General features: G+C 35.7%; 379 protein-coding genes, 7 tRNA genes, 2 pseudogenes and 2 CRISPR repeat arrays (1 of these 390 running past the window's edge). Of the genes and pseudogenes, 211 read left to right on the forward strand and 177 right to left on the reverse strand.

Annotated features, from left to right (window positions below; all coding sequences use genetic code 11):
- Positions 1–893, reverse strand: partial view of a hypothetical protein gene (locus tag KORDIASMS9_RS10865; protein WP_114902868.1) — the 5' portion only. Its footprint begins 517 nt before the window's first position; only the first 893 of its 1,410 coding nucleotides appear in the window; the start codon lies at positions 891–893; the stop codon falls past the left edge of the window.
- Positions 894–1,000: 107 nt separating this feature from the next.
- Here KORDIASMS9_RS10865 and KORDIASMS9_RS10870 point away from each other — a divergent pair, with 107 nt between their 5' ends.
- On the forward strand, positions 1,001–1,546 hold the full coding sequence (locus tag KORDIASMS9_RS10870; protein ID WP_114902869.1) for an RNA polymerase sigma factor: 546 nt from the start codon (positions 1,001–1,003) through the stop codon (positions 1,544–1,546).
- On the forward strand, positions 1,546–2,277 hold the full coding sequence (locus tag KORDIASMS9_RS10875; RefSeq protein ID WP_114902870.1) for a hypothetical protein: 732 nt from the start codon (positions 1,546–1,548) through the stop codon (positions 2,275–2,277). The genes KORDIASMS9_RS10870 and KORDIASMS9_RS10875 overlap by 1 nt, the downstream gene beginning before the upstream one ends.
- Before the next feature lie 55 nt (positions 2,278–2,332).
- Here KORDIASMS9_RS10875 and KORDIASMS9_RS10880 read toward each other — a convergent pair whose 3' ends face one another.
- Positions 2,333–4,153: a hypothetical protein gene (locus tag KORDIASMS9_RS10880; protein WP_114902871.1), complete on the reverse strand. Its 1,821-nt coding sequence runs from the start codon at positions 4,151–4,153 to the stop codon at positions 2,333–2,335.
- A gap of 1,222 nt (positions 4,154–5,375) precedes the next feature.
- On the opposite strand from KORDIASMS9_RS10880, the gene KORDIASMS9_RS10885 reads away from it, so the two are divergent.
- The 6 genes from KORDIASMS9_RS10885 (at position 5,376) to KORDIASMS9_RS10905 (ending at position 10,996) form a co-directional block, all read left to right on the forward strand.
- Positions 5,376–7,343, forward strand: coding sequence for a hypothetical protein (locus KORDIASMS9_RS10885; RefSeq protein WP_114902872.1), 1,968 nt, complete (start codon positions 5,376–5,378; stop codon positions 7,341–7,343).
- Entirely contained in the window at positions 7,300–8,118 is an 819-nt protein-coding gene (locus KORDIASMS9_RS10890; RefSeq protein WP_162819883.1) for a PoNe immunity protein domain-containing protein, read from the forward strand. Before KORDIASMS9_RS10885 ends, KORDIASMS9_RS10890 begins: the two co-directional genes overlap by 44 nt.
- Before the next feature lie 49 nt (positions 8,119–8,167).
- Positions 8,168–9,697 carry a hypothetical protein gene (locus KORDIASMS9_RS10895; protein ID WP_114902874.1) on the forward strand — a complete coding sequence of 510 codons (1,530 nt, stop codon included), beginning with the start codon at positions 8,168–8,170 and terminating at the stop codon, positions 9,695–9,697.
- Between the two features lie 247 nt (positions 9,698–9,944).
- Positions 9,945–10,115: a hypothetical protein gene (locus KORDIASMS9_RS23235; protein WP_162819884.1), complete on the forward strand. Its 171-nt coding sequence runs from the start codon at positions 9,945–9,947 to the stop codon at positions 10,113–10,115.
- Positions 10,075–10,788 carry a hypothetical protein gene (locus KORDIASMS9_RS10900; RefSeq protein WP_162819885.1) on the forward strand — a complete coding sequence of 238 codons (714 nt, stop codon included), beginning with the start codon at positions 10,075–10,077 and terminating at the stop codon, positions 10,786–10,788. The genes KORDIASMS9_RS23235 and KORDIASMS9_RS10900 overlap by 41 nt, the downstream gene beginning before the upstream one ends.
- A complete protein-coding gene (locus tag KORDIASMS9_RS10905; RefSeq protein ID WP_114902876.1) occupies positions 10,775–10,996 on the forward strand; it encodes a hypothetical protein in 222 nt (73 codons plus the stop codon). Before KORDIASMS9_RS10900 ends, KORDIASMS9_RS10905 begins: the two co-directional genes overlap by 14 nt.
- An 82-nt stretch (positions 10,997–11,078) precedes the next feature.
- Here KORDIASMS9_RS10905 and KORDIASMS9_RS10910 read toward each other — a convergent pair whose 3' ends face one another.
- Positions 11,079–11,417: a hypothetical protein gene (locus KORDIASMS9_RS10910; protein WP_114902877.1), complete on the reverse strand. Its 339-nt coding sequence runs from the start codon at positions 11,415–11,417 to the stop codon at positions 11,079–11,081.
- A 195-nt stretch (positions 11,418–11,612) separates the two neighbouring features.
- Here KORDIASMS9_RS10910 and KORDIASMS9_RS23240 point away from each other — a divergent pair, with 195 nt between their 5' ends.
- The 4 genes from KORDIASMS9_RS23240 (at position 11,613) to cas2 (ending at position 17,950) form a co-directional block, all read left to right on the forward strand.
- Positions 11,613–11,783 (forward strand): hypothetical protein, encoded by a 171-nt coding sequence (locus KORDIASMS9_RS23240; protein WP_162819886.1) that lies wholly within the window; start codon positions 11,613–11,615, stop codon positions 11,781–11,783.
- Positions 11,784–12,474: 691 nt separating this feature from the next.
- On the forward strand, positions 12,475–16,692 hold the full coding sequence (gene cas9, locus KORDIASMS9_RS10920) for a type II CRISPR RNA-guided endonuclease Cas9 (protein ID WP_114902879.1): 4,218 nt from the start codon (positions 12,475–12,477) through the stop codon (positions 16,690–16,692).
- Between the two features lie 13 nt (positions 16,693–16,705).
- The gene (cas1, locus tag KORDIASMS9_RS10925) at positions 16,706–17,596 is read left to right on the forward strand and encodes a type II CRISPR-associated endonuclease Cas1 (protein ID WP_114902880.1); all 891 of its coding nucleotides are present in this window, start codon (positions 16,706–16,708) and stop codon (positions 17,594–17,596) included.
- A gap of 9 nt (positions 17,597–17,605) precedes the next feature.
- Positions 17,606–17,950, forward strand: a complete 345-nt coding sequence (gene cas2, locus KORDIASMS9_RS10930) for a CRISPR-associated endonuclease Cas2 (RefSeq protein WP_371412765.1) — start codon at positions 17,606–17,608, stop codon at positions 17,948–17,950.
- 413 nt (positions 17,951–18,363) lie between these two features.
- Positions 18,364–20,081: direct repeats of the CRISPR family, unit length 46 nt; unit sequence CTTGTGATCGCTCACGTAAAATTACAAAATGAAAGCAGTTCACAAC.
- 146 nt (positions 20,082–20,227) lie between these two features.
- A CRISPR array of direct repeats spans positions 20,228–21,261; the repeat unit is 46 nt; unit sequence CTTGTGATCGCTCACGTAAAATTACAAAATGAAAGCAGTTCACAAC.
- Positions 21,262–21,452: 191 nt separating this feature from the next.
- On the opposite strand, the gene KORDIASMS9_RS10935 is transcribed toward cas2, so the two are convergent.
- Both KORDIASMS9_RS10935 and KORDIASMS9_RS10940 read right to left on the reverse strand, forming a co-directional pair.
- Entirely contained in the window at positions 21,453–21,728 is a 276-nt protein-coding gene (locus tag KORDIASMS9_RS10935; RefSeq protein ID WP_114902881.1) for a hypothetical protein, read from the reverse strand.
- Positions 21,729–21,742: 14 nt separating this feature from the next.
- The gene (locus KORDIASMS9_RS10940; protein WP_114902882.1) at positions 21,743–22,468 is read right to left on the reverse strand and encodes a hypothetical protein; all 726 of its coding nucleotides are present in this window, start codon (positions 22,466–22,468) and stop codon (positions 21,743–21,745) included.
- A gap of 368 nt (positions 22,469–22,836) precedes the next feature.
- On the opposite strand from KORDIASMS9_RS10940, the gene KORDIASMS9_RS23650 reads away from it, so the two are divergent.
- The 5 genes from KORDIASMS9_RS23650 to KORDIASMS9_RS10970 all read left to right on the forward strand — a co-directional run bounded on the left by KORDIASMS9_RS23650 (position 22,837) and on the right by KORDIASMS9_RS10970 (position 27,527).
- Complete coding sequence (locus KORDIASMS9_RS23650; protein ID WP_205318054.1) at positions 22,837–23,007, forward strand: hypothetical protein; 171 nt, start codon at positions 22,837–22,839, stop codon at positions 23,005–23,007.
- Positions 23,008–23,032: 25 nt separating this feature from the next.
- Positions 23,033–24,712: a tetratricopeptide repeat-containing sensor histidine kinase gene (locus KORDIASMS9_RS10945; RefSeq protein ID WP_114902883.1), complete on the forward strand. Its 1,680-nt coding sequence runs from the start codon at positions 23,033–23,035 to the stop codon at positions 24,710–24,712.
- Positions 24,713–24,714: 2 nt separating this feature from the next.
- Positions 24,715–25,383, forward strand: coding sequence for a response regulator (locus tag KORDIASMS9_RS10950; protein ID WP_114902884.1), 669 nt, complete (start codon positions 24,715–24,717; stop codon positions 25,381–25,383).
- Between the two features lie 317 nt (positions 25,384–25,700).
- The gene (locus KORDIASMS9_RS10960) at positions 25,701–26,075 is read left to right on the forward strand and encodes a PH domain-containing protein (RefSeq protein ID WP_114902886.1); all 375 of its coding nucleotides are present in this window, start codon (positions 25,701–25,703) and stop codon (positions 26,073–26,075) included.
- A gap of 405 nt (positions 26,076–26,480) precedes the next feature.
- Positions 26,481–27,527, forward strand: a complete 1,047-nt coding sequence (locus tag KORDIASMS9_RS10970) for a type I restriction endonuclease (RefSeq protein WP_114902887.1) — start codon at positions 26,481–26,483, stop codon at positions 27,525–27,527.
- A gap of 4 nt (positions 27,528–27,531) precedes the next feature.
- Here the strand turns inward: KORDIASMS9_RS10970 and KORDIASMS9_RS10975 are convergent, their stop codons facing one another.
- From KORDIASMS9_RS10975 to KORDIASMS9_RS23245, 3 genes are all read right to left on the reverse strand, one after another.
- Positions 27,532–27,744, reverse strand: a complete 213-nt coding sequence (locus KORDIASMS9_RS10975) for a hypothetical protein (RefSeq protein WP_114902888.1) — start codon at positions 27,742–27,744, stop codon at positions 27,532–27,534.
- Positions 27,745–27,890: 146 nt separating this feature from the next.
- Positions 27,891–29,546, reverse strand: coding sequence for a hypothetical protein (locus KORDIASMS9_RS10980; protein WP_162819887.1), 1,656 nt, complete (start codon positions 29,544–29,546; stop codon positions 27,891–27,893).
- 127 nt (positions 29,547–29,673) lie between these two features.
- Positions 29,674–29,865 (reverse strand): hypothetical protein, encoded by a 192-nt coding sequence (locus KORDIASMS9_RS23245; RefSeq protein WP_162819888.1) that lies wholly within the window; start codon positions 29,863–29,865, stop codon positions 29,674–29,676.
- Between the two features lie 185 nt (positions 29,866–30,050).
- Between KORDIASMS9_RS23245 and KORDIASMS9_RS10985 the strand changes: the two genes are divergently transcribed.
- A complete protein-coding gene (locus KORDIASMS9_RS10985; RefSeq protein WP_114902890.1) occupies positions 30,051–30,467 on the forward strand; it encodes a hypothetical protein in 417 nt (138 codons plus the stop codon).
- A 112-nt stretch (positions 30,468–30,579) separates the two neighbouring features.
- Here the strand turns inward: KORDIASMS9_RS10985 and KORDIASMS9_RS10990 are convergent, their stop codons facing one another.
- The 3 genes from KORDIASMS9_RS10990 to gap all read right to left on the reverse strand — a co-directional run bounded on the left by KORDIASMS9_RS10990 (position 30,580) and on the right by gap (position 35,401).
- Positions 30,580–31,917, reverse strand: a complete 1,338-nt coding sequence (locus KORDIASMS9_RS10990) for a tyrosine-type recombinase/integrase (protein WP_114902891.1) — start codon at positions 31,915–31,917, stop codon at positions 30,580–30,582.
- A gap of 260 nt (positions 31,918–32,177) precedes the next feature.
- Positions 32,178–34,379 carry a response regulator gene (locus KORDIASMS9_RS10995; RefSeq protein WP_240321175.1) on the reverse strand — a complete coding sequence of 734 codons (2,202 nt, stop codon included), beginning with the start codon at positions 34,377–34,379 and terminating at the stop codon, positions 32,178–32,180.
- 26 nt (positions 34,380–34,405) lie between these two features.
- Positions 34,406–35,401, reverse strand: coding sequence for a type I glyceraldehyde-3-phosphate dehydrogenase (gene gap, locus KORDIASMS9_RS11000; RefSeq protein WP_114902892.1), 996 nt, complete (start codon positions 35,399–35,401; stop codon positions 34,406–34,408).
- 583 nt (positions 35,402–35,984) lie between these two features.
- On the opposite strand from gap, the gene KORDIASMS9_RS11005 reads away from it, so the two are divergent.
- From KORDIASMS9_RS11005 to KORDIASMS9_RS11020, 4 genes are all read left to right on the forward strand, one after another.
- On the forward strand, positions 35,985–36,710 hold the full coding sequence (locus tag KORDIASMS9_RS11005; protein WP_114902893.1) for a hypothetical protein: 726 nt from the start codon (positions 35,985–35,987) through the stop codon (positions 36,708–36,710).
- On the forward strand, positions 36,710–37,369 hold the full coding sequence (locus KORDIASMS9_RS11010) for a hypothetical protein (protein WP_114902894.1): 660 nt from the start codon (positions 36,710–36,712) through the stop codon (positions 37,367–37,369). Before KORDIASMS9_RS11005 ends, KORDIASMS9_RS11010 begins: the two co-directional genes overlap by 1 nt.
- On the forward strand, positions 37,339–38,094 hold the full coding sequence (locus KORDIASMS9_RS11015) for a sensor histidine kinase (RefSeq protein WP_114902895.1): 756 nt from the start codon (positions 37,339–37,341) through the stop codon (positions 38,092–38,094). Before KORDIASMS9_RS11010 ends, KORDIASMS9_RS11015 begins: the two co-directional genes overlap by 31 nt.
- Before the next feature lie 282 nt (positions 38,095–38,376).
- Positions 38,377–39,054 carry a response regulator transcription factor gene (locus KORDIASMS9_RS11020; protein WP_114902896.1) on the forward strand — a complete coding sequence of 226 codons (678 nt, stop codon included), beginning with the start codon at positions 38,377–38,379 and terminating at the stop codon, positions 39,052–39,054.
- Positions 39,055–39,371: 317 nt separating this feature from the next.
- On the opposite strand, the gene KORDIASMS9_RS11025 is transcribed toward KORDIASMS9_RS11020, so the two are convergent.
- Entirely contained in the window at positions 39,372–39,641 is a 270-nt protein-coding gene (locus tag KORDIASMS9_RS11025) for a helix-turn-helix domain-containing protein (RefSeq protein WP_114902897.1), read from the reverse strand.
- A gap of 151 nt (positions 39,642–39,792) precedes the next feature.
- Between KORDIASMS9_RS11025 and KORDIASMS9_RS11030 the strand changes: the two genes are divergently transcribed.
- Both KORDIASMS9_RS11030 and KORDIASMS9_RS11035 read left to right on the forward strand, forming a co-directional pair.
- The gene (locus tag KORDIASMS9_RS11030; protein WP_114902898.1) at positions 39,793–40,032 is read left to right on the forward strand and encodes a hypothetical protein; all 240 of its coding nucleotides are present in this window, start codon (positions 39,793–39,795) and stop codon (positions 40,030–40,032) included.
- Between the two features lie 62 nt (positions 40,033–40,094).
- A complete protein-coding gene (locus KORDIASMS9_RS11035) occupies positions 40,095–43,013 on the forward strand; it encodes a leucine-rich repeat domain-containing protein (protein WP_114902899.1) in 2,919 nt (972 codons plus the stop codon).
- Positions 43,014–43,884: 871 nt separating this feature from the next.
- On the opposite strand, the gene lipA is transcribed toward KORDIASMS9_RS11035, so the two are convergent.
- From lipA to KORDIASMS9_RS11065, 6 genes are all read right to left on the reverse strand, one after another.
- Positions 43,885–44,760, reverse strand: coding sequence for a lipoyl synthase (lipA, locus tag KORDIASMS9_RS11040; protein ID WP_114902900.1), 876 nt, complete (start codon positions 44,758–44,760; stop codon positions 43,885–43,887).
- Positions 44,761–44,899: 139 nt separating this feature from the next.
- Complete coding sequence (locus KORDIASMS9_RS11045) at positions 44,900–45,445, reverse strand: hypothetical protein (RefSeq protein ID WP_162819889.1); 546 nt, start codon at positions 45,443–45,445, stop codon at positions 44,900–44,902.
- A 133-nt stretch (positions 45,446–45,578) separates the two neighbouring features.
- Complete coding sequence (locus KORDIASMS9_RS11050; RefSeq protein ID WP_114902902.1) at positions 45,579–46,796, reverse strand: Nramp family divalent metal transporter; 1,218 nt, start codon at positions 46,794–46,796, stop codon at positions 45,579–45,581.
- Positions 46,793–47,350, reverse strand: a complete 558-nt coding sequence (locus KORDIASMS9_RS11055) for an RNA polymerase sigma factor (RefSeq protein ID WP_114902903.1) — start codon at positions 47,348–47,350, stop codon at positions 46,793–46,795. The genes KORDIASMS9_RS11050 and KORDIASMS9_RS11055 overlap by 4 nt, the downstream gene beginning before the upstream one ends.
- Positions 47,341–48,441 carry a glycosyltransferase gene (locus KORDIASMS9_RS11060; RefSeq protein WP_114902904.1) on the reverse strand — a complete coding sequence of 367 codons (1,101 nt, stop codon included), beginning with the start codon at positions 48,439–48,441 and terminating at the stop codon, positions 47,341–47,343. Before KORDIASMS9_RS11060 ends, KORDIASMS9_RS11055 begins: the two co-directional genes overlap by 10 nt.
- 18 nt (positions 48,442–48,459) lie before the next feature.
- The gene (locus KORDIASMS9_RS11065) at positions 48,460–48,666 is read right to left on the reverse strand and encodes a membrane or secreted protein (RefSeq protein WP_114902905.1); all 207 of its coding nucleotides are present in this window, start codon (positions 48,664–48,666) and stop codon (positions 48,460–48,462) included.
- Positions 48,667–48,856: 190 nt separating this feature from the next.
- Between KORDIASMS9_RS11065 and KORDIASMS9_RS11070 the strand changes: the two genes are divergently transcribed.
- Positions 48,857–49,378: a DUF4136 domain-containing protein gene (locus tag KORDIASMS9_RS11070; RefSeq protein ID WP_114902906.1), complete on the forward strand. Its 522-nt coding sequence runs from the start codon at positions 48,857–48,859 to the stop codon at positions 49,376–49,378.
- 395 nt (positions 49,379–49,773) lie between these two features.
- Here the strand turns inward: KORDIASMS9_RS11070 and KORDIASMS9_RS11075 are convergent, their stop codons facing one another.
- The 3 genes from KORDIASMS9_RS11075 to KORDIASMS9_RS11090 form a co-directional block, all read right to left on the reverse strand.
- On the reverse strand, positions 49,774–50,451 hold the full coding sequence (locus KORDIASMS9_RS11075; protein ID WP_114902907.1) for a response regulator transcription factor: 678 nt from the start codon (positions 50,449–50,451) through the stop codon (positions 49,774–49,776).
- Positions 50,452–50,461: 10 nt separating this feature from the next.
- Positions 50,462–51,277: a sensor histidine kinase gene (locus tag KORDIASMS9_RS11080; RefSeq protein ID WP_114902908.1), complete on the reverse strand. Its 816-nt coding sequence runs from the start codon at positions 51,275–51,277 to the stop codon at positions 50,462–50,464.
- 651 nt (positions 51,278–51,928) lie between these two features.
- The gene (locus KORDIASMS9_RS11090; RefSeq protein WP_162819890.1) at positions 51,929–52,486 is read right to left on the reverse strand and encodes a hypothetical protein; all 558 of its coding nucleotides are present in this window, start codon (positions 52,484–52,486) and stop codon (positions 51,929–51,931) included.
- A 325-nt stretch (positions 52,487–52,811) separates the two neighbouring features.
- Here KORDIASMS9_RS11090 and KORDIASMS9_RS11095 point away from each other — a divergent pair, with 325 nt between their 5' ends.
- From KORDIASMS9_RS11095 to KORDIASMS9_RS11105, 3 genes are all read left to right on the forward strand, one after another.
- Positions 52,812–54,398, forward strand: a complete 1,587-nt coding sequence (locus KORDIASMS9_RS11095) for a DUF1254 domain-containing protein (protein ID WP_114902911.1) — start codon at positions 52,812–52,814, stop codon at positions 54,396–54,398.
- A 108-nt stretch (positions 54,399–54,506) separates the two neighbouring features.
- On the forward strand, positions 54,507–56,246 hold the full coding sequence (locus tag KORDIASMS9_RS11100) for a sulfatase-like hydrolase/transferase (protein WP_114902912.1): 1,740 nt from the start codon (positions 54,507–54,509) through the stop codon (positions 56,244–56,246).
- Positions 56,247–56,452: 206 nt separating this feature from the next.
- Complete coding sequence (locus KORDIASMS9_RS11105; RefSeq protein WP_162819891.1) at positions 56,453–57,229, forward strand: tyrosinase family protein; 777 nt, start codon at positions 56,453–56,455, stop codon at positions 57,227–57,229.
- A 168-nt stretch (positions 57,230–57,397) separates the two neighbouring features.
- On the opposite strand, the gene murB is transcribed toward KORDIASMS9_RS11105, so the two are convergent.
- Positions 57,398–58,414 carry a UDP-N-acetylmuramate dehydrogenase gene (gene murB / locus KORDIASMS9_RS11110; RefSeq protein ID WP_114905215.1) on the reverse strand — a complete coding sequence of 339 codons (1,017 nt, stop codon included), beginning with the start codon at positions 58,412–58,414 and terminating at the stop codon, positions 57,398–57,400.
- 21 nt (positions 58,415–58,435) lie between these two features.
- Positions 58,436–59,626: a pyridoxal phosphate-dependent aminotransferase gene (locus tag KORDIASMS9_RS11115; RefSeq protein WP_114902914.1), complete on the reverse strand. Its 1,191-nt coding sequence runs from the start codon at positions 59,624–59,626 to the stop codon at positions 58,436–58,438.
- A gap of 150 nt (positions 59,627–59,776) precedes the next feature.
- On the opposite strand from KORDIASMS9_RS11115, the gene KORDIASMS9_RS11120 reads away from it, so the two are divergent.
- The gene (locus KORDIASMS9_RS11120; RefSeq protein ID WP_114902915.1) at positions 59,777–61,120 is read left to right on the forward strand and encodes a PDZ domain-containing protein; all 1,344 of its coding nucleotides are present in this window, start codon (positions 59,777–59,779) and stop codon (positions 61,118–61,120) included.
- A 154-nt stretch (positions 61,121–61,274) separates the two neighbouring features.
- Here the strand turns inward: KORDIASMS9_RS11120 and KORDIASMS9_RS11125 are convergent, their stop codons facing one another.
- Complete coding sequence (locus KORDIASMS9_RS11125) at positions 61,275–61,700, reverse strand: DUF1573 domain-containing protein (RefSeq protein ID WP_114902916.1); 426 nt, start codon at positions 61,698–61,700, stop codon at positions 61,275–61,277.
- Positions 61,701–61,893: 193 nt separating this feature from the next.
- Between KORDIASMS9_RS11125 and KORDIASMS9_RS11130 the strand changes: the two genes are divergently transcribed.
- Positions 61,894–64,617 (forward strand): valine--tRNA ligase, encoded by a 2,724-nt coding sequence (locus KORDIASMS9_RS11130; RefSeq protein WP_114902917.1) that lies wholly within the window; start codon positions 61,894–61,896, stop codon positions 64,615–64,617.
- Positions 64,618–65,673: 1,056 nt separating this feature from the next.
- On the opposite strand, the gene KORDIASMS9_RS11140 is transcribed toward KORDIASMS9_RS11130, so the two are convergent.
- The 6 genes from KORDIASMS9_RS11140 to rsfS all read right to left on the reverse strand — a co-directional run bounded on the left by KORDIASMS9_RS11140 (position 65,674) and on the right by rsfS (position 70,448).
- Positions 65,674–65,937: an acyl-CoA-binding protein gene (locus tag KORDIASMS9_RS11140; protein WP_114902919.1), complete on the reverse strand. Its 264-nt coding sequence runs from the start codon at positions 65,935–65,937 to the stop codon at positions 65,674–65,676.
- Positions 65,934–66,584: a phosphatidylserine decarboxylase family protein gene (locus tag KORDIASMS9_RS11145; RefSeq protein ID WP_114902920.1), complete on the reverse strand. Its 651-nt coding sequence runs from the start codon at positions 66,582–66,584 to the stop codon at positions 65,934–65,936. The genes KORDIASMS9_RS11140 and KORDIASMS9_RS11145 overlap by 4 nt, the downstream gene beginning before the upstream one ends.
- Positions 66,574–67,395: a phosphatidate cytidylyltransferase gene (locus KORDIASMS9_RS11150; RefSeq protein ID WP_114902921.1), complete on the reverse strand. Its 822-nt coding sequence runs from the start codon at positions 67,393–67,395 to the stop codon at positions 66,574–66,576. The genes KORDIASMS9_RS11145 and KORDIASMS9_RS11150 overlap by 11 nt, the downstream gene beginning before the upstream one ends.
- Position 67,396: 1 nt before the next feature.
- Positions 67,397–68,005: an LUD domain-containing protein gene (locus tag KORDIASMS9_RS11155; protein ID WP_114902922.1), complete on the reverse strand. Its 609-nt coding sequence runs from the start codon at positions 68,003–68,005 to the stop codon at positions 67,397–67,399.
- Between the two features lie 113 nt (positions 68,006–68,118).
- Positions 68,119–70,056, reverse strand: coding sequence for an ATP-dependent zinc metalloprotease FtsH (gene ftsH, locus KORDIASMS9_RS11160; protein ID WP_114902923.1), 1,938 nt, complete (start codon positions 70,054–70,056; stop codon positions 68,119–68,121).
- Between the two features lie 20 nt (positions 70,057–70,076).
- A complete protein-coding gene (rsfS, locus tag KORDIASMS9_RS11165; RefSeq protein WP_114902924.1) occupies positions 70,077–70,448 on the reverse strand; it encodes a ribosome silencing factor in 372 nt (123 codons plus the stop codon).
- Between the two features lie 91 nt (positions 70,449–70,539).
- On the opposite strand from rsfS, the gene KORDIASMS9_RS11170 reads away from it, so the two are divergent.
- Positions 70,540–71,271 carry a biotin--[acetyl-CoA-carboxylase] ligase gene (locus tag KORDIASMS9_RS11170; protein ID WP_114902925.1) on the forward strand — a complete coding sequence of 244 codons (732 nt, stop codon included), beginning with the start codon at positions 70,540–70,542 and terminating at the stop codon, positions 71,269–71,271.
- A gap of 217 nt (positions 71,272–71,488) precedes the next feature.
- On the opposite strand, the gene KORDIASMS9_RS11175 is transcribed toward KORDIASMS9_RS11170, so the two are convergent.
- The gene (locus tag KORDIASMS9_RS11175) at positions 71,489–71,881 is read right to left on the reverse strand and encodes an SRPBCC family protein (protein WP_114902926.1); all 393 of its coding nucleotides are present in this window, start codon (positions 71,879–71,881) and stop codon (positions 71,489–71,491) included.
- Between the two features lie 28 nt (positions 71,882–71,909).
- Positions 71,910–72,554: an orotate phosphoribosyltransferase gene (pyrE, locus tag KORDIASMS9_RS11180; protein ID WP_114902927.1), complete on the reverse strand. Its 645-nt coding sequence runs from the start codon at positions 72,552–72,554 to the stop codon at positions 71,910–71,912.
- A gap of 7 nt (positions 72,555–72,561) precedes the next feature.
- Here pyrE and KORDIASMS9_RS11185 point away from each other — a divergent pair, with 7 nt between their 5' ends.
- Complete coding sequence (locus KORDIASMS9_RS11185) at positions 72,562–73,143, forward strand: NUDIX hydrolase (protein WP_205318055.1); 582 nt, start codon at positions 72,562–72,564, stop codon at positions 73,141–73,143.
- 64 nt (positions 73,144–73,207) lie between these two features.
- On the opposite strand, the gene KORDIASMS9_RS11190 is transcribed toward KORDIASMS9_RS11185, so the two are convergent.
- Entirely contained in the window at positions 73,208–74,959 is a 1,752-nt protein-coding gene (locus tag KORDIASMS9_RS11190; RefSeq protein WP_114902929.1) for a M14 family metallopeptidase, read from the reverse strand.
- A gap of 157 nt (positions 74,960–75,116) precedes the next feature.
- Here KORDIASMS9_RS11190 and KORDIASMS9_RS11195 point away from each other — a divergent pair, with 157 nt between their 5' ends.
- The 3 genes from KORDIASMS9_RS11195 to KORDIASMS9_RS11205 all read left to right on the forward strand — a co-directional run bounded on the left by KORDIASMS9_RS11195 (position 75,117) and on the right by KORDIASMS9_RS11205 (position 81,194).
- Complete coding sequence (locus tag KORDIASMS9_RS11195; RefSeq protein ID WP_114902930.1) at positions 75,117–76,727, forward strand: SulP family inorganic anion transporter; 1,611 nt, start codon at positions 75,117–75,119, stop codon at positions 76,725–76,727.
- 80 nt (positions 76,728–76,807) lie between these two features.
- Entirely contained in the window at positions 76,808–79,024 is a 2,217-nt protein-coding gene (locus KORDIASMS9_RS11200) for a response regulator (protein WP_114902931.1), read from the forward strand.
- Positions 79,014–81,194, forward strand: a complete 2,181-nt coding sequence (locus KORDIASMS9_RS11205; protein ID WP_114902932.1) for an ATP-binding protein — start codon at positions 79,014–79,016, stop codon at positions 81,192–81,194. Before KORDIASMS9_RS11200 ends, KORDIASMS9_RS11205 begins: the two co-directional genes overlap by 11 nt.
- 164 nt (positions 81,195–81,358) lie before the next feature.
- Here the strand turns inward: KORDIASMS9_RS11205 and coaD are convergent, their stop codons facing one another.
- Entirely contained in the window at positions 81,359–81,811 is a 453-nt protein-coding gene (gene coaD, locus KORDIASMS9_RS11210) for a pantetheine-phosphate adenylyltransferase (protein ID WP_114902933.1), read from the reverse strand.
- 35 nt (positions 81,812–81,846) lie between these two features.
- Positions 81,847–82,827, reverse strand: coding sequence for a D-alanine--D-alanine ligase (locus tag KORDIASMS9_RS11215; RefSeq protein ID WP_114902934.1), 981 nt, complete (start codon positions 82,825–82,827; stop codon positions 81,847–81,849).
- Positions 82,828–83,110: 283 nt separating this feature from the next.
- On the opposite strand from KORDIASMS9_RS11215, the gene KORDIASMS9_RS11220 reads away from it, so the two are divergent.
- Positions 83,111–83,740 carry a PASTA domain-containing protein gene (locus KORDIASMS9_RS11220; RefSeq protein WP_114905217.1) on the forward strand — a complete coding sequence of 210 codons (630 nt, stop codon included), beginning with the start codon at positions 83,111–83,113 and terminating at the stop codon, positions 83,738–83,740.
- Entirely contained in the window at positions 83,712–84,767 is a 1,056-nt protein-coding gene (locus KORDIASMS9_RS11225) for an RluA family pseudouridine synthase (protein ID WP_240321176.1), read from the forward strand. Before KORDIASMS9_RS11220 ends, KORDIASMS9_RS11225 begins: the two co-directional genes overlap by 29 nt.
- 76 nt (positions 84,768–84,843) lie before the next feature.
- Here the strand turns inward: KORDIASMS9_RS11225 and KORDIASMS9_RS11230 are convergent, their stop codons facing one another.
- The gene (locus KORDIASMS9_RS11230; protein ID WP_162819892.1) at positions 84,844–85,287 is read right to left on the reverse strand and encodes a hypothetical protein; all 444 of its coding nucleotides are present in this window, start codon (positions 85,285–85,287) and stop codon (positions 84,844–84,846) included.
- A 136-nt stretch (positions 85,288–85,423) separates the two neighbouring features.
- Positions 85,424–85,975: a hypothetical protein gene (locus tag KORDIASMS9_RS11235; RefSeq protein WP_114902936.1), complete on the reverse strand. Its 552-nt coding sequence runs from the start codon at positions 85,973–85,975 to the stop codon at positions 85,424–85,426.
- 218 nt (positions 85,976–86,193) lie between these two features.
- Between KORDIASMS9_RS11235 and KORDIASMS9_RS11240 the strand changes: the two genes are divergently transcribed.
- The 4 genes from KORDIASMS9_RS11240 to KORDIASMS9_RS11255 all read left to right on the forward strand — a co-directional run bounded on the left by KORDIASMS9_RS11240 (position 86,194) and on the right by KORDIASMS9_RS11255 (position 89,108).
- Positions 86,194–86,850, forward strand: a complete 657-nt coding sequence (locus tag KORDIASMS9_RS11240; RefSeq protein ID WP_114902937.1) for a VOC family protein — start codon at positions 86,194–86,196, stop codon at positions 86,848–86,850.
- A gap of 31 nt (positions 86,851–86,881) precedes the next feature.
- The gene (yaaA, locus tag KORDIASMS9_RS11245) at positions 86,882–87,640 is read left to right on the forward strand and encodes a peroxide stress protein YaaA (RefSeq protein ID WP_114902938.1); all 759 of its coding nucleotides are present in this window, start codon (positions 86,882–86,884) and stop codon (positions 87,638–87,640) included.
- 99 nt (positions 87,641–87,739) lie between these two features.
- The gene (locus KORDIASMS9_RS11250) at positions 87,740–88,381 is read left to right on the forward strand and encodes a hypothetical protein (protein ID WP_205318056.1); all 642 of its coding nucleotides are present in this window, start codon (positions 87,740–87,742) and stop codon (positions 88,379–88,381) included.
- 4 nt (positions 88,382–88,385) lie between these two features.
- Positions 88,386–89,108, forward strand: a complete 723-nt coding sequence (locus KORDIASMS9_RS11255; protein ID WP_114902940.1) for a uracil-DNA glycosylase family protein — start codon at positions 88,386–88,388, stop codon at positions 89,106–89,108.
- Here KORDIASMS9_RS11255 and KORDIASMS9_RS11260 read toward each other — a convergent pair.
- The 16 genes from KORDIASMS9_RS11260 to KORDIASMS9_RS11340 form a co-directional block, all read right to left on the reverse strand.
- On the reverse strand, positions 89,105–89,611 hold the full coding sequence (locus tag KORDIASMS9_RS11260) for a hypothetical protein (RefSeq protein ID WP_162819894.1): 507 nt from the start codon (positions 89,609–89,611) through the stop codon (positions 89,105–89,107). The two genes, KORDIASMS9_RS11255 and KORDIASMS9_RS11260, sit on opposite strands and share 4 nt — an antisense overlap.
- A 94-nt stretch (positions 89,612–89,705) precedes the next feature.
- On the reverse strand, positions 89,706–90,125 hold the full coding sequence (locus tag KORDIASMS9_RS11265; RefSeq protein ID WP_240321177.1) for a phosphoesterase: 420 nt from the start codon (positions 90,123–90,125) through the stop codon (positions 89,706–89,708).
- Positions 90,126–90,473: 348 nt separating this feature from the next.
- Complete coding sequence (locus KORDIASMS9_RS11270) at positions 90,474–90,890, reverse strand: DUF805 domain-containing protein (protein ID WP_114902942.1); 417 nt, start codon at positions 90,888–90,890, stop codon at positions 90,474–90,476.
- A 204-nt stretch (positions 90,891–91,094) separates the two neighbouring features.
- The gene (locus KORDIASMS9_RS11280; protein ID WP_162819895.1) at positions 91,095–91,766 is read right to left on the reverse strand and encodes a hypothetical protein; all 672 of its coding nucleotides are present in this window, start codon (positions 91,764–91,766) and stop codon (positions 91,095–91,097) included.
- A 16-nt stretch (positions 91,767–91,782) separates the two neighbouring features.
- On the reverse strand, positions 91,783–92,706 hold the full coding sequence (gene rlmF / locus KORDIASMS9_RS11285) for a 23S rRNA (adenine(1618)-N(6))-methyltransferase RlmF (RefSeq protein ID WP_114902944.1): 924 nt from the start codon (positions 92,704–92,706) through the stop codon (positions 91,783–91,785).
- Complete coding sequence (locus KORDIASMS9_RS11290) at positions 92,676–94,466, reverse strand: DUF885 family protein (RefSeq protein WP_114902945.1); 1,791 nt, start codon at positions 94,464–94,466, stop codon at positions 92,676–92,678. The genes rlmF and KORDIASMS9_RS11290 overlap by 31 nt, the downstream gene beginning before the upstream one ends.
- Positions 94,467–94,811: 345 nt before the next feature.
- Positions 94,812–95,579 (reverse strand): tryptophan synthase subunit alpha, encoded by a 768-nt coding sequence (gene trpA / locus KORDIASMS9_RS11295; protein ID WP_114902946.1) that lies wholly within the window; start codon positions 95,577–95,579, stop codon positions 94,812–94,814.
- A 121-nt stretch (positions 95,580–95,700) separates the two neighbouring features.
- Positions 95,701–96,024, reverse strand: coding sequence for a GIY-YIG nuclease family protein (locus tag KORDIASMS9_RS11300; protein ID WP_371412770.1), 324 nt, complete (start codon positions 96,022–96,024; stop codon positions 95,701–95,703).
- 6 nt (positions 96,025–96,030) lie between these two features.
- A complete protein-coding gene (gene trpB / locus KORDIASMS9_RS11305) occupies positions 96,031–97,218 on the reverse strand; it encodes a tryptophan synthase subunit beta (protein WP_114902947.1) in 1,188 nt (395 codons plus the stop codon).
- An 81-nt stretch (positions 97,219–97,299) separates the two neighbouring features.
- The gene (locus tag KORDIASMS9_RS11310) at positions 97,300–97,923 is read right to left on the reverse strand and encodes a phosphoribosylanthranilate isomerase (protein WP_240321178.1); all 624 of its coding nucleotides are present in this window, start codon (positions 97,921–97,923) and stop codon (positions 97,300–97,302) included.
- Positions 97,924–98,001: 78 nt separating this feature from the next.
- Positions 98,002–98,787 (reverse strand): indole-3-glycerol phosphate synthase TrpC, encoded by a 786-nt coding sequence (trpC, locus tag KORDIASMS9_RS11315; RefSeq protein WP_114902949.1) that lies wholly within the window; start codon positions 98,785–98,787, stop codon positions 98,002–98,004.
- A 116-nt stretch (positions 98,788–98,903) separates the two neighbouring features.
- Positions 98,904–99,896, reverse strand: a complete 993-nt coding sequence (trpD, locus tag KORDIASMS9_RS11320) for an anthranilate phosphoribosyltransferase (RefSeq protein WP_114902950.1) — start codon at positions 99,894–99,896, stop codon at positions 98,904–98,906.
- A 308-nt stretch (positions 99,897–100,204) separates the two neighbouring features.
- A complete protein-coding gene (locus tag KORDIASMS9_RS11325; RefSeq protein ID WP_114902951.1) occupies positions 100,205–100,771 on the reverse strand; it encodes an aminodeoxychorismate/anthranilate synthase component II in 567 nt (188 codons plus the stop codon).
- 81 nt (positions 100,772–100,852) lie between these two features.
- Positions 100,853–102,247 (reverse strand): anthranilate synthase component I family protein, encoded by a 1,395-nt coding sequence (locus tag KORDIASMS9_RS11330; RefSeq protein ID WP_114902952.1) that lies wholly within the window; start codon positions 102,245–102,247, stop codon positions 100,853–100,855.
- Between the two features lie 193 nt (positions 102,248–102,440).
- Positions 102,441–103,007: a YceI family protein gene (locus KORDIASMS9_RS11335; RefSeq protein ID WP_114902953.1), complete on the reverse strand. Its 567-nt coding sequence runs from the start codon at positions 103,005–103,007 to the stop codon at positions 102,441–102,443.
- 40 nt (positions 103,008–103,047) lie between these two features.
- Positions 103,048–103,512: a MarR family winged helix-turn-helix transcriptional regulator gene (locus KORDIASMS9_RS11340; protein WP_114902954.1), complete on the reverse strand. Its 465-nt coding sequence runs from the start codon at positions 103,510–103,512 to the stop codon at positions 103,048–103,050.
- Positions 103,513–103,696: 184 nt separating this feature from the next.
- Here KORDIASMS9_RS11340 and KORDIASMS9_RS11345 point away from each other — a divergent pair, with 184 nt between their 5' ends.
- Complete coding sequence (locus KORDIASMS9_RS11345; protein ID WP_114902955.1) at positions 103,697–105,070, forward strand: DUF1800 family protein; 1,374 nt, start codon at positions 103,697–103,699, stop codon at positions 105,068–105,070.
- A gap of 88 nt (positions 105,071–105,158) precedes the next feature.
- Entirely contained in the window at positions 105,159–106,349 is a 1,191-nt protein-coding gene (locus tag KORDIASMS9_RS11350; protein WP_114902956.1) for a DUF1501 domain-containing protein, read from the forward strand.
- Here the strand turns inward: KORDIASMS9_RS11350 and KORDIASMS9_RS11355 are convergent.
- A complete protein-coding gene (locus KORDIASMS9_RS11355) occupies positions 106,346–106,786 on the reverse strand; it encodes a hypothetical protein (RefSeq protein WP_162819896.1) in 441 nt (146 codons plus the stop codon). The two genes, KORDIASMS9_RS11350 and KORDIASMS9_RS11355, sit on opposite strands and share 4 nt — an antisense overlap.
- Before the next feature lie 216 nt (positions 106,787–107,002).
- Between KORDIASMS9_RS11355 and KORDIASMS9_RS11360 the strand changes: the two genes are divergently transcribed.
- The 4 genes from KORDIASMS9_RS11360 to KORDIASMS9_RS11375 all read left to right on the forward strand — a co-directional run bounded on the left by KORDIASMS9_RS11360 (position 107,003) and on the right by KORDIASMS9_RS11375 (position 109,303).
- A complete protein-coding gene (locus KORDIASMS9_RS11360) occupies positions 107,003–107,557 on the forward strand; it encodes a TlpA disulfide reductase family protein (RefSeq protein WP_114902958.1) in 555 nt (184 codons plus the stop codon).
- Between the two features lie 22 nt (positions 107,558–107,579).
- Positions 107,580–108,257, forward strand: coding sequence for a thioredoxin family protein (locus KORDIASMS9_RS11365; protein ID WP_114902959.1), 678 nt, complete (start codon positions 107,580–107,582; stop codon positions 108,255–108,257).
- Between the two features lie 324 nt (positions 108,258–108,581).
- The gene (locus KORDIASMS9_RS11370) at positions 108,582–108,893 is read left to right on the forward strand and encodes a rhodanese-like domain-containing protein (protein WP_114902960.1); all 312 of its coding nucleotides are present in this window, start codon (positions 108,582–108,584) and stop codon (positions 108,891–108,893) included.
- An 11-nt stretch (positions 108,894–108,904) separates the two neighbouring features.
- Positions 108,905–109,303, forward strand: a complete 399-nt coding sequence (locus KORDIASMS9_RS11375) for a rhodanese-like domain-containing protein (RefSeq protein WP_114902961.1) — start codon at positions 108,905–108,907, stop codon at positions 109,301–109,303.
- 26 nt (positions 109,304–109,329) lie between these two features.
- Here KORDIASMS9_RS11375 and KORDIASMS9_RS11380 read toward each other — a convergent pair whose 3' ends face one another.
- Positions 109,330–110,196, reverse strand: a complete 867-nt coding sequence (locus KORDIASMS9_RS11380) for a peroxiredoxin (RefSeq protein WP_114902962.1) — start codon at positions 110,194–110,196, stop codon at positions 109,330–109,332.
- 160 nt (positions 110,197–110,356) lie between these two features.
- Here KORDIASMS9_RS11380 and KORDIASMS9_RS11385 point away from each other — a divergent pair, with 160 nt between their 5' ends.
- From KORDIASMS9_RS11385 to KORDIASMS9_RS11520, 28 genes are all read left to right on the forward strand, one after another.
- Complete coding sequence (locus tag KORDIASMS9_RS11385) at positions 110,357–111,634, forward strand: DUF2851 family protein (protein ID WP_114905219.1); 1,278 nt, start codon at positions 110,357–110,359, stop codon at positions 111,632–111,634.
- 142 nt (positions 111,635–111,776) lie between these two features.
- Positions 111,777–112,604: a M57 family metalloprotease gene (locus KORDIASMS9_RS11390; protein WP_114902963.1), complete on the forward strand. Its 828-nt coding sequence runs from the start codon at positions 111,777–111,779 to the stop codon at positions 112,602–112,604.
- A 99-nt stretch (positions 112,605–112,703) separates the two neighbouring features.
- Entirely contained in the window at positions 112,704–112,931 is a 228-nt protein-coding gene (locus tag KORDIASMS9_RS11395) for a PspC domain-containing protein (protein ID WP_114902964.1), read from the forward strand.
- Between the two features lies 1 nt (position 112,932).
- A complete protein-coding gene (locus tag KORDIASMS9_RS11400; RefSeq protein WP_114902965.1) occupies positions 112,933–113,940 on the forward strand; it encodes a TrkA family potassium uptake protein in 1,008 nt (335 codons plus the stop codon).
- A gap of 190 nt (positions 113,941–114,130) precedes the next feature.
- Positions 114,131–115,210, forward strand: a complete 1,080-nt coding sequence (locus KORDIASMS9_RS11405) for a helix-hairpin-helix domain-containing protein (RefSeq protein WP_114902966.1) — start codon at positions 114,131–114,133, stop codon at positions 115,208–115,210.
- A gap of 21 nt (positions 115,211–115,231) precedes the next feature.
- The gene (locus KORDIASMS9_RS11410) at positions 115,232–116,398 is read left to right on the forward strand and encodes an acyl-CoA dehydrogenase family protein (RefSeq protein WP_114902967.1); all 1,167 of its coding nucleotides are present in this window, start codon (positions 115,232–115,234) and stop codon (positions 116,396–116,398) included.
- A gap of 443 nt (positions 116,399–116,841) precedes the next feature.
- Positions 116,842–118,224, forward strand: a complete 1,383-nt coding sequence (locus tag KORDIASMS9_RS11415) for an alpha-amylase (protein ID WP_114902968.1) — start codon at positions 116,842–116,844, stop codon at positions 118,222–118,224.
- A 277-nt stretch (positions 118,225–118,501) separates the two neighbouring features.
- Positions 118,502–118,696 carry a 30S ribosomal protein S21 gene (gene rpsU / locus KORDIASMS9_RS11420; RefSeq protein WP_114902969.1) on the forward strand — a complete coding sequence of 65 codons (195 nt, stop codon included), beginning with the start codon at positions 118,502–118,504 and terminating at the stop codon, positions 118,694–118,696.
- 162 nt (positions 118,697–118,858) lie between these two features.
- Entirely contained in the window at positions 118,859–119,746 is an 888-nt protein-coding gene (locus tag KORDIASMS9_RS11425) for a tyrosine-type recombinase/integrase (RefSeq protein WP_114902970.1), read from the forward strand.
- A gap of 51 nt (positions 119,747–119,797) precedes the next feature.
- A complete protein-coding gene (hpf, locus tag KORDIASMS9_RS11430; protein WP_114902971.1) occupies positions 119,798–120,097 on the forward strand; it encodes a ribosome hibernation-promoting factor, HPF/YfiA family in 300 nt (99 codons plus the stop codon).
- Positions 120,098–120,191: 94 nt separating this feature from the next.
- Positions 120,192–120,265, forward strand: a tRNA-Thr gene (locus tag KORDIASMS9_RS11435).
- Between the two features lie 74 nt (positions 120,266–120,339).
- Positions 120,340–120,421: transfer RNA gene (locus KORDIASMS9_RS11440), tRNA-Tyr, on the forward strand.
- A 10-nt stretch (positions 120,422–120,431) separates the two neighbouring features.
- Positions 120,432–120,504: transfer RNA gene (locus KORDIASMS9_RS11445), tRNA-Gly, on the forward strand.
- Between the two features lie 13 nt (positions 120,505–120,517).
- Positions 120,518–120,589: transfer RNA gene (locus KORDIASMS9_RS11450), tRNA-Thr, on the forward strand.
- 57 nt (positions 120,590–120,646) lie between these two features.
- Complete coding sequence (gene tuf / locus KORDIASMS9_RS11455) at positions 120,647–121,834, forward strand: elongation factor Tu (protein ID WP_114902972.1); 1,188 nt, start codon at positions 120,647–120,649, stop codon at positions 121,832–121,834.
- 60 nt (positions 121,835–121,894) lie between these two features.
- Positions 121,895–121,967, forward strand: a tRNA-Trp gene (locus KORDIASMS9_RS11460).
- A gap of 16 nt (positions 121,968–121,983) precedes the next feature.
- Positions 121,984–122,184: a preprotein translocase subunit SecE gene (gene secE / locus KORDIASMS9_RS11465; protein WP_114902973.1), complete on the forward strand. Its 201-nt coding sequence runs from the start codon at positions 121,984–121,986 to the stop codon at positions 122,182–122,184.
- Between the two features lie 24 nt (positions 122,185–122,208).
- Positions 122,209–122,760, forward strand: a complete 552-nt coding sequence (gene nusG, locus KORDIASMS9_RS11470) for a transcription termination/antitermination protein NusG (RefSeq protein ID WP_114902974.1) — start codon at positions 122,209–122,211, stop codon at positions 122,758–122,760.
- 72 nt (positions 122,761–122,832) lie between these two features.
- Positions 122,833–123,270 carry a 50S ribosomal protein L11 gene (rplK, locus tag KORDIASMS9_RS11475; protein ID WP_114902975.1) on the forward strand — a complete coding sequence of 146 codons (438 nt, stop codon included), beginning with the start codon at positions 122,833–122,835 and terminating at the stop codon, positions 123,268–123,270.
- A 12-nt stretch (positions 123,271–123,282) separates the two neighbouring features.
- Positions 123,283–123,975: a 50S ribosomal protein L1 gene (gene rplA, locus KORDIASMS9_RS11480; protein ID WP_114902976.1), complete on the forward strand. Its 693-nt coding sequence runs from the start codon at positions 123,283–123,285 to the stop codon at positions 123,973–123,975.
- A gap of 20 nt (positions 123,976–123,995) precedes the next feature.
- Positions 123,996–124,517: a 50S ribosomal protein L10 gene (gene rplJ / locus KORDIASMS9_RS11485; protein ID WP_114902977.1), complete on the forward strand. Its 522-nt coding sequence runs from the start codon at positions 123,996–123,998 to the stop codon at positions 124,515–124,517.
- 66 nt (positions 124,518–124,583) lie between these two features.
- Positions 124,584–124,958, forward strand: a complete 375-nt coding sequence (rplL, locus tag KORDIASMS9_RS11490) for a 50S ribosomal protein L7/L12 (RefSeq protein WP_114902978.1) — start codon at positions 124,584–124,586, stop codon at positions 124,956–124,958.
- Between the two features lie 125 nt (positions 124,959–125,083).
- Entirely contained in the window at positions 125,084–128,893 is a 3,810-nt protein-coding gene (gene rpoB / locus KORDIASMS9_RS11495; protein WP_114902979.1) for a DNA-directed RNA polymerase subunit beta, read from the forward strand.
- Positions 128,894–128,961: 68 nt separating this feature from the next.
- Positions 128,962–133,260 (forward strand): DNA-directed RNA polymerase subunit beta', encoded by a 4,299-nt coding sequence (gene rpoC / locus KORDIASMS9_RS11500; RefSeq protein ID WP_114902980.1) that lies wholly within the window; start codon positions 128,962–128,964, stop codon positions 133,258–133,260.
- A gap of 2 nt (positions 133,261–133,262) precedes the next feature.
- Entirely contained in the window at positions 133,263–133,571 is a 309-nt protein-coding gene (locus tag KORDIASMS9_RS11505; protein WP_114902981.1) for a DUF3467 domain-containing protein, read from the forward strand.
- A 163-nt stretch (positions 133,572–133,734) separates the two neighbouring features.
- Positions 133,735–135,078 (forward strand): transposase, encoded by a 1,344-nt coding sequence (locus tag KORDIASMS9_RS23840; protein WP_162819897.1) that lies wholly within the window; start codon positions 133,735–133,737, stop codon positions 135,076–135,078.
- A 90-nt stretch (positions 135,079–135,168) separates the two neighbouring features.
- On the forward strand, positions 135,169–136,521 hold the full coding sequence (locus KORDIASMS9_RS23845; RefSeq protein ID WP_162819707.1) for a transposase: 1,353 nt from the start codon (positions 135,169–135,171) through the stop codon (positions 136,519–136,521).
- 503 nt (positions 136,522–137,024) lie between these two features.
- Positions 137,025–138,422, forward strand: coding sequence for a transposase (locus tag KORDIASMS9_RS11520; protein ID WP_205318057.1), 1,398 nt, complete (start codon positions 137,025–137,027; stop codon positions 138,420–138,422).
- Positions 138,423–139,022: 600 nt separating this feature from the next.
- On the opposite strand, the gene KORDIASMS9_RS11525 is transcribed toward KORDIASMS9_RS11520, so the two are convergent.
- Positions 139,023–140,609, reverse strand: coding sequence for a peptide chain release factor 3 (locus KORDIASMS9_RS11525; protein ID WP_114902983.1), 1,587 nt, complete (start codon positions 140,607–140,609; stop codon positions 139,023–139,025).
- Between the two features lie 682 nt (positions 140,610–141,291).
- Between KORDIASMS9_RS11525 and KORDIASMS9_RS23850 the strand changes: the two genes are divergently transcribed.
- The 7 genes and pseudogenes from KORDIASMS9_RS23850 (at position 141,292) to KORDIASMS9_RS11565 (ending at position 163,479) form a co-directional block, all read left to right on the forward strand.
- Positions 141,292–150,135 carry a Calx-beta domain-containing protein gene (locus KORDIASMS9_RS23850; RefSeq protein ID WP_162819898.1) on the forward strand — a complete coding sequence of 2,948 codons (8,844 nt, stop codon included), beginning with the start codon at positions 141,292–141,294 and terminating at the stop codon, positions 150,133–150,135.
- Positions 150,032–151,519: a Calx-beta domain-containing protein gene (locus KORDIASMS9_RS11540; protein WP_240321183.1), complete on the forward strand. Its 1,488-nt coding sequence runs from the start codon at positions 150,032–150,034 to the stop codon at positions 151,517–151,519. Before KORDIASMS9_RS23850 ends, KORDIASMS9_RS11540 begins: the two co-directional genes overlap by 104 nt.
- Positions 151,464–152,540 (forward strand): annotated as a pseudogene (locus KORDIASMS9_RS11545) (Calx-beta domain-containing protein); the annotation flags it as partial. The gene KORDIASMS9_RS11540 and the pseudogene KORDIASMS9_RS11545, both read left to right, overlap by 56 nt.
- A gap of 58 nt (positions 152,541–152,598) precedes the next feature.
- Positions 152,599–159,411: a Calx-beta domain-containing protein gene (locus tag KORDIASMS9_RS11550; protein ID WP_114902988.1), complete on the forward strand. Its 6,813-nt coding sequence runs from the start codon at positions 152,599–152,601 to the stop codon at positions 159,409–159,411.
- A 223-nt stretch (positions 159,412–159,634) separates the two neighbouring features.
- Positions 159,635–160,513: a gliding motility-associated C-terminal domain-containing protein gene (locus KORDIASMS9_RS11555; RefSeq protein WP_114902989.1), complete on the forward strand. Its 879-nt coding sequence runs from the start codon at positions 159,635–159,637 to the stop codon at positions 160,511–160,513.
- Positions 160,514–160,585: 72 nt separating this feature from the next.
- Positions 160,586–161,521 (forward strand): type IX secretion system membrane protein PorP/SprF, encoded by a 936-nt coding sequence (locus KORDIASMS9_RS11560; RefSeq protein WP_114902990.1) that lies wholly within the window; start codon positions 160,586–160,588, stop codon positions 161,519–161,521.
- Positions 161,522–161,529: 8 nt separating this feature from the next.
- Positions 161,530–163,479, forward strand: coding sequence for an OmpA family protein (locus KORDIASMS9_RS11565; protein ID WP_371412766.1), 1,950 nt, complete (start codon positions 161,530–161,532; stop codon positions 163,477–163,479).
- A gap of 306 nt (positions 163,480–163,785) precedes the next feature.
- Here the strand turns inward: KORDIASMS9_RS11565 and KORDIASMS9_RS23250 are convergent, their stop codons facing one another.
- Both KORDIASMS9_RS23250 and KORDIASMS9_RS11570 read right to left on the reverse strand, forming a co-directional pair.
- Positions 163,786–163,941 carry a hypothetical protein gene (locus tag KORDIASMS9_RS23250; RefSeq protein ID WP_162819900.1) on the reverse strand — a complete coding sequence of 52 codons (156 nt, stop codon included), beginning with the start codon at positions 163,939–163,941 and terminating at the stop codon, positions 163,786–163,788.
- Between the two features lie 323 nt (positions 163,942–164,264).
- Positions 164,265–166,307, reverse strand: coding sequence for a T9SS type A sorting domain-containing protein (locus tag KORDIASMS9_RS11570; protein WP_114902992.1), 2,043 nt, complete (start codon positions 166,305–166,307; stop codon positions 164,265–164,267).
- A gap of 244 nt (positions 166,308–166,551) precedes the next feature.
- Between KORDIASMS9_RS11570 and idi the strand changes: the two genes are divergently transcribed.
- From idi to KORDIASMS9_RS11610, 8 genes are all read left to right on the forward strand, one after another.
- A complete protein-coding gene (gene idi, locus KORDIASMS9_RS11575; protein ID WP_114902993.1) occupies positions 166,552–167,070 on the forward strand; it encodes an isopentenyl-diphosphate Delta-isomerase in 519 nt (172 codons plus the stop codon).
- 3 nt (positions 167,071–167,073) lie between these two features.
- On the forward strand, positions 167,074–167,484 hold the full coding sequence (locus KORDIASMS9_RS11580) for a 6-carboxytetrahydropterin synthase (RefSeq protein WP_114902994.1): 411 nt from the start codon (positions 167,074–167,076) through the stop codon (positions 167,482–167,484).
- 7 nt (positions 167,485–167,491) lie between these two features.
- Entirely contained in the window at positions 167,492–168,466 is a 975-nt protein-coding gene (locus KORDIASMS9_RS11585) for a type I phosphomannose isomerase catalytic subunit (RefSeq protein ID WP_114902995.1), read from the forward strand.
- Positions 168,467–168,631: 165 nt separating this feature from the next.
- Positions 168,632–168,898, forward strand: a complete 267-nt coding sequence (locus KORDIASMS9_RS11590; protein WP_114902996.1) for a hypothetical protein — start codon at positions 168,632–168,634, stop codon at positions 168,896–168,898.
- 57 nt (positions 168,899–168,955) lie between these two features.
- Positions 168,956–169,029 (forward strand) — tRNA-Thr (locus KORDIASMS9_RS11595).
- 209 nt (positions 169,030–169,238) lie between these two features.
- Complete coding sequence (locus KORDIASMS9_RS11600) at positions 169,239–170,474, forward strand: DEAD/DEAH box helicase (RefSeq protein ID WP_114902997.1); 1,236 nt, start codon at positions 169,239–169,241, stop codon at positions 170,472–170,474.
- A 180-nt stretch (positions 170,475–170,654) separates the two neighbouring features.
- Positions 170,655–171,395: a phosphodiester glycosidase family protein gene (locus tag KORDIASMS9_RS11605; protein WP_114902998.1), complete on the forward strand. Its 741-nt coding sequence runs from the start codon at positions 170,655–170,657 to the stop codon at positions 171,393–171,395.
- Between the two features lie 81 nt (positions 171,396–171,476).
- Positions 171,477–171,830: a hypothetical protein gene (locus KORDIASMS9_RS11610; RefSeq protein ID WP_114902999.1), complete on the forward strand. Its 354-nt coding sequence runs from the start codon at positions 171,477–171,479 to the stop codon at positions 171,828–171,830.
- Between the two features lie 110 nt (positions 171,831–171,940).
- On the opposite strand, the gene KORDIASMS9_RS11615 is transcribed toward KORDIASMS9_RS11610, so the two are convergent.
- A complete protein-coding gene (locus tag KORDIASMS9_RS11615) occupies positions 171,941–172,969 on the reverse strand; it encodes a hypothetical protein (protein ID WP_114903000.1) in 1,029 nt (342 codons plus the stop codon).
- Positions 172,970–173,226: 257 nt separating this feature from the next.
- Here KORDIASMS9_RS11615 and KORDIASMS9_RS11620 point away from each other — a divergent pair, with 257 nt between their 5' ends.
- Positions 173,227–173,550: a hypothetical protein gene (locus KORDIASMS9_RS11620; protein WP_114903001.1), complete on the forward strand. Its 324-nt coding sequence runs from the start codon at positions 173,227–173,229 to the stop codon at positions 173,548–173,550.
- Positions 173,551–173,667: 117 nt separating this feature from the next.
- Here KORDIASMS9_RS11620 and KORDIASMS9_RS11625 read toward each other — a convergent pair whose 3' ends face one another.
- From KORDIASMS9_RS11625 to KORDIASMS9_RS11695, 15 genes are all read right to left on the reverse strand, one after another.
- A complete protein-coding gene (locus KORDIASMS9_RS11625; protein WP_114903002.1) occupies positions 173,668–174,387 on the reverse strand; it encodes a DUF4369 domain-containing protein in 720 nt (239 codons plus the stop codon).
- Between the two features lie 197 nt (positions 174,388–174,584).
- On the reverse strand, positions 174,585–175,805 hold the full coding sequence (locus KORDIASMS9_RS11630) for a DUF819 domain-containing protein (RefSeq protein WP_371412771.1): 1,221 nt from the start codon (positions 175,803–175,805) through the stop codon (positions 174,585–174,587).
- A 696-nt stretch (positions 175,806–176,501) separates the two neighbouring features.
- Complete coding sequence (locus KORDIASMS9_RS11635) at positions 176,502–176,690, reverse strand: Arc family DNA-binding protein (RefSeq protein WP_114903003.1); 189 nt, start codon at positions 176,688–176,690, stop codon at positions 176,502–176,504.
- A 105-nt stretch (positions 176,691–176,795) separates the two neighbouring features.
- The gene (locus tag KORDIASMS9_RS11640; RefSeq protein WP_162819901.1) at positions 176,796–177,335 is read right to left on the reverse strand and encodes a DUF1648 domain-containing protein; all 540 of its coding nucleotides are present in this window, start codon (positions 177,333–177,335) and stop codon (positions 176,796–176,798) included.
- Positions 177,313–177,477, reverse strand: a complete 165-nt coding sequence (locus tag KORDIASMS9_RS11645; protein ID WP_114903005.1) for a DUF4177 domain-containing protein — start codon at positions 177,475–177,477, stop codon at positions 177,313–177,315. Before KORDIASMS9_RS11645 ends, KORDIASMS9_RS11640 begins: the two co-directional genes overlap by 23 nt.
- 23 nt (positions 177,478–177,500) lie before the next feature.
- Positions 177,501–177,677: a hypothetical protein gene (locus KORDIASMS9_RS23715; protein ID WP_205318058.1), complete on the reverse strand. Its 177-nt coding sequence runs from the start codon at positions 177,675–177,677 to the stop codon at positions 177,501–177,503.
- 6 nt (positions 177,678–177,683) lie between these two features.
- A complete protein-coding gene (locus KORDIASMS9_RS11650) occupies positions 177,684–178,544 on the reverse strand; it encodes an SPFH domain-containing protein (RefSeq protein WP_114903006.1) in 861 nt (286 codons plus the stop codon).
- An 833-nt stretch (positions 178,545–179,377) separates the two neighbouring features.
- Positions 179,378–180,904 (reverse strand): bifunctional GNAT family N-acetyltransferase/carbon-nitrogen hydrolase family protein, encoded by a 1,527-nt coding sequence (locus KORDIASMS9_RS11660; RefSeq protein WP_114903008.1) that lies wholly within the window; start codon positions 180,902–180,904, stop codon positions 179,378–179,380.
- A gap of 41 nt (positions 180,905–180,945) precedes the next feature.
- A complete protein-coding gene (locus tag KORDIASMS9_RS11665) occupies positions 180,946–181,362 on the reverse strand; it encodes a VOC family protein (protein WP_114903009.1) in 417 nt (138 codons plus the stop codon).
- Positions 181,328–181,729 (reverse strand): NUDIX hydrolase, encoded by a 402-nt coding sequence (locus tag KORDIASMS9_RS11670; RefSeq protein WP_162819902.1) that lies wholly within the window; start codon positions 181,727–181,729, stop codon positions 181,328–181,330. Before KORDIASMS9_RS11670 ends, KORDIASMS9_RS11665 begins: the two co-directional genes overlap by 35 nt.
- A 141-nt stretch (positions 181,730–181,870) precedes the next feature.
- Positions 181,871–182,140, reverse strand: a complete 270-nt coding sequence (locus KORDIASMS9_RS11675; RefSeq protein WP_114903011.1) for a hypothetical protein — start codon at positions 182,138–182,140, stop codon at positions 181,871–181,873.
- A gap of 30 nt (positions 182,141–182,170) precedes the next feature.
- Complete coding sequence (locus KORDIASMS9_RS11680; RefSeq protein WP_114903012.1) at positions 182,171–182,491, reverse strand: hypothetical protein; 321 nt, start codon at positions 182,489–182,491, stop codon at positions 182,171–182,173.
- A gap of 12 nt (positions 182,492–182,503) precedes the next feature.
- Positions 182,504–183,478 (reverse strand): deoxyhypusine synthase family protein, encoded by a 975-nt coding sequence (locus KORDIASMS9_RS11685; RefSeq protein WP_114903013.1) that lies wholly within the window; start codon positions 183,476–183,478, stop codon positions 182,504–182,506.
- Positions 183,468–184,412, reverse strand: a complete 945-nt coding sequence (gene speB, locus KORDIASMS9_RS11690; protein WP_114903014.1) for an agmatinase — start codon at positions 184,410–184,412, stop codon at positions 183,468–183,470. Before speB ends, KORDIASMS9_RS11685 begins: the two co-directional genes overlap by 11 nt.
- A gap of 55 nt (positions 184,413–184,467) precedes the next feature.
- Entirely contained in the window at positions 184,468–185,928 is a 1,461-nt protein-coding gene (locus KORDIASMS9_RS11695) for an arginine decarboxylase (protein ID WP_114903015.1), read from the reverse strand.
- Between the two features lie 872 nt (positions 185,929–186,800).
- On the opposite strand from KORDIASMS9_RS11695, the gene KORDIASMS9_RS11700 reads away from it, so the two are divergent.
- From KORDIASMS9_RS11700 to KORDIASMS9_RS11715, 4 genes are all read left to right on the forward strand, one after another.
- Positions 186,801–187,103 (forward strand): hypothetical protein, encoded by a 303-nt coding sequence (locus tag KORDIASMS9_RS11700; protein ID WP_114903016.1) that lies wholly within the window; start codon positions 186,801–186,803, stop codon positions 187,101–187,103.
- A gap of 94 nt (positions 187,104–187,197) precedes the next feature.
- Positions 187,198–188,625, forward strand: a complete 1,428-nt coding sequence (locus KORDIASMS9_RS11705) for a hypothetical protein (protein ID WP_114903017.1) — start codon at positions 187,198–187,200, stop codon at positions 188,623–188,625.
- Positions 188,625–189,632, forward strand: a complete 1,008-nt coding sequence (locus KORDIASMS9_RS11710; protein ID WP_114903018.1) for a RimK family alpha-L-glutamate ligase — start codon at positions 188,625–188,627, stop codon at positions 189,630–189,632. The genes KORDIASMS9_RS11705 and KORDIASMS9_RS11710 overlap by 1 nt, the downstream gene beginning before the upstream one ends.
- Positions 189,622–190,599, forward strand: a complete 978-nt coding sequence (locus KORDIASMS9_RS11715) for a succinylglutamate desuccinylase/aspartoacylase family protein (RefSeq protein ID WP_114905222.1) — start codon at positions 189,622–189,624, stop codon at positions 190,597–190,599. The genes KORDIASMS9_RS11710 and KORDIASMS9_RS11715 overlap by 11 nt, the downstream gene beginning before the upstream one ends.
- A gap of 518 nt (positions 190,600–191,117) precedes the next feature.
- On the opposite strand, the gene KORDIASMS9_RS11720 is transcribed toward KORDIASMS9_RS11715, so the two are convergent.
- Both KORDIASMS9_RS11720 and KORDIASMS9_RS11725 read right to left on the reverse strand, forming a co-directional pair.
- On the reverse strand, positions 191,118–192,515 hold the full coding sequence (locus KORDIASMS9_RS11720) for a transposase (protein ID WP_205318060.1): 1,398 nt from the start codon (positions 192,513–192,515) through the stop codon (positions 191,118–191,120).
- Positions 192,516–192,717: 202 nt separating this feature from the next.
- Complete coding sequence (locus KORDIASMS9_RS11725) at positions 192,718–195,483, reverse strand: ATP-binding protein (protein WP_114903019.1); 2,766 nt, start codon at positions 195,481–195,483, stop codon at positions 192,718–192,720.
- A gap of 324 nt (positions 195,484–195,807) precedes the next feature.
- Between KORDIASMS9_RS11725 and KORDIASMS9_RS11730 the strand changes: the two genes are divergently transcribed.
- Together KORDIASMS9_RS11730 and KORDIASMS9_RS11735 are read left to right on the forward strand one after the other, a co-directional pair.
- Positions 195,808–196,674, forward strand: coding sequence for a hypothetical protein (locus tag KORDIASMS9_RS11730; protein ID WP_114903020.1), 867 nt, complete (start codon positions 195,808–195,810; stop codon positions 196,672–196,674).
- A gap of 20 nt (positions 196,675–196,694) precedes the next feature.
- Positions 196,695–197,393 (forward strand): hypothetical protein, encoded by a 699-nt coding sequence (locus tag KORDIASMS9_RS11735; protein ID WP_114903021.1) that lies wholly within the window; start codon positions 196,695–196,697, stop codon positions 197,391–197,393.
- 212 nt (positions 197,394–197,605) lie between these two features.
- On the opposite strand, the gene KORDIASMS9_RS11740 is transcribed toward KORDIASMS9_RS11735, so the two are convergent.
- Positions 197,606–198,220: an alpha-ketoglutarate-dependent dioxygenase AlkB gene (locus KORDIASMS9_RS11740; protein ID WP_240321179.1), complete on the reverse strand. Its 615-nt coding sequence runs from the start codon at positions 198,218–198,220 to the stop codon at positions 197,606–197,608.
- Positions 198,221–198,283: 63 nt separating this feature from the next.
- Here KORDIASMS9_RS11740 and KORDIASMS9_RS11745 point away from each other — a divergent pair, with 63 nt between their 5' ends.
- The 4 genes from KORDIASMS9_RS11745 to KORDIASMS9_RS23265 all read left to right on the forward strand — a co-directional run bounded on the left by KORDIASMS9_RS11745 (position 198,284) and on the right by KORDIASMS9_RS23265 (position 199,769).
- A complete protein-coding gene (locus KORDIASMS9_RS11745; RefSeq protein ID WP_205318061.1) occupies positions 198,284–198,958 on the forward strand; it encodes a M15 family metallopeptidase in 675 nt (224 codons plus the stop codon).
- A gap of 64 nt (positions 198,959–199,022) precedes the next feature.
- A complete protein-coding gene (locus KORDIASMS9_RS23255; RefSeq protein ID WP_162819903.1) occupies positions 199,023–199,166 on the forward strand; it encodes a hypothetical protein in 144 nt (47 codons plus the stop codon).
- A gap of 32 nt (positions 199,167–199,198) precedes the next feature.
- On the forward strand, positions 199,199–199,342 hold the full coding sequence (locus KORDIASMS9_RS23260) for a hypothetical protein (RefSeq protein WP_162819904.1): 144 nt from the start codon (positions 199,199–199,201) through the stop codon (positions 199,340–199,342).
- 229 nt (positions 199,343–199,571) lie between these two features.
- Positions 199,572–199,769: a hypothetical protein gene (locus KORDIASMS9_RS23265; protein WP_162819905.1), complete on the forward strand. Its 198-nt coding sequence runs from the start codon at positions 199,572–199,574 to the stop codon at positions 199,767–199,769.
- A 211-nt stretch (positions 199,770–199,980) separates the two neighbouring features.
- Here the strand turns inward: KORDIASMS9_RS23265 and KORDIASMS9_RS11755 are convergent, their stop codons facing one another.
- The 4 genes from KORDIASMS9_RS11755 to KORDIASMS9_RS11770 all read right to left on the reverse strand — a co-directional run bounded on the left by KORDIASMS9_RS11755 (position 199,981) and on the right by KORDIASMS9_RS11770 (position 207,215).
- Positions 199,981–200,868 carry an RluA family pseudouridine synthase gene (locus KORDIASMS9_RS11755; RefSeq protein WP_114903024.1) on the reverse strand — a complete coding sequence of 296 codons (888 nt, stop codon included), beginning with the start codon at positions 200,866–200,868 and terminating at the stop codon, positions 199,981–199,983.
- Between the two features lie 82 nt (positions 200,869–200,950).
- On the reverse strand, positions 200,951–202,606 hold the full coding sequence (locus KORDIASMS9_RS11760) for a serine hydrolase (RefSeq protein WP_114903025.1): 1,656 nt from the start codon (positions 202,604–202,606) through the stop codon (positions 200,951–200,953).
- A 120-nt stretch (positions 202,607–202,726) separates the two neighbouring features.
- Complete coding sequence (gene htpG, locus KORDIASMS9_RS11765) at positions 202,727–204,616, reverse strand: molecular chaperone HtpG (protein WP_114903026.1); 1,890 nt, start codon at positions 204,614–204,616, stop codon at positions 202,727–202,729.
- 172 nt (positions 204,617–204,788) lie between these two features.
- Positions 204,789–207,215, reverse strand: a complete 2,427-nt coding sequence (locus KORDIASMS9_RS11770; protein WP_114903027.1) for a S9 family peptidase — start codon at positions 207,213–207,215, stop codon at positions 204,789–204,791.
- Between the two features lie 352 nt (positions 207,216–207,567).
- On the opposite strand from KORDIASMS9_RS11770, the gene KORDIASMS9_RS11775 reads away from it, so the two are divergent.
- Positions 207,568–208,584 (forward strand): 3-oxoacyl-ACP synthase III family protein, encoded by a 1,017-nt coding sequence (locus tag KORDIASMS9_RS11775; protein ID WP_114903028.1) that lies wholly within the window; start codon positions 207,568–207,570, stop codon positions 208,582–208,584.
- Positions 208,585–209,214: 630 nt separating this feature from the next.
- Here the strand turns inward: KORDIASMS9_RS11775 and KORDIASMS9_RS11780 are convergent.
- Positions 209,215–211,683 (reverse strand): outer membrane beta-barrel family protein, encoded by a 2,469-nt coding sequence (locus tag KORDIASMS9_RS11780; protein WP_114903029.1) that lies wholly within the window; start codon positions 211,681–211,683, stop codon positions 209,215–209,217.
- Between the two features lie 207 nt (positions 211,684–211,890).
- On the opposite strand from KORDIASMS9_RS11780, the gene KORDIASMS9_RS11785 reads away from it, so the two are divergent.
- Positions 211,891–212,247, forward strand: a complete 357-nt coding sequence (locus KORDIASMS9_RS11785; protein WP_114903030.1) for a CoA-binding protein — start codon at positions 211,891–211,893, stop codon at positions 212,245–212,247.
- Here KORDIASMS9_RS11785 and KORDIASMS9_RS11790 read toward each other — a convergent pair.
- Positions 212,218–213,735, reverse strand: a complete 1,518-nt coding sequence (locus KORDIASMS9_RS11790; protein WP_114903031.1) for a sodium:solute symporter — start codon at positions 213,733–213,735, stop codon at positions 212,218–212,220. The genes KORDIASMS9_RS11785 and KORDIASMS9_RS11790 overlap by 30 nt on opposite strands.
- A 132-nt stretch (positions 213,736–213,867) precedes the next feature.
- Here KORDIASMS9_RS11790 and KORDIASMS9_RS23855 point away from each other — a divergent pair.
- From KORDIASMS9_RS23855 to KORDIASMS9_RS11820, 6 genes and pseudogenes are all read left to right on the forward strand, one after another.
- Positions 213,868–213,945 (forward strand): annotated as a pseudogene (locus tag KORDIASMS9_RS23855) (recombination protein RecR); the annotation flags it as partial.
- 73 nt (positions 213,946–214,018) lie between these two features.
- Positions 214,019–214,201 carry a hypothetical protein gene (locus KORDIASMS9_RS11800; protein WP_114903032.1) on the forward strand — a complete coding sequence of 61 codons (183 nt, stop codon included), beginning with the start codon at positions 214,019–214,021 and terminating at the stop codon, positions 214,199–214,201.
- Positions 214,189–214,485 (forward strand): type II toxin-antitoxin system RelE/ParE family toxin, encoded by a 297-nt coding sequence (locus KORDIASMS9_RS11805; protein WP_114903033.1) that lies wholly within the window; start codon positions 214,189–214,191, stop codon positions 214,483–214,485. The genes KORDIASMS9_RS11800 and KORDIASMS9_RS11805 overlap by 13 nt, the downstream gene beginning before the upstream one ends.
- Before the next feature lie 177 nt (positions 214,486–214,662).
- A complete protein-coding gene (gene recR, locus KORDIASMS9_RS11810; RefSeq protein ID WP_114903034.1) occupies positions 214,663–215,283 on the forward strand; it encodes a recombination mediator RecR in 621 nt (206 codons plus the stop codon).
- Positions 215,284–215,295: 12 nt separating this feature from the next.
- Positions 215,296–216,429: a glycosyltransferase family 2 protein gene (locus KORDIASMS9_RS11815; RefSeq protein ID WP_114903035.1), complete on the forward strand. Its 1,134-nt coding sequence runs from the start codon at positions 215,296–215,298 to the stop codon at positions 216,427–216,429.
- Positions 216,430–216,523: 94 nt separating this feature from the next.
- Positions 216,524–217,849, forward strand: coding sequence for a dihydrolipoamide acetyltransferase family protein (locus tag KORDIASMS9_RS11820; RefSeq protein WP_114903036.1), 1,326 nt, complete (start codon positions 216,524–216,526; stop codon positions 217,847–217,849).
- Between the two features lie 313 nt (positions 217,850–218,162).
- Here KORDIASMS9_RS11820 and KORDIASMS9_RS11825 read toward each other — a convergent pair whose 3' ends face one another.
- Positions 218,163–218,738: a glutaredoxin domain-containing protein gene (locus tag KORDIASMS9_RS11825; protein ID WP_114903037.1), complete on the reverse strand. Its 576-nt coding sequence runs from the start codon at positions 218,736–218,738 to the stop codon at positions 218,163–218,165.
- 161 nt (positions 218,739–218,899) lie between these two features.
- Here KORDIASMS9_RS11825 and KORDIASMS9_RS11830 point away from each other — a divergent pair, with 161 nt between their 5' ends.
- The 9 genes from KORDIASMS9_RS11830 to ftsY all read left to right on the forward strand — a co-directional run bounded on the left by KORDIASMS9_RS11830 (position 218,900) and on the right by ftsY (position 224,767).
- Positions 218,900–219,673 carry a 3'-5' exonuclease gene (locus tag KORDIASMS9_RS11830; protein WP_114903038.1) on the forward strand — a complete coding sequence of 258 codons (774 nt, stop codon included), beginning with the start codon at positions 218,900–218,902 and terminating at the stop codon, positions 219,671–219,673.
- A gap of 15 nt (positions 219,674–219,688) precedes the next feature.
- Positions 219,689–220,624 (forward strand): carboxypeptidase-like regulatory domain-containing protein, encoded by a 936-nt coding sequence (locus KORDIASMS9_RS11835; RefSeq protein WP_162819906.1) that lies wholly within the window; start codon positions 219,689–219,691, stop codon positions 220,622–220,624.
- Between the two features lie 58 nt (positions 220,625–220,682).
- Complete coding sequence (locus KORDIASMS9_RS11840) at positions 220,683–221,294, forward strand: fumarylacetoacetate hydrolase family protein (RefSeq protein WP_114903040.1); 612 nt, start codon at positions 220,683–220,685, stop codon at positions 221,292–221,294.
- A 3-nt stretch (positions 221,295–221,297) separates the two neighbouring features.
- Entirely contained in the window at positions 221,298–221,639 is a 342-nt protein-coding gene (locus KORDIASMS9_RS11845) for an Hpt domain-containing protein (protein WP_114903041.1), read from the forward strand.
- Positions 221,640–221,642: 3 nt separating this feature from the next.
- Positions 221,643–222,899, forward strand: coding sequence for a CinA family nicotinamide mononucleotide deamidase-related protein (locus KORDIASMS9_RS11850; protein ID WP_114903042.1), 1,257 nt, complete (start codon positions 221,643–221,645; stop codon positions 222,897–222,899).
- 72 nt (positions 222,900–222,971) lie between these two features.
- Positions 222,972–223,208: a 50S ribosomal protein L28 gene (gene rpmB / locus KORDIASMS9_RS11855; RefSeq protein ID WP_007094745.1), complete on the forward strand. Its 237-nt coding sequence runs from the start codon at positions 222,972–222,974 to the stop codon at positions 223,206–223,208.
- A gap of 28 nt (positions 223,209–223,236) precedes the next feature.
- Positions 223,237–223,419: a 50S ribosomal protein L33 gene (gene rpmG, locus KORDIASMS9_RS11860; protein ID WP_007094744.1), complete on the forward strand. Its 183-nt coding sequence runs from the start codon at positions 223,237–223,239 to the stop codon at positions 223,417–223,419.
- Positions 223,420–223,425: 6 nt separating this feature from the next.
- Positions 223,426–223,575 (forward strand): DUF4295 domain-containing protein, encoded by a 150-nt coding sequence (locus KORDIASMS9_RS11865; RefSeq protein WP_007094743.1) that lies wholly within the window; start codon positions 223,426–223,428, stop codon positions 223,573–223,575.
- 235 nt (positions 223,576–223,810) lie between these two features.
- Positions 223,811–224,767, forward strand: a complete 957-nt coding sequence (ftsY, locus tag KORDIASMS9_RS11870) for a signal recognition particle-docking protein FtsY (protein WP_114903043.1) — start codon at positions 223,811–223,813, stop codon at positions 224,765–224,767.
- Between the two features lie 88 nt (positions 224,768–224,855).
- Here ftsY and KORDIASMS9_RS11875 read toward each other — a convergent pair whose 3' ends face one another.
- Positions 224,856–226,199 carry a fibronectin type III domain-containing protein gene (locus tag KORDIASMS9_RS11875; RefSeq protein WP_162819907.1) on the reverse strand — a complete coding sequence of 448 codons (1,344 nt, stop codon included), beginning with the start codon at positions 226,197–226,199 and terminating at the stop codon, positions 224,856–224,858.
- A 132-nt stretch (positions 226,200–226,331) separates the two neighbouring features.
- On the opposite strand from KORDIASMS9_RS11875, the gene KORDIASMS9_RS11880 reads away from it, so the two are divergent.
- The 23 genes from KORDIASMS9_RS11880 (at position 226,332) to KORDIASMS9_RS12000 (ending at position 280,216) form a co-directional block, all read left to right on the forward strand.
- A complete protein-coding gene (locus tag KORDIASMS9_RS11880; protein WP_114903045.1) occupies positions 226,332–227,963 on the forward strand; it encodes an amidase family protein in 1,632 nt (543 codons plus the stop codon).
- 597 nt (positions 227,964–228,560) lie between these two features.
- Positions 228,561–229,079 carry a UpxY family transcription antiterminator gene (locus KORDIASMS9_RS11885; protein WP_114903046.1) on the forward strand — a complete coding sequence of 173 codons (519 nt, stop codon included), beginning with the start codon at positions 228,561–228,563 and terminating at the stop codon, positions 229,077–229,079.
- Positions 229,076–238,348: a non-ribosomal peptide synthetase gene (locus KORDIASMS9_RS11890; protein ID WP_114903047.1), complete on the forward strand. Its 9,273-nt coding sequence runs from the start codon at positions 229,076–229,078 to the stop codon at positions 238,346–238,348. Before KORDIASMS9_RS11885 ends, KORDIASMS9_RS11890 begins: the two co-directional genes overlap by 4 nt.
- 16 nt (positions 238,349–238,364) lie before the next feature.
- Positions 238,365–249,926: a non-ribosomal peptide synthetase gene (locus tag KORDIASMS9_RS11895; RefSeq protein WP_114903048.1), complete on the forward strand. Its 11,562-nt coding sequence runs from the start codon at positions 238,365–238,367 to the stop codon at positions 249,924–249,926.
- Position 249,927: 1 nt separating this feature from the next.
- Positions 249,928–254,700, forward strand: a complete 4,773-nt coding sequence (locus KORDIASMS9_RS11900) for a non-ribosomal peptide synthetase (protein ID WP_114903049.1) — start codon at positions 249,928–249,930, stop codon at positions 254,698–254,700.
- A gap of 58 nt (positions 254,701–254,758) precedes the next feature.
- A complete protein-coding gene (panD, locus tag KORDIASMS9_RS11905; protein ID WP_114903050.1) occupies positions 254,759–255,106 on the forward strand; it encodes an aspartate 1-decarboxylase in 348 nt (115 codons plus the stop codon).
- A 208-nt stretch (positions 255,107–255,314) separates the two neighbouring features.
- Positions 255,315–255,821: a class I SAM-dependent methyltransferase gene (locus KORDIASMS9_RS11910; RefSeq protein WP_162819908.1), complete on the forward strand. Its 507-nt coding sequence runs from the start codon at positions 255,315–255,317 to the stop codon at positions 255,819–255,821.
- A gap of 263 nt (positions 255,822–256,084) precedes the next feature.
- On the forward strand, positions 256,085–256,711 hold the full coding sequence (gene ribA / locus KORDIASMS9_RS11915; protein WP_114903052.1) for a GTP cyclohydrolase II RibA: 627 nt from the start codon (positions 256,085–256,087) through the stop codon (positions 256,709–256,711).
- A 10-nt stretch (positions 256,712–256,721) separates the two neighbouring features.
- A complete protein-coding gene (locus KORDIASMS9_RS11920; RefSeq protein WP_114903053.1) occupies positions 256,722–258,404 on the forward strand; it encodes a WD40 repeat domain-containing protein in 1,683 nt (560 codons plus the stop codon).
- Between the two features lie 31 nt (positions 258,405–258,435).
- Entirely contained in the window at positions 258,436–259,335 is a 900-nt protein-coding gene (locus tag KORDIASMS9_RS11925) for a hypothetical protein (RefSeq protein WP_114903054.1), read from the forward strand.
- A 489-nt stretch (positions 259,336–259,824) separates the two neighbouring features.
- Positions 259,825–261,513: a WD40 repeat domain-containing protein gene (locus KORDIASMS9_RS11930; RefSeq protein WP_114903055.1), complete on the forward strand. Its 1,689-nt coding sequence runs from the start codon at positions 259,825–259,827 to the stop codon at positions 261,511–261,513.
- Positions 261,514–261,524: 11 nt separating this feature from the next.
- The gene (locus tag KORDIASMS9_RS11935; protein WP_114903056.1) at positions 261,525–262,556 is read left to right on the forward strand and encodes an SUMF1/EgtB/PvdO family nonheme iron enzyme; all 1,032 of its coding nucleotides are present in this window, start codon (positions 261,525–261,527) and stop codon (positions 262,554–262,556) included.
- Positions 262,557–262,568: 12 nt separating this feature from the next.
- The gene (locus KORDIASMS9_RS11940; RefSeq protein ID WP_114903057.1) at positions 262,569–263,567 is read left to right on the forward strand and encodes a pyridoxal-phosphate dependent enzyme; all 999 of its coding nucleotides are present in this window, start codon (positions 262,569–262,571) and stop codon (positions 263,565–263,567) included.
- A complete protein-coding gene (locus tag KORDIASMS9_RS11945; RefSeq protein ID WP_114903058.1) occupies positions 263,564–264,094 on the forward strand; it encodes a flavodoxin family protein in 531 nt (176 codons plus the stop codon). The genes KORDIASMS9_RS11940 and KORDIASMS9_RS11945 overlap by 4 nt, the downstream gene beginning before the upstream one ends.
- A gap of 5 nt (positions 264,095–264,099) precedes the next feature.
- Positions 264,100–265,857 carry a non-ribosomal peptide synthetase gene (locus KORDIASMS9_RS11950; RefSeq protein WP_114903059.1) on the forward strand — a complete coding sequence of 586 codons (1,758 nt, stop codon included), beginning with the start codon at positions 264,100–264,102 and terminating at the stop codon, positions 265,855–265,857.
- A 2-nt stretch (positions 265,858–265,859) separates the two neighbouring features.
- The gene (locus KORDIASMS9_RS11955) at positions 265,860–266,774 is read left to right on the forward strand and encodes a hypothetical protein (RefSeq protein WP_114903060.1); all 915 of its coding nucleotides are present in this window, start codon (positions 265,860–265,862) and stop codon (positions 266,772–266,774) included.
- Positions 266,775–266,941: 167 nt separating this feature from the next.
- Positions 266,942–268,906, forward strand: a complete 1,965-nt coding sequence (locus KORDIASMS9_RS11960) for a KedN5 family methylcobalamin-dependent radical SAM C-methyltransferase (protein ID WP_162819909.1) — start codon at positions 266,942–266,944, stop codon at positions 268,904–268,906.
- A gap of 6 nt (positions 268,907–268,912) precedes the next feature.
- On the forward strand, positions 268,913–269,773 hold the full coding sequence (locus tag KORDIASMS9_RS11965) for an MbtH family NRPS accessory protein (protein WP_114903062.1): 861 nt from the start codon (positions 268,913–268,915) through the stop codon (positions 269,771–269,773).
- Positions 269,774–270,065: 292 nt separating this feature from the next.
- The gene (locus KORDIASMS9_RS11970; RefSeq protein ID WP_114903063.1) at positions 270,066–270,824 is read left to right on the forward strand and encodes a serine O-acetyltransferase; all 759 of its coding nucleotides are present in this window, start codon (positions 270,066–270,068) and stop codon (positions 270,822–270,824) included.
- Positions 270,825–270,877: 53 nt separating this feature from the next.
- Positions 270,878–272,497 carry a cyclic peptide export ABC transporter gene (locus tag KORDIASMS9_RS11975; RefSeq protein ID WP_114903064.1) on the forward strand — a complete coding sequence of 540 codons (1,620 nt, stop codon included), beginning with the start codon at positions 270,878–270,880 and terminating at the stop codon, positions 272,495–272,497.
- Complete coding sequence (locus tag KORDIASMS9_RS11980; RefSeq protein WP_114903065.1) at positions 272,494–274,788, forward strand: penicillin acylase family protein; 2,295 nt, start codon at positions 272,494–272,496, stop codon at positions 274,786–274,788. Before KORDIASMS9_RS11975 ends, KORDIASMS9_RS11980 begins: the two co-directional genes overlap by 4 nt.
- Before the next feature lie 588 nt (positions 274,789–275,376).
- The gene (locus KORDIASMS9_RS11995) at positions 275,377–277,545 is read left to right on the forward strand and encodes a family 16 glycosylhydrolase (protein WP_114903068.1); all 2,169 of its coding nucleotides are present in this window, start codon (positions 275,377–275,379) and stop codon (positions 277,543–277,545) included.
- Positions 277,546–277,813: 268 nt separating this feature from the next.
- A complete protein-coding gene (locus KORDIASMS9_RS12000; RefSeq protein WP_114903069.1) occupies positions 277,814–280,216 on the forward strand; it encodes an outer membrane beta-barrel protein in 2,403 nt (800 codons plus the stop codon).
- Positions 280,217–280,396: 180 nt separating this feature from the next.
- Here the strand turns inward: KORDIASMS9_RS12000 and KORDIASMS9_RS12005 are convergent, their stop codons facing one another.
- Both KORDIASMS9_RS12005 and KORDIASMS9_RS12010 read right to left on the reverse strand, forming a co-directional pair.
- The gene (locus KORDIASMS9_RS12005; protein WP_114903070.1) at positions 280,397–281,767 is read right to left on the reverse strand and encodes a carboxypeptidase-like regulatory domain-containing protein; all 1,371 of its coding nucleotides are present in this window, start codon (positions 281,765–281,767) and stop codon (positions 280,397–280,399) included.
- A 138-nt stretch (positions 281,768–281,905) separates the two neighbouring features.
- A complete protein-coding gene (locus KORDIASMS9_RS12010; protein WP_114903071.1) occupies positions 281,906–282,571 on the reverse strand; it encodes an alpha/beta hydrolase in 666 nt (221 codons plus the stop codon).
- Positions 282,572–282,802: 231 nt separating this feature from the next.
- Here KORDIASMS9_RS12010 and KORDIASMS9_RS12015 point away from each other — a divergent pair, with 231 nt between their 5' ends.
- Entirely contained in the window at positions 282,803–283,108 is a 306-nt protein-coding gene (locus tag KORDIASMS9_RS12015) for a hypothetical protein (protein WP_162819910.1), read from the forward strand.
- A 76-nt stretch (positions 283,109–283,184) separates the two neighbouring features.
- On the opposite strand, the gene KORDIASMS9_RS12020 is transcribed toward KORDIASMS9_RS12015, so the two are convergent.
- The 4 genes from KORDIASMS9_RS12020 to KORDIASMS9_RS12035 all read right to left on the reverse strand — a co-directional run bounded on the left by KORDIASMS9_RS12020 (position 283,185) and on the right by KORDIASMS9_RS12035 (position 289,504).
- Positions 283,185–283,823, reverse strand: a complete 639-nt coding sequence (locus KORDIASMS9_RS12020) for a hypothetical protein (RefSeq protein WP_114903073.1) — start codon at positions 283,821–283,823, stop codon at positions 283,185–283,187.
- A 6-nt stretch (positions 283,824–283,829) separates the two neighbouring features.
- Entirely contained in the window at positions 283,830–286,526 is a 2,697-nt protein-coding gene (locus KORDIASMS9_RS12025) for a hypothetical protein (RefSeq protein WP_114903074.1), read from the reverse strand.
- Positions 286,527–286,533: 7 nt separating this feature from the next.
- Positions 286,534–288,252: a hypothetical protein gene (locus tag KORDIASMS9_RS12030; protein ID WP_114903075.1), complete on the reverse strand. Its 1,719-nt coding sequence runs from the start codon at positions 288,250–288,252 to the stop codon at positions 286,534–286,536.
- A gap of 160 nt (positions 288,253–288,412) precedes the next feature.
- A complete protein-coding gene (locus KORDIASMS9_RS12035) occupies positions 288,413–289,504 on the reverse strand; it encodes a serine hydrolase (RefSeq protein ID WP_114903076.1) in 1,092 nt (363 codons plus the stop codon).
- Between the two features lie 81 nt (positions 289,505–289,585).
- On the opposite strand from KORDIASMS9_RS12035, the gene rimO reads away from it, so the two are divergent.
- Entirely contained in the window at positions 289,586–290,887 is a 1,302-nt protein-coding gene (rimO, locus tag KORDIASMS9_RS12040; protein ID WP_114903077.1) for a 30S ribosomal protein S12 methylthiotransferase RimO, read from the forward strand.
- Positions 290,888–291,456: 569 nt separating this feature from the next.
- On the opposite strand, the gene KORDIASMS9_RS12045 is transcribed toward rimO, so the two are convergent.
- Positions 291,457–293,934, reverse strand: coding sequence for a M14 metallopeptidase family protein (locus KORDIASMS9_RS12045; protein WP_114903078.1), 2,478 nt, complete (start codon positions 293,932–293,934; stop codon positions 291,457–291,459).
- A 131-nt stretch (positions 293,935–294,065) separates the two neighbouring features.
- Between KORDIASMS9_RS12045 and bshC the strand changes: the two genes are divergently transcribed.
- The 12 genes from bshC to KORDIASMS9_RS12110 all read left to right on the forward strand — a co-directional run bounded on the left by bshC (position 294,066) and on the right by KORDIASMS9_RS12110 (position 307,295).
- A complete protein-coding gene (bshC, locus tag KORDIASMS9_RS12050; protein ID WP_114903079.1) occupies positions 294,066–295,673 on the forward strand; it encodes a bacillithiol biosynthesis cysteine-adding enzyme BshC in 1,608 nt (535 codons plus the stop codon).
- Between the two features lie 138 nt (positions 295,674–295,811).
- Positions 295,812–297,347 carry a glutamine-hydrolyzing GMP synthase gene (guaA, locus tag KORDIASMS9_RS12055; protein WP_114903080.1) on the forward strand — a complete coding sequence of 512 codons (1,536 nt, stop codon included), beginning with the start codon at positions 295,812–295,814 and terminating at the stop codon, positions 297,345–297,347.
- Positions 297,348–297,364: 17 nt separating this feature from the next.
- Positions 297,365–299,296 carry a LysM peptidoglycan-binding domain-containing protein gene (locus tag KORDIASMS9_RS12060; RefSeq protein WP_162819911.1) on the forward strand — a complete coding sequence of 644 codons (1,932 nt, stop codon included), beginning with the start codon at positions 297,365–297,367 and terminating at the stop codon, positions 299,294–299,296.
- Between the two features lie 16 nt (positions 299,297–299,312).
- Positions 299,313–299,714, forward strand: coding sequence for an OsmC family protein (locus KORDIASMS9_RS12065; RefSeq protein ID WP_114903082.1), 402 nt, complete (start codon positions 299,313–299,315; stop codon positions 299,712–299,714).
- Positions 299,715–300,269, forward strand: a complete 555-nt coding sequence (locus tag KORDIASMS9_RS12070; RefSeq protein WP_114903083.1) for a DUF922 domain-containing protein — start codon at positions 299,715–299,717, stop codon at positions 300,267–300,269. It abuts the gene before it with no gap.
- The gene (locus KORDIASMS9_RS12075; RefSeq protein ID WP_114903084.1) at positions 300,262–300,507 is read left to right on the forward strand and encodes a DUF3820 family protein; all 246 of its coding nucleotides are present in this window, start codon (positions 300,262–300,264) and stop codon (positions 300,505–300,507) included. Before KORDIASMS9_RS12070 ends, KORDIASMS9_RS12075 begins: the two co-directional genes overlap by 8 nt.
- A 233-nt stretch (positions 300,508–300,740) precedes the next feature.
- Positions 300,741–301,337 (forward strand): N-acetylmuramoyl-L-alanine amidase, encoded by a 597-nt coding sequence (locus KORDIASMS9_RS12080; protein ID WP_114903085.1) that lies wholly within the window; start codon positions 300,741–300,743, stop codon positions 301,335–301,337.
- A gap of 23 nt (positions 301,338–301,360) precedes the next feature.
- Positions 301,361–301,825: a hypothetical protein gene (locus tag KORDIASMS9_RS12085; protein WP_114903086.1), complete on the forward strand. Its 465-nt coding sequence runs from the start codon at positions 301,361–301,363 to the stop codon at positions 301,823–301,825.
- A 21-nt stretch (positions 301,826–301,846) separates the two neighbouring features.
- Positions 301,847–302,203, forward strand: a complete 357-nt coding sequence (locus KORDIASMS9_RS12090) for a hypothetical protein (protein ID WP_114903087.1) — start codon at positions 301,847–301,849, stop codon at positions 302,201–302,203.
- A 198-nt stretch (positions 302,204–302,401) separates the two neighbouring features.
- The gene (locus KORDIASMS9_RS12095; protein WP_114903088.1) at positions 302,402–304,036 is read left to right on the forward strand and encodes a CTP synthase; all 1,635 of its coding nucleotides are present in this window, start codon (positions 302,402–302,404) and stop codon (positions 304,034–304,036) included.
- 103 nt (positions 304,037–304,139) lie between these two features.
- Entirely contained in the window at positions 304,140–306,077 is a 1,938-nt protein-coding gene (gene yidC, locus KORDIASMS9_RS12100; RefSeq protein WP_114903089.1) for a membrane protein insertase YidC, read from the forward strand.
- Positions 306,078–306,788: 711 nt separating this feature from the next.
- Entirely contained in the window at positions 306,789–307,295 is a 507-nt protein-coding gene (locus tag KORDIASMS9_RS12110; protein ID WP_114903090.1) for a hypothetical protein, read from the forward strand.
- A 98-nt stretch (positions 307,296–307,393) separates the two neighbouring features.
- Here the strand turns inward: KORDIASMS9_RS12110 and KORDIASMS9_RS12115 are convergent, their stop codons facing one another.
- Positions 307,394–308,494, reverse strand: a complete 1,101-nt coding sequence (locus KORDIASMS9_RS12115) for a glycoside hydrolase family 3 N-terminal domain-containing protein (protein WP_114903091.1) — start codon at positions 308,492–308,494, stop codon at positions 307,394–307,396.
- A gap of 320 nt (positions 308,495–308,814) precedes the next feature.
- Between KORDIASMS9_RS12115 and KORDIASMS9_RS12120 the strand changes: the two genes are divergently transcribed.
- The 4 genes from KORDIASMS9_RS12120 (at position 308,815) to KORDIASMS9_RS12135 (ending at position 314,266) form a co-directional block, all read left to right on the forward strand.
- Positions 308,815–309,960: a carboxypeptidase-like regulatory domain-containing protein gene (locus tag KORDIASMS9_RS12120; protein WP_162819912.1), complete on the forward strand. Its 1,146-nt coding sequence runs from the start codon at positions 308,815–308,817 to the stop codon at positions 309,958–309,960.
- A 343-nt stretch (positions 309,961–310,303) separates the two neighbouring features.
- Entirely contained in the window at positions 310,304–311,491 is a 1,188-nt protein-coding gene (gene mnmA, locus KORDIASMS9_RS12125) for a tRNA 2-thiouridine(34) synthase MnmA (protein WP_114903093.1), read from the forward strand.
- Positions 311,492–311,680: 189 nt separating this feature from the next.
- Positions 311,681–313,300 carry a S8 family serine peptidase gene (locus KORDIASMS9_RS12130; RefSeq protein WP_114903094.1) on the forward strand — a complete coding sequence of 540 codons (1,620 nt, stop codon included), beginning with the start codon at positions 311,681–311,683 and terminating at the stop codon, positions 313,298–313,300.
- Positions 313,301–313,303: 3 nt separating this feature from the next.
- Entirely contained in the window at positions 313,304–314,266 is a 963-nt protein-coding gene (locus KORDIASMS9_RS12135) for a nitronate monooxygenase family protein (RefSeq protein WP_114903095.1), read from the forward strand.
- A gap of 183 nt (positions 314,267–314,449) precedes the next feature.
- Here the strand turns inward: KORDIASMS9_RS12135 and KORDIASMS9_RS12140 are convergent, their stop codons facing one another.
- From KORDIASMS9_RS12140 to lysA, 6 genes are all read right to left on the reverse strand, one after another.
- Positions 314,450–315,016, reverse strand: a complete 567-nt coding sequence (locus tag KORDIASMS9_RS12140) for a hypothetical protein (protein ID WP_114903096.1) — start codon at positions 315,014–315,016, stop codon at positions 314,450–314,452.
- Positions 315,017–315,367: 351 nt separating this feature from the next.
- Positions 315,368–316,675 carry a DUF2314 domain-containing protein gene (locus KORDIASMS9_RS12145; protein ID WP_114903097.1) on the reverse strand — a complete coding sequence of 436 codons (1,308 nt, stop codon included), beginning with the start codon at positions 316,673–316,675 and terminating at the stop codon, positions 315,368–315,370.
- 119 nt (positions 316,676–316,794) lie between these two features.
- Complete coding sequence (locus KORDIASMS9_RS12150; protein WP_162819913.1) at positions 316,795–317,520, reverse strand: DUF6090 family protein; 726 nt, start codon at positions 317,518–317,520, stop codon at positions 316,795–316,797.
- A 123-nt stretch (positions 317,521–317,643) separates the two neighbouring features.
- Positions 317,644–318,465 carry a M23 family metallopeptidase gene (locus KORDIASMS9_RS12155; RefSeq protein ID WP_162819914.1) on the reverse strand — a complete coding sequence of 274 codons (822 nt, stop codon included), beginning with the start codon at positions 318,463–318,465 and terminating at the stop codon, positions 317,644–317,646.
- A gap of 5 nt (positions 318,466–318,470) precedes the next feature.
- On the reverse strand, positions 318,471–319,586 hold the full coding sequence (locus KORDIASMS9_RS12160; protein ID WP_114903100.1) for a serine hydrolase: 1,116 nt from the start codon (positions 319,584–319,586) through the stop codon (positions 318,471–318,473).
- A 126-nt stretch (positions 319,587–319,712) separates the two neighbouring features.
- Positions 319,713–320,957 carry a diaminopimelate decarboxylase gene (gene lysA, locus KORDIASMS9_RS12165; protein ID WP_114905225.1) on the reverse strand — a complete coding sequence of 415 codons (1,245 nt, stop codon included), beginning with the start codon at positions 320,955–320,957 and terminating at the stop codon, positions 319,713–319,715.
- 220 nt (positions 320,958–321,177) lie between these two features.
- Here lysA and KORDIASMS9_RS23270 point away from each other — a divergent pair, with 220 nt between their 5' ends.
- The 6 genes from KORDIASMS9_RS23270 (at position 321,178) to sucC (ending at position 323,875) form a co-directional block, all read left to right on the forward strand.
- On the forward strand, positions 321,178–321,339 hold the full coding sequence (locus tag KORDIASMS9_RS23270) for a hypothetical protein (RefSeq protein ID WP_162819915.1): 162 nt from the start codon (positions 321,178–321,180) through the stop codon (positions 321,337–321,339).
- A 56-nt stretch (positions 321,340–321,395) separates the two neighbouring features.
- On the forward strand, positions 321,396–321,563 hold the full coding sequence (locus KORDIASMS9_RS23275) for a hypothetical protein (RefSeq protein ID WP_162819916.1): 168 nt from the start codon (positions 321,396–321,398) through the stop codon (positions 321,561–321,563).
- Between the two features lie 172 nt (positions 321,564–321,735).
- Positions 321,736–321,912, forward strand: coding sequence for a hypothetical protein (locus KORDIASMS9_RS23280; protein WP_162819917.1), 177 nt, complete (start codon positions 321,736–321,738; stop codon positions 321,910–321,912).
- A gap of 133 nt (positions 321,913–322,045) precedes the next feature.
- Positions 322,046–322,177, forward strand: a complete 132-nt coding sequence (locus tag KORDIASMS9_RS23935) for a hypothetical protein (RefSeq protein WP_256386998.1) — start codon at positions 322,046–322,048, stop codon at positions 322,175–322,177.
- A 180-nt stretch (positions 322,178–322,357) separates the two neighbouring features.
- Positions 322,358–322,540, forward strand: a complete 183-nt coding sequence (locus tag KORDIASMS9_RS12170; protein WP_114903101.1) for a hypothetical protein — start codon at positions 322,358–322,360, stop codon at positions 322,538–322,540.
- Between the two features lie 141 nt (positions 322,541–322,681).
- Positions 322,682–323,875, forward strand: coding sequence for an ADP-forming succinate--CoA ligase subunit beta (sucC, locus tag KORDIASMS9_RS12175; protein ID WP_114903102.1), 1,194 nt, complete (start codon positions 322,682–322,684; stop codon positions 323,873–323,875).
- Between the two features lie 179 nt (positions 323,876–324,054).
- Here the strand turns inward: sucC and KORDIASMS9_RS12180 are convergent, their stop codons facing one another.
- Complete coding sequence (locus KORDIASMS9_RS12180; RefSeq protein WP_162819918.1) at positions 324,055–324,621, reverse strand: RDD family protein; 567 nt, start codon at positions 324,619–324,621, stop codon at positions 324,055–324,057.
- A 218-nt stretch (positions 324,622–324,839) separates the two neighbouring features.
- Here KORDIASMS9_RS12180 and KORDIASMS9_RS12185 point away from each other — a divergent pair, with 218 nt between their 5' ends.
- On the forward strand, positions 324,840–325,277 hold the full coding sequence (locus KORDIASMS9_RS12185; protein ID WP_114903104.1) for an Hsp20/alpha crystallin family protein: 438 nt from the start codon (positions 324,840–324,842) through the stop codon (positions 325,275–325,277).
- A 99-nt stretch (positions 325,278–325,376) separates the two neighbouring features.
- Here the strand turns inward: KORDIASMS9_RS12185 and KORDIASMS9_RS12190 are convergent, their stop codons facing one another.
- From KORDIASMS9_RS12190 to KORDIASMS9_RS12265, 16 genes are all read right to left on the reverse strand, one after another.
- The gene (locus tag KORDIASMS9_RS12190; RefSeq protein WP_114903105.1) at positions 325,377–325,955 is read right to left on the reverse strand and encodes an alkylphosphonate utilization protein; all 579 of its coding nucleotides are present in this window, start codon (positions 325,953–325,955) and stop codon (positions 325,377–325,379) included.
- 67 nt (positions 325,956–326,022) lie between these two features.
- The gene (locus KORDIASMS9_RS12195) at positions 326,023–326,895 is read right to left on the reverse strand and encodes a hypothetical protein (protein ID WP_114903106.1); all 873 of its coding nucleotides are present in this window, start codon (positions 326,893–326,895) and stop codon (positions 326,023–326,025) included.
- A gap of 6 nt (positions 326,896–326,901) precedes the next feature.
- Positions 326,902–327,504 (reverse strand): short chain dehydrogenase, encoded by a 603-nt coding sequence (locus KORDIASMS9_RS12200; RefSeq protein WP_114905226.1) that lies wholly within the window; start codon positions 327,502–327,504, stop codon positions 326,902–326,904.
- Positions 327,505–327,553: 49 nt separating this feature from the next.
- On the reverse strand, positions 327,554–327,970 hold the full coding sequence (locus tag KORDIASMS9_RS12205) for a hypothetical protein (RefSeq protein ID WP_114903107.1): 417 nt from the start codon (positions 327,968–327,970) through the stop codon (positions 327,554–327,556).
- A gap of 10 nt (positions 327,971–327,980) precedes the next feature.
- Entirely contained in the window at positions 327,981–328,259 is a 279-nt protein-coding gene (locus KORDIASMS9_RS12210) for a DUF1456 family protein (RefSeq protein WP_114903108.1), read from the reverse strand.
- 110 nt (positions 328,260–328,369) lie between these two features.
- The gene (locus KORDIASMS9_RS12215) at positions 328,370–328,561 is read right to left on the reverse strand and encodes a cold-shock protein (protein WP_114903109.1); all 192 of its coding nucleotides are present in this window, start codon (positions 328,559–328,561) and stop codon (positions 328,370–328,372) included.
- Positions 328,562–329,148: 587 nt separating this feature from the next.
- Positions 329,149–329,661 carry a hypothetical protein gene (locus KORDIASMS9_RS12220; RefSeq protein ID WP_162819919.1) on the reverse strand — a complete coding sequence of 171 codons (513 nt, stop codon included), beginning with the start codon at positions 329,659–329,661 and terminating at the stop codon, positions 329,149–329,151.
- 93 nt (positions 329,662–329,754) lie between these two features.
- Positions 329,755–331,743 (reverse strand): excinuclease ABC subunit UvrB, encoded by a 1,989-nt coding sequence (gene uvrB / locus KORDIASMS9_RS12225; RefSeq protein WP_114903111.1) that lies wholly within the window; start codon positions 331,741–331,743, stop codon positions 329,755–329,757.
- A gap of 216 nt (positions 331,744–331,959) precedes the next feature.
- On the reverse strand, positions 331,960–332,490 hold the full coding sequence (locus KORDIASMS9_RS12230) for a hypothetical protein (RefSeq protein WP_205317976.1): 531 nt from the start codon (positions 332,488–332,490) through the stop codon (positions 331,960–331,962).
- A 102-nt stretch (positions 332,491–332,592) separates the two neighbouring features.
- A complete protein-coding gene (locus tag KORDIASMS9_RS12235; RefSeq protein WP_114903112.1) occupies positions 332,593–333,720 on the reverse strand; it encodes a cyanophycinase in 1,128 nt (375 codons plus the stop codon).
- A 40-nt stretch (positions 333,721–333,760) separates the two neighbouring features.
- A complete protein-coding gene (locus KORDIASMS9_RS12240) occupies positions 333,761–338,596 on the reverse strand; it encodes a T9SS type B sorting domain-containing protein (RefSeq protein ID WP_114903113.1) in 4,836 nt (1,611 codons plus the stop codon).
- 205 nt (positions 338,597–338,801) lie between these two features.
- The gene (locus tag KORDIASMS9_RS12245) at positions 338,802–340,898 is read right to left on the reverse strand and encodes a gliding motility-associated C-terminal domain-containing protein (RefSeq protein WP_162819920.1); all 2,097 of its coding nucleotides are present in this window, start codon (positions 340,896–340,898) and stop codon (positions 338,802–338,804) included.
- A 106-nt stretch (positions 340,899–341,004) separates the two neighbouring features.
- The gene (locus KORDIASMS9_RS12250) at positions 341,005–347,424 is read right to left on the reverse strand and encodes a T9SS type B sorting domain-containing protein (RefSeq protein ID WP_114903115.1); all 6,420 of its coding nucleotides are present in this window, start codon (positions 347,422–347,424) and stop codon (positions 341,005–341,007) included.
- A gap of 42 nt (positions 347,425–347,466) precedes the next feature.
- Complete coding sequence (locus KORDIASMS9_RS12255) at positions 347,467–354,186, reverse strand: T9SS type B sorting domain-containing protein (protein ID WP_114903116.1); 6,720 nt, start codon at positions 354,184–354,186, stop codon at positions 347,467–347,469.
- Between the two features lie 466 nt (positions 354,187–354,652).
- Positions 354,653–355,483: an ABC transporter permease gene (locus KORDIASMS9_RS12260; RefSeq protein ID WP_114903117.1), complete on the reverse strand. Its 831-nt coding sequence runs from the start codon at positions 355,481–355,483 to the stop codon at positions 354,653–354,655.
- A 17-nt stretch (positions 355,484–355,500) separates the two neighbouring features.
- Entirely contained in the window at positions 355,501–356,403 is a 903-nt protein-coding gene (locus KORDIASMS9_RS12265) for an ABC transporter ATP-binding protein (protein ID WP_114905228.1), read from the reverse strand.
- Positions 356,404–356,717: 314 nt separating this feature from the next.
- On the opposite strand from KORDIASMS9_RS12265, the gene KORDIASMS9_RS12270 reads away from it, so the two are divergent.
- Positions 356,718–356,912, forward strand: a complete 195-nt coding sequence (locus KORDIASMS9_RS12270) for a hypothetical protein (protein ID WP_114903118.1) — start codon at positions 356,718–356,720, stop codon at positions 356,910–356,912.
- Between the two features lie 487 nt (positions 356,913–357,399).
- Here the strand turns inward: KORDIASMS9_RS12270 and KORDIASMS9_RS12280 are convergent, their stop codons facing one another.
- Entirely contained in the window at positions 357,400–358,458 is a 1,059-nt protein-coding gene (locus KORDIASMS9_RS12280; RefSeq protein ID WP_114903120.1) for a nucleoid-associated protein, read from the reverse strand.
- A gap of 280 nt (positions 358,459–358,738) precedes the next feature.
- Here KORDIASMS9_RS12280 and KORDIASMS9_RS12285 point away from each other — a divergent pair, with 280 nt between their 5' ends.
- Positions 358,739–359,698 (forward strand): hypothetical protein, encoded by a 960-nt coding sequence (locus tag KORDIASMS9_RS12285; protein WP_114903121.1) that lies wholly within the window; start codon positions 358,739–358,741, stop codon positions 359,696–359,698.
- A complete protein-coding gene (locus KORDIASMS9_RS12290; RefSeq protein ID WP_114903122.1) occupies positions 359,698–360,855 on the forward strand; it encodes a radical SAM/SPASM domain-containing protein in 1,158 nt (385 codons plus the stop codon). The genes KORDIASMS9_RS12285 and KORDIASMS9_RS12290 overlap by 1 nt, the downstream gene beginning before the upstream one ends.
- Positions 360,856–361,140: 285 nt before the next feature.
- Here KORDIASMS9_RS12290 and KORDIASMS9_RS12295 read toward each other — a convergent pair whose 3' ends face one another.
- The 5 genes from KORDIASMS9_RS12295 to KORDIASMS9_RS12315 all read right to left on the reverse strand — a co-directional run bounded on the left by KORDIASMS9_RS12295 (position 361,141) and on the right by KORDIASMS9_RS12315 (position 365,757).
- Complete coding sequence (locus tag KORDIASMS9_RS12295; protein WP_114903123.1) at positions 361,141–361,650, reverse strand: hypothetical protein; 510 nt, start codon at positions 361,648–361,650, stop codon at positions 361,141–361,143.
- A 26-nt stretch (positions 361,651–361,676) separates the two neighbouring features.
- Entirely contained in the window at positions 361,677–362,711 is a 1,035-nt protein-coding gene (locus tag KORDIASMS9_RS12300) for a heme A synthase (protein WP_114903124.1), read from the reverse strand.
- The gene (locus tag KORDIASMS9_RS12305) at positions 362,712–364,136 is read right to left on the reverse strand and encodes a CCA tRNA nucleotidyltransferase (RefSeq protein WP_114903125.1); all 1,425 of its coding nucleotides are present in this window, start codon (positions 364,134–364,136) and stop codon (positions 362,712–362,714) included. It lies immediately after the preceding gene.
- 155 nt (positions 364,137–364,291) lie between these two features.
- Positions 364,292–364,852: an L-threonylcarbamoyladenylate synthase gene (locus KORDIASMS9_RS12310; protein WP_114903126.1), complete on the reverse strand. Its 561-nt coding sequence runs from the start codon at positions 364,850–364,852 to the stop codon at positions 364,292–364,294.
- A complete protein-coding gene (locus KORDIASMS9_RS12315; RefSeq protein ID WP_114903127.1) occupies positions 364,849–365,757 on the reverse strand; it encodes a glycosyltransferase family 2 protein in 909 nt (302 codons plus the stop codon). Before KORDIASMS9_RS12315 ends, KORDIASMS9_RS12310 begins: the two co-directional genes overlap by 4 nt.
- A 74-nt stretch (positions 365,758–365,831) precedes the next feature.
- Here KORDIASMS9_RS12315 and KORDIASMS9_RS12320 point away from each other — a divergent pair, with 74 nt between their 5' ends.
- Together KORDIASMS9_RS12320 and KORDIASMS9_RS12325 are read left to right on the forward strand one after the other, a co-directional pair.
- The gene (locus KORDIASMS9_RS12320) at positions 365,832–366,428 is read left to right on the forward strand and encodes a class I SAM-dependent methyltransferase (RefSeq protein WP_114903128.1); all 597 of its coding nucleotides are present in this window, start codon (positions 365,832–365,834) and stop codon (positions 366,426–366,428) included.
- Between the two features lie 6 nt (positions 366,429–366,434).
- Entirely contained in the window at positions 366,435–367,385 is a 951-nt protein-coding gene (locus KORDIASMS9_RS12325; protein ID WP_114903129.1) for a hypothetical protein, read from the forward strand.
- Between the two features lie 90 nt (positions 367,386–367,475).
- Here the strand turns inward: KORDIASMS9_RS12325 and KORDIASMS9_RS12330 are convergent, their stop codons facing one another.
- From KORDIASMS9_RS12330 to KORDIASMS9_RS12340, 3 genes are all read right to left on the reverse strand, one after another.
- Entirely contained in the window at positions 367,476–368,072 is a 597-nt protein-coding gene (locus tag KORDIASMS9_RS12330; RefSeq protein WP_114903130.1) for a hypothetical protein, read from the reverse strand.
- 124 nt (positions 368,073–368,196) lie between these two features.
- Positions 368,197–369,264, reverse strand: coding sequence for a glycosyltransferase family 1 protein (locus KORDIASMS9_RS12335; RefSeq protein WP_114903131.1), 1,068 nt, complete (start codon positions 369,262–369,264; stop codon positions 368,197–368,199).
- A gap of 3 nt (positions 369,265–369,267) precedes the next feature.
- On the reverse strand, positions 369,268–370,023 hold the full coding sequence (locus KORDIASMS9_RS12340; RefSeq protein WP_114903132.1) for a glycosyltransferase family 2 protein: 756 nt from the start codon (positions 370,021–370,023) through the stop codon (positions 369,268–369,270).
- Between the two features lie 254 nt (positions 370,024–370,277).
- Between KORDIASMS9_RS12340 and KORDIASMS9_RS12345 the strand changes: the two genes are divergently transcribed.
- From KORDIASMS9_RS12345 to KORDIASMS9_RS12355, 3 genes are all read left to right on the forward strand, one after another.
- Positions 370,278–371,372 (forward strand): linear amide C-N hydrolase, encoded by a 1,095-nt coding sequence (locus KORDIASMS9_RS12345; RefSeq protein ID WP_114903133.1) that lies wholly within the window; start codon positions 370,278–370,280, stop codon positions 371,370–371,372.
- A 122-nt stretch (positions 371,373–371,494) separates the two neighbouring features.
- Positions 371,495–372,217, forward strand: coding sequence for a polysaccharide deacetylase family protein (locus tag KORDIASMS9_RS12350; protein WP_205317978.1), 723 nt, complete (start codon positions 371,495–371,497; stop codon positions 372,215–372,217).
- A gap of 25 nt (positions 372,218–372,242) precedes the next feature.
- Positions 372,243–372,968: an acetolactate decarboxylase gene (locus KORDIASMS9_RS12355; RefSeq protein ID WP_114905230.1), complete on the forward strand. Its 726-nt coding sequence runs from the start codon at positions 372,243–372,245 to the stop codon at positions 372,966–372,968.
- 187 nt (positions 372,969–373,155) lie between these two features.
- Here the strand turns inward: KORDIASMS9_RS12355 and KORDIASMS9_RS12360 are convergent, their stop codons facing one another.
- Positions 373,156–373,893 carry a glycosyltransferase family 2 protein gene (locus tag KORDIASMS9_RS12360; protein ID WP_114903134.1) on the reverse strand — a complete coding sequence of 246 codons (738 nt, stop codon included), beginning with the start codon at positions 373,891–373,893 and terminating at the stop codon, positions 373,156–373,158.
- Positions 373,894–373,943: 50 nt separating this feature from the next.
- Here KORDIASMS9_RS12360 and KORDIASMS9_RS12365 point away from each other — a divergent pair, with 50 nt between their 5' ends.
- Positions 373,944–374,762: a glycosyltransferase family 2 protein gene (locus KORDIASMS9_RS12365; RefSeq protein WP_114903135.1), complete on the forward strand. Its 819-nt coding sequence runs from the start codon at positions 373,944–373,946 to the stop codon at positions 374,760–374,762.
- A gap of 609 nt (positions 374,763–375,371) precedes the next feature.
- On the opposite strand, the gene KORDIASMS9_RS12375 is transcribed toward KORDIASMS9_RS12365, so the two are convergent.
- Both KORDIASMS9_RS12375 and KORDIASMS9_RS12380 read right to left on the reverse strand, forming a co-directional pair.
- On the reverse strand, positions 375,372–375,941 hold the full coding sequence (locus KORDIASMS9_RS12375; protein WP_114903137.1) for a trans-aconitate 2-methyltransferase: 570 nt from the start codon (positions 375,939–375,941) through the stop codon (positions 375,372–375,374).
- A gap of 1 nt (position 375,942) precedes the next feature.
- A complete protein-coding gene (locus tag KORDIASMS9_RS12380) occupies positions 375,943–377,007 on the reverse strand; it encodes a glycosyltransferase family 9 protein (RefSeq protein ID WP_114903138.1) in 1,065 nt (354 codons plus the stop codon).
- Positions 377,008–377,209: 202 nt separating this feature from the next.
- Here KORDIASMS9_RS12380 and KORDIASMS9_RS12385 point away from each other — a divergent pair, with 202 nt between their 5' ends.
- Positions 377,210–377,971 carry a lipopolysaccharide kinase InaA family protein gene (locus tag KORDIASMS9_RS12385; protein WP_114903139.1) on the forward strand — a complete coding sequence of 254 codons (762 nt, stop codon included), beginning with the start codon at positions 377,210–377,212 and terminating at the stop codon, positions 377,969–377,971.
- 82 nt (positions 377,972–378,053) lie between these two features.
- Positions 378,054–378,233, forward strand: coding sequence for a hypothetical protein (locus tag KORDIASMS9_RS12390; RefSeq protein WP_114903140.1), 180 nt, complete (start codon positions 378,054–378,056; stop codon positions 378,231–378,233).
- A 247-nt stretch (positions 378,234–378,480) separates the two neighbouring features.
- Here the strand turns inward: KORDIASMS9_RS12390 and KORDIASMS9_RS12395 are convergent, their stop codons facing one another.
- The gene (locus KORDIASMS9_RS12395; protein WP_114903141.1) at positions 378,481–379,296 is read right to left on the reverse strand and encodes a 2,3,4,5-tetrahydropyridine-2,6-dicarboxylate N-succinyltransferase; all 816 of its coding nucleotides are present in this window, start codon (positions 379,294–379,296) and stop codon (positions 378,481–378,483) included.
- 628 nt (positions 379,297–379,924) lie between these two features.
- Here KORDIASMS9_RS12395 and KORDIASMS9_RS23285 point away from each other — a divergent pair.
- A complete protein-coding gene (locus tag KORDIASMS9_RS23285) occupies positions 379,925–380,119 on the forward strand; it encodes a hypothetical protein (protein WP_162819921.1) in 195 nt (64 codons plus the stop codon).
- A gap of 174 nt (positions 380,120–380,293) precedes the next feature.
- On the opposite strand, the gene KORDIASMS9_RS12400 is transcribed toward KORDIASMS9_RS23285, so the two are convergent.
- The 4 genes from KORDIASMS9_RS12400 to KORDIASMS9_RS12415 all read right to left on the reverse strand — a co-directional run bounded on the left by KORDIASMS9_RS12400 (position 380,294) and on the right by KORDIASMS9_RS12415 (position 383,454).
- Positions 380,294–381,073, reverse strand: a complete 780-nt coding sequence (locus KORDIASMS9_RS12400) for an SDR family oxidoreductase (protein ID WP_114903142.1) — start codon at positions 381,071–381,073, stop codon at positions 380,294–380,296.
- 50 nt (positions 381,074–381,123) lie between these two features.
- A complete protein-coding gene (locus KORDIASMS9_RS12405) occupies positions 381,124–381,645 on the reverse strand; it encodes a TetR/AcrR family transcriptional regulator (protein ID WP_114903143.1) in 522 nt (173 codons plus the stop codon).
- Between the two features lie 76 nt (positions 381,646–381,721).
- Positions 381,722–382,888 carry an acyltransferase family protein gene (locus KORDIASMS9_RS12410; RefSeq protein WP_240321047.1) on the reverse strand — a complete coding sequence of 389 codons (1,167 nt, stop codon included), beginning with the start codon at positions 382,886–382,888 and terminating at the stop codon, positions 381,722–381,724.
- Complete coding sequence (locus tag KORDIASMS9_RS12415; protein ID WP_162819922.1) at positions 382,885–383,454, reverse strand: hypothetical protein; 570 nt, start codon at positions 383,452–383,454, stop codon at positions 382,885–382,887. Before KORDIASMS9_RS12415 ends, KORDIASMS9_RS12410 begins: the two co-directional genes overlap by 4 nt.
- Positions 383,455–383,581: 127 nt before the next feature.
- Here KORDIASMS9_RS12415 and ruvX point away from each other — a divergent pair, with 127 nt between their 5' ends.
- The 3 genes from ruvX to KORDIASMS9_RS12430 all read left to right on the forward strand — a co-directional run bounded on the left by ruvX (position 383,582) and on the right by KORDIASMS9_RS12430 (position 385,228).
- Positions 383,582–383,989 carry a Holliday junction resolvase RuvX gene (gene ruvX / locus KORDIASMS9_RS12420; RefSeq protein WP_114903145.1) on the forward strand — a complete coding sequence of 136 codons (408 nt, stop codon included), beginning with the start codon at positions 383,582–383,584 and terminating at the stop codon, positions 383,987–383,989.
- An 8-nt stretch (positions 383,990–383,997) separates the two neighbouring features.
- Positions 383,998–384,588, forward strand: coding sequence for a peptide deformylase (gene def / locus KORDIASMS9_RS12425; RefSeq protein WP_114903146.1), 591 nt, complete (start codon positions 383,998–384,000; stop codon positions 384,586–384,588).
- A gap of 226 nt (positions 384,589–384,814) precedes the next feature.
- Positions 384,815–385,228 carry a DUF5606 domain-containing protein gene (locus tag KORDIASMS9_RS12430; protein ID WP_114903147.1) on the forward strand — a complete coding sequence of 138 codons (414 nt, stop codon included), beginning with the start codon at positions 384,815–384,817 and terminating at the stop codon, positions 385,226–385,228.
- 72 nt (positions 385,229–385,300) lie between these two features.
- Here KORDIASMS9_RS12430 and KORDIASMS9_RS12435 read toward each other — a convergent pair whose 3' ends face one another.
- Both KORDIASMS9_RS12435 and KORDIASMS9_RS12440 read right to left on the reverse strand, forming a co-directional pair.
- Positions 385,301–385,807, reverse strand: a complete 507-nt coding sequence (locus KORDIASMS9_RS12435) for a hypothetical protein (RefSeq protein ID WP_240321048.1) — start codon at positions 385,805–385,807, stop codon at positions 385,301–385,303.
- 500 nt (positions 385,808–386,307) lie between these two features.
- Positions 386,308–386,751: a DUF1572 family protein gene (locus tag KORDIASMS9_RS12440; RefSeq protein ID WP_114903148.1), complete on the reverse strand. Its 444-nt coding sequence runs from the start codon at positions 386,749–386,751 to the stop codon at positions 386,308–386,310.
- Positions 386,752–386,830: 79 nt separating this feature from the next.
- Between KORDIASMS9_RS12440 and mazG the strand changes: the two genes are divergently transcribed.
- Positions 386,831–387,604: a nucleoside triphosphate pyrophosphohydrolase gene (gene mazG / locus KORDIASMS9_RS12445; protein WP_114903149.1), complete on the forward strand. Its 774-nt coding sequence runs from the start codon at positions 386,831–386,833 to the stop codon at positions 387,602–387,604.
- Between the two features lie 639 nt (positions 387,605–388,243).
- Here mazG and KORDIASMS9_RS12450 read toward each other — a convergent pair.
- From KORDIASMS9_RS12450 to KORDIASMS9_RS12485, 8 genes are all read right to left on the reverse strand, one after another.
- Entirely contained in the window at positions 388,244–390,310 is a 2,067-nt protein-coding gene (locus KORDIASMS9_RS12450) for a DUF349 domain-containing protein (protein ID WP_114903150.1), read from the reverse strand.
- A 120-nt stretch (positions 390,311–390,430) separates the two neighbouring features.
- Complete coding sequence (locus tag KORDIASMS9_RS12455) at positions 390,431–391,192, reverse strand: shikimate dehydrogenase (protein WP_114903151.1); 762 nt, start codon at positions 391,190–391,192, stop codon at positions 390,431–390,433.
- The gene (locus KORDIASMS9_RS12460; RefSeq protein ID WP_114903152.1) at positions 391,167–392,183 is read right to left on the reverse strand and encodes a DUF368 domain-containing protein; all 1,017 of its coding nucleotides are present in this window, start codon (positions 392,181–392,183) and stop codon (positions 391,167–391,169) included. The genes KORDIASMS9_RS12455 and KORDIASMS9_RS12460 overlap by 26 nt, the downstream gene beginning before the upstream one ends.
- Positions 392,184–392,189: 6 nt before the next feature.
- Entirely contained in the window at positions 392,190–393,137 is a 948-nt protein-coding gene (locus KORDIASMS9_RS12465; RefSeq protein ID WP_114903153.1) for a DUF368 domain-containing protein, read from the reverse strand.
- A gap of 79 nt (positions 393,138–393,216) precedes the next feature.
- Entirely contained in the window at positions 393,217–394,617 is a 1,401-nt protein-coding gene (locus KORDIASMS9_RS12470; protein ID WP_114903154.1) for a tetratricopeptide repeat protein, read from the reverse strand.
- A gap of 199 nt (positions 394,618–394,816) precedes the next feature.
- Positions 394,817–395,998, reverse strand: coding sequence for an aspartate aminotransferase family protein (locus tag KORDIASMS9_RS12475; RefSeq protein ID WP_114903155.1), 1,182 nt, complete (start codon positions 395,996–395,998; stop codon positions 394,817–394,819).
- Between the two features lie 109 nt (positions 395,999–396,107).
- Positions 396,108–396,947, reverse strand: coding sequence for a hypothetical protein (locus tag KORDIASMS9_RS12480; protein ID WP_114903156.1), 840 nt, complete (start codon positions 396,945–396,947; stop codon positions 396,108–396,110).
- A 181-nt stretch (positions 396,948–397,128) separates the two neighbouring features.
- Positions 397,129–398,871: an OstA-like protein gene (locus KORDIASMS9_RS12485; protein ID WP_114903157.1), complete on the reverse strand. Its 1,743-nt coding sequence runs from the start codon at positions 398,869–398,871 to the stop codon at positions 397,129–397,131.
- 263 nt (positions 398,872–399,134) lie between these two features.
- On the opposite strand from KORDIASMS9_RS12485, the gene KORDIASMS9_RS12490 reads away from it, so the two are divergent.
- The 8 genes from KORDIASMS9_RS12490 to KORDIASMS9_RS12525 all read left to right on the forward strand — a co-directional run bounded on the left by KORDIASMS9_RS12490 (position 399,135) and on the right by KORDIASMS9_RS12525 (position 407,864).
- Positions 399,135–401,984, forward strand: a complete 2,850-nt coding sequence (locus KORDIASMS9_RS12490) for a pitrilysin family protein (RefSeq protein ID WP_205317979.1) — start codon at positions 399,135–399,137, stop codon at positions 401,982–401,984.
- Positions 401,985–402,146: 162 nt separating this feature from the next.
- A complete protein-coding gene (locus KORDIASMS9_RS12495) occupies positions 402,147–402,917 on the forward strand; it encodes a ParA family protein (RefSeq protein ID WP_114903158.1) in 771 nt (256 codons plus the stop codon).
- A gap of 5 nt (positions 402,918–402,922) precedes the next feature.
- Positions 402,923–403,828, forward strand: a complete 906-nt coding sequence (locus tag KORDIASMS9_RS12500; protein WP_114903159.1) for a ParB/RepB/Spo0J family partition protein — start codon at positions 402,923–402,925, stop codon at positions 403,826–403,828.
- Entirely contained in the window at positions 403,818–404,450 is a 633-nt protein-coding gene (locus KORDIASMS9_RS12505; protein WP_114903160.1) for a DUF5683 domain-containing protein, read from the forward strand. The genes KORDIASMS9_RS12500 and KORDIASMS9_RS12505 overlap by 11 nt, the downstream gene beginning before the upstream one ends.
- A gap of 32 nt (positions 404,451–404,482) precedes the next feature.
- Positions 404,483–405,184 carry a 4-hydroxy-tetrahydrodipicolinate reductase gene (dapB, locus tag KORDIASMS9_RS12510; protein ID WP_114903161.1) on the forward strand — a complete coding sequence of 234 codons (702 nt, stop codon included), beginning with the start codon at positions 404,483–404,485 and terminating at the stop codon, positions 405,182–405,184.
- A 90-nt stretch (positions 405,185–405,274) separates the two neighbouring features.
- Positions 405,275–406,837 (forward strand): signal peptidase I, encoded by a 1,563-nt coding sequence (lepB, locus tag KORDIASMS9_RS12515; protein ID WP_114903162.1) that lies wholly within the window; start codon positions 405,275–405,277, stop codon positions 406,835–406,837.
- Positions 406,838–406,920: 83 nt separating this feature from the next.
- Positions 406,921–407,544, forward strand: coding sequence for a WbqC family protein (locus tag KORDIASMS9_RS12520; RefSeq protein ID WP_114903163.1), 624 nt, complete (start codon positions 406,921–406,923; stop codon positions 407,542–407,544).
- The gene (locus tag KORDIASMS9_RS12525) at positions 407,544–407,864 is read left to right on the forward strand and encodes a DUF6122 family protein (protein ID WP_114903164.1); all 321 of its coding nucleotides are present in this window, start codon (positions 407,544–407,546) and stop codon (positions 407,862–407,864) included. Before KORDIASMS9_RS12520 ends, KORDIASMS9_RS12525 begins: the two co-directional genes overlap by 1 nt.
- A gap of 197 nt (positions 407,865–408,061) precedes the next feature.
- Here KORDIASMS9_RS12525 and KORDIASMS9_RS12530 read toward each other — a convergent pair whose 3' ends face one another.
- From KORDIASMS9_RS12530 to KORDIASMS9_RS12565, 7 genes are all read right to left on the reverse strand, one after another.
- Positions 408,062–408,271, reverse strand: a complete 210-nt coding sequence (locus KORDIASMS9_RS12530; protein WP_114903165.1) for a hypothetical protein — start codon at positions 408,269–408,271, stop codon at positions 408,062–408,064.
- A gap of 210 nt (positions 408,272–408,481) precedes the next feature.
- Positions 408,482–409,519 (reverse strand): endonuclease/exonuclease/phosphatase family protein, encoded by a 1,038-nt coding sequence (locus tag KORDIASMS9_RS12535; RefSeq protein ID WP_114903166.1) that lies wholly within the window; start codon positions 409,517–409,519, stop codon positions 408,482–408,484.
- Between the two features lie 3 nt (positions 409,520–409,522).
- Complete coding sequence (locus tag KORDIASMS9_RS12540; protein ID WP_240321050.1) at positions 409,523–410,425, reverse strand: rhomboid family intramembrane serine protease; 903 nt, start codon at positions 410,423–410,425, stop codon at positions 409,523–409,525.
- Positions 410,425–411,216, reverse strand: coding sequence for a rhomboid family intramembrane serine protease (locus KORDIASMS9_RS12545; RefSeq protein ID WP_205317980.1), 792 nt, complete (start codon positions 411,214–411,216; stop codon positions 410,425–410,427). The genes KORDIASMS9_RS12540 and KORDIASMS9_RS12545 overlap by 1 nt, the downstream gene beginning before the upstream one ends.
- A 3-nt stretch (positions 411,217–411,219) precedes the next feature.
- On the reverse strand, positions 411,220–413,082 hold the full coding sequence (gene mutL / locus KORDIASMS9_RS12550) for a DNA mismatch repair endonuclease MutL (RefSeq protein WP_114903167.1): 1,863 nt from the start codon (positions 413,080–413,082) through the stop codon (positions 411,220–411,222).
- A 532-nt stretch (positions 413,083–413,614) separates the two neighbouring features.
- A complete protein-coding gene (locus tag KORDIASMS9_RS12560; RefSeq protein WP_114903169.1) occupies positions 413,615–414,886 on the reverse strand; it encodes an adenylosuccinate synthase in 1,272 nt (423 codons plus the stop codon).
- Positions 414,887–414,917: 31 nt separating this feature from the next.
- Complete coding sequence (locus KORDIASMS9_RS12565; RefSeq protein ID WP_114905236.1) at positions 414,918–415,358, reverse strand: Fur family transcriptional regulator; 441 nt, start codon at positions 415,356–415,358, stop codon at positions 414,918–414,920.
- Positions 415,359–415,784: 426 nt separating this feature from the next.
- On the opposite strand from KORDIASMS9_RS12565, the gene KORDIASMS9_RS12570 reads away from it, so the two are divergent.
- From KORDIASMS9_RS12570 to KORDIASMS9_RS12580, 3 genes are all read left to right on the forward strand, one after another.
- Positions 415,785–416,048, forward strand: a complete 264-nt coding sequence (locus KORDIASMS9_RS12570) for a hypothetical protein (protein WP_114903170.1) — start codon at positions 415,785–415,787, stop codon at positions 416,046–416,048.
- Positions 416,049–416,082: 34 nt separating this feature from the next.
- Complete coding sequence (locus tag KORDIASMS9_RS12575; protein WP_114903171.1) at positions 416,083–416,316, forward strand: hypothetical protein; 234 nt, start codon at positions 416,083–416,085, stop codon at positions 416,314–416,316.
- Positions 416,317–416,514: 198 nt separating this feature from the next.
- Positions 416,515–418,116 carry a leucine-rich repeat domain-containing protein gene (locus KORDIASMS9_RS12580; RefSeq protein WP_114903172.1) on the forward strand — a complete coding sequence of 534 codons (1,602 nt, stop codon included), beginning with the start codon at positions 416,515–416,517 and terminating at the stop codon, positions 418,114–418,116.
- 195 nt (positions 418,117–418,311) lie between these two features.
- Here the strand turns inward: KORDIASMS9_RS12580 and KORDIASMS9_RS12585 are convergent, their stop codons facing one another.
- Positions 418,312–420,525: a bifunctional (p)ppGpp synthetase/guanosine-3',5'-bis(diphosphate) 3'-pyrophosphohydrolase gene (locus KORDIASMS9_RS12585; protein WP_114903173.1), complete on the reverse strand. Its 2,214-nt coding sequence runs from the start codon at positions 420,523–420,525 to the stop codon at positions 418,312–418,314.
- Positions 420,526–420,697: 172 nt separating this feature from the next.
- Here KORDIASMS9_RS12585 and KORDIASMS9_RS12590 point away from each other — a divergent pair, with 172 nt between their 5' ends.
- Positions 420,698–420,889 (forward strand): hypothetical protein, encoded by a 192-nt coding sequence (locus KORDIASMS9_RS12590; protein ID WP_114903174.1) that lies wholly within the window; start codon positions 420,698–420,700, stop codon positions 420,887–420,889.
- Between the two features lie 52 nt (positions 420,890–420,941).
- On the opposite strand, the gene KORDIASMS9_RS12595 is transcribed toward KORDIASMS9_RS12590, so the two are convergent.
- Positions 420,942–421,748, reverse strand: coding sequence for an RNA methyltransferase (locus KORDIASMS9_RS12595; RefSeq protein ID WP_114903175.1), 807 nt, complete (start codon positions 421,746–421,748; stop codon positions 420,942–420,944).
- Positions 421,749–421,872: 124 nt separating this feature from the next.
- Between KORDIASMS9_RS12595 and KORDIASMS9_RS12600 the strand changes: the two genes are divergently transcribed.
- The 3 genes from KORDIASMS9_RS12600 (at position 421,873) to KORDIASMS9_RS12610 (ending at position 424,302) form a co-directional block, all read left to right on the forward strand.
- Complete coding sequence (locus KORDIASMS9_RS12600) at positions 421,873–422,619, forward strand: SGNH/GDSL hydrolase family protein (protein ID WP_371412741.1); 747 nt, start codon at positions 421,873–421,875, stop codon at positions 422,617–422,619.
- Between the two features lie 17 nt (positions 422,620–422,636).
- Complete coding sequence (locus tag KORDIASMS9_RS12605) at positions 422,637–423,392, forward strand: arylamine N-acetyltransferase (RefSeq protein WP_205317981.1); 756 nt, start codon at positions 422,637–422,639, stop codon at positions 423,390–423,392.
- An 88-nt stretch (positions 423,393–423,480) separates the two neighbouring features.
- Positions 423,481–424,302 carry a DUF6503 family protein gene (locus KORDIASMS9_RS12610; RefSeq protein WP_162819923.1) on the forward strand — a complete coding sequence of 274 codons (822 nt, stop codon included), beginning with the start codon at positions 423,481–423,483 and terminating at the stop codon, positions 424,300–424,302.
- An 82-nt stretch (positions 424,303–424,384) separates the two neighbouring features.
- On the opposite strand, the gene KORDIASMS9_RS12615 is transcribed toward KORDIASMS9_RS12610, so the two are convergent.
- The 6 genes from KORDIASMS9_RS12615 to KORDIASMS9_RS12635 all read right to left on the reverse strand — a co-directional run bounded on the left by KORDIASMS9_RS12615 (position 424,385) and on the right by KORDIASMS9_RS12635 (position 431,745).
- Positions 424,385–424,804, reverse strand: coding sequence for a hypothetical protein (locus KORDIASMS9_RS12615; protein ID WP_114903177.1), 420 nt, complete (start codon positions 424,802–424,804; stop codon positions 424,385–424,387).
- Positions 424,805–424,848: 44 nt separating this feature from the next.
- On the reverse strand, positions 424,849–426,147 hold the full coding sequence (locus KORDIASMS9_RS12620) for an amidohydrolase family protein (protein WP_114903178.1): 1,299 nt from the start codon (positions 426,145–426,147) through the stop codon (positions 424,849–424,851).
- A 12-nt stretch (positions 426,148–426,159) separates the two neighbouring features.
- On the reverse strand, positions 426,160–429,135 hold the full coding sequence (locus KORDIASMS9_RS12625) for an amidohydrolase family protein (protein WP_205317982.1): 2,976 nt from the start codon (positions 429,133–429,135) through the stop codon (positions 426,160–426,162).
- 223 nt (positions 429,136–429,358) lie between these two features.
- Positions 429,359–429,550, reverse strand: coding sequence for a class I lanthipeptide (locus tag KORDIASMS9_RS24005; RefSeq protein WP_205317983.1), 192 nt, complete (start codon positions 429,548–429,550; stop codon positions 429,359–429,361).
- Between the two features lie 304 nt (positions 429,551–429,854).
- Entirely contained in the window at positions 429,855–430,637 is a 783-nt protein-coding gene (locus tag KORDIASMS9_RS12630) for a hypothetical protein (RefSeq protein ID WP_162819924.1), read from the reverse strand.
- A gap of 34 nt (positions 430,638–430,671) precedes the next feature.
- Positions 430,672–431,745, reverse strand: coding sequence for a DUF3810 domain-containing protein (locus KORDIASMS9_RS12635; RefSeq protein WP_114905240.1), 1,074 nt, complete (start codon positions 431,743–431,745; stop codon positions 430,672–430,674).
- A gap of 193 nt (positions 431,746–431,938) precedes the next feature.
- Between KORDIASMS9_RS12635 and KORDIASMS9_RS12640 the strand changes: the two genes are divergently transcribed.
- Positions 431,939–433,402, forward strand: coding sequence for an aminoacyl-histidine dipeptidase (locus KORDIASMS9_RS12640; RefSeq protein ID WP_114903180.1), 1,464 nt, complete (start codon positions 431,939–431,941; stop codon positions 433,400–433,402).
- A gap of 141 nt (positions 433,403–433,543) precedes the next feature.
- Here the strand turns inward: KORDIASMS9_RS12640 and KORDIASMS9_RS12645 are convergent, their stop codons facing one another.
- The 6 genes from KORDIASMS9_RS12645 to KORDIASMS9_RS12670 all read right to left on the reverse strand — a co-directional run bounded on the left by KORDIASMS9_RS12645 (position 433,544) and on the right by KORDIASMS9_RS12670 (position 437,672).
- A complete protein-coding gene (locus KORDIASMS9_RS12645; RefSeq protein ID WP_114903181.1) occupies positions 433,544–433,726 on the reverse strand; it encodes a hypothetical protein in 183 nt (60 codons plus the stop codon).
- Positions 433,727–433,883: 157 nt separating this feature from the next.
- Positions 433,884–434,099 carry a hypothetical protein gene (locus tag KORDIASMS9_RS12650; RefSeq protein WP_114903182.1) on the reverse strand — a complete coding sequence of 72 codons (216 nt, stop codon included), beginning with the start codon at positions 434,097–434,099 and terminating at the stop codon, positions 433,884–433,886.
- Positions 434,100–434,415: 316 nt separating this feature from the next.
- Positions 434,416–434,628, reverse strand: coding sequence for a hypothetical protein (locus KORDIASMS9_RS12655; protein ID WP_114903183.1), 213 nt, complete (start codon positions 434,626–434,628; stop codon positions 434,416–434,418).
- A 192-nt stretch (positions 434,629–434,820) separates the two neighbouring features.
- Positions 434,821–436,086, reverse strand: a complete 1,266-nt coding sequence (locus KORDIASMS9_RS23970) for a peptidylprolyl isomerase (protein ID WP_114903184.1) — start codon at positions 436,084–436,086, stop codon at positions 434,821–434,823.
- Between the two features lies 1 nt (position 436,087).
- A complete protein-coding gene (gene gldI / locus KORDIASMS9_RS12665; protein WP_205317984.1) occupies positions 436,088–436,654 on the reverse strand; it encodes a gliding motility-associated peptidyl-prolyl isomerase GldI in 567 nt (188 codons plus the stop codon).
- 4 nt (positions 436,655–436,658) lie between these two features.
- Positions 436,659–437,672, reverse strand: coding sequence for a bifunctional oligoribonuclease/PAP phosphatase NrnA (locus KORDIASMS9_RS12670; RefSeq protein WP_114903186.1), 1,014 nt, complete (start codon positions 437,670–437,672; stop codon positions 436,659–436,661).
- Between the two features lie 185 nt (positions 437,673–437,857).
- Between KORDIASMS9_RS12670 and KORDIASMS9_RS12675 the strand changes: the two genes are divergently transcribed.
- Positions 437,858–438,277, forward strand: a complete 420-nt coding sequence (locus KORDIASMS9_RS12675; RefSeq protein WP_114903187.1) for a nucleoside-diphosphate kinase — start codon at positions 437,858–437,860, stop codon at positions 438,275–438,277.
- Positions 438,278–438,499: 222 nt separating this feature from the next.
- Here KORDIASMS9_RS12675 and KORDIASMS9_RS23290 read toward each other — a convergent pair whose 3' ends face one another.
- From KORDIASMS9_RS23290 to KORDIASMS9_RS12690, 3 genes are all read right to left on the reverse strand, one after another.
- Positions 438,500–438,715 (reverse strand): hypothetical protein, encoded by a 216-nt coding sequence (locus KORDIASMS9_RS23290; RefSeq protein ID WP_162819925.1) that lies wholly within the window; start codon positions 438,713–438,715, stop codon positions 438,500–438,502.
- A gap of 453 nt (positions 438,716–439,168) precedes the next feature.
- Positions 439,169–439,465, reverse strand: coding sequence for a DUF721 domain-containing protein (locus tag KORDIASMS9_RS12685; protein WP_114903189.1), 297 nt, complete (start codon positions 439,463–439,465; stop codon positions 439,169–439,171).
- A 6-nt stretch (positions 439,466–439,471) separates the two neighbouring features.
- Positions 439,472–440,551, reverse strand: coding sequence for a DNA replication/repair protein RecF (locus KORDIASMS9_RS12690; protein ID WP_114905241.1), 1,080 nt, complete (start codon positions 440,549–440,551; stop codon positions 439,472–439,474).
- Between the two features lie 111 nt (positions 440,552–440,662).
- Between KORDIASMS9_RS12690 and KORDIASMS9_RS12695 the strand changes: the two genes are divergently transcribed.
- On the forward strand, positions 440,663–441,481 hold the full coding sequence (locus KORDIASMS9_RS12695) for a tetratricopeptide repeat protein (protein WP_205317985.1): 819 nt from the start codon (positions 440,663–440,665) through the stop codon (positions 441,479–441,481).
- Positions 441,482–441,486: 5 nt separating this feature from the next.
- Complete coding sequence (gene ribH, locus KORDIASMS9_RS12700) at positions 441,487–441,972, forward strand: 6,7-dimethyl-8-ribityllumazine synthase (protein ID WP_114903191.1); 486 nt, start codon at positions 441,487–441,489, stop codon at positions 441,970–441,972.
- Between the two features lie 111 nt (positions 441,973–442,083).
- Here ribH and KORDIASMS9_RS12705 read toward each other — a convergent pair whose 3' ends face one another.
- From KORDIASMS9_RS12705 to KORDIASMS9_RS12715, 3 genes are read right to left on the reverse strand one after another with little or no spacing between them, the layout of a single operon-like run.
- Positions 442,084–442,644: an RsmD family RNA methyltransferase gene (locus KORDIASMS9_RS12705; RefSeq protein ID WP_114903192.1), complete on the reverse strand. Its 561-nt coding sequence runs from the start codon at positions 442,642–442,644 to the stop codon at positions 442,084–442,086.
- The gene (locus KORDIASMS9_RS12710; protein ID WP_162819926.1) at positions 442,645–443,478 is read right to left on the reverse strand and encodes a DUF3822 family protein; all 834 of its coding nucleotides are present in this window, start codon (positions 443,476–443,478) and stop codon (positions 442,645–442,647) included.
- On the reverse strand, positions 443,456–444,319 hold the full coding sequence (locus KORDIASMS9_RS12715) for a hypothetical protein (protein ID WP_114903194.1): 864 nt from the start codon (positions 444,317–444,319) through the stop codon (positions 443,456–443,458). Before KORDIASMS9_RS12715 ends, KORDIASMS9_RS12710 begins: the two co-directional genes overlap by 23 nt.
- A gap of 189 nt (positions 444,320–444,508) precedes the next feature.
- On the opposite strand from KORDIASMS9_RS12715, the gene KORDIASMS9_RS12720 reads away from it, so the two are divergent.
- Entirely contained in the window at positions 444,509–445,936 is a 1,428-nt protein-coding gene (locus KORDIASMS9_RS12720; protein ID WP_114903195.1) for an ATP-dependent RecD-like DNA helicase, read from the forward strand.
- 66 nt (positions 445,937–446,002) lie between these two features.
- On the opposite strand, the gene KORDIASMS9_RS12725 is transcribed toward KORDIASMS9_RS12720, so the two are convergent.
- A complete protein-coding gene (locus tag KORDIASMS9_RS12725; protein ID WP_162819927.1) occupies positions 446,003–446,479 on the reverse strand; it encodes a hypothetical protein in 477 nt (158 codons plus the stop codon).
- Between the two features lie 141 nt (positions 446,480–446,620).
- Between KORDIASMS9_RS12725 and KORDIASMS9_RS12730 the strand changes: the two genes are divergently transcribed.
- A complete protein-coding gene (locus KORDIASMS9_RS12730) occupies positions 446,621–447,376 on the forward strand; it encodes an SDR family NAD(P)-dependent oxidoreductase (protein ID WP_114903197.1) in 756 nt (251 codons plus the stop codon).
- 67 nt (positions 447,377–447,443) lie between these two features.
- Entirely contained in the window at positions 447,444–448,025 is a 582-nt protein-coding gene (locus tag KORDIASMS9_RS12735; RefSeq protein ID WP_114903198.1) for a TetR/AcrR family transcriptional regulator, read from the forward strand.
- Here the strand turns inward: KORDIASMS9_RS12735 and KORDIASMS9_RS12740 are convergent.
- From KORDIASMS9_RS12740 to KORDIASMS9_RS12750, 3 genes are read right to left on the reverse strand one after another with little or no spacing between them, the layout of a single operon-like run.
- On the reverse strand, positions 448,022–448,816 hold the full coding sequence (locus tag KORDIASMS9_RS12740) for a hypothetical protein (protein WP_114903199.1): 795 nt from the start codon (positions 448,814–448,816) through the stop codon (positions 448,022–448,024). The two genes, KORDIASMS9_RS12735 and KORDIASMS9_RS12740, sit on opposite strands and share 4 nt — an antisense overlap.
- A 9-nt stretch (positions 448,817–448,825) precedes the next feature.
- Positions 448,826–449,299: a YdeI/OmpD-associated family protein gene (locus tag KORDIASMS9_RS12745; protein WP_114903200.1), complete on the reverse strand. Its 474-nt coding sequence runs from the start codon at positions 449,297–449,299 to the stop codon at positions 448,826–448,828.
- 3 nt (positions 449,300–449,302) lie between these two features.
- Positions 449,303–450,220, reverse strand: a complete 918-nt coding sequence (locus KORDIASMS9_RS12750; protein WP_162819928.1) for a hypothetical protein — start codon at positions 450,218–450,220, stop codon at positions 449,303–449,305.
- Positions 450,221–450,459: 239 nt separating this feature from the next.
- On the opposite strand from KORDIASMS9_RS12750, the gene KORDIASMS9_RS12755 reads away from it, so the two are divergent.
- From KORDIASMS9_RS12755 to scpA, 7 genes are all read left to right on the forward strand, one after another.
- Positions 450,460–452,643 (forward strand): RICIN domain-containing protein, encoded by a 2,184-nt coding sequence (locus tag KORDIASMS9_RS12755; RefSeq protein ID WP_114903202.1) that lies wholly within the window; start codon positions 450,460–450,462, stop codon positions 452,641–452,643.
- A gap of 198 nt (positions 452,644–452,841) precedes the next feature.
- A tRNA-Pro gene (locus KORDIASMS9_RS12760) sits at positions 452,842–452,916 on the forward strand.
- Positions 452,917–453,198: 282 nt separating this feature from the next.
- Complete coding sequence (udk, locus tag KORDIASMS9_RS12765) at positions 453,199–453,807, forward strand: uridine kinase (RefSeq protein WP_114903203.1); 609 nt, start codon at positions 453,199–453,201, stop codon at positions 453,805–453,807.
- Positions 453,808–453,855: 48 nt separating this feature from the next.
- On the forward strand, positions 453,856–454,161 hold the full coding sequence (locus tag KORDIASMS9_RS12770) for a septum formation initiator family protein (protein WP_114903204.1): 306 nt from the start codon (positions 453,856–453,858) through the stop codon (positions 454,159–454,161).
- Positions 454,158–455,522, forward strand: coding sequence for a methylmalonyl-CoA mutase subunit beta (locus KORDIASMS9_RS12775; protein WP_114903205.1), 1,365 nt, complete (start codon positions 454,158–454,160; stop codon positions 455,520–455,522). The genes KORDIASMS9_RS12770 and KORDIASMS9_RS12775 overlap by 4 nt, the downstream gene beginning before the upstream one ends.
- Positions 455,515–456,141 carry a hypothetical protein gene (locus tag KORDIASMS9_RS12780; protein WP_114903206.1) on the forward strand — a complete coding sequence of 209 codons (627 nt, stop codon included), beginning with the start codon at positions 455,515–455,517 and terminating at the stop codon, positions 456,139–456,141. The genes KORDIASMS9_RS12775 and KORDIASMS9_RS12780 overlap by 8 nt, the downstream gene beginning before the upstream one ends.
- A 1-nt stretch (position 456,142) precedes the next feature.
- Positions 456,143–458,272: a methylmalonyl-CoA mutase gene (scpA, locus tag KORDIASMS9_RS12785; RefSeq protein ID WP_114905242.1), complete on the forward strand. Its 2,130-nt coding sequence runs from the start codon at positions 456,143–456,145 to the stop codon at positions 458,270–458,272.
- Between the two features lie 68 nt (positions 458,273–458,340).
- Here the strand turns inward: scpA and KORDIASMS9_RS12790 are convergent, their stop codons facing one another.
- From KORDIASMS9_RS12790 to KORDIASMS9_RS12800, 3 genes are all read right to left on the reverse strand, one after another.
- On the reverse strand, positions 458,341–458,919 hold the full coding sequence (locus tag KORDIASMS9_RS12790; RefSeq protein WP_162819929.1) for a hypothetical protein: 579 nt from the start codon (positions 458,917–458,919) through the stop codon (positions 458,341–458,343).
- 602 nt (positions 458,920–459,521) lie between these two features.
- Positions 459,522–460,208: a hypothetical protein gene (locus KORDIASMS9_RS12795; RefSeq protein WP_114903208.1), complete on the reverse strand. Its 687-nt coding sequence runs from the start codon at positions 460,206–460,208 to the stop codon at positions 459,522–459,524.
- A gap of 238 nt (positions 460,209–460,446) precedes the next feature.
- Positions 460,447–461,001 carry a 1-acyl-sn-glycerol-3-phosphate acyltransferase gene (locus KORDIASMS9_RS12800; protein ID WP_205317986.1) on the reverse strand — a complete coding sequence of 185 codons (555 nt, stop codon included), beginning with the start codon at positions 460,999–461,001 and terminating at the stop codon, positions 460,447–460,449.
- Positions 461,002–461,373: the final 372 nt, after the last annotated feature.

Here is a 461,373-nt window from a genome sequence, read left to right on the forward strand (position 1 = left end):
ACTGAGATTTCTGTAACCGCTTCATACATAAATTGATACGTGCCTGGTGTTGCTGTGTCATTAGTATTTGGAGTGATGCTAAATCCTGAATCGGAATTGGAAGTTGTTTCCGTATCTTTTGTTTTGCTTATGGTTTCTTCGTTCGTAAATTTTGGATCTTTTCCATTGATTTTACCACCTACGGAAGCTTCATAAAATGTTTCAGAAAAATCATCGCTATTGGCTTCGCGGATGACTTTTCTTAATGAAGCATTTCCTGAAAAACTAACTTGTACCTTTTTTTCAGATAACTCTGTTACGCTAATTCTCCCTTTCAGTACATCATAATTTTGATAATCGTCCGTAACTGCCCGTTTAAAATTATCGTCAGATTTCTTGTTATATGGTAATTGCGGATCGTATCCTAGTTGAAGTGTTGCTTCTTCAGGAATCTTGAAAGTATGTACGTTTGAGTTGTCATTTATTAAATCTTTATTTGTTTTAATAGTAATGTAAAACCCGTCATAAATATCCGCTTCGTGCGACCACCAATTTCCAGAAATCGTATATCCTGTATTGGTTTTGAGAATTTTCATCTGACTTGCTTCCGTGATGTTTACATTGCCATACGTTTGTGAATGGTTGATAGAAATATTGCCAAAATCTTTTCCTGTGGCTGTGGATAATTTATCTTTTTTTACCGTTGGTTTTCCTTGGTTTGGATTGTTTCTTCCTTCAATAGTATCATCAATTGTTTTGTCAACTTTCCTGTCAATTTTGTCAACGACTTTATTTTCAATGTTTTTTGCTTTTTCTTTTGCTTTCTGTTTTAATCTTTTAAATAATTGTGCATCAGCATTTTGAAAACACATCAGACAAATGATGAAGCAGAGTATGTGTAATTTTGATTTCATGATAAATACGTTTGTTTATCCTTTTGTATATTTAACAGGCTTAATATTAACAGCTACCCGAAAAAAATTTAGAATTATTGTTAATATTTTAATTTTTAAAACCACTAATGAGTAGAAATAGCACAGATGCTGAGTTACAAGATTTATTACGATCTGATGATAAAAAGGCGCTTGAGACTATTTATGTAACGTACAAAAACGAGTTTTTGAATTATGCAAAAAAGTATGGTTTGGATGCGTATAACGCTACCGACATTTACCAAGATGCGATTATTGCCATGCATCATAATTTTGTGAATTCGCAATTGGTACTGACCTCAAGTTCTATAAAAACGTATCTGTTTGGTATTGGAAAGTTTAAGATTTTAAAAAAATTAAAAGAAGCAAAAACACTGATAAATGTTACTACGGAAGAAGAAGCGTATGATGAAATTGCCATTGAAGAAACTACACCTTCCGAGCGTTCCATAACATTAAGTACATACTTGGATAGCATTTCTGAAAGCTGTAGAAAGGTGTTGGAATTGTTTTATTATCGGAATTTAACGGTGGAAGAAATTGTGCAATTGACCGATTATAAAGACGGAAATACCGTGCGAAGTCATAAATCGAGATGTTTGAAACGTTTAAAAGTGTTGTTTAAAAAAGTATAATGAATAAGGAAGAATTTATACAAGATTATATTGCCAATCGTTTATCTGTTGAAGAGAAAGCGCGCGCAGAAAAATTGTTACAGTCGGATGCTGAATTGCAAGAACTCTACGAGATGCATCAAGAAATGACTGCGGCTTTTAAATTATCAAATGATAAAGCCTTAAAAAAACGATTGCAAACGTTGGATGACAATAGGGAAGAAGAAGTCATTCCGCTTTCACCGCAAAAAAATAATTTTACTGTTATAAAACGTATTGCCGTTGCGGCTGTTTTTATTGTGGGCGCTTTTTTTGCGATCAATCAATTTACGGGAAATGGTGATGTATTTGATGCGTATTTTGAAATTTGTCCCAACACCTATTTGCCTGTAACCAGAGGAACAACTTCGCAAGATGCACAATTTGAAGCTTTTACACTGTACGAAAGCAATGCTTTTCAGAGTGCAGAGATCGCTTTTGAGAAACTATTAAAAAATGAAGAAAATTCGAGTATTCGGTTTTATTATGCGATGTCATTGATGAATCAAGAGAAATACGAGTTGGCTTTGAACGAATTAAATTCACTTACGAACACCACTTTTGAGTATCAAGCAGAATCCTTATGGTATTCCGCGTTGATGCATCTCAAAAATAAAAATTCAGCAACAGCGAAAGAACAGCTTCAAAAACTACAAAAGCTGAATTCGGACTACAAACAAAAAGAAATTATGGCAATTTTAGAGAAATTATAAAAGCGAGACTTCTTGTAGAAAGAAATCTCGCTTTGTGTTCATTTTTAATTGTCAATTAGTAATCTCGAATAATGTAGGCTTCCCCAGTAATAGTTCGTGTTGTTCCAAATCGGTCTATATAATTTCCTGTAAATTCAATTTCCATGAAGGCGCCAACTCCGCCAACATTGAGTATTGTAAATTGAATTGCACCTGGAATTCCAACTGTTGCCACAGGATCAATACCATTAACGTCTCCTAATACTTCCATAGCTAATGCAGGTGGACCAGCCATATTTGTATCAAAAGGATACGTACCTGGTGTTATGGTATTTCCAAAAATGTACGTTCCGCTGGTCGGTGATTGCGCACCTAAGTTAATAAAACTTGGTGTTTGTACTCCTCCTCCAGGATTTATAATGTTGTATTGTAACGGCCCAGCATTTACGCTAAATCGGATGAATTCTGTTGGTGTTCCACCACAAGCAACTAGGTTTGCTGTTGCAGTTGGATTTGCTATTGCTGCTGTAGTAACAATAGTTTGCCCTGTTGCATTATCAAGTCCATCCATTACAATCGTAATAGGAATAGAACAAGCAACCGCAGTGTAACTATGTGTTCCTGTTGTTACTGTGGCAAATCCTAATGTTTGTCCTCCTGTATCTTTGTAAATCACGTATCCATTGGTTACTAGAGCACCACTACAATTTACTACAGTTCCTGAAACATTTACAGGTACCGTTGACAAAGTAGCTGGAAGTGTTAAGGAAGTTGCTCCAGTATACGGTCCATAAGTTCCTGTAGAAACTACGGTACCGCATGGATCTGTAACTGTAATGGTTAATACTTGTCCACTTGGAATTTTTCCACTTACGACACCACTTGCATTGGTAACGGCACTTCTTGAAAAAGTACTGTATGAAATGGTTACGGTCATCCCAGATAATGGTGTAGTTGTTCCCGATTGCACAACAGTGGCATCAAAATTTACTACAGGAAATGGTGCATCGCAATTCCAGAATGAAAAATGGGTTACTTGTGCTACAAAGTGCGTTCCGTTGTTGATAGCTACTCCTTCTTCTACCCAAACTCCTGAATTTTCATCAAAGGACCATGTTGGTATTGAACCTGGCGCCGCTCCCATTTGGCTAGGATGAATTGGAATTTCAATTTGTGCAGGATTTGTAATTTGTAATTTTTCTCCAGCACTTCCTCTCATTTCTACACTGATCATTCCATACGAACCTAAAGCAACTTCTTGATAATTGGCGTCAATTCCATACAATTCTCCAGGCATGGTATTAGCAGTATCTTCCGATAAAGGATCTAAATAGTTTGCAGTAACGTAGACATTACCATTGTATGGATTTCCGTTTTCATCCATGAAACCACCATTAAAGCGAATGTATGTTTCACCAATTTCTTCTGAATTAATGGATATTTCGCCACCATCAGATGTAATTACTTGCGCATTACCTAAACTGAATAGTTTGATAGTAAATGAATTAGATCCCGTAGGTACCATAACACGCGATCCGTTGGAGTATCCTTGTGCAGATGCTTGTGCGTAGGCAAAGTTTTGGTTTACAATGACATTGATAAAGGATACGATACCATTTGCATCTGTAACTTCTTGTTGTCCACCCAAGGTTACCGTAGCGCCTATAATCGGCTGATTGTCTTCATCAATGACTCTACCTATAAAATTTCCTTCTACTTCTCTTCCTTTGTACTCTCTGAGCGCTCTTTCAATGCGTTCTGAGTCTGCATTTTCGGCTTTTTGTGTGGTAGTAGCAGTTACGGCGTCTTGCGGTATTTGCTCTTCTTTTTGGCAGGCAAGTATGGTCACTAAGATTAAGGTACATAGCGCCAAATACTTTTTAAAATTTTTTTTCATGGTGTATTGGTGTTGATTAAATAATTCCTACTCTATTAAAGCTTTTCGGAATTCGCTTACGCGATACAACCATTAGAAATTGGGGAAAGGTATTATTGTAAAATAGAGTGCAAAAAGTGTGGTATAAAAGTAGGTAAGGTGTAAGTATCCATATTTTTGTATCTTTTTAAACAATAATTAAGTAATTAAAAACTTACTATAAATATACGTAATTATGTAAGAAAAGTTTTAAGTAAAACACTTACAATGTTTACTGTTTAAACGGATTTATGAACACGGAGTACTTTTGTTAGTTTTTATGAATTAGTTGAATAAACTTTCATACAAAATAGAAAGTTAAGAAATGTAGAAACAAGAAAGGCGAGTAACCAACTCAATTTTAAAATTTAAAATACTGAAAATCAATATTTTAAATTTTAACTTTAAGCTGTTTTAAGCACAAAACGTATTCATTTTTGTATTCAGTTTTACTATTAATAGATTATAAAATTATTAAAAAAGGATGAAAAGAGAAGTATCTATTTTCTTTTTTATAATTTTTTACCAAAACAAAACTAAGTTTAAGTAATTACGGAAAGCCGTAAAATTCAGAAATACTTTATGTATAACTTACCAACAATTAAAAGTGCTGAATAGTAGCCAAAAATCAAATTCTATTTTGATTATTCATCACCAAATTATACCAATTAAACTATACAATGCGACTTTAGAGGCGAAGTTGCTTTGATCTCATAGAACGCCGTGAATATTTTGCATAGCCGTAGCTACGGAAAATAGTCGCAAGGAATTAGGAGACCAAATGAACGAGTTTATATATTGTATTGTATAGTTTAATTGGTATGAATCTCCAAACTTCAGAAGACATAATAAGAATTCAATTTCAAAATTTAAAATACCCAATAGTAGAAGGTTATATTTCTAAAATTTGAAATTATGCTAAAACCGTAATTCAATTACTTTTAAAACATAAAATTATGTATAATACATTAAAAGTTATGTTTTATAAATAAAATAATAGTACTTTCACAACTCAAAACAAAGTTTTTTCCTCTTAAATAGTAGGTTTTAAACTATTATTTTTAAGAGGAAACCTTGTTGATAATTTAAGTTTTTCTGAAATATCTAAATCTATATTCTCCCCAAATCTAAATGATAGATACTAAAAAAACTCAAACTCCTTTGATTGTATTGCTACGATTATTAATTATTTAAAGTAAAAATTATGAAGCAAAAATTTGCAAACTATTTCAAACTAGGAATCCTTCTTGTAGGACTTTCTTTATTTCTACAAGGCTGTCAAGATGACGATCAGCTTGTTGTTCAAAACGAACATTCTCATCTGCAAAAAGGGAGAATTGAAAACTACAGTAAGCTCAACTCTTTTGTAGAAAAAATTAAAAAGAAATCAGACACCATAACTGATGGCAAAACAACATCTTTAGAACAAATAAACGGTTTTGATATCCTCTACAATCAAGACATGTTTATACAGGACGAGAATGGTCTTACTACCTTTTCTATTCCAATTTACAAACACAACCAAGAGGGGAAAACATTTAGCAACCTTATCGTAAAATTCAGTGACACTGCACCAACAGAAGCATTTATTTTAAATTATTATCCAACGGATGCGTATATGGATGCAGCAGCTGTTGATGAGCAAACACCGTTTGCAGGGAAAATAAATTCAGAGCCCGTGAGTTATGACGGTAGTCTTGATCACATAAAAAGTTTGGGAGAAGACTGCACAACAATTATCGTAAAATATTGCAATTTTGGTGAAGAAGATGGTGGTGTACATTTAGGTGGACAAAATTGTACGGTCGGTTATTATTGGTTTGAAACCTATACCTTATGTCCCGATGATGAACCTAGTTTAGTGGATACGCCATCATCACCAGGAGGTAGTGGAACAGAATCTACAACGAATCCTATTGATTATTCAAATGCAGGAACTAGTTCTAACACTACTTCTATAACTACACAAAACCCTGTGGTTGTACCAAATGTGCCAGACATTTATAATGATCTTGGTATTGACATCCCATTAGAAATGTTAGAATGGGTAAACAGACCAGAAAATGAAGACTTTAAGCAGGAAATAAAAGATTTACTAAATGAGGAAGATCCAATAAATAGAAAAGAACTTGAAGCATATTTATTGATAAAGTCTGAAACATCAGATACTCCGTGGCAAGATTATTCGGGAACTTTTAGAAATGTTACATCCTTACCATATTCACAAATTCGACATGAAATTGATAATGTTAAAGGGTATACATATACTGAATACAAACTTAACAATGGTGATACAATTTTAGATGGGGATTTCGCGCAAACAATTACGAACGGTGTTTCTCATACTGCCGAACCATTACCTATAATTTTTTACAATAGTAAAGAAGACAAAAGATTATTTGAAATTCCGCATCCATATAACAACTACCCTAGTGTTGATCTAAATCAATTATGGACAAACTTTTGGGTGGCAGTACAAACAGGTATTCGTTATTGTACACCGTTAGAAGATGTTGTTATTCTTATTGAAGGAAAAGATTTTGATGGCGCTGAACAAAGTAGAGCGGTTGCAGGATTATCTATACTAATTGACAATACACCTTTTGGGAAAGTATTCAAAATTATAAGAAGAGCAGGTACAGTGATTAGTACCGCCACACCAGTTGTAAGAAGGTATGCTACGAATGTTTACAAAACTCAAAGAAAACTAGTTAAGAAACATAAACCCGATATAGCGACAGCATCTAATACAAGGAAAGGAAATTGGTCAGAAATGGGAACTGATGTTGATTTAATTGGTAAAGGTTATGAAGATTTACACGTTGATAGAATTACTGATATTGATTTGCCTTCGGCATCAAGTCGCGGTATAGATCACGTTTTCAAAAATCCAGAAACAGGGCAATACATAATAGTAGAGTCTAAATACACTGGTTCATCTTCATTGAGCACACTGGCAGACGGTACAAGGCAAATGAGTGATGCTTGGATTTTAGGAAATAATAGACTATTTGAAGCTGTTGGTGAAAATCCAAATTTATACAATAATATTATTAATGATGGTTATGAAAGAGTACTTGCAAAAGTATCCCCAGATGGTTCTATCGTATATAAAAAAATAAATGCTGATGGATATGTTATTACAGGAGATGCAGGAGATTTCACACCTTAAATTTAATTATATTTGTTTGATGAATGATAAATTAAATATTGAAAATCTGTTCAGTCTAAAGAAAGATTTTATAAGAATAATAGAAGAAACAGAAGAGAAATTAAGAAGCAATCTCATTTCTTCGGATAGAATTAAAACAGTCAAGAGAGTACAAGTTGTTAAATATATAAACGTATTTAATTTTTCATATTGTATTAAATCTGATAACACTTTTTTGAAAGAAAAATTAGAAGAACTTCTTGTAAGATTACCTAATTATTGGATTCAAGAAAAAGTAAAAGTTCATCATGGAAGAAAAAGAATTGAATTAAATCAATACTATTTAGATGCGTACCATCAAATGTTGACTATTATTTCTTTATGTATTCTATTAGATATTTCAAAAGAAAAATTTTCTCCCATAGTTGAACTTATTGACAGAGACAACGTGAAAGATTTCCTTTATGAAAATCTTATAAGGTATCATTTTCCAAATCGAAAAGTGATAAAAGAAGAATCTTATTCTAAATTTTTGGCTATTCCAAAAATGAATAAACGGATAGTTAATATTTTAGATGAAGACGACAAAACTACTTTGATAAAAAGTATAAAGTCATATTTGGATAAATATTGGTATAAGGTTCATAAGGATTTTTCATGGTATAACAGTCATATCAATCATCCTAACTCCTTTTATGGCTATTGGGCATTTGAAGTGGCGGCTATTGTCAAAATTAAAGGTTTGGATGATAGTTCCTTTAAGGACAATACATATTATCCTGATAGATTAGTATAAATTATAAACATGAGCGTTGTGATTGTTTACAACGCTCACAACTTACTATATGAAAAAAATCATAACCATTTTACTATGTATGAGTTTTTTCTTTTCTTTCTCACAAGAAATAAAAGAAGAATTTAAAGGGGAAATTCACATAGTATATAAAACAGTTTTGTATGACGAGGAATTATTTTCATCTGACGCTGAACGTTACTTAGCAAAAAGTGACTCCGTTGTCACAATAGATTATTTGAAGAATCCGAATAGTCCACAAAATAAAAAATATTCGAGTCTCGAAGGTCATTTAAGTAACAATAGATTAATGAATATGATTTTGCTTCGTTACAACACTGGGAGCGATTTGAAAAGACCAAAATATGATCGTTGGGTATATACTGATTCATTTATTAAAATGTATAAATACTTAAAAAAACCATATATACTAGATAAACAAACAAATACATATTTGAATCGCTATACGAAAAAGCCAATGAGTATTGACCGTGTACTGGCGGAGTACAAGTTTACTAATATGTTACTTAACAATATTGTTGTAGATACTAGTGATATAAAAGTTATTGCTGGTATCAAATGCTTTAAGGTTACATTCTATGGAAATAGTAATTTTTTTGATATCATAGGTGAATCTGACAAACGAGTTGTTAGTGAAATGTATGTTACCGATAGTATTCGTTCAAAGTATAACCCAATTTTGAATAACATACCATTTTTAGATAAATTTTACCCTATGTATTTAAAAACTTATCATACAGGTATTAGAGGTCGCTATTCTGAAAGGTTAATTGTAAAACTATCTGATTATTCTGATGTGAGTAAAAAAGAATTGGAAGTTTCATACGCAAAACTTAAAGACAGTTTATTTGCTGAATACTTTACAAATATTGAAATTGAAAAAGCAAAAGAAAGGGCAAAATATATGCCTAAAATAGAGAAAAGAGAGCCTGTACCTTTCAAAGAACAACTAGAAGTATTAGAAAGTTTAGGCTATAAACTAAACCCAAAAGCTTCTCTAAAAGACATGGAGAAGGAACTTATTATAAACGGTGTTATTGACACTGTCGAAATTTCAATGGAAGATTTTTTTACTACAAATCCATATAGTAGTTTATATTATCACATGGGTTGGACTAAATATGATAAAGAGACAAAAACAATGATTCCATATACAGGAAAATGTATTTGGTACGATTTAGAATTTATTGATCCTTCAAGTGAGTACATTACGTTGATGAAACGCATGGGCGATATAACTGATGGAGAACTTTCGTTTTCTAATATAAGCATGCATACTGACAAAGAAAATTATGAGTGGATTCATTTTAAAGTTAATGGAGTCAAAAAAGAGTGGAAATTGGAAAAGGTACATTATATTGCTGATTCTTATTTTTCACGTTTTGCACTGCTAACAGAAGAATTTAAAACAAAAGGACGGTTTACGTATTACAATAGCGGATCACAGCAATTTGTTATTGATTACGCAACACCCGAAGAACAAAAAAAATTCGTAGATAAAACAGGATTACAGCGAGAATGGCTTATTGTTGGAAAACATTTTTCTAAGCCAAAAGACTAAGTTTTTACTTTATGAGCTTCGTAAGTTTTGTATTTATCCAAAACTTTTAAAATATTACAATGTTTTATCCATACAAAAACAAGGGTTTTGCCCTATTTTTTTAAAAATAAGCACAAAAGTTTTTTACTACTATACTACTTTTTTTACTTTAGCAATAACATTTCTTAATACGTAATTAGTATATTTCTTACCAACGGTATTTTCATATACATTTGAGATTTAAGTATAACTAAAATCTCTTTATAAAATGAAAAAAGGAATCCTATTAGTAGCGTCAATTTTAGCAATGTTTTTATGTACCAACTGCGAACCTAATAATTTAGCAGAAGATGAAATTGAATTTCAAGCAACGGATAAAAAAGACAGCGTCAACTCCAATGGAGGACCAAATCCAAAACCTAGTAACGAGGAAGAATAACTTTCTGTCAAAATATCTTCACCTACTATTAGCGGTGGTTTGTACTACCGCTTTCTTTATTCATGAATCAATAGATGATGTTCCAAAATCATATTCAGAAGTCGTTAATAAATATCTTTCTGAAAAAGAAAAAAGAACCGAATTATTGAATATTTTCAAAAATAAATTTGAAGATTCAGAGGAATACAGGGCATATTATCAACAAAAAATTATCACAAATGAAGCTTTTGAAGAATTAGAAGAAGTCTCTCAAAATATAAGTTTTCTTGGTTTTGAAGATTTCCAACAATTCATTGGTGAATTTGGCTGGGCATTGGGCTTATTTTTATATGCGCTTTTTAATTTTATCAATACCTATATGGAACCCAACAGATCAAGAAAAGGCAAACTATTTCTTCATTTTACTTTAATAACCATTTCTTTATACTTCATATATTGGGCATTATATCAATATCAAGATTTTGAAAAATTTACTTACTTGCTATTTTCAATTATTACCTCAATACTCATTGCATTCGGTGTACATCTCATTCAACACAAACGGTATAAATTGATTAAATCATACATTCTAAATCATAGAGATTTAATCGGATTTATACTGAAAAATACCAAAAAAGAAAGTGAACCAGAAATGTGGAAAGTTCTAAAAAACATCAAGCATGAACGAGATTGACAATGATGAAAACATAAGAGAACTCAAGCGACTTCATGACGACGGACTTCTTAAAGATGAAGACTTAGTTGAAAAACTAAAAGAAATACTCAAGAAAAAAGAGAGTTTACGGGACGCTATTACCGAGCAAAAAAATGCAAATATTGATATCGTACTAAAGCACTTTACAGTACATGATCTTTTGTTGTTAATTAATTATGAGATTTAAGATTTTAAAGCATTTAGGTATTCTTTTAACTCATGGAGACGCTTTGTAACACCTTTTTCAACCAAATCATTGACAAACAATTTCAAATACTCTGACCTTTCAAAGTATTCATCTTATTTTTCACAAAATGATCTATAATTTCGACACCCTCAAATTTAACTCCGTGCTTTTCTAAATACAAATTGTCTTTGTACTCTAAATATTGATCGCCCTCACCACTTACTATCCAATCCTTAGAAACATGATAATGCTTGCACAATATATCTGTTAAGAGTTCTAAAGTGCTTCTTCTTGGGGTTGAAGTTTTTCCATTTTTAATCTTATCAACTGATACTTGTGAAATCAATCCGTTAGATATTTCTTCCACTCTGTAACCAGAGATATTCAATTCATTCAGCACTTTTAAAATACGTTCGAGCATTTTTATATTTATTTTACATAATTAGTTCTTTATTTTGCAAAACTTATGTATATTGCAAAAGAAATTATATATCAAATATATTAAATGTAGTGTTACTCACATACTTAATTGTGTTTTGGTTTTGAAATATCCTCCGAATTTGATTGACAAGAACATATTAATAGCTAAATAATAATCAACTTTTAAATCTAAAAAATGATATTTAGAAAGCTAGAAACTGTAACCGTACAAACAGATGCATTTACCACATGGGAAATATCAATGTTAATTATTGGAATAGGATGCTTCGGGATATTGATATTCCTGTCCATCTTACTTTACAACTATGTACACCGTTTTGATTTAGATGATGAATTACACAGATAAAAAACACGTCCGAATGCAATCATTTTTTTAAGTTCTTACTAGAAAGCACTTCCCTTTTTTTTGGTGCTTTACATTCAAGACGTGTTTCTATGCAGAATTTTAGTCAGTTCTGCTGTTTAGGGCAAGGCGACATTGGTAAGGTTAAAACTTGTCGTCTTGCTATCTAAAACAAAAATAATAAAAGTATTCATTGAATAGATATGAGTTTACAAAAATTAGAGCGATTTCGGTGGTTTATCATTGGCTTTTTTGCTGCTATATTATTAGAGCTTCTCATTTTTGTATTAGCACTATTATGTTATCTATAACTAACAGAATAATTTACCTATTAAACCTAATTTATCGTAAAACTAACGTTATTCTGAAAGCGAGAACCTCAATTGTAATGATTGGGGTTTTCTATTTTTGTTGCAAGTTGTTGCAAGTTGTTGCGTTTTGTTGCGTTTTGTTGCGGACTGTTGCATTTTGTTGTAGACTAATTTTAGGACAAGACTAAAGGAAGTATAGGTTTTACCAAAAAGAAAAAGCGACATCATTGATGCCGCTTTAAATGTTTTCACAACGGAATAATCCTTATTGTGAAATGCTTTCATTTTGTACTGCAATATACAGAAAAGAAATAGAACAAAATTGTGGTTTTCCGTATTGTTAATTAAAACTTTTACTTCATATTTATAAAAAATCAGATTTCATGAAGAAAGTTTTAGGATTAGATTTAGGGACAAATTCTATTGGTTGGGCTTTGGTTAAAGAAGCAGAAGAGAAAAATGAACACTCAAGTATTATAAAATTAGGAGTTCGGGTAATACGGTATGATAATTTTAATAAAGTAGATAAAGTAGGTAATGTTTCTGAATCCAAGAATCCAATAGATGATTTCAAGTCTGGTAAAGGTCTTTCTCCTAATGCTAAAAGAACAAAAAGTAGAAGTGCCCGAAGAAATTTACAACGATTTAAACTAAGAAGAAAAAATCTTATTGAAATTTTAGTAAAGTATTCTATCATAAATAAAGATACATTACTCACCGAAAGTGGAAAAAACACAACACATCAGACTCTAGAGTTACGCTCTAAATCAGCTAAAGAAAAAATACCTTTAGAAGCTTTTGCACGAGTTTTATTGGCAATTAATAAAAAAAGAGGATATAAAAGTAGTAGAAAGGTAAAAAGTGAAGATGAAGGGGTTTCCGTTGACGGAATGGCTATTGCTAAAGAAATATACGAAAAACAACTTACGCCTGGTCATTATGTATATAAGTCACTTCAAAATGGTAAAAAGTATATTCCAGATTTTTATCAATCAGACTTACAAGCGGAATTTGATACAGTTTGGAATAAACAAAAACATTTTTATCCAGCGACTCTTACAGATGAGTTTTATAAAAAACTCAAAGGACAAGGACAACAAAACTCACGAAAATTGTTTTTAGCTGTACATCAAGTTTATACTGCTGAAAATAAAGGTAAACGGGATGAAAAAAAATTACAACACTATAAATGGCGTAGTGAAGCCATAACCAAACAACTTTCTATTGAAGAAGTAGCGTATGTGTTAGTTGAAATTAATAATAATATTAATAAATCAAGTGGGTATTTAGGCGCAATAAGTGATCGTAGTAAAGAATTATATTTTAATAATGAAACTGTTGGAGAATATTTATACAATAAACTATTAGAAAACCCACATGTTTCACTAAAGAATCAAGTATTCTATCGACAAGATTATTTGGATGAATTTGAAACTATATGGGAAACTCAAGCAAAATATCACAAAGAACTTACTAATAAGCTAAAAGAAGAAATTCGTGATATTGTTATTTTTTATCAACGCAAACTTAAATCACAAAAGCATTTGATTTCAGAATGTCAATTTGAAAAACACCATAAAGTAATTCCTAAGTCCTCGCCTTTATTTCAAGAATTTAAAATATGGCAAAACCTTAATCATTTAGTATTTAAAAATACTCAAACCAAAGAAGAAGTTTCTTTTGTAGACTTAGATGAAGAAACAAGACACCTTGTTTTTGAGGAATTGAATCTGAAAGGTAGCTTAAAAATGAAAAACGTTAAAAATATCATTGGTTTTAAAGCACCTAACTATTGGAAAGCAAATTTTGATGATATAGAAGGTAATCGCACTAATGAAGGATTGTTTAATGCTTACAAAGCAATTGCAGAAGATTTAGGATATGGTTTTAATTGGGAGAAGAAAACTGCGTACGAAATAAAAACAGAACTCAAAGCAATATTTGTAGAAGCTAAGATAAACACCGATATTTTACAGTTTGATACTGATACAGAAGGAAACACTTTTGATAAGCAAAAAAGCTATCAATTATGGCATATACTGTATTCGGCAGAAGACACTGACAAAGCTTCGGAAGAAGATAAATTAGTGTATGGAAATATTCATACCAAACTCAAAAAGAAATTAAATCAAAAGTTTGGTTTTGAAGCTACTTATGGAAGTTTATTGACCAATATTTCTTTTCAGCAAGATTATGGAAATCTAAGTGCAAAAGCCATTAAAAAAATACTTCCGCACTTGAAAAGTGGAAACAGTTTTTCACAAGCTTGCGCATTGAATGGGTATAATCATTCCAATGCTTTAACGAAAGAAGAAAGTGAAAATAGAAATTTGAAGGATAAACTAACAATATTACCTAAAAATAGTTTACGAAATCCTGTAGTTGAAAAGATTCTCAATCAAATGGTCAATTTGATAAATCAAGTAATTGATGCCTATGGAAAACCTAAAGAAGTTCGTATTGAACTGGCAAGAGAACTCAAAAAATCAGCTAAACAAAGAGATGAATTGACAAAGCATATCAATGATGCCACACTAATAAATCAAAATATTAGAGTGATACTTCAAAAAGAGTTTGGTGTCAAACATCCAACTAGAAACGATATAATTCGATATAAACTCTATGAAGAATTAAAAGATAATGGATACAAAACGCTTTTCACGAATCAATACATTCCGAGAGAACGATTATTTACTGGAGAGACTGAAATAGAACATATTATTCCAAAAGCAATTTTGTTTGATGATTCTTTTTCAAACAAAACATTGGCTTATAGTGATGTAAATAGAAAAAAAGGAGATTCAACTGCACTGGATTTTATAGCTAATATATATTCTGACGAATTAGAAAATTATAAAGCACGAGTAGAAGCTTTGCACAAAGCAAAAAAAATCAGTAAAGGAAAGTATAAAAAATTATTGATGGCAAGAAAGGATTTGCCAAACGACTTTATTGAAAGAGATTTAAGAAACAGTCAATATATAGCCAAAAAAGCCACACAGATGCTTCAAGAAGTTTTTAGAACCGTAACGCCTACGAGTGGTAGAATTACCGATAAATTACGGGAAGATTGGAATCTTATAAATGTCATGCAAGAATTGAATTTACCTAAATATAAAACACTTGGGCTAACGGAAACTCAAGAACGTAAAAAAGGGAATACAGTAGAACGAATCATTGATTGGACTAAACGAAATGATCATCGCCATCATGCAATGGATGCGTTAACAGTAGCTTTTACTACAAACAGACACATCCAATACTTAAATAATCTAAACACAGCACATGGACTTGATGGCTCTGAAATTGATCATGAAAAAAGCAAGTTGTATAGGATAAAGAAAGACATTACTAAATTATATAAAAGTGGAAATACCCAAAAACGCAAGTTCATTCCTCCATCAAATAATTTTAGGAGTGAAGCAAAAAAACACTTGGAAACGATCTTAATATCCTTCAAAAACAAAAATAAAGTCGTTAGCAAAAACAAAAACAGAATAAAAACTGGAGAAAAAGGTGTTACCTACGAAAAAGTTCAATTAACACCGCGTGGTCAGTTACATAAAGAAACCGTCTACGGACATGTAAAAAAAGAAATAATAACAACAGAAAAAGTTTCAAATAAATTTACGATAGAAAAAATACAATGGGTTACTAAGCCTAGTTATCGGAAAGCTTTATTAAAACGCTTAGAGACATACGAAAACAATCCTAAAAAAGCTTTTTCAGGAAAAAACAGTTTGCAAAAAAATCCTTTGTATATAGATAGTATTTCGGGTAAGAAAGTTCCTGAATCTGTAAAATTGAAATCCTTTCAAGATGTCTATGTTATTCGAAAAGAGGTAAATCCTGAAAATTTTACGAATTCCAAAAGTTTAGAAAAAATTATAGATGTTGGTATACGTCGAATTTTACAAAAAAGACTTGAAAAATATGGGGAAAAAGCTAAGGAAGCTTTTTCAAACCTTGATAAAAATCCTATTTGGAGAGATGATAAAAAAAAGGTTGCTATCAAAAAAGTACGCATAGAAGCACTCAAAAATGCAGAATCATTACATACTAAAAAAGATCATACAGGACATGAAATGCTTAATGAGACAGGAAAAAACACCCCTGTAGACTTTGTGAGTACAGGAAATAATCATCATGTTGCAATCTACTGCGATAGTGATGGGAAATTACATGATGAAGTAGTGTCTTTTTACGAAGCTGTTTCACGGGTTAATTTAGGTATCCCAATAATTGACGAGTCTCTTAACTCGCATTTGGGCTGGAAATTTTTATTCACTATGAAACAAAATGAAATGTTTGTATTTCCATCAGATGAATTTAATCCTAAAGAAGTTGATTTAGAAAATCCAAAAAATAATAAGTTTATTTCCAAACACCTTTTCAGAGTTCAAAAGTTTTCAAAAGTTACTTATGGTAATTCTGCTGTTAGAGATTATGTTTTTAGACATCATTTAGAGACAGAATTAATAGATAAAAAAGAATTAAAAGGAATTGCTTATTATCAATTAAAAAGTATAGGAATGCTTGAAAAACTGGTAAAAGTAAGAATCAATCATATTGGAAAAATTGTACAAGTAGGAGAATATTAAAAAATAAAAAGTCATGATAAAGCGTTCGATTTATATCGGTTCCCCCGCTTATTTAAGACTCAAACAAAAACAATTAGTCGTAGAAAATCCCGAAGATAAGAGCATCAAAGGAACCATTCCTATTGAGGATATGGCATTACTGATGCTCGATCATTATCAAATTACATTGAGCAACCAATTATTGCTAAAATTGCAAGGAAATAATGTGGCTATTGTAAGTTGTGATGCACATCATTTACCGTTCGCAGTGATGCTTCCTTTATATGGACATACGGAACATTCAGATAGAATCAAACATCAATTACAAGCTTCTGAACCCTTAAAAAAACAATTGTGGAAACAAACTGTGGAACAAAAAATCAAAAATCAACAGGCACTTTTAAAATTGAATAACAAGCCTTACGAACAAATGGATTTGTATTGGCAGAATGTAAAAAGTGGTGATACTACGAATTGTGAGGGTAAAGCTGCGCAGCATCATTGGAAACATTTATTTGAAAACTTTACAAGAGAGCGTCACGGTTATGCACCTAACAATATGTTGAATTTTGGATATGCTGTATTGCGTAGTATTGTGGCAAGAGCATTAGTGTCTAGTGGTTTACTGCCCGTATTGGGAATATTTCATCGTAACAAATACAATCCGTACTGCTTAGCAGATGATATCATGGAACCGTACAGACCTTTTGTAGATAAAATGGTATACAACTATGTAGCACAATATGGAGTTCCTGAAAAGCTTTCAAAAGATGTTAAAGCTTATCTTTTAAATATAGCGACTCAAGATGTATGGATTGATGGCGTAGAACGTCCGTTGCTAGTTGCTGTAACTACTACTACGGCTAGTTTGTACAAATGTTACTATGGAGAATTACAACAAATAAAATATCCTGAACTCGACTAAAATGACACTATGCAACTGGATACAAATCGTTATAACGCATACAGAATCATGTGGGTATTAGTATTTTTTGATTTACCGACGGAAACTAAAAAAGAACGTCGTGCCGCCTCACAATTTCGTAAAAAATTGATTGATGATGGCTTTACGATGTTTCAATTCTCTATATATCTTCGCCATTGTCCAAGCAGAGAAAACTCTAAAGTCCACACAAAACGAGTCAAACGGATGCTGCCTAAACAGGGAAAAGTCTGTATTTTAGAAATAACCGACAAACAATTTGAAAAAATGGAATTATTTCATGGTGTAAAAGAGGTTGATATTCCGCAACCTGTACAGCAATTAGAATTATTCTAGGATTAAAAAAATCAACTAAAATTTAAAAGTAGAATTAAAAAAAGATCATTTTTTAAATTCTAAAAAGTAATCCCGAAGTATTGATATTCCTCAACAATTCGGGATTGACCTTGTGATCGCTCACGTAAAATTACAAAATGAAAGCAGTTCACAACCTGACATATTACTACTACTGACATATTGACCTTGTGATCGCTCACGTAAAATTACAAAATGAAAGCAGTTCACAACACATATACTGACATATATTGATACTGACATCTTGTGATCGCTCACGTAAAATTACAAAATGAAAGCAGTTCACAACACATATATTGACAAAGATACTGATACTGACCTTGTGATCGCTCACGTAAAATTACAAAATGAAAGCAGTTCACAACCTATTGACAAATACTACTTACTTACTGACACTTGTGATCGCTCACGTAAAATTACAAAATGAAAGCAGTTCACAACAAGTCTTCATAAACATTCCTAAATACAAAACTTGTGATCGCTCACGTAAAATTACAAAATGAAAGCAGTTCACAACAAACGCGCATTAACTATTGCAAACATCCAACTTGTGATCGCTCACGTAAAATTACAAAATGAAAGCAGTTCACAACCAAGTGGTTTTGTTTATTTTCCAGTTACTGCTTGTGATCGCTCACGTAAAATTACAAAATGAAAGCAGTTCACAACAGTTCAACAATTTAAAATCTTATAACGATGCTTGTGATCGCTCACGTAAAATTACAAAATGAAAGCAGTTCACAACTTGATCGTTGTTGCTCCAATTGCCGCTATTCTTGTGATCGCTCACGTAAAATTACAAAATGAAAGCAGTTCACAACCACTACTTGCGCTATTACCGTTTAGGGGGACTTGTGATCGCTCACGTAAAATTACAAAATGAAAGCAGTTCACAACCCTTTATTAGAAATTGATTTCAATGATGCACTTGTGATCGCTCACGTAAAATTACAAAATGAAAGCAGTTCACAACGCCAACGGCACAAGCTGAATATTTTAAAAACTTGTGATCGCTCACGTAAAATTACAAAATGAAAGCAGTTCACAACCGCCAATACCGCATTAACTACTTCATTAGACTTGTGATCGCTCACGTAAAATTACAAAATGAAAGCAGTTCACAACTTAAAGTATGTTTGAAGCTCTAAATCTTCTCTTGTGATCGCTCACGTAAAATTACAAAATGAAAGCAGTTCACAACAAGTAAATGTCAGAGGTTTTTGCTTACGGACTTGTGATCGCTCACGTAAAATTACAAAATGAAAGCAGTTCACAACCGCAAAGTAGATCGTCCTTGGAATTGGGATCTTGTGATCGCTCACGTAAAATTACAAAATGAAAGCAGTTCACAACTAAAGGATTTAGAATGGTTTTCAATTGCTTCTTGTGATCGCTCACGTAAAATTACAAAATGAAAGCAGTTCACAACCTACTGCTGATTATGGTAGATATTTGGATACTTGTGATCGCTCACGTAAAATTACAAAATGAAAGCAGTTCACAACTCATTACTAAAAGTAAGAGTAACAAAAATACTTGTGATCGCTCACGTAAAATTACAAAATGAAAGCAGTTCACAACTCTTTATTAGCAATGGAATCAATGTGTTTTCTTGTGATCGCTCACGTAAAATTACAAAATGAAAGCAGTTCACAACCAGATTGTATGATAATGCGGGAAACAATGTCTTGTGATCGCTCACGTAAAATTACAAAATGAAAGCAGTTCACAACATTCGCGTATAATGTCACAAATTCAAATTACTTGTGATCGCTCACGTAAAATTACAAAATGAAAGCAGTTCACAACCTAAAGACCCTGCGGGATTAGGAATTTAATCTTGTGATCGCTCACGTAAAATTACAAAATGAAAGCAGTTCACAACCGCCAATACCGCATTAACTACTTCATTAGACTTGTGATCGCTCACGTAAAATTACAAAATGAAAGCAGTTCACAACACTGAAAGCATAATGAAAGAAAAAGTTTATCTTGTGATCGCTCACGTAAAATTACAAAATGAAAGCAGTTCACAACTTTTTTGATTTTGTACCCACTTACACGCGACTTGTGATCGCTCACGTAAAATTACAAAATGAAAGCAGTTCACAACTTTTTGTATGATGGTTTACAAAATGAAAGCAGTTCACAACAAAAGCCCTGTATACAGTGTCATAGCTGTACTTGTGATCGCTCACGTAAAATTACAAAATGAAAGCAGTTCACAACACAAAATAAAGTATTAATTTTAGTGTATGACTTGTGATCGCTCACGTAAAATTACAAAATGAAAGCAGTTCACAACCAGAGTTAACTTTATCGTAGCTTGTGCGATCTTGTGATCGCTCACGTAAAATTACAAAATGAAAGCAGTTCACAACTAGCTTTTTCCTTCATAGGTAGAAATAACACTTGTGATCGCTCACGTAAAATTACAAAATGAAAGCAGTTCACAACAGTTGGTTCCAACATACATTCATGTAGAAACTTGTGATCGCTCACGTAAAATTACAAAATGAAAGCAGTTCACAACACAACAAGTCAAAGTGTAGACACTACCAACCTTGTGATCGCTCACGTAAAATTACAAAATGAAAGCAGTTCACAACGTTATCGACGAAATTCTAAATAATTTCATCCTTGTGATCGCTCACGTAAAATTACAAAATGAAAGCAGTTCACAACTGCGGTGTAATTAATCCGTGTTGTGTGCTTCTTGTGATCGCTCACGTAAAATTACAAAATGAAAGCAGTTCACAACTGGCACGAGTTGTCCCCGTTTTTACAGCATCTTGTGATCGCTCACGTAAAATTACAAAATGAAAGCAGTTCACAACAGTGAAATGCAATTAAAAGACGTTGAAATACTTGTGATCGCTCACGTAAAATTACAAAATGAAAGCAGTTCACAACACACCTGTCACGCTCTGCACTTGTGCCATCCTTGTGATCGCTCACGTAAAATTACAAAATGAAAGCAGTTCACAACCTTTCTATTTGAAAATAATAACCTCTTTGCCTTGTGATCGCTCACGTAAAATTACAAAATGAAAGCAGTTCACAACTATCATCTTCAGATTTAGTACCAGCGATGTCTTGTGATCGCTCACGTAAAATTACAAAATGAAAGCAGTTCACAACTATAAAGAATTAAGGTTTTTGTTAAGCGTCCTTGTGATCGCTCACGTAAAATTACAAAATGAAAGCAGTTCACAACTTTGCTATAGCGTTATTTGCAATTCTGTCACTTGTGATCGCTCACGTAAAATTACAAAATGAAAGCAGTTCACAACTCTACGATGATTATTGAAATGATAACTCCCCTTGTGATCGCTCACGTAAAATTACAAAATGAAATCTATACCAAAATCATACTTTTAGCTCTGATTTTTAATCGTTTATTAAAGGTTGTTTTTTACTAAAAATATTCTCTGAGATTCAGTGTAGCGAAAGAATTTTATTGAACTAAAAAGTTTCAAAGGATTTATTTCATTTTTCCTAAAAGTAAACATACACAGCCTAAAATTGTAAACACTACCGATCGTAACATAATAGTTGTAGAATATGTTCCTGCAATTATAAAATTATAGGCATCGCCTCCCACATATTTTTTATTCATACCTCCAAACTTTTCATCATAAATAAATGAATTTTCCTTTTGAAGCATGTATTCAAAAGAGTCATAAAAGAAATATCCCGCTACAATGAGGAATAAAATTCCTGCTGCAATTAAAGTATTATTAATATCATTTTTTTTCATAAAATATTTTGTAATTAGTTATTATTTGAACTTATAGAATCTTTTGAACAAACGTATTTATAAAACATGTGGTCAGATAATGGTTTTAATGATTTTCCCGTTTCAGGGTGTAAGCCTAATGAAGTAAAGTATTCCAATTCTTTTTTTTGATTTTTACCATACCATACATTAGGAGTTCCATCTAGTTTTTTATATTCTGTCTGGCAATCAGCTTCAATTTTTTTCAAGTTATTAATCCGATCTTTATTATATAATTTCAATTCTCCAAGATCATATTTCTTCAAATTAAAAGATACTTCTATATAATGCGTACCATCCCAAATCATCCAACGTTGTTTGTTGAGTTGCATGATTACTAAAACCGTAATTATCGTTAAGAGAATAATTATAATGAGCCAACTGTGTTTTTTTAAAAACCTCATAACATCATTTTCCTTGGCAGAATCTATTGACTCTGAGGAATTGTTGTGAGCTAATATATTAGTTACAAAATCTTCATAATTTTGAAATCCTAAATATCTGGCAAGGTTATTCAATAATTCAGTATTCGGACTCATAGCCTGATCTGTACTTTCCTCTATAAACTGCTCGTAATATCTTGAGAACGTAATTTTGCTTGTTGGAAAATTGAGTTCAACACTAAATACTTTTTCTAAATGAACGGCAACTCCATTCTTAGTCGTTTTACCACTTTGTCTTTCAGCTTTCTTAAAAGCTTCTTGGAATAGTTTTTCTTTCATAAAAGTCAATGTTTAGTATTTATCATAAGTTCAACATGAGTTACACACGTTGTCTTCATCAATGTTGGTACATATCTGTTATAATATTGAGTACTTCTTGTTAACTACTTTCCTCCAGTTTGTTTGTTCTTTTGCTTCAGCGTTTACGAATAACCTTATCCGCAATAAGGTTTTGCGGAGTAAACACTACTTGAAGTTGAGAACTAAAGTTGTTTCAAATGGGAAGTACATGCTTCTTTAGTTTTCACTTCTACTTCCCAAAATTCGGAGAGACGTCTCCTAAAATTTAGCGTGCGGCTTGTCTGCAATACACACCTAAGAACATTTCTAGGCAGCCACACTATTGTCAAATTTTTAACAAATACAAAATGAAGAAATTATATGTACTTTCACTTGTGGTTTTCCACATTATCGGATTTCAATCCTGTACTCCCGAAGCTTTAAATAATACAAATGATATACAAGCCTGCTGTGGCGATGAAGGAGAATTGCCGCCACCTCCACCACCTCCGCCACCTGGAGATGGATTAGGAGACTAATGTTATAATTTAGTACTTTAGAGGAATGAAAAATAAGATAAATTCGTTCCTCTTTTTTATTATTGTAAGTTTCCTTTTTGGAAGCGAATATCTGTTTAGTCAAAGTACTAATGATAGTATTGCGTATTATATAGCGAAAGTTCAAGACTTCAATACTGTTGATGATTTGATAAAGGCAAGAAATTATTTAGAACAGAAAGAAATTGAATTAAAAAGGACTGATTTAAATAGGTTGTATTTGATTTATCATTTATCAAGTGCTGATAAGGCAATTGGAGACTTTATTAAAGCAGAAAATCTTTTAGTCGAAATATTGGATAATATTCAACAGTTCAAATCTTCTGATTATAGAGATTATTATCATAAAGCTTATTATTTATTGTTAGCTAATATATACAGAGATCAAAAAAATGGTGAAAAAGCAATAGAACTTTATAACAGGGCTTTTGAGAAAGCTAAGATAGCACATGATAGTGCTGTCATTTATAATAATATCTCTAATGTTTTTAAAGATGTTTCTAACTACAAAAAATCTGAAGAAGTTCTAAAAAAAGCTTATCCTTTAATTCCTAGAATGATTAAGCAAAATGATATTGCAAAAATTTATGATAATTTAGGTTTTGCAATGTCCATGTTGGGAAATAAAACTGGAGAGGAGTATATGAATAAAGGACTAGAAATAAGACTCAAAATAAATGATTATACAGGATTACATTCTAGTTACACACAACTAGCGATATATTATAAAAAATTTAAAAAAGACTCTTTAGCTAAATTATATGCTTCCAAGGCTTTAAACACTAGTAAAAATATTGGAATTCCAAAATATAGAAAAAAAGCATTAGGATTATTTCTTGATTTTTCAGATGATGTATATATCAAAGAATACAAAAGATTGAATGATAGCTTATCAGATGCAGAAGCTTCAATGCAGAATAAGTACGCAATGTATAGATATGATAAAGCAAAATCGGAAGCTAAAGCTCTAAAAGCTGAAAAAAAGGTTTTAGAAAGTGAATTCAGAATGTTAATGTTCGCATTTCTAGGAGGATTAATATTTATAGTAGCCGTTTTTTGGATTGTTACTCAACGCAATCGAAATAAGCGACATACGCTTGCAGAAATCTATAAAACAGAACGCAATTTTTCTAAAAAAGTACATGACGAATTAGGAAATGATATTTTCTATTTAATGAATCAACTACAAATAAACCCAGCTTCTTTGTTGGAAAAAGAAGGCTTGCAAATTTTGAATGGATTAAACGAAATCTATGTAAAAGCTAGAGATATTTCTAAAAAGTATACCACCATAGAGACTGGAGAAAGATATCACGATGAGCTTCTCTCACTTTTAAATTCTTTTGGAAGTGATACTACTAAAATTGTAACGAATGAAATTGCATTAGACTTTTGGCAATCTGTTTCTACTTTAAAAAAGGAGCAATTGTATAGAGTGTTGCAGGAACTTCTTACCAATATGAAAAAACACAGTAAAGCTACGTTGGTAGGAATTACATTCACAAAAATAAAAAAGCAAGTCATCATCAAATATGTGGATAATGGAAAAGGAGCAACTAAAAAGGAACTTTTAGTGAAAAATGGTTTGGAAAATGTGGAAAACCGCATCGGTGAAATTAATGGAACTATTACTTTTGAAACGAATCCGAGTCATGGATTCAAAGCAGAAATACGATTTATTCAATAGCCATGAAGTTCAAAAAAGTTTTAGTTGCAGAAGATACCGACAGTAGTAATATTGGTTTGGTATATAAGTTGAAAGAAATAGGAATCGAAACAGTGGAGTCATCACAATCTTGTGATAATGCTATTTTAAAGTTAAAAAAAGGGATACATGAAAAGCGATATTTCGATTTATTAATAAGCGATTTATCCTTTGTGTCGAATACCCCAAATCCAAAAATCACTACAGGAGAAGCACTTATTGAAGAAGTAAAACGACTGCAACCTACCATCAAAATCATTGCCTTTTCAGTTAACAATCAACAAACTGTTATCAAACATCTCATCAATGAAATTGATATAGATAGTTATGTTTGTAAAGGATTAAATGGTACAAAAGAACTGTTGAAAGCAATTGAACTTATTCAAGAAGATGAAAAATATTTGTGTCCAATTTCAAGTGCAACCTTACATCAAAAAAATGTTTTTCAATTAGATGATTATGAAAAACAATTACTTCAGTTAGTGGCTCGCGGTCTAAAACAAGATGAGATCGCAGTATATTTTCAATCAAAAGGTATTTCACCTAACAGCCGACGTTCGGTTGAAGATCGTTTAAGTAGACTTCGTGATAATTTCAATGCTAGTACAACTTCACAATTGATTTATCTAGCGCAAAGCTTAGACCTTATCTAATATTTTCTAGTTTTATTTTTTTACAACCGTGGATTTCCACAAGCGATTCGTTTTTAATCAGCATAAGTTTGAACTGTTAAACTTAAAAAAGATTAAAAATGGCAAGATATTACGTTAATAAAAACGCACAATCTAATGGTGACCATGAAGTTCATAAATATAGTTGTAATTGGCTTCCAAAAATTGAAAATAGAATTTATCTAGGCGATTTTACAAACTGTCGAAGTGCTGTTAATGCAGCTAAAAAATATTACAATAAAGTGAATGGGTGTTACTTCTGTTCTAATGAATGTCATACATCTTAAAAGAAAACTAATATGAAAGTAGATTTACTAGTAAAGTTTAGTGTGACGAAGGAATTACTTGGTGATAATAAATTAGAAAAGATAAAGGACATAGTTGTAGATGGCGAAACTATTTTATTGGCATACACACATGTACGTGACAAAGTATGGTTTACCAATAAGAGATTGATTACAATGGATGCCAAAGGCTTAACTGGAAAAAAGAAAGAATTTCACTCTTTTCCTTACTCAAAAATTACTTCCTTTTCAATTGAAACCGCTGGCACATTTGATGGAGATAGCGATTTTAAAATATGGGTTAGTGGTTTTGGAGTCTTTGAAATTAAGTTTCATAAAAACTTAGATATCAAAAGAATTGGAAAATTTTTGAGTGAAAAAATTTTATAAATGAGACTACATATAAAACATATAACTTTTACTCTATTACTGCTCACCTTTTCTAGTACAATCGCACAAACAGTTTATACTACAAAATCAGGTAAAAAATATCATAAAATTGATTGTAGATATCTCAAGAGTTCACATTATCAAACAACCATAGATAAAGCAAAGAGTTTAGGGTATACAGCTTGTAAAGTATGCAAGCCTACAATTTCGAATACTAAGGTTTCAGAACAACAAATACTTGAATATGGTAGTTCTCCTGTACAGAAAAAGCAAAAAAAAAGTAAAACTTCGTCGCAATGTAGAGGAAAAACAAAATCAGGCAGAAGGTGTAAACGCATGACGAAAAATGCAAACAAACGATGTTACCAACATCAAAAATAATAATACTTTAACTAATTAATCATTATGGATATCCAAAGTAAACTCAAAGAGCTTTCAGAGAAAGTAGACTCAATGAAAGAACAAATACAGACCGAAGAAGCTACAAAGACAGCTTTTGTATTACCATTCATTAATCTACTTGGATATGATATTTTCAATCCAACAGAAGTTGTTCCTGAATTTACTGCGGATGTTGGATTAAAAAAAGGCGAAAAAGTTGACTATGCCATTTTTCAAAATGGTATACCTATTCTTATTATAGAATGTAAACATTGGGTTGAAAGCTTGGATACACATAGTTCACAGCTAATCCGATATTTTCATGTGTCTAAATCAAGGTTCGCTTTATTGACCAATGGAGTCGAATATCGTTTTTACACTGATTTGGAAGAGAAAAATAAAATGGATGACAAGCCGTTTTTAGAATTTACAATTACAAATTTAAAGGATTCGATCATAAATGAAATTTCCAAGTTTCACAAGTCAAATTTTGACGTCACTAAAATCTTAAACAATGCAAGTTCTTTAAAGTATACTAAAGAAATTAAAAAAGTTTTCAATAGCGAACTCATAAAACCTAGTACAGAATTTACTCGTTTTTTTGCCTCCAAAGTCTATAGTGGAAGATTGACAGAACGCGTCATGGAACAATTCGGGGAATTGGTACATAAAGCTATCAATCAATTAATCAGTGATAAAGTCAATGATAGATTGCAAAGTGCACTTCATAAAGAAACGGAACAACAAATTGAAGAGAATATTGATGAAGTAGAAATTAGTAAAATAGACACCACCGAAGAAGAATTGGATGGTTTTAAAATTGTAGTGGCAATACTCCGACGAAAAATTGAACATGAACGCATTTTTTTCAGAGACACACAATCGTACTTTGGAATTTTACTAGATAACAATAACAGAAAACCGCTGTGCAGATTGCATTTAGATGGAGGAAAAAAATATTTAGGACTTATTGGTGAAAATAAAAAAGAAACTAAAGTACTTATCGAAACAATTGATGATATTTATACACATGAAGAAGCGCTCTTACAAGCTATTGATTATTATGAGTAAGGCTTCAGTCAGTAATCTCAAACCCAAAATAATCAAGTACTTTCTTTACCTCATGCGCCAACACCATTTTCTTTTTCTTAGCTTCTAGTAAAGGGACTTTTCGATTTTCGGCAATAATGACATTGATAATTTCACGAGCAGCTTGTCTGCCTACCCCATGAATTAATTCCATTAACTGTGCCTTGCCCATTGTTTTAATTTGTGTTCTTGATATCATAACTTTTGTGTTTTAGTATTGCTTGGTGTTTTTTTGAAGTTGTTGCGTTTTGTTGCAAGTTGTTGCAAACTGTTGCGTTTTGTTGCGTTTTGTTGCGAATTGTTGCTGATTGAATGTTTCAATAAACATGAATTCCTGTTTTTGACTCAATCATACAAATCAAATTCTTTATGTGTGAGTATATTTAAGATTCTAGGCACTTCCGACACGAAGTAATTTGGAATTCCTTTGTTATGTTCTATATAATGATATACTTGTGGAAGTGTAAACTCTCCTTTAATGTATTGTTTGACTTTGGCACGCACTTTTTCTTCGGCGGTCATTACACGTCTTCGCGTTCCTGCTTTTGTTGCGTTTTGTTGCTTTCTTGTTACTCGCATATCTTGATACTTTTGATAATTTTTAAGCCACTCTATCGTGTAGGCAAATCCGCCCTCACTAGCTCGCTTTCTTGTTGCGTCAAAGTAAATGCACGGAAAATGTATTTGATACTGTTTTTTACGCTTAAAAAAGCGTTTGGCGCGATTGATTCGATACACCAAAAAGCCAAACATGTACAGTTGGGTTTCTTTTCTCGGAATACTTCCGTTAGGATTGCGTAAAACTTCATCATCCAATTGTACCAGTGCATTGTGCCAACTGCCGTAATACACCTCTTTTCCTTTCCAAATCGGTGCAGCCATTTTTAAAAATAACTGCAACAGTAATTCTCGAAATTCTTCTTTAGATAGAGCGCCAGTGATGGCTTCAGTGTCAAGTCGTCTGTTCATCTGTGCCGCAGAAAAGCTATACGTATCGTAATGATGCTCGGTCAGTGCTTGTAGAAACTCGGATCGGTACAGGGTTTGACTTCTCAAGTACTCGGAAAGCTTATTTTTGGGGAAAATTTCGCGCCCCCCTAGTTTGCCTGCGTTCTGATTGGAAGTTTCTAGGGCTTCATCTTTTGTGGTGATCTTGTAAGAGTTCTTGTTTTTGCTGATTTTTTCATCAGCAAAAGAAACTACTTCCGCTTCTTGGGAATGGTTATCAACATTCCCTACTTTTTTTATTCTTTTTTTAGTAACTGTTCTTGTATCTACACTATATACAGACAAATTTTGTGTTTTATATTGATTAACTTGTTGATTATCAGTATCCGTTTTTTGCTTATCACGAAATACAAAAATGGCTTCATTGATAAAGTAATTAACAGGTTTTTTTCTGCCCCTTACTTGATATTGTTCAAAGACTCCTGCTTTATATAAACGCTTGATATGGTTACGAATGGTATTTTGGCAATGCAATACTCTAGGAATTCCTTCTTTAGTGAAATTTGCCATTTCATAAGAATTGGTATGAACCTTTGGAAAGGCTACTTTGGCGTTATCTGATAAACGCTGTAACTGTTTTCTAAGTTTGATGAGTTGTTGGCTGTAGAACCATAGAATAAGCTCAAAAGTAGCTTCTTGTGGATGGCGAACTGGTAGATACTTTTCTTTGTAAAGCAACAGCATAGTATCTGTATTCAACTTTTCAACAAGTGTATTGTAATCTTTTGTAGAAAGAAATTTATTTACAATTCCATTAGTTTTTTGTTTTGAAAAATTAGAAGCTGTGGTGAAAGCATGCGTTTGGAGTTTATTTTCATTAATAAACTCTCGTACACGCTCATTATAAAGCTTGATCTCTTTGTTAAGCTTTGGAATTTTAGCATTAAAGTCATTGACAAAAATACGATAACGTTGCATGGTTTCTATCTTATCCTCACTCAAAAAATAAGGACAACAAATATGTGACGGTCTGTATTTACTGATTACTTGCATTGTATCTATACTTTTTATTTACTTTAGAAGAAAAATCAAAGGCAATAGATATCACCTTTGATTTTACATGGATGAAAAACTTCATCTTATTGTGGCTTTTTATCATTCCTCTTAACAGAAAGACTTCTTATTTTTTTACCCGAAATACATGTACTCTTAAAAACTCTTCCGCAAGAGCATCCGTAATAGGTTTTGTTCTCTTGTTTACTTTTTGGACTTGTTTTTCAGTAGTTGGCATCATACCTAATAACCTATATAATCTTGGCAGTTCCTCTTTAGGAAGTGCTTGAATCACATTATATACGGTTTCTGCTTTCAAAAAATCTATTCGTTACTTTAGTATTGTTCTCTCACTGTAAGATTTAACCTATAATTCGTTCTGTTATTCAGTAAAAAAATTATATTTGTAGGGTTAAATCGTATAAAATTCAGATTTAATCATTCAAATATAGAACATATTAGAACAATAAAGAACAATAGTTCTTTATTTTAACATTTTATTGCATGAAAAACTTTAATGATGCTTTACAGTATTTAAAAAAAAGAGAGGTAACCGCGAGAGAACTTTCTAATTTTTCGGGACTTAGTGCAGGTTCGCTCTTTTCTGTTTTAGATGGTTCGACACAGAACCCAAGAAAAAAGACGAAAGATGCGGTCATTGAGTATGCAAAAAAGTTAATGGAACAGTACAAGGAAAACTTTGAAGATGGTATGATTCTTAGCAGTGATGCGGACATTCTTGATAAAAGAGATAAGAACTACATCAAAAAATTAGCTTTGGAGATAAGAGCCAATGAAGAAGCCTTACTAAAAGAACAATCATTTAGAGATTTAATTTATATTGAAGCCTTGAAAATGGCATTACTTGCCAAAGATGGCGAGAATGTTAGCATTAAAAAACTTATGGAACTCAATAAATAGAACTACGAATTATTGTTTTAGGGTTCATCAAAGAAGAATATAGACTAACAGCGATCGCAATATGAGTGATCGCTGTTTTTTTTACTAAAAATTAGCTTTTTATTTGATAAGATTAAAATTCAATGCTGTACATATTTCCATAATCTTTTGGAAGTGTCGCACCAATCTCGCGTAAGTAATTCTTTAACCCTGCTTTTGATGTATGGCGCGTAATCTGCATGAGTTTCATCAGTGCTTCTTCTTCAGAATTTCCCTTGGACAATAAATGGTTGTAAAGGTTGGTAGCTGCGGTATGTCTTGTAGAATAAAGAGTGTAATCATTGTCCAAGTTTAGAGTTTCCCTCACTTTTCTAAATTTAGCTGAAAAATAATTGACTTTATAAATTTCATCAATACCCCACTCAGCAGGATGCTTGTAACGAGTTATAAGATAATCATCGGGAGCAAAGTTTTCAAGATTCATCTTTTTAATGACATTTTCTAGTTCACCAATTATCGGTACTATAGCCAAAGGTGATGTTTTAGAACGTACATAAAGTCGTTTCGCTTGTAAATCAATATCTTTTACTTTAAGTCTACACACTTCAATATTTCGCAAAAAAGCATACGACATAAATTGCATAAATACGCGTAGGTACGGATCGTGTTTATCAAGGTATTCTCTGATAGCGATGATCTGTTCTTTAGAAAACGCTTTGTTCTTTTTAGGCTTGCTTTTTACATTCTTTATCTTCTCTACAAAATTATATGGAATAATCTCATCATCTGCTAATTGTGAGAATAGAATAGACAAAGTTGCTTTGTAGTTATTTCTAGTTTTAGGAGAAACTACATCGGGTACATTATTGTTAAGTTTCTGTTTTTTAGTTTGTGTTTTTTTTATGGTATTTAAAAACAGACTTACGTCTCGTTTCTTCAATTCATTGATATCAAGACTTTCTAATTTGTTGTCTTTAAGCCATAGCATGAACTTATTATAATGTCCTGTAAAAGTAGAAGATGTCTTCTTTGACCAATTTGGTAGCTTTTGAGAAAGTGCAAATTCCATTGCTTCTTTGACCGTATAATTTTGCCGCTGACTTTTGATACTATTCCTAGTTTGTTTTTTTGTAGATGCAACTTTTGATTTTTCTAGTAAGCGCTTATCTGTTGTTTGTGCATCTTCAAACGGGCTGTATCCTTTTTTAAGCATTTGATGCAGAACTTTACGTATTGTTGCTAAATACGCTAGTCTGTCTGTTTTTGTTTTTAATTTATTGGCTTCACCATAAATAGGAGGTTGCCTTTCTAACTTTTCCGTTGTTGGATTTCGATACGAAAAATAGACATACCATCGCTTTGAAAGATCATCTTTACCTGTGTAGATTTTTGGTTCAGAAAATTGTTTTAATTTTTTCAAATCGTATTCAATTTCGTATTCATTTTCTTTAATTAACTCTAATATGCGCATAAAATTGTGCTTTAAAACAACTAAATACTGCGTGAATACTAGGTTTGTACTATTACAAATTTAAAATTAGATGCCACAAGAAAGGCGAGTAACCAACTCGCCTTGTTCTTTAACTAACCAATCCAAAATTTATGAAATGAAAACAAAGCGTGATTGCTTGTTTTTGATTTCAAATAATTATTTACAAACTGCGTGCCAAAAAGTGAATTTAGATGCTTTTGGAATGCTAAATATTTGTTAATGAATTCGTTTGTATATGTTTAGGTAAGAATGTTTGAAATTTTCTGGTAGAATATTTCCGGATCAAAAGGCTTGGAAATAACTTCGTTGAAACCATCTTTTAGGAAATCATCTTTATTGTCATCCAATGAAATCGCAGTAAGCGCAATGATTGGTGTAGAAACATCAAATTTTCTGATTTCTTTGGTCGCTTCAACACCACTGATTCCTGGCATGTGAATGTCCATCAAAATAAAATCGTAACGATTGCTACGTGCAAAATCAATAGCTTGATATCCATCATCTGCAATATCACAAGTCATGTTTTGCTTGGCAATAATTTTCTTGGTAATGACTTGGTTTATTTTGTTGTCTTCTACTAATAACACTTTGAATTTTCGACTCTTTAAATCTGTTTTTTCTTGAGTAGCCGTTACTATATCCGTGACTTCAGGCGGCAATTTATCTAGCGTCAATGCAAAACGAAATGCAGAACCTTCTCCCAGTTTGCTTTCCAATTGAATATCGCTTTCTAGCAATTCCAACAAACTTTTGACAATAGTTAATCCCAATCCAGTTCCACCATATTTACGGTTGATTTGCACGGAACCTTGTGAGAAACTATCAAAAATATTCTCTTGCATTTCTTGCGAAATTCCAATACCGTTGTCTTTAATTTCAAACTGAATGTATTGTTGCGTATCACTTTCTTCTATGATTCTTGCAGAAATTTCAACGATGCCGTCTTTGGTAAATTTTAATGCATTACTGATCAAGTTGATGAATACTTGCGACATTTTTAAATAATCACCCACTAACTTTTCAGGAATATCTTTGTCAATGTTTAAGATGATTCTATTGTTATTTTCTTTAGAAGTTTGCGTGAGTGAATTCACCACATCATTCAACACTTTTTTTAATTGCAAAGGTGCTTTTTCAACCGCTAATTTTCGCGCTTCTATTTTATTTACTTGTAAAATATCGTTGATGAATGTCAATAAATAATCTCCAGAAAACTTTAATGATTTTAAGTGTTCTTTTTGACTTTCACTTGGGTTTTCTTCCAATAACAAATGCGTTAATCCTGTTACCGCGTACAAAGGCGTCCGCAGTTCGTGTGTTACGGTGGATAAGAATTGTGCTTTGGCTTTCATTGCTTTTTCTGCATTATCTTTTGCCAATTGCAATTCAGAATTTTTCTTTAGTAATAAGTTGTTTGTTTTTACTTTAATCTGATTGTTTCGGTACAACGAAATCGTCAATAAAGAAATGATGATTAATAACGCTGAACTTAGAATTGATGTTAGCTTATTTCGTTTACCTTTTTGGTTAGAATCTTCGTTCTGACGCTTTAATTCCTTAATATGACGCTTTTGAAATTCATTATCAAAAGATGCATTGGCTTGCGCCGTACTTTGCATGTTTTGAATATTGAAAATGGAATCTTTTATTTTAATATGCGATCCTTGGTATAAATACGCATTTTCTATATCGCCCAAACTAGCATATGTATCACTGATGATTTTTGTGCTTTGTAATTTGATCATAGGGAAATTATATGCGTTGCCAATTTTTAATGCTGTTTCCGCATTCAATTTAGCATCTTCGTACTTTTTTGTGTTTTTATAGGCTTTCGCCAGATTGAGATGTACTTTGGCACGAAGGTAATTTGGTTGATATGGATCGTTGATCGGAAGCGAATTTTCAAAACGCTCAATAGCGCGCGTGTTGAGTCCTTGACTCAAATAAAATAATCCACGATAGTATTTTAACTTATTAATATCGTCTGTAGATTGGTATCTATCGAAAATAACTTCTGCTTTGGTAAAATAGTTATCCGCATTGCTGTAGGAAGTATTTCGGGTGGCTGTCAATGCGCGTAACACATAATTGTAACCGAGTCCGAGTGAGTCGTTAATTTCCTCTTGAATTTTCTTGGCACGCACCAAGTAGCTTTCAATTTCAATAGGATCGAAACTGTTATAGTTTTCTTCAATGCCCAATTCGGCACGCAGCATATACGCTCTTGCCTTGCTCTTTTGGTCTTGAATGGTGTCGGATAAATCTAGAATGTTGGTAAGTTGTTCTAGGGCACTATTGATGCTAGCTTTCTTTTTAAATTCATATACATCAACAAAAGCGCGCTCTATACTGTCCTTAATGTTGTCTTTGGATTGAGCTTGGGACGCTATAGAGAATAAAGCAAACAGTACATAAAAAATGTGTCTTACTTTACACACCATGAAGTGATGAATTTATTCAAAAATACTTATTTATTTGAAATATATAGCATTAAATCAATTAATCTATTCGAATAGCCAATTTCATTGTCGTACCAACCGACGACTTTTACCATTTTTCCTATCACGGAAGTCATGAGCGAATCAAACGTACAGGAATACGGATTGTCTATCACATCTACGGACACAATTGGATCTTCTGTATACGAAAGAATGCCTTTTAAATTAGTTGCTGCTGCTTTTTTAAAGGCTGTATTAATTGCTTCAATAGACGTTTCTTTTTTCACATTAAAAGTAATATCGGTTAACGAACCATCGGGAACAGGAACGCGAATTCCACAACCACCAATGACATCAGAAAGTGCTGGAAATATTTTCGTCAACGCTTTGGCAGCTCCCGTAGTTGTTGGTACAATGCTTTGACTTGCTCCACGCGCACGGCGTAAATCGCGATGTGGCTGATCGTGTAAACTTTGATCGGTTGTGTAGGAATGAATTGTAGTAATATACGCTTGATCAATTCCGCACAATTCATTAATTACTTTTACCATTGGCGCAGCATTATTCGTAGTACAAGAAGCGTTGGAAATGATCGTTTCCGAACCATCTAAAATATGTTCATTGACTCCTAAAACCACCATTTTAATGGCATCATCTTGCGGCGGAACGGACAATATTACTTTTTTTGCTCCGTTTGTGATATGATGATTCAGCAATGCTTCCGTTTTAAATTTTCCAGTGGCTTCTACCACAAAATCAATAGCATACGGTTTCCAATTGAGTGCATCCAACGTAGCAATATTTAGTACAGGATATAATTTTCCATCAACGATAATAGCAGTTTCGGTATGACTTACTTCGTTTGGCAAAACGCCATGAATGCTATCGTATTTTAGCAAATGACTGAGTGTGCGTGTGTCCGCTAAATCATTGATGGCAACGACTTCAATTGTTGGGTGATTCAATAATAGCCGAAATAAATTTCGACCAATTCTTCCAAAACCATTAATGGCGATTTTTATCATGTAAGTACTTTAAGTTAGGAAGTGTAAATTTACGCTTTTTTGTTTGTACTTGCTTCACTTTTTAGATTGGATTCTTTGGTTTGATTGATACTATAAAAAACACAATCTTCAATTGAATAAAGATTGCGCTTGCGTGGTTGAATAGAATTTAGTTTACGATATATCTTCAAGCGTATGTCAACCTGTATATATACATTCTTGATGTTTAATTAAGATGTAAAATTCTATAAATCAAAGTTGATTTTTATCTGTTTTTTTACGGTATTTATGAAATACGTAAGAATATCAAGGTGTGTTTTTAGGAAGTATGTAATTTTTACCATATCTAAAAGTTGCGTAAAATTACGTATTGGGTATTGTGTTGTATTTTAGATATTTACAATGTCAAATAATAGGAAGTGATTATCATATTTATTTTTCTGCTACCGAAGAATTTGTTGGTCTGAAAAACATATATATATTTAAAAGCAATATCAGAGAAGTCCATATAATTATTTCCTTTTTTTGATGTATTTTGAAGCATATTTTATAAACCCCTATTTGTCATTAAAATTTGACAATTTTAAAACCACAATATAATAAAATGGAAACACAAACATCACCACCAATCCAAAGTATTCAACAATGGAATGCTATTAGACTAGAAGGTTCTCTAGAAACGATACAGTCAATTTTTGACAAAGCTGGAAACTACTTTTTTCTAGATACTGGAAATATGAGCACTTTGTATAATCGTATGCACTTGTATCTCGGGTACGATAATGAAAATCTGCAAGTGTACGCAGTATCAGACATTGCCGATAATGTAGATAATCTACAACAAGCGTTTTCTGGGTACCAACACCATCAATCACAAGCGAATAACCCTGTTTTATCAGGTATAGAACAGTATGTAGACTTAAAGTTAGTTCCTTCTACACTTTCAACGGTGAATCAAGATATTATTGACAGACTTTCCAACAAGCCAGAACTTGTTGTGGAGATTAATAATTGGAATACATACAAAAATGATTGGGCAGCACAAGCATTTCAGAGTAAAACAATATTACAGGCTTTTAAAATAAATACTGCCGATTTTATACCAGAAGATATTCATGCGTGTTTCTTTGCTTTGAAAGGAGAAGAAGGATCATTTGAGATAGATTTAGTCATCGTAAGTACAGGTTTAAAAGAAATAGGGCAAATGATGAAAAATAAAGAACCTTACACCGAACAATCTATTTTTGAAGATTTAGCGAGACCTGTTCCGCCATTTGATCCAACTTTTGAAGGTATGGGAATAGCCAACATATTTTTACAAAATGATTAATGAACTTTAATACCTTTTTTGATATCATCACCAATTTATCACCACTCGTACTTATTATAGGTACGAGTGTTGGTATCTATTATTTCAAACATTTAAATACTATTGGTCAATTATTTTTGTTGTATTTGGGCGTTAATTTACTGATAGACCTTACTTCAAGATTTTTGGCAAGGTATCTTGGGAATAATTTGTTTTTGATATTTGTGATTACATTTCTAGAATTATTTGTATTTATTGCTTTGTATCAGAAACTTATAAAAAAGAAAAAACTAACCATTGCATTGGGAGTTTTAGGAATTGTGTATACATTAATAGAGTCAATTTTTATAAAGAGTTTCGACATCAAACTATTTCAGCCGTATTCCAAAGCATTGGTGTCCTTGTGTATTATTATACTAGCTGTTGTGTATTTTTTTGAATTGATAAAAGATGAAGAAAAACTGTATAAAAAACAAGGATATTATTTATCATTGAACAGTGTGATTTTATGTTTTTTCTCACTTCAGTTTCTATTATTTATACCTATAAATTTCTTAGTTTCTGAAAACAATAAAATGATTGGAATGTACGCATTTACACTCAATGCTATATTGCTCGTATTATTTTACCTATACCTAACTTATTTTATATGGAAACGTGGCAGAAACCTGAAACAATAATTCTTTGGATTACCATTGTAGCATTGTTTGTCATCGTCTTACTGACCGTGATCATCTTTTTGATACGTGCTATATTTAAGAAAATAATCAAAGCGAAAGAAAAAGAAGCAGCAGCACAATTAGATTACCAGAAAAATCTATTAGAAACAACGATTAAAACACAGGAAATTGAACGTCATCGCATTGCAGCAGATATTCATGATGGTTTAATTGGTAAATTGACCGCGCTAAAAATGCAACAGGAAATTACCAATAACGATCAAAAAACGATTGAAGCCTTGCATGAAAGTATTACCATTGCACGAAGAATATCGCACGATTTAAGTCCGCCGTTGGTAGAATTTACCAAGCTTCCTGAATTGATCAAAGAACTGCTCGATCCTTGGGAACAGCATTTACAGATAAGTACTATATTTGATATCAGAGCTGAGGTAAACGACAGAGAAGAATTCAAAGTGCAAGTCACGCGACTCATTCAGGAAATCATCACTAATACCATTAAACATGCCGAAGCTACATACTTACATTTGCACCTAAAGCAAACTGAAAATTACATGGCTTTGCGTATCATTGACAATGGAAAAGGCTATGATGTAGCAAAAAATAGCAAAGGTTTGGGAACCAAAAACATAGAAACACGTGTGCAATTCCTAAAAGGAACGCACAAAGTAAAATCGACAGTAGGAAAAGGGACAACGAACTTATTTTTATTTACTAATACATAATTTGAATGTTTTTTGGATGGTTTTTTCTTTTCCGCAGTGTAGTAAGAACTTTTCGTTAAAAATTTTTGAAGCCTTGGAGAAAATTTAGAAAAGTTATTGCGGTTTTAATTTTTCCCTAAAAGAAAAATTAAAAACACCTCTGGAAAAGCGCACTTTCTTTTGTTTCTTTTCTTTGTGCGAGCAAAGAAAACGAAAGTAAAAACTAAAATTAGGTATTTTAAGCGTATTGAGATAGGAATTCACTACGTTTTACTTGAAAAAATACGATTTAAAAATAACAACATGGAAGACATCATCACAATTGCTTTAGTAGACGACGATGCACTTATTGTATCATTGTTAAAAGACTTCTTAGGAAATCAAGAAAATATGGAAGTTTGTTACACGGCTGAAAGCGGCGAAATGCTCAAAGAAAAACTAGTGACCGACAGTACATTGCCCGACATTATGGTACTCGATTTAAACATGAAAGGCATCAACGGCGTGGAAGTCACGGAATTTTTAAAGCAAAACTATCCAAGTATCAAAGTCATACTGATGACGTCACATTACAAGCGTTCCTTTATGGGCTTTATGTTAAAAACAGGTGTTTCTGCGTTTTTACCCAAAGGAATTTCGCCTGTACAATTGGTGCAAATCATTCAAGATGTGCACGAAAACGGTTATTACTTTATGGACGATCAACTAGGGGTTTTGCGCGAGCAAATTTCACACAAAAGTCCAAAACCAACCTTAATTGAAAAAAACGTTTTAACAGAAAGAGAAGTAGAAGTCTTAAAACTCATCTGTTTCCAGAAAACTGCCAAAGAAATTGCGGAAAAACTTTTCATTGCACCACGTACGGTGGAAGGTCACAAAAACAACCTATTCATCAAAACCGAAGCGCGGAACATTGCAGGTTTGGTCATTTATGCTATTCAAAACAACTACATTGAACCGAATGAGATACCGTTGATTTAGACTCGCTGTCGCTTTTAGACTTGTTCCCGCGTAGGCGGGAATCTCATAGACCGCTCCGCTCTTAGACTTTTTTGAAACGCTTTACTCTTCAATACGTCTTTGCGAGACGCAGTCGTGGCAATCTGTCTAAATCAAAGCTAAATTCGTCTTTGAAATAGGCATTGGTACATTTTCAAATTAGCAAATTTGTATCGAGAAGTACTCGGAAACGTAGATAGTATTGAGAATTGAGATGTTTCAATGAAAATTTTCGTCATGCTGAGCCTGACTCAGCATCCCACAACAGTAAGAAAAAATCAAAAATCAAAAATCGTAAATCAAAGATAGTCTTTCTTCAACCGCTCCAACGTTTCAATAGCTTTCTGAATATCTTCCAACGTCGTATGCGTTTCTTTCGTAGGATAAAACAACTCTCGAATATCAACATCTAAAGTTTGCGCGATTTTTAGGAGAAGTTCAGGTTTTGGAAAACTATTTCCTTGTACAATATTGGAAATACTTGCAGGCGTAACGTCTACTTTTTCGGCTAAGTCTTTGCCTGTCATTTGTTTTTCCTTTAAAACTTCTTTTAATCGTAAAATGTTCATATTGAGATTGTATGATTGTTGCAAAACTACTAAAATTATAGTAATGCTAAATTTATTAGAATATAATTATAGTTTTATTTGTATTTAATTATAGTAATATTTATATTTGTTGTGTAAAAATTATAGTATTACTAAATATTAAAACACAAGTATGATCACTCAAAAGCAACTCAACCAAGAATTACTACACGAATTACAAACCGTAAAACTCGAATTGCAAAGATATAAGCAAGATTTTGAAAAAGAAAAGAATATCAAAAACGGATTGTACTTTTTTATTCTCGCTAATGATTTGTTGCCGTTGTTTCACGAATTCCGAAAAACCAATGCGTATCACGACACCGATTACCAACTAAAAGCTTTAGAATTTTTAATAAACACATTACCATAACTATTTATTTTTTCCTACAAATTTGTATCTTGTTTCGTATAGTATAAAACACAAAAACAAGCATGAGCAAACCACAGGAGATTTTAGAATTGGAAAAGGTGTATGGGATTTGGTTGAGGGAAACAAAGGATGTGGGTGATATTTTATTTTTTAAATCAAATAGTTTTCTTCTTAATGAACAGAGTCAAATAATCGGTTTACATTTAAAAGGGAGTAAAATTTCTGAAATTAAGAATCTTGATAAGTACCAAAATCTAAAGGTATTGAATCTTTCAAACAATCAAATTTCTGAAATTAAGAATCTTGACAAACTCCAAAATCTAGAGTTATTAAATCTTTCAAACAATCAAATTTCAAAAATTGAAGGTCTTGACAAGCTAACTAATCTTTTTTGGCTAGATTTTTCAAATAATCAAATTTCAAAAATTGAAGACTTAGAAAATTTAACGAATCTTACAGAATTAAAACTTTCAAATAATCAAATTTCAAAAATTGAAAACTTAGAAAGTCTGACCAATCTTTCAAAATTAGATATTTCATCTAATCAAATTTCAAAACTTGAAAACCTTGAAAGTCTGACCAATCTTTCTAGATTATATCTTTCAGATAATCAAATTGCTGAAATCAACTCTTTAACGTTTGTTTCCGAACTTCCTAAACTTAAGTATCTAGAAGTTCACAATAATCCTTTTGTAGTAACTGAAAATTTAATTTTAAACTTTAATGAAAACCATTTGGATATCATTAAAAGTGAGTTACAAAAACGAGAAGAAACACAAATAGAAGTTCAATTACCTGTTAAAGTAATGTTATTAGGCAATCATGCTTCGGGGAAATCAACCCTACTTACCTATTTACAAACTAAGCAACGTTCAAAAGTTGATCCTGACAAAAATAGTAGCACGCATGTGTTGTCCGTTGTCCATTCTAAAAAAGAAATAAATTATAAATTACCCAAAGCCATTTTTTATGATTTTGGCGGACAAGATTATTATCATGGTATTTACAGAGCTTTTTTTACCCAAGAAACTGTCAATATATTAACGTGGCATCCAAAAACCAATGAAAACAAACTCCTGGAAAAAGACACGAACAAGTTTGCAACACGAAATTACAAACGCGGCTATTGGTTGGCACAATTGCGATATGCATTTGATAAAAAAAAGACTGACGAAAATGCTGTGTATGAGGATCCTATACTAATGATTCAAACCCGTGCAGATGAAAATACTACCAAAGAAAATTGGCAAGAGGCGTTTTTAAATCATCATATTGTAGACGAGTTTCATGTTTCTCTCAATATCGATTTTAAAAATCCCAAAAATGATGCTTCTCTTGCCTATTTTACCGCAGCTTTTTGGGAAACTGTTAAAAAACGAACTTCTACAAATAAAGAGCCTAAGTGGTATCCTGAATTTTTAAGATATATTTTAAATGAAGAAAGTGAAACAGCAATTTCGTTAAGCGATATTGAAAAGCATTACAAATGGGAAAACATAACAGATGCAGATAAGCGAAGGAATTTAAAAGTGGAATTGCAGCAATTATCGCGAAAAGGAATGTTATTGTATTATAAAGAAGATAACATGCTGAACGATGTTGCTTGGCTAAATCCTGCGGCTACGGTTGAAAAAATTCATGACGAAATTCTAGGCATTGGCGATATAAAAAAGAAGGGAAGAATTTCCAAAAGGGCTTTTACCGAACGTAAGATTGACAAAAAAATAGAACAACTATTACGTAATGAAAAAGTATTATTTTTTGATGAAGGAAATAACGAATACATCATTCCAAACTATTTACTGCTCACTTCCGAAGACGATGAAGTGTATAGCTTGCTAAAATTTGACTTTAATAAACCAACATTTGTTCTAAAATTTCAACGTTTTATTCCGTTCGGACTTATTAATGAGTTAATTTGTCATTACGGACAAAATCCTGATAAAAAACAATATTGGCGCGATCAACTGATTTTTACTTTAGATAAAAAATGCAAAGTGTGGATTCAATTAGATTTTTCAAAACTGACCATTTCTGTGTCCATAAAACCACTTGCTTCGGACGATTCTATCAAAAATGAAATCATTCAACAAATATTTCGAGAAATACTATTTTTATATTGGGGAGAAAAAGTACCGACACTTGAAACGGAGGGAAATTCCGAAAACGCAGAAGAAAGAGATAAAAAAGACACCTCTAAAAAGGTATTCTTGCAACTCCTAAAAGAAAGATGCAATCAACTAAACCGACCGGACGAAATGTATCTTTCCGTAGATAATACAACTTTTGTAAACTATGCACTTTTGGATAATACAAAAACCAAAGAAACCATTCCCGCATATACATTAACAGAAGATGGAAACGACATCGACAAAACTTCCGCACGAACCCAAAGCAGTTACCGCTATCAAAACTTTACCGACAATCCGAATATTCAAAAAATGAAAAAAATATTTATTTCCTATTCAAACGAAGACATCCATTTTAAAAGAGAATTAGAAAAGTTTTTAAAACCGTTCCAAAAATTTCAATTGGCAAAATCATGGAGTTGCGAAGAAATAAATCCTGGTTTATGGGATGATCAAATTCAAGAAGAGCTAGAAAGTTCTGATATTGTAGTTTTCCTAATGTCTATGAATTTTGCAGCTTCTGACTACATTTTAAAAGATGAAGTTTATAAAACATTTGAACAAATGGCAAAGAATCCGAACAAGAAAATTGTCTGTGTGCTGATAAGACATTTTCCATGGAGCTATTTTGCATCACTAAAAGATATCTTTAATATTAAAGATGAAATTGATGACGAAGATAAAGCTGGTTTCGCACTCGCTAATCTGCCAAATTACCAGTTTCTCCCATATTATCATGATGAAAAAGATGATGAAACAAAAGACAAGCGTTATTTAAAACCTATCGCCGAATGGCAATACAAAGAGCGAGCGTATTCTCAAATTGTAGAAGCTTTAGGAAAGTTGATGTAGTAATGTTTTCTTATGTGGCAATTTGATATATAGAAATTACAATAGCCAATTTATTCTCTTGTAGCGGTTCTGCAATGAATTATTTAGGTTAATTATAGACTTTTTGAGGTTGTTTACTATCTTCTTGAGGTTACCTATGAACTTGTGTGGGTTTACTAATCATTAAAAGCGGTTTGAGAATAATTTTTTGAGGTTGTTTATTGTCTTTTTGGGGTTATTTAAGCAGTTCGAGCTAGTTCGGAACGCATAAAAGTGGTGGTATAACCGCTTCGAGGCGGTTCAGAACCGAGTAAAAGGGGTTCATTTAGGGGGAAAACCCCTTTCGGAACCTCTTTTAGTCTTTAAAGAACGTGGTGTATTGGATACTTTGATGATTTGAAAAGGTTTTTTAATGTAACAATTTGAAAATATACCAATAAATTCTTTGATACGTCTTTGCGAGAATTGTACACTGAGCTTGTCGAAGTGAACAATGCGCGGCAATCTGTGGCTTCAAAAACAAAAGCGCTCTACGATAAACAGACTGCTACGTCATACTTCCTCACAGTGACGTTTCATTTTTTCATATAGTAATTTTATGTTATGTGAAGTCCTTCGATTCGTCTTTGCGAGAAGCGCAGCGACGCGGCAATCTGTGACTTCAAAAAACGAAAGCGTTCTACAATAAACAGACTGCCACGTCATCCTTCCTTGCAGTGACGTTTCATAATAAAAAATAATTCGTGCATTCGTGGTAAGAGAGATTCCTGCCTTATTTCGACAAGCTCAGTACAAGTCGCAGGAATGACAAAATGTAGTATATAAGAAAGGCTAGAAGCGAAAGCAACTAGCCAAAATTTATAATTCAACATTCTGAATTTAACATTCAAAATTACTCTATATGTTTATGCGCTTTATACGAAGAACGTACCAACGCACCACTTTCTACATGACGGAATCCTAAATCCAATCCGATTTGTCGGTAACGATCAAATTCATCGGGAGTTACAAAACGTTGTACAGGCAAATGCTTTTTACTTGGCTGTAAATACTGTCCGATCGTAACGACGTCTACATTTGCGGCACTTAAATCGTGCAAAGTTTCAATGACTTCTTCTTCCGTTTCGCCCAAACCTAACATAATGCCCGATTTGGTTCGGTTGATACCTTGATCTTTCAAATATTTTAACACACCCAAACTGCGATCGTATTTTGCCTGAATGCGCACTTCACGCGTCAAACGACGTACGGTTTCCATATTGTGCGAAACGACTTCTGGAGCTACTTCCACAATACGATCCAAGTGACGTTCAATGCCTTGAAAATCGGGAATTAAGGTTTCTAAAGTAGTGTTCGGATTCATTCGGCGCACGGCTTTTACCGTTTCTGCCCAAATGATACTTCCCATATCTTTTAAATCGTCACGATCTACGGAAGTCAACACCGCGTGTTTAATTTTCATGATTTTAATAGAGCGTGCTACTTTTTCAGGTTCATCCCAAGCAACCGTTTCTGGTCGTCCCGTTTTTACACCGCAAAATCCGCACGAACGAGTACACACATTTCCTAAAATCATAAAGGTTGCTGTTCCTTCGCCCCAGCATTCGCCCATATTTGGACAACTTCCAGAGGTACAAATCGTGTTCAATTTGTATTTATCAACCAATCCACGAAGTTCTGTATATTTTTTTCCCGTTGGAAGCTTCACGCGAAGCCATTTCGGTTTTCCTTTTGGAGGCAATACACTTGCAGTTGTTTCTGTGCTCATAAATCTTCTTCTTCAAAGTGAAATGAAGTGCAAAGATACAAAGATTTACTTTAGTTGTTAGTTCTTAGTTGTGGGTTTTTAGGATGTCACTTTTGCTTGTTTTTTTGTGATTTTTTTCTTTTTGTTTATTTCCTAATAGCTACCAAAACTTCCACCAAGGTTTCTTAGAGCCATTCGTTTCAGTAGTATCAGATTGTTGCAGTGATTGAAATGTATATCGTTTGCAAGTAGCTTCGAGATCAATATCATCAAAAGATTTGCCTATTGTTTTTTCGATGAGGTAATAAATGATTTCACTTTTATCATCTTCTGTTTTTTCAAATTCTAAAGGAGTTCCTTCATCTTCATGCAATTCGTCTTCTGCTTCTACAATGGTTCTTACAAGTTTTCCATTTTTAACATAATTTATGCAGAAAGTCATAGTCATTTCGGACAATACAAAAGAAAAAACATCTTGTTCTTCTAATATAAATTCAAAACCTGCTCTTTCCATATCGCATAAAATAAAAGTACTATTTTCTGAAAAATAGATATCGCAATAGGAGTCTTCTTTAAAACTTTCGCAGGCTTCTTCAAAAGGTACTTCTTTTTCAAAAAGTAACTGATGTCCCAACATACTTTCTATGGTTGAAACATCTTCTTTATAACTTTTATTGATGGCAATTCCTGCAATATTGAGTCCCATAGTTATTTTTATGTTTTTGTGGATGTGTTTAGTTCGTTGTTTTGCTAAATGTAAAATATAAAATATAAAACTCAAAATGTGTTACATCGAGCGCAGTCGAGATGTTAAATGAAAAAGTAGGTTGAACAACCAACTACAATGTAAAAAGATACCATACAGAAAATCCTGTTAAGAAGATAATTCCCAACCAACTTAAAATACGCAATCCGAGTTTGGGTTGCCATGCTGCGGGCGTATGCTTGCTTGTGATGAGAATGTAGTTTGAAATTGCATAAAAAGGAGCCGTTACAAACGATAACACCGTAGCAATGTAAATCAACGAGCCCATTTCGGCTAAAAATTGCGTCATGATGATAATGGTTCCTACGACTAAAATTAGCATCCAAAAGATATAACTGTGTTTGATGTATTTTCCAAACAACAACTGACTTGTCTTTGCCATCGCTCTTGGTGAAGCGTCTAACGTTGTAAGTGTCGTGCTAAACATCGTCGTAAATGCAGCAATGGCAATGATAATGTAGACTTCACTGCTTAAACTCTCTGTATACAAATTAATGAGTTGCGAAGCGAATTCGCCACCTTTGGATGAAAATTCAAGACCAGAATTGAACATGATCAACGCGCCCAACGCCATAAAACAGATGCCTAAAACAATAGTAATTATATAGCCAAAATTAAAATCGAACAACGCGCTTTTTGGCGTAAAATTTTCTGTTTCTTGTCGTTTTTCAATCGCCCATAACGAATGAAAAATTGAAATATCTAGCGGTGCTGGCATCCACCCCATAAAAACAATGAGCAATGTAATACCGCCAGTTTCTGTTGGAAAAATTTGTCCTGCACTCAACGCATCATTCCCGTTAAAAATAGCCATGGTTACAGCAATGACCGTACTTATCGTTAAGGTGACGATGATGACTTTCATGAGTTTGTCTAAAAACGAATAGCGTCCCATTGTCAAAATTCCCAAACAAATTAAGGTGATAATCGTGCTCCAAGTTGCCATGGAAAAATCAATTCCAAATAATTGTTCTGCCAAACCTGCGGTGACAATTGTGACGGCAGTTTGTATGGTAAACATGGTTGCAAATGAAAGTACAAAATAGGCAATTAATAATCCTTTGCTGAGTTTTTTGTAACCATCTAACAGACTTTCGCCAGTAGCGGTTGCATAGCGTGGACCGAATTGAAAGAACGGATATTTAAACAAATTTACCAACAACAACACCCACAACAATCCGAAACCGAATTCCGCGCCAACTTGGGTGGAATTAACCAAATGCGATACGCCAATAGCTGCGCCCGCAAATAATAATCCTGGACCCAATTTTTTGATAAAAGCTAGTTTCATTTCTTCTGAATAATTTCTGCCAATAGTTTTTTAGCACGGAGTAATTTCACTTTTACATTGTTCATCGGTTCTTGGAGTTGCTCCGAAATTTCTTTGTAACTCAACTCTTGAAAATACCGCAAATTGATAATTTCTTGGTAATGCGGTTTTAGTTTTTTGATATCGCGCAGGAGTTTTGTTAAGTTTTGTTCCGTGATGATTTTATCTTCTGGCGTTGGACCATCATCGACAATTTGATAGACTTCTTCTTCCTGTTCTTCCGTAGTTTCAATGTGTTTTTTTTCCTTCCGAAGAAAGTCTATATGGACGTTTTTAGAAATGGTAATCAGCCAGGTTTTAAACTTGTACTTTTCGTCAAACGTATCAATTTTGTCAAATGCTTTCGAGAAGGTTTGAATGGTAATATCTTCTGCATCGTTCTCATTTTGAACGCGTTTTAGTTGAAAGCCATATACATCATTCCAAAAAGAATTTAGCAAGAAATTGAACGCTATTTGATTGCCCATTTTCGCTTTTTGTATGTATGCTTTTAGAATCGTTTCAGCTATTTCCAATGCGTTGGTTTTGAGATCGTGTTGGCTATAAAGATACCAAAATGAATGACAACTAAAAAGAATTCCAATATAGGAAGCATGTATAAAGTGTCTTGTTCTTTGAGTTTTTTTGCCGAAAATCCAATAACGAAATACTGAACAAGCACACGAATTCCTAGGATTCCTAACGCAAGCATCCAAAGATTTGTGCAGAGTAAAATGATTGCCAAGATCCAAAATAATATTTGAGAACTGTAAAAAGTACCTAACAGGAATTTGTGAATGAATTTATAGTGTGATGACGTACTTACATGTCTTCTTTTTTGTCGAAACCACGCGCCAAAACTCGTTTTAGGTTGTGAAATGGTCACACTGTTTTTGGAATAACAAATTGAGGTATTTTTCCCTGTTGCTGCATCTTTGATGAACAAATCGTCATCGCCAGAACGAATTTTGATGTGATTTATAAAACCGTTCACTTTGTAAAATTCGCTTCGGTGATATGCCAAATTTCGACCAACTGCCGTGTAGGGAATGCCTAATTTTGCATAGCTAAACGCTTGTACGGCTGCCATTAAGGTTTCAAACCGTATCAAAAGATTAAGGAACGAATGTTTTTTTCTCGCGTACGCGCCATACCCAAGAATAATTGTTTTGGTGCCAGAAAAATGCTGCGTCATTTCTGCCAACCAACTTTTGGAAGCTGGGACACAATCGGCATCTGTAAAGACTAAATAATCGTTGGTGGCAGCTTTAATTCCGAGGGTTAGCGCATATTTTTTATTTCCCCAAAACGCTTCATTGTTTTCTACATTGACGATTTTGATGGTGTTGTTTGCAGCTTTAAATTCTTCCATAACGTTCAATGTTTCATCAGAAGAAGCATCATTAATCAATACAATTTCGAAATTTTGATAGGCTTGTTGTAAAAGTTGAGGAATGAGAATTTTCAGATTTTCTGCTTCGTTTTTGGCGCACACAATCACAGAAACTGGGATGTTTTGTAATTTTCTGCGTTTCGTTTTTTCAAAAGCAAACAGTCCAAAAAGTAAAAAGTAAAGAATTTGAATAGCAGCAACGACTATCAAAGCATACAGGAGAAAAGGAATCATACGTAGGAGAGAAGCTGACTATTTTTGGTGTTGAGGTTCCGAACAGGTCTCAAATTGATCTGGAGTTTTTCCGCAAAAACCACAAGCTTCGCCATCTTGGTTTAACATTGGGTTTTGACTGGCACAGGTTCCTGCAAATTTTCCATCTTTCTTCGCCCAGATTTTAATTGCAATTCCAGCAAAGCAAAGTGATAATAAACCAATTGTTACTAATGCTAATTTCATTTCTTGTTGTTTTGTTTAATGATTTCTATCAGATAGAACGCTTTTAATCACAGATTTACATATTAAAATTCTTGAAATCTATTTCACAGAGTATGAATTTTTCCATCTTGTTAAATCTTTGCAAAGATACGGTTTTTTATGGAATATTTATTGTTATCTTGTAGAGGATTATCACCCAAAAATCAAGGCTATGAAATATATAGGAGCACTTTTAGTATTCATGTTGATGGTTTCATGTACGGCACCAAAAGCGGTGTATGATTACGATCGTAAGACAGATTTTTCAAAGTATAGAACGTATAATTTTTTTCCAGATATTGACACAGGATTGAGCGAATTGAATGATAAACGCATATTCCGATTGACCGATTCCATTATGCAAGCACGCGGATTTAGGCGTACGGCAACACCAGATTTTTATATTAATATTGAAACAGCCGCTTTTGAGCCCGATCAAGATGCTGCAGTTGGAGTTGGAGTTGGTGGCGGCGGACGAAATACTGGTGGTGGAATTTCCATCGGATTGCCAATTGGCAGTTCTAAAAGAAATCAGGAAGTGGTAATTGATTTGGTAGATGTTCGGCAAGATCAATTGTTTTGGCAAGCGATTGTAGAAGGTTATTTTAAGGAAGAAGCCACGCCCGAAGAACGCAAAGCGTATTTCAGAGCAATTTTGTTGAAAGCATTTGAGAAGTTTCCGCCGGAGAAGTAGTAGTGAGTTGTTAGTATTGAGTATTGAGATTGTTTTGAATTTCAAATTCAATGATGCAATTCGTCATATCGATGAATTTCTGTTAAGAAATTTGTATCGAGATATGCTTTGATTGACTTGCTATTTCACAGTACTTCTCGATACAATTTTTCTTCATTTCATTTCGACTACGCTCAATGTAAAATATTGCGAAAAATCACTCGAAGTGACGCTTAGAAATCGAATTTAAAATTGAACTCGACAATGAATTTCAATGAAAACATCAAAAAAACAAATCCACAAATAAACAGTGTAAAGGTTTATAAGTTTAGCAGTTTAAGTTCAAAAACAAAAATAAAATTTCATACTAACTGACAACACACAACCGACAACGGAGCGCAGCGACCAACCAGCAACTACTTCCTATTTATCTTTAACAATGGAATATCTATCAATTGATGTTGCAATACATACACGACCAAACCTGCTACATTCCTACATTCTAGTTTGGATAACAGATTATTGCGATGTCCGTCCACAGTTCGTGCGCTGATGAATAGTTTTTCAGCAATTTCTGGAGCGGTGTATTGTTCGCAGATCAAGCGTAAAACTTCTTTTTCTCGGTTGGTCAATTCTACTGAAAATTGTGCTTTTGGTTTTTTCTTGGAGATGATATTTTCTCGAATAATCGCTAAGACTTCCGTGTTGTAATGAAATCCTTTTTCATACACAGCTTCAATGGTTTCTACGACTTCTTGTGGTTGTGAATTTTTTGGCAAATACGCTACCGCAGATAATTCAATCATATTAATAATAAAAGCTCTGCTAAAGTGTGTAGAGATGACAATGATTTTGAGTGTCGGATATTTTTGTTGGATGCGTTTTGCCGCTTCAATGCCATTCATTTTGGGCATTTTTAAATCGAGTAGTAAAATGTTTGGCAATTGTTCGCAGGTTGCTAATTTTTCTAACAAATCTTCTCCATCTTCGGCTTCCAAGTCAACTTGAAGATTTTCGTAAGCATTTAACAGTAAGCTCATTCCTTTTCGGAACAAAGCTTCGTCGTCGGCAATGGCAATGGAAATAGTTTTCATGGTGAGTGTATTAGGTTTTGTGTAATGGTGTAGCAAGTACATCAATGACGACATTGGTGCCGTTTTCTTTGGAGGAATTCAAATGATACGTTGCGTTGATAATGCGCAATCTACTTTCAATATTTTTCATTCCGAGTCCTTTTTTATAGCTTTTTTGAGAACTGTCAAAACCAGTTCCGTTGTCTTGATAGGTCAATTTTATGGATGTTTCTTCTGCGGATACATGCAAGTCGATTTCAGTTGCTTTTCCATGTTTTATGGAGTTGTTGATGAGTTCTTGTATGATTCTAAAAAGATTCAGTTCGATTAATGAGTTTTGTATAGGGTGCGTGTTTTCAGACGTGGTAAAATCAATTTGAAGATCACCTGCCAAGTTGTAACTGTGTTGCAATTCTCTGATCGTTTCTATCAATCCGAATTCTTCTAACGTTGGCGGTAATAATTCGTGCGAAATGAATCGAATTGAATTGATGGTTGTGTGAATAACAGTTTCTACTTCATCTGTAATTTGCTCAATTTCAGTATCTTTTTCACCAAATTTTTTGAGGCGACAGATATTGAGAAAAATCACGTTTAGTTTAGAGCCAATTTCATCGTGTAAATCTCGTGCAATTCGGTTGCGTTCTTTTTCTTGGGTTAAAATGGTAGCATGCAATAACTCTTCTTGATGTTTAAAATCTAACTTTTGAACGCGCATTTGTTCTTTCAAAATTTTCTTCTGAGAATAATTCACAAAAAGCACAAATGCCATTGCAAAAGCGAGCATAATCAAAATACCAAAGATGATTAACATTATAAAGTTGTCTTCTTGAAAAATACGTTCCATAATCCTATCAAGATAAGCAAATGAAACAGAACGTTAAGCAACGCGTTAAAAATCCAGAATATATCGTATATCTGCGCATTTTCAAAATAAACATTGCTGCACATAAAAACAAACAAGCTTCCTGAGTAATAGACGAGTATCGCAGAATTGATCAAACGTATACTTTTGGAGAGGGTAGGCGCAAACTTTTGATTTTCCACAAGATTGTAAAAGTATACAATCGCAAAGCCAATAATCGTCAATTGTACAAAGGTTTTTGCAAAGGTGTTGAATACAAAAATGCTCTGTAGAAATATAGAATTAGACACAATTAAGAGATTTCCCAATATTAAAAACTGCCAAAAGTATTTTCTAAAGAAAACAGGTTTGTCAAGTAAGCTTCTGTAGAAGAATGAAAATAAAATAAATTCTCCCAACGTATATATGTGTAAAAGAGGCAAGTTATTTTTATATCCGAAAGCACCGTACATCAATACGAAAATTTCAATACATAGATTCCAAATTAGAAAATAAGAGAAGAGTCGTAAAGGCGTGTTTAGTTTTTTTCGAAATAAAAGGCACAGCACTACATTCACACTAAGGCATAACAATGCTACGTTTGCCGTATGATAGTAAATTGTATTTAATGTAGTGCTAACCTCCATTGTATGTCTATTTTTTAGTGAGTGACGGATATTCTAATCCGGAAATACCTTCTGGACAACCATTTGGGCAAGGTCTTGTAAAATCGTAATAGTAATTTTCACTTCCATCAGCTGGTTCAATCACCAAAACAATCTCGGTGACAAGCATCTCATTTCTTGAGTGCGTTTCTTTTTTACGCGCATTCATTAAAAATACTCTATCATCATCGGTCAAATCTCCTCTATGTTTCTTAAACTCTAAAAGGACTTCCAATAATTCTAACGCGGACGTTTCAGAACCGTAATTTAGGGCATTACGATTTTCTTCAGGAGTTCCATATTCTTGTTCATCAAGATACGTGACTACGCCATCTATATATGTTTTGTAGTTCCCCAAATAACCAGATGCTTCTTCATAACATATTTGGTTTCGTATATAACCTCTTCCGTTTTTACAATCTGCTGAATCTTTAAGCTGTACATTTTTCAAATCGGAAGCTGCTTTAGTTGATTTTTCCTGATTGCAGGATACAAAAAAAGTACATGCAAGTACAATTAAAACGGTGTATTTCATAGTTGATTTCATAATGATTAATTTAAGGGTTCATCCATTTTTCATGTTGAAGATAGGGAAGAAACAGGCTATAAAAATGGTTTCAAGCTCAAAACAGGTTGAATTACCTAGTAAATGACGTTAAATCGCCTATTCCATTCTTCCTAAAACGACTAAGTAGTTCAGCCTGATTTTTCGAAACACGCTCATGTACGCTTACATAAAACACTCTTATTTAGGACATTTGTTGCAGAATCAAAACAGTATAAACCCTTGTGTATTATATATATTTTGAATTCGTAGGCAGCATCCGAAAAGCCTTTACTAATAGAGTAGGAACCATTTAAATTCTTAAAACATGTTAGATGCAATAGAAACAACCACAGTAGCAAACGTCATTGATCCTTTGAACATTGAAAGCGCCAATGATTTTTTAGAAACGACAATTCCAGGTATAAAAACAACCTTCAACAATGCTTTTGATGCCTACATTTACGGATATCCATTGGTGATGATGGGCGTTACATTACAACAACTTAACAATACTCCAACAGAACCTTCTAATGGTGGCGCCGGCGGTGCTCCCATGAATCAATTTGCATTGCAAACACAATGGCCAGGACCCGAAGCAAAAAACGTTGTGTTATTGAGTACATCAACGCTGTATATGATTGCTTCTCTTAATTTGAAAGACGAACCTATTGTGATGAATCTTCCTGCGTTTACAAACCCAGACGGAAGTTCGCGATTTTTTATCATGCAAGTTTTGGATGGTTGGACAAACGTAATTGACAACACACCAGGATCACGTGTAAACAGTCAGCCAGGAAAATATGTTTTTGTAGGACCAGATTATAAAATTAAAGGAAATGAATTTGATGGCATGAGAGTGATTCGAATGAACACTAATTCTGCATGGATTATTGGACGTGTATTTTCAAATGGTGCTCCTGCCGATCTAAAGTGGATAAATGAGGAAATCTATCCAAAGTTGAATTTGGTGCCTTTAAGCCAAGTTGATAACGAATCATACATACCCGAAAATGTAGCGGTTGATCCTGTGGTGGATGTTAGCACAGCACCTTTTTATCAAATACAACAAATGGACGCATCTGCCTTTTTTGGAAGAATGGCTGCGATGATGAATTACAATGCACCGCTAGATACAGACAAGGATAAAGAAATGATTTCAAAACTAGAAGAAATCGGGTTTGTCATTAATCCAGTAGAAAACCCAGGAATTTCATTTGATTTTACAGAACTTGATATAGAGAAACAAGTAACTTTACAAGCGGGATTGGAAGCTGCAGCACAATTTTTGGAATCGGGTGTTTCTTCCAAAAACCCGCACACAAATCATTGGGTTTTTCCAAGATATAAGTTTCTTGGCGATTATGAAACAAATTATAAAAATAGAGCAACCATAGCAAGATGGGCATTAGGAGCTAACCGTGTGGAAGATACCGTTTACGGATATGCAAAATTTGATGGCGATGGTAACCATTTGAGTGGAGATTTTAAGTATACAATTCATTTTACAGATCTTCCTCCTGTAAAGGACGATGCTTTCTGGTCAGTAACAATCTACAACAGTGATGGTACTTTGGTAGAGAATACAAATGCTCAAAAAGCAGGCGTACATTATAGCTCTATCGGTTATCCAACAATAGAAAACCATCCTGCAACATTTAATGATGGCATTAAATTATATCTTCAAGCAGATGCGCCAGATAAGGAAAATGATCCTGTTGCCTTTAATAACTGGTTGCCAATCCCGAATAATGAAGAATTGAAAGACACCTTAGGATTTATTGTCTTCTTACGCTTATACACGCCAATTTTATGGGGAGAAGGAAAAGAAGGAACTAGCAATTTTCCAATCTGTCTAGTCAAAGGAACTGATAATACCAATTGGATTCCACCAAGCATTGTAAAAGTTGGTTAATTTTTATTAAAGAAAAAATGTGTAAAAGGTTGCCCTAATTGGACAATCTTTACCTAAAATAATATACCTTAAAGCTTTTATTAACAACTGCATAACTATAAAAAAATCATGACAAAATTAAAAGATGTAAAGAAACCAAACATCGTGATCATTATTTCCGATCAGCAAACATGGAAGCAAAATTGGGATACGGTTTGGGCTGAAAATAACTTACCAGCAATGAACAAATTGTTGAAAAATGGATTGGCATTCAACAATGCATTTACCAATTCGTGTACGTGTACAGCAAGCCGGGCTACACTTTTTACAGGAACTTTTCCAGCGACACATACCGCAACGCAAGTATTAGCTTTTGATGATCCTTTCAATGAAGAAAATCCTCCAAAAGGATACACACAAGTAATGCAAGGACAATTGCGAAACAACATGCCAAACATGTTTGAAATGATGGAACAAGCTGGATATAACGTAGTTTACAAAGGAAAATGGCATGTGAGCAAACCAACTCAGTTTGTGAAAATGAAAGGAAAAGGACCGTTGAAACCAGATATTGATCATTTGTATTGGACCTCTAAAGATGTTTCTCATTTGGAAAAAAATTATGGTGTAAAAGAATGGAATTATCCCGATGCTGGAGATGACGCTAATATTTTCAATTTTGGAGGTGGAATATTTAACAACGACGGACGTTTTGTCGATGGAGAAGGGCAAAGTGCTTTGTATGGAAAAAAACTTCCAGGTATGAGTGTTAAAGAATCCAATCAGAAAAGAGTGGAAGATAGTGCTTTGGAATACATCAAAAATTACAAGGACGATAAACCTTTGTTTTTAGTAGTTTCGCTAGTGAATCCGCATGATGTATTGTCGTACCCAGGAAATGAAACCATGACGAGTCCGTACGGTATTCCTAGAAATCCTCCTTTATATAAACTTGGAGGATACAAAGATGATGACTTCATGTCAATTGATGTTGCTTTACCATCTACATGGGATGAAAAACTGAACACAAAGCCAAAAATTCAGTCTACTTGGCAAGAAATGTTACAAGGTTTTGGTGAGATTAAAACTGAAGAAGTCGCTACAAATTATGTGAAATTTTACGCGTATTTAACGTCTCTCGTCGATAAAGAAATTAACAAGGTTTTAGAAGCTTTAGAAAAAAATCCGAAGACAAAAGATTCATTAATTGTTAGAGTAAGCGATCATGGAGATATGGCAATGTCGCATGGGATGATTCGTCAAAAAATGTTCAATACGTATCAGCAAACGATCAATGTTCCGATGATATTTTCGCATCTTTCAGATCCAGATATGTTTGCGGGAAAAACCACAGAAGCTTTTGCAGGATTGATTGATTTGATGCCAACATTAGCTGAAATTGCAGACATTCCTTCTAAAAAGTATACATTTCAAGGAAAAAGTTTAATGTGTATTTTAAACAATCCGACTAAAAAAGTGCAAAATCATGTTCACTTTACATTTGATGATAGCTATATTCAAAGTGCCGAACCACAAGAAATGGGCGCGTGTCGTATTCGTTGCATCATACAAACTAAAGGCAACCAAAAATGGAAATATGCAGTGTATTTCGATCCTAACTACGGACAGGAAATAGAATATGAAATGTACGATTTGACGAATGATCCTGAAGAACGATACAATTTGGCTTTCAGAAACATAAAGAAAGTGCTGAAGCGATACAATGCTTCTAAAAAAGAAAAAATAAAGAAGGTTTTTATTCAAAAAAAGCGTCAAGAATTACACAAACTATTAACCAAAGTGATGCTAGAAAAAGGAACAATGCCAGCGACTATTGTTTGGCCAAAAGTTTCTGGAGAAAAAGCATAATGTAGAAAATCGTATCTTGATTGCTTACTTATTTTATATAAATTATTTGAAGATTTACTAAAAATAACCCGTTGTGCATTTAAAATACAAATTTCACTCATTTTCAATCGTAAAATTCTCTCAAATTGACGAATTTTATCAAAATGCACAACGGGTTAAAAATAGACATTTGTCTTAGTATTACTAACTGCCTAAAAATTGAAAGTATGAGTCAAAAAACCGTTCACCTTAGGAAAAGTGTGTACGATCTTTCAGAGAAAGAAATATCGAACTTGCGAAAAGCATTTAATAAATTATATAAGAATCGAGTATATCAGGAAAAAGCAGGCATTCTCATTACCGACGGTCATTATCAGAGGAATGATATGCTTTTTTTACCGTGGGCAAGAGCCTATTTTTCAGACTTTGAAAAGGCGCTTCAAGCAGCGGTTCCAAATGCAAAACCTGTCATCACTTTACCTTATTGGGATTATACTTCTGAAACGGCAAGACAAGAAGGAATTCCTCCGTTATTGGCAGATCCGTATTATAAAACTAAGAAAAAAGGGACAAAGAAACCAAATCCATTTTACAGGGCTGAATATGAAATTCCTTTATACACCTTTAGAAATGATGCGCCAAATAATGAATTGCTAAACTCAGCACTAGCCTTGGCTACAAAAGCTATGGAAGCTGATGACTTTGTTACTTTTGGTACAGAAATTTACTTGGCAGATATTTCAAGTCATGTCTACTTGGGCGGCTCATCGGCAGATACTAACTGTACTGCGTATGATCCTATTTTTTGGTTTACACATTGCCAGTTAGATCGTTTTTGGGATCAATGGCAAAAGCAACCAGAAAGAAAAGATCTTGGAGCATCAAGTATGCCAAAAGCTGTCTTAAATGCTAGCTTAAAACCATTTAGTACAGATGAAGAAACAGCATTGAAAACTAAAGATGTATTAAACACGGAAAATCTTGGATATACATATCTTGACTAAGATTAGAATTGATAAATACACGTTATCTCAAACTAAAAAGCATCTCGTTGGTGAGGTGCTTTTTTTATTAGAAGTTTAAAGGTGTATGTTTCCACACAAAATAATAAATTGACAAATCCACAAACAATAAAAAACAAACATCTCTAAAAGCGCATAAGCGCGATCTAACTAAATCACATTCACTTCCGCTTCTATTGCAATATTAAATTTGTCTAAAACTGTTTCTTGTATTTTTTTCGCTAAGGCGAGAATTTCCACACCTTTGGCATCTCCGTAATTCACTAAAACCAACGCTTGATTTTTGTGAACACCAGCGTCTCCAAATCGTTTCCCTTTGAAACCACATTGCTCAATCAACCAACCTGCGGGCACTTTAATTTCGGTGTCCGACACTACATAATGCGGCGCATTTGGATACTTTTCTTGTAAACGATCAAACTCAGCTTTTGGAATGACAGGATTCTTAAAGAAACTTCCGCTATTGCCAATTTCTTTCGGATCGGGCAACTTTCGCTGTCGTATCGCAATCACGGCGTCACTCACCTCTTTAATTGTCGGATTGGTGATGTTCTTACGTTCCAACTCTTGTTGAATGGCTCCGTAGGAAGTATTCAATTGGTGATCTTTGTACTTCAATAAAAATTCTACAGAAGTGATGATATATTTTCCTTTCGCTTCATTCTTGAAGATTGAATTTCGATAGCCAAAATTACAATCTTCCAGCATGAATACTTTTTCTTCTTGGGTTTCAATATCTATGGTTGTACAACATTGAAAAACATCTTTCAATTCCACGCCATACGCGCCAATATTCTGAATGGGAGACGTTCCTACATTTCCTGGAATTAGTGACAAATTTTCAACGCCACCAAAATTATGTTCTATACACCAAAGTACAAATTCATGCCAGTTTTCACCTGCTTGAATTTCCACAACAATATCACCTTGCGTATTCAAGGCGATTTCTTCTTTTCCTTTCAGATTGATGTGTAAGACAGGAATGTCAATATCGCCTGTAAGTAGCATATTACTTCCGCCACCAAGTACAAAATACTCCGAAAATTGGGGCAATTGCAAAGCTTCAATCAATTCTTCTTTGCTGGAAACTGAAATAAAAAATTTCGCCTTTGCGTCAATACCAAACGTATTGTAAGCTTTCAGTGAAACGTTATGTTGTATAGAAATCAAATAGTATTTTTTAACTAATTAAGCATTGTATATTTGTAAAGCTTCTTTTAAAATGGCTACCGAAGTAATTAAATCTTCTTTCTTCAATACATACGCAATGCGTACTTGATTCAGTCCAATACCTGGCGTAGAATAGAAACCTGCGGCTGGCGCGACCATAATTGTTTCACCATTCAAATCAAATTTCTCTAAAAGCCATTGTGCAAAATCATCTGCACTTTCAACAGGCAATTCAGCAATACAATAAAAAGCGCCTTTCGGATTTGCCACACGAACACCTTCAATTTTTTGCAATTCTGAAACCAGCGTATTTCTTCGTTCTACATACTCTTCTATTACATCATCAAAATAGCTTTGTGGAGTTTCTAAAGCGGCTTCACTCGCAATTTGTGCGTATGTTGGCGGCGATAAACGTGCTTGTGCAAATTTTAAAGCGGTTGCCATAAAAGCTTTATTTTTAGAAACAATACAACCAATTCGTGCGCCGCACATGCTGTAACGTTTCGATACAGAATCAATCACAATTGCATTCTCTTCCAATCCAGCTTCTTGCATTACCGAATAATGTGTCAATCCGTCATACGCAAACTCACGATACACTTCATCCGCAATTAAAAACAAATCATGCTTCTTAACAATGGTAGCTAATTTTTGAATTTCTTCTTTTGAATATAAATATCCTGTCGGATTTCCAGGATTGCAAATTAAAATAGCTTTCGTTTTTGGCGAAATCAACTTTTCAAACTCTTCAATCGGAGGCAAGGCAAAATTGTCTTCTATTTTAGAAATTACGGGCACAACTTTTACGCCAGAAGCTGTTGAAAATCCGTTGTAATTTGCATAAAAAGGTTCAGGAATAATCACTTCATCGCCAGCATCCATAATGCTTCCAAAAGTAAAAAGCAAAGCTTCACTTCCGCCCGTAGTTACAATAATATCGGTTGCGGAAACATGAATGTCATTTTTTGCGTAATACGCAGCAATCTTTGTTCTGAATTCTTCCGAACCTTCCGAGCGACTATACGCCAACACTTCAATATCATTATTTTTAATAGCGTCTAATGCTACTTTGGGAGTTTTAATATCTGGTTGCCCAATATTAAGATGATATACTTTTGTACCACGTTTTTTTGCGTCTTCTGCATACGGAACCAATTTGCGAATTGGCGATTGTGGCATGGCAATTCCTTTGTTGGAAATAGTTGGCATAATCTTCTATTTTTAGAAATACAAAAATGCGAAATATATTTTATAATTATAAACGATTTTACATATTTTCATCAACGTTAAAAAACATATTTTATTCGTTTAAAAAAAGGATTTTTTGTATATTAGTATGTTACCAAACTCCCTTACATATTGCAACTTTTAAAAAAACATATCATTCTTCTATTGCTTTGTACGACTGGATTTATACAGGCGCAAAGCAAATTCAATATAACTAATGGAAAGGACAAAGCTTCCGTTTCTTTTAAAATGATCAATAACTTAATTATCATTCCTGTAGAAATTAACGGTGTTGAAATGTCTTTTTTGTTAGATTCTGGTGTGAACAAACCCATCATGTTTAGTCTAAATCCAGGCGATTCACTATCCATTGAGCAAAAAGAACGTCTAAAACTTCGCGGTTTGGGTTCTGGGAAAGACATTGAAGCTGTAAAAGCGCGATCGGATACATTTAGAATCAATGATATTCTGAAGCTCAACATGGAGTTGTATATCATTCTCGATCAAGAAATAAACATGTCCACACGTTTAGGCGTTCCCGTACACGGAATTATTGGGTATGATGTGTTTAAAGATTTTGTGGTTGAGGTAAATTACAGTGCAGAGCGAATAAAATTTTACAAACCTGAAACCTATACTTATAAGAAATGCAGAAAATGTACCGATTTACCACTCTCATTTCGAAATAACAAACCGTATATCGACGTAAAAGTTGCCATTGAAGAAGATAAAGATCCTGATATTCTTGTAAAATTATTGATTGATTCAGGAGGAAGTGATGCTTTGTGGCTCTTTGAAGACGAAGAAAAAAACATCAACATTCCCGAAAAGAATTTTGAAGACTTTTTAGGGCGCGGACTTAGCGGAAGTATCTACGGAATGCGCTCTCGTGTGAAAAAATTCAATATGGGAAAATTTACGTTTGAAAATGCAAAAGTGGCGTTTCCAGATTCGACAGCGATTACCTATGTGCGGAATTTTAAAGAACGTAATGGAAGCATTGGTGGCGAAATTTTAAAACGTTTCAGAGTTATATTCGATTACAATAATGCCAAAATTCGACTTCGAAAAAGTAAATATTTCTCAGATCCTTTTCGATACAATATGAGCGGAATAGAGCTGCAACACAACGGAATGCGCGTAGTACATGAAGTGAAAAAACGAAACAGTAGCTTAACCAATTACGGACGTCAAACTTCCGAAGGTGACATCAATGTAGTTTTTGAACATTACAATACGTTAAGTTTGGTAAAAGCCTATGAAATTGCTGAAATACGAAAAGATTCTCCTGCCGCATTGGCTGGACTCCAAGAAGGCGATATCATTATTTCTATTAATGGAAAAGTAGTGGATAAAATGTCTCTGAAAAGAGTTACAGGAATGTTGCAAGGAAAAGAAGGTAAAAAAATGCGTATCAAAGTAATGCGTTATGAAACGGTTTTGAAATTTGAGTTCCGATTGAAAGAGGAGCTTTAGTTTTTATAGTAGAATTGGTATTAGTAACGCTAACCATCAATTTTATAAAATTTACTCAAGGCAACATTCATAATTTATTTGCTAAAATCTCACCCATAAAAAAAGCCTCATCAAAACTGACAAGGCTTTCTTTTAAAAAATATATGTTCTATGATTATGACTCAATTTCTGATTTATTTTTCATCATAATACTTTTCTTCTTGCTTGGATCTACAATTTTTCCTTTAATCTTAATAGCTTTTGTACGCTCATCTGCATTCGAATATACTGTGATCGTTTTTCTAATTGGTCCAACACGTTTCGTATCATACTTCACTTCAATAATACCATTTTCTCCTGGTAAAATTGGCGCGTCTGGTTTCTTAGGAATCGTACATCCACAACTAGAATATACTCTTGTAATCACTAAAGGTGCTGTTCCTGTGTTTGTAAATTCGAAAACACGGACACCGTCAGCTCCTTTTTCAATCGTTCCGTAATCAATCGTTTCTGTTTTAAACTTGATCTTTGCGGTCTTTTCCTGTGCCTGTATCGCCATGGTGAATAAACCAACAAACAATATCGTAATTATTTTTTTCATCTTCTTAGAATTTAGTATTAGTGTAAAATTAGGTGCTTATTTGTTATTTTACAAAAATTATTTCACAAAAAACAAAGTAACTAGTATCAAATACACATATTTACGAATTAAATGCAAAAGTGATAAAACACTTTTTAAATAGTATAGATATAAGTACTTTTGTCAACTTAAATATTACAAAAACAATACCAAAATGAGTATTCAGAAAAAGTATGATCCAAGTCAGATAGAAGACAAATGGTACCAATATTGGATGGAAAATAACTATTTTCATTCAGAACCAGACGAACGTGAAGCGTATACAATTGTAATTCCGCCACCGAACGTCACTGGAGTCTTGCACATGGGACACATGCTAAATAATACCATTCAAGATGTATTGATACGCCGTGCGCGACTGCAAGGATACAACGCGTGCTGGGTTCCCGGAACCGATCATGCTTCTATAGCTACGGAAGCGAAAGTTGTACATAAATTAAAAGAAGAAGGCATTCAGAAGTCTGATTTAAGTCGTGAAGAATTTTTATCCCATGCATGGGAATGGACACACAAACACGGCGGAATTATTTTGGAGCAATTGAAGAAATTAGGCGCTTCTTGCGATTGGGAACGTACGAAATTTACAATGGATGACGATATGTCAGCCGCTGTCATCAAGACATTTGTCGATTTGTATAATAAAGGCTTAATTTATCGCGGATATCGCATGGTAAACTGGGATCCAGAAGCAAAAACGACTCTTTCTGATGAAGAAGTAATTTACGAAGAAAAACAGGGAAATTTGTACTATCTGGCGTATGCCATCGAAGGAAGTGATGAAAAAGTAACGATCGCTACGACACGTCCAGAAACGATTTTGGGAGATACTGCCATCTGTATCAACCCAAATGACGAACGGTATGCACATTTAAGAGGAAAAAAAGCCATTGTTCCGTTGGCAAACAGAGTCATTCCTATTATTGAAGACGAATATGTAGATATCGAATTTGGTACAGGTTGCTTAAAAGTAACGCCTGCACACGATATAAATGATAAAGAATTAGGCGATAAACACAACTTGGAAGTTATTGATATTTTCAACGAAGATGCTTCACTCAATAGTTTTGGATTGTATTACGAAGGAAAAGATCGTTTTGTAGTGCGTAAAGAAATCTCTAAAGAATTAGAGGAAAAAGGTTTTCTGATCAAAACGGAAACGCATATCAACAAAGTGGGAACGTCTGAACGTACAAAAGCCGTGATTGAACCAAGATTGTCCGATCAGTGGTTTTTAAAAATGGACGATTTGGTAAAACCTGCCATTGAAGCAGTGTTAGGAGAAGATAGCGACATCAATTTGTTTCCAAAAAAGTTCGAAAACACCTATCGTCATTGGATGGAAAATATCCGCGATTGGAATATTTCACGTCAACTTTGGTGGGGACAACAAATTCCTGCGTATTATTTTGGGGATGGAAAAGAAGATTTCGCTGTAGCGGAAACGAAAGAAGCGGCGTTAGCCTTAGCAAAAGCGGCAACAGGCAATGAAAACTTAACCTTAGACGATTTGCGTCAGGATGCAGATGCGTTAGATACATGGTTTTCTTCGTGGTTGTGGCCAATTAGTGTTTTTGATGGAATTCGTCATCCAGAAAATGAAGAAATTCAATATTACTATCCAACAAATGATTTGGTAACCGGACCAGATATTTTATTTTTCTGGGTTGCCCGAATGATCATTGCTGGATACGAATATCGTGATATGAAACCGTTTACCAATGTATATTTAACAGGTTTGGTGCGCGATAAGCAAGGTCGTAAAATGTCAAAATCGCTTGGAAATTCTCCAGACGCATTAAAGTTGATAGAAGAGTTTGGAGCCGATGGTGTACGTGTAGGTTTGTTATTAAGTGCAGCCGCAGGAAACGATTTATTGTTTGATTTTGATCAAGTTGATGAAGCTGGAGAAGTTTTAAAGCCTAAAGAAATCAAAGCGTGGAAAGAAGCTGGAAAAGAACCTATATACACTTCTCAATTATGCATGCAAGGAAAAGGATTTGCGAATAAAATTTTCAATGCGTACAATCTTACCCAAATTTGGGAAGTAAGCGATGACGTGGAGCAGCCAGCAGTTGCTAAAATTGCGATTGAATGGTTTCAATCCAAATTCCAAAAAGCACTGGTAGCTTTGGAAGATCAATACAGCAAATACAGAATCTCGGATGCGTTAATGATTTCGTACAAACTCGTTTGGGATGACTTCTGTTCATGGTTTTTGGAAATGGTAAAACCAACGTATGGTTCGCCAATTGACCGAAAAACATACAACACGGTCATTTCACTATTTGAAGAGAATTTAAAAATTTTACATCCGTTTATGCCATTCCTTACGGAAGATATTTGGCAACGAATGGCAGATCGTTCAAAAGAAGAAGCATTAATTGTTTCTAGTTGGCCAGAAAGTGCTGAAATTAAAGAGGAATTATTATCAGATTTTGAAATGATTCAAGACGTAGTTTCGGGTATTAGAACGATTCGTAAAGAGAAAAATATCGCCAATAAAGATGCGATTTCATTAACGATTGTCAACAATGAAAAATCTACCACAAACTTAGATGCAGTGATTGCAAAACTAGGAAATGTAGAAAACATCAGCTACAGCGACGAAAAATTAGAAGGCGCGTTATCGTTCCGAGTAAAATCGAATGAATACTTTATTCCGATGGAAGGCGCGATTGATATTGACGCAGAAATTGAAAAACTGACCAAAGAATTGGAATATGTAGAAGGCTCGTTAAAAATCGTTCAAAAGAAACTTTCCAACGAACGTTTTGTAAACAATGCGCCAGAACAAGTGGTTGCCAACGAAAAGAAAAAAGAAGCAGACGCCATTGCGAAGATTGAAACGTTGAAAGCGAGTTTGGCTTCTTTGAAGTAATTTGTGATTTAGATCGCTACGCTATTAGATTTGAGACCGCTTCGCTGCTAGATCGCGCTCATGCGCTGTTAGACAGCTTTTGATTGAAAGATTGCCTCTTACATCATTAAAGGAGGAAGCATGACGAAGTAATCTGTTTGTGTAGCAACAGATTGCCACACGTTTTTCATTTCGACAAGCTTAATGTGAAAAACGTTCGCAAAGACGTTTCAGAGAAGTGTTTTGAAACGCAATAGATCAGCAATCTAAAATCGACAATCGTTAATTCTAAAGGTCACTTCGATTTCTATGGCAAAAGCAAGCGATTTTGATTAAAAGATTGAACTCACTAGTTTCTTTATTTTTCTTATTACTGTCCGTCACTTCGAGTGTTTTTTCGGAATATTTTACATTGAGCGTAGTCGAAATAAAATGGAGAAAAAATGTATCGAGAAGTACTTTGAAACGATATATTTATCCAAGCAGATCTCGATACAAAATCTTTACAAGATTTCACTCGATCAGACGTTTTGAGTTTCAAGAAAATAGAACAACAAAAACCATGTACAGCAATAATTTTGTACGTGGTTTTTTGTTTTTACCACAAATTCAAGAATGTTTTAGTTTGTTTATGTGTGCTATTGAAAAATGATTTTTCTGCGTCCTGCTGAACTTTTACATTGAGTTTGTCGAAGTGTGATTCAGTCACACATCAAAAATCTGAAAATCAACAATCGTTAATCGTACATCAAAGCGTCACTTCGAGTGAATTTGTGGAACAAATTTGTATCGAGAAGTGCTTTGAAACAAAAAGATTATACAAGTAGATCTCGATACAAAATTCGTCGAATTTCACTCGATCTGACGTTAAAGTTTCCGTAGATCAACAATCGTTCATCATACATCCAAACCGTCACTTCAAGGAGCTTTCGAAGTGTTAGTCTCGTTAAAACAATAATCAGAATGTACTAATACCAATTAAACTATAAAATGCAACATATAAACTATGATTCCTTTCTATACAGGAACAAGTCTAAGAGGAGCGATCTAAAAGCAAAGCAAGTCTAAAGAAAAAATCTAATTATTCTCAAAATACGAATTCACCAACTCAATGTATTCCTGTTTGGCTTCTTCAGGCGTAATGTTTTGTGTTTGTAAGAGTGCGTTCATTTTAAACGCATTGATAATTGGACGACTACTGCTAGGTTTGCCGTCATTATTGGTTGCACGTTTGTAATAGGCATACAAGCGCAATAAAAAATCTGCTGGGAAAGAATCCGTACAGTTATTGATGCGCGCAACCGCTTCAAAAAATTCTATGTCTAAATCAGAAACACTCATGATTTCATAGCAATGACGTCTACGCCACCTTTTACTGTTTGATTGAGTTGAATATTAAGTTTTGTGTCTAAAGGTAAAAACAAATCTACACGTGAGCCAAATTTAATAAATCCTGCATCTTCACCTTGCACAGCTTGTTCACCTTCTTCTGCATAGTTGATAATTCGTCGTGCCAATGCGCCTGCAATTTGTCGGTACAATATAGTTCCATAGGTTTCGTTTTCCACAACAATGGTGGTACGCTCGTTTTCTTCAGACGATTTCGGATGCCAAGCTACTAAGTATTTTCCTGGATGATATTTGCTGTATTTAATGGTTCCGCCAATTGCATAACGCGTTACATGCACGTTTATTGGTGACATAAAGATAGATACTTGCAAACGTTTGTCGTTAAAGTATTCTTTTTCAAATACTTCTTCAATCACCACCACTTTTCCATCTACAGGCGCAATCACGTGTCTGTCATTTTTTTGTGTATCGCGTTTTGGGTTTCTAAAAAATTGTAGAATCAAAATTAAAAATACAACTGCAATTCCTTGCAATAGATATTTTACCCAAGCAACGTCAATTTTATCTGCGGTAAGCACAATAGCTGCCACGATGATAAATGTAACAATGATGATTTTATAGCCTTCTTTATGAAACATAATGTAATATCTTTAAAAACAAATAAATAAATGGTGCTGAAAATATCATGCTATCCAATCGGTCAAAAATTCCGCCATGTCCAGGCATAATAGAGCCGCTATCTTTTACATTTGCTTGCCTTTTGAACTTTGATTGAATCAAATCGCCCATTGTTCCTATAGAACTAATGATGATTGCTAAAATAAGCCAACTGCTAAAATTTAAAGTTTCTGTAAATTTAGCTATAAAATAACTAGCAACACAAGAAAAAAACAATCCGCCCAAAAAACCTTCTACGGTTTTCTTCGGTGAAATTCGAGCAAATAGTTTCTGTTTTCCAAAGTTTTTTCCCGTAATATAAGCAAACGAATCATTCACCCAAACTAAAATAAAACTTCCTAAAATGATGTAAGGTTCATACGTTTCTGTCGCATTCGGAATCAACAATAAAAATACAAAACTACTGCTCATGTAAAACGTAACTAGCAGGTATTTTTTGAATTGCGTTTGTGGAATTATTTTCTTGCTGAATAAATCACGCATTAAAAATAGCGAGACAAATATGGAAAATACAAGGAGAATTAAGGTAGCTTCCTGAATTTTTATGTCGGGCTGCCATTGTTTCCAAAAGACGAAAACGCTTAATGTTGTCAAAAAGATCAAATAGTGTAGGAAGCCGCTTAGATAGATAAGCTTGCTAAATTCATACATGCACAACAATCCAAAAATGGTAAACACAGCAAAAATAGCTGATTGTGAGTAGTATACTGAAGTAATTAATAAGGTTACAAAAATTAATCCAGTTAAAGATCGGGTAAAAAGTTCTTTCATTCTAGAGGTCTTCCAATAGCAGCAAATATAAGTTTTTTGAGCTACTTCCATAAGATAAAAAGTCCTTTTCTTCTTTTACTTGAAAATGTTTTATTGTAGTGATATTACTTGGAATATTGGACTTGTATTTGTTCTTGATGCCGCGTAAACCTTCACCAATAGCCGCTTTGAGTTGACTTGTATGTGCAAGGATGACAAAATTATCAGGCAAATCGTTTAGTTTTTTTTCTTTGATTTGATTGGAACAAACTAAAATAGAACCATTGTCAGCAATGAGATACTCACAAGATGATAAGAAGAAACTAGCGTTCATATTGATGCGCGAGAACTTCATGTCGAAATTATCAAAGCGCTCTTGAAGTCGTTCATCAAAACATAAAACCTCTTTTGCTTCCCAGTTATTTTCTGCGAGAATATTTTCTAAACTATCATATACATCGGTAAAGGAATCACAGTATAGAAATTTTCCTCCATTTTTACGAAAATTGATCGTAAAACGCTCATCAATAGGTAGTTCTATTTGAGGCATATATTTTCCACGCTGTGCCTCAGGATTGATATCCTGTTGCGGTTTGGATTTGGAGCCGAAAATTTTCTTGAAAAGACTCATGGAGTCAATTGTAGTTTAGAAATTGTAAAAATTAATGTAAAGATAAAAAATCTCGAACTATACTAAAGATAATTCGAGACTTTTTAAAAATTAATATTTTGTTAATTTACATTTTATTCTTCTGAATCATCAGTTTCGTCAGCTTTTTCAAAAGGTCTTTTACCGAAAATTACCTGTAAATCATCTTTGAAAATAACCTCTTTTTCTAGAAGCAACTCTGCAAGTTTTGTCAACTTATCTTTGTTTTGCTCTAAAATCTGAATCGCACGTTGATACTGATTTTCTATAATTTTAGAAATTTCTTCATCAATCGTTTTTGCAGTTTCCTCGCTGTATGGCTTATTGAAACCACTATCGTTTCCACTTGAATCGTAATAGGTGAGGTTTCCAATTTTTTCATTCAAACCGTATACAGCTACCATCGCACGAGCTTGTTTGGTTACTTTTTCCAAATCGCTCAATGCACCTGTTGAAATTTTATTGAAGATTACTTTCTCCGCAGCACGTCCACCCAATGTAGCACACATTTCGTCTAACATTTGCTCTGTACGCACTAACATACGTTCTTCTGGTAAATACCAAGCTGCTCCAAGTGATTGTCCTCTAGGTACAATCGTAACTTTTACCAATGGTGCAGCGTGTTCTACTAACCAACTCACTGTTGCGTGTCCAGCTTCATGGAAAGCAACCGTTTTCTTTTCTTCTGGTGTAATGATTTTATTTTTCTTCTCCAATCCACCCACAATTCTATCAACAGCATCCAAGAAATCTTGCTTTTCAACCGCTTTCTTTCCTTTTCTAGCGGCAATTAATGCAGCTTCATTACACACATTTGCAATATCTGCTCCAGAGAAACCTGGTGTTTGTTTTGATAAAAAGTCAGTATCTAAGTTATCTGCTTTTTTAAGTGGCTTTAAGTGTACTTCAAAGATTTCTTTACGTTCGCGGATGTCTGGTAAATCTACATAAATCTGTCTGTCAAAACGTCCAGCACGCATCAAAGCTTTGTCTAAAATATCTGCACGGTTGGTTGCTGCCATTACGATGACGTTTGTATTGGTACCAAAACCGTCCATTTCTGTCAACAACTGGTTTAAGGTATTTTCACGTTCATCGTTAGAACCTGTAAAGTTATTTTTTCCACGGGCACGTCCAATCGCATCAATCTCATCAATAAAGATAATTGCAGGCGATTTTTCTTTGGCTTGCTTAAACAAGTCACGCACTCTCGATGCTCCAACTCCCACAAACATTTCTACAAAGTCAGAACCAGAAAGCGAGAAGAAAGGTACTTTTGCTTCTCCCGCAACGGCTTTTGCTAACAATGTTTTTCCTGTTCCTGGAGGTCCAACTAATAAAGCTCCTTTTGGAATTTTTCCACCTAGAGACGTATATTTTTCAGGGTTTTTTAAGAAGTCTACAATTTCTTGAACTTCTTCTTTGGCGCCTTCCAAACCAGCTACATCTTTAAATGATGTTTTCATGTCGGTTTTTTCGTCGAACAATTTTGCTTTCGATTTTCCAATGTTGAAAATCTGTCCACCAGCGCCGCCACCGCCGCCGCCAGACATTCTTCGCATGATAAATATCCAAACTCCGATAATGAGTACAAACGGTAAAATGCTTAGGATAACACTAGAAATAGTATTGTCTTGCTGATCGGAAGCAATCTCAAAGTCTAGACTTTTTTCTGTTTTGACTTCGTTTAAATAGGTTTCAAGATTCCTTAAATCTAAATATTTGATAGAAAAGTCAGGACTATCGCCCATCATAAAAATGCTCGATCTCTTATTGACAATCCCTTTGTAAATATCTTTTTCTTCGGCACCTTGTTTTAAATAAATTCGTGCAATTTTTGAGTTTGTTACTACCTCAATTTTCTCAATATCGTTATAAGGAACAAGTTCTTTAAATTTAGAAAAAGTTACTTTGTCGCCTGCTCCAGAATCGTTTGAGAATACTAAAAAGAGGAGAAAAATTCCAATTAAACCATAAATCCAGTATGGACTGAATTTTGGTTTTTTCGTCATGTTATTGTTGTCTTTTGCCATTAAATCAAAATGTAATTTTTTTAATAATTTGCTTGAATAGAAGTTACTTTGGCATCTCCCCAAAGACCTTCAATGTCATAAAATTCTCTAATGTGTTTTTGGAAAACATGCACTACTACATTAACGTAATCCATAAGAACCCATTCTGCATTTTCTGATCCTTCTACGTGCCAAGGCTTATCTTTTAGTTCTTTGCTAACCATTTTTTGAACAGAACCCACAATGGCATTTACTTGAGTGTTAGAGGTACCATTGCATATAATAAAGTAGTCACAAACTGTGTTGTCTATTTCGCGTAAGTCTAAGATGGTGATATCATTTCCTTTTACTTCTTCAATCCCTTTTATGATGCCTGAAATCAATTGATCAGTGCTTACCTTAGTTTTTGTCATTCAATTATTTATATTTTATACAAAAGTATTACTTTTAAATGTTATTTGTAACTTCTTTGCGATAAGAATATTTAAAGTTTTCCAAACTACAATGAAAATAATCAAACTTGATGCCATTGATTCCACCAATAGGTACTTACGACAGCTTCATTCGCAAGAAAAGCTAATCGATTTTACAATTGTCACTGCTGCAGTTCAAACAGCAGGGAAGGGACAAATGGGCACCAAGTGGAACTCAGAAAAAGGCAAAAACCTTACGTTTAGTGTGTTTAAACAGATTTCTTGTTTGGAAATTGTGGAGCAATTTTACATCAGTATGGCGACTTCTTTGGCAATTTATAAAGCACTAAAGCATTTTCAAATTCCGAAATTAGCAATTAAATGGCCAAACGACATTTTGTCAGAGAATCAAAAGATATGTGGGATTTTGATAGAAAATGTCATACAAAATAGCAAAATGACAGCAGCGATTATCGGAATTGGCTTGAATGTAAATCAGACTAATTTTGATGTCAAGCTGAATGCTTCTTCACTTAAAAAAAGTACGGGAATTCATTTTGATTTGGATGAAGTGTTATTTCACATTGCAGCTGAGTTAAAAAAATATGCCACTTTGATTACAGAACATTCTTTTACAGAACTGAAAACGGAGTATGAATCGTTGTTATTCCGAAAGGATAAACCTTCTACGTTTCAAGATACGAATGGAAACTTATTTATGGGGTTTATAAAAGGCGTTGCCGAAGACGGAAAACTCAATGTATTGCTGGAAGATGAGATTGTAACTGCCTTTGATTTGAAAGAAATTAAATTGATGTATTAGTTTAGACGCGCTTCACTTCGACAGGCTTAGTGTAGGCGCTTTTAGACTCGTCTTTTCCTGTTAGAATTTTAGAAGTGTTTTACTAGTTCTCTTATACCAATTTACATTTAAAATTCAACATTTAGCATTTAAAATTTTTAACAGAAAGCAGCTAAAAACAAAAAAGCCGAATAAAGTTTCCTTCATTCAGCTTTTGTAACCTATTATATTTTTTAAATTATAATTTGCTCATATTTTCAGCAAGTGTATTCACAAATTTTCCAATTGGTCCTTTGATCATCATTGCCATCATTGGATTGAATTTACCTTCAAATACTAACTGCGCTTCACTTTTTCCTGTGCCTGCTTCTTCAATATTTCCAGTCAATGTAAAAGGTAATTTGTCAGATGCAGCTCCTAAAACGACTTTATTTGGAGGCGTACTTTCTTTTAATTTTAAGATAATTTCTGGCATTCCTTTTAAAGCGAATACAAATTTTCCTTCTTCCAACACTTCAAACTTACTAATGCTTTCTGGCATTAATTTTTCAAAATTTTCAACATTCGTCAAAAAATCATACAATTCTTGAGGCGATTTGTCTACGCTTACTTTTGGGCTTTCTATATTCATCTAATTATTATTATTTTTTGGTATGTAATCAATTTGCGTTCCAATTTGCAGGATCTTTTCGCCAATTTTCCAGCGTTTCTAATTCTGAAGCTGTAATATAATTGGTGTCTAACGCTTGCTCTAACAGATTTTCGTAGTTGCTTAATGTGTGTAAATTGACATTCGCATTTTTGAAGTTTTCTTTGGAAATATCAAAATTATACGAGAAAATCGCCACCATTCCTTTTACATTCACTTCTGCAGCATCTAGGGCTTTTACAGCATTTAAACTGCTTTTTCCTGTACTGATCAAATCTTCAACCACCACCACATTTTGTCCTTTTTGAAGAAATCCTTCAATTTGATTTTGACGTCCGTGTTTTTTTGCCTCTGGGCGAACGTATACAAAAGGAACACTTAAATACTCTGCTACCAAAATGCCAATTCCGATAGCGCCTGTAGCCACACCAGCGATCACATCAGGCTTTCCGTATTCTTTTTCAATGTGTTTTGCAAACTGTTCTCTCAAGTAGTTTCGTATTGGTGGAAACGATAGCGTGATGCGGTTATCGCAGTATATTGGCGATTTCCATCCGGAAGCCCACGTAAAAGGTTCTTGTGGTTGTAATTTAATTGCGTTAATTTGCAACAACAATTCGGCAGTCTTTTTAGCTGTATTCTTATCAAAAATCATAATGCAAATGTATAAAGTTTTTATCAATGAAAAGCTCATTATTGTATCAAATGAGGTGCAAAAGAGTGAAATTTCCGACACGTATTTATTGAAAGATGTTGATTTTGAGTGGCTTATAGGAAAATTGAATGCTGGGAAATTAGATAAAGCGATACTTTATCACGATAAAGGTGAAGAATTACTAGAAGTACTATATTCTAGGCTTCCGTTAGTAGAAGCGGCGGGCGGTTTGGTGAAAAATGATCGTCATGAAACCTTGTTTATTTTTAGAAACGGAAAGTGGGATCTGCCGAAAGGCAAAACCGAAAAAGGCGAAAATATGGAAGAAACCGCCATCCGTGAAGTAGAAGAAGAAACAGGTGTTAAAGGATTGACAATTAGCGATTTTTTAATGCAAACCTATCATATTTTCAAGCGAAACGGCGAATATCGCTTAAAGTTGACACATTGGTATGAGATGAAAACTTCGTATGACGGAGAATTATTCCCACAAATAGACGAAGATATTATGAAAGTAGAATGGAAAAGTGAAACAGAAGCTACTGTTGCACTGCAAAATTCGTATGAGAATATAAAGTTGTTGTTTTAATCTAGACGACTTAGACTTGTTAAATTTTTAGATGAATAGACTTTTTTATTTTTGATCTAACAATCTAACGAGCAATTCTAAAAATAGGATAGCGCAAATGTGCTTTTTCGTAGTGATTTGATTTCATGTAAATCCACCGTAATTGTTGTCTGGCACTGTTGGCAAACGTTTCATCAGAAGCTTTCAATTGCTCAAATTCGGCTTTCCAATCAGGATTATTTTGGAGCAATTCTTTGGCTTCGTCTTCAAAAACGTAGGCGGAAAATCCTTCTTTTTGTTGTAAAATGGTATCGAAGAAATTCCAATTAAAAAACGAATCTACCGCTTCAGGCTCTAGTGTTTCTAACAAATACCGAAATGCAGTTTGATTGGTGTTTGCAATGAAGTCACCTTTTCTAAAACCAATTTTTTGTGTTGATTTTGTCACTTCTGTGTTGTAATGCGGATAATGACCTTCATACGGATTGGTATGGGTTTTAAAATCTTTAATATGATAGACTTCAACCTCAACAATTGTATCTTTTTTAATAGTTTCAAATGTAACTTTATTCAATTTTAGCAACTCAATCACGTTGTGCCAACCTTGCGGAATGATGTATGCTTTGGGTACCGTAACTTCTTTGGTCGCCTTAAAATAATTGAAATAGTCAACATCTTTTGTAAACGGTTTGTTCGAATCATATTTTAGACGTTTTTGACCTGTGAGTTCACTTGTTACAAATTCGCCTTCAAAACCTTTAAAATTCAATACAGATTTTTGTTCTCGATCCAATGTCCATTGTACAGGATAGGTTTTCGCATTTACAAAAGAATCATGCGTTTTCTTGCGAATGTTTTTAATGTCTGAATGTTGTTTGGTTTCTATGTTTTCAATCAATGCGTCCATCAATGCATACGTTCCTTCCACGCGTTGTTTGTAGGGTTTTAGCATGTGTGTTTCTACCATTAATCCCAGCGTATTAAACAAGGTTGTGTATCCTGTAGAATAGCGTGGCGAATCCATAAACTGGGAAAATCCACTATCTGGCGTACGTCCAAAAACATTGACGTACGGCGTAATGTCCCACTCATTTTTTAGTAATGTTGCTTCCAAATCGGGCATCATGGTTTCGTGTAAAAAAGTACCAGCTTCATGCCCTAATTTGTTATGTTGTGTAAATAAATGTGTCAATGTGTATTGATAATCGGCACCATTACTCACATGATTGTCCACAAACACATCGGGCTGTACTTTGTGGAAAATTTCAGCAAAAGCTTTGGCATTGCGTGTGTCCGATTTGATAAAATCACGATTCAAATCATAATTTTGGGCATTTCCGCGAAAACCATAGGCTTCTGGGCCATTTTGATTGGCTCTTGTACCCGAATTACGGTTCAAACTTCCGCCCACATTATACACAGGAATTGCGGAAATGACTACATTTTTCGGTGCTTCTTTGGTTCCGTTTGCCAAATCGCGCAAGAGCATCATTGTCGCGTCAATTCCGTCACTTTCTCCTGGATGAATTCCGTTGTTGACTAATAAAACGATTTTTTCTTTACGAATGTTCTCAAAATCAAAATTTCCATCTGGATTATACGTCACTAAATGCAACGGTTTTCCTGAATCTGTGAGTCCCACAGTTTCTATATGAATCTGATCGTACTGTTCAGCTAAATTTTCATAAAAAGCAATCACTTCTGCGTATGTTGGTGTTTGTGTTCCGCCCGATTTCTCAAAAGTCGTCGTAAAATCGTAAGTAGTTTTGGTTTCTTTCTTTTCAGAAGAACAAGCAGAAAATAGTGAAATACAGCAGATGAATAGTAGTTTTTTCATGAAAATGATCTTTAGCGTGTCAAACTTAGGCAAAAAAATAGAAAAATCGGGTTTCGTTCATTAGTTGATCATTTCATAATCTTAAAAACTTGCAAGACAAAATAATAGCTGTATTTTTGCCGCTTCTTATTTTCAAGAGAATCACAATAGTATACCTATGACGGAGTTTATTAGAAAGCGCGCGGCGAATGCCAAAAATGATATTTTGAGTGGATTAACAGTGGCGTTGGCATTAGTGCCAGAAGCGGTTGCGTTTGCCTTTGTGGCAGATGTTCCGCCGATGGTTGGATTGTACGGCGCGTTTATGATGGGATTGATCACGGCTATTTTTGGAGGACGACCAGGCATGATTTCAGGAGCTACAGGCGCGATGGCAGTTGTCATGGTTGCTTTGGTAGCGAAAGGAAACGAACTAGGTCTCGAAACTGGCATTGAAGATCAAGGATTGCTGTTTTTATTCATCACATTGTTAATGGTTGGCGTGATTCAAGCCTTGGCGGGAACGTTTAAACTAGGAAAATTTGTCCGATTGATTCCACATCCAGTCATGATGGGATTTGTAAATGGTTTGGCAATTGTCATTTTTATGTCGCAGCTTGAAATGTTTAAAACAGGAAGTGGCGATAGCAAAGTTTGGCTTGAAGGTTCAGCAATGTGGATTATGCTAGGTTTGGTAGGATTGACGATGTTGATTATGTGGGGATTGCCAAAATTGACCAAGAAATTGCCCGAAGCATTGATCGCTATTATTGTCGTTTCTGCAATTGTAATTTTAGGAAATGTAGATGATGTAGCTACGGTAAAATCGTTTATTGTAGAAGGTAGTAACGGAGAAAGTACAGGATTGAAAGGTGGATTGCCAACGTTTCAAACAGCAATATTTTCTGCGGAATTGTGGTCATTGAAGAATTTACTAATTATGGCGCCGTATGCGTTCATTTTGGCAGCGATCGGATTGATAGAATCACTCATGACGTTAAATTTAGTAGACGAACTCACAGAAACACGCGGAAATAGCAACCGTGAATGTTTGGCACAAGGTGGCGCCAATATCTTAAACGGACTCTTTGGAGGAATGGGCGGTTGTGCGATGATTGGACAATCAATTATAAATATTAAAGGTGGCGGACGCGGACGACTTTCTGGTATAGTTGCAGCTGTGGCACTATTATGCTTTATTCTTTTTGCTTCCGGATTGATAGAACAAGTACCAATTGCGGCATTGGTCGGAGTCATGTTTATGGTTGTGATTGGAACCTTTGCCTGGAGTAGCTTTCGAATTTTAAACAAAATTCCATTAAGTGATGCGATTGTATTAATTGCCGTTTCGTTAATCACCGTTTGGAAAGATTTAGCAGTAGCCGTAATTGCAGGTGTTATTATTTCTGCCTTGGTATTTTCATGGGAAAACGCCAAACGTATTCGTGCGCGCAAAAAAATATTGGACGATGGCACGAAAGTATACGAAATTTTTGGGCCTTTATTTTTTGGAAGCATTCAAGCGTTTAGTAATAAATTTGATATAAAAAATGATCCTGATGTAGTAGTTGTTGATTTTATGGAATCGAGAGTTTCAGATCATTCTGCGTTGGAAGCTATTTTCAATCTGACCAAAAAATACGAAGCCGCTGGAAAACAACTGCGTATCAAGCATTTGAGCGACGACTGTAAAGCCTTGATGATCAAAGCTTCTCCAAAATTGGCCAACGTTATCGAAGACGCTGTAGATGATCCGCGATACTATGTAATGATGGATTTACAGAAATAATATGACGTCAAAAGTGTTAAAAATCAAAAAGCAACGCTAATTTTTGTATCTTTTCAACTGATTTAGCCCACTTACTACACATGACTGCTTTACGAGTATTTTTATTACTTTTCGTCTTTGCAACTGCAATGCGTGGACAAACAGCTCATGTCATTTCTAAAGACAGCATTATTACGTTGCAAAAAGGCGCAAAAGAATTGTTTGCAAAGCGCAAATTTAATGAGGCTATTCGTTACAGTGAACGCGCGTTGAAACATGCTTCTTCCATAAAAAATGACAGTCTTATTGCCGAAGCATATTGTACGTTAGGAATGGTGTATATTCAAATGCAATTCAAAGATCGCGCCATTGAAAATTTCGACAAGGCAATTGTATATTTCACCAAAAAAAATAATACAAAACGCTTGATGCAAATTCACAGCGATATTGGATATTATTTGTTCAAAAATGATCAAGCGGACGCTGCGGAATCACATTTAAAATTAGGATTGGCACTTTCAAAAAATTTTAAAGCAGATATCAGTTCTATAAAACCAAAATACTATATAGGACAGTTGTTTTTAAGCAAAGAAGCCTACGACAAAGCTAAAGATTGCTTTCAAAAAGTGATTGCATATTGTAATGATAATCCAAATTATTTACCGCATCACGATATGCTACAAGGCGCGTATTATTTTAGTGGAAAAGCTTCTTTTTTGCAAGGAAATTTAGACGAAGCTGAGACCTTTTATAAAAACACAATCGCTATTTGTGATGCTTCTCACAAAGAACATTTGGAAGTATTGTCACTAGCCTATCAAGACCTTACTAAAATACATGCAGCGAAAGGGGAAAAAACAGCAGAATTAGAAGCACTTGCCAAACATATAGAAGCTTACGAAAATTTCAGTTTGTACAAAAAGGAAAAACTTCTTTCGGAGATTGTTTTAAAATATGGAATTGACGAATACGAAGATCGTTTGGAAGCCATTGAGGCAGATCAAGAAACGAAAGAATTGTATATTGATAATTTTCAAAGATTGACGACTATTCTCGTCGTTATTTTGGTAATTTTGGTGTTGTTAACAGGCGTTTTCTATTTGAATCAGCGTGCCAGAGTTCGTACAAATGCCTTGTTGAGCGGACAAAACAAACAACTGATAGAAGCGAAAAAACGAATTGAAAATGTGTCTAAAATTCGCACAAACTTCTTCTCATTGATCAGTCACGAATTGCGAACACCTTTGTATGCTATCATTGGAATGACCAATTTGTTATTGTTAGAAAAACCTGAAAAATTTCAAGAAAAATATTTAAAGTCTTTAAAGTTTTCGGGCGAACATTTACTTGCAATTATCAATAATATTCTACAAATGAATAAGGTAGAAGCGAGCAAAACGAAAGCGATAGAAGAGAATGTGGATTTGCGTAAAAATATCAAAAATGTCATTACTTCTGTGAACTTTCTTGTGAAAGAAAACCGCAATATAATTGAAGTAAAAATTGATGAAAATATTCCTTCACAATTATTGGGCGACAGTTTAAAAATTTCACAGATTTTGTTCAATCTATTAGACAATGCGGTTCGTTACAATATGGAAGCCAACATTCGCTTGCGCATCAAACAAGTTGCGGAAACTGCGGAAACCGTGGTGCTGAAATTTTCTGTAAAGGACAATGGCTTGGGCATTCCACAGCAAAAAAAGCATGTTATTTTTGAAAATTTAGAAAAAGGAATCATTCTCACGGAAGATAATGGATATTTGGATTTAGGTTTGGGACTCTCAACGGTAAACAATCTACTGAAAGTACTAAAATCCAAACTGCATTTACGAAGCGTGTTAAACAGAGGTTCTGAATTTTACTTTGAACTAGAACTGAGAAAAGTAGAAATTGCATCAATGGAAGAGGATGTTGAAATTCAACATAAAACCTACAACTTTAAAGATATCAGCGTTTTAATTGTGGACGACAATGCTGTGAATGGATTGTTGACACAGAAAATTCTGGAACGGCAACAGATTCAAACCAAAGTAGTACTGAGTGGTTTTTCGGCGTTGGACATCATAGAAAAACAAAAATTTGATTTGATTTTGATGGACATGTTCATGCCAAAATTGAACGGTTTGGAAACCATTGAAAAAATTCGCGAAAACAACCATGACATTCCTATCATTTTATTAACTGCGATGGAAGTTTCGGATGCGTATGCAAAAGCTGTAAATACAACAATAAGCGGGGTTATTAGCAAGCCGTTTGAACCAGAAATGTTGTATGGTAAAATTGACGATGTAATTCACCAAGCAAGTGAAGAATAAGGATCTTTTACATATCGTCCTTTGTTGGTTGTTTTGTGTTCAATTGAATGCGCAGACGGTTTCTTTTGATAGTATTGAAAAACTGAACCAGGCAGCATTCAAATTTGCCCGTGATTATAAATATGGAAAAGCACTCTCTTACAGTTATATCGCTATACAACATGCTACTGCCAATGAAAATGATACAAACTTAGCTTCTTCATATTACACGTTGGCATCCACCTACCGACGCATGCAATATTTTGGGAAAGCAAAAAAATATTTTCAAAAATCATTGGCTCTTTATCAAGAGTTGAACAAAACGAGTCAGATTTTATTGGTGTATCAAGTTTTGACTCGTATGGCTGAGCAGGAAAAAGAATTTAAAAAGGCTCATGGATATCTTTCAACGGCATACAAACTGGCAAAAACATCTGAAAAAGTAGAAGATATGCTAGTGCTCGATTGGGGAAAAATAGCCTTATTGCAAGCTGAAAAAAGATATGAAGATGTATTGGAATTTGTAAAAGAAGTAGAAACGCGTGTCAAAGCTTCTACGGATAGCAAGTTGTTTTTTACCGCTCGGATTAATTATTTGGAATTTGTAAAAGGAGAAGCTTATTATTATTTGGGCGATTATGAAAATGCGCAAAAATTCTTAGAAAAACATATTTCTAACGAATATGTGCATGTCAATGATTTGGCAACTTCCTACAATCAATTATCCGTAATCTATAAAACGCAAGGAAATATTGAAAAACAGCGAGAAGCAGAATTGAACTATCAAGAAAATCTAAAAAAGAAGTTGAATGACGATCAATTGCGATTGGAAGAAGAATTGCAAACGGAGTACAGTCTGAGCAAAGATCAACTCAAGTTAGATGAATTAGAAGAAAAAAATTATCAAAAAACCATCATTGTCAACCGATTTAAAGTGGTGTTGGTCATTATCATTTTATTGCTGATTGGTTGTATCATTTTGGGAACGCTCATCATAAAGGCAATTTACAAAAAAATAAAAAGTAACAAACTCCTACGTATCAAGTACAACAAGTTAGAAGAAGCAAAGTTAAAAGCGGAAATGACGTCTAAAACGAAGTCAAATTTCTTCTCTATGATGAGTCATGAATTGCGCACACCTTTGTATGCAGTAACAGGAATTACACATTTACTATTGGAAGAAAGTCCAAGACCTTCGCAGCAGCAATATTTAAAATCGTTAAAGTTTTCGGGCGATCATTTATTGTCTTTGGTGAATAATATTTTGCAAGCCAACAAGCTGGAAGATAATACGATTACCATTGGCGAATCTACGTTTAATTTAAAGGCGAATATTGACAATATCATCAAGTCGTTTGATTTGTTGATAAAAGATCGAGAAAACGAACTGAACATTGCGTACGATACGGAAATTCCAGAATTGTTAGTCGGAGATAGTTTGAAAATTTCTCAAATATTGATCAATCTCATTAGTAACGCCATTAAGTTTACCAAAAACGGAACCATTCGTTTGAGTGTGGAAAAAGTAGCAGAAACGGAACAAGATGTGCAACTGCATTTTTGTGTACAAGATACAGGCATCGGAATTCCGAAAGAAAAGCAGGAAAAAGTATTTGAAATGTTCTCTCAAAATCATGATGAGGTCAATCAAGTTTATCAAGGTTCTGGTTTGGGATTGTCTATTGTAAAAAGACTCTTGAAGTTATATGACAGTGAAATACACTTAGAAAGTAAAGTCAATGTTGGGACTACATTTACGTTCAACATTCGCTTCCCAAAAGCGATTGAGAATGTAGACATAACCTCAGAAGTTGATATTGATGATGTAGATTTTAGTCAGTTGAAAATGTTGGTCGTAGATGATAATACCATTAATCAAATGTTGACTAAGAAGATTCTGTCTACCAAACAAATTTCTACGGATATTGTGGCAAGTGGTGCAGAAGCGATTGAAATTGTGAAGAACAATCATTACGATTTGATTTTGATGGACATTCACATGCCAGAAATGGACGGTTACGAAGCAACATCTGCCATTCGAAAATTCAATACAAAAGTGCCCATTATTGCGTTTACCGCAGTTTCTTTGGATGACAGTCTGCCAAAAATCATTAATTCGGGCATGAACGACATGATTATAAAACCGTTTGTAGCCAAACAATTATTTACGTTGATTCAGAAGTATATGTAGTTTTATGCGCTTCACTCCGACAAGCTCAGTGTGAACGCTTTTGGATCGCTTTGCGTGTGTTTTTAGAATTTCTCTTGCGTTACTTCGAGTAAATTTGCTTCGCAAATTTGTATCGAGAAGTACTTTGAAACTCTTTTTTAGTTCATATTTACCTAATACCTAAATTAAACTCTCACCGTATCCGGAACTAACAACGTATAATCTCCATTGTGGTGAATGACTTCACGAACAATTGAAGAAGAAATATAGGAAGTCGTTGCGGAAGTTAATAAGAAAACAGTTTCTATCGGAGCCAAATCGCGGTTTGTGTGTGCAATTGCTTTTTCAAACTCAAAATCAGCAGGATTTCGAAGTCCACGCAAAATAAAATCTACATTATTTTTTTGGCAAAAATCAACCGTCAACCCTTCATACGTTACCACTTTCACATTCGGTTCATCCTTAAAAGAATCTTCAATAAATTTTTTGCGTTGTTCCAAACTAAACATGTATTTCTTTGCAGAATTCACGCCAATCGCCACAATCACTTCATCAAACAATTTGATGCCACGTTTGATAATGTCATAATGTCCTAAAGTGATCGGATCAAAAGATCCTGGGAAAATTGCTCGTTTCATGTTGTAAGGATTGTGATAAAAACAATGACAAGGTACTACTTTTTAGCCAAAGCTAAAGCAACAGCATTGCCAAATAAGGCTTCTAAGGAAATTCCAGCTTCTTTTGCTTGTTGTGGTAAAATACTTTCTTCGGTCATGCCAGGAACTGTATTGACTTCTAACAAATACGGTTCGTCATCCTTAAAAATAAATTCACTTCGCGAAAAGCCTTCCATCTTTAAAATTTCATAAATATTCTTGGCAGCTTTAGACACTTTCTCTGTAAGTTCCTCTGAAATTCGCGCAGGTGTAATTTCTTGTGATTGTCCTAAATACTTCGCTTCGTAATCAAAAAAATCATTTTCTGACACAATTTCTGTAATTGGCAATACCGTAACGTTTCCTTGATACTTAATAACGCCAACCGAAACTTCTACACCATCCAAAAACGATTCAATAATTACTTCGTCGTCTTCTTTAAGCGCAACTTCAATAGCATTTTGTAGTTCGTCAATTTTATGCACTTTGGAAACTCCAAAACTGCTTCCAGCTTTGTTGGCTTTTACAAAACACGGCAATCCTACTTTTGCTACAATTGCTTGTTCGTTTACAGCATCGCCAGCATTCAAATAATAAGAAGTTGCACATTTAATTCCGTAAGGTTTCAATGTAGATAACAAATCACGTTTATTAAAAGTTAAGGCTGCTTGATACATGCCACAACTTGTATGTGGAATGCCTAAAAGTTCCAAATATCCTTGCATATAACCATCTTCTCCAGGTGTTCCATGAATGGCATTAAATACACAATCAAATGTAATTTTGACACCATCAATTGTCACGGAAAAATCGTTTTTGTCAATAGGAAACTCTTGTGCATCTTCGGTAACACAAACCCACTTATTGCGAAAAATATGCACTTTATACGCGTTGTATTTAGTGGAATCTAAATGTTTGTACACAACACTTCCTGTTTTCAACGAAATGGCGTATTCACTAGAATAACCGCCCATAATAATGGCTATATTTTTCTTCATTCTAATAAGAAATAACTCAAATAAACGTTATAAAAACGAAAGTAATTGTATTTGTGGACAAATCAAAGTGGAATATTAGGAATAATAGTGAACTCGTTTAGACTTTTAGGATTTAAGCGAAAATTAGAAATTTTGAGTTCTGTAGAAAGCTTTTTGGAGTTTCATAGCAGCATTAGGAACCTAGAAAAAGGTGAACACAGCACTTAAAAGAGCAATTTTTAGCAAATTAAAAAAGTTTACACGAGTTCAATATGTATATTTGTCCTTTAAAAATGTAGTAGTAATGAATTTTAAAAAGATTCTTGGGGCGATAAAAGCCTTTTTTGACCGATTTCCTATTTTAAAAGTATTTTTCAAACAAATAGGACTTGCCGTTGTAGTAGTGGTGATTTTAGTATTTTTAATTACCAAATGGCTTGATTTTTCTACCAATCACGGAGAATTTAAAACGGTGCCCGATTTAGCCAAACTTTCATCGGAAGAAGCGATAGCGAAATTAGAAGAAAACGATTTAGACTACATTTTGGAAGATACGGTCAATTACAATCCTGATTTTCCTGCGTATTCCATCATTGAACAATATCCTGATGCGGGCGATAAAGTAAAAGAAGGACGTAAAATCTACTTAAAAATCAATCCGTCAAAATATAGAGAAGTAACGATTCCGCATGTAATTCAAATTACTAGAAGAACGGCAGAATCTACCTTAAATGCTGTTGGATTTGAAGTTGAAAAAGTGACCTACAAAGACAATATTGGAAAAGACATGGTTTTAGGATTAAAATACAAAGGCAAAACGGTAGCGCCAAATGACAGACTTCCAAAAATGTCTAAACTCGAATTGATTTTAGGAAACGGAAAACGTCCGGGTTCTAGTAGTACTGATGAAAACGACAATGATGCAGGAGAATAATTTTCCACAACCACAAGAAGAAACGGACGATTTATACGAACACTATTCATTTACCGCCGAAAAAGGGCAGCAGCCTTTGCGTGTGGATAAATATTTGATGAATTTTATTGAAGGTGCTACCCGAAATAAAATTCAACAAGCGGCGAAAGATGGCAATATTTATGTGAACGACAAACCTGTAAAATCCAATTACAAAGTCAAAGGAAACGACGTAATTAAAGTATTATTCGCGTATCCACCATACGAAAATTTGTTGGTAGGCGAAGACATTCCAATTGATGTCGTATATGAAGATGACGATTTGCTGGTTGTCAATAAACCCGCGGGAATGGTGGTGCATCCTGGACACGGAAACTATTCAGGAACCTTGATCAACGCGTTGATTTATCACTTTGATAATTTGCCAAAAAATTCTAACGAGCGTCCAGGTTTGGTACACCGAATTGACAAAGATACTAGCGGATTGTTGGTCGTTGCTAAAACCGAAGAAGCGATGACACATTTATCGAAACAATTTTTTGATAAAACTTCAGAGCGAATTTATTACGCGTTAGTTTGGGGAAATGTGGAAGAAGATGAAGGCACGGTGGAAGGCAATATTGGACGTCATCCAAAAAATAGATTGCAAAACACCGTATATACAGGAGAAGACGCCGATAAAGGAAAACCTGCAGTTACGCATTACAAAGTCTTAGAGCGTTTCGGATATGTTACCTTGGTTTCTTGCCAGTTAGAAACAGGTCGTACACACCAAATTCGTGTACACATGAAGCATATTGGTCACACGTTATTCAATGACGAACGTTATGGCGGTGAACGCATTTTAAAAGGAACAACTTTTACAAAATACAAGCAATTTGTAGACAACTGCTTCAAGATTTTACCGCGACAAGCCTTGCACGCCAAAACCTTAGGATTCATTCATCCAAGAACAGGAGAAAAGATGAGTTTCAATTCAGAAGTGCCCAACGACATCAGTGAATGTATTGAAAAATGGCGCAACTATTCCAAGCATGTGGATATGTAGATTTTACTAGGAGTGAGATGTTAGTATTGAGAATTGAGTATTGAGAAATCAACAAAAAGGCAAATCAACAAAAAACCTACTTCTTCACGTCAAACAACAATGATTTCTTTTTCACATTAAGTTCAACTTGCGTGTATTTTTTCTTTTTGATAAAGTTCAAATCTTTCTTGCTAACTTCTACACTAATTTGTGTCAACCAACGATTGAAAAGATCCGAAAAATCTGATTTTAACTCTTTACTGTCTGAAGTTAGCGTTAATTCATTTTCGCCTAAGAATTTTAATGTAGCACCTTTAAACGTCTTGATTTTAGTAGTATCTAAAACGATTAATTCCATAAACATATAACCGTTCAATTCTTGAATTCCTGCCCAAATTCCGCCAGTTTCAGAAATCGCGATTTGTTCGCCAGGAATTTGTTTCGTTTGTTCAGCAGTCAACGGTTCAGTATACGCACGTTTAGTTGCTTTTGAACTTCCCATTTGGGCCAACACTTTATCAACGGATTTCATTAATTTCATCACACTTATTTTTAGCGTTGCAAGATAGTGTTTTTTATGAAGTTATGATGGGAAGTTAAGGAGTTTATAGGTTTAGGAGTTTAATGGTTTATGAGTTTCAGTTTGAAAAGTAAATTAACAAATAATGAACAAGAAATTACAGCCTCAACAGTTTCTCCAAAATGTGGAGGTGTAACTTTTCACTTCTCAATTCAATAGTTAGAAGCTCATTTTCGACTTTAATAATATAAATTTCTTTTGAAGCAAAAAGCGATTGTAAAACGTCTAATAGTTCCATAAAGAATTTTAGCTGTGCTCCATCAGTTTTTAGAACATAGCCTGAGTAATTGTCTAAAGTTACATATGAAGGTCTCATGGAGTCTAACATTTTTTTCCTTCGAATAAAAAAAAGAGTATTCTTCAATCGTATATCTTTGAGTGTCCATTTGGCAAGCGTTAAAAGATTTTGAGATTTTGATGAGAACCAAATACTAATTGATCCAGAATATACAGATCGTTTGTACTGTAAACTCCATGCTTTAGGTGTTTTAATTTTGCCATAAATATTGTAACTCCATGCATTAAAATTCCCTTTGACCAAACCATTTTTTGTTGCTATAAAGTTTTCAAACTCTTGACAGATTTTTTTGTTTTCTTTATAAAATGGTGAATTATGTTCGTCTTTAAGTGCGTTAGATTTGATTTTCATATACCAATTAGTGAATGAAAGCCTAGTTTCGTTACGCAAAACAGGCTGGAAGTTTAGGAGTTTACGTTTCTAACAAAAAATAAAGCTAAATTTTAAATATTTTTCATCTAACATCTGAAGCACGTAATTTTAACCATCATAAAAAACTCTTATTTTCATATAAAGGATAACTTTTTGAAAACCTGTTTTTTATCTTTATAAAACTGTAATTTTATACCATGCAAATTAGCGAGTTAACTCTTTTTACGACAAATTTAGAAGCGCAACAACACTTTTATACCAACGTGTTGGAGTTGCCTTTAGTTTCCGCTTTCGCGGGAACGTTTACAGTCAAAGTTGGAGTTTCTACAGTAACTTTTGTAAAATCAGAACGTATACATCCTGCGCATTTTGCGATCAATATTTCTTCGTATAAAATTAAACAAGCGCTTAAATGGATTCAAAAGCGAACTGATATTTTGCTATGCGATGGCAAACCCATTGCTGATTTTTCAAACTGGAATGCAGATGCATTGTATTTTTATGACAAAGACAAAAACATTGTGGAGTTCATTGCGCGCAGAGATTTAGACGTAATCAATACGCATCCGTTTTCTACTGCTGATATTTTAAATATTAGTGAAATCGCAATCGTTTCAGACGATAATGAAGCCATCTATCATCAAATTAATGTCATGCGTCCTATTGAAATATATGATGGAAGTTTTGATCGTTTTTGCGTTTTAGGAAATGCGGAAGGCTTGTTCATTCTTGTAAATAATACCAAGAAAAAATGGTATCCGACACAAGAAGATGCTTTTCCTGCTGATTTTCATATCAAAGGTGATTATAATTTTGCGTTTATAAACGGAAAAATAGTCACAGAAAAAGTGTAATTTTAACATTCAAAAAAGAAAAAGAAGATTTATGAAGATTGTAATCTCTCCTGCAAAGTCACTTGATTTAGAAAGTAGCATTCCAACAGCAAAATATACGGAAGCTTGTTTTTTAAAAGAAGCTGAGCGATTGAATAAGGTGTTGAAGAAGAAATCGCGTAAGCAATTATCAAAACTGATGAATATTTCGGATGCTTTGGCAGATTTGAATTATCAGCGAAATCAAGAATGGGCATTGCCCTTTACCACCGAAAATGCACGTCCGAGTATTTATACTTTTAGTGGACAAGTTTTTCAAGGATTGGACGCGTTTTCACTTCCTTCAGCTAAAATTGATACGCTTCAAAGTACCTTACGAATTCTTTCAGGACAATACGGATTGTTGAAACCGTTGGATTTAATGCAACCGTATCGCTTAGAAATGGGCACAAGATTGCCTGTTGGGAAGAATAAAAATCTATACGAATTCTGGAAAAAGAAAGTCACCTCACAATTGAATGAAGAACTAGCAGATGACGAATTATTTGTAAACTTAGCCAGCAACGAATACTATAAAGCTGTAGATGCAAAAGTGTTGAAAGTTCCAGTAATTACGCCCGTTTTTAAAGATTTCAAAAATGGCGAATACAAAACCATCATGACCTATGCAAAATTAGCTAGAGGATATATGACACGCTACATTATTGAAAAAAACGCACAAACGATTGACGATTTAAAAGGGTTTAATTATGAAGGCTACGGTTTTAGTGAAGAACTTTCAAGCGGAAACGAATTAGTGTTTACACGATAAATAATGATCCGATTTTATACACCTGTTCTACTATTACAAGTATTTTGCATGTATCATGCATACAAAAATAAAAAGGACAATTTTTGGTACTATTTGATCATGATTCTTCCATTAGTTGGCGCTTTAATTTATCTTTTCTCACAAGTATTCAACAAAAGAGACTTAGAAAAAGTAACTGAAGAAATTGCGACGGTAATCATTCCTTCCAAAAAAGTAAAAGATGCCGAAAGACAATTGGCTTTTGCTGACACATTTCAAAACAGAGTGGCATTGGCGGATGCCTATTTTGAAAATGACGACTATGAGAATGCAAGTTTGCATTATGAAGCAGCTTTGAAAGGAAATTTTCAAAAAGATTTCTATGTCATTTCCCAGATGATTCAAACCATGAGTCAATCACAAAACTATGAAGAAGTGATCCGGTTGGCAGAAGAAATTAAAGATAATTTTGAATTTAAAAACTCAAAATCACAGTTTGTTTATGGACTTGCTTTAGATAAATTGGGTAGGATAGAAGAAGCCGAAGAAAATCTTAAAAACATCGATCAACGCTACTCCAATTATGCAGAACGCTATACGTTGGCGAAGTTTTATCATAAGAATGGAAACATTGCGAAAACCATTGAAATATTGGATGATATTATTACGGAGTCGCAACACATGTCGTCACACAATCGCAGAACCTATCGTCAAGTGGTTATCAATGTTATAAAATTTCGAGAAGAACTCGATACGCTATAATTGTATGTTTTTTCACAAACATCCATACGCGCCTTTTATTCATGAAGATACCGAGAAATTAATCGTTGGAACTTTGCCGCCACCGCGATTTTCCACTGGCGAGTTGCTTGAGAAAGACGTCGATTTCTGTTATGGAAGTTATTACAATTCGCTTTGGTTATTTATTGATAAAATCTACAATTTAAAATTACGCTACGACAATTCGCAAGAAGCCATTACGCAACGAAAGCAATTTTTAATCACACATAAAATTGGGGTTTGTGACATTGTTGACAGTTGTGAGCGACAAAAAATTGATGCTTCCGATTTGGGCATGCAACACATACAATTGCGTGATCTCATTGGCTATTTGCAAAAATATCCAAGCGTTCATACCATTTTATTCACAGGTGGAAACTCTAAAAACGGACCAGAATATTTCTTTCGAAGACACATCAAATCGTATAACTTGAAACTAGAAGTCGTTTCGGACAACGTTCCAAGAATTCATCAATTTGATTTGAGTTTGGCTCAAAAAGTACATTCTACTGAACTTGATTCAGCGTCAAAAAAAGAAATGTCATATCGAGCCGAATCGAGATACATCAAAACCGTTTCCTTAACCTCATCTTCTGGCGCTGCCAATCGTGCCATTGGAAGCATTCCGTTGTACAAAAAACTCAAAAAAGAAAACCCAAAATTCACTACGTTTGACTTTCGCGTGTTGCAGTATCGGGCGTTTTTTTAAGGTTTTAGTTTTGACTTTACATGTTTTTCTAACTTTCCTTTTTTCTGTAACTTCTTATAACGTTCTATCGGCTTTATTTTACCTGTAGTTTTTTTATTTGCTTCATAAAAAGTAAGTACACTTTCAATCCCACGAACATTTCCCAGTAAGCTGTTTTTATAATCTTTATTCTCGATACAATACGAAGCCCATCCTGCAAGATAAATCATAAACGATTCAGGAGATTCTTCTAAAAATGTAACAATATCTATATTAATGTCAAAAGTGATACTTGGTGTTCCTTCAAACCATTTCAGTAGAAATGCACTCACCTCTTTACGTTTCGTAATTTGAGAGTTAATAGGTGTTTCTATAAGCCATTTGGTAGCTGCAACAACATCTTTTTCGTATTTAACATAGTCTTCTGCTTTTTTTAGCTTGTAATCTGGAACTTCAAATTCTTGTGCTTGAGTCGTCACAAAAGTGCATAGTACTAAAGCGAGGGTACATAATTTTCTAATCATACTAAAAGTTTTAATGTAGTGTAATATAAAAACTATCTCATTAAAAAAGTAAAAGAGAGCTTTAATTTTTACACTAAAGCTCTCTTTACAATTATCATCGGTTTCCTTTTTCAAAAGGAGGTTTCCAATTCTTAGTTTTCATAATGGTTTTGACTTCTTCGTACGATAACGGATAAAAGTTGTGACAATCAACACCGATATCAAACGATAAAGAAGTATCAATATCAACTAAAGTTCCGTGTGAATGTCCATACAAATGATACGTTCCCCAGTGAGATGCATTCCATTCGCGCAACGCATAATGAAATAATACAATTAGTTGCTCACCACGTTCAAACTCGTCGTCTTTTACAACCAACTCATAATAGTCTTTAATCCATTCAAAACGAGTGTGACACGCTTGCGCAGATTTTTCGTGGTTTCCATTAATCAAATAGATTTTACCATTCAATCTATCTAAAATCTTTCTTAATTTCCCTGAAGAAGCCAATCCCACGTCACCTAAGTGATACACTTCGTCTTCGGGTTTTATTTTTTCATTCTATCGTTGGATCAATGCTTCATCCATTTCATCAACATCAGCAAACGGACGTTCAGAAAATTTAAGAATGTTTTTATGTCCAAAGTGATGATCTGAAGTAAAAAATATAGTACTCATTTTTTTAATTTTTAATTCAATGATATTTTTTAAACTTCGGTTTTAATTGAAATCGAAATTTCAACTTTGGACGCATCAAATTACATCTTTCTAGTTTTAAAAGTGTTCATGATTTTTAATTTTAAGAAGCAAGCGTAGTAAAAACAATCCGCCGAATTTTGCCTTTTTGCTTTTCTAATTTTGGGAAATTAAAAAAATAAGGCGTTACCAATTTATTTTTACGCCAATTTCATCAATATCATCATTAAATTCTGCTTTCGGATCTGGCCCATATTGATTCGGTCCGTATTGTCCTTCTGTACAAAGTAATACCAACAACCAAATTCCGCCAATTAATGGAATGAAAGCAACGAGAAGCATCCAACCACTATTTCCTGTGTCGTGTAATCTACGTACTAAAACCGCCAAATTTGGAATAAATACATACAAAGCATACGCTAACATTACTAATCCAGGAATGTAAATGAGAAACGGGGAAATGGCACCAAAGATTCCGATGGCTACACCAAATCCAATTTGAATGATAAGATTAAACAAAATAAACATCCAGTATTCTTTACGTCTTGCTCTGCCTTCAAAGTTTGAAAAATTATCACGTACCACTTTTAGAAACCATTCCATCTTTATAATTTTTATTAGTTTTAGAATTCAAATATAAAAACTGTACGAATATGAATCATAAAAAAACTCTAAAATCTACTTTTTAGAGGTTTTATTTGTATCATCGGTTTCCTTTTTCAAAAGGAGGTTTCCAATTCTTTGTTTTCATAATGGTTTTGACTTCTTCGTACGATAACGGATAAAAGTAGGAAAAATAAACAGACGTTACTTTGCTTTTTCAGATTGCTGCATTTCTAGCTTTTGTTGCTGAATCATTTTGTCTCTACAAATATTATCTGCAATTGTAATTGTAAAAATGGCAACAATAACACGATTGTTAAAATCACCAATATTTGTTGAAATTTTGCCATTCCGTCCTTCCTCATCAAAATCTTGATACAGTGTATTCACTAAAATACCTTGAACCATTCCCAAAGAGGCAATTTTATCATGAACATACTTAATTTTCGGGTTTTTGTCACCAATCAAATCCAAATAATTCATAAACTTCTTTTCAAATGCAATATTCTGAAAAGATATAGAATCGTTTATTTCGTAATTAAATCCTTTGTTTTCTTCCCAAATTTTGTCATAGATTTGCGAGTCTATATGACTGTACAATCGTTCAAGACTTTCTTTGTCAAATCCACTCATATCATATTGTAATTGATTCACATTTTGTTTGGCAAACTTGTAAAACGCCGAATCTATTTGATCGGAATTGGTTTGTTTTTTAAGACGATCTTCATAAAAAGAAACAATTGTACTGATGTTTTCAATTTCTTGGGTATTAAAAATTTGTGTCAATTCTGGAGTCGTTCGCACCTCAATTTTTCTCTCGCAAGAGAAAATAAAAAAGGAGCTTATAATTACGAATAGAATACTAACCTTTTTCATGATATCATTGGTTATATTAAAATGTCCATGCAACAAATCTACTCAGTTTATTTCCTTGTTCCATCGGAATGGTTTTCACGGTTTTGGCGTTTACGCGTTTGAGTGCATCGTACATAGCAGGCAAATTCGCTTCTTTAGAAACTAATGTTGTAAACCATTGGCATTGCTTTGCAAACTGTTTACTTTCTTTAATCATATTTTTTACAAACTTCTTTTCGCCGCCTTTGCACCATAATTCATTTGGTTGTCCGCCGAAATTTAGTTCCGTTTTTACGTTTTTCTTCCCTTGTAAATTCTGCAATTTTCGTTGTGTTCCCGCAATTGCCTCTTTGGCAGATTTGTGAAATGGCGGATTGCAAATCGTCGCTGTAATTTTTTCTTTGGGAAGAATAATTCCTTTAAAAATCTGCGTTGGATGTTGCTGTTGCTGTTGCCGAATTTCTATACGATTGTGTAACCGTTTATTTTTAGTGATAATTTTTTGAGCATTTTCAATGGCAATCTTGTCTACGTCAGAAGCGATAAATGACCAATCATATTCGTGCGTGCCAATAATGGGATAAATGCAATTTGCGCCTGTACCAATATCTAAAATTGTAACGTTTTCACCTTTCGGAATGTTTCTTTGTTGTTCTTCCAGAAACGTCGCCAAATGATGGATATAATCGGCTCTTCCAGGAATTGGCGGACACAAATAGTTTTCGGGAATATCCCAAAAATCAATGTCATAATACTGTTGCAACAATGCTTTGTTGAGGGCTTTGACAGCATTCGGATCAAAAAAATCAATAGAAGCATCGCCAAACTTGTTTTTGTGAACAAATAGTTTAAGTTCAGGTGAAGTTTTTGTCAATACTTCAAAATCATACTGTCCACGATGTCTATTTCGCGGATGCAATTTTGATGTATTTACTTTGCGTTCTTTTTTTCTTGAATCCATTCATTAATTTTATCTTCCAACAATTGCAACGGAATACAACCTGTTTGCAACACTTGATTGTGAAATTCTCTAATATCAAAGCTTTCTCCTAATTCCGTTTCTGCTTTTGAGCGCAATTCCCGAATTTTCAACTGTCCAATTTTATATGACAATGCTTGCCCAGGATTTGCCATATAACGTTCAATTTCAGAAATAATGCTGGCTTCGCTTTCGGCTTCGTTGTTCAGTGAATATTCAATAGCTTGCTCACGCGTCCAGCCTTTGGCATGCAAACCTGTGTCTACCACCAAACGAATGGCGCGGTGCATTTCCATGCCCAACATTCCAAAATATTGATACGGATCTGTGTACAATCCTAACTCTTTTCCCAACGATTCTGTATACAATGCCCAACCTTCGCCATACGCGCTGTACCACAATGTTTTTCTAAAATCTGGTAAGTGTTGGTTTTCTTGCGTTAAGGAAATTTGATAATGATGTCCCGGAATTGCTTCATGCAAAAACAAGGCTTCATCTGAAAATACGTTGTAACTAGCTGCATCAGGAATTGGTACATAAAAAATTCCTGGACGCGTTCCGTCAAGCGAACCTGGATTGTATTCGGCACTGGCAGAAGCTTCTCGGAAAGCTTCCGTTTGGCGGACTTCAAAAGGAGTTTTTGGTTTTACATCAAACAATTTTTCAATTTGAGGCTTCATTTTCTCATGAATCGCGTTAAAATTGTCAATAATTTGTTGCGGTTCAGTATATGGCATTAGTTTTTTATTTTCGCGCACATTATTAAAAAACGACTTCAAATCGCCTTTAAAACCTACTTGTTTTTTTACTTTCTCCATTTCGGATAAAATTCGCGCGACTTCTTTCAAGCCTAATTCGTGAATTTCATCCGCAGTCATATTAGTTGTTGTATAGTTTTTGATAGAATATTCGTAATATGCTTTTCCGTAAGGTGTTCCATCAATTCCGCTGCTTTCTCTACCTGCGTTCAGATACTCAGTTTTTAAAAATTGATACATTTCGTTGAAAGACGGCACCAACGTTTCAGTTAAAAATGTAGTATACGCTTTTGTCAATGTATTTTTGTCTTCTTGTGAAAAGTTCGTTGGAAAATTTTTGATCGGTGAATAAAACAAATGATCTTCCAATTTCGTTTTTGCCAATACTTCAAACTGCGGAATTACCTTTTTTATCAACGATTTTGGCAAGACAAATTCTTCTTCAATTCCTTCTTGCATATTCGTTTTAGCAGTGTTCAACCATTCGCTAAAACCTTCCAATCGCTTCAACCAATTATTGTAATCTTCTACCGTTTTAAAAGGTTGTGCCGATGCACCACTTGCGTATTGCCCAACGGCCAAGTTAATGGACCACATTTGATCAATTGGCATCAAGCGTTCGTTTTGAAAGCTCAATCTTCTCAAATTCATATCACAATCCCAATACAAAATAGCTTTGCTCATTTGTTCACTTTCCGTGAGATTTGTTTCGTCAAAATTCTTTAACGTATCACGAAATTTTTGGTAGTGCAATTTTACCTTATTGCGATATTCTTCGGAAATTAAATTTGCGAATTGATCATTATACGTAGCATCACCTGCTGCAGTAGCTTGCATCGGTTGCAACGCTAAACCTTGTTTGTAATAAGCATCTAATACGCCTACAAATGACAATTCACTTTTTGGAATTGGTTGCTCCGCTTTTTTGTCGCTTCCACACGAAAAACATAAAATAAAAGAAAGTATTAAAATGTATTTTTTCATTGGTTGATAGGATTTGTTGAGGTTAAAAATAGTACTTTTTTGAAGCATTGAGTTACCGTTTTAACGTATTTAACACTGATATTGGGTTACATAAAATTAAGAGCGTTTATGTTAAATAGTAATTTTTAAATGATTTTATATTTAATACCAATTTGATTATAAAATGCGACTTTAGAGACGAAGTTGCTTTGGTATCATAGGACGCAGTGAATGCTTTGCATAGCCGTAGCTACGGAAAGTATTCGCAAAGAATTAAACTGCCAAATGAACGAGTTTATTTGTTGCATCTTATAGTAGAATTGGTATTATATACTAATGATTCGTGTATTCGTTGTAAAAAGAAAACTACTTATCCAGCACCATATCTACAAAATCTTTGATAGTTTCTGTACCGTTTTTGGTGAGATGTTTAATAAATGCACTTCCAATAATCGCACCTTTGGCTTTGTTAGTTGCTTGTGTAAAGGTTTCATGATTGGAAATTCCGAAACCAACAATCTGCGGATTTTTCAAATTCATATTTCCAATGCGATCAAAATAGGTTTCTTGTGTATTTCCGAAACTACTTTTTGCACCTGTGGTTCCTGCCGAACTTACCATATAGATAAATCCGTTAGAAATGCTATCAATAAACCGAATGCGTTCTTCAGAAGTTTGTGGCGTAATCAAAAATACATTGATCAAACCATACTTTTCAAAAGTCGCTTGGTATTGTTCGTGATACACTTGTACTGGCATATCAGGAATAATTAAACCGTCGATGCCCACTTCTTTACATTTTGCACAAAATGCCTCCAATCCGTATTGCATCATCGGATTCAAATAGCCCATAATAATCAGCGGAACGGAAACCGTGTCACGCACATCTGCAATTTGTTCAAATAGCAACTCACTTGTCATTCCGTTTTCCAAAGCCTGTGTAGAACTCTCTTGAATCGTAGGTCCATCTGCCAATGGATCGCTAAACGGCAAGCCAATTTCGATCATATCGACGCCGCTTTTTTCCAAATCTTCAATCACGCCAACCGTGTCATGCAAACTTGGATATCCTGCGGTAAAATAGATGGAGAGTAACTTTTTATCTTCTTGTAATTTTTGGTTTATTCTGTTCATTCAATTTATCTTTTTGCATTCCTGCGTAGGCAGGAATCTCATTTCAATTTATCTTTTTTTATTCCTGTGAAGACAGGAATCTCACTCATGTTCTTTTTTTATTCCTGTGAAGACAGGAATCTTACACATACTCTGAAAGGTCTTTCCAATCGGGATTTAATCCATTAATTAAATTATTTTTCCACTCACGCTTCCATTTCTTTATTTGTCGTTCTCTTTGAATCGCATTATTTACATACTTAGTGGTTTCAAAATAGACGAGCTTACTCACATTGTATTTTCCTGTGAATGAATCTGCTTTGTTGTTTTTATGTTGATTCAACCTTCGTTTCAGTTGATTTGTTCTGCCAACATACAAAACCGTATGACTTTTATTTGTTAGAATGTAAACATAATGTATATCCATCGCTATCGAATTCAAAGAGATTCCTGCCTTCGCAGGAATGCAAAATTATAGCTTGAAATAATCAATATACGTATTCAAATCCTTGTCGCCGCGACCTGATAAATTCAGCACAACGATTTCGTCTTTCTTAAATTTTCTCGAATCAAAAACCGCTAAGGCATGCGAAGTTTCAATCGCAGGAATAATTCCTTCGAGTTGCGATAATTCCAAACCAGCAGTCATCGCTTCATCGTCTGTAATCGAAATGAATTCAGCACGTTTGCTTGCGTATAAATGTGCGTGCATCGGACCGACACCAGGATAATCTAACCCAGCAGAAATCGAATACGGTTCTGTAATTTGTCCGTCTTCGGTTTGCATTAACAAGGTTCTACTTCCGTGAATAATTCCGTCTTCACCCAACGCCGAAGTAGCAGCACTTTCTCCGGAGTGAATTCCTTTTCCAGCAGCTTCCACCGCGATTAAATTGACGCGTTCATCATCTAAATATTGATAAAAAGCGCCTGCGGCATTGCTTCCACCGCCAACACATGCAATCACATGATCGGGATAGGAGCGACCTTCTTTTTCTTGCAATTGCCACTCTGTTTCTTCCGAAATCACCGCTTGAAACCGCGCCACCATATCTGGATACGGATGCGGACCAACGACCGAACCAATAATATAATGTGTATCTACAGGATTGCTAATCCAATCGCGAATGGCTTCGTTGGTAGCATCTTTGAGTGTTCTACTTCCCGATAATGCCGCACGAACCTCAGCACCCAACATTTTCATACGTGCTACATTTGGCGCTTGTCGGGCAATGTCAATTTCGCCCATATATACAATACATTCCATGCCCATTAATGCACAAACAGTTGCTGTGGCAACACCGTGTTGTCCTGCGCCCGTTTCTGCGATAATTCGGGTTTTACCTAAACGTTGTGCCATCAAAATTTGTCCGATGGTATTGTTAACTTTGTGCGCGCCTGTATGGTTTAAATCTTCTCGTTTTAGATAGATTTTTGTATTGTACTTGGCAGACAAACGTTCTGCGTAAAATAACGGTGATGGACGCCCAACATAATCTTTAAGTAATTGTTTGAATTCTTTTTGAAAAGAATCTTCATACATAATTTCCAAATACTTTTGGCGTAATTCTTCCACATTTGGATACAACATTTCAGGAATGTACGCGCCGCCAAATGTGCCGTAATATCCTTTTTCATTAACGTGATAGGTCTTTTTCATAAAACTTTTATACTTTTTTCCGTTTACACGAGATTTTCACTTTTTTTATATTGTTTAGCTTTTGTGAGATGCAGAATCTCATCATGCTAATTTTATATTCTCTTTAAACTCCTTTAATTTCTCAATATTCTTCAATCCTGGTACAATTTCAAATTTACTATTTACATCCAATGCATAACAATATTTTGACGCTTTACTTTTCATAAAATCATCTAATTTTGTGATAGTTTCCAAGCCAATGCCGCCACTTAAAAAGAACGGTTTGTTGGATGGATAGTTTTCCAACACTTTCCAGTCGAATGTAACGCCATTTCCGCCAGGTAATTTCCCTTTTGTATCAAACAAAAAATAGTCTACACAAGCTTCATAAGGTTTCAAGGTGTCAAAATCAAATTCGTTTTTTATAGAAAATACCTTGATGAATTCTATACTTCGACTGCGGTCAGAGTGGTATATTTTCTTTAATTCAACACAAAACTCAGGAGTTTCACTTCCGTGTAATTGTATCGCTTGCAAATCATGCAATTGTACTTTCTTTACAATATCTTCCACAGAAGCATTCACAAATACGCCTGTTTTTTTAATTCCTTTTGGAATTTTAGGAATGAACGTATCAAAAAAACGAGACGATTTTTGGTAAAATATAAAACCCAAATAGTCTGGCTGTAAAGTGCTTACAGCGTTCATGTTGTCTTCATATTTCATTCCGCATATTTTGAGTTTCAAGTTTTTCATTAAATGATTAAAAAATTTAATAATTAAATGATTTTGTCGACAAAACCACTATTTTCCTAATTCCCTAATAAATCCCAACGCACTTTCGCCTGGATGTTCAGTTTTCATAAAATTTTCGCCGATTAAGAAGCCTTGATATCCAAACGGTTGTAAATCTTTGATCGCAGCCACAGAGCTGATGCCGCTTTCCGAGACTTTTACAAAATCATTTGGAATATGAGTTGATAATTCTTTGCTAATGTTTGTGCTGACTTCAAAGGTTTTTAGGTTCCTATTATTTACGCCTAACATGTCCAAGGAAGGCATGATGGATTTTTGTAATTCTTCTAAATTGTGGACTTCTAACAAGACATCCAATCCGAGACTTTTTGCTGTTTCTGAGAACGTTTTGATTTCCTCACGCGACAATACGGCTGCAATCAATAAAATAACATCAGCACCATACGATTTTGCTTCAATGATTTGGTATTCGTCAACAATGAATTCTTTCCGTAAAATTGGCAATTGCGCGCTGGCTCTGGCTAATAAAACATCGTCCAATGAACCACCAAAGTATTTTCCATCGGTCAAAACAGACATGCCGCAAACACCAGCATTTTCATAACCAAAAGCAACATCTTGCACGCTCGCGCTTTGATTGATAACACTTTTGGATGGCGAACGTCTTTTAAATTCGGCAATGATTCCTGTTTCGCTTTTTTGTAATGCTTTAGCTAAAGAAGAAGTTTCACGATCGAATAATGCCGAACGCTCCAACTGCGACACTGGTACGATGCTTTTTTTCAGTGAAACTTCTTTGTATTTGTCTGCTATAATTTTGTCTAAAATGGTCATATTTATTTTCCGCGAAAGCGGTAATTTTAATTTATCTTTTTTGTCATTCCTGCGAAGGCAGGAATCATACTTCTTATTATTTATGGACTCCTGCTTTCGCAGGAATGACAAATGTATTATTTACTCAATTCCAACAACTTCTTTAAAACCTGTAACGCTTTTCCAGAGTGCAAGGATTCTTTGGCAATTTCGAAGCCTTCTTTGGCTTGTAATCCGTTTACCGTTGCAATCGCCATTCCTGCATTGGCACACACGACATTGTTTTGCGGATCAGTTCCACGACCTTCTAAAATATCGGTGAATATTTTTGCAGCAGAAGCTACCGAATCACCTCCATAAATAGCTGCTTGCGTATGTTGTGGTACTCCAAAATCTGCTGGTGTTAACATTTCTTCCGAGTTGTTTCGAATGGCTTTCGTTGCGCCTGTAAGTGAAATTTCATCATAACCATCTAAGGCGTGTAAAATGGTATAATTTTTATCGGTATTTTGGTATAAATAGCCATACATTCGTGCCAGTTCTAAGTTGAAAACGCCCACCATTTGATTTTTAGGAAATGACGGATTCACCATCGGTCCTAACATATTGAAGAATGTTTTTACGCCTAAGGCTCTTCGAATCGGAGCCACATTTTTCATTGCAGGGTGAAATAGTGGTGCATGTAATACACAAATTCCCGCTTGATCAATACATTTCTCTAAAAAGTCAGTATTGTTCGTAAATTTGATACCCAAATGTTCCATAACGTTTGATGAACCGCTGACCGAAGAAACGCCGTAGTTTCCATGTTTGGCAACTTTTACGCCAGCACCTGCGGTTATGAATGACGCTAAAGTTGAAATGTTGAAGGTATCTTTTCCATCGCCGCCAGTTCCACATAAATCAATGGCATTGTAGGCTGATAAATCTACAGGAATGCACAATTCCAATAAAGCATCACGGAAACCTTTGAGTTCTTCAAGTGTGACACTTCGCATCATGAAAACTGTCAAAAACGAAGCAATTTGACTTGGATTGTACATGTCTTTCGAAATGTTGACAATTACCTGTTTGGCTTCTGTTTCGGTAATGCTTTCGTGATTGATGAGTCTATTTAGTAATTTTTTCATTTTGTTCTATATAGTATTTGGGTTTTGGTATTGAGAATTGAGACGAGTTCTTTGGATATTTATAATTCAACATTTATAATTTCAAAGTACTTCTCGATACAATTTTCTTCATTTCGACAAGCTCAATGACAGAAAATCACTCGAAGTGACGTTTTAGTACTTTTTTTAGTAATTGCGTTTCTTGGAATATCATTTTTATATTTAAAATTTAGCATTTATAATTTCTCACAAACAGATTGCCACGTCGTAAACTCCTCGCAAAGACGTTTCAAAGAATTTCAAACAATCTCAATTCTCAAAACTCATAGCTAGTTTCTTACCCAATTTTCCAATATTTGTTTTCCATGTGGCGTTAATACCGATTCTGGATGATATTGCACGCCGCGGACATCGTATTCTTTGTGACGCAACGACATGATTTGTCCGTTTTCATCATACGAAGTAGCTTCTAAGCTTTCTGGAAGCGGACTTGCCACAATCCAAGAATGGTAACGTCCGACTTCAAAGTTTTTTGGAAGATTTTTAAATAAAGATTCGTCATCTACGGAAACTTCTACTTTGGTAGCAACGCCATGATATACTTCTGACAAGTTGGTCAATGAACCGCCGAAAACTTCTCCAATGGCTTGTTGACCTAAACAAACACCTAAAATACTTTTAGTTGGCGCATATTCTGCAATGATAGGTTTTAACAATCCAGCTTCATCAGGAATGCCTGGTCCTGGCGAGAGAATGATTTTTTCGTAATCATCTACTTCTTCTAGTGATAATTGATCGTTTCTTTTTACGGTGACATCACAGTTTAAATCTTCCAAATAATGGACAAGATTGTAGGTGAAGCTGTCGTAATTATCTATAACTAATACTTTTTTCATTATTGTTTTTTTTAGTATTGAGGTTTTAGTATTGAGAATTGAGAAACATCTAATATCTCAATACCAACATCTAACATCTATTTATATCGTTTCCGCAATTTCCAACGCGGTATTTAACGCTCGGAGTTTGTTATACACTTCTTGATTTTCATTTTCTTCATTCGATTTTGCTACGATTCCCGCGCCTGCTTGGTAATGCAATTTGTGGTTTTTGCTGAGGAATGTTCGAATCATAATGGCATGATTAAAATTCCCGTGAAAGTCCATAAATCCAATCGCGCCACCATAAAAATCGCGGTTCGAGGTTTCGTATTTTTCAATCAATTGCATAGCTTTGTGCTTGGGTGCGCCACTTAATGTTCCCGCAGGAAATGTGTCGGCTACGACTTGCATGGTTGCTGCATTTTTATGTTTTTGCGCCGTTACTTTGGAAACCAAATGAATGACATGCGAAAAGAATTGCAATTCTTTATAGGTTTCTACTTTGACCTGATTTCCATTTCGGCTTAAATCGTTACGTGCTAAATCGACCAACATGACGTGTTCAGCATTTTCTTTTGGATCGTCAAAGAGTCGTTTCGCGGAAGCGGCATCTTCTTCATCGTTTCCTGTACGTTTAAAGGTTCCTGCGATTGGGTGAATTTCGGTATGATTGTTATTCACGACCAATTGTGCTTCTGGCGAAGAACCAAAGATTTTGAAATCGCCATAGTCAAAATAGAATAGATACGGTGAAGGATTGATACTTCGCAACGCACGATACACATTGAATTCGTCTCCTTTAAATTTTTGAATGAATCTTCTCGAAAGCACCAATTGAAAAACGTCTCCACGATAGCAATGTTTTTTTGCCAATGCTACATTTTGTTTGAATTGTTTGTCGTCCAAGTTGGATTCGCGTTCGCCGTCAATGGAGAATTTGTAGGTGGTGAAGTTTTTGGTGCTTAGTATGTGTTCAATTTCAGAAATATTATCTTTTGTTTTGTAGCAATGCGAAAAGAGATATGCTTCGTTTTTAAAGTGATTGAACGCAATGATATTTTGATACACCGCATAATACATATCCGGAATGTCGAGCGATTGTTCTTTTTTGGAAATTTCTACCGATTCAAAATACCGAACCGCATCATAGGCAATGTAGCCAAACAATCCATTGTTGATGAATTTAAAATCGTTTTCATCTGTTTTGAATTGTTGCGAAAATTCGTGAATCAACGCAGGAACATCGGTCGTGGCTGTAATAGGAGTGACGTTTGATTCACCATTTGGAAATTCCCGCGTAAGCGTTTCATTTTCCACCTTAATACTTGCAATTGGGTTGCAACATACATACGAGAAACTATTATCGCTCGCATGATAGTCGCTACTTTCCAATAACAAACTGTTTGGGAATTTATCTCTGATTTTTAAGTAGACACTTACGGGCGTAATAGTGTCTGCCAATATTTTTTTATGCGTTGTTTTTAATGTGTACATAGTTCAATTTTTTTCAAAAAAAAAGACTTGTCGTGATTGACAAGTCTTTTTTGATATCTATTTTTTGTAAATAGGGACTTAGCTCACGATTTCGAAGTTCGTAAGTTCCACCACCAAGTATTTACAAAATTTGTTTTCATTATTTTTTTGTTGTCACAAATATATAAATCAATTTTTAGAATAAAAAACGATTTTAATATTTTAATGCAACTACTAAGTCAAATTCGTCGTTGATCGCTTTGTCTTTCAATCCGTCAAAGAAAGAAGCTGAACCATATTTGATTCCAAATTTTGTACGATCTACTTTTAATTTCGCTTCTGCCATGTTGCTTTCCACTTCAATATCAAAAGCTACACGCGATTTGTTTCCTTTGATTGTTAAATCTGCGGCAACTCTGTATACGTTGTCATCAGTTTCAACTACTTTCTTAAAAGTTAACATCGCTTCTGGGTATTTTGCCACACCAAAAAAGTCATCAGATTTTAAATGACCGTCTAATTTTTGTTTTCCGCCGCCGCTTAAATCCGTGGTATTGATTGTTGTCATGTCGATCATAAACGTTCCACCAACTAATTTTTCATCTTTAAATTCTAAGGTTCCCGATTTAAAATTAATTGTTCCTTCGTGCTGACCTGTTACTTTATAACCTGTCCAGTTGATTTGACTTGCTTCTGCGTCAATTGTTTTGTTTTGAGCAACTGCTGTTGAGATCGTAGCGAATACAAATAAAGCTACTAATGTTAAAATACGTGTTTTCATTTTCTTGTTTTTAATGTATGTCGATTTGTTTTGGGCAATTTTATGCGGATTGCGAACCTCTTAATTTTTCTAATAGCATATTGAGTGTTTCCGCTTCTGAAATTGTCAGCGGTTGCATGATGTTTTCTTCTAAGTCATCTAGTTTTGAGTTGATGTTTTCAATCAATTTCAACCCGTTTTCTGTGATGATAATTTCCACTTTTCTACGGTTTTCAGGACAAATTGTACGTTCTACCAACTCTTTTGTAATCAATTTATCAATCAAGCGTGTAGTGTTGCTGTTTTTATGCACCATTCGCTCTTGAATCGTAGCAAGATTGGCAGGTGTTCCTTTTTGACCTTTTAAAATGCGCAACACGTTAAATTGTTGCAACGAAATATCATACTGTTTAAAAAAGCTTGTGTATTTTTCCATGAAGATATTATTCGTCACAAAAAAATTGATCGCTGTCTTTTTGGCTAAAGGCAACGTAGCATCACTTTTTAAAACATCTTTTAATTTCATAATTGTATGTACAATATTTGTATATACAAATGTAATGTTATTTTGAAAACAAAAAAGTAGAGTAGTGTTAAAAGTTTATTAATTTTTTGGATCGCTGCGCTTCGGCAGGCTCAAAACCTCACCCAAAACATACCAAATTAAACTTTTAGAACGTTTTAGAGTCATACTACACAAACCACTCGTTATGACGTTACCAGAAATCGTGCATTTATACCATAGAGTCGGATTCGGAATTTCACATGCGGAAGCTCGTAAGTTGCAAAACCAATCTCGGGAGCAAGTTGTTTCGCATTTGTTTGACGCTTCTCGCGAAACGACACCTTTGTCCATCAATCTTACAGAATTGCGTGCCAGTGTGAAAGATTTGAATTTGAAAGATCGAAAAAAGATACGTTCTCTTATTAAAGACAGTGTAAAGAAAGTACATGAATTGAATGTAGCGTGGTTGGAACGATTGGGAACTACAGAACAACTTTTACGTGAAAAAATGACGCTTTTTTGGGCGAATCATTTTGTATGTCACGATAAACATATTCTTCACTTTGAACACTATAATAATACGCTTCGCACACATGCATTGGGCAATTTTAAAGATTTTGTCATAGCCATTTCGAAAGAAGCTTCTATGATTAAATATTTAAACAACAAGCAAAATAGAAAGCAAAAACCGAACGAGAATTTTGCACGCGAGTTGCTAGAATTGTTTACGCTTGGGCGCGATGAATATGCCGAACAAGATATTAAAGAAGCTGCACGTGCGTTTACAGGATGGAGCCACGATTTGAAAGGAAATTTCAGATTGCGCCGTTTTCAACATGACTATGGAGAAAAAACATTTTTAGGCAATACAGGCAATTTTGACGGTTCAGCTATTATTGACATTATTTTAAAGCAAAAACAATGTGCACGATTTATCTGCGAGAAAATCTATCGCTATTTTGTAAACGATCAACTAGATACTTCCCGCGTAAGCGAAATGACCGAACTATTTTATAAAGACTATAATATTGAAAACTTGATGCGTTTTGTGTTGCTGTCTGATTGGTTTTATGACGAAAGAAACATTGGTACGAAAATAAAATCGCCTGTAGAGTTTCTAATTGGGATGCACAGAGTTGTGCCGATGGAGTTTGAGAAAAAACGTGAATTGATGTATTTGCAGAAGCTACTCGGACAACATTTATTGTTTCCACCAAATGTAGCAGGATGGAAAGGTGGGCGCAATTGGATCAATCCAAATACGATGATGTTACGCTTGCGATTACCTTCAGTTTTGTTGGCAAATGGGGAAATTGCTTTGGATGAAAAAGGAGAATTTGAAGAGGATTTTGAACGCTTTAATAGCAAACAAAATCGGCAACGGAAACTAAAAGTCACACCCGATTGGAGCACTTTTGAAACAAATTATAAAAGTACAACGGTAGAAGCTTTGCAAGAAGTATTATTGACAAGTCCACTGAATCGTGGAACGCAGGAATATTTAGACAAATTGGCGGATCAGGATTTGAAAGAAACCTGCATTCAGTTGATGTCGTTGCCAGAATATCAGTTGTGTTAGATTAATTGAAATATGATTTTATAGAGATTCCTGCCGCAATTTATCTTGAGTGTAGTCGAAAAGCGGGAATAAAAAATAAATTTTTTGGATGAACAGAAGAAATTTTTTAAAACAAGCATCGCTCGCAAGTACGGCGTTATTTTTACCAAAATTTGTATCGGGATTCAACTTGATTGATTCCGCCATAGCGACAGGCAAAAAACTCGTAATTATTCAGCTTTCGGGAGGAAATGACGGATTGAACACAGTTGTTCCTTTTCGAAATGATATTTATTACAAAAAGCGTCCGTCGTTGGCACAGCAAAAATCAAAACTCATAGGAATTACGGATGAAATTGGTTTTCATGAAAGTCTCATCGCGCACAGCAATTTGTACAATAATGGCGAATTGTGCGTCATTAATAATGTTGGATATCCGAACCCGAATCGCTCGCATTTTCGATCAACGGACATTTGGCACACGGCAAGCGACGCCAACGAATATTTACAATCGGGTTGGGTTGGTCGTTATTTGGACGTGACCAAAAGTAAATCGTTAGACGCCATCGAAGTAGATGATACCTTGTCTTTATTGTTAAAAGGTGAAGCGACAGACGGCATTGCAACAAAGGATCCAAAATTATTCTACAGAACCACACAAGGACCGTATTTTAAAAAAGTGGTACAACATCATGACGATGCGCATTTGAGCGAACACAATTTGGGCTACTTGTACAAAACCATGGTCACAGCTTCGTCGTCTGCAAAATATGTGTATGAAACTTCAAAAACATTTACCACAAAGACGAGTTATCCAAAGAATAAATTTTCCAATCAGTTGAAACAAGTGGCGCAATTTATCAATTCAGGATTGCAAACGAAAGTATATTACACGTCGCTTGGCGGATTTGACACGCATGCCAATCAAGAGAACAAACAAAAGCGATTGCTAAAAGTATATGACGAAGCGATGGCAGCGTTTATCAAAGATTTAAAAGAGCAAGATTCGTTTCAAGACACCTTAATTTTAACCTTTTCAGAATTCGGGCGTCGTGTACAACAAAATGCTGCAAACGGCACGGATCATGGAACGGCAAATCAAGTATTTTTAATTGGAAAGCAGTTGAAGAAACAAGGTTTTTACAATCCGATGGCAGATTTATCGAATTTAGATAATAATGGCGATTTAAAATATGATATTGACTTTCGTCAGATTTATGCATCTGTGTTGAGCAATTGGTTGGATGTTGATGCTAAAAAGGTTTTAGGGAAACCATTTTTTGGATTGGATATTGTTTAGAAAGGATCTTCTCTGTCAATGATGCTGTCTAAATCTGTTTTAAAATCTAGACAACCGCAATAGCATTTTCCACTAGCGCCAATAATAGCTAATCGTGTGCCTTTACAATTACCAATAGTTTCTCTACAAAATTTTTGACATTTATCTTGAAGCTGTCTGTAATCATCAATACTAATAGTCGTTGAAAGTCCATATTTAACGACTCCTTTGTGTGTAACTTGAATAATTAAATTGGGTGATTCTTTTGCAAGTAAATAAACTTCTTTTAGGCTCGTTTTTGAAGTAACTTTATGTACTTTCATTTTTTTAGCTTTTATCATTTTTTTCATCATGATTGCATCTAAAAGGTACATCGTTTCTGTTGAATTTTTCACTCTTTCTTGTGAGAACCCACAAAGTGTTACACACATAAAGACCATTAAAAACTTTAATTTCATAATTTTATTGTTTTTGGTTAATATTAAGGTCAAATATATCTGATATTCAGTTAAATAAAAGAGTGTTTTAACTAGATTTAAAGAGTAGATACCCTATTTTTTCATAGGATAATTCCCTTTTTAAATTTTGAAGCTATAAGGTGAAAACTCTTAAAATTTGTTAAATAAAAAGCTATCCGAGAGACTTTTAGTATTTTTAAGCTGAAAACAAAAATCATGTTCCAAAAGACCTTATTTTTAGCTGTTTGTATCTTGTTTTTTTCGTGCGGAAGCGATACAAAAACCAAGGAAGTTGCTACTGCAAAAGAAACTACTTCTGCCAAAGAAAAAACAGCGAAAACTTCTGTTTCAGCAACAACAGACATTCCTGTATTGAACTTTGAACAGTTTGAAAAATACCTCAACATTGACGATGACAACATTCATGTCGTAAATTTTTGGGCAACTTGGTGTGCGCCTTGCGTGAAAGAATTGCCATATTTTGAAGCGATCAATCAAGAATATAAAGACAAAAATGTAAAAGTTTTGTTGGTGAGTTTAGATTTCAATCTGAAAAAACTGAATACTTTTTTAGCCAAAAACGATTTACAATCCGAACAAGTTTTGTTGGACGATCCAGATCAAAACGCGTGGATTTCGAAAGTGTCCAAACAATGGTCAGGTGCCATTCCAGCAACCGTGATGTATGGAAAAGGAAAGCGAAAATTTTACGAGAAATCGTTCACTAAAAAAGAACTAAAAGAAGCATTAGATAATTTTATAAACCAATAAGTAAATTAAAAAACAACAAAAAATGAAAACGATACAACTAGCAGCACTGGCGTTACTTTTTATGACAGTTTCTTGCGCAGAAAAGCAAAAGGAAAATGCAACTGCAACGAAAGCATCAAAAACAATAGCTGAAAATGTTACAACACCTAAAAAGGAAATGAACAAAGGCTACCAAGTTGGTGACATTGTAAAAGATTTTTCTTTGAAAAATGTAGATGGAAAAATGATTTCTATGGATAGTTTTGAAGATGCCAAAGGATTTATTTTAACGTTTACTTGTAATACCTGTCCATATTCGGTTGCGTATGAAGACAGATTGATTGCCTTAGACAAAAAATACGCGAGCAAAGGCTATCCTGTCATTGCGATCAATCCAAACAATCCAGATGTAAAACCAGGAGATAGTTTTGAAGCCATGATAACACGCGCCGAAGAAAAAGGATTTACATTTCCATACATGTTAGATGAAGAACAAAAAGTATATCCACAATTTGGAGCTACACGTACGCCACACATGTATGTAATTGCAAAAACACCAAAAGGACATCAAGTAAAATATATTGGTGCGATTGATGACAATTATAAAGATGCTGATGCAGTGTCTAAACGTTACATAGAAGATGCTGTAGATGCATTATTAGCTGGAAAAGAAGTGAAGGTAAAAACAACCAAAGCGATTGGATGTTCTATTAAAGTATAATTTTAGACTTACTTAGATAATTAGATATGTTAGATTTTTTTGAGCGTCAATTCGAGTGTTTTTTGTTATAGCGCTTGCGAAATAACTAAAAATGTATCGAGAATAGCTTTGAAAAATAAAGGCATGCAAAGCAAAATAATAAAAGGCACAACTATTGCCTGTAAGAAACCGAAGTGTAGCGCTTCGGTTTTTTTATGCCGAAATTAGTAGGAATCTGTAATTACAGGTTTCTAGTGATTTTATAAAAGAAAATTTTCCGAAAAAAGAGTAACTTTGAACAAATAAATAAGTTCAATAAAACAAACAACACTATTTATATAAATTATGGCAGATTTAACACAACAAGAATGGCAAGAGCAACTTGCAAACGATGCTAACGCGGTCATCTTAGATGTACGCACACAAGATGAAGTAGACGAAGGATACATTCCAGAAGCGAAACATATTGACATCTTTTTAGGACAAGGATTTATTGATGAAGTAAAAAAGTTAGATGCTTCTAAAAACTACTACGTATACTGTCGCTCAGGCGGAAGAAGCGCACAAGCATGTGCTATTATGAACAGTCAAGGTTTTGAAAATACCTATAATTTGATGGGCGGATTTTCAGAGTGGCAAGGTGCAAAAACGAACTAAATACAGTCTGTATGAAACTTAAAAAGCAAACGCTCGTAATTTGTATGTTAGCTACAATTTTGTTCTTTTTCGGATGTAAGAATGTTTCTAAAGAGTATGATGTTTCTGTGATTGAACTTCATGAGTTGCTACAAAATGAAGATGTCATTGTGTTAGATGTGCGTACGCCGAAAGAAGTTGCCGAAGGGAAAATAAAAAGCACTGCATTAGAAGCCGATTTTTTTACAGAAAACTCTTTAGAAGCAATAATTTCAAACATTTCGAAAGATCAAGACATCTATGTGTATTGTAAAAGTGGCAGGCGCAGTGGAAAAACAGTTGCCAAATTACGAGCGTTAGGTTTTACCAAAGCACACAACATAAAAGGTGGCATTACAGCTTGGAAAGCGGAAGGATATGAAATTGAGTAGTTTTTGAACCAAAAAATTAGTCAAAATTATACTTGCTCGTCCACAATCTTTAACAACGTTTTTGGCTCTGGACGAACGCGGTAATTATCCGTTTGATTCGTATATACAATTTTTTCGTTGGAATCGGTAATGATAATTGTAGGCAACGTGGTGTGCGATTTGAAACCGAAGATTTGAAACCCAAACGGCAATCCATGTTCGGCAAAAATATGCAACTGTTTGGCAACGTTCCCATGAACATCTACCAGAAATTGAAAATCTAGCGGATACTTCTTGGTCAATTTTTTACTAAAACTATGCGGTTGCGAACTGATAAAAACCGTATTGATGTTTCTATTTAGTAACTCTTCATGCTTTTCAACCATTTCCTTGATTTGTGCCATGCAAAATGGACACCAATTGCCGCGATAAAAAATAAAAATACTAGGCGTTCCTGCAAATTTCTCTGTCGTGATTTCTTCTTTGGCAGCATTTTCAAACCGTAACAAAGGCAAGCTGTTTCCAACGCTCAACAAAATGTTACTTTCGGCACTTCGTTCTTGAAAAAAAGAATACCACAATAAATATGCAATCCAGCCGATGGTTAACGTTAGATTGCTCCACATACAAAAGGCTCTAATAACAATATTTCCCTGTAAATTTTCAAGCAAAAAACTCATCAAAAAACCTAAAAATACACAAAATGTGTATACAATCAACACGCTATCGGTACGTGCCAACGGTTTTACAAAAATCCGAATAAAATAGAAAACAATACTCGCTGCAGTTACTACATGAGCGGCATGAACTAAGGTGATTTCAGTATCAAACATAAACCAAATACAATCTATCATCACAACTAGTGCAAAAACTGGAAATGCAGAAATGAAAATAGACTTTAGTAAGGAACTCATTCAGTAAAATATATGCAATACTTGCTTGTTTTGAGCAAAGTTAACTCCTCTAAAGTATAAAATAATTCGAAAAAAAGTATATTTTTGTAGTATTAATCTTGTTAGAATACCTAAACCTTTGCTTCTCATTGAAATTATTATGAACTTAATAATGATCAATATGAGCATACGAGAAGACTTCCTGTATTATGTGTGGAAATTTGGAAAGCTACATTTACAACCGTTAGAAACTACACAAAAAGAACCGATAGAAATCATCAATTTAGGAACGCACAATCAGCACGCAGGTCCCGATTTTTTCAATGCACGTTTACGGATTGGTCGTCAGCTTTGGGCTGGAAACGTAGAGATGCATGTAAATGCTGCAGATTGGTTTGTACACAACCACGAGAACGATGCTAATTATGACAATGTTATTTTGCACGTCGTTTGGAATCATGATATTGACATTCATCGCAAAGACAATTCGGTCATTCCGACGCTAGTACTCAAAAACTACAGCGATGCAGCATTGTTACAGCGTTATCAACACTTACTCAACACGCCTAAACAGTGGATTTCATGCGAAAATAAATTTCCAGTGTTGCATCATTTTGAACTTGAAAACTGGCTAGAACGTGTATATTTGGAACGTTTAGAAGCCAAAGCTGTCGACATTGAAAAACTTGTTAAAGAAACCAAATACGATTGGGAAGCGGTATTATTCCGGTTGCTTGCCAAAGGTTTTGGACTCAAACTCAATAGCGACGCATTTTATGAAGCGGCGTGTTTGGTAGATTTTAGTTTGATTCGTAAACTCGGTGCTTCGCAATTTTCGTTGGAAGCATTTTTATTCGGAATTTTTGGATTGCTTTCGCAAGAAGTGACTCAGGAAAATTACGACAGTTTGTTACGACAAGAGTATGTCTATCTCTGTCGCAAATATGAGCATACAAAAAAAGCCAACATTCCATTGCAATTCTTTAGAACGCGTCCTGCAAACTTTCCAACCATTCGCGCATCGCAATTAGCAACTTTGTACCATCAACGAAGTCATTTATTTTCAAAACTTATTGCCACAACATCATTAAATGTATTATACAAACTTTTACAAGTAGAAACGAGTACATTTTGGCAAACACATTACACGTTTGAAAAGCAATCGCCCAAGCGTATCAAAAAAGTATCCAAAACGTTTATTGATGTATTGTTGATCAACAGTATTTTACCATTAAAATATTGCTATGAAAAATATTTAGGGAAACCTGATGTGGAGTCGCTGCTTTCGCTGTTGCGAGCAATTTCACCTGAAAAAAATGCGATCATTCAAAAATTCAATACCAAAAAAATAGACATTGAAAACGCACTGCATACGCAAGCCTTATTACAATTAAAAAAAAGCTATTGTGACCAACAAAAATGTTTGGAATGTGCTATTGGAAATAGAATTGTAAAGTGAGTAAAATACTTTTTTTCAGTATGTTTTAGTATGTGTTTTGAAAATATGAAAAGCTGTATTTTGTCGAAAACCTTACTTTTTTGTAGTAAAAAACCTTATAATATTTATAAATTTACTTCATTATTAACCCAAAAATTTTATAATGAAAAACCAAAAACTTCTATTAATTTTTGCTGTATGCGCTATTTTATGCACAGCATGTCAATCCGATCAAACAGAAGAACCTATCCAAGAAGAAGGCAAAGTAAACCCAGAAATCCTAGCAAAATTAGACGCAGCTTATTTTGATATTTCGAGAGCTTTTGAAACTACTTTTATGGGAGAAGAAGGTGTAGCTGTTGAAGATATGTTTTTTACGTACGCACAAATTGATGAATTGGCACCAGTAGATTCGCAAGCAAAACATTACCGCACAACAAACTTAGTTACGAGCTTGCCAAGAACCATTACCATCAGTGTAGATCCTGATTTGGGAACACTAGGTTCTAATGCGTTAGACGAAACGATTCGCATGTACAATACTTTAGGACTTCAAATTTCCTTTACTAGAGTTGCTTTTGGACAACGCGGGAGAAACAAAGCAGACATTGAAGTAACTGAATTTTTCGAATTTGAATCAGGCGGATTTATCACTTTAGGAAGAGCAGCAGGTTTTCCAACACGTAAAGGTGATCCAGCCAAAGGATTTGGAATTAACAGTCGCTGGTTTCAGCTTTCCATTGCGCCAAACGTAAACGAATTGGCAGGAACGATGGCTCACGAAATCGGACATTGTATCGGTTTACGTCATACAGATTACCAAACACGTCAAAGTTGTGGACAAAACGTAAACGAAGGAAGTGCAGGAGTAGGAGCTATCTACATTCCTGGAACGCCAACTGGATCTGATTTCAATTCGATCATGCAGTCTTGTGGTCCAGCAATTGACTTTAACAATAATGATGTTACGGCACTTAATGTATTGTACTAAATAAATAACAAAACTATAATACAAAGTCACTAGTTTCTAGTGGCTTTTTTTGTGTAAAAATATGTACCTTGCACATTCGTAAAAAAAGTACAAAACGAAATGAAATTCATATACAAACTGCGCTATTTTTTCGAAAAACACGGTTTTGGTGCGTTGTCTCGATTGGCAGAACGTTTAGGAATGCGTGCCAAAAACGTACGTTTGTTCTTCATCTATATAACCTTTGCCACTTTTGGTTTTAGTTTTGCATTATATCTAACCTTGGCTTTTATATTAAGATTAAAAGACTTAATTTACACCAAACGAACTTCAGTATTTGACTTATAATATGTTTAGATTTTTTCGATCGAAATTTTACATTGCCCTAACACTTTTAGTTTTAGTGTTCTTAATTGGAGTGTCAGGATTTATGATCATCTCTGGCAGTAACTTTATTGATGCCATTTACATGACGGTCATCACGGTAACTACTGTAGGATTTAAAGAAGCAATTCAATTAGACGATCAGGGGAAACTATTCACTATATTTTTAATCATTATCAGTGTTTTTGTTTTTGCGTATGCTATTACAGTAATTACAGAATATATTTTAAGTAGAAGCACACTCAGACACATCATACAACGAAAGACCTTAAAAAAAATCAGACGCATGGAAAATCATATCATTATTTGTGGATTTGGACGCAATGGAAAAGAAGCTGCTGAAAAATTACGCACGCACGATGAAGAGTTTGTGATTATTGAAAAGGATAGAGCTGTTATTGAACGATATGAAAATTCAGAACTATACTTTGTACAAGGAAATGCTAGTGAAGATGAAGTGTTAGAAAAAGCAGGGATCAACAATGCTAAATGCCTCATTACAGCACTTCCAAGCGATGCTGACAACTTGTTTGTCGTACTTTCGGCACGACAAATCAATAGTAAATTGTTGATTATCAGCAGGGCTTCGTTTGATTCATCGTATAAAAAACTAAAACTGGCAGGCGCTGACAATGTCATCATGCCCGATAAAATTGGTGGTGAACACATGGCTTCGCTTGTCGTAGTTCCTGATTTGGTAGAATTTATTGACAATCTTTCTATTGGTGGTGATAACACAACTAATGTGGAAGAAATTCATACAGAGGATGTTACCAATGCTGGTCAAGAAATTACGCTCAAAGAATTAGATTTACGCCGAAAAACAGGCTGCACAGTCATTGGGTACAAAACACCAGATGGAGAATATATCATCAATCCTGGGGCAGATTTAAAATTATTAAAAGAATCCAAAATAATTGTGTTAGGTCGCCCAGAACAGATTGCTTTGCTCAAAGAAAAATTTGATCTCTAAAATGCTTCATACTTCATACTTTTAAAAAAATATGTTCGCTCAAAATTTGATGAAACAAATTATTTTTAGCATCTTGTAACATGTTTGTCAGTACTACACAAGACAAATTGAAAAAATAACTCGAAAGAGTGTTTGTAGCATAATAACCACCCAAAATATTCATGTAACGATCATTTAAAACGTCGAAAACATGAACCACATCAAATCTCACTTCACATTTCTCAAAGCAGAACGGAGTGGGATTTTGTGTAGTATATTCCTCATCTTTACCGTGCAAGGAATCTATTTTTACACAAATCCCACACAGACAGACACAGATTCATTTTCCAATGCAGCAGTTGCCCACTATCAGCAACAAATTGATTCCTTAAAATTCATTGCGCTCAACGCAAAACCGAAACGCTATCCGTTCAATCCAAACTTCATTACCGATTACAAAGGATTCACGTTAGGAATGTCCACAGAAGAAATTGACAGATTGCACACATTCAGAGCGAAAAACAAATATGTCAATTCCGCAGCGGAGTTTCAAACGGTCACAAAAGTTTCGGATTCGCTACTAAACGATATCAAACCGTATTTCAAATTTCCCGAATGGGTAAAAAACAAGCAGCGAAAACAATCTTACCAAAAGAAAAAGTATGCGAGCAAAGAAGAAATCATTCTCAAAAAAATAAATCTAAACACAGCAACTGTAGCAGAACTGAGAAAAGTATACGGAATTGGCGAAAAACTTTCCGCACGAATAGTAAACTACCGAACAAAACTCGGCGGCTTTACAACAGCATCTGAACTAGGCGATGTATATGGCTTGAAGCCAGAAGTGATTCAGAACATTTGGAAACGTTTTTACATAGGAAAAATTACGATCGTAAAAATAGACATCAACAAAGCAACCGTAGATGAATTGAGAAAAATATACGGAATTGGCGAAAAACTTTCTGCACGAATTGTAAAATACAGAACAAAACTCAACGGATTTGTGACAGAAGCACAATTGAATGATGTATATGGACTCAAACCAGAAGTCATTGAAAAACTTTGGAAACGTTTCTATTTGGAAAAACCAATCATTACAAAAATCAATCTGAATACCTGTACATTAACCGAATTGCAAAAAGTTCCATACATAAATTATGAACTCGCCGACGAAATTTTAAATCAGCGTACACTTCGAGAAGAATTTAAAAATTTTGAGGAATTGACAAAAATTCGAAACTTTCCAACCGATAAAATAGAGATAATTGAAGTATATTTGCAAATACAATAAAAAAACTAAAAATTGCCATATATGGAAAGTATATACTTCAATGAAGAACATCATCTTTTTAGAGAAAGTTTGAGAGATTTTTTAAAGAAAGAAGTTGTTCCACACATTGAAAAGTGGGAAAAAACAGGAACCATAGATCGTTTTATTTGGGAAAAGTTTGGTGAAATGGGCTTTTTCGGATTGGCATATCCAGAAGAATATGGGGGAATGGATTTAGACCTTTTCTATACAGTAATACTTTTAGAAGAACTACAGCGTGTCAACTCAGGCGGATTTGCCGCAGCGATTTGGGCACACGTATATCTTGCCATGACGCACATTAACAAAGAAGGAAGTCACGAAATCAAACAACGATATTTAACGCCAAGTATTACAGGTGAAAAAATTGGTTGTTTATGTATTACGGAACCTTTCGGCGGATCGGACGTTGCAGGAATGCGCACCACAGCAGTGAAAAAAGGAGATTCATACATTATCAATGGCTCAAAAACGTTTATTACCAATGGTGTGTATAGTGATTACTTAGTAGTAGCTGCAAAAACGACCCCTGAACTGGGAAACAAGGGAATCAGTATTTTTGTATTAGACAGAGACATGCTAGGAATTTCAGCAACGAAACTAGACAAATTAGGTTGGAAAGCTTCTGATACAGGTGAAATTGCGTTTGACAATGTTGAAGTACCTATTGAAAACCTAATGGGAGAAGAAAACATGGGATTCCCATACATCATGCAGCATTTTGCCTTAGAAAGACTCATCATGGGAATCAATGCGCATGCAAGATCGGAATTTGCTATCGAATACGCGTTGCAATACATGTCAGAACGAGAAGCTTTTGGAAGAACGATCGACAAATTTCAAGCCTTACGTCACACGATGGCAGACTTAGCTACAGAAGTAGAAATTTGTAAAACCTTCAACTATGCCATTGCGTACAGACTCAACAATAAAGAATATGTTGTCAAAGAAGCAACAATGTCCAAATTGCAATCTACGAAAGTGGCAGACAATGTCATTTACCAATGTTTACAAATGTTAGGAGGATACGGTTACATAGAAGAATATCCGATGGCACGCTTACTGCGCGACAGTCGCTTAGGACCAATTGGAGGCGGAACTTCTGAAATCCTTCGTGAGATCATCGCCAAAATGATTATCGACGGAAAAGACTATAAACCTGCAACGTAAATATACTGCATCAGTTTTGGCGAAAATTCCAATTTTCATCGCCAAAATGATTATCGACGTGAAAGATTACAAGCCTGCAACGTAAGTAAGATGTAAGTAATGAGAAGTGAGTATTGAGATTTTTTCAAAGCGTTACTTCAAGTAATGAATCTGAGATTCGTTGTATAGAGAAGTACTTCGAAACAAAGAATAGAACATAAAAACATATATGATGTAAGAATTTGTAAAATCGCAAATCAAAAAGCTACCATCGTACATAAAAAGATCACTTCCTAAAAAGTGGTCTTTTTTTTATGCATAGAAGTCACGCACAACTCTTACGGTAAAACCGTAGAAGTGATAAACTTATCAACACGAAAACGTTTTCGCTGACTTGCCAATTATTCTAGCCTAAAATAAATATATACTTTAAAAAAGAACAATAATCTTTTAACCAAAACACCATGAAAACAAAACAAATACTGTATTTCTTTTTGGCGAGTTTATTTATCATAAGCTGTTCCAAAGATGAAATTGCGCTCGAAAATGAGCAAAGCAAAGAAACTACAAAACAAACAAACACGGCAAAAAACAGATCCAACCTAAAACCTATTGGTTCTGGAGTGATGATGCAAGCATTCTATTGGGATGTTCCCGCAGGCGGAACGTGGTGGAATGTTGTCAAAGGAAAAGTTGCCGATTGGAGCAATGCCGGAATCGATGCTATTTGGCTTCCGCCAGCGTCCAAAGCACAAAACGGACCTTTCTCTATGGGATACGATCCATTTGACTACTTCGATTTCGGAGAATACAACCAAATGGGAAGTGTCGAAACACGTTTCGGTTCCACATCCGAACTGCAAAGTCTGATTAACTCCGCACACAACAATCGCCTAAGTGTCATTGCAGATATCGTATTAAATCACAACAGTGGAGGAGATACGGAGTACAATCCCTACAAAGGATCCAACACGTATACCGACTATCAACCACTATCTGGAAAATTTTACAGAAGCTACAATGACTTTCATCCAAACAATGTTCAGGCAAATGATGAAGGTGTATTTGGTGGCTTTGCCGATTTATCACATGTCAAAGGATACGTGCAAGATTGGCTGTGGAGAACTCCAAACTCAGTGGCGCAATACTACAAAAACGTAGTTGGATTTGATGGCTGGCGTTTCGATTACGTAAAAGGATTCGGAGCTTGGGTTGTAAAAGACTTTAAAAATGCGGCAAGCGGTTTCTCTGTGGGAGAATATTGGGACGGTAATGCTGCTACCTTAGAATGGTGGGCAAATCAAGCAGATGTAAGTGCATTCGATTTTGCGTGTTACTACCGAATACGTGATGCCTTTCAAGGAAACAACCTAAACCGACTCAACGACGACATGTTGTGGAAACGTAACGCATCAAAAGCAGTTACATTTGTGGCAAATCATGATACGGATGAAATCATCAATAACAAAATATTGGCGTATGCATACATTCTAACGCATGAAGGCTATCCAACCATCTTCTATCGCGATTACGAAGATTGGTTAGACAAAAACAAACTAAACAATCTTATTTGGATTCACAACAATCTAGCAGGCGGAAGTACAAATATTTTATACACAGACAATGATGAATATGTTGCCAAAAGAAATGGATTCAACAATGCTGGCTTAGTGGTTTATATCAACAATTCTAACAGTTGGCAAGAGCGTTGGGTAGAAACCAATTGGTCCAACACTCGCATCAAAGACTACACAGGACATTCTGGTTGGGAACCAATAACACAAGGCGGACGTTGGGTAAAAATCCAAGCGCCACCAAAAAGTTACAGTGTTTGGGCTCCTAAATAATAAAATATTAGTTCCAATCCATTGACACATTATCAAATTGACACATTATCAAATTAGAATAATGGCATTCCGCTGAAAAAGCGGCCGCGCTTTCGGCTATATCTTTTTTTACCAAAAAAGGATGCCGCCTCAAATATAATATTCACGATTTCCGATTTAAGAAAATTAGAATCAATGAGTAATCGCTAATGCAAAATAAACCAAGAAACTATTTGAAATTAAAAAATAGTAAGTATATTTGCACCCACAAAATCTAAAAGAGAGGAGGTTAAGGACTATGTTAATAATACCAGTTAAAGAAGGAGAAAATATAGACAGAGCGCTGAAACGTTTCAAAAGAAAATTTGATCGTACAGGAGGAATGCGTCAACTAAGAGCAAGAAAGCATTTCACAAAGCCATCAGTAGCTCGCCGTGCACAAGTTCAAAAAGCACAATACATCCAGCACCTTAGAGATCAAGAAGAAATTTAAGAGGCTCACACATCACAAAACAAAAAGGTTTCCACTTCGGAAGCCTTTTTTTGTGCGCAAAACTTTCATCTCACCCACAACTTTAGTAAATTGTCTAGGAATTAGGTATTCCCTAAAATGTAAAAGTAAATCCAAATCAACAAATCAACACATAAATAAAAAATGTCCTTCACAGCGTTCACAGAATACCTACAACTCGAAAAAAACTACTCGTTGCATACCGTAACTGCGTATGAAAATGACCTGCGTTCTTTTTCAGAATTCTGCAAAGAAGCCTATGAAGATGATAACATACAAAAAGTACATTATGTTCAAATTCGAAGCTGGATTGTATCTTTAGTAGAAAGTGGTTTGCAAAACGTGACCATCAATCGTAAAATATCATCACTCAAAACCTATTACAAATTTCTACTCAAAACAAAACAAATAGAAGTCACTCCGTTAGCAAAACACAAGGCACTAAAAACAGCTAAAAAAGTACAAGTGCCATTCTCCGAAAAAGAAATGGAAACTGTCTTAGCAAACATGAATTTCTCAGAGGACTATGAAGGCATTCGAAACAAAACCATTATAGAAATGTTTTACGCCACCGGAATGCGAAGAGCAGAACTCATCAATCTAAAACAATCTGATATAGATTACACAGCCAAAACAATTAGAATCTTAGGAAAAAGAAACAAAGAGCGTATCGTACCACTCATAAAAAAACTAGAAGCACAATTAATCGTATACAGTACTTACAGAAAACAAGTAGTTGCAACGCAAAAAGAAGAACTGTTCTTAACGGCAAAAGGAAATAAAATGTATTCGAGTCTTGTATATCGTTTAATAAATGAGTATTTTAGTATGGCATCTACAAAAGTGAAAAAGAGCCCGCATATTCTTAGGCATACTTTTGCGACTCATTTACTAAACCAAGGTGCCGACTTAAATGCTGTAAAAGAATTACTTGGACATGCTAGTCTCGCTTCAACACAAGTATATACCCATAACAGTTTAGCAGAACTTAAAAGCGTATATGCCAAAGCACATCCTAGAAACAAAAGATAATTCATTAAACATGCAGCTAAAACCTAAACAATAACCTTAAAAGTACCGCGTATGAAAGTAAACATGCAGTCCGTAAACTTTACGGTAGATCGTAAGTTAGTAGATTTCATTCAAAGAAAAATGGATAAACTAGAAACATACTATGACAAAATCATAGATGCAGATGTCTATTTAAAGGTAGAAAACACAAGTGCAAAAGAAAATAAAATTGCAGAAGTAAGAGTGAATATTCCTGGAGATGATATAGTAGTAAAAAAACAATGTAAAACTTTCGAAGAAGCCATAGATGAAGCAACAAGTATACTGCAACGAGCGTTACTAAAAAGAAAAGAAAAAGTACGAGCGTATTGATACTTAAAAAAAAATTAAAAATAGTTTTGTTTAAAAAAAATAATCTATACATTTGCAGTCCGTTAGAAATAGCGGACTTTTTTTATGAATAAAAGCCGATGTAGCTCAGCTGGCTAGAGCAGCTGATTTGTAATCAGCAGGTCGTGGGTTCGAGTCCCTCCATCGGCTCAAAAAAGTAAAAATAAAAAAGTGGAAAGCTTCTTTATAATTACTTGAAAAATTTGAAATATTGATAATTTATTGGGGAGATACTCAAGCGGCCAACGAGGGCAGACTGTAAATCTGCTGACTATGTCTTCGCAGGTTCGAATCCTGCTCTCCCCACTAAATGAAAGCGAGAGTAGCTCAGTTGGTAGAGCGTCAGCCTTCCAAGCTGAATGTCGCCGGTTCGAACCCGGTCTCTCGCTCTATATATTTCTTGCCGATGTAGCTCAGGGGTAGAGTGTTTCCTTGGTAAGGAAGAGGTCACGGGTTCAAATCCCGTCATTGGCTCATAGAATGTATAAATTGAACACTAATATATAACTAAGATTAAAAAATTATTAAATCATGGCAAAGGAAACTTTTGATCGTTCCAAACCGCACTTAAATATTGGTACTATTGGACACGTAGATCACGGTAAAACTACTTTAACAGCTGCTATTACTAAAGTATTAGCTGATGCTGGTCTTTCTGAAGCAAGAGATTTCGATACTATCGACAATGCTCCTGAAGAAAAAGAAAGAGGTATTACTATTAATACTTCTCACGTAGAATACCAAACTGCAAATCGTCACTATGCACACGTTGACTGTCCAGGTCACGCCGATTACGTAAAGAACATGGTAACTGGAGCTGCTCAAATGGATGGTGCTATCTTGGTAGTTGCTGCTACTGATGGGCCAATGCCACAAACTCGTGAGCACATCCTATTAGGACGTCAGGTTGGAGTTCCAAGAATCGTAGTATTCTTGAACAAATGTGATATGGTAGATGATGAAGAATTGTTAGAGCTTGTTGATATGGAAGTAAGAGATTTACTTTCTTTCTACGACTATGATGGTGATAACGGACCAGTTATCCAAGGATCTGCTTTAGGAGCATTAAATGGTGAAAAGCAATGGGTTGATACCGTAATGGAATTAATGGATGCTGTTGATACCTGGATTGAATTACCAAAAAGAGATGTTGAAAAAGACTTCTTAATGCCAATCGAAGATGTATTCTCAATTACAGGTCGTGGTACAGTAGCAACTGGACGTATCGAAACTGGAGTTGCTAACACAGGTGATGAAGTTGATATCATCGGTATGGGAGCTGAGAAATTAAAGTCTACGATTACAGGAGTTGAGATGTTCCGTAAAATCCTTGATAGAGGTGAAGCGGGAGATAACGTTGGTATCTTATTAAGAGGTATTGAGAAAACTGAAATCAAAAGAGGTATGGTAATCTGTAAGCCAGGTTCTGTAACTCCACACAAAAAATTCAAAGCTGAGGTATATGTATTGAAGAAAGAAGAAGGTGGTCGTCACACTCCTTTCCACAATAACTACCGTCCACAGTTCTACGTACGTACAACAGACGTTACAGGAACTATCAACTTACCTGAAGGTGTTGAGATGGTAATGCCTGGAGATAACTTGACAATCACTGTTGACTTAATCAGCACAATTGCAATGAACGTTGGATTACGTTTTGCAATCCGTGAAGGTGGTAGAACAGTTGGTGCAGGTCAGGTAACTGAAATCCTTGAATAATCATTTAGATTAATATAAAACTGAAGGTGTCCCGTTTATCGGGACGCCTTTTTATAGAATACGGGTTTAGCTCAGTTGGTAGAGCACTGGTCTCCAAAACCAGGTGTCGGGAGTTCGAGCCTCTCAACCCGTGCTAATAAAATCGCAATATGGCTGGTATAGTAAATTACGTAAAAGAATCTTTCGAAGAGTTAAGAACAAATGTCACATGGACGCCTTGGGCAGAAGCACAACGCCTTACCATTGTAGTGGCTGTGTTTTCTATAATTTTCTCATTAGCTATTTGGGGGGTTGACGAATTATTTGCTAAAGCGTTGAGCTTAGTGTATAAAATGGTATTAGGAATTTAATTAATCACTCACAAAAAACTAATTATGGCGGATTCTAATGTAAAGAAATGGTATGTTGTGAGAGCTGTCAGTGGACAGGAAAATAAAGTAAAGACATATATAGAAAGTGAAATTACTAGACTAGGTCTGGAAGATTATGTAGAAGAAGTGTTGGTTCCAACGGAGAAAGTAATTCAAATTCGTAACGGAAAAAAAATCAACAAAGAAAGAGTATATTTCCCAGGCTATATTATGGTGAAAGCAAATTTAGCTGGAGAAGTAACGCACGTAATAAAATCAGTAACCAATGTGATTGGCTTTTTAGGAGAAGTAAAAGGAGGAGATCCTGTTCCTTTAAGACAATCTGAAGTGAATAGAATGCTTGGTAAAGTAGACGAATTAGCAGTGAAAACTGATAATATTGCTATTCCATTCACATTAGGAGAAACTGTAAAAGTAATTGATGGTCCTTTCAATGGATTCAACGGATCGGTTGAAAAAATCAATGAAGAAAAACGTAAGTTAGAAGTGATGGTGAAAATTTTCGGAAGAAAAACGCCACTAGAGCTAAGTTACATGCAAGTAGAGAAAGTATAATTGTTACATATTATATAAGTAGTACTTTTTAGCTTCCAAACAAAAAAGTGCTGCACAATTTAAAACAAGAAAATGGCAAAAGAATTAAGTAAAGTAGTTAAGCTACAAGTTAGGGGAGGTGCAGCGAATCCGTCGCCACCGGTTGGACCCGCTTTAGGTGCTGCCGGTGTGAATATCATGGAGTTCTGTAAGCAGTTTAATGCAAGAACACAAGATAAACAAGGTAAGGTAGTTCCAGTTGTTATTTCTGTATACAAAGACAAGTCTTTTGACTTTGTAGTGAAAACAGCGCCAGCAGCAGTTCAGCTATTGGAAGCGGCAAAGATTAAAAAAGGATCAGGAGAACCAAACCGTAAAAAGGTAGCAAGCGTTACTTGGGAACAAGTAAGAGCAATTGCAGAAGACAAAATGGTAGACTTAAATGCGTTTACTGCTGAGTCAGCAATGAGTATGGTTGCAGGGACTGCAAGATCTATGGGATTAACAGTATCTGGAGACAAACCTTTTTAAATCTAAGAACAAATGGCACGAGTAACAAAAAAGCAAAAAGAAGCTTTGGCTAAAGTTGACAAGAATAAATTGTATTCTGTCGCAGAAGCATCAAGCTTAGTAAAAGAAATAACAAATGTAAAATTTGATGCGTCTGTAGACCTTGCTGTTAGATTGGGTGTTGATCCACGTAAAGCTAACCAAATGGTAAGAGGTGTAGTAACATTACCTCACGGAACAGGTAAAGACGTAAAAGTTTTAGCATTAGTAACTCCAGACAAAGAAGCTGAAGCACAAGAGGCAGGAGCTGATTATGTTGGATTAGATGAATTCCTTCAAAAAATTAAAGGAGGATGGACAGATGTTGACGTAATCATCACTATGCCAAGTGTAATGGGTAAATTAGGACCTTTAGGACGAATCTTAGGACCAAGAGGATTAATGCCAAACCCAAAAACTGGTACAGTAACAATGGACGTTGCGAAAGCTGTAAAAGAAGTGAAAGCTGGTAAAATTGACTTTAAAGTTGATAAAACTGGAATCGTTCATGCAGCAATTGGTAAGTCTTCATTCTCTGCTGACAAAATTGAAGGGAATGCAGCTGAATTATTACAAACATTAATGAAATTAAAGCCAACTGCGGCAAAAGGTACATACATTAAAAGTATTTACATGTCTAGTACGATGAGCCCAAGTGTAGCTGTTGATCCAAAAACAATTGCATAGGTAGTTAAAAAGATTTTATCATGACTAAAGAAGAAAAATCAGTAGTAATAGACGAATTAACTGCACAGTTAGCTGAAAATACAAATATTTACTTAACAGACATCTCTGGGTTAAATGCTGAAGCAACTTCAGATTTAAGAAGAGCATGTTTTAAAGGAAATATCAAACTTGCAGTAATCAAGAACACATTGCTTGCAAAAGCAATGGAAGCTTCTGAAAAAGATTTCGGAGAACTTCCTGAAGTATTAAAAGGAAACACTTCGTTAATGTTGTCAGAAACTGGAAACGCTCCTGCGAAATTAATCAAAGAATTCAGAAAGAAAAAGAAAGCTGAAAAGCCACTTTTAAAAGGTGCTTTCATTGAATCTGCGGTGTACGTTGGAGACGATCAATTAGATGTCTTAGTTGATATCAAATCTAGAGAAGAGCTTATTGGAGAAATTGTTGGATTATTACAATCTCCTGCTAAGAACGTTGTTTCTGCTCTTCAATCTGGAGGAGGAAAATTAGCTGGTATCTTAAAAACATTATCTGAAAGATAATTTAAAAAGTACGCACTTAATAAAACAAATATTTAACAAAAACACATTATTTTAAAACGATAGAAAATGGCAGATTTAAAAGAATTCGCAGAACAGTTAGTTAACTTAACAGTAAAAGAAGTTAATGAATTAGCTGATATATTAAAAGATGAGTATGGTATTGAGCCTGCTGCTGCAGCTGTAGCTGTTGCTGCTGGTCCTGGTGCCGGAGCTGAAGAAGCTGAAGAGCAAACTGAGTTTGACGTAATCTTAAAAGCGGCAGGTGGATCTAAATTAGCAGTAGTTAAATTAGTAAAAGAATTAACAGGTTTAGGTCTTAAAGACGCTAAAGGTGTTGTTGATTCTGCACCAGCTCCAATCAAAGAAGGAGTAACTAAAGATGAGGCTGAAGGTCTTAAAGCAGCTTTAGAAGAAGCAGGAGCAGAGGTTGAGCTTAAGTAAGCTTACCAAGCTATAGAAACTTGGTTTAGGTCTTTGGGAAGTGTCCCTCAGACCTAAACCCTTTTGTGTATATAAGCGTGAATACGTTTTATTTTATTTTATTTTAATCATAATATTGTCCATTGATGTTCATAAATCAGACTGAAAGATTAAATTTCGCCTCGGCAAAACACACACCTGAATATCCAGATTTCCTTGATATTCAAATCAAATCATTCCAAGATTTCTTTCAACTAGAGACGAAATCAGAAGAGCGTGGCGAAGAAGGATTATACAATACCTTCCAAGAAAACTTTCCAATTACAGACACGCGTAATCAATTCGTATTAGAATTTCTTGATTACTTCGTTGACCCACCACGATACAACATTCAAGAATGTATCGAAAGAGGATTAACATACAGTGTGCCGTTAAAAGCACGTCTAAAACTGTACTGTACAGATCCAGAGCATGAAGACTTCGAAACCATCGTGCAAGATGTGTACTTAGGTACCATTCCTTACATGACTCCAAGTGGAACTTTCTGTATCAATGGAGCCGAACGTGTCGTAGTTTCTCAATTACACCGTTCTCCAGGAGTGTTTTTTGGACAATCTTTCCATGCAAATGGAACTAAACTATATTCTGCCAGAGTTATACCTTTTAAAGGTTCTTGGATAGAATTTGCAACTGATATCAATAGCGTAATGTACGCCTATATTGATAGAAAGAAAAAATTACCTGTAACTACCCTATTTAGAGCAATCGGTTTCGAAAGTGATAAAGATATTCTTGAAATATTTGACCTTGCGGAAGAAGTAAAAGTTTCTAAAAGTGGACTTAAAAAAGTATTAGGACGTAAGTTAGCAGCTCGTGTATTAAACACATGGCATGAAGACTTCGTAGATGAAGATACAGGAGAAGTAGTATCCATCGAGCGTAACGAAATTGTGCTTGATCGTGATACCATCTTAGAAAAAGAACACATAGAAGAAATCGTAGAAGCTGGCGTAAAAATGATTCTTTTACACAAAGAAGAAAACCAAGCTGGTGATTATGCGATTATCCATAATACATTACAAAAAGACCCTACAAACTCTGAAAAAGAAGCTGTAGAGCACATTTATCGACAACTTCGTAATGCAGAACCGCCAGATGAGGAAACTGCACGTGGAATTATTGACAAATTATTCTTCTCCGATCAACGTTACAACCTTGGTGGCGTAGGTCGTTATCGTATGAACAAAAAGTTAGGATTGAATATCGACATGGATAAGCAAGTCTTAACAAAAGAAGATATCATCACGATCATCAAATACTTAATTGAGTTAATCAACTCAAAAGCGGAAATTGATGATATTGATCACTTATCTAACAGACGTGTTCGTACCGTAGGAGAACAATTGGCACAACAATTCGGTGTTGGATTAGCACGTATGGCTAGAACCATTCGTGAGCGTATGAATGTTAGAGATAATGAGGTATTTACACCAATCGACCTGATTAATGCAAAAACCTTATCATCTGTAATTAATTCATTCTTCGGAACGAATCAGTTGTCGCAGTTTATGGATCAAACAAATCCATTAGCAGAAATTACACACAAGCGTCGTTTATCGGCTTTAGGACCTGGAGGACTTTCTCGAGAAAGAGCAGGGTTTGAGGTACGTGACGTTCACTATACACACTACGGACGTTTATGTCCTATTGAAACACCAGAAGGACCAAACATTGGATTGATATCTTCTCTTGGAGTATTTGCGAAAGTAAACTCTATGGGATTCTTAGAAACTCCATATCGTAAAGTTGAAAATGGTAAAGTAGATATCAATAAGTTCTCATATTTAAGTGCGGAAGAAGAAGAAGGAATGAAAATTTCTCAAGCAAACATTCCGACAACTGAAGATGGAACAATCAGTGTTGATAAAATAATCGCTCGTGAAGAAGGTGATTTCCCAGTAGTAACTCCATCAGAAGTTGACTATACGGATGTTGCGCCAAATCAAATTGCTTCCATCTCTGCATCGTTAATTCCATTCTTGGAGCATGATGATGCCAACCGTGCATTGATGGGATCAAACATGATGCGTCAGGCAGTACCATTATTACGTCCACAATCTCCAATTGTAGGAACAGGATTAGAACGTCAAGTAGCGTCTGATTCAAGAGTATTGGTAAATGCAGAAGGCGACGGATTGGTAGAATATGTAGACGCAAATAAAATTACCATCAAATATGATCGTACAGATGATGAAAGATTGGTAAGTTTTGATGGCGACTCAAAAACATACAACCTTATCAAATTCCGTAAAACGAATCAAAGTACGTCCATCAACTTAAAGCCAATTGTAAGAAGAGGCGACCGAGTGAAAAAAGGACAAGTACTTTGTGAAGGATACGCAACTCAAAAAGGAGAATTGGCACTTGGACGTAACATGAAAGTTGCCTTCATGCCTTGGAAAGGATATAACTTTGAAGATGCCATTGTAATCTCTGAAAAAGTAGTACGTGAAGATATCTTTACGTCTATTCACATTGATGAATATTCAATGGACGTAAGAGATACAAAACTAGGAGCTGAAGAATTAACCAACGACATTCCAAACGTTTCGGAAGAAGCTACCAAAGATTTGGACGAACACGGAATGATCAGAATTGGAGCTGAAGTAAAACCTGGCGACATCCTAATAGGTAAAATTACACCAAAAGGAGAATCAGATCCTACACCAGAAGAAAAATTATTGCGTGCTATCTTTGGAGATAAAGCTGGTGATGTAAAAGATGCTTCATTAAAAGCATCACCATCTTTACACGGAGTTGTGATCAATAAGAAATTATTCTCAAGAGCAATCAAAGACAAACGTAAAAGAGCAAAAGATAAAGAAGAAATCGCATCTTTAGAATTGGAATACACTTCTAAATTTGAAGAATTGCGAGGCATCTTAATCGAGAAGTTATTCACGATTGTCAATGGAAAAACTTCGCAAGGAGTTCAAAATGATTTGGGTGAAGAAGTATTGCCAAAAGGGAAAAAGTTTACCTTAAAAATGTTGAATGCAGTAGAAGATTACGCGCATTTAACTGGAGGAACTTGGACTACGGACGATGCTACTAATAGTGCTGTTGCAGATTTAGTACACAACTATAAAATCAAACTTAATGACCTTCAAGGAGCATTAAGAAGAGATAAATTTACCATCTCTGTTGGTGACGAATTGCCAGCGGGAATCTTAAAACTTGCAAAAGTATACATCGCGAAAAAGCGTAAGTTAAAAGTAGGTGATAAAATGGCAGGACGTCACGGTAACAAAGGTATCGTAGCGCGTATCGTTCGTCAAGAAGATATGCCATTCTTAGAAGATGGAACGCCAGTTGATATTGTATTAAATCCATTAGGTGTACCTTCTCGTATGAATATCGGTCAGATTTATGAAACGGTACTAGGATGGGCAGGAGAAAAACTAGATCGTAAATATGCAACACCAATCTTTGATGGTGCCTCTTTAGATCAGATCAACGAAATCACTGACGAAGCAGGAATTCCAAGATTTGGACATACCTACTTATACGACGGTGGAACAGGAGAGCGCTTTGATCAACCTGCAACAGTAGGGATTATTTACATGCTGAAACTAGGTCACATGGTAGATGACAAAATGCACGCACGTTCTATTGGACCATACTCATTAATTACGCAGCAACCATTAGGTGGTAAAGCACAATTTGGAGGTCAGCGTTTTGGAGAAATGGAAGTTTGGGCACTAGAAGCATACGGTGCATCTAGTACACTTAGAGAAATATTGACTGTGAAATCAGATGACGTAATTGGTAGAGCTAAAACATACGAAGCAATCGTAAAAGGTGAATCAATGCCAGAACCAGGATTACCAGAATCATTCAATGTATTAATGCATGAATTGAAAGGTCTTGGATTAGACATCAGATTAGAAGAATAAAATAAAAACGCCGTGTCACTTTCAGTGGTGCGGCTACTAGTACACATAATTCATTATCACCCATTAATATGGCAAGAAATAAAGATAAGAATACTGTAAAGAGATTTAATAAAATCTCAATAGGGTTAGCCTCTCCGGAGTCTATTTTAGCAGCTTCTAAAGGAGAAGTGTTAAAGCCCGAAACAATTAACTATCGTACACACAAACCAGAGCGTGACGGACTTTTCTGTGAGCGTATCTTTGGTCCTGTAAAGGATTACGAATGTGCTTGTGGTAAATACAAGAGAATTCGTTACAAAGGAATCGTTTGTGATAGATGTGGTGTTGAAGTAACAGAAAAGAAAGTACGAAGAGACAGAGTTGGTCACATCAACTTGGTGGTGCCTGTAGCACATATTTGGTATTTCCGTTCTTTACCAAACAAAATAGGATACCTTTTAGGATTACCTTCTAAGAAATTAGACATGATCATATACTACGAACGTTACGTAGTAATTCAGCCAGGTGATGCTAAAAATGAAGCTGGAGAACCAGTTCAAAAAATGGATTTCTTAACGGAAGAAGAATACTTAAATATTCTTGAGTCACTTCCGCAAGAAAACTTATACTTAGACGATACAGACCCTAACAAGTTTATCGCTAAGATGGGTGCTGAATGTTTAATTGAATTGTTATCAAGAATTGATTTAGACCAGTTATCATTCGACCTAAGACACAAAGCAAATAACGAAACTTCGAAGCAACGTAAAACGGAAGCGTTAAAGCGTTTGCAAGTGGTTGAATCTTTACGTGACGCGAACAAAAATCGTGAAAACCGTCCAGAATGGATGATCATGAAAGTTGTGCCTGTAATTCCACCAGAATTACGTCCGTTAGTACCATTAGATGGTGGTCGTTTCGCAACGTCTGACTTAAATGATTTATACCGTAGAGTAATTATCCGTAATAATCGTTTAAAAAGGTTGATGGAGATCAAAGCTCCAGAAGTAATCTTACGTAACGAGAAGCGTATGCTTCAAGAATCGGTAGATTCATTGTTCGATAACACGCGTAAATCATCAGCAGTAAAAACAGATTCTAACAGACCATTAAAATCATTATCGGATTCCTTAAAAGGGAAGCAAGGACGTTTCCGTCAAAACTTACTTGGTAAGCGTGTCGATTATTCAGCACGTTCGGTAATTGTGGTTGGTCCAGAATTAAAATTATACGAATGTGGATTGCCTAAAAACATGGCAGCAGAATTGTACAAGCCTTTTGTAATTCGTAAATTAATTGAAAGAGGTATTGTAAAAACTGTAAAATCTGCAAAGAAAATTATAGACAAAAAAGAGCCTGTTGTTTGGGATATTTTGGATAACGTTATTAAAGGACATCCAGTATTACTAAACCGTGCGCCAACGCTTCACCGATTAGGAATTCAGGCTTTCCAGCCAAAACTTATTGAAGGAAAAGCGATTCAGTTACACCCATTAGCGTGTACAGCCTTTAACGCCGATTTTGATGGTGACCAAATGGCGGTGCATTTACCATTAGGGCCAGAAGCAATCTTAGAAGCACAATTATTAATGTTGGCTTCTCAAAACATTCTGAATCCTGCAAATGGTTCGCCAATTACGGTACCTTCTCAAGATATGGTATTAGGTTTATACTATATGACGAAGTTGCGTAAATCTACTCCTGAGCGTAAAATCAAAGGAGAAGGGTTAACGTTCTACTCTGCGGAAGAAGTAGTAATGGCATATAACGAGAAAAAAATTGAGTTGAATGCTTCTATGAAAATTAGAGCGATTGACTTTAATGATGAAGGAGAATTAGTTCCGCAAATAATTGAAACAACTGTGGGACGTGTACTTTTCAACGAAAAAGTACCGCCACAAGCAGGATATATCAATGAAGTATTGACGAAAAAATCGTTGCGTACTATTATTGGTAAAGTTTTGAGGTTGACAGACATTCCAACAACGTCTAATTTCTTAGATGAAATCAAAGGACTTGGATACGGGTTTGCCTTTAGAGGTGGATTGTCATTCAGCTTAGGAGATATCATCATTCCAAAAGAAAAGCAAGAATTAATTGACATCGCTAACAAAGAGGTAGATACCATTACCATGAACTATAACATGGGATTAATTACCAACAACGAGCGTTACAATCAGGTAATTGACAAATGGACAACGACCAATGCAAACTTGACAGAGTTGTCAATGAAACACATTAGTGAAGATCAACAAGGATTTAACTCTGTGTATATGATGCTTGATTCTGGTGCGCGTGGTTCGAAAGAGCAAATTCGTCAGTTAACAGGAATGCGTGGATTGATGGCGAAGCCTAAAAAATCAACCGCAGGTGGTGGAGAAATTATTGAAAATCCAATTCTTTCTAACTTTAAAGAAGGATTATCAATCTTAGAATACTTTATCTCTACACACGGTGCGCGTAAAGGTTTAGCGGATACGGCATTAAAAACAGCCGATGCAGGATACTTAACACGTCGTTTAGTAGACGTTTCGCAAGATGTAATTGTGAACATTCACGATTGTGAAACATTACGAGGCGTAGAAGTAAAAGCATTAAAGAAAAGTGAAGAAGTAGTTGAGAAGTTAAAAGAACGTATCTTAGGTAGAGTTTCGCTACAAGATGTATACAATCCATTAACGGAAGAAATACTAGTAGAAGCTGGACAAGAAATTTCAGAAGAAATTGCAGAAGCTATCGAAGATTCTCCAGTAGAATCTGTAGAAGTGCGTTCGCCACTTACGTGTGAAGCACCAAAAGGAATCTGTGCTAAATGTTACGGACGTAACCTTTCTACCAACAAAATGGTTCAAATTGGAGAAGCTGTTGGCGTTGTTGCTGCACAATCTATTGGTGAACCTGGTACGCAGTTAACGCTTCGTACATTCCACATGGGAGGAACTGCGAGTAACATTTCTGAAGAAAACCAATTGAAAGCTAAATTTGCAGGTGTTGCGGAAATCGAAGAATTGAAAACAGTTCAAGGTGAAGTAGCAGATGGAAAAATAGGTGACATTGTCATTTCTCGTACCTCTGAAATTAAAGTAATTGATAAGAAAACAGGAATTACTTTAAGTACAAATAACATTCCTTACGGATCTACCATTTTTGTGAAAAACGGAGATACAATCCAAAAAGATCAAGCTATTTGTCAGTGGGATCCATATAATGGTGTAATTATCTCTGAGTTTGCTGGTAAAATCCAGTACGAAAACGTGGAGCAAGGTGTTACCTTCCAAGTAGAGATTGATGAGCAAACAGGATTCCAAGAAAAAGTAATTTCTGAATCAAGAAATAAAAAATTAATTCCAACACTTCACATTTTAAATAGTAAAGGTGAAATTCAACGTTCATACAACTTACCAGTAGGTTCTCACTTAATGGTAGACGATAATGAAAAGATAAAAGTTGGTAAAATTTTAGTAAAAATACCGCGTAAATCTGCAAAATCTGGAGATATTACAGGAGGTTTACCACGTGTAACAGAATTGTTTGAAGCGCGTAACCCTTCAAATCCAGCAGTAGTGTCTGAGATTGATGGTGTAGTTTCTTTTGGTAAAATTAAAAGAGGTAACCGCGAGATCATTGTAGAGTCTAAATTTGGTGACATCAGAAAGTATTTAGTAAAACTTTCCAACCAAATCCTAGTACAGGAAAATGATTATGTACGTGCAGGAATGCCGTTATCGGATGGTTCTATTACGCCAAACGACATCTTAAATATCAAAGGGCCTTCTGCGGTACAGCAGTATTTAGTTAATGAAGTACAAGAAGTATATCGTTTGCAAGGTGTGAAAATTAATGACAAACACTTTGAGGTGATTGTGCGTCAAATGATGCGTAAAGTACGAATTGGAGATCCAGGAGATACCATCTTCTTAGAAAACCAACTCATTCACAAGTCAGATTTCATTAGAGAAAACGACAATCTTTACGGTCAAAAAGTAGTAGAAGACGCAGGTGAATCAGAAAACTTTAAAGCAGGACAAATCGTTTCTCCAAGAGAATTGAGAGATGAAAACTCTGTATTGAGAAGGGCTGATAAAAACTTAGTATCTGCAAGAGACGTAGTGCCAGCAACGGCAACACCAATCTTACAAGGTATTACAAGAGCGTCGTTACAAACGAAATCATTTATCTCTGCGGCATCGTTCCAAGAAACTACAAAAGTACTGAACGAAGCAGCGGTAAGCGGTAAAGTAGATTCATTAGAAGGATTAAAAGAAAATGTAATTGTTGGACATAAAATTCCAGCAGGAACAGGAATGCGTAAGTACGATGATATCATTGTAGGTTCGAAAGAAGAATACAACGAAATCATGGCGGCGAAGCATGAAATAAACTTTTAATGATGAGTGATAAAGCAAACGAAAAACAAATCAATATTGAGTTAGATGAAACCATTGCGGAAGGAACGTATTCCAATTTGGCAATCATCAATCACTCAGCAACTGAATTTGTAGTAGATTTTGTAAACATTATGCCAGGGAGACCAAAGGCAAAAGTGAAATCTAGAATTGTATTGACGCCACAACATGCCAAACGATTAATGAAGGCATTAGGGGAAAACATACAACGCTTTGAAAAAGCTCATGGACAAATTAAAGAATTTGATCAAGCTCCAATTCCGATGAATTTCGGACCGACTGGAGAAGCATAAAACAAAAAACCTCAATTTTCGGATTGAGGTTTTTTTATATAGGCGCATTCAGAAAATACGTAAAGCCTTTTAAATACTAATATTTCTTTGTAAATTAAAGAAACATAAAACCCCGAAAATGACCGATATGGTTCAAAAACGGGGTTTTCTTTTTTCTCTAGCCATGAAAATACAAAGAATTTCTGATTTACAAACCCGTTTATCTCTTTTTTCGATATCTGAAAATTACACGCTGTTTTATGAGCGTTTTTTGCAAAGTGATTTAGGTAAGATTTATACAGCCATTCCTTGGGACGATTTGGTAGCCACTTTTAATATTAAGGAACACAAACTAGGTAGGAATATGCTTTTCAGTCCTAAAGGTCGTCTAGCTTTAATGTTTTTAAAACATTATGCTTGTTGTAGCGATAAACGTCTTTTAGAACAACTTAACAGTAATGTTGACTATCAGTTTTTTTGTGACATTTCTTTAGGTTTTAATCGGTTGACAAATTCTAAAATCGTGAGTCAAATACGATGTGAGTTAGCGGGCTGTTTGGATATTGAAGTCTTGGAAAAGTGTCTATACGTAAACTGGTCTGGTTATATAGAGAATCCTGATCAAGTCACTGTGGATGCTACTTGTTATGAGAGTGAACTGCGATATCCTACCAATCAAAAGCTACTATGGGAAGCTGTTCATTGGATGTACAATCAACTCCGCAAAAATGCTAAAGTAGTAGGGGTAAAAATGATACGCAGTAAATACTTGAAATGGAAACTACGTTATCATGGCTTTAGCAAGATGCGTCGTAAGTCCAAGTCCAAACGAAAATCACTGACACGGGCACTTTTATTGTTATTAAAGAAGTTTATCGACTTTGAAGCTCACTTACGTAAAAAGTACAACTTGCAAGCAAGTGTACAATACTATCGCAGAGTAGCCACCATCAAAAAAGCCTACCTCCAACAAGAACAGCACTTTAGAACAGGTGAAAAGATTAAAGACCGTATTGTAAGTATTGCAAAAGATTACCTGAGACCTATTGTTAGAGGAAAAGAAATCAAGCCTGTAGAATTTGGAGCAAAAGTCAATAAACTACAGATCGATGGAATTAGTTTTATAGAACACCTAAGTTTTAATGCTTTTAATGAGGGAACACGACTGCAAGCCACCATCTACAAAGCACAACAACTTACCCATAGAAAAACCAAGATTATTGGGGCAGATGCCATATATGCCACTAATAAGAATAGAAAATTTATCACAAAGCATCAGATCAAAACTGACTTTAAAAGAAAAGGGAAGCCGCCTAAAGACTATAAAGAGGAGCAAAAACTTAAGCGCCTAATCACAAAAGAAAGAGCTACACGATTGGAAGGTAGTTTTGGAAAAGAAAAAGAGCATTACCTTCTCAAAAAAATAAAAGCCAAAACAAAGCCCACGGAAACCTTGTGGATATTCTTTGGCATACATACCGCTAATGCTTTAGAAAGGCGCATTCAGAAAATACGTAAAGCCTTTTAAATACTAATATTTCTTTGTAAATTAAAGAAACATAAAACCCCGAAAATGACCGATATGGTTCAAAAACGGGGTTTTCTTTTTTCTCTAGCCATGAAAATACAAAGAATTTCTGATTTACAAACCCGTTTATCTCTTTTTTCGATATCTGAAAATTACACGCTGTTTTATGAGCGTTTTTTGCAAAGTGATTTAGGTAAGATTTATACAGCCATTCCTTGGGACGATTTGGTAGCCACTTTTAATATTAAGGAACACAAACTAGGTAGGAATATGCTTTTCAGTCCTAAAGGTCGTCTAGCTTTAATGTTTTTAAAACATTATGCTTGTTGTAGCGATAAACGTCTTTTAGAACAACTTAACAGTAATGTTGACTATCAGTTTTTTTGTGACATTTCTTTAGGTTTTAATCGGTTGACAAATTCTAAAATCGTGAGTCAAATACGATGTGAGTTAGCGGGCTGTTTGGATATTGAAGTCTTGGAAAAGTGTCTATACGTAAACTGGTCTGGTTATATAGAGAATCCTGATCAAGTCACTGTGGATGCTACTTGTTATGAGAGTGAACTGCGATATCCTACCAATCAAAAGCTACTATGGGAAGCTGTTCATTGGATGTACAATCAACTCCGCAAAAATGCTAAAGTAGTAGGGGTAAAAATGATACGCAGTAAATACTTGAAATGGAAACTACGTTATCATGGCTTTAGCAAGATGCGTCGTAAGTCCAAGTCCAAACGAAAATCACTGACACGGGCACTTTTATTGTTATTAAAGAAGTTTATCGACTTTGAAGCTCACTTACGTAAAAAGTACAACTTGCAAGCAAGTGTACAATACTATCGCAGAGTAGCCACCATCAAAAAAGCCTACCTCCAACAAGAACAGCACTTTAGAACAGGTGAAAAGATTAAAGACCGTATTGTAAGTATTGCAAAAGATTACCTGAGACCTATTGTTAGAGGAAAAGAAATCAAGCCTGTAGAATTTGGAGCAAAAGTCAATAAACTACAGATCGATGGAATTAGTTTTATAGAACACCTAAGTTTTAATGCTTTTAATGAGGGAACACGACTGCAAGCCACCATCTACAAAGCACAACAACTTACCCATAGAAAAACCAAGATTATTGGGGCAGATGCCATATATGCCACTAATAAGAATAGAAAATTTATCACAAAGCATCAGATCAAAACTGACTTTAAAAGAAAAGGGAAGCCGCCTAAAGACTATAAAGAGGAGCAAAAACTTAAGCGCCTAATCACAAAAGAAAGAGCTACACGATTGGAAGGTAGTTTTGGAAAAGAAAAAGAGCATTACCTTCTCAAAAAAATAAAAGCCAAAACAAAGCCCACGGAAACCTTGTGGATATTCTTTGGCATACATACCGCTAATGCTTTAGAAATCGGTAGAAGAATCTGCAAAAACCAACAAATAGCAGCATAAAATTTTAAAATAGCTTACCAAAACTATGGAATAGGTATGTCTTGTCGTTAACAAAATCAACCAAAAAGAACCTAAAAACGATTTAAAATGAAAATCCAAGAAATGAAATAGATCAAATCTTGGATTTTTATGTTTTAGCTAGCTTTAAGTGAGCTATTTTCTGAATGCGCCTAGAAATCGGTAGAAGAATCTGCAAAAACCAACAAATAGCAGCATAAAATTTTAAAATAGCTTACCAAAACTATGGAATAGGTATGTCTTGTCGTTAACAAAATCAACCAAAAAGAACCTAAAAACGATTTAAAATGAAAATCCAAGAAATGAAATAGATCAAATCTTGGATTTTTATGTTTTAGCTAGCTTTAAGTGAGCTATTTTCTGAATGCGCCTATATACAGACTTATTTGTAAAATCTATTAAGAGTTAGGCGCATTCAGAAAATATCTAAAGCCTTGTAAATACTAGTATTTCTTTGTAAATTAAAGAAACATAAAACCCCGAAAATGACCGATATTGTGCAAAAACGGGGTTTTCTTTTTTCTCTAGCTATGAAAATACAAAGAATTAGTGAGTTTCAGCACAAATTTTCCTTTTTATCTTCTGTTGAAAATTTTGATGCATATTATGTTCGATTTTTAGAGAGTGATCTTGGTAAGATTTACACTGCCATTCCTTGGTCTGATTTGGTTAGATACTTTGACCTTAAAGAATCTTCTAAAGGAACTAAAATGTCCTTTAGTCCACAAGGTCGGATTGCGCTGATGTTTTTAAAACATTATGCCTGTTGCAGTGATAAGCGACTTATAGAACAACTCAACAGTAATATTGATTATCAGTTTTTTTGTGATTTACATTTGGGTTTTGACCGTATCACTAATTATAAAATCGTAAGTCAAATACGATGTGAGCTATCTGCTAGCTTAAACATTGATGTATTGCAAAAATGTCTATATGTACACTGGTCTGATTATATTGAGAATCCTAATCAGCTTACCGTAGATGCCACTTGTTACGAGAGTGAACTGCGGTATCCTTCCAACCAAAAGCTACTATGGGAAGCTGTGAACTGGATGTATAAGCAACTCCGTAAAAATGCCAAGGTAGTGGGAGTAAAAATGATACGGAGCAAATACCTGAAATGGAAGCGACGCTATCACAATTTTAGCAAGATGCGTCGCAAGACCAAGTCAAAACGAAAATCACTAACACGTTCACTTTTAGGGTTATTAAAGAAGTTTATCGACTTTGAAGCTGAACTTCGTAGCTATGATCATCTACGAGGCAGTGTACAATACTATCGCAGAGTAGCTACAATCAAAAAAGTTTACTCTCAACAAGAATATCACTTCAGAACAGGTAATAAGATTAAAGACCGTATTGTAAGTATTGCAAAGGACTACTTACGACCTATCGTTCGAGGAAAAGAAATCAAACCCGTAGAGTTCGGAGCCAAAGTTAACAAACTACAAATCGATGGAATTAGCTTTATAGAACACCTAAGTTTTCATGCCTTCAATGAGGGAACGCGACTGCAAGCTACGATCTATAAAGCACAAGATCTTACCCATAGAAAAACCAAGATCATTGGAGCAGATGCTATATATGCCACAAACAAGAATAGAAACTTTGTCACAAAGCACAAGATTAAAACCGACTTCAAAAGAAAAGGAAGGCCTCCTAAAGACTACAAGCAAGAGAAAAAATTAAAGAGCTTAATCACAAAAGAAAGAGCTACGCGATTAGAAGGTAGCTTTGGCAAGGAAAAAGAGTATTATCATCTCAAAAAAATAAAAGCAAAAACAAAGCTTACAGAAACCCTGTGGATATTCTTTGGTATACATACCGCTAATGCCTTAGAAATCGGAAGAAGAATCTACAAAAAGCAACAAATAGCAGCATAAATTTTTAAAATAGTTTACCAAAACTATGGCATAGGTATGTCTTATCGTTAACAAAACTCACTAAAAAGAACATAAAAACAGTCCAAAATAAAAATCCAAGAAATGAAATAGATCAAATCTTGGATTTTTATGTTCTTGTTAGCTTTAAGTGAGCTATTTTCTGAATGCGCCGAGTTAATTTTTGATAAGAAATAGTAATTGACTGACAATTTGAGCAAAGTTGATTGTGAAAAACTAAGCTATAGGTAAAATAAATTGAAACATTTTTGTTAATAGGTATTATTGATGAACAATTAAAATTCGACCTCTATAAATTGTTTTTAAAGCATAAAAAAAAGACGCAAATATATTAGCGTCTTATGTGCGTATGGTGTCTTAAAAAGCTTTAAAATGATTTTAGGTCAGCGCTTTTCGTTAAAAACTACGATTCGTCATCACGAGGAACGTTAGTGACGTGGTGATCTGTTTATCGTAAAGCAAAGTTGTTATTTGAAGCCACAAATTTCTAAGAAATTTTCGTAAGGACGTATCAAAAAACAATAATCTTACTAATATATTAGTAATTCGCTATGAAAGTATCTCAATACTCACTACTAACACCTAAAACTCACTCGTAAAATGAAACTTTATCTTCGGATACTTCTGTTGTGTCATTTGTAAGGAGAACGAAGAATCGGCCAAAAAGACCAATTTATTTTCCTTATCGCGTGCTAAAAACTTCTGTTTTACACGTTTAAAATCTAAAAACTCAGGATCTTTTTCGTCTTCAACTTCTACCCAACATGCTTTATGAACGTTCAAATTTTCATACGAACATTTTGCGCCATATTCATGTTCCAAACGATACTGAATCACTTCATATTGCAGTGCTCCAACGGTTCCAATAATCTGACGTCCGTTCAAATCTAACGTAAACAATTGTGCAACTCCTTCGTCCATCAACTGATTGATCCCTTTTCGTAACTGCTTAGATTTCATCGGATCAGCATTATTGATATATCTAAAATGTTCAGGTGAAAAACTTGGAACACCTTTGTAGTTCAGCTTCTCGCCAGCGGTTAAAGTATCTCCAATTTTAAAATTTCCAGTATCGTGCAAACCGACAATATCACCAGGGAAAGACTCGTCAACAATCTGCTTTTTCTCGGCAAAAAATGCGTTCGGACTAGAAAACTTTAGTTTCTTATCTAATCGTACATGTAAATACGGTGTATTTCGTTTAAAAACTCCGGAAACAATCTTAATAAAAGCCAGTCTATCTCTATGTTTCGGATCCATATTTGCATGAATCTTAAACACAAATCCAGAAAATGTATCTTCATCAGGAGCTACCAAACGTTCTTCTGACATTTTTGGTAGTGGACTGGGCGCAATTTCCACAAAACAATCCAACAATTCGCGCACTCCAAAATTATTCAAAGCAGAACCAAAAAATACAGGTTGCAACTCACTATTCAAATATGCTTCTCGGTTAAATTTTGGATACACTTCATACACTAATTCCAACTCTTCACGCAAGGTTTCTGCGGCAGTTTCGCCAATATAATTTTCCAATTCTGGATTGTTAACATCTTCAAAATGAATGGCTTCTGAAATGGTTTGTTTGTTATCTGCTGCAAATAAATTAATATTCTTTTCCCAAATATTATAAATGCCTTTAAAATCATAACCCATCCCAATAGGAAAGCTCAAAGGCGTCACGCGCAATCCTAATTTTTGCTCCACTTCATCTAGCAAATCAAAGGCGTCTTTTCCTTCTCTATCCAACTTATTAATAAAAACGATGATAGGAATCTTACGCATGCGACATACTTCCACCAACTTTTCAGTTTGTTCCTCCACACCTTTGGCAACATCTATGACCACAATTACACTGTCAACAGCACTCAACGTACGGAAGGTGTCTTCGGCAAAATCCTTGTGTCCAGGCGTATCTAAAATGTTGATTTTCTTGTTCTTATAAATAAATGCAAGTACAGAAGTTGCTACAGAAATTCCACGCTGACGTTCAATTTCCATAAAGTCACTCGTAGCACCTTTTTTAATCTTATTATTTTTTACAGCACCTGCTTCTTGAATCGCTCCTCCAAACAAAAGTAGCTTTTCAGTAAGTGTCGTTTTCCCGGCATCGGGATGCGAAATAATACCAAAAGTTCTTCGTTTATCTATTTCTTGTTGTATGCTCATTTGACGTATTTAAATAGGACGCAAAAATATCATTTTTAAATCAAAAAAAAGCAGAAAATCTAATACATATTTTATGTGAAAACTCACTGTTTATTACTAAAAATGAAGTATTTCTGTTAAAAAAATGGCGAAGTCGTTTTAACGAAAAAACTCGTATTTCAACGAAAAAACAAATCCTTTCATAAGTATCACTGCGTATATGTTATATCAGTCAATATATTTGTTAAAATATGTTAAGGGGTTTTACAGCCTAAATAATCCCTTAACTGCCTTAAACGTACTCGAATGACCAACATTACTATGAATGTACTGTTGAGAAAAAAAATCTCAATTAGTATATTTACTGTTTTATGTACAATTAAAATTACTTCTTATGTATTTGTGTCTTACCTATTCAAGTCAAGAGCACAAACCTCGAGTGCGCAACAAAAAAACAAATTCAAAGTACAAAATATAAAGTGGTTTTCAACAATTCGTTCCATAGAACGAATTGTTTACCAGTTCATAACTAGCGATATAAATATCACAAAAAATCAAAGCGAATTTTTACAACATCAAGATGCAAATAAATGGGCAGTATTGCCTGTTTGTACTGCTACCGATGTGAATAAGCGTTTTACGAAATAAACATATAAAATTACTAGAACGTCCAATAATTTGGATGTTCCTTAATTTCAATTACATGGAAAAAAAGATACTATTTGTTTTAACTTTATTATTGAGTTTTACAAGCGTTACTAAGGTAAACGCACAGCAACCAGTAGATAGTTGGACGATAACGACCGCGGCAGCAACAGATCAAGATAATTACGTAGCTGGCGGAAACAATCATCAATATGGTCAAGGAGATGAAGTCACGTTAACATCTGTTACATACAACAGTACTGTATACACTATTCCTTTTTCAAGTAGGTTTTACAGGTTTCAACGCGATGACATTGCTTCCAATGCCAATGGAGTGGCTGTAATAGGGAATAAGGCAAGTATATTTTATGAGCGAACCGGTGCATCAAACTTCATTTACGGTCCAAGTTTGCCTGGAACACCAGGAAATATTGATTTAGAAACTATTTTAGAAGAATCAATCATCAACAGAGGTGCTTTAGATGTATTCAAAAACACAGGATCAAACAGTGGAGATGAAGGTCCGTCAAATATAGAGCGTGTAGATGTTATATACCCTTCATTAACTATTAACAATGCACCAGATTTAGCATTAAATGGTTTCTTAGCATCAGAAAAAAATGGAAACAATACATACAAAGTAGCGGCAATCTTATCGGTTGATGGTTCAGGAAACCCAACTTCTTTTGGAAATTTGCAGACAATAAACACAGCTTCCTACGGTGAGCCAACTATCGACTCTTTCAATCCTGCTCGTAGTTATGCGTTTATAGAAGATTCTAATAGCGATAACGAACCTATAAGAGTAGGAGGAAGCTCTGAACGCATGGGAATCTCTCTAATTACATTCGCAGACTTAGGAGTTGCAGCAGGACAAACCATATACGGAGTATCCTTTTTTGGAGACGATGTTTTTGATACAGATAACTTATTAGACGTAACAACATTTCCAAACAATACAAGTACTGGAGCAGACATTCACGGTGGATTAGGGGCTGTAGTTACCGCAACTGGATTCGATCCGGCAGATGATGATGGAGATGGCGTGTCTAACACAAATGATATCTGTAACGGTTATGACGATATGGCGGATAATGATGCTGATGGTGTGCCAGATGGTTGTGACGAAGATGATGACAATGACGGAATCCTAGATACACAAGAACTTTGTGGAACCAATCCAATTCCACTAAATGCAGATTCAGTAGTACGAATTGAAATTGACCTGGATGATTTCCCTACCGAAGTAGGATGGTCTTTGTCTTTAGGTGGAAATGTCTTAGCAAGTCAAACAGCAGGAGCCTATACAGTGGCTAATGTTACGGTTTCTGAAGACATTACAGTAACAGAAAATGGAAACTACTTCTTTTCCATAACAGATACTTTTGGAGATGGTATTCAAGGAAATTCATATAGAATTTTAGTAGATGGTTCAATTCAGATTAATCGTACGTACGGGACACTAGGAGCGCCAGGAGGTACTTTTCCCTCACAATCAGATAACTTTTTAGTAAATACCATCATTACAAACCCATTTAGTTGTTTGTCAGATGATCCTAGTGGTGATGAAGATGGAGACGGAACAATCAACTATCAAGATCCAGATTTTTGCGCCTTAAACTTTACAGGAGTTTGTGCTAGTTTAGATACCAATAACGATGGAATTATAGATTCTTTTGATACGGACGCCGATGGTGATGGCTGTGCCGATACTTTAGAAGCAGGACACACAGACGGCGACGGTGATGAAATACTCGGAACTTCTCCAGTAACAGTAAATACCTCAAATGGTAGAGTTACTGGACAAGGCGGATATACAGGAACCACCATTGCAGTAACAAATGCAGGAAACACAGCAGCTTGTAACTTCTGTACATTAGATACAGCTTCTGTCTCTTCTATATTTTGTAACGATAATGGAACACCATTTGACGATACAGATGATACATTTACATTCTACATGAGTCCTACTGGGAACTTTGTAGGATCTTCTTACAGTCTTTCAGGAGGAATTACTCAAGCAAATGTCTCGTATGATATTCCAGTACAATTTGGACCATTCCCAATCTCAGGCGGAAACATTGTATTTACAGTTACAGATGATACGGATGGTACTTGCCAATTAGTAGACGTAACGGTAGCGCCACCAGCAACATGTTCGTCCACTTCTTCTGTGGATACAGATTCAGACGGAGTTACAGACAATGTTGATATTGACAACGATAACGACGGAATAATAGATGATATTGAAAATGTATGTGCTTCAAGAGATTTAACTACTGGTTCGTGGACTGGAAGCAATCCTTTCACCAATACAGCAGGAACAAATACAATTACTTTTGGAAGTACCATGCCAGCAGGAGGTGTAATTAATTATACGCCAAACGGAACCATGACTACAGATTCGTTCTTTTCTGATGCAGCAGTCGAAGGTACCACCTCTTTAGAACTTGCAGTTACCTGGGATGATACCGCGGAACCGCTAGAAGCACCATCTAATGATAGAGTCGTAGGGACGGTAACAATAACATACGCAAACCCTACGTATAACCCAATAATACATATCGATCGATTAGGAGGAAACACGCAAGTGCTCTCTAACGATTATATTTCCAATACATCGCTATGGACGTTGCAAAATGCAAATCTATCCATGGCGAAAATCTCTGGAAATACACAATTTATAGTAAATTCAAAACAATTTTACCGTGATCCGAGTCGAAACTTAGGACCAGCATCTGCAATAGTACTCTCAGGAGATGCAGATCTTGCAGGTGGACTTGGTACCGCAGCGGGTAGTATTCAAATATATGGTACAGTTACAACGCTAACATTCCAAGTAACGGGAGAAGGCTTAGATGGAAATGGTACAGATGTACTTGAATTTTCATTTGATTCCTGTGCAGTTGTAGATACTGATGGCGATTCTACACCAGATTACTTGGATACAGAAAGTGATGGTGATGGATGTTTTGACGCACTTGAAGGTTCAGACAATCTAGCAGCCAATACAGTAGATGGAAGTGGCGCATTAACAGGTCCAGTAAACACTTCAACAGGAGTCCCAAACAATGTAAACACAACCACAGGACAAACCATAGGAAGCTCGCAAAACGCTTCAGTAACAGCTGGGCAATGTGATGATGATGGTGATGGTGTTGTAAACGATAACGACCAGTGTAATGGATATGATGATACTGCCGATAATGATGGAGACTTAGTGCCAGATGGTTGTGACTTAGATGATGACAATGATGGTATTTTAGATGTGGATGAAAGTGATTGCTCGCCAACTCCAACAGCAATCAATACACCAGGCTATGCTTTAGGTACAGATTTTTCAGCTTCTTCATTACCAGACATAGCAGAATATAACGGAACAGATATAGATTTATCATACGTATTGCAAGGAACAGCAACTTGGAATAGTGGTGTGCAAATACTAAACAATGGATCAATAAATCCTGATGGAGACTATGTAAATCTTCAGCCAAATAATACCAATTTCCAAAATGGCGATGTGGGAGTCTATACAATGGATTTCAATCGCTCAGGAGTAACTTCCTCAGTAACCAACTTATCTTTTAGAATAGGAGGAATGGATAATGGTGACATAGTGCAATTTCAAGCGTTTAATGATGGAGAAGAAATTCCTATTACACAATCAAATATTGCAAACATAAATATTCTACCAGGAAACTATTTCACTATAGGAAATAATGCTGTTAGAAGCCAAAATACAGGTGCAAATGCACCTGATAATGCAGTTGAATTTGCAATCAACTCACCTGTTGATCAAGTAGTAATGACTATTGGAAAAAATGGTGCAAATGCTTCAAATATTACGCTTCAAATTTTTAACATTGCTTATTGTATTGATAGAAACTCAGATGCGGATGGAATACCAGATGCTTTCGATACAGATAGTGACGGTGATGGCTGTGCAGATGCAATAGAAGGCGCTGGAACATTCACTGCAGCTAATCTTGTAAATCCTGGAACGGATGATAGTTTAGGTGATAATGTGGATGCAAACGGAATTCCTCAAGTAAGTGGATCGTCAGCACAACAAGCTACAACTACTGCTGTTACAGATAGCGGAGATACAACTGCATGTGTGCAACCTGCAATCAGCATCGGAGATGTAACCGTCACAGAAGGCACCGATGCTACGGCGAGTGTACCGGTAAGTATCGATACACCAAGTGGTGTAGATACCGTAGTAAGTATCACTACGGTAGATAACAGTGCGACCGATCCATCAGATTATACTACCATAACAGTCACGGCAACCATTCCAGCGGGACAAACCACTGTGAATGTAAGTGTACCCATTGCAGATGATGTTATTGGGGAACCAACCGAGGACTTTACGGTCAATGGAACTGTGACTAGTGGTAACACTAGCAACACCAATCCAAGTGGTACGGTCACCATCTTAGATGATGATACCCCAGCGGTCACCATCGGAGATGTCACGGTAACCGAAGGAACAGATGCTAATGCCACAGTACCAGTAAGTATCAACAATCCAAGCAGTACCGATGTAGTGGTAAGTATCACTACGGTAGACAACAGCGCGGCAGATCCAGCGGATTATACCACAACCACAGTGACGGCAACCATTCCAGCAGGACAGACCAGTGTTGATATTACCATTCCAATTATAGATGACACTATTGGGGAACCGACAGAGGACTTTGCAGTACAAGGAACAGTAACTAGCGGGAACGCTACAGATCCAGCAGCTGGTACGGTCACCATCTTAGATGATGATACCCCAGCGGTTACCATCGGAGATGTAACCGTTACAGAAGGCACAGATGCTAATGCCACAGTACCAGTAAGTATCAACAATCCAAGCAGTACCGATGTAGTGGTAAGTATCACCACGGTAGACAACAGCGCGGCAGATCCAGCGGATTATACCACAACCACGGTGACGGCAACCATCCCAGCAGGACAGACCAGTGTTGATATCACCATTCCAATTATAGATGACACTATTGGAGAGCCTACAGAGGACTTCGGCGTACAAGGAACGGTAACTAGCGGCAACGCTACAGACCCAGCAGCTGGTACGGTCACCATCTTAGATGATGATACCCCAGCGGTTACCATCGGAGATGTAACAGTGACTGAAGGAACGGATGCTAATGCCACAGTACCAGTAAGTATCAACAATCCAAGCAGTACCGATGTGGTGGTAAGTATCACTACAGTAGACAACAGCGCGGCAGATCCAGCGGATTATACCACAACCACAGTGACGGCAACGATCCCAGCAGGACAGACCAGTGTTGATATTACCATTCCAATTATAGATGACACTATTGGAGAGCCTACAGAAGACTTTACCGTACAAGGAACAGTAACTAGCGGCAACGCTAGTGATCCAGCAGCTGGCACGGTCACGATCTTAGATGATGATACCCCAGCGGTCACCATCGGCGATGTGAGCGTGACTGAAGGCACAGATATGAGTGCCACAGTACCAGTAAGTATCAACAATCCAAGCAGTACCGATGTAGTGGTAAGTATCACTACAGTAGATAACAGCGCAAGCGATCCAGCGGATTATACCACAACGACAGTGACGGCAACGATCCCAGCAGGACAGACCAGTGTTGATATTACCATTCCAATTATAGATGACACTATTGGAGAGCCGACAGAAGACTTTACCGTACAAGGAACGGTAACTAGCGGCAACGCTACAGATCCAGCAGCTGGTACGGTCACCATCTTAGATGATGATACCCCAGCGGTCACCATCGGAGATGTAACAGTAACCGAAGGAACGGATGCTAGTGCCACAGTACCAGTAAGTATCAACAATCCAAGCAGTACCGATGTGGTGGTAAGTATCACCACGGTAGACAACAGCGCGGCAGATCCAGCGGATTATACCACAACGACAGTGACGGCAACGATTCCAGCAGGACAGACCAGTGTTGATATCACCATTCCAATTATAGATGACACTATTGGAGAACCGACAGAGGACTTTACCGTACAAGGAACAGTAACTAGCGGGAACGCTACAGACCCAGCAGCTGGTACCGTTACGATCTTAGATGATGATACCCCAGCGGTCACCATCGGAGATGTGACAGTGACTGAAGGAACAGATGCTAATGCCACGGTACCAGTGAGTATCAACAATCCAAGCAGTACCGATGTAGTGGTAAGTATCACTACAGTAGACAACAGCGCGGCAGATCCAGCGGATTATACCACAACGACAGTGACGGCAACCATTCCAGCAGGACAGACCAGTGTTGATATCACCATTCCAATTATAGATGACACTATTGGAGAGCCGACAGAGGACTTCGGCGTACAAGGAACAGTAACTAGCGGCAACGCTACAGACCCAGCAGCTGGTACCGTTACGATCTTAGATGATGATACCCCAGCGGTCACCATCGGAGATGTGAGCGTTACAGAAGGAACAGATGCTAATGCCACGGTACCAGTGAGTATCAACAATCCAAGCAGTACCGATGTAGTGGTAAGTATCACCACGGTAGACAACAGCGCGGCAGATCCAGCGGATTATACCACAACCACAGTGACGGCAACCATCCCAGCAGGACAGACCAGTGTTGATATCACCATTCCAATTATAGATGACACTATTGGGGAACCGACAGAGGACTTCGGCGTACAAGGAACGGTAACTAGCGGGAACGCTAGTGATCCAGCAGCTGGCACGGTCACCATCTTAGATGATGATACCCCAGCGGTCACCATCGGAGATGTAACAGTAACCGAAGGAACGGATGCTAGTGCCACAGTACCAGTAAGTATCAACAATCCAAGCAGTACCGATGTGGTGGTAAGTATCACCACGGTAGACAACAGCGCGGCAGATCCAGCGGATTATACCACCACCACAGTGACGGCAACGATTCCAGCAGGACAGACTTCTGTTGATATCACCATTCCAATTATAGATGACACTATTGGAGAACCGACAGAGGACTTTGCAGTACAAGGAACGGTAACTAGCGGCAACGCTAGTGATCCAGCAGCTGGCACGGTCACGATCTTAGATGATGATACCCCAGCGGTCACCATCGGCGATGTGAGCGTGACTGAAGGCACAGATATGAGTGCCACAGTACCAGTAAGTATCAACAATCCAAGCAGTACCGATGTAGTGGTAAGTATCACTACAGTAGATAACAGCGCAAGCGATCCAGCGGATTATACCACAACGACAGTGACGGCAACGATCCCAGCAGGACAGACCAGTGTTGATATCACCATTCCAATTATAGATGACACTATTGGGGAACCGACAGAGGACTTTGCAGTACAAGGAACAGTAACTAGCGGGAACGCTACAGACCCAGCAGCTGGTACCGTTACGATCTTAGATGATGATACCCCAGCGGTCACCATCGGAGATGTGAGCGTGACTGAAGGCACAGATATGAGTGCCACAGTACCAGTGAGTATCAACAATCCAAGCAGTACCGATGTAGTGGTAAGTATCACCACGGTAGACAACAGCGCGGCAGATCCAGCGGATTATACCACCACCACAGTGACGGCAACCATTCCAGCAGGACAGACCAGTGTTGATGTTACCATTCCAATTATAGATGACACTATTGGAGAACCAACAGAGGACTTTGCAGTACAAGGAACAGTAACTAGCGGGAACGCTACAGACCCAGCAGCTGGTACCGTTACGATCTTAGATGATGATACCCCAGCGGTCACCATCGGAGATGTGACAGTGACTGAAGGAACAGATGCTAATGCCACGGTACCAGTGAGTATCAACAATCCAAGCAGTACCGATGTAGTGGTAAGTATCACCACGGTAGACAACAGCGCGGCAGATCCAGCGGATTATACCACCACCACAGTGACGGCAACCATTCCAGCAGGACAGACCAGTGTTGATATCACCATTCCAATTATAGATGACACTATTGGAGAACCAACAGAGGACTTTGCAGTACAAGGAACAGTAACTAGCGGGAACGCTACAGACCCAGCCGATGGTACGGTCACCATCTTAGATGATGATACCCCAGCGGTCACCATCGGAGATGTGACAGTGACTGAAGGCACAGATATGAGTGCCACAGTACCAGTAAGTATCAACAATCCAAGCAGTACCGATGTAGTGGTAAGTATCACTACAGTAGACAACAGCGCGGCAGATCCAGCGGATTATACCACAACGACAGTGACGGCAACGATTCCAGCAGGACAGACCAGTGTTGATATCACCATTCCAATTATAGATGACACTATTGGGGAACCGACAGAGGACTTCGGCGTACAAGGAACAGTAACTAGCGGGAACGCTACAGACCCAGCAGCTGGTACCGTTACGATCTTAGATGATGATACCCCAGCGGTCACCATCGGAGATGTGACAGTGACTGAAGGAACAGATGCTAATGCCACGGTACCAGTGAGTATCAACAATCCAAGCAGTACCGATGTAGTGGTAAGTATCACCACGGTAGACAACAGCGCGGCAGATCCAGCGGATTATACCACAACCACGGTTACGGCAACCATCCCAGCAGGACAGACTTCTGTTGATGTCACCATTCCAATTATAGATGACACTATTGGAGAACCGACAGAGGACTTTACCGTACAAGGAACGGTAACTAGCGGGAACGCTACAGATCCAGCAGCTGGTACCGTTACGATCTTAGATGATGATACCCCAGCGGTCACCATCGGAGATGTGACAGTGACTGAAGGAACAGATGCTAAGTGCCACAGTACCAGTAAGTATCAACAATCCAAGCAGTACCGATGTGGTGGTAAGTATCACCACGGTAGACAACAGCGCGGCAGATCCAGCGGATTATACCACCACCACAGTGACGGCAACGATTCCAGCAGGACAGACTTCTGTTGATGTCACCATTCCAATTATAGATGACACTATTGGAGAGCCGACAGAGGACTTTACCGTACAAGGAACGGTAACAAGCGGCAACGCTAGTGATCCAGCAGCTGGTACGGTCACCATCTTAGATGATGATACCCCAGCGGTCACCATCGGAGATGTGACAGTGACTGAAGGAACAGACGCTAATGCCACAGTACCAGTAAGTATCAACAATCCAAGCAGTACCGATGTAGTGGTAAGTATCACTACAGTAGACAACAGCGCGGCAGATCCAGCGGATTATACCACAACGACAGTGACGGCAACCATTCCAGCAGGACAGACTTCTGTTGATATCACCATTCCAATTATAGATGACACTATTGGAGAGCCGACAGAGGACTTTGCCATACAAGGAACAGTAACAAGCGGCAACGCTAGTGATCCAGCAGCTGGTACGGTCACCATCTTAGATGATGATACCCCAGCGGTCACCATCGGAGATGTGACAGTGACTGAAGGAACAGATATGAGTGCCACAGTACCAGTAAGTATCAACAATCCAAGCAGTACCGATGTAGTGGTAAGTATCACCACGGTAGACAACAGCGCGGCAGATCCAGCGGATTATACCACAACGACAGTGACGGCAACCATTCCAGCAGGACAGACCAGTGTTGATATCACCATTCCAATTATAGATGACACTATTGGAGAGCCGACAGAAGACTTCGCCGTACAAGGAACAGTAACTAGCGGGAACGCTACAGACCCAGCCGATGGTACCGTTACGATCTTAGATGATGATACCCCAGCGGTCACCATCGGAGATGTGACAGTGACTGAAGGAACAGATGCTAATGCCACGGTACCAGTGAGTATCAACAATCCAAGCAGTACCGATGTAGTGGTAAGTATCACTACAGTAGACAACAGCGCGGCAGATCCAGCGGATTATACCACAACGACAGTGACGGCAACCATTCCAGCAGGACAGACTTCTGTTGATATCACCATTCCAATTATAGATGACACTATTGGAGAACCAACAGAGGACTTTGCCGTACAAGGAACAGTAACTAGCGGGAACGCTACAGACCCAGCAGCTGGTACCGTTACGATCTTAGATGATGATACCCCAGCGGTCACCATCGGAGATGTGACAGTGACTGAAGGAACAGATGCTAATGCCACAGTACCAGTGAGTATCAACAATCCAAGCAGTACCGATGTAGTGGTAAGTATCACCACGGTAGACAACAGCGCGGCAGATCCAGCGGATTATACCACAACCACAGTGACGGCAACCATTCCAGCAGGACAGACCAGTGTTGATATCACCATTCCAATTATAGATGACACTATTGGGGAACCGACAGAGGACTTTGCAGTACAAGGAACAGGTAACTAGCGGCAACGCTACAGATCCAGCAGCTGGTACGGTCACCATCTTAGATGATGATACCCCAGCGGTCACCATCGGAGATGTGACAGTGACTGAAGGAACAGATGCTAGTGCCACGGTACCAGTAAGTATCAACAATCCAAGCAGTACCGATGTAGTGGTAAGTATCACCACGGTAGACAACAGCGCGGCAGATCCAGCGGATTATACCACAACCACAGTGACGGCAACCATTCCAGCAGGACAGACCAGTGTTGATATCACCATTCCAATTATAGATGACACTATTGGAGAACCGACAGAGGACTTCGGCGTACAAGGAACGGTAACTAGCGGGAACGCTACAGATCCAGCAGCTGGTACGGTCACCATCTTAGATGATGATACCCCAGCGGTCACCATCGGAGATGTAACAGTGACTGAAGGAACGGATGCTAATGCCACAGTACCAGTAAGTATCAACAATCCAAGCAGTACCGATGTGGTGGTAAGTATCACTACAGTAGACAACAGCGCGGCAGATCCAGCGGATTATACCACAACCACAGTGACGGCAACCATCCCAGCAGGACAGACCAGTGTTGATATCACCATTCCAATTATAGATGACACTATTGGAGAACCGACAGAGGACTTTGCAGTACAAGGAACAGTAACTAGCGGGAACGCTACAGATCCAGCAGCTGGTACGGTCACCATCTTAGATGATGATACCCCAGCGGTCACCATCGGAGATGTAACAGTGACTGAAGGAACAGATGCTAGTGCCACAGTACCAGTAAGTATCAACAATCCAAGCAGTACCGATGTAGTGGTAAGTATCACTACAGTAGACAACAGCGCGGCAGATCCAGCGGATTATACCACAACCACAGTGACGGCAACGATTCCAGCAGGACAGACCAGTGTTGATATCACCATTCCAATTATAGATGACACTATTGGAGAGCCGACAGAGGACTTTACCGTACAAGGAACGGTAACTAGCGGCAACGCTACAGATCCAGCAGCTGGTACGGTCACCATCTTAGATGATGATACCCCAGCGGTCACCATCGGAGATGTGACAGTGACTGAAGGAACAGATGCTGAGTGCCACAGTACCAGTAAGTATCAACAATCCAAGCAGTACCGATGTAGTGGTAAGTATCACTACAGTAGACAACAGCGCGGCAGATCCAGCGGATTATACCACAACCACAGTGACGGCAACGATTCCAGCAGGACAGACCAGTGTTGATATCACCATTCCAATTATAGATGACACTATTGGGGAACCGACAGAGGACTTTGCAGTACAAGGAACAGTAACTAGCGGCAACGCTACAGATCCAGCAGCTGGTACGGTCACGATCTTAGATGATGATACCCCAGCGGTCACCATCGGAGATGTGACAGTGACTGAAGGAACAGATATGAGTGCCACAGTACCAGTAAGTATCAACAATCCAAGCAGTACCGATGTGGTGGTAAGTATCACTACAGTAGACAACAGCGCGGCAGATCCAGCGGATTATACCACAACCACGGTGACGGCAACCATTCCAGCAGGACAGACCAGTGTTGATATCACCATTCCAATTATAGATGACACTATTGGGGAACCGACAGAGGACTTTGCAGTACAAGGAACAGTAACTAGCGGGAACGCTACAGATCCAGCAGCTGGTACGGTCACCATCTTAGATGATGATACCCCAGCGGTCACCATCGGAGATGTGACAGTGACTGAAGGAACAGATGCTAATGCCACAGTACCAGTAAGTATCAACAATCCAAGCAGTACCGATGTAGTGGTAAGTATCACTACAGTAGACAACAGCGCGGCAGATCCAGCGGATTATACCACAACCACGGTGACGGCAACCATCCCAGCAGGACAGACCAGTGTTGATATCACCATTCCAATTATAGATGACACTATTGGAGAGCCGACAGAAGACTTTACCGTACAAGGAACAGTAACTAGCGGGAACGCTACAGATCCAGCAGCTGGTACGGTCACCATCTTAGATGATGATACCCCAGCGGTCACCATCGGAGATGTGACAGTGACAGAAGGAACAGATGCTAATGCCACAGTACCAGTAAGTATCAACAATCCAAGCAGTACCGATGTAGTGGTAAGTATCACTACAGTAGACAACAGCGCGGCAGATCCAGCGGATTATACCACAACGACAGTGACGGCAACGATTCCAGCAGGACAGACCAGTGTTGATATCACCATTCCAATTATAGATGACACTATTGGAGAGCCGACAGAAGACTTTACCGTACAAGGAACAGTAACTAGCGGGAACGCTACAGACCCAGCAGCTGGTACGGTTACCATCTTAGATGATGATACCCCAGCGGTCACCATCGGAGATGTGAGCGTTACAGAAGGAACAGACGCTAATGCCACAGTACCAGTAAGTATCAACAATCCAAGCAGTACCGATGTAGTGGTAAGTATCACTACAGTAGACAACAGCGCGGCAGATCCAGCGGATTATACCACCACCACAGTGACGGCAACGATTCCAGCAGGACAGACCAGTGTTGATATCACCATTCCAATTATAGATGACACTATTGGGGAACCGACAGAGGACTTCGGCGTACAAGGAACGGTAACTAGCGGCAACGCTAGTGATCCAGCAGCTGGCACGGTCACCATCTTAGATGATGATACCCCAGCGGTCACCATCGGAGATGTGACAGTGACTGAAGGCACAGATGCTAATGCCACAGTACCAGTAAGTATCAACAATCCAAGCAGTACCGATGTAGTGGTAAGTATCACTACGGTAGACAACAGCGCGGCAGATCCAGCGGATTATACCACAACCACGGTGACGGCAACGATTCCAGCAGGACAGACCAGTGTTGATATCACCATTCCAATTATAGATGACACTATTGGAGAGCCTACAGAGGACTTTGCAGTACAAGGAACGGTAACTAGCGGCAACGCTACAGACCCAGCAGCTGGTACGGTCACCATCTTAGATGATGATACCCCAGCGGTTACCATCGGAGATGTGACCGTTACAGAAGGAACAGATATGAGTGCCACAGTACCAGTAAGTATCAACAATCCAAGCAGTACCGATGTAGTGGTAAGTATCACTACAGTAGACAACAGCGCGGCAGATCCAGCGGATTATACCACGACCACGGTGACGGCAACCATCCCAGCAGGACAGACCAGTGTTGATATCACCATTCCAATTATAGATGACAATGTTAATGAACCAACGGAAGACTTCAGTGTAGATGGCACGGTAACAAGCGGGAACACTTCAAACACAGATCCAAGTGGAACGGTAACGATTTTAGATGATGATAATTTACCAACTGTAGTAATCGGGGACGTGGTAGTAGATGAAGGAGATGGAGATGCAATTGTACCTGTAAGTATAGATGTACCGAGTAGTGTAGATACGGTAATAAGTATCACTACTACAACGGGAACAGCAGGAACAGCTGATTATACGACCACAACGGTAACGGTAACGATCCCAGCAGGACAAACGACAGTAAATGTGTCAATTCCAATTACGGATGACCTAATAGATGAAGTAGATGAAAACTTTACAGTAGATGGAACGGTAACAAGTGGTAGCACTACCAACACAGATCCAAGTGGAACAGTAACAATTTTAGATAATGATATTTGTACATCTGATCCAAATACAGACTGTGACGGAGACGGAGTAACCAACGGAGACGAGTTAAATCCACCAGATGGCGAAACACCAACAGATCCAAATGATCCATGTGACTTTGTAGACGGAGATCAAAGTGTAGCAGTAGGCGGTGATTATTTAGCAGCAGACTGTGACGGCGATGGAGTAACTAATGGAGATGAATTAAATCCACCAGACGGCGAAACACCAACCGATCCAAACGATCCTTGTGACTTTGTAGACGGAGATCAAACAGTTGCAGTAGCAGGAGATTATCTTGCAGCAGACTGTGACGGAGACGGAGTAACCAACGGAGACGAATTAAATCCACCAGATGGAGAAACACCAACAGATCCAAACGATCCATGTGACTTTGTAGATGGCGATCAGAGTGTAGCAGTAAGCGGTGATTATTTAGCAGCAGACTGTGACGGAGACGGAGTAACCAATGGAGACGAGTTGAATCCACCAGACGGCGAAACACCAACCGATCCAAACGATCCTTGTGACTTTGTAGACGGAGATCAAACAGTTGCAGTAGCAGGAGATTATCTTGCAGCAGACTGTGATGGCGATGGAGTAACCAACGGAGACGAATTAAATCCACCAGATGGCGAAACACCAACCGATCCAAACGATCCATGTGACTTTGTAGATGGCGATCAGAGTGTAGCAGTAAGCGGTGATTATTTAGCAGCAGACTGTGACGGAGATGGAGTAACCAACGGAGACGAGTTAAATCCACCAGATGGCGAAACACCAACCGATCCAAATGATCCATGTGACTTTGTAGACGGAGATCAGAGTGTAGCAGTAGCAGGAGATTATCTTGCAGCAGACTGTGATGGTGATGGAGTAACCAACGGAGACGAATTAAATCCACCAGATGGCGAAACACCAACCGATCCAAACGATCCTTGTGACTTTGTAGACGGCGACCAAAGCGTAGCAGTAGGCGGCGATTACCTTGCAGCAGACTGTGACGGCGATGGAGTAACCAATGGAGACGAGTTAAATCCACCAGACGGTGAAACACCAACGAATCCAAATGATCCTTGTGACTTTGTAGATAGCGATGTAACAGTAGCAGTAAGCGGCGACTATTTAGCAGCAGACTGTGACGGAGACGGAGTAACCAACGGAGACGAGTTAAATCCGCCAGATGGCGAAACACCAACAGATCCAAATGATCCTTGTGACTTTGTAGATGGTGATCAGAGTGTAGCAGTAAGCGGCGATTACCTTGCAGCAGACTGTGACGGCGATGGAGTCACCAACGGAGATGAATTAAATCCACCAGATGGCGAAACACCAACAGATCCAAATGATCCATGTGACTTTGTAGATGGAGATCAAAGCGTAGCGGTAAGCGGCGACTATTTAGCAGCCGATTGTGACGGCGATGGAGTAACCAACGGAGATGAATTAAATCCACCAGATGGAGAAACACCAACAGATCCAAACGATCCATGTGACTTTGTAGACGGAGATCAAACAGTTGCAGTAGCAGGAGATTATCTTGCAGCAGATTGTGATGGAGATGGAGTAACCAACGGAGACGAATTAAATCCACCAGATGGAGAAACACCAACAGATCCAAATGATCCATGTGACTTTGTAGACGGAGATCAAACAGTTGCAGTAGCAGGCGATTATCTTGCAGCAGACTGTGATGGCGATGGAGTAACCAATGGAGACGAATTAAATCCACCAGACGGCGAAACACCAACCGATCCAAACGATCCATGTGACTTTGTAGATGGTGATCAGAGCGTAGCGGTAAGCGGTGATTATTTAGCAGCAGACTGTGACGGCGATGGAGTAACCAATGGAGACGAATTGAATCCACCAGATGGCGAAACACCAACCGATCCAAACGATCCATGTGACTTTGTAGATGGTGATCAAAGTGTAGCAGTAAGCGGTGATTATTTAGCAGCAGACTGTGACGGTGATGGAGTAACCAACGGAGACGAGTTGAATCCACCAGATGGCGAAACACCAACCGATCCAAACGATCCATGTGACTTTGTAGATGGTGATCAAAGTGTAGCAGTAAGCGGTGATTATTTAGCAGCAGACTGTGACGGTGATGGAGTAACTAACGGAGACGAATTAAATCCACCAGATGGTGAAACACCAACCGATCCAAACGATCCATGTGATTTCGTAGACGGAGATCAAAGTGTAGCAGTAAGCGGTGCTTACTTAGCAGCAGACTGTGACGGCGATGGAGTAACCAACGGAGATGAATTAAATCCACCAGATGGAGAAACACCAACGAATCCAAACGATCCATGTGATTTCGTAGATGGCGATCAAACAGTAGCAGTAGCAGGAGATTATCTTGCAGCAGACTGTGACGGAGACGGAGTAACCAATGGAGACGAGTTGAATCCACCAGATGGCGAAACACCAACAGATCCAAACGATCCATGTGATTTCGTAGATAGCGACGTAACAGTAGCAGTAAGCGGTGATTATTTAGCAGCAGACTGTGACGGTGATGGAGTAACCAATGGAGATGAATTAAATCCACCAGACGGCGAAACACCAACCGATCCAAATGATCCATGTGATTTTGTAGATAGCGATGTAACAGTAGCAGTAAGCGGCGACTATTTAGCAGCAGACTGTGACGGAGACGGAGTAACCAACGGAGATGAATTAAATCCACCAGATGGAGAAACACCAACCGATCCAAACGATCCATGTGATTTTGTAGACGGCGATCAAACAGTAGCAGTTGCAGGCGATTATCTTGCAGCAGACTGTGACGGCGATGGAGTAACCAATGGAGACGAATTAAATCCACCAGACGGCGAAACACCAACCGATCCAAACGATCCATGTGACTTTGTAGACGGAGATCAAACAGTTGCAGTAGCAGGAGATTATCTTGCAGCAGATTGTGACGGAGACGGAGTAACCAATGGAGACGAGTTAAATCCACCAGATGGAGAAACACCAACCGATCCAAACGATCCATGTGATTTCGTAGATAGCGATGTAACAGTAGCAGTAAGCGGTGCTTACTTAGCAGCAGACTGTGACGGAGATGGAGTTACCAACGGAGACGAGTTGAATCCACCAGATGGCGAAACACCAACCGATCCAAACGATCCATGTGATTTCATAGATAGCGACGTAACAGTAGCAGTAGGCGGCGATTATTTAGCAGCAGATTGTGACGGAGACGGAGTAACTAATGGAGACGAGTTGAATCCGCCAGACGGAGAAACACCAACCGATCCAAACGATCCATGTGATTTTGTAGATAGCGATGTAACAGTAGCAGTAAGCGGCGACTATTTAGCAGCAGACTGTGACGGTGATGGAGTAACCAATGGAGACGAGTTGAATCCACCAGATGGCGAAACACCAACAGATCCAAATGATCCTTGTGACTTTGTAGATGGTGATCAGAGTGTAGCAGTAAGCGGTGATTATTTAGCAGCAGACTGTGACGGCGACGGAGTAACCAACGGAGACGAGTTAAATCCACCAGATGGTGAAACACCAACCGATCCAAACGATCCATGTGATTTCGTAGATGGCGATCAAAGTGTAGCAGTAGGCGGTGATTATTTAGCAGCAGACTGTGACGGTGATGGAGTAACCAACGGAGATGAATTAAATCCACCAGACGGCGATACACCAACCGATCCAAATGATCCTTGTGACTTTGTAGACGGAGATCAAAGCGTAGCAGTAGCAGGAGATTATCTTGCAGCAGATTGTGACGGAGACGGAGTAACCAACGGAGACGAATTAAATCCACCAGATGGCGAAACACCAACAGATCCAAACGATCCATGTGATTTCGTAGACGGAGATCAAAGCGTAGCAGTAAGCGGTGATTATTTAGCAGCAGACTGTGATGGCGATGGAGTAACCAACGGAGATGAATTAAATCCACCAGATGGTGAAACACCAACTGATCCAACCGATCCTTGTGATTCAAATATGGATGATATTACCGTTACACCTTCTGGCCCTTACTTAGCAGCAGACTGTGATGGAGACGGAGTAACGAACGGAGACGAGTTGAATCCGCCAGACGGGGAAGCTCCAACCGATCCAACTGATCCTTGTGATTCAAATATGGGTGACATTACTGTGACACCTTCTGGAGATTATCTAGCAGCGGATTGTGATGGAGACGGAGTAACGAATGGAGACGAGTTGAATCGCAGACGGAGGAACACCAACCGATCCGACTGATCCATGTGACTTAAATGTAAATGACATATCTTTAGTACAGAGTACAGAATGGTTAGCAGATGACTGTGATGGCGATGGTATACCAAATGATGTAGAAGGTACAGAAGATACAGACGGAGACGGAATTCCAGATTTCTTAGATATTGATAGTGACGACGACGGAATTATTGATACGATAGAAGCGGGTAACGATCCAACAAATCCAGTAGATAGTGACGGAGACATGATTCCAGATTATCTAGATCAAGATAGTGACGACGACGGAATCTTAGATAACGTTGAAGGTCAAACAACTGACGGATATATTCCACCAAGTGGAAACGATGTAGACGGTAATGGATTGGATGATGCATATGAAGTATCGCCAGGATCAGGAGAAGGAATTGATCCAGTGAATACGGACGGAACAGATAATCCAGATTATATAGATACCGATAGTGATAATGATGGAGCGTTAGATATTGTGGAAGGTCATGACTATAATGGTGATGGTATTCCAGATACAATGCCATCAGGAAATGATGCTGATAACGACGGTGTAGATGATGCATTTGATGGAGACACAACAGGATATGGCGATCCAAATGGACTAGCTGTAGACGATCCAACGGATGACTTACCTGATACAGACGGAACTGAAGATCAAGATTATCGTGATGACGATGACGACGGTGACGGTCTTCCAACTGAAGATGAAAACCCTGATCCAAATGGAGATGGAGACAACAGTGATGCTACCGATGCAAACGCAAATGATATTCCAGATTATCTAGAGCCAAACAACGCATCCGTATCAGAAGATGACTTGGAAATCTTTAATGCAGTAACGCCAAATGGAGATGGAGATAACGACGTATTTACCATTAGAAATATTGAATTATTCCCAGACAACCAAGTACGTATCTATAACAGATGGGGAGTTCTTGTGTACGAAACACGCGGATATGGTCAAAATGACAACTACTTTAGAGGTATCTCTAACGGTCGCGTTACCATTCAGAAGAACAAACTGTTACCAGTAGGAACCTATTATTACGTTGTTGACTATGTAGTGAATGGTAATACCAAGAGTAGAGCCGGTTACTTATACATACAACGATAAACAAGACAAGCGAACATACGATTTCGGTAGTATGTTCGCTATAACTAATAAACAAAAACATAGCATACTATAATGAGAAATAAAATCATCATCATCATAGTCTTATTGAGCACTGTTTTTTCAGTAGAAAGCTACGGACAGCAGGACGCTCAGTATACGCAGTACATGTACAACACCATCAGTATCAATCCGGCCTATGCAGGATCAAGAGGTGCGCTAAGCATCGCAGGATTACATCGTTCGCAATGGGTTGGTCTAGAAGGTGCGCCAACAACACAAACACTTAACCTGCACACACCCATGGGTAAAAAGGGAAAAGTGGGACTTGGTGTCTCTATTATAAATGATCAACTGGGACCTACGGATGAAACCTATTTCGATATTGATTTCTCATATACAATCAATACCTCGGAAAATGGAAAACTTTCTTTTGGTGTAAAAGCGGGTGGACATTTATTAGATGTATGTTTTGATTGTTTAAATCAGTACAATCCTGATGATGTTTTATTACAAGCTAATATTGATAATAAATTTTCTCCAAATGTCGGAGCTGGAATTTACTATCGAAACTCTGAAAAATGGTATGTGGGACTATCAGCGCCTAACTTACTTGAAACAAAACACTTTGATGAATCCTCCTTATCAACAGCCAAAGAACGTATCAACCTTTACTTAATTGGTGGGTATGTTTTTGATATGAGTGATAGCGTAAAATTTAAACCAGCCGTGCTTTTTAAAGCAGTATCTGGAGCGCCTTTACAGGCAGATTTATCAGCGAACTTCCTAATCAATGAAAAAGTAACACTTGGAGCCGCCTACCGATGGAGCGCTGCTTTTAGTGGATTGGTTGGATTGCAACTATCAGATAGCTTTATGGTCGGCTTTGCCTATGATCGTGAAACTACTGAACTAGGAAATACTCAGTTTAATGACGGCTCGTACGAAGTCTTTTTGCGCTTCGAACTGTTTAACAGCCGTGATAAAATTATTTCACCAAGATTCTTCTAAAACGAACCATGATGACACGAACAAAATATCTCATATACACTGTCTTATCTTTATGCGTCTTTTTTGGGTATGCCCAAGAACGAAAACTCAACAAAGCAGACAAAAAGTACGATAGCTATGCTTTCATCAATGCCATAGAAATCTATGAAGAAGTTGCGGAAGAAGGGTACAAATCAAAAGAACTCTTTGAAAAACTAGGAAATGCCTATTACTTCAATGCTGACTTAATCAACGCTTCCAAATGGTATGGCGAATTGTTCAGTCTTGGGGAAGAAGTAGCACCTGAATATTATTTCCGGTATGCTCAAGCCTTAAAAGCTGAAAAGCGTTATGCGGAATCAGACAAAAAAATGCAAGAATTCAACAAACTTACAGGAAGCGATATTCGCGGAACAAAGTTTGTCAATACACGAAATTATTTAGACGAAATTGCAGAATTATCAGGTCGTTATCGCATTGAAAACTTAGGCGTAAATTCTCCATATTCAGACTTTGCACCTTCATTCTATCTGGAAAATAACTTAGTGTTTTCTTCAGCAAGAGATACAGGTGTGGCACAACGTTACAAACACAAATGGAATGCGCGCCCATTCTTAGACTTATACGGAGCGGAAGTAGCGGACAACGGAAGTTTGGCTAATGTTGATAAATTCTCAGGCAAACTGAATACCAAATACCACGAATCTACCACCGTGTTTACCAAAGATGGAAACACCATGTATTTTACGCGTAACAACTATTACAAAGGCAAATACAAAAAGGACAGAAAAGGGATTAACAAACTGAAAATATTCAGAGCAACACGCGAAGACAATCGTTGGGCAAATGTAGAAGAATTACCATTCAACAGTGATTTGTACTCCGTGGCACATCCTGCGTTAAGCGTTGACGAGAAAAAACTCTATTTCGCTTCAGATATGCCAGGTTCGGTAGGACAATCCGATTTATATGTGGTTGATATTAATGAAGACGGATCGTTTGGCGAACCAAAAAACTTAGGAAAAGGCATCAATACAGAAGCTAGAGAAAACTTCCCATTTGTGAGTCAAGACAACGAATTGTATTTTGCTTCAGACGGTCATGTAGGCTTGGGTGGATTGGACATTTTTGTGATGCGTTTAGACGATGAAGAACAAATAATTTATAACGTTGGTGAACCCGTAAACAGTTCCGTAGACGACTTTTCATTCATCATCAATACAAAAACAGGAAAAGGGTATTTTGCGTCCAATCGTGATGGTGGACAAGGTGATGATGATATCTATTCATTCTTAGAAATGAAACCAATTCAATGGTCGTGCGAGCAGGAAATCGTAGGAGTTACGAAAGACAACAAAACAAACGAACTCCTAACAGGTGCGCAAGTAAAACTGTTTGATAACGACAACAAAGAACTTGAAAATACCTATAGCGACGAACAAGGAAAGTTCAGATTTAAAGCCATGTTAGCATGTAACGAAGTATACTTTGTAAGAGCTTCCAAAAAAGATTACAATTCGGCAGAAGCCTTTATGCCAAAACAAGAAGAAGCAGGATTGCGCTCGGTTGTTTTACTGTTAGAAAAGGAAGAAGTACCATTTAAAGTGGGAGACGATTTAGCGAAAATTTTAAACATTCCAATTATTTATTTTGACTTTGACAAATCGAATATTCGTCCAGACGCTGCTGCAGAATTAGAAAAAGTAGTGGCTGTAATGAAAAAATACCCAACAGTTAAAATTGACGTACGTTCGCATACAGATAGTCGTGGTAGCGATCCATACAACATGGCATTATCTCAACGAAGAAACAAATCGACACGCGAATACATTGTTTCTAGAGGAATTGATGTCAGTCGTTTAACAGGTCAAGGATACGGAGAAACGCGTCATGTGAACAAATGTAGCAATGGTGTAAAATGTAGCGAAGAAGAACATCAACTCAACCGACGAAGTGAATTCATCGTTGTAGAAAGATAAAACAAAAAACCTCCGCTAAAATCGGAGGTTTTAAATTTTAAATCATCCCCAAAGGAGAAAATTTTCAGGCTTTTAACTGTAAAATTAAATGTTTATAAAGTAGCAAAAGGGCGAGTTTATAAAGTAATACCAATTCTACTTTAAGATGCAACAAATAAGCTCGTTCATTCAGCACTCTATTTCCTTGCTACTATTTTCTGTAGCTAAGGCTATGCAAAACATTCGCAGCGTTCTATAATGCCAAAGCAACTTCGCTTCTTATAGAAAAATTGGTATAAAATCTATAAAGATTCTCTTTTTTTAAACTTAATCAGTGGTATCACAAAGATCACTATAGCAAATACCAACGCACGATTTAACAATAGTTAACGTTATTTTTCCACCTCCTGTTATTTGATTAGACTTAAAATTTGAAACAGCTCTTTTGTTTAATTGTAATGAATTTAAATGTTGTTTTTTCATAATAAAAAGTTTTATAAATTAATTATGATAAAGCTAGATCAAAACAACATTAGTAAAATCATGCAAAATGTAGTATTTCTTCAAAAGATTACAAACAATTTATTATTTCTACGTTTGAATAGAATTCGTGTAAACTTTTAAGATGTAAAGTGGTATCATACCATTTAACTATAAAATGCAGCATATAGGCTCGTTCATTTGGTATCTTAGTTCCTTGCGAATACGTTCCGTAGCTACTGCTATGCAAAGCATTCGCGGCGTTCTATGATGCCAAAGCAACTTCGTCTCTAAAGTCACTTTTTATAATCAAATTGGTATAAGCATCAATTCTTCAACATTTTAATGACTTGCTTTTTTTGATTATTGGTAATTTCAACAAAATAAATACCTGTTTCGAAATTTGAAGCTGGAATTTTAATTTCTTTATTTGCTACTGCAGAAATAGCTAAAAGCAGCTTTCCTTGAATACTGAAAATTTTAATAGTTTGTATATTTTGTGTTGATTGGATATGAATAATATCCTCCACAGGATTTGGATACATCACAATTCCTAAATCAGATGTCACTTCAGGAGTAGCCAATACTTGAAATTCATTAATTTGTATCAAATCAATGGCTGTGTCACTATCAAATGGACTAGAAACCCCAGATTTTCCTGTAAATCGCAGTCTAATTTCACCAGAAAAAGCACTTAAATCAACAAGTGAACTTCCCCAAGGATCGCTACTAGCGGTTTGTTGTGGTCCAGTGACAACATGTACATCGTTTGTCCAACTTCCATTATGAAATACATCTACGTTTAGTGAACCTATGTTTGAGCCATACATATAATAATAAAACTTCAAGGCAGGATTTGTCAAACCAGACACATCTATAAAAGGCGAATACATCGTAGAAACTCCTGGAGCAATTTGAAAAGAATTACCGCCTTCAATAATGGATGATTCTATATGAAAATAGTGAGTGCCTTCGTACGGTTGTATAGGTCCTGTACCATTACTAGGAGTTCCTCCACCATCACTTACAATATCCCATCGGTAGCTGTGTGTATTGTATGCGTTGGTTTTCCAACAATTTTCTATCCTTCCTCTGGTCGTTCCAGTATGTGATTCAACATCTTCTGTCCAAGGTGCCACAAACGAACACACAGTTTCAAAACTAGCATGTACAGCAGTACTATCATTCATTCCAGGCGTGGCTCCACATACCGCTTTTACATACACATCATATGCTGTGCCTGTGGTGAGTCCTGTAAGTGTATAAGAAGCTTGAGAAGTTTGCATAACAGTTCCTGTGCCAGGCGTAAAACCAAGTGGACCATATTCAACTTCCCAGTTGGTTTCAATATTACCAGCATTCCATGAAATATTGGCAGTTTCTTTCGTAATTTCATCAAAAGGAAGCGTCATATTTTTTGGTGTTGGACAGGCAGGTGCCTCTTTTACTTCAATATTATCAATTCCTGTAAATTGCCCATTTGTATAATCGCCACCATACCAGCCAACCCAATCAATATCAAGATAGGCAAATCGGACTTTAATCACACCGCTATAGCCATTCAACAGAATGGTTTTCTTTTTCCAAGAATCACTTATTTCTAATTGTCTTTCTTCTTCCGTCATTGTATACACATCTTCAACCCAAGCGCCATTATGATAAATATCAACAGATATAGGACCTTGAAAGCGTCCATATACATGATAATCAAAACTCAATTCCGCTAAACCTACAGTACTAATATCTATATCAGGAGTCACTAAATAGAGCTTGCTGAAAAAATTAACATAGGTTGTAGGAGAAAAGGCGTTAGTTCCACTTGTAGCTGCTGGTGCATTTGAATAGGTTGTCAAATCAACAATTCCAAAAGTAGAAAATAGATCAGGTTGGTCGTCTACGCCAATTGCATAAAACTCTAAACAATCTAAATTACCTTGTGGGAATAGTGTTTCGGGAAAACCTTCCGCATTTTCAGCGTAAGGAAGTGACGGATTATTAACAGTATACTCAAACTGAATCATCACTTCATCATTAGAAGCATCGGTGTCACCTGGTAAATCTGTCCAAACTCGTAATGTATTCAATCCATCAACAGGACTAATTTCTGGTACAAAAATAGAAGAATCAATTCCAGATAAAAATAACATATCCTGTTGCACTATAGCATTATTATTTAATTGATAATAGCAGGAGACCATTCCATAATAGCCACCACTATAATCTGGCCTGGCAATAACTTTAAATGTATCTGTAGTATTTCCACAACTCAAATTTACATCAGGAGAAAGAATTTCAAGAAATCCTGCATTTTGAGAAGAAACAAACAAAGGGAAATACAATAAAAAGAGTAGGAAGTATTTTTTTTTCATAGATAATAGTTGGTTGTTAATGCAATATAAGTCAACAAGATACTATAAAAAATCGTATTATATATTTCTTTTAAGATTTGTGAAGGATACTTTTTTTTGATAAAAAGTAATTCCTAAAATTTTTTGAAATATGCTAAAAAGCACACAATCCTATCAAAACCTTATGTTAAATTTAACTAAAAGTTAGGAAATAAGACAAAATTACACTCTAGCTATTTCGTAAATTTGTAGACTAACTGAACTTATGACACAAGAAAACGTAATCCTAGTAAATGAAAACGACGAACAAATCGGCGTCATGGAGAAAATAGAAGCACATGAAAAAGCACTGCTTCACCGAGCTTTCTCCGTATTTATCCTCAATGACAAAGGCGAATTGATGTTGCAACAACGCGCATTACACAAATACCATTCTCCAGGTTTGTGGACCAATACCTGTTGCAGTCACCAACGTGAAGGTGAAAGTAACATAAGCGCAGGTAAACGAAGATTGCAAGAAGAAATGGGATTTGTTACGGAACTTGCGGAAGCAGTTTCGTTCATATACAAAGCAGCTTTTGACAACGGATTAACAGAGCATGAATACGATCATGTGATGACAGGAACTTTTAACGGAGCACCTACCATCAATCCAGATGAAGTGGCTTCGTGGAAGTGGATGGATGTGCAAGCAGTAAAAGATGATATTGCTCAAAATCCGGACGTGTATACAGCTTGGTTCAAAATTATATTTGAAAAATTTTACAAACACATAAAAAGTTGATACATGAAAGTAACCGTAAGCAGAAGAGCACACTTTAACGCAGCACACCGATTGTATCGACCAGATTGGAGCGATGCTAAAAACAATGAAATCTTTGGAAAATGTAACAATCCAAACTATCACGGACACAATTACGAAATGATTGTCAGTGTAAAAGGTCCGATAGATCCTGAAACAGGATATGTGATGGATGTGAAAGTCTTAAAAGATCTTATAAAGTCAGAAGTGGAAAATGCTTTTGATCACAAAAACCTAAATTTGGACGTTCCAGAATTCAAAAACCTAAATCCCACTGCGGAAAATATTGTTGTTGTCATATGGAACAAACTGCGAAAACATATAGAAACGACGTTAGAATTAGAAGTCGTCTTGTATGAAACACCCAGAAATTTTGTGAAATACACAGGAGAATAACAATACTATGAAACTACATCCCTTAAAATTTGAGCCAATTTACAAAGAACGTATTTGGGGCGGTGACAAATTACGTGCACAGCTCAACAAAAATGTATCTGGAAATTTCATCGGCGAAAGTTGGGAACTATCGGATGTAGCAGGAGAACCTTCCGTTGTGGCAGAAGGAACATTAAAAGGAAAAACGCTACAAGAACTCAGCGAAACCTATCAAGCTGAATTGCTAGGCAATAAAGTGTATGAACAGTTTGGAACAAAATTTCCGTTACTTATCAAATACATTGACGCTAAACGCGATTTATCGATTCAAGTACATCCCAATGATCAATTAGCAAAAAAACGTCACAATTCGTTCGGAAAAACGGAAATGTGGTATGTAATGCAAGCAGATCCAGGCGCTAAACTCATGGTGGGATTCAATCAAGAAGTCACCAAAGAGCAATACCAAGAACATCTTAAAAACAATACACTCACTGAAATTCTCAACTTTGAAGAAGTCAAAAAAGGCGATGTATACTTTTTGCCTACGGGCAGAATTCATGCCATTGGTGGCGGAATTGTCTTAGCGGAAATTCAACAAACTTCAGACATTACGTACCGTATTTATGATTGGAATCGGGTGGATGCTGAAGGAAACGCGCGCGAATTGCACACAGACTTAGCACTAGACGCTATTGACTACACACTGCATAAAAACTACAAAATACACTATTCAGAAGCACAAAACGAAGTCGCAAACTTGGTAGATTGTCCTTACTTTACCACGAATCTTATTCCCTTTACGGGAGAAATGGTATTAAATCATGACGACAAGGATTCTTTTGTCATATACATGTGTGTAAAAGGGAGTGTTACCTTTGAAACAAATTCAGACAAAGAACCACTCAAATTTGGTGAAACTTTATTAGTTCCTGCAATACTTAAAAATATCAAAATAAGTACTCAAGAAGCTTCCGAACTCTTAGAAGTATATATTGATTAAAACATGTTTTGTCATTCCTGCGAAGGCAGAAATCTATGCCGATTCGAGTTGCTATTTCGAGTCGGGAGACTCGAAACATAAATTTTATTATACATCACAACATTTGTACTATTTATAACAAATAATACACCATTTTACTGTAAATTTGCCAAAAATTAGTACACGATGGCAAATAAAAGAGATTTAAAAAAAGACTTAAACTACGTTTTTGGAGACATCATTGATGCGGCTTTAATATGGCAAGTAGCAAATCCAGAAGCGGATGCTGCTCAAAGCGAAGCAATCATTGACGAATCTATCAAAAGTTTTGATGAATTAATTGCAGAAACTAACCGAAGAGATGTAGAAAATACAAAAGCGCATTTCAAAGGAATTAGACAATCTTTAGAGACAAAAGCAACAGATTTAGTAGCTAAAATAAACGCGCTCTAAAAAAATAAAAAAAAGGTTTGCAAAAAATAAAAAGCTTTTTATATTTGCAACCGCTTTGCCGATGTAGCTCAGCTGGCTAGAGCAGCTGATTTGTAATCAGCAGGTCGTGGGTTCGAGTCCCTCCATCGGCTCAAAGTAAACATGAAAGCAGTAATCGAGATTGATTACTGCTTTTTTTATACTCAAATTTTTTGCTGTATACTGCTACGAATTTTACAGTTTAGCATACGTTCAAAATAAAAAACTTATATTTAAACAATTAGGCTTAGTATTAATAAATTATCAAGAGTAAACAAACCAACAATTAACAAAAACCGATACCAAAAACCCAAAATCCAACATGACCTTCAAAGAACTAAAATTGAACAAACCCATCGTTCGAGCACTATTTGAAAAAGGCTACGAGGAACCTACTTTAGTTCAAGAACGCGCCATTCCAGTCATACTGCACAAAAAAGATATTATTGTTTCTGCGCAGACAGGAACAGGAAAAACCGCTGCGTATGCGTTGCCAATCTTGCAATTACTGTTCGATAAGCAAGATGCACCCAAAAAGGGTAAAAAAATAAAGGCATTAGTCGTGTGTCCTACGCGGGAATTGGCAATTCAGATTGAAGAAAACTTCAAAGTGTACAGTACGTATACTAATTTACGTACAGGCGTTATTTTTGGTGGTGCTTCAATAGAACCGCAAAAAGACATGCTCAAAAAAGGAGTAGATGTTTTAGTCGCTACGCCAGGACGATTGCTCGATTTACACAAACAAGATGTTGTCAATTTAGATTATATAGAAACGCTCGTTTTAGATGAAGCCGATTTAATGTTAGACATGGGATTCATCGATGATGTCAAAAAAATAGAACGGTTATGTCCGGATGAAAAGCAAGTTCTACTGTTTTCTGCAACCATGCCGTACAAAGTAGAACACTTGGCAAATTCCATCTTAAAAGCTCCAGAATACATAGAAGTCGCACCCACTTCATCAACAGTAAAAGGCGTACAGCAGGTATTGTATTACGTGCCAAAACCCAAAAAAATTGAACTGTGTTTGCATTTATTGCGAAACAACATCAAAGGAAGTGTGATAATTTTTAGACGTACCAAATACGGCGTTGACAAGCTTGAAAAAACCTTGTTGCGTAACAATTACAAAGTAGCGAGTATTCACGGAGATAAATCACAGAGTTTGCGACAACAAGCGTTGAACGAATTTAAAAATGGTGAAGTAAATATTTTCATCGCAACGGATGTGGCAGCCAGAGGAATTGACATTAAAAATGTAGATGTAGTGATTAATTTCGACATTCCAAACGTGTCTGAAACTTACGTACATCGCATTGGAAGAACGGCAAGAGCGGGCGCATTAGGAAAGGCACTGTCTTTCTGTTCTGCGGATGAAAAAAACTACATCAAAGACATTCAACAACTCATCAACACAGCAATTTCTGTAGAAGATGAACATCCGTATCCACTTGATCCCAAAGCAAAACCCGAAGTCCACAAAAAGAAAGGAAGCAAACATAAAAAAGGGAGAAAATCTGAAGCTTCCAAAAAGAAGAAAAAACGTTGGTATTAAACGATTTACGATTTACGATTTATGATTTATGATTTACGATTGTAGATGTAATGAATTTTCTTTGTCATTGACTTTGTCGAATCTTCGATTTCCTGTCTGCCACATTGAACTTGTCGAAATGAAGGCAGGAATCCATTTTGATAATTTTTTCATATCTTTTATACCAATTAAAATAGTGACATGATCTTGAAAAAGTTAGCTATAATTCTCTTCATAATTACAATTGGTTTTATCTCTTGCGGAACGCCATCACCCAAAAAACAATACGATACCGATAGAATTCTTGGGTATGAAGTCGATCCGAAAAATGATCAACTTCATTTTTATTGGAAAGACGCACAGGGTACTATCTATGGAAATGCTAAAAATCTAAAAACAAAATTACAGGCAAAAGGGCAAGAACTCATCTTTATGATGAATGGTGGCATGTACAAAAAAGATCAATCGCCACAAGGATTATATATTGAAAATGGCATTGTAAAAGCGCCACTAGACACCACACAAAAAGGGTACGGAAACTTCTATTTGCAACCGAATGGCGTGTGTTATATTACAGAAGAAAATCGCTCCATAATTACAACTACAAAAGCTTTTAAAGGCACCAAAAGTATCAAATATGCCACACAATCTGGGCCAATGTTAGTGATTGATGGAAAACTGCACAATAAATTCACGAGAGGCTCTAAAAATCTCCACATTCGGAATGGAGTAGGTGTATTGCCCAATGGAAATTTGTTATTTGCAATGAGCAAAGAAAAAATCAATTTTTACGATTTTGCGACATTTTTTAAGGAAAACAGTTGTCAAAATGCGCTATATCTTGACGGATTTGTTTCCAGAACGTATTTGCCCACAAAAAACTACCCACAAATGGATGGAAATTTTGGTGTGTTGATTGGTGTTATAAACAACAACAGGTAAATTTTACTATTCTTGTTTTCTTCATAAAAACCGTATCTTAGGGTTTCTAAATACAGTAACATTTTTTTAAAACCAGTACCGATGAAAACCTATATTTTACTTTTTGCAATGCTTTTTGTGTCGCATTCTTATGCGCAGAAAGAAAAAACAATTTTTAAATTAAAGCCTTCACAAAACATGTTGATGACAGGCAAAGGACCTGGACAAGATGGCGCCATCAATCCGTATACAGATAGAAACAGCATTGCGATTGTTGAAAATGTAGGTAAAAACGAATTTTCAATCCGACTGCAATATGAAGGAAAAGTAGTGCGAACTGTGGCATTAGCGGCTGGAAAAACCACGAAAGTTGGATTGCCAAAAGGAAGTCAACTTTATTTTGACACCGAAGCAGAAACTACCGTCAAGCTAGAATTTATAGATGGTTTGAATTAAATTAATAAAAAGAAACTGTTTGAAAAAGTTAGCGTCCTATTGAACTCGATTCAACATCTCATCAAGCTAGTTTTACCTTTTTCAAACAGCTTCTTTTGTATATAATAATGCTACAATTCGTCTTCAAAATGTTTCTGTAAGAAACCTTCAATTTTGTTGACTTCCATTTTTTCTAATTGATGAATTTCTTTCTTCATCGTATCTTTCATTTCTAGTTCTAACGTATCTACAGCCTTAAAAGGAGTTCCGTCAAAATAGCGCGCTTGGGTTCCTGGTCCGGTTGGACTTCCATGATCTGCCTGAATTGAATCTCTCCAACGTTTTGCATGTGTTTCCCATTCGTCCGTATCTACCAATGCAGGTTGGGTAAACCAAACATTCCACGTAAGTGTGTTGCCTTGTTTGAGCATATTTCCAGAAGCCGTATTAAAGGCAAACATGACCAATTCGTTAAACTCATCTACGATTTTATGTCCCGTTTTTTTAATGTCGCCAATTTGTACATCAATATGTCCCACATTCCAAGCTTCGTCTTCATGTCGTGCAAACGCGGGACTTTTAAAGCGCGGCGTTTCTCCCTGACTTACAGGAAATATTGGATGATTTGGATCTTGAAATTTGTGCGTCGCCACTTTAATTGCTTTGGCTTTTGACGTTGGGAAATCGAGTCCGAACTTATTAAAAATATCCCAAGCTTTTTTCACCCATTCTTCTTGCAACGAACTTGGACTGAACCAAATAGTACCTTCCACAGTCATATCCGCATAAAATGTTTTGGTAGTTTCATCTACCCAACCGCGCTGTCCTGTTACGGTCACTTCTACATTCATACAACCAAATGTTGGTGAACACGCGCCTTGTTGTGGACAAATAATGGAATATACGCGTCCTTCATCCGTATAACCAAGTCGGGAAATATAAGGAGAAAACATTTGAAAGCATCGTGAACTTTCATCACCAGGAATAGTTTGCCAGCTAAATTCGGGCCATTTTACACCTTGTTGACGTGTTAACAACTTAATATTATCCATATTGTCTTTCATTTCTAGTGAAGACAAATCGGGAGTTGGATATGCAAATGCAGGATTTGATTGTGCAAATCCGCCTTTCCACCCTGGAGGAATTGGAGTCGTACTCATGGTATTTTAGTTTTAAAATTTATAGATTTCTAAAGTACCGCTTTTACGAAGTTTATAAAAGGGTAGAAGTACGGGAATTTAGGAAGGCTTTCAGATGGGTTTATACGTTCCTTGCTTATTTTAAACGGTATCCCAATTCTACTATAAGATGCAACAAATAAGCTCGTCATTACTCTAAATTGGATCATTTCCCTGTTCGCATCAAAAAAAATGTATCTTTAAGAACTAAACCAAAGAGACATTTAAACGAAACTAATATGAGAAAAATAAGCAACTATTTTGCGGTCTTCATTTTATTATCATTGTTGATAGGATGCGCCGAGAAACCTGAAATTGAAACGTATGGAGCGCATTATCAACAGCATAAAGATTATAAAAGTCTTCAAAAAGTAGTGGAACTTATGAAGTTAGATGTAGATACTACGTATGTGAAAAAGATACTTGGCGAACCTATTGATATGGGATTTGACTACAGATACCTTATCGATTCTATTGGTCCGAAAGGTTGTTCCATAGGCGCAGTATTTCACATTAGCGAAGGCAAAATAGATGATAAATGGCTTGATGAAATTTGTGAATAAATCAACTTAGAAAGCATAAAAAATCCCAACTTGAAAAAGCTGGGATTTTTTAGTTTGTATAGAAGCAGTATGTGACAAACGTCTAAAAATCTAAAAGGACTAAGCAAGTCTAAAAAACTATTTTGTTTCCTCAACTTTACGTTCTTCCAGCAATTTTTTCAACTTTTTACCATACTTCGATGCTGCAATTTTTGGTGTGAGTCGCTTGTAGATTGTATCTAAAAATTTAATATTCGCATCTGAAGTTTCCGTCATCACCACATATGGTGAAATTTCTTTGTTACCATTCGTAATTGCGTAATTGAGAATGTAACGCATGCGACTTTTGGCATAATTGGAAATTTTTTCATTAATTTCTTTCACTTTTTCAGCATCTTCGTCTTTTTGTGCGTCCATGCCATCGCGAAGCAACATCAATTCTTTGGTGTTGTATTTTGTCATAAATTCTTTGAAAGCTTCCAAATCGGCATGATTTTTAGAACCTTTGACTTTCGCATCTTTTACGAATCGGCGTAGTGTAGTATTAAACGTCATTGCGCCAGGTTCCGCAAAAAACTCCACACGATCATTGAAGTCGTTAAAATCTTTTTTGTCCAAATACATGTACAATACTTCTGGTTCTTCAATCGTCGTTGTGAACATAAAACTTGGTTCGTTTCCGTCTACCACAAGTGAATCTAAGTTAATTAGTATAGTGTCTTGTATTTTTTGTAGAAAGATGGTTCCTTCCTTTAAACCATCAACATTTCCTGAAATGGTTAAGTTTCCTTTTTTCGTTTCTTTTCCACAAGCCATAAATCCTAAAACAGTTAGGACAACCAAACATTTTTTGAACATTATATTGAATTTTAAGAGCGCAAATATAGCTAAATTATACCATTTAAACTTTAAAATGCTACGTATAGAAATTGAATTATTTTGATTAGTTAAGACAAAAAACACAGTCTTATACAAAAGCTATGACGCCTATTTTTAACGTAGAAAGATCTACTTAGAATATTGTTGCTGTTTCTTTGATGCTTATTGATATAATTTTAAGGAACGACAACTTTAGAAGCCATTTCCATCAAAATTGTACACAAAATAGCGCCATAGGTTCCCACGACATAGCCAAAGACTGCCAACAACACACCAACCGAAGTCAATGATGGATGAAAAGCAGAAGCCACAATCGGCGCAGAAGCCGCACCACCAACATTTGCCTGACTTCCCACGGCGAGGAAGAAATACGGTGCACGAATGAGTTTTGCTACCAATATTAACAATCCTGCGTGAATCGCCATCCAAACGAGTCCGACCACTAATAATCCTGGATTTTCCAATACTTTTCCTAAGTCCATTTTCATTCCGATAGAAGCAACTAAAATGTAAATAAAAATACTTCCAATTTTACTCGCGCCCGCACCTTCATAATTTTTAGCTTTCGTGTACGATAATAAAATTCCAAACGCTGTGGCAATGGTAATCATCCAAAAGAAAGAAGAACCTAAAAAGGACAACGCGCCATCGTCGTTAGACACAATTTCAAACTGATTTAAGAAACTCGTAATGCTGCCTGCGCCAAAATGCGCCAACGAAACACCACCAAAAGCTAACGCTAGAATAATCATCAATTCTGTCAGCGTAGGATTTCGCTTGATTTTATCTGTAAACTCGGAAACGCGTTCTTTTAAACGTTCAATCGCAGAGGTATCGGCTTTTAATTTTTTGTCAATTTTTTTTGATTTTCCAATTCCTAAGAGTAAAATCGCCATCCATAAATTTGCTACGACAATATCTACTAATACCATGGCGCCATATTTATCCTGACTGTATTCAAAAATTTCTAACATTGCTGCTTGGTTAGCGCCGCCGCCAATCCAACTTCCCGCCAAGGTTGACAATCCACGCCAAACCGCATCAGGACCTGCGCCACCTACAGTTTCTGGTGAAAATACAGAGATGAGTAAAATTGCCAAAGGTCCGCCAATAATGATTCCAACCGTTCCTGTAAAGAACATAATCAACGCTTTTGGACCTAATTTGAATACACCTTTTAAGTCAATACTCAAGGTCATTAATATCAACGCGGCTGGCAATAAGAAGCGACTCGCAATGAAATATGCTTCTGAATATTTATCGGAAATGATGCCAAACGTACTTAAAATTGCAGGCAACATATAGCAAATAAGTAGGGCAGGAACGAATTTATAAAACTTTTTCCAGCCTGTGTTTTTGCTTGATTCTGTAAAGAAAACGAAGCCTAAGAGCAGCATCAAAATTCCAAACACAATTTTGTCACTACTAAAAATAGGTTTTGCGTAAATAATGGTTTTATTTATTTTTTGTTTTTTGAGAGGAATTATAATTGTCTGATTTCCATTGTAAAACGTAGCTTGTGTACATTCAAAAATAGCTGCTGAAAATCCTTTTTTTGGTTGATTGGAAAGTTCAAAAAGTGAAAAGGATTCTACAGTTGTATATTTTTCGTTTCCACGATAGGAAATCGTTGCTTCCGAATCGTTTATGTTAAAAGAAAAAGTACCATTCGCTAGAAACGGTTTGTGGATGTTTTTAATGTCATCAATACTTGCCAACGAATCGTTGACTTTTATTTTTAGATCGAATCCTGAAAACGTAATAGAATCAATTGCAATTTTTGTATTAAAATTTTGTTGTTTACTTTCTTTAGTGTCGATCGTTAGGTTTTGTGAAAACACAGAGAAAGACATGAAGAATAGGAGAAAAGCAATGGCTTTTTTGAACATAATTGGATGGTTTATGTTGCAAAATACCAAAAAATGGAATTATAAGTGTTAAATGTTGGGTTTTTAATGAAAATGGGAGAAGCATTTTTGTGTGAGTTTTGAAAACTCATATAGCGAGATTCGCACAACGATTTTGAAAATGTAAGAGGCTTCTCTTACAAAACTGAATGAACGAATTCACAAAAAAACAGCAAACACGCTGAACTATTCTTCAGGTATTTGCTGCGAACTGTCTGTTCGTTTTTTGGGTGCTCTTTTTGCGTTTTTTAAACTTTGCATCAGCATCCATTCTATTTGTCCATTGGTACTGCGAAATTCGTCTGCAGCCCATTTTTCAATAGCTTTCAGCATTTCTTCATTCAATCTTAATGCAAAGGCTTTCTTTTTTGCCATAATTATTTTTTTGACTCGATAATCGAGATTTGAACATTCTTATGCTTGCGTCAAAATATTTTTTACTTGTTCTTTTTGGCTTTCGCGGACTTTTTCTGGAGTGATTTATTTTGGCGCTTTTTGATTTTTCAACATAAATACAATTAGTACGATTGGCATTGCAACGGAGTATACAATGATTAAATAGGTCATGGCGGATTCCATAAAAAAGTTGTCTCCAAATGACTTTTGAATCATCGCATAACACACATACGCAAGTAATAACAAGGTTAGTAGATTTACGTAGCGCAACATGCGGCTGCTGAGTCGGTAATTGTGTTGCGCATTTTCTTCCGTGATGTTCACCATATAATTATGAATCTGTGGAAACCTTGTCAATACATGCATTCCGACAGTGATGACCGTTGTAATTCCGAGTAAAACCCAAATTAACATTTTATTACCTGTTCCATCCACTTCACCTTTGTAATTGATGTGAGTTGGAATTGTTTCTGGTAACGAACTGTAGGAGATGATCACATACATCCACAAAGCAATTAAAATCGCTGCTGTGGTAGCTTCTAAAATGGTGTCAATTGGTTCTAACTGAATTTTTATTTTTGGTCTGTTTGCATACATTATTTTATCTGTTTTTATTACGTTCAAAGATAACTTGTATAAAACCTTCATGCTTGGTTACTGTATGCAGTTCCCAACCTTGTTTTGCATGATTGTTCAATATTTCTTCCAGTTTTTCACTTCGGTCTTTCCAGCCTAAACTTGGTTTTACGACTTTATATTCTTTCATGATGTATTTTTCAAATTAAAAAGTTATTCAGCGTCATTTTTAAATACGATAAGGCTCAAAATAACGCCGATACAGATTCCAATAAAACTTCCTGTCACGGTTCCCATGGCAACATTTCCAATAACGGCGCCAACTGTAGTTCCAATACTAGTTCCTAAAGCGACACCAATTGCAATGGCTGTGATTTGTTTTTTGTTCATGGTATATTATTGATGTAAGGTTCCTGTATTTACTACGGGAGATGCTTCTTTGTCACCACATAAAATCACTAATAAATTACTGACCATTGCTGCTTTTCGTTCTTCGTCTAAGACGAGCAATTCTTTTTGATTTAATTCATGAAGTGCCATTTCTACCATGCTTACGGCGCCTTCTACAATTTTGTGTCTCGCTGCAACGATGGCAGTTGCCTGTTGTCTTTTTAGCATGGCACTGGCAATTTCTTGTGCGTATGCTAAGTATCCAATTCTAGCTTCTAGGACTTCAATTCCAGCAATGGATAAGCGTTCTTCCAATTCTTTTTCTAGTGCTTCACTGACTTCATTCACACTAGAACGTAGCGTAATATCTTCGTCGTGTCCTTCATCTGCAAAATTATCATACGGATACATACTTGCCAATTTTCGTACAGCGGCATCGGTTTGTACACGTACAAAATGTTCGTAGTTGTCTACATCAAAAGCGGCTTTGTAGGTATTGCTCACACGCCATACTAAAATCGTACTAATCATGATCGGGTTTCCGAGTTTGTCATTTACTTTCAAACGTTCACTATCAAAATTACTGGCGCGCAAAGAGATTTTCTTTTTGGTGTAGAAAGGATTTACCCAATAAAAACCGTTTTGTTTTACCGTTCCGACATATTTACCAAATAATAATAACACGCGCGAACCATTTGGATTTACCATGATAAAGCCAAAAGCAATTAAAAGTGCAGCCACGATTGTAATAATAAATATTGGATTTTTAAGAAGAATCATTGTGGCGATGCTTCCGAAAAATAGGATTAAAAATACAAACAGCATTAAATATCCGTTTGCGGGAATGATAATTTTCTCTTCTTTCATAATGAGGTGTTTTAGATTGATATTAAAATGATATCATAAATATATAAAATTAAATTTATATTTTCCTAATAATCACATAGATTTATTTTTCAAGGTGCTTTTGAAGAAGTATCTTATCTCAGCAATAGTGATAGTTTTGAGCAGAAAAACGAGTTTGGCACACCGTTTGTTTATATGAAAGTGTAACAACGCAAAGACATTTAGTAAAGCTGGTTACTTTCTAAAGAGAGCTTGTTATATTTTTGGTTGGTTAGTTATAAAACACTTCGCGATTGCGGAGTGTTTTTCCTAGTTTATGGGTTTTGCGACGCAATATTCACTTGGGTTTTCAGTTTTCTACAAACCTAAAATCATGCGAATATTCAATTCAATTTTGAAAAATGAATACGATTTGAAAAAATTGAAACTATTTTCAGAGCCTAAATTTTATAGTGCAAAAGGTGATTTATCTATGCGTTGGTTTGTGTATTTTTTGTATCGTGATTCAAAAACAGGAAAAGCTGCAACAATCCTCAAACATCACTAAGAAAAGAAAAATTGCAAGTCAGCAGAAACAATACACTGTTAAAGAATCATTAGAATTTGCTTTATCACAAAAAAGCCCTAGTTGGAAAAAGAAAACTGCTAGGTATTTATGTCACATTACAATAAATTTATCTCTTGGTTAGAAAGTAATGATTTACTAGAAATAAATATCAAAGAGTTAAAAAAGCGTGATGTAACGTTGTTTTTGAATACCATAAAAAAGGCGCAAACTAAAAAAAGAAAAAGAGTTAGGGATTGAACCAGCTATTGTAGCACCTAAGACACGAAATAATTCCTTGGGCTAAAATCTACACTTTCTTCTTCAACTCAAACAAATCTGTTCTTCGGTCTCTTAAATTTTTTACAGCACCAAATTGATTGAGTTCACGAAGTAAATCTATGTCTACATCTGCAATAAGAATCATTTCTGTATTAGGCGTAGCTTCTGCTTTGATTCCGTTGGTTGGAAAGGAAAAATCACAAGGTGTAAATACCATAGATTGTGCAAATTGAATATCCATATTTTGTACTTTGGGTAAGTTGCCAACACTTCCTGCAATGGCAACATAACATTCGTTTTCAATAGCTCTGGCACGCGCACAGTTTCGCACGCGAGAATACCCGTTTTGTGTGTCTGTTAAAAACGGAACAAATAAAATGTCCATTCCTTCATCAGCGAGTAATCGGCTGAGTTCAGGAAATTCTGAATCATAGCAAATTAAGACTCCTATTTTACCACAATCGGTATCAAAGGTTTGCAATTTGTTTCCGCCTTGCATTCCCCATACTTTTGCTTCATCTGGTGTTACATGCAATTTTTCGTAACGCTCCATGTTACCATCGCGCTTGCATAGATATCCAACATTGTACAGTTTGCCATCACGCATTTCTGGCATGCTTCCCGAAATGATATTGATGTTGTAGGATATAGAGAATTCTGAAAATTTTTCAACAATTGCTTTGGTATGTTTTGCAAGTTCACGAATGGCATCGGGCGTAGACATGTGATTGTTCACCGCCATTAATGGAGCATTGAAAAATTCAGGAAACAGTGCAAAATCTGAGCGATATCCTGCCACAGCATCAATAAAAAATTCGGCTTGTTGCATGAGTTCTTCCAAGTCTTTATACGGTCGCATTTGCCATTGAATAAGTCCTAAACGCACTATTTTCTTCTTAGTTGTCGCTTTTTTTGTGGGCTTTTCATAGTAAATGTTGTCCCACTCCATCAGCACAGCAAATTCGTTGGATGCTTTGTCTCCTTTTAAATAGCCTTTTAATACTTTTGTGGGATGGAAATCATTTGAAATTTGAAAGTTCAGCACAGAGTCATTGATTTCTTTGCGCTTTACTTTTTCAATATATTCTTTTGGACTCAGCGTATTTGCATAGTTATGATAATTAGGAATTCTTCCGCCAAAAGCGATGCCTTTTAAATTACGTTTTTCGCATAGTTCTTTTCGATAGTCATACAAACGTCTTCCCAAGCGCAATCCTCGAAATTCAGGTTTTATAAACACATCAATTCCATACAACACGTCACCATCATCTGTATGAGCGTTGAAGGATTTTTGAACAATGTCTTTGTAGGTGTGAGATTCTTCAAACGAATTGTAATCAACAATAATTGACAATGCACAACCAGCCAATTGGCCATTAATTTTAATGACTACTTGTCCTTCTGAAAATTTTGTTATTAAGGTTTCTATTTGTGCTTCTTGCCAATACGATTCAGGCATCGTTTTATACGCCTGAATCATCGCTTCTTTTAGCTCTTGGTAATCATCTAAACTCAAAAAAATGAGTTCGATATTTTCAATATCTTTTGTTTTCATAGCTTTAATTGCATGATTAATTGAACCTTACTAAAGGCAATCTATTTTGCAGTAAAAATTTCATCTTCGTTTTTAAAACTTTTAAATTCTACTTTATATCCATCTGGATCCGTGACAAAAAACGAGATGTGTTCTCCAGCTTTGTCTTCTAAAAAAGTAACTTCAGTAGTGACTTCCATATCCATTGAAAATAACTTTGTGTAGAGTGTACCCCAAGTTTCTGTATCTACAATGACTCCGAAGTGAAATGATGGCAATACTTGTCCGCTTAAACGATAGTTTTTAAAATCGAAGTTAAATGAACCGGCACTGGTAAATGTGAGTTGATTTCCATGCAAATTGATATCTACCCATGTATCTGTACCTCTTCCTTTTGTTGCGCCAAGTTTGTTTACATAAAAGTCTTCTACTTTTTCTATATCTTCACATGGCAATGCTAGATGAAATGCTGCTTTCATAATTAGTTGCTTTCGTTTTCTTTTTATAGTTACTTTTGAAATACTTTTTTACTGCTTTTTTATCTTCTTTATCTAAGAAAGGCAATGCATCTTTCCAGTATACCCAATATACATCTTTAAATTTCTCTGTTTCTATGACTTGAAATGAATTAGTTACAAGTCGAGTCACAAAATGATGTTTTACAATGATGGTTTCTTCTTTTGATCGTACGCTAGACACTAAGTGTGTGAGTCGAAAACGATCAATTGACAAACCAATTTCTTCTGCCGATTCGCGTACCAAACTTTTTTCTAATGACTCTGAACGCTTTTTAACACCGCCAGGAAGCGTTAATCTTTTAATGACACCTACCTTTTCAATAACCAATAAACAATTGTTGTTAACCGCCAGTAAACGAGTTTTATGGATAATTTTCACTTTATACGTATTATTTTGTTTTTGTAAGTTGTCTTAATCAAATAATGATTTTGCAGCTTTTGGATTATCATGAATAAAATGTATAGTTATCTATTTTTCGTCTATTAACTCCAACCCCAACAATTTAAAAATGATAAAATCATCATCATCCAAATCGTTGATTATTTCTTCATAAGTAACCTCAAAGGTTTTATGTAACATAGAACCATCTTGTAGGTTGAATTCGTCTAGTACATTTTTTGAAATTTCTTCAAAAATAATTTTCTCTTCAAAGGAGAAAATGAAGGTGTAATATCCATTACTATAGTTAATAAATACGCCTTCTTCGCTTTTAGTTTGTGGTGTTTCGTAATAGCTCATCATCACATTTTTAATTAACAACTCTGCTTCTTAATAATTGTCCTCATCCATAAATGGTGACTGTACAGCATCTGGATCATCATCGTCATAATCTTCATAATCCCTTTCATCGTAGTTTTCCATAGTCATCTCTAGTTTCACACTTACTTTGACTAAGTATTTGGTGTCTTCAGAGATAACTTCCACAGCTTCAATAGATTCTCCTTTTGCGTTTTTGAACTTTACAATTTGATGATCTTCATATCCAAAAGGATATTTTTCAACTAGCAATCCTAATATTTCTGGCGTTAATTTTTTAAAGTCAACAATCACACGCTTTAAGATGTTTGTTTGTCTTTTGGCTTTTTCCATGATTCTGTTTGGTTATAGGTTTAATAAATACGCAAAGATTAATGGTGCCACAATGGTAGCATCACTTTCAATGACAAATTTTGGAGTGTCTATGTCGAGCTTTCCCCACGTAATTTTTTCATTAGGAACAGCGCCTGAATAAGAGCCGTAACTAGTGGTAGAATCACTAATTTGACAGAAATAATTCCAAAATGGTGTGTCGGTTCGTTCTAAATCTTGATACAGCATTGGAACCACACAGATTGGAAAATCGCCTGCTATTCCTCCGCCAATTTGAAAGAATCCGATGCCGTTTTCTGAATTTTCTGTATACCAATCTGCCAAAAACGTCATGTACTCAATTCCAGATTTCATTGTAGAAGCTTTCAATTCACCTTTCATGACATAGCTTGCAAAAATGTTTCCCATCGTGCTGTCTTCCCATCCTGGACATACAATTGGTAGATTTTTTTCTGCTGCTGCATACATCCAAGAATCCTTTAAATCAATTTCATAATATTCTTCTAATACGCCTGATAATAGCATTTTGTACATGTATTCATGTGGTAAGTAACGTTCTCCTTTTTCGTCGGCTGCTTTCCATAGATCAAAAATATGTCCTTGCAGCCTACGAAATGCTTCTTCTTCAGGAATGCAAGTATCAGTTACACGATTGAGTCCTTTTTCGAGCAAATCCCACTCGTCATGCGGAGTTAAATCGCGGTAGTTAGGCACACGCTTGTAATGTGAATGTGCTACCAAGTTCATGATGTCTTCTTCCAGGTTTGCTCCTGTACAAGAAATGATATGTACTTTGTTTTGACGAATCATTTCTGCAAAGATTTTTCCTAATTCTGCCGTACTCATTGCTCCTGCGAGCGATACTAACATTTTAGAACCTTTGGCTAAATTGGCTTCGTACCCTTTGGCAGCATCTACCACAGTTGCAGCATTAAAATGCAAATAGTATTTTTCTATAAATTGTGATATGGCACCTTTAGTCTTCATCCTCTTCAGCGTATTTTAAGCGGTTAATTTTTGTTTCGCTTTGTGCTTTGTACAAATCTTCATTTTCTTCTTCTTCATCTTGCTCATAAAATTTATAGCTCAGCATTTTGTAATACAGCTTTGCTGCTAAAAAGTCTGATGATTTATCATTTGGGTTTGGACATAATTCTACAATATCAAAACCGACTACATTTTTTTCTTCAAAGATGCGTTTTAAAAATTCTAACGTTTCATACCAAAATAATCCACCAGGCTCAGGCGTTCCTGTTGATGGCATGATTGATGGATCAAGCGCATCTAAATCAAATGTGATGTACACTGTGTCAGTCATGGCTTCAATGGCGTTGTCCATCCAGTAATCATCATTTACCATATCATGTGCAAAAAACACATTATCTTCATTCATCTCTGTACGTTCAATTGCATCCATACTGCGGATTCCCACTTGTACTAAATTGGTGTTTTGATTGGCTTCATACAATGCACAGGCGTGATTGTATTTTGAACCTTCATATTCTTTGCGTAAATCGGCATGTGCATCAATTTGAACTACTGTTAAATTGTGAAAACATTCATTAAAAGCACGCATTGCACCAATAGATATAGAATGTTCTCCTCCAAATAACGTCACAAACTTGTTCCGTTTGATCGCTTTTTTTACCGTTTCATGAACAGTAGCTACCATTGCATCTGGTGAAGTATTTTCTGTAATTGTATTTGCTAGATATATTCCTTGCTTATACACTTCACTGTCTGTTTCAATATCATAAAGCTCCATATTCTCAGCAGCGTGTAAAAACGCTTCTGGTGCTTTATCCGCTCCTTTTCCCCAAGTACTGGTCCCATCATAAGAAACGGGAATTAAGGTAATTTTTGATTTTTCAAAGCTTGCATAGTTACTTGGAATGCCTGCAAATGTTTTTAATGTGTTCATTTTTTATTTATTAATACGACTCCTTTTGAGTGTAATTGATTGTTTTTTAATTGTGTTATTTAATGGTTGTTTCTAGTTGAAATTCTTCAGCTGTTTTTGCCAATTCGTGATTGATTTCGTAATCATATCCTAACAGTGACAGTAATTTTTCGGATGTTTGCTGTTTTGCAAATAGTTTTGTTACAATGTTACCATCTGCATCACGATCAATCAAGATGTGTTTTGGTTGTGGAATTAAACAATGTTGCAATCCACCAAAACCGCCAATGGTTTCTTGATATGCTCCAGTATTGAAAAAACCAATGTATAGTGGTTTCTCTTTGCTGAATTTTGGCAAATAGATTGCGTTCATGTGTTGCTCACTATTGTAATAATCGTCACTATCACAGGTTAATCCTCCTAATAATACACGCTCGTATTCTTTTTGCCAACCAGTGATTGGTAGCATCACAAAACGTTTATTGATTGCCCACGTATCTGGCATCGTTGTAATGAATGAGGAATTGATCATATTCCATTTTTCACGATCGTTTTGTTGTTTTTGATACAATACTTCGTAGATAGCGCCACCACTTTCGCCAACGGTAAAGCTTCCGAATTCTGTAAAAATATTTGGAACTGCTACGCCCGCTTCCTCACAGGTTTGCTTTATTTGTTGAATGATTTCATCAATTATATATTCATAATCATAGTCAAACGCTAACGAGTTTTTGATTGGAAATCCTCCTCCAATATTTAAGCTATCAAGGCTTGGACATACTCTTTTTAGGTTGACATACACTTTCATACACTTTAGTAATTCGTTCCAATAGTATGCAGTATCACGAATACCTGTGTTGATAAAAAAGTGTAACATTTTAAGGGTTACTTTCGGATTGTCTTTGATTTCACGATTGTAAAAAGGCACAATATTTTTGTAGCCAATTCCCAAACGCGACGTATAGAATTCAAACTTTGGTTCTTCTTCTGAAGCAATTCGAATTCCAATATTGTAGTTACTGTTGATTTCTTGACTCAACAAACTAATTTCCTCATAATTGTCTATGATTGGAATACAGTTTTTGTGTCCGTTATTAATCAAACGTCCAATGTTTTTTATATATTGATCACGTTTAAAACCATTGCTTATCACAAAAGTATTATCTGTAATTTTCCCTTGTGCTTTTAGGTTTTCAACGATGTCAATATCAAATGCAGACGACGTTTCAATATGAACATCATTTTTTAATGCTTCGTTTAAGACATGACTGAAATGTGAACTTTTGGTACAATAGCAATAGTTATAGTTGCCAGCATAGTTATGTTTTTGCATTGCGTTGGCAAACCATGTTTTTGCGTTGTTAATGTTTTCCGATATTTTTGGTAGGTACGTAAATTTTAACGGCGCACCATACTTAGCAATGAGCTTAGAAAGGTCAATGCCATGAAATTGTAATTTGTAGTTTTCATCAAGCTTGAATTCTTTTTGAGGAAAATCAAATGTTTGCTCGATGAGATCAATATATTTAGTTTTCATTGTGAAATGAATTAAAAAATTAAAGAAATAATCAAGTAGTGCTATTTAGTAATAGCAATTAATAAACACTAAGAATTTGAATTTCTCAAATACGGAAAGCAAATACCGTAAACGGTACAAAAGTGCGTTGTAGTAAGCACTTGAAAGTATGTTCAATTTCAGAAGTCAGCCTGAGAATTCGGCGTCTGATACGTGAGACAGCTTTTGGAGTAGACTTCTTTATTCTCCTAAGCCCGAATCTGAAAACAGTATTCATTTATGTAGGCAATGCGTTCGATTGGTGAACTCATTTACAGAAACAAACATAGTAAAAAAATGAATTAAAAAAACTTTTTTAATTTTTTTTTAAATAAATTCTCAAAAAATAACATCGAAGGTTAACAGATTCACAGCTACGACTTGGTTTCATTGTCAATATCAAAAGAGAAAAATATTTTAAAATTTTTATAATAAATGTTTGCTGTATTTAATTTTTAATTACTTTCGTTTTGCTATTAGCTGATATAATGAAAACTATATGTAGTTTCGGGTGGTTAGAAATTAGGAAGTCAAATCTAAACACAGCTTATGGAATAAGTGACCGAAATGTAAAGCTAACTTCCGTTAAAAACTTCATTTTAAAATATGTAGACGCTACACTTGTCGTCACAACGCTACGTTTGTAATTTTTTGGCTTGATACGAAATACAAACACATACGATTTTACACAATCACACTAATCATTCATCGTTTATTTCAACTTTTTCAAGAAAGGTAAGTACAACGTCATGTATCGTAAACACTAGGAATTAGTGATTTACTAGAGCAATCCGATCTCGATTTGACATAAGTAATTGGAATTTAGCATGTATTAATTTTTTAAAACGAAAACAATGAAAATACTCACAATAGTTACCTCAATTGTAGCCGTATTTTTTATGACTACCTATCAAAACACTACTGTAGAAGCTACGTATGATGGCTATGAAGATGGTGTTTATTATTTCACAGATGGTAATGATGAAACACTAGAATTTCAAGAAGTTGACAAAGAAGTATTGAAAGCATACGATTTAATGTCAAAGAAATTTGAAAACAGAAGCTTTAACGTAACCTACAAAACCGTTGAAGAAGAAGACGAAGAAGGAGATTCGTATACTATGTATGTCATCACAGCATTAAAATTAATTGAATAACAAATTTAGAATATTTATGCTAGGGAATACTCCTATTTCCTAGCAACTAATAAATTAATAACAACACTAAAAAAAACATAAATAATTCATTAAAATGATTGTCAGTCAAAATGATTTTGAGCCAACAGATCACTGGTATCCTAAAGCTTTAAACGCTACAATTCACCCAATGGTGAAGTTCTTTTTTAACCTTGATAGAGATTTAATTGTCACGCGCTATTGTCACCTACATCCAACAGTAAGTAGTGATAAATTAAGAGAAATTCTCAATTACAGATGCAAGTATTTTCAATGGGGCGGTGCCGATTTATTGAATGTGACTTCCTCTGGAGGAAAACGACAAATGGTAGTGATAGAAAACAATTCCTGTCCATCTGGTCAAAAATCTATGCCTTTGTTGGATGATAATGACGAGCAAGGAAGCTATCGTTTGATGGTAGAACGCACGTTTAAACCTTACATCAAAAAGATAAAAGATGTTAAAGGTGATTTAGCAGTTGTCTATGATAAAAATGAAATTGAGGTATTTGGCTACGCGAAAGTCATTGCAGATGTGATGAAAGAACCTGTACATTGTGTTACATTTCACAAAGACGATCCTGATCCTAAAGTCTTTTTTGAAGATGGTATCATGTATGTCAAATCTGATGATGACAAAAAACTAATTCCAATTCGTGCTGCATTTCGCTATTTAACGCAAAAACCTTGGAATAGATTGCCGCTCAATACAAAAACTAAAATCTTAAATCCAACAATTGTGTGTTTGGCTGGCGGGCGTAATAAAATGGTGGCAGCAAAAGCATACGATATTTTTAATGCAGAATTAAAGCCATTTGGACTAAAAATAAACATTCCTGAAACGATTTGGGATGTACGAAAAGAGGAAATCCCGTTATGGGTAAATAAATTGGGTGGACAAGCAGTGATTAAAGTGCCATACAGTAATGCTGGACAAGGTGTGTATACTATCATCAATGAAAAGGAACTGGACGATTTTATGAAACTTGAGTTTGACTATGACCTATTTATCATTCAGAGTCTAATTGGGAATTCAAACTGGAGTAGTATTACTTCTTCCGGAAAACTGTATCATGTGGGAATGATTCCAAACCTAAAAAACGAAACTTACATTGCCGATGTACGATTGATGGTAAGTTCCACAAAAAAAGGCATTTTACCCTTGGTTGCGTATGCACGTAGAGCCAAAGCACCGCTGAAAGATCGTATTGATGGCGGTTCAGACAGTTGGGAAATGTTGGGAACGAATCTTTCCTACAAAGAAAAAGATGGTTCTTGGGGTAGCGATGCCAAACGATTGCTTTTAATGGATAGACGCGATTTTAATAAGCTTGGCTTGGGATTAGACGATTTGATTGAAGCCTACATTCAAACGGTTTTATCAACGGTAGCTATTGATAAAATGGCAAAAACATTGATCAATACCAAAGGAGTTTTCAAATATGATCTATTTAAAAGTTTGAATAACGATCAAAGTTTATTAGATGAAATAAAGATTCATTAATGAAAAAGTTTCTTATTCTTATTCTAACTGATCACAGCGCGCATACTATTGAAAATTCAATGTATGTCACCGCTAGTGAACTTACCAATCATGAGCTTTGTGCCTATGTAGATGTAGCAACGCTTGGAATTTCTAAAAATCAAGCTTTTTTAGAGAGTTTTGATACCAATCATCTTTGGGTAAAACGAATTGACAATACTTTTGAATTTACAGAGAATAGCACATTTTTTGATAACCATTTAATAAAAAGAAATGTACAAGAATATGATTTTGTATGGTTGCGTTTACCGCCACCATTATCAAAAGTTCAACTCGATTTTTTAGAAGAAGTATTTAAAAATCAGGTCGTTATCAATAGACCATCGGGAATAGCTATGGCAGGTACTAAAAAGTACTTATTGAATTTTCCCGAATTATGTCCACCAATGCAGTTGTGTACTTCTGTAGATGAAATTATTAACTTTACTGAAACACATAAAGAAATTGTGTTAAAACCGCTCAATTCTTATGGTGGAAAGGGTATTGTAAAATTGAATAACGAAATTGTTTGGATAGGAAATGAGAGAACGGCAAAATATTCTTTTTTAAAAGAATTGAATCAACAAAACATTGAATATCTAGCTGTAAAATATCTCAAAAAAGTAAGTCAAGGAGATAAAAGAATTGTCGTTATAAATGGTCAAATACTTGGTGCTACATTGCGAATGCCAGCAGAGAATTCTTGGTTGTGTAATATTTCAAGCGGTGGAACTTCAATAGATACTGAAGTTACAGATGAAGAAAAAGCTATAATTGCACGAATAAATCCTTTTTTGAAAAAAATAGGCATTGGCATGTATGGAATTGATACGCTAACAAACGATCAAGGAAAAAGAATTTTATCTGAGATAAATGTTACAAGTGTTGGTGGCATTTATCAGTTTTATAAAAATAAAGGAATTACTGTTGTTAAAAAGGCAGTAAATGAATTAATAAACTTTTTTATTGAAAATGCAAATGAAAAATAACAGAGTACGTACCTCACAATATGTAGAGAAAATTGACATAACAGCAATTCCTAAAGAAACCATCACAAGATATTGGCTAAAAATAGCTGAGGATGGTTTAGGAAATCCTATCAATATTCCTGTCATTGTTGCCAAAGGTGCAAAACAAGGAAAAGCTGTCGGGATTACAGCAGCAGTTCACGGAAATGAATTGAATGGAATTTCAGTGATCCAAAAATTGTTTTGGGAACTGAACATTAAACAACTCAAGGGGACTATTGTAGGAATTCCTGTAGTGAATATACCATCATACATACGCAATCAGCGTAGATTTATTGATGACGTCGATTTGAATCATATCATGCCAGGAAAAGAAAACGGAAATGTGAGTCAAGCATATACGTGGCAAGTAGTACATAAAATCATCCATCAATTTGATTACTTAGTTGACTTGCATACGGCGAGTAATGGTCGAATAAATTCGTATTACGTCAGGGCTGACATGAATGATGAAGTCGTTCAAAAAATGGCATTGCTCCAAAATGCGCAGATTATTGTACACAATCCACCAAGCGATGGAACTTTAAGAGGAATTGCTGATGAATTGGGGATTCCTGCAATTACAATGGAAGTAGGCGATCCTAACTTGTTTCAAAAGGGACACATTCGGGATGGACTGACTGGAATTTATAATTTATTGAGTTATTTAAGCTTACTTGATTGTGAAATAGAAGAAAATGATGAAGATACACTTATCTGCAAAAAATCCTATTGGATATATACTGCAAAAGGAGGATTGCTAACTGTTCATACTAAATTAACAGAAGTAGTTGAGAAAGGAGAAAAAATTGCAACACTCAGAAATATTTTTGGAGATATCACAGAAGAATATTTTGCGCCAGAAAAAGGAGTTATTATAGGTAAAAATGTAAATCCCGTTTCACAAACTGGCGGTAGAATTTTACACTTGGGGATTTTGCGAGATTAACACAGGCTATTTATAGAATTAATGAGAAAAATGTAAGTGCAGTTATTCAAAATATTTGGAAATATGTAAAACAGACGATATCAACAACAGTTTGCAACAACTAGTAACGAAACAATAAATTCATTTAGAGAATATAAATAATGAATTGGAAAAATTCTATGCATTATAACTTTTACAAAACAAAGTTTTTACTAAATTTACATATCAATAATCTTGAAAACTGAATACTAAAGTGAATACGTTTTAGTCATAAATAAGAAATTAAAAAACTATAACTAACTGATAATCAAGTGTTATTTTTTGAGTCCTTAAGCTGGTTACTTTCTAAAGAGAGCTTGTTATATTTTGGCGCATTCAGAAAATAGCTCACTTAAAGCTAACAAGAACATAAAAATCCAAGATTTGATCTATTTCATTTCTTGGATTTTTATTTTGGACTGTTTTTATGTTCTTTTTAGTGAGTTTTGTTAACGATAAGACATACCTATGCCATAGTTTTGGTAAACTATTTTAAAAATTTATGCTGCTATTTGTTGCTTTTTGTAGATTCTTCTTCCGATTTCTAAGGCATTAGCGGTATGTATACCAAAGAATATCCACAAGGTTTCTGTAAGCTTTGTTTTTGCTTTTATTTTTTTGAGATGATAATACTCTTTTTCCTTGCCAAAGCTACCTTCTAATCGCGTAGCTCTTTCTTTTGTGATTAAGCTCTTTAATTTTTTCTCTTGCTTGTAGTCTTTAGGAGGCCTTCCTTTTCTTTTGAAGTCAGTTTTAATCTTGTGCTTTGTGACAAAGTTTCTATTCTTGTTTGTGGCATATATAGCATCTGCTCCAATGATCTTGGTTTTTCTATGGGTAAGATCTTGTGCTTTATAGATCGTAGCTTGCAGTCGCGTTCCCTCATTGAAGGCATGAAAACTTAGGTGTTCTATAAAGCTAATTCCATCGATTTGTAGTTTGTTAACTTTGGCACCGAACTCTACGGGTTTGATTTCTTTTCCTCGAACGATAGGTCGTAAGTAGTCCTTTGCAATACTTACAATACGGTCTTTAATCTTATTACCTGTTCTGAAGTGATATTCTTGTTGAGAGTAAACTTTTTTGATTGTAGCTACTCTGCGATAGTATTGTACACTTGCTTGCAAGTTGTACTTTTTACGTAAGTGAGCTTCAAAGTCGATAAACTTCTTTAATAACAATAAAAGTGCCCGTGTCAGTGATTTTCGTTTGGACTTGGACTTACGACGCATCTTGCTAAAGCCATGATAACGTAGTTTCCATTTCAAGTATTTACTGCGTATCATTTTTACCCCTACTACTTTAGCATTTTTACGGAGTTGCTTATACATCCAATGAACAGCTTCCCATAGTAGCTTTTGGTTGGAAGGATACCGCAGTTCACTATCATAACAAGTAGCATCCACAGTGACTTGATTAGGATTTTCAATATAATCAGACCAGTGTACATATAGACATTTTTGCAATACATCAATATCTAAGCTAGCAGATAGCTCACATCGTATTTGACTTACAATTTTATAATTAGTGATACGGTCAAAACCCAAATGTAAATCACAAAAAAACTGATAATCAATATTACTGTTGAGTTGTTCTATAAGTCGCTTATCACTGCAACAGGCATAATGTTTTAAAAACATCAGCGCAATCCGACCTTGTGGACTAAAGGACATTTTAGTTCCTTTAGAAGATTCTTTAAGGTCAAAATATCTAACCAAATCAGACCAAGGAATGGCAGTGTAAATCTTACCAAGATCACTCTCTAAAAATCGAACATAATATGCATCAAAATTTTCAACAGAAGATAAAAAGGAAAATTTGTGCTGAAACTCACTAATTCTTTGTATTTTCATAGCTAGAGAAAAAAGAAAACCCCGTTTTTGCACCATATCGGTCATTTTCGGGGTTTTATGTTTCTTTAAGTTACAAAGAAATACTAGTATTTACAAGGCTTTAGATATTTTCTGAATGCGCCTATTTTTGGTTGGTTAGTTAAAGAAAAAGCATCTTTCGAGATGCTTTTTTTATGCAATGATGCGAAAAGTACTATTGATACGACCGTTAATCTTTCGAGCTGTTTTCGGAATTTGATGCAGTCATTCACGCTACTTTCTTATTGGCAAGTTTTCCTGGTTTAATTCCAAAACGCGTTTCAAAAGCTTTATTAAAATAAGATCTACTATTTAATCCTATTTGGTAAATAACTTCATTTAATGATAGCTGTCTTTTATTTGTAATTAAAATGTATGCTTTTAATAAACGAATTTCTAAAATAAGTTTTCTCGGTGATAAGCCCGTTTTATTCTTTATAATATGTATGAACTGTTTGTGACTATAGCCACATTTTTCAGCTAGTATTTTTATCGTAAAATTTGGATCATTTAAATGGTCATGTATGATAGCACTAACTTTTCGAATGAAATCAGAATAAGCACCATTATAATGAATACCTAATCCATCATTATTTAAAAGTTGTTTTTGATAAATTGAAGGCTCAATGAAAGTACGAATACAAGCTAATAGTTCATCTACTGTAAAGGGTTTAATTAAATATTTGTTGATTTCTATTGGGGCATTATCAATATTTGCAAAATATTCCTTTACAGAAGAGGTCATCATAACAAATGGAATTTTACCTAGATTTTTGTTTTTATTTAACTTTTGTTTCAACTCAAATCCACTCATTTGAGGCATACAAAGATCAGATATAATTAGATCAAAATTTTGATTCTGGCATTTCTCTAGTGCTTCTTTACCATTGAATGCGTATTTACAATCAAAAGATTCTCCCAATGCCTTTGCAATGAATTGCGTCATACCAATTAGATCATCTACGATTAAAATGGAAGGCAAATTACCCTCTTTTTTAACGACTTTGGATACATTAGAAGTTAGTAAATTATATTGATGATTCTTTTCGTTTATATATAAAGTATAGTTTTCTATATTTAAAGGAAGTTGAACTGTAAAAACACTTCCAACGCCTTCATCGCTTTCCAGCGTAATACTACCATTAAGGAAAGTAACCAGTTTTTTTACCAGTGAAAGTCCAATGCCAAAACCTCCTGAAGCGTTTTGTTGGTTGGTTTGAAAAAAACGATTGAAAACTTTTGTTTGTTCTTTTTGAGGAATTCCAATACCTTCATCTTTTACAGTAATGGTTATACCTGATTTATTTATGTAAGAATGTATGTGAATGGTACCTGATGAATTTGAATATTTTATGGCATTGCTTACCAAATTATTTACGATTTTATGCAAACTATCATAATCAAAGGATATTTTTTGGTCTTTATGGATATTGGTTTTATAGTAAATTTCTATTTGTTTGAGCTCAGCAATGCCAATAAACATACTGAATGTTTCATGTAAAAAACTTCCAAGCTTTTCTTTAGTGTGTTTTTTGGGACAATCAACGTTATCAAGCTTTATTAGTGTTAAAAAGTTTGTGATGTTATTACTAATAAATTTTGTGTTTTGTTCTGCTAGCTTTGTATAATCAATTACTTTGTTATAGTCGGAAGCGGAGGTGTTAATTAATTTTAGATATCCTTTAATAACAGTTATTGGAGTGCTGATTTCATGAGAAATGTTTTCAATGAATTGCGATTTCTCTTTATCTATTTTTTTGAGTTTGTTATTTAATTTTTGCTTATTTTGGTTTAAGTAGAATCCTACGAATACCAATAGTAATGCAAAAAATAAAATTATAGAAATAATTAATATAGTTCTTTGTTGTGCTTTATTCTCAATCGTTTTACTTTTTACTTCCTTGTCTTTTATTTGATTATCAAATGATAATTGGTTGATGGTTGCAAAATTTATATTCCGTTTCTTTTTAAGCAAATTGTTGTTTTCATATATGGCTAATGCCTTTTTATAGTTTCCTTGCTTTTTATAGGCCCTTATTAAAATAGCTCCTGCTTGTAATATTTTATTCAAGTTTCCTTGTTGTTTAAAATTATAGGCTTTTTTAGCATATTCAATTTGAGACGCACTATTTCCTTTCCGCTCTTCTAACATTGACTTCAAAAGATAATACTCTAAGAAAAACACACTGTGTTTCTCTCTTGTTTTTATTTCTTGATAAATGCTTTCTAGCTTCTCAGAAACTTCATCGTATTTATCTTGATCAATGTATAAGTAAATCAGAAAAAAATTAGCTAATATCTGTCTGTGTTTTAACCTATTCATTTTACTTCTAGCTAAAGCTTTGTGGGCATATTCAAAAGCAGTATTAATATCGCCTTGTAATCTTTTTATTTTGGTAATGGTTAAATAGACAATAGAAGAGATTCTTTTTTCGTCAATGGAGTTTGATTGTACGTAGTTGAAGAAGTTGTCATATTCTTTCATTGCCAAATCATAGGAAGTTTTCTTCATAAATATAAGCGCCTTTTCGGTACTAGCACTTTGCCTAAATCTAAAATATTCAAAAGGAGTTCGACTTAACTCAATACTTAGAATAATTTCGTTAAAATAATTCAACGCTTCAATATTATTTCCAGATTCGGCTAAGGCAGTAGCCATATAACCTGTACTCAGCAAATATTGTTTAAAGGTGCTTTCAGAATTTTTAGAAATCGTTCTAGCGATATCAGCATAATAATAAACACTGTCGAGTTTTGGATTTTTTAAGTAATACCCAGAAGTTAAGTAAATATTAGAAATTTCAATATTAGCATTGGCTATATCCTCAATATTGGTAAGGGTATCAATACTTCTTAAATAATAGGATATTTTTTCCTTGTCATCTAATTTTAATTGATTTTCTAATTTTGGTAAAGAATCATTGGAAAAAGAAAAACAATCTATATAAAATAATATTAGTAAAAATAAAGTAAAGTGAAATCTAATGTTTATCAAAATAAATAGGTTAAAAAGTTAATTCTATGCCTTTTATTTTAGGGAAGTAATTTAGGGGTTTATAAAAATAGTGTTTTTTAATTTACTATAAGAAAAAACTGTAATAAAAAGCGATACTAATCTATTACAGTTTAAATTCTCGAAAACAGTACAAAAAGGTAAAAAAAAAGCAGGTTTTTAAATAAGTTGTGAATGTTTAGGTAAAATTAAAATCTGATTAATCAACTTATTTACAATTATTTAGCATAAAGTTTTTGATGTAACAATACCTACAGTACATCATTAACAATTATAACCAATTTATTAATTTTTAAAACTTAAATTATGAAAAAAACACTTTTAAAACGATTGTTTAACGCAAAAGCCTCAATTGCTTTCTCTATGCTACTAGGGGGAATTTTGCTTTTGTATGCATGTAGCGATGATACTTTTAATGAAGAAAATTTGGATGTCAATTCAACTGAAAATATTGACATTGTAGATGAAAACTCCATGAAACTTATTGTTGATGGCAAATTTGAAAAAGCTATCGCTGATATAAATTCAATTGATGATGAACTTTATAAATACATTGTAGTCAAAAGTAGTACTAATGAAATTGAAGCATTTACAACAGAGGAATCCTTTCAAAGCTTTAATGAATATACAGATATAATATCCAAGATAAATACTTTGAAATCAGAAGCTGTGAGCAATGTAAATGAACCATTTATTTCTCCAAATGATAAAAATTCTTTCTTTACAAACAGATCACGTAAAGGGCAAGGTAATGAAATCGGTAAAAGTACTAATGTAAATGATTTATCCTACATATTTGATTTCAATTGGCCGAATCATTCAGATGAATTAGTAGCACACCTTGAAGGTACAGTGCCTGGTCCTTATTCTTGGTCTACTCCTGTAAATTACCATTCTATAATGAGAATACGTCCACAAACAAACCCAGTCTATGACACACAATATTATCATTTTGATGATGTTGCTGTTGTGGAGGCTGATAATTACAATTCTATTTACCATATGATTATTTATTCAGATAAAATAACCGTAAGAAACCTTTACAATAGTAGCAAATATCTCATTTTAACAACGGGAGCTAATTATAGCGGTACATTTTATTCTTATACGATTCAAAATAATGATCATGTCGAAATACCTAATATATCTTTTCAATCAATAGGAATTTTTTAATAATCTTAAATTACAAAAAAATGAAAACATTACAAAAAATAAGTTTTGCATTAATTATTTTGATATCTCTAAGTAGTTTTGCTTCACCTGAATACTCAAAAAAAATAGATACAGATAGAAATGAACTGATTGATAAAATGTCAAATGATAATGATGTTTCCGAATTTTGTATAACTCTCCTAAAAGAGAGAATGGCAATTAATTTATATGGAGACATTAACTTAGTTAAAAACTCTGAAGTTTTGAAGGAATTTGGCATCATCAAAGCCAAACAAGTAAAAATTGTTAGAGATAAATATCCTGAATTATTAGAGTTAAACTTATCAGAAAGACAAGAAGTTTTTGAAAAGGCTTTGAGTAAAAGCACAAATTATAAAGATCAGCTTAAATGCCTAGGAATGAATTTTTTAAGGCTGGCTGTTGCTCAGGGATACGTTACAGGTATGAAGTGGAAATTGGTTAAGTTGGGGATTTGCGCTGCTGGATCTGTATTTGTAGATGCCTCACAGGAGATAGCAACAGGTGGTACTGCCACTCCAGCAGTAACTGCAGAAGTTATAGAAGAAGCTAAATTTTGCTTGGCTGTGAGTAGGATTTTGAATGGAGGTCAATTAGTAATTGTTGAAGAAGCATTGAGAAGAATATTATTTGGCTGTAGCAATGATAGAGATTATGATTTTGACGAAGATGCTGACGAAGATGGTGTAAATGATAATTAACATTCATAGCAAATAATTCAAGAAACTGTCTCATTACATTAAATGAGGCAGTTTTTTACTTTGAGTAATTACAAATCAGAAAATTAAATACATTTTTAGATTAAACTGAAGATCAACGCGTATGTACTCGCTAAAGTTGGTTACTTTATACATAGCGCACGTTACATTTTTGGTTGGTTAGTTAAAGAAAGAGCATCCTTCGGGATGCTTTTTTATACAATAATCCGAAACGTACTATTGATGCGACCTTGAATTGGTTTCGCCGTTTTTGGAATTTGATGCAACCATTTGTGCTGTGTTTCACCTTTCATCACTAATAAACTTCCATGCTGTAGTAAAATTTTGTGTTTGAGGGTTTTATCCGTACGATGTTTGAGATGAAAATACCGCTCTTGTCCAAAACTCAACGAAGCAATAATTGGATTTACTCCTAATTCTTTTTCATTGTCTGCATGCCAGCCATTGCTGTCTTTTCCATCTCTGTAATAGTTGAGTAACATCGTAGTAAAATTTACCTCGCAGGTTTGATCTACTTGTTGCTTTAAGTCAGCCAACAACGGCGTTAATGCATGTGGCGTCATTTTAATGTTGGAGTAACTATATGATTTTTGATTGGTTCCGTATAACGCTGTCAATCGTGGTTGTGCATACACTTTCCCAAACACTTTAATATCGTCTTGTTGCCAAGGCGTTTCGTCACGTAAGGTTTCAAAAATACGCGTTGCTTCTGTGGCAGGAATAAAATTGGGATAATACGTAATGTCAGCCTCAGGAAGATTCAGTTTTTGCGGACGATTATCAGAAAATAAAGAAGCTAGATTCATCATATTTTGTATTCAGAATCTAAAATTAATCATTATTTTGTCAATTCAGTTCGTAATTTACATCGCATGCACACATTTCAATACCTTTTTATTGCACTTACGCTGCTACTTTTTAACAGCAGTGTTACGCAACTGCCCAAAGGTTTTGTGTATGTTTCAGATTATATTCCAGAAATTACACTAGAGTTGCGCTATTTTGGAACAAATAATTTTGTAGGAACACCTATAGATGGTTACGAAGCTGAAAAATGTATTTTATCATTACCAGCTACGAAAGCACTACAAAAAGCACAGGCAGCACTCAAAAAACAAAACATAGGAATTAAAATATTTGATGCGTACCGACCACAACGCGCCGTAGATCATTTTCGCCGTTGGGCAAGAAACTTGAATGATACGTTGATGAAGAAACAGTTTTATCCTGATGTGGCTAAAAAAGATTTATTCAAACTAGAATATATCGCCACAAAATCGCGTCATAGTAGTGGAAGTACGGTGGATGTTACTTTAATTCATTTGGACACAAAAGAAGAACTCGATATGGGAAGTTCGTATGATTTCTTTGGAAAAATTTCATGGGTTTCGTATCAAGAATTAACCAAAGCACAACTACACAATCGGAAACTATTGCAAGAAACCATGTTGCAAAATGGTTTTCGAAACTATCCACAAGAGTGGTGGCATTTTACACTACGCGGCGAACCCAATCGCAACCAGTATTTTGACTTTCCAGTTCAGTAATTGTAGGCTGTTTGAAGATTTTTTGTATCTTATTGATTATTAATTGATAAAATCAAAAAAAACCATGATTCAAAACTTAAAAGCATTTGAAATTCAAAACACATCGCAAATTCTAGGCGGCGAAGAAGTTACTGATGAAACTTCTGTAAACAGACGAAAAAGTGCGGATAAAATGCACAACAAAATCACGCAATTAATGATGGCGTAAACACACATATTATTAATTTATAAAACCAACCTATGATTCAAAAGTTAAAAACATTCGAAATTAAAAATGCTTCACAAATTACTGGTGGAGAAGAAACAACTACTGAAGTTACAGTAAATAAAGCAAAAATGGCAGACAAAGCCATGAATGCTATGACACAATACATTTCATCATAAAATTTTTACCAATCAATTTATACACAAATTATGTTAGAGAAATTCCAAGAATTCGAAATCACCAACACAGAAAACATTACTGGTGGCGCAGGAGCAACCGAATACATTATTTTGTTATAGTAAGTATTATCTTAATTATTCTATAATCTGTTAATTACGGTAATACCGTAGCTGTTCATTGTTAGTATTTAGTACTTTACATACCTAAGAATCTTAAAATAGAAATACGATGTTACAAAATATTTTAAACTGTAAAGGTGTTCGTGAATTACAAAAAGAAGAACAAAGTACAATACACGGAGGAAAACGACAATGCGGTATCAATGGATATTGTGGCCCAGGAAATTGCTGCAATACCGCAGGATGGTGCCAAGCTTTTGGTTCACATGGAACCACAGGCTATCTGTGTGATGGTAGTTATATTTAACACCAATATCTATGTAAAAATAAAAGAAGTTGTCTTATACCATTTTATGTGTAAATTGGTATTAAAAGTTCACGAAATGCTCATTCTAGATTTTTCGACTGTCGTTCAGCATGAAAATTCAGTTTGATTAAATTCTAACTTTCAAGACAGCTTTTTGTTTTTATTATCATATTTTCGTCTAACAATCTAAGAGTGAAACAAGTCTGAACATCTAAAAAGTATATTTCAAAAACCGTCTTTCTTCACGTGCTAGGAAACTTGTAAATTTAGTTGGCGGTTGTATCGTATAGATTACTTTTTCTTTAGTAATTGGATGTGTGAATTCCACAGAAGTTGCGCACAAAAACAAGCCTTTTTTATAATTTTCTGCTTCTTTTCCGTACAATGAATCACCTACAATCGGATGTTGAATGCTTGCCAAATGCACACGCAATTGGTGCGTTCTGCCTGTTTTTGGATGTAATTTTACATGTGATAGAAATTCATTTTGTAAAGAAGAAACAGTTTGTAAAGTTTCGTAGTCGGTAAACGCTTTTTTTTCCGATACAGGCGAAGTAATTTCCCCCTTTTTAAGAGTTTTGCCAATTACAATTGCTTGATACGTCTTTGTAATTTCTTGCTGTTCAAATTGCCGATATAAATCGCGTTGCGCCCTTTTTGTTTTGGCGATAATTAAAATTCCCGAAGTTGGATTGTCCAAACGATGTACTGGTTTTGGAAACTGCAACGCATCTTCACTTGCAGAAGGTTGTAAGTTGTGCGGTAATGCATTTTCAATGGTTTTAAAATAATTTCCATTGGTGGGAAATCCCGCAGGTTTGTGAATGACGGCAATAGTATCATCTTCAAAAATAACTGGAATTTCTAGTTTAAATATTTTTTTGGGAATCATTGCTGCTGCGTACACTTTAATGCAATCATTTTCTGAGAGAAACGTAGCAGTAGTCGCCGTTTGATCGTTGATCGTAATCAGTTGCTTTTTGATCGTTTTTTTCAAAGCACTTTTCGAACCAATCGTTTTAAAATTAGCAATATTATATTCTTGAATGCGAACAGGCGCATGGAGTTTTGGGACAATATGTGTTTCAAGAAGTTTCATTCCCACAAAAATAAAGAATCAAACCTAAAAAAACACGAATCCAAGCGGCTACTTAGATGCGTGTTTTCAATTAAAATAAATATTACTTAATCTTCTTCGCAGTTGTTTTTCTTCCGCCTTGATCTAACGTTAAACTTATAGGCAATTTTGTGGCAGGATCAATTTCAAAAGTAACTGTTGCAGGAACTACTTTTAGAAAGAAATTATCTTCCGATTCTGCAAATAATTCAGCCTTCGATTGATTGGTAGGTTGTCCAAAAATGCGGTCGCCTTCCACGATGATTTCCAATTCCATATTGGGCATTAATTGATACGTTCCTGCATACTTTTTCAAAACTTCCGCAGAAAGTTGAATTTCCTTTTTCGCTTCGGGCATTTCTACATCGCTTTCTTCACCATTAAATTCCGCTCTTTTATTTCTAAAAACAGCTTTTCTTTTTGAGTCATTTGTAAAGAGTAATTCAGAATAGCCATCATCAAAGAAAAAATGATCTTCCGAAAGTGGGTAAATTTTAGATTTCCCGTTGCTGTCAATTCGCTGACTGTATAATTGATTGCCTTTCAGTGTGATAAAACGAATAGTTCCATCTGAAAATTTGTATGCGCCTACCCATTTTTGCAATTGTTCTTTGTTGAGTGTAATGGCATCCGATACTTTTGGAACCGATTTTCCAATGGTAACCGCAGCAATTTTGTAGGCAATATCGGTTGGAGAAATACAATCGCAATTGGTCAAAATAATCACATATACATTTTCGCTTGGCACATACATTCCTTGTGAGGTGTAGCCAAAAATACCACCGCCATGTTCTATGACAGGGACATCTTGTATGCGTGCCATAAACCAGCCATACCCGTAACTGATATTGTTTCCGTTGTCAATTTTGTAATTGGTAAATGCTTTTTTGGTACTTTCTTTTGAAATTAATTTGTGATTGCGAATTGCCGTATTCCATTTATACAAATCGTCTACGGTAGACATGAGCGAACCTGCCGCATACGGAACCTTCATACTGATATAATCAGCATTTACATAGCCGTTTTTACGTTCTTGATATCCGTAGGCACGATTTTTAATAAGTTTGGATTTGCTTCCATAATAGGAATTTTTCATCTTCACTTTGTCAAAAATGCGCTTTTGTACAAATTCTTCGTATGTTTTCCCTGTAATTTTTTCAATGATATAGCCCAACAACGCATATCCTGAATTGTTGTAACGAAATTGTTCGCCAGGTTTAAAATCCATTGGTTCATTTTTAAACGCATCGATCAATTCCGTTGGCGAAATGTCCTTTCGGGCATACTCGCGTAAAGAGTCCATTGAAGTGTAACTTTTAATTCCTGAAGTATGCGTCAACAAGTGATGAATGGTAATTTTGGTGTCTTGCGTAGGATAATCGGGAATGTACTTGGTGATTTCATCTTCTAGCGAAAGCTTTCCTTCTTCCAATAACATTAAAATACCAACTGCGGTAAATTGTTTGGTGATGGAACCAATTTCAAAGATATTTTCAGGAATCATGTCAATATCGAGTTCTAAATTGGCTTTTCCATACGCTTTTCGGAAAATGACCTTACCGTCTTTTGCAACCAAAATAGTAGCACCAGAAGCCTCTTTTTTGTATTGATCGCTCATCAGTTGATCAATTTGGTTTTCTATACTTTGTGCGAATGTTGCCAATGGAATTGCCATGAACAGTATAACACAGCAGATTTTCAAAATAAATGGTTTTTTCATGTTTTGTTTCGTTTTTATGATGTTGATTGATTGAATTGTATGACGATGCTATTTAGGAATAGTTACAAAAAAAGCCGCTTCGTTAAAAAAGCGGCTTAAAAATAGTGCTATACTATGATTTTATTTAATCATGTCGTAACTGCGTTTGATGAATTCTGTTAACTCTTCACCTGTCAGTAAATTTTGCGACAAACGCGCTAAATCCAACGATTGTTTAATTAAACGTTCTTGCTTTTTGCGAGTTTTGGTATTTAAAATCTGTCCTACCAATTCGTGATTTGTGTTTACAACCAAGTTGTACATTTCAGGGAAATTGTTCATTCCGAACATTCCGCCGCCACCAGTTTGCTGCATTTCTTTCATACGACGCATAAATTCTGGTTGCGTAATCATAAATGGAGACGCGTTGGAATCCATTGCTTCTAACTGAACGGTGTATTTATCCGCAGGAACCACTTCTGTTAAGGTCGTTTTCAAACTTTCTTTTTCTTCGTCTGAAAGTTTTGAAATTTGTTCTTCGTCTTTCTTAATTAAATTGTCAATATGATCTGCATCTACACGGGCAAAAGAAATGTTCTCTTTTGAAGTTTCTAACTTTTGAATTAAGTGTGAAACTATCGGAGAATCTAACAATAAGACTTCGTATCCTTTGTCTTTTGCTGCTTCAATGTAGCTGTGTTGTTGATCTTTGTTAGAAGCGTATAAAATGATGGTTTTATCATCTTTGTCCGTTTGCGTATCTTTTACTTTTTCGTGCAATTCTTCAAACGTGTGGTACGTTCCGTCTACTGTTGGATATAAGGCAAACTTATCTGCTTTGTCAAAGAATTTTTCTTCTGAAAGCATTCCGTATTCAATCACAATTTTGATGTCATCCCATTTTGCTTCAAAATCTTCTCGGCTGTTTTTGAACAATGAGTTTAATTTATCTGCCACTTTTCGTGTGATGTACGAAGCGATTTTCTTTACGTTTCCATCGGCTTGTAAGTACGAACGCGATACGTTTAATGGAATGTCTGGTGAATCAATCACACCTTTTAACATCGTTAAAAACTCAGGTACAATTCCTTCCACATTATCCGTAACAAACACTTGATTTTGATACAATTGGATTCTATCCTTTTGCATGTTCATATCGTTGCCCATCTTTGGAAAGTATAAAATTCCCGTAAGGTTGAACGGATAATCTACATTTAGGTGAATGTTGAATAATGGCTCTTCAAATTGCATTGGATACAATTCGCGGTAGAAATTTTTATAATCGTCTTCTTCTAAATCTGCTGGTTGTTTTGTCCACGCTGGCGTTGGATTGTTGATGATGTTATCAACTGTAATTTTTTCTGCTTCTGCACCTTCTTCTGCATCTTCTGGAAGTGGTAATGTTTCTTCTTTCGTTCCAAATTTGATCGGAATTGGCATGAATTTGTTGTATTTCACTAACAATTCCGTAATTCTAGAATCTTCTAAGAATTCTGTTGAATCTTCTGCAATGTGTAAGATGATTTCCGTTCCACGATCCGTTTTGTCATGTGCTTCTAAGGTAAATTGTGGCGATCCATCACAGGTCCAATGTGCTGCTTTTTCATCTTCTTTGTAACTTTTTGAGATGATTTCTACTTTTTCTGCCACCATGAACGCCGAGTAAAAACCGAGTCCAAAGTGTCCAATAATTCCAGAATCTTTTGCGGAATCTTTGTATTTTTCTAAGAATTCTTCTGCACCAGAGAACGCGACTTCGTTGATGTATTTTTGAATTTCATCCGCCGACATTCCAATTCCTTGATCAATAAGGTGCAATTTTTTGCCTTCTTTGTCAACCTTCACTTCAATTACTGGATTTCCATACTCAACACTTGCTTCTCCAATATTTGTCAAGTGTTTTAGCTTCAACGTTGCGTCCGTAGCATTTGAGATCAATTCTCTTAAAAAGATTTCATGATCGCTGTATAAGAACTTCTTTATTAAAGGAAAAATGTTTTCTACAGATACATTAATATTTCCTGTTGTCATTTGTATATCGTATTAGTTTGTTATTGAATCTTGTTTTACGAATAAAGACTTCCCAAAAAAAATACCATTTTCACACAAGTGACAAGATGACATAATTTCTGTCAAAATGTGTACAAAGCAAAACTCCGCCTTTTCGCGGAGTTTTGTAATTGTATTCTTGAAAAATACCTTCCTACTTCGAAGAAGTTTCTTTGTTTTTTAAGTGCATTTCCAGCCAACGATCTTGTTCCCACAGTAAGTGCATGATCGATTCTTTGGCTCTATACCCGTGACTTTCTTTTGGCAACATGACCAAACGCACTGGCGCGCCCATTCCTTTGAGTGCATTAAAATAACGTTCACTTTGTAAAGGATAGGTTCCTGAATTGTTGTCTGCTTCTCCGTGAATTAACAACAAAGGCGTTTTCATTTTATCTGCATGCATAAATGGTGACATGTTGTAATAAATTTCAGGAGCTTCCCAATAACTGCGTTCTTCACTTTGAAAACCGTACGGTGTCAGCGTTCTGTTATATGCGCCGCTTCGTGCAATTCCCGCAGCAAATAGATTGGAATGTGTCAATAAGTTTGCGGTCATAAACGCTCCGTACGAATGTCCGCCAACGGCAACTTTTGTTCTATCAATATAGCCTAGTTTGTCTACAGCGTCAATCGCAGCTTTTCCGTTGGCAACGAGTTGTTTTATAAAGGTATCGTTTGGTTCTTCGTCGCCTTCGCCCACAATAGGGAAAGAAGCATCGTCTAACACCACATATCCGCGCGCAACCCAGTAAATTGGCGAACCATAATATACATAGGTAAACTCATTGGCGTCAGCGGTTACTTGGCCTGCATTTTTCTTGTCTTTATATTCTACAGGATATGCCCACAAAATCATTGGGTATTTTTTACCTTCTTCGTAATTTGTTGGTAAATACAAGGTTCCCGAAAGTTCCAAACCATCGTCACGTTTATAAGTAATGACTTCTTTCTTGACATTTTTTATGCTTTCAAAAGGATTTTTAAAGTTGGTCAATGCCACGGCTGGCTTGTTCTTTTTTAGGTTTTGAATGTAGTAATTAGGATATTCACTTTTAGATTCCAACATGATCATAAAGGTTCCTTTTTTTAGATCGACTGCATCAATAATATTTACTGTTTTATTGGTGTAATCGGACTCATACATGCGTTTCGTGGTTAAATTTTTCAGATTGAATTTATCCACAAAAGGTTTTCTGCCATTTTCACTGTATCCATCACCAATTAAAAACAGGTTGTTTTTTTCCATACTTAATACATTGCGACCAAATTCATTTTTTGAAGAGATAAAATCCCCAGGATTGCTGTATATATCTTGGTAGCTTCTGTCCGTAATAATTTTGGCTTCTTTGCTGTTATCCGATGGATTGAAAAGATAGGTTTTTGTATTTCGTGTATTCCACCAATAATCATACGCAACGGCGGTTTCACTATTTCCCCATAGAATCCATGAAAAACGCCCAACGGTTTTTAATAAGGAAGTTGGAGTTCCTGTAAAAGGCGCTTTTAATTGAAACACTTCGTCTCTGTGTGAAACTTTTTTGGCAGGATCGCCACCATCTAAAGCTTCTGCCCAGTAAATCGTTGCTGGTTGATCTGAACGCCACGAGATATTTCTACGACCAGTTCGTGTAGACATGAATCCTTTTGGTAAATCTTCAATTAACGGAACTTTTAACGCTTCGTATACTTTGTTTCCATTGCTATTGTAAATGGTTGAAGTAAATGGAAATTGTGAGTAAGTAACTAAATACGAGAATGGTTTTTCAACAGTTCTTAACATTACAAATTCACCATTGGGTGATAATGACATGCTTCTGTACATGTTTTTTTCTTTCCAAAGGGAATTATTTCCGTTAAGATCTACACGATGCAATTCTGATGTGGCTAACTGCTCAAAGTTGAATTCGTCGTTTTTATTTTTCAATAAATCTTGATAGGTTCTGTTTTGTGCTTTTACACCTTGCTGACTTACTGAAATTGTTGGTCCAACAGGAACTGTACTTGCCGTATTGATCAAATTTTTTCTATTGTTTGGAACTTTCTTTACGAGTAATGATTTGCTGTCTTTCAACCACATATACGGACTGCCAATATTGGCATTTAAATTTGCATCTGTGAGTTTTTTTGCAGTTTTTGTATTAAAATCGATCACCCATAATTCCACACCAGTTTCAACAGTATTTGTCAATGCCAATTTGGTTTCGTCTGGCGACCAGCTAAAATAGGAAAAGCGACCTTTTGACGGCAATCCAGCTACCATTTCTTCTGCGGCGTTTCTGCCGATTCTAATTTGGAGTTTGTCATAATAACGTTGTCTGCTACCAATATTTGTTTTTGGATTGATACGCAAACCAGCCAAGCGTAATTCTTTTTCAGAAAGTTCGGCAATGCTTTTATAGTTGCTACGATATAAAAAATAAAATTTTTCTCCTTTAGTGTCCATCCGGACTCTAGGTGCTGGCGCGGCATCAGCAAGTTCTAATATTTCTTGTGGAGGCTGTTGATATCCAATGTTTTCTTGTGCATTTAAACTAAAAAAGGAAAGAAAAAAAATGAATACTATGAAGGTGTTTTTCATGGTGGTTCGCTTTGTTTGTGGTTGATGAGGTATAAAACTATTTAAAAAAAGTCGAAAAACTTGTTAAAAAACTGTATTTCTTATACGATTTTTAGAAAGTTTTCAGTTTGTACTATAGTGATGATTGGCTGTTATTGCTAGTAAATACGCATTTCTCCTTAACGAATTGTTTGTGTATCGATTAGGGTGTTATAAAAGCCAATGTATGTAGTATAGATGTGCTTTTTTATGGAACTCTATTTGATGAAAATTCTAGATGTAATTATTAATGCTTAATTTTGTAGCCTGAATTTTTAAGAAATCGTAATTTTACAAGACAATTTCACACTAAAAAATATAAAGTCGACAATTTATGTATACATCTAGAATTATAGGACTCGGACATTATGTTCCAGATAATGTGGTTACCAATAATGATTTATCAAAACTCATGGATACGAATGATGCGTGGATACAGGAGCGTACAGGAATCAAAGAACGAAGGTTTGCCGTAAAAGGTACAGAAGATACTACTTCGGGCATGGGAATTAAAGCCGCAAAGGTTGCTATTGAACGTGCAGGTATTGATAAAGATGATATCGATTTTATCGTTTTTGCCACATTGAGTCCTGATTATTATTTTCCTGGACCAGGCGTTATGGTGCAAAAAGAATTGGATATTAAAACCGTTGGCGCGTTAGATGTTCGCAATCAATGTTCCGGATTTGTATACGCTATTTCAGTAGCAGATCAGTTTATTAAAACGGGAATGTATAAAAATATTTTAGTGATCGGTTCTGAGTTACATTCACATGGATTGGATATGACCACACGTGGAAGAGGCGTTTCTGTGATTTTTGGAGATGGTGCAGGAGCTGCAATTTTAACCAGAAGCGAAGATGACACTCGTGGAATTTTATCTACACATTTACATTCGCAAGGAGAACATGCAGAAGAATTGGCATTGACAGCACCCGGAATGGGAACACGTTGGGTAAATGATATTATTAGCGATCATGAAGCTGGCGTAGAAGATACTTCGTATTTTCCGCACATGAACGGACAGTTTGTATTCAAAAATGCCGTCGTTCGTTTTAGTGAAGTAATTATGGAAGGTTTAGCACAAAACGGATTGGGCAAAGAAGCTATTGACATGTTAATTCCGCACCAAGCAAATTTACGCATCGCACAATTTATTCAAAAGAAGTTTGGATTAAGCAACGATCAAGTATATAACAATATCATGCGTTATGGAAATACAACCGCAGCATCCATTCCAATTGCATTAACAGAAGCTTGGGAAGAAGGAAAAATCAAAGAAGGAGACACGGTCGTATTAGCAGCTTTCGGAAGTGGATTTACTTGGGGAAGTGTGATTATTAAGTGGTAATATAACCTTAGTTTTATATAACTAATTCAATTTATATTTATAATAAAACTAGAAGCTCTCTGTTATAAAACGATGTTTCCAGTGTTTTACTTTCATTTTAGCTCATGTGGTTTCTATTTTATTAAATAGGAATTCGTGAATCTTCGATGTCTTTGTTTTCTCAAAGAAAAGAAACAAAAGAAAAGTTTCAAACTAAACTTATTGTATGTAAATCATTTTAATATAGAAAGACACATCGCGTAAAGCATATATAAAACAAAATCCCAAGAACTAACGTGCTTGGGATTTTTTCTTAGATAAATATCTAGTATACGTGATGCAATTTTAATGGTAATTTTAGAGTGCTAAATTCGAATAATCAACCCAATAACAATACAGCATACTTTATTAATAACATAAAATTCGGCGTTTTTTTTGAGATATCTTTAATTCTTGATATAACTTTAACAATTTATTTGTTTAAATGATCTAATTTGTAGATTAATAGCATTTTAGATTATTCAAAAACACAGAAAACCTTATGTGTGCACACGTAAGGTTTTCATCTATTAATAGCGTTCAATTAACACTAACCATCAATAATAATTGAAGCTATTAAGTTGTTGTCGTTATGAATAAACTAGTAAATTTCTATAAGAATCCGCCGCTTCCAGATTTTTCATCATTATCACGTTGCTTACGCGATTTTGCTCTGTATTTTCCACCTCCAAAACGGTATGAAATACTCACATTTACCGTGTTGCTTTCCCATCTAAAACCACCACTCTGGCGGAATGGTCTTTGACCGTCAAAGCCAAATTCCATCGTACGGAAAATATCGTTGTAATTCACACTTAGGGTTCCTTTTCCTTCTGCAAACGAATAACGCGCTCCCACATTTACAAAATACATTGGCTCCATTTTAAACTGAATTCCCTGTACAGCACCTCTGTAAAAACCAAAAGCAGATAAGTTTAACTTTTTAGACACTGCAAAGTTGTTAAACATTCTAAAGTTCCAAGCTTGGTTGTCTACTTCTCTTGTTTCACGAACAATATTATCGGTAGTCGCTACATCTGTTGGCGCATTTAACGATTCTGTAATTCCTTTTTGTGTTTGTGAAAAGAAATCGAAACTTGTATTAAAACTCCACCAGCTTGTCGGCCTTAAATTGCTTGAAAGCTCAAATCCGTATGCAGTAGTATTGTCAAAGTTATCGTGTGTCAAGATGATTCTGTTTAAATCTGTTCGATCTACAAAAACTGCTCGGTTAATTTCATCTTCAATAATTCGGTAGAAAACACCACCCGTAAACGTTCCTTTATTTCCAAGTTTACGCGTGTAATTCATTTCCATAGAATTGGTAAATTGTGGCTGTAAATTGATATTTCCAAAAGAAGTAATCAATGGTGTTGCCCATTCTCTAATTGGATTCACCTGACCAATTCCAGGACGATCTACACGTCTGCTATAACTTAATTGGTATGAGTTTTTCTCAGATGGAGAATAGGTGAAAAATGCAGATGGATATATTTGTGTATAATCATTTTCAAAAATGATATTTTCAGTATCAGGCGTTTCCACTTCCGTTGATAAGGCATTGGCATCTACTTGAACTGTTTCTGCACGCAAACCAACTTGGTACGACCATTTTTCATATTGTTTTCCATACGTTGCATAGATAGAATAGATGTCTCTACTGTAGTCAAAATCAGTACTTGGCGTTCTGCGTAAATCTCCAAATTCATCAAAAGAGAATCCTGTAGATTGATAATCAATATTAGAGTTAAACAAACGCGCTTCGGCACCAGCTTCTAATTTTGCTTGATTCTTCAACGGACGTACATAATCCAAGTTAATTGTGGTACGATCTCGGTTGGTGTCAGATTCATCAATATAATCTGGAAATGTGTTAAATCCTGCAAAAACAAAGTCAAATTGATTTTCCGCATCAAATACATTATAATCCACTTCCAATTCAATGTTTTCACCTTCTTCGGTAATGTCGTATTTGTAATTGAAGTTATATTGCGATGCTAAATTGTCGTTCACAGCTAAGAAATCTTGCGAGTTGTTAAATTGTGCATCTTCATAAAAAAGAATGTTTACAAAACCTTCGCTTCGGCTGTCAGTTAAGTTTTGATTCGTAAAGAATGAAACCGTGTTTTTATCATTCAAATACACATCAATACCAAATTTTATTAAGTGGTTTTTATTATTGTCTAAATTGTCAAAAAATTGCTCCGAATTTTCGTCAGGGCGAAAGATGTTTCCACCGTTTCTATTCTTCGAAATATTGTTTCCATAGTTACCAAAGATGTTAAACTTTCCGTTGCGATAGTTCATATCTAAATTACTATTAAACTTTGCTTCACGCTCACGTGTTACACCAATAGTAGCATTTCCGTTAAACCCAATATTTACATTTTTACGCAATACAATATTGATAATTCCACTCATTCCTTCAGGATTGTACTTTGCAGAAGGATTTGTGATCAATTCAATTTTTTTGATGGAATTTGAAGGCAATTGACGTAATAATTGTGCTGTGGGGATGGTGGAAAGTTTCCCATCTACCATCACACGTACGTTCTGATTTCCACGCAAGCTAATATCTCCTGTTTGTTGATCTACGTTTACAGAAGGCAAATTGTTCATAATGTCAGAAGCTGTCGGTCCAGCAGTAACTAAATCTTTTCCAACGGTAATTACTTTTCTGTCCACTTTTTGTTCAATGGTAGTTCGTTCTGCCACAACTTCCACTTCATTTAACGTCGTAGCACTTTCCGCAAGTGAAACGGTGCCAAGTTCAGCAACTTTAGCATCATTTGTGATCGTAACTTCTTTTGAAACTGTTTCATATCCAATAAATTGAATATCAATAATTAAAGCTCCGGCAGGAACTTTTTCGATTTTAAAATTTCCGTTATCATCAGAAATCGCTCCAGTAAGTACTTTACTATCAGCTTTCGATTTAATGACAATCGTTGCGTAAGGAATGGCTTCGCCAGAAGTGGCATCCATTACTTTTCCTTGAACGGTTCCGATTTTGGGGACTGGGTTTTGAGCATACAGGCCAATGCTAAGCATTAACATGCATAGTGAGAATAGTTTTTTCATGTAATTAGTTCGTTTTTTATTTTTTGATGATGTTCCAGCAAACTGGAATCATGCATACCTGACGAAGTAAATAGGATTGTGTTACTCATTGGAGTGAATTTTAACATATTTTAACAAATATCAAAGTCACAGATCAAAAATCACTAAATTTGCATGCTCATTACCAGTAAGCATACCTAAATCGTAAACCTATAATATCGTAATCTATTGAAAACATTAGTGCTTGGTGCTTCTACAAAATCGCATCGCTTCTCTCATAAAGCTGTACATAGACTCGTAGCAAACGGTCATGAAGTCGTAGCCTTTGGTCTCAAAGAAGGAGAAATAAATGGTGTTGCCATTGATACAACATTGAAACCCTACGAAGACATTCATACAGTTACCTTGTATTTGAATCCTACGGCTCAAGAAGCGTATTATGAATATATTTTTTCATTACAGCCAACGCGCATCATTTTTAATCCAGGAACCGAAAATCCTAGTTTTATCAAAGAATTGCAGGAAAAAGACATCAAATGTGAAGTTGCCTGTACCTTAATCATGTTGGCGTCTAATCAGTACTAAACCAATAAATGTAAGCAATCCGTTTACAGCGAGCAATTCATACCCAAATTGATACAAATTATCTTTGGCTAATTTTGCTGCATCCGAAAGTGCACCAACATCTGCTGTGAAATACATATAATACGTTCCCGCATTTGCAATTACATACGTAAGACATATAGACACTATGGCAACAATCCAAACGTATTTGTCAATTACTTTGTATTTGGTGAAAATTCCAAAAGCAAACAATCCTAACAAAGGTCCGTAGGTATAGCCTGCAATTACTAAAATGCTGTCAATAACGCTGTCGTTGTTTAATATTTTAAAAATAATCACGACAATAATTAACACAACCGACATGCCAATATGTACCAATTGACGTGTTCTTTTTTGGGTGTCTTTCGGTTTCTTTTCAATCCCTAAAAAATCGACAGAAAACGAAGTCGTTAAAGAAGTCAACGCAGAATCGGCGCTCGAATACGCGGCCGCAATCAACCCAAGTAAAAATACAATAGCAAGTGAAATTCCCAAATCGCCTTTCAGTGCAATTTCAGGAAATAGTAAATCGGTTTTTGGCTTTCCATTCATCAACGGTGTTTCAATTCCGTTTTTGGAAGCATACATAAAAAGAAGTGCTCCTAATAGCAAAAAGATAAAATTCACCACAATCAGTACAATGCTAAACGAAACCATGTTTTTTTGAGCATCGCCGAGCGTTTTACACGTCAAATTCTTTTGCATCATATCTTGATCGAGTCCTGTCATACACACCGCAATCAGCAATCCGCCCACAAAAGATTTTAGAAAATAGTTTTTGGCAAGCCAATTATCCGTAAACCAAATTTGATTGTATTGATCTAAACTTTCAGAAGACCAAAATTCCCCAAAACTCAGATCCAAATTCCCCAAAATCATATATATAGCAACACCAACAGCAATCAGCATAAATAACGTTTGCAACGTATCTGTCCAAACAATGGTTTTAATTCCACCACGAAACGTATACAGCCAAATCAACAAAATAGAAAGAATCACGGTCACCGCAAACGGAATTCCAAATTCCTCAAAAACAAAGCGTTGCAATACAATTGCCACCAAATACAATCGGAACGATGCGCCCAAAATTCGAGAAATCAAAAAGAAAAAAGCGCCCGTTTTATAACTCACTACGCCAAAACGATCTTCCAAATACTGGTAAATCGACGTCACATTCAAACGATAATAAATAGGCATTAACACATACGCAATGATAAAATACCCAACCAAATATCCAAACACAACTTGCATATAGCCAAACTGTGCATTATCTACCCAACCAGGCACGGAAATAAACGTAACGCCCGAAAGTGAGGCGCCAATCATTCCAAAAGCGACCACGTACCAAGGCGATTTTCGTGACGCCTTAAAAAAAGTTTCGTTGCTGTCGTCTTTTCCTGTGAAATAAGAAATTAAAATCAAAACGCCAAAATATCCGGCAATCAGTAGTAAAATGTGAATTGGCTGCATATATAAATTTTGTGGATTGCAAAATACAAACTTCTGTGACTTTTTTAGATTGAATGCTTAAAAGATTGAAAATTTAATAATTCAAAATTCTGAATTCATAATTCTGAATTCAAAAAATGGTAAATTTACCAAATGGAATTCTCCTCAAAGCTTTTAGAAAATGCTGTTAGCGAAATTTCGCAACTTTCAGGTATTGGAAAGCGAACTGCATTTTGATGGTCTTACATTAATTATCAGCCGAATAAATATTAAATTTGTATCTTAGAATTATAAATTAAAAGCTATGTTGACTAAATCGAAATTAAGAGAACAAATTGAAAGTTTTCCAGAGGAATTTTCAATTGATGAATTAGTGGAAAGACTCATTTTAGTTGAAAAAATTGATCGAGGAAACAAACAGTCTGAAAAAGGAGAAGTTATTTCTGAATCTGAACTTGATAATGAAATTGAAAAATGGTTCAAATAAATTGGACACTTCAAGCAACTTCTGACTTAAAAGATATTGCTGAATATATTTCCAAAGATTCTAAAAAGTACGCCAAACTTCAAATCGTTCGAATAAGATTTCGAACAAAAATACTGTTATCTCAACCATATTCAGGAAAAACAGTTTCTGAAATTGGAAATAAAAACATTTGCGAGTTGATCGAAGGAAACTACAGAATTATATATAAAGTTGTAAATGATTCGCGAATAGATATTTTGACTATTCATCATTCCGCTAGAGATCTGCACAGTAGAAACATCTGATAAAGACGTAAGATGAAAACGGTAATCGTAGCTTGCCCTTTAATTTTATAAAAACCGACTAACTCTTAGTCTCTCAAGGATGTCATTCTTTTGAGTTTTACTGTTGAATTGTGATTTCAACATTTGATTTCAACTTTATTTTCAATTTCAGAATTAAAAAAATGGTAAATTTGCCAAATGGAATTCTCCTCAAAACTCTTAGAAAATGCCGTCAATGAAGTGTCGCAGTTGCCCGGAATTGGGAAGCGAACAGCATTGCGCTTGGTATTACATCTCTTAAAACAGCCAGAAAGTCAAACCTTGCATTTAGTAAGCGCGTTGCAAGACTTGCGTACGGAAATCAAACATTGCAACAACTGTCACAACATTTCCGATGTAGAAGTGTGCGATATTTGTATGAATGCCAATCGACAGGAAGATATTGTATGTGTCGTGGAAGACATTCGCGATGTGATGGCAATAGAAAGTACAGCGCAATACAAAGGTTTGTATCATGTGTTGGGCGGAAAAATTTCACCGCTAGACGGAATTGGACCGCATAATTTGACGATTTCGAGTTTGGTAGAAAAAGTAAAAGCAGGAAAAGTCAAAGAAATCATATTTGCACTAAGTTCCACGATGGAAGGCGATACAACCAATTTCTACATTTACAAACAAATAGAAAATTACGAAGTCAAAACGTCTACCATTGCACGCGGAATCTCCGTTGGTGACGAACTTGAATATGCAGATGAGGTTACCTTGGGAAGAAGCATCTTAAACCGAGTTCCGTTTGAAAACTCGCTAAAAAGCTCTTAATTTTCAATTCGTATGCAACTTTCGGTCATCATTCTCAACTACAATGTACGTTACTTTTTAGAAGCCTGTATTCGCAGTGTGCAAGCCGCTATTGCGGAAATGGACGCAGAAATTATTGTAGTTGATAACAATTCGCCTGACGATAGTTGCGACATGATGCAACGCACATTTCCAGAAATTCAACTCATCGAAAATATCGAAAATGTAGGTTTCGCCAAAGCAAACAATCAAGCAGTAAAACTGGCAAAAGGCGAATATGTGTGTATCTTAAATCCTGATACAATCGTTGCCGAAGATACATTTACACAACTCATAAAATTCGCGCAAAGCAAAAAAAACGTTGGAGCTATTGGTTGCAAACTCATTGATGGAAGCGGAAAATTTCTGCCCGAAAGCAAACGAAACATTCCCACGGCGATGGTTTCTGTCAAAAAAATAATGGGCACTAAAAATTCAGGATACTATTCAAGCTTAGAAGAAAACGAAATTGGCAAAGTAGACATTCTCGTCGGTGCGTTTATGATGATGAAAAAAAGTGTGTACGACCAAGTTGGCGGATTTGACGAAGACTATTTCATGTACGGCGAAGACATTGATTTGTCGTACAAAATCAAAAAAGCGGGTTTTCAAAACTACTATTATGGCAAAACGACGGTCATTCATTACAAAGGAGAAAGTACGCTAAAAGACAAAACCTACGCCAAACGCTTTTACGGCGCCATGCAATTATTTTATAAAAAACATTTTCAACGGAATTTGGTGTATGATGTGGCGGTTACGCTTGGCGCGAGATTGATTCCGTTAGTAGCACCATCCGAAAAAAATACCCAAAAAGAAGTTCATAAATGTGTTTTTGTGAGCGATTCGGTAGAACGTTTCCAGCAAATTTCAAACCTGTATCATCCTATAAATTGCGTACGTGTTGAAAATCTGGGACATTTTTTGAGTCAACTAAAAGGTAAAAAAAAGGTTGAAATCCTCCTAGATACTCATTTTGTAAACCTAAAAGACAGTATTCAAATCTTTGAAAAACAGTTTGGATATTACAAAATATACCCAAAAAGCAGTACTTTTATCCTCGGAAGCGATTCGTCTAAAAGTAGAGGAGAAGTATTGTTACTGAACGAGTCAAAGAATGGAAGTTGAGCAAGTCGAAGTAAATTAGAAATAATTCAACAAAAAACGATATTATTTAGTATTTTCGCAAAATAAATTAAAATAACATCTTTAGATTAAGGATATGGCAAAATTTGAACTAAAACTTCCACAAATGGGAGAAAGTGTTGCAGAAGCAACAATTATATCATGGCTCAAAGAAGTTGGCGATACTATTGAAGCTGACGAAGCAGTATTAGAAATTGCAACAGACAAGGTAGATTCTGAATTACCAAGTGAAGTAGATGGTGTTTTAGTTGAAATATTACACAATGTTGACGATGTAGTAAAAGTAGGAGAAACGCTTGCAATCATTGAAACAGATGGCGAAGGAAGTGAGGAAGCAGCACCCACAGCAAAAGCTGAAGAAGTAGTAGAAACACTAGCAGCAGCAGAAGTTGCAAAAACAGTTACTGCAGCAAAAGAAACGGTAACCAACGATTTTTCAAACTCTGAAAAATTCTACTCGCCATTAGTCAAAAACATAGCAAAAGAAGAAGGCATCTCTGTAGAAGAACTCGATGCGATTGCAGGATCTGGAAAAGATGGCAGAGTGACCAAAAACGATATTCTCGATTACATAAAAAATAAAGGAACTGTACAAGTACAACCGCAAAAAACAGAAGCGCCAAAAGCAGCCGTAAAAGAAGCTGCAAAACCAGTGGCAAAATCAACACCTGCAACACTAGTTTCTGTAAATGGTGGCGATGAAATCATTGAAATGACACGTATGGGGAAACTCATTGCTCATCACATGGTGGCTTCGGTACAAACTTCGGCACACGTACAAAGTTTTGTAGAAGTAGATGTGACAAACATTTGGAACTGGCGTAAAAAGAAGAAAGCTGAGTTTGAAAAACGTGAAGGTGAAAAGCTCACATTTACGCCAATATTCATGGAAGCTGTGGCGAAAGCGTTGAAAGATTTCCCAATGATGAACATCGCTGTAAATGGTGACACGATCATCAAAAAGAAAAACATCAACTTAGGAATGGCGGCAGCATTACCAGATGGAAACCTCATTGTTCCTGTGATCAAAAATGCAGATCAGTTGAATTTAGTCGGAATGGCAAAAGCGGTCAACGATTTGGCAGGAAGAGCGAGAGAAAACAAATTGAAGCCAGATGAAATTCAAGGCGGAACGTACACAGTTACGAACGTTGGAACCTTTGGAAGCATCATGGGAACCCCGATTATCAATCAGCCACAAGTTGGAATCTTAGCGTTAGGAGCGATCCGAAAAGTACCTGCGGTGATTGAAACTCCAGAAGGCGATTTCATCGGAATTCGTTACAAAATGTTCTTATCACATTCATACGATCACAGAGTTGTAAATGGAGCGTTGGGTGGACAATTCGTAAAACAAGTTGCGGATTACTTAGAAGCGTGGGACAGCGATAGAGATATTTAGCAGTCAATATTCATATATCATATAACAGAAAGAGTTCTCAATAACGGGGACTCTTTTTTTGCTAGTTGCTAGTTTTTTGTATTGAATCACCACGCGACACTTCGAGTATTTTTCTAAGGGAAAAATGTATCGAGAAGTGCTTTGAACGTTATCTATTAATATTTAGCTTCTTTTGAGAAGTTGAATCAAGTTCAGCTTGACGAATATCATCTGTGAAATGTCAAAAAAACAAATCAACAAAATAGGAGTTTATAAGTTTATCAGTTTACGTTTTGATTCAAAAAACAGTATAAGAAAATTCGCTAACAGCGATCTACTGTTTAAGCATCTCAATAAAAGAAATCAAATTCAAACTTTCATGCAATTTTCCTTTCACAATCGCAATGGGAATGGAAGAAATCATGACATCTCGACGTTTCATTTTGGAAACGGTGTTCCAGAAAAATTCTTTAAAACGTTCACTTTCAGAAATGTTAAACGCTTTGTGCGGAATGCGATTTGCTTTCAACATGCCAATCAATTTTTCACATTTGCCACATTCTTCCTTCGTAAAAATGATTGTTTCTCCTTTGTCAATTACTTTTTCAAGAGCTTTCCAATTTCTTACGTTTTTAACTTCCACATTAACTTCTTGCAATTCATCATCAAAGGAATGAAAATAAGTATATTCAGGCGTAGCATTTTTTAAAGGAATCAAAGTTGCGAGCAATATTTTTTTCTGCGCAGGAACTTTCTTAATGACAGGTCGGTAACTGCTTCTGCGAAAGCCTTTTCCATCCACCTTAAAAAAAACTTCTTTCGCTATTTCAGTATGATTTATAGCATAAAACAAAATTTTCTTTTTCTCTTTCACTTCCACAATTTCGATAGCTTCCGATTGTGCATTCATGGAAAAATTCCAACAAAAACACAAAAAAAGACACATTACAATTGACTTCCACATACCTGTTTTCCTATGAGTGTTAAGAATAGATTAAAATAATTATTAAAACGGTAAAATAATTTTATTTGCTCTGTAATAGTGGTAAATTTACTGTTTTAAATAAAATAATGGAATTAAAACTCAAAAATCCGATCTGCTTCTTCGATTTAGAAACAACAGGTGTAGAAGTAGCGAAAGATAGAATTGTAGAAATCTCAATACTCAAAGTGTATCCTAACGGAAACAAAGAGAGCAAAACATGGTTGGTAAATCCGGAAATGCCGATTCCTCCCATGGTATCTGAAATTCACGGAATTACGGATGATAAAGTGGCGAACGAACCAACATTCAAACAACTTTCCAAAGAAATTTATAACATGATCAAGGATAGTGACTTGGCTGGTTACAACTCAGATCGCTTTGACATTCCATTGTTGGCAGAAGAACTATTGCGTGCCGAGATTGACTTTGATATGAAAAACAAAGTTTCCGTCGATGTGCAAACTATTTTTCATAAAATGGAAAAACGTACACTTTCTGCCGCGTATAAATTTTACTGTGGAAAAGAACTCGAAGGCGCACACGGAGCAGAAGCAGACACAAATGCGACGTATGAAGTGTTGAAATCGCAATTGGATCGCTATGAAGAATTGGAAAATGATGTGAAAAAGTTGAGTGAATTCACAACACGTAAAAAAACTGCCGATTTTGCAGGATTTATCATTTTTGATAAAGATGATGAGGAAATTTTCTCGTTTGGAAAGCACAAAGGAAAAAAGGTAGAAAAAGTTTTGGAAGATGAACCTGGGTATTTCGGTTGGATTCTCAACGCGAATTTTCCGTTGTACACCAAAAAAGTATTGACAGCGATTAAATTAAGAAAGTTAAACACGAAATTTTAAAAAGTAAAAACGCCCTTGAGAAAGACTGCCATCATCCTCATCACATTTTTAAATTTGAGTGTTGTCTTTGCGCAAAAAAATATGGCTGGCATCATTCTCGATGAAGAAACAAAACAACCTGTAGCGTATGCACATTTAATTATTCCTTCAGAAAAAAGAGGAACTACAGCTGATGCAGAAGGTAATTTTGAATTTACAGTTCCTGACGAATGGCTTGGGAAAATCGTAAATATATCGTGCGTAGGTTTTGAAGATAAAAAAATAGAACTCAGGCAAAAAAAGGGATTGGTTATTTACCTAAAACCTTCTCTCGAATTCTTGAGCACAGTACACATAACGCATACCGAGCGACAAAAAAGAAAACGAGTAAATCCGTTTCGCGGGAAGCAAATCATCGGTTTTGGAAATTTTAGTGGAGGTAAATATCCTTCCATGCTCGCGCGATATTATCCGTTCATTGAAAAGTTAGGCGAAGAAAACTACTTGGAAGAAGTCACCGTTTTTTTCTATAAAGACGGAAGGCACGATGCCAAATTTCGATTGCGAATTCTTTCTGCCACAGCAGACAAAATGCCAAAAGACGATTTGCTCGATCCAATACTTGTAGATGTAACCTATAAACAAGGAAGGATAAAAGCGCGCATGCCAGCAAATGGCATTGAAGTGCCGAGAGAAGGATTTTTTGTAGTGGTTGAACATTTATTCATCAAAGAAAATGTAGTAGAAGAAATTGTCAACCTACAAATGAATGATTCTGTAAGAAAGCAGAATGTAAGACTAAGACGTTACGCGCCAATTTTTACAGGTATCGTAGAAAAAGCAGGAGAATCGTTTTCGTATTACATGTCGGTCAATGGCTGGAAAAAAGTGGAAAAGTTAAAAATGCCAAAACCTAATTTTAAAGAGAATGAAATTGTCGCGCCTGCGTTTAAAGTGAAACTAACCAATTAAGTCAACAAAGTGATGTGTGAGATGCGTCACAAAAAAACATAAACATAAAAGTAAGCAGATGAAAATTATTTGCATCGGAAGAAACTATACAGAACATATTGCAGAACTTGAAAATGAAAAACCCAAAGATCCAGTCATTTTCATGAAATCGGATACGTCTATTCTATTAAAAAAACAGCCATTCTTTATTCCTGATTTTTCAGAAGAAATTCATCATGAAGTTGAAGTTTTGGTAAAAATTAATAAATTAGGAAAATATATTGATCAGAAATTTGCGCACAAATATTACAATGAAATCAGTGTAGGTATTGATTTTACAGCGCGCGACTTACAATCGAAACTCAAAGCCAAAGGATTGCCTTGGGAAAAAGCCAAAGCGTTTGACGGTTCGGCGGTTGTGGGACAATGGATTTCCAAAGATCAATTTGAAGATATCAACAACTTGAATTTCAAACTTGAAAAAAACAATGAAATCGTGCAGCAAGGCAATACGCAACAAATGTTGTGGAAAATTGACGAACTGATTGCGTATGTTTCTCAATACTTTACCTTAAAAATAGGTGACATTATCTTTACAGGAACACCTGCAGGAGTTAGGAAAGTGAATGTAAACGACCGACTGACAGGATTTTTAGAGGGACAACAATTATTTTCAATATTAGTAAAATAAAAAATGGCATATAATTTAGAAAAAATAAGCGCAATTTCTGATGGCGATCAAGACTTTATAGAAGCAGTCGTAGTAGCTTTTATTGAAGAAATTCCCGCAGATCTTATTACTTTTGAAAAAGAAGTAACTGCAAAAAACTACCACGGTATTTACCAAGTAAGTCACAAAATAAAGCCAAATTTAGACTTATTAGGCATGCAATCATCTTACGAAAAAAACTTGCAAATACTTAGTTGGGCAAAAGCAGAAACGAATATTGCAGACATCACCAATACTTTTAGTGAAGTGCAACGTAGTATCAATATGAATATTGAGCAACTAAAGAAAGAATTCAACCTAAACTAGCGTATGATTGCTGAAATAATTACGATTGGTGACGAAATTCTTATTGGACAAATTGTGGATACCAATTCGGTATTCATCTCCAAAGCATTGAATGAAATTGGAATTTCAGTACATCAAATCACTTCCATTCAAGACGAAAAACAACACATTTTAGAAGCCTTAGAAGCGGCTAGAAAAAAAGCAGACTTGGTGTTGATCACTGGTGGATTAGGTCCTACAAAAGACGATATTACCAAACATACACTTTGCGAATACTTTGAGGATACCTTGGTGAAAAATCAAGAAGTATTAACGCATATTGAAGAATTATTTGAAAAATATGTGACTTCCTCCACCATCTCTACCATGAATAGAGATCAGGCGTTAGTGCCTTCGAAAGCGCAAATATTACATAACAAATATGGAACTGCGCCAGGAATGTGGCTAGAAAAAGACAGTACCGTATTTGTGTCTATGCCAGGCGTTCCGTATGAAATGCGCGGATTGATGACACATCAAATCATTCCGAAGCTTCAAAAAGAATTTGAGCGTCCTTTTATCTATCACAAAACGATTCTTACGTATGGAATGGGCGAAAGTAGCATTGCCATGAAAATTGAACATTGGGAAAATAAGTTGCCAAATTTCATCAAACTTGCGTATTTGCCAAATGTAGGAAGAGTGCGTTTGCGACTTACAGGAAAAGGACAGGACAGAGAACATATTATCAATGCGGTAGATGATTATGCAGAAAAACTGTATCCTATAATTGGTGACATTATTAAAGGAATAGAAGGAACGAGTAACATCATCACAGAAATTGGAGATCTTTTAATTGATAAAGGGTTGAAGTTGGCTGCTGCCGAAAGTTGCACTGGCGGACGCATTGCTTCACAAATTACAGAAGAATCGGGTGTTTCTGCTTTCTTCAACGGAAGTGCAGTAACCTATGCGGTACAATCCAAAATCGATATTTTAGGCGTTCCCAAAGTACTAATAGATCGACATTCGGTTGTGAGTGCAGAAGTGGTAGAAGCGATGGCAGAAGGCGCGGCAAAAATATATCATGCAGATTATGCAATTGCTACCACAGGAAACGCAGGTCCGACCAAAGGAAACTCTGATGTTGAGGTGGGAACCGTTTTTATTGGAATTAAAACACCTAATGGAACTATTTCGCAGAGATTTAACTTTGGGCAACCGCGGGAAAAGGTCGTAAATAAAGCGGTTAACAAAGCTTTTCAAATGTTACTGGAAGAAATTTTAAAAAACAGTAACTAAATATTTGCTGAGAAAATAAAAAAATGTAAATTTGCACCTCGTTTTTGAGTAACAATATAAAGTTTAGTACAGATGTCAAGAATTTGTGAATTAACAGGAAAGAAAGCAATGGTTGGGAACAATGTGTCTCACGCAATGAATAAAACGAAACGCAAATTTAATGCGAATCTTACAAAAAAGCGTTTTTACATTCCTGAAGAAGACAAGTGGGTTACTTTGAAAGTATCTACTTCAGCATTAAAAACAATTAATAAAAAAGGAATCTCCGCTGTGCTAAAAGAAGCAAGAGCGAAAGGTTTTATCAAGTAATTCAGTCATATTATAAATACCAATAGCAATGGCGAAGAAAGGCAATAGAGTTCAAGTGATACTAGAGTGTACAGAGCACAAAGCTTCTGGACAACCAGGAACTTCTCGTTATATCACTACAAAAAATAAGAAAAATACTCCAGACAGATTAGAGATTAAAAAATTTAATCCAATCTTAAAGAGAATGACTGTTCACAAAGAAATAAAATAATAAGTCATGGCAAAGAAATCAGTAGCATCCTTACAAACAGGATCAAAAAGACTCACAAAAGCAATCAAAATGGTAAAGTCTCCAAAAACTGGAGCTTATACATTTGTAGAATCAATCATGTCACCAGATAAGGTAAACGATTGGTTAAAAAAATAAGTATACATTTTATACAAATACCAAAGCTACTTTCGAAAGAGAGTAGCTTTTTGTTTTTATACTTTTCTGCCAAATCAGACTATGACAGTTTTACAGGTTTGTGAATTGGGCAAGGTAATTGACAAGCTAACAGTATAAAATACACTGCAAAACATACGCGAATTTTAACTATCTTGTTTTGCGTTTTACACAATCAATATGATAGTGTATCAAATTAAAAATAGTACCACACATTATGAGTTTTTTTAAAAAAATATTTTCATCTGAAAAAAAGGAAACCCTCGACAAAGGTTTGGAAAAATCCAAATCAAGTTTCTTTTCTAAATTGACCAAAGCGGTTGCTGGAAAAAGCAAAGTAGATGATGAAGTTTTAGATAATTTAGAAGAAGTATTAGTCAGCAGCGATGTTGGTGTTGATACCACTTTGAAAATTATTGATCGTATAGAGGAAAGAGTTGCCAAAGATAAATACTTAGGAACTGACGAGTTGAATAAAATTCTTCGTGAAGAAATTGCAGGATTATTGTCTGAAACAAATTCTGGTGAAGAAACTGAATATACCATTCCAGCCGATAAAAAACCGTATGTGCTCATGGTGGTTGGTGTCAATGGTGTTGGAAAAACAACAACAATTGGTAAGTTAGCGTATCAATTCAACAAAAAAGGGTTGAAAGTCGTTTTAGGAGCAGCTGATACCTTTAGAGCAGCCGCGATTGACCAATTGGAAGTTTGGGCAGATAGAGTAGGTGTCCCACTTGTAAAACAAAGCATGGGAAGCGATCCAGCTTCTGTAGCGTTTGATACTTTAAAATCGGGTGTGGCACAAGATGCTGACGTCATTATTATTGATACTGCAGGACGTTTGCACAATAAAGTCAACTTGATGAAAGAATTGACGAAAGTCAAAAAAGTAATGCAAAAAGTAATTGACGACGCTCCACATGACGTTTTATTAGTGTTAGATGGTTCTACAGGGCAAAATGCTTTTGAACAGGCCAAACAATTTACAGCGGCAACAGAAGTTACGACATTAGCGGTTACAAAGTTAGATGGAACTGCCAAAGGAGGTGTTGTCATCGGAATTTCTGATCAATTCCAAATTCCAGTAAAATATATTGGCGTTGGTGAAGGTATTGAAGATTTACAAGTATTCAATAAATTTGAATTCGTAGATTCATTCTTTAAAAAATAATAAGTCTCAGACTTACAACAATAATGCACAACAAAAAAGCTGCAAGTTCCTAGAAACTTGCAGCTTTTTTTTATATTATTTTTGTCTATTACAATTTCGTCAATCGAATTACTACTTCTGATAAAGGCGCATTGACACACATGATACTTCCTGTATCTTCTACAAATCGAATGTCAATCGTAGTATCATCAACCAAGTTGTAAGCTGTTGGTGTTGCCATTCCTTGACCTAACAAAACATTGTCGCCACCGCAGTTAAAGTTCGTATCTTGATCGTCGGTAACAGTTATGGTTCCATCACAATTTAAAGTAAAATTAAAAGTCATGGTTGGTTGTGTATTCATCACATCCAAATTAGCCAAATACTTTACCGTAATGCTTCGTTCGGTATCAGAAACGCTTACAATATCTACCGTTGCAGAATCTCCAAAAATGAGTTCATCTGTATTTCCAATCTCTTCATACGTGTACATTCCAGTATAACCAAGTGCTGGTGTTATTACATTTCCTCCGAAGCCCAACCAAGGACTTTGTGTCGTTGTGCTACATAAAGTTCTAACAGCAAATGCATATTCTGTACTTGGGCATAATCCATTGGCTGTGAAATTGGAATTATTAACCGTAACAATTGTTCCCGTTTCTGGCGTAAAAGTTGCAGCTTCACCATAACTTACTTCCCAAGTAGTTTGTGAATTTGAGTCCCAATCAACAGAAACTGAATTCTGCGTCACCGTATCATATACTAAATTTAAAGGAGGCAAACATGTTGCAAATCTGTAAGGTCCAGAAAATGCACTAAAACTTCCTGTTTGATCTCCATCAGTAACTGCATTACAATTAGCTCTTACATAAAATTCATATTCGCTATTTGGTTGTAAATTCGTTACAGGATATTGAGAGTTATTTCCAGTGGCAAACGCATCTGCTTCTTCCAAATTAAATCCTGTCAATCCAAATTTTACTTCCCAAGCAATTTCACTTCCGCCTGGCATCCAAGTTAATAAAGCGGTAGTTTGCGTAATATCAGTAGCGCCTAAATCGGTAGGTGCTGGACACGAAGTTGTAAATGCTACAGGACCAAACCATTCGTTGTTGGCTAAATCACAATCAGACTTTACATAAAACTCATACGTAGTCTGTGAAGACAAAAGATTGATGTTGGCACTCGTCATGGTAGTATTGATAATAGTACCTGCATCTGGATCGAATCCTGGCGTTCCCCAAGAAGCGGTCCACGCAACACCAGTAACGGGCAAACATTCACCTGCTTCATTAACAGTTCCGCACCAATTAAGTCTGGCTGAATTACTTGTAATATCTGAAGCAAAAGAAGCAGCAACAGTTTGGCAAGGTTGTATTATCTCTGGAATTTGTACCTCATCTGAGCATGAGTATACAAATCCGATCAGTAGAAGTAAAACTACTTTTCTCATAAAATTTTTTTTTCGTGTATGACAAATATATAAAAACAATAATGAGTATGACATTTAGAAGCTAAAAAAACAAGAATTCCAAACCGTTAAACTTTTTGATTGTATCTTTATATCCTTAAATAACGCATCAAAATGAAGAAAATTATATTCGTACTCGCTCTATTTTCGTCAATAGCTTGTCATACCCAAAAAAAAGTACAAAGTGAAAATGATATTTCTGATATCAGTGTCAAAGAATTTAGAGAATTTAAAGTATTAGATTCTAAAAATATTGAAAATCAAGATGTTTGGGCTGTAGTTTCCAAGCAAATGACAGATTTTACAGAAGCAGATTACCAACGGTTAAAACCATATATCCTCGAAAAAAATATCCTAGAATTGCAAGAAAGTCGCACACAAAGAATTTTTACTTACGAAGAATTGGTTAAATTTTACTTGTACAGGATCAAAAAATACGATCGAGACAACGATTTGTCGTTAAATTCTGTCATTAGTATCAATCCTAATATTATTGCAGTAGCAAAACAACGCGATCGCGATTTTCTAAACAAAAAACTAAAGCCGCTTATTTTTGGAATGCCCATTTTGTTAAAAGACAATATCAACACCGAAAATATGCCAACAACAGCAGGTGCAGTTGCATTAAAAAATAACATGACCAATGATGCGTTTATCACAAAACGATTAAAAGATGATGGTGCCATCATTCTTGGAAAGGCAAATTTAAGTGAATGGGCATACTTTTTCTGTGGCGATTGTCCAAGCGGATACAGTGCCATTGGCGGACAAACCTTAAATCCGTACGGAAGAAAAATATACGATACGGGCGGATCAAGTTCTGGAAGTGGGGTTTCAGTGGCAGCAAACTTTGCCGTAGCAGCTGTCGGAACGGAAACAGCAGGTTCCATTCTATCGCCTGCAAGTCAAAACTCTGTTGTGGGACTCAAACCAACCATCGGATTATTAAGTCGTTCAGGAATTGTACCCATTTCAAGTACGCTAGATACACCAGGTCCAATGACTAAAAATGTGGTGGACAATGCCATTCTTTTAGCAACTTTGTACGGATATGACAATACCGATAGTAAAAGCAAATCGTTTAAGTACCATGGAAGTTACTATTACAATACCATCAAAAACGGAAATGCAACGCTCAAAGGAAAACGTTTTGGTGCGATCAAACGTTTGTTGGAAGATTCTTTGTATGTAGCGGCCATTGAAGTATTCAAAAAGCAAGGTGCTGAAATCATCGAAATTGAAACGCCACAAGTAGGTTTGCCAAAGTTTATCAATTTGTTGAATTTGGATATGAAAAAAGATTTGCCAGACTATTTTGCAACACATGGAAACAAAGCATTATCCTTCAAATCAGTGCAGGATGTGATCGATTTCAACAAAAAAGATTCCGTGAACGCTATGCCATACGGACAAAAATTATTCTATGGAATTGTCAGCGACAAGGCTTCCAAAAAAGTATTCTCAGACATGAAACAAACCTTGCATGAAAATGGAAAAACCTTTTTTAACACACCAATGAACGAACACAATTTGGACGGCGTTTTATCCATTAACAACTATCATGCGGCGTACGCGGCAGTCGCGGAATATCCAGCGTTAACCGTTCCGATGGGCTACACAGAAAAAGGGGAGCCAAAAGGATTGACTTTTATCGGAAAACCGTTTACGGAGAATCAATTATTAGCGTTTGCGTATGTATACGAGCAAGCTTCCAAAAAGCGAAAAGCACCTAAAACGTATAATTAATGTGATTTCTATGATATAAATAAATTCATATTAAATTGATTTTCAAATAATTGCGTAAAATTTCAAATCGAGCGCAGTCAAGATAACTTGGAGTTTGAAAATGTCTTATTTGTAACAATACTTCAATTTCAGAACCTTTTTTGGAAGCTTGCGAGCACTTATACCAATTTGCACATAAAATGATGTTTATAAACTCGTTCATTTGGCAGTTTAGTTCTTTGCAAATACTTTCCGTAGCTAAGGCTATGCAAACCTTTCACAGCATCCTATACTGCCAAAGTAACTTCGTATCCAAAACACCATTTTAAATGTAAATTGGTATTACTTCCTTTAAGTTGCTTGGGAAATAAATTAAAGTAACCTAATAATTACGGTTTTCACGTAATTATCTAATTTTTAAATATTTTTTTGAAGTAATTTTTTGCTAATAAGCAAAAAATTGCCATATTTACGAATAAGAGTTAATAGTTTTATCATCTTTTGATAAACTCCTGTAACTTTTCCTAAAGATCTCTCCCCTATAAAATAATTACTATAAAGAACTTCATGTGAGTGAGGGAAGCGAAGCTTTGCTCTAAGTTTAAATTTTGCATTGTTATGAATTTTATAATTGGTTGGTATATATTATACGTGAAATCTCGTTGTGAGAAAAAAGTATATGAGTCGTTAAAAGATATTTCTTTAGAATCTTTTTTACCGCAAACTAAAACAATAAAACAGTGGAGTGATAGAAAGAAAATAATTGTTAAACCACTATTCCCATCTTATGTTTTTGTGAATGTTAATTCTTCTTTAGAATTCCATAAAGCATTATCTGTAAATGGAGCTTGTACATATATCCGATTTGGAAAAGAGTATGCAAGGGTAACTGAAAAAGAAATCAACCAACTAAAGTTACTTATTGGAGATAAGAATATTTCAGATATAGAAACTCATGCAGAACTCCCTAAAATCGGTGAAGTTAAAAAAATTACTTATGGTCCTCTAAATGGATTAGATTGTGAAATTATTAAAGCAGATAATCACAACAAAATTATAGTTCGAATTGACTCATTACAGCAGAATATAATGGCAACAATACCATCTTATATTTTATCAAAAACATCTATTATATGATCAAGAATAGAGTTTTTTCTCTTCAAAAATATCTATGGCTTGATCAAAAATTAACTCCAGAATCTCCTAAATATAATATAGGAGGATATGCTGTTATCAAAGGAAATGTAGATTGTTATTTATTTAAAAAAGCGATCTCTGCATTCGCCGATAAGCATGTTATTTTAAAGAGTTTTTTTCGTGAAGCAGAAGGCATCCCGTTTTCTTTAGTAAATGAAAAACCTTTTGAAGAAGATATTCACTGTTTTGAAAAAAATGGTGTAAAGGAAGCAATACATTTAATTCAAAAAGACTTTAAACAATCTTTTAATGTAAGTACAGAAAAAAGATTATTTCGTATTTGGCTTATAAAAACCAGTCCCAATACGTTTATCTGGTACACAAAATTGCATCACCTAATAGCTGATGGGTATTCTTTTCAATTATTATTTAATGGAGTTAGTAGTAATTATAAAGCATTGACAGGTGAAACCATTCTTCAAAACGATTCTAAACCTAAAGAATTTAGGCAATGTGTAAAAGAAGAAGAAGAATATTACAAATCAAAAGGCTACTTAAACGACCAAGAATATTGGAAAAATAAATATACAACCTTTCCAGAACTAATTTTTAATCAACAACATCAAGAGAATAAGTTCTATGATAAAGAAATATATTTGCCAGAGGAATATCTTCAGAAGATACAATTACTCTCTAAAGAAGAAAGAGTAAGTGTATTTCATATTTTGTTGGCAAGCTTTTCAATTGTTCTTTCAAAATTTTACTACACGGAAGAGATAAACATAGGAACTCCTATCCTTAATAGACTCAGCAGATCGGACAGAAAGGTTTTTGGTCCTTTCATTAATTTACTTCCTTTACAAATACAATTACGCGAAGATATCTCTTTTTTAGAGTTTGTAAAACAAATAAAAAGTGAAGCTTTTAGCATGCTCAGGCATCAAAAGTTTCAGCAAGCAGAAATTCTTAAAGCCTTATCTTACGAAGGAAATAGGCTTTACGACGTCAGGGTGTCTTATGAGAGTTTTGATTATCAAAAAACCTTTTCTGATTTCGAAGCTGAAATTATAGCTTTGTCCAACTACAGCGAAGAAGATCCAATATCGGTTCATATCATGGATTATAATACCGAAGGGTTAAAATTCCGCTTTGATATTAACGGTAGCCATGTGGAAGAATACATTGCAGATGAATTTATAAAGTCTCTAGAATATATTCTTAAAAATACGACTACTCTACTTGAGGAGAAATTGAAGGATATTACTATTACTACTTCAGAACAAATAGAAGAAGTAAAAAGTATTTCAGTAGGTAAAATTAGTACGCGTAAGAATAGAAGTTTTCCAGAACTCTGGAAAGAAAATAATAATCAATTTTCATCAAATAAAGCCTTAATTTATAACGATCAAGAATTAAGCTATAATGAAGTTGATAAAAAAATAACATCCATTTCTAATTACCTTCAAGAGTATGGTATTAAAAAAGGAAATCGTGTTGGTGTTTTATTAGATAGGTCTATAAATATTATTCCCACAATATTAGGAATATTACAGTCGGGCGCAACGTATGTTCCCATAGACAAAACTTTTCCTGATGAAAGGAAGAAATTCATTATTGAAGATAGTGACATTAAATTGTTGCTTACCGATAATCCTACGGTTCAATGTTCTTGTGATGCTGTTTTGATTCAAACTATTCTTGAAAACAAAACACCAAAAATATCCAACGAAATTACAATTCTGCCAGAAGATGAGGCATATATAATTTACACCTCAGGTTCTACAGGAAAACCTAAAGGTGTATCTATTACGCATGAATCATTAATTGATTACACAACAACTTTTTCAGAGTATTTTACCTTAAATGTGTCTGATTGTGTAATTCAACAATCCGCTTTTGTATTTGATACTTCAATAGAAGAAATATTCCCTATACTGAGTGTCGGCGGAACATTAGTTATTTCAAAAAAACCTAAAGATTTCCATAAATTAGTACAAGAATGTAGTACTCATAAAGTGACGCTTCTGAGTACTAATCCATTTGTGGTCAATTATTTAAATGACCATCTAAAGAACTATACGCTTTCGCTAAAAACCCTTATAAGTGGTGGTGATGTGTTAAAAAGAGAGCAAGTATTAAACTTATTAGACACGGTTAATGTATATAATACTTATGGACCAACCGAAAGTACAGTTTGTGCTACCTATCATAAAGTTGCAAAAGAAGATAATATACTTCCTATTGGTAAGCCAATCTCTAATAGAAAGGTATTTATTGTAAAAAACAATCAATTATTGCCTAAAGGGACACTTGGAGAAATTGTTTTGGGAGGAAAAGGATTGTCAAATCATTATATAAATAATGAAGTATTAACAAAATCGTTATTTGTTGAAATTAATGGAGAACGCGTATATAAAACGGGTGATTTAGGCCAATGGAATCAACATGGTGAGCTCATTTTTTATGGCAGAAAAGACACGCAGCTAAGCTTTAGAGGCTATCGAATTGAAGCTAGTGAAATAGAACAAACCATCAAATCTATTGATGCTTCAATTAATAATTGTCATGTTACCATAAAAGAGTTACAAAGTTTGCCCTCACTTATAGCGTATGTGTCAAGTAATAATAGACTAGACAATAATTATTTATTAATCGAGATTAAGAAAAAATTACCCTCGTATATGATTCCAAATCATATCGTGGTTCTTGATAAATTGCCACTAAATACGAGTGGAAAAGTTGACATTGAAAAATTACCATTACCTAAAAACACTGCTGAAAACAAGGAAATTATTCTTCCTTCAACCGCATTAGAAAAAGAAATAGCAGATATTTGGAAAGAGCTTTTAAATATTAACAAAATAGGTATCCATACAAAGTTTTTTGAATTAGGAGGACATTCTCTGCTTGCAAACCAATTTATTGGAACCATAAGAGAAAAAAGAAACCAAGATATTTCACTAAAAGAATTTTATGAAGCTCCCACAATACATGAAATTGTTAAGGTCATAAAATCAAAAGAAGTTTCTTACGAATTCCAATTACAAAAAGCTCCCGAACAGGAATTGTATCCATTATCCTATCCACAGGAACGATTATGGTTTTTAGATCAACTAAATCAAGAGAACAAATCTTACTACGTTCCTAGAGCCATTAAGATGACTGGAAAGTTGGACATTAATCGAATCCGACGCGCATTTACGCTGTTAACAGAAAAACATGAGGTTTTAAGAACTGTTTTTCCAGTAATTGATGGTGTTCCTTATCAGAAAATTTTAGAACCATTTGAATTTCAAGTGCCTCTCATTTCTTTAGAGCATTTAGTGCCAGAAGAGCAGGATGAAGCACTAAAGGACTTCATTTTTGAAGAAGGAAATACATTTTTTGACTTAGAAAACGGCCCGTTATTGCGAATTACCATTCTCAAAAGATCTGAAGAAGATCAAGTGTTAGTTTTGTGCGAACACCACTTAATTCACGATGGATGGACACAGGGAATTCTGTTAAGAGAATATATTAATATTTATACTGAACTAATGCAGGATGAGAACTATAGAGTGACGATTCCTGAATTGCAGTTTAAAGACTTCTCATATTGGCAAAAAGGGTTTTTTGACGATCAAAGATTGACAAAACACATGGCTTTTTGGAAACAAAAATTAGAAGGACATATCCCCGTATTACCACTTCCTCAAAAAGCAAAAAGACCAAAACTAATTACCGGAAATGGCAAACTATTGATCAAAACGATTAATGCAGAGTTATCTGATAAAATACGTGACTACAGTATAAACAACGGTGCTACTTTGTTCATCACGATGATGACAGCCTTTAAGCTTACCCTAAGTAGATTTAGTAATGAAACAGACATTTGTGTTGGAACTGCCGTAGCTAACAGACGCTTGATATCTATAAAAAATATATTAGGAATGGTCATTAATACCATTACCCTAAGAACAAAATTTGAAGATTCAGATACTTTTACAGATGCTCTTGAAAAAGTAAAAGAAACATGCTTTGAAGCCTATACCTACGAAGACACACCATTCGGAAAAGTAGTGGAACATGTCGCTCCAAAAAGAAGTTTAGGGATAATGCCATTGTTCCAGTATATTTTTAGTTTCATGAATACACCTTCAAGAAACTTGTTCTTACCAGATATGGATCTTGAAATTTTAGACTCACATAATTTATCTGCCAAATTTGATATCAATGTAGTAGTGGTTACGCCATACGAGCAAGCGTTGCTCGAAGGAATGGAAGAAACTGACAGAACTATTATTGTTGAATGGGAATATAATAGTGATATATATGCAGAGAATACCATGTGGCAAATGCTTGATTCGTACTTTGAAATCTTGGAAGCATTGGTCACCACTCCAAAAATTTCTTACAAGCAACTTCCATGTATGACTCAAGAGCAAGAAAAAGAGCTTTTGATAGACTTTAATAACACAGCTAAACCTATACAAGATCATACTATTATAGACCTGTTCAAAATGCAGGTTAAAAAGAATCCTGATACCATAGCAGTAGTATACGAAGATCGAAAAATTACTTATAGAGAATTGGACGAATATTCCAATGAATTAGCCAATTTCGTTCTATCACAAGGAACAGTAGAGAAGGAAAACATCATTGGAATTTTATTAGATCGAAGTGAGAGGATTGTAATTAGTATGTTGGCAGTGCTTAAGGCTGGATGTGCTTATGTATCTATTGATCAATCATTCCCAGATAAGCGCATTGAATATATCATAGAAGACAGTAATTGTCAAATTGTTATTGATGAAAAATATCTAAAAAAATTCCAATCTTCAAAGAAAGATGCAACTGTATTAAAAAATGAAATCAACTCAACTCAACTAGCTTATATCATTTATACCTCAGGTTCTACGGGACAACCTAAAGGCGTAATGATTGAACATAAGAATTTAGTAAATTTCTTAGATGATTATCAGTTAGAAATATCAAATACCACACTTACATGTAAGACTATTTTTGATGTCTCTGTATTTGAAATTATGGGATCATTAACCTCAGGTAGTACTTTATTCATTCCAAATGAAGAGGTTGTATATAACCCAAAGGAGTATGCGGATTATCTATTTGAGAATAAAATTTCGCACTGTTATATTCATCCAATGCATTTAAAAGAAATTTCTAATCAATTGGCTACGTATGATGAGGTTTATTTGAAAAAAATATTGATTGGAGTTGAAGGAATTCAACCGACAGCAATTGAATGGTATCATAAAAACAAAGTGGAAATAGTCAATGCGTATGGACCAACAGAAAGTACTATTTGCGCCACCAACATGAAAGTTGATAGTATAAAGGCTATCAAAACTCCATACATTCCAATTGGAACACCTTTAAGTAATTACCAAATATACATCCTAGACTCTTACAACCACACTTTACAACCCAAGGGAGTTATAGGGGAATTATGTATTTCTGGAGCTGGATTATCACGAGGTTACTTACATCAACCTGAACTCACAGCCGAGAAGTTTATATCACATCCTTTTAGAAAAGGCGAACGACTCTACAAAACGGGAGATTTAGCCCGATGGTTGCCTGATGGAAACTTAGAGTTTTTAGGAAGAAAAGACACGCAGGTAAAACTCAGAGGTTATCGCATTGAACTCGGAGAGATTGAATACGCATTGAATCAACAAACTGACGTAGATGCTACTGTAGTTGTAGTACAAGAGGAAGGTCAAGACAAATACTTGGTTGCTTATCTAGTAACAGAAAGCGCGATTGATTCAACAAACCTTAAAGAAACACTTCGTTCTTATCTTCCAGAATATATGATTCCGCAGTACTTTATGAAACTGGAAGCCTTACCACTCACTTCTAATGGTAAGATTGATAGAAAAGCACTGCCAAAAGTTTCAATAGAAGGTTTAGGCGAAAGGGAATATATTGCTCCAAGTACTGAAACAGAAAGAAAACTTGCAGAAATTTGGCAAGAAGTTCTAGGAGTAGATAAAGTTGGAATCACCGATAACTTCTTTGAACTAGGCGGACATAGTTTAAAGATTACTCAACTGATCAATAAGATTAACAAAGAACTGCAAAGTAGTCTTACGGTACAACAAGTTTTTGTTTCCCCAACCATTAAAGGACTCAGTAAAGAAATTACCACTACCAATTACAAATCCATTCCCAAAGCACCAGTTCAGGAATTGTATCCTTTAACTTCGTCACAAGGTAGACTTTGGGTATTAAGTCAGTTTGAAGGTGGCGGACAAGCCTACAACATTCCAGGAGTTTTAAAGATGGAAGGAAGTTTGGATGCTACGGCTTTAGAATTATCTTTCCGCTATTTAATAGAACGCCATGATAGTTTGCGAATGTATTTTGTGGAAAAAGATGGAGAAGTCTATCAAAAGATACTTTCAGCAAAAGGATTAAACTTTACCCTTGACAAGCAACAAATCAATCAAGAGGAACTAGAGGCAAAAATAGCATCATTCTACCAAGAAGAATTCGATCTAAGTAAAGCACCACTACTAAGTGCAAGGCTACTTGAAGTATCAAAGGATCAATACTACTTATTATTTGCCATTCATCATATCATCGGCGATGGTTGGTCTATGGAAGTACTCACCAAAGAATTGATGCAAGTGTACAAGCAGCTTATCAATCAAGAAGAAGTAACACTTTCTAAACTTACTATCCAATATCAAGATTATGTAGTTTGGAGTCAAAGTAAGGAGCAACAAGCGGCAATTCAAAAACAAGAAGATTACTGGCTTGAAAAGTTTACAGGAGAACTTCCAGTATTAGCACTGCCAAGTTACCAAAGACGTCCACTGGTAAAAACCTACAACGGAAGCACCAAGCACTATAGTTTTGGCAAAGAACTAAGTGAGAAACTCAATCAGTTCAGTAAAGCGCAAGGCGCTACCTTGTATATGACGCTACTGGCAGGCGTGAATGGACTATTATACAGATACACCAATCAAAGTGATATCATCATAGGCGCTCCAATTGCAGGACGTTCCCACGAAGCTTTAGAGCATCAAGTAGGATTGTATCTGAACACACTTGCGATACGAACGAGGTTCGAAGGCAATAACAGTTTCAAAGAGTTGGTAGAAACCCAAAAAGAAACACTAGTAGAAGCCTACACAAACCAAGACTATCCATTTGATTCATTAATAGAAAAGCTCAAATTGAAGCGTGATACTTCAAGATCGGCACTATTTGATGTGATGGTCGTATTGCAAAACCAAAGAGAAACAGCGGTTGCCTTAGAAGGCTTGCACATCACTCCTTACAGCGATATTGAAAGAGACGTGAGTAAGTTTGACATCAGCTTCTCTTTTACAGAAGATACAGAAGGCATCCATCTACGTTTAGAATACAATAATGACATCTACGATGCGCAACTGATTGACCAATTATACCATCACTTGGAACAATTCATCACTTCTGCACTAGAGCATCAAGAAGAGAGTATTCAATCTTTAACAATTTTATCTCAAGAAGAAGAGACACAACTATTAGCGACCTTCAATGACACTAAGGTAGTGTATCCAAAGGATAACACTGTGATTGATTTGTTCAGAGAGCAAGTAGCAAAGACGCCAGAAGCTACAGCTATTATTGATGATACAGAAATACTGACTTATCAAGAGTTGGAGGATTTATCCAATGCCATGGCAAACGATCTGCTATCAAATACAACGATAGAGAACGAATCCTTAATTGGCGTAGCATTAGAAAGGAGTGAATGGCTCATTGTAAGTCTGTTGGCGATATTGAAAACAGGTGGCGCTTATGTGCCAATAGATCCAACATATCCGCAACAGCGAAAAGATTACATCAAACACGATAGTCAATGTATATTGACAATTACAGAAGAATACCTTAATGAATTTAAAACTAAGGAAAAAGACACGCGGATTCCCAAGGTAGCAATCAGTTCTGATCAATTAGCTTATGTAATTTATACCTCAGGCTCTACAGGACACCCCAAAGGCGTGCTTATTGAGCATAAAAGTGTGACATCACTCATTCAGTGGTCTAAGAACACCTTTGATGCCAAGGAAGTTGATATTATTTATTTTACAACTTCTTACAGTTTTGATCTTTCGGTATATGAAGTATTTTACTCTTTGTGCTCCGGAAAGAAAGTACGAGTTTTAGAAGATGCAACGCAGATTCCTAAATATCTAAAAGAAGATAGCAATGTACTAATCAATACAGTACCATCTGTTGTACACTCATTAATAAGTCAGAATATAGACTTAAATGTTGTGCAAGTTTTAAACATGGCAGGAGAAATCATTCCACCAAAGTTTACTAAAGAATTACCACTTTCCAAAATGGACGTATATAATTTATACGGACCGTCAGAAGACACTACTTACAGCACCTATTTCAAATTGCAAGAGACTTCCAAAGAGTCTATCTCGATTGGTGTACCAATAGCTAATACACAAGTATTCATACTTTCAGAGAATCAAGCATTACAACCTATAGGAGTAACAGGCGAGTTGTGTATTTCTGGAGCGGGATTATCACGAGGTTACTTACATCAACCCGAACTTACAGCCGAGAAGTTCATTGCTCATCCTTATAAATCAGGTGAACGATTATACAAAACAGGCGATTTAGCACGATGGCTACCTAATGGAAACTTAGACTTTCTAGGAAGAAAGGATACTCAAGTAAAACTAAGAGGTTATCGTATTGAACTTGGAGAGATTGAACACAAGCTAACTCAGGTTTCTGGAATATCTGAAGCCTTAGTAGATGTAATTGACTATCAAAATGATAGATATCTTACAGCACTTGTGGTGAGTAAATTAGATATAAACAAGGAAAATTTAAAAGCATCCCTTCGCTCTGAACTACCCGAATATATGGTGCCTAATTTCTTCCAAAGAGTTGATAAATTACCTTTAACTCCAAATGGAAAAGTAGATCGAAAGGCTGTCGCACTCACTGTTGATAAATTTACTTCACAAGAATATGTAGCTCCAAGAAATAAAACAGAAGAAACTTTAGTAGCTATTTGGGAAGATATTCTTAAAGTTGAAAACATAGGAATTCAAGATGATTTCTTTGAGTTAGGCGGACATAGCTTGAAAGTTATTGCTATAAGAAATCGAATCAAACAAGAATTTGATATTGAACTCCAAGTAAAAATGTTCTTTAATAAACCAACAATACAAAGTATTTCTGAAGTTATCAAAGTAATCTCCTTAAATGTAAATAACAGTGAAAATTATGAAGAAATCACCATCTAAAATTTTTTAAATAATATTGGAATTAATAAAAAAACTTATTGAACTCGGAGTTCAACTACGAGAAGAAAATGGAGAACTAAAAGTTGCAGCTCCTAAGGGTGCTTTAACACCTGAATTGATTAATAAAATCAGAGCAGAAAAAAAACAACTTTTAAGTTTACTTGCACATACAAGTCATAAATCCATTCCCAAAGCACCAGTTCAGGAATTGTATCCTTTGACTTCGTCACAAGGTAGACTTTGGGTATTAAGTCAGTTTGAAGGTGGCGGACAAGCCTACAACATTCCAGGAGTTTTAAAGATGGAAGGAAGTTTGGATGCTACGGCTTTAGAATTATCTTTCCGCTATTTAATAGAACGCCATGATAGTTTGCGAATGTATTTTGTGGAAAAAGATGGAGAAGTCTACCAAAAGATACTTTCAGCAAAAGCATTAAACTTTACCCTTGACACGCAACAAATCAGTCAAGAGGAACTAGAGGCAAAAATAGCATCATTCTACCAAGAAGAATTCGATCTAAGTAAAGCACCACTACTAAGTGCAAGGCTACTTGAAGTATCAAAGGATCAATACTACTTATTATTTGCCATTCATCATATCATCGGCGATGGTTGGTCTATGGAAGTACTCACCAAAGAATTGATGCAGGTGTACAAGCAGCTCATCAATCAAGAAGAAGTAACACTTTCTAAACTTACTATCCAATATCAAGATTATGTAGTTTGGAGTCAAAGTCAGGAGCAACAAGCGGCAATTCAAAAACAAGAAGATTACTGGCTCGAAAAGTTTACAGGAGAACTTCCAGTATTAGCACTGCCAAGTTATCAAAGACGTCCACTGGTAAAAACCTACAACGGAAGCACCAAACACTATAGTTTTGGCAAAGAACTAAGTGAGAAACTCAATCAGTTCAGTAAAACGCAAGGCGCTACCTTGTATATGACGTTACTGGCAGGTGTGAATGGACTATTATACAGATACACCAATCAAAATGATATCATCATAGGCGCTCCAATTGCAGGACGTTCCCACGAAGCTTTAGAGCATCAAGTAGGATTGTATCTGAACACACTCGCGATACGAACGAGGTTCGAAGGCAATAACAGTTTCAAAGAGTTGGTAGAAACCCAAAAAGCGACACTCGTAGAAGCCTACACAAACCAAGACTATCCATTTGATTCATTAATAGAAAAGCTCAAATTGAAGCGCGATACTTCAAGATCGGCACTATTTGATGTGATGGTCGTATTGCAAAACCAAAGAGAAACAGCAGTTGCCTTAGAAGGCTTGCACATCACTCCTTACAGCGATATTGAAAGAGACGTGAGTAAGTTTGATATCAGCTTCTCTTTTACAGAAGATACAGAAGGCATTCATCTACGTTTGGAATACAATAATGACATCTACGATGCGCAACTGATAGACCAATTATACCATCACTTGGAACAATTCATCACTTCTGCACTAGAGCATCAAGAAGAGAGTATTCAATCTTTAACAATTTTATCTCAGGAAGAAGAGACACAACTATTAACAACCTTCAATGACACTAAGGTAGCGTATCCAAAGGACAAAACTGTGATTGATTTGTTCAGAGAGCAAGTAGCAAAGACGCCAGAAGCTACAGCTATTATTGATGATACAGAAATACTGACTTATCAAGAGTTGGAGGATTTATCCAATGCCATGGCAAACGATCTGCTATCAAATACAACGATAGAGAACGAATCCTTAATTGGCGTAGCATTAGAAAGAAGTGAATGGCTCATTGTAAGTCTGTTGGCGATATTGAAAACAGGTGGCGCTTATGTGCCAATAGATCCAACATATCCGCAACAGCGAAAAGATTACATCAAACACGATAGTCAATGTATATTGACAATTACAGAAGAATACCTAAGTGAATTTAAAACTAAGGAAAAAGACACGCGGATTCCCAAGGTAGCAATCAGTTCTGATCAATTAGCTTATGTAATTTATACCTCAGGTTCTACAGGACAACCCAAAGGCGTACTTATTGAGCATAAAAGTCTAGTCAATCTTTGCTTTTGGCACAAAAATGAATACAATCTTAATAACAATAGCAGAGCAACATTATACGCTTCTATGGCTTTTGATGCCTCTGTTTGGGAAACTTTTCCCTACCTCTGTTTTGGAGGTTGTTTATTTCCAATATCAGACAATGAAATTCGACTAAATACCTCGCGTTTATCTGCATTTCTTGGACTAAACAAGATTACACATTGTTTTTTATCTCCAAAAGTTGTTCAAGAATTAGAGACCACATCTTTACCCAAAGGATTAAAGATATTGGCTGGAGGAGAAGCATTAACCATTCAAAATGTTGAAGGTTGTGAATTATACAATAATTATGGTCCAACTGAAAATACAGTAGTTGCCTCTAATTACAGTGTATCTAAAGATGATAATTCTCCTGTACTTATAGGTAAACCTATAGCAAATACACACATATACATCCTAGACTCTTACAAGCACACTTTACAACCCAAGGGAGTTATAGGGGAATTATGTATTTCTGGAGCTGGATTATCACGAGGTTACTTACATCAACCTGAACTCACAGGCGAGAAGTTCATATCTCATCCTTTTAGAAAAGGCGAACGACTCTACAAAACGGGAGATTTAGCCCGATGGTTGCCTGATGGAAACTTAGAGTTTTTAGGAAGAAAAGACACGCAGGTAAAACTCAGAGGTTATCGCATTGAACTCGGAGAGATTGAATACGCATTGAATCAACAAACTGACGTAGATGCTACTGTAGTTGTAGTACAAGAGGAAGGTCAAGACAAATACTTGGTTGCTTATCTAGTAACAGAAAGCGCGATTGATTCAACAAACCTTAAAGAAACGCTTCGTTCTTATCTTCCAGAATATATGATTCCGCAGTACTTTATAAAACTGGAAGCCTTACCACTCACTTCTAATGGTAAGATTGATAGAAAAGCACTGCCAAAAGTTTCAATAGAAGGTTTGGAAGAAAGGGAATATATTGCTCCAAGTACTGAAACAGAAAGAAAACTTGCAGAAATTTGGCAAGAAGTCTTGGGAGTAGATAAAGTTGGAATCACCGATAACTTCTTTGAACTAGGCGGACATAGTTTAAAGATTACTCAACTGATCAATAAGATTAACAAAGAACTGCAAAGTAGTCTTACGGTACAACAAGTTTTTGTTTTCCCAACCATTAAAGGACTCAGTAAAGAAATTACCACTACCAATTACAAATCCATTCCCAAAGCACCAGTTCAGGAATTGTATCCTTTAACTTCGTCACAAGGTAGACTTTGGGTATTAAGTCAGTTTGAAGGTGGCGGACAAGCCTACAACATTCCAGGAGTTTTAAAGATGGAAGGAAGTTTGGATGCTACGGCTTTAGAATTATCTTTCCGCTATTTAATAGAACGCCATGATAGTTTACGAATGTATTTTGTGGAAAAAGATGGAGAAGTCTACCAAAAGATACTTTCAGCAAAAGCATTAAACTTTACCCTTGACAAGCAACAAATCAATCAAGAGGAACTAGAGGCAAAAATAGCATCATTCTACCAAGAAGAATTCGATCTAAGTAAAGCACCACTACTAAGTGCAAGGCTACTTGAAGTATCAAAGGATCAATACTACTTATTATTTGCCATTCATCATATCATCGGCGATGGTTGGTCTATGGAAGTACTCACCAAAGAATTGATGCAGGTGTACAAGCAGCTTATCAATCAAGAAGAAGTAACACTTTCTAAACTTACTATTCAATATCAAGATTATGTAGTATGGAGTCAAAGTCAGGAGCAACAAGCGGCAATTCAAAAACAAGAAGATTACTGGCTCGAAAAGTTTACAGGAGAACTTCCAGTATTAGCACTGCCAAGTTACCAAAGACGTCCACTGGTAAAAACCTACAACGGAAGCACCAAGCACTATAGTTTTGGCAAAGAACTAAGTGAGAAACTCAATCAGTTCAGTAAAGCGCAAGGCGCTACCTTGTATATGACATTACTGGCAGGTGTGAATGGACTATTATACAGATACACCAATCAAAGTGATATCATCATAGGCGCTCCAATTGCAGGACGTTCCCACGAAGCTTTAGAGCATCAAGTAGGATTGTATCTGAACACGCTCGCGATACGAACGAGGTTCGAAGGCAATAACAGTTTCAAAGAGTTGGTAGAAACTCAAAAAGAAACACTAGTAGAAGCCTACACAAACCAAGACTATCCATTTGATTCATTAATAGAAAAGCTCAAATTGAAGCGCGATACTTCAAGATCGGCACTATTTGATGTGATGGTTGTATTGCAAAATCAAAGAGAAACAGCAGTTGCCTTAGAAGGCTTGCACATCACTCCTTACAGCGATATTGAAAGAGACGTAAGTAAGTTTGATATCAGCTTCTCTTTTACAGAAGATACAGAAGGCATCCATCTACGTTTAGAATACAATAATGACATCTACGATGCGCAACTGATTGACCAATTATACCATCACTTAGCACAATTCATCACTTCTGCACTAGAGCATCAAGAAGAAAGTATTCAATCTTTAACAATTTTATCTCAGGAAGAAGAGACACAACTATTAGCGACCTTCAATGACACTAAGGTAGCATATCCAAAGGACAAAACTGTGATTGATTTGTTCAGAGAGCAAGTAGCAAAGACGCCAGAAGCTACAGCTATTATTGATGATACAGAAATACTGACTTATCAAGAGTTGGAGGATTTATCCAATGCCATGGCAAACGATCTGCTATCAAATACAACGATAGAGAACGAATCCTTAATTGGGGTAGCATTAGAAAGAAGTGAATGGCTCATTGTAAGTCTGTTGGCGATATTGAAAACAGGTGGCGCTTATGTACCAATAGATCCAACATATCCGCAACAGCGAAAAGATTACATCAAACACGATAGTCAATGTATATTGACAATTACAGAAGAATACCTTAATGAATTTAAAACTAAGGAAAAAGACACGAGGATTCCAAAGGTAGCAATCAGTTCTGATCAATTAGCTTATGTAATTTATACCTCAGGCTCTACAGGACAACCCAAAGGCGTGCTTATTGAGCATAAAAGCTTAGTGAATTACATAAAAAACCAAATAGCTGAATTTGAGTTTGATGCTTCAGACAAAATAGCTCAGTTTTCAAATCCAGCATTCGATGCTTCTTTGGAGCAAATCTTTTTGAGCTTGTTAACAGGAGCTTTATTTGTGGTCATTCCAAAAGAAGAATTGAATCCTACTTCTATTGTTGACAATTACCTGAATAAGTATGAAATAACACACTTTCATGCTACGCCTAGCTATTTGCAACAAATACCAAACTTACACAAGGTAACATCCTTAAAAAGATTGATTTCAGGAGGAGAGCCATTCAACTCCGTACTTTTGAACGGTTTAGCAAATGAAGTTACAGCTTACAATAAATACGGTCCAACCGAAACAACGATTAGTTCTACGATTACTAAGATAGATAAACAATATAAAGGGTTGCAAATCCCTATTGGAAAGCCAGTAAATAATGTAGAAGTATATGTTTTATCCGATCAATTAGAGCTTCAACCTATAGGAGTAACAGGCGAACTGTGTATTTCAGGAGTAGGATTGTCAAGAGGCTATCTGAACCAACCAGAACTTACAGAAGAAAAGTTCATTACTCATCCTTTTAAATCAGGTGAACGACTCTACAAAACAGGCGATTTAGTACGATGGCTTCCTGATGGAAATATTGATTTTCTTGGACGAAAGGACACGCAAGTAAAAGTTCGAGGATATCGAATTGAATTAGGTGAAATAGAGATAGCACTAGTACAACAAGAGGCAATTTCACAGGCTATAGTAGATGCAGTGAAGTATAAAGGGGAACAATACTTAGTAGCCTTGTATACAAGTGAAAATGAAATTGATAGAGAGCACTTGACAGAATTTTTAAGAGCATATTTGCCAGAATATATGATTCCGAATTATTTCCAAAGAGTTGACGAATTACTCTTGACTCCAAACGGAAAAGTAGATAGGAATTCGATGGCAAAATACTCTATAGAAGGTTTAGGCGAAAGGGAATATATTGCTCCAAGTACTGAAACAGAAAGAAAACTTGCAGAAATTTGGCAAGAAGTTTTGGGAGTAGATAAAGTTGGAATCACCGATAATTTCTTTGAACTAGGCGGACATAGTTTAAAGATTACTCAACTGATCAATAAGATTAACAAAGAACTGCAAAGTAGTCTTACGGTACAACAAGTTTTTGTTTCCCCCACCATTAAAGGACTCAGTAAAGAAATTACCACGACCAATTACAAATCCATTCCCAAAGCACCAGTTCAGGAATTGTATCCTTTGACTTCGTCACAAGGTAGACTTTGGGTATTAAGTCAGTTTGAAGGTGGCGGACAAGCCTACAACATTCCAGGAGTTTTAAAGATGGAAGGAAGTTTGGATGCTACGGCTTTAGAATTATCTTTCCGCTATTTAATAGAACGCCATGATAGTTTACGAATGTATTTTGTGGAAAAAGATGGAGAAGTCTACCAAAAGATACTTTCAGCAAAAGCATTAAACTTTACCCTTGACACGCAACAAATCAATCAAGAGGAACTAGAGGCAAAAATAGCATCATTCTACCAAGAAGAATTCGATCTAAGTAAAGCACCACTACTAAGTGCAAGGCTGCTTGAAGTATCAAAGGATCAATACTACTTATTATTTGCCATTCATCATATCATCGGCGATGGTTGGTCTATGGAAGTACTCACCAAAGAATTGATGCAGGTGTACAAGCAGCTCATCAATCAAGAAGAAGTAACACTTTCTAAACTTACTATTCAATATCAAGATTATGTAGTATGGAGTCAAAGTAAGGAGCAACAAGCGGCAATTCAAAAACAAGAAGATTACTGGCTCGAAAAGTTTACAGGAGAACTTCCAGTATTAGCACTGCCAAGTTACCAAAGACGTCCACTGGTAAAAACCTACAACGGAAGCACCAAGCACTATAGTTTTGGCAAAGAACTAAGTGAGAAACTCAATCAGTTCAGTAAAGCGCAAGGTGCTACCTTGTATATGACGCTACTGGCAGGTGTGAACGGACTATTATACAGATACACCAATCAAAGTGATATCATCATAGGCGCTCCAATTGCAGGACGTTCCCACGAAGCTTTAGAGCATCAAGTTGGATTGTATCTGAACACACTTGCGATACGAACGAGGTTCGAAGGCAATAACAGTTTCAAAGAGTTGGTAGAAACCCAAAAAGAAACACTAGTAGAAGCCTACACAAACCAAGACTATCCATTTGATTCATTAATAGAAAAGCTCAAATTGAAGCGCGATACTTCAAGATCGGCACTATTTGATGTGATGGTCGTATTGCAAAACCAAAGAGAAACAGCAGTTGCCTTAGAAGGCTTGCACATCACTCCTTACAGCGATATTGAAAGAGACGTGAGTAAGTTTGATATAAGTTTTTCATTCAGTGAGGATCACAAAGGAATCCACGTGGTATTGGAATACAACACAGATATATATCAAGCAAATCAGATTGAAGATTTGTGCTCACATCTAAAGAAATTTTTAAGTGCTGGGGTTACGAATTCAGAAGAAACTATTGATTCTTTATCCATTTTATCTGATGAGCATATAAAACAATTAATTACTGACTTCGGAACAACCCAAGAAACTAATGCTGTGAATGTTCCTTCTATGATTAGTATGTTTGAAGCTCAAGCGATAGCGACTCCAGATATAATAGCTTTGGAGTTTGAGAATCAGCAACTCACTTATAAAGAACTCAATGAAAAAGCGAATCAATTTGCTCAGTATTTAACACACACACATAAGGTTCAACCTAACGATTTTATAGGAGTGAAATTAGATCGAAGTGCGCAATTGATTATCTCCATTCTGGGAGTATTAAAATCATCAGCGGTCTATATTCCTATCGATATTAATTATCCAGAAGAACGCATTTCGTACATCATAAAAGACAGCAATTGTAAGGTCGTGGTTGATCAACAGGCGATTGAAATATTTGACAAACACGAACAACAATTTCACAAAGAAAATTTAGAGAATAAAAATACACCAAATGACTTGGCTTATATCATTTACACTTCTGGAACTACAGGACAGCCTAAAGGAGTCATGATTGAACACGGCAACGCGATTGCAATGTTAAATTGGGCAAAAGAAGAATTTGAAAGTGATTGTTTTGAGGTCGTTTATGGAGTCACTTCGCATTGTTTTGATCTTTCTATCTACGAGATTTTCTATCCATTAAGCATTGGGAAGAGACTAAAGATTTTACCAAATGCCTTGGCTATTGCAGATGAAATTAATAAGGATAAAAAGGTGCTGATCAATACGGTTCCTTCAAGCATTCGCTATTTGTTGGACAATGGTGTAAGTTTAGCTAATGCTACTGTAGTTAACCTAGCAGGAGAAGCTTTCCCAGTAGATATAGCGAAGCGACTTTTATCTCAAGGATTGGAAGTTCGCAATCTGTATGGACCTACAGAAGATACTACGTACAGTACATCATATAAATTATCAAAAGAGGAAAAGTACGAAGTATCTATTCCAATAGGAAACGCTATCAATGGCTCGGCTGTTTACATACTTAATAAGGAATTACAACCTGTTCCAGTAGGAGTTTCAGGAGATTTATACATGTCAGGAGCTGGTGTCACACGAGGCTATCTCAACAAACCATCACTAACGCAACAAAAGTACAGCAACGATCCTTTTAAAGATGGCGCACGCATGTACAATACAGGCGATTTAGCGCGATGGCTTCCTGATGGAAATTTAGAGTTTTTAGGCAGGAAAGATACGCAAGTAAAACTAAGAGGCTATCGTATTGAACTTGGAGAGATAGAACAAAAAATCCTAGAATACTCAGAAGAAATCGAACAAGTAGTTCTCAATATCAGCAACGCTCAAGATGAACTCGTTGCATATTACGTAAGCAAAATAAATATAGATAAATCAGATCTTAGGTCGTATATAGAAAAGAAGTTGCCAAACTACATGATACCAAGCTACTTCATGTTGTTAGATGAGATTCCATTAACGCCCAATGGTAAGATAGACAAAGGAGCATTACCAGCAGTACATGCCACAGATATCATTCGACACCAATACGAAGCTCCAAGTACTGAAACAGAAAGAAAGCTTGTGGAAATTTGGCAAGAAGTTTTGGGAGTTGAAAAAGTAGGAATTACAGATAATTTCTTTGAACTAGGCGGACATAGTTTGTTACTCATGAAAATCCTAAATAGCGTGTACAATGATTTATCTATTACCATCACATTCAATGAGTTTTACCAGACACAGAACATACAAACATTAGCAGGGTTAATCGATTCGAAAACACCAGATGTTCAAAGAAAATCTGAGTTAACCACAAATAAAGTGTTGGCGTCTCAAGGGCAAAAGGCTATTTGGATTGAATGTCAGAATAAAGTTGGACTGAATCCATACATTCTAGAGCACAACCTCATATTACCAAATACTTCGGACATCAATCATGTAAAGGAGAGTGTTTTTTTAATTTTACAAAGACATGAATCTTTACGTACTGTATTTGTAAAAGAAAAAGATGAATTATTTCAAGTAATCAAGGAGTTAGATGAGTTAGAGGATATATTTTATTACTACAACCTCAGTCAGGAGACCAATAAACAACTCTACCTTCTTCAAAAGCAAAGTAATTATGACTTTGATTTAGAAAAAGGACCACTCATCAAAATGCAATTATTTCATTTGAAAGATGAAATGATCCTGAATATCAAAATGCATCATATCATCACAGATGGTTGGTCAAATTCGATTCTCGATAGAGAATTCAATACCATTTATCATGACAGGAATCGCCAGATGAAGGAACTAAGTTTTCAATATAAAGACTTTTCAATTTGGCAGAACAACTATCTCGCATCCGATGAATATACCTCAGATAAACAGTATTGGAATGACCGATTGTCCAAAGGGAAGCTCGCTAGAATTCGTATTGGGACGCACAATCCAAATGCCAATAAGGAAGCTGGCGTATTGAGTTATTACTTTGATGATAACTTGGTAAAAGCAATAGAAGAAAACATAAAAAAAGAGCAAGTAACCCTTTTCTCTTTCTTACTTTCTTCGCTATCACTTCTCTTAAATCACTATACAAAAGAAAAGTATCTATATATAGGAACTTCTATTGCGAATAGGAATAAAGCCGACTTTACCGACGTAGCTGGATTCTTTGTCAATACATTGGTCAACTTCGTGAGTATTGAAGCAGAAAAAACCTTTAAGGAGACCTTATTCGAGGTTAATAATAATTTATTTACAGATTTTGATCATACCAATTATCCTTACACACATTTGATTGACGATTTTAAGATCAACAAAACAAACCCTTTGTTCAACACTATTATTCGTTTAGTTAACTCTAGTAACGATCAAAAATTCCCTACCAACGAAATTAAAGATACTGATGTTGAAGCTACAAAAACAGAATTGAGTTTTACGTTCATAAAAACAGATCACAATCTTGGATTAAAGTTTTCTTTTGATAAGCAAAAGCACAAAAAGAAAGATGCTATTAGAATAATCAGACATTTTACAAAGTTGCTTGAAAACATAACCAAAGACATCAGTATTCTAAACAAAGAAGTAGACTTTCTGTTTGATTATGAACATACGGCTTTTGAGTTTGATGAGACAATGAGGCAGCAATTTTCTCACATGACTTCTGCTGAAAGATTTTTCATTCTTGACGATGAACTCAATCATTTACCCATAAATGCTACAGGAAAAATATTCTTGGAAGTGAATCCTGACGATCCTCTTTTTGAGGCAAGTGAAGTTCTTACCATTAACAAAGTGCAGAAAAGGGTTATAAAGACAGATTCATTTGCTAAAAAACAATCGAAAAGTCAATTTTCTTTTTTAGGAAATACTGATAAAATTTATGTGTTTGACGGTGTTAGGTTATATACCAAAGAAATAGAAAATATTGTATTAAAACATCAAGATATTCAAGATTGTGAACTCATTTTGGATACCCATAATGAAAAGTTAGCATCTTTACTATATGTTGTTTCTAGTACAGATATAGCAGAAAAATCATTGAAAAATGAGGTAAACCGCTATTTCTCAAATCTATTCCTGTCATTGCGTATCATTCCTGTAGAGAAGATATTTCGTGACGAGCGCGGAAATGTGCTGAAAGATAAATTACCATCTACTTTATCTATTGTAGATACTGAGGAAAAACTCTTGCCTTCAAGCGAAGTAGAAATTTGGCTGACTCATTTATTTAAAGAAACACTTGCTTTAGAGAACATAAGTCTCGTTGACAACTATTTTGAAATAGGAGGAAATAGTATTACAGGTATGACCATGGCATCAAGGATTCTTGAAAAATACGATTATGAAATAGATTGGTCTACTTTTTATGACAACCCAACCATAGCAAATCTATCGCAAGAAATAGAAAAATCTAATTCCCTTAAAGGTATGACCTCTGAGGCTACAACTAAACCAATTAAGAAAATAATAATTTAATATGGATGGAATTTTTGATATACTTTTAAAAGCTAGAGAAGGAGGAATTATTGTTGAATTGTCTGGAGAAGATTTAGAATTGTCTCTTCTTCGTGAAGATTATGACGATTCCATTATACCTACTATCAAAGAAAACAAAGCCAAAATTATTGAGTACTTAAAAAATTACAATTCTAAAAAAAGAATCAAAATTTCTAAAGCTTCGGCATCTAAATTTTATCCTTTGTCCTTCTCTCAACAACGACTTTGGATATTGGCTCAGTTTCCAAATGCTAGTATTGCATATAACATTACGGGAGCACACAGACTGACAGGCAATCTACATATAAATGCTTTGAAAAAAGCAGTTTTTTCAATTGTTGAAAGACATGAGTCGCTTAGAACCTATTTTATTGAAAACGATCAAAATGAAATCAAACAAGCCATTCTTCCTTTTCAGAATGTAATTGGAGATGAACTGTTTAACTATGTTGATTTAAGAACTAACAATTCTCCAGAGGACTCAGTAAAAGAAGCAATTCAAAACGATTTTAAAACACCTTTTGATTTACAGAAGGCACCTCTATTACGAACAAAATTGTACCATCTAAAGGATCAAGAATATTGTTTTCTTTTTTCCATGCATCATATTATAAGCGATGGTTGGTCTATGGGTATATTCTTCAATGAACTCTTTTCTTTCTATCAGCTGAATGTATTGAATAAACCACTCGTAAAACCACCTTTACAACTTCATTATAAAGACTTTGCTGTTTGGCAAAATAATTACTTTACTTCAGAGAAAGCGAAAAAGGATGAAGCATATTGGATAGATCAGTTTAAAGGAGAAATTCCTGTTGTCAATTTACCTGTAGATAAGCCATATTTGCAATTGCAATCCTACAATGGAAAATCCACTTCAAAGGTTTTCAGTAAAAAAGTAACTGCATGGGTAAAAAAACATAGTCAACAGAACAATGGAACGCTTTTTATGAGTTTGTTGTCTCTTGTGTACATTCAATTGAATCGATACACTGCACAAAAAGACATTGTTCTTGGAACTGTAATTGCTGGTAGAAATAGCAGTGAATTAGAAAATCAAATAGGGTATTATTTAAATACCTTGGCCTTGAGGATTCAAGGTGGCTCAGAAGAAACGTATGACTCTATTTTTTTCAAAACAAGAGATGTTGTACTCAAATCCTTTTCTCATCAGAACTTCCCTTTTGAAAGGATTATTGAAGGAATAGATCTTAAAAGAGAATTGAGTCGAAACCCCTTATTTGAGGTAATGGTTGAACTGCACAATATTGATAATATTAACGATAATGAAGTCAAAAAAATCAATTCAGATTTAACTATTGAAACATATAACCATATAGAACACAAAACGAGTAAGTTCAGTTTGGTTTTTAACTTTTTTGACAAGAAAGGTCAACTGTTTTTAGATTTAGAATACAATACAGACTTGTTTAATGATGAGACTGCGATTCGTTTGTGTGATCACATGGAAAATCTGCTTGAAGAAATTTCAAAAAATTCAGAGCTTCAACTTGATGCCATCAATTATTTATCAGATCAAGAAAAAGAGCAGGTAGTAACTAGCTTTAATCAGACACAAGCAGACTATTCAAAAAACAAGTCCATTATAGACCTTTTTAGAGAGAAAGTAAGTCAGCATCCCAATAAGATCTGCCTCAAAGATGACGATTCGTCATATACATATCTAGAGTTAGATAAGCGATCCAATCAAATAGCGGAGTTCATATCTAAAACACATGGTGATGATGATAAACTGCCCATCGCAATACTACTCAATCGATCTGCCGAACTCATTGTGGTTTTACTGGGAATTTTAAAATCGGGAAGAGCATACATCCCTGTAGATCCAAATTATCCAGAGGAACGGGTAAATTATGTGATTCAAAACAGTAAGGCAAACATAGTCTTCAAAGAAGAAGAGTATTCGTTAAATAGTTTAGATGGTGCTTCCGTTCATTTGATTCAAGATGTTCTTAAAGAGAGTTTGAAATTAGAAGGCAATACATCAATTCAGATTTCTCCATTTGATACGGCTTACATCATATATACATCAGGCTCAACAGGAAACCCAAAAGGAATAGAAGCACACCATCAAGCAGTAGCGAACTCACTGTTAGGAATTCAAAAAAAACTGGGAATAGGTATAAATGACACCTTATTTTCTGTAACAACCTACTCTTTTGATCCATCTGTGTTAGACTTCTTTACTCCTTTAATTTCGGGAGCAATTGTGTATATCGCAAGCTTTAAAACCTTGGAAGACCCTAGCTTAATTATTGAAGAATTATCTGAAATACAACCCACAATTTTACAAGCTACACCGAGTTTTTATCAAATGTTATTGAATGCAAACTGGAAAGGAAGCGATCAATTAAGAATATTATCTGGAGGTGAGCAAATGAGTGAGACCATTGCCGCTTGGTTGTTAGAAAACTGTTCAGAATTATGGAATATGTATGGTCCCACAGAGACAACAATTTGGGCAAGTATGAAAAAATTGAATCTACCAATAGAAACCTCAAATATAGGAACCCCTTTAGATAACTATAAAGTATACGTTTTAGACGAAGCATTGAATCCTTTACCAACAGGAATTGCTGGATCTATTTACGTTGCAGGTGATGGAATCAGTAAAGGATACTTTAATAACGAGCAGTTGACAAAAGAAAGATTCGTTTCAAATCCTTTTGATAAGAATTCTAAAATGTACAATACAGGTGATATAGGGATGTGGAAAAGTAATGGAGAATTAGAATTTCTAGGAAGAAAAGATTTTCAAGTAAAAATTAGAGGATTTCGTATTGAGTTAGGGGAAGTAGAATCTAATATTTCACAATTTAGTACATCCATCAAACAAGTTGTTGCTCATGTGCTAGAACTGAATGGAGAAAAGGCTCTTGTAGCATATTACACCAAAGAAAACAGAACAGAAATAGATAAAACAAGTCTACGTGATTTTGTGCAAGGTAAGTTGCCAGGATATATGGTGCCAAGTTTCTTTGTAGAACTAGAGTATATTCCACTTACACCCAACGGGAAAGTTGATTTCAAAGCACTACCTAGTGTTTTTGATGAAGCCTTATTGAAAAAAGAATACAAACCACCTACCAATCCAACGGAACAGTGTTTGTCTGAAATTTGGCAAGAAATTCTAGGAAAAGAAAAAGTAGGAATTGAAGATAATTTCTTTAACCTAGGAGGAAACAGTCTCACGATGATTCGTGTGATGTCTATTTTTAAGGAAAAGACAGGAAAGAGTATTAAAATTCAAGCATTTTATGCCCACCCTACCATTAAGGAAATTGCTACGCTTGTAAATGGTACAAATCAGCAATTAGATTTTGTGCTGCATAAGGCGCCAACGCAACCATACTATCCTGTCCTTGATGCACAAATTGATGAGTGGATTTACTTCCAAATTAAAGATCAGTCTGCATTACAACAAAACCTGCAAATTACGCACATGCTCCAGTACCTCAACAAAGAGTTTTTTGAATTAGCTCTTGCAGATCTTGTAAAAAGACATGAGTTGTTGAGGACTACTTTTATTATAGATAACGGCAAAATAAAACAAAAAATATGTGGATTTAAAGACGTTAATTATGTTGTGGAATACCAAGATTTAGCAAATGAAAGTTTGATCAAAGCATTTCTAGAAGAAGATAAAAAACGTCCCTTTGATTTGGGGAGCACTCCATTATTTAGAGTGTTGGTGATTCAAATTCCAGAAAATCAATATTTCATTTGCTTTACCATTCCGCATATATTAACAGGAGGAAGAGGAAATCCGGTACACGATTTATTCGAAATTTATTCTTCGTACATTTTTCAAAGAGAAGCTACATTAAAACCTATATCGTATTACTTTAAAGACTTTGCATATTCTATTAGCCAGGTAAATGAAAGTGAAAAAGTGAGAAGTTCTAACTATTGGAAGAGTAGTACAGGGGCTAGTTTGCCCGCCCTAACTCTTGCCACAGTTGAAAATTTTGAAAATTATCAAAAAAGAAGAAACAAGGAAAAAGAGACAGTAGTGTCAAAAGTTGAAGCACTAGGAGTTGAAATGGAAACTTCATTGATTTATGTGATCAATAGATTCTCTGAGTTTGAAGGAAAATCATTTAACAAAGTACTGTCTAAAGACATCACTCAGAAGTTATCTATCCTTGCCAAAGAAATGGGCACTAACTTATTTAGTGTTATTACAGCTATTATCAAAATATGGGTTTCAAATATTACACAGCAAGAAGATATTTTTGTTGCATACCCAGATACACTTAGAAAAAATCAAGAATTAAATGAAATCTATGGATGGTTGGCAAGTGGTGTTATTATAAAAACAAAAGTCAATAAAAATCAATCATTTTCAAGCTACATAAAAGAAGTTGATAAAGCAATTATTGAAGCATCAGAACATTCCATGTATTCCGTACAACGTATGCATTATGATTGTAATCACTCATTGTCTTTCCATGTGCCAGTTCATATCAATTATTTTACGCATGATGGAAGTGTAAAAAATATAGATACAAACTTGATAAATGACGACAATGTTGTTTATGAACTAGCTATTGATATACACAAATTTGATGATGGAATTTGGTTGCATGTAAGACATTTAGAGATGTTGCTGCCCCAAGAAAGAATGAAAAATCTATATATGATTTTTGAACAAATGATTCATCGCGCTACTTCAGATCCTAAAGTAATAATAGAAAAATTATACGAACCAGATAGAGAAACTATTAGTTAAAATCAAATAAGAAAAAAAATTAAAAATTGTAGTTCTGTACTAAAAACAATAAAACCTTATGATGTTACAAATTTACAAATCAAAAATCCATAGAGTTAAAATTACAGAAGCTAATCTTAACTACATAGGAAGTATAACCATTGATGAAAATCTTATGAAAGCTGCAAACCTGTATGAAGGCGAACGCGTACAGATAGTAAATAATAACAATGGAGAAAGGATAGAAACTTATGTGATTAAAGGGCAAGCAGGATCAGGTATTATATGCCTTAATGGAGCTGCCGCTAGAAGAGCGCAAGTAGACGATATTGTAATTATTATATCCTACGCATTCATGACGCCCGAAGAAGCCAAAGAATTTCAACCTGTAACTATTTTTCCAGGAGAAAACAATCAATTACTATAAAACCAGCAATTGAAACCTATCAAAAGGAAAACCTTTGATAAGAATACAACAAACTAAGATGTTGAAAATGTAACTACTAACTTTAAAAAGCAATTCAATATTTAGCAATAAACAAAGTTCACGATAATTAACTATTAAAATTTAACTAATGAAAACTTTAAGATTCAATCCTCATCCGGAGTGGAACAATAGTAAGTCAAACAGGTATGTGAAAGGATTATACGATTTCTGTGAGTATGTCTCCTCCGAATTAACAAGAACTCATCCATTAAAAATGTGTGAAATCGGTTCGTATATGGGAGAATCAACACTAATTTTTGCTTCACAAATGATCTTTGATGAAATTCAATGTATTGATCCTTTTGAAGGAGTAGAAGAATTTAATGAAATCTCCAATAGAGACTGGGTGGATGTTGAGCAAGAATTTAAACTAAATACAAGGTATTTTGATCACATTGTCTTGCATAGGGATTATTGTGAAAATGTTGCTGATAAATTTGAAAACAACCACTTCGATCTTGTATACATAGATGCAAACCATAGTTATGAAGATGTGAAAAAAAATATAGAATTGTTTTTACCCAAGTGCAAAACCATCATCTCAGGACATGATTACCAACAAGAATGGCCAGGAGTTGTACGAGCTGTAAATGAGGTTTTTGGAGCACCAGACAGACTTTTTGCAGATGGGACATGGATGAAAAAACTGCCATAATTTGATTATAAAATAAATTTGAAAACTAAAATATAGTAATAAATTTTAATAGCTATCGTATAAAAAAAACCTATAAAAAATCGTTTAAATGTATACGTGTTTATACATTTTTCAAATGGTTTAAACGGTGAAGCTAGAAACAGAAAATTAAACAAATGAGAAAATTCTATTGTTAACGAATTACATCAAATAAAGTAACACATTAAGAATTTTAAGTAAGTCAACACAACAAATTAATGTTGTCCTCAAACAATTATTGTTAAATGGAGCAAAAAATAGACAAACAGATTAGAAACCGGGTTGTCATACCGATTGAAACAGTGACGCAAAAGATAGATGGAGCCTTTTTTACTTTCCATAAAGAATATCTTGAAACAGACAAAGAACACATTGTTATTGGTCTAGGAGAATGGGGAAAAAAACTCCCAATTGTACGAATGCACTCTGAATGCCTTACAGGAGATGTATTCGGATCTGAACGATGTGATTGTGGGAATCAATTACAAGAATCATTGGATTTGATCCATGAAAAAGGAGGCTTTTTAATTTATTTAAGACAAGAAGGAAGAGGCATTGGATTGTATAACAAGATAGATGCTTATGAATTACAACTTAAAGGGATTGATACATTTGAAGCAAATAAAACCTTAGGATTTGATCATGATTTACGAGATTTTTCTGTGGCAGCTAAGATGCTAAAAGCACTTGGAGTAACAGAAATTATTCTACATTCTAATAACCTAGATAAAAAAGGGCAACTCGAAAAAAATGGGGTTAAAGTTGTAGAAATGATAAATACAAAATCGTACATAAAAGAAGGAAACCAAAATTACCTACAAGCCAAGAAATATATTGCAGGTCATCAAATTAACTTAGAACCAAAAGGATAAAAAATAAAAAATGATTACACACAAATCTCCAATTAGCGGAATATCAGCTTACAAAAATACCTATGTTGCTACTGCTGGATATGATAACGTTATAATTTTATGGGATGCAGAAAGCAAAAGGTCTATTGCAAGAGGTTGTCACGACCACTTAGTAAACCAATGTGCATTCAATTCAAATGGAAGTTATTTAGCATCTACAAGTTCAGATTACACAACGCGTATATGGAAAATTCCATCCATGCAAATTCAATCAATTTTAATTGGACACACTGATGATACTGAAGGAATTTCATTTCATCCAACCAAAGAACTGATTGCGACTAGCTCCAGAGACACTACTATTAAAGTATTCGATTTTCAAGGACAACTTATCAAAAGTCTACAAGGACATAAAGATGATGTAATTTCTGTTGAATGGATGAAGGATGGCGACATACTCATCAGTAGTTCAGATGATGGAACGGTAAAGTTTTGGGACGTTGAATCAGGAAAAATTCTCAGAGATTTATCATTTGATGATGTTGAAACTGATACCATTGCAGTTGCAGTAGAAGGAACCATTTTTGCAGGAAATGACGAAGGTGAAATTGTAATCATTTCAAATGATACCGAAACAATCAATATTGAAGCTCACAAAGCAGGTATCAAGCGATTGGTGTATTCAGATAGTGTGAAAAAACTCATTAGTTTAAGCTATGACAGATCTTTTAAAATTTGGAATTTTAAAGACGGAAAGCTTCATTTAGAAGCCAATCACCAATTTGACAACATGGTTTGGCCAAGGTCTTGTGCATTTCTAAATGATTCAGAAGTTGTTTTTGGAACCTTTGGAAATAAATATGCTCAATTCAATTTGAAAACAAAAGAATGGGTAGATAACAATATTGAACCTACCTATGGATTCAACGCTGTTTGTGAATCAAATGGAGATATTTATGCAATAGGAGATGCCGGTTTTACCTTTAAAAATGGAGAAAAAAAGGCAGAAGTAGGAAGTCTATGTAATTTTATAATTGACTTTAAAGGAAGTATCATCGCAGGTGGACAAACTGGAGAAATTTTCAATGGAGAAACGGGAGAAGTTTATTATCAACATTCAAGTCCATTAAACTGTGCAGTAAATTTCAAACACAACGAAAAAGATGCTCTAGTAGTAGGAACCTACACAGGAGAGGCAGTTGTTTTAGTTAAAGACAAAGAAGGAAAGATTGCCTATGAAGGAACATTTTCTTTACATGAAAATGCTATCAAAGGCATAGCAGCTTCAGACTCCTCCATTTTTTCAGTGTGTGCAACAGGTGCTGCGGCATATCATGATGTCAATTCATTCAAATTACAAAAAGTGATAAGTGATGCACATTACAAAATCGCTAATGGATGTGTTAAAATAGGGAACGGACAATTTGCAAGTATTAGTAGAGATCTTAAATTAAGAATTTGGAAAGATGGAAAAGCAGCAGTAATTGATACTGATCATATAAATTCAATCAAATGTATTTCTAGTGATACTGAAAACTTCATTGCATTAGGTGATTATGTAGGGTTTGTTTCTTTATACGATATGAAGAAAGCCGCTTTCGTAAAACATATAAGAATAAGTGATTTTGGAATATCTTCTATGACTTTTGATTACTCAAGAGGACAATTCATAGCAAGCTGTTATGACGGAAAAACGTATGATATCAACGTATGACAATTAATTAATATTCAATAAAAAAACATATATGATTACTTCGGAATTAATACACAAAGGTTTGTTTGCAATGGCAGATTCTTCTCAAACTGAAAATTGGTTTTTTGGTCATTGGGGAGCTGCCATCATTACAACAGCTTTATTTATAGATCTAAACCCATTAAGTGAAGAAGCAAAAAACGCAGCGATTTCACGGATAGATAAAATTCTAAAGAGTAATGAAATTATTTTTAAAGATGAACCTACGAGTAAACAAACTACTGAAAGCCTTCAGCCTCTTTTAGATGCTATTGAGATTAATATCAATAACTTATCTTCGGGAGCTCATGGCGTTATCTATGGAGCACTCGCATTAAAAGCAATTGATTTTCTAAATTATGAAATTCCAAATAGTTATATAGGCCATATTTGCAGCGTTGTAAAAAGCGCACAAAATGATGGTTTGTTAGATCGATATTGGAATATTTCTAATTATAAAGAAACAAATATCTCTTTATCACAAATTCCTACTTTCAATAACGTTTATGAGGCTGCATTGTTTTGTTTAAAAAATCAAAAAAACCTTAAAGCTAACCAAGAAATCAACAATAAATTTCACTTTTTTCAAGGCACTAAATTACATCAAATAACGCACTCACATGCCCTAGTGCTTCTTCATGAATTAGGATACAAAGAATTAGCAAAAAAAGGAATCCATAGTTTAAGAAAACAAATAGCTTTTGGTGATTTAGCGCCTAAAGGATTAAAACCTCATTCATTACAAAAAGTATACAGTCCTTTTCAAGCCTCTTTCTGGGAGACAGAAGCTAATGATATTCATTTTTACAAGCTGGCATATCCAGTTTTTGATCTATTCAGAACTTTAAATATTGAAAACAACGAGCGTTTGCTAGAATATATCAATCCGCATTGGGAACTATTGGCTGGGTAATGTAACAAAGACAAACTTTAAAACAATCACTTCTCAATTATTGAAAGTAGGATAGAAAATTTAGTCACATTACTCGGTATTGGCAAACTAAAATCCCTAAAGTATTTTACATAAAAATGCAGACTATCCGAAGAAATAAAGAGTTTTAAAGACAAAGTCAATAAAGGCTATCTTTTTAATACAAAAGAATTTGCTGTAAATATTCATAGAATTACACCTGTTTATGAACACATTAACTCATACTCTCATAACAAAAGCCAAGGAGTTGCGCTAACAATATAAAAATGCAATCTAGCTTAGTTCACACAAAAAAAATTCTAAGTACAGTTAACCTGAAGTTCAGAAAACAATAAAAGTATTCAGCAAAAAATCAACCATATCATCGAACGATAATTACATGAGAAATTGTTAAAAAAAGATCATTCAAAATTATCGAATGCAAATACCTTATAAAAACATCTATTTATTTAATATAAAAAAAAGAGCAAAATGATTACACACAGATCACCGATTAGCGGAATTTCCGCCCACAACAACAGATACGTTGCAACCGCAGGATATGACAATGTTCTAATCCTTTGGGATGCAGAAACCAAAAGATCAATTGCAAGAGGTTGTCACGACCACCTAGTAAACCAATGTGTCTTCAATGGAGATGGAAAGTACTTAGCTTCTACGAGTTCTGACTATACTACACGAGTATGGAAAATTCCATCGATGCAAATTCAATCGATTTTAACAGGACACACAGACGACACAGAAGGAATTTCATTTCATCCCACAAAAGAATTAATTGCCACCAGTTCAAGAGATGCTACAATAAAAATTTTTAATTACAACGGGCAATTAATAAAAAATCTTAAAGGACATGAGTTAGATGTAAACTCTGTAGAATGGATGAAAAACAAAGATGTTTTGATAAGTAGTTCGGATGACGGAACGGTAAAATTTTGGGACTATGAATCAGGAGAGGTAATTAGAGACCTTTCATTTGATGAAGTAGATACAGACACTATTGCTGTTAGTGGCGATGGAACTATTTTCGCTGGAAATTATGAAGGTGAAATTGTAATCATATCAGAAGAAAGAGAACCTATTAATGTAAATGCACATAAAGCTGGGATTAAAAGCCTTGAATACTCAGAAAAACAGCAAAAACTTATCAGCTGTAGTTACGACAGATCATTTAAGATTTGGAATTATAAAGATGGGATGCTTCATTTAGAGGCAAACCACCAATTTGACAACATGGTTTGGCCAAGATCTTGTGCATTTCTCAATGATTCAGAAGTTGTTTTTGGAACCTTTGGGAACAAGTATGCTCAATTCAATTTGAAAACAAAACAATGGGCAGATAATAATATAGAGTGTACCTATGGGTATAACGCAGTATGGGAATCTAATGGAGATATCTATACGATTGGTGATGCAGGATACACTTTTAAAAATGGACATAAAATCGCGGAAGTTGGAAGCTTATGCAATTTTATCATTGATTTCAAAGGAAATATTATTACTGGAGGTCAGACAGGTGAAATCTTCAATGCAGAGACAGGAGAGGTATATTACCAACATTCCAATCCATTAAATTGTGCTGTCAACTTTAAAAGCAACGGAGAAGATGCATTAGCAATTGGAACCTACAATGGAGAAGCTGTAGTATTGACGATCGACAAAAATGGTTCCGTGCAATATGAAAACACATATAAATTTCATGAAAACGCCATCAAAGGAATTGCAGCATCGGAGGAATCTATATTTACGGTTTGTGCAGCAGGAGTTGCGGCATATCACGATGTCAATACTTTCAAATCACAAAAAGTGATCACTGATGGACATGATAAAATCGCTAACGGAGCGGTGGCAATCGGAAATGGAAACTTCGCAAGCACAGGAAGAGATCTTAAACTAAGAATTTGGGAAGATGGAAAAGTAAAGGTAGTTGATACAAGTCATAAAAATTCAATCAAATGTATTTCTAGTGATTCTGAAAGCCTAATCGCACTAGGAGATTATGTTGGATTTGTCTCTGTATACGATATGAAAAAAGACGCTTTTGTAGCACACATGAGAGTCAGCGATTTTGGAATATCATCTATGACGTATGATACTACACGAAAACTCTTTATTGCAAGTTGTTATGATGGAAAAGCGTATGATATTGAACTTAGTAAATAAAAACAAAACTCATGGAAAATAACCTTTTAGAATATAGTTTAAATGATCGAGCACCACTTGTAAACGATTTTACAAAAACTAAAATATGTGATCTTTCTATGCGAGCTGCCATGGGATTAGAGGAATCGTACAAAGCCAGTTCTATAGATTTCCCTAAAGAAGAATATGCTTCTTTACGAAAACTGTCGGAACAGGAATTGGTTTCCATAATTGAAAACGCAGAGGAGCCATTTACACGTCGATTTGTGGCCGGGCAGTTGTTAGCCTTGTTAGGAGATCCTAGAATCAACGTTTTAAATCCAGAAATGATCGCAATACCATCATGGACTGGACTTTTAGGACTCAAAGTAAGTGAAGTGGATGAGGTAGTAGAAACCTATAAAAACTATGGAATCATTGATGAATGGATTCGTAAAGAAACACCACAATACACCGCCACAATACAAGAATTTCAAATAGCAAAATATCCTGTAACTCACCAAGAATACTGGGAATTTTTAAAGGATACTGACTACGCCGAAATCCCCACTACGTGGCCACTTGGGCAATTTCTAACAAGTCAATCCAATCATCCAGTACACACCATTAGTTCAGATGCTTGTGTACAATATGCCAAATGGCTCTCTGAAAAAACAGGAAGAAAATTTAGACTTCCCACAGAAGCAGAATGGGAGTATGTGGCAGGTGGTTCGGATGGACTTGAATTTCCTTGGGGAAATACCTTTGAAAAAGATCACTGCAATACCGTTGAATCAGGCATCTTTCGATCCACACCAATCGGAATATTCCCAAAAGGAAATTCGCCGTTTGGTTGTGCAGATATGGCAGGAAATGTAGAAGAATACGTAAGTGATTTTTACCATGCCTACGATGGAGGAGAATTAATTGCTGACGATTTAACTCGCGAAAGAACAACATATCGAGTTGCGCGAGGAGGAAGTTTTACTCGATTTAGAGATTTAGCCAGATGTAAAAGACGTCATGGAAGATATATGAGCGAAATCTATGTAATGGGTTTCCGGTTAGCAGAAGATATAGATTAAAAAAACATAAAAATGAGAATTCCGAATGGATTTAAAGAAAAAACACTAAAAGAGTACCCAGCACTGCAACAGTTTTATAAGAGCCTAGCAGAACCTCTTTTTCTTGAAGTAGAAACACCCGAAGACCATGCTCGGATCATAGCAAAATGTGAGTACAATCATCCAGGTGAAACAATTAAAGCAAAAGTCGCATTGGCAATGATTTGGAAACTTTTAGACAACTTAGAAAAACCAACCAATGAAATTACCGTTTTAGAATATAGCGGTGGAGGTTTGTCTATGGCATTATCAAAGTTGTGTTATCTGCTCGGAATCAAAACGGTGTTGGTTCTTATGGATAAAACACCAACAAGTGTCTTGGACGTACTTAGAGGTAATGGAGCAGAAATAATTTTGACAGATGCCAAAAAATATGGCTTTTACGGAGTGATAGAAAAAGCCCGTGAATTGAAGAAAGAACATCCTGAATGGAAATTTCTGTACCAACATGAAAATAGAGCAAACTATCATTTTCATTATCACGTAACAGGTGAAGAAGTATTAGATCAAAATTACGAATCCATAGACGCTTGGGTCACTTCTATTGGTACAGGTGGTACGCTGATTGGTGTATATGATTCCTTAAAAAGAAAGTATCCTCAATTGCAACTTTACACGAATATGCCCAAAGAAATGCCGTATGCGCATGATGGTCCTTCAAATGCGTTACCAAAGTTCTCTGGCTCAGGTGGATTGGGATGTGGAAAAAAACAAAAGTTTGTAGAAGAGCGTGAGCATGAAGTAGTAGAACATTACTTAACCTCTTTTGAGGAATCACAAGAAGAAATGATAGATTTCTACGCAAAAACAGGAACATTCATAGGAAGTTCTTCAGCGGCAAACCTATTTGTAGCAAAAAAAATCGCAAAAAAACTAGGTAAAGATGCAACCGTATTAACAGTTTTTCAATCAGGAGCACTGAAAGAAGAAAAAAAGAAAATATTGGAATCTCTTAATCAAACAGCGAAATGATTGTTGTTGTATATCATTCTAAAACAGGAAGCAACAAAGAAATTGCTGAAACAATATATTCATTTATTCAAAAAAAAGGAGTTGAGGTTCATATAATTTCTGTTGAAGAAGTAGAAAATAACTGGAAACTAATCTCCGATGCCAAAGGATTAATTTTAGGATGTCCTACTTATTTTGGAGGAATTTCGTCGGACTTCAAAAAATTTATGGAAAAAAGTTCTGTATTCTTTCCTTCTCAACGGTGGAAAGACAAATATGTAACTGCTTTTACATGTTCAGGAGCACCAAGTGGCGATAAACTTGGAACCTTACTTCAATTATTCTTGTATGCGTGTCAACAAGGAATGATTTGGGTTGGTTTAGGGACAGGATATACAAACTCCAAGAGCGAAATTAATAGACTTGGTTCTTGGGTAGGACTGATGGCGCAGACTACTGATGACGGTAAATCAAAAGTATATGCGTCAGATTTAAAGACTGCTGAATTACTAGCAGAAAGAATGATTAACATTATAGAAAAAAAATAGTAACTATGTTCAAAGCTTCTATAGATTATATAAAGGAAAATGCAGAAAAATTTCCTGAAAAACCTTCTGTCCGTGTAGAGGACAATTACATCACCTACAAAGAATTGGTAGGGCAAGTTCATGTATTATCCAACCATATTTTAGATCGTGGAGTTTTATTGCAGGAATATATTGTGGTGTATATAGACCGATCCGTAGATTGTATTGTAAGCTTGCTTGCAGTTTCAAATATCGGATGCATCTTCGTACCCATTGATCCTGTACATTCCGAAAACAGAATCTCTTACATTTTAAACGACGTAAAACCAGCCATAGTACTTTCAACATCAGCATTGGCTGACAAGTTAGACTATCCAAAACACAAGATTCTTTGCGTAGATACATTAGATTTTACGCAGCCCGATTATACACCTGTAAATGTTCGTATTTTACCAGCTTATGGAATGTATCTTCTGTATACATCTGGAACCACAGGAAATCCAAAGGGAGTATTAGTAAACCATGGTGGAGTTGAAAATTTATTAGAGGAAATTAAAGAAGAGTGGCCACTAGAGAAAAATGTACTGCAATTTGCCTCTTTAGGTTTTGATGCATCACTTCCAGAGTGGTCAGGAACCCTAGCCAAAGGAGGAACTGTAGTCATGATCAAAAACAGAAAACTGACCTTAGGAAACGAACTTCTGAAACTAGTACAAGATCAAGACATTGCTTTCATGAAAATGCCAGCAGCGGTTTTAACAACATTAAATCATGAATATCCACTACCAGCACTCGAAACTGTTGTAAGTGCAGGTGACGCATGTAACCAAGATTTGGTAGATAGATGGGGAAGAAATAAAGAGTTCTACAATTGTTACGGACCTACCGAAGGTTCCATAGGTACTACACGCTTACAATGTTTTGTAGGTAATGATGAAGTGAATATTGGAAAGCCGGCTCAAAATCTGTACATATATATTCTTGATGAGTCATTAAATCCTGTAAAAGAAGGCGAAAATGGAGAAATTTACATTGGAGGAAAAGGAGTTTCGTACGGGTATCTCAATCGCCCAGATTTAACAGCAGAAAAGTTTTTACCAGATCCATTTAATGGAGTAGGCACTCGAATGTACAAAACAGGAGATTTAGGGAGTTGGTTGCCAGATGGAAATGTAGCATTTAAAGGACGTTTAGACAATCAAGTAAAAATTAATGGTTACCGTATAGAACTTGAAGAAATCATTAAGAAAATTAAGGAAATGCCAGCAGTTTTAGAAGCTTCAGTCATTCCTGTCTTTGAAGAGAAACTTCAATACATGATTGCATTTTATCAATCAAAAGAAGATACAAACTTGGATGAGGAAATAAGAAAACATCTTTCCAAAAAATTACAAGATTATAGTATGCCTCATAAAATACAGCGTATTGACAAATTTGAACTGACCGTAAATGGAAAGGTAAATACCAAATATTTACATGAGAATTACAAAGAACTCTTAGAAGAAACTTCAGTTGATAATGAAGCTGTAACTGTTATTGTAGAGGAAGAAGACGAATTTACTAAAGATCTGAAAGCAATTTGGATGAATATTCTAAAAGTAGACTCCATTCAAAACGATAGTAATTTTTTCGATATGGGAGCAACTTCTTTAGATGCAGCTATTTTAATGGGAGAAATTGAAGGAAAGTTTGAAGTAGCTCCTTCTGTATTAGATTTATACGAAAATGCAACCTTTGGGAGTTTCAAGAAGTTTTTAGAAAAATTTATTAACGTATTTAATTAACTATGGATATATATATGTCAGGGGTTTCCTGTACACTTGGAGAAAAAAAATATAATTTTCGAGAAATAGAAGAATTTCAAGAACTAATAAAAAAATTTGGTCTTACAGATAAGCCAGATTACTGGAATTGGGGAAACTTTCACAAAGCAGAAAAAACTCTTTTTGAACAAGCAGAAATAACCATTGCTAAAACACTAAATACTATTTCTATTGCACCTGAAGATATAGAGCTTGTTTTTTTTTGCTGCTCTGCACCTGGAACTGATTTTAGCAAAGTGAACACAAGTTTAGGAAATATTCTTGTTAAGAATAATATCTCACAGGTTCAGATTATTGGGCAGAATATTGGAGGTTGTACGTCTATATTTCATGTCTTGCGAGTGGCAGAAGCATTGATTTCGCAAAAGCTTTATAAAAACATATTGGTGGTAGCATCTGATAAAGTACCTAAAGATTCTGATCGAATGTATCAATTTGGAATTTACAGTGATTGTGCTTCTAGTTTTTTACTCTCGTCTGAAGAAAAAAAAGGATACAAACTCAAAAATGTCTGTGTAGCTACCGATACAAAACTGATGAGTGGCGTGATGGAAAATAGAGACAGTCATTTTATTCATTTGAATGAAGTTCACAGTAACTTACGTACTACTGATGAGTTCGATAAAACCAAAATAGAAAAGGTTTTTATGACCAATGTTTTTAAGCCTATTATGAACATTAATTTAAGTCGCTTAGGCTACAAATCACACCAACACTTTTACGATAATATTGCGACTACAGGACATTGCTTTGCAACTGATCCGTTGCTAAATTTAATTACGTACGAAAATAACTCTGAGATGCCTTCACAAACTAACTATTTGTTGGCAGCCATAGCTTCTGGACATGCAGCTTTTGCTTCCATCGAAAAAGTATAGGAAACTCACAAAACAATTTGAATAAGGGTTTCAAACTACTTCATTGTTAAAAATTAATTTTTTTACAATCACTCAAATACATTTTGTAGCGATTGATTGTACCCTAATTTATCAAACAGAAGCACAAGCTATTGTCTGAAAATCAATTACTAAAACAAAATCATGATATGAAAAAAACAAAAGTAGCACTTGTACACAAAGGAATATGGGATATGGAATTGTTAAGTATGCCACTCGCCTGTGGATATATTAAAGCATACGCGTATCAATACCAAGAAATAGAAGACGAATTTGATATTCAAATTTTCAATTATGGAGGAGGACAAGAAACTTTGAATATGATACATGATATTGTATACGGATACAAACCAGATATTTTAGCTTTCTCAGTGTATGGATGGAATTATTTTGTTTTTGGAAGAGTTGCAGAAACTTTTAAAATGGTGCATCCTAAAGGTCTCGTTATTATGGGAGGAGTACATGTTGCAAAACAGGGAGATAAAGTCTTTACAGAGTATCCGCATGTAGATATAATTGTCAACGGAGAAGGAGAAAAAACATTTACAGACTTACTCAAAGCCTATAAAGAAGATGGAAACTGCAAAAAAGAATCCATTAATAGCATCTCATACAGAGACGAATTAGACAAAATCATTACAACTAAGGCAAATGATCGAATGAAAGATCTGAACGAAATTCCTTCACCCTTCTTAACAGGAGCCATTCCTATGCTAGATGAGAAAGGAAATTTCTTATATGATGCTGTTACAATGGAAAGCAATAGAGGCTGTCCGTACAACTGTTCTTTTTGTTATTGGGGAGGTGCAACAGGAGCCAAATTGTATCGTTTTGATATGGATCGAATCAAAGACGAGTTAACCTTTTTTGCTAAATTAAAAGTGGAGAATATTGCTTTGGCAGATGCAAACTTTGGAATGATAAAAGAAGATGAAGAGATTATGGATCACATTATTTACTTGAATAAAACCTATGGATATCCAACCAATTTATTTCCATCATGGGCTAAAAATAAAGGAAAAATATTCTACAATATTGTGAAGAAAGTAAAAGATGCTGGATTTGCAACCGACTTTACTTTGGCACTACAAACACTCGATGACAAAACCATTGAGTTAGCGCAAAGAAAGAATATGAAGATCAATGCCTTTGAAGATTTATGTAAATTTCTAGACGATCAAAATATGAACTCTTATGCGGAACTTATTTGGCAACTTCCTGGAGAAACGTACGATTCCTTTTTAGAAGGATATGATAAAACGGCTGCCTATACATCCAGAATAGCAACATATAATACATTACTTTTACCAAATACAGAGTATTATGAAAATAGAGAAAAATACGGTTTCGTAACTTTCAAAAATGAATATTACGATTACGAATCTATTCTGTCAACAAATACCATGTCGTATGAAGACAATGTTAAGATGCACCACTTTTTATTTTGGGCACGATTGGGAGCAGAGTTGATGTTTTTTAGAAATATTTTCAACCCACTACGTGTCTTTCTAAACATTACACAATCTAAGGTATTGCTCGACTTGAATGATTTTATAAGCAATCGGGATGACGATTTTTCAAACGGAATCAACAATTTAAAGATGGACATTGTAAGCACTTTAGACGTAACGAGAATTAGCAAACCCATTCGTTATTTATACACACATGAAGATACCAAATCTGTCATGAGAGAATGGTGGCAAAGTTTCTTAGAGCGCAAAATACCAAAAGAACATCAGCATTTTTTCTCTCAGCTATACATTTATGATGAAATGACCAGAGCCATTCACAAAACAACCGCAGAAAGAGAAGGATTAGAAACCTTTCAAAGTGGAGATTTCGTTTATTATGTAAGTAAAGAAGTTATTTTTAACTATGATTTTCAACAAATTATTATCGACTTAAAAGCCAAAAAAGAAATTGGATTTTTAGAAAAAGGACCTGATGCCAAATTAACCTTATACCACAGAACAGGTTTTGAGAATTATATAGATAATCATGAAATTGTTTTACGATATACCGGAAAAACAGAAAGTCAAGTATTAGAGGAGCAAGGAATTAACGAGACAACCGATCACCATTTCCACGTAGTTGGATTACCAGAAAGAGCATAACAAATTATGGAAGAAACATTATATTCAGTAGTAGTAAATAGCGAAAAACAATATTCCATCTGGAATACAGACAAATCCCTCCCAATTGGATGGGAAGAAGAAGGAACCAAAGGTACCAAAGAAGACTGTTTAGAGCATATCAAAACCATTTGGTCTGACATTAGGCCAAAAAGTTTAATGGATTATATAGAACGTCAAATCCCCAAAAAGAAAGTTGTCATTACGCAAGATCAAAAAGACAAACATTTAGAGGCGATAGACACCTATAAAAAACGGTATTCTGCTGGGTTGGATACTTGGAGCGGCATGGACTATTTGAAAAAGGGAATTCAAATTTTCTTCAATGATTATACTTCATTACCAAGTAAAGATGTCTTTGAAATAGGAATTGGAACAGGACGTTCTTCTGAAACTGTTTTAGAATTAGGACATAGTCTGACAGGAATTGATGTTATTGAAAATGACAATTGGTCTATTCTAAAAGAAAAATATGGAGAAAAGTTTCATGCTTTTGTAGGAGACTTTACGGAATACACGAGGAGTAAAAAGTACGATATTGTTTTAGATAATGGATGTTTGCATCATTTTGAACCAGAATATTATGAAATAACCTTCCATCAAATCCATCATCTTCTAAAATCAAAAGGATGGTTTTATTTAGCCGTATTTAAAGAAGATGATACCTCAGTAGAAGAAGGTCGTGTAGAATATATTGATGGAGGAAAAAGAAGATGTAAATACTTTACAAAAAAGGAAATTGCTGCCTTATTTGATCATTATGGCTTCACCTTAAAAGATACACAAGAAGTATCAAGAAGTTACGATAGCCTAATGACAATGCTTTGTATAGCACAAAAACAATCTTAAAAATGATAAATTACAAAGAAACTCCCTTCCTTTAGTGCTCAAATTCATTTATTAATGAATCAAATAAAAATTCTTTATACTAAAAAAGTTTTTCTTTAGTAATTGAAAAAGAAGAAACAACAATAAAACCTTTTTCACATCTTAATGTATGGGATGAAGCAAGAATTATAAAAAGAAATTTTAAGCTAAAAAAAGGCATAAAAGCATCAATTATTTCAATCAATTCTACGGAATTATTTTTAGTACAGAAATGATTTGATCAAATTTTACTTTAATAACAATAAGTTACATAATGAGGCATAGTGATGAATATGGATATTCAGAAATAGATATCCCTTTTTTAACTAATATGAATGATAAAAAATCAATTAACAAGGAAAAAGTTATAGATGATATTTTGCAAGTGTTAGATACGTTTTGTAAACCTGTACACATTCAAATATCAAAACTTGAACTTCATGAATTATCGGAGGTAATTTTAGAAGATTTAAAAGCGCGTGTCGAACAAGATCCAATCGCATTAAATGACCAGTTTATCTATTCATTATCGAAGTCTTTTAAAGTGATTTTTTATTATCGAATAGCAAATTTTCTTTTCTATTTAGAGGAACAAGATGAAAATTTACTTCACAAATTTTGCGCTTTCAAAATATCGGAATATGCTGCAGTTACTTGTGCCATAGAAATTCACCCTGAAGCGAAAATAGGAAAACGATTTGTGATTGATCATGGTATTAATACATTGATTGGTGCCACCTCTATCATTGGTGATGATTGTACTTTATTACAAAATGTAGTATTAGGCGCTCGAAAAATAACATTTAACAAAAAAGGAAAAAGGCATCCCACAATTGGCAATAATGTGTATATTTCTGGTGGTGTACGTTTATTAGGTCCTATTCATATCGGAGACCATGTAATGATTTATCCAGACTGCATTGTAACTGATGATATTCCAGATTACTCTAAAATTAAATTACAAAAGAAGCACTTAGTCATTACCAAGAATCAAAAAGTAATGGACAATAAAAACCATAAAAAAACCATATAGTTTTTTATGAAATCTAGTCTCAAACCAAAACCATTCATAAAGACACTCATTGCATGATAAAAATTTCTAAAAAAAGCATCATATTATATTCTGTTTTAGGAATCATATCAGGGCTTTCAAGTTTCTTCTTTATCGCTTTAACAAATAGTGTTATCAACCTTTCTATTGCAAATAGAATGCCTAAAGAACATAACTATTTGCTTTATTTTTCAATAACTATTGTGTTGTTTTTTGTAATAAGAAGGCTCTTGTCAGAGGGAATTATAGAACTATCTCAAAAATTATTTTGGGATATTAGAAAAAGTATTACCAAAAGTATTTTGAAAGCACCTTACTTAAAAGTTTTTTTACTCAAAGATGAAATCTATGCAGCACTCACTTCAGATGTGGGCAGTATTACCAACGCATCCTTAGTCATTGTTAGATTAGTTACCTCTATCATTCTAGTTCTTACTTGTTTCATCTACATGTATGATTTATCTCCTGTATATTTTTTAATAAGTCTAGGCTGTATTTTTCTAGGAATACTCATTTATTTTAGAAATTCAAAAACAAGCAATAAAGATTTTAAACGTGTTAGAAATCTCGAGCAAGACTTTATGCGAGTTTTCAATAGTGTGCTCCATGGAAATAAAGAAATAAAAGTGAATCCTCAAAAGGGTGACGATTTGTATGAATGGGCATTATCTCCAATTGTTATAGAAGGTGAGCAAAGAAATAAAAAAGCTTTAGTAGGCTATCTAAATAGTCAATTAGTCAGTCAAATACTCTTTTATATCATTATTGTAGTTATTTTAATTATTTCAGGAAATTACTTTGATATTTCCTTGGGAATTCAAGTGAGTTTTGTATTTGCATTGCTGTATTTGCTTGGTCCAATAGTGAATATCATGTTGAGCATTCCTACGTTAAATGTTGCATACATTTCTCTTAGGAAACTTAAAAAGCTTAAAGAAAAGTTACAATATGATGAAAGCGAAGTCAACTTACCTAAGCTATTGGAGAACGATGAGGAATTTAAGAAAATTGAATTTATAGGGTATCAATATCAATACGAAGATAATTCCTTTTCACTTGGTCCTATAGATTTCTCCATAACTGCGGGAGAGATTATTTTTATTTATGGCGGAAATGGTTCTGGAAAAACCACCTTTATCAACACATTATTAAGTCTGTACACTCCAAATGCTGGAAGTATTGTATTGAATGAAAAATTAATCGATCAAAATCCAAAGTCAATCAGACAATTATTTACTCCAGTTTTCAATGATTTCTATCTTTTTGATGCTTTTTATGGAATTGAAAACATTGATACTGAAAAAATCCAAATGCTTCTTGAGTTATTTGAATTGGACAAAAAAGTGACCTTAAAAGATAATAAATTTTCCTCCACAAACTTATCAACTGGGCAGCGAAAAAGATTGGCCTTAATTACTGCAATCATAGAAGACCGTCCCATATTAGTATTAGATGAATGGGCAGCTGACCAAGATCCAGAGTTTCGAAAAAAATTCTATACAGAAATCATTCACTGGATCGTAAAACACGAAAGAAAAACCATTTTTGCGATCACTCATGATGACAATTATTACAACGAAGCAGATCGATTGTTTCAAATGAATTACGGAACCTTAAATCAAGTATCAACTCAAAAGAAAATCACCAAAAAATGAGAATTATAAAATTAAGCTTTGTCCTTCTCTTATGCATGATTTGGATTTTTGTAACCAACTATAAATATTTTCCAATAAACAGTATAGGTTCGTTACTATCGTTCAAATCTGGAGTTATCGGAATTGATAACAACGAAGACATTACCTCTCTAAAACTATACAACAAGGATTTAGAAATTAAAGTAGACTCATTTGGGATTCCATATATCTATGCAAAAAATAATGAAGATGTTGCTTTTGGATTGGGCTATATGCATGCCAAAGATCGTTACTTTCAAATGGAATTAATGGCCAAATTAGTGCAAGGAGAACTCTCTGAAATGATTGGAGTGCGAGGAATCAGATCTGATAAATTGTGGAAACCATATGAATTTAAAAGAAAATCCCAAGAGATTCTAGAAGAATACAAACGACAAAGTACAGACGTATATACCTATTTAAATAGTTATGCTTTGGGAATCAATACGTATCTAAAAGAAAACAAAATAAACGATCCTTTATATACCATTTTTGGACTTGAACCTCAACCTTGGAAACCTGAATATTCTATTTTGGCAACATGGTATATGAGTAGAAACTTGGCGTATTTTGATTACCATGTAGAGCGACAGGAATTGTTAGATAAATTACCTCAAGAACTGTTACATATCTTATACCCTAAAAGTCCAAAAGATTTAAAAACCATCTTATCCTCTCAAATTGATACGACTCAAATACACGAGCAACCAGTAACGAATGTATCTGTTAACAGCAAAGCTAAAAGCTCACCGTTTGTTACCGGAATTGGAAGTAATAACTGGGTGGTAAATAGCAAGAAGTCAAAAGGCGATGCGGCACTGATAGCCAATGATCCACACATGCGATTAACATTTCCAGCATCGTTTTATGAAGTTGGTTTACATGGCGGTCAAATACAAGTATATGGGTATAGTATTCCAGGAACTCCTTTGGTAGTTAGTGGACATAATGAGAAAATAGCTTGGGGAATAACCAATGGAGAATGGGACATGACTGATCGTTATTTGTTGCAAACAGAAAAAGATAGCTTATATTTCTACAGAGGGAATTGGATTCCTTTTGAAGAAAAAGAATATCATATTGATGTAAGAGGTCGTTCAAAAATTACTTTCAAAGTTCAAAAAACCGTTCATGGTTTTGTAAAAAAAGAGGGCGATGTTTCCTATGCCCAATATTGGCATCCAGAACAAAAAAGTCATTCTATTGGTGCTGTGTATAATGCAATGAGAGCAAATAACTGGAAAGATTTCACCACTGCTCTAAAAGACTATGACTATCCTCCTCAGAATTTTATATATGCAGATATTTATGATACAATAGGAATCATTACAGCGGGGAAATTACCAATAAGACCTCAAGGTTTTGAAGGAGGTTTGCTAGATGGAACAAAAGAGCCACTAAAGCTTGAGTTTTCAAATCAATTAGTATACGAAGAAAACCCAACATCAAATTATCTTTTTTCTGCCAATCAACAACCAATCCAAAATGATAAATATTATGGCGCACACTGGCATAAAAATGACTACAGAGTAAATCGTATTGATCGTATTTTACAAGAGAATGACAACTGGAACCTTTCTAGCATGAAAGAAATGCAATTGGATGAAGTAGATATTTCATATTATCATGCCAAGGAAGTTTTTAAAGAGGTCACTTTTGACAAAAAATATCAATACATTATGGATGTATTTGAAGATTGGAATGCAGATATGACCTACGATTCTAGAAATGCATTCATTTATGATATTTTTAGACAACATGTAGAAAAAGAGTCGAAAGAATATGCAAACTCTGTGCTACATGTGAGGCAGGCACCTTCCATGAAATCCTTTTTAAATTATATAAACGCTGGAGTTGGAAATAAACAGCCTAAAAAAGAACAACTACTGTCCCGTATTTTAATAAGAACAGATTCAATGATCTTAGCCAAAAAAAATCTTGAATCAATTGAAAAATATAAAAATGGATTCTTCGTATTTAACGCTTCATTCTTACCCGGTTTTGGAAAAAAAATGCCATTTCAAGGGGGAAACAAAAATACTATCAGCTTAAATGAAGGAGTAGCTAACCCAGTTTTTCGATCTGTTTATGAAATGAAAAAAAACAACATAAAAGGGTATAGCATACTCGCTGGAGGACAAAGTGGCAAAATGAATTCTCCAAATTACGAAGATCAACTTCTTCATTGGGAAAAAGGAAAATTCAAAGAAACACAATTTTCCAAAGATCCAAATCAACTTAAAAATATCATGTATACCATTCGATCCAAATGATGAAATTAATAAAAGAATATCTGCTATATTTTATGGCAGTATTACCTCAGATTTTCCTAGAAGACTATTATATAATCCTCCTAGCAACAGTGAGTATTGGGTTTATAGCGGGCTATTTAATTCAGTCTAAGAAAGTATTTCTTAAAATGATGATTATACAGCTAATCGTTATTTCTATACTCTTTTATCTACATCATGATCGAATAGCGTATATAGAAACTATTTTGCAAAATCTCGGTTTGAGTTTGATATTAATTCCAGTAATTTTTATTGTATTCAATACATTGAATATAGCCATTCTATTCTTTTTTGGATACAAAATTCAAGATCTGATTGCAAGCAACCATATTCAACAAGAATGACAATAATCACGTTCCCGTTTGCAAGAGGAAACAAACATTCTTTTGATTTTCTTATCCCATTACTTGAAGAAAAAGTATCCTTAAAAAGTAATAGAAAATCTAGGGAGAAGAGCCAAAGGGATAGAACCTTTGATCATTACATTAGAAGAAGTAGAATGGGTATTAATCATAATGTAAAAAATGGTAGCACTACATCTCTTTGAAAAAAAAAGACAATTCCTAATATATGAATATTAAAACAGGAACTACATTAAAGCGGAAATTTAACCATCTGTCAAAATATATATCTAGAAAATTCTCCAAACAGGAAACTCTCACTGTTTTTGGAGACAATGAAGAAACTATCAATGCTATTTATGTATTAAACTTGGATCATCAGAAGAAGAGATGGACCAATATGCTGAAAGAGGTAAAGTATCAAAAAGTGAAAGGTATGAAAAATCTAAGCCATTTCACGCAAAGAATCTCCGCAATCAATGGATCTAAAATGGATCTGGATCAAGTAGATGCTTCTCAGATTTTACAAGAATATTCTTTAAAAGAGTACTATCATGTAGATCCAGACCCAAGGTTACTCTCAATACTTAGATCCAAAAATCTAAAACTAAACTTGACGCGACCAGAAACAGCTATTGGACTTTCACATATTAAAATGTGGAGAAAGATAGTCGAAGAAAATAGTGCATACGCTTTAATTTTAGAAGATGATATCTTCTTTGAAAAAGACTTTGCAAAGGTCTTAAATCAAGTCTGGAGAGAATTACCACAGAATTCAAATAAGCCAGTATTCGATTTCTTATACTTGTCCTATGAGGAAGTAAAAACAGGAATGGTTAAGGATAATTATTCACAAAATTTAGTACAACCACACAAAGGATTATGGTGGTTTTCTGGTTATGTTTTGTCTTTAGAAGGAGCTCAAAAGTTACTTGCTCAATTACCCATTCGGAGTCCGGTAGATGTTTGGATCAACTTTATTTTTTCCAAACTCAATGTCTATGCTGTCAAAAAACCCATTATCAATCAGCGAGAAGATATTGACTCAGATAACGTTTATTCAATTCTAACAATGCTTAACCAAACGAATGACAGGTTTGATAAGAAAAAAGGAAAAACTCCTGTTTTTGTTGTGGCAGAAAGCAGTACTTCCTCAATCCTATTAGGTGAAGTATTGAAAATTCTAGGATACCGATGCTGTATGAATACGTATGGAGATTTTACAGAAGATGTAAACAAATCAATTGAAAGAGGTAACCCTTTACAATTTGAAGCTTTTTGTGGATTTGAAGAGATTCTTAAGAAACCTGAAGCACTGAAAAAATTACCATCCAATTCAGTATTCATAGTTGTCAAAGACGCAACTGAAAAGGTTGAAACTACTCAGAATTACTTATTTCAAGAGGTTGTAAAATCCATATCAGAAATTAAACAAAACAGGTGTATGATGCTAGACATGCATACATTAAACGACTGGCAAGAAATCTGTGAATTCTTAAATTGTGAAACACCAAGCTTCCCACTTCCGAAGTCCGAGTTGCTTCAAAAGAGTATAGATACCGAGCTGCTCAATTTAAAAGAAGTAACATTAGTTCCAGTTCAAGCTAGAGATTATACAGAAATAAAGTTTGATTTGTCACCATGGATCATACCTTTTAACAAACGCCACTATGTAAAAAAAAGAGAATATCCATTAAAAAATGCTCGATTAGTAGGGAAGTATACGAAAATTTTAGAAGATGATTTTTCTTCATTTAATGAATCAATCTGGACTAAACTTGAAGATACCTTCAAAGGAAATCTGTGTTTATTTTCAAAAGATAATTTTTTACTAGAAGAAAAAGCAGGTTGTAGCTTTGTTCTAAAAGAAGAAAAAACAGCTCATCGGGAATTTACTTCTGCTTCTATTGTGACACAAAATAACTATAGATACGGAAGATTTGAAGTTGAAATGAAACCAGCAAAAGGCAGTGGAATCGTTTCTGCCTTTTTCCTATTTAGATACAATCCCTGGCAAGAAATAGATGTTGAGTTTTTAGGAGATGACACTACGAAAGTGATGTTTAATATTTATTACAATCCCGGAGTTGATGGAGTTATGTATAACTATGGAAACAAAGCAGCACCTATAAAAATTGATCTTGGTTTTGATGCGTCTTTAGCGTATCATACATACAGTATAGAATGGGAACCTCATGAAGTAAGGTTTTATGTTGACACCGTTCTTGTTCATGTGCGAAGCACGTGGATGCCAAGTTTGATTCCAGATTTACCATTGCAATTTTATTTCAATATATGGGCACCAGAAAATAAAGATTTTGCGGGACCTTTGGCGAATAAGAGTTTACCGAAAAGTTCCTATGTGAGAAATGTAAAAATGTATTCATGGTCTCACTAAAATAAATCGTAAAGCTTTATAAATCAGCATCAAAAGAATAAAATTTTTTTCAACTTTTTAAATTCGCCACATAGATATAAAAAACAATAGTCGATATTTAGTTGCAAAAACACACAATATGTAGGTAAAAATTCTTTCAAAAATTGACAACAAATCGAATGGATATGTTATATTTCAGGAATTATAAAATTGTAAACAAAACACTTTTATACTTCCAAAAATAAGAGTGAAATAAATTGGATAGAAATAATTTTTTAAATAAATAAAAATGAAGAAATTAATAACCTTATTGTCACTATTAGTAACTATTTCTTTTTATGCTCAAAATGCTGAGGTAAAAGGACAAATAAAAGATGATCAAGGAAATGAAATTGCTTTCGCAAACATTGTCTTTAAAAATAAAAAAGATTCACTAAAAGTTTTTGGAACTATTGGAGGTGAAGATGGAAAATTTAAATTAAAAATTCCTAGAGCAATCTACACAGTGGAAGTCTCTATTGTTGGCGTAAAACCTAAGCTAATTACTTTAGACGCTAGTCAAAAAAGGAAAATAGATATGGGTATTATTGAAATATCTTCCTCCGTTGCGTTGGATGCGGTCGTCGTAAAAAGTAATCCTTCGAGTTATAAAATTGACTTAGAGAAGAAAGTTTATGATGTATCAAAGGATATTACCGCAAGAGGTGGAACGCTGGCTGAAGTTATGCAAAACTTACCATCTGTTCAAGTTGAACCCGATTTAAGTATAAGCATTCGAGGAGATTCTAATGTTCGTATTTTGGTAGATGGTCGCCCCAATGGTTTAGCTTCTACAGCAAATTTATTTTCAACCATTCCAGCTAGTTCTATAGAACGCGTTGAAGTCATTACAAACCCATCTTCTAGGTATGCAGCTCAAGGATCTGCAGGAATTATTAATATCGTTCTTAAAAAAGGAAAGAAAAAACAATTAAGTACAAGTTTGGAAGTATTTACAGGATATCGCTTAAATGTTGGAACCAATGTGAATGTCTCTCAAACGGGAGAAACAGGATCATGGTATTTGAATGGAGGTGTTGGATATTCAGAACCAAAAGCCATTAATAATATTTCTTTGATCGATTTGGTGAATACCTCAGAAACTAGTGATCAAGAATCTGACAGAATTCGTAATCAAAGCTATTATTTGTTCAATGTAGGTGGACGCAAAAACTTCAATGAAAAGACAAGCTTAGTTGCGAGTGCAACTTTTAGGCAAGCGGGATCTGACAACTTTAACGAAACAACTTATAGAGATTTTACCAATAATAATTTGTCTAACAGTTCTCTTAGAGATGAGGATGAAGAAGAGGACAATACATTTGTTCAAGGAAGTGTCACTTTTGATCAGAAGTTTGCGAAAGAAGGTCACAAATTATCTATTAATACAAGTGCCGAATACACAAAATTAAAAGAAGACGCAGCTATTTCTTCTTCAGATATATTTCCTGTACAACAAAATTTAGATACAGATATAACTGGCAACGATGAAGAGATGAGTCGTTATGTGATTTCTATGGACTACATATTACCGCTGGAGAAAAATGTAACCTTCGAGCTGGGCTATCGCAGTGATCTTACCCGAATTGAAAATGATTTTTCAGTAGAAAGAAGCACTTCCCAAGGAGATGCATTTATCATTCCTGAATTTACAGACCAGACCAAATACACGGAAAACGTGCATGCATTCTATAGTCAGATCTCTAAAAAATACAAAAAGCTTGCTTTCAAATTGGGGTTGAGAGCTGAAATTTCTGATATTGATATAACTTCTGCAAGAAACAATTTTAAAGATGCAAAAAATTACACAAATCTCTTCCCATCGGCATTTATCTCTTACAATGTCAATGAGAAAAACGAATTACAGGTATCTGCTTCACGACGGGTAAACAGACCAAGAAGTTGGATGATTATTCCGTTTTCCACCTTTACTGATGAACGTAATATTTTTGTGGGAAATCCCGATATCAATCCTTCCTTTATTGTTGCCACTGAGCTAAACTATATCTACAAAGCATCTAATAATTTAGGATTCTATCCTACAGTATTCTATAGAAAAACAAATGATGAAGTAGAGTTCTTTGTAGAACGACAACAGCTTACGATTGGAAATCAAACTCAAGATTTTTTTGCTTCCACTATTGCTAACATTGGAGATTATACAGCTTACGGAGGAGAAATTGGTATGTGGCTTAAAGCTACTGAATGGTGGAATATGTGGACAGAAGTAATTTTTAATGGATTCAGACAAAGAGGATCTTTTAGAGGCGCCAGTTTTGACGGAGATGGATTGCTATTTACAGCGCGATATAATGCTAATTTTACGCTTTTTAAGTCGACGAAGTTTCAAATTCAAAGTTACTACAGAGGACCAATTGAAACAGGACAGTATAGAAGAAGAGGTTTTTATGCCGTGAACCTCGGCTTAAGTAGATCCTTATTCGATGGAAAAGGGTCTATAGCTGTCAATGTAAGAGACTTGTTTAATTCAAATAAGCGATTGGTGATAACTTTTGGAACTGACTTCGAAAGAGACCTAGAATTACAGTATAGAGTTCGACAAATTAATGTTTCCTTTACTTACAGGTTTACTAAACAAAAAGGAAAAGGTAAAAAGGGAAATCAATATGATAGTTATGAAATAATCAATTAGATCGAATCTTGTTCATTACATTACAGTTTTGTAGAGAAAAACACCCGAATTTAATTCGAGTATTTAGGTATAAAAAATATCCATCTTTTAGCCAAATATTTTCAGTATCTTCAAATCGTTTGTGCATACAATCTAAATAACATTACACAAACACAAAACAGTTTCCAACTAAAAAGGTTCTTACGAATTCCCTTTTCGTTGCGTTTTTTTAGAATTTCGTATCCGAGTTTTTGAAAACTCATTCACGTTAATACGATATACTTTTCTGGAAGGTTTGCTGTAAAAACCATCTTGAATATTTCCGCCAATAAAGTACAAACTGTCGTTGTAATAAAATAGTGTAGCCGATTCCACATCAAGATCAATAAAGTATTCATTGAGTTGTTTTGTAGTGACATTATAGGTAGATATCCTTTGGTCATTATACAAATAAATGGTGTTTCCATTGTTGGCAATGGCAGGTCGTTCCATTCCTTTAAACAATTTACCTTCTACATGCCATTTTCCGGTCTTTAAATTAAAAGATTCAATCGTATTCAAAGGTCGTTTATTAAATCCGCCCATCAAATAAATCACATCATTAATCAACACGCCGTTAGTTTCTTTTGCGGTGGGCATTTCGCCTAATTTATACCACAAACCAGAGATCATATTATAAAAATGAATGTCTTTTGTGTATTCTTTCTTGCCTCTTTTAGTAATCTTTTTAATACCACCTATTAAAATCAAATAATCACCGTACAAAAAAGAAGCAAAATTTACGGCTTGGTGTGGATTTGGCGTATCTTCTTTGATGACTTTCGATTTGAGATTGTAAATTTCAATCACATCATCCAAGTATACATTATTTCCCGCGATTCGTTTCCCACCTAGTACATAAATTTCATCCTTATAAATGTGTAAATTGTGCGCAGCTCTTTCTCTAAATTCCAAATCGGAAGTTGTCCAAGCATCTTGTTCAATATCATACATCATCATTGCGCCTGAAACATTTTCAATAGAACCTGAAACAAAATCCATTTGACTCATAAGGTTGTCAAATGTTGGTTCAATAAACTTATCATTTGTGGCGCGAATCGCTGCTTTTGAGCGATCTACTTTTTCAGAGTTTTCGCCACCAATAACATATATTTTTCCATTATGAATACCAGAAGCAAAGCCATACAAACCTTTCTCTAAAGATGCACTTTCAGTATATTTAATCTTCGCTTGCAGTTTCTTTTTGGAGTCAATTTGAACTTCTTTTAACTCCGTATTTTCAGGAACTAAGTAAATCATCAGCTTTTCGTTCGGTGTTTTCGGAATTTGTACTTTTTGAGTACTATATCCTACATGAGAAACGAACATAAAATTCGTTTGATCGTTTGTTACGTCAAGTTTCAATTCAAATGCTCCTTTAGCATTCGTTACTGAGAGCACTTTTTCATCTACAGAAATATGCGCAGCCACAATCGCTTCTTTTGTTTCCGCATCCAACACAACACCTTCTATTTGTTGCGCAAAAACACCCAACGAAAGAAAACTTAGTAACAACATGATTCGTATTCTCATAGTTTGATAGTTAACAGAAATGATTCTTAAAACTGCTTTCTTATAAAAATACTGAAATTCTATTCCTTTATGAACGATTTGAATGGAATTCGATGGTTTTTAGCAAAAAGTTAACGTTCGGGTTACACGAAACTGTGTTTACACGTGTAAGATATTTGTTATTTCGTTGTTAAGTATTTTACTAACCTCATCAGCCAAATCAACAATCATAAAATGGCCACCATTTTTTATGAGATAATTTTTTTGTCCCTTTGCAGGAATAACCTTGTCTTCATCACCATGAATCGTAATAATTTCAGCATTTTTGGTTGTTTTCTTCCATTTGGTAATGGCAAACATTCCCCATTTTAAAAAATGCAAATCGGTATCCTTGATAATTGCTTTGAGCAACTTTTTTTGTTTCGTGCCAAAGAAAAAAGCAGCTAAATGCACATTAAGTTTCAACAATCTTTTCGGAATCCAACGCACAAGATTCAATTTTCCAGCAAATCTATACAAATAGGGAAGTTCAGCACTTTTCGTTGCAGAAGAAATGACCACTGTTTTTTTAGTTTCCAACAATTCGTGCATTTCAGCAGCAATCATGCCGCCAAAACTTACGCCCACAATCACACTATTCGGTTTTGTAGCTAATTGATAGGTGTCAATCAACCGTTGTGCATACGCTTTGATGCTTTCTTTCGGTTTTGGTGCAATCCAGTCCAACGCAGTAAACTCATACTTCAATTCTAAAAAATCAAAAATGCGCTTGTCTGCACCCAATCCGCTAATTCCGTAAACATGAATGATCTCTTTTTTTGACAATACTGGTAAATTTTAAAAACACTTCACGAAGTAACAAAATTAATAGGAAATCCAGTGCATTTCACTCCAAAACAAAAATAATGTGCGTTCTTTCAAAATAAAAAATCTACTTTCAACAGCAATAAAAAAAAGGTATTTCTCTAGTTATGAGTTTGTTGAAAAGTGGCAACTTTATTTTTTGGCATGTTAATTGGTAACTACTACCACATTAACCATAAAACAATACACATTATGAAAACAAAACCAATTTTCTTAGGACTGCTACTTACTTTATTTTTCAGTCTATCAATGAGCGCGCAAAATCCTGGTCACAGTCAAGATGTACGGGATTACAAAACTCAAAAAGGGAAAGAAATTGCCATTAAGAAAACAAAAAAGAAGTTAAACGAATTGTGTGCTAGTGGATATACAATCACACGAAAAGAATTGTACAAAGGCGGCACTTGGAAAATGCACTTTACCACAAGTTGCGGTCATAAAGGCGAAGTTCATTTTAAATATGATGGAAATTACAAAGAAACCATCTATCACAATTAAAAAATATAAAATTTAAAAAAAGCACACCAGACATTGCGCTAAGTCGAAATGCGGTGTGCTTTTTTTATGTGTAAAATTACGCTTCCAATTGCGGAGTATTACTATCAGGTTTTTCTCCTGTGGCAATTTCAATAACATCTCCTGCAAGCGTTGTAATCAATCCGCCAGCGCGCACCAAAACTACAATTGCATAAAATGGATGTTTGTTGATAGGCGCATATCCTAAACCAGCAGGTAAATAATGAATTACCAACCCAATAAAAGACATTTTTAATAATTGTTTTGGTCTAAAACCCATAGCAACAATCATAACTGCAGCGCCAAGTGTGCAAAGACCAGGTTTTAAAAATTTAATCGCAAATTTGGCCACTTTTCCAGGACTTGCCGTGTCAAGTGCCATCATTCCCAATAGCATGGATATTAACAAAAGATCGAGTACTAGTATGGGAACTAGAATCCATTTTAAAGCGGCGGGAATTTCTACTTCTCTTGTGTATAAAAGTCCAATAGTCCAAAGTGTACCAATAAGTCCAAGTACTGAAACTACTTTGCTAATCGTTCCAACAAAGCCTAAATCTGTTTCAGAAGCATCAGCAACTTCTTCTACGGGATAAAACAACAGTTCTAAACCGGCAATGGCAATTCCGCTTATAGCAAATATCTTATCTACATCATCAATGATAGTTTGATCTGAGTTATTTATATCTTGTGTCATGATTGTTTAAGTTAAGTTAAGTTTAAAAATAGTACTACCGCGTTTCACAAATTCTTCTTCCGTTTTACCATCGCCAAAAGGTGCTTTTCCTTCACCAATTTTGAAGAGAATCGTTGCTGGAATCGCCACAAATAAGCACATGACATCTAAAAAAGTTAATTCGTCACTTTTTGTGATTGATTTGTATAACGGTGTAATGATCGGAATTTCCCATGGCTTGTTGAGTCCAACCTGTGCTAGACTGATTAAGGTATCAAGCGAAACAAAAATTAAATCCATTAGTTGTTTGACTAAAAATAAGCTCAATCCTGCGAGTTTTTGAAGCAACAATTTTAGAAAGTCTAAAAAAGTCAATTCGCCTTGAATCATCTTTTTAAAACCATCAAAAATAATATCCATTTGCAGTTTAAAACCTTCTCCAGATTTGACCAAAATAGCTTTCAGTTGACTCGCAAACGATTTAAAAACTTCAGTAAAATCGGTTGGAATTTGAGATTGAATTGATGTTCCAGCACTATCGTGTAAATACTCCTTTTTAGAATTCAACCAATTCGATCGTGGATCGGCTGTATTTTTCTTTGAAGGTTCCGAAGGATCTACTTTGCCCAACGAATCAGGAATATCTACCAATTCGGGAGAAAACTTTTCAATTTGTTTATCTAGCGTATCATCTACAAACTTGCGAATGTTTTTTATTTCATCTTTAAGAGAAATGATTGCGGAGTTAGTAAAATTTTTAAAAGCATTTTTAGTAGCCACAATCGCGTCCCAATCAAACAGAAACGCCAAAAACTCAAACAAATCTTTAAAAAACACTTTAATCGCATCAAATATTTTCTGAATAAACGCGCCTATTTCGCGAAGCGTTGTAGCAATCCAATTAAATACTTGTTCTCCAATTTTAATGACAAATTTTACACCTTCACTGACTTTTTCGATGATGAATTCTGCCGCGTGTTTGGCACCATCCCAAATGGAATGTAAAAAATCGCCCAAAGTGATTCCATGATGTTGTGGAATGCTTGTGGCTACACTGCGACGCATTTGCGCATTTGGAGCAACAAGCGAACCAACCGTAAACGACGAACGTTTTAATTTTGCATCACCACTTTCCATGGTTTGGGCAGCAGCCAACATGTCTTGAATTCCTGCAGCAGCGCTGTTTAAAGTGTCTATATTTGTTCCTTCAGCAACTAATAAGTCACCGTTTTGTTTGCGTGCTCCGGCCAACGCTTCTCCGGAAGTTACTTTGGTGCCTAAATCTTCCAATACTTGATGTGCCAAATTGATCGCGATCGTTTTTTTGAGAAAATCAGCATTGAGTAAAATACGACACGAAGCAATATCTTTTACGGGACAAATCACGGTGAATTCAGCCGAAACATTTAACGGAATAGCTACTTCATGATTTGGTCCAATATGATAACTTTCACTATTTACGTACACAAACAAATTGCTTTCTGCGCTCAATTTCACCTGCAAACCTTGAAACGTTTTCATGGCTTTACTGTTGAATCGGATGTGTGCCGAATACGATGCCACTTCTTTTAAACTATCAATTCCTTTAATCGTTAAGGTTTTCTTATTCCATAAAGTGGTGGTCGCATCTTGCCATAAACTGGTCAGTTCACTTCCGTGAGATGTGTTTATGGAAAATAATTGGTTGCGAATGCCATTGCCTTTTACACAGCAAAATTGTTCGGCGTCATCTGCCATCACGATCGGTTGTGTCCATGTATCAGCAACAAATTCGTGTGATTCTTGATCGAAAAAATGATTCGTTTGATAGTGCAAGCCTTTTTCATTGAGCGACCAAACACTATGATACTCTTCGTTGCGCGCGGCGCGAATTCGCGTAATCGCTTCAAACGTACCAGGCAATTTAATAACATCTACTTCTTCGTCTTCAATACTAGAAACAAATTGATGAATATTTTTTCCGGCAGCATACACAATATCATTCATATCGTCTGATTCTACTAAAGCAAAACAGTTGACAGTGTCGTCACTTTCAAAACGCGCTTTGGAGGTTTTTCCATATACTTCATCTGGAAACGACTGAAATACAAACGAGCGTTCTTTGCCAATATCATACAACATAAAAACACCATCGTTGTATTGAAAATTCCCCAATTCAAACTGAATAATTTTCATTCCATTTTCAATCAGTGTAAACGGTTGTGGTGTTAAATCGTCCAAATTGGCCACATAATAGTTGGCATCTTTTTGTGCTTGCGTTGTAGAAAACACTACTTTTTCAGCACCAATGGAGACTTTATTGATGACTTCCGACGCATCGGCAGCTTCCATTGAAGACCACGACAGACTCTTGTCGAGTGTTTCAAATTGTGTGGCATCAAGCGGAATTTCATCAGAAACCCACACTTTATTGTCTTCTACCTTGGCAAGTTGAAAATACTCTTCGTCCGTATTATATTCAAGTTCAAATGACGTTACTTTTCCTTCTGATAATACCAATTGTGTCCATCCAGAAGCGGAACCTTCTGAACGTAAAATACCTTGTAATTTTCCTGTTGTTGTGAGGCAAAAAATAAAAGGTTGTTCGGGCGCGACCATTAAGGAGCGAATTGTGGTTCCAGCTTCAATGGCAGATTCTGGAAAATAGTTTTGCATCAATTCGCTTTGAAAGTCAACAGTTACATTGTCGTCTTTCGTGATTTGAAATTTTGGATCTACTTTCATAAGGCGTTTATTTTTCTATTACAGGAGCATACGCAATGTCGTACGCCACCACATCTTGCTTATCTTCAATACGTAAGTTTTTAAAAGTATATATATTTCCTAGCGGAAGAATGACTTTGTTGGTTTGGTTTAATACATCTATATCATTCAGTTTGTCAATCAACTTTGTAGAATCTGCGGAGCCTGCCTTGCCCAAATCCACTGCAATTTGGTTTACAATCGCATCTATAATGGCAAAAACCCATGTAACCACTAGCGAAATTACTTTTAAAATGATGGTTAACACATCTCCACTAAAAAAGTTAGGATCAGCATCATACGCTACTAGCGGCTTGGTAAAATTGTGATCTAAATCGAAACGCCCTTTTTTTCCAACGGTGATGTTGAAATCTAAATAGCCAGCAGCGCCTGTATTTTTTACACTGTCTTTTGTGTATTCGCCATTTGTAGAGAGTGAAATGTATTTTACTTCGTGCTCTCCAAAAAGCTTCATAATTACGTGTACTTCCACTTTAATTTCAATTCGATAGCGCACTGTAATGCCGCTATTTTTTTTATTTTCTGTGGATTCACGAGTTATGGTATAGGTAGTTTCAATTTTGTCATCAATATGTTTGTCACTTTTTGTGAGCACCATCACATTGTTTTCAAAACCGTGACTGAGCTTGACGCCATCAAGATTTTCAAAAATGGATTGTACATACGAATCCAGCGATTTGATATAGGTGTTGAAGTGCTTATTTTGAATGGAAAATACGCCATCAGTGGTGCTGCCTGTATCTATTCCCAATTCAATTAAGCTTTTTGGAAGAATTCCTGCTATAGCATTTGTGGGCGGTTTGGTATCATTCAACATCATTAAAAAATTGAGCGCACTAAAATCACCTGGTCTTTTGTCTTTATTACTATACGACGTGGAAAATGCTAGTGCCGTTGGTTGAAACATTGCTTTTTCGGTAGCTTTGATCTTCTTTCGCTGAATTCCATAACCCAATACATACGGATTATCACTTCCAGAGATTGTCATGTTAAAATAGTTGGTGATGGCATTTTGAAATTCAACGCTGCTATTTTTTGGCAGTATACTTTTAGAAGTGTCGAAACTTGAAATATTTGCATTTTCAAAATTTAAGAATAGACTATGAATCGTAAAATCGTCATCAGACAAACCGCTTTCACGAATAATGGTTTTAGCGCTTTCTCCAGCATCTAAAATCATGTTGTCTTTAGAGACTTTAATTTGCCCAATAGGCACTTTAAAAACGTATAAAACATCTTTCAGATCAAATATAGAAACAGCTTTGGTTTCTTCTTTTCGGTAGTATAATTTACCACTTTTAAATCGAATTTCGAGATTGACTTCTTTCGTATTGTCTTTAATAAAACTCACTTTTGGAGCATCCAAAACGGCTTGCCAACCAAACGTAAAATTTAAGTTTTCAGACGTAACGCGATCCATCAAATTTCCGATTTCGCGCCAATTATTAGCTTTTTTGGCTGTTTCAATCTCTTTTTGAATGGCGATCCAACTGTTTATTTTTTTTTTGATATCTGCTTCCTGATCTGTAATATGGAAATCCGTATCATCCGCAGTTTTTCCACCCAAAACGCCCCATTCTCTGTGAATGATATGTCGTCTGCGCAATTGGGAAAACTGATAATTAATGGTGTTTTGCGACAAGGCGAGTGCCATGTCATAACCGGCAAGTGTTTCGTTTCCTTTCATGTTGGCTATTAAAAATGATTAATACTATGTATTTAAAACAATTTGCTCTGGTAGGAGGAGAGCTAGATGTTTTTAAATTTATAGTATGCAATTTAAAGTGGAAAACGCAAAAAAAGAAACGTATAACTACGTGATTTTAAAAATGGAAATAAGTAAGAGTTTAATTAATAAGCAGGTTTATCTTTCCCCAAAGTACATCATCAAAGTCAGAAAGTGCAAAATTTTCATCATCCGCAGCATTTCCCATTCGGATGATCACCAAATCTTTGCTCGGAACTACATATATTTTTTGATCATTTTTACCCAAGGCACAAAATAGGTCTTGCGGTGCATTCGGAATCAATTCGCCAGAAAACTCCAATTGAATTTGTGGCAAACGATACGAAGTTTTTCCATTCAACCACCATAAATACCCATACGCTTGGTTGATGTTTTGTGAAGTTGTGGTCGCTTCCGCTAGAAAGTTCTCAGGGATAATTTGTGTTTCATTCCAACGTCCGTTTGCAGCAATCAACAAACCAAATCGCGCCATGCTTCTTGTCGTACTCCAATAAACATTGGCGTTTCCTGTTTGAATCCACGCACCTGTCATGCCAATGCGGTTTTTCAATTTTGTATTAAAATAATCATCCCAAGTTTGATTGCTCGCGGAAGCAATGACATCTTGCAATTTTACAAAAACACCATGATATGCCCAACGTGTTCCTGCATCAGCGAGATATTGCAAATCGTTTGGCGCAATGCCATCACCCAAACTATCATCCAAACCAGAAGTCATAGATAGTAAATTTTTACAGGTAATTGAGTTCTCTTTTTCTAACGATGCGCTTGTCCAACCTGTTCCAATATGATCAGAAACCTTGTCGTTGAGGTCAATGAGACTTTCTTCTTGCGCAATTCCCGCAACAGTTGTCGTTAAGGTTTTTCCAGCACTTGCCCAATACCAAGGAGAAGTTTCCGTATGATTGTCAAAATAATTCTCTACTACAATTTTTCCTTTGTGAAGGATGATGAAGCTTTTGGTATTTTTTTCTTCGAGATAATTTAAAAGTGGCAACAATTGATCGGCATTCCAGTTCAATTCATTGACACTTGTAGTTTCCCAAGAATCTGAATTATTTGGAGGAAAATAGAAGGATTCATCGACAATCTCAGGCGTTTCTTCTAGTGGAATTTCATCAGTAGCTTCCGAGGAACAATTTGTCAAAAACACTAAAAAAAGCAATGGGAATTTATAAAACAGTCGGTTCATCTTTTACGATTTTGATTTTAGACTGTTAAATATACCAAAGGTTTAAATTAGATTGTATCTTTGCGCACTGAATTTTTGGATATGAGAACGAAGACTTTAAAGAAAAATAAGATCAATGTTGTAACGCTTGGTTGTTCGAAGAATGTGTATGATTCTGAAGTATTGATGGGACAATTGAAAGCGAACGGAAAAGACGTAGCACATGAAGAGGAAGGTAATATTGTAGTGATCAATACCTGTGGATTTATCAATAACGCCAAAGAACAAAGTGTGAATACGATCTTGGATTTTGTGCAGAAGAAAGAAGAAGGTGTCGTTGATAAAGTTTTTGTAACAGGTTGTTTGAGTGAACGCTATAAGCCAGATTTAGAAGCGGAAATTCCGGATGTAGACCAATATTTTGGAACGTCGGATTTACCACGATTGTTAAAAGCGTTGGGAGCCGATTATAAACACGAATTGATTGGAGAACGCATCACTACAACGCCAAAAAATTATGCTTATTTAAAAATTGCAGAAGGCTGCGATCGTCCGTGTTCGTTCTGTGCCATTCCACTGATGCGAGGAAAACACAGATCAAAACCAATGGAAGAATTGGTGACGGAGACTGAAAAATTAGCCGCAAAAGGTGTCAAAGAATTAATTCTTATTGCACAAGATTTAACCTACTACGGACTCGATTTATACAAAAAAAGAAACTTAGCCGAATTGCTTCGCGCATTGGCAAAAGTAGAGGGCATTGAGTGGATTCGTTTGCATTACGCGTTTCCAGCTGGTTTCCCGATGGATGTGTTAGACGTAATGAACGAAGAACCAAAAATCTGTAATTATTTAGACATTCCATTGCAACACATTGCAGACGATATGTTAAAGTCGATGCGTCGCGGAACGAATCAAGCAAAAACTACAAAATTGTTGAAACAATTCAGAGCTGCAGTTCCAGAAATGACCATTAGAACTACATTAATTGTTGGATATCCTGGAGAAACGGAAGCACATTTTCAAACGCTTAAAAATTGGGTTGAGGAAATGCGCTTTGAACGTTTAGGTTGTTTTACCTATTCGCACGAAGAAAACACGCATGCATACAATTTGGAAGACGATGTGCCGGAAGAAGTGAAGCAAGATCGTGCCAATCAAATCATGGAAATTCAGTCACAAATTTCTTGGGAGTTGAATCAACAAAAAATTGGACAAACGTTCAAATGTATCATTGACCGAAAAGAAGGCAACTATTTCGTCGGTCGTACCGAGTTTGATTCACCAGATGTGGACAATGAAGTCTTAATTGATGCTACAAAATTTTACGTGAAGCAAGGAGAGTTTGTAGACATCAAAATTGTTGACGCTGCTGACTTCGATTTGTATGGTGAGCCGGTTTAGTTGGTTGTGAGATTTTAGTATTGAGTATTGAGATTGTTTCAAACTTCATTATGAGGAGTTTGCGACGAAGTAACCTGTTTTTTTATGCTAAATGCTAAATGCTAAATGCTAAATGTTGAATTGCTTCGCCTTTAAGAGCCTTTCTTTATCAAACATAAACCGTCATATCGAGTGAATTTCTGCTAAGAAATTAGTATCGAGATATGCTATGGAATTCTAAATTTAACATGTAAAATTTTAAATGTAAAAGTATTTGAAACTTCATTACGAGGACTTTTCGACGAAGTAATCTGTTTTTTTTATGCTAAATGCTAAATGCTAAATTTTAAATGTTGAATTGGCTTTCAAAAGTTCCAATAAGTTTCAAAGTACTTCTCGATAAAAAATTTCTCCGAAATTTCACTCGAAGTGACGGTTAGAAAGTGCTAAATAATACTTTTAAAGACCCAAGACCCAAGACCCAAGACCCAAGCTAAAAGCTAAAAGCTAAAAGTGCCAAAGCGCGCTCTAACAGCGGAGCGATCTAGTATCTAATAGCAAAGCGGTCTAATATCTACGAGCAACGCTAACTACAATTCAAACGAATTATTATTCACCATAAAAATTGCATTGGCAAAAAACAGCTTCCCATTTTCCCAAAAGGCACGAAACATAGGATTGTCAACCATATAAATCATGCTACCTTTTCCAATTCTTTTTTCACCGAAAACCAACGTGTTTTTGATGTTTTTCTTTGCTTTATAACCAGCAAAACCAGAAACAGGAGTATTCTCTTCCAAATACGAAACCGTATAGCCATCTTTAATATAGTCATACGCAGCACTTCCTAATTTCAAAGTAAAATAGGAATCGTCGTACCCAAACGCTAACGGATGAGTCGTGTCTACTTTTGTTTTAAAAATTGCACCTGTGATGTAGTTAGAAATATTTTGACGTTCACCTTTGGCATACGCGATAATATCTTTTTTCTCGTCGTCTTTTTCCTGTTCTTTTTTCTTCAAACCAAACCCTTCTTTCCCTTCAAAAGTACGCAATGCACCTTTCATAGCAATGACTTTTCCACCGCGCGAAATCCAGTTTTTCAACGTTTTCAATTGTTTTGCATTGAAGATTTTTCCATAATTTCCATCAGGAAGAATTAAAATATTGAACGAGTGCAATGTGTTTGCTGAGAAATTCTCAGAATTTACATTTGTCACCGGAAACTTTAATTCTTGCTCAAAAAAGTACCAAAGTTCTCCAAAACCTAGTGATTGTGTTCCTTTTCCAGACATTACTGCTACTTTGGGCATTTTAATTTCCTTGATATCAGGCGAACCCATATCGACACCATTATCCGAAAAATTAGAGGAAAGACTAGTGAGTGCAATTTTGTGTTCTGAAGCCAAATCAATCACAGTTTTAGCGTATGCTTCGGTATTTTTATGATCACTTTTTGTGATGATTAACGAACCTTTTTCAAAGGTAGTTCCATTAGACACAAACGTTTTTTCGCTAAAACGCACACGGATTCCTTTTTGTAATAACTGACTTAAAAACGCAGCATCTTTTATCGTATTCCAAGGGGCGACATACGCAGATGCATTTGCTTTGTAAAGTTCGTCGGGTAACTCTTCTATAGTAATTGTTGCATTTGGTGAAACGATTGTTTTCGAAGCTGTTGTTTTCAATCCATAAGCATACGGAAGACTCCAAGCTGTGATGTCGTATGTTAAAGAGTCACTCAGCTTTGCATTGGGTTCAAACAATACTTTTACCATATTGGCTTTCGGCTGATTTGTACTTACGACTAAGGCATCCGTAACATTTTTCGATTTCTGAGAACTCGTTTCATAGTCAAACCCTTTTACAGTTCCGTTAGAAAAACCATATCTAATTTCATGTCTATCTAATAATTCAGTAAGCTTTAGAATGCGATCTTGATTTCCTTCCAATACATAACTTTTATATTCAAAATCTTTTTTGGCGAAGTATTTTTTGAACTCTTCATTTAACTTAGCAACATTCTTTGAAGAAATTTCTACGGTTGATAATCCGGTCGTATGATGATGCAGAATACGATCTTTTAACGTTAATAAATCACCTTCATCGTTCGTAATTCCCAATCCGGCACGACCATGTCCTGCTTGCTCGTAGGTCATTCCAATAGCACCGTTAAACGTTGGGTAGGTATCTCCATAACTTGGATAAAACAAATCGAAACGTTCACGTGTAAAATACAGCCAGCCTTCTTTGTCAAAATAGCCTGCATGATTTTTTCCTATTTGTGTTTGAAAATCGCGCTGCCAGTCCGTAATCACTTCGTGAAAAGGTTCTGCCGCAGGCGCAAAATAATACGGTTCGTTAATGCCTTGTTCGTGAAAATCAACATGAATATGTGGCAACCACTGATTATATACCATCAAACGTCGGCGTGTTTCTATTTGTGTTGCCCACGCCCAATCTCTGTTCAAATCAAACAAATAATGATTGGGTCTTCCGCCTGGCCAAGGTTCGTTGTGTTCTGTTGCTTTTTGATGCGAATTAAACGGCACACTCGCTACTTGATTGTACCAATTTACATATCGGTCGCGTCCATCAGGATTGATACACGGATCTATAATAACAACCGTATTTTGCAACCACGCTTTCTTGGAAGTAACCAATTCGTATATGGTTTTCATAGAAGCTTCTGTGCTAGACGATTCGTTTCCATGCACATTATAACTCAACCAAACAATGGCTTTATTGGCTGAAGACTCTGCTGTTCCAAGTCCTGCATTTGCCAAATGGTTTTTACGAATACGATCTAAATTTTCTAAATTTTCAGGTGCGGATACAAAAGCAACCTGCAGCAAGCGATGTTCGTTTGTTCTACCATATTCTTCCAAATGAACCATGTCCGTATTATTTACTAAATACTCGTAATAATCCATTACGCGATGATGATTCGTAAATCGTGTGCCTAATTCATAGCCTAGAAATTCGTCTGGCGATTGAATATTTTGTGCAAAAATTGTGGTGGCAAAGAAAAAAAATGAAAGTAAAGTAAAAAAGTGTCGTCTCATTATGTTGGATAAGTTATATAAACCTCAAAGCTAACTAATATAATTTTGAAAAAGAATATCTTAACGAAATTTTGAGAAAATCGAAATCAAATAACGCTATCTTTGCAACTTTATAATACTGACGACCAACTATGCCAACTGAATGTATTCCCTACAGTGAAACTGGATATTTTACGCCCATAATTTGTGATTATTTAGCTGAAAAGCCTGCATTACAACCGTTTTACCATCGTTTCCCTAAATTGGAGAATTTTGAAGCGCAACTTCAAGAAAAACAACAATCACATTTAACGGATGCTTCACAAAGAGCTATTTTATCGAAAGCCATGTTGGCGCAGTATAAAAATGTTGCAGCTTCTGAAAAAACGATTCAAAACATTAAAAAACTTGCCAACGAGGATACATTTACCATTACAACAGGACATCAGTTGAATCTGTTTACAGGTCCGTTGTACTTTTTATATAAAATCATTTCTACGATTAATTTGGCGAAGGAATTACAGGAAAAACATCCTAACTATCATTTTGTGCCAATCTATTGGATGGCCTCAGAAGATCATGACTTTGACGAAATCTGTTATTTCAATTACAAAGGAAAAAAACTCCGTTGGAATCGTGAGGCAAGTGGCGCTGTTGGCGAATTGTCTACGGAAGGCTTATCAGAAGTATTAAACGTATTCACCAAAGAATTGGGCAACAGTAACAATGCAAAATATTTAGCTTCACTTTTTGAAGATGGCTATATAAAACACAACAATCTAACGGATGCTACGCGTTATATTGCCAACGAACTCTTCAAACAATACGGATTGGTCATTGTAGATGGAAACGACAAAGCGTTAAAGCAATTGTACATTCCGTTTATTGAAAACGAACTCTTTCAGCAAACGGCACACAAAAAAGTGCTAGAAACGGCGAAACAGTTAACAAAAGCAAGCGCTGACTATAAAATTCAAGTCAATCCGCGCGAAATCAATCTATTCTATATCAACGACGGAATCCGCGAGCGAATTCTTGAAAATGAAGGTGTTTTTAGTGTGAATAACACTTCCGTGAGATGGAACTCGGAGCAAATAAAAACTGAAGTTCACACACATCCAGAGCGTTTCTCACCCAATGCATTATTGCGTCCGTTGTATCAAGAAATCATTCTGCCAAATCTATGCTACATTGGTGGTGGAGGAGAATTGGCGTATTGGTTTGAGCTGAAATCATATTTTGAAGCGGTCAACGTGACGTTCCCGATGTTACTACTCAGAAATTCGGCTGTGATCAAAACCGCGAAACAATCCGAAAAGATGGAAAAACTCAACATTTCCAATCGCGATTTATTTCTAAAAAAAGATGATTTCGTTGCTGCAAAAGTAAAAGAATTAAGCAACATTGATATAGATTTCACACCACAAAAAGAGCACTTAAAACAGCAATTCAAAGACTTATACACACTTGCCGAACAAACCGATAAATCGTTTCTTGGAGCGGTGGCGGCACAAGAAACAAAGCAACTCAAAGGTTTACAGCACTTGGAAAAACGTTTATTAAAAGCGCAAAAACGAGTATTAAAAGACAAAGTTTCTAGAAGTACGGAATTACAAGAAAGCCTATTTCCAAACAACTCGTTGCAAGAACGCCGAGAAAACTTCAGTGAACGCTACTTGGAATACGGCGAACATCTCATTCCCACATTAGTGAAACATTTACAACCTTTATCGGGCGAATTTTTGGTATTGGAACTTTAGATGATAAAAAAGATCAATAGTACTACTGATTTTTAGTCGTTCAATCGACGAAATGATTGGTTTTTTCGTTGTGAATATCCTGTTAAAAAATCTTTGATACTACGCTTAAAATCTAAAATCTAAATACTACTTTTGCGTATGCAACACGACAAGGTATTAATCGTAGACTTCGGATCGCAATACACACAACTCATTGCGCGCAGAGTTCGAGAGCTGAACATCTATTCCGAAATTCATCCATTCAACAAAATTCCAACAAACGTACACGAGTATAAAGCGGTCATTCTTTCGGGAAGTCCAATGTCTGTGCGCTCTAAAGATGCTTTTCATCCAAATTTGGAAGGCATTCGTGGTGTAAAACCATTATTAGGTGTTTGTTACGGCGCACAATATTTAGCACACTTTTCTGGCGGACAAGTTGCCGAATCGAACACTCGTGAATATGGACGTGCAAACCTAAGTTTTGTAGAAGAAAATGAACCTTTCTTAGCAGGAATTTCTGCGGGAAGTCAAGTGTGGATGAGTCACAGTGATACCATCAAGCAATTACCAACCAATGGAAAACTATTAGCCAGCACGCACGATGTCGCAAATGCAGCCTACAAAATAGAAGGTGAAACTACATACGCGATTCAGTTTCATCCCGAAGTATATCATTCTACAGATGGAAAGCAATTACTAGAAAATTTCTTGGTACATATTGCCAATGTAGATCCAGATTGGACACCAAACGCGTTTGTAGAAGAAACCGTTGAAGAGTTAAAAGAAAAACTTGGCAATGACAAAGTCGTTTTAGGCTTATCGGGAGGAGTTGATTCTAGTGTAGCAGCGATGTTATTGCACAAAGCCATTGGCAAAAACTTATACTGCATCTTTGTCAACAACGGATTGTTGCGCAAAAATGAATTTTCAAGCGTGTTGCAACAGTATGAAGGTATGGGACTCAATGTAAAAGGCGTTGATGCTTCGGCACGTTTTTTGGATGCGTTAGCTGGAGAAAGCGAACCTGAGAAAAAACGCAAAGCCATTGGGCGCGTATTTATTGAAGTGTTTGACGATGAAGCACATCAAATACAAGACGTTACGTGGTTGGCACAAGGAACCATTTATCCAGATGTCATAGAAAGTGTAAGTGCCACAGGCGGACCAAGTGCTACCATCAAAAGTCACCACAATGTGGGCGGTTTGCCAGATTATATGAAATTAAAAATTGTAGAACCATTAAAAGCATTGTTTAAAGATGAGGTGCGTAGAGTTGGTGCTTCTATGGGAATGGACACACAATTATTAGGACGTCATCCGTTTCCAGGACCAGGATTGGCAATCAGAATTTTGGGAGACATCACTGCGGAAAAAGTTCGTATCTTACAAGAAGTAGATGCTGTGTTTATCAATGGATTACGTGAGTGGGATTTATATGATAAAGTGTGGCAAGCAGGCGCAATTTTATTACCTGTAAACTCAGTAGGAGTGATGGGCGATGAGCGAACCTATGAAAAAGTAGTAGCATTGCGCGCGGTAGAAAGTACCGATGGAATGACGGCAGATTGGGTAGATTTACCCTATAAATTTTTACAAAAAGTATCGAACGATATAATAAATAAAGTAAAAGGCGTTAATAGAGTAGTGTATGACATTAGCTCAAAACCGCCAGCTACCATTGAATGGGAATAATAAACTTAGAATACAAAATGAAGAAGCTTTTAGGATTTTTTTTAATACTATTGATGACGAGTTGTGGTGCGAGTGCGCAGCAATACACAAATCATAAAGTAGCCAGAGGTGAAACGGTGGAAAGTATTGCAAAACAGTACGACATCAGTCCGGATGATATTATCAGATTGAATCCAGAAGCAAGAAGAGGCGTGCGCAAAAATAGCATGTTGGTGATTCCTTCCAAATCAACGAAAGTTGTTACAGACACAAATGTAACGTTTACCAATCATAAAGTGCGACGAAAAGAAACCTTGTACGGAATTGCTAAGAAATATGGAGTTTCGCAAGAAGACATTTTAAAATACAACGAAAAAGTTGCGAAAGAAGGCTTGAAAAAAGGAGATCGCATTGCCATTCCACAATTTAAAAACAAACCCAAAGAAACAACCGAAACTGTTGAAGAAACTAAAGAAGAAGAAACGGATACTACCGAAGAAGCTTCTTTTGAAATATACACGGTAAAAGCCAAAGAAACCAAATGGGGAATTGCGCATAGCTACGGATTAACGATTGAAGAATTAGAAGACATCAATCCTGAAATAAAAGACGGTTTGCAAATTGGACAAGAAATAAAATTGCCTATTCGTTCAGAAAAACCTGCTATTGTCAGTACAGAACAATATGTGTTTTACGATGTAAAACCGAAGCAAACCATGTACACGCTTACGCGAAAATTAAGTGTAACGGAAGAAGAATTAATCTTATTAAATCCAGCTTTAAAAGATGGTTTGAAAGCGGGAATGGTCTTAAAACTTCCGGTTGCCAAAACAGAAGATTCAAACTTAGAAGTTGTCGATGCTGTTATCATGGATACGTTCAATTTCTTGGAAAATGCAGACGCTGAAAATGTGTCGAACATCGCAATTATGTTGCCATTCAAACTGGACGAGATGGAAATGGATTCTATCGATCAAACCAAAGAAAAACTTAAAAAAGATCGCTTATTAGGCTATGCAACTGAGTTTTATACAGGTTCTTTAATGGCGTTGGATTCTATCAAAAAACTAGGATTTTCTGTCAACGTAAAAGTGATTGATAATGGCGGAAAGAAAAGCACCACACGTGCTGCTGTTACCGAAAATGATTTCACAGACATGCATGCAGTTATTGGACCAATTTTAGACGCGAATGTTGAAATCGTAGCTGCTGAATTAAAATCGGATGGCATTCCAGTTATTTCTCCATTAACTAGCAAAAAGGTAGATCACAGAAATGTGTATCAAACCATTCCAGATAAAAAGCTGTTAGAGCAAAAAATGCTGGCATTTATGAAGAAAAATGGGCAAGACAAAAATGTCATCATCATTGCAGATAAGAATAAAACGAAGATCAAAGCGACGTTGCAATCCATTTTGCCAAATAATAAAGTGTTCAATCCGGAAGAAGGGAATTATATCAAGCCTACTTTAATTCTTCCACATTTAAAAGAAGACGTTGAAAATTGGGTGATTTTAGAAACAGACGATGTATCATTAATTGCCAACGTGACTTCCGTATTAAACTCGTACGCAACCAGCGAAAAACGTGAAATTGTATTGCTGACCACAGATAAAAATAGCAATTACGATAACAATGACAACATATATAATAGTCATTTAGCAAATCTTAATTTTCATTATCCTTCAATAGACAAGCCTTCATCACTCGACAATCAATTTGTGAAAAACTACAAAGCAGAATATGGTATTTCTCCTGGTAGAATTGCTACGCGCGGATTTGACATTACATTTGATATCTTAGTGCGTTTGGTGTACGATCAAAACTTAGCAAAAAGTGTGCGAACTGGCACAGAAACCAGCTATGTAGAAAACAAGTTCAACTATCGCAAAAAAACCTTTGGCGGTTTCTTCAATGAAGGTATTTACATTGTAAAATACGACGGATTAGAAATCAAAGAAGCAAAATAATAAAACCTACTCAATAATGACATCAAAAGTAACCTACACTGGAAGCCTTAGAACTGTTTCAACACACATAAAATCTGGAAATGAGTTCATAACAGACGCTCCTACAGACAATAATGGCAAAGGAGAAGCGTTCTCTCCTACAGATACTGTTGCAACAGGATTGGCAAGTTGTATGTTAACCGTAATGGGAATTAAAGCGGCACAATTAGGTGTGCATATGGAAAACACAACCGCAGAAGTGACCAAAACGATGGCGTCAAATCCGAGAAGAATTTCAAAGATAGAAGTACACGTTCACTTGCCTTTTGAAGCGGACGACAAAACCAAAAAAATATTAGAAAACACTGCAAATACTTGTCCTGTGCATTACAGTCTTCATCCTGATATTGAAAAAATTGTTGAATTTCATTGGAAATAAATGGTTAAACTGTTTGGCATACTCTGTATTTTTCTCCTCGTTCAAGACGAAGAAACCATTACGTGGTCGCATGATCATAAACTGCATTGGGGAAACTTTGAAGGTGCGCCAGATTACAATTCGGATGCTGTGGCGATTACCGCTTCTGGAATTACCTACGGATTGAGCTTAACAACATTTTCAAACAGTGACAAAATAGAATACAAAACTAGAGTGATGGCGCAGTTTTATCCAGAGCAATCTTGGTACTTAAAAGAGCGCGTCAATGATACTGTTTTGGGACATGAACAATTACATTTTGATATTTCAGAACTGCACGCACGAAAATTTCGAAAGCGATTAAAACAGGCGAAATTCAATAAAAATAACATTCGCGAGAAAATCTCTGAAATCTACAATCAAGTCAATAAAGAATTGCGCGAAATGCAAGAAGCGTATGATGAAGGTTCTGACTATTCCAGAGATTACACAGGACAAATACAATGGCAAAAACGCATTGCAAGAGAACTTAACACATACAAAAACTTCAAGCGATCTGCTACAACGAATGACTGATTTACCAAATAAAGAAACACAACAACGATTGCTCATAGAATTGGCACACGCCAAAATGCCGTTCGGTAAATACAAAGATCGGTATTTGGTCAATTTGCCCGAAGCCTATTTGATATGGTTTCAGCAAAAAGGATTCCCGAAAGGCAAACTCGGGCAACAACTCACACAAATGCTCGATATCAAAATCAACGGTTTAGAACCCATGATTCGAAACATTCAAAAGCATTTTGAAAAGTAATAAAACGAGTTTATAAACATCATTTTATGTGTAAATTGGTATTATTACGCAATCAATCATAAAAATAGTTGATAAAATTAGTATCTTACAATTGCAACTACACAAAAAGGGGAAAAAAACCCTATCTGAATTTCTGTGTAATATGTATCTTTAAACTTTCCCCAAAATGAAATTAAAATGGTCTTTACCATATAAATTTTGTATTTGGGATTTTTTGTTTAAAACACACAATTATGATCGTATTATTAGACAACGGACACGGCGGTTTGATTAATGGAACGTATCAAACACCCGGAAAACGTTCGCCAATTTGGAATGATGGTTCGCAACTATTTGAAGGTGAATTCAATCGCGCTATCGTCAATGGAATCATTGAAGAATTAACCGCATTGCGCATTCCGTATGAAAACTTAGCACCAGAATACAGAGATGTAACCTTGCAAACACGCGTACGAAGAGCCAACAAATACGGTTCTCGAAACTGTTTCTACATCAGCGTACACTCCAATGCAGGTGGCGGACATGGAAGTGAAATATTTACCTCTGTTCGCAATACCCGAAGTGATGCTATAGCCACAGTTTTTGGAGAAGAATACAAACGCGTATTTCCAAACAGAAGATTACGTACCGATTTCTCAGATGGCGATTTAGACAAAGAAAAAAACTTTTATGTCTTAAAAAATACTAGAATGCCAGCCATTCTGACTGAAAACTTCTTCATGGACAATGAAGAAGAATGCAAAGCCATCTTAATGACGCGTGAAGGGCGCGAAAAAGTCATTCGCTATCATGTAGATGCGATCAAAAGAGTACAAAACGAATTATTTTAACCTATTAATTATAACATTCAATTATGAAAACACGTTTTTATGCAGTGTATCTTAGTGCATTGGCATTGGTATTAGTTACCTCTTGTGCGACACTTCGTACCGCAGCTTTTGACCAATATTCGTATCAAAAAGGAACGGAAATCAAAGTAGATGCACAACGCTTAATGGACAAAGCGACGCTGTCGTACGATTCGCAAAAAGCAGCGATTGAAAACTTTGAAACAGAACTGGAAAAAATGGTCGAATACGAAAAAAATAAGCCAGACAATCAAATCAGTTACGCGATGTGGAAAATGATTGCGAATCCTGAAAAAAACTTAGCGGCTGGATTTCTAAAACGCTGGAAAGAAAAAGGAACACTGTCAAGCTTTTTCATCAAAGAAGCCAAAGGACAAGTAGTAGAAGCATTGGATTTAATTTTACAATACGAAGGAAAAAAAGATCCTGCTGCCGAAAAGAGATTGCAACAAATGCTGGGAATACAATAACGACATAACAACACATACAACATGGACTTCAAAGATTTACTGAAAGAACTAAAAGGAAACCTATTAAGTTTAATGGGTTCAAAATTTGATGATTTAAAAGAAGAATCAAAAAAAGATGTGCAAGACTTCTTAAATGCTTCCAAGGCCAAACTAGAGCGTTGGACAACTTTACTTGCCGAAGGAAACATTACGCTCGATGATTACAAATGGCTAGTAGAAAGTCAAAAAGATTTGGTCGTACTCGAAGGATTATACGCTGCGGGCGTTTCCAAAATAAAATTAGGACACTTAAAAAACAGCATTCTCGATACGGTTCTCGAAACTGCCATTGGTTTTATAACGCCAAAAGAAGATGATAACAATACAGCAAATGCTTAAAACTACAATCAAAAAATTAAGCTACTTTTTGTAAGACTGATTTTAAGAAACATAGCATCCTGATAATCAGTTTTATCAGAAAAAAATGCAAAGGTTGAGTACACTTGAAAAATAGTTATTCAACCTTTATTAATTATAAATTCTTCTTTGTACTTTTGCCGCCGAATACAACAACAACACAACAACATAAGTACACGAATGGCAAAAACCAAATACATATTTGTAACGGGCGGTGTGACCTCTTCTTTGGGAAAAGGAATAATTGCGGCTTCACTTGCCAAATTATTACAATCAAGAGGTTACCGAACAACGATTCAAAAACTAGATCCATACATTAATGTGGATCCTGGAACCTTAAATCCGTATGAACATGGAGAATGTTATGTAACCGATGATGGCGCTGAAACCGACTTGGATTTAGGACATTACGAACGTTTCTTAAATGTTCCTACCTCACAAGCAAATAATGTAACTACAGGACGTATTTACCAAAGTGTCATTGAAAAAGAACGCAGAGGTGAATTTCTAGGGAAAACTGTGCAAGTCATTCCGCATATTACCAATGAAATCAAAGAACGCATTCAAATTCTTGGAAAGTCTGGAAATTATGACATTGTCATTACGGAAATTGGCGGAACCGTTGGAGATATTGAGTCACTTCCGTATATAGAATCGGTTCGTCAATTATTGTGGGAATTGGGAGAAGGCAACGGAATGGTGATTCACTTAACCTTAGTGCCGTATCTCTCTGCCGCAGGTGAACTCAAAACAAAACCGACACAGCATTCTGTAAAAACCTTGATGGAAAGCGGAATCAAAGCGGATGTATTGGTGTGTAGAACGGAACATGAACTTTCAGAAGAATTGCGTCATAAATTAGCGCTGTTCTGTAACGTGAAGCGTGAAGCGGTGATTCAATCCATTGATGCCAAAACCATTTACGATGTGCCAAATTTAATGCTACAAGAAGGCCTAGATACCGTAGTGATGAAAAAGCTCGATTTGGCAGACGATGGCATGCCCGATTTAACACGTTGGAATAAATTCTTAACCAAACTTAAAAATCCAAAAAGTGAAGTCACTATTGGATTGGTTGGAAAATACGTAGAATTACAAGATTCGTACAAGTCTATCTTAGAAGCATTCATTCATGCAGGTGCAGAAAACGAAATCAAAGTAAATGTGGAGTCCATTCACTCAGAACACATCACAGAAAAAACAATAGCAGAAAAATTTAAAAACTTAGACGGAATCTTAGTCGCACCCGGTTTTGGAGATCGCGGAATCGAAGGGAAAATTCGTGCGGTTCAATATGCACGTGAGCACAATGTCCCATTCCTGGGAATCTGCTTAGGAATGCAAATGGCAGTTATTGAATTCTCTAGAAACGTTTTAGGATTGGATAGTGCCAACTCTACAGAAATGAATCCGAATACGGCAAGTCCTGTGATCAACTTAATGGAAGCGCAAAAAGACATCACTGACAAAGGCGGAACCATGCGTTTAGGCGCTTGGGAATGTGAGTTGAAAGAAGAAAGCAAAGTGCATGACATTTACGAGAAATCTATGATTTTAGAACGTCATCGCCACAGATATGAATTCAACAACGATTACAAAGAAAGGTTAGAAAACGCTGGATTAATTGCTACTGGACGCAATCCAAAAACAGGTTTGGTAGAAATTGTAGAATTGCCATCGCATCCGTGGTTTATCGGTGTGCAATATCACCCAGAATATAAAAGTACCGTAGCCAATCCGCATCCACTATTTGTGGCATTTGTAAAAGCGGCGTTGATCTTTGCAGAAAACAAACAAGATGCCACTATGGCATAAAAATGAAAAATGGATACTTTTTTGAGTAACAAAAAATCAAAAAAGAAGTCTATTACAAATAGATTGAAATCTTTTTACGAGATTCGCATAAATTAAATGATTAATGGAAGAAAACAAGTTTGATTACAAACAACTATTAGGATTTGCACTAATAGCTTTAATTGGAGTTTTTTGGTTAAACACCATGAAACCTACACCTGAAGAGGAAGCTGCAGCTAAAAAAGCAGCCGCAGAAAAAAATAAAACAGAACAAGTTACCACCGATAGCACAGGAATTGCTAAGACAAATACAGCAGTTCCAGATACTTCAACCTTAAATTTGAACGATTCCACGCAAGTGGCACAATATAAAAGTGCTACAGGTGCTTTTGGCTTCAATGCTGGAAAAGTTTCTATGGATCAAGTGACTACGATTGAAAACCAATTACTTTCTTTAAAAATAAGTAACAAAGGTGGACAAATCATAGAAGCACGTGTCAAAGGACAATTGATAAAAGATAAATTTGAGGAATTAAAAACCTACGATTCACTTCCTGTATACTTAATCAAAGACGGAAATGCTTCATTTGGATTAAGCTTAACGACCGCAGACAATCGTGTGATCAATACGAAAGATTTAGCGTTTGAACCTACATACACGGAAAACGGCGATACAAAAACGCTTTCCATGAAGTTGAAAGTAGCACCAAACAAATATTTAGAGTATTTGTATGAGTTGAAAGACGATTATATGATGGATTTCACAGTGCGTTCGCAAGGACTAAACGGTGTTATCAATGCGAGTCAACCCGTAAACATGGAGTGGAAGCTGAAAAGTTTCCGTCACGCGAAAAGTGTAACCTACGAAAACCGTTATACCGATGTGCATTACGAATATGAAGATGGGAAAGACAGCTATTTAGGTCAAACGGATGATGAGGAGAACCCAAAAGGCGTTACGTGGATTGGTTACAAACAACACTTCTTTACGTCAATTTTACTATCAGACACACCTTTTAGAAGAGCCAATTTAACGTCGCAAAACATTGTGGACAGTGAAATGCCAGAGAAAGATGTAGAATTCTTAAAAAACTTTAGTTCCACGATTCCTTTAGAATTGAAAGGTGGCGAATTGAACTATACTATGGACATGTATCACGGTCCAACAGACTATGAAACCTTGTCGGCTTATGATAGAAACCTAGACGAAATTGTACCCTTAGGTTGGGGAATTTTTGGTTGGATAAACCGGTATTTCTTAATTCCGTTGTTTGGATTTTTGAGTATGTTCTTACCAGCGGGAATCGCTATTGTTGTGATGACAATTATGGTTCGATTGTTACTATCGCCAATTACTTACAAATCGTACTTATCGCAAGCGAAGATGAAAGTGATTCGTCCAGAAATCAACGAAATCAACACAAAGTACAAGGATGATGCTATGAAGAAGCAGCAAGAAACCATGAAATTATATGGGAAAGCAGGCGTAAGTCCGATGGCAGGTTGTATTCCAGCATTGCTACAAATTCCGGTATTCTACGCATTATTCATGTTCTTCCCATCGGCATTTGAGTTGCGACAAAAAAGTTTCTTATGGGCAGATGATTTATCGTCGTATGATACCATTTACAAATTCCCGGAAGGATTTAGCATTCCGTTATATGGAGATCACATCAGTTTATTTCCAATCTTAGCGTCGATTGCCATTTTCTTCTACATGCGAATGACTACGGGACAACAAATGAGTTCTATGCAACAACCATCGCAAGAAGGAATGCCAGACATGAGTAAAATGATGAAATACATGATGTATTTCTCACCATTACTAATGTTATTCTTCTTCAACAACTACGCAAGTGGATTGAGTTTATACTATTTTGTATCGAATTTAATTACGATCGGAATCATGTTAGTCATTAAAAAATACATCATTGATGAAGACAAGATTCACGCGCAAATAGAGATCAACAAAAAGAAACCGAAAAAGCAAAATCGTTTCCAAAAGAAAATGCAAGCGATGATGGAGCAAGCGGAAGCACAGAAAAAAGCAAAAGGGAAGTAGAGTTTAGATCGCTTCACTTCGACTTCGCTCAGTGTGAACGCTTTTAGACTTTCTTGCTGAAGCAGGAAATTAGAAAGCAAGAATATTTTACATTATATAAAAGCTCTTCAATTTTGGGGAGCTTTTTTTTTGGATAAAATTCAACAGTTATCATTGTATACTGTGGATGCATCTCGTAAGAGTTCTAGTTTAGTATATGCCTGTTTTTCTACTTGGATGTTTCGTCTGCTAGCGGAAGCTTCCTGCAGTACTGCGAGACCGTTTCGTAAGCTCCCGAAAGCTTGTTGCAGATCTGCGAGACCGTTTTGTAAGTTCCCGAAAGCTTGTTGCAGCACTGCGAGAACGTTTCGCAAGTTCCCGAAAGCTTGTTGCAGCACTGCGAGAACGTTTCGCAAGTTCCCGAAAGCTTCCTGCAACACTGCGAGAACGTTTCAAATGCGTTGGAAAGCTTGTTGCATTGCTGCGAGAACGTTTCTAACGGCTTTTTATTGAGAATTTTCAATGAAATCGCTAAAATAGGTAGTATCGGTAGTATCCAAAAAACAACTGATTTTCAACCCTTTTACAAACATCTTTCTTTTAAGTTTCCCTATAAAATCCTAAAATTAATACCACTTACAATCTAGTTCGTTTTCTTTTACTAAATTAGTTGTTCAACCACGGAACTAATCTTACACAAACACGCTTGCAACAACCGCAAAATACACTAAAATGGTTTTTAAAGGAATATACGATGACTTTTTATACTTTGACATAGAATATCAAGATCAATCTGAACAGACCGGATATATTTGCCAACAAGAAATAAATCAATTAAGCTTGTATTTATCCTTTTCTAATAAATTATGTTTCTCAGCTATATTAGTGTCCGAAGTGCAAGAAGTAATCAGATGGTTTGAAAAAATAGCATTAAATAAATCTGTTGAACCCAAGCTTGTAATATTGCATAAACAGTTTTATTTTGATTTACTTGAGAATAATTCAAACTTAAAAGTGATTCGAATTACATATGACACTACGATACCTATTCCTGGTATGGGTGGGTATTCGCTTGCCCCAGGCTCAAAAAAAGAGGATTTATTTAATAAAAACTTTTTTGAGTGCGAAATGGACAACCAAGAAATAGAAAGAGTAGTAAAAAAGTTAACTGCCGAATTACAGATTGAATTGCAAATCGGATGGCAAGTTGAGTCAAAAAAACCAAAACCGAATGATTAAGATGTTAATTGCTAACACCATGTATAACTCACTGCTAGTATAAGATTACTCAAGAAAACCCTATTCCACCAAAGAGTAAAACTCTCTTCACAAAAACTTTACAAGTTCGACTTAAACTTCAAAATACGTTGATACGATTCATCAATGCGTTTTTCTGAAATCTTCCCATCAACAATCATCTTTTTGACAATATCAATGATGTCTTTTGGTAAAATCATACCGCGACCTTTCATGGGAATGTGGTTGGAAAACATCAACACGTCTACCCCAGCCAAAATCGCCATTTCAATAGATTTCTCAAAACCAAATTGATCCGCAATCGCTTTCATTTGCATATCGTCAGAAAAAATAACGCCGTCAAAACCGAGATCGCCACGTAAATAATCGGTCATGATTTTTTTAGAAAGCGTCGCAGGTAATTTAGAATCATCTAATTGATCATTGACAATATGCGCCGTCATAATGGCATCTACATTGCCTTCATACAACAACTTAATATACGGAAACACTTCTTGCTGTTGCCAATACTTGCTCACATCGGTCACATTATAATGTGAATCTTGGCGCGAATTTCCATGTCCAGGAAAATGTTTCACTACCGTTTTTACATTAAAATATCGGTGACTTTTCACCACTTGGCGTGCATGTTTGATAATCTCTTTTGGATCTTTAGAAAACGCACGGTGATTTTTTCCAATCGGTGGATTATCCTCATTATCTACATCCAACACAGGTGCATAATTCACGTTGATGCCTAAATCCAACAAATTATGTGCAACAATGTCGCTGTAATACTTTGTGGAATCAATATCGTTTACTTCACCTAAATACTTCGCAGAAACTGTTTTTGGAAACCCATATTTCTGCTTCAAGCGGTTTACCTTTCCGCCTTCTTCATCAATACTGACCAACAATGGAAGTGTCGCTTCTTGTTTTAACGAAGTGACTAATTTTTTTAAAATAGTTACAGAATTTGTCTTAGAAATATTTTTCTCATACAACAAAACACCGCCTAGTTTTTGCGCTTTAATATCTGCCAAAATCTTATTATCAGGACTAATTTCGGTATCGTCACCAATGCCTAACATAAGCATCTGCCCAATTTTAATATCTAAACTATCGGTTGCTATACTTTGTGAAAACATCGAGTTTCCCATCAAAAAATACATCATTAAACCAAATCCTAACTTCAATTTCATCTTTATAATTTTAACGCTCAAAAGCTACTTATACATTGCAAGGCAAAAGCCGTGCCTGTTTCATCGAAATATACGCTAAAAAATGATGAAATAAAAAGTAGATGCTACAACGTATCACAAAACTATCAACAGAAAAATTGGGGAGTTATTGCGTGTTTTCAAATCAAATTAGGGGAATTTCAAACTTTTAATTGTTTTAATTACATAAGGTATACACTTAAAAGCTTCTGAATGAATTTATTAAAGTGTATAAGATGACGCAACCCCAAAGTGATTTCTACGTCTATAGAACAACAACGAAACCAAAAATTACACCACAAATGATAAAAAAAATAACACTTGTAGCACTCATTTTTTCTTTTTTACTTTCGTGTGAAAAGGACCATGAAACTGCTCCATTGGCAGAAAGTAGTATTTCAGGAAAATTTTTAGCACCCAATAACGCAGATCCTATTGTCAATGGATTGATTACCGCAAGTAGAGAAGGCACAATTATCTCTGAAACTTTATCAGCAACTGATGGAACTTTTACTCTATCAAATCTAACCGCAGGCGAATATACAATCGCACTTCAAAAAGGATTGTTTAGTTCTGAAAGAACTGTTGCAGTTACGGAAGATGAAAACCTTGACATTCCCGATATTCCTATTGAAAGCTTTCCAAGAATTGCTGTAGTTACAGGAAACTTTGATCATATTGAATCAGTGTTATATGACATTGGCTTGGTAAATCCGTTCACACAAGAACCATTGTTTGATATTATTTCAGGAAATTATTTTGGAAGAAGTAGTGAAGTTGTCAATCATCATGGACACCATCACGCAGCAAGTACAGGTGCTTTTAGTTCCAAAACAGACGATGTTTTGGCGCCAAATGTCGATTTCAATTTTGCAGACTTAATCGCAGATCCGGTATTACTTGAAGAATATGACATCATCTTTTTAAACTGTGGATTGAGTGAAAACTTTACACAATTCAATGATAATATTACACAATATGTAAGCAATGGCGGAATCTTATACGCAACGGATTGGGCATTTATATATTTAGAAGGAATTACTGGAGACGGACAACAATACATAGACTTTTTAGATCCTGAAAGAAGCGGACGTTCCACAGCAACAGAAGCAACTATTTTTGATCAAAACTTAATAGATTGGTTGCAAATTAATTTTGGAATTTCCATCAGTAACAACAATACCATTCTCTTAGATCAATTTTTGTCAGGTTGGCAAGTAGTAGACAGTGCCAACGATACAAGTGTCATCAGTTGGTTCAACGGACCTGTAACCTACGCTGACATTTCAGGTACAGAAATCACAGAAAATAAAGACTTAGCGTTTACATTTCTAGTAGGGCAAGGCGGCGTGTTTTACTCTTCATTTCATACGGAAAATCACGACGACGGCTTCAACACTGTAGACAGATTGTTAGAATATTTAGTATTTGAACTTTCTACATTGTAGTTAGAAATGTAATATACCAAAAAGCCTGAATGTTCTTTCCATTCAGGCTTTTTTTTGTGTAAATTGGTATTATACCAATTCTACTATAAAATGCGATGCATAGAATTAAAATTAGTTTTCGCTTATTCGAGGCATAAAATCAAAGTATAGCCTTAGCTATAGTTTTAGTTTATAACGCAGAAGAAGTAGAAAAATAAATAAATTATTAGTTGCAGATTATAGTAGAATTGGGATTACATATGCTTGGCGCGAATCGACTCAAAAAAAACACGAAAAAGATAGTATCTTTGTCAAGAATTCAGATAAATTTCGTCTGATAAAAAAATAAGAGAAAGGATTAACAATGAAACGAGTAATAGTAGGACTTTCTGGTGGTGTAGACTCAAGTGTAACCGCGTATCTGTTGAAAGAACAAGGATATGAAGTCATTGGATTATTTATGAAAAACTGGCATGACGATTCGGTAACGATTTCTGATGAATGTCCATGGTTGGAAGATAGTAATGATGCCTTAATTGTAGCAGACAAACTAGGAATTCCTTTTCAAACGGTAGATTTGAGCGAGCAATACAAAGAACGCATTGTGGATTATATGTTCAACGAATACGAAAAAGGACGTACGCCAAATCCAGATGTACTGTGCAACAGAGAAATAAAATTTGATGTATTCTTAAAAATCGCGTTAGATTTAGGAGCCGATTATGTGGCAACAGGGCATTACTGCCGAAAAGAAACTATTGAAAAAGACGGAAAACCCATTCACAAACTACTTGCTGGTGTCGATGGCAATAAAGATCAATCGTATTTCTTGTGCCAACTCTCGCAAGAACAATTGGCAAAGGCTTTATTCCCAATTGGGGAATTAACCAAACCTGAAGTGCGCGAAATTGCGGCAAAAGCAGACTTAATCACCGCAGAAAAGAAAGATTCACAAGGATTGTGTTTCATTGGGAAAGTGAAATTGCCAGACTTTTTACAACAACAATTACAACCCAAAGAAGGTGTTATTGTAGAAGTGCCAAAAAATATAGAAAGCTATCAACAAGAATTGCCAACATTTAAAAGCAAAGAAGAAGAATTAGCATTCCATGCACAAAAATATACCTACCAACAAACGGATGGAAAAGTAGTAGGAAAGCATCAAGGCGCGCACTATTTTACCAAAGGACAACGCAAAGGCTTGGCAGTTGGCGGAACAGTAGAACCTTTGTTTGTCATTGAAACTGACGTAGAAGAAAACATAATTTACACAGGACAAGGAAAATCGCATCCCGGTTTGTACCGACGTACCTTATTTGTGTCTGATGAAGAATTGCATTGGGTTCGCGAAGATTTAGCACTACAACCCGACGAATCCATGGAAGTCATGGCGCGTATTCGCTATCGTCAACCCTTGCAAAAAGCGTTCATCTATAAAATAGAAGGCGGCGCGTATGTAGATTTTGAAAATCCACAAAGTGCCATCACCGAAGGACAATTTGTAGCTTGGTATCTAGAAGATGAACTCATTGGTTCTGGTGTGATTTCTTGATGAAATTGAAATTGAGTTTGAACTTGTGAAAAAGCAAGCGTCACTTCGAGTAAATTTGTAAAGTAAATTTGTATCGAGAACAGCTTTGAAGCACAAAACATCTGAGTAAAGAAAACAAATACACAAAAAAAACGAATCAACAAAAGAACACAGCAAAGCGACAAAACCCAACACCTAATACCTAAAAATATGAAAAAGTTACTCGTATTAGCAATCATAGTAATAGCCCAATTCACAGTGGCACAAACACAACACGCTTGGGTGTACTTTACGGATAAACCTAATGTAGCAACAGCGTTGGCAAATCCGATCACAATTCTTACACAAAAAGCAATTGATCGCAAAAACAATCATGGAGTTGCTATTGACAATCGTGATGTGCCTGTGAATGAAACATACATTTCACAAGTAAAAACTCAAACAGGAATTACGGTCAAAGCAAAATCTAAATGGTTCAATTGTGTACATGTTTTAGGAACACAAACAGATATTGATAACTTACTAAATCTTTCTTTTGTAACTGCCATCGTATACGCAGATCGTTCGTTAAATATGTCAGGAAGGTCTACTACAGAAGCCTACAATTCAAGAGCAGGAGAGAAGTTTGAAACGCTTGTCATGTTTAATTATGGCAATAGCGCAAATCAAGCGACAATGATAAAAGTTGACAAACTACATGAAATGGACTATACTGGCGAAGGTATTACGGTTGCCGTGATGGATAGTGGTTTCCCGAATGTACATACCATGTCTGCGTTTCAACGATTGCGTGACAATGGCGATTTGCTAGATGGCTACGATTTTGTAGATCGGAATCCAGATATTTACGCCTACACAGGAAACAGTCATGGAACCAATGTTTTATCGGATATGGCAGGATATTTAGATGGTCAATTTGTAGGAACAGCACCAGATGCAAGTTACTATCTGTTCAGAACGGAAGATGCGGCAAACGAAACACCTTTGGAAGAATCGTATTGGGTTGAAGCCGTGGAACGTGCCGATAGTTTAGGTGTTGACGTTGTGAATACTTCCTTAGGATATAGCGACTTTGACGATAGCCGTTACAATTATACCACTGCAGACATGGACGGAAATACAGCATTTATTACCAGAGGTGGAAATATTGCTGTAGAAAAAGGCATGTTGATGGTAAACTCCGCTGGAAACTCTGGAAATACTTCTTGGGGTATTGTAACTGCGCCAGCAGATGGTGACGTATTTACCATCGGAGCAGTGGATGGAAGTGGAAACTATGCTTCATTTAGTTCCAGAGGAAGAACACCAAATATTCCTGTAAAACCTGATGTAGTAGCGCATGGTGTAGGAACGTATGTGATTGCTTCTAGCGGCGGAATTACCACTTCGAACGGAACTTCATTTTCCTCTCCAATCATTGCAGGTGCGATGGCGTGTATGGTTCAAGCATTTCCAAACAAAACCAACTTAGAATTGATGCAGTTAGTGCGCGAAAGTGCTTCTATATATAGCAATCCTAACAATCAATTAGGCTACGGTATTCCGGATTTTGAAGCGGCATTCATCACCTTGTCCGAAAACGAGATTGAAAATCCTGCAACAATTCAAATCTTTCCAAATCCCGCGAAAGCGATCGTACACATCAATTTGCCAGAAACAACACAAAATACCACGATTACATTGGGAAATTTGCTCGGAAAAACCATCAAAGTGTATACTACTACGACAAGTTCTCAACGCGTTGATGTAAGTGAACTTGCAGCAGGAATGTATTTGTTGCGTATTGAAGCAAACGGAGAAACGATCACGAAAAAAATTATAAAACAATAACGAATGGCTTTGTTCCAACACAATAAAATCACACAATTATACAACATTCAATATCCTATCATTCAAGGCGGCATGATTTGGGCAAGCGGCTGGCGATTGGCTTCTGCGGTTAGTAATGCTGGCGGATTAGGCTTACTAGGTGCAGGTTCTATGTATCCAGATGTATTGCGTGAGCATATTCAAAAGTGTAAAAAAGCAACGAACAAACCGTTTGGTGTAAACGTTCCGATGTTGTATCCGAATATTGAAGAAATTATGGATATTATTGTGGAAGAAGGTGTGAAAATAGTGTTTACCTCGGCGGGAAATCCGAAGACATGGACGCCATTTTTAAAAGAAAACGGAATTACCGTGACGCATGTAGTAAGCAGTTCAAAATTTGCATTAAAATCACAAGATGCTGGCGTAGATGCAGTCGTAGCAGAAGGTTTTGAAGCTGGCGGACACAACGGACGTGAGGAAACAACAACCTTAACCTTGATTCCGACCGTAAAAGAAAAGTTTACCATTCCATTGATTGCTGCTGGCGGAATCGGCTGTGGAAAAGCCATGTTAGCCGCAATGGTTTTAGGAGCAGATGGCGTGCAAGTGGGAAGTAGATTTGTGGCTACGCACGAAGCATCTTCACATATAGAATTCAAGAAAAAAGTAGTCGAAGCCAAAGAAGGAAGTACCAAATTGATGCTGAAAGAACTAGCGCCAGTTCGGTTGTTGAAAAATAAATTCTACGAAGATATTGAAGAATTATATGCGACAGGTCCGACCGTAGAGGAACTCAAAACCTTATTAGGCAGAGCGCGTGCCAAACGCGGTATGTTTGAAGGCGATTTGGTAGAAGGCGAATTGGAAATTGGGCAAGTTTCTGCGTTGATTCACGAGATAAAACCTGCAGCGACGGTGGTTGCGGAAATGATTTCGGAATTTCAAGAACGTGTAGCGTTTGTGGAATCGCTTCGTTCAATGTAAGGGCGGATATTTTAAAATAAAGTCACTATTTGGCAACTATATCTTGATTGTAAGCGGGATTAATTTTAGAACTCTATAACGAGAGTCAAAAGAAAGGTACTCTTGAAAGTGCTAAGAATGCCTTGTTTTTCTTTTTGAAATTATAGGGTTGTGCAACGGTTACTATTGTTATCTGTGGTTTTTTTATGCAAAAATATCACTCCAAGGAAAATCAATAATTGAACTCATAATCATAATAAACCAAAGGAAATAAAATCCAGGAACGAAAAGACCAAATACTTTACGGGCTTTAGGCTTATCAGGTCTTAAAAGAGTGTCTATATCTTCTTGCGTTAATGTTTCCGCTTCTAATTCAGGTGGTTTAAATGAGTGCTCTTTTGCTGTTCTAAATGTTATAAAATGTCGATTGGTCAAATTCGAGTGTTCATATTTCAACAGTCGTTTTTGCCACCAATCAACTGATTTTGCTCGCTCAATAATTGCTCCACTTAGAAAATTCAGTGTTAACAAACCTACTACTGCAATAACAGCAAATGGAATAGCAAAAGGGACTTTGTCATTTATTGTTTCGGCTGAAGCTTGTGAGTTAAACAGAACTATTCCAACTGCAATGAAAATAGATTGAGTTACAACCATATAATTCCGATAAGCTTGAAGAAGTGAATCTTGCCAAGTTATTCCAGCCATCAAAAATGAGGCTTGGTCATTTTCTGATTCATTCGTTTTTACATTTGTTGATTTTGTTGGCATAATTTATATTGTAATTTTATAAATCTCATTTTTCTTTAAATCACAGATAACGTATGTATAACAGGAATTCCTATTATCACACTAAATTTGGTAAATAACAGGAACTTTTTTATAATAAACGTCCTCTTATTTTTTATAAATGTAAAACAAAACCCACACATACACAATGTGGTTTTCCGTAATGCCTAGATAAGTTCAGCACAAGTGCTTTCGATTTTAGATCGCTTCAATACGTCTTTGCGAGAATTTCAAGGAAATTTGCGGCAATCTGTTTCTTTCGTGTTGGTATGTTTTTTCGCGTATTATGAACTTGCCATCAAAAATCGTAATTCGTCCATCAAAAACCGGCAATTAATTCCCGTATTTCTCAATCAACTTTCCAGTTTCATTACCTTCTGTAGTACCATCAGCTTTGTATAGTATATAATCGAAAATGTCCGCTTGTTGTACGGTAACTTTCGCGCCAGATTTTAAGTTTTTAATGTAATAAGGTTCGTTTTGCAAAATCCCATCAATTGTGCTGCCACGCCAACGTGTAACTTCAACCCACATCCATTCATTGCCGCCTTCATCCGTAATAAAAGGAGCTTTTAGCAATAACGTTTCTTGATCTAATCCTTCATTGAATAATGCCCGTAATTCTGGTAATTTCTCTTTCGCACGTTCACTTGCAGCCGTAATTTCGTCATTGTGACTTATATTGGTAATTTCGTCCTCAACTCCAAAAAGTTGTTTGTACACTTCACTTTCGTATGCTTGCGGATTTTTAAAGGCTTTGTTGTTAAAATCTACTCGATATAGTTCATTTAGCGGATCACCTTCTTCCATCGGAACTGACGTATTGAAACTGATCGTTACCTTCTTTTTTGCATCGTCATTCACTGTAGACACAATGATATTTTTAAATTCTGTGTTTTGTATCGCGTCCAAATCTACAAGCAGTTTTTTGTCTTTGATTTGTGTTCTTTCTAATAGTAACTGCGCAATGATGGTAAGGAACTCACTTGCGCTACTCACATTGGAGCAAGGAGAATCTTCAATCACCAAATCAGGCAAGCCAAAACGTTGCATTCCAAAGGTGATAGAACGACAAAATTCATATTGTCGGTAAGAATGTAGTGTGAGTTGACGTATGGCATTTGGAATTCCATTTTCCCAAGCATCCACGCGATTTTCTTTCCATGTTTTTGGTGTAAAATACTCCCTTACTTCGCCATCGTAGATGAAAAAATCTGTATTTTTTGTTTTGTTGTATACCCAATCAAATAATTTTTTAGAGTGACCAAAAACATCTTTGGTTTCATAATACAATACGACAATAAATGCATTTTTAGAAGCTGTTAAGTTATCTTTTTGCGTTTCAGTGAAGCCTTCTGCAAAGTAGGATAAATATTCCATATCGTGCGCAGGATAGTCTTCTTCAACATTTGTGATAGCTTCTACATACGCCATAGTTTTGTCAATTATTTCTGGTGCATCATCGACAAAACTGATACCTGGAAAAACAGTTTTTAGTTCTTTTTTGATGGTATTTTCAGTCCAAGCAGTATGTGTTGTGTAAAATCCAATCTCAGAAACTGAACCAGTTGTTTCCGTGTCATTTTGTGAAATACTTAGGAGTGAATTCAGTAAGAAAATAAAAAAGAAAAAACGTTTCATGAATAATACTATTGAAAAGGTTACACGGTTAAAGATACTTTTTTACGGCTTAAAATGAAATCTTCCTTAAAAAACTGTTGTCAACTCAACGAATACAGAAAGTTTGTATGGCAAAAGTTTTACTTCTCTCCAAACCGTTTCTCCAATGCTTCCAACATTATTTTTGCATTGACTTTGTACGAGCTTATGAGTGCGTAGTGATTTCCGAAAGCCAATACATTATAGGCAGCAACACGCTTTCGGTAATCTTCACTCGTCGCAAAATAGGCAATCATTTCATCCGTAATTTTTCCTTGCGACCAATCTACAAACCAAGGAAATTCTTTAAAATCATTCAAATTTTCTAAGACTACGTTTTCCAAACGCTCATTGCTTTTTTGTAAGTTGGGAACATATAAGGTGTAAAACTGCGTTAAATACTCAAAAAGACTATCGTTTTCGCTGGTTCTTTGATCGGATATGTTTTTTAGAATGTCGTAGCCTTTGGTTTGAATGTTGAAAGGTTGATACAAAGTCACCAAACTGCGGGTTCTCGGGTGATCTTTAAAATTTTCAATAGTCACTTTTTTGTCAATAATTAACTCGCTTGTTTCTTGCGTTTTTTTAATGATTTTGATCAATTCTGAAGCGGTAATTGTATCTCTTTTTAGGTCGGAAGCTACAGTATGCAAGGTGTTTTCCAAATCATTTTTGGCTTTTCTGTCAGAGTTCCAATTGTTCACTTGTAATGCGAGCAGAATTCCAATCATGACGAGGAGAATTTCCCCAATAGCATATAAAATATAATTTCTAAACTTTTTTTCTTTTAAAAGTCGCATGCGAAAAGAGCGAAAAATTTTTACCATAATCTAGGAGTGTTGATGGATGTTAGTCTTCAGACCTTGGATAATTTTTAAACAAACGAATGCCCAATCGTACAAAAAGTAGTACAGCAATGATAATTACGATATTTAATCCTTCCATAAAAGTTAGTTTCGTCGTTTGTATTTTTTTCCGCGCTTTAATTTTTTTCCAACATAGCCTTCAAATTCAATCGGAACGGAAATGTTTCCTTGGTCTTCGGTGGCTTTGTGTACGACAAAATGCAAATGTGGCATTGTGGTAAATCCTGTCATGCCCGAAATGCCAATTTTTTGTCCGCGCTGAACAATATCGCCATTTTCTACCAAAACACCCTTAAAATCCAAATGATAATAGGAAGCTGTGGTGCCATCGTCATGTTGAATGGTGACAAAGTTGGCGTAATTGGAGAACTTGCGCGTACGTCCGTGTTTTTTTGAATCTTCTTTTGTGAACACCACTTTTCCGCCACGAGCGGCATAAATAGTATCGCCAATTTTTGTTCCAAAATCAAACGCATGATACGAACGAATATGATCGTGAGAAAAGTTTCCAAAATTCCCTTGCACCAATTTTCTTTTTTTCTTGTAAGGAAGCAAATAAACATACGAATCGTTGTGTTGTACCGTACTTGGATCGCCATATCCTATCGTAAAATCAAAGTATCCGCTAGTTTTGAAACTTTTGGTGGCATCAATTTTTTTGCGAGGAATTTTTAGGTAGTTTTCTACCTTTTCCAAAGGTTGAAGCAGTAATATTTTTTGATACACAAACTCATAAGCCATACTGTCTTTGGGACTAGTTTTCACATACATGGGCGATAGCATGTTGTTTTGGATGCTTAACACTATGGTGTCTTTTGTGGTTTGAATCGTATTTTTTTTAATGGACACATGTTGTGCTTTACATACGGAAATACTAAAAAATAAAAGAAAAAAAATGCTTCTCATACAATTCATAATTTATGGTTTTTATTGAGATAAAATTGATGAACTTGTCTGCCCAATTCTGCTAAAAACGGAATGCCGATTTCATCATATTCATAGGTGTCATCATTGAAAATTTGGTTTTTATTCACGTGAATTGTCGCCGTGATGGTAAACGAAATATCATTTTTGGTATCTACAATATGCGCGCAATCGGTTAAATACCCATAGGCATACCCAACTTTATTATAGATTTTAATATGTTCGGGCATCGCTTCTTTCGTGTCGCCAAACATGAAAAATTTCACATAACTATCATAATATTCCGAATCAGTAAATCCTTGTTTTTTGGGCGTTTCATGCATTATTTTTAGTAAAAATTCACGATCACTTTCCGTCAAATTGAATTGAGCTTTTGGATCATACTTTTCAGCACGATGCAAACGTTTCATGAGTTCATGCAGTGTGGAAATTGGCAAATAGTTTTTCTTTGAAAAATCCATCGGTTTTGTAATGAGTGAATCATTTCGGTAAAAACCGTTGCCTTTTTGCGTTTTTTCTAACGTGAGCGGAATGATTGGTCTACTTCGCATGCTCGGTTGAAAATACAGGATGCTATCTTTTTTATTAAAAGTCACTGTTTTTGTGTGAAGATTGGCTGCATCACGCGTACTCAATCGATGCACAATCTGTGAAGGATAGAATCCTTTTTCTTTCAGTTGATTGTGAATTTCTTCCTTCCCTAAAAATTCAAACAATCGATTGTACGCTTCGTTGTCGCTTACGGCAAAAATTTTCTGGACTTCTTTGCGAATGGTCGTTTGAACCGAATCGCCTTCCACCATAAAAGCAGTTTCGCTTGTAATTGTTGGAATCCGATTCACTTTTTCCAACGCTGCCAACGCTACTGGAAATTTCACACTACTTGCAGGATAAAAATATGCAGAATCGTTCACTTGAAAGCTAAAATTAGTGCCTTCAGCATCTGTGACCATAATTTGAATTTCGTGTGCATCTAGATGTTGCATCACGTTTTGAATCTTTTCTGAATCGGCTGAAAGCGCAAACAAAATGGGATCGTCATTTTTTGTATCTTCCATACAACTCATACACACCAAAAACAATAATAAAAGTACTTTTTTCATCGAACAGCTATAAATGTTTTTACAAGATACTATTTTATCTAAAGAGTTGAAATTTTTTAAAATGTTACATAAAAAAAAGTGCCTGCACTACACAGACACTTTGCCAACACTTAGATTTTCCTAAAATCACACTGCTTTAGGAACACTTTTTTTCTTTTTCTGAAGCGAAAAATCAACTTCTACTTGATTGTGTAAAATATCGTCAAATGTTTCTCTTTTTCGTATCAAATGTGCTTCGTTTTGGAACCATAATACTTCCGCCGGACGGTAACGTGAATTGTAATTACTCGCCATGGAAAAGCAATACGCACCTGCATTGTTGAACTTTAAAATATCGCCTTCGCGGATTTCACTAATTCTTCGATTGTTACCAAAGGTATCGGTTTCGCAGATGTAGCCAACGACAGAATAATACCGTTCGCGACCATTTGGATTGGAAATATTTTCGATATGATGATACGAATTGTACAACATCGGGCGAATTAAGTGATTGAAACCACTGTCGATTCCCGCAAAAACAGTTGAGGTTGTTTGTTTTACAACATTGACTTCCGCTAGAAAATAACCAGCTTCACTCACTAAAAATTTTCCTGGTTCAAAGTTGAGCGATAATTCTTTTCCGTATTCTTTACAGAAATCATTGAAACGTACGCTTAGTTTTTGTCCCAATTCTTCGATGTTGGTTTGAATGTCATCTTTTTTATACGGCACTTTAAATCCGCTACCAAAGTCGATAAAATCTAAATTCTTAAAATTTGTTGCCGTTTTAAATAGAATTTCAGAAGCATATAAAAACACATCAATGTCTAAAATATCGCTTCCCGTATGCATGTGAATTCCGTTGATGTGCATTCCTGTCAACGCTACAATGCGCAATACGTGCGGAATTTGATGTATGGAAATTCCAAACTTTGAATCAATATGTCCGACAGAAATGTTGTGATTTCCTCCAGCCATTACGTGCGGATTGATACGAATACATACAGGAATCGTAGGATGTTTGCTGCCAAATTGTTCTAAAATAGAAAGATTGTCAATATTTATTTTGACGCCTAATTGTGCTGCGTGTTCAATTTCTTGAAGTGATACACCATTGGGAGTGTACATGATATCCTCTGCATCAAAACCTGCAGCCAAGCCTAATTGCACTTCTTGAATGGAAACGGTGTCCAATCCCGCGCCAAGCGATTTCATTAACTTTAATATGCTCAAGTTTGACAATGCTTTTACGGCATAATGTAACTTTAATTTAGGTACAGTCTGGAAAGCGCTTGTCAATCGCTCATACTGAGACGTTATTTTTTCGGCATCGTATACGTATGTCGGATTGCCAAATTCTTGTGCTATAGCTAGCAAATCTGATTCTTTCATGGTACTAATTTTCGAATTCAAAACTATATTAAATTCAAATTACAATAAAAAAATTATTTAAAAAATATAAAAATAACACAAAAAGTTAGATTTATAACAATTCATGTTTTTCATCAAACTTCTGTATGGAAGTGTATCGAAATTTATAAAACGCGACTGCTATTCGTGCAATTTTAATGTGAGAAGTCTTAAATTTAAGAAATAAAATAAATGTATACTCATGAAAAAATTACAATTAAAAAAATTAGTACTTCATCTTAGAACAATTTCTAAATTCGAATCATTACACATACATGGTGGACATCCTACGGAGGAGCCAAGTGAAGGAGCGCAATGTGCATCAGACGATTGCGGACCTAAAAGTAAGACCAAAAACAATTAACTTTAAGTAAAAATTACTACAAAAAATTATCTAAATTATCACTAACATTTAAAACCATGAAAAAAAGAAGCATTAGTACTTTGCAATTGAATAAAAGAACAATTAGTGAATTACAAGCGTTAGGTGGACGTGCAGCGGAAACTACTACATGTCCAACGGAAAGTGGTTGTAGTTGCGATACTTGTAGAACAGATTGTCGAGGTCCCAAGAAACCTGTCAACTAAAAGTGTAAATGTCATTATAATAATATCATTGAAAAGCGAGCAGAAATGTTCGCTTTTGTAAGCAGCGATACGCCCAATTTATAAAATGCAACATATACCAGTTTTTTCAGTGCTAAATAAGCGATACCTTTAAAGAAAAGTTGTATAAACCAAAAATTTAAAAGTAAAAATCATGAAAAAAAGAAGATTAAAATCGTTAGCGCTGAACAAGCATAAAATTAGTGAATTACAATCAAAAAAAGGAGGATCTGATCCATTCAGTACAGAAACACCTACTGTGAGTACGTGTACTTGCGTAAGTTGTAGAATGAGTTGTAGAACACTTGGAGGCGATAGTTTAGAGTGCTAGAAGTAGTTAGTTTTTTAAAAGTAGAAGCGAGCAGCAATGTTCGCTTTTTTTTTTGGAATAAATTTTACAGGAAAACCGTAACATGTTGATATTTAGGTTTCTTAACTTTCAGTATAACATAAATTATACGATCATGAAAAAAAAGAAACTCAAATCCTTAGGGTTAAACAAACAGAAAATTAGTCACTTGCATGAGAAAAATGGAGGATTGCAAGCATCAGACGATCAAATTACGATGAGTACCTGCTCTTGTGTCACTTGCTGACCAACAGGCTGTGAAGTAGAATCATTTATTGTGTGTCCACCGCCAGTCACATTATTTTGTACAGTAGAATGTCAAACGCGCGATTGTACATTTATTGGTTGTAATATGTGATATTACATTTAATAAACATAATTTGAGTATATTAAAGTTTTTAAAAATAACTTACTAAATACACTTATTATGAAAAAAAGAAGTATCAAATCATTAGCATTAAACAAAAGTAGCATCAGTCAATTACAAAATATGATTGGAGGTTTTTCGGATGTGGATTCTGACGGACCTACGATGAGCGATTGTTCGTGTAAAAGTTGCGCTGAAAATTGCAATACACAAACGGCTTCTACCTTGGGTTGTACCGAATAAGAAGTTGTAAAAAATTTTGTAAATCATTGTAAAGAGTCTTTCTTTTGAGAGACTCTTTTTTTAATCTATCAAAAACCAAAATTAATTGGGTTTAGTGCGTTCGATTTTTTACATTTGTGCCACTATAAAAAACTTCGTAAAATGAATCTACACGAATACCAAGGAAAAGAAATATTAGCAAGTTTTGGCGTACGCGTTCAAAGAGGGAAAGTAGCGACAACTCCAGCAGAAGCTGTAGAAGCTGCTAAGCAATTAACGGAAGAAACTGGCACAGGTTGGCATGTGATTAAAGCACAGGTACACGCTGGTGGACGCGGAAAAGGCGGCGGTGTAAAACTTGCAAAGAATCTTCAAGAAGTAGAAGATATCGCAGGACAAATCATCGGAATGGATTTGGTAACACCACAAACTTCTGCAGAAGGAAAGCGTGTACACCAAGTGTTAGTAACCGAAGATGTATATTATCCTGGTGAGAGTGAAACAAACGAATTTTATATGTCTGTATTGTTAAACAGAGCCACCGGACGCAACATGATCATGTATTCTACAGAAGGTGGAATGGATATTGAAACAGTTGCCGAAGAAACGCCACATTTAATTTTTACAGAAGAAGTAGATCCTGCACAAGGATTGCTACCTTTTCAAGCGAGAAAAGTTGCGTTCAACTTAGGATTGAGCGGAACTGCTTTTAAAGAAATGACGCGTTTTGTAACTTCATTATACAAAGCGTATGTTGCTTCTGATTCTTCATTATTTGAAATCAATCCGGTTTTGAAAACTTCGGATGATAAAATCATGGCAGTAGATGCAAAAGTAACATTGGACGAAAATGCATTATTCCGTCACAAAGATTACGCAGCAATGCGCGATTTACGTGAGGAAAACCCAATTGAAGTAGAAGCAAAGGAAGTTGGACTAAACTATGTAGATCTTGACGGAAACGTAGGTTGTATGGTCAATGGAGCTGGATTGGCAATGGCAACGATGGATTTAATTAAAATGGCTGGTGGAGAACCTGCAAACTTCTTAGATGTTGGTGGAACAGCAGATGCAAAACGTGTAGAAGAAGCGTTTAGAATCATTTTAAAAGACGATAATGTAAAAGCAATCTTAATCAATATTTTTGGTGGAATTGTACGTTGTGATCGTGTAGCGCAAGGTGTCGTAGATGCGTATAAGAATATGGGAGATGCGATTAAAGTTCCAATCATTGTACGTTTGCAAGGAACCAATGCAGATATCGCAAAAGAATTGATTGACAATTCAGGTTTGGCAGTAGAATCGGCAGTAGAATTCCAAGAAGCTGCAGATAAAGTACAAGCAGTATTGGCGTAAAAAATAGTACAGTTATAATTCAATTTATAGTATATAAAAAGACCTTTCTAGTTTTGTAGAAAGGTCTTTTTTTTATGTGATGATGAAATTCTTCAAAATTTAATAGTTGCTGTATTTTAATGTATAATGTAATTCTATATCGAAATGCTACACAAAACATTGTTTAGTATTCTTTGTTTTTAGAACAAAATGAAACTTAATACATAAAAATATACAATCGCTATTATCAAAATATAGACAAACTCTACTGTAAATCTAAGTTGTTTTATTTCTTTCCAAATGGTGGATAGTTCTTCTTTATCAACAGAAATTATTTCTGTATTTGCAATAATATCTCCCAAGCGACGCGATGGATTTAAATAGGCTATACCCACTTCTAAAGGCCAAATTATCATTGACATATTGCGAAGGAAACATTGTAACTCAGACGCTGGCTGTTTAGTTTTACAATCAATTACTTGATAGCCTAGTAGTCGTTTTGCGGCACTTTGTGCTTTTAAAAAATCTTTATTCATGCACAAAAATATAAGTACAGAGAATATTATTGTTGAATGTTTGTTTATAAAGTCGAAAGATTTGAAATCCCCAAAAAAAATAAAGATAACGGTTGGCGTTATCAATATCAACGACATGATAATATGATCTAGGAACATACTTTGTATTCTGCGGAGTTTAAAATTTGTTGTAGTGATTTTAGAAATTTCACGTATAAAAATTCCCTTTAAAATATCTTTTTTACGTTTCATAGAAAGCTTTAAATGACTAAAATTAATGTAAATCAAACACATTTTCGCCACGTTGTCACTTCTAGAAACACTAAAAATGACATTTTGACATTAAAATTTCTAAAAAACTGTCAAAATGACGTATTTTTTTACTTGGAATCCTTTTTGCCATATACAACTCGTATTTGAATAACAAATAATTTAAAACTGAAAAATCAAACTTTAAAAAAACAAATAAGATGAATATAGTAAAAAGAAGAAACGCAGATTTTCCATCAATTTTTGACGAATTGTTTCAAACAGATTGGTTTGGCGGAATGGCAAATCCAGCGACAGCTACAAAAGGAACTATTCCAGCAACCAATATTAAAGAAACTGCGGACAATTTCATATTAGAAGTAGCTGCACCTGGAAAAACGAAGGAAGATTTCAAACTTTCACTCGATCATGATGTGTTAACAATTAGCACAGAAGAAAAGAAAGAAGAAACAAAGAAAGAAGATAATTATACGCGTAGAGAGTTTAGCTTTTCAGCGTTTACACGTTCTTTCAAATTACCACAAACAGTAAATAAAGAAGAAATCAACGCTACGTATACAGACGGAATTTTACATGTTACGTTGCCAAAACGTGAAGAAGACAAAGTGAAGCCAAAGCGTTTGATTGAAATTTCATAATATAAAAATTTTCATAATAATTATTTAGGATTGGTTAGTTAATGGAAAAAGGGTTCGTCAAGAAATTGGCGAGCCTTTTTTATGTAGTATGGTAAAGAATTAGGTTTTCTTCACATATTTTGTAATAATCACAATATGTTGTCCGTTTACACGTCCTTCTATATGTTCTGCATTGTCATGTGAAAGTGTAATGTTACGAACAGGCGTTCCACGTTTCGCAACAAATCCAGCACCTTTTACGTTTAGGTCTTTGATCAAAACCACACTATCTCCAGCTTGCAATTGTACGCCGTTTACATCTACATGTTTGAGGGTGTTTTCTTCCTCTTCCGCTTCTCCTGTGGCTGCTGCCCAAGTCAAATCGTCTTCCTCCAAATACATCATGTCTAGCAAATCTTGTGGCCAGCCTTCATGCTTCAATCGGTGCAACATACGCCACGCTACAATTTGAACCGCTTTGACTTCGCTCCACATGCTATCATTCAAACAACGCCAATGATTCGCGTTCATCGTTTCAGGATTTTCTATTTGAGAAATACAAGTTTCACATGCGTAGATAGATTTTTCCAGTTGTTCAGCATGATTTGGTGGCACGTGATACATTGCTAGTTTTTCAGTGGAATTGCACAATTCGCAAGTATTATTGCTACGCTTTTTTAGGTCTCTTTCGATGCTCATAGAGTGGAAATCTTATGTTTCTGTAAATAAAGTAAAAATGACGGGAATTAAGTCACAACGCAAGGTTTTATTCGACAATTAGCTCAAACCTAGTTTCAAAAAACGCATCCGATCGATTGTCTTTTACTTTAAGTTCGCATGTTATTGGATTGGTGACAATTCCAGAAGTGATCACAATATAAGGAGAAAATTGTTGTTGTACTGATGCCGCATTTAAAAGTGCTGGCGACATATTTTCTTTTTCTATAATTTTTGTGCCAGTAGCATCTTTTAATGATAGCGAAGATGTAATATCAACCATACCGTTTTCATCCACTTTCAAACCTTTGAAATTATTCAAGATGATGTAGATGTCTTCTTCCATGGATATTTTATCATCCACAATTCCTACATCGCGTTGTTTTGAATATAAATACATGGAATCGTAGGTAATTCCAGAAGATTTTGTGGTGAATAAAGGATTTTCAATCACAGAAAACGGCATGCGTATGTTGTAAAAATGATCACTTTTCGTATCCGTAATATTCACATGCATTAGATATTCATTTCCAGCAAACATAGGCTTTGCAATCAATATGTAGCTTTCTAGGCTTAACTTTTCTTTTTGGAAATTAATATCTTGATTTTTAAGAAGATTTTGTTCATTTAAAAGAGTGTCCCCTTTTTTATTGATGACATAAATATCCATTTCAGGGTATACCAAATTTTCAGTTGCTATAAATCCTTTCATATTATTGAAAACAACATTGCAGGCTTCTCCATAAATAAATTCAGATGTCTTTTTGTTTCCTAAATGATTTTCAACGGTAACGGCAGTTGTGGTCAATCCTTCACTTTCAATAGTAATGTGTGAAGGTGTTTTTAGCGCGGGCGAAATGCTAATCTCGCAAGAAAAAAATACAAGACTAAGTGCTACTCGTAGAAGCTGTTTACATTTCATATAGTATTAGTTGTATATTCGAATAATTTCACCTGTTTGTCTTCCGTCCACACTTTTGCGATACGCATTCACAACTTTTTGCATCGCAATAGGATTGTGTCCTGGAAAATATGCATCATACTTTTCCACTGCATCTTCCACCAAACCAGAAGAAACGACATTGACACGAATGTTGCCTTCCAATTCTAAAATCACTGCTTTTACAAAACTGTGAATGGCACCATTGACCATCGCAGCACTTGCCGTCATCGGAACTGGTTCATCTGCCAAAATTCCAGTGGTTAAGGTAATGGAACCGCCTTTGTTGAGGTAGTTTTGCCCAATGCGAACCAAATTGACTTGTCCCATCAATTTACTTTTAAAACCTACATAATAATCTTCTTCAGAAAGTTCGTCAAACGGTTTCCATGTGGCTTCACCTGCGGCACAAATGATCGCATCGAGCGTTCCAACTTGATCAAACATTTTTTGAATGCTTTGGCTATTGCTGATATCTACAGTAACATCGCCTGTCGTTCTTCCTGCAATGAACACTTCGTGCTGTTGCCTAAAATATTCCGTAAGTTTTTTGCCAATGGTTCCGTTTCCGCCGATGATGAGGATTTTCATAAAAATTGTATTTGTAGTTGAAAGATAGTCATAAATTCTAGGTTGCTTTTTAACAATCAAACGGAAGTAAATCTGGCGAAATATAGTATTGTTTTGCCCTTTGAGATGTGAAAATATCTAGGGAATAATGCGCTTCCATCAATTGTCTAAAATTGGATAAAAGCCTTGGATGCTCCGTGATAAATTCCTTAAAAGTAGTCGTTTTTGATTGTAAGATAAAGTGATATACCGCTTTGGTTGCCGCAATGGTCAATGTTTTATTGTACTTGTCTGCTGCGTTTGCGTGTGCTACAAAATTTTGCAACTGAATTTGAATAGTATCTAATGCTTGCTTAATTCCGTATTTGGTAATGTGAATCCATGCCAATCTTAGATGCGCTTCATGCGTAAATAAGGAAGGCGACAGTTTGCAAGTTGCAAATTGTTTTTCAAATGTAGCGTCTGTCAGTTGGATATGATCAAACATACAAGTTGCTTTATTTCTTTCGTTTAGAAGTAGACTGTGTCGATTTGGGTTTGACTTCCTTTTTCGGCATCGGACCGCGTAAGTGAATCACCAAACCATTTAGAAAATTTCGCAAAATCTGATCGCCACAATTTTTATATTTTGGATGATCTTCATTGCGAAAAAATGCACCTAGTTCACTTTTGGAAATTCGGAAATCTACCAATTCTAATATTTTTACAATATCGTCATCGCGCAACTTTAAAGCTACACGGAGTTTTTTAAAAACGTCGTTGTTTGTTAATGCCATGGGACAAAGATACTCAAAAAGGGGAAAGTTCTGTTTTTAAAATTGGGCATAAAAAAAGTCTACCAATTGATAGACTTTTTGCTTCATTAAGAAATAAAATATATATAATATTAAATTACTCTTACGTTCACTGCGTTTAATCCTTTGCGACCTTCTGTTAATTCGAATTCAACTTCGTCTCCTTGACGAACTTCGTCGATTAATCCTGAAATGTGTACAAAATGTTCTTTGTTTGAACCTTCTTCAACGATAAATCCAAATCCTTTAGTGTCGTTGAAAAATTTTACTGTTCCTTTACTCATGGTAATAAATTTTAATATTTGTTTTAATAATAGCAAAGATACTGCCAAAATTCATTCGCTCGACAGATTGTGCGATTTTTTTGAGTTCATTACAATTATTTAATATTGAACTTTTTAACTTTTCTTTGCGAGACCGCGTATTTTATGTATTTCTCAATAGATTCCATGGATTTACTTTTTTTTACATTTCTTAATTATTCCAACTTTTTACTCCCAAAAATGATCGCAAATGCCTTAAAATGTGGCAAATATATATAGTAAAAGAACATTGATTAGCGATTTTTTGTTAAAAGCAGTGCTGAAGTTTATCAGATCCGTATTCAAATTATTGATAACCTACTACAAAACAGGTAGTTCTACGCGTTTTTAAGTTTCCGAAGAAGTACGTTTTAAAAAACTGTCGGATTCTCCTACATTTGTGCAGTAGTTGAAGCAGTTTTCTGTACACAAAAAGAAATTTTTGTATGCTTTTTTATCAGTGTTGAAACCTTTTATTGTTTTCAACTGCAAAATTGTTTAGTATATATAATTGTTGAAAAGACGCAAGGGAAAATGTACTATTTGCCGTTACAGATACTCTTGCGTTTTTATTGCGCTTCTATAAATTCCAAATCAATATAATATTCTTTTGGATCATACGGATTTATGTATGCTGTTGTTTCTTTTTGAAGGTAAAAATGCATTCGAACGTTTGTTTCATCTTTAGAAATGGAGGTTTTTAAAGTGAGTGTTCTTTTATGATATTTTACCTTAAATTTTACATCGCAAGACGTACTTTTAATAGTTTGCTCATTGTGATGTCCATAACCAGCAACGATATTTAACGCCGCAGCTTGTCCTTCTACTACTGTTTTTGTGTAATAATGATTTGTTTCTTGAATAATTGCTTTGTCTAAATTCACAATCACTTGATCTGCATTACTTTTGAATTCTCTTAGATATTTTTGATAAGCACTATGAATATCTTCCTGTCCTTTTATTGTAGCTATTTTAAACCATAATGCTACTAACAGAAGTATGATAGATCCAATAATAAGCAGTATCCAGTCTGTTGGAGAGGAGTTAAAACCTAAAACAATCGCAATTATTCCTCCTACCATTGCTGCGATTTCTATAACTAAAGTGATTTTTTCTTTCAAGTGTGTATAGTATGTAAATTGTTACACAAGTAGGAGTTACGAACTAAAGTTTTGTTACAGTTTTTCCTGCAATACTTTAATTTCATCACGGTATTTGGCAGCATCCATAAAGTTTAACTCTTTTGCAGCCGCTTCCATTGATTTCCGCTTTTCGCGAATTAACTTTTCTATTTGCGCTTTGGTTAAGTATTCCAAATCGGGTTCAGCCGCCGCTTTTGCTTCTATCGTATCTTCCCACGCTAAGCTGTCATCTTTCCCAAGAATAGAACTCAAAGCTTTGTTCAAGCCTTTTGGCGTAATGTTATGTTTTGCATTGTATGCAATTTGTTTTTCCCTTCGGTATGCGGTTTCATCAATGGTTCGCTGCATACTTTTAGTCATTTTGTCTGCATACATAATCGCTTTTCCATTTACATTTCGCGCTGCTCTTCCCACGGTTTGTGTCAAGGAACGATTTGAACGTAAAAAGCCTTCTTTGTCTGCATCCAAAATCGCAACTAAGGAAACTTCTGGTAAATCCAATCCTTCACGCAGTAAATTCACACCGATCAACACATCAAACAAACCTTTTCGTAAATCCTGCATGATTTGTACACGTTCTAGCGTGTCCACATCACTGTGAATGTAACGACACCGAATTTGGATTCGCGATAAATATTTGGTCAATTCTTCCGCCATTCGTTTTGTCAACGTCGTCACCAACACACGTTCGTCTTTTTCAACTCTCAGATGAATTTCCTCTACCAAATCATCAATCTGATTCAAACTTGGACGCACTTCTATCACAGGATCCAACAATCCTGTCGGACGAATGACTTGTTCTACATACACACCATCGGTTTTGTGCAATTCGTAATCTGCTGGTGTGGCACTTACATAAATTACCTGATTCTGAATCGCTTCAAATTCTTCAAACTTCAACGGTCGGTTGTCCATCGCGGCAGGCAAACGGAAACCGTATTCTACCAAGTTTTCTTTTCTGCTTCTATCGCCGCCATACATAGCATGCACTTGCGAAATTGTTACGTGACTTTCGTCTACGACCATCAAATAATCATCTGGAAAATAATCTAACAGACAGAAAGGACGTGTTCCTGGGGCACGACCGTCCAAATATCTTGAGTAGTTTTCAATTCCAGAACAATAGCCCAATTCACGAATCATTTCTAAGTCAAAATTCGTGCGTTCCTCCAAGCGTTTTGCCTCTAAATGTTTGCCAATTTCTTTAAAATAGTCCACTTGCTTCACCATGTCTTCCTGAATTTGATGAATAGCATTTTGCAATACTTCTGGAGAAGTCACAAACATATTAGCAGGATAAATATTGAGTTGTGTATATTTTTCCAACACGGTATTGGTGCCTGGATCAAAGGATTCTATTTCTTCAATTTCATCTCCAAAAAAGTGAATTCTAAAGGCAAAATCTGCATATCCAGGAAACACATCTACGACATCACCTTTTACACGAAACGAACCGCGTGTAAATTCTGCTGTGGTACGTGAATATAAGCTTTGCACCAAACGATGCAATAATTTTGTACGCGAAATCACTTGATCACGCTCTAATTTTATGACATTTTTCTGAAATTCCACTGGATTTCCAATACCGTACAAACACGAAACCGACGCAATCACAATGACATCGCGGCGACCAGAAAGTAGGGAAGAGGTTGTACTCAAACGCAACTTTTCAATTTCTTCATTGATCGATAAGTCTTTTTCTATATACGTTCCCGAAGTTGGAATGTAGGCTTCTGGTTGATAATAATCATAGTACGACACAAAATATTCCACCGCATTTTCAGGAAAAAACTGCTTAAATTCTGAATACAACTGTGCTGCCAAGGTTTTGTTATGTGCCAACACTAGCGTAGGTTTTTCCACTTTTTCAATCACATTGGCAACCGTAAACGTTTTTCCTGAACCTGTCACACCGAGTAATGTTTGGTATTGCTCGTTCGTTTCAAGTCCGGATGTAAGTTGTTGAATAGCTTGCGGTTGATCGCCCGTAGGCTCAAAATCAGATACAATTTTAAACTTCATATATTGTCAGTGCTTTTTTTTTGGCGTTCTGCAAAAGTTCACTTCGATAAGCTCAGTGTACTTTTACGGCGTGCTATACGCGTTACATGGTAACTTGCTGCTATCTGCTGAGCCAAGTCGAAGCATCCTTAACGCATATCGTACAAAAATACGGAAAAGGAGTGAGGTTTGTAACTTCTAATGATTTTTAAATGTTGTGATGAAAAGTATAGACTTTTACTGCTTTTTCTTTGAGTTTTCGTGAAAGTATTTCTTCGGAATTTTGACTTCATCCGTTTCCATTGTCCAGATCATATTGGCAATCCACCAACGATCTTTTAAGTAGACCAATTGATAACTATTGATTCCTTTTTCGGTGTTGCCTTCGGAATCGCTGCCTATGAAACTTTGAAAAACATTGGCAATTCCGTTAAATTCATTTACGACTTTCCCTAGTTCTTTTTCTTCATAACCTTGTTTGTAATAATTATCATTTAGGGATTCTAAAAAATCTTCCAAGTTTACGGTTTCAAAAGGATTTGGATATTTTTCATCTGACGCACGCACACTGAATGTTACGTTTGGTAAAAATAATTCTTTTAAGGACTTTGTATCTATCGCATTTCCTTTCTCCACTGAAAGCAATTGCAACATGCGTGTTAGCGTTCCGTCAATTGTTTTCACAGCTTCTTCGTGTGGTATTTTTTTGGTTTGTGCGGTTATCGCAATAGAGAAACTCACCAAGAGCATTGTTAGAAAATATTTCATAAGTGTCATTTTAAAGTGATGCTGACTAAAATACTAAAAGTCAAGTATTTTGCTGAAGAATTTTATGTTTTTGAGATAGATTTAACAAAACAATCTCCAAAACTATTTTTGTCGTTCTAGCGTGACAATCACGTTGTCTTGTAGGATAGATTTTATTTTTTTGACAGCAACGATCTTCCCTTTTTCACGTACAAATTGAAACCACATCGTTCGGTTGGTCGCAAAGAATGTGTCTTTTTTTAGTGGATAGATTGGATAGACGTTCCAACCCCAACTATTTTTTACTTTGAGTGTATTATTTTCTATGAGAAATTTAATACTAAAATCTTTGTTGGTAGCTTTAAAGATTCCTGTATATTTTTGGAGTTCTTCGTCTGAAAGTTCAATTGGCGTTATTCCCGAATTGGTTTCGATGCTTCTTTTTTCAAGATTGTATCGATCGCCATTTTTCAGCAGATAAAACCGTTCTGAATTTGCGGGAAGTCTGGTAATCGTATCATTCATGCTGTCGTAATATGAACCATCAAACATGGCAACATAACTATTGCCCACAACTTCAAAGACGTTTTTTTGCACCAAGATTCCTGTGCCATTGTCAATTCCAATAGCAATGCGTTGTGTATTTTCTTTAATTTCTTGAATGTGGTTGAATTGTTTGTTTCTCGCTAAAAAGTGATTCATGATGATGACACCTTCCAAAAAATCAAATCCAGTTTGTAAGTGGTGTTCGTAAAAGTAGGAAGCTTGTACGCCTGAACCTGCGGAAACTCCTGCGATAATTCCATCACGATTCAGTAGTGCTTTGAGTTCTTTGTGGACTTTTGTAGTATGATATGCATCTGTGATTCTTTGGGTTTTTCCGCCAAGGATAAAAACACCTTGACAGGTTTTTAATGGTGCGACAAAAGCATCGCTATTGGCTTCTTTTGTATTTCGTGTATGTAGTATGCTGATATTCGTAATTCCTAATTTTTGAAACCTTTTTTTGATACGACTAAAATCAGGATTTTTAGCTATTTCGTTATCGGACATTGCTGTGGGAATGATGACAATTGGGGCATCTTTTCCACCTGCAAACTTTTCAAATAAACGCGCTTGCGTTTCTGAAATTCCGCCACCAATTAAAAATAGTGTTCCTTTTTCTGGACCTTTGGCAGGAATGATTGCTGTTTTCTGAGCTTGTGCGATACTTATAAAAAGCAGTATGAAGATGAAAACAGTTTTTTTCATAGCATATTTTTGACTAATTTTTTAGTTGTCTAGCAATCAACTATCGTTTTAATGTAAAATGCCCTTTTACATCAAAAGAATCTGGTCCGTCTTTTATTTCCGCTAAAAACCAATAGTCACTAGAAGGCATTCTGCGACCGCGATACGTTCCGTCCCAACCCATATCATTGGCGCGCAAAGTTTTGAGAAGTTTTCCATACCGATCAAAAATATACACGACTGATTGTGGTAAGGTTTCTATACCAATGATGTGCCATGTATCGTTAAATCCATCATTATTTGGTGTTACGAATTTGATGTAATCAATCACTACAACTTCTTCGCTTACTTCTCCACAACCGTTCCTGTCAGAAACTGTGACAACATGATAGCCAGGCGCAACAAATTCAAATACGTTAGAGTTTTGTGGCGTTCCGCCGTCCAAGGAATATAGGTAATCTCCATTTCCGCTGGCAGTCACAGTTATGGTATTATTGTCTGAAAAGTTTACGACATCAACTTCTACAATCGTAGCCAATTCCGATTCGCTCACGGTAAAACTATCAGATGCCTCACAGCCAAATTGATTGGTGACAGTTACAGAATAGTTTCCAATCGTAGTAATGTCAATTGACGCTGTCGTTTCTCCTGTAGACCATACATACGAGTTTCCAATGTCAGAGCCTGCCGTAACTGTCAATGGTAGATTATTTAAACACAAGGTAATATCTTCTGGTAAATCTACGACAGGAAGCGGATGTACAATGGTCATAAAGGAAGTTGTGGCATAACATCCTGTGAGATTGTTTTCTACACGCGCATAGATGATTTGTTCGTCAAAAGCATTGTATAAAGGTGTTAACGGACTTACGTCGTTTTGCGCATCTTCAATATTTACATGATAACTTACCGTAAATGACGCAGGATTTTGTGCGCCTAATATGGTGGCAGTTTGTTCTGAGAAGTTAAATGTTTGCGTAGTGTTGCTGTTATCACTGATACACGCTTCCATATCACTTACAGGATTTGCTATTGGATTTGGAATCATGGTAATTTCAATACTTTGCACAATGTAACAACCTGTAACTTCATCTTCCGCTCGGATAAAGATGATTTCAGGATTTGACATATACGTGTAAATTTCTGGAAGTGCATTGGTATCGCTATCGGCGTCGGCAGCAGCATTGTAATATGATATAGAAACTCCCGTAGGATCGTCGATGATAATTTCTTCTATTTGTTCTAAATCGACGGTGCCTGGCACTTCTGCTTCACAGAAAGTCGCTTCTGGAATGTTGTTCAGAACTGGTGGTAAATTTACATTGAGTGTAAACGGAACCGTTACATAACAGCCAGAAATCGTATTGATCAATCGTACAAAAATTGGTTGCGGATTGTTGCTATTGGTATAGTTTGTTGGATCAGGAACAGCGTTTGCTCCAGTATCTGCATCATCTTGAGTTTCATGATAGGTAATGACTACATTGTCTTGACGAATGTTTAGGATGGAAAATTCGGCTTCTGTCAAGTCAAACACAACTTGTCCGTCATAATCTACATCACAAACCGTAACATCAGGCGCAGGATTTGCTTCTGGAACTTGGATGACGTTTAAGGCGAAATCTGCAACCGTATAACATTCAGAATCATTACTGATTCTCACATAAATAGCTTGCGGATTTACCGTATTTGTAAATGAATCTGCAATTGGATTTGTACCCATATCTGCTTCATCAAATGATAGATGAAATGTGATCGTTAGGTTTTGTGAAATTCCTGCAGCGATTTCATCACGCGTAATGGATAAATCAAAGGTGTCTTCTCCATTATTGGTGATGTCATCACACACAAATAAATCGGTTGGAACATTAAAAATTGGTGCAGGACTTACTTGAATGACGAAGTCAGAAACGGCAAAACAATCAGGATCAGTATCATTTTCAATACGAACATGAATTGTTTGTGGATTGGTTTGATTGGCAAACGGAATCGTTTTGTTGATTTCGTTCGTTTTGTCCAACGCATCTTGCGCGGTAGGATAATACAAGACAGTCATATTGGTTTGACCGTTCAAAATTTCATCATCTCTGGTTTCCATGATAAAATTTTCGGTTTGATCGGTATCTGTTTCACACAGTTGATATATATCTGTGGCAACGACCTCTGGAATGGTATTGACAATAATTGGCAGTTCTACTCTGGCAAAACAACCTGTAATGGCATTTTCTACACGCACAAAAGCGGAACCTGTTGCAGTATTAAAAGCTGTTGGATCTGCAATAACTTCTCCATCATCTGCTACTAAATCAGACAGTGTTGGGTGATACGAAATATTGATGTCTGTTAAATCGGTAATGATTTCTAGAAGACTTAGTGTTAAATCAACATCCGCAATTCCATCTGTATCATCGTCACATATTAAAATCGTATTTGGCACATTTACATCGGGCGCAGGCAACACTTCCAACATAAAAGAACCAATGTCTGAACAGGAAGTATTGACGTTTCGGTAACGGAAGAATATTTCTTGCGGATTGGAAGAGTTTATAATGGGTTCTGTGATAGGGTTTGTGAAAAATGTAGCTTCATTTAGCGATAAAAAGTAAACTACTTCAAAATCGGTGTCTGTTCCTACAATATCTGGAGTAAACATTTCCAAGTCTACTACGGCAATTGCATTGGAATTAGTATCACAAGCTGTAAGCGTTCCAATAGTTGGTGCCGACACAGAAGGATTTACAATTAAGTTAATGCTGGACACATCTACACAACCTGTATCTGCATCAGTTAATCTAATGAAAAGTTCTTGTGGATTGGAAGTATTATTGAATGGAACTGTAGGATCAATTTCATTGATGTTGTTATCCCGATCGTTTTCTGTTAAAAAGTAGGCGACTTGTACAAAAGATAAGTTGTTTTGGATGGAAACTGTAATCGATTGAAGATTAAAAGCGAACACACCATCATTACTCGCATCGTCGCATCGGTTTCTATCGTTTAAGTTTGTTGCTGTTAAAAGTGCATTGCTGTATACTACAAATTGTGAAACAGAAAAGCAACCTGAATTGTTATCTACTACACGAATGTATAAAGTTTGTTGTTCTGGCGTTTCATTGTTAAAAGCGGTAATGTCTGGAATTGGATTTGCGCCTGTATTGGCATCATCAGCGGAGGTATGAACAGTGACGGTAATTCCAGTCAATCCAGTCGTATATTCTGCTATGATTTGTGTTAAATCGAACGTTGCAAAACCATCTTGTTCAGGATCGCACGCATCTATTAAATTTCTATTAGGTATTGTAATTGCTGGAGGAACGCCCACATTGATGTCTAAAGTTGTGGTATTTATACATCCTGTTTCTGTATTGATCACACGCACAAATACAGTGTCATTAGTGGTCAAATTTGTGTATTCACCAATAATCGGATTCGCATTGTTATCAGCATCATTTTGAGAAAAGTGATACGTTACACCATACACAGGGTTCATGCCAGTAATTTCATCATTGCTAACGGTTAAGTCTATTTGCGTAAATCCATCGCTATCTTCATCACAAATATCAATTGGAGTTGGCGGATTAATAACAGGTAATTCGTTTACAATAAGGTTGAAACTTGTAAAAGCCAAGCAACCATTATCTGTATCTAATACACGCACAAATATTTCTTGTGGCGAAGTCGTATTTGAAATGGTAGTTGCAAATGCATTTGTTTCGTTGTCTGCATCATTTTGCGTAGGATAGTAAGTAATGGTATAATTTGCAGGCGGAACCGTCGCTAATATTTCGGGTTCTTTAATGGTCAAATCAAAACTTTCAATACCATCTGCGCCTGTATTGTCGCACAATTCATAATCTGAAATTGGACCAACAGTTTGAGCTGCATTTAAGGTAACTTCTACGGTATCTTCAATTGTACAAGTTTCAGTTCCTACAGGAATGGTAATTTCCAAACGATAGGTTCCAGATGCCATAGCATCAATTGTAGCATTTGTTTCTCCTGGAAGCGGAACGCCATTTCGAAACCATTGATACATGGCAAGGGTATTTCCAATATCTCCATTCAATACAAACGAATTGGCACAAGTTGTAATATCTGGACCTAAATCGACAGTAGCATTAAAACTACTTCCTTGAATAAAAATAGCAGAATCTGCATTTTGATCTGTTCCATCGGCCAGTACTAATTTAATATGATATTGCTGATTCGGAATTAGATTCGCAGTTGCAGTCAACACGGTTGTTCTTCCGTTATAATTGGTGTCTCCTAAATTATATCCTTCAAAAAACTCTTCATTTTCAGCAGGACAAAACCCAACAATTTCATCGTGAATTACACTTGTGCTCACAGGAATATTTGTGCCTGGTACTACCGCAATATTGGTATAAGGTGCAGCACTTCCGGTAGGTCTAATTAAAAAGGCAAAACTATCGGAAAATCGACACGGAAAATCTTCTGCATATTCTTCCGAAGCTAATAAATAATTAAAACTAATTTGATTGGTCACAGCGATAAAATCAAACTCGATGGAAGTCGCATTGATCGTATTATTCACACCTAACACAGTTTCCAAATCCGCATCGGTTCCCCAATTGGTAGATCCACTGTTTAAAGGAATCGGATTCAATCCATTACCAGCATCGGACGCGCGACCAGAAGTCAACACCAACCCATTGGCAAAAGGAAAATTAGATCCACCTTGATTAAAAGCAGCATAACTTGCAAAGCCATCTACGTTTCCGTTAATGTTGGAACTTACATTGGAAATTTCAACACACCCTTGTACCAACTGTTCTACGAGTTGTTGTAGGGAAAATGATTCGTTGGTAGTTACTTGTTGAGCAGAAACTATTTGGTAGGCGCAAATAGTAAAAAGTGTTAGAAAAACTTTTTTCATAGGTATGGGGTTAAGTCTACTTATGACTAAAACGATTAGAATGGGCAGTTCTTACGTTGTGGCTTTAGGTCATTGTAAATTACGGACAAATATATACATAATTTAATGTCCTTAAAATTATTTTTAGTACTTGTGACTTATTTTAAAATTAGCAATTAATCGATACTAAAATACAGAAAATCAGTGATATTAACGTAAATTAAACTTAATTATTCTGCAAATATACCCAACCTGTATAGGTCTGTTCTAATAATAAAGGACTTGCGAGTGTATTTTCGTCATTTAAATAGAGTACATAAAAGTAAGTTCCAGTAGGAAGTTTTTTATTTTTTGGAAAACCTCTATTGGGAAAACCGTCCCAGCGAGATGTATTTCGGTTTCCCTCAAAAATGAGCGTCCCATACCGATTGTAAATATGAAGTATATGATTAGGATGCGCTTCTAGGTTGAGAATGTTAAAAACATCATTTTTACCGTCATCATTTGGAGAAAATCCATTGGGAATATAAATTTCACAATCTTCTACGAGCAAATCGAAACTTGTGGATGCAATACAGCCAAATTCGTTTTCAACGGTTACATAAATGGTTTGCGGATTAAAAGTATTGTCAAAAGCAGTTGGTGTGTTAATTTCATCTTGAAACGTTCCGTCTGCATTTGCCGTTTCGTAATAGGTAAACATGATGTTTGAAGCAGGATTGATCGTATTCTCATTTGTGGTCAGATCGAAGGGTGCGCTTTCCGTTTCGTTTAATCTACAGGCTACTAAATCGTCGGTTTGATTTGCTTCTGGACTTTCTAAAAGGATCAATTCAAAATTCCCAATAGCTTCACAGAAGGAATTGCTATTGGTGATTTTGATAAAAATTTCTGTGGGATAATTTCCAGAACTGTATGAAGTTGAATTCAAAATGATATTTGTACTGTTTGAAGCATCTTGCAGCGTTTCGTAATAGGTAAAAGTTAATGGGACTTCCGTGAACAAACTTTCCTGAATGGTCAAATCAAACAGGATCATTTCTGCATTATCACAAAACACTAAAGCTGGTAACACAGGAATCACAGGAGAAGTCGGTAAGGTGATGCTTAGCAAACTATCGTTATTATCTTCATTAATTTCATCCACAGTTCCGCTGCCTGTTCCGTCATCATCTACAACAATCAACAAGTCAAACGTATTCGAAATAGAAACAGGAATACTCAACGTAATCATTTGTTGCGTACTTGCGCCAATAGGAAGTGCTATTTGAGTCACAGCTGTTGCTACTAAAATTCCATCAGCATAAAATGCTATCGGTGTGTTTTGTGGTAATTCTGCTGTGCTATTTGTGTTGGAAACGGTGTACGTTATATCTAAATCACGTACATCACAAGCATCTTCTAGTTGATCCAACGTAATTCGGGCATCTGGAAGCTGACTGTTCAATACTGTGATAATATTATTAATCATTACAAAATCCTGTCCTGAAGTCAGCGAAATAGTAGCTTGAGTATCACCAATGCTAATATTATTTTGAATGCCGTAAAAGTCGATGTCCATATTGTACAAATCGGTTGCACCTGTAAAACTATTAGTGCCATTGAAAGCATTATCAGGAGGATTCAAGGGAAAATTTGAAATAATAGAACCATTTACGCGCAACGATTCATTCACGCTCAATGCTTGATCGCCTTCCCAAGCAATAAAACCTATTTTTGCGCCCATATTATCAAAAACGTTGAGGTTATCTAACGTAATTTCAAGTTCTTCGGGCACACTTTCCAAACCATCATACACATTCAGTTGATTTAATGGCAACGCAGGATTTTCATAAATAACCGTAATTGCCCAGCCACCAAAATTTGTTCCAGATGGACAATACGGAGTGATGACGGAAGTCAGATCAAATTCACTTACGGTGTACAAACCATTTCCTTCTGTTTGAACAATCGTAGTTACATCTGCAAAAGCGGCGAAAAAAGTACGGTCTCCAGTCAAAGCATCGCTAAAGGTGCGTTCTGCTGTTACGGGAATTCCGTTCAATTCAATATCAAAATCACCATCGTCAGAACCTGCCCAATACAAATACGCGGCCACCATGGTTTGATTAGAATTTAGGGTAAGACTTGCGCTAGAACTTGTATTGATCACGCAAGCTCCTGTTGGACCATTTTCAACTACATTGAGCGTATTTCCGAGTGCAGTATAGTCAAAACGACCGTTAAATTGTTGAAACAATGAAATCTCTTGGGCAGCAATGGTGCTTGTGCTAAAAAAACAACTTAAAAACAGTAAAATATGTATGTAAGTTCGTTGATTCACACAGTATAAATTTATGCTTCAAAGTAACGAATTCTTGCCGCATAAAAAAACCGAAGCATCATATCTTCGGTTTTTTTGTATCTCTATTTTTATTTTATGTGATAAATTATCTCTTCAAAGTAAAATGATTGATAAATTCTTTTGGTGTTCCATCGAATGGATCTACATATTCTACTCTAAACCAGTAGTCCTGTGATGGCATTGGAGATCCGTTAAAGGTTCCATCCCATCCCTGTCCTGCGGGACTGATTTGTTTTAAGAGTTTTCCATACCTGTCAAAGATATAAATCTTTGCTCCTGGCTGATTTCTCAGTCCTATGATGTTCCACGTTGGGTTGTACTCATCTCCGTTTGGTGTGAAGAATTCCATGTAATCAATCAGTTCAAAGGTGCGAATCAGCTCCCCACAACCATTGGTGTCTCTCACCGTTACCGTGTGTTCGCCTGGCGTGAGATCAAAGAACTCGCCTAAGCCTTGCCATCCTCCGTCATCTAATTGGTATTCATAGATGCCCGAACCGCCTGTTGCTGTGGCAATCACATTGTGCGTATCGGCAAAGGCTGGTGTGGTAATCTGAATATCTAGCGTTGCTGGCGCTGAAGATGCCTCATAGGTCACACTGTCGCTATAGCTACAGTTGGTCTCTGGAAAGTTTACATCGGTAATTACCAAACTATAGGTTCCTGCCGTGGTTACTGCCACCGTTGGTGTGTTTTCTATTCCATTGGGAGTATTCCAAAGATAGGTGTATCCTGCGCCTAAATCTACCCCAATCATCGGTCCCTCATCGGTCGTGCCTGTGGTTGCATCCACACATAAGATATCATCTGCTGGCAGGGTGAATACAGGTAATGGATTCACCTGCAAGCTCACCATCACTGGATCAGACAAACAGCCTGTAATGGTCTGTCTTACCCTTGCAAAGAGCATCAAGCTATCTACATCTTCACTGTTGATATACATTGTAGGATCTACAATGGCATTGATATCATCTGCTGCATCTGCTGCCGTGGTGTAGTAAGACACCTCCATGTTTAACTGTCCACCAATGATCGTGGCATCCAAACTAGTCAGATCAAAGGTGGCAATGAGTTGATTGCTCTCATCAGTAGCACACTCCTGATAGGTCGTTGGTGCCGTTGCCGTTGGAATTGGTTCTACCGTAAGGTCGACACTGGCGATGTTGTTGCTATTGAAACAGCCTGTGGCAGTATTCTCCACTCGGATAAAGACTGTATCTGGTTCGCCCATATTCTCATATCCATCCACAAGTGCCGCTGTGCCTGCTAAAGCATCTGCCGCTGTTGGGTGATAGGTTACTGTAAAGTCTGCTAACATCTGTGGCGCGGTCAGTAGGTCTAACGAAGCCGTTACATCATCCCATATAAATTGTCCCACATTGTCAGTGTCATACTCACAGAAAATATAACTGAATGTCATACTGGTCAGTGCTGGGAGTGGATGTACAATCACTGGTAATTCTACCACCTTGTAACACGGTTCCATATTGCTATCTATTTGTATATCACTCTGTACTCTTACGTAGATGATCACCTGTCCGTTTTCATTGGCTGTTGCCATGTCTACCGCAAACATGGTTGGATCTACTATCGGATTGGTATTCGCCGCTGCATCTACCTCTGTGGTATGGTAGCTGACAGTGACATTGCCTTCATTGTTGACAATCTCTGCCTGTGCCTGTGTCAGATCAAAGAGTAAAATACCGTTAGTCGCATCACCATCCGTGTCATCATCACATGCCTCTAAAGGTGTTGGCATGGTGTTTGGCGTTGGAATTGGAAGCACACGAAGAAGCATTCTGGTATCCGTGGTACATCCTGCGGCATTGGTAGCCACAATGATGATCTCCTGTAAGTTCATTGTGTTTTGATACGCCGTTGGATCCGCAATTGGAATATCTGCGGCAAAGTCTGCATCACTAGCATAGTATGTCAGTGTCAAAGAGGTATCTCCATTGGTAATCTCATCATATTTATCTGTTAGATCAAAGGTGCTGATCTCATCACTCTCATCACCACTCTCTAAATCATCACAGAGGGAGAAAGGTTGTGGCGTGACAATCACCGGTGGTGGCACCACAAGCAGGTCAAAGCTTCCGATGGCATAACAAGCGGTCGTGTTATCTTCTAAACGTACCCAAATGGTTTGTTGATTTGGAGTGATATTGATGTAATCGGTAAGATTTACAATTGGTGACAGATCATCAATCGCATCTTGTTCACTCTCGTGATAGGTCAGTGTAAGGTTACTCGTATCTTGAGCAGCAAAGATTTCTGCCTGTGTCTGGGTTAAATCAAACATCGCAATCCCATCCAAGCTATCCGCAGCATCACATACCTCTAAGTCTTCTATTTCAATAGGTACTATTGGAATGGGAATGATGTTGATTTGTAATGGTGTCACTGTAAAACAGCCAGTAACAGTATTGGTTGCCAATACATAGATAGTTTGACTGTCCATGATGATATTTGTATACGGACTGCTAAGTGCATTTATGTTGTTATTGGCATCCGTTTCTGTCTCATGGAAGGTGTAGATCACATCCGGTTCATTGTTGATAATCGCAGCGACTAGCGCAGCTAAATCTGTCGCTACAAAACCGTCATTGTCATCATCACAGGTCTCTGCTAGGAGCATCCCGTTTGGATCAAGGGTAGGACTTGGAAGTGGATTTACCGAGATGTTAAAGCTAATGGTACTTTGACAACCTGTATTATCATCGGTGGCACGTACCCAAATGGTTTGTACATTGATGATGGTATTGGCATAGGCTTCTGGATTTGTAATCGGTGTGTCACTGGTAAGATCGGCTAAAGTAGCGTAGTAGTCCAAACTGATGCCTGTAGCATTGTTTAAAAGATCTTCTGCCAGTGCCGTTAGGTCAAAGACTTCGATGCCATCGCCTAAGGTAATGGCATCACAGAGTTCTATGTTTGGCAATTGTGTCAGCGCAGGTGGCACATCTACAATTAGTGTTAGATTGGTGATGCTAAAACAGCCTGTGACTTGATCTTCCACACGTACCCAAATGAGTTGTGGACTCGGCGGAATGTTGCTATAGGCATTTACATTGTTGATTTCTCCTGTAGGAGTACCAGCAATCGCATTTGCCTGTGTGTTGTAATACCGAACAATATGCGTGGTTGGATCTTCTCCGTTTAGGATGTCAACTTCAGCTTCTGTAAGATCGAATTGTGCAATTTGATCATTGGTATCATCATCACATTCCGAGAGACTTACCGCATCCAAGGCAGCAATCTCAGGAGAATCGTGTACGATTAGATCTAAGGAAACCACATTGTAACATCCCGTAAGGACATTTTCTACACGCACATACAAGGTTTGATTGTACGGGGTAATGTTGCTATACACATCCGCCAAAGCGTTGACATTGCTATCTGCATCGTCTGGGGTTTCGTGGTAGGTGACATTAATATCCATTAACATGCCTCCTGTAATTTGAGATTCTGTACTTCTGATATTAAATACACCGATTCCGTCATTATCTGTATCGCAATTTTCCAACGGAATTGCTGGAAATACTTGCGGCGCATCTTCTACAGAAATATTTAGAGATGTAGTCACGTAACAACCAGAGTTTGCAGTTTCTACGCGCACAAATACCGTTTGTGGATTGCTGATGTTGGTATACGGAATTGAAAGTGCATTTACATCATTGTTAGCATCCATTTGCGTGAGGTGATAGGTGACAGATAGCCCCATAATTCCTGCAGTAATTTCATCATTTTTCACATTTAGATCAATCGCAGTAAAGCCATCAGCAATTGCATCATCACACACAATTAAATCAGTAGGTGTATTGGCAGAAGGCAATTCTTCAAACAAAAGATCAAAAGAAGTGGTCGCAAAACAGGTGTTTCCTGTCAGTGTACTTTCAATTCGTACAGAAATGGTCTCACCATCGGTTCCAGAATATATAGTTGGTAGTGGATTTGCACCTGTACTCGCATCAACATCATTTGCATGAAAAGATATGGAAAAGTCAGTCGTATTTTGAGTATCAAGAATGGTCGCTTCTTGCGTAGACAAGTCAAAATCTTCCATTCCATCAGCATTTATATCACAGGCAACCATATCATCAGGTTGATTTGCAATAGGTTGTTCATTCACGCAGATTTCAAAACTAGTCGTACTAAAACATAAAGCATTTACATTATTTTCTATACGTGCAAATATTGGCTGACATTGCATTGTATTCGTGAAAGGAAAAGTCAATGGATTTGTATTATTGTTAGCATCATTTTGGCTGGTGTGATAGGTTATTGACAACTGCGAAGCATCTTGTGTACCTAGAATTGTAGTGTTTAAGTTTGTGAAATTGAAAAGCGCTACACCATCATTTGAATCATCATCACAAACCGAAATATTTGCCACTACATTCGCTGTAGGAACAGTGTCGGTGAAAAGCTGAAAAGAGGTAACTGCAAAACAATCGTTTCCAGTTTCTGTACTTTCAACTCTTACATGAATAATTTCTGAGTTGCTTCCTGTGTAAGAAGTAGGCAAAGGGTTTACATCATTGATAGCATCTAGGTCGCTCGCATGAAAGCTAACATTGACATCTACTGCATTTTGCGCACCTATAATAGTCGCTTCTTGCGTTGACAAGTCGTATGTTTCTATTCCATTAGCATCAGGATCACAAGCATTCATGTCATTTGGCTGATTGGCTATAGGTTGTGTATTTACACATATTTGAAAGCTTGTAGTAGCATAACAAATAGCATTTGAATTGTTTTCTACACGCGCAAATATTGGTTGACATTGCATTGTATTTGTGAATGGAAATGTGAGCGCGTTTATGTCATTATTAGCATCATTTTGACTTGTGTGATAACTTACCGTATACGAAGCTGCATTTTGCGTACCTAAAACTATGGCATTTAACGTAGAAAAATCGAATTCTTCTGCATCATCATTAGATGCATCATCACATACTGCAATATTTGCTACTGGATTTGCCGTTGGAAATGTATCCAAAAATAATTGAAAAGAGGTAACTGCAAAGCAATCGTTTCCAGTTTCTGTACTTTCAACTCTTACGTGAATGGTTTCTGAGTCGCTTCCCGTGTAAGAAGTGGGTAAAAGATTTGTATCGTTTGTAGCATCTAAAGTGCTTGGATGAAATGTAATATTTACATCAGCTGCATTTTGTGTTCCTAAAATAGCGGCTTCTTGTGTTAAAAAGTCAAAGATTTCTGTACCGTCAGCATCAGGATCACAAACATTCATGTCATTCGGTTGATTGGCTATAGGTTGTGTATTTACACATATTTGAAAGCTTGTTGTACTATAACAGGTAGCACTGGCATTGTTTCCTACTCTCGCGAATATATCTTCACATTGATTTGTATTTGTATATGGAAGCGTGAGTGCGTTTGTATTGTTTTCAGCATCTGCTTGACTTGGATGATAGGTTACTGTAAACACAGTTGGATCTTGCGATCCTAAAATCGTAGCACTTTCTGTAGAAAAGTCAAACATTTCCACGCCATCATTCGTAGCATCATCACACACGGTAATACCCGTTACAGGATTTGCTGTTGGCGCAGGTTCTACTGTAATTGTAAAACTTTCTTGAATGACTTCTGCACAGCTATTAGAAATATCAACGGTGTAGGTCGTTGTTGTTGTCGGTGTAAATATTGGATTAGGTAATGTTGGATCGCTTACGCCTGTAGTTGGTGTCCATGCGTATGAAGTTGCCCCAGTGATTGTTGCATCAACAGATGATAAAGAATCGCCATTACAAATAGTTTCATCTCCAAATGCAAGTGAATTTGCAAAAGATACATAATCAAAACAAACACGTTGTAGGTTTACAGAACCGCCAGTAGAACCTGTAAATCCAAAATATGCTTGTGACGTGCCTCCGAGAATTGTATTGACAACATTGCCTGAATAGGAAAGGCGAAGTGAACAATCAAAATATACATCTAATGTTGTCGTTGCTGCTGTCCATTCAATTCGTATGATATGTTCTACACCATCTTCTATATTATTTGATGTGGGAGAAGCTTGAATTGGTCCTGCTAAATTTGCACCTGAAAAATGGTTATTATTTCCAAGACTTACAATCGCTAAATGATCGAAAAATGGATCTCCCAAATCATTATTTTGCCACGTGTCAAATTCTACTGCTAATGAATTGTTAATTCCTGAGTAGCCCATTCCACCACCTGAATTTCCAATTTCAGGAGTTTGAGTATTCTTGATAATAAATGTAATTCCATCTGCTCCGTTTGCATCATTGGTTCCAAAAAAGCCTCTGAATTCCACCACAAAATCTTCTAGCATGTCAATAGGAGTCCCAGACCATACAGCTCCTGATTGATTGTTAATGTTTTGAGTAATTTCAAAGCAATCGCCGCCGATATCATTTGCATCACCAATTAAAGAAGGTAATAATTGTGCTTGTAGTTGAATACAAAACAGGATAAAAAATAGTGTAAAAATACTTTTTATCCTGCTTGCATGTTTCATTAAAGTCATTGTCTCATAATTATTTAAGACAAATATGATAAATTATCTCTTCAAAGTAAAATGATTGATAAATTCTTTTGGTGTTCCATCGAATGGATCTACATATTCTACTCTAAACCAGTAGTCCTGTGATGGCATTGGAGATCCGTTAAAGGTTCCATCCCATCCCTGTCCTGCGGGACTGATTTGTTTTAAGAGTTTTCCATACCTGTCAAAGATATAAATCTTTGCTCCTGGCTGATTTCTCAGTCCTATGATGTTCCACGTTGGGTTGTACTCATCTCCGTTTGGTGTGAAGAATTCCATGTAATCAATCAGTTCAAAGGTGCGAATTAGCTCCCCACAACCATTGGTGTCTCTCACCGTTACCGTGTGTTCGCCTGGCGTGAGATCAAAGAACTCTCCTAAGCCTTGCCACCCTCCGTCATCTAATTGGTATTCATAGATGCCTGAACCGCCTGTTGCTGTGGCAATCACATTGTGCGTATCGGCAAAGGCTGGTGTGGTAATTTGAATATCTAGCGTCGCTGGCGCTGAAGATGCCTCATAGGTCACACTGTCGCTATAGCTACAGTTGGTCTCTGGAAAGTTTCCATCGGTAATTACCAAACTATAGGTTCCTGCCGTGGTTACTGCCACCGTTGGTGTGTTTTCTATTCCATTGGGAGTATTCCAAAGATAGGTGTATCCTGCACCTAAATCTACCCCAATCATCGGTCCCTCATCGGTCGTGCCTGTGGTTGCATCCACACATAAGATATCATCTGCTGGCAGGGTGAATACAGGTAATGGATTCACCTGCAAGCTCACCATTACTGGATCAGACAGACAGCCTGTAATGGTCTGTCTTACCCTTGCAAAGAGCATCAAGCTATCTACATCTTCACTGTTGATATACATTGTAGGATCTACAATGGCATTGATATCATCTGCTGCATCTACTGCCGTGGTGTAGTAAGACACCTCCATGTTTAACTGTCCACCAATGATCGTGGCATCTAAACTAGTCAGATCAAAGGTGGCAATGAGTTGATTGCTCTCATCAGTAGCACACTCCTGATAGGTCGTTGGTGCCGTTGCCGTTGGAATCGGTTCTACCGTAAGGTCGACACTGGCGATGTTGTTGCTATTGAAACAGCCTGTGGCAGTATTCTCCACTCGGATAAAGACTGTATCTGGTTCGCCCATATTCTCATATCCATCCACAAGTGCCGCTGTGCCTGCTAAAGCATCTGCCGCTGTTGGGTGATAGGTTACTGTAAAGTCTGCTAACATCTGTGGCGCGGTCAGTAGGTCTAACGAAGCCGTTACATCATCCCATATAAATTGTCCCACATTGTCAGTGTCATACTCACAAAAGATATAACTGAATGTCATACTGGTCAGTGCTGGGAGTGGATGTACAATTACTGGTAATTCTACCACCTTGTAACACGGTTCCATATTGCTATCTATTTGTATATCACTCTGTACTCTTACGTAGATGATCACCTGTCCGTTTTCATTGGCTGTTGCCATGTCTACCGCAAACATGGTTGGATCTACTATCGGATTGGTATTCGCCGCTGCATCTACCTCAGTGGTATGGTAGCTGACAGTGACATTGCCTTCATTGTTGACAATCTCTGCCTGTGCCTGTGTTAGATCAAAGATTAAAATACCGTTGGTCGCATCACCATCCGTGTCATCATCACATGCCTCTAAAGGTGTTGGCGTGGTGTTTGGCGTTGGAATTGGAAGCACACGAAGAAGCATTCTGGTATCCGTGGTACATCCTGCGGCATTGGTAGCCACAATGATGATCTCCTGTAAGTTCATTGTGTTTTGATACGCCGTTGGATCCGCAATTGGAATATCTGCGGCAAAGTCTGCATCACTAGCATAGTATGTCAGTGTCAAAGAGGTATCTCCATTGGTAATCTCATCATATTTATCTGTTAGATCAAAGGTGCTGATCTCATCACTCTCATCACCACTCTCTAAATCATCACAGAGGGAGAAAGGTTGTGGCGTGACAATCACCGGTGGTGGCACCACAAGCAGGTCAAAGCTTCCGATGGCATAACAAGCGGTCGTGTTATCTTCTAAACGTACCCAAATGGTTTGTTGATTTGGAGTGATATTGATGTAATCGGTAAGATTTACAATTGGTGACAGATCATCAATCGCATCTTGTTCACTCTCGTGATAGGTCAGTGTAAGGTTACTCGTATCTTGAGCTGCAAAGATTTCTGCCTGTGTCTGGGTTAAATCAAACATCGCAATCCCATCCAAGCTATCCGCAGCATCACATACCTCTAAGTCTTCTATTTCAATAGGTACTATTGGAATGGGAATGATGTTGATTTGTAATGGTGTCACTGTAAAACAGCCAGTAACAGTATTGGTTGCCAATACATAGATAGTTTGACTGTCCATGATGATATTTGTATACGGACTGCTAAGTGCATTTATGTTGTTATTGGCATCCGTTTCTGTCTCATGGAAGGTGTAGATCACATCTGGTTCATTGTTGATAATCGCAGCGACTAGCGCAGCTAAATCTGTCGCTACAAAACCGTCATTGTCATCATCACAGGTCTCTGCTAGGAGCATCCCGTTTGGATCAAGGGTAGGACTTGGAAGTGGATTTACCGAGATGTTAAAGCTAATGGTACTTTGACAACCTGTACTATCATCGGTGGCACGTACCCAAATGGTTTGTACATTGATGATGGTATTGGCATAGGCTTCTGGATTTGTAATCGGTGTGTCACTGGTAAGATCGGCTAAAGTAGCGTAGTAGTCCAAACTGATGCCTGTAGCATTGTTTAAAAGATCTTCTGCCAGTGCCGTTAGATCAAAGACTTCGATACCATCGCCTAAGGTAATGGCATCACAGAGTTCTATGTTTGGCAATTGTGTCAGCGCAGGTGGCACATCTACAATTAGTGTTAGATTGGTGATGCTAAAACAGCCTGTGACTTGATCTTCCACACGTACCCAAATGAGCTGTGGACTCGGTGGAATGTTGCTATAGGCATTTACATTGTTGATTTCTCCTGTAGGAGTACCTGCAATCGCATTTGCCTGTGTGTTGTAATACCGAACAATATGCGTGGTTGGGTCTTCTCCGTTTAGGATGTCTAGCTCACTTAGCGTGAGATCGAATTGTGCGATTTGATCATTGGTATCATCATCACATTCTGAGAGACTTACCGCATCCAAGGCAGCAATCTCAGGAGAATCGTGCACGATTAGATCTAAGGATACCACATTGTAACATCCCGTAAGGACATTTTCTACACGCACATACAAGGTTTGATTGTACGGAGTGATGTTGCTATACACATCCGCCAAAGCGTTGACATTGCTATCTGCATCGTCTGGGGTTTCGTGGTAGGTCACTGTTACTTGACCTGGCAATACGCCGCCTGTGATTTCACTCTCAGAATCGCGTACATTGAAAATACCGATTCCGTCGTTGTCGGTGTCACAGTATTCTAGTGGCGTTGCGGGGTTTGCTGCTGGTGCATCGTTTACATCAATATTAAAACTTGTCGTACTGAAACAACCTGTTAGTCCATTTTCTACACGTGCAAAGATGGTTTGTGGATTGCTTGTATTTGCGTATGGAGAAGCTAACGCATTAGTATTGTTGTCAGCATCTGCTTGATTTGTAAAGTATTGAACAGATACGTCCGTTTGTGTCCCCACAATTTCAGTCGATTTTACGGTTAAATCTACCGTAGTGAAACCGTCAAACGGCGGTTCGTCACAGACAATTAAATCTGTTGGTATATTCGCTACTGGATTTTCATTGATAATTAAATCAAAGCTCATTTCCGTATTGGCACAGCCTGTAATGGTATTTGTAGCACGCACAAAAATCGTTCTTGGGAAGGTGGTATACGGACTTGTAATGGCATTAGCGTCTGCATCTGCATCCGCTTGCGATTCATGATAACTAACAGTAACGTTGGCTTGCCCGTTGATTACTTCAGTATCTTTTATCGTTAAATCAAACGTGAATTGGTTCGCGATATCACTACACACTACATAATCCGTAATTGTATTTAGATCTGGAAGTGGATTCACCGTGAGTGTAATGTGTTCTCCCAATCCTAGACAGGCATTGTTTACATCACTATCTACACGGACTACAATGTTTTGCACATTTGGTGAAGCATCATTTCTATGGTTGCTGATGTCAGGAATCGCATTTTGTTCCGCCAAAGCGTCTGTAAAGTTTTCGTAATATGTGATTGTAAGATTTTGACCAGCAGCGGTGAATAGCGCGTTGATTTGCGTATCCGCGTCGCTAAAGTCAAACGTAGCGATTCCGTTGGTATTGTCACCATCTACAGCAGTATCATCACAAACTTCATAGCTTATTCCGAAAGTGGTAGGAATTTGTGTTGCGCCAACGATTAGGTTTACTTCTCCTGTTCGGAAGCAATCATTTACAGTTTCGACTCTTACAAAAACTTGTCCGCCATTACTACTACTGTATGCGGTTTCATTTGCGATCGGATTGGAAATGTTTTGCGCATCCGCTAAACTTGTATAATAGGTAAATGTTTCGTTAGCAGCATCGTTTGATAGTAATGAATTGGCTTCTGTTAGGTTGAAATCAGATATACCATCCGTGTCATCATCACATTGAAGCAGTGCCACAGGTTGCATGACCACAGGAAGTGGATGTACTACCACATTGAATGTGACTGTATCAAAACAATTTGGATTGTCTATGTTTTCAATACGAGCTGTTATTGGGTTTCCACCTGGAGTTGTGTTTACATATGTTGTCGACAATACATTCATAGAGTCATTTGCATCCGCTGGGTTTGGATGGTATGTAATGTTGAATTGCATTGGATCTTGTCCGACCAAAACTTCTGTATTTATTGTAGAAAGATCAAACGTAACAAAACCATTGGTATCATCTCCATCGGCAGTGTCGTCACATAATTCGTAATTCATGACTGGGTTTGCTGTTGGTTGATCGAAAACATCGAAATCAAACGAAATTGTTGTATCAGAACAACTTGTATTGTTATTGTTCTCGATACGAACAAAAATTGGTTCCAATCCGTATGCTGTTTGATTGGTATACGGAGTTGTCAGTGCATTTGTGTTGCTGTCTGCATCTCCTTGAGTCGGATGAAATGTTACGGAGAATAGCATTGCGTCTTGTCCGCCCAATACCGTTGCAGCTAATGCATCCAAATCTAGCGTCCAAAAGCCATCATTATTGTCATCGCATATCAGTTGAGGATCTATAGGATTTGCTACGGGCAATTCAAATATGGACACATTGGCTTCTCCGAATGAAGGACATTCGCCGTTGTTTGGATCTATCTCTACTTGATAGAGTCCTGCATCTGCTAAGGTAACGTTTGTTAAATTTAATTGAAAAGAAGTTTCTGCTAGTGGAGTTCCATTGTATGTCCAGGTATAGATGGCACCAGGAATATCATCTGCAATTAGCGAATAACTTTGTGTGGTACACAATGACAATTCTGTGGTAGAAACTCCGTTTCGGATAATGTCTACAGGTGTTGCAAATAAGGATTGTATGAATGGCGGAAGTCCAATGCGAGATAGATTTGTATTGGTATTTGTGATGTCAACTAATATTCCGTTTTCATTATAAATAACAGACGCTCCGTCTACTTCAGGATTTTCAATAACTCCTAAAAAGCGCCCTGAGTTGTTTATGTTGCCAAAATCGAGTAGTGCACGGTATATTTTACCATCAATTCCTACTTGAATTGCTCCTGCGGAATATATTGAAGAGTTGTCTACCGTAAATTGCGACGCTGGAATGTTAGCGGATAACAAGTCGTATTGTAGTAGCAAACTATTTCCAGTTCCACTATTTCCTAAACCGACAGTTGCGTATAGTTTGGTTCCTTGTGGAGAGAATTCAACTCCATAAGGAGCATCACCGTTGTACAATTCTAATTCATTGGTTACAATACCTGTACTATTGTCAAAGTCGTAGAGCATTACTTTTCCAGGACCATTTCCTCCTTCTACAGTAGTAAGTCCTAAATGTGCTGCGGCTAATTTGTCACCTTGCGGCGACGCTTTTAAGTAGCCAAGCGCATTTCTTCTGTATCCTGATATTGGAATTTCGGTTGGTGTTGTACTGACTACAGGAGTCGTATCTACACCAATGTTGTCTACTTTAAACGCATAAAAGTCGTCAATGAAGTGTGTAATTACCCAAAAAGATTCACAATCTGAACTTTTTACAGCTGATATTTTTTCAGAACATTTAAAACGTGTTTCCTGTGTATCAGTTGTATCATACGTAATTAAGGGTACATTTTTTTCAGCATTGTCTACAAAACCAATTCCATCAGACATGTCAACAACTGTGTAATTAAGTCCATGATTGATACCGCCATCATTATGATGTGGCTCATCAACCGTAAAAATGTAATAGATGTTTGGATCTTGTGGTTTTGGAACAATGATGGCAGATGATGTGCTTGAACTATCTCCATTTAATCCAGTTCCATTTGTCATAATGGTATGGGTTCTATTCCAGACCGTAATTCCATCCGTATAGAATAATAAATTACCATTGATGTCAGAAATGGAAGCACAACCTTCCAAGGTGTCTAAACTTCCATTAGTAACAGCCGTTACATTTCCGGTGCCAATATCAAATTGTAATCCTGCATTTTGTCCAAAATACCAGTTAGAGGCTTCTCCCTGAGCACATAAAATGGTTGGTAAAGTAATAAGAATGAATAGTAAAATTTTTTTCATCTGTGATCGATATTTTCTAAAATATAAAGCTCAATAATCCATTGTAATAACTCTTTTATAGGGTTATTATTTTACAGTATTGAGAATTGTTTTGTTTTAAAAAAGAGTAGGATTGAAATAACAATTTTATATAAATGCCAGAAATGTAATTTTTTCTGGGATAAAGATGGCATTTATATAGTGAGATACTTCATAGCAATTTTCCATACTCAATAGCCGTCAAAGATAGTAATTACAACTAAAAAAAGAGCGAATTGCTTCGCCCTTTCTGTAAAATCTATGAGAATAGTATACTGTAAACTCGCTTAAACTTTTTTAATTTGCTAGAAAATGGCTCTTTTAAGTGCTGTTTTCACCTTTTCTTTGGTTCGTAACGCAACTATGAAACTCAAAAAAGCTTTCTACAGTACTTAAAATTTCTAATTTTCGCTTACATTCTAAAAGTTAAAACGAGTTTACTATTTTGTTATAAATCTCTTCGTTTGAGTAATCGGTAGGATAAAAAGATATAGACCGCAACCCACGAAAGTGCAATGACAATTTCATACCAATGCACGGCATAATCTGTTGGGCGCATTTCTCCAGGATTGTTTACATTGATCATTCGTGTTATAGGATCATTGATTAAATTCCACATAGAAGTGTAGGGCATAAACTGAAAAATGCTATCTGCCGTTTGCGTATTGGACCATTCAAATTTTGTCAGCGCATAAAAAATCATTTCAGCAATATATAGAATGAATAAAAAGCCTAAGGAAAACGCCGAACGCTTTATTAAAACACCTACACACAAACACAAACTAAAGAATGTGAGAAGCTTTACAAAATATCCTAAAATAAATTCAGTACCATCAAAAATAATGTCTACATACAGAGCAGATGAAGGTGCGTTTGAAATACCTATAAATAATGTAATCACAAATACCAATGCCGTAACAACAAGACTGTAAGCCAATATGAAATAAAACTTTGAGAGAATAACTTCTTTCTTGCTTAAACCGTCAATGAGATTTTGTTTGAGTGTCCGATTGCTATATTCATTCCCAATCATGGAGACGACCACAATGGCAAAGAAAAATTTGAAAAAGGCAATAAAAAACGTGGTAATATGCCAAATGTATGGAAACTCAAAGATTTGTGTTTCCGATAAGTCTATGATAAACAACCCAAAAAAGTTAATTTTTATAGACGAAAGGATCAATATGGAAAGTGGAAAAATAAACGAAACGTAGATTAAGATTCTACTCGTTCTATTCAACCATAATTTTTGAAATTCTATTTGTAATAAACGTAACATAGTTGTCGGTAGTAAAATTAGTTAGATTGGTTTTCAGTTAACTGCAAGAATTGCTCTTCTAAGCTTTCTTTTCGATTGACTAAGTGCGATAACACAATTCCTTGTGCAAACATCGCTTTGTTGAAATCGGCTGCATTGAGAGGTTCTGTTAAGAAGGCTTTGATGATGTCTTCCTCTTTGTTAACAGTTCCAAAAGAAGGATGCGCTTCTAACAATTCTAGCAGTTCAGCTTCTTTGTCAGTTTTCAACTCAAAAAATCCTTGACTTGCTACCATTTCATCTACACGACCAGCATAAATTTTAACTCCTTGGCGTAAAATAACCACATGGGAACATACTTTTTCTACTTCATCCAACAGGTGAGACGCCAATAAAATAGTCGTTCCTTGGGTTGCAATTTCTTTAATAATCTCTCTAATTTGATGTATTCCTTGCGGATCTAATCCGTTGGTAGGTTCATCTAAAATTAAAATTTCAGGATCATTCAAAAGGGCAGAAGCAATGGCTAAACGTTGTTTCATTCCTAAAGAAAATGTTTTAAACTTGCTGTCCTTTCGGTCTATAAGCCCTACTAGTTCCAGCTTTTCGTCGATTTTATCTTTCGATACATTTTTAATTTTACATACCAGCTTTAAATTGTCGTAAGCGGTCATGTACGGGTAAAAATTTGGACGTTCAATAATAGCGCCCACGCGTTTCAAAGCATCGTGTACCGCAACATTACCATTGAACCAATGAAAGTTTCCAGAAGTTCTGTTGACAACATTTAAGACCATTCCTAAGGTCGTAGATTTTCCGCTTCCGTTGGGTCCTAAAATGCCATACACATTTCCTTTTTCTATGGTAAATGATAAGTTTTGTACTGCTTTGACTTTCTTGTAATTTTTACTCAGATTTTGCAGTGTGAGGATTGTTTCCAATGTAATGTAGTTTTTTGATTGATTGTACATAGTTGACGACACAAGCGTAAAATTGTTACAAAATACAGGCAAACCTTTAAGAAAATAAAATTTCGCAGCTTTTTTTGGTCATTATGTCATTTTACAAATTGACGCACAAAAGTGGTTTTACTCTTTTTCTTTCTAAAACTATCAGTTTTAAGTAAAATTTATGAAGTAAAATTCTTGTAAAATCAAGGTATTCAGTATCTTAGGTAGAGTATTCATAGCTATGAAAAAGGGGGAAGCTGAAAAACCTACCATAAACAGAGTAAGCGCAACTTAAATTTTTAATCATGTTAAAAAAAATCTTAAAAGTAGAAGGAGCTAAAGAATTAGACAAAAAAGAACAATCGCAAATTACGGGAGGTGTAGATCCAGCTGTATGTACAGCTTGTGGCGGATTTGCAACACCAGGAAATTGCTTAATGGATCTGCAAGTCTGTATTTGCATCTTCGGTCTTGGAGCACAAGAATGTAGATTCTTCTAAAAAAAATGTAAGTATAGAAGAAGTCCTCATGTATGTTACATGGGGATTTTTTTACGCGAATACTTTTTAAACTATCATTTTATAAATTGGTTACAATAATCTTCTTTTTTGGGAGGAAACGGACGCATTGAGACTTCTTTTCTTCGTTGAAAATTCATTTTCTGCATACTTTGGCTTCATAAAACATCAAACATTAAAATTTTAAATTATGAAGAAACGTAGTATTAAAAATTTGAGTTTAAACAAAAAATCTGTAGCATCGGTTAACAAAATGTATTCTATTAAAGGGGGAAATACTGTTCATTATTGTGAAACCAATACCAGTGCTAATTTATCTTGTTATGGTATGTGTGCAGGAACGAACGCTACCACTGGTTGCACTCTGTATACCTTAATGTGGGCTTGGATCTGAGGGTCTATGGGATGAAGAAACGGAAATTAAATAAAAATGGAAAAGCCTTTACTATTTCGGTAAAGGCTTTTCCATTTATGCTTTTTGTTCTTTGTTGAAATATACCAAGTAATAATACATCTGCTTTTCTTCGTCCCAACCTTTTTCTACAAATTTCTCTGCAGATTCCGGATTGATAAAGTCCATCTTAATTTGAATATTGGTGTCCAAACTAATCGTATTCTTGATGCTTTTTCTAGCTGATGAAACCGCTTTGTTCGCAATAGGAAACTCAGAAACATCTTCAATGCTATATTTTGGTCCTTTTTCTACTTTATAATGCTTAAACTCAGGAATCAAATCAGGATTGTCAATCACTTCGTTTAAAAACTCAGTCTCTTCAAAAGTGTCGTTTTTCGCAAAATGATTCACCGCACGGTTCATAAACATCACTTCTTCCTTCTTATCTTCCGCAGGAAAAACTACGTCTTTGGCAAAGTTTTGACAGAACTTTAAGTACTTTTTCGTGTAGAAGTTTTCATCTTCAAAAATATCTACGCCTAAAAAGTGATCCAACCAATATTTGGTATCGTATTTATTGCTATCTACTGACAAAATTTTATAGCCTTCTTCCTTTTTGATGTTGAAAATGATGCAACCTTTGTCCAATTTGTTCAACGAAACTCCTTGTTGTAACAATACGTCCAAATTGCTTCCTTTTTCTTCAAACTGTAAAAAATCGTTTTTAATTTCCGATTTAAAAATACCAACGGCGTCTACTTTTTCATTATCAATCACTACATTTTCAAAATGTCCCACATACACTTCGCCACTTTTAATATGCGGATGCTGTGATTGTTCAAACAGCAACGAAGCAATCTTTTTAGAATTTTCATGCACGCTAGACGGATCGTTAAAAACGTCCGAGACAATCGTATACAACTGATTAAACTCTAAATCGACTTCATTCGTAAATTGAAAATAATTTTCTTCCTTTTCACGAAATGGTTTAAAAAAATATTCTTTCAACAAAGGTGTAATTTCGTCCGTTAATTGATACGGATCTGACGAGAGAAATACGTTTTCGTTTCTACTTTTATTTCCTACTTTATGAATAGAAATATCGTTAATCTGCGCACTGTATAAATTGATCATTCGTTAGGGTGTAATTTTTATATTGTTATATTTTTTTCACTTTCGTGAGAATGTTTCTATGAATGTTTCCACTTTCGTGAGAACTTCTGCGTTCAGAATGAAGTTTTGTAAAAGCTCATTTTCTAGTCTTAAAAAAGCTTCTATACTTTTTGGCAAAAATAGCTAAAAAAACAAAAAGCAAAAGCAAACTTTTCATTTAACTATCAACATAATTTCATGTAATTTTTTATAAAAAAACTCTTTTGGTATCTTTATTGTTGCAAAAACAGAAACCGATACTATGAAAACTACATTAAAAGTTACTCCGAAAAGAAGATATAAAACACCAAAATATCCTTCTTATTTAGATCAAAGTCCGCTTCAAATGTCTAAAAATGTGACCAAAACAGGATACTATGCCACTGCATTCTTAGGTGTCTTTGGACTTTTTGCATTTTCGGGAACTACCAATACTTCTAATGAAGTAAAGGAAAATCCAATAAAATTTAAAGAATTGGGTTTCCCACATACTTATGCAGCTTTTGGAACAGGTTTACCAGACAGACTTAACAGATCGACAGCTATAAAAATTATTGATTCTATTTTCTTAGCTAACAAAATTGAACTTGTAAAAGAGTATCCAGTTTCTAATGATGGACTTCATTTTAATGCAACAGGATACAATAAAAAACACAACATTGGCTATGTGTGGTTAGATCATAATAGTACTGCTCCTGATTGTTATCAATCTTGGCGTGGAAATATTAGAGGGAATTCATTGTCTAAAGAAGACATGAAAGCATATAACGAATTAAAAGAAAAAATAAAAGACGATCCGAATCGCTATACAATTGAAAAAGAATTTCTAAAAAACCTAAGCAACCGAAAAGGATATTACAAACTTTTAGAATTAAAACAACACTTGTATTATAATACTGCGCTCAGAGAACAAATAGCAAAGTACATTAAAGAAAATCCAAATCGCGCTGATGAAGACTATGGAAAGGAAATTTTGGACGCTTATCACGATGACGTTGTCGACTTACAGGAAATGAAACAATTGGTAAAGGAAGATGCTACAAATATTGCAGCATTATCCATGTACAATGACGAACTTTCATATCATTCTTATGGTGGAATCATTGATGAAGAGGGAAATTACGTCAAAAGAGGCGGAGATGCTAGAAAAAAAGCTATCGAAAAATTAGAAAACCTAGTTCAAGACTATATAGATTGGGCAAAATCAGAAGGGAGATATTAATGAGTACATCCATAAAATATACCGCAAATTTTCATGTTACACACGATTGCAACATGCGTTGTAGTTACTGTTACGCAGGAGAAAAAACAAAAGCTTCTATGACTGACGCTACAACACAAGAATCTATTGATTTTGTAGTAGCTGAAGTGCAAAGAAAAAAAGCAACCAAATTAGTGCTTGCTTTTTTAGGTGGCGAACCTTTAATGGAAACAGAAAAACTCTTTTATATACATGATGAATGTAAAAGAAGATTGGGAGAAGAAGTAAATATCGTAGGTCAATTATCAACAAACGGATTATTGCTAACCGAAAGCTTGATGAAAAATTTGACCGATAGAAACATTATGGTTTCTTTGAGTTTAGACGGAACTCCTGAAACGATGCAGAAACAACGTCCAACAATTGGAAATTCCGATTACTCCAAAATCATGGATCGTACCATACAAAATGTATTAAAACACAATCCTTTTACAAATGCTTTTTGTGTAGTAACTCCAGCGTCTTCAAAAAATCTATATGAAAATATCACTTGGATTTACGATCAAGGATTGCATTTTATTAACTGTACGTTAGATTATTCCGCAGAGTGGACGTATCAAGATTTTGAAATTTTAGCTTCGGAATATGAAAAACTGTCAAAATGGTATGAAGAAAAGTGCAACAATGTAGAGCATTTTTACTTTAGCAGTTTTGATGAACGCATTCAAACACATACAAAAAAACCAGCGGCATGCGGCAATAAATGTAGTATTGGAAACAATCAAATTTCTATTGCGCCCAATGGTGATCTTTATCCTTGTATGCAATTTGTAAAACCAGTGCATCAAGCAGATCCAAATGTGCAATTAGGAACTGTTAAAAAAGGATTTGTAAGTGCTAAATTAAATCAGTTTAGAGCAGACGTTATTAAAGAGAAGCCAGAATGTGCAGGATGCAAACTAAAAGAGCGTTGTTCTACTTGGTGTTCGTGTATCAACTACGCTTCTACAAAAAGTGTTTCAAAGGCAAGTCCTGTAGCCTGTTATCATGAAAAAATGCTCATTCCTATTGTGGATAAAATGAGTACTAAACTTTGGAGAGAAAAAAATCAATTGTTCATTCAAAAACATTACAATCCTTTATACTCTTTCGTTGCCCAAGCAATGACTAATTTTTAAATAATTATAATTTTTTTCACTTTCGTGAGATGTGTTCTATTGCTACTTTCATTTTCGTAAGGCACTTTCGTGTTAAGGATGGAGGCTTTGTTGGAGCTCTTTTGTAAAATGGATTCCTGCCTGCGCAGGAATGACAGTTTGCAAAAAGCGACTGCCGAGAGCCTGACCGTTTTTTAGTGCAGAAGCAACTAAAAAATGGGAACGCCCAAAAATTATCGAATCAAACTTGCCAAATTAAGCTAGCTGAGCCTTTGCCGAAAACAGGTAGCTGACCTTTTGTCGAAGCTAGTTCCAGTTTTCGTCAAAATTCAAACTATCGTAATCGTTGATGTCTAAATCATCATCATCGTTTAAACCATACGGATCTTCGTCCGCTTCAAACTGTTTGTCGGGCGCGCTGTCTGGAAGAATTCCGTGAGAAAACAACAAATTTGGGTACAATATGCCGTTGATTGGATCCGCAATTTCTGCCAATTCTATCAAAAACGTCCACATATTTAAGAAATCATACACATAAATCATGCGTGTTTGATCTTCTGAAAAAACGCTGTCCAAAGTAGTTTCGTTCATCAGACTCGGAGTATCAGGTCCTTCTCCCATATCGAACTGTGAAATTTCTTCACCTTGATTCCATTCGTCATCGCTCACGTAAAAAGACGCCATTTCCATACCGTCAAATCCAAACGCTTGTGTGATGGCATTGCTGAAATCTTCAAACGTTGCATCTTCCTGAATTTCAATATCTCTAAAGACATCTTCCGTTGCATCTAATATTATTCTAAATCTATAAATCATGATCTTTTAAAAAATGGAATGCAAATTTACAAACTTTCTACGTTGTTTTGAGCTTTCTTGGCTTCTAAGATCAAATAAAATTGAATTCCGAATAAAATTGCGGCTAAAACAATGTGGATGGTTTGTGTACCAAACGGAAAATCAAAGTAATACATGGCAATTCCCGAAAGGATTTCCAGCGTTAATAAAACAAATACCCAATACATTTTTGTAAAGCCTAAAGCCAGTTTTCGGAAACGATACAACAACCAAATATTCACCAATAAAACAACGATAGAAAACGTGCGGTGAATGTAAAAATCTAACTCCGGATTTGCCAACCACAACGATTGTGCATTTTCGCCCAGCGTTTTTACTTGTTCATCCACAAACTGTCGTACTTGTGTTCCTAAAATAATCTGAACCAACGTCAACACAATCGCAACATAGAGTAGTTTTGTACACGTTGCATCTGGCTTGTGTGCTTTCACTTTGCGTGAAGTGGCATGGACAATGTATAGCAATACGGCAACAATCAGCAACGCCATGACCATGTGAATCGTAATCTTAAACGGCGCTAAGTTTGAATCTACTACCGTTTTTCCCAACCACGCTTGAAATCCCATACCTGCAACGGTAAAAAATGATAAAAATGTGATGATTTTTTTCTCTTTCCAAAACCAAAAAGAACCTACAAATAGCAGCAACGTAGCCAAACCAGCCAAGGCACCAAACAACCGATTGATATATTCTACCCAGGTGTGAAACGCGTTGAAAACTGCATAATCATGTTTTGTATACGCTTCCCAGTTTTCAATATTGAATGTCGTAGTAGTGGTAAAATCTTCTTTAGCAACTTGAAGCGCTTTGTCCACAATAATGACCATACCATCTTCATAAAAATGATTCGGTTGCCATTGCAATTGCGCTTCTTCCGTTGGCGGAATGTAATACCCAAAACACTTTGGCCAATCAGGACAGCCCATTCCGCTGCCTGTCATGCGTACCACTGCGCCCGCAATAATGACAATGTACACTAAAATTAAACTACCTTTTGCAATGTTGTGAAAATGCTGCTTCATTTATCTTTCTGTATTTTCTACGAGTCCTAATTCTTTTCCTTTGGTAATCATATATGCGTGTGCCGCTTCGTATTCGTTGGGAATTTCGCCTTCTAAAATTGCTTCTTTAATGGCGTGTTTTATGATTCCGATTTCTCGGGAAGGCTTCAAGTTAAAAGTCTGCATGATTTCTTCACCCGAAACTGGTGGCTGAAAATTACGCACATGATCACGTTCTTCAACTTCCACGATTTTTTCACGAACCATTTTAAAGTTGTTGTGATATCTTTCGAATTTTTTTGGGTTTTTCGTGGTGATGTCTGCTTCGCACAATGTCATTAAATCATCTACATAATCGCTTGCATCAAATACCAAACGTCGTACGGCAGAATCGGTCACACCATCTTGTGATAGTACAATTGGTCGCGAACTCATCGTGACCATTTTTTGAACAAATTTCATTTTATCATTCAATGGCATGTGCAAACGCTTGAAGAGTTTGTACACCATTTTTCCACCGATAAATTCGTGTCCGTGAAATGTCCAACCCGCTTTTTTGGTAAACTTTTTGGTCGGAGCTTTTCCAATATCGTGCAACAACGCTGCCCAACGCAACCAAACATTGTCCGTATTTGGACAGATATTATCCACAACTTCTAACGTGTGATAAAAATTGTCTTTATGTCGTTGTCCTTCTTTTTCGTCAATTCCTTTTAGTGCAACTAATTCTGGAAGAATGTAGGGTAAAAGCTTTGTTTTTTCTAACAAAATAAAACCTATAGAAGGTTGGTTGCTCATCAGAATTTTATTCAATTCTACGACAATACGTTCTTTTGAAATAATCTTGATACGATCCGCATTTCGTGTAATTGCTTCGAGTGAAACTGGATCAATGGTAAAATGTAATTGCGTTGCAAATCGCACTGCGCGCATCATACGCAACGGATCGTCCGAATAGGTAATATCGGGATCGAGCGGCGTTACAATTCGTTTATCTGCCAAATCTTGTAGACCATTGAATGGATCGAGCAAATCGCCAAACGTATCTTCGTTCAAACTCAGTGCCATGGCATTGATCGTAAAATCACGTCGATCTTGATCGTCTTGCAATGTTCCGTTTTCTACCGCAGGATTTCTACTGCCGCGTTCGTAACTTTCTTTGCGTGCGCCTACAAATTCGACTTCAATTTCTTTGGTTTTAATCATGGCAGTACCATAATTTTTAAACACTTGCACTTTCGGTTTGTTTGGTAAGAGTGAAGCTACTTTTTTTGCGAGTTCGATTCCGCTGCCTACAGCGACTACGTCAATATCTTTTGCATCGCCACGTTTCAATAGAAAATCGCGCACAAAACCGCCAATTACATAGGTTTCTAATTGTAATTCACTAGCTGCTTTGGAAATGGTTGAAAATATGTTGAGTTGTAAGGCTTCTTTGTAATTCATTCGGCACTATAATTGGAATGCAAATTTACGAATGTTTTCGGTATTTTTTGTAAAGTCTTTTAGTAAAGTCGGGAGACTTTACTAAACTTCTTTTTGTGTATGCTTTGTAATGTTTTCATGTGATGTTTTGTAAAGTCTCCCGACTTCACAAAACATCACTTCCTAATAATCTTAATTTCTCCGTTGGTACGCAATTGAATGATCGTTGACGGTTCTGCTGCTTTTTTATCATCTTTTAAATTCACAATATAATCTACGCCGTTTTTGATGCCGTTGCTGATTTCAGCAAAAGATGTTGGCGTGGGTTGTCCGCTGATATTTGCAGAAGTAGATACAATCGGGCGTTTGAATTTACGAATGAGTTTTTGGCAAAATTCATCATCAGGAATACGAATGGCAAGTGTTTTATCTGTTGCAACAAGATTTTCCGCAATTCCTACAGGATTGTCATAAATAATTGTGGTGGGTTTGTCAGTAGCTTCTAGGAGATCATACGCAACTTCGGGAATTTCCTCAATAAAACGTTCCAACATGCGCGTATCACTGACCAAACAGATTAACGCTTTGCTTTCTTCGCGGTTTTTTAAAGTATAAATTTTTTGAACGGCTGCCGGATTTGTAGCATCGCAACCCAATCCCCAAACGGTATCAGTAGGATATAAAATGGTGTTTCCCAACTGCAACTGTTCCAAGGTTTTTAGAATTTCTTCCGTCATGATTCAAATCGAATTTGCTGTTGTTGTTTTAATGATTTTGACAAATGTGCGCCTTTCCAAACCAGCGAAAGCATGAACCATTTTTTTGGCTTGATAAGAAAGCTCAAGCAAAAATACGTTCTAATAAAAAGATATTTGGCGTGCGAATAATTTTTTTTAATCACATATAAATGTGAAATCATGCCTTCTTTGCTAATGGCTTTTGAAACGCCAGTACTCACACCTTGATAATGCAAAATTTTGGCTTCGGGCACCAATACACTTGAGAATCCTTTCTGTCGTAAACGGAAACAGATGTCCATTTCTTCAAAATAGAGAAAAATATTCGTGTCAAATCCGCCAACAGCTTCAAAAGCTTCTCGTCTGAAAAACATAAAAGCTCCATTGACAAAGTTGACTGAAACAGGTTCTGTATATGCTGTTTTGCGTTTTGGGAATTGTGAAGCCCAGTTTTTCTCCAAAAAGCTACGTCCTAATAACAACTTGCGAATACCTTTGTCATGATCAAACGAAATCACATGCTTATTGTGTTCGTCATAGTTTTGTGCCGTTGTCACACCAATATTTGGATGGTTTTCCATATAGTTGTGTAAAATGAACAAGCAATCGTTGAGCAACATCGCATCATTATTCAAGAATAAAATATATGTTCCGTTGGTAAATTGTGCGCCAAACATATTTCCGCCACCAAAACCTGTATTGATCACGCTTCTGTGCAATGAAATATGATCGTGTTTTGGAAAGTTTTCGTGTAGATGCGCATAATCTTCAGGGTTGGAATTGTTATCCACGACTACAATTTCATACGACAGTGTTTTGTCGGTAAATTTAATCACAGAATTGATACATTCTAAGGTGTATGTTGCCGTGTTGTAATTGATGATAACAATCGAAATATCTTTCATAAATGTAGTTGTTTGGCAAAATTACATAAATTTAGGTTGAATTTTATACTTTTGCGGAAACACAAACCACAAATATGGGACTTCGCTCAAAATTTAAAAAATACCTTTTACACAAAAGATTGCCGATAGAAACCTATGTGCCAATCAAAAAGACCAAGCCAGAAAAGATGAAGGAAATGGTGACTGCTTGGGCAGGACTCGAATTGATTATTGAAGATATTTTAGAACGCTTCAATATTGGTCGCGACTCTTGTATTGAATTTGGTGTAGAATTTGGCTATTCTTCGGTCGTATTTTCTAACTATTTTAAGGAAGTAAAAGGAATTGATATTTTTATTGGGGATGAACATACCGATCATAAAGGTGATCATTACGAAAAGACAAAAGCGTCTTTAGCGGAATATAAAAATATTGAGTTGATCAGGTCAGATTACCGCGACTGGATTGCAAAAGACGAGAAGCAATACAATTTTTCGCATGTAGATATTGTACACAATTACAAAGAAACGTACGAATGCGGATTGTGGGCAGCACAGCATAGTGAATGTACTGTTTTTCATGATACGGAAAGTTTTCCAGAAGTGCGCCGTGCTGTCATTGACATTGCGAAAGCTACGGGAAAGCGTGTGTACAATTATCCGCATTGCAACGGATTGGGAATTATTGTGTAATTTCTGTTGAAATCTTCTAAAAAAATACTCATCATTGCGCCTTTTGCATTTGGTTATACGTCCCATATTCAAAAGGCTTTGCAACAATACGAAGGTGTGGACGCGCAGATTTTGTATTTGGATCAACCTGCGTTTCAGTATAAAAATACGCTTCACAAAGCGCAGAATTTTTTTTCAAAATTGATTTTCGGAAAGAATTTTAAAAAGACGTTTGTCACTGACAGAATCAAAGCTTCCATAAAAGAACTTGGGCAACAAGATGAAATTTTTATCATTCGTCCAGATATGTTATCGGATGATTTGTTACAGTTTATCAAAAGTCACACTGAAAAATTTATCGCCTATTATTATGATAGCACGCGTCGTTTTCCGCGAAAAGTGGACATTATTTCGATGTTTGATACAGTATACAGTTATGACCGATTGGATGTAGAGAAATACAACTTGTCTTTTTTGACGAATTATATTTTTGAAGAAAGCAATCATGCGGAATTTGAGGACCAGTTTTTTAATATTTCAACGAACGATTACCGTTTTCCTCTGATAGAAAATTTAGCCAACTACTTGAAACAACACGGTTGGACGTACAATATTCAAGTCTACAACGGAAGCGACATGCCAGCGAAATATGTAAAGATCATTACGAAGCAAAAAAGTATTCAAGAAGTTTCGCAAATGATTCAGAAAGCGAAGATTATTGTGGAAATTCAACGAACGGAACAAGTTGGTTTGTCATTCCGTATTTTTGAAGCGTTGGGACATCGCAAAAAACTTATTACAACCAATAAAGATATTGTCAATTACGATTTTTACCATCCACAAAACATTCTCGTTGTAGACGAACACAATATTGAAATTCCAGAAACTTTTGTGACTTCTGAATATGTAGAAATTGACGAGAAGATTCTATCCAAATACAGAATTAAAAATTGGGTACAACCTATCTTTGACTTATAAAAAAACCATTGTCACTTTCGCAACAATGGTGTTTTGCCTAAATACTAAATAAAATTAAGACATTACAAGATGTCTACAGGGTGCTATTTTTTATTGACGTGTGTATATCATTGTCACATTTCCTTGATAGGATTCCACAGTGCCATCGGTTCTTAAAATTTCGTTGAAACTGAAAAATACCGATTGCGATGGGAACACAAATGTCATTGTTTGTTCATTATTAGAAAGTGTTGCGGTAAATTCTACTGTTCCAGAATAGCAAAAGCGTATCGTATTTCCTTCTTGTGTATATGTAGGTAACAAACCGTCACCAATTCCACATGAAATTTGTTGTGAGAGGTTTCCATTTCCATCATCAATCACAGATAGAAAAAAGTTGTCATAAACTGGATTGGAAGCTTTAAAATTGTCTCTAAAAAGAATAACTCCATCGCAATTAACTTCTGCTAGTAATTCATTAGAAAAAACACCGTCCCCATTTCCATCTATGGGTGTTTCAATCATAACACTTGTACGTATCCAAGTACTTCCTAAAATCGTTGGAGGATTCGTAGGATCTGGAGTGCAAATATCTTGTTGTTGTGTTGTATTTTCGGTAGTTGCGGTAATTAAATCGGACTCCACGTCATCAACATTACAAGCAGAAAGGATTCCTAGTAAAACTGTGGTAAAAAGTAACTTTTTCATAGTGGTATTGGTTTTAATTTATACATTGTAGATGTTTTTCAACAAAAATGGTTGCGTTGTTGTTCAGTAAATTTTTTGTTGAATGTCAAATATGACTAATGCCTAAAACCAACTACCTGAAAAATTACAGTAAACTTCGGTATACGTTCTCGTATTCTTTTGCCGTCGCATTCCAATCAAAACTTTTGGCGCGTTTGATGTATGCTTCTTCGTAGACTTTTTTGTTCGTTTCAAACGTGTGCATTCCGTTTTCTAAAACTTTCGCCATATATTCTGCATCATATTGATCCCAAAAGAAAGCATGATCGCCACCAATTTCGGGTAAGGATGTTTTGTTTGATAAGAACACAGGTTTTCCAAAACGCATGGCTTCAATTGGCGGAATTCCAAACCCTTCTCGCAACGACGGAAATACAAAAGCTGCACAGTTTTGCAAGTAATATTGTTTGTCTGTGTCGCCAATTTTTCCTGTAATGATGACGCGCTCTTGTAAGTTGTGTTTTTGAATGGTTTCTGCGAGTTTTCCAGCAGCGTATTCGGTATTGTTGTTTCCCGAAAGGATTAGATTAAATTCTGGTAATAGTGCGAGCATTTCTACTAAAGTGTGGAAGTTTTTGCGCGGTGTGAATTCGCCAATACTAAACAAATAGGGTTTATCAGACACCAATTTCGGCTGATAGTTTTCAGGAAGCGTCACGTCACGAATCGGATTTCCGTTGTAAATCACATATTCGGGAACGTTTGGCACGTTAAAATGTGCATGAGTTGATGCTTTCGCGAAATTTGAAATATACGTAATTGCGTTGCTTCTTTCTAGTTTTTCACGAAAACGGATATTGCGTTCGTGGTTCATATCGCTCGATTCTTCTTCAATAAAGTTTACATCGTGAACCGTCAGCAAATACGGAATGTCGTGATATGGTTCAATCTTAATATTTTGATTCAACGAATGCCACAAATCGTACTTTTTCCGAATGCGTAACAACGGATAACGACGAAATGATTGATACTTTTTATAGTCAAAATAATCGCCAAATTCGCTTTGAAGCTTGCTGAGGTTTTTCGCGTGAAGCGTCATTTTAAAATCGTCAATTTGCGCTTCATACAACCCTTTTATCAAATGATAATTGAATTGTCCAAAGCCAAAATGCAAGTTCTTGATGTTGTGAGATTCTAAAAAAACGTTTTTCATCAGTTAGTCAATTTTTCGGTACAGCGTCCACAATTGCAAATAACGTTTAAATACCGAAAACGCATGCACATAACATAAAATAAAACCTTCTTTTCCGTCCAAAATTCCCAAACGCAAAAAGTATTGGTGTACAAAACGATACCAAGGACGAAAGATGAAATGATACGCGTTGGGACGCACATTTTTTTTGTACAAAGCTTCCGCTTGCAAACGACTGTACTGACTCAGTTTTTCATTATAATTGTCAAAACTTTTATAGGTTTGATGCGCTACTGAATTTTTGAGTTTTCCAATTTTTTCGGTAGTTTCAATCGTTTCATGAACAGGTTTTCCGTTGTAGCGACCGTATTTTTTATGGAACAATCGCACCGAAACATCCGTTTGAAATCCACTGTATTTCATGCGTTTTCCCATGAAGTGAAAATCGCGTTTTACATGATAAACTTTCATCGGATTCTCTGAATTTACAGTCGCAACAATTTCGTCGGCAAGTGCTTTTGGGACTTCTTCATCCAAATCAAAAAACGTAATCCAATCGTATGAAGCTTGTTCAATAGCAAAGTTTTTTTGTGATGAAAAATCGTCAAATGTGCGTTGTAATAAAGTTACGTTGTGCTTTTTAGCGAGTTCTACGGTTTTATCCGTGCTAAACGAATCGACAATGATAATTTCATCAGCAAAGGAAAGTTGGGCAATATATGTTGAAATATTGTCTTCCTCATTATACGTAATGGCTAAAGCACTAATTTTTGTGTTCATATATGAATGAAGCTGCTTTTATACTTTGAAAGTTCTGCAACAGCGACAAAAGTACTAATTTTAGATAGAATATATAGTTGCAAATATACGCAGTACGGAAAGTCATATCAGAATACATGGCATTCAGAACATTTTTAGTTGCAATTAGAACATTAAAATTTATTGTGAAGTGTATTTTATTAATTTGAATGAAGTTAATTTCTTATAAAATCGTAAGAAAAACAATTATTAACCTCAAATAAAACCAAATTAGTATGTGTACAAGAGTCATTTACACTCCAAAAGAAAAACAGAGTTATGTAGGCCGTAATATGGATTGGGCCGTAAATCCATCACCACAATTATGGGTAATGCCGCCAAATGTGAAACGAAAGGCAATGGCAAAAACAGAAAGAGGACAAGAATTTAAGTGGAAATCAAAATACAGCAGTGTCATTGTTTCTAATTTTGGAATTTCGAATTCTGACGGACTGAACTCTGAAGGATTAGCCGTGAACTTATTATGGTTGTCTTCGTCAAAATATCCAGATGGACCACATCATAAAAATGCGTTTCCTATGAGCATGAGCATTTGGGCGCAATACATATTAGATAGCTGTAAAAATGTAAAAGAAGCTGTGTATGCAATGAAAGATATTTATATTCAAACAACTACAATTCCTGATGATCCTTCAAAACTAGCCACCTGCCATTTATCTGTTGGAGACAAAAAAGGAAACTCCCTAGTTTTTGAATATATAAGCGGACGTTTGCACATTTATACAAACGTTGATACAAGTGGAGAAAAATTCAGCGATTTTCCACATATCATTAAGCATTACACACAAGATGAAATGCGAGTGATGACGAATGATCCAAAATTTGACACGCAAATTGGCTCCTTAGTTTATTGGGATGAACTTCATGAAACCTACAAAGATGGTCCAGCGTTGTTACCAGGATCAAATTTGTCTTTAAGCAGATTTGTGCGCGCTACTTATTTTAGCAGACAATTACCGAAGAATGCTCCACAAAATTTAGCATTAGCTCGATTGTCGGGAGTAATCAATAATGCGGCGCAACCCGCAACAAGTGTAGAAAACGCTGATGTAAGCAGAACGCAATACAACTCGTTTGCAGATCAGTCACGATTGCACTATTTTTTCCGCTCTGCATACGGTCCGTTTTTAATATGGATAGATTTGTCGGATGTTAATTTTGATAAATTAAAAAATAAAAAAGGATATGCATTTACGCTTCAACTTAATGAAGACGGCGTTTTTCAAGATTGTGACAAGCAGGCGATCAGTGGGAAAGTGAATCAATACTTAACGGTAGAAAAAATGTTTCCCTTTTTACCAATACCATAACTGCTACATTTTTAGTTGTTGCAAGTTGAATAAGTTTAGTAGCTTTGTTGAAATTAATTTTTATATGAAGATTGAAAAGACACGCCAAATCTTTCAATTTTTGAATCATTCAATAAAAATAGATGCCAAAACTGCCTATTTTAATGTATCATGCGGTTACTACAGAAACTTCTCAGAGTAACGGATTGACAATTTCTGTAGAACATTTAGAAGCACAATTTCGCTATCTACACGAAAATGGATATACGAGTTTGCATTTTAGCGACTTGCAACAACTAACATCTCCTTCGGATTTTCCTCAAAAAGCAGTCATCATCACGTTTGATGATGTGTATGTGAATCAGTTAGAATTGGCGTATCCGTTATTGAAAAAATATGGACTAAAAGCCTGTTTTTTCATTCCGTTTCAATATGTAAATGGTGTGGATGCATGGAATACGAGTCAGTTAAAACTCATGTCGGTTGCACAATTGAAAAGTATGGACGAAGCTACGATTGAACTTGGTTTGCATTCCTTCGCACATAAAAAATACGATGTACTTTCCGCAACAGAAATTGACGAAGATTTTAAAAAATGCAAACAATTTATTGTTGGTAATCAGTTGAATGTAAGCAATGTGTTGGCATATCCGTACGGGAAGTTTCCTCGGAAAAACCCTGCGCAAAATACATTTTTTGATCTATTGGTAAAACACCAAGTTTCGTATGGTTTGCGCATTGGAAATCGTGTGAATACTTTTCCGTTCAAAGACAATTATCAAGTACAACGTTTAGACATTAAAGGAGAAGATTCGCTAAAAAAATTCAAGTCAAAATTGAGAAAAGGAAAGTCTTTATTTTTCTAACATGAAAAGTTTAAGAAATCGAGTTATGTACACATTCAAAAGTATTTTAGGAGTTTTTATCATCATTTGTTTTACAGCGTGTCATTCTTCTCAAAAAGAAGAAACAGCGGAAACTTATGAAGCTGTAAAAATTGTTAGTGCCATGAAAAACGTGATGTGGAAAGGCGAGTTGCAAGGAAAAATCAATTTGGACACCATTTCCAACAAAAAAGGCTTGTACGGTATTGGTCCTGTTAGTTATTTGACAGGCGAACTATTGATCAATAACGGACAAAGTTATGTTTCTAAAGTAACTTCTGATTCTACCATGATTGTTGAAAAGCGTTTCAATGTAGCTGCACCATTTTTTGTGTATGCAAATGTGAATGAATGGACAAAAGTGGAATTGCCATCAAACATAAAATCCGTAAAAGACATAGAAGCTTTTGTAGATGAAAAAACGAAAACCTTCAAGCGTCCGTTTGCGTTCAAACTTGTAGGAACGATGAAATCTGCTACGATTCACATTCAAAATCTGCCGAAAGGCACCAAAGTCAGTTCACCAAAAGAAGCACATCAAGGTCAAGTAAATTACGAACTCGCCAACGAAGAAGTAGAAATTATAGGTTTCTTTTCCACCGAACACAAAGGTGTTTTTACACATCACGATGCTAATATTCATTTGCATCTCATCACAAAAGACGAAAAAAAGATGGGACATTTGGATGCTGTTGCGATTGAAAAAATGTGGTTGTATTTACCTAAAAAGTAATAAAACTTACACCTTTAGGGCAAAAGAGTTCTTAGAAAAGAACTCTTTTGGTAGTAAAAAAAAAGGGGTAATGCATTAAAAAATACACTACTCAAAATTACAATATATCGCGTGTTGGAATTCTTTTTTTAGATAAATGAAAGGGAGATTGTAGACGAATAGTACAAAACTACACTTAATATTGCTTTTATCGGATTCCTTTTTGAAGTAAAATCAATTTTACATAGCGCGAAAACACACCATAAGCATTAATTCCAGCAACTGCCAAACCGGGAACGCCATCCATAAATCCGCGTTTCACGATATATTCATGGAAAAAACGATACATGGGCTTAAACGCTAAATGAAAATACGTCGCTTTTTTGCCTTTTTCTAACATGCGTTCTGCCTGAAACCACGCGTATTTATCTTTTTTACTGATATAATGCAGTAAGCCTTTGTAGGTGTAATGCAACACTTTGTTTTTCAATTTTCCAACAGTTCCATCAATAATCAATTTTTCATGTACATTTCCTTCAAAATGACACTTTTCTCGAACAACCAAGCGCGTCACATCATTGTTGTGATAATACAAAAAACGATTCATATAAAAATGTGGAAAATTCAATGTATACGCCGTGTGTTTTCCAGCTTGCATTGCTGCTATGATTTCTTGTTGAAGCTGATACGTAATGCGTTCGTCACCATCTAAAAACAAAACCCAATCGCAGGTTGCAAATTGCAACGCATGATTTTTTTGATTGGAAAAATTATCAAACTTTCGCTTTATCACAGTGCAATTGTGCGCTTCTGCAATCGCAACAGTTTCGTCGGTACTAAAGGAATCAATCACAATAATTTCATCGGCAAATTGCACCGAATACAGCGCATCTTTCAGATACAAAGCTTCATTATACGTAGGAATGATGACAGATAGTGTTGGCATGATAAATTTAAAGCACAAACTTACTAAAAAACTTTATCTTTGCAGTCGGTATGACAACAATAGACACTTCCATCATTATAAGTACGTACAACTCTCCTGAGTGGTTGGCGAAAGTTTTACACGGATACAACAACCAAACGTATCGCTTGTTTGAAATCGTCATTGCAGACGACGGTTCCAAGCAAGAAACCATTGATTTGATTGAAAAAATCAGCAAAGAAGTCTTTTATCCAATTGTACATGTTTGGCATGAAGACAACGGTTTTCAAAAATCGCAAATTCTCAACAAAGCCATTGTAAAATGCAGCACGCCGTACATTATCATGTCGGATGGCGATTGCATTCCGCGTGCCGATTTTGTGGAACATCATGTAAAGCATCGTGAAGAAGGTTTTTTCCTTTCGGGAGGATACTTTATGCTACCCATGAATATTTCCGAACGCATTACAAAAGAAGATATTTACAAGGGCAATTGTTTTGATGTTGCATGGTTGAAGCAACACGGTTTGAAAGCTTCGTTTAAGAACAACAAACTGACGTCTGCCGGACTGAAATCACGCTTTTTAAATGCTATTACACCGACAAATGCAAGTTGGAACGGACACAACGCTTCTGGCTGGAAAGAAGATATTGTTGCCATCAACGGTTTTGACGAACGCATGCAATACGGCGGACAAGATCGCGAACTCGGTGAACGCTTAATGAATTACGGATTGAAAAGTAAACAAATTCGCTACAGCGCAGTTTGTATACACTTAGATCATCCGCGAGGTTATAAAAATCAGGAATCGATCAATAAAAATTTAGCCATCAGAAAAACGACAAAAGACGAAAACCGCAAGTGGACCGATTTTGGAATTGAGAAGTAGGATCGCTTCGCTTCGACAAGCTCAGCGCAAGCGCTTTTGGAAATATATGAACATTGAGCGGAGTCGAAATGTGGATCGCTTCGCTTTGATACTTAAACAACTCAAAACGTCACTTCGAGTGGCAAATCTCCGATTTGTTGTATCGAGAAGTACTTCGATAAATAGAGTTTCAAACGCCAAACAAAACACTTTTACATTTAAAATTTAGCATTTTACATTTGTAATTTTTTGATACGTCTTTGCGAGCGTTTTGGAAAAACGCATGGCAATCTGTTTATCATACACTATTCCTGTTATTTGAAGTCACAGATTACTTCGTCATGCTTCCTCCTAATGACGTTTCAAAATGTACAAAAGTGTCATTTGATTTTTTGAAGAAAACACTTTTATATTTAAAATTTAGCATTTTATATTTAAAATTTTTTGATACGTCTTTGCGAGCGTTTTGGAAAAACGCGTGGCAATCTGTTTATCATACACCATTCCTGTTATTTGAAGTCACAGATTACTTCGTCATGCTTCCTCGTGATGACGTTTCAAAAATGTACAAAAGTGTCATTTGATTTTTTGAAGAAAACACTTTTACATTTAAAATTTAGCATTTTAAATTCATAATTTATACACTCCAATCTTCCAATACGTTTTCTCTTGATCGGTGGTTACGGTAGTAAAATCGAGTTGTTTGAGTTTGTCAAAATATTCCCAGCAACCAACACCTTCGCGATAAATAGAAACGATTAAAATTCCGTTATCCGTTAAATGTGCCAGCATTCTATCAAGTACGTTTTGCTTCTCAGATTCATGCACATAATAAAAAGCTTCGTTAAAAATAATCACGTCAAACTTTTGATTTGGTGTATAGGTATGAATATCCGCAGTTACAAATTCCGCTTTTGGAAACTTTCTAGCTTTTGCTTTTTGAATGGAAACCTCCGAAAAGTCCATTCCCAAGAAATAACTGAAAATTTCAGCGTCAATATATTCATTCAACACACCTTCGCCAGCACCCAAATCGAGAATGCTAGGTTGCGGTTTTCCATACGTTTCAATAAATCTAATAATCGTGTTGTAGCGTTCGGCTTCAATCGGATTGCGCAAATTGTCCCAACGACCACTTCGGTATTGTTTGTTCCAGCGAAGTTTTCGACGCCAATTATGAAATTTATCTAGTAGGTTCATGTCAGTTTTTTAAATGTAAAGCTAAAAATTTTTCCAGTTTAGGAATGATCATTTCTGGAGTTAATTGTTTGTACAATGCATGTGGATCTTCCTCAATTTTCTTACGCTCTTCAAAGGTAAAAGTATCAAATAAATCTGGTTTCTCCTCCAATAAATGAATAGATTCATGCAGTTTTCCATCCTCAAAACTCGCCCAATGATCTTTGTTGACATACGGTGAAAATATGGTAAACGTCGGTTTGTTCAGTGCTTTGGCAATATGCACAATGCCACCTTCGTTCGCCACCATTACATCACACGCATGCATCAGTCGTACAAAACCGCGAATACTATCTTCATAAATATCTAAAATAATTTGTTCTTTATGTTCACAAAGCGCATAAATTTTGTCTGCTTCTGCTTTTTGATGTGGCGCATAATTAAACAAAATATGTACCTTATATTTAGAAGCAATATAGTCCACAATTGCTGCAATATATTCATACGGCATGGATTTTTGCGGCGTGCTTCCCAAAATGCCCAACATCAATACAGGATGTTTGTATGTATCAAGCTTTGGATAGTTTTTCTCTGCTTCTGTCAAAGTGATTTTTGGTTCAAAATCAGGATTTTCCAACGGGAAAACGCTTGTAATCAGGTTGATGCGATCTTCAATGGCTTTTCCACAAATCTGTGTTTTTTCATCCAGCAAATTAATGGGATGCGAGTAGAAGGGAAGCGGTAATTTTTTATGCTTGCGTTTATTTCCAATGCGATATTCGGCTTTTGAAAAATAACACATTAAGCGACTTTGCAATTTGGAATACGGATCAAAAATAATATCATACTTTTCTTTTCGCACTTTACGAATCATCTTGATCAAATTTGGAATCTTTTTCAGTTCCTTTTCATTAATCGGAATGATATTGTCAATATTCGGATTGTTTTCAATCACGCCATTCGTAAAGTCGTACGCCATAAAATCAACGCGGCTTTCGGGGAATATTTTCTTTATATTATTGGCAATTACAGAACTGATCAAGACATCTCCAATACGTTTGTTCTGTATAATTAATATTTTTTTCATGCAAATACCTATTGATCTCGGGAACAGTTGCAAAGTATTATTTTTTCGGCTGTTATTAAAATTTCACTTCATGTATTTGGTTTTTTGTTTAGAAATTCAACTCGTTTACATTTTTCTAATTTTCGCTTACATCCTAAAAGTTTAAACGAGTTCATTAAAAAAATAACGGTATTTAATTATCTTTGGCGAATATCATTCAACTATGCAAACGGTTCACATTCATCCAAAATATCAAGATCAGAAAGCAGCAATTTTGGCTTTTATTCACGATTTTGACACAAAAGGTGAATATGTAACCAAAGGCGAACGCAACGTTATTAAGTCGTTTGATGTAAACGGAGAAAAGATCAATATCAAATCGTTTCGCGTGCCGAAAGCATTCAATAGTTTTGTGTATAAATTTCTCCGACCTTCCAAAGCAAAACGTTCGTTTGAATATGCGGAAAAGTTATTGCTGAACGCGATTAAAACACCGTTTCCAATAGCGTATATTGAAAACTATACAACTTTCGGCTTGAAAGAAAGTTATTATGTGAGTTTGCATATTGACTATGATTTTGATTTCCGAGCGTTGATTCACGATCCGTTGTTTGAAAACCGGCGATTTATCTTAGAACAATTTGCGGAATTCTGTTTTCAGTTACATGAAAATCGTGTCAATTTTTTAGATCATTCTCCCGGAAACACGTTGATTGTTAAACGCGATCAACACTACGATTTTTATTTGATCGACTTAAACCGAATGAAGTTTGAATCGATGAATTTAGACAAACGCATGGAAAACTTAAAACGTTTGTGGTTGTCAAAATTAATGATTCACATCATCAGCAAACGCTACGCAGAACTCGCCAATAAAGAACTCCACGAAGTACAAGATGTGTTACTCAAACACAGTCAAGCCTTCAAACGAAAAATAAATCGTAAAAAATACTTGAAGAAGAAGTATTTGAAGAAAAAGAAGTAGTGTGAACTTCTATTTGGGTAACAAATGTGAAAATGCTTAACTGTAAGATAGATAGTTAGTTAAACATTTAAATTTTATCCAAATGAAAAAGCAAAATTTTAAAAACCTCAAATTAAACAAAAAAACAATTTCTAACATTGAAGATATTCAAGGTGGAATTCCAGGACTTACGTGGATTTGCACTGTGAGTGTCTCAATATTGATTTGTGAAGATCCTTCAGGGCTTCCAAAAACGGGTCAATCATTTTGCGATTGGTGTTAAGTCACTCTTATTTAGATATAGTATTTAAGGATACTTAGCGAAATCTTATATATCTAAAACGTGACTTTGAATGAATTTGCATGGCAAATTTACATTGAGAAGTATTTTGAAACGTCATTGCGAAAGTTTTGTAAAAACTTATGGAAATCTTTTACTAAAAAAAACAGATTCCTTTGTAATGACGTTTCAAAAATAACTATATGTTTTAAATCATTAAATTTTAATCCTTGAATTGAGTGAAACAAGTTTACACCGCTACATCATGCTCGCGCAAGGCATCGTTTAACGATGTTTTTTTATTGGTGCTTTCTTTGCGTTTTCCAATGATTAAGGCACAGGGAACTTGGTATTCTCCAGCAGGGAATTTTTTAGTGTAACTTCCAGGAATCACAACTGATCTTGCCGGAACGCGTCCTTTCATCTCTATCGGTTCGTCGCCTGTAATATCAATAATTTTTGTCGAAGCTGTCAATACCACATTCGCGCCAAGCACAGCTTCTGTTTCCACACGAACACCTTCTACCACAATACACCTCGATCCTATAAACGCATTGTCTTCAATAATTACGGGAGCCGCTTGCAAAGGTTCCAACACGCCACCAATTCCAACGCCGCCAGACAAGTGTACATTCTTCCCAATTTGCGCACAACTTCCAACCGTTGCCCACGTATCTACCATCGTTCCTTCGTCCACATACGCGCCAATATTAACGTAACTTGGCATCATAATCACACCTCTGGAAACATACGCGCCGTGACGTGCAATGGCATGTGGCACAACTCTGATTCCTTTCTCCTTGTACCCGCGTTTCAACGGAATTTTATCGTGAAACTCAAAAATACCCGCTTCCAAGGTTTCCATTTTCTGAATTGGGAAGTATAACACCACAGCTTTTTTTACCCATTCGTTCACTTGCCAACCGTTGGTTGTTGGTTCGGCAACGCGCAATTCGCCAACATCTAACAAATCGATCACCTTGCGAATCGCCGCTTGCGTATCCTCATTTTTTAATAAATCTCGGTGTTCCCAAGCATTCTCTATCGTTTCTTTTAATGCAGTCATGTTTTATAAAATTTGTAACTTTTATTTCTATTTTTTGGGTGCGTTGTCAGGCTATCCACTGTATCTTTTTAAAAAGTGATTCATTCTTAAATTCCTTCAAGAAATCTAGCACCATCTGATTACAAAACAAACAGATTCCTTCGTCGTTCCTCCTCGTAATGACGTATCAAAATTTTAAAAAGGATGCCGTTGCTATCCTGCGCACAGTTTCAAAGCGTAAAGATAAAGTCTTATTGTGAATTATTTCATCAAAATTTACAGATCTAACACATTCCATCTATTTTATATCAAAACATTCTTAAAATCACGTTAAAAAAAATCACACACAAAAAAAGTCAGCGATAATGTCAGTTGCCTCAGCGTTGATTTGCAGAAATTTAAGATATCAATTTTTAGAGTATGCTAAAAAATATTGATACTCCATTAATTAACCTAAAAAACCAGTCGCCATGAAGAAAAAAGCATCGAGAATTTAGACTAAAAAAAACAATCTATTTCAAAATTTGAAGCGGAAAAAATTGGCGGAGGAACTTTCCCAACGATTAGAGTAGCTTCGTGCTGGTCGTGCTTGTCATGTACTACTATTGATTGTTTCCAAGATGAAAAAAAACCATTAAAAATCAGGATCATGAAAAAAAGAAAGCTAAAAAACTTAGACTTAAAAAAGAAATCGATTTCAAATTTGAGTCAAAAACAGGTACAGGGTGGAGCAGTACCAACAACTGTTACGATATTATCCTGTTGGTCGTGTATATCTTGTCCAACAATTGATTGTACAGAAGGAGTAGTTTGTGATTTTATAAGATCGGAAACTCCTCATTAATCCTATGTCATAGTAGGAAATTATATAAAGAAGCTATCTGAAAAAATAAAAATTCGTCACACTAAAATGTAAACTTTATTTTTTTAAGTATTTAAAAATCAGTTTAATGATGTTCTGAGTCAAGTTCAGCATGACATTTTTCACAGCTTTTTAGATAGCTTTTTTCTTTAAAATTTAGGAAACGGTTTGCATTTTCCGAATGCGTTTCAAAATCGCTTTCTTTGGCATAAAAGGTGCCATTTTCATCATGAGTTTTTGTGCAAAGGTCAATCCTGACATGATGTCCAAATCGCCTTTGAGCATTGCAGTGTAACCATCTTCTGCAACACTTCTAGCACTTGCGGTTTTTTCAAATATTTCTGTTTTGTCCATTCCTGAAGTACTTCCAAAATCTGTTTCTGTGGCACCAGGCATTAAGTTCGTTACGGTAATATTGGTGTCGTGTAATTCTTCTGCAATAGCATTGCTAAACGAAGTTACAAACGCTTTGGTAGCATAATATACCGCTTGCAACGGACCAGCAACGAGACTAGCCGTAGAGGAAACATTCAAAATTTTGCCTTCGTTCCGCATTACAAAATCCTGTAAAAAATGATGCGATAAGGCTGTGAGTGCGCTAATATTTAATTGAATCATATTCAAATCTGTTTGCAAATCACGTTTGTCAAAACGGCCTAAGCCGCCAAAACCTGCATTGTTAATGAGGTAATCTACTTTCAGATTAGCAGCTTTTACTTCTTCATAAATTTCTTGTGCCGCATTTGAGTCTGTTAAGTCTTTCACAATCACGGTAACGTTTATATTGTGTGCAGATTCGAGTTCAGTTTTAAGTGCTTTCAATTTTCCTTCACTTCGTGCCACAATCACCAAATCGCCCCCTTTTTCTGCATGGATTTTGGCAAATTCTTTTCCTATTCCGCTACTTGCTCCTGTAATTAATGCTATTTTTTTCATTGTCTTCTTTTTAATTAGTGAGTACTTACTTTTTTTGTGAATAAATTTTTTTAGAGTTTGTATTTATGTAATAAAAATGATTTATAGTCTTGTTGTTGTTTTAGGTTTCCTTTAAGGATTTCAGAAGAAATACTTTCTATAATTTGATTCAGTAGAATGGCTTCTAAATTTGGATTTTCGTATTGTAATGCTTCAAAAACACCAGCAAGTTTGTCAATAAGAGGCTGCATTTTTTGCGGATTGTTGTATGCCACTTCCCATTTTAGCTTAAACTGCAAACGCCAAAAGTCAAATTCGCTTTCTTTTACGCTAAAAGGAAGTTCAATTGCTTTTTTTAATACAGTTTTTGGATCAGTTTCCGTGATAATTGGCATGATAACGTCTGCAATTCGTGATTCTGCATCTTTTATAATTGCATCAAGTAATCCTTTTTTGTTTGTAAAATGTCTGAATATCAAACCTTCGGAAACGCCTGCTTTCTTTCCAATTTTACTCGTGGAAGTAGCGTTATATCCTTCATTAGAAAACAATTCTAATGCAGCTTGTAGTATTTTTTCTTGTTTATCAGTCATTTTAATAGTGAGCAATCACTCACAAAAGTATCTCAAATTTTCTAGACAACCAAATTTTAGTTTGTTAAAGTTATCTTTACTTATTTCTTGGGTATTTTCTACCATTTAGAAACTTCCCAATAAACGTATTCCGAACGCAGTAATGATACGTAACAAAACACACAATCGTTGTTGCGGTAGTTACCAATAAAAATTTAGGAATGGCACCAATGGGCAATTTCCAGACGGTGAGTGGAAATAACGCGGTCAATGGCAAATGAATTAAATATACCCAATACGAAGCGTCTGAAATGTATCGCATTCGCTTGGAATGTTTACTTCCATACCGAATAAACAATCCTGTGATTCCAAAAATAAACAACCAAACGGTAAACGCACTGAAAGCAATCAATAGTGGTGAATTGGTGTTTGGTTTCAAATCCATATCTGCATATTGAATGATAAATCCTTGTGTCACTACTAAAATAATGGCAGATATTGTAGCGAACCAATCAAACTTTCTGATGGTGTGTAAATGCTGTTTACATTTGTACAAAATCCATCCGATCAAATAGAAAAAAACATAATAGATAAATGTATGCGCATCTGGCGTAAGCGACGTTGAAGAAGCCACCATCGGCGTTTGTAAAATAGTCAACATTACAAAGGTCATTCCCGCAAAGAACAGCATGCGAATCAACGGTTTTGGGAAGATCCAGTTGCCAATCGTTTTAATTTGTGAAGTGATTTTAGGTGTTTTCTTTAAGCATAAAGCCAATACTACTGCAAACGCTGTACAAAAGATGAGGTAATATAAAAACCATAAATGCGACGTGCTTTTTGGAATGTAGAAGTAGAAATTTGAGAATGGTTGTAGCGCATTTTGCAGTGCATTTTCTTCTCCATTGAGTGTTTGACTAGAAAATCCAAAAGAGAAATCGAGCATAGGCGCAAGAAGGATTAGAAATACGATAAACGGAAATATAATTCTTGCAATTCTGTTATGGATCATGCGTTTGGGACTTCGTTCATAAAACAACATTGCCCCAAAAAAGCCTGCAATAAGAAAAAAGATGGGCATGCGAAACGAGTGAATCATCAGGATTAAAAAGTCGGTCGCAATATGAGTAGATTCTGGATCTTTTAACGACCAAACATCTCCGTGATCCGTTACATTATACGTCAATGCAGAATGCAATACCAAACCCAACATCATCATGATGGCGCGTAAGGAATCTAGTGAATGGATGCGTGCGGTTTTCAAAGTGATTGTTGTGTAATTTGTATACGTCTGTACATGATACTTTCTTCTATTCTTGAGAGGTTTATGTCGTTACAATCCAATCCATTGGTCAAGCTCAAGCAATTATCGGTTTCATGAAATTCAAATTCAATTCCTACTAAGTTATAATCCTTTTCGTTTACGATTTCATTTTCAATTGAATTCTCAAGAACAAAGTTATATTCAATTAGAAAAATGTTTCGAATCGTTTTTCCTTGAATTATGTTTAGATGGTTGAAAGCACTTTCTTTCCAAATTAAAGGCATTTCATCGCCAGCGCCATACCAATCTAATTTTTTAGAAAGATCAATTTTATTGATGGTCATACTGTAATCACAAAGTTGAACTGCGGTGAATTCATATTGAATTTCATCAATAATAAGGATAATAGGTCCATCAGCATTCCATTCATTAAATTCAGTATTCCATTGTACGTAATAGTTACTTATTTTTTTATCTAGTACGTGTAATAAGAAATGTTTGTTTTTTTTCAGAAAAGGAATTGCATGAGAGAAATATTGAGGTTTGTATTTTGGGATGCCTAGCATTGAATTTTTTTGAATAAAATATGTGTCTAAAATAATATAGAAATCTAACATTCCTATCCTTACAGCAATAAATTCATCAATTTTTATACACATTAAAATATAAAGCTTATTTTTGCCAAAAATTTATATGGCGCGTATTCTAGCGATTGATTATGGGAAGAAACGAACAGGAATTGCCGTTACCGACGAAATGCAACTCATTGCTTCTGGTTTGACAACGGTTCGTACACATGATCTTATCAAGTTTTTAAAAGACTATGTTGCCAAAGAAAATGTGGAATTGTTTTTGGTTGGCGAACCAAAACAGATGAACAACGAAGCTTCCGAAAGTGAAGTGTTGATCCAAGAGTTTATTCGCTTACTGACCAAAGCTATTCCCACAATTCCCATAAAACGTGTAGACGAGCGTTTTACATCAAAAATGGCGTTTCAAACCATGATTGATAGCGGATTGAAAAAGAAACAACGTCAAAATAAAGGTTTAATAGATGAAATAAGTGCAACGATTATCTTGCAATCTTATCTATACAAATAGTACAACTTATGATATTACCAATTGTCGCTTTTGGCGATCCAGTTTTACGAAAAGTAGCAACAGATATTACGCCAGAGTATCCAAATTTGGACACCTTGCTCGAAAATATGTTTGAAACCATGTACAATGCGTATGGTGTTGGATTGGCTGCACCACAAATAGGACTTCCTATTCGTTTGTTTATGGTAGATGCTACAGGTTTTGCGGAAGATGAAGAGTTAGATCTTGAGCAAAGAAAACAACTAGAAGGCATGAAGAAAGTGTTTATCAACGCAAAAATTTTGGAGCGCGATGGGGAACCTTGGGTGTTTAATGAAGGTTGTTTGAGCATTCCTGATGTGCGTGAAGATGTATTTCGTCCAGAAAGTATCAAGATTGAATACTACGACGAAAATTTTGAGAAGCACGTAGAAGAATATGACGGATTGGCGGCGCGTGTCATTCAGCATGAGTACGATCATATTGAAGGAATTTTGTTTACTGATAAACTATCTCCACTAAAAAGACGTTTATTAAAAGGAAGATTGACAAATATTTCGCGCGGACGCATCAAAGTAGATTACAAAATGCGTTTTCCAGATGCAAAGAAAATTCGATAAGTTGTTTTAAAAGTAAATCTTCTAAAATTTCAACAGCGAAAAAAGGAAAGAAAAGCAAATTAAGGAGCAATATGATTTCGCGCTACAGCGAGACGCATTCACTACTAATTTTGATCGTTTCTTAATTAGAATCTCAAAACTGAAATTCACTAAAAATAAAGTTAAAAAAAGTGATGGAATACGTACAATATGTATATTTGCCATCCTTACGTAGAAAATATATACTATGAGTTTAGAAAAAATATTAGCTATTTCTGGAAAGCCAGGATTATATGAATTGAAAACACAAACGCGTAATGGCTTTGTGGCAGAATCATTATCGGATGGAAAAAAAATATCCGTGAGTCTGCGTCATAATGTAAGTTTATTATCTGAAATTGCTATTTACACATACACCGAAGAAATTCCACTCGGAGAAGTGTTAGAGAAAGTGAAGCAAAAAGAAAACGGAGCTGCGACATCTATCAATCATAAAGAGTCTAAAAACGTTTTAACAAATTACTTCTCAGAAGTATTACCAGATTACGACGAAGATCGTGTGTATCCGAGTGATATTAAAAAGGTAATTCAGTGGTACAATTTGTTACATTCTAAAGGATTTACAGATTTCACCGCAGAAGCTTCGTCTGAAGAAGAATAACACACATATCAAAGTTTAGTCAAAAAAAAATCCAGCATTCGCTGGATTTTTTTTGTTATAGTATAAAGTATGTTATTGCTTTTTTATAACAGAATTTGCAGAAGCATTAATCGCGTCTACATAATTTTGAGGAGCGCCAACTTCTGACATTCCCATAAACATAATGCACGTATCTGCATCGCGTTTTAGGCAATATACTGTGCTATTGATGGTAACGCCTTGTGCTTCGCTGGTACCTTTTAAATACACAACATTTACACCATTCATCATTTTCTCTCCTTTGTCTGCAACTTTAAATTCTGGCGGTAAATTACTTTCTAATTTGTCCTTCGCGTTTTCATACGTTTCTGGAACAATCATAGCCATAATTACAGCTTTTGGCTCTTCAGATACATACGTATTTGGCGTTACTTCCATAAAAAGCTCTTTATCTACAGTCATGTCTATTTTAATAGACATCAATTCCATAGCTCTTTTTTGCTTATCAGCTTCTGTTTCTTCAGCTGCTTTTACTTCTTGTGCTTGCACATTCAATGCAGCTACAAAAAGCATGCACAGTGCGATCAATGTTTTTTTCATTATAATGTTACGTTTAATGGTTCAAAAATACGGAATAGTTTTGAGCAATATTGCGAATCCGTATGTTATTTATGTTATGTAGGCATAAAGTGTGCCATACTTCGACAGGCTCAGCATGCCACGTTTGCAAAAAGTTCAGTATGCTGCGTTTCATAGGTTCAGTATGTCGTGTTTCCAAAAGTTTGTTATACTTGTTTTTAAAATTTCAATATAAATGATTCGACAGGCTCAGCATGCCACGTTTGCAAAAAGTTCAGTATGCTGCGTTTCATAGGTTCAGTATGTCGTGTTTCCAAAAGTTTGTTATACTTGTTTTTAAAATTTCAATATAAATGATTCGACAGGCTCAGTATGCTGCGTTTGCAAAAAGTTCAGTATGCTGCGTTTTACCAGTTCAGTATAAATGATTTTTCAAATGGAGTAAAAAGATGACAATTAGTTTACAACTATGAATCTAGCCAGTCTAAAAAGGTCTAACATTTCTAAACAATCTAACAAGTCTATGAATCTAAAATTCTTCGATGATAATTAATCTGCCCCACATGATAACTCAAATGCCATAATAAATGAAGCAACATCAATTCATACGAAGGAATTTCTCCGTTTTTTTCTATCGGATATTTTTCTTGTAATTTCTCTTCGGGAAAGTTCATCAACGCTGTCAACACAATTTCTTTTACCTTCGTAATTTCAGCAAGTAAGGTTGCTTTTGGAACGTTTCTCGTGCTAAATTCCAAGTCGCGCTGACGCACATAATCCGTATTTCCCAAATGTTTGCCAATAAAATGGTTCAGATTTCCAATCAAGTGCAAACACAAAGTTCCCGCGCTGTTTGAAATGTTTTCTGTGACTTTCCAAAGAGAAGTTTCCTCTTGATACTGTTCAATTTCAGAAGTTAAACGATCAATTTCTCTGTCAAAAATTTTTATAAGTGAAGTTTTCATACCGTATTTTTTATGTATTTAAAAGTACAAAGATTGTTTCTAAAATACCTAGTTTTGTTATTCTTATACAATCCAACTTATGAATTCCAGAAAAGCACAACTTGAAGCCTTTGATCGTTTGTTAACCATTATGGATGAATTGCGCGAGCAATGTCCGTGGGATCGTAAGCAAACCTTGCAAACGCTACGTCATTTAACGATTGAAGAAACCTACGAATTGGGCGACGCGATTCTAGAAAATGATTTGGAAGAAGTCAAAAAAGAATTGGGAGATTTACTTTTGCATATTGTGTTTTACGCGAAAATTGGCAGTGAAACCAAAGATTTTGACATGGCAGATGTAGCCAACGGAATTTGCGAAAAACTCATCAGTCGTCATCCGCATATTTACGGCGATGTTGAGGTAAATGATGAAGAAGATGTAAAACGCAACTGGGAGAATCTAAAATTAAAAGAAGGAAAAAAATCAGTTTTAGAAGGTGTTCCGAAAAGTCTGCCTGCATTGGTAAAAGCAAATCGAATTCAAGATAAAGTGGCAGGTGTCGGATTTGATTGGGAAGAACCAAATCAAGTGTGGGAAAAGTTAGAAGAAGAACTCTCCGAATTTCAAGAAGAAGTTGCCAAAGGCGATCAACAAGCGATGGAATCCGAATTTGGCGATGTACTATTCTCCATGATCAATTATGCACGTTTTCTTAAAATTGATCCTGAAAATGCTTTAGAACGAACCAACAAAAAATTCATCAAACGGTTTCAATATTTAGAACAAAAAGCTGCTGGACTTGATAAACAGCTATCCGATATGACCTTAGCAGAAATGGACGTTTTTTGGGAAGAAGCTAAAAAACTTTAAATTTCAAATGCTAAATTATAAATGTTGAATTTTAAATTACTTCGTTCTAAGACACTAAATTGCTTCAAATAATATAACGTCATTTCGAGTGGTTTTCTGTCATATCGAGCGCAATTGAGATAGATATAAAATTGTATCGAGAAGTATTCTGAAACTCTAAATTTCAAATGTTGAATTTTAATTACTTCGTTCTAAGACACTAAATTACTTCAAATAATATAACGTCACTTCGAGTGGTTTTATGTCATATTGAGCGCAGTCGAAATAGATATAAAATTGTATCGAGAAGTATTCTGAAACTCTAAATTTCAAATGCTAAATTATAAATGTTGAATTTTAAATTACTTCGTTCTAAGACACTAAATTACTTCAAATAATATAACGTCATTTCGAGTGATTTTATGTCATATTGAGCGCAGTCGAAATAGACATAAAATTGTATCGAGAAGTACTTTTTTTTGCAATTGTTTTTAGCTTTTTATGCGATGCTGAATCAATTTCAGCATGACGGAAGAAATAATAAAAAAGGCGAATACGCAAAAAACCGTTTCAAACGAAACGGTCTTACATTTTTATATCTACGAGCATTGAGCTTGTCGAAATGCGAAATACAAAACATCTCAATACTCAATACTAAAATTAAAGCGATCGCAACTGCTGCAATTTCGCTTTCCAAGTATCTAAATTTCTCTTGTGTTTGTCAATATCATGATGTACTTTTTTCAACATCGGACTGTTGGAAGACGAGTTGGAAAAGAATTGCAAGTTGTTTTCTAACTGACGAATTTCACCTGAAATTTCATCAATTTTTCTGCGAATAAATATAATTTCCGAATTGATTTTCGCTTGATCTAAATTTTCCAAACGATTGCTATACTTGATCAATTCCGATTCTTGCTTGTCAATATTCATCTTATTAAACAAACCGTCCACCACTTTATTGAACTTATTGTCAATATTCTTTTTGTTGTAGGGAACTCTACCAATCGTTTTCCAAGCAGCAATTTTAGATTGTATAACAGCAATATCTACTTTTGTGTCGCCTGATAATTCCAAAGCTTGTATATCCGCCAAAAATGCTTCTTTCTTTTCTAATGCTTCCACTTCTTCGGCATTGGCAGCATTTTTCTGTGCATGCAAGCGATCAAAATAGTGATTACAAGCGGTTTTAAACTGTTTCCAAATTTTATCAGAGATCTTTTTAGGTACATGTCCAATCTTTTTCCAATCGGCTTGTACTTTCTTCATTTTTGGTGTCACATCTGACCAATCGTCGCTATCTTTTAACGATTCTGCCAATTCGATCAATGCCATTTTTTTGGCTAAATTGTCTTGTTGTTCTTTCTTCAACGATTTGTAAAATGCATTCTTATTGGCATTAAACTCACGAACCGCTTGCTTGAATTTAGCCCAGGTTTCTTCATTCACTTTCAGCGGAACTTTCCCTGCATTAAAAAACGCTTCACGCAGCTTTTCAATTTCTTTAATTTTATTTTGCCACTGATTGTGTACGTTATAATTTCCTCCAGAAATTTCCTTGATCTTCGCAATAATTTCTTCTTTTACGACTAAATTTTGCTCATAAATCTGATCAATATTTTTAAAATATTCTTGACGACGATCGTGAATCACTTTTGTAGCCGCACTAAAACGATTCCAAATTTCTTCGCGTAACTCTTTGGCTACCGGACCGACTTCTTCTTTCCAGAGTCGGTGTAAATTTTGCAATTCGCGGAACGCATGCATTACATTTTCTTCCGCTGCCAATTCTTCTGCGCGCGCCACAATCTTTTCTTTTTCTTCGTAATTACGCTTAAAATCTAAATCGCGCAGATCTCTATTTAAGTGTAAAAAGTCGTAAAAACGCTCAATATGGTGATGATATGTTTTCCAAACATTATTGTATTGCGCTTTCGGAATTGGGCCAGCGTTGCGCCAATCTTCTTGAATTTGCTTAAAGTGTTTGTACGTCGTATTGATATTTTCTTCCACATTTAGCAAGCCTTTCAACTCTTCAATCAACGCCAAACGTCTTTCTAAATTTGCATGTAAATCTTTCTCTAAATTCTTGTAGTATTCGTTGCGTTTGCTTCGATATTCGTTATACGCAACATTGAATCTTCCCTTGATCGGTAGGGAAAAATGAAAATCGATGATATTTCCACCTTCAGCTAAAAACTCTTCTTTTCGCTGCTCTAAGACTTCCGTAAACTTTTGGTTGAACTCCGATTTGATGCTTTCTACATGCTCTTTAATCGCTTGCACTTTTTCATTGCGAACCAATTTTTCCAATTCGTCTACCAAAGCATCTTTCGTCATAGAATGGTAATCCAACATTGGAATTTCATGACGCACATTCGCACTTTCATCTTCAGCTTCTTCGGCTGCATTGTCTTGCACTTCCTCAACAGCTTCTTGATGTTCTTCAATGGTTTGCTCAGTATCTTCTAGTTCAGTCTCAGTCTCAGTTTTGGCTTCACCATCAGTTGCAGTATCACTTTCGACTTCAGTTGTAGTCTCAGTTTCCGTCGTAGCTTCTACAGTATTTTCGGTTTCAACTTCAATTTCAGCCTCGAGTTCAACTTCACGTTCATTAGTTTCAATTTCGAGTTCATTTTCAACTTCATTCTCTGCTTCGTTGGTTGCTTGTGCTTCTAAATTTCCTTCTGCATCTTCGTGCAGGTTATCATCTTTTTCTTCTAACATCATTGTAAATGTTTGGGTTCTTTTTCACGCTTTAAGTACCGAAGATACTAACAAGAAACAAAACGACAAAGTTTTACAGATGCGAAACTGCTATAATTGCAGTAAAAAGTGTAATTTTTTTTAAGAATTCCATATTTTCCAAGCCTTTTCTGCTTGAAACTCTAACATTTTGGATCCATTCACAATTTGTGCGCCTTGCAAACGCCCAAGTTTTAAAAAGGTAGTTTCTGACGGATTGTAAATTAAATCGAAGAACAAAAAATCTTTGGAAACATATTTGTAAGGAATGTCTGGACAATCTTCGATTTTTGGAAAAGTGCCCAACGGTGTACAATTCACAATAATTGGATGCGATTTCATGATGTTTTCACTCAAATCTTGATACGAAATCGACTGTTTGTTTTTTGGCTTTCGCGAAACGTATTTGTAGTCAATATCCAATTCTTCAAAAACGAATGCAATCGCTTTAGATGCGCCACCGGTACCGAGAATCAACGCTTTTTTATGCTGCTGTTTTAAATGTGGCTTGAGCGATTTTTTAAATCCGTAACAATCCGTATTGTAGCCTTTTAAAGAACCATCTTCCATGACTTTGATCGTGTTTACAGCTCCTATTTTTTTGGCTTTTTTGTGTAATTTGTCTAAGTGAGGAATTACAGCTTCTTTGTACGGAATTGTAACATTCATCCCTTTAATATTGCGGTTTTCTTGAAAAATTTTCGGAAAATCTTCTATCGTAGGAATGTCAAAATTGGTATAAAAATGATCGTTGAGTTGTAGGTTTTTGAATTTTCTTGAAAAATAACCTCTCGAAAACGAGTAGGCAATGTGTCTTCCTAACAATCCGAAGAGTGATTTATATCTTTTTAGTTCGTTTTCCATACCAATCTAAAGCTAAAACAATGGTTATCCCAAATACAACAAAAAATAAAGCAATCCACGTTTCGCTTGACCCAACATCAGGCATAAAACGTTTGTAGTTTTCAATGATTTCTCTTCCGTTAGAATCTAACAAGGTAGCACCGAGTTCGTCCGTTTTATACACTTCTTCTTTCCACGGCCAAACAACACCTAACGAGCCAGAAATAAAGCCAATAATGACGGCGGTTGTTAAGTGTTTGAAGTGTTTTAAAACATAATTTAATAGATGCGATAATGTAACCAATCCTACGGCAGAACCCACCGTAAAAACACCCAATACTTTGAGATCGCGAATGCGTTCAGGATTCTTGATAAAGTCAAAACTTCCTTGAAGTATTTCTGCAATGGTATCATACAATGCGTTTACCGAATCGACAAGCAACAGCACATAATTGCCCAATAAAATTAGAATGAACGAACCAGAAAGTCCTGGTAAGGTCATTCCAGAAACACTGATAATTCCACAAATAAATACAAAACCTAAATGATCATTCTCCGTGGCAGGATTCATTAAACTGATAGCAACACCGATCAAAGCACCTACAAGTATACCAATAATAGTTCTACGATTCCAATGTTTAAAATCTTTTCCGATGTAGTAAATAGAACCGAGAATCATCCCAAAAAACGCCGCCCACACATAGAGTTTGTAATGCTGAATGAAATAATCTAATATTTTGGAAACGCTAAAATAACTGATCAACATTCCCAAAATAAGCAATCCTAAAAAACGCCCGTTGATGTAGCGTGCAAAACTTTTAAAACGTCCATTAAATAGAAATTTGAACGCTTTGCCATTAATCCGCTGTAGCGAAAAAATAAATTCTTCATAAAAGCCTGCCACAAATGCTACGACACCTCCTGAAACACCTGGAACTTTGTTCGCTGCGCCCATTGCCAATCCTTTGACAATTAGTAAGATTTTATCTTTGAGCGTTCGTGTGCTTTCCATGAAGTTTTAGATGTGTTTTGGTTCTTTTGTAGTGGCGAGTTTTTCCATGATGAAGATCGTTAAAAATCCAACAATCATCAATCCGATAGCAAATAAAAGTTTGGATTCTCCTTGACCGATGTCTTCAAAAGTGGTTGGCAAGATGCTTTTTCCATATACATTTACTTCTGCTCCATGCGAGTCGATTCGTGTACCATCAATCACTTTCCACGGCCAAATTTTGTTCAAAGAACCTAAAATAAAGCCTGTTAAAATGGCAAATGTGATGTTTTTATAATTACTGAATAACCATTTTAATAGTTTTGAAAATAGCAATAAACCAATGATCGCGCCTGCGCCAAAAATAGCAATCAGTTTTAAATCTCTGTTGTTAATTGCAGTTAAAACAGGTTCGTATGCGCCCAACAAAACTAGGATAAACGCACCTGAAATTCCTGGGAGAATCATGGCGCAAATTGCCAAAGCTCCAGCGATGAATAGAAACCAATTGGCGTCCACACTTTCGGTGCCGCGCGGTAAGGTTGTAATGTAATAGGCGAGTGCTGCTGCTAAAGCAAAACCAAGAATTGTTTTCCAGTCCCACTGTTTGATTTCTTTTCCGATAAATAAAATACTGGCTACGACCAATCCGAAGAAAAACGACCATAATAAGATGGGTTCGCTATTCAGTAAGGATTTGATGAGTTTGGCTAAGGATAGAATACTAATTGCGATTCCGAGAAGTAAGGCTACTAAGAAATTTCCGTTCAGTTGTGTCCACGCCGCTTTGATTCCTTCTTTGCGAAGCGTTTTAAACAAACCAACATTGATATTATTAATAGACGTAATGAGTTCTTCGTAAATTCCTGAAATAAAAGCGATGGTTCCTCCTGAAACGCCGGGCACTACATCTGCCGCGCCCATGGCTAATCCTTTGAAAGTAATGATCAAGTAATCGAATAGATTTCTATTCATGTGTAGCTAGATTATACGTTTTTGATTGGTACTGAGTTCATCTTTTTTAAAAATGAACGCTACACGCAAAAGTATGGAATTATGTGTACGGATTTTTAAATTCTGAAATAATATTTTTTACAGACAAACGCATCACGACACTTGGAAATAATTTTTGAAATAGTAAGTGTTCTTTAAAGTTGTTGCGCAAGGCATTTTTTAGGTGAAATGTGCCTTTGTTTTGTTCGCCCAAAATAAAATATACACCTGCCAAACGGTATTCGATTTTTGAGTTGTCTGGGTAAAATTCCAGTGCTTGCAATAACACGTGCGTACTGTTGCTGTATTCGCCTAAAAGTTTTAAAATATCTGCCCAAGCAATCCATGTAGAAAGTTCGTAATTGCCAAGTTCTACTGTTTTTTGGTAGGCAATATCGGCTTCTTCATACAACTGCAAGGCACGATGAATTTCGGCACTTCGTTTCCAATACGCTACATTTTCTGTGTCAATATTGATGGCTTTGTTGATATAATAGAGTGCTTTTTGATAATTTTCTCGCCCGATGTAATAATCTGTAATCGCAGTCCAGCCTTTATCTAACAACGGATCTTCATGCACTGTTTTGTAATAACATTTTACAGCCAACTCGTTGTTGCCTAATTTTTCATGGCATTTTCCCATGCGCAAATACGCAAACGACGTTGGATCGTCTAGTTTTAATGTCACTTCATAATTGTGAATTGCCTCGTTGTAGTTGCCTAATTTTTCTAAAACTTTTCCTTTTTCTAAATAGGCACCAATAAAATGATCGTCTGCAATGATGGCAAAGTCAAACGCTGCCAATGCTTCTGGATACATTTTTTTCGTGTAGTATTGTTTTCCTAATTGATGCCAAGCAACTTCCGAGTATGGATTTTTGTCAATATACTCGTTCAAATAACTGATGGCACCATCAATATCTTCTAAAAATTCAAAACAATAAATGGTATTGTATAGCGAAGAATAATCGTCAATATCTGACTCAATACACTTCATAAAGTAGCGTTTTGCTTCTTTAAAATCGTCAATAAATAGGTATTCCATTCCGATCAATGAGTGAACATCGGCAACATCATCACTATATTCTAACGCCATTTTTAGGAGTTCGATTGCTTTGTAATGTTCGTCTCTTTTGGAATAGACATTTGCTTTTTGAATGTAAATTTCTGCATTAGAAGGTTCTAACGTATACAACGCGTCTAATAACTTTTCAGCTTCGTCGAGTTTGTTTTCAAATACCATCAGTTCAATTTCCATCAGTTTTAAATTGACGGAACTTGGATGTTGTTCTAGTCCAAATTTGATCGCTTTCTTAGCAAGAGCAACCTTTCCAGCATCTAAATAATGGTGTGTGATTTCTTCGAATTCAGCAGCGTCAAAAAAGAAGACATTGTTTGTTTTCAACATCGATTCGAACCTCGAAAGTGCAAAATTTTGATCTTCATTAGCGCTAAATAGCATAGGCAGTTTGTACTTTTAGTTTTCTGTTACTTTAAATGTAGTTGATGTTCTTATTGATTTGAGGACGTGTGTCCAATTGTTTTCAACAAAGTAATCAACAACTACTTTTTGTTTCTCGTTTGGTATTGATTTGGTTGTTAGTTTGTTGCTTTGGTATTGGCAGATTGTATGGATAGCAATAACGCTTGCACATGCGGTTTTAGTCTGTTATTTTTCGTAAAACTTTCATAATGATGTCACAACCTTTCCTAATTTCTGCTTCAGAAATCGTTAATGGCGGCGTAATTCGGACGGCTTTTGGCTCAAAAAGTAGCCAAAATAGGATCAATCCTTCTTCTAAAGATGCTAAAACTACTTGATTTGCGATGTCACCATTCTTCATAATAAGCGATAACATGAGTCCTTTTCCGCGAATTTCTTCTATGTATTTGTGTTGTAATAATTCTCTAAATAGTTTTTCTTTTGTAAGCGTTTGTTCCATCAAATCACTTTCCGTGATTTCTTGTAAAGTTGCCAAACAGGCAGCCGCAATTACTGGATGACCTCCAAATGTGGTAATATGTCCTAGTTTCGGCTGATCGTACAATGAATCCATCATTTCTGCGGAAGCGGTAAACGCGCCAACGGGCATTCCGCCGCCCATTCCTTTTCCCATCACCACAATATCTGGTACGACATTGTAATTTTGGAATCCGAACAACCTTCCTGTACGTCCAAATCCAGGTTGAATTTCATCTAAAATTAATAAGGCACCAACTTCCTCACAACGTTTTTTAACTTTCGCCAGATAGTTGTTTTTTGGTGTGATAAATCCTGCGCCACCTTGAATCGTTTCTAAAATAATGCCCGCAGTTTTCGTAGTAATTTTTTCTAAATCGGCTTCGTTGTTGAATTCTATAAAATGTACATCGGGCAATAAAGGTCGGAATGCACTTTTGCGTTCTTCAAATCCCATCACGCTCATGGCGCCTTGTGTATTTCCGTGATAGGCGTGTTTGGCGGCAATCAGTTCGGAACGTCCTGTGAAACGTTTTGCCAACTTCATCGCGCCTTCAATGGCTTCTGTGCCAGAGTTTGTTAGGTATGTTTTTTCTAATGGATTTGGTAAATGAGAAGCCAATAATTTTGTCAATTCCACCGCAGATTTTTGTACATATTCTCCATATACCATTACGTGTAAGTATTGATCTAGCTGATCTTTGATCGCCTTGATAACGCGTGGATGTTTATGTCCCAAACTACACGCTGAAACGCCTGCTACGAAGTCTAAATATGCTTTTTGATTCGTATCATAAATATAACTTCCGTCTGCATGCGATATTTCCATCGCTAGCGGATGTGGTGTCGTTTGTGCTTGGTATGTGAAAAAATCTTCTTTCATCAATAATAATCTCCTTCAAAATCCTGTTGACAAAGATACAAAGTTAATTACTGTAAATTGATAGGTTTTGTTTTGAGTTTCTGTGTTTGCAGTTACGGATAGAAGGTGGTTAAAAAAAAGGATTTATGAACTGAATTTTTTCAGACTTTTTTAAAGTTCTCATAACTTCTATTTTTTTATGCTCATTGTTTGTTGCTGATGGCGGTTTTATTCCGTTTAATTTATACCAAACAACAAAATTTGCGGAAGAGTAGCCTTTGCAAACGTCTGTTACACTTGTTACGTAATGTTCTTTTTTTGAAGTTTCGCTATTAGTGATAGAAAGATGAATGTTGAAGTCTATTTCTAATTGATATTGATAGCTAGGAGATATATCTATTACATCTTTTGATCTTGTAAACTTTTTAAACTGACCTGTTTCTTTCCAGTTGGATTTAATACAGGGAACTATTTTTTGCTCAATAGACCATTTACCAAATATATGATTTACAGTAGTTGCTTCAAATGAGTTGCACAAGATCGTTTTTTTCCAGTCTAGCTTTCTTGGATGAACTGAATTTGAATCAAAAAAAGCCATGGGATTTTCAATATTCCATAAGTTATTAGATCCAATCACGACAAGACTATCTTTAATTTTATTTTCTAAAGAAAAGTAGTTCTTTATTAAGTCTTTTTTTAATCGAGGTTCAAAATAGTTAGATACACCTATGCTTCCATAAACGCTATCCAATTGCTCTTTGGCTTTTAATTCTATCCTATCTAAAGAAATATTTTTAAGTTCTAGAATAAGATCGTTGGCCACATATTTAAACTCATTGACACAAGAATCATTTACAGCATCTGTCACATACGCTCTTTCGTTTTCAGCAAGTCCTTTTCGTTCAGCGCGAGAACATGCAAAAAGAGTAGAAAGTACGAGAATCGGAATTATTTTTTGAACTATTTTCATGGTATTGGTGCAGTTGCGATAATTTGGATGAAAGTAAGAAAAACGCTTGTGTTTTTATAAAAATTAACGACTAATTACCATATTTTTGAATGCTTTCATTGAAAAGTGTTTTACTGTTTAAGCATAAATTGGACAATACGTTACCCTTTTTTTAAAATTTGATTTTATCCAAAAATCTAACTCATTGTTCTTTCATAACAGCTTTCTTTCCCGTAGCTTTCGGTTGCGCCACCACTTTTTTCTTCTTTTCCATTGCTTTTTTCTTTTCCTCTTTGTCTGGTGGAAGTGCTTTAAGTATGGTTTTTGATGCCTTGTCTTGTGAATCTTGTTCTTCTTCTTGCAACGGATCCATCGGATTGTTTAGTCCGCGAATCACTGGCAACACAAGATTGTTGTCGTCTTCATCAAAAATATCATCTTTGGAAAACATACGTTCGTCGCCACGCCAAATAAAACCGCGGAGTTTACGTGCATTTTTGGGTAAATCTTTGTCAGGATAAATCACGCCATCGGGACGTGTGAAAAAAGTAATATCTTCTATTTGATTGTTGTTGAGTGTCAAATTGATCGCGCTGCAAATGGTTTTGTTAATTCCGATAAATTCGCCACTGTCATTGTACATAAAATATACAACTTCGGTGTTTTTGATGACATCAACTTCATACAATTTGTTGTCTCGGAACTTTCCGTATAAATTTTGACCTTTTACTTGATTGTAATTGTTTTCGCCAATCGTATCTTTTTGTACAATAAATGCGTTGTTGATGACTTTTAACGAATCTAGCTTTTCAGTTTTTACATTTGAAATGAGGAAAATAGTATCGCCAGTCATTTGGCTGTCACCATTCCACATAATTGGACGACGCAACATTTTGGTAATTCCCGATTTGTTGTCTGCAAACAAAGAATCGCACTTTCCGCTCATATCAGTTTTGAAAAACTTTACATTTTTATAAGCTCTAATGATGCGATCTTCTGCGGGTCCCGTAACTACCAAACGATCTCCGTGAATGTACATAGAATCAGTTTCTACCAAGGTAATCGCCACGGCGCGTTTGGTAATAAAAGCAGAATCTTTTGCTTTGTACACTTCGCCATAATGACCTTTTAAAATCATTTTATTGATGGTGTCCGTAATTTTTATATTGTTCGTCGCGGAAGCGAAATTGGTGTTTTTTTCAAAATACAAACTGTCTCCATTGATGATGCGGTTGTCATAATCAATCCGCGATTCTTTGACAAAATAGCCTCTTTCAGAAACCGTATTGTAAAACCCGCGTTTGCAAAATATCGTGTATTCTTTTCCTTTGATCGTAGACGGACCATACATATACGCGTGTTTGGAGTCTGTGTAATAATCGAGTTGTGCAGAATTTACCGTATATTCAGGATTGTCAATTTGTACATCTTTTAAGAACTGATATTTGTTTCGCTGCATAAAATAACGCCCTTCAATACTTGTCAGCGTAGATGCGCTATCTTTTACAATTCCTTTGGTGTTGAAATAGGCTTCTTGTGCGTTTCTGTCAAAATATAAGGTATCGGTTTGCAAGGTCATATCCGGATTTTGCAAACGCACATTTCGTTTGGAAACCGCTAATTTTTCATCGCCATCGTATTCGATGTATTCGCTCGACATTTCTAAGGAATCGCCTTGTTGAATAAAGACATTTCCATAGGCTTTTACCCAATTTCGATCCTGAAACAACACAGCTCTATCGCACCACATATCCATACCTTCATGCTCAAAACGCACCTGTCCTTTATCAGTTTTGGAAAATATTTTAGCACCTGGAAATTTTTCTTCGTTCACGTTCAAGTTTCCACCATATACAATTTTGATAACGGTTTTTTTACCAGGAATTTGCTGGTTTTGCGAAAACGCGATTTGTGCTAAAAAAAGTAAGACGAATAATTTCTTCATAAAGTCATTACAAAGTTGCAAATACCGATCAATTCAAGATACATACAACTGTTAAAAATTCGCTCAAAAATAAACTTTTTTATGAGCAAACGTCCAAAATTATGAATTTTTAACGTCAAACACTTGAGATTTAAGAATCGCAAGGATTTCCCTTAAAATCGAGTAAAATCCTCACAAATTAATGTTAAAATTCAATATGCTTTATGTGTAGCTGTGGTAATATCCTATATATTTAGGTGAATTATATAATCAAAACGTTAATTATGAAAAAAATTATTTACTTGTTAGGGACTGTGTTCCTATTGAGTATAAGTGGTTTGCAAAGTGTGGCAGCACAATCGCAGCAAAGTGCTTCAAACACCTTGGAAATAAACGAAATAGTCAACACCATTCCGACCAATCCGAATGTGAAGATGGGGAAGTTGTCTAACGGGCTTACCTATTATATTCAAAATAATGGAAAACCTGAAAATAAAGTCGAACTGCGTTTGGTTGTGAATGCAGGTTCTATTTTAGAAGATGAAGACCAATTAGGATTGGCGCATTTCATGGAACACATGAATTTCAATGGAACTAAAAATTTTAAGAAAAATGAATTAGTAGATTACCTGCAAAGTATCGGAGTCAAATTTGGCGCGCACTTAAACGCATACACCAGTTTTGATGAAACCGTGTATATTTTACCAATTCCAAGTGACGATCCAGAAAAGCTAGAAAAAGGCTTTCAAATTATAGAAGATTGGGCGCATAATGCGTTGCTAACGGATGAAGAAATTGACAATGAAAGAGGCGTAGTTTTAGAAGAATACCGCTTAGGAAAAGGCGCGGACGAACGTATGTTGCAAAAGTATTTACCAAAAATCATGTACGGATCTAAATATGCAAAACGTTTGCCAATTGGTAAAAAGGAAGTGTTAGAAACGTTCAAATATGAGAGTTTACGTCGTTTTTATAAAGATTGGTATCGACCAGATTTAATGGCAGTAATCGCTGTAGGTGATGTAGATGTAAAGGTATTGGAAGAAAAAATAAAATCGCACTTTGGTAAAATTCCTGCGGCGGTGAATCCAAAACCACGCATGACGCATGATGTAAAAAATCATGAGGAAACGCTAATCGCTATTGAAACGGACAAAGAAGCTTCTTTTGCAAGAGTGCAAGTGTTATTTAAAGACTTAGGCGTTCCAGAAAAAATTAAAACGGAAGCTGATTATAGAAAACAAATCATTGAAAATTTATTTTCGCAAATGATCAACAATCGTTTGAGTGAATTGACAGAATCTGAAAATCCACCATTTGTATTTGGTTCAAGTTATCACGGAGGAACGTGGGCGCGCACTAAAGAAGCGTATCAATCTACCGCAATGTCTGCACCCGATGGACAATTGACTGCGTTAGAAGCTTTATTAGAAGAAAACGAACGCGTTCGTAAATACGGTTTTGGTCAAGGTGAATTTGAAAGAGCTAAAAAAACTGTTTTAGCAAGATTGGAAAGAGCCTATAAAGACAGAAATAAAATGGAATCTTCGCGTATTGTAGGAGGATATGTGAGGAATTTTTTAGAAGGATCGCCAATTCCGGGTATGGAATGGACTTATAAATTTTTCAATGAGCAATTGCCAATGATTAAATTGGAAGAAATTAACACGCTGATCAATCAATTCATACGAGATACCAATACTGTAATTGTATTAACTGGTCCTGAAAAAGAAGACGCGCCAAAAATTACAGAAGCGCAAGTGTTGGAAGTGTTGAAAAAGGTGAAAACCAAAGATGTACAACCGTATGAAGACAAAGCGGTTGGAAATAGTTTAATTTCTAATTTACCAGATCCAGGAAAAGTAATTAATAAAAGTACAAATCCATCGATTGGCGTTACGACAATGAACTTGAGTAATGGCGCAAGAGTAATCTATAAAAAGACCGATTTTAAAAACGACGAAATTTTGTTTTCTGCCTACAGTTTAGGAGGAACTTCTTTATACAATGATGAAGATTACAAGACGATTGGTTTTGCAAATGGCGGATTGGCAGAAGCTGGCGTAAATGGTTTTTCGAAAGTAGATCTGCGAAAAATGATGTCTGGAAAAATAGCGCGTGTTTCACCTTATATAGGTTCTTACCGAGAAGGATTTAACGGAAGTGCTACACCAAAAGATTTAGAAGAATTGTTCCAAATGACACATTTATACTTCACAAAATTGAACAAAGATCAAAAAGCATATAATTCTTTCATTAAAAAGCAAAAAGGGTTCTTAACAAATATGATGAAAAGTCCGCAATTCTATTTTCAGTTTGAAATGGGGAAATTCATGAATGATAAAAATCCAAGATATCAAGGATTTCCAACGCCTGAAATGATGGACGCGAGCGATTACGATTTGGCGTATGAAAAATACCAAGAACGTTTTGCAGATGCGGGCGACTTTAATTTTTATTTTGTGGGGAATGTTGACGAGCAAAAATTACAAGAATATGCAGAAAAGTATTTGGCGAGTTTGCCAGGGAAAAACTCCAACGAACAACCAAAATATTCTTCGTTTAGACCTTTAACAGGAAGTCACACAAAAATTATTGAAAAAGGAACAGATCCGAAAAGTTCGGTGCAAATCATCTTTAATGGAGAAGCCCAATACAATAGCAAAGATGCGAGAGCCATGCAGTTTTTAGGTGAAATTTTAAGCATAAAACTCATTGAAAAACTGCGTGAAGAAGAAGGTGGTGTCTACGGCGCAAGCGCTCGAGGTAGCATACGTTCTCATCCGTATGGTTGGTACAACATGCGAATTTCATTCCCGTGTGGTCCAGAAAATGTAGACAAATTGAAAACGGCTGCTTTGGGAGAATTGCAAGCGATCATTGACAATGGTCCCACAGAAAAAGATTTAAACAAAGTAAAAGAAGCAGCGTTGTTGGAAAACAAAGAAGATGTTAAAAAGAATAGATTCTGGCTACGTTATTTAAATTCGACAGATTACACAAAAAGAAATCCAAACAGAATCTTGAAATTTGAAGAATCTGTCAATGGAATTACGGTAAAAGATGTGCAAGATATTGCCAAGAAATATTTGGCAGGAGATTATATTGTAGGAATACATAATCCTGAAAAATAAACAAATACCATTACAAAGAAACCGCTTAGATTTTTCTAGGCGGTTTTTTTATGCCTGAATTTAATTGAAGTTTAACGAAACATTATCACCTTTGTTAATAATTTTCATTTCATTAACTCAATAATAATTGTATTTTTATCGCTTAAAATCCTCAAACTAACCATGGGCAAAATAATTGCGATTGCAAATCAAAAAGGAGGCGTTGGAAAAACCACGACTTCCGTTAATTTAGCCGCATCTTTAGGTGTACTTGAAAAGAAAGTATTGCTGATAGATGCTGATCCACAGGCAAACGCAACTTCAGGGTTGGGTATTGATGTGGAAAGCGTTGAAAAAGGTACGTATCAAGTGTTAGAACATACCGCAAACGCAGCAGATGTAGTGATAGAAACAAGCTCTCCAAATTTGAGCATCATTCCTGCACATATTGATTTGGTAGCGATTGAAATTGAATTGGTCGATAAAGACAGACGCGAATACATGTTGCGAAAAGCAATTGCACCAATCAAAGATCAGTATGATTATATTTTAATTGACTGTGCGCCATCTCTGGGATTATTAACTTTAAATGCGTTGACAGCTGCCGATGCAGTTATGATTCCGATACAATGTGAATATTTCGCATTGGAAGGATTAGGAAAACTATTAAACACCATAAAAAGTGTTCAAAAAATACACAATCCTGCGTTAGATATTGAAGGATTGTTACTCACTATGTACGATTCACGCTTGCGATTGTCGAATCAAGTAGTGGAAGAAGTGCAAAAACATTTCAATGATATGGTATTTTCAACCATCATTCAACGAAATGTACGATTGAGTGAAGCACCAAGTTACGGAGAAAGCATTATCAATTACGATGCAAGTAGCAAAGGTGCCAGCAATTACTTGAGTTTAGCACACGAAGTGATCAAAAAAAACAGTGGTAAATAAGATTTATGGCGAAGGCAACAAAAAAACAAGCATTAGGAAGAGGATTGTCAGCATTATTGAAAGATCCAGAAAATGATATCTCATCAGTTTCAGACAAAAATGCAGATCAAGTTGTAGGGAATATTGTCGAATTGTCTGTGGATACGATTGAAGTGAATCCGTTTCAACCGCGTACCAACTTCAATGAAGAATCACTTCGCGAATTAGCATCTTCCATCAAAGAATTAGGCGTTATTCAACCTATTACAGTTCGTAAACTCGGTTTTGAAAGCTATCAACTAGTTTCAGGTGAACGTCGTTTTAGAGCGTCCAAACTCATCGGATTGGAAACCATTCCTGCCTATGTGCGTATTGCAAACGATCAAGAATCGTTGGAAATGGCGTTGGTGGAAAATATTCAACGTGCCGATTTAGATCCGATCGAAATTGCTTTATCCTATCAACGATTGATTGACGAAATCAGCTTAACGCAAGAACAAATGAGTCAGCGCGTAGGAAAAAAACGTTCTACGATTGCCAATTATTTACGTTTATTAAAATTAGATCCAATCATTCAAACAGGCATGCGCGATGGTTTTTTAAGTATGGGACACGGACGTGCGTTGGTAAATATTGAAAACACCAACGATCAACTGGATATTTATGAAATGATTGTTTCCAAATCCTTATCCGTTCGCGATACGGAAGCATTGGTTAAAAACTATAAACAAGATAAAAATATTGATTCAAAGGCTGCTGAAAAAGAAGATGTTCCAAAATTTGTGCGCAAAGGAATTCGTGATTTCTCTGAATATTTTGGACAAAATGTAGACGTGAAAGTAGGGAAAAACGGCAAAGGAAAAATAACCATTCCGTTCAATTCTGAAGCCGATTTTACTCGAATCAAAAAATTACTAAAAGGTGGGAAATAAAATCATCATAGTACTCTGTCTCGTATTTTTTACGTGTCAACTCTCATGGGCACAAGAAAAAAAGGAAGAAGAAACACAAGCACCTAAAGAAGAAAAAGCGACGGAAGCAGCTAAAAAAGAGGAATCTGTTTTAAAAGTAGAAAACGCTACGATAGTGGAAGAAAAAAAGGTGCTGGATCCGTTATCGCCTTCCAAAGCAGCTTTTTACTCTGCAATTTTACCAGGTTTGGGACAAGCGTACAACAAAAAATACTGGAAAATCCCAATTGTATATGCAGCGATGGGAACAGGAATTTATTTCTACGTTACCAATAACAAAAATTACAATCGCTACCGACGTGCGTACAAAAGACGTTTGGCAGGTTTTACAGATGACGAATTTCAAAACATTGTTGACAGCAACGATGCACTCATTGACGCACAAGAATTCTACCAACGAAATCGCGATTTATCCTTATTGCTCACGGTTGTTGCGTATGTGTTAAATATTGTAGATGCCAACGTTGATGCGCATTTGCTACAATTCAACGTAAGTGACGATTTGTCGTTGCGTCCGCATATTGATCAAAATCAAATAGACTTTAACCGAAATCTTGGGTTGACGCTCAACTTTAAATTTTAACCTCAATATCACATTCCAAAAATAAAAGACGTATGAATATTGCTTTGTTAGGATATGGTAGAATGGGGAAGGAGATTGAAAAACTAGCGCTTTCGCGAGAACACACCATCGTTCATAAAATTCAGGGAAACATTCAAAATTATGACTTCAAAAATGTAGACGTAGCGATTGATTTCAGCATTCCAACAGCAGCTTTTGACAATATCACACATTGTATCAAACAGCAAATTCCTGTCATTTCAGGAACCACAGGTTGGCTTGAAAAATACGAGGAAGTTGTGAAACTGTGTGAAACAGAAAACAGTGCTTTTATTTACGCGTCTAACTTCAGTTTGGGTGTCAATATTTTCTTTGAGATGAATGCCTATTTGGCGAAAATGATGTCGCAATTGGAAGATTACAGCGTGAGCGTAGAAGAAATTCATCACACCAAAAAACTTGATGCACCAAGTGGAACCGCCATTACACTGGCAGAAGGAATCCTACAACATACCAATTATAATGATTGGAAATTAGGTAAAGCAGAAAATGAAGATGAAATTCCAATCGTAGCCAAACGCATTCCCGAAGTGCCAGGCACACACAAAATTACCTATGCATCTGCTATTGACAGTATTTCCATCAAACACGAAGCACACAACCGACAAGGTTTTGCGTTAGGTGCTGTAGTAGCCGCCGAATGGATTCAAGGAAAAAAAGGCGTATTTAGCATGAAAGACGTGTTAAACATATAATAAATACGAAATATATTCCTTTGAGCCTTATATATTTGTAAAATAACCAACAAAATTAGCTGTATTACAGCCACTTAAATAAACAATAAAATGACGTTTACGCAAGCACTTTTACTATTCATTCTAGCTGTACAAATCATACACTTTTTAGGAACTTGGAAACTGTATGTAAAAGCAGGCAGAAAAGCTTGGGAAGCCTTAGTTCCTGTATACAATGCCTTTATTTTAATGCGCATTATCAACCGACCAAAAGAATGGTATTGGGTACTATTACTCTTTATTCCAGTCGTAAATTTAATTGTATTTCCAGTACTTTGGGTAGAAACCATTCGTAGTTTTGGGCGTACAGAACGATCAGAAACCATCTTAGTCGTACTTACGCTCGGATTCTACATTTTCTACGTAAATTATATGTTAGATGTGGAATATGTACACGAACGCAGCCTAAAACCGCGTTCCACAGCAGGCGAGTGGGTTGCTTCCATCTTATTTGCAGTGGTGGCGGCAACATTGGTACATACGTATGTAATGCAACCGTTTGTGATTCCGACTTCATCTTTGGAAAAAACCTTGTTAGTGGGCGATTTCTTATTTGTGAGTAAAATACATTATGGAGCTAGAACACCAATGACGCCAATTGCTTTACCAATGGTGCATGACGCCATTCCGTTTACAGGTTTAAAATCGTATGTAAAAGAACCACAATTGCCGTATTGGAGATTTCCAGGGTTTGAAACCATTGAGCGCAATGATATTGTGGTGTTCAATTGGCCAATTGATGAATATGTAGACATTAATAATATGGCAGGAGCCAAAATGGACAAACCTTTAGACAAGCGATCAAACTATGTAAAACGTTGTGTTGGATTGCCAGGAGACAAGCTCGAAGTACGTAACGGATATGTATATATTGATGGTAAGAAAAACGAATTGCCAGATCGTGCCAAGTTGCAGTTTACCTATATAGTAAATACCAAAGGAGGTAGTTTTAACAAACAATATTTGCATGACCGTTATGATATTACGGATGATTTTGGATTGTCAGGAAATCCAAATCAATATATTTTCAAAGCAATTACCGATGAAGCAGCTGCTAAATTTAAAAATCATCCTAATGTAGCTTCCATTGAAAAAGCTGAAATTCTAAAGGGAAAACGCACAGATGTATTCCCAAACAGCGATAAGTTTGATTGGAATGAATATTATTATGGACCTATTGAAATTCCGTTTGCAGGAAAAACAGTTGAACTAACAATGGACAATCTTCCATTGTACAAAAGAGCGATTTCTGAATATGAAGGCAACAATTTGACCGTAAATGACAATCAAATTATGATTGACGGCGAAGTCATTACATCCTATACTTTTAAGCAAGATTATTACTGGATGATGGGAGACAACCGAGGAAATTCGCAAGATGCCAGAAGTTGGGGTTTTGTACCGTTTGATCACGTGTTAGGAAAACCTGTATTCGTTTGGATGAGTTGGGATTACAAAGCAACAGGATTGAATAAAATTCGTTGGAATCGTTTGTTTACAACCGTTAGCGGCGAAGGAAGTCCAATTTCTTACTTTCCATACTTTTTAGTCTTACTAGCAGGTTGGTTTGGATTTAACTATTACAGAAAACGTAAGAAAGAAGGTGCTAAATAATGTACCAATTTATTAATGTGTTAATGTAGCAATGTTTTAAGTTGTAAACTATTCAACTAATAAATTAATAAACTTCAAAGATATTGAGTAGCCTAGTCCATCCTACATATTTTCCAAGCATTGCGCATTACGTAGTATTTGCCAAGGCAGAAACATTGGTGTATGAAATGGAAGATAATTTCCAGAAGCAAACCTATCGCAATCGTACCTATATTTATGGTGCGAATGGAAAGTTAATGTTGAATGTGCCCGTACGTCATTCCAAAAAAGATAAAAACCAAAAATATAAAGACATTCAAATTGCCAACGAAACTGCTTGGCAACGTTTGCATTGGAGATCACTAGAAAGTGCGTACAGAACGTCACCGTATTTTGAATATTACGAAGATGAATTGCAACCGTTGTTTGAAAAACGATACACATATTTGATGGATTTAAATTTTGATACAATTCAAATGATCAACGATTGTTTGCAATTGGATATTGAAACTTCGCAGACAAAGGAATATCAATCCATTGTAACAGCAGATTTGCAAGATTTTCGAAAGTTAGTAAATGTCAAAAAGGAACCTGATTACGGTTTTGATACATACACACAAGTCTTTGATTCTAAATTTGGTTTTCTTTCCAATGTAAGCATCTTAGATTTACTTTTCAACGAAGGCACCAATGCGCTTACGTATTTGGAACAACAAACTATCCTGTAATGTTGCGGTTTTGTGTGCATTACGGATTGCATTTTATCTTTCCGCTTTTGATTGCTTTGTATTTCTATCCGAAAAAGTGGAAAACAGTCTACCTTATATTTTTAGCCGCTATGCTGATTGATTTTGATCACTTACTAGCCACGCCAATTTTTGATCCGAATCGTTGCAGCATCAACTTTCATCCGTTGCACAGTTATTATGCAATGGCTGTCTACGCAGGAATGCTGCTCTTTCAAAAAACACGAATCCTCGGAATAGGTTTGTTATTTCATATTCTAGCAGATAGCGCAGATTGTTGGATGATGTCGATGAAATTTTGAATGCTGAATAGTAGAATTGGTATTATCCTAAAAACATAAAGCAACAGTAACTTCAAACGCACGTTACAATAGTAAATTCGAGCACAGTTGCAAGTTTCTAAGAAAAAATATTCTTATCCTTTTCCTGTACTCGAATTGGTATTGCTTTGTTTATAACATCGGTTATATCATAAACCGTTCGTATATCCTACATGTTTCTAAAACATTCCACAGAATCTAGCTTCAGTTATACAAGCTGCATACGTAACCGTGCAATCTTGTAATGCTTTAGTGTCACAATTTCTTGTATCGTTCAAACAACCTCGTGAATAATCACAGCCTACACTTTTTCCACCTACAACTGCAGCTGTAAAATTGGAAATACGCTCTTTTTTGAGTCGTAACAAATTCAGATTTTTTTTCTTCATACTAATGAGTTTTAATGTTAATGTTGACTCGAAAGTAGGGCAGTAAAAAAAGCAAAACAATAAGTGCAAGCTGCAATTCATAAATTGAAGGCGTGTAACACTTGCAGTTTATAAATTGGAGGTTATCAGCGTGTTGAATGTTAAATTTGTCTTAACGAATATTCAATAAAATACGAGTATTTACGCTTGAAAATAATAGGTTACAAACGATTAATCTAGCGATATTATACTCTGAATCGCATAATGATCCGAGTAATGTTCCGAGAAGGTTTTAAAGGAATTGACAATAAAAGATTGATCTGCTAAAATAAAGTCGATTCGCATTGGGAAATATGAAAAGTCTAAGGTGGAACCAAAACCTTTTCCAGCTTCTACAAAGGCATCTTTCATATTGCCTTTAATTTTTTTATACACATTGGAGAATTGTGTATTGTTAAAATCGCCCAAAATAATCTTTTTATACGTACATTTTTTACGATTGATCTCAAACAATTCTGCTTGCGATTGTTGCATTTTAAACGCAGTCGCCATCCGTTTCAACAAACGTTCTGAATTCTTCTGCGAAAATTCTTCTTTTTGTGGATTGATATGTAACGATTGTAAATGTAAATTGTACACACGAATGGTATCGTTATTTTGTACAATGTCTATATAAATCGCGTTGTTAGAAGTGTTTGGAAATTCAATAGAACCTTTATGAATGATGGGAAATTTAGAAAAAATGGCTTGTCCCACTGTTTTCTTTGTTCCTTTATGAACTACATGCTGATACGGATAAAAATCAAACGCATCTTTTTGATTTTTGTGAAACTCTTGAAACGCCACAATATCAGGAGACGTATTTTGAACCAAATCAATAATTTTCTTGTCAATATTTGCTTCTTCAATCCAATCATAAATATTGAACAAACGCACGTTATAACTCATTACTGACAAGGAATTTTGAGAAGGTTCTGTAGATTTGCTAGAAAACTTATACATGGAAGTCACATGCGAATATCCCAAAATCAGTACAATCAACGACAATAAAAAGTGTTTTCGGACACTCAAAATCCAAAACACCATAAAAATAAAATTGATGACAATAAACACAGGGACTAATAAGCTTAATACGGAAAGAATAGGAAAACTTTTCGGAACGGCGTATGGCAAAATATAGGAGAGCAATAACAGTGCGGCAAACACACTATTGACGAAGAAGACAACTCTACTTACAATCCGTATTCTTTTCTTCTTCTTTTCGCTCATGCATTAATTTTCTTTTCCTGCTTTAAATAAAAAATCTTTCTCAGCTTTGGTCAAACTATCGTAGCCAGATTTACTAATTTTATCCAAAATGGCATCAATCTTTCGCTGTTTCTCAGATGCCGTTTGTGCAGATTTGTTGGTAGTAGAACGTTTATTTTGCTTGTTTTTGTATACGGTTTTTAAAGGAGATTTCTTTTTGGGTGTAAAATACGCCACCAAACGCTCCCAGAAACGTTCAAAACCAATGCCAATATCTTTGCCTTTTTGAAGCTGCTTGATATAAAAATATCCAATAAAGGCACCACCTAAATGTGCAAAATTTCCGCCAATATTTGAGCCACCTTGAATAGATGCGATGTAGGATATGGTGAGCAAAAGTCCAATAATCCAGTACTTCACAGGAAGTATGCCGAATAGATTTACAATTAAATTTGGCGCGTATGTAGCACCTGCAATAGTAATAGCAACGACACCTCCAGAAGCACCTACTAAATAATTGGCAAACGGTTGATTTGCTAACGCAGGAAAAATATTATATGCAGCTAAAAACACGGCTGAACCCGCAAAAATTCCATACGCATATACGGTGATAAATTGTTTTTCGGTGAAATAATACATAAAAATTCTACCTACAAAATACAATCCGATACAGTTGAAAAGTAAATGGAAAAATCCTGCATGTATAAAACCATAGGTAACAAAAGTCCACGGTTTTACAATAAACTCTCCTAAGTCTGCAGGAATTGCAAAAAAATCTCCAAATATAGTGGAAGGATATTCATTAAATAAAAAGTAAATAGCGTTGAATACAACCATCACCAAAAAAATCGCAATATTGAGAGCAATCACTTTTTCTGGGGCTTTAAAGCCACGATACATCATTAATAAACGTGTTTTCGTATCCATTAGTTCCAACGATTTTTGTTAAACTGAGTTTTCTTAAAATACAACATTAATAAAAAGCCAAAAAGTGCGCCACCTAAATGAGCAAAGTGCGCAATTTGTCCCGCACCAAATATGCTGATTCCACCTGTAATCCCTCCGATAAAATCTAGCAGTAATAAGCCTGGAATAAAATATTTTGCTTTGATTGGAATTGGAAGGAAAATCAGCATCAAAGGTGTATTAGGATACATCATTCCAAAAGCAACCATAATACCATACAAAGCTCCTGAGGCGCCAACAGCTGGTGTGTAAAAAGAGATTCCGTTGTTATATACAGATTGCGGATCTATAATACGGTTACCATTAATAACGCCACTATTGAGTTGATTGTAGAAATTTTCATAAGATGATTGAAACAGTTCATTTATTTCTGCAATAGAAAGCCCACTATCTAACAATATACTTTGCGCAGTATATACTTCAAAATAATTTACCAACGTATACACCAAACCAGCACCAACGCCCGTAATCATGTAAAAACTGATGAATTTCATTTTTCCCCAACGCATTTCTAAGGCAGAACCAAACATCCACAATCCAATCATATTGAATAAAAGGTGTGTTACACTTCCCATGGAATGCATAAACATGCTTGAGACAGGTTGCCAAAATTTAAAATTAGGATTTTCAGGAAAGTACAAAGCTAACAAACTGTATAGATCAACGCCTCTTTCCTGTAATATCAATGTAGCAAACCAAAGAATGACATTGATAATGATTAAATGTTTGACGGTATCTGTAATGCGCATCATAATTTATATAAATTTTTTATCTAAATCATCGACGCTCAAGGTGATGAATATGGTTCTTTGAAAAGGCGAAACGCTTGGTTCTTTGCAAGCGAATAAGTTATTGACCAATGCTTCTTGCTCTTCGGTTTCTAGTTTTTTTCCAGATCGAATAGCCATGCTTTTTGCCAATGATTTGACTAAAACATCTGTTTGACTGAATCCTGTATCGGGAATTTCTCCTTGAAAATCGTTCAGCATTTGTTCAATGATGATTTGCAACTCACTTTCCGAAATGTTTGATGGAATTCCCGAAAGTTCAATCGTATCTTCCGTAATGTCACTAAACATGAATCCAATGTTTTCCAAACTTTCTTTGACTTCTCTTAACAGCGCAATTTCACTCGTAGAAAAGGTAAACTTTACAGGAAATAGCAATTGCTGACTTACTGCTTCGCTGACTGTAATATTTCGTAACAATTGCTCGTACAAAATACGTTGATGCGCTCTGTGTTGATCAATAATGACAATTCCTGATTTGATGGAACTTACCACATATTTTCGATGCAATTGATAGGTTAAAGTTTCTCGTGGTTCGTCATTGGCAAACAACGAACTTGTGACTGCTTCCGATTCAAATTCGATATTTTCGGTGGAAAACTGTCCTGAATTTGATTTTGATTCCAAACCGACATACAAACTTTCCCAACCTTCGGTCGATTCTTTTTTGAAATTCGAATAGCGCGGTTGTATTGCCGTAGTTCCAGACATTTTCTTTTCGTCTGCAAACGGATTGAAACTCCGATCTACTTGCACATTTGGAATTGCGGCTTGTTTGTTTTTATAATCGTACGGTGTGTCTAAATTGGCATCACGATCAAAATCGAGTACAGGCGCAATATTAAACTGTCCCAAACTGTGTTTTACCGTAGCGCGCAACATCGCGTATAGCGAATGTTCATCGTCAAATTTAATTTCTGTTTTTGTGGGATGAATGTTAATATCAATTGTTTCTGGATTGACTTCGAGATAGATAAAATAACTCGGCTGCATCTTTTCTTTCAGTAAACCTTCAAACGCTGCAGTAATGGCGTGATGCAAATATGGACTTTTAATGAATCGGTTATTCACAAAGAAAAATTGTTCGTTTCTGCTTTTCTTCGCAAATTCTGGTTTTCCCACAAATCCACTAATTTTTACAATGTCTGTATCTTCTTGAATCGGCACTAACTTTTCATTGGTTTTTCCGCCCAAAATATTCACAATACGCTGACGGTAATTGCTACTTGGAAGATTAAACAATTCATTTCCATTATGATACAAGATAAATTTAATATCGGCATGCGCCAAAGAGACACGTTGAAATTCATCAATAATATGGCGTAATTCTACGGTGTCAGACTTTAAAAAATTGCGTCGTGCTGGAATATTATAAAACAGATTTTTAACCGCTATGGAAGTTCCCGTGGGTGTCGAAATCACTTCTTGTCGTACAAGTTTGCTACCTTCAATTTTGATACGTGTGCCTAATTCTGCGTCTTCTTTCTTCGTTTGCAGTTCTACATGCGCAATTGCGGCAATAGAAGCTAAGGCTTCACCACGAAATCCTTTGGTATGTAAATTAAATAAATCTTCTGCGGCTTGAATTTTGGAAGTAGCATGGCGCTCAAAAGAAAGTCGCGCGTCGGTTTCGCTCATTCCAAAACCATTGTCGATAACGTGTATGAGTGTTTTTCCTGCTTCTTTAACAATAAGCTTGATTTCCGTCGCCTTTGCATCAATTGCATTTTCAAGTAACTCTTTTACCACGGATGCAGGTCGCTGCACAACTTCTCCAGCTGCAATTTGGTTTGCAACATGGTCGGGTAAAAGTCGTATGATGTCTGCCATGTATTATTTTCCTCTAGTAAATATTGATAGGTCAAAGTCAAGAAAATATAGTGCAATAAAAACGAGAATTAAAAATATGATAATCAAACGTTTGGAGACTTCGACATTTTTTCTGTTTCTGCTTGCTTTTCCAGCTTCTTCCCAAGATTTTCTATACTTAGCGAAATTATTTTCAGGTAGTTTACGTTCTTTATCTTTCTCGTAATACTGAGGTGTATAATTGAACGTCCTATTTTTTCGGGTTTTAAAGAAACTACGCAGCATAATGATCGCTTTTTTAGTTAATATCAAAGTTACCGAAAAACTGAACAAAAACCATTCCTAAAACTATAAAAATTGTTAAAGTAGTTGGAATAAGTTTTAAAAAAAGCTTCCGTTTTGGAAGCTGTCAAGAGTATTCTTTTTGATAAGAATTTGATATTGATGTAAAGTGTCAAATCGAGCGCAGTCGAGATTTATATGAAAATAACTGCTAATTCATGACTTCCCGACTGCGCTCGAAGTGACATTTTTATTGAAATATATTTACAATTTATCTATGAATCGTTTGCGTTCTGTCGGGTCCAACAGACACAATTTTGATCGGAATTTCGAGTTCTTTTTCCAAAAAGTCAATATAATCATTGAGTTCTTTAGGAAACTGAGACGGATCTGTCATTTTGGTCAAATCTTCTTTCCAACCTTTAAAATCGGTATATATTGGTTCAATGTTTTCGGGCTCAATATTGTACGGCAAATGCGAAATGGTTTCTCCTTTATATGTGTAAGCGGTACATACTTTTAAGGTTTTAAACCCAGAAAGTACATCGCCTTTCATCATCATGAGTTGTGTAACGCCGTTTACTTGAGCTGTATATTTTAAAGCCACTAAATCGAGCCATCCACAACGTCTTGGTCTTCCGGTTACAGCACCAAATTCATGACCAATTCGTGCCATGTCTGAACCAACTTCGTCAAATAATTCTGTTGGAAAAGGCCCAGAACCTACACGTGTTGTGTATGCTTTAAAGATTCCGAAAACGTCTTTTATTTTGTTTGGTGCAACGCCTAAACCTGTGCACGCGCCAGCGGCAGTTGTGGTAGATGAGGTGACAAACGGATACGTTCCAAAGTCAATATCTAATAACGAACCTTGCGCACCTTCGGCTAAAATAGTTTTTCCACTTTTTTGTGCTTGGTGTAAATATTCTTCGCTGTCAATAAATTGTAATGTTTTTAAAACTTTTATGGCTTCAAAAAATTCTTCTTCCAGTTCTTGCAAATCGTATTGAACATCTACATTGTAGAAATTGATCATCGCTTCGTGCTTGTTGGTCAAAGCGCGGTATTTTTCTTTCCAGTTACTCAATTCTAAATCGCCCACACGAATTCCATTTCTGCCCGTTTTGTCCATGTATGTTGGCCCAATTCCTTTAAGGGTAGAACCAATTTTTGCTTTTCCTTTCGATGCTTCTGAAGCAGCATCTAGCAAGCGATGTGTTGGTAAAATTAGGTGTGCTTTTCTAGAAATAATGAGTTTTTCACGAATGTTGATGTTGAATTGTGCCAAACCGTCCAATTCTTTCTTAAAAACCACAGGATCAATTACGACACCATTTCCGATGACGTTGGTAGCGGTTTCGTGAAAAATTCCAGAAGGAATGGTGCGCAATACATGTTTGATGCCATCAAACTCTAGCGTGTGTCCTGCGTTTGGGCCACCTTGAAAACGTGCAATAATATCGTAGTTTGCGGTGAGTACGTCAACAATTTTTCCTTTGCCTTCGTCTCCCCATTGAAGTCCGAGTAGTAAATCTACTGCCATTATCTTAAATTATATTAGTGTGTTGTTGTGTCTAGTTTTTTTCTTTCTTAGTTGCGTAGAAATACAGTGAGTGATTGTGAATGTCAATATCAAAAATTTCTTCAATGGTTTTTTTGATAATTTGAATTCTTGGATCACAGAATTCCATCACTTCGCCAGAATCTGTAAGGATTACGTGATCGTGTTGTTTGTCAAAATACGACTTTTCGTAATGTGCTTGGTTTTGTCCAAACTGATGTTTGCGCACCAAATTGCTGTCCAATAAAAGTTCTATCGTATTGTAAAGTGTTGCTCTACTTACACGGTAATTTTTATTTTTCATTTTGATGTAAAGAGACTCTATATCGAAGTGTTCTTCACTGTCGTAGATTTCTTGTAGAATCGCAAAGCGTTCAGGGGTTTTTCGATGTCCATTATCCTCTAAAAACTTCGTAAAAACGTTTTTGACAATTTCCTGATTATTTTCCTCCATGTTTTGTTGCATCTTGGCTGAAGATTAAAAGGCAAATTTACACTTATTTTTCAAATTTTGTGGCATATTCGTCTCGGGAATTTGAATGCAATCGTAAAGTATGACTAATTTTCAAGCTTCTTATCTGCTTTTGTTTGCTTTTTCTTTTTTAAAAATGTACTTTTAATAAGTATGTTTCTGATTATCAGAAATGTGTACTCTCCTAAATTACATGTAAAACGGTACTGTAGTTTGTGTCTTTTTTGATGTGAACGAAGTATTCTTTGCGGTATGATACGTACTAAAAATACAGCATGCCTTTTTATACTTCGTTGTCTAAAGATACTTGCCAATGTATATAACAAGCATTTTTCTAAAAGAAGACAATCCTATTGTCATGATTAATGCATAATCAAACGATTAACAAACCTAAAAAACAATCATCTCATGAAAAAAAAGGAATTCAATTCACGTCTACATCTAGGGAAAAACATCATTTCTAAATTACAAACCGAAAGTCTCCGAGGAGGAACTGATACTGTTGTGCAAGCCGCAACGTATGTCATTATCAATACGATTAAAATTACGATTGAGCATTTCACCAAACCAGATATATGTCCTGTAGAGACCAGAGAAGGTTGTCCTCCATCGCATGATTGTGGAACCAATCCGCCAAGTTGTGTACGTACTGCATGCGATTTTAATTGTTAAAATAATTGAAACATTTATTTAAAAAGTAACCAATATGAAAAAAAAGGAATTTAAAACGAAATTACGATTGGGTAAAAAAGTGATTTCTCATTTGGATATTTCCAAAATTCAAGGAGGAACGGATCCAATTCCAGTAGGTTCTGATCCGCAACCATTGAATACCAAAGGTGATGCATGTACACTTATTGCTACATGTAATTGCAGTATGCAATGTCCAACGACAACACGAATAAAAGAGAATTGCAATACAGATCAATGCAGCAATTAAAGAATGAATCGTAGAATATCATAAAAGCTGTCTGACAATCCGAATCATGTTGGGCAGTTTTTTTTATTTTAAAACGCTTGTTGTCATTTTCTCTGATGTACTTGTAGCTTTTATAGAAACCTCTTAACTTATAGAATGTTTTTGTATGGAATTATTTATTAACTTTCAGCTTAATCCATATAAAAACAATCCATTGTTATGCTTCCCGAACTCGAACTCACTGAAAATGAAGAATTAGGGTATTATACTACGTTTGACGAGCTATTCCCAAGTTTTACACCTTATTTGCAAAAAAATAGCAGTAATCGATCGATCGAAGTCAATTTTTTCGATACAGATGAAGAAACTGAACCTAGCAAAGCGCAGCTTGAAGCTCATGATTTCTTAGTAGCAAACACAGATCAAATGCTTGAGACTTTGATACAATACCTAAAACAACATGAAGAATATTTCATGGAGTTTTACGGTCCGTATGTAGAAACGAGCTATGAGCGTAAAGGTTACAATGGAAGGACATTTACATCAAACAATAAACATGGTTTTCCTGTCGTAGATGAGATGCGTGATATGATCAATTATTTTGAAATTGGAGCAATACATATATGCAACGCTGGAACAGATGGTGTCGCAGGGATTGGCTTTACAGGTGGCTGTACTTGGGACGAAGAACATGGTTTTGGCGCCGCATTTCACAATTCTAAATTGCTAGAGGTTGGCGATTGGAATGTTGGAAATTATGTAAGTTGGAGTCCTGAAGATGAAAAAGAAATAGCGAATGAGTTTGTAGATTTTCATAAATTAGAATCATTAACAGAACGAAGAAAACGACTTGCTATTTTAGGTGAAAAAATTGAAGTAGAAAATCTCGAAGACTTTGAAGATTTTTTTGATTGGTTAGTTGCACACAACATGATTTACGGCTACCGAAATACTCCCGTGGATATTGAAGCAAAGGAAAAAGTAGTACTACTTAACGAAATTAAAAAACTTGCATTTTATGGCAAAGAAATTGAAGCCATTCCCAGTTCAATACAACTCTTAAAGAACTTAACATCACTTTCCTTTTCATTTAATAAGATGGACACAATTCCAATAGAAATATGTAAGCTTACAGCACTTAAAAGCCTGACAATTTCGAGCAATCAACTTGAACGAATTCCAAAGCAGATATACATGCTAAAAAATCTAGAGTTTCTAAATTTAAGTAGAAACAAACTACAGTTTGTAACAGAAAAAATAGGGAAATTACCGAAACTAAAACAGTTAGACCTAAGTTCAAATCAACTCGATCAATTGCCTAAGTCTATTATAGAGTTGAAGCATCTTGAAAAGCTGTTTTTGCAATACAATTCATTTACGAGTTTCCCTGAAAGTGTTGTGAACATTCACAGTTTGAAAACATTGAATGTTGCAACGAATCAATTGACAACGATTCCTGAATCTATTGCGCAACTTCAACATCTTGAACAATTGGATGTGCGATTTAATACACTCACAATACTTCCCGATTTTGCACTTATCAATTTGCCAAACTTGAAATGGTTGCAAATAGTTGTAAATCCATTTGATATTGAGTATTTGGAAGGCTTAAAATTGCGAATTCCAGAAGGATTGAAAACAGATATTGACAGTGCAATTAGTAGTAGAAAAGATACACTTAGGCGGCAAAAAATAGAAGAAGGAAAAAGTAAAACGCAGCAAGAGTTGAAAAATACAAAAAAACAAACATCACAAAAAACGAATCTCTCTAACACCACAAAGAAAAGCACTAAAAAATGGTGGGAGTTTTGGCGCAAGTAATGCGTTCTAGTTCAATGTAGAAACTTGTAATTACTTACAATGCTTTAAAAAGTTAGATTTCATATAATGCATTGTTAATCAATGACATATCTTTGTTTTTGTAAAAATAGCAAACCGCGCAAAAAAAACCTAAGGAGGTTTTTTATAATACCAAATTGACTGTAAAAAGCAATTAGTACTTAATTTATTGGAACATTACGCACGCGTTACTTTTTCAATTCCGTTGATCTTTTTCAAATTTGTGATCAAGCGTTTTAAAATGGTATTGTTTTTTACAATCACCATGATTCTTCCTGTGAAAATTCCATCGTTCGTATCAAAACTAATGTTTCTGATGTTTACGTGCATGTTGTTGGAAATGATTTTTGTCACTTCATTCACCAATCCCATATTGTCAATTCCAGTAAATTCTAACATGGCGGTAAATTCTTCCTGAGAAGAATCAATCCATTTGGCAATCATAATTCGATAGGCGTAATTTGCCTGTAAACTTACCGCATTTGGACAATCTTTTTTATGTACTTTGATGCCTTCGTTTACCGTGATGAATCCAAAAACAGGATCGCCAGGAATTGGGTTGCAACAATTTGCCAATTTGTAACTGAGCTTTTCTTCTTCTTTTCCAAACACCAGCATATCATAGCGATTGGACACTTCTGGCTGGTTGATTTCTTCGCTTGGTGCAGAAGGACCACGTCGTATTTTATTCTTAAAGAACTTAAAAATACTGTTGCTGCGTTGTGCTGCAAATTCCTTTAACTTCTGATTGTCAATCGTTCCAATTCCGACACGGTAAAATAAGTCTAAACTCGTTTTTAGCTTAAAGTGACTTACCAATTCGTTGATTGCTTTTTCATCCAACGGAATTTTTAATTGTTTTAGTTTTCGACGCAATATTTCTTTTCCTTCTTCGGCAATCTCTTTCTTTTCTTCTCTTAATGAAGATTTGATTCGAGAGCGCGCTCTGGAAGTCGTCGCATAGTCTAGCCAATTGGCATTTGGTTTCGATTTGTCTGACGTAATAATTTCAACTTGATCGCCACTTTTCAATTCGTGACTGAGTGGAACTAATTTTCCGTTCACTTTCGCGCCACGCGTGTGATAGCCAACTTGTGTATGAATACTAAACGCAAAATCGAGCGGCGTTGCACCTTTTGGCAACGATTTTAAATCGCCCGTAGGCGTAAACACGAAAATTTCTTTCGCATATAAATTCAGCTTAAACTCTTCTACAAAATCGACTGCATTTGCCGTTTGGTTTTCAAGTGCTTCTTGGAGTTTGTTTAGCCAAGGTTCCAATCCTTGTTCTTTCTGTTCACCTTGTTTGTATTTAAAGTGTGCTGCATAACCTTTCTCTGCAATTTCATGCATACGATGCGAACGAATTTGCACTTCTACCCAACGTCCTTCAGGTCCCATAACGGTTATGTGTAGCGCTTCATATCCTGTTGATTTCGGAGAGGAAATCCAATCGCGCAAACGCACAGGATTTGGTCTAAAATGATCGGTTACAATCGAATATATTTTCCACGCAATGAACTTTTCATTCTCTAAATTTTCAGTATTGTAGATAATTCGGATGGCAAATTTATCATACACTTCATCAAAAGTTACGCCTTGTTTTACCATTTTTCTTCGGATAGAAAAGATAGACTTGAAACGACCTTTTATGGTGTAATCAAACTCTTCTTTGTCCAACGAATTTTTAATGATAGAAGAAAAGTTGTCAATGTATTCTTGTTGTTGCTCTTTGCTTTCCTCAATTTTGTTTTCAATATCCTTAAAAACCTCAGGTTCTGTATATTTTAACCCTAAATCTTCCAATTCAGTTTTAATGTTATACAACCCAATACGATGTGCCAACGGCGCATAAATATATAAGGTTTCCGAAGCAATTTTGACTTGTTTATGCGCAGGCATAGAATCCATTGTCTGCATATTGTGCAAACGATCCGCAATTTTGATGATAATTACACGGACATCATCATTGATTGTCAAGAGCATTTTACGGAAGTTTTCTGCTTGCAGCGAGACATCTTTGTCTTTTTTAAGATGCGAAATTTTTGTGAGTCCATCTACAATCTTGGCAACTGCTACACCAAATTCTTGTTCAATATCTTCGAGCGTATACTCAGTATCTTCAAAGACATCGTGCAATAGGGCAGAAGCAATAGAAGTGGCGTCCATACCAATTTCAGAAGCTACAATTTTAGCCACTGCAATTGGATGAAAAATATACGCTTCGCCACTTTTTCTTCGTTGATCTTTATGCGCATCTACGGCAACATCAAAGGCTTTGCGAATGATTTTTTTATCTTCCGAAGTAAGCTCTTGATAACTAATACGCAACAGTTCTTTGTACTGTTTTGCAATGGCTGCATTTTCTTTTTCAATCTCAATTTCCGTCATACATTTAAAATTACTATAAAGATATGTAAGAAACAAGTATGTACGATGAATTTCAAAAGATAAAGCTGTTTCTAAAAAACATATTGGATTCCCATACATTTAGTACGTGAAAATTGGGCGTTGATTTTCAGTATTTTATGTAAATTATTGATCTAACCAAAAACAGACTATCATGAAAAGCATTTTAAACATTAAAGAAGTACAAGTTTTAAGTAAAACTGAACAAAGCAACATCGTAGCTGGTGGCGGATTTGGACCGTGTTCGCAAACATCCGATTGTGGAACGCCAGATTGTTGGGTTTGTGTGCCATTCACTTTTGGTGGCAAGTGTTTGCTACTAAACAGCTGTCCTTCTTTTGACTAAATAGCATAAGTTTGATGTAAAATGAGTGTTGATTTTATATCAAATGACTGTGTTACTTAAAATTACGCTGTCGCTTGGCTTCAAAAAGGATGATAGCGGCAGCAACTGAAACATTCATAGAATCAATTTTTCCTTGCATGGGAATGATGATATTTTGGGTAGCATTTTGCAACCATTCATCACTCAAACCTGTGGCTTCTGTACCTACGACAATAGCGCTTGCTTTTTGAAAGTCTTGTATATGATAGTGTTCAGAAGCAGTCAACGCCGCACAATACATCGCAATGTTTTTATTTTGTAAAAATGCAATGATTTCAGAGGTGTTTCCTGTGGCAATTTGTGTCGTAAATACACAACCTACGCTAGAGCGTACAATATTCGGATTGTATAAATCGGTTTTCGGATTCGCGATTAATACAGCATCAACATTGGCAGCATCTGCGGTTCTTAGCAATGCGCCAATATTTCCAGGTTTTTCGGGTGCTTCTGCGACTAAAATTAACGGATTTTCATTATGAAATGCAATACTGTCAAGCGAATGCACTTTCGTTTTCATGATTGCCAATATACCTTCTGTACTACTGCGATAGGCAAGTTTTTGAAATACTTCCTTAGAAATTTCAATACATTCGGGCGTATTTGAGGTATTTTCTAAGATGGTTTTTATACGTTCGTAGGAACAAATCTCAGGATAAAACAACAAGGTGTCAATTGTGTAATTTCCTTCCAATGCTAGTGTTAATTCGCGAAAGCCTTCCAACACAAATTTCCCTTCTTTTCTGCGACTTCGCGATTTTTCTTGAAGCTGCAACATATATTTTACGAGCGAATTTTGTGTGCTAGAAATTTGTTTGTACATATTGCAAATATAGGAAAGAGATTTGTTGTGTAATCATAGAATCCTAGCTGATTCTCGTACTTTTTTTTGAATAGTTTCTTTTGAGGTTGCAATGTTGTACTTTTGTGTAAAGTTGAAAATGAATATGAAAATCAGAGTTTTAGTAGTAGTACTTTCGGTTAGTATCTTTAGTTGTACGTTAGATGGTGGATTGCCAGATATGCCAAATATGCCAAATCCAGTACCTGTTGAATCTGATGAAGATCCACCAGTTATCCCGCAATCGTATCAAATTTTATCTTTAGGCGATAGTTATACCATAGGACAAAGCGTCTGCGAAACTTGTCGTTTTCCTGTGCAACTAAAAGATAGTCTTGTGGCTACCTTTCCTGTAGTTGATAGTTTTAGTGTAGATGTCATTGCACAAACAGGTTGGACTACTACCAGTCTTTTGAATGCAATTGCTGATGAAAACCCAACGAACACTTATGATTTGGTTACACTATTAATTGGAGTAAACAATCAATTTCAAGGACGTCCTTTTTCGTTGTACGAAGATGAGTTTCCAGCATTGGTTACAAAAGCGATCAATTTTGCACAAGGTGATGCCAATAATGTCATTGTAGTGTCTATTCCAGATTATGCGTTTACTCCGTTTGGACAAGCATTTGGAAATCCAACGGTGACTTCACAAGAAATAGATCAGTACAATAATTTTGCGGAAAGTTATTGTGTCGCCAATGCAATCACCTTTGTGAATATTACAGATATTACACGTGAAGGTTTGGTCAACACTGCATTAGTAGCTGAAGATAATTTGCATCCTTCTGAAGTAGCGTATTCGTTATTTGTGGAACGATTGTTACCTTTTGCTACGACCAAATTACAATAAGAAATAGTTTTTAATAAATGATATACGTTGAAAGGTATTGTAAAAGAATTTATTACACAGATTCGTTTGAACCTACTTTGGAAGTGTTGAAAAAGCTACAAACCGCTCATTTGTTGCATGTTCCTTTTGAAAATTTAGATATTCATGCAAATGTTCCTATTGTGCTGTCTGTTGAGAAGATTTTTGATAAAATTGTCAATCGAAATAGAGGTGGATTTTGTTATGAGTTAAACGGATTATTTTACGAATTGCTCATTGCGTTAGGTTTTGATGCCAAGCGAATTTCAGCGCGTGTGTATGATCAAGAGCAAGGTTACGGACAAGAATTTGATCATTTTGCAATTCTAGTTACCATTGATCATCAATCGTATTTGACAGATGTTGGTTTTGGTGAATTTGCATTTGAACCTTTATTGTTTGAACTTGATACCATTCAAGAAGACCCAAGAGGAAGTTTTATTATTGAAAAACACGATGCGGATTATTTGCGCGTGAGCAAAATTGCAAATGGAACACGTTTGCCTGAATATATTTTTACTACACAGTCACGAGAACTTTCTGCATATACTGAAATGTGTACATATCATCAAACAAGTCCCGATTCGCATTTCACTCGAAAAAGATTAATTACACTTCCTAACAAAAACGGAAGAACTACCATTACGGGGAATACTTTAAAGATTACAAAGAATGATGAGATTGAATCCAGAGTGATTCAAAGTGAAGCTGAATTTCACAACTATCTAAAAGAACTATTTCAAGTCGATTTGTGAACGGACTTATAATTTTTACAACTACTCAATGAATTCTGTAATGATTCCAAAAGCAGTTCGACCTAAAAACAAACTAAAACCATTCATAATGAAAAAAATAATGTTAGTACTATTCGGATTGTTCTTGGTAGTTGCTTGTAACAATACCCAGAAAAAGGAAGAAACTCCAAAAGATACTTCGAAAGAAACCTCGAAAGAAACGACGAAAGTCATTCCAAAAATATATCCAGATAAACTACAAAAAGTATTTAATGCCCATGGCGGAATTGATAAGTGGAACGCAGCACAAACTTTGGTGTATGAAATGGTAAAGCCGCAAATGACGGAGAAACACATTACAGACTTACATTCTCGCAAAACGCGTTTGGAAGGAAAAAATTATACGATTGGGTATGATGGAAAAGATGTTTGGTTGGCGCAAAAAGACTCGACAGCATTTCGCGGAAACGCTCGTTTTTATCATAATTTATATTTTTATTTCTATGCGATGCCTTTTGTTTTGGGTGACGATGGAATTACGTATGATACCACCAAAAGTTTAGAGTATGAAAATATTTTGTATCCAGGATATGAAATTTCGTATGGAGAAAATGTTGGCGATTCTCCAGAAGATAATTACTTTATTTATTACAATCCTGAAACGTATCAAATGGAATGGTTAGGTTATACAGTTACGTATTTCAATGGAAAACCTAGCAATAAGATAAGCTACATTCGGTACGAAGATTGGCAAAAAGTGAATGGAGTTGTATTGCCAAAAGTAATTACATGGCACAAAACTGATGAAGAAGGAAAGTTACTCGACGCCAGAAATTCTGTAAGTTTTGACAATGTAAGTTTGACAACCAAAACAATGGAAAATACAATGTACGAGCGTCCAGAAGGCGCAGTTGTTGTTCCAAAAGGATAAAAAAATCATATAGAAAAAGAAAAGTATAGCAACAAAAAATCCTCTTCAATTGAAGAGGATTTTTTATATAAATATGTTTGCTTTATTGTCCTCCAAACACACGCCATCCACCTACACTATGCGCTTGAAAAGCGTCAAAGCCGTTAAACATAATGTTGTTTAAAGTTGTACGCAATTGAAAACGCCTTGGCGTAATGTCTGATAGAATCGTATGTTCAGGTGTTAAATTACGAAATGCAGTGGATACACTATGCATATCTAACATTCCACGACGAAGTTCTTTATGTACATGTTCACCAATGGTTGCTAAATTTGGCAAGCGGTCACGGACTTGAGAATATTCAGTAGCAATGCTGTTGGACAATTCAGAGAATGATGGCAATTGAAAATTTTCAATCGCAGCATTTTCATCATTCATTTGAATATTTTCGGTTTCCTGTGCCGCCAAATGTAATGTAGCAAACACCATGATTCCTAAAGTAAATTTTCGAATTGTTCCCATAACGGTCTATTTTTTAAACAATAACAATCTTTCCTATAAAGTTACTACTTTTTGCTGTATTTTTTAGAATAGCGTTTCCACAATTTTGTTTGGTGTGTTTCCAAACTTATGTCACGTCCGTTGATAAATGCATGCGTTAAAATATTGCCACGCATGTCTAACGCATCGCCTTCACTTACAAATAGCGTTGCATCCTTACCAACTTCTAAAGTTCCTAAACGATCGTCAATGCCTAAAATTTTTGCGGTGTTAGAAGTGATTAACTGCAATGCTTTTTCCTTGTCTAACCCATGAGCTGCAACGGTTCCTGCTAAAAATGGCAAGTTACGCGTGTTCATACGTTCCATTTGTCCACTATTTTCCAATCCTACCAAAACGCCTGCATCTGTTAAAATTTTAGCCTTTTTATAAGATATGTCATAGTCTTCATCGTCCATTTGTGGCACTGAATGTGTTCTGTGCAACAATACGGGAATGTTATTTTGACGTAAAGTTGTCGCAACTTTATGTGCATGGTAACCGCCAACAATGACAATTTTGACCTTGTTTTTCTTTCCAAATTCAATAGCGTCTAAAATTCCTTTTTCGGTATTTACATGGACAAATAATGTTTGTGTTCCTTTCGTTAATCCAGCCATCGCTTCGTATGGTATGTTTTTAGGACTTCTGGAACTTTTTAGGTAACTAGTTGCATCATCAAATACATTTTGAATTTTTTGTACTTGTGTTGCATAGTCTTTGTTTGGACGCAATCCTCTTGGTTCTCCTAACCACCAACGGCCGCGAGAATAATTATTGGGCCAATTCATATGAATTCCGTCATCGACTTTGATGGCAGCATCTTCCCAATTCCAAGCGTCTAATTGTACAATAGAAGAAGTTCCAGAAACGCTTCCGCCACGCGGTGTAATTTGCGCAACTAAAATTCCGTTTGGTCTACAACTTTCCACGACTTTCGATTCTGTATTGTAGGCAATCAAACTGCGAATGTGCGGATTGAAACTCCCCGTTTCATCTTGATCACGCGTAGCTCTTACTGCATCAACTTCTACCAAACCAAGGGTAGAATTTGGCGAAATAAATCCAGGATACAGATGTTTTCCTTTCGCATCAATCACTTTTCCTTCCGTTGAAGTTGAAGCAGCAGCACCAATATTTTTAATTTTTCCATTTTCAAAAACAAGCGTCGCATTTTCAATCACTTGTCCATTTCCAATATGTGCAGTAACACCGACAATGGATATGGCTTGCGATTGAGTTGACGCAGGCGTTTGTTGTGCATAACTGAACGTTCCAAACAAAACAGTTACGCATAATACGTATGTATACATATATTTTTTCATATCAGTTCTAATTTAAAATTCAACAGTATCACAGTGAAGATGTACTTTTTCTTTCTTTTTTGGAGGTTGTGTTTTCATGCCTTTATTTTTTTCTAAAAGCATCATATTCATCAGTTCAGTACGTTCCTTTTGAATGTTTCTACGCAATAACGCATCACGATCTAAGTCAAAATATACAGCACCTTCAATCATGGTGGTTTGTGCTTTCGCGTAAATTGACATTGGGTGATCTGTCCACAAGACCAAATCAGCTTGTTTTCCAGTTTTTACACTTCCCACTTTGTCATCAATATGTAATAATTTTGCCGGATTTAGTGTGACAAACTTCCAAGCATCTTCTTCAGAAACACCACCGTATTTTACCGCTTTTGCTGCTTCTTGATTCAATCTGCGAGACATTTCACCATCATCCGAATTGTAAGCTACTACAACACCTTCATTATGCATAATAGCACCGTTATACGGAATTGCGTCGTTTACTTCGTATTTGTATGCCCACCAATCTGAGAAGGTAGAACCACCAACGCCGTGTTCTTTCATTTTGTCAGCAACTTTGTAACCTTCTAAAATATGTGTAAATGTATTGATGTTGAAACCGAATTTATCAGCGACTTTCATCAACATATTGATTTCACTTTGTACGTATGAGTGACAAGACACAAAACGTTTTTTGTTTAGAATTTCAACAATCGTTTCCATTTCAATATCGTAACGATAGTTTCCAGTTTTCTTTTTGGCTTCATATTCTCTGGCACGTTGAAAATAATCAGTAAACACTTGTTCCACACCCATACGCGTTTGTGGAAAACGTGTCGTTTGTGTATCTCCCCAATTACTCTGTTTTACATTTTCACCCAATGCAAATTTGATAAATCCGTCTGCATCTTTGAAGAGCATTTCATCTGCGGAGCGTCCCCAACGTAAACTTAAAATCGCAGAGCGACCGCCAATTGGATTCGCCGAACCGTGTAACAATTGAATCGTAGTTACACCACCAGCTAAGTTTCTATAAATATCTATATCTTCAGGATTTACGACATCTTCCATGTTAACTTCGGCAGTAGAATTGTGGCCTGCTTCGTTGATGGTAAATCCAGCTATGTGAGAGTGTTCGTCAATAATACCGGCAGTTAAGTGTTTTCCTGTAGCATCAATTACTCTAGCACCGCGCGCATTGAGATTTTTTCCAATGCGTGAAATTTTCCCATCTTTTACTAAAACGTCTGTATTTTCAAGAATTCCATCGGCTTCATTGGTCCAAACCGTAGCATTTTTAAATAAAACAGTTTCTTGCGTTGGTAAACTAGCAGAACCATACGCGCCATTTGGATAGGAGATAGGCAGCATTTTTGGTGCTTCCATCTTGGAATCTTTTTTTCCGTCTTTTTTGTCGGCTGCTTTTTTAGCTTCTTGTTGTGTAGCGTTGAATGTAGATTCGTATCCATTGGCTAGTAACGCTTTTCCTGAGAAAAAAGTTGTATTTCTCACGGGCGACGTTAAACGAATGAATTCTGTTTTGGTTGTATCTGCGGTTGTGAATTGTAATTGTAACCAATCATTTTTAAAAGAAATTTTTGAACCTAACTTCATCGAATCTTTCATGACGGTTGCTTTTAATTTTTCTGGCGAACCTGCAATGTTGACATCATAGGCATTTCCTGCCACATTGAAGGTATATTTTCCGCGGATATCTCTATGCGATTTGTCTTTGAATACATTTTGATTTCCTTGCACCCAATTTTCATAGATCACCGTTTTTTGATCAAAAATATCACCTGAAGTAATTAAAAAATTCGCTTGGCGTCCATTTTGTAGCGTTCCTACTTTGTCTTCTTGTTGTAGAATTTTCGCAGGAATCGTGGTCAATGCTTCCAAAGCTTTGGTTTTGTCCAAACCATATTTGATAGCTTTGTGCAAATTTGCTTTAAATTCTGCACCAGACTTGGTGTCGTGCATCGTAAAGCTAAACATAATTCCTTGATCTGCCAATGCTTTCGGATTGGACGGCGCTTGGTTCCAATGTTTCATCGCTTCCAATTCTACTACACTCGCTGCATACGGATCGGATACATCATACGCTTTTGGAAAGTTGATCGGAATGATAAATGAGGCATTCGTCGCTTTCATTGCATTGATGTTTTCATACTCAGTTCCGTCGCCAACTAATACATATTGAATTCCGAATTCGTCTCCGATAGCGTCCGTTTTGATGCTATTGTGTTTGTTCCCAGAATGAAATATTTGGATTAAGTTTTTATTTTTCAACAAGGCTTCCAATGCTAAATCGGTACGTTTTGCATTGCCTTTTGCATACCAATCGGCATCGTGATACATTTGACGAATCAACGCCATAGCTCCCATTAGCGAAGTTGGATAGCTTTGTTTAGAAGCATTACTTTTTTGATATGATAAATATTGTGCAGAACGATTGTCTATAATTCGTGTACTATTATCGCCTTTTGAATTTAGTGCGACCAAGATTCCGTTTCCGCGAACAATTCCGTCTTGTAAATGTGTATTTACAGTTCCGAAACCTGCTTTTAGTAAACTTGTTGCTTTCTTATTGTCGTACGTAAATTTATCTATAGGATTTGTCTCAGGACGAATATGATCGTTCCAATAATATCCTGTTCTTCCTGCATCATATTGTGGTGCATTTCTCCAGTTTCCTGATCTTTTCGGTTTTTTCAATCCAAAATCAGAAAACGGATCAATAAAGGAAGGATAGATACTTTTTCCAGCAATATCTACGACAGTAGCATTTTTAGGAATAGAAATATTGGCTCCTGTTTGAACAACTTTTCCATCTTGAATGATAAGTGTTCCATTGTCAATTACCTGTGTGGGCGTGACATAAATTTTGGCGTTGGTAAATGCTGTTATGGTGTGACTTTCTGTTTTTACGCCATCATTTTTAGGGAAATAATCCTGCGCAAAGGCAGTAAGGCTACAGAAAAGGAGTAACAGCAGCAAATACGATTTTTTCATTGCTTTACTTTAAATTTTAGGTTGATTAGTTAAAAACTTAAAGATAAGGTATGAATGTGCTTTGTACACTGTATTAAGACTTTTTTAACGTTTGTCGTTGCGTTGTCATAAATCTCAGACTTACGACAGTGCTCGACTTACGACAGCACACATGACTGTTAAAATCACAGTTTTTAAAACTAATGTCAAGCAAGTCAAAAACTTACTTGACACTAAAATGATACTACCAATCGTTACAGAATGGACCACAGATTGTAGGGCACCATTCGCAGACTGAAGTTCCCATTGTTGATTGTGGACAATACGGACAATTTGTTCTTCGCTCCGATTTCTCTACTCCACCAACAGTTGAGTGCTGAAGTTTTGAAATGGAATTTTTGTTAAGAGATAAATTTTTTAAATTCTTTTTTTTCATAAATAAAAATTTTAAGTAATTGATTTTTAAATGTATAAAATAAAGAGAGCAGCCAACTAAAGTACTAGTCGTTATTTATAAAAGACGATAGATTTAAGAAATATGTCATTGTTATAAGCCTGAGACTTATGCCAGAACTCCTTATACCAATTCTACTGTAAGATGCAACAGATAAGCTCGTTCATTCAGCATTCTATTTCCTTGCGACTATTTTCCGTAGCTACGGCTATGCAAAACATTCGCAGCGTGCTATACTGTCAAAGCAACTTCGCTTATTAAGTCGCATTTTATAGTAAAATTGGTATTATTGCTGAATTGGAATTGCACTATTTTGAATCCACTTTTGAACGAGTTCTTCGTTGGTTGTGATTTCAGCAAATACATACATATCACTTTGAAAACATGGTGAAGTTGCCGCTTTTTCAATGACTACGATGTTATCACAATAGCTAGAATGTAGAAAGTAGAGTTCTCTGTTTTTAATGAGAACATACCCAACATGATTGCTCAATCCAACAAAATACAATCCGTCACGATAGACTTGATTGATTTTTGTTTTGAGATCATTTTGAGAGATGTTTCTGTATATTTTTAAGTTGTTTTTGGCTTGAAGTGTCATGGCTTCGTTCAAACCTGCTTGTTGTGCCATTTTGTACCGATTGAGTTTAAATCCTAAATGTTTGAGCGTTGTAGAAACAAAATAGCCACACGCAATTTCGCCAGAGTTTGGAATATTTGTATGTCCATTAAAATCCCACGGCGTTCCGTACCAATGTGGAATCAGTTCGTTTAGTAATTTATCATATAAATATGCAGCCGCAGAATCGATCGTTTTTTGTTTGCCATGACGTAATTTTTTTGAAAAATAAGAACGATCTCTCGTAATGGATTGTTTGATGGCTTCGTAGTTTCCTTTTGGAGTAAAGTTGAGGTTTAACTTAGTAGAATCAATCGTTTTTGGATCAATAGCAATTGTCTTTTTGATTTCGGAAGTTGTTGTAGAAGCAACCGTTTTTGTTTCTTTTTGAGACGAATCTGCGCAAGCGAAATAAAAAATACAGAGCAACAAAGGAAAGGCTTTATTCATGCTATTGTAACGAGAAAAACGGTGTTTTCGTACGTTAGGGAACAATAGTGTGTTTTTTGTCATAATTCACTAACAACGAAACCACATAGCTGTAGCTTAAAATTCCTTTCGACTGATTGTTGGCTTTTAGAAACTGATCAAACGTGAATTTGAACATTGGTTTTAGCGGGTTTTTGTGTGAATTCCAAAAGGCACGAACCTCGTCATAATTCTTCTGAATACCAGGATTTATAGTGGCTTTTAAGCGTTCGTACTCGTCTTTGTCTCGGTTATATACTTCTCTTAAACAATGCCAAGTCATAAAATTGTAGGCACCATATTTAAAGTAAATATCATCGTTATGCAACGCAGCCATACAGCCAATAAAATTGGCTTCGTTTTCGGCAGAATACCCAATTTGATGTGCTTTTTCATGACTTGCCGTTACTGCAAATTTGTATACCGGAATTTTATAGTTGACTTGTGCTTCGTTGGTAAACGGATTGATATACCCACTAAAGCCCATAATTGTTAAAAATCCACTGTAAATAGACGTTTTTAAGCTTTCATTTGTAAATTGAAATCGCGGTTGCTTCACACTGAAATTTTCATAACCGTTCATGGTTTTTTCAAAAATTTCACTTGTTGCGTATGGAACTTCCACTTTTACGGTATCGTTTTGTGTAATTTTAAATTGTGTGGCGTTGGCTTTCGCGATCACTCTTTCGGTGAAATCTACTAATTGTTCCGTTGAATATTTTCGATCCAATTCAAGCGATTTGTATAAAGGCAAACGGTAATAATTCATACCCCACAACAAATGAAATGCAAAGTATGCCACTGTGATTGTGATGTAAATGTCAATCAAAATTCGTTTGTATTCTGTGCGAACCAAACGGTAATTTTTATAAATATAGCGAATGATTAAAATTCCTGCGATTGTATAAAAAACATCACCGATGGAGAATGGAATCCATCCAAAAACAATGCGAAAAAGTTTTGAAATATACGGATACAATCCATTGCTGTAATACGTTTCTACAAACTCGGGATAATAGCTGAGAAATTTGATAAGAAAGAATTGTATAGGAAAAGAAAGGGCAATTAAAATTTTTGTTCTCTTGGTCATAAGCAATACATTTGAACACATTCGGGAAAATGAGACGTAGCTAATGTAAAAAAACTAAATCACTATTTCGATGTTGACGTGATATTTTTGTCATATTGACAACAATTTTGCAAGGTATTTCGCAAAAAACGATCAATTTTACGAGTAAACATTTACCTTTGTAAACAATTTTTCAATCCATAAAAAAATCAAAATGAGTCAAGAAATAAGAACTTTAGAGCCAAATGCACTTTGGAACAAATTTGCCGATTTAAACGCAGTTCCACGACCTTCTAAAAAAGAAGAACGTGTGATTGCTTTTATGAAGAAATTTGGAGAAGATTTAGGCTTCGAAACTTTTGTAGATGAAGTTGGAAATGTCATCATTAAAAAACCAGCTACGGCAGGAATGGAAGACCGAAAACCTATTGTAATGCAGTCGCATTTGGACATGGTTCACCAAAAGAATTCCGATACTGAGTTTGACTTTGATACGCAAGGAATTGAAATGTTTGTAGAGGGCGATTGGGTAAAAGCAAAAGGAACTACCTTAGGCGCTGATAATGGACTTGGTGTAGCCACCATTATGGCAGTGTTGGAAAGTAATGATATTGCGCATCCTGCGATAGAAGCGCTATTTACGATTGATGAGGAAACAGGTATGACAGGCGCGATGGGACTGAAAGGCGGATTGCTAGAAGGAGAAATTCTACTAAATCTTGATACAGAAGAAGATGATGAAATCGGAATTGGTTGTGCAGGTGGAATTGATGTGACCGCAACACGTTCGTATGTGGTAGAAGAAACTCCCGAAAATGTAGTTGGATACACGATAAAAGTAAGCGGATTGCAAGGTGGACATAGTGGAATGGACATTCATAAAGGGTTTGGAAACGCCAATGTATTGATGAATCGCTTGTTGTTTGACGGATTTGAAAACTTCGGATTGCGCATTGTGGAAATTGATGGTGGAAGTCTTCGAAACGCCATTCCAAGAGAAAGTACGGCTACGGTTGTGATTGATAAAGTACAACAAGAAGCATTTGAATTTGAGATGCAAACACTCATCAATACGATTAAAAAAGAATTTGTAAGTATTGAAGAAGAGTTAGAAATAGCATTTACAATCACAGAAACACCTAATGGTGTGATGGAGTTGGGCGTGCAAGAAGGCATTACGCGTTCATTATATGCAGCGCATAATGGCGTGTATCGCATGAGTCCAGATATTGAAGATTTGGTAGAAACCTCTAACAATATTGCCCGTGTCATTGCAAAAGATGGTGAAATTAAGATTGGTTGTTTGACACGTTCTTCTGTAGAAAGCGGGAAAATGGATTTGGCAACAAAACTTAGAGCTAGTTTTGAGCTTTCAGGTTGCGAAGTGGAGTTTTCTGGTTCATATCCAGGTTGGGAACCTAATATGAATGCTTCTATTTTACCAGTAATGGTCAATTTATACAAAGAATTAAACAATGGTGCAGAACCACATGTAGCAGCTTGTCATGCAGGTTTGGAATGTGGAATTTTAGGAACGAATTATCCAGATATGGAAATGATTAGTTTTGGTCCAAACATTCGTGGCGCACATTCGCCAGACGAGCGTGCAGGTATTTCTTCTGCACAAAAATATTGGAAATACGTATTGGAAATTTTAAAAAATATTCCAAAAAAATAAGGAGCTAATACATTAATTTTATAAAATAGAGCGTAGTTAGGATTCGAAATAAGATCTTAATTGCGCTCTATTTATTTTTTATTCTATGAGTTGTACATAGAAAACAGGTCATAAGGTATACATATTACCATTCTGCAGTGTTCACGGAGCAACATCGCAACCATCTTCTTTAAAGGTATCAAAACAGCCATCTTCACATTCAGTTTTCTTACTCACACAATATGGATGATCTGTAGTGTCATTTGTTCCTCCAATAAGGTACTGTTGTGCTACAGATGAAATTTTCTGTTTTCTAAGTTGCAATGCGATTTTCTTTTTTTTCATGATATATAATTTTGTGATTTATTTTCTTCTTAAAGGTAAAAAAAGTTTATCTATGACTGTTACGGTAATCCCATCAACCAATGTAGTTTTAAACAAAAAAACTCCCGAAAAGGAGCTTTTTTTTAAATTCATTATTAGCAATAATATTTTTCTAATTTCAATTCCAGCCATCAGTTGTACATGGAATTACACGAGAACTATCTTCAATCGGACGTGGATCTTGTGGAACTGGATTGCAAGGATCTTGACTGATACAACCTTTTTGCATAGTCATCATACTGTGTGTTGTTGGTGCGCCACCATTGACAAATCTTGCTTCTAAACTAGAAATTGTTTGCTTTTTTAAACCTAAAGTTTTCATTTGTTTTTTCATGATATATATTTTTTGTTTCGTTGCAAATATCCTTCAGTGAGTAGTTTTTCAAAACAGGAAAACCAATGAAATGGCGACCGTGTTTTTCCCCGTAAAAAATCCCCAATGGTATGGGGATTTTAACTTATACCAAGTTTACATTTAAACTGGTGTTTTGGATACGAAGTTGCTTTGGCTGTATAGGATGCTGTGAATGGTTTGCATAGCCTTAGCTACGGAAAGTATTCGCAAAGAACTAAACTGCCAAGTGAGCGAGTTTATAAACATCATTTTATGTGTAAATTGGTATTACTTGCAATTTTAAAAAGTAAAAAGGTTAGCATTTGTAGGTGATTGTTAATGCGCTACAATTCAATTTTACAGATAATTTAATATCACATTCTTTTGTTGCACATTGAATTACCACAAAACTAATTGGCAACGGATTTGGCAGTGTCGTATATGCACCAGCTCCTCCTTGAATTTGTTTTTTTGAAAGTGATGAAATTTTTTGCTTTCGTAATTGTAAAGAAATTTTTTGTTTTTTCATGAGTATTATATTTAAGATTAGTATTGCTGCAAATGTAAACTAAGTCTTACTTTATTAAAACAGGAAAACGAATAAGAATGTTTGAGTGTTTTCCCTTATGAAAAAACTACTTTTCACTGTAAAGAACTTTTGATTCACAAAAAAAAGCCCTTCTGCGAAGAAGAGCTTTTGTGAGTTTATAATTGTGGTAAATTATTTTGTGGTGTCAATTTCTACAAGTTCAATTTCAAAAATTAAGTTTGAGTTCGGTGGAATTGGTCCGTATTGACGAGAACCATATCCTAAATAAGAAGGTACAAATACTTTTGCTTTTTCGCCCAATTTCATGCGTAAGAATGCTTCTTTAAAAGCAGGAACCAATGTTGCGCTTTTATTGTAGATGGATGAGAAAGGTTGGTAAGCTCCTTGACTTGCCGATGCTTCATTGTAAAGTCCATTTTCTTGTGCAACTTCCTTATACGTAGTGTAAAAAACTTTTCCATCTTCAAAAGCACCTGTACAGTTTACCTTTACATAGTTTGAAACGGTTGGTTTTTCACCAGTAGTATTTTTTTGAGTGGTAACCATTACCATTCCCGTAGGAGATTCAAATACTTCTCCTAAATTTTTATTGTCTGCTACAAATTTTGCAATAACGTCTTTTATTTTTTCTTTTTCTTTTGCGTTAAATTCAGCAGTGATACCTTCTTTAAATTCTTCATATTTATTTAAAAGCGTCGGTTCGTCTTCTGTAAATACTTTAACTGCATCAAAGGCTTTCGCTTCTTTTCCAACACGAATGATAGTTACTTCGTTCATAATCACATCTTCTAAGGGTTTTTTAGAACCTGGATTAACCGCTACATTTGAAATACTGTCTTGTATTGCAATTCCTTCCACTAATTGTCCAAAAACAGAGTGACAGCTTACACGTGGACGTTCACAAGGCTTTGGTTTTCCTGCAAAGTCTAATGGATCTAAACTTGGATATGGAACTTCTGTAATGAAAAATTGACTTCCGTTGGTAGCTACACCACCAGAATTTGCCATAGATAATACACCTGGTTTGTCGTGTTTTAAATCTTTGTCAAATTCGCTTGCAAAACGGTATCCTGGATTTCCGCTTCCTGTTCCTGTTGGATCGCCACCTTGAATCATAAATTTATCCATAACTCTGTGGAAAGAAACTCCGTTATAGTATGGTTTTCCTTGTTGATCTGCCGGAAGTTTTGGATGTGTTCCTTCTGCCAATGCAATAAAATTAGCTACGGTTACAGGCACTTTTTTGTAGAACAAGCGAGCGACCATAGTTCCTTTATTCGTTTTAATTTCGGCAAAAATACCATTCTTATCATCTTGTGCGTCGCCATTAGCAGCAACTTGATCAGTGCTGGTTGAATTTTTATCATTTTTACAGGAAGTAAATCCTAAAGTGATAATCGCAAGACATAGTGTGATTGTTGTTGTAAATACTCTCATTTTAATTTTCTGTTTCTAGGTTTTTGTTGTCTTTTTTTATATCAAGTAAAGTTATAGTAGATTTGATTGGAACATTGGTTCCAATGCGTTTGTTATCTCCGTGATATCCATACGCCACATGCGATGGAAATAGAAATGTTGCTGTTTCTCCTTTTTTCATCAATTGTAAACCAAAACGCAAACCAGGGAAGATTTGTTGTTTGTCTACTACATATTGTTGTATGCCAATTTCTTCTTTTTTGTAGATAGATTCGCCTGTTGTCATTCTGAAGATATTATACGCATACGTTAACGTGTCTCCTTTTTTTGGAAAATACGATTCTTGCTCACTTTTTGTATTGTAAAAATACCAGAAGCCATTTTTAGAAGCGATATAGGTATTAGTGCTGTCTTGTTTGATATACTTTTGAATATTGGCTTCTTCTTTGGCAATGAGCGCTTTGTTTCTAGCAACCGATTCTTTTAAAAAAGAACCAGTACTTTTGCTCACAGGTTCTCTTGCCTGTGGTTCTGAACAAGAAACGATAAGCATGCCAAGAAGACAGAAAAGCGCAATTTTTTTCAACATATTTTTAATTTAATTCGTCTTTGTACGCAGCTAAGATTTTGGTGAATCTTTCAGCCGTAGCTTCTAATGATTCATCACTTCGCCCACCAGCTGCATTGGTGTGTCCGCCACCATTAAAGTGCGCACGTGCAAATTCATTTACTGAAAAATCACCTTTAGATCGCAATGACATTTTTACATACGGTTCTTGGAGATTTTCAATAAAAATTGCAGCAAATTTAATGCCTTTTAGTGATAATCCATAATTTACAAAACCTTCTGTGTCACCTTTTTTAAAGTCGTAACGCATCAATTCGTCTTTACTGATAGTAATATAGACGGTATTATAAGCTTCTAATACGACTAAATTTTTTAAGGCGCAACCTAATAATTGCAGGCGACTTAAACTGTTAGTATCATAAATTGCATTGTGAATGGCAGCATTTTCCGCCCCTTTATCTATCAAATTGGCAATAATTCTGTGCGTGGTACTTGTGGTTGCTTTAAAGCGGAATGAGCCTGTGTCCGTCATAATGCCTACGTACATACACGTTGCCATTTCTGTATTGATCAATGCTTCATCACCCAAAAAAGTAATAAAATTGTACACCATTTCACAGGTAGAACTCATTTTCGTATCCGAATACATATATTTCGCATAGTTAGATGGTTGCTGATGATGGTCAATCATTACAAAAGTTGCTTTTGTGGCTGCAACTACCGATTCCATTTCTCCAATTCGACTCAAATCATTAAAATCTAACGTAAAGATAACATTGGCATCATGTAATACTTTTTTAGCTTGCGTATTTTCATAATCGAACTTTATAATTTCGTTTTCACCAGGCATCCATTTTAAAAAATTAGGATAATCGTTAGGCGCAATAATTGTGGCGTTGTGTTGCCTTTTTTTCAAGTAATGCCAAAGCGCCAGCGTGGAACCAATAGCATCTCCATCAGGATTTTTATGTGGAATAATGACAATATTTTTAGGTGTGGCTAGTAGTGTTTTTACACCTTGTATTTCAGCTTCATTCATGCGTTTCAATTCTGTAATTCGATCATAAATACTATAAAAACGATGAAGATTGTAAGGCTTCTCATTTCATAGCTGGCTAATATACTAAAATAGGCTTGCAAATAAATTGTATTTGTGTACTTTTGCACCGAAAATCAAAGATGATTTTACAAAATTAGAATTTATAACTACTTATACTTATTATAATGGCTGGGAAAAGAACTTTTACCATGATTAAGCCTGATGCTGTAGAAAATGGACACATCGGCGCTATTTTAGAAAAAATTACTGCTTCAGGATTTAACATCGTTGCAATGAAGTTAACACAGTTGAGCAAGCGCGATGCTGAGGAATTTTATGCTGTTCACAACGAAAGACCTTTCTTTGGAGAGTTGGTAGAATTTATGACAAGAGGACCAATTGTTGCGGCAATTTTAGAGAAAGAAAACGCAGTAAGCGATTTTAGAACCTTAATTGGAGCTACAAATCCTGCGGAAGCTGCAGAAGGAACGATTAGAAATTTATATGCAACTTCTATTGGAGAAAATGCAGTTCACGGTTCTGATAGCGACGAAAATGCTGCTATTGAAGGCGCTTTCCACTTTGCTGGAAGAGAAACTTTTTAGTTAGAAGCGCTTTGCTTTTAGAGTGTTAGATTTTTAGATCGCTTCGCTCTTAGACTTTTTTATAAAATATATTTTGATAGCGTGAGTCTGAGACTCGCGCTATTTTTATATGATCACATTTTGTCATTCCTGCGAAGGCAGGAATCCATTTTTCTACTGTAACGCTAAATTTATTTTTGAAAAACCTATTGCGTTTCTACATTGTTGTGTAGTTTAAACACCTTAAAGGGTAAGCTCTACTGTTCCAGAAACTAAATTGATATGACAACAATCAGTGCTAACAGTATAGGTACTACTAATGACCTCTTGATTATTTATGAATCCTTTAAATTGAACTTGTCGTTCTTGATTTGCTTCAAGACTTCCGTCATCTAAGAGAGGATACTGCCCAAGTTGTTGTGCAATTTCAAATCCAGATGCAGAGAGTAATATAGTCATGTCTTCATTAGTCTCGATATTTATCACTTCATAAGAATCTAAAGCTACAGGATTTTGATTTTGGTCTTTTATGGATATAACAATCGTTATAAATTCCGTTGTACATGGTACATTTTCGCAATCAGAGTTTGAATCATCGTCGTTATTACAAGAAATTAGAAGAGTAGCTATGAAAAGAGATGTTATTATTAAAAATGGTCTCATTGATTTAATCATTATTGTAAGTTTTTTATTCTTAAGATGTAAAAAAAGTAGAATGGTTGCGTCAAATTTTTTAATTAGATACGGTTTGTTTTTAGAGTGTTAGATTTTTAGATCGCTCTTAGACTTTTTAAAATATATTTTGCTAGCGTGAGCCTCAGACTCGCGCTATCTTTTTTATTGGATGTCTAAAAATCTAAAAGCGAAGCGGTCTAAGAAATTTCCGCTTAAGCGGAAACAAGTCTAAAAAATCTATCTAAGTACCAAATTTTTAATCAATTCCTTGCCAAGACTTTCATTCAGCATTCGGATGATTTTCTCTTTACCATAACTCAATTCTTCACGCAAAACCGCAGAAGATAAAGAAACATACAATGTGTCATTTTTTAGTATGACATTGGTTGTATACGTATTTACGCCATTCCCCATTAATTGTAACCAAGCATCACGCGCGTCAATTTTGTCCAAACCATCTTCAAGTCGATGTTCGGAAACGAAATCTTTCAATACTTCGCTAATGGTTCTATGTTCGGTGTGTCTTTTTTTCAAAATGAATTATAATTTAAAAATCTCGTACGATTGATGGATTTCTTTTACAATGCTTTCAGTGCGTTCTACATGTGTGTCACTGATGAAAATTTGCCCAAAATCATCGTCATTTACTAATGACATAATTTGTGCCACACGTTGTTCATCCAATTTGTCAAAAATATCATCTAACAATAGAATGGGCGTAACATTGGCTAAGTTTTTAATAAAATCAAATTGCGCTAGTTTCAACGCAATTAAAAACGACTTTTGCTGTCCTTGACTTCCAAATTTTTTGATTGGATACGTTTCGATAGAAAATAACAAATCATCTTTGTGAATTCCTACACTCGTATATTGCAATACTTTGTCTTTTTGGATGCTTTCTTCTAACAAAGATCGAAAATCTTTTTCATGTAATTGACTTTTATAGCTGATATTTACAATTTCTTTTTCGTTTGCAATTGCTTTATAGCGTGTCATGAAAATGGGCAAAAAGGCTTCTAAAAACTTTCTGCGTTCTGCGTATATCTGCGAACCTAACTCATGCAGTTGATCGTTGTAAATGCTGAGTGTATCGCCATCAAACGTGCTATTTAAGGCAAAATACTTTAACAACGAATTTCGTTGCGAGAGTACTTTATTGTAATTAATTAAATTTTGTAAATACTGCTTATTGGATTGAGAAATGACGCTGTCCATAAACTTTCTGCGCGTGTCGCTTCCTTCAATAATCAAATCGCGATCGGCAGGCGAAATAATCACCAATGGCAAAAAACCAATATGCTCTGAAAGTTTATCATACGGTTTTCCATTGCGTTTCACCATCTTTTTTTGTCCTCTTTTCAGCGAACAGATAATATTTTCGTTTCGATCAACTTTTTCATACGTGCCATCAATCACAAAAAAATCTTCGCCGTGTTTGATATTTTGGGAAGCCACCGGATTAAAATAACTTTTCCCAAACGATAAATGATAAATAGCGTCTAAGACATTGGTTTTCCCAACGCCGTTATTCCCGACAAGACAATTTATTTTTGGGTTAAAATCAAAAGAATTTGTTTCAAAATTCTTGTAATTGATCAGTGATAATTTCTTTAGAAACATGAAAATAGAAGCATCATTACAATAAAAATGCAAATTATTGAAAAATATCAAATAAATAAGCTTTTAATTCTACTTAAAAATTTTATTTTTGCGCACATTAATATTCAATATATGGCAACTTACAAGAAAAGAGGATATAAAGTTAAAACCAAAGCGGAGAAAGAGAAGGAAGTTCCTGCTGAAGAAATAGAAAGTACAACAGCAGAAGTTTTTAATACTTTAGATGAAACTGCGTCCAAAACGGAAGAATGGGTAGCTAGAAATCAAAAGTTTATCTTTATAGGTATTGGAGCAATTGCCGTAGTACTTTTAGGATACTTAATTTATGCGAAAATTTTTGCGGCACCAAAAGAAGTAGAAGCTTCTAATGAAGTGTTTCAAGCAAATACATATTTCAATCAAGCTGTTAACACAGACTTGAGTCAAGATGTAGTAGCAGGATTAGCTACAAGAGATTCGTTATTAACTTTAGCCTTAGAAGGTGGAGAAGGAAAGTACGGATATTTGAAAATTATTTCTGAATACGGCGGAACAAGTGCTGCAAATTTGGCAAACTACAATGCAGGAATTGCGTATTTGAATTTGAACAAATATGAAGAAGCTATCAAACACTTACAAGAATTTTCATCAGATGATGTCATTATTGGAGCAAAAGCAAAAGGTGCTATTGGTGATGCATTTGTACAACTAGGACAAATGGATACAGCTTTAGAATATTATGAAAAAGCGTTTCAGCATAGTACAAACGATGCTACAACTCCTATATATTTATTAAAAGCAGGAATTACAGCGTTAAACATGGAAAATCCAAAAGCAGGAAAAGCGTTGGAATACTTTAAGAGAATTGAAGATGAATATGCTTCTTTCAAAACAACAGCTGATGGAAAATTATTAGATGTATATATTGGAAAAGCAGAAGCCTTAAAATAATATATATGGCAACTGTAAATAAAAATCTATCTACATACGATCAAGCGACAATCCCAAATGCGAAAGACTTTCGATTTGGGATTGTTGTTTCTGAGTGGAATGAAAACATCACGGAAGGTTTGTGTGAAGGCGCTATTGAAGCGTTAAAAGAGAATGGCGTTACAGCTGAAAATATCATTCGTTGGAATGTGCCTGGAAGCTTTGAATTGGTGTATGGCGCAAAGCACATGCAAAAAACGCAACAAGTAGATGCTATCATTGCTATTGGAAGTGTGATTCAAGGAGAAACGAAACATTTTGACTTTGTATGTAGTGCAACCACACAAGGAATCAAAGATTTAAATGTACAATCGGATATTCCAGTCATCTTTTGTGTGTTGACAGATAACACGCTGCAACAAGCAATTGATCGTTCTGGTGGAAAACATGGAAACAAAGGCGTAGAAGCAGCCATTGCAGCCATAAAAATGGCACAATTGCGAACTTTTTAAAGTAAAGTTTAGTATTTAGAATAAAATCTGAATCAAAAAACACAAACCGTTGTGGAAAACTTTCTGCGACGGTTTTTTATGTTCAATGAGCATTCAATTCATTTCTAAAAGCTATTCTTCCTCGCTAGAAGCTTCTGGTAGTTCAAAGAAGCTAAACACCGAACTTCCATAGTTTTTCGAAAAGCTAAAATTTTTAACATGGTCCAATGTTGTCTCTTTGGCATGCTCTACAATTAAAAAACCACCTTCCAAAAGCAATTCTCTTTCAAAAACAGTGAGGATGATTTTTTCAAATTGTTCGATCGTAAACGCGTACGGTGGATCTGTAAAAATAATATCGGACTTTAGGTATGTTTTGTCCAAAAACTTAAAAACATCACTTTTTAGGGCGGTAATGTTGAGGTTTAATAGTGCTGCTGTTTTCTTGATGAAACTTACACAACCATAATCGCCATCTACCGCAGTAATTGTTTCGGTGCCGCGCGATGCAAATTCGTAGCTAATATTTCCAGTTCCTGCAAATAAATCTAGCACACTAATTTCATGAAAATAATAGTGATTGTTCAAAATATTGAAGAGTGATTCCTTTGCCAAGTCGGTGGTAGGTCGCACAGGTAATTTCTTTGGTGCTTGGAAGCGTCTTCCTTTATGTTTTCCAGAAATAATTCGCATCTAAAAATTGGTTAGTAAGGTGAAATCGTGATGACTTTTAGGTTTTGTCACACTTTCGTGGAAGTCAAAGCCATACTTCTTATCTAAAAAATCAACATGGCGTACATACGTGTACGTGACTGTATACAACACATCACTTTTATCAATAGCACCCAAAAAGAACAGTTGAAGCGTATTGGTGTTTAATTGTAATTGCTCTAAAGAAAAAAGTAAATAATAAATAAAATCTTCGGAAGAAACATATTCAAACGAATTGTAGAATAGTAACTTCTTTTGTTGAATTACTATAATTTCAAAATGTGTTTTTTGCACGTGTACATATACGGTTGCTTCTTCGGAAGTTGTGGCAGATTGAAAAATATTTTCTAACAAAATAGTGGCAAAATGTTTATAATGAAACGCGCCATATTTTTCAAAAAATAGATTATTAATATTCACATACGGAATATACACGTTGACCATGTCATTATTGGTTACAACATCGAACGTAATATAATCGTTGGGTAGTATTTTATTGTTGTATTTTAAATAATCTGCTAAATGTTTGTCTGAAAATAAAGGTTTCGGTACAAATGTAGAAAGTGTGTTGATGTGACTTACCGTCACTGCTTCAAAAGGTTGATTGAGTAGGGAAGCTTCTTGCTCAAAAATATGTGTTACTTCTTTTTCTAGCTGCAGCGGATTTGTTACTTCATCAAATTGAAAATGGCGCAATGCCGTAATTTCGTTTGTTACTGCATGTAGGATGCAAAAAGAAAGTCCATCCAGAGAAATCTGAATGGACAACTTATTAAAACTTGTGTGTTCTATGTTATTTCTTTTTGTTGTCTCCAATTTCATAGCTTGTAGGCCAATTTCCACTGTCACTTACTTTATCAAGTGATCCAACAAAAATGTCAGGACCATCAATTTCATCTACAGAAACAATTTTCTTTTCTTGTTTCAATAAATCTTTATCTAAATCGTGTAAAATTACTTCTTTTGCTACGGATACTTTAAAAACAGGCGCAATATAATTGTTCACTTCAACAGAATCAACTTTCATGGTAAACATTTGCTTATCATCTTTTGCAAACGGTACATATTTCATCGTTTTGTAACGATCAGATTTTTTAAATAAAGAATCTTTTACAGGTTCAAAACCTAAAGTGTCAATAATAACAACTTCTTTCAGTTTGTCAATTTTGTATACTTTATCAAACTCTGTATAACTTGAATCTCTTCGTTCTATAATGGCAAATTTTGCTTTTTCAATAAATGTTACTAGGCTGTCAAAGGTTGGCGCATACTTTCCAGTAACGGTTTTGTGTGCGTTTTGAGCATCTCTAATATCTTTCAAGTTATTAATAACTTCTTTATAACGCTTCACTTTCTTTTGCTTAAACTCTACAGGAGCCATGATTGATGTGTAGGTTTTGTATCCAAAAAATACAGAAGCAGCCAAAAAGACAACAGAAAAAATAGGTCTTACTTTTCTTGGTACTAATTTTTCAATTAAGAATAAAAGTCCAATAGCAACTACGAGTGCAGCGACTAAAATTATTGGTGTTTTGAGTGTTTCAAATGAACCAGGTTCTACTACTTTGTTATCTTGGGCAAAGGCTAATGCTGGCGCAAGTAAGAAAGCAATTACGAATGATAAGACTAAATTGAATTTTTGTTTTGCGTGTTTCATCTCTATTAAGAATAGTTTTGTTTTAAGAACATCAATATACGCAAATCTACAATTTTTTTTTAATGGTAAAAGTATTTGCTCAAAAAAAGCATATTATATTTATAAAAAAGTAAATGATGCAGAATCATTCGAATTACTTTTCTATTTTCGCCCATACAAATCTGCAAAAAGATAATAATTTCAATACGTATGGATGCAACTACATTTTACAAACTACTTAAAAGTAAATTTCCACACGAAGTTACTTTCAAGCAAGATGTAGTATTGCACAAACTTTGTGAATTTATTTATGGAGATGATCCTGATGCGTTATTTCTCTTAAAAGGATATGCAGGAACAGGAAAAACAACGACCATTGGAACCTTGGTGACGCATTTATGGCATACCAAAAAAAAGTCAGTTTTATTAGCACCTACAGGACGTGCGGCAAAAGTTATCAGTAATTATTCCAAGCGAGAAGCATTTACCATTCATCGCAAAATATACTTCCCAAAAAAAGATAAAGGAGGTGGCGTACGCTTTGTGTTGCAGCCCAATAAACATCGTGATACTATTTTTATTGTAGATGAAGCATCTATGATTCCTGATGCGCCAAGCGATTCCAAACTGTTTGAAAATGGTTCATTGTTAGATGATTTAATGATGTATGTCTATTCGGGACATAAATGTAAATTGGTCTTAATTGGTGATACTGCGCAGTTACCGCCCGTAAAACTAGATATCAGTCCTGCGTTAGACGAACGTACATTAGAACTGAATTATGATAAAAACGTTACGCTGATCGAATTGGATGAAGTGGTGCGGCAAGATGCAGATTCTGGAATATTAGTCAACGCGACTAATTTACGGGAACAATTGCACGATCAATTTTATGCAGAATATAAATTTCAACTCTCCAACTTTCCTGATGTTGTCCGTTTAATAGATGGTTATGAAATTCAAGATGCTATCAGTGAATCGTATTCGGATAGTGGAAAAGAAGAAATGGCAATTATTGTACGTTCCAACAAAAGAGCCAATAGCTACAATCAACAAATACGCAGTCGTATCTTGTTTAACGAGAACGAATTATCTGCGGGTGATTATTTAATGGTGGTGAAAAACAATTACTTTTGGTTGCCACCAACTTCCGAAGCAGGATTTATTGCCAACGGTGACATTATTGAAGTACTGGAAATCTTTTCCATTAAAGAATTGTATGGTTTTCGCTTTGCGGAAGTGAACATTCGCATGGTCGATTATCCCAATCAGAAACCGTTGGAAACTGTATTGTTGTTAGATACCATTCATGCCGAAACACCCGCATTATCCTATGAAGACGGAAATCGTTTGTACCAAGAAGTTATGAACGATTATGAAAGTGAAACGTCTAAATACAAAAAATTTCTAAAAGTAAAAGCCAACAAATATTTCAATGCATTGCAAGTAAAATTCAGTTACGCCATCACGTGTCACAAATCGCAAGGTGGACAATGGCGCACGGTTTTTATTGAACAACCCTATTTACCAAACGGCGTTGGAAAAGAATACATGCGTTGGTTATATACAGCGATGACACGTGCCCAAGAAAAGCTATATCTCATCGGTTTTTCTGATGATTTCTTTCTTTCAGAATAATAAATAATGGAGTTAAAATGTTAGACTTTAAATGAAAAAACAGAACATTTAACACCCAAAAACCATTCACTCAATCACTTCATCATAGCGCATAAATTGATTTCGAAGTTCGCCGTGTAATTCAAGTTCCTGTTCAACTTTTGATTTCGTCGGTCTTTGTAACATCAAAAAAGCAATCAAAGCCCCTGAAATGGCAACAAAAGCAGCGTTGCTAGTAATCATAAAAAAAATAATTCCAAACATTGCAGGACCTTCAATCAACACATACTTTACAATGCACGCAGTTTGATATTGTGGGAGCATTTTTTTTAAATCTTCAGTTTTCTTGGCTTTCTCTAGTAGTTGTTTGACAACAATTTTACTCGCAGACAATGCACTAATAGCAATTATTGGAAAAATAAGAAGCAGTGTATCTTCTGTATCAAAAGCAAAATTCAGTTTATCTCTATCCAAATACAAAATTACGCCTGCAAATAGCGTTAATCCTGCAACCAATGCAAAATGTATAACTGTCAGTGTTTTTATAAAGGAATTTGGTGTCATGTCGTGTCTGTTTTTGAGTAGCATTTCAAATGTAAAAAAAATAATTGCAATTTTATTTGGAATGATCGTTCTGTTATCTGTATATTTGTATCGGAATGATCGTTCCAAAATAAAAATTAAACACTAAAAAATCAAAAAATAATGAGTTCATTACAAGGAAAAATCGCCGTTGTTACAGGAGGAAATAGCGGAATCGGATATGCATCTGCTGCAAAATTAAAAGCACAAGGTGCCAATGTGATTATTACAGGAAGATCACACGAACGAGTAGAAAACGCTGCCAACGAATTAGGCGTTACAGGAATTGTAGCCGATGTTACGTCGCTTGAGGCAATTGACAATTTGGTGGCAGAAGTAAAAGCAACACATGGAAATGTAGATGTTTTATTCGTAAATGCTGGAATTTTTGCGCCAGCACCAGTTGGTCAAATTACAGAAGAAATGTTTGACCATCAGTTTGGAATTAATTTCAAAGGTGCCGTATTTACGACAGAAAAGTTTTTGCCAATTTTGAATGATGGCGCATCTATCATCAATTTGTCTTCTGTGAATGCCTATACAGGAATGCCTAATACAGCCGTGTATGCAGCCACAAAAGCAGCATTAAATTCATATACAAGAACTGCAGCCACAGAATTAGCACCGAGAAAAATTCGCGTGAACGCTGTAAACCCTGGACCTGTACAAACACCCATTTTTGGAAAAACTGGTATGCCTGAAGCACAATTGAATGGTTTTGCACAAGCGATGCAAGAGCGAATTCCATTAAAACGATTTGGACAACCAGAAGATGTTGCCAATTTGGTTGCTTTCTTAGCTTCCGATGAAGCATCTTTCATTACAGGAGGTGAATACAATGTAGATGGTGGAATCAATATAAATCCGTTGTTGAGTTAATACATATAATTATTAATCTGTATTTTTGTAGCGATGGTTTTTTGCCGTCGCTACAATTTTTAAAAGTATGCCAAGAGTCAAGAATTTTAATGAAGAAGAAACGCTGAACAAAGCCATGTGTTTGTTTTGGCGCAATGGTTTTTACGCAACTTCCATGCAGGATTTGGTGAATCATCTAGGCATCAATCGTGCAAGTATTTATGATACGTACGGTGGAAAAAAAGAGTTGTTCGACAAAGCGTTTGCACATTACAGAGCTACAAACCGACAGCAATTGCAAGCATTTTTAGAAAGTCAAGAAAGTGTAAAAAAAGGATTTCGTGCACTTTTTGAAAGCGGAATTTCTGAGGCCGTATGCGATGCCGAACGCAAAGGTTGTTTTGTAATTAATGTAGCAACAGAATTGGTTCCTAATGACACTGAAATGCTGAATGTCATCAAAGAGAATAAAGCTTTTATGATCGCTACTTTTGAAGATTTCCTAAAAAAAGGTGTCGATTCAGGGGAAATTTTAGCAACAAAAAACATTCAAAATTTAGCTTCACTTCTACATACTTTTTTCAACGGAATTAAAGTCGTCTCTAAAACAGATGCCAACGAAGAAGCATTATTAGCTTCGGTTGATACTGTATTGACTTTACTTGATTAATTTATAAATATTGACCAAACTACTATTTGCAGGACGAACGCAAGCATAAATACTAAAAAAGAAAGTGAACTGGTTACACTAAAAATTTGCCTTGTTTTTCTTCTGAATAAAAAAATACATACATATAGAAATAAACTTATGTACACGCAGTACAACATAATGCTCCAATCAGATGACATAATAGCATCCATATTTCTTTTGAATTCGGAAGAAGCCTTGTTCGCAACATAGAAAAAGTTGAAAAGCTTGCCTATGATTCCTAAAACAGCCAAGAATGTTATTAAAATCCAGCCAAATCGTTTACGCAGCCAAAATAAAACAACACCAATCACAATCATAAATCCAAACACAAGACACAATAATGTGATGTAATTTTCTTCAAATCCTCTTGACATGCTAAACAAATCGTTTATCAATGACTGATTCAAATTATACAGTTCTATCAAAACGATAATTGCATACAGTCCGATGGCCGTAAAAATCCAACTCATGATGCGAATTTCACGTTCATGTCCTGAAAGTCCTTTCAAAAAAGGATTTATAGGCTCTAAAAAAACTTTCATTTCTGCTTTTTTAGCTTTTTGCTGTTCGTTCAGAAGCTTTTGTTGTTGCGCTGCTTGTTCTAAATTTACGGCTATTACTTCATTCAAATCTTCTTCTGAAACTCCGCGAGTCAGCAACTCTAGTTTTGCTGTTTCAACCGCTGTTGCTTGATAACTGGAAGCATTCGAAATGATTTCTAGTAACGCTGCTTTGGATAGTTTTTGATAACGTTCTGTAAATTCTGTCATAAATAAATTTTACCAATTACTTTTTTTGGCGCGTTGTTTTTCGTGTTCTGCTTGTAGAAACTTTAGGATACTTTCTACTTGCTTATCAATATTTTTAATGCGTAAAATGCTAAAAATCAACGTGCGTTTGCGTCCATCGGTTAACTTGTCAAAAATTGTTTGTGCGTCAGGATCTTGGGCTAAAAACACTTCCAATACTTCGGGAATTTCCACGCCAAGCGGATTTGGATCAATTTCCAATTTGTAAGCTATCATTTCACCAGCTTCTTTGCCAATTTTTTGAATATATCTTTTGGCAAGCATAATGTAAAAATCGCCATTTCCTAAATGATTCAGTCCGCAATGTAAAGTTACATGATCATCAATTGTGCAAATTAAGCGTGTGGCGCGTTTCTTTTCCCACTGATGCACAACTTCAGCAGCGACTTCCAAATGGTAATAACTACCGCGTTTCTGTAATGGTTGCGTGCCTTCGTGAATCATCTTTTATTTTTCTTTGCGATAAGTCAATGTGCTTCCGCGATTCAAATAACTCAACACCATACTATCCTCTGAATATTCTAGCAATCCGTAAATCATTCGTTCGCCTTTAGCATTCTTTAACTCCAAATACTCAATACCATCTTTTTCGGTAAGTTTATAATCAAAAATGCTATCTGGGGAAGTTTCGGTGCCTTCATAAAACATGATAAAGTTTCCATCTTTAATTTCTACGCGCGATTTTGGATCGTCTGTACTAATCCAACGTCCATTATCTAAACCAACAGCTTTTGATGCTATTAAAGAAGCACTTGTTTCGCGAAGTGTTTTTTCAAACTCAGTAATTATATTTTGTTTTGATTTCCACTGATCCGTAACATCTACATTTGCAACTTTAGACATGTCTTTTTTATATTCTTTCGATGTTTTCTCTTTTTCTAGCACACGAATCAATTCGTCATCATACACATAATAACGTCTTTCCTTATTTGTAAAGGGTCCACTCATTCCAGCTTCACTAAATTCTTCCTCAAACACAAAAAACAGTGTATTGTTGTGCACATAAAAAGTACGCGCTATAGAGCCGTGTTCTCCGTAATTACCGAACATAACTTTCTGTGGAACTCCTGACTTATAATACGCTTCCTTTTTAAGAACTCCGCCACCGACATTTTCTTCAACAAATTTTTTATCGAATGAAGAAAGTTGGTTTTCAATCTTAGAAAAGTTTGATTTTATAAACGCAATTTTGTCATTTAATGTAAGTTTTGGCTCGCTTTCGCTAGAATTTTTCACGTTTTTAGTGGAAACCGTTTCGGATGTTTTCGTTGCTGTTTCAGAAGGAGTTGCAGGTTTCTTTGTGTCGCTTCCGCAAGAAAAAAACAAAAAAAGGAATCCTAAAAATAAAGAAGAGTATCGTTTCATAAAGAAGAATTATTTCAGGAAACCAAGATATTGATTTTTTATGATAGTTCTCAAAAAACACCAAAGAAGACGTGAATTTTCGTATCGCCTAAACACACTTTGAAAAAATATACAACCATAAAAAATACAGGAAATCAAAAATTTGGCAACGTTTTTGAAAACACTCTGTATAAATTTATGAATTCAAACGAGTTTAATATATAATACTATATTTACAACACCGAATAAAAATTTTCCCGATGCGCACATTTTCCCATACATTCAAAAACTATTGCTTTGTAGTATTTTGTTGTCTAATTTCCTTACCAATATTTGCACAAGAACCTGTAAAAGAAGGACAATGGTACGTCATTCAAAGTTATAAAAAGCAACTAGTCTTACAGACACAACAGCCGTTTCAAAATAATGGTGTGGCTGTAATTTTAGGAAGATATAATACAAAAGATCATTCGCTGTTTAAGTTTGAAGCTGTCGGAAACGGTTATTATATCATTCGTTCCAAACAAAGTAACAAAGTCATAGACATTCGTGGCGGAAGTCAAAAAAATGGTGCTGTCGTTCAAATGTGGAATCAAGCCAATGTGGAAAATCAAAAATTCAAACTAGGTCGCGCTACAGGCGACGGATACTATTATATTACAGCAAAACACAGTAACAAATCAATTGCTGCCGCTGCAGGTTTCAACATGGGAAGCACTGTCATACAAAAGTATGGCGATGGACTTTCCAATGCAATGTTCAAATTGATTCCGTATACTCCTAAAAAGCCAAAGCCTCAACCAAAGCCAAAACCACAATCAGTTACCAAATCTATTCAGCCAAAACTAATTGCGCCTGTAACGGGACAAGTCGTTGAAAATAGAAAAGGGAATAGTATCAAATTTCAATGGGAAAAAGTGCCAAATGCGACACAATACCAACTCTTTGTAGAGCACAGTAACAAAAAAGACAAACTTCTAAACTCATATTTTAAAGAAAACTATTATAATTTAGAACTGTCAGAAGTACTTCCTGCAAAACTTGCCAAAGGTGCTTGGGGTTGGTGGGTTCGTGCAAAAATAGGGAATGAATGGACCAAATGGAGCAAACCAAATACGATTTACTTCAAACAGGCAACACCAACACGTCCAACAGTAATGTTAAATTCGCCACAACAAAATGCAACTTTAGCAAACGGAAAAGAAAATAACAGTGCAACCTATATTTGGGATTTTGACTGGGCAGATGTTCCAAAATCAGAACAATATGAAATTCTTGTTTCGCATCCCAACGATGCTGGAAAATCGTTCCGAAAAACAACGCCAGTTTCGAAATATCAATTGATACAACGAAATCACAGAAAAACGAACGAATTGATTGGTTGGACGTGGAAAGTACGCGTTTTCAGCAATGGATATTATGGAAATTGGTCTACGCCAAGAACATTTAATGTTGAACGTCCAAAAAAACAAAATACTCCGGTAAATCCTACGCCAGTCGTAACGGATGATTTGTTGACACAGAATAAAAATAACTTTTCTAAAATCTGGAAAAACAAGCATTTCGCTAAAATTTCCAACAAAGTAAGTACCAAAAATACATTGAGTGGCTACGATATGAATTCGAAAAAATTTGCCATGAACGCTACCAATACAGATTGGCGTGTTCGTTCTTTAGGAGGAAATACATACCAATTGCAAGTATATATCAATGGAAAATTTTGGTCACTTGCCGCCGCAAATGATCGCAAAGGAAATGTGCTTCTTGCCAATAATAATAGGTACGACAAATTTCAACAATGGGAAATCACACAGCAAGCGGATGGTTACTACAGAATTACAAACATTGGCATGCGACTCGAACAATACGAAATTGACGATACCTTATTTTATGATTCTAAAAACAATGACTTCTTTGTTTCCAAATGGAAAGAAGGAAAAACGGCCAATGGGCGTTGGTATTTTGATGCCAAACAACCAATAAAAAACCTAAGCGATCCGCTAGAAAACAGAACCTTTAGCATGTCGTCTGCGGTCAATGGAAAAAAAGTTTGTATAGCCTTTGTTTGGACTTCAGATGCAACTGGATATAACAAATTAGACTTTTGTAGGGACAATGAAAATTCATTCTTCAAATTCGAAAAAACAGTGCGCGGCACCTATCTCATTAAGATAAAAAAATCGGCAAACAACTATGACGAATGGAATTATTTAGCGGATGATCTCGCTCAGCATGAAATTGAACGCTACAAAAATGCCGCTATTACAAAAGAATATGGTTTTGAATGGACCATCATACAACGAGGAAATGGGCAATACACTTTTGTCGGTGTAGATTCCCAAAAAGCGATTGAACTCGTACAACGTGCTTCGAGAAATCCACGAGAAGTAATCGAATTAAAAACAAGAGCCAACAAAAGAACACAGTATTTTAAGTTGAATTAGGATACTTATTTCTATTAAAAGTAATAAAACACACACTACTTTTAAAACAAGCATAATGCTCAATTGCACATAATTCAAAATTATTTTAAAAATAAATAGTTTTTGTGTTTGTCTTTCTGAAAAAATCTTATATTTGCAATCCAAATTTTCGGGTGTAGTTCTATATTCATCATGTCTATAAAACTACAAAACACTTTTCGGGGTGTAGCGTAGCCCGGTTATCGCGCCGCGTTTGGGACGCGGAGGTCGCAGGTTCGAATCCTGCCACCCCGACAACTAAAGAGTCTTGCTTATTGCAAGACTTTTTTTATACTGTATAATTTTGCCAAAATAAATGCTATAAAATGAATTGCAAGTGCATAGCGATTCAAGAACTTACTTCGCCAATAAAAACACTGCTTAAATCATTCCTGCTTGTAAAAAAAGTAACCTCAAAAAAATAAAATTTCAACCAATTTCATATATATAGAATATCTTGTTGTGATCTCAACGCTTTTATCTAAATTAAATCAATAATTTACTTAATTTTGTCCCACAATTAAAAAGATACACTCTATGCTCATTATCGGTATTGGCGGCGGAACTGGAAGCGGAAAAACAACAGTGGTCAACGAAATCATTAAACAACTTCCCGAAAATGAAGTCGGAATCATATCACAAGACTCGTATTATAACGACACTTCGCATTTAAGTTATGAAGCGCGCACAAAAATCAACTTTGATCATCCACGATCTATTGATTTTGATCTGATTTGCGAACATTTGCACGAATTGAAAAAAGGAAATCCAATTCATCAACCTGTGTATTCGTTTGTAAAACACAATCGTACAGGCGACACCATTCATACCTTGCCTAGAAAAGTGATGATTGTAGAAGGAATTTTAATCTTGACCAATCAAGAACTACGCGATATGTTTGATATTAAAATATTTGTACATGCCGATTCTGACGAGCGTCTTATCCGAAGAATAAAACGTGATATTACCCAACGTGGACGAGATATTGACGAAGTATTGGCGCGATATCAAACCACACTCAAACCCATGCACGAACAATTTATTGAGCCTACAAAGGAGTTTGCAGACATCATCATCCCAAACAATCGCTACAATACGGTAGCCGTAGACATTGTTCGTACAATTATCAGCGAACGATTAGCCTAATATTTAGTACATTTACACGCACAAACCCATCGTATCTCAAAACGGAGCATGAAACTGGAAAAGTTCAAAAATATATACATCATCATTTCCGCGATTTTTATTGTGTGGATGCTATTTTTAGATGCAAATTCGTGGTTTTCAACACATCGAGAATTAAACAAGCAAATTGAACTTTTAGAAGAACAAAACGCAAACTTACAACAAGCTATTGCAAAAGATAAACAGGAAATTCAAGAATTTTCCACCTTGGAAAAACTCAAAAAATTTGCCCGCGAAAACTATTTCATGAAAAAGGAAAATGAAGAAATTTACATCATAGAATACGCCGATAGCTTAAAAACATCTGACAAATGAGTAATTCACTATTTCATGAATTTGATGCCGTTTCCGCAGCACAATGGAAGCAAAAAATACAAGTCGATCTCAAAGGTGCCGATTACAATCAAACCTTGGTAACGGCAACGCAGGAAGGTATCAACATCAAACCTTTCTATCATCGGGAAACGTTTGGAACAGTACAAGCTGTCGCGACGAAAACTACCAAATGGAAAGTTACACAACGCATCGTGGTGACGAATGCGAGTGCGGCAAACGCAACGATCAAAAATATTTTGAAGCGAGGTGCTGAAAGTGTGGTATTACATATCACAAACGATCAAATCTCAATTGCCGAAGTTCTTGTTGGCGTTGCCGTGTCAACAGTTCCTATTCATATAGAAATGGACTTTTTGTCGGTAGCTTATTGCGCAGATATTCACGCTTTCGCGAAAGAGAATGCTGCAAGTATTACCTTAGGTGTAGATGTAATAGGAAACTTGGCGTCCAAAGGAAATTGGTTTGAAAATCTTACTTCAGATCATGAAGCGGTAGCACAAATCCTAAAGTTTGATGGTTTCCGTAGTGTCCTCACTGTGAATGTAAATGTGTACCAAAACGCAGGCGCTACCATGGTGCAGCAACTCGCGTATGCACTCGCGCATGTCAATGAATATTTAAATCACTATGGCGCAAACATTACAAATACCATCACGCTCAACGTAACGGTTGGTACACATTATTTCTTTGAAATTTCGAAACTAAAAGCATTACGTCAATTATGGAGTGTACTTGCAAAGGAATACAATGTGCATCCTGAATGTACTATCATTGCTTCACCTTCAACGCGTAACAAAACGCTGTACGATTACAATGTAAACATGTTACGAACTACTACTGAATGTATGAGCGCCGTATTAGGTGGTGCCGATTTTATACACAATCTTCCGTATGATTCATTATATCATCACGCAAACGAATTTGGCGATCGCATCTCAAGAAACCAACTGCGGATTCTAAAAGACGAAAGTTATTTTGACAAAACCGACAATCCGACCGAAGGATCGTATTACATAGAAAACATCACACAGCAACTCGCCGAAAAAGCCTTGACACTTTTTAAAAATATAGAAAGCAATGGCGGATTCCTGAAACAACTCAAAGCAGGAACCATTCAACGGAAAATCAAAGAAAGTGCTGCGAAAGAACAAACATTATTTGACGAGGGAAAAGAAATATTGCTAGGTACAAACCGCTATCCAAACCCGAACGATCGTATGAAAAACGATTTGGAAATTTCACCATTTCCCAAAAAACAAGCACGAAAAGTATTAGTAGCACCGATTCTAACAAAACGCTTGGCAGCAAAATTAGAACAAGAACGACTCCACAATGAATAGATTTATATACATCATATTACTCAGTTTTTTTTGCATTCAATGTGGCAGTGACAACGGCGATAAAAAAGTGCCGTTTAAAGATGTAGATGGAAAGTATGTGCATTTGGAAAGTGAAAACATCTATCTATTTGTCCCTAAAAATGTAAAAATGTTTTCAAATAGTGAATATCTCGAATTCATCAATAGTATTGAAAATGCGCAAGTTAGAGAAATGGAACGTGCGCGCTATTTGTACAAAAAATACGGTCCTGAAAACGCATACATCATGCGAAGCGAAGACCTAGAAACGAGTATTGAATTTATGACAATGCCGTATTTTGAAATCGATCAGTCGGTATCTCAAGAGATGCTCAAACTACTAAATAAACGACACAAAGCTGGTGGTAGAATGTTAGGTTTGGAAAGTTCTTTCAGCAGAGCAGGAATTCTAAAATTCCCTACGGGACGTGTTTTTAGAGCCATCTTTTTATACAAAGGAACCAACTTATTGACAGGTGAAGACGCACAAATATATAGCTATTTCTACGTGGCAAATCAAAATAACAAAACCTTTTTAGTGAGTTTTAACTCCCAAAAAGCGTACGACTTTGATTCGTACTTCCAAAAAATCAGATTGTAAAATGAGTAGAAAAAATATCCAACATATCACGCTTGATCAATCAACGAAAACGTTTGAAAAAGGCAAAACTGCGTCATTTACCACAGCGGAAGACATTGAAGTAAAATCTTCATACAATCAAGAAGATCTTGACAATGTAGAACATTTAGATTTTGTAGCAGGAATTGCACCCAATCTTCGTGGACCATATTCTACGATGTACGTTCGCCGACCGTGGACCATTCGTCAATACGCAGGATTTTCTACCGCAGAAGAAAGCAATGCGTTCTACAGAAGAAACTTAGCTGCGGGACAAAAAGGATTGTCTGTTGCGTTCGATTTAGCAACGCATCGCGGATACGACAGCGATCATGAACGAGTAGTAGGCGATGTGGGAAAAGCAGGTGTTGCGATTGATTCGGTAGAAGACATGAAAATTCTCTTCGATCAAATTCCGCTCGATAAAATGTCAGTTTCCATGACGATGAACGGCGCGGTGTTGCCCATTATGGCATTTTATATTGTGGCGGCAGAAGAGCAAGGTGTGAAACCTGAATTACTCGCAGGAACCATTCAGAATGATATTTTGAAAGAGTTTATGGTGCGTAATACCTACATTTATCCACCAACGCCTTCCATGAAAATTATTTCGGATATTTTTGAATATACGTCGGCAAACATGCCAAAATTCAACAGTATCAGTATTTCCGGATATCACATGCAAGAAGCTGGCGCCACCTGCGATATTGAACTTGCATACACGTTGGCAGATGGTTTGGAATACATACGCAAAGGACTTGCCGCAGGAATGGACATTGATACTTTTGCGCCGCGACTTTCGTTTTTCTGGGCAATTGGCATGAATCATTTTATGGAAATTGCTAAAATGCGCGCCGCTCGGATGTTGTGGGCGAAGTTGGTAAAACAATTCAATCCGAAAAATCCAAAATCAGTATCCTTACGAACACATTGCCAAACGAGCGGTTGGAGTCTTACAGAACAAGATCCGTTTAACAATGTAGCGCGGACCTGTATTGAAGCAGCAGCAGCAGCTTTTGGTGGTACGCAAAGTTTGCATACCAATGCCTTGGATGAAGCCATTGCGTTGCCCACAGACTTTTCTGCACGAATTGCCCGAAACACACAAATTTACCTCCAAGAAGAAACTAAAATTACCAAAACGGTGGATCCTTGGGCGGGAAGTTACTATGTGGAAAAACTCACCCATGAAATTGCACAGAAAGCCATGCAACTGATTGAAGAAGTAGAAGAATTGGGCGGCATGACCAAAGCAATTGAAGCGGGCATTCCGAAAATACGCATCGAAGAAGCTGCGGCGCGTAAACAAGCACGCATTGACTCTGGACAAGATGTGATTGTGGGTGTCAACAAATACAGACTAGACAAAGAAGATCCATTACATATATTAGAAGTAGACAATCAAACCGTTCGAAATGCGCAATTGGCACGTTTGGACGAATTGAAGCAAAACCGAAATGCTTCCGAAGTAGCAGAAGCATTAGCAAAACTCACAGTAGCTGCGAAATCTGGAGAAGAAAACTTATTAGCATTAGCAGTAGATGCAGCCCGTAAACGTGCAACTTTAGGTGAAATTTCAGATGCACTCGAAGCTGTTTTTGGAAGATATAAAGCACAAATTAAATCATTTTCAGGCGTGTATAGTAAAGAAATCAAAGACGATAGTTCGTTTCAAAAAGCAAAAGAATTGGCTGCTAAATTTGCAGAAATAGAAGGTAGACAACCGCGAATTATGATTGCAAAGATGGGACAAGACGGACACGATCGTGGTGCAAAAGTAGTAGCAACAGGTTATGCAGATGTTGGTTTTGATGTAGACATCGGACCTTTATTCCAAACTCCTGCGGAAGCTGCCAAACAAGCCATGGAAAACGATGTACATATTTTAGGTGTTTCTTCTTTGGCGGCTGGACACAAAACCTTGGTTCCGCAAGTAATTGCAGAATTGAAAAAATACGGTCGTGAAGATATTATGGTGATTGTCGGCGGCGTCATTCCGCATCAAGATTATGAATTTTTATTTGAAGCGGGCGCAGTTGCCGTGTTTGGTCCTGGAACTAAAATTAGCGAAGCGGCGATTCAGTTGTTGGAAATTTTAATTGACGAAGAATAATTTTTACACATAAAAAAGCTGTCTAATTTTTCTATTTTTAGACAGCTTCTTTCATTATATTTTAAGTATTAGAAAACGCCTGCAGCAGCTTCCGCAGCTTCTGCACTGCTTAAATCTGTTTTGGTACATTTTCCTCCATTTGCACACGGAGAACAATAAGGTAAATCATTGTTTTCACGGTCATATTTCACTGCACATCCAGTAGATTCATGAGAACATTCGGATGTTGTACACGTTATTTTACGATGTGCAGCTATCGTGGTTGTAGCATTTGCCACTTCTAATTTTGAAGGTGATTCAATCACTTTTACATAGAAAGAAGTACGGTATGTGTCGCCTTCAAACAATAAATTGTATGTATCATCAATGCTTGCCACATACACACTTGTATAATTTGCGTCAATATTGGCATATTTTTTCATGTTTGCGCTCAGTGTAGTTAGCGCTTTTTTCGTATCAAACGTTATGTATGGCATTCCATCTTTTATATAGCCGATTTCTATCCAATCAGCATCCATGTTAGGTACCTTTGATTTGGCAGTGCTTTCCTCGTTTACAGTTGTGGTTTCTTGATCGCTATTACAGCCGATTAGTAGGAATGCGAATGCAAGTACGATCATCGGTACGATTTTAACTATTTTTTTCATTGGTTAGGTTATTTGATGTCCTTATTTTTAGGATAAGTTGACATGTTTTTATTCAACTCACTACGCAATTACAGAATATAATTGAAGCGCGGAATGTATTTTTTAGTTTTACTTGGTGCTTGTATTCATTTCCACCATTTATCATAATTGTGAGGCGTCAACACACGTTCCAAATGACAATTTTGGTAATTTTAGTTTTAGGAGAGAGTAAGGGAATTTTCTTTTTGCCGCATCAATTATTGTAAGTAATTATAATTGATTTTTTAAATTACAAAAAATATGCTAAAAATCAAACAGTTACGTGTGATTTCACTGTCAAGAACTTAAAATTAAATATAGGTTTGAATTAGTTTCTTGAAAAGTGTTCTTTAAATGATGATAGTAAAGCGAATTCCATCAGATAAATTTGTAGAAATAAAAGATTGTAAATCAATAAATTTAATGGTGACAATGCGAAATTGTTCTATGTTTTGTATTCTATTTTCGACGCTCTTAATTCTTGTAGTTGCAAGAGCTCATCAAATCATTTAGATTACATTATTTTGAGCAAAAAAAACACTGAAAAAAGATTCCAGTGTTTCACAAAGTATGTTTTAATTTTATTATTTCTGTTTACAATGACAGCTCTGTTTTGTGGACCATGAACCTTTTACACAACAAGCATAATATCCTGTTCCGCAAGACACTGAACAACTTCCATAGTTACCATTGGTAAGACTGCAAGAAGTAGAGCCTTCACCGCCATGATCACATTTTCCTTTGCCATCAGTATCTACAATTTCAGGAACTTGTCTTTGAAGTGTTGGACTGTAATAATCAATATCTTCGTAATTTTTATTTTCTTTAGGAGTCCAGAAATACGATAAACTCTTTGCTGTTAAATTGACTTTAATATTGTTTTTAGAAATAGCGTTAACATCAGTTATCAATTGATTTGACACATTTCCTTTCACACCAATAAAAACACTATTATTGATAAGAATTCCATCGTTTAAATAAGCGATTTCATTAATTTTTTCATTGAATTGGAATGCTTCATTTGTTTGCACATGAAAAATATGTTTTTGATGTAATGTCTCTGTATACAATAAAATTTCATGGTTGTGTGTACTTACATTTTTAAAATTCCCCTTTAAAAATATAGGGTTTTGATAAAATGCTGTTTTGGTAAATGTAGAATTTGCGATTTGTTCAGCAGGAATTGCATCTTCACTATTTTCATCAGTATTACATGAAAATGTAAAAAGTACTAAGAATAGTACGATTGGTAGTTTTTGTAGTGTATTCATAAGTTGTAGTTCCTCTAAATAAAAGATAAAATTGGAAAATTAACAATACCAATACGATTAATCTTTTATGAATTAGATTATTTTCTTACAAATTTATGAATTTTACAAATACTGGCAAAGTCAAAAAAGAGTGATTTACCATAAAAAGAATACGGTTGTGCCTTATTTTCTACACTTTAAATGTTTTTTGACATGTAATTTCAACATCATTAAAAATTGAACACAACTCAATGGAAGTTTATCCTTTGTATCCAAAGCTTTTTTCGGGTATTTTCCCAACAACACCTTCAAAGAATTTGTAGATATACGCAAAATCTGCTTTTATGTCGTCCGTTGGATAGAATAATTTATCAATTTTCACTTCCTTTTTGCCAAAATCAAATGCTACTAATGTAATCGGAACTTTAGCTTCTTTGGCAATATAATAAAAGCCAGTGCGCAATTCATTGACCAATTTACGCGTTCCTTCAGGTGCCAAGGTCAATCGAAATTCTTCTTTTCCTTTGAACACAGCAGCAATGGCTTGCACTTTGTTTTGCCCTGGAGTTCTGTCAATTGGTGCGCCACCTGTCCAACGAAAATACCAGCCAAATGGAAAGCGAAACAATTCTTTTTTCCCCACATAATTTATTTTAGTTTTTGTGATGCTTCTAATCATCAATCCAATGTAGAAATCGTGCCAACTTGTATGTGGAACTACGGCTACAATACATTTTTTCACTTCCTGAGAAAATGAACCTTTTATTTTCCAACCTAAAAGTTTGAAGTAAATAAATTTGTAAATGGCACGCATAATAGTTGGGGAATTTTTAAAATTAATTTGGCATTTCAATGGTTTTGTAAAGGTAGTGAAGTTTCAAGGATTGAACTATATAATTATTTTTTAATACGAACGTAAAGTTTATAATTCTGATACATTTATGATAACATTAACACGATTGTTCCATACGGAACTAAACAACTCGTTTACGCATTCAAAAGGTGTGTTTGCGTATTTGAGGTTAGTTTCCCAATATTGACTTGATTGTCTATGATTCGTCATTGCAAACGAAGCGACGTAATTTAACGTTATGGGAATTAGGTTTTGGGAATTAGGAATTAGTCGTGTTTCAAAGAACATTATATTTCCAAAAGAAACAGATTGCCACAAGTTTCTACAAAACTT

It is taken from the genome of Kordia sp. SMS9 (assembly GCF_003352465.1).
Taxonomy (GTDB): Bacteria; Bacteroidota; Bacteroidia; order Flavobacteriales; family Flavobacteriaceae; genus Kordia.

Coding starts and splice junctions, on each gene's coding strand:
- KORDIASMS9_RS12170 (WP_114903101.1), top strand. CDS start 322,358: ATGAAAAAAAGAAGTATCAAATCATTAGCATTAAACAAAAGTAGCATC.
- KORDIASMS9_RS11805 (WP_114903033.1), top strand. CDS start 214,189: ATGGTTCAAATAAATTGGACACTTCAAGCAACTTCTGACTTAAAAGAT.
- KORDIASMS9_RS12605 (WP_205317981.1), top strand. CDS start 422,637: ATGATATACGTTGAAAGGTATTGTAAAAGAATTTATTACACAGATTCG.
- KORDIASMS9_RS11815 (WP_114903035.1), top strand. CDS start 215,296: ATGCAACTTTCGGTCATCATTCTCAACTACAATGTACGTTACTTTTTA.
- KORDIASMS9_RS11930 (WP_114903055.1), top strand. CDS start 259,825: ATGATTACACACAGATCACCGATTAGCGGAATTTCCGCCCACAACAAC.
- secE (WP_114902973.1), top strand. CDS start 121,984: ATGGCTGGTATAGTAAATTACGTAAAAGAATCTTTCGAAGAGTTAAGA.
- KORDIASMS9_RS12640 (WP_114903180.1), top strand. CDS start 431,939: ATGAGTCAAGAAATAAGAACTTTAGAGCCAAATGCACTTTGGAACAAA.
- KORDIASMS9_RS10985 (WP_114902890.1), top strand. CDS start 30,051: ATGAAAAACTTTAATGATGCTTTACAGTATTTAAAAAAAAGAGAGGTA.
- KORDIASMS9_RS12195 (WP_114903106.1), bottom strand. CDS start 326,895: ATGAAATGTAAACAGCTTCTACGAGTAGCACTTAGTCTTGTATTTTTT.
- KORDIASMS9_RS11800 (WP_114903032.1), top strand. CDS start 214,019: ATGTTGACTAAATCGAAATTAAGAGAACAAATTGAAAGTTTTCCAGAG.
- KORDIASMS9_RS11775 (WP_114903028.1), top strand. CDS start 207,568: ATGTATACATCTAGAATTATAGGACTCGGACATTATGTTCCAGATAAT.
- KORDIASMS9_RS11240 (WP_114902937.1), top strand. CDS start 86,194: ATGCAAATTAGCGAGTTAACTCTTTTTACGACAAATTTAGAAGCGCAA.
- rplL (WP_114902978.1), top strand. CDS start 124,584: ATGGCAGATTTAAAAGAATTCGCAGAACAGTTAGTTAACTTAACAGTA.
- KORDIASMS9_RS11355 (WP_162819896.1), bottom strand. CDS start 106,786: ATGAAATTAAAGTTTTTAATGGTCTTTATGTGTGTAACACTTTGTGGG.
- yaaA (WP_114902938.1), top strand. CDS start 86,882: ATGAAGATTGTAATCTCTCCTGCAAAGTCACTTGATTTAGAAAGTAGC.
- KORDIASMS9_RS10995 (WP_240321175.1), bottom strand. CDS start 34,379: ATGGTGTGTAAAGTAAGACACATTTTTTATGTACTGTTTGCTTTATTC.
- KORDIASMS9_RS12305 (WP_114903125.1), bottom strand. CDS start 364,136: ATGAATTACAAAGAAGCCTTACAACTCAACATATTTTCAACCATTTCC.
- KORDIASMS9_RS10900 (WP_162819885.1), top strand. CDS start 10,075: ATGGAGGACCAAATCCAAAACCTAGTAACGAGGAAGAATAACTTTCTG.
- KORDIASMS9_RS11050 (WP_114902902.1), bottom strand. CDS start 46,796: ATGAAACTAGCTTTTATCAAAAAATTGGGTCCAGGATTATTATTTGCG.
- trpA (WP_114902946.1), bottom strand. CDS start 95,579: ATGAACAGAATAAACCAAAAATTACAAGAAGATAAAAAGTTACTCTCC.
- KORDIASMS9_RS12000 (WP_114903069.1), top strand. CDS start 277,814: ATGAAGAAATTAATAACCTTATTGTCACTATTAGTAACTATTTCTTTT.
- KORDIASMS9_RS12590 (WP_114903174.1), top strand. CDS start 420,698: ATGAAAAGCATTTTAAACATTAAAGAAGTACAAGTTTTAAGTAAAACT.
- KORDIASMS9_RS11525 (WP_114902983.1), bottom strand. CDS start 140,609: ATGAGCATACAACAAGAAATAGATAAACGAAGAACTTTTGGTATTATT.
- KORDIASMS9_RS11875 (WP_162819907.1), bottom strand. CDS start 226,199: ATGAGAAAAGTAGTTTTACTTCTACTGATCGGATTTGTATACTCATGC.
- htpG (WP_114903026.1), bottom strand. CDS start 204,616: ATGACAACAGGAAATATTAATGTATCTGTAGAAAACATTTTTCCTTTA.
- KORDIASMS9_RS11130 (WP_114902917.1), top strand. CDS start 61,894: ATGAGTATTCAGAAAAAGTATGATCCAAGTCAGATAGAAGACAAATGG.
- KORDIASMS9_RS11660 (WP_114903008.1), bottom strand. CDS start 180,904: ATGAAAACAAAAGATATTGAAAATATCGAACTCATTTTTTTGAGTTTA.
- dapB (WP_114903161.1), top strand. CDS start 404,483: ATGAATATTGCTTTGTTAGGATATGGTAGAATGGGGAAGGAGATTGAA.
- KORDIASMS9_RS12020 (WP_114903073.1), bottom strand. CDS start 283,823: ATGACACAAGATATAAATAACTCAGATCAAACTATCATTGATGATGTA.
- KORDIASMS9_RS11735 (WP_114903021.1), top strand. CDS start 196,695: ATGAAAACATTACAAAAAATAAGTTTTGCATTAATTATTTTGATATCT.
- KORDIASMS9_RS12455 (WP_114903151.1), bottom strand. CDS start 391,192: ATGGAAAACGAACTAAAAAGATATAAATCACTCTTCGGATTGTTAGGA.
- KORDIASMS9_RS11045 (WP_162819889.1), bottom strand. CDS start 45,445: ATGGGACTCAATATTGCAGGAATTGCCATCAATAAAAGTTATAAAGAA.
- KORDIASMS9_RS12315 (WP_114903127.1), bottom strand. CDS start 365,757: ATGAAAGATATTTCGATTGTTATCATCAATTACAACACGGCAACATAC.
- KORDIASMS9_RS11400 (WP_114902965.1), top strand. CDS start 112,933: ATGTTTAGATTTTTTCGATCGAAATTTTACATTGCCCTAACACTTTTA.
- KORDIASMS9_RS10975 (WP_114902888.1), bottom strand. CDS start 27,744: ATGATATCAAGAACACAAATTAAAACAATGGGCAAGGCACAGTTAATG.
- KORDIASMS9_RS11720 (WP_205318060.1), bottom strand. CDS start 192,515: ATGACCGATATGGTGCAAAAACGGGGTTTTCTTTTTTCTCTAGCTATG.
- KORDIASMS9_RS11645 (WP_114903005.1), bottom strand. CDS start 177,477: ATGAAAGAATATAAAGTCGTAAAACCAAGTTTAGGCTGGAAAGACCGA.
- KORDIASMS9_RS12470 (WP_114903154.1), bottom strand. CDS start 394,617: ATGCTATTTAGCGCTAATGAAGATCAAAATTTTGCACTTTCGAGGTTC.
- trpB (WP_114902947.1), bottom strand. CDS start 97,218: ATGAAAAAGACCTATCACGTTAATGAAAAAGGATATTACGGCACATTT.
- KORDIASMS9_RS11840 (WP_114903040.1), top strand. CDS start 220,683: ATGAAAATTATTTGCATCGGAAGAAACTATACAGAACATATTGCAGAA.
- KORDIASMS9_RS11610 (WP_114902999.1), top strand. CDS start 171,477: ATGAAAACCTATATTTTACTTTTTGCAATGCTTTTTGTGTCGCATTCT.
- KORDIASMS9_RS10990 (WP_114902891.1), bottom strand. CDS start 31,917: ATGCGCATATTAGAGTTAATTAAAGAAAATGAATACGAAATTGAATAC.
- lepB (WP_114903162.1), top strand. CDS start 405,275: ATGACGTTTACGCAAGCACTTTTACTATTCATTCTAGCTGTACAAATC.
- coaD (WP_114902933.1), bottom strand. CDS start 81,811: ATGAAACGAGCAATTTTCCCAGGATCTTTTGATCCGATCACTTTAGGA.
- KORDIASMS9_RS12005 (WP_114903070.1), bottom strand. CDS start 281,767: ATGAGAATACGAATCATGTTGTTACTAAGTTTTCTTTCGTTGGGTGTT.
- KORDIASMS9_RS11695 (WP_114903015.1), bottom strand. CDS start 185,928: ATGAAAACTAAATATATTGATCTCATCGAGCAAACATTTGATTTTCCT.
- KORDIASMS9_RS12535 (WP_114903166.1), bottom strand. CDS start 409,519: ATGAGCGAAAAGAAGAAGAAAAGAATACGGATTGTAAGTAGAGTTGTC.
- KORDIASMS9_RS11375 (WP_114902961.1), top strand. CDS start 108,905: ATGAAACTTAAAAAGCAAACGCTCGTAATTTGTATGTTAGCTACAATT.
- trpD (WP_114902950.1), bottom strand. CDS start 99,896: ATGAAAAAATTACTAAATAGACTCATCAATCACGAAAGCATTACCGAA.
- KORDIASMS9_RS12575 (WP_114903171.1), top strand. CDS start 416,083: ATGAAAAAAAAGGAATTTAAAACGAAATTACGATTGGGTAAAAAAGTG.
- KORDIASMS9_RS12045 (WP_114903078.1), bottom strand. CDS start 293,934: ATGAGACGACACTTTTTTACTTTACTTTCATTTTTTTTCTTTGCCACC.
- KORDIASMS9_RS12035 (WP_114903076.1), bottom strand. CDS start 289,504: ATGAACCGACTGTTTTATAAATTCCCATTGCTTTTTTTAGTGTTTTTG.
- KORDIASMS9_RS23260 (WP_162819904.1), top strand. CDS start 199,199: ATGATTCAAAAGTTAAAAACATTCGAAATTAAAAATGCTTCACAAATT.
- cas9 (WP_114902879.1), top strand. CDS start 12,475: ATGAAGAAAGTTTTAGGATTAGATTTAGGGACAAATTCTATTGGTTGG.
- mutL (WP_114903167.1), bottom strand. CDS start 413,082: ATGGCAGACATCATACGACTTTTACCCGACCATGTTGCAAACCAAATT.
- KORDIASMS9_RS11200 (WP_114902931.1), top strand. CDS start 76,808: ATGACTGCTTTACGAGTATTTTTATTACTTTTCGTCTTTGCAACTGCA.
- KORDIASMS9_RS11850 (WP_114903042.1), top strand. CDS start 221,643: ATGATTGCTGAAATAATTACGATTGGTGACGAAATTCTTATTGGACAA.
- KORDIASMS9_RS11190 (WP_114902929.1), bottom strand. CDS start 74,959: ATGAAAAAACTACTATTCATCTGCTGTATTTCACTATTTTCTGCTTGT.
- KORDIASMS9_RS12475 (WP_114903155.1), bottom strand. CDS start 395,998: ATGAAAGAAGATTTTTTCACATACCAAGCACAAACGACACCACATCCG.
- yidC (WP_114903089.1), top strand. CDS start 304,140: ATGGAAGAAAACAAGTTTGATTACAAACAACTATTAGGATTTGCACTA.
- KORDIASMS9_RS23840 (WP_162819897.1), top strand. CDS start 133,735: ATGAAAATACAAAGAATTTCTGATTTACAAACCCGTTTATCTCTTTTT.
- KORDIASMS9_RS12285 (WP_114903121.1), top strand. CDS start 358,739: ATGAAAACTACATTAAAAGTTACTCCGAAAAGAAGATATAAAACACCA.
- KORDIASMS9_RS12600 (WP_371412741.1), top strand. CDS start 421,873: ATGAAAATCAGAGTTTTAGTAGTAGTACTTTCGGTTAGTATCTTTAGT.
- KORDIASMS9_RS11955 (WP_114903060.1), top strand. CDS start 265,860: ATGGATATATATATGTCAGGGGTTTCCTGTACACTTGGAGAAAAAAAA.
- KORDIASMS9_RS11410 (WP_114902967.1), top strand. CDS start 115,232: ATGGAAAGTATATACTTCAATGAAGAACATCATCTTTTTAGAGAAAGT.
- KORDIASMS9_RS11395 (WP_114902964.1), top strand. CDS start 112,704: ATGAAATTCATATACAAACTGCGCTATTTTTTCGAAAAACACGGTTTT.
- KORDIASMS9_RS12380 (WP_114903138.1), bottom strand. CDS start 377,007: ATGAAAAAAATATTAATTATACAGAACAAACGTATTGGAGATGTCTTG.
- KORDIASMS9_RS12025 (WP_114903074.1), bottom strand. CDS start 286,526: ATGAAAGTAGATCCAAAATTTCAAATCACGAAAGACGACAATGTAACT.
- KORDIASMS9_RS11235 (WP_114902936.1), bottom strand. CDS start 85,975: ATGAAAATCAAATCTAACGCACTTAAAGACGAACATAATTCACCATTT.
- KORDIASMS9_RS12720 (WP_114903195.1), top strand. CDS start 444,509: ATGGATGCAACTACATTTTACAAACTACTTAAAAGTAAATTTCCACAC.
- KORDIASMS9_RS11975 (WP_114903064.1), top strand. CDS start 270,878: ATGATAAAAATTTCTAAAAAAAGCATCATATTATATTCTGTTTTAGGA.
- rplK (WP_114902975.1), top strand. CDS start 122,833: ATGGCAAAAGAATTAAGTAAAGTAGTTAAGCTACAAGTTAGGGGAGGT.
- KORDIASMS9_RS23250 (WP_162819900.1), bottom strand. CDS start 163,941: ATGAAAAAACAACATTTAAATTCATTACAATTAAACAAAAGAGCTGTT.
- KORDIASMS9_RS11580 (WP_114902994.1), top strand. CDS start 167,074: ATGAAAGTAACCGTAAGCAGAAGAGCACACTTTAACGCAGCACACCGA.
- KORDIASMS9_RS11215 (WP_114902934.1), bottom strand. CDS start 82,827: ATGAAGAAAAATATAGCCATTATTATGGGCGGTTATTCTAGTGAATAC.
- KORDIASMS9_RS11960 (WP_162819909.1), top strand. CDS start 266,942: ATGAAAAAAACAAAAGTAGCACTTGTACACAAAGGAATATGGGATATG.
- KORDIASMS9_RS11405 (WP_114902966.1), top strand. CDS start 114,131: ATGAACCACATCAAATCTCACTTCACATTTCTCAAAGCAGAACGGAGT.
- KORDIASMS9_RS12545 (WP_205317980.1), bottom strand. CDS start 411,216: ATGATGCGCATTACAGATACCGTCAAACATTTAATCATTATCAATGTC.
- ftsH (WP_114902923.1), bottom strand. CDS start 70,056: ATGGCAAAAGACAACAATAACATGACGAAAAAACCAAAATTCAGTCCA.
- KORDIASMS9_RS11195 (WP_114902930.1), top strand. CDS start 75,117: ATGACGGAGTTTATTAGAAAGCGCGCGGCGAATGCCAAAAATGATATT.
- KORDIASMS9_RS12115 (WP_114903091.1), bottom strand. CDS start 308,494: ATGAAATTGAAGTTAGGATTTGGTTTAATGATGTATTTTTTGATGGGA.
- KORDIASMS9_RS10950 (WP_114902884.1), top strand. CDS start 24,715: ATGAAGTTCAAAAAAGTTTTAGTTGCAGAAGATACCGACAGTAGTAAT.
- KORDIASMS9_RS11065 (WP_114902905.1), bottom strand. CDS start 48,666: ATGAAATTAGCATTAGTAACAATTGGTTTATTATCACTTTGCTTTGCT.
- rpsU (WP_114902969.1), top strand. CDS start 118,502: ATGTTAATAATACCAGTTAAAGAAGGAGAAAATATAGACAGAGCGCTG.
- uvrB (WP_114903111.1), bottom strand. CDS start 331,743: ATGAAGTTTAAAATTGTATCTGATTTTGAGCCTACGGGCGATCAACCG.
- KORDIASMS9_RS11060 (WP_114902904.1), bottom strand. CDS start 48,441: ATGATTCCTTTTCTCCTGTATGCTTTGATAGTCGTTGCTGCTATTCAA.
- KORDIASMS9_RS11880 (WP_114903045.1), top strand. CDS start 226,332: ATGAAGAAAATTATATTCGTACTCGCTCTATTTTCGTCAATAGCTTGT.
- KORDIASMS9_RS11325 (WP_114902951.1), bottom strand. CDS start 100,771: ATGAAAAAAGTATTAGTTATAGATAATTACGACAGCTTCACCTACAAT.
- KORDIASMS9_RS12430 (WP_114903147.1), top strand. CDS start 384,815: ATGAGTTTAGAAAAAATATTAGCTATTTCTGGAAAGCCAGGATTATAT.
- sucC (WP_114903102.1), top strand. CDS start 322,682: ATGAATCTACACGAATACCAAGGAAAAGAAATATTAGCAAGTTTTGGC.
- rpoB (WP_114902979.1), top strand. CDS start 125,084: ATGTTCATAAATCAGACTGAAAGATTAAATTTCGCCTCGGCAAAACAC.
- KORDIASMS9_RS12490 (WP_205317979.1), top strand. CDS start 399,135: ATGAAAAAAATTATTTACTTGTTAGGGACTGTGTTCCTATTGAGTATA.
- KORDIASMS9_RS12595 (WP_114903175.1), bottom strand. CDS start 421,748: ATGTACAAACAAATTTCTAGCACACAAAATTCGCTCGTAAAATATATG.
- gap (WP_114902892.1), bottom strand. CDS start 35,401: ATGATAAAAATCGCCATTAATGGTTTTGGAAGAATTGGTCGAAATTTA.
- tuf (WP_114902972.1), top strand. CDS start 120,647: ATGGCAAAGGAAACTTTTGATCGTTCCAAACCGCACTTAAATATTGGT.
- KORDIASMS9_RS11630 (WP_371412771.1), bottom strand. CDS start 175,805: ATGCTGCTCTTAGGCTTCGTTTTCTTTACAGAATCAAGCAAAAACACA.
- KORDIASMS9_RS12750 (WP_162819928.1), bottom strand. CDS start 450,220: ATGAAACGATACTCTTCTTTATTTTTAGGATTCCTTTTTTTGTTTTTT.
- KORDIASMS9_RS11505 (WP_114902981.1), top strand. CDS start 133,263: ATGAGTGATAAAGCAAACGAAAAACAAATCAATATTGAGTTAGATGAA.
- KORDIASMS9_RS11730 (WP_114903020.1), top strand. CDS start 195,808: ATGAAAAAAACACTTTTAAAACGATTGTTTAACGCAAAAGCCTCAATT.
- KORDIASMS9_RS11790 (WP_114903031.1), bottom strand. CDS start 213,735: ATGCAGCCAATTCACATTTTACTACTGATTGCCGGATATTTTGGCGTT.
- KORDIASMS9_RS12135 (WP_114903095.1), top strand. CDS start 313,304: ATGGCTTTGTTCCAACACAATAAAATCACACAATTATACAACATTCAA.
- KORDIASMS9_RS12485 (WP_114903157.1), bottom strand. CDS start 398,871: ATGAAGAAATTATTCGTCTTACTTTTTTTAGCACAAATCGCGTTTTCG.
- KORDIASMS9_RS11615 (WP_114903000.1), bottom strand. CDS start 172,969: ATGAGTACGACTCCAATTCCTCCAGGGTGGAAAGGCGGATTTGCACAA.
- KORDIASMS9_RS12615 (WP_114903177.1), bottom strand. CDS start 424,804: ATGGGAACAATTCGAAAATTTACTTTAGGAATCATGGTGTTTGCTACA.
- KORDIASMS9_RS10875 (WP_114902870.1), top strand. CDS start 1,546: ATGAATAAGGAAGAATTTATACAAGATTATATTGCCAATCGTTTATCT.
- KORDIASMS9_RS11590 (WP_114902996.1), top strand. CDS start 168,632: ATGGCAAATAAAAGAGATTTAAAAAAAGACTTAAACTACGTTTTTGGA.
- KORDIASMS9_RS11710 (WP_114903018.1), top strand. CDS start 188,625: ATGAAAAAGTTTCTTATTCTTATTCTAACTGATCACAGCGCGCATACT.
- KORDIASMS9_RS12345 (WP_114903133.1), top strand. CDS start 370,278: ATGTGTACAAGAGTCATTTACACTCCAAAAGAAAAACAGAGTTATGTA.
- KORDIASMS9_RS12795 (WP_114903208.1), bottom strand. CDS start 460,208: ATGAATACACTACAAAAACTACCAATCGTACTATTCTTAGTACTTTTT.
- KORDIASMS9_RS11370 (WP_114902960.1), top strand. CDS start 108,582: ATGGCAGATTTAACACAACAAGAATGGCAAGAGCAACTTGCAAACGAT.
- KORDIASMS9_RS12540 (WP_240321050.1), bottom strand. CDS start 410,425: ATGGATACGAAAACACGTTTATTAATGATGTATCGTGGCTTTAAAGCC.
- idi (WP_114902993.1), top strand. CDS start 166,552: ATGACACAAGAAAACGTAATCCTAGTAAATGAAAACGACGAACAAATC.
- KORDIASMS9_RS11940 (WP_114903057.1), top strand. CDS start 262,569: ATGAGAATTCCGAATGGATTTAAAGAAAAAACACTAAAAGAGTACCCA.
- KORDIASMS9_RS12670 (WP_114903186.1), bottom strand. CDS start 437,672: ATGAATGAAGCTGAAATACAAGGTGTAAAAACACTACTAGCCACACCT.
- KORDIASMS9_RS12530 (WP_114903165.1), bottom strand. CDS start 408,271: ATGAAGAAAAAAAATCTGAATTTGTTACGACTCAAAAAAGAGCGTATT.
- KORDIASMS9_RS11280 (WP_162819895.1), bottom strand. CDS start 91,766: ATGAAAAAGGTTAGTATTCTATTCGTAATTATAAGCTCCTTTTTTATT.
- KORDIASMS9_RS12240 (WP_114903113.1), bottom strand. CDS start 338,596: ATGAAAAAAGTTTTTCTAACACTTTTTACTATTTGCGCCTACCAAATA.
- KORDIASMS9_RS12440 (WP_114903148.1), bottom strand. CDS start 386,751: ATGAAAACTTCACTTATAAAAATTTTTGACAGAGAAATTGATCGTTTA.
- KORDIASMS9_RS12075 (WP_114903084.1), top strand. CDS start 300,262: ATGACTGATTTACCAAATAAAGAAACACAACAACGATTGCTCATAGAA.
- KORDIASMS9_RS11025 (WP_114902897.1), bottom strand. CDS start 39,641: ATGAACATTTTACGATTAAAAGAAGTTTTAAAGGAAAAACAAATGACA.
- KORDIASMS9_RS11230 (WP_162819892.1), bottom strand. CDS start 85,287: ATGAAATTAATGAAATCCGTTGATAAAGTGTTGGCCCAAATGGGAAGT.
- KORDIASMS9_RS23235 (WP_162819884.1), top strand. CDS start 9,945: ATGAAAAAAGGAATCCTATTAGTAGCGTCAATTTTAGCAATGTTTTTA.
- KORDIASMS9_RS11250 (WP_205318056.1), top strand. CDS start 87,740: ATGATTCTTCCATTAGTTGGCGCTTTAATTTATCTTTTCTCACAAGTA.
- KORDIASMS9_RS12435 (WP_240321048.1), bottom strand. CDS start 385,807: ATGAAAAAAACATTGATCGCACTGTGCATGCTTTTTGTAGCTGCATTG.
- KORDIASMS9_RS12270 (WP_114903118.1), top strand. CDS start 356,718: ATGTTAAAAAAAATCTTAAAAGTAGAAGGAGCTAAAGAATTAGACAAA.
- KORDIASMS9_RS11415 (WP_114902968.1), top strand. CDS start 116,842: ATGAAAACAAAACAAATACTGTATTTCTTTTTGGCGAGTTTATTTATC.
- scpA (WP_114905242.1), top strand. CDS start 456,143: ATGAGTAGAAAAAATATCCAACATATCACGCTTGATCAATCAACGAAA.
- KORDIASMS9_RS23845 (WP_162819707.1), top strand. CDS start 135,169: ATGAAAATACAAAGAATTTCTGATTTACAAACCCGTTTATCTCTTTTT.
- KORDIASMS9_RS12385 (WP_114903139.1), top strand. CDS start 377,210: ATGCAAACGGTTCACATTCATCCAAAATATCAAGATCAGAAAGCAGCA.
- KORDIASMS9_RS11620 (WP_114903001.1), top strand. CDS start 173,227: ATGAGAAAAATAAGCAACTATTTTGCGGTCTTCATTTTATTATCATTG.
- KORDIASMS9_RS11605 (WP_114902998.1), top strand. CDS start 170,655: ATGATCTTGAAAAAGTTAGCTATAATTCTCTTCATAATTACAATTGGT.
- KORDIASMS9_RS11980 (WP_114903065.1), top strand. CDS start 272,494: ATGAGAATTATAAAATTAAGCTTTGTCCTTCTCTTATGCATGATTTGG.
- KORDIASMS9_RS11015 (WP_114902895.1), top strand. CDS start 37,339: ATGGAAACGTGGCAGAAACCTGAAACAATAATTCTTTGGATTACCATT.
- KORDIASMS9_RS11560 (WP_114902990.1), top strand. CDS start 160,586: ATGAGAAATAAAATCATCATCATCATAGTCTTATTGAGCACTGTTTTT.
- rpoC (WP_114902980.1), top strand. CDS start 128,962: ATGGCAAGAAATAAAGATAAGAATACTGTAAAGAGATTTAATAAAATC.
- KORDIASMS9_RS10935 (WP_114902881.1), bottom strand. CDS start 21,728: ATGAAAAAAAATGATATTAATAATACTTTAATTGCAGCAGGAATTTTA.
- KORDIASMS9_RS11685 (WP_114903013.1), bottom strand. CDS start 183,478: ATGAAGACTAAAGGTGCCATATCACAATTTATAGAAAAATACTATTTG.
- hpf (WP_114902971.1), top strand. CDS start 119,798: ATGAAAGTAAACATGCAGTCCGTAAACTTTACGGTAGATCGTAAGTTA.
- ftsY (WP_114903043.1), top strand. CDS start 223,811: ATGAGTTTTTTTAAAAAAATATTTTCATCTGAAAAAAAGGAAACCCTC.
- KORDIASMS9_RS12525 (WP_114903164.1), top strand. CDS start 407,544: ATGTTGCGGTTTTGTGTGCATTACGGATTGCATTTTATCTTTCCGCTT.
- KORDIASMS9_RS12030 (WP_114903075.1), bottom strand. CDS start 288,252: ATGAAAGGAAACGAAACACTTGCCGGTTATGACATGGCACTCGCCTTG.
- KORDIASMS9_RS12655 (WP_114903183.1), bottom strand. CDS start 434,628: ATGAAAAAACAAAAAATTTCTTTACAATTACGAAAGCAAAAAATTTCA.
- KORDIASMS9_RS11925 (WP_114903054.1), top strand. CDS start 258,436: ATGATTACTTCGGAATTAATACACAAAGGTTTGTTTGCAATGGCAGAT.
- KORDIASMS9_RS12690 (WP_114905241.1), bottom strand. CDS start 440,551: ATGTTTCTAAAGAAATTATCACTGATCAATTACAAGAATTTTGAAACA.
- KORDIASMS9_RS12415 (WP_162819922.1), bottom strand. CDS start 383,454: ATGCTAGGCATCCCAAAATACAAACCTCAATATTTCTCTCATGCAATT.
- KORDIASMS9_RS10895 (WP_114902874.1), top strand. CDS start 8,168: ATGAAAAAAATCATAACCATTTTACTATGTATGAGTTTTTTCTTTTCT.
- KORDIASMS9_RS11360 (WP_114902958.1), top strand. CDS start 107,003: ATGTTCCAAAAGACCTTATTTTTAGCTGTTTGTATCTTGTTTTTTTCG.
- KORDIASMS9_RS11125 (WP_114902916.1), bottom strand. CDS start 61,700: ATGAAAAAAATAATTACGATATTGTTTGTTGGTTTATTCACCATGGCG.
- KORDIASMS9_RS12565 (WP_114905236.1), bottom strand. CDS start 415,358: ATGGAGGAAAATAATCAGGAAATTGTCAAAAACGTTTTTACGAAGTTT.
- KORDIASMS9_RS11705 (WP_114903017.1), top strand. CDS start 187,198: ATGATTGTCAGTCAAAATGATTTTGAGCCAACAGATCACTGGTATCCT.
- KORDIASMS9_RS11290 (WP_114902945.1), bottom strand. CDS start 94,466: ATGAAAAAATACATTTTAATACTTTCTTTTATTTTATGTTTTTCGTGT.
- KORDIASMS9_RS10970 (WP_114902887.1), top strand. CDS start 26,481: ATGGATATCCAAAGTAAACTCAAAGAGCTTTCAGAGAAAGTAGACTCA.
- KORDIASMS9_RS11105 (WP_162819891.1), top strand. CDS start 56,453: ATGAGTCAAAAAACCGTTCACCTTAGGAAAAGTGTGTACGATCTTTCA.
- cas2 (WP_371412765.1), top strand. CDS start 17,606: ATGCAACTGGATACAAATCGTTATAACGCATACAGAATCATGTGGGTA.
- KORDIASMS9_RS11585 (WP_114902995.1), top strand. CDS start 167,492: ATGAAACTACATCCCTTAAAATTTGAGCCAATTTACAAAGAACGTATT.
- KORDIASMS9_RS11075 (WP_114902907.1), bottom strand. CDS start 50,451: ATGAAAACTATTTCCATTGCCATTGCCGACGACGAAGCTTTGTTCCGA.
- KORDIASMS9_RS12480 (WP_114903156.1), bottom strand. CDS start 396,947: ATGAAAATAGTTCAAAAAATAATTCCGATTCTCGTACTTTCTACTCTT.
- KORDIASMS9_RS11155 (WP_114902922.1), bottom strand. CDS start 68,005: ATGAGTCTTTTCAAGAAAATTTTCGGCTCCAAATCCAAACCGCAACAG.
- KORDIASMS9_RS12800 (WP_205317986.1), bottom strand. CDS start 461,001: ATGCGTGCCATTTACAAATTTATTTACTTCAAACTTTTAGGTTGGAAA.
- trpC (WP_114902949.1), bottom strand. CDS start 98,787: ATGACCATTTTAGACAAAATTATAGCAGACAAATACAAAGAAGTTTCA.
- KORDIASMS9_RS10940 (WP_114902882.1), bottom strand. CDS start 22,468: ATGAAAGAAAAACTATTCCAAGAAGCTTTTAAGAAAGCTGAAAGACAA.
- panD (WP_114903050.1), top strand. CDS start 254,759: ATGATGTTACAAATTTACAAATCAAAAATCCATAGAGTTAAAATTACA.
- KORDIASMS9_RS12190 (WP_114903105.1), bottom strand. CDS start 325,955: ATGAGCATCGAAAGAGACCTAAAAAAGCGTAGCAATAATACTTGCGAA.
- KORDIASMS9_RS11095 (WP_114902911.1), top strand. CDS start 52,812: ATGTTAGATGCAATAGAAACAACCACAGTAGCAAACGTCATTGATCCT.
- rpmG (WP_007094744.1), top strand. CDS start 223,237: ATGGCGAAGAAAGGCAATAGAGTTCAAGTGATACTAGAGTGTACAGAG.
- KORDIASMS9_RS12085 (WP_114903086.1), top strand. CDS start 301,361: ATGAAAACACGTTTTTATGCAGTGTATCTTAGTGCATTGGCATTGGTA.
- KORDIASMS9_RS11675 (WP_114903011.1), bottom strand. CDS start 182,140: ATGAGCTATTACGAAACACCACAAACTAAAAGCGAAGAAGGCGTATTT.
- rsfS (WP_114902924.1), bottom strand. CDS start 70,448: ATGACAAAAACTAAGGTAAGCACTGATCAATTGATTTCAGGCATCATA.
- KORDIASMS9_RS12635 (WP_114905240.1), bottom strand. CDS start 431,745: ATGACCAAGAGAACAAAAATTTTAATTGCCCTTTCTTTTCCTATACAA.
- KORDIASMS9_RS11270 (WP_114902942.1), bottom strand. CDS start 90,890: ATGGAATGGTTTCTAAAAGTGGTACGTGATAATTTTTCAAACTTTGAA.
- KORDIASMS9_RS11865 (WP_007094743.1), top strand. CDS start 223,426: ATGGCAAAGAAATCAGTAGCATCCTTACAAACAGGATCAAAAAGACTC.
- KORDIASMS9_RS11570 (WP_114902992.1), bottom strand. CDS start 166,307: ATGAAAAAAAAATACTTCCTACTCTTTTTATTGTATTTCCCTTTGTTT.
- KORDIASMS9_RS12235 (WP_114903112.1), bottom strand. CDS start 333,720: ATGAAAAAAACTGTTTTCATCTTCATACTGCTTTTTATAAGTATCGCA.
- bshC (WP_114903079.1), top strand. CDS start 294,066: ATGCCAACTGAATGTATTCCCTACAGTGAAACTGGATATTTTACGCCC.
- KORDIASMS9_RS10980 (WP_162819887.1), bottom strand. CDS start 29,546: ATGCAAGTAATCAGTAAATACAGACCGTCACATATTTGTTGTCCTTAT.
- KORDIASMS9_RS11715 (WP_114905222.1), top strand. CDS start 189,622: ATGAAAAATAACAGAGTACGTACCTCACAATATGTAGAGAAAATTGAC.
- KORDIASMS9_RS12310 (WP_114903126.1), bottom strand. CDS start 364,852: ATGACGGAAGAAATTCTAAAAACCTTGGAACAGTTGCAGTTGGGAAAC.
- KORDIASMS9_RS12780 (WP_114903206.1), top strand. CDS start 455,515: ATGAATAGATTTATATACATCATATTACTCAGTTTTTTTTGCATTCAA.
- KORDIASMS9_RS12450 (WP_114903150.1), bottom strand. CDS start 390,310: ATGTTAGAAGAAAAAGATGATAACCTGCACGAAGATGCAGAAGGAAAT.
- KORDIASMS9_RS12215 (WP_114903109.1), bottom strand. CDS start 328,561: ATGAGTAAAGGAACAGTAAAATTTTTCAACGACACTAAAGGATTTGGA.
- mazG (WP_114903149.1), top strand. CDS start 386,831: ATGAATTCCAGAAAAGCACAACTTGAAGCCTTTGATCGTTTGTTAACC.
- KORDIASMS9_RS12745 (WP_114903200.1), bottom strand. CDS start 449,299: ATGATTCACGAAGGCACGCAACCATTACAGAAACGCGGTAGTTATTAC.
- KORDIASMS9_RS11600 (WP_114902997.1), top strand. CDS start 169,239: ATGACCTTCAAAGAACTAAAATTGAACAAACCCATCGTTCGAGCACTA.
- KORDIASMS9_RS12405 (WP_114903143.1), bottom strand. CDS start 381,645: ATGACTGATAAACAAGAAAAAATACTACAAGCTGCATTAGAATTGTTT.
- KORDIASMS9_RS12080 (WP_114903085.1), top strand. CDS start 300,741: ATGATCGTATTATTAGACAACGGACACGGCGGTTTGATTAATGGAACG.
- KORDIASMS9_RS11945 (WP_114903058.1), top strand. CDS start 263,564: ATGATTGTTGTTGTATATCATTCTAAAACAGGAAGCAACAAAGAAATT.
- KORDIASMS9_RS10885 (WP_114902872.1), top strand. CDS start 5,376: ATGAAGCAAAAATTTGCAAACTATTTCAAACTAGGAATCCTTCTTGTA.
- KORDIASMS9_RS12620 (WP_114903178.1), bottom strand. CDS start 426,147: ATGAAAAAATATATGTATACATACGTATTATGCGTAACTGTTTTGTTT.
- KORDIASMS9_RS12580 (WP_114903172.1), top strand. CDS start 416,515: ATGCTTCCCGAACTCGAACTCACTGAAAATGAAGAATTAGGGTATTAT.
- KORDIASMS9_RS12320 (WP_114903128.1), top strand. CDS start 365,832: ATGGGACTTCGCTCAAAATTTAAAAAATACCTTTTACACAAAAGATTG.
- KORDIASMS9_RS12375 (WP_114903137.1), bottom strand. CDS start 375,941: ATGAACCTACTAGATAAATTTCATAATTGGCGTCGAAAACTTCGCTGG.
- KORDIASMS9_RS11845 (WP_114903041.1), top strand. CDS start 221,298: ATGGCATATAATTTAGAAAAAATAAGCGCAATTTCTGATGGCGATCAA.
- KORDIASMS9_RS23715 (WP_205318058.1), bottom strand. CDS start 177,677: ATGAACAAAAAACAAATCACAGCCATTGCAATTGGTGTCGCTTTAGGA.
- KORDIASMS9_RS12705 (WP_114903192.1), bottom strand. CDS start 442,644: ATGCGAATTATTTCTGGAAAACATAAAGGAAGACGCTTCCAAGCACCA.
- KORDIASMS9_RS12460 (WP_114903152.1), bottom strand. CDS start 392,183: ATGGAAAGCACACGAACGCTCAAAGATAAAATCTTACTAATTGTCAAA.
- speB (WP_114903014.1), bottom strand. CDS start 184,412: ATGAACACATTAAAAACATTTGCAGGCATTCCAAGTAACTATGCAAGC.
- KORDIASMS9_RS12060 (WP_162819911.1), top strand. CDS start 297,365: ATGAAGAAGCTTTTAGGATTTTTTTTAATACTATTGATGACGAGTTGT.
- KORDIASMS9_RS10870 (WP_114902869.1), top strand. CDS start 1,001: ATGAGTAGAAATAGCACAGATGCTGAGTTACAAGATTTATTACGATCT.
- KORDIASMS9_RS11345 (WP_114902955.1), top strand. CDS start 103,697: ATGACGTTACCAGAAATCGTGCATTTATACCATAGAGTCGGATTCGGA.
- gldI (WP_205317984.1), bottom strand. CDS start 436,654: ATGTTGAAAAAAATTGCGCTTTTCTGTCTTCTTGGCATGCTTATCGTT.
- KORDIASMS9_RS11745 (WP_205318061.1), top strand. CDS start 198,284: ATGCACACATTTCAATACCTTTTTATTGCACTTACGCTGCTACTTTTT.
- KORDIASMS9_RS12255 (WP_114903116.1), bottom strand. CDS start 354,186: ATGAAAAAAATTTTACTATTCATTCTTATTACTTTACCAACCATTTTA.
- KORDIASMS9_RS11020 (WP_114902896.1), top strand. CDS start 38,377: ATGGAAGACATCATCACAATTGCTTTAGTAGACGACGATGCACTTATT.
- KORDIASMS9_RS12230 (WP_205317976.1), bottom strand. CDS start 332,490: ATGAAATATTTTCTAACAATGCTCTTGGTGAGTTTCTCTATTGCGATA.
- KORDIASMS9_RS11365 (WP_114902959.1), top strand. CDS start 107,580: ATGAAAACGATACAACTAGCAGCACTGGCGTTACTTTTTATGACAGTT.
- rlmF (WP_114902944.1), bottom strand. CDS start 92,706: ATGGATTCAAGAAAAAAAGAACGCAAAGTAAATACATCAAAATTGCAT.
- KORDIASMS9_RS11005 (WP_114902893.1), top strand. CDS start 35,985: ATGGAAACACAAACATCACCACCAATCCAAAGTATTCAACAATGGAAT.
- KORDIASMS9_RS23290 (WP_162819925.1), bottom strand. CDS start 438,715: ATGACTATATTACTCTCTGCATCTGGATTTGAAATTGCACAACAACTT.
- KORDIASMS9_RS12350 (WP_205317978.1), top strand. CDS start 371,495: ATGCCAAAACTGCCTATTTTAATGTATCATGCGGTTACTACAGAAACT.
- KORDIASMS9_RS23240 (WP_162819886.1), top strand. CDS start 11,613: ATGATATTTAGAAAGCTAGAAACTGTAACCGTACAAACAGATGCATTT.
- KORDIASMS9_RS11330 (WP_114902952.1), bottom strand. CDS start 102,247: ATGTACACATTAAAAACAACGCATAAAAAAATATTGGCAGACACTATT.
- ribH (WP_114903191.1), top strand. CDS start 441,487: ATGGCAACTGTAAATAAAAATCTATCTACATACGATCAAGCGACAATC.
- KORDIASMS9_RS23935 (WP_256386998.1), top strand. CDS start 322,046: ATGAAAAAAAAGAAACTCAAATCCTTAGGGTTAAACAAACAGAAAATT.
- KORDIASMS9_RS23970 (WP_114903184.1), bottom strand. CDS start 436,086: ATGAGAGTATTTACAACAACAATCACACTATGTCTTGCGATTATCACT.
- KORDIASMS9_RS12070 (WP_114903083.1), top strand. CDS start 299,715: ATGGTTAAACTGTTTGGCATACTCTGTATTTTTCTCCTCGTTCAAGAC.
- KORDIASMS9_RS11255 (WP_114902940.1), top strand. CDS start 88,386: ATGTTTTTTCACAAACATCCATACGCGCCTTTTATTCATGAAGATACC.
- KORDIASMS9_RS23280 (WP_162819917.1), top strand. CDS start 321,736: ATGAAAAAAAGAAGATTAAAATCGTTAGCGCTGAACAAGCATAAAATT.
- KORDIASMS9_RS12400 (WP_114903142.1), bottom strand. CDS start 381,073: ATGAAAAAAATAGCATTAATTACAGGAGCAAGTAGCGGAATAGGAAAA.
- KORDIASMS9_RS10890 (WP_162819883.1), top strand. CDS start 7,300: ATGGATATGTTATTACAGGAGATGCAGGAGATTTCACACCTTAAATTT.
- pyrE (WP_114902927.1), bottom strand. CDS start 72,554: ATGATTTTTGATAAGAATACAGCTAAAAAGACTGCCGAATTGTTGTTG.
- KORDIASMS9_RS12280 (WP_114903120.1), bottom strand. CDS start 358,458: ATGATCAATTTATACAGTGCGCAGATTAACGATATTTCTATTCATAAA.
- KORDIASMS9_RS12250 (WP_114903115.1), bottom strand. CDS start 347,424: ATGAAACATGCAAGCAGGATAAAAAGTATTTTTACACTATTTTTTATC.
- KORDIASMS9_RS12725 (WP_162819927.1), bottom strand. CDS start 446,479: ATGACACCAAATTCCTTTATAAAAACACTGACAGTTATACATTTTGCA.
- KORDIASMS9_RS11030 (WP_114902898.1), top strand. CDS start 39,793: ATGATCACTCAAAAGCAACTCAACCAAGAATTACTACACGAATTACAA.
- KORDIASMS9_RS11140 (WP_114902919.1), bottom strand. CDS start 65,937: ATGAGTGTTTCTGATTTAGACATAGAATTTTTTGAAGCGGTTGCGCGC.
- KORDIASMS9_RS12695 (WP_205317985.1), top strand. CDS start 440,663: ATGGCAACTTACAAGAAAAGAGGATATAAAGTTAAAACCAAAGCGGAG.
- KORDIASMS9_RS12730 (WP_114903197.1), top strand. CDS start 446,621: ATGAGTTCATTACAAGGAAAAATCGCCGTTGTTACAGGAGGAAATAGC.
- KORDIASMS9_RS23850 (WP_162819898.1), top strand. CDS start 141,292: ATGGAAAAAAAGATACTATTTGTTTTAACTTTATTATTGAGTTTTACA.
- KORDIASMS9_RS12570 (WP_114903170.1), top strand. CDS start 415,785: ATGAAAAAAAAGGAATTCAATTCACGTCTACATCTAGGGAAAAACATC.
- KORDIASMS9_RS11830 (WP_114903038.1), top strand. CDS start 218,900: ATGGAATTAAAACTCAAAAATCCGATCTGCTTCTTCGATTTAGAAACA.
- KORDIASMS9_RS10910 (WP_114902877.1), bottom strand. CDS start 11,417: ATGCTCGAACGTATTTTAAAAGTGCTGAATGAATTGAATATCTCTGGT.
- KORDIASMS9_RS11555 (WP_114902989.1), top strand. CDS start 159,635: ATGATTCCAGATTATCTAGATCAAGATAGTGACGACGACGGAATCTTA.
- KORDIASMS9_RS12110 (WP_114903090.1), top strand. CDS start 306,789: ATGGTTTTTAAAGGAATATACGATGACTTTTTATACTTTGACATAGAA.
- KORDIASMS9_RS11100 (WP_114902912.1), top strand. CDS start 54,507: ATGACAAAATTAAAAGATGTAAAGAAACCAAACATCGTGATCATTATT.
- KORDIASMS9_RS12395 (WP_114903141.1), bottom strand. CDS start 379,296: ATGACTGCATTAAAAGAAACGATAGAGAATGCTTGGGAACACCGAGAT.
- KORDIASMS9_RS11935 (WP_114903056.1), top strand. CDS start 261,525: ATGGAAAATAACCTTTTAGAATATAGTTTAAATGATCGAGCACCACTT.
- KORDIASMS9_RS23650 (WP_205318054.1), top strand. CDS start 22,837: ATGAAGAAATTATATGTACTTTCACTTGTGGTTTTCCACATTATCGGA.
- KORDIASMS9_RS10945 (WP_114902883.1), top strand. CDS start 23,033: ATGAAAAATAAGATAAATTCGTTCCTCTTTTTTATTATTGTAAGTTTC.
- KORDIASMS9_RS12335 (WP_114903131.1), bottom strand. CDS start 369,264: ATGAAAAACGTTTTTTTAGAATCTCACAACATCAAGAACTTGCATTTT.
- KORDIASMS9_RS12330 (WP_114903130.1), bottom strand. CDS start 368,072: ATGAAAAAGTTACTTTTTACCACAGTTTTACTAGGAATCCTTTCTGCT.
- KORDIASMS9_RS12465 (WP_114903153.1), bottom strand. CDS start 393,137: ATGAATAGAAATCTATTCGATTACTTGATCATTACTTTCAAAGGATTA.
- KORDIASMS9_RS11225 (WP_240321176.1), top strand. CDS start 83,712: ATGAAAACGACAATGATGCAGGAGAATAATTTTCCACAACCACAAGAA.
- KORDIASMS9_RS23265 (WP_162819905.1), top strand. CDS start 199,572: ATGTTACAAAATATTTTAAACTGTAAAGGTGTTCGTGAATTACAAAAA.
- KORDIASMS9_RS12090 (WP_114903087.1), top strand. CDS start 301,847: ATGGACTTCAAAGATTTACTGAAAGAACTAAAAGGAAACCTATTAAGT.
- ribA (WP_114903052.1), top strand. CDS start 256,085: ATGGAGCAAAAAATAGACAAACAGATTAGAAACCGGGTTGTCATACCG.
- KORDIASMS9_RS11740 (WP_240321179.1), bottom strand. CDS start 198,220: ATGATGAATCTAGCTTCTTTATTTTCTGATAATCGTCCGCAAAAACTG.
- KORDIASMS9_RS11760 (WP_114903025.1), bottom strand. CDS start 202,606: ATGAAAAAACCATTTATTTTGAAAATCTGCTGTGTTATACTGTTCATG.
- KORDIASMS9_RS12205 (WP_114903107.1), bottom strand. CDS start 327,970: ATGTTTGATCATATCCAACTGACAGACGCTACATTTGAAAAACAATTT.
- KORDIASMS9_RS12155 (WP_162819914.1), bottom strand. CDS start 318,465: ATGAGAAGCATTTTTTTTCTTTTATTTTTTAGTATTTCCGTATGTAAA.
- KORDIASMS9_RS12260 (WP_114903117.1), bottom strand. CDS start 355,483: ATGTTACGTTTATTACAAATAGAATTTCAAAAATTATGGTTGAATAGA.
- KORDIASMS9_RS12095 (WP_114903088.1), top strand. CDS start 302,402: ATGGCAAAAACCAAATACATATTTGTAACGGGCGGTGTGACCTCTTCT.
- guaA (WP_114903080.1), top strand. CDS start 295,812: ATGCAACACGACAAGGTATTAATCGTAGACTTCGGATCGCAATACACA.
- KORDIASMS9_RS12130 (WP_114903094.1), top strand. CDS start 311,681: ATGAAAAAGTTACTCGTATTAGCAATCATAGTAATAGCCCAATTCACA.
- rplA (WP_114902976.1), top strand. CDS start 123,283: ATGGCACGAGTAACAAAAAAGCAAAAAGAAGCTTTGGCTAAAGTTGAC.
- recR (WP_114903034.1), top strand. CDS start 214,663: ATGGAATTCTCCTCAAAACTCTTAGAAAATGCCGTCAATGAAGTGTCG.
- cas1 (WP_114902880.1), top strand. CDS start 16,706: ATGATAAAGCGTTCGATTTATATCGGTTCCCCCGCTTATTTAAGACTC.
- KORDIASMS9_RS11700 (WP_114903016.1), top strand. CDS start 186,801: ATGAAAATACTCACAATAGTTACCTCAATTGTAGCCGTATTTTTTATG.
- KORDIASMS9_RS12365 (WP_114903135.1), top strand. CDS start 373,944: ATGACAACAATAGACACTTCCATCATTATAAGTACGTACAACTCTCCT.
- KORDIASMS9_RS12740 (WP_114903199.1), bottom strand. CDS start 448,816: ATGACAGAATTTACAGAACGTTATCAAAAACTATCCAAAGCAGCGTTA.
- KORDIASMS9_RS11890 (WP_114903047.1), top strand. CDS start 229,076: ATGATCAAGAATAGAGTTTTTTCTCTTCAAAAATATCTATGGCTTGAT.
- KORDIASMS9_RS12775 (WP_114903205.1), top strand. CDS start 454,158: ATGAGTAATTCACTATTTCATGAATTTGATGCCGTTTCCGCAGCACAA.
- KORDIASMS9_RS11650 (WP_114903006.1), bottom strand. CDS start 178,544: ATGAAAGAAGAGAAAATTATCATTCCCGCAAACGGATATTTAATGCTG.
- KORDIASMS9_RS12015 (WP_162819910.1), top strand. CDS start 282,803: ATGAAAACAAAACCAATTTTCTTAGGACTGCTACTTACTTTATTTTTC.
- KORDIASMS9_RS11350 (WP_114902956.1), top strand. CDS start 105,159: ATGAACAGAAGAAATTTTTTAAAACAAGCATCGCTCGCAAGTACGGCG.
- KORDIASMS9_RS11170 (WP_114902925.1), top strand. CDS start 70,540: ATGAAAATAATCAAACTTGATGCCATTGATTCCACCAATAGGTACTTA.
- KORDIASMS9_RS12290 (WP_114903122.1), top strand. CDS start 359,698: ATGAGTACATCCATAAAATATACCGCAAATTTTCATGTTACACACGAT.
- KORDIASMS9_RS23255 (WP_162819903.1), top strand. CDS start 199,023: ATGATTCAAAACTTAAAAGCATTTGAAATTCAAAACACATCGCAAATT.
- lipA (WP_114902900.1), bottom strand. CDS start 44,760: ATGAGCACAGAAACAACTGCAAGTGTATTGCCTCCAAAAGGAAAACCG.
- KORDIASMS9_RS12495 (WP_114903158.1), top strand. CDS start 402,147: ATGGGCAAAATAATTGCGATTGCAAATCAAAAAGGAGGCGTTGGAAAA.
- KORDIASMS9_RS12340 (WP_114903132.1), bottom strand. CDS start 370,023: ATGAACACAAAAATTAGTGCTTTAGCCATTACGTATAATGAGGAAGAC.
- KORDIASMS9_RS11950 (WP_114903059.1), top strand. CDS start 264,100: ATGTTCAAAGCTTCTATAGATTATATAAAGGAAAATGCAGAAAAATTT.
- KORDIASMS9_RS11825 (WP_114903037.1), bottom strand. CDS start 218,738: ATGAATGCACAATCGGAAGCTATCGAAATTGTGGAAGTGAAAGAGAAA.
- KORDIASMS9_RS12160 (WP_114903100.1), bottom strand. CDS start 319,586: ATGAAAAAAGTACTTTTATTATTGTTTTTGGTGTGTATGAGTTGTATG.
- KORDIASMS9_RS11635 (WP_114903003.1), bottom strand. CDS start 176,690: ATGGCAAAAAAGAAAGCCTTTGCATTAAGATTGAATGAAGAAATGCTG.
- KORDIASMS9_RS11970 (WP_114903063.1), top strand. CDS start 270,066: ATGAGGCATAGTGATGAATATGGATATTCAGAAATAGATATCCCTTTT.
- KORDIASMS9_RS11920 (WP_114903053.1), top strand. CDS start 256,722: ATGATTACACACAAATCTCCAATTAGCGGAATATCAGCTTACAAAAAT.
- KORDIASMS9_RS12645 (WP_114903181.1), bottom strand. CDS start 433,726: ATGAAAAAAAAGAAAATCGCATTGCAACTTAGAAAACAGAAAATTTCA.
- KORDIASMS9_RS12560 (WP_114903169.1), bottom strand. CDS start 414,886: ATGGCAGTAGATTTACTACTCGGACTTCAATGGGGAGACGAAGGCAAA.
- KORDIASMS9_RS12220 (WP_162819919.1), bottom strand. CDS start 329,661: ATGGTAGGAGGAATAATTGCGATTGTTTTAGGTTTTAACTCCTCTCCA.
- KORDIASMS9_RS11035 (WP_114902899.1), top strand. CDS start 40,095: ATGAGCAAACCACAGGAGATTTTAGAATTGGAAAAGGTGTATGGGATT.
- KORDIASMS9_RS12735 (WP_114903198.1), top strand. CDS start 447,444: ATGCCAAGAGTCAAGAATTTTAATGAAGAAGAAACGCTGAACAAAGCC.
- KORDIASMS9_RS11565 (WP_371412766.1), top strand. CDS start 161,530: ATGATGACACGAACAAAATATCTCATATACACTGTCTTATCTTTATGC.
- KORDIASMS9_RS11755 (WP_114903024.1), bottom strand. CDS start 200,868: ATGAAACTTCTTGAAACACATATTGTCCCAAAACTCCATGCGCCTGTT.
- KORDIASMS9_RS11665 (WP_114903009.1), bottom strand. CDS start 181,362: ATGAAAGCAGCATTTCATCTAGCATTGCCATGTGAAGATATAGAAAAA.
- KORDIASMS9_RS11010 (WP_114902894.1), top strand. CDS start 36,710: ATGAACTTTAATACCTTTTTTGATATCATCACCAATTTATCACCACTC.
- lysA (WP_114905225.1), bottom strand. CDS start 320,957: ATGAAAGAATCAGATTTGCTAGCTATAGCACAAGAATTTGGCAATCCG.
- KORDIASMS9_RS11995 (WP_114903068.1), top strand. CDS start 275,377: ATGAATATTAAAACAGGAACTACATTAAAGCGGAAATTTAACCATCTG.
- KORDIASMS9_RS11340 (WP_114902954.1), bottom strand. CDS start 103,512: ATGAAATTAAAAGATGTTTTAAAAAGTGATGCTACGTTGCCTTTAGCC.
- KORDIASMS9_RS12145 (WP_114903097.1), bottom strand. CDS start 316,675: ATGAAACGTTTTTTCTTTTTTATTTTCTTACTGAATTCACTCCTAAGT.
- KORDIASMS9_RS11115 (WP_114902914.1), bottom strand. CDS start 59,626: ATGCCAACTATTTCCAACAAAGGAATTGCCATGCCACAATCGCCAATT.
- KORDIASMS9_RS11680 (WP_114903012.1), bottom strand. CDS start 182,491: ATGGAAAAAGCCAAAAGACAAACAAACATCTTAAAGCGTGTGATTGTT.
- KORDIASMS9_RS12790 (WP_162819929.1), bottom strand. CDS start 458,919: ATGAAAAAAATAGTTAAAATCGTACCGATGATCGTACTTGCATTCGCA.
- KORDIASMS9_RS12390 (WP_114903140.1), top strand. CDS start 378,054: ATGAAAAAGCAAAATTTTAAAAACCTCAAATTAAACAAAAAAACAATT.
- KORDIASMS9_RS11820 (WP_114903036.1), top strand. CDS start 216,524: ATGGCAAAATTTGAACTAAAACTTCCACAAATGGGAGAAAGTGTTGCA.
- KORDIASMS9_RS12360 (WP_114903134.1), bottom strand. CDS start 373,893: ATGCCAACACTATCTGTCATCATTCCTACGTATAATGAAGCTTTGTAT.
- KORDIASMS9_RS12120 (WP_162819912.1), top strand. CDS start 308,815: ATGATAAAAAAAATAACACTTGTAGCACTCATTTTTTCTTTTTTACTT.
- KORDIASMS9_RS23275 (WP_162819916.1), top strand. CDS start 321,396: ATGAAAAAAAGAAGCATTAGTACTTTGCAATTGAATAAAAGAACAATT.
- KORDIASMS9_RS11090 (WP_162819890.1), bottom strand. CDS start 52,486: ATGAAATCAACTATGAAATACACCGTTTTAATTGTACTTGCATGTACT.
- KORDIASMS9_RS11185 (WP_205318055.1), top strand. CDS start 72,562: ATGTATAAAGTTTTTATCAATGAAAAGCTCATTATTGTATCAAATGAG.
- KORDIASMS9_RS11260 (WP_162819894.1), bottom strand. CDS start 89,611: ATGATTAGAAAATTATGTACCCTCGCTTTAGTACTATGCACTTTTGTG.
- KORDIASMS9_RS11780 (WP_114903029.1), bottom strand. CDS start 211,683: ATGAAAAAACTATTCTCACTATGCATGTTAATGCTTAGCATTGGCCTG.
- KORDIASMS9_RS12300 (WP_114903124.1), bottom strand. CDS start 362,711: ATGAAGCAGCATTTTCACAACATTGCAAAAGGTAGTTTAATTTTAGTG.
- KORDIASMS9_RS11145 (WP_114902920.1), bottom strand. CDS start 66,584: ATGTTTCATAAAGAAGGCTATAAAATCATCATTGTTACATTTATCATC.
- KORDIASMS9_RS12180 (WP_162819918.1), bottom strand. CDS start 324,621: ATGAAACGTAAAAAAGATATTTTAAAGGGAATTTTTATACGTGAAATT.
- KORDIASMS9_RS12755 (WP_114903202.1), top strand. CDS start 450,460: ATGCGCACATTTTCCCATACATTCAAAAACTATTGCTTTGTAGTATTT.
- rimO (WP_114903077.1), top strand. CDS start 289,586: ATGAGAACGAAGACTTTAAAGAAAAATAAGATCAATGTTGTAACGCTT.
- KORDIASMS9_RS11965 (WP_114903062.1), top strand. CDS start 268,913: ATGGAAGAAACATTATATTCAGTAGTAGTAAATAGCGAAAAACAATAT.
- KORDIASMS9_RS11425 (WP_114902970.1), top strand. CDS start 118,859: ATGTCCTTCACAGCGTTCACAGAATACCTACAACTCGAAAAAAACTAC.
- KORDIASMS9_RS12585 (WP_114903173.1), bottom strand. CDS start 420,525: ATGACGGAAATTGAGATTGAAAAAGAAAATGCAGCCATTGCAAAACAG.
- nusG (WP_114902974.1), top strand. CDS start 122,209: ATGGCGGATTCTAATGTAAAGAAATGGTATGTTGTGAGAGCTGTCAGT.
- KORDIASMS9_RS12630 (WP_162819924.1), bottom strand. CDS start 430,637: ATGAATAAAGCCTTTCCTTTGTTGCTCTGTATTTTTTATTTCGCTTGC.
- KORDIASMS9_RS11070 (WP_114902906.1), top strand. CDS start 48,857: ATGAAATATATAGGAGCACTTTTAGTATTCATGTTGATGGTTTCATGT.
- KORDIASMS9_RS12500 (WP_114903159.1), top strand. CDS start 402,923: ATGGCGAAGGCAACAAAAAAACAAGCATTAGGAAGAGGATTGTCAGCA.
- KORDIASMS9_RS23285 (WP_162819921.1), top strand. CDS start 379,925: ATGAAAAAAAGAAAGCTAAAAAACTTAGACTTAAAAAAGAAATCGATT.
- KORDIASMS9_RS12650 (WP_114903182.1), bottom strand. CDS start 434,099: ATGAAAAAACAAATGAAAACTTTAGGTTTAAAAAAGCAAACAATTTCT.
- KORDIASMS9_RS12770 (WP_114903204.1), top strand. CDS start 453,856: ATGAAACTGGAAAAGTTCAAAAATATATACATCATCATTTCCGCGATT.
- udk (WP_114903203.1), top strand. CDS start 453,199: ATGCTCATTATCGGTATTGGCGGCGGAACTGGAAGCGGAAAAACAACA.
- mnmA (WP_114903093.1), top strand. CDS start 310,304: ATGAAACGAGTAATAGTAGGACTTTCTGGTGGTGTAGACTCAAGTGTA.
- KORDIASMS9_RS11900 (WP_114903049.1), top strand. CDS start 249,928: ATGGATGGAATTTTTGATATACTTTTAAAAGCTAGAGAAGGAGGAATT.
- KORDIASMS9_RS12625 (WP_205317982.1), bottom strand. CDS start 429,135: ATGAAAAAATCGTATTTGCTGCTGTTACTCCTTTTCTGTAGCCTTACT.
- KORDIASMS9_RS11520 (WP_205318057.1), top strand. CDS start 137,025: ATGACCGATATTGTGCAAAAACGGGGTTTTCTTTTTTCTCTAGCTATG.
- KORDIASMS9_RS10880 (WP_114902871.1), bottom strand. CDS start 4,153: ATGAAAAAAAATTTTAAAAAGTATTTGGCGCTATGTACCTTAATCTTA.
- KORDIASMS9_RS12715 (WP_114903194.1), bottom strand. CDS start 444,319: ATGAAACACGCAAAACAAAAATTCAATTTAGTCTTATCATTCGTAATT.
- def (WP_114903146.1), top strand. CDS start 383,998: ATGATATTACCAATTGTCGCTTTTGGCGATCCAGTTTTACGAAAAGTA.
- KORDIASMS9_RS11885 (WP_114903046.1), top strand. CDS start 228,561: ATGAATTTTATAATTGGTTGGTATATATTATACGTGAAATCTCGTTGT.
- KORDIASMS9_RS12150 (WP_162819913.1), bottom strand. CDS start 317,520: ATGGTAAAAATTTTTCGCTCTTTTCGCATGCGACTTTTAAAAGAAAAA.
- rplJ (WP_114902977.1), top strand. CDS start 123,996: ATGACTAAAGAAGAAAAATCAGTAGTAATAGACGAATTAACTGCACAG.
- KORDIASMS9_RS12295 (WP_114903123.1), bottom strand. CDS start 361,650: ATGATTTATAGATTTAGAATAATATTAGATGCAACGGAAGATGTCTTT.
- KORDIASMS9_RS11550 (WP_114902988.1), top strand. CDS start 152,599: ATGCTGAGTGCCACAGTACCAGTAAGTATCAACAATCCAAGCAGTACC.
- KORDIASMS9_RS12065 (WP_114903082.1), top strand. CDS start 299,313: ATGACATCAAAAGTAACCTACACTGGAAGCCTTAGAACTGTTTCAACA.
- rpmB (WP_007094745.1), top strand. CDS start 222,972: ATGTCAAGAATTTGTGAATTAACAGGAAAGAAAGCAATGGTTGGGAAC.
- KORDIASMS9_RS23270 (WP_162819915.1), top strand. CDS start 321,178: ATGAAAAAATTACAATTAAAAAAATTAGTACTTCATCTTAGAACAATT.
- KORDIASMS9_RS11175 (WP_114902926.1), bottom strand. CDS start 71,881: ATGAATATAGAAAGCCCAAAAGTAAGCGTAGACAAATCGCCTCAAGAA.
- KORDIASMS9_RS11150 (WP_114902921.1), bottom strand. CDS start 67,395: ATGAAAGAACTTTTTACCCGATCTTTAACTGGATTAATTTTTGTAACC.
- KORDIASMS9_RS11220 (WP_114905217.1), top strand. CDS start 83,111: ATGAATTTTAAAAAGATTCTTGGGGCGATAAAAGCCTTTTTTGACCGA.
- KORDIASMS9_RS11310 (WP_240321178.1), bottom strand. CDS start 97,923: ATGAAATATGAAGACAACATGAACGCTGTAAGCACTTTACAGCCAGAC.
- KORDIASMS9_RS12610 (WP_162819923.1), top strand. CDS start 423,481: ATGAAAAAAATAATGTTAGTACTATTCGGATTGTTCTTGGTAGTTGCT.
- KORDIASMS9_RS11625 (WP_114903002.1), bottom strand. CDS start 174,387: ATGTTCAAAAAATGTTTGGTTGTCCTAACTGTTTTAGGATTTATGGCT.
- KORDIASMS9_RS11335 (WP_114902953.1), bottom strand. CDS start 103,007: ATGAAAACACGTATTTTAACATTAGTAGCTTTATTTGTATTCGCTACG.
- KORDIASMS9_RS10960 (WP_114902886.1), top strand. CDS start 25,701: ATGAAAGTAGATTTACTAGTAAAGTTTAGTGTGACGAAGGAATTACTT.
- KORDIASMS9_RS12675 (WP_114903187.1), top strand. CDS start 437,858: ATGGCTGGGAAAAGAACTTTTACCATGATTAAGCCTGATGCTGTAGAA.
- KORDIASMS9_RS11080 (WP_114902908.1), bottom strand. CDS start 51,277: ATGGAACGTATTTTTCAAGAAGACAACTTTATAATGTTAATCATCTTT.
- KORDIASMS9_RS11385 (WP_114905219.1), top strand. CDS start 110,357: ATGAGCATACGAGAAGACTTCCTGTATTATGTGTGGAAATTTGGAAAG.
- KORDIASMS9_RS11380 (WP_114902962.1), bottom strand. CDS start 110,196: ATGAGTTCCTTACTAAAGTCTATTTTCATTTCTGCATTTCCAGTTTTT.
- KORDIASMS9_RS12185 (WP_114903104.1), top strand. CDS start 324,840: ATGAATATAGTAAAAAGAAGAAACGCAGATTTTCCATCAATTTTTGAC.
- KORDIASMS9_RS12355 (WP_114905230.1), top strand. CDS start 372,243: ATGTACACATTCAAAAGTATTTTAGGAGTTTTTATCATCATTTGTTTT.
- ruvX (WP_114903145.1), top strand. CDS start 383,582: ATGGCGCGTATTCTAGCGATTGATTATGGGAAGAAACGAACAGGAATT.
- KORDIASMS9_RS12200 (WP_114905226.1), bottom strand. CDS start 327,504: ATGAAAATCCTCATCATCGGCGGAAACGGAACCATTGGCAAAAAACTT.
- KORDIASMS9_RS11770 (WP_114903027.1), bottom strand. CDS start 207,215: ATGAAAAACACCTTCATAGTATTCATTTTTTTTCTTTCCTTTTTTAGT.
- KORDIASMS9_RS12140 (WP_114903096.1), bottom strand. CDS start 315,016: ATGCCAACAAAATCAACAAATGTAAAAACGAATGAATCAGAAAATGAC.
- KORDIASMS9_RS24005 (WP_205317983.1), bottom strand. CDS start 429,550: ATGAAAAAAAAGAATTTAAAAAATTTATCTCTTAACAAAAATTCCATT.
- KORDIASMS9_RS12210 (WP_114903108.1), bottom strand. CDS start 328,259: ATGGCATTAACAAACAACGACGTTTTTAAAAAACTCCGTGTAGCTTTA.
- KORDIASMS9_RS11390 (WP_114902963.1), top strand. CDS start 111,777: ATGAAAAACCAAAAACTTCTATTAATTTTTGCTGTATGCGCTATTTTA.
- KORDIASMS9_RS10905 (WP_114902876.1), top strand. CDS start 10,775: ATGAACGAGATTGACAATGATGAAAACATAAGAGAACTCAAGCGACTT.